Source organism: Paenibacillus sp. FSL M7-1046 (genome assembly GCF_038007405.1).
Lineage (GTDB): Bacteria > Bacillota > Bacilli > Paenibacillales > Paenibacillaceae > Paenibacillus_AQ.
Window position 1 is genome coordinate 4,785,897 of sequence record NZ_JBBOXB010000001.1, and the last position, 461,373, is coordinate 5,247,269.

Below are 461,373 nucleotides of genomic sequence, written 5' to 3' on the forward strand. Positions count from 1 at the left end.
CGTCTTATCGCGCTCAGTCAGGCTGGAGATAATCTGGCCCGCGACACGCTTGTAAGCTGCAATATCCGCCTCGTCTGGTCGGTGGTGCAGCGGTTTATGAACCGCGGGTATGAGCCTGATGATTTGTTCCAGATCGGCTGTATCGGACTGCTGAAGTCCGTAGATAAATTCGACCTCAGCTATGAGGTCAAGTTCTCCACCTACGCGGTGCCGATGATCATCGGCGAGATCCAGCGTTTCCTGCGCGACGACGGCACCCTGAAGGTCAGCCGTTCGCTGAAGGAGATGGCGAACAAGGTACGCAAGATGAAGGATGAAATGTCCAAGACATTGGACCGCCTGCCGACCATCGGCGAGGTCGCGGAGGCGCTGGGCGTGACGCCTGAAGAAATCGTCTTCGCCCAGGAGGCCAACAAGCCGCCGACCTCGATCCACGAGACTGTCTTCGAGAACGACGGCGACCCGATCACCCTGATCGACCAGATCGCTGACGAAACGCAGGAGCGCTGGTTCGACAAGCTTGCGCTGAACGAGGCCATTGGGGCCTTGACCGAACGCGAGCGCCTGATCGTCTATCTGCGCTACTACCGCGACCAGACGCAATCCGAAGTCGCCAGCCGCCTTGGCATCTCGCAGGTCCAGGTGTCGAGGCTGGAGAAGAAAATCCTTGCGAACATCCGCGAGCAGATCGCGCAGTGAAACAAGGATAAGTATGAGCAGTGAATGTGACGGGTGAAATCAAGGGTGGATGAGCAAGAAGCAGGAGCCGCCTCGGGAGAGGCGGATTTTTTTAAAAGATAGCGTGCCCAGAAGCACGCATGATCTAGTTGGTGAAAGTCCAACCCAAGGAGGGACCAAGCCACCTTGGTAGCTAGGATGCTTGCATATGGCGAAATCTGTGTGTAAAAGCGCATCGACAAAAGTCCGGTCAGAGGCAGGGCGAGCAACACCCCAGGCCGCAACATCAAGTGAATCCTGCCGCGTCGTCAAAAAGGCCCTGCAAAGGGGAAGAGAGGGAGCCGAGTCTCGTGTCTTTGGACGAAGGCCAAGGAAGCTGTACAGAACTTGGAGCAGCAGCGAAGAACCCTCCGGCGTATAGGGAACGGCATGGGCTGAAAGATCGTGCAGTGAACTGGGGAGACCCTCCCCTGCACGGGATTTTTTTTTAGGAAACCGTAAAGAGGCATTCTATAAGTCCAAAAGACGAAGTGAATCGTCTGCAGGAAGGGAGTCCGAGGGGCTCATAGTACCGAAGAACCTAAGGACAACATAACCTTAGGGAGGGAAGGAGCCCTGCTTTGTTTATGCTTTTGGAGGAGGTACGAGTGAGTGAATGCCAAACGGCTAACGACACCCAAGGAAAAAGTTCAAGAACTCCAAGAAAAGCTAGGTCATGCGGCCAAGGAGAACAACAAGCGTAAATTCCATGCACTATATGACAAAGTCTACCGGTGGGACATCCTGTGTGAAGCGTGGAAACGAGTAAAAGCCAACAAGGGAGCCGCAGGAGTAGATGCCGTGACGCTAGCAGATATCGAGGAACAAGGAGAAACGAGATTCCTCAAGGACTGTGAGCGAGAATTGAAAGAAGGCACCTACCACCCGCAGCCCGTACGGCGACACTATATCCCGAAGAAGGATGGGAAGCCAAGGCCGCTGGGCATACCCACCGTGCGCGACCGAGTCCTACAGATGGCAACGAAACTCGTGATTGAACCCATCTTTGAAGCGGATTTTGAGGAAGTATCCTTCGGATTTCGCCCGAAGCGAAGTGCAAAAGGAGCGCTGGAACGAATCCGGAAAGCCTGCAACCGCAAAGGAAATTGGGTAGTCGATGTGGATATCCAAGGCTATTTCGACAATATTAATCAAGAGAAGCTTATGAAATTAGTACAGATGCGTATCAATGACAGGCGGACCCTGAAGTTAATACGGAAGTGGCTTCAGGCGGGAGTCATGGAAGAAGGAACCGTAAGGCGTTCCGATTTAGGAACACCGCAGGGTGGAGTCATTTCACCGCTTTTGGCGAATATCTATCTGAACTATTTCGACCGACTGTGGGAGAAACACGGGAGCGGAATAGGTGAACTCACGAGGTATGCAGATGATCTTGTGGTGGTCTGCAAAACCAAGAAGGACGCCGACCATGCGTATGAACTTATACGTAAAATTATGGAGCGTCTGGAGTTGACCCTACACCCGACCAAAACCCGCATTGTAGGACTGTGGACAGGAGACGAAGGATTCGACTTCTTAGGGATGCATCACCGGAAAACCAAAGCAGAAACCTCCCAAGGCAAGGTGTACACCACCACGCAGCAGTGGCTAACGAAAAAGGCGGAGGAGCGTATTCGAGGGGTAGTCAAGGAAAGACTGTCACCACCCAGCATGCGTTCGAGATCGTTCGCGGAACATGTAGAATGGCTCAATCCAAAGATTCAAGGATGGAGAAACTATTACTACACGAACTACAGTCAAAAGAGGTTAGCCAAGTTGGATTGGTATACTTTGCAGCGATTAAACCGGTGGTACGCCAAGAAAAGACAACGCAGAAGATGGAGGGGATCACGGTCGGAGGTCAAATACTTAGCCATGCAATATGGACTAAAAACGCTGTTGTAACCTGCATGCCCATGAATGACGAACATCGGAAAGCCGTATGAGGGAAAACCTCACGTACGGTTTGATGAGGATTGCGCCTTGCAAGTTCAAGAAACACGTATCGCCTGAAATGGTGATCAGGACAAAGCCTAGCCAGCAGTCCTGTACCGAGTCTTGCGTGGTGCATGGTAACATGTACGGCGAAGCGTAGACAGGGAGACAGTAGGCCGGAATCAAGTGAAGAGGATAATTAGCCCCGAAATCAAACGTGGTTGAAGCAGCCGATCCTATTTCTCTGTGGAGAAGGCAGAACCGGCATCATCGATAGGGCAAGAGGGTGACCGGGGCTTCCGGGGTTCGTACCTACAGCATGCTGTCCAAGGGTTTCTTGGGAACAAGGGAGATCCGGCAGTTCCAATTTTTTTTTTTGGTAGAGCCGAACAAGCCTACAAAGCAAGGGAGGCTCAAAGACTTGCCGGAAGTCTTACTGACGGATAGTACTCCGAGGCAGGGAGAGCCTGCTACATGGGGAAGCGGTCAGCAGAAATGGAATCTTTCTAAGGCAACATGGGCTCCATACAACGGGAGGACACAGGCCTTCATACAACGGAAGGAAGAACCTAGCCATGACAACAGGATTGGAAAGAATAGCAGCAAAAGCACGAGAAGATACGAAACTTCAGTTCACTTCGCTTACCCACCACATCTCTAAAGAACGGCTACAAGACTGTCTGCAGCATATTCCCAGACGAACGGCTCCCGGTGTGGATGGGGTTACCCGAGACGAGGCTGTGAAAAGCTTCGAGGTGTGGGCAGAAGAAATGCTCACGTCCATACACCGGAAAGGCTACCAACCGCCAGCCGTAAGAAGAGTCTGGATACCGAAGCCTGGAAAGAAGGAGAAACGTCCGTTAGGTGTCCCGGCCGTGGCAGACCGAGCTTTACAACGGTGCACAGCAGAGATACTAACCGCTATCTATGAGCAAGATTTTCTAAATTGTTCATTTGGAGGCAGACCGGGCAGAGGGCAGCACAACGCGTTAGCAACACTGAATGAGATCATAGCCGGAGAAAAGGTGGGTTGGGTATTCGAAGCCGATTTAAAGAATTTCTTCGGCAGCCTGGATCATGAGTGGATGATGAAATTTGTGGAACATCGCATGGGTGATCCGCGAATCCTCCGGCTGATCCAGCGCTGGCTCAAAGTTGGCGTATTGGAAGACGGGAAAGTCCACGCCAGTGAAGAAGGTACGCCGCAGGGCGGCTCCATTAGTGTGCTTTTAAGCAATGTGTACCTGCACTATGTGCTGGACTTATGGTTTGAGAAGGCAGTTAAGCCGCGGCTTAGAGGCGAAGCCTATCTAATTCGGTATATCGACGACTTTATCGTATGTTTTCAATACCGAAGCGACGCCATCCGTTTTCAGGAAGCGCTGGTAAATCGGCTTCATAAGTTCAAGCTGGAGTTGGAACCGAGCAAAACCAGATTAATCGAGTTTGGGAGATTTGCGAGCAAACATAGCCAAAGAAAAGGGAAGAAGAAGCCGGATACGCTCTACTTTCTAGGGTTTACGCATTACTGTACGCGAAACCGGCAAGGGAATTTCATGGTGGGCAGAAAGACAGAGAAGAAGCGACTGAAGCGAAGTATGGGAAACGTGCAGGAAACCATGAGAAGAATGCAGCATGAACCGCTGGAGGTACAGGCAAAGAAGATTAACCAAATGTTGCAAGGACATTACGCTTACTATGGAATGGCAGGCAACATGAGGTGTCTGAGTAAAGTGTACGCCACAGCCGTCACCTATTGGCGGAAGGTACTCAGTAGACGAAGCCGGAAGAGCTACGTGACTTGGAAGGAATACCAGCGACTACGTTCATTGTTTCCACTGATGCGACCGAAAATCTTCATCCCATATCAACGGTTGAAGACATACGCGATGCTGTAAAACCAGTTCTGAAGAGCCCGGTGCGGGAAATCCGCACGCCGGGTTCTGTGGGGGTTCGGGTCACCAGTTGGGTGGCCCTTCTACCCGGAGGGGCTGGTTTTGAACCCAGCCCTTTACTCTAGAGAATTTATATGTTTTAGGGGCTGTCCCATAAGTGGAGTTTCCGGCGAATGGGACAGTTCTGTGATTAAAAATGACCGTAAAAAACAACAGAGCCGCGCTTCTCCCGTTACTGGAGAGTCGCTGCTCTTTGTTTTTGGTCATTGGCTGCCGAACTTCATATCCACTCTCTAAGGTTTCCTTATATACTTTGAGGGGGATCGTCTTCTTTAAGTCCATTGGTAAGCAAAGTTGATCCATGGTATATTGAATGTACAAAGAAATCGCTCCTTTTTGAGATGGTTGGGTGGTACCTCCATTTTACTAAAAGGGCGATTTTTTGCTGTTTTTTAAGATTGTCGAAACAATTTCCGTTTAAACAGCGGAGTGGACGGACTGATTGTGGAAAAGCGGTAGCGGTCGCCTTTGTCCCCGGATTTCCGCAGCCATTTCATGGCTTTTGAACAGAATGGAACGAATAAATTTTTTTGCGCCGCCGTGTGAATTATTCAAAATAAAATGTGGTTATGCTTCTGAGTCCAGTTTATTCAGGTGTTCCATAACACGGCGTAGTAGATGCGCAGGAACTTATGCTCCAATGCCTCGCCCCGCAAAGTTGCTGTATTTTCGTTCCCGGCACAATGCTCAGCATTGACAGCCGGATTGCAGGAGCAATGTTAAGGTAATGTTAAGGTTAACCATGTTTAACTGAAAGGTAGGACAACTATAATGAACTTACGGCCCGAAGGTATGATGAGCAAGAAGAGAGGTGAAACCATGAACAAAACTATTCTGATTGTAGATGACGAGAAGGAAATTCGTGAGCTTCTGCGGTTGTATATAGAAAAGGACGGCTATTCCGTGATACAGGCTGAAAATGGATTGGAGGCGCTTAAACAGGCTGCGTCCGCACGGATTGATTTGGCTGTCATCGACATTATGATGCCGGAGCTTGACGGCTATCAGCTTATCAAAGGTTTGAGAGAACGCAGCAATCTTCCCATTATTATCGTGAGCGCTAAAACGGAAAATCATGAGAAAATATTAGGGCTTGACCTTGGTGCGGACGATTATGTTACAAAGCCTTTTGACCCTTTGGAGGTCACAGCCCGAATCAAAGCTCAATTACGACGCTATGACGGAGGTGCGGCGGATTCCGAAGCGGCTTTACTGACGGCAGGCGAACTGTGTATGGATGTTTCCGCTTGCACACTTAGCTTTGGCAGCGGGACAATCCCTCTTACCGCCACGGAATTTAACATGATGAAGCTGTTTATGCAAAGTCCCGGACGCGTATACACCAAACAGCAGATTTATGAAGCTGCATGGCAGGAGGCAGCCATCGTGGACGACAATACGGTGATGGTCGCCATCAGCAAGCTGCGCGGCAAACTTCCTGGTGACGGTGCGGTATCCATCGGAACCGTCCGGGGATTAGGGTATCGTCTGGAGGTGCGTACATGAAGAAAAAGCGTAGTTTCAAAAGTATCATCATGCGCAGATTCATAGGCTATACCATCGGAATTGCACTGACGCTTCTGGTATTGGAGTTTTTATTCAGTCTGTTTACATTGAATAACGGGATGAACTTCTCGGAACTGGCGTCTTCCCCTCTGGCCGAGGGGACGGAAACCCTTCAAATCACGCTTTCAGTTATCTGGAATCTTATCACAGTTGCGATATATTTTATTGGGATTGTCCTTTTTGGGCGCGGAATCAACAGGAAAATCATGGAGCCTGTACAGAAAATGGAAGAAGGTTTCAAGGAGGTTACGGCCGGTCATTTAGACACTACGCTGGACTTTGAAACAGAAACGGAATTTGGGGAAATGCGGGATGCTTTCAATTTTATGGCACGAAAGCTGAAAGACTCCGAAGAAAAGCGAATGACAATGGAAAATGAGAGGATGCGGCTTTTCTCGCACATTGCCCATGACTTGAAAACCCCCATGACAACGATTTCCGGATACGCGCAAGCCTTGGCAAGCGGTATGGTGGAGGAGCCGGACAAACAGCGGGAATACCATCTGGCGATTAAAGCGAAATCCGGGCAGATGAACCAATTGATTGACCAGTTGCTTTCCTATTCCAAGCTGGGTACGCCGCAATACCGGATGAATTTTGCGAAGGTTGACCTTGTAGAGCTGCTTCGCGTATCTTGCGCCACTTTGTTTGGTGAAATCGAAAGCAGGCAGATGAAATTGGAGCTGCGGTTGCCGGACAAACCAGTATTTTACATGGCGGATTCGTTGGAAACCAACCGTGCTATTGGCAATCTGCTGACAAACGCAATCCGCCATAACCCGGTGGGCAGCCTATTGTCCGTGGGGCTGACGGATGAACCCGGCTGTATTGAGTTACAAATTGCCGATAACGGAGCGGCTATCCCGGAGGCCATCGCCGGGAATCTGTTCGAGCCTTTTGTTTCCGGCAGTGATTCAAGAAGTACCAGCAGTGGAACAGGACTTGGGCTTGCCATTGTGAAAAAGGTGATAGAACAGCATTCCGGCGAGGTTTTCGTATTGGACGCACCCTCTCCTTATACAAAGATGTTTGTCCTGAGATTTCCAAAAGTTTCAGGACACAGAAAGACGGAGGGATGAATATGTATCAAAAAATTATCAAAAACGATATACGCAAAAGTAAGCTGATTACCGCGACGATTACGGCGTTTATCCTCGTTGCCGCCATGCTGACCGCTTTGGCCGCATCGCTGACAGTAAACCTGTTCGGCGGTATCGACAATATGCTTCTTTCGGCAAAGTCGCCTCATTTCATGCAGATGCACACAGGCGACGTAGATTTGGAACAGTTGCGGAGCTTCGCGGATGTTAATGACAACGTAGAGGATTATCAGGTGTTGGAGTTCCTCAACATCGAGGGCGCGGACATTGTCATCGGGGACGATTCCCTTGCCGGAAGCATACAGGACAACGGCCTTTCAGTGCAGGGCGAGAAATTCGACTTCCTGCTTAACTTAAACGGTGAAGTCATCCATCCCGCCGACGGCGAAATCTATGTCCCCATCTATTACATGCAGGAAGGAAACGCGGCACTTGGCGATACGGTGACAATCCACGGCATTTCCTTTACCGTCGCGGGGTTTTTACGGGATTCTATCATGAACGCGGCGATGGTAAGCTCCAAGCGGTTCCTTGTGAGCCAAGCGGATTTTGAAAGAGTCCGTGAGTTCGGACGGTTAGAAAACCTTATTGAGTTCCGGCTGGCAGAGGACGTTTCCTTCCCGGCTTTCGAGGCAACCTATCTCGATGCGGGGCTTCCGGCAAACGGTCCGCCCGCTATCACTTACACTCAAGTGAAGATGATAAACGGCATTACGGACGGCATCATGATTGCCGTGCTGGTGTTGATAGGCGTCCTTGTCATCATCGTGGCGTTTTTGTGCATCCGCTTTACGCTACTGGCTAAAATCGAAGAGGATTATAAGGAAATAGGCGTACTGAAGGCCGTTGGGATGCGGGTATCGCAGATTAAAAAGCTCTACCTTGCGAAATACGGCGCTATCGCGGGGGCGGCCTGCGCGCTGGGCTTTCTGGCCTCCCTGCCGCTCCAAACGCCTTTCATGCAAAACATCCGCCTGTACATGGGCGAAAGCGGCAGCCCGTTACCCGGCTTGCTCTGCGGACTTTTGGGGGCGACGGTAATCTGCGGGGTTGTCATGCTGTATGTGAACGGCATGTTGCGGCGCTTCCGTAAAATATCTGCGGCGCAGGCGGTGCGGTTCGGCGCGTCGCAGGAAAAATCGAGATCGGCCAGAAATTTCCGGCTGAGTAATAACAGGCTCTTTTCCCGGAATATCTTTCTTGGAATCAAGGATGTTCTTTCCCGGAAAAAGCTGTATCTCACCATGCTGATGGTGCTGGTCATTTCCTCATTCATTATGATTGTGCCGCAAAATATCAGCAGCACCATTTCTGCGGAAAGCTTCATCACCTACATGGGCATGGGAATTTCCGACGTTAATATCGGGGTGATGCGGACACAGGTGGAGGACGTTCTGGGGAAGGCGGCGGAAGTTGCTGATGTGCTGGCGGAGGATAAGAATGTTGAAAAGTATGCTTTGTTCACCGGCATGATGTTAGACCGGAAAGCGGACGACGGAACAATGGAGAAGCTGCGGGTGGCATTTGGTGACTATTCCGCCTTTCCTATCACTTACTCCAAGGGCCGTGCGCCGCAATCGGAATCGGAACTCGCTCTCTCCGTCCTCAATGCCAAAGACCTTGAAAAAACAGTTGGGGAAGAAATCATTTTAATCGTTGACGGCGCGGAAAAGCACCTGACAGTCTGTGGGGTTTACTCTGATGTCACCAACGGTGGCCGAACGGCGCAAGCCAGTTTTGAGGCAAATAACGGAGATGTTTTGAGCGTCGGTCTGGCGGTCACGTTCCGTGACCGCCAGAGTGTAAAGGCGGCAATATCACAGTACAGGGAACAGTTCCCTTTCGCCAAGGTTACCGGTATCGACGAAAGCATTGGGCAGATGCTCGGCTCTATACGGGACGCCATCAAAATGGCCTCCGCTGTCGCTATCGGGGCAACCGTCCTGCTCACACTACTGGTCACGGTGCTGTTTATGAAAATGCTGGTGGCGAAAGACCGTTATCCTATCGCCATACTGAAATCAATGGGCTTCACCGGTGCGGATATTCGCGGGCAGTATCTTACGCGCTCCATCACTGTGCTTCTACTTGCCGTAATCATCGGCACGATTCTGGCGAACACGCTGGGAGAGCTTGTCGGCGTAGCAATCGTTTCTTCCTTTGGCGCAACAACCTTCCATTTTGCGGTAAACCCGTGGTTTGTCTACCTCGTTTCGCCTCTGCTGATTACGGGTTGCGTTGTCGCCGCCACCATGCTGGGCGTTTCCGGAATCCAGGCAATAAAAATTTCCGAACATATTAAGGAGGCTTAACACTATGAATAACATCATTACAGGGATAAACATCGTGAAAACCTTTGGCAAGGGAAAGGAGCAGGTAAAGGCGCTGAACGGAGTAAACGTGGAAATAGCAAAAGGCGAGTTTGTTGCCGTGATGGGGCCGTCGGGTTCGGGGAAATCCACACTGCTGTTCGCGCTCAGTGGCATGGACGAGATTACAGGAGGGGCGGTGAAATTTGGCGATACCGAACTATCTAAACTCCGCGAAAACGCGCTTGCGGATGTTCGCCGGACAAAAATGGGCTTTGTCTTTCAGCAGCCCACTATGCTGAAAAACTTGAATCTTTTGGATAATATCATCCTCCCCGCCGCGCATGAGGGCAAAAGGGATATAGCGAAACTCACGCAAAAGGCGAAAGCCCTGATGAAGAAAACAGGGATTGCCGGGCTTGAAAGCAGGGATACCACGGAGGTTTCGGGCGGCCAGCTCCAGCGGGCCGGTATCTGCCGCGCCCTGATGAATGCGCCGGAGATTCTCTTTGCCGACGAGCCGACCGGCGCGATCAACTCAAAGTCGGCGGAGGAAATCATGGGGCTGCTGGTGGACATCAACAAAGAGGGCACAGCCATATTGCTTGTGACCCACGACGCGAAAGTCGCGGCCAGGGCTGACAGGGTTCTGTTTACGAAGGATGGGAATATCGTTTCCGAACTGCCGCTACAAAAGTTCAGTGGCAGGGATATGGAGGCGAGAGGGGAAAAGGTACTCGCTGAGATGGCGGCTGTGGGTATTTAGGTGCGATTAAAAACTGCAAATAAGATTTATTCACTCAATAAAACTAGCGCCTCCGCAGAAAGTGTTGTAGAGTTTGTGAAAGACAAACATTTCCACAACTGTCGCCATGCCTGTTTCTCGCGCGTTTTTCAACTCCAATTTAATTCCAACACTAGATAAACTCGGTGTAAAAAGCTATGTTTACACCGTCAACAGCAGACCGGTTATGCAACTTCTGTACAACTTTGGGGTGCATGGGTTTTACACTGATCGGGAAGAATCACCGGAGGAGGAGTAATGAATAACAAAATTTTACTTTTGGAAGATGATATTAGCTTAGTGGATGGATTGAAGTACTCTTTAAAACGTAACGGCTTTGAAGTTGATATCGTCCGTACCAAAAAAGAAACTATAAGCCTCCTGCCCAAGATCAATACATATGATTTATTGATTTTTGATGTAACTTTACCGGACGGAACAGGCTTTGAAATTTGTGAAAAAGTGCGGAAACAAGGAAATCAGATTCCTATTATATTTCTAACCGCCTCTGATGAAGAAGTGAATGTCATTCGGGGTCTGGACAGTGGCGGGGATGATTATGTAACAAAGCCGTTTAAGCTAGGTGAATTATGTTCCCGAATTCGGGCTTTATTGCGTCGAACCAGCGTATTAAACCAAAATAATCATGCTGTTATCGAGTGTGGCGATGTTTCAATCGATTTTTTGGGAAACCGTGTTCAGTTGAAAGGAAGAACTCTGGATTTAACAAGTGTAGAATACCGTCTGATATGCTTGTTAATAAGAAATGCTAACAGGGTAACAACTCGCAACAATATTTTGAATGAGCTATGGGACAGTTCAGGGGACTTTGTGGACGATAATACGCTTTCCGTTTATGTACGGCGGCTTCGTGAAAAAATTGAGGTTGATCCATCTCACCCTGAGCATTTAATAACGATTCGTGGATTCGGCTATCAATGGAACGAGGTATCTGTATGAACCTTTTTCGTGACAACCAAATAAAATATTATATTATCTTTCTTTTTTCTTTTTCTTTGCTGATTTTTCTTTCCGGCATGGGATTAATCGCAGTACAGGAAAAGGCCATACAGAATTTATTCTTATCACATGATAAAGCAATTGTAACTTCTCTTTTAGAACAGGGCATTTCGAAAGATGTGATTGCCAAAGCAGTTACAAATACCGTCAGTAGCCAAGAGGGAACGGCTTTGCTTGTTAGTATTGGTATAACAGAACATACCTCTATAAGATTTTTACCCTTTATTGCTGAGTTTCAGCGGATATCAGGGTATTTCATGCTGCCTGTAGGAGCGTTTCTATCTATATTGCTTTTTGGTGGGACATTTATTTTCTTATGGAAAAGGGAGCAGCTTTATCAGCGAGCGGCAAAGGTGATTACCCGCTTTACTGAGGGGGATTTTTCTTGCCGCATGCCTCAAATGAGTGAGGGGACGCTCTACCGTCTCTTTGCTTCTTTAGACCAACTTGCTACGAGATTACAGTCGAAAAATGAAGCTGGGCAGAAAGCAAAAAAGTTTTTGAAAAATACAATTTCAGATATATCGCATCAGCTGAAAACACCACTTGCCGCTCTTACCATGTATCACGAAATCATTTCCGATGAACCCGATCATATTAAAACTGTCATAGAGTATTCTGAAAAGACAGGGTTGGCGCTAAGGCGTATGCAACAGCTTATTCAAGCCATGCTGAAAATTACCCGCTTAGACGCCGGCAGCATTGTCTTTGAAAAGGAAAGCTGTCGTATATCAGAATTGGTTTTACAGGCTATCGGTGAATTAACAACACGGGCATCCAGTGAGGGAAAAGAAATTATTATAGACGAATCCTCGGAAGAAACGATCATTTGTGATAAGCAATGGACGAGCGAAGCGATTGCGAATATCGTGAAAAACGCTTTGGATCATACGGATTCTGGAGGAGAAATCCATATTTCTTGGAACCGAACCCCTGCCATGCTCCGCATATTGATATCCGATAATGGTTCGGGAATTCCTCCGGAGGATTTACATCATATCTTCAAGCGCTTTTACCGCAGTAAGAAATCTTTGGACACGCAGGGAGTTGGATTAGGGTTGTCACTGACAAAATCCATTGTTGAGGGACAGGGCGGCATTATCTCTGTTCAAAGCACTTTGCATGAGGGAACTACTTTTATCCTTTCTTTCCTTACGGAATCGTAAGCTGTTATTCACCCGATTGTAAGGTGAGCCTGTTATTCTTTTCAGGAAAGGAGGTACTTGAAATATGGAAATTTTAAAAGTACAGCATATATCTAAAACCTACGGCAAAGGTGAAAATCATGTGAATGCCTTAAAGGATGTTTCCTTTACATTGGAGCAGGGAGAGTTTGCGGCTGTAGTCGGTGAATCCGGATCAGGTAAAAGTACATTGTTAAATTGTATCGGAGCCTTGGATACTCCTACCTCAGGAAATATCTATATGGATGGCAAAGATTTGTTTTTGATGAAAGAGGAACAGCGCACCATTTTCAGGCGGCGCAATATCGGCTTTGTGTTTCAGTCTTTTCAGCTTGTTGCAGAATTGACTGTGGAGCAAAATATTATGTTTCCGATTCTTCTGGATTACCGCAAGCCGGAGCAATCGGCAGTGAATGAGATTTTAGAAGTTTTAGGACTGAAAGAGCGCCGTCATCACTTGCCAAGCCAATTATCCGGCGGACAGCAGCAGCGTGTTGCAATTGGACGGGCGCTGATTACAAGACCTAAATTGATTCTTGCTGATGAACCCACCGGAAATCTGGACAGCAAAAACAGTCAGGATGTGATTGATTTACTGGTTAAGGCATCACGCCACTACCAACAAACAATTCTAATGATTACACATAACAATAATCTGACTAATTCAGTAGACCGTGTACTGCGTGTTTCAGATGGTGTGCTGACGGATCTGGGAGGGAAAGAGAATGAAAAGTTATCTTGACCTTGTTCCCATCTCAGCCAAAGTCCATAAAAGACAGAACAGAATGTCTGTATTCTGCATTGTTTTAGCGGTGTTTTTAGTTACAGCTATTTTCGGTATGGCTGATATGTTTATACGCAGCCAAATTATGCAGGCCCGTATAGAGGACGGTAATTGGCATGTAATGGTTCGAAACATAAACGAAGAACAAGCAAACCTAATTTCTGCACGGCCGGAAGTAACTGCATCTTCTTGGTATGGTGTCCTCAACTTCAGGGGAGATCAGGGCTATACTGTATCGGGAAAAAACGTGGTCGTTTTTGGAAGCGAAGAAAGCTTTGTAACAGAAATGCAAACGGATGAAATTCAGGATGGAACATTTCCCCAAAAGGACAATGAGGCCATGATAACAGAAAATGCAAAGACGATGCTTGGATTGCAAATCGGAGATGCCATTTCAGTCAATGCGCCTGATGGAGCAAGTTATAGATTTATGATCTCCGGCTTTATAAAAAATGCATCTAAAACAATGAAAGAAGATTCCTATGCGGTTAGCTTGACTACCAAGGCGTTTCGTTCCCTGTATCCCGGAGTCACGAATGGTAAACCAGCCGATTATAACAGTGTATTTTGTGTGCAGTTTTCTACTCATAGCAATATACGCAATACGATTGCCGATATGAAGTCTCAGTTTGGACTTTCAGACGAACAGGTTTCGGAAAACACGAAACTGCTGGGCTTACTTGGTCAAAGCGGGAATTCTTTTATGATGCAAATCTATAGCTCCGCTGCTGTTCTGTTTTTATTAGTTTTACTGGCAGGCATTATGATGATTGCAAGCAGTCTCAACAGCAATGTCGCACAGCGTACAGAATTTTTTGGAATGATGCGCTGTATCGGTGCGACACCAAAGCAGGTGATGCGATTCGTCCGCAAGGAAGCCCTCGGCTGGTGTAAATTCGCAATTCCGCTTGGCATTTCAACAGGAGCCGTTGTCATTTGGATCTTGTGCGCCTTACTTCGTTTTCTCAGTCCTGAATATTTTGCCGAGATGCCAGCCTTTGGCATAAGCTTACCAAGTATCGTGGCCGGTATCTGTGTAGGCATCCTGACGGTTCTTCTGGCTGCTCGTTCCCCAGCAAAAAGAGCAGCCAGCGTTTCCCCGTTAGCAGCTGTATCAGGGAATGCAAATTCTTTACAGCCTGTGCGCAAAGCCGCTAATACTACATTTATTAAAATTGATACCGCCCTTGGTTTCCATCATGCAAAAGCAAGCAAAAAGAATTTTGTTTTGATGGCAGGTTCCTTTTCCCTGAGTATCATTCTTTTTCTCGCCTTTTCAGTCACGATTGACTTTATGCACCATACACTTACACCGTTGAAGCCGTGGACACCGGATTTATCTATTATCAGCACTGACAATACCGGTTCGATCAGCAACACCTTGTTAGAAAAATTCCAGAAAAATCCGGCGATCAAACGAGCATACGGACGAATGTTTGCCTATGACGTGCCAGTTACGGTGAACGGGGAAGAAAAAAAGGTTGATCTGATTTCTTATGAAAAGAACCAATTTGAGTGGGCAAAGGACTATTTGCTGGAGGGTTCTTTGGATACCGTTCAAAACGAGAACAATACCGGACTGATTGTTTTTGAACAGCAGAATACCGTGAAAGTTGGAGATACGGTGACGTTACACACAGAAAATCATTCTGCGAATATAAAAATTGTGGGCTCGCTTTCTTCCAGTCCTTTTAACAATGCCCCTGATGTTGGAACGATTATCTGTTCTGAGAACGCTTTTCGGCAGCTGACCGGCCAAACGGGTTATACGATTATAGACTTGCAGTTGTCTAAGAACGCGACGGAAGCTGATATCGATGAAATTCATAAATTAGTTGGTACAGAGGTTATCTTCTCTGATGAACGCTCAGGCAATCGCAGCGTAATAGGCACTTATTACTCCTTTGGATTGTTTATCTATGGGTTTATGGCTTTGATTGCTTTGATTACCATATTCAATATCGTAAACAGTCTTGCAATGAGCGTTTCGTCTCGCATGAAACAATATGGCGCATTTCGTGCCATCGGTCTAAGTAATCGGCAGCTAATAAAAATGATTATTGCTGAGGCTTCAACCTATGCAATCACAGGAAGTATCTGCGGCAGCGTTGTCGGGTTAATGCTGAATAAGTTTCTGTACGCAAGGCTGGTAACCTTTCACTGGGGTGAACAATGGAGTATTCCATTTGCAGAAATTTCCATCATAATAGCAATCGTCCTTTTCTCCGTTGTCTTAGCTGTACGAGGCCCAGTAAAACGCATCCGCGAGATGTCTATTGTAGATACCATCAGCGCACAATAATAAAGGAGGCAATGAGGTTATTGGCTTTATGCCAAAGGGCTGAGCGGAATAAAAAATGGAGTTCATGAAATTCAGCACATAGGGGAATCTAGAGAATGGAGAGAACTCTCTAATTCCCAAAGTGATGAGGACGAAATTCATGAACCAAGCTTCCGGTAATACCGAAGAAGACAAAAAATTGAAATGGTGGCAGCTGAGTTTGCTGGGAGTTGCGGGCACCATTGGTACAGGGTATTTTTTGGGCTCGGGACTGGCGATCTCCATCGGCGGACCAGCGGTGCTGTTTGCCTACATCCTTGCAGCTGTTGGAACCTATGTAGTCTTTGATGCCTTGTCTCAAATGACGGCAGAACACCCGGAGCAGGGCTCTTTTCGATCCTATGCCAAAAAAGCGTTCGGAACCTGGGCCGGGTTTGGCAGCGGCTGGGTATATTGGTTCTCGGAGCTGCTGATTATGGGGAGCCAATTGACGGCTTTGTCTATATTCTCACGCTTCTGGTTTCCGGCCGTACCGATGTGGATTTTTGCAGCCGGGTTTGGCGTCGTGAGCTTGTGCATTGTTTTCTTTGGCAATAAGGGGTTTGACCGGGTGGAGAATGTGCTGGCTGTCATCAAGATAGCGGCAATTCTGATGTTCCTGGTGATTGCGGCTGCTCTTCTGGCAGGCTGGATAGGGGGTGGGAAGTATGCCCCTAAACTCCCGCTCAGTTATCCTGCATTGTTTCCTGCCGGGGGGATAGGCTTATGGTCGGCCTTTATTTTTGCTTTCTATGCCTATGGCGGCATTGAGGTACTCGGCATTATGTCCAACCGGCTCCAAAAACCCGAAGAGGCACCGAAAGCAGGTAAGGTGATGCTGCTGGCATTGACTACAGTATACGTCTTGTCTATTGGGCTTGCCGTAACGATGGTTCCCTTAAGCGCCTTTAATCCGAAGGAAAGTCCCTTTGTGCTGGCGCTCAGCAGTGATCATCTTGCTTTTGTGCCTCATCTGTTTAACGGAGTATTGATTATTGCCGGTTTTTCCACAATGACTGCCTCGCTTTATGCGATAACTTCGATGATGATCACGCTTGCGCAGGAAGGGGACGCTCCCCGGCTATTTGCAAAGAAATGGAAGGATAAGTATCCGTTCTTTGCCTTGTGTCTGATTGCTGCCGGTTTAGTTGGTGCCATCGTGATGGCGCTGTGGTTGCCGGGGAAGGTGTATGAATATATCACGACAGCTGCGGGGCTAATGATCTTGTACAATTGGGCTTTTATCCTGTTATCGTCAGGCAGGCTGCTACAGCCAAGCAAGTTAAGCGGGGTAAAACGCTGGATCGGGTTGCTGCTGATCGGGGCAGCGGCAGCGGGCACTCTGTTTCATGCACTCAGCCGTCCAGGCTTCTACATCAGTCTGCTGATTCTATCGCTGATCGCGCTCAGTGATTGGATCGTCCAGCGGGTTCAGAAGAAACAAGCAGCCAGTTCCGCTGGCACCAACGCTCATGAAGATAAACTATCGAATGAACACGAAGCCATGCGAGGCAGCAATCCTAAGTTTCGCATTACAGGCATCAGGCTGCGGAAGAGTAAACTTTAGTAGAAGAACAGCAGCTGAACAGCCTGTACGCCAAAATAAAAACCAAAACCAACCAGCGACAGGCCGGACAAGACGGAAATCCCCTTTAAGACCCGTGCGGTCATCACTCTGCGAAAGATGCTGGAGGCTGCGGCCATGGATACATCCCAAACAAGAATCCCCATTACGATAGCTCCACTGTACATTAATAACTGCTGCATTGGATATTCATTGGCTGCTTTAGCAAGAATGGATCCGTAAATCCCGAGCCAGAACAGAATCGAGAGCGGATTAAATAAAGACATCAGAAACCCGGACAGATAGGACTTTGACAGGGAAGTTTCGCTTCCTCTCATTTCAGCTGCGGAGATTACGCCTGCATTTTTGATGCTCTCCACACCTGTATAGACCAGAACAAAGAAACCGAATAACCATAAGAAGGCTTTCACAAAAGGAGCCTCAAGCAAATGGATAACGCCAAAATAAACCAGCAGCATATAAATGATATCTGCACTGATCGCCCCTAGACCGACAACCCAGGCGTGCCAGAAGCCTCCGCGAATCCCCTTGTCCAGCTGCGCGGCATTAATCGGGCCGATAGGAGCCGAAAGTGACAACCCAAGAAAAATATAACCTATAAATACATTAATCAGGACCTCCCCCTTTATATTTAGCTTATTCTTATAATGTTGTTTATAGGACAACCAAAACGAAGGCCCGCAAAGAGCGCGGGCCTTCGTTATATCCTGAACTATTGAAGCTTTCACATGACTGTGTGATCATAACTACACTTCAATAATGATCGGAAGAATCATCGGACGGCGTTTTGTTTTGTCGTACAGATATTTGCTCAAGGCATCTTTAAGCGTCTGCTTCATAATATTCCATTGGCCCAGATCCCCTTTGCTCATTTTCTCCAGGGTTGCTGCGATAAACTGATTGATCTCTTCCATTAGATTGTCTGAATTCCGTACATAAATGAAGCCTCGGGATATCGTGTCAGGGGCGCTCAGCATCCGGCCATCCGTTTGGCTAAGGGTAATGACAGTGATTAACACACCATCCGCAGACAATTGGCGGCGGTCCCGCAAGACCACATTGCCGATGTCGCCGACTCCCAGGCCATCCACAAATATTTGCCCGGCGGGAACCCGTCCCGATTGACGGACAACCCCTTCCAGGGTTTCAACGACTTCACCGTTTTTCAAGATAAATATGTTGTCCTCCTTAACTCCGACTGCTTCTGCCAAGAGGCTATGATGATGAAGCATGCGGTATTCTCCATGAATCGGAATAAAGTATTCAGGCTTCATTAGGGTAAGCATCAGCTTCAATTCCTCCTGGCTGCCATGCCCGGATACATGAAGCTCACTCTTTGATCCGTAGATGACCCTTGCGCCGAGCATATACAGATTATCAACAATCCTGGATACATTACGTTCATTGCCCGGGATCGGATTGGCAGCGAGAAGAACGGTATCCCCGGCTCCAATTTCCATCAGCCTATGGCTGGAGTTGGCCAAACGGGACAATGCTGCCATGGGCTCCCCTTGACTACCTGTGCAAAGAACTGCTATCTGTTCTGGAGGAAGCTTCGCAGCTTCCGCAGGTTCTACCAGCATCCCGTCCGGGATGTTCAAATAACCCAGTTCCTGGGATACGGAGACCACATTTACCATACTCCGGCCAAGTAAGGTGAGCTTACGTCCGGTAAGGATAGAAGCATCTACAATTTGCTGCAGACGGTGCACATTGGAGGCGAAGGTGGAGACAAATATTCTGCGGTCCGCTTTTTGAAAAGCTTCTTCCATATGGGCGCCTACAAGCTGCTCAGACGGCGTGAATCCAGGGCGTTCGGCATTCGTACTCTCGGAGAGCAGAATTTTAACACCGTTTTTGCCGATGTCGGCCATTTTATGTATGTCCGGATATTGTTTATTGACAGGCGTCATATCGAACTTGAAGTCGCCCGTATGGACAACCGTTCCTTCAGGAGTATCAAAGACGACCCCGAGACAATCAGGAATGCTGTGGTTGGTACTAAAAAAGGTTGTCGTAATGGAACCGAAGGTGAGGCTCGACTCGGCATCAATGCAATGCAGGCTGGTTTGGCGGAGCAGACGATGTTCCTTAAGCTTGTTCTCAATTAACCCCAGTGTCAGACGGGAGGCATAGATGGGGATATTTAATTGTTTGAGCAGGTAGGGAATCCCTCCGATGTGGTCCTCATGCCCATGAGTTACAATCAGTGCTCTTAACTTGTCGACATTATTCAATAAATAAGTAACATCTGGAATGATAAGGTCAATGCCAAGCAGACTCTCATCCGGGAATTTAGAGCCGCAATCGATAACAAGGATGTCATCGGCGTATTGCAGGAAATACATGTTCTTACCAATTTCATGAACACCACCTAAGGCTGCAATCGATAACCTTTTATCTGACATTTTTATATTCCCTCCTTATTAGAATCCTCTATATTATGTTTAGAGTCTTTAATAACTATCCATCTTTTCGGCAGGTGAGTTAGGATAACACAGAACAAAAATAAAGCTGCGTTCCTCGTAACATGACGGAGAACGCAACTTTATGTCTGAATGGATCCAAATGAATCGTAATACGGCCTTCCTTGCAGCAATCTGCTCGTGAGGAGCATGGTGCAGTTGAATAATCTAGTAAACGTATTCCAAGCGTATTAAACTTGCTTTTCGCTATGGATTAATTCCAGAAACTCAACGATAATTTCGGAGGTCACATCTTCCGCCGGCAAATGTATAAATTGACTTAGCCGGAGAATGACCGGCTTGTACAGCTCAATCAGTTGAAGCGTGGCTTCAGGGTCTTTGTTTCTGACCTCGTTCAGCAAATTTAAAAATTCGCGATCTGGGATAGGCGCTGAATCAGCTTCCTTTTCCATTTGTGCACCCCCTGTTGACTGATGTTGAGTTGGCGAGCGACTTCAGCTTCCGTCAAACCTTCCAAATAGATTTTTTGCAAAATGGATCGCTCGTATGGGGACAGCATACTGATCAGCTGTTCCGCAGCGATTTTGTTATCTGAAGATTCTGTGAATGAAGGGACGGCAAGCTTGTCATCGTAGCTGTTCTCTTGTCGCTTGATCTTCTTTGCCCGATATTGCAGCCTCCAGCCAATACGGTATATTTCGGTTTTATAGCGGTTATATTCACTCTGCTGCACACCAACACTCCCCTTTCTACTATTTAACGTTTATGTATATAGGGAACTTTTAAGAGGGAAATAACAACCAAAAAAGGAACGTGTGTTCCTATATATTATACACGTTTTCCAATTTAATGGAATCGGTTGTAAAACAAAGCCCGAAATTTCCCTTCAAGTAAAACGTCGGTTTAGGAAGGGAGGGGAGATTTATGGACATTGCAGATGTTGTCAGCTTGATTACTAATGTGGGCTTTCCGGTCACACTCTGCTTTATTCTGATTCGTTATGTACTGGAAACGGTAGGAGAGAAGCTGGATAAACTGGATGCTTCGCTTCATCAGCTCACCCAGGCTATTCAAACTCTGGAAGGCACAGAAAAGGCGGTAGAGTTCAAAAGTGTTAAATCTAAGCAAGTTTGACAAGCGTATCGCTTCAGCACAAAAAGCTTCCCACAAGAGGAAGCTTTTTGCCTTGGACTGTAAACCTGCTAATCATTGATGATAGGTTAGCGTATAATATGATTTAGAAAATTGAGGATTCCATTAGCCACCGATCGCCATCGCGCTAAAAACAACAGGACCGACAACAAATGCTGTGGAGTTATTATCCTGATTTTCGACAATCAGCTGATAATTTTGTGTTCCGGCAGGAACATTGATATCCACCATATGCAGGCTTATGATCCCATCATCGTTAAAGTCTTCTTCATATTCTGCCAGCGCATAGAAAATTTCAACACCTGCACGCCAAATGCGGATCAGAATATTCGGGAAATCACCGAGATTGGGAACATCGATACCAATGGTAGCTTTCAATTCCACCTTGTTCGGAAAATGGGCAGGATTTGCGGGATCAATAAACACCGCTACTCCTGCAATCTGCACGCCCGCAGGAGAAATTGGGATCAATGTAGAAATCCCTCCTGTAATTGGTGTTATTACAGTAGCATTATAATCCAAAAGAGTTTTTACCATTTCAAATCACCCCCTTCGGTCTACATCATCTTATGTGTGACGCTGAATTCGGAGTGTGTGGTTGTCTTAATGAATATGCTCATTTTTAGTAGATTAAGTGAGTAGTGAGGTTGTTTTAGCCCCTGCACCAAGATCGTTGTAACCTTTCTTCCTGAAGATGGCACCTATAGTTAAGAACATGTGAAAAGAGGATCGAAAGTGATGCGGCAATGGGTTGAAGAGGCACAACAAGAGAATTCAGAGGCGTTCGGGCAGTTAATGCGGCATTTTCGCGGTATGGCTTATGCTGTAGCTTACGACATGCTGAAAGATGTACATCTTGCTGAAGATGTTGTGCAGGAAGCGTATATTGAAGCTTATTTGAATCTAGGAAAGCTGCAGGAGCCGGCTGCGTTTCCGGGATGGTTCAAGACGATTGTCGTAAGGCAGTGCCAGCGGAGTCTGAGACGTAAACGACATATATTGCTGCCTCTTGATGATGCCCTGCACCTCTCGGAAAAGTCGCCGGGCGTTGCGGAAATTGCCGAGCGCAGAGAAGGGGAACAGCTGCTGCAGAGAACGGTTGCGGCGTTGTCTGCGAAGCTGCGGGTGCCCATGCAGCTGTTTTATTATTATGGTTATTCCCTTCAGGAGATCTCTGATTATCTGGGGATTCCGGTTTCGGCGCTAAAGAAGCGGCTGTATGATGGGCGGCGCAAGCTGAAGGGAGCTCTTCCCGTTGCCGATCTCGCCTCCATGTTCAACTATCTATATGAAGGAGGCAGAAATATGCTGCATATTGTGAACGGAGACAGTGTGGGTGAAATGCTGAAGCAGGGAATTGTCCGGGGCGAGGTGCTGGTCTGGCGGGAAATCTATTCCGCCGGTCCGATATTCGTGAACCCGGCAGGCTCCAGTGAACGGATACAGCGGGCCGGGGTTCTGGAGAAGACATTAGGCATTCCTTCTACAGAGTATATAGCAGGCTGCGAGGCACAGGAGGCGAAGCTTCGCGAATTCAAACGTTATGATGAAGTAGTACTGTGGTTTGAGCATGACCTGTTCGACCAGAGCATGCTTGCTTATCTGCTGCACTGGTTCAAGGGACAGAAGCTTGGCAGTACGAAGCTGAGCCTGCTCTGCATTGGTGAATTTCCGGGGATTGAGCTGTTTCACGGTCTTGGCCAGCTGACTCCGGCGCAGCTTGGAACATTGTCTGGAACCTGGCAGGGCATCGGGCGCAAAGAAATGGAACTGGGCAGCGATCTTTGGCGAGCCTATGCGTCTCCCGATCCTGGAACGATGGCTGCTCTGCTGGAGGAGAGAAGGGGAGAACTTTCGGCATCTGCGCTGCCCTTTGCCTATGAAGCATTCAAAGCCCATCTCTCAAGGCTTCCTTCGGTTCATAACGGCCTGGGCATCGTAGAAGAGACTACGCTTCAGGCTGTCCGCCATGGCGCGCTTACACCGATGGAACTGTTCCCTCTGGTTTCCGACAAGCTGCACCGGCTCGGCATGGGTGATCTTGATTTTGGCCGTTATCTGCACACTCTGGTGTATAACCCGCAGCCTCTGCTGACTATAGAGGGAGCAGAGGGAAATACGGATTTCCGGCAGATTGCGGAATTTTGGGGCCGCCGGGTTGCCATCACCGAGCTTGGTGAGCGGATACTTGACGGGTTAGCAGACCGGGTAGAGGTTCAAGGCCTAGACGAATGGTACGGCGGGCTGCATCTGGAGGGTCACACCGTTCCATGGCGCTGGGACAGCTCCTCCGGCAGTTTGGTCCGGTCTGAATTGTAAGCTCCTCAGGGATGCAGAAATGGGCGCGGGCCAGTCCTATAAAGTTGTAGCCGCTTGCAGATTGACAAAGAAGACCTGAGGGATGCCCTCAAGGTCTTCTTTGTGATTACCAACCCAGCTTCTGGTCTCTAATCTCCGTTATCCAGAGATCCTGAAGCTTCTTGACGTGAGCTTCAGGCATCGCTGCTGCGCTGGCCGATATATTCTCAATCAGTTGGGCACTGTTCCGTACACCGGGGATGACGGTTGTGACTTCAGGATAGGCCAGGATGAATCTCAGAGCGGCCATCGTCATCGTCGTTTCTTCATTGGTTATGAATTTGATTTGCTCCAGAAGTGTTGCACGCTTACGGATCACTTCCGGCGACCAGCGGCTGCGCACACCTTCGAAGCTGCTCTGGCTGTTATATTTGCCGGACAGCCAGCCGGAGTCGAGTGGGACCTTGACAATAATGGCGATATTGTTATCCTGGGCACGCTTGAACGCTTCGGCAGTCTCCTGATAAAAGATATTAAACATCACTTCCAGCACACCGATGTTCGTATGCTCGATAACTTCCAGCATTTCCGGGATGGAATCGACAGAAACGCCGTAGGTGAGGATTTTACCCTCGGATTTTAATTTCTCCAGTTCATCATAATGTCCGTGTTTCCCATCCAGCATGTCAAAAGGCGGATTATGGATCAGCACGGAATCGACATAGTCAGTTTGCAGCCGCTGCAAGCTGACTTCAACCGAGGCCCTGATTTGATCCGCGCCATAATTCGAGCTGCCGTCCGCCTGATGTCCGAATTTCGTATTGATGACAGCATTCCTGCGTTTGCCGGCTAGAGCCTTCCCAAGCAGCTCTTCGCTTTTGCCAAGTCCATAATTGGGAGCGGTATCAAAAAAGTTCATCCCTCTCTCCAAAGCTTCATGCACCAGGCGCACCGCCGCATCCTCCTCCATGGCTTCCCAATCCTGTCTGTTGCCCAGCTGCCATCCGCCGAAGCCGATTTCGGATACGGGTTTACCTGTACGTCCATAAGTTCTTGAGTTCATCATATTCACTCCCTATAGGATTGATCAATGGTTCATATACTTAGCTGCTCATATTTCCAGAAGATTATATTATATTACTAGAATATTGCAATACTGGACACAGATATTTCCTAAGGCATGCAAAGAGCCTGTGAAACATAGGATTGTATAAGAGCTGTCTCCATTCAACTGCAGCAGGAGGGATTGGTGTATGGACGGGAAGATGAGTGCAACCATTATGCAGATAGACGCTCTTGCAACCGATATCATTGTACCTTTACGCAGAAAAATTATTAATGAGGCCGGATTTATGCGGCTGTATGCCGTTCTGGAAGAGGTTTATGTGTTGATTGAGCACGAAAGGCAGATTGACAGGGAGCTGGCGGCCATTTTATTCCTGATTTATTCACAGCTTGTGACCCAGGCTAATTATGTGTATGACAAAAGCACTTTTGTGCCTCATATCGGCAAAATGCAGGGATACATCCGCAAAATATTTGGCGGCACGCTGCAAAATGACTAGTCCCAAGGTACAGGAAATCTCCGTTATCCGTCCTATTATCAAGGAGAGATAACGGGGATTTTGTGTTATTTAGGGCCAAAACTTGTCATTTTAACGGAGATTAGAGGTTTTTGAGCGGTGTGCTTTCATTTGTCCATTGCCAAACAACGCCATTTTCATTTACAATATTACAATGATAATGAGAATCAATTTCATAGAAAACAGGTGACTTTAATGAATCAACAGGCAACGGCCAGCAAAGGGCTAATCCAGGGGAGAGATCCGGTGAAGTTCCGTTCACGCCCATGGGCAGCAACGCTGATATTGGTCGGCGGTCTGATTGCATTAGCACTAGGCATTGCGCTTTCGGTCTCGTTCGGAGCCAAAGACATTAACTTTTCTGTAGTGTGGACCGCTGTGTTTCACTTCAATCCGGATATTACGGATCATCAAATTATCCGCGAGCTGCGGCTGCCGCGCGTGCTCGGCGGGGCCATGGTAGGTGCCAGCTTTGCGGTGGCAGGAGCGATTATGCAGGGGATGACCCGCAACCCGCTCGCGGATTCCGGACTGATGGGCATAAACTCTGGAGCGGGGTTTGCGCTTGCACTCTGCTTTGCATTCTTGCCGAATTTACCGTTCATGTATCTGATTTTATATGCATTTGTCGGAGCCGGGGCCGGGGCGGCAATTGTGTATGGTATCGGGTCCATGGCCAAGGGCGGCCTTACACCTGCCCGCCTGGTACTGGCCGGAGCGGCCTTCAGTGCGCTGCTCTCTGCGCTCAGCGAAGGCGTAGCTTTATATTTTCAGATTGGACAAGATCTGGCTTTCTGGTATGCAGGAGGCGTAGCCGGTACGAAGTGGATTCAGCTCAAAATTATGTTTCCCTGGATCGGCGGGGCGATTATAGGAGCCCTCATTTTATCCCGTTCCATCTCTATGCTCAGCCTGGGTGAGGATATCGCCAGAGGCCTAGGGCAACGGACGGGTCTGGTCAAATTGGCCGGTGCATTAATCGTGCTGATTCTTGCCGGCTCCTCGGTAGCAGTAGTCGGAGCAGTGGGCTTTATTGGACTGATCATTCCCCATCTGACGCGTTATCTTGTAGGGGTGGATTATAGGTGGATTATCCCTTGTTCCGCTATTCTGGGCAGTCTGCTGGCTGTATTTGCCGATCTGACCGCCAGAATGATCAATCCGCCGCAAGAAGTGCCCCTGGGCGCTATCATTGCGTTAATCGGTGTGCCTTTCTTTCTGTATTTGGCCCGCAAAGAAAGAAGGGAGCTGTAGCCATGCAGAGAACAACAGCTTTATCCTATGAATCTACCAGACGCAGACGCGGACTGACCGTTCTGGCTGTGATATTCGCATTAATCGTACTCGTGTTTATTATCAGTGTGAATACAGGATACATACGACTTACTCCTATGGAACTGCTGAACACATTGCTCGGCAAAGGTACGGACAAGCAGGAGCTGATCCTGTTCGACTTCCGTCTGCCGCGCATCGTGATCTCCGTTCTGATCGGAGCGGGACTTGCCGTTTCCGGAGCGGTCATGCAAGGCGTTTTCCGCAATGATCTGGCCGATCCCGGCATTCTCGGCATCAACGCCGGAGCCGGTCTGATGGTTATGCTGATGGTTTCTTTTTATCCGTCGACGACTGCTGCACCGGTATACCTGCTGCCGCTGGTTGCTTTTGTCGGAGCGGGGCTGACTGCGGCCTTGATTTATATGCTTGCGTATAAGCGGTATCAGGGGATATCTCCGATCCGCCTGCTTCTGACCGGCGTAGCAGTTGCAGCCGGAATCAGCGCAGCTATGATTGTGCTGACGCTGCGTCTTGATCCTGATAAGTATCAATTTGTCGCTACCTGGCTGGCGGGCAGCATCTGGGGGACCAGCTGGAAATTTGTGCTTTCCCTGCTCCCCTGGATTGTGATTCTGCTGCCCTATGTGATCTACAAAGCCCGGGTAATGAATGTACTTAATCTGGGCGAGCAGACAGCCACCGGCCTTGGAGCCGCTGTTACCAGAGAGCAGTTCAAGCTGCTCGCAGCCGCAGTCGGACTCGCAGCTTCTAGTGTCGCTGTCAGCGGCGGGATCGGTTTTGTCGGCCTGGTCGGCCCGCATTTAGCCAGACGTCTGGTGGGTCCGAAGCATCAGCTGATGCTTCCGGCTTCCGCGCTGCTAGGTTCCCTGCTGGTTATCACCGCCGATACGATCGGCCGCTGGATATTGCAGCCCTCGGAGATTCCTACAGGTATCGTGGTTGCTGTTATAGGTGCCCCTTATTTTCTCTATTTGCTGGCCCGGACGAAGTCTTGATAGAGACCAAAAATACTCAAGCCAAAAACATATACGGAGGGAAATAAATGAGCAATCAACTGGAATTATACGATGTAACGATCATTGGCGGGGGACCCGCAGGTATGTATACAGCATTTTATAGCGGCATGAGAGATTTGAAGACAAAGCTGATTGAAGCCAAGGAAGAGCTTGGGGGGAGAATGCTCATTTATCCCGAGAAAATGATCTGGGATGTGGGTGGAGTGACCCCGATCCTCTGCGGCCAATTGATTAAACAGCTGGAGGAGCAGGCCCGGACTTTCGATCCGACCATTGTTCTGGGGCAGCAGATTATTGCTCAGGAGCGGCAGGAGGACGGAACCTATATTCTGACTTCGAATACAGGCGAACAGCATTGGACGCGTACGATCATTCTGGCGATCGGCTATGGTATTCTGCAGATGGCGAAGCTGGAAATTGAAGGGGCGGACCGCTACGAGGTTACGAATCTGCATTATACAGTGCAAGAGCTGGAGCCGTTCCGCGGCAAAGCGGTGCTGATCTCCGGCGGTGGCGACTCGGCAGTAGACTGGGCCAACGAGCTTGAAGGTATTGCAGCCAGCGTAACTATTGTGCACCGCAGAGAGCAGTTCGGCGGACATGAGAAGAATATCGCGCGGATGAAGGCTTCCTCCGTAGAAGTACGCGTGCCGTTTGCGGTAAGCCAGCTGCACAGCAGCAATGGAGAGACGATCGACCAGGTGACGATCACCCATATTGAATCCGGGGAAACAGAGCAGTTTGCGGTGGACGCGGTAATTGTGAACCATGGTTTAAAAAGCGATTTCGGGCCACTCAAGGAATGGGGCCTCGATATGGGCGACTGGTGCGCCAATGTCAGCGGGCGGCTGGAGACGAATCTGCCCGGTATCTTCGCCGCAGGCGATTTTGTAGATTACAGCAGCAAGGTCCGCCTGATTGCCGGCACCTTTACCGATGCCGTTCTGGCTTTGAACAGTGCCAAGCTGTATATGGATCCCGATGCACCCAAAGCAGCCTATGTCTCCTCGCATAATGACCGCTTCAAGGAAAAGAACAAGGCGCTTGGCGTAAGTGATGAACACTAGCATATAACATAATGATTGATAAATATGGCTGTCCCAAAGTAGAAGAATCTACGGCGGGGCAGCTTTTTCTGTTTCCGCATGGATAAATTCAGTAATGAAGAATGAAGGATCAGCGGCTGTAAAGCTTCATGCAGCATCTCACACATTCCATAACCTGCATAAAAAGAGAGTGGCAAGCGAATAGTAACAGGCAGGAGGTGCCGAAGATGGCTAAACGCAACCCAGAACCCAAGCCCGCCGGGGCGCATGAAGGCAGCACTTCAAGCCCCCCGCTCTCCTTAAGCCTAGAGGATAACGTTAAAGTGATAAGGTCCAGACTTGGAAACAGCCCGGATCTGATTATACGCGAGTACGAAACAACAGATAATGCCAACCAGATGGCTGCAGTATACATCAGCGGCATCATCGACAAGGAAAGGGTAGAAGAGTTCATAACCCATGCCTTTTCGTTTGGAATTCTAAGCGAAAAGACGTCTGATGAACAGACAATCTTGGACTTGTTCGCCTATGTGCAAGAAAAGGCGCTCACTATCGGCAAAGAAAAGCTCATTAAGGATCTGAACAGTCTTCTGGAAGCCCTCATGTCGGGAGACACGGTATTGCTGTTCCATGGTCTGAAGGATGCCATCAGCCTAAGTACAAGCGGCGGTGAAAGCAGAGCTGTCACGGAAGCCGCAACCCAGGTAGCCATCCGCGGCTCCAAGGAGAGCTTTACGGAATCTCTTGGTACGAACATTGCCCTTGTGCGCAGAAGAATCAAGAGCCCTGATCTATGGATCGAGACAATGACCCTTGGGGCTGTAACTAAAACCGATGTCACCATGATGTATATTCACGGACTAGCCCCGGAAGAGACACTGCAGGAATTCAGGAAGAAGCTTCAGGCGATCCACGTAGATTCTATTCTGGAATCAGGATATATTGAGCAAATGATTGAAGAGAACAGGTTCTCTCCTTTTCCGACGATGTACAATACAGAACGGCCGGACAGCGTGGCCGGAAATCTGCTGGAAGGCAGAATAGCTTTGTTTGTGGACGGGACTCCTTTTGTGCTGATCGCGCCTACAACCTTTCTTATGTTTTTTCATACAGTTGAGGATTACTATCAGCGGTATGATATATCGACATTAATCCGTTTACTGAGATTACTCTGCCTGGTGATTTCCTTATTTGGTCCAGCCGTTTTTGTTGCAGCACTGAATTTTCATCAGGAGATGATCCCCACACCCCTGCTGATTAATCTGGCGTCCCAGCGGGAAGGCGTGCCCTTTCCCACGTTCGTTGAGGCGCTGATGATGGAGGTTACCTTTGAGATCATCCGCGAAGCCGGCATTCGGATGCCTTCTCCCATCGGTCAAACCGTCTCGATTATTGGGGGTCTGGTTCTGGGACAGGCGGCCGTGCAGGCCGGGATTGTGTCTCCCGCCATGGTTATTGTGGTTTCATTAACGGGGATCTCCAGCTTTGCCACGCCTTCCTTTAATATGGCGTTGTCCATACGCGTACTCCGCTTTGTTATCATGTTTATTGCTGCTTTTATAGGTCTTTACGGCATAGCCATTATCAGCCTGATGCTGGTTGCCCATATGTGCTCCTTGCGTTCCCTGGGTGTTCCTTATCTCTCCCCAATCGCTCCGTTTGCGCCGGGTGATCAGAAGGACGTCATATTACGGACACCTTTGCATTTCATGAAGACCCGTAAACGTTTGATCAACCGCAGTAGTACTGAATCCGGCCAGACCGGTCAGAACCGGCAGGGAAATAACAATGAGAACTAAAATGCCGGTTCTGCTGACGGTTTGGTTGATCCTATCTCTGATCCTCACAGGATGCTGGAACAGCAGAGAATTAAATGACCTTGCCATTGTGAGCGGTATCGGAATTGATCTAACGGCAAACAACGGGGAATTCCGGGTTACCTTTCAGGTGGTTAATCCGTCGGCTTCGTCTACAAGTATGGGGTCCGGGAACGGAATGCCTGCGGTTACTGTCATTTCTGCAAGCGACCGGACAGTATTCGGGGCATTGCGCAAAGCCTCCAAGCGGGCGACGCGTCAGCTGTTTTTTGCCCATTCTCAGCTCGTTGTTGTGGGTGAATCGCTGGCCAGAAGCGGAATTGAAGGCTTGTTCGATATTTTTGAACGATCACATGAACTTCGCCTGAACTCGCCGGTGCTGATTTCCAGAAATTCAGATGCCGCATCTGTACTCAAGATTTTGACGACGCTGGAAAGTCTGCCCTCCATGGGGGTGGTCAAAAAGATGCAAAATACCTCCAGAGTATACGGAGAGAACCGGAACATGAATGTATTCGAGATCATTAACGGGATCACGGGGGAAGGGGATTTGACGATTAACGGTCTGCGCCTTATAGGGGATCCGTCCGATGGGATGAAGAAATCCAGCCTCGAACAATCAGAAACGAAGGCAGGAACAATAATGAGCGGACTGGGTGTCTTTAAAGACGATAAGCTGATTTATTGGATGGACGGGCCTGCGGCGAGGGGCACTCAATGGGTGCTTAATAAAGTCATAGAAACTAATATTGACATCGCCTCTGCTAATAAAGATGAGGATATTGCCGTCAATGTGTTCTACTCGAAGACCACTGCCAAGGTTGAAGTCAGGAACGGTATACCGGTCTTTCATCTGCATATTCGTGAGGAAGGCATTATAAATGAAACGGGAAGCTACGTGGATTTGAGCCTCAAGGAAGAAATTGTGAAGCTGGAAGCTGAACTGGAGGAGAAAACCAAGGAGGAAGTAGAACTGGCTGTACGAACCGCGCAAGCGTCTCAAACCGACATCTTTGGTTTTGGCAATGAACTGAAGCGTACCGATCCGGCGATCTGGGATAAGTTAGGGAAGGAATGGAGCACCGCCTTTGCACGAGGAGAATTGGATATTCAGGTTGAAGCTTATATCCGCAGCACCGGGATGAGGTTGAAGCCTTACATGGCTCCAGAAAAAGAATGAATGGGTGAGCAGATTCATGAGAAAAGAAGCTATCGGGCCGATTCAATTATTCTCCATGATGGTACTGTTTGAACTGGGGACGGCGATTGTGGTACCCATTGGGCTGGAAAGCGGACATGCCGTCTGGCTGTCGATCCTGATGGCTCTGCCCGGGGGGATTCTCTTATATTGGATTTACGTCGATTTGTATCTTCAATTTCCCAATATGATTATCAGCGGATACACACAACAAATTCTCGGCAAATGGATCGGCTGGCCGCTGAGTTTGCTGTTTCTTCCCATACTGCTCTATAACGGCTCCCGGAATCTGCGGGAAGCAGGAGACCTCCTCATCTCGGCTTCATACGACAGGACGCCTGTGTTTATCATTAATTCAATTATGGTAATCGCCGTAATGTATATTCTATACAAGGGGATCGAGGTGTTCGCAAGAACGTCAGAGATCTACTTTTTTATCACCATCCTTATGGGTTTGCTCTGCAACTTTGTAGTCATTGCGGCAGGGCTGACTAAGTTCAAGAATCTGTTTCCGATTCATGCCGGGGAATGGATGGAAGCACTGCGCTCCGCTTACCCGAGCATATGGATTTTCCCTTTTGGCGAACTTGTCTGCTTCACGACGATACTTCCTCATCTCAACAAAACGCGGAAGGTCAGGAAGACAGGAATCGCCGCTATTCTTTTAAGCGGATTTCTGCTCAGCTTCACGCATGCTGTTGAGATGTCGGTGCTTGGAACAGACATTTACAGCCGCACAACCTTTCCGATGTTTACGACCATTACGCTTGTCAATGTGGCCAACTTTATTCAACGCCTGGATGCTTTTGTCATCCTGACCCTGATTATTGGCGTGTTTTTCAAAATGTCGATTTATTGCTATGCGGCTGTCATGATTGCGGCGGATTTATTTAAGGTTAAGGATACGCGCAGGCTGGTCATCCCGGTAGGGGTTGTGGTATTGTTCACTTCGTTTGTCAGTGCGGAGAATTACCCTGTTCATATGAAAGAAGGCAGCGTTTTTCTCAAAAATATTCTGCCCTTTCTGTGTGCTGTCATCCCGATTGTGCTGTTTCTTGTGAACAGGCTGCGGCGCAGATTCGGACTGTACCGGTAAATTATTATTTCTGCGGAGCTCTGTTCCGTTTGATAAAGCCGGCGATTGCGGCAACAATGGGCAGAGCGGCAAATACAACCATGATGAATGCTTCCTGCAGGGCAGTGGTTGCAAATACGTTATAAAAGGAATGCATCGACATCGCGAGGCTGGTGCCTGACAACAGATCGACAATTACCAACAGCGAAAATGTTAAAAAAGCTAGCAGAAAATAGATCCATAGAACCTTCATCCGGTTGTCCTCCTTGGCGGCAAGTGCTTGAAAAGTATTGCTCTTTCGGGAACTGTAGACTAGAGGTATTATCTCCATTTCTGGGTGCGGTTAATCAGACTGCCTCCTGTATACTCCGGGCTGCGGAAGCTGGCCATAAAAAAACCGGCAGACCAGCCAATCAAGGCTAATCTCCGGCTTGTGCTTATTGTCCTTTAGTCAGCCAGTCCGCCAATTCCTCAGTCTGGGACAATACGGCAATGGGGTCATAATACCACGAACGTTCCTCTTTCCAGACATAGAGATGATCGTTTTTTACTGCAGGGAGATTGCCCCAAATAGGATCATCTTTGAAGTCCTGAACGGTGTAGTTATTATCGGTCACGATGAGATAATCCCCTGCGTACTTGTTAAGCACCTCTGACGATAATTCCGCCCACTGCTTCTCCATGATTTCGGCGGCGACTTCGGTTGGAGGCTTGCGGCCCAGCGCCTGATAGATCGGCTGTCCGCCCCGTCCGAAATTGTCCCCGTAGACCCAGGTGGTTTTTTCTGAATGCTCCAGGATACTGAAGGTTGCATCTGCAGGAATGGCTGCATCTACCTTAGCCTTAGCAGCTGCGATATGTTTGTCGTATTCGGCCAGCCAATCCTTTGCTTGCTGTTCTTTGCCCAGCAGCTCACCGAAATAAGTCAGTTCCTGATGAGCATCTTTTAGATCCCCGTAAGGTACAATGACCGTTGGCGCGATTTGGCTTAAAGCCTCATAGCTGTCGGCATTGCCGGAGATAATCAGGTCCGGATCCAGCGCGATGATTTTCTCGGGCGACATTTTTCCGTAGGTTCCGGTATCCGCCACACCTGTAAGGGATTCCTTGTAGTACATATTTTGCAGCGTCAGGCCAGGAGCGCCGACGGGAATGGTGTCCAGTGCAATCAGGCTGCCCAGATATTCCTCGGCAACGATCCGCTTCGGCTGAACGGGGATTTCAATATCGCCGCTTACAGTTGTCACTGTTTTGAACGATGCCGGTGCAGTTGTTTCTGCAGGCTGCTGTGAAGGTGCCGGAGCTTCGGCAGCACTTCCTGAATTAGTTGCAGAGCCAGTGCTCTGGTTGCTGCCACAGGCTGAGACCAGAAGAGTCAGGGTCAAGAGCAGCGGGTAGACGAGCCAGCGCTTCCTGGAGTTGCTGTTATGTTGCTGGTTAATCAACTTATAGGCCTCCTTATGTAGAACGATTATCATTCTCAATTACACTTTACAGACTTCAGCCAATGAACACTATGGCTTAATGTGATCTTGTCCTATGGAAATTTGTGATCTTATTGTTCTCATCAGCGTCTTTAGCTGAGCCAATGAAGAGAGGGGATCAAACCCATAGAACATGTCCGGCTGATCGAGGAGATAGACATGCCCGCTGCGGGCTGCGTCAAGCTCCTGCCAGCGGGCGGAGCGCAGCAGGGTCTCGAAGCGCCGCTGGCCCTCAGCGGTTGAAGCGCTGCTGGTGAAGAAGATATGATCTGCCGGATAATCGGCTATTTGCTCAGCCGGTATTTCCAGATAACCACGGTTCATCAGCCCGTGCTCCATCAAGACACCGGGCGGCTGAAAGCCGAGATCGCCATATAAAATCTGGCAACCATGGCCATAACTGCTGCTGAAGCAGTATGCGCTGCTCGTGCCGAACTCCCAAATGACGGCTGTGCCCCGTGCGCCAAGCAGCCGGTCCAATTGCAGGTTAGCTTCGTAACACAGCTGATCATAATGTCTCAACCAGGCTTCGGCCTGTGGCTGCCGGCCTGCAATCCCGGCGATCATCCGAAACTGCTCGCGCCAGTCCATTTGCATGTAAGGCAGCTCTATCACTGGAGCTACCGGCAGCAGCTGCTTGCTCTCTCCGGGGAGGTCATAGCTGATGATGACATCCGGGCGTACAGCGGCAACCCTGTTATAGAGCATGGCCGCGCTGCTGCCTTCCAGCTGAAGCTTAAGCGCAGAAGGAACCGTCTCATGACGTTCCATCCACCCGGAATACACTCCGAGCTGTGGCGTAATCTCCAGAGCCCGCAGGCTTGCGGTATGGTTGAAATTGAGGGCCACAATTCTTTTATTCTTACGGTGGTAGGCTGCAGGAGAAATACCAACGACCTGCTTAAATTTCCGGCTTAAATAGGTCCCTTCAACATAGCCGACCTCCAGCGCGAGCTGAGACAAATTCGGAGCACCTGTCAGCATCCGCTTCTGGGCTCTGCGGATGCGGTGCAGGGTTACATATTCGTTGAAGGTTTGTCCGGTAGCTTTGCGGAAGACCCGCGAGAAGTGTTCCGGGCTAACTCCTGCACGTTCGGCCATCTGACTTCTTGTGATATCCTCGGAATAATGTGCTTCTATATATTCCAGCACGCGGTCAAGCCAATGCGCCGGGGACTGGCTGTTCTCTCTGATTTCGCCATGAAGCTCAGTCAGCAATTCGGTGAATAACTGCTGTACGGTGAAAGGGGACTGAATTTCGCTCCCCTCCCAGACTCTCAGCAGGCGGGCTGCGAGTGTGCAAACCTTAGTCGAGCAATTCGCCAACGGGTGCCTGTCGTTCAGGGGATTTGTCTGATTGCTCAGCAGCGGAAATGTAGAGTATTCAATCCATACCCCCTGCAACTGATGCTGCGGGCTCAGAGAAACACCGGGCTGTGTGCTGCAGCACAGCATGCTGCCGCCGGAGAGGCTAAGGCGTTCGTTTTGAATATCGATAGTTCCGCTGCCTCCGGTTACAATAACAGACAAGTGTCCGGAGGATCCGGGTCCGGGAGCAATGCTTGCGGCTAATCCGGCTAGATTTTCAACGCGTACCGGGAAGTAGAAATGATGGGGATGAGGGCGGGAATCGCCAGGTTGCCGGAGAGGCATGGATAGAATCACTCCTTTGATGTTTGATAATCATTCTCATTTGTATTATAGCAGCCTTTCCCCCTATTGACGATTGTCCGGGCAATCGGTAGAGTTTAGGAGAATTCATGTAAAGGTATTATTGTTCAGAAAGAGGTGGGAGTTTCCATGACGACCTGGAATTTGCAAGGAACAGTAAGCCATCTGCTGATCTGCAATGGGAGCAGCTGCAGAAAGCATAAGGGTGAAGAGGTTGCTGATGCAATAGAGGATGAGATCGAGAAGCAGGGCGCGGAACGGCAGATTCATACGACGGTTACCCGCTGCAACGGAAGATGCTCGGATGCCTGCGTAGTGATTTCCTATCCGGAAGGCGTATGGTATAAGGAGATTACCCCCAAATCGGCCAAAGCGCTGGTGCGCAAGGTTCTGGAAGGCGAACGTCTGGAAGACAACGTGCTCTATACTTACGATGGAGGGCTCATTGCAGCAACCGAGAAAGATGCGAAGGGCAAAAAGAAGAAGTAAAAATTACATCCAATATGATCAAAATACCGTCAAAGCGCTGGCGGTATTTTTTTTATACTAAATTTATAAACAGCGCACAACCAATAACGAAACTATTGAGGTGTTAGACATGGGACAAAACCTGGAAACTTTACCGCAACAACCGCCTGTGCGCAGCCGTAGAGCCTGGTCGCTGCAAAAGGGTGAGACGCTTTCCGGACTGCTGTTCGTAAGCCCGATGCTGATCGGGGTAACGATACTGGTGCTGATTCCGATCATCGCCACGTTATTCCTCGGATTTGCCGATTGGAACTTTGTTCAGGGCTTTGACGGCATCCGTTGGGTAGGCCTGCAGAATTTCACCAATCTGCTGCAGGACGAGATGTTCATCCGTTCGGTGCGCAACAATTTTCTGTTTCTGCTGACGGTGCCGGTGTATTTGCTGGTGTCGATGGTGCTGGCGATTCTGATTGACCGTTATGTGTATATGAAGGGATATTTCAAAATCGCCTATTTCGTTCCTTATGTGTCCATGACCGTAGCGGTAGCCATCGTATGGCAGGTGCTGTTCCAGCCCTCCTATGGACCTATTAATGAGATGCTCAAGGCCATCGGGATTGCCGACCCGCCGAAATGGATTGCCGATCCGCATTTCGCATTGATCTCGATCATGATGATCTCTGTCTGGATCTCCATCGGCTTCAATATGATTATTTACATCGCCGGACTGCAGTCCATTCCGAAGGATTTGTATGAGGCGGCCGACATTGACGGGGCAGGCGCCTGGACAAAGTTCAGACGGATTACCTTCCCGCTGCTGTCACCAACGACCTTTTTTCTTCTTGTAACCGGTATTATTGCCACTTTTAAAGTGTTTGATATTATCGCTGTTCTGACGCAGGGCGGCCCCATCGGCTCAACGACAATGATGGTCTGGTACTTATACGATACAGCTTTTGTAAATCTGAAGGTGGGTTATGCGTCGGCCATCGCTGTGGTCTTGTTCATCTTCGTGATGCTGATTACTTTCGGCCAGTGGCTGGCAGAGAAAAAATGGGTCAATTACTAGGGCGGCAAGGGAGGGAAGAGAAACTATGGAAATACGCACAGGCTTGGACTGGCGCAAAGTAATTATTACGGTTGTAATGTTTGCGGGAAGTGTTTTGTTCCTGCTGCCTTTTATATGGATGCTGGTAACGTCGTTCAAAGTAGAGTCGGAAGTGTTTGCTTACCCGATCCAGTGGCTCCCCAAGAAGTGGAATGCCATTGAGAATTACAAGGAAGTCTGGTTCGGGGATTACCCGTTCACTCTATATTACTGGAACTCGATCAAAGTGGCGCTGATCACGACGGCGTTGTCCTGTCTGGTCTCGGCAATGGCCGCTTACGGCTTTTCGAAGATCAAATTCCGCTCCAGCAATTTCTTGTTTATGATCGTACTAGTGACGTATATGATTCCGGGACAGGCGATCCTGATACCGCAGTTTATCCTGTACCGTAACATCGGGCTGTTTGACAGCCATTTTGGACTGATTCTGCTCGGCAGTTTCAGTGTTCTTGGAACCTTTATGCTGCGGCAGTTCTTTATGGGACTGCATCAGGAGTTCATTGAATCAGCTAAAATAGACGGTGCGGGCCACCCGAGAATCTTCTGGTCGATTGCACTTCCGCTGGTGAAGCCTGCTGTGGCTACTTATGCTATACTCCGGTTCATCTGGACCTGGAATGATTATCAGAATCCGCTGATCTTTATCCGAAGCGACAAGCTGCTGACCCTTCCGATTGCCATTCAGAAATTCACTTCCATGAGTGGAGAGTTCTATTCCCTGATCATGGCGGCCGCAGTGTCGGCAATTCTTCCGCTCATTATTATCTTTATCCTTGGCCAAAAAAGTGTTATCGAGGGAATTGCTCTTGGCGGTGTTAAAGGGTAAGCTGCAAGCGGGAACTCTCCTATATTTAATAGAAGTAAAAATAATTCAATAAAAGTAAATATTGTTTCATGTGTCAAATGAAAGCGTATTCTATAATTCAGTTGTCAGATCCAAGTAAGTGAAAGCTGAAGAAAACTTTGAGGAGGGTTATAGAAATGAGAACAAAAGTATGGGCAGGAGCAATTACGGGGGTTCTGATGTTAAGCCTGCTGTCGGGCTGCGGCGGTAATAACAATAACAATGCTGCAGACGGTGGAGCGACTGCAGGCGCAAACGGGGGGGGCCTCCGGCAGCACCGAGACTACCAATCTGCGGCTCTACACCTACGGTACTGAGGAGGCCTATAACTGGAAGCATACGCTGGAGGCTTATGAAGCGGCAACTCCGGGAGTGAAGATTGAGCTGGTACAGCTCAGTGAGAAGGGAGATACACAGGAGGCCTTCAAAAAGCTGGATCTGGAGGCAGCGTCCTCCGCCCAAATGGACATTCTGATGTTCAGCGATGCGGCGGGTTATGCGCAGCGTGTCGCGCTTGGCATGGCGGAACCGCTGGATGAGTACATTGCCAAGGATAACTATAAGGTGGAAGAGGATTATAAGGTGGATACCCATCTGGACGGCAAGGTCTATGCGCTGCCGGGTAAATTCAATCCATGGTATGTACTGCTGAACAAAGACCAATTGGAGGAAGCAGGTCTTGCAGCGCCAACCGAATGGACCTGGGACGATTTTGCCGACTACGCCAAGAAGCTGACTAAAGGTGAAGGTGCGGAGAAACGCTACGGGACCTACTTCCATGGTCCTCAAGCCGGCGGCTGGATGGAATTCCTGAAGCTGAAGCTGGAGAATCAACCGCAGAACTCCGAGTTTCTCAAAGCCGATGGCACGTCCAATCTGGACGATCCGAACTTCAAGGCGACGCTTGAGCTGAGACTGCGGATGGAGAAAGAGGATAAATCCTCGGTGCCCTATTCCGATATGATCTCCCAGAAGCTGGCCTACCGGACGCAATTCTTTAACCAATCCGCCAGCATGATTCTGATCGGCAGCTGGATGAACACGGAAATTGGCGGTACGGAAAAGGTGCCTTTGAACTTTAATGTGGCGGTTGCCCCGTTCCCTAAAAACACTGCAGGCGATGAAAACGGTCTGACTCCGGTTACTACAGACTATGTAGCTGTCGCAGCCAAATCCAAAAACAAAGAAGCGGCTTACAAGTTTGTGCGCTGGTACACAACAGAAGGACAGCTTGTCCAAGGTAAAAACATCCCGGCCTGGAGCAAGGTGACCAGCGATCAGGTAGAAGGTATAATTGATACGATTCTCACCGGAACCAAAAATCCGGAGAAGGTGGACAAAAAGTCACTGGTAGATACTCTAGTAGCTTCAAAAGCTTCGGCGATTATTCCGCCCGCCACCTACCAGGCTGAGGTCTACAAAGCGATCAATGAGGAATACGAGAAAATGATCCTCGGCGATCAGGATGTGGATACAACGGTGAAAAACGCCAAGGAGCGGGTCGACAAAATTATTGCTGCCAACAAAAAATAATTGATATAATGTTTTAACCTTATACTTCTTGCAGAAACGGATGCCTTCCTTCATAAAAGGGGAGGCGCACCGTTTCTACTTGTTTCAGGGGGACATCCGATATGATTGGCAGACTGAGGGAACTTGCCCCTAAATCCATCCGCCATAAGCTGATCCTGGCAGCTGTGGCTTGTATTCTCGTTCCAGCCGCTCTGACACTAATCATTTATAATTCCTTGACCCAAGAGGCAGTAAAACGGCAAGCGGTTTCAAATGCGGAAGACTCTCTGCAGCTGGTGAGCGGTTCAGTAATGAACAGCTTGAAGGGAATGGTGACCATTGCCAATTACGTGCAGACCAATCCCGGGCTGAGAGCCTATTTCAAGCTGGTGGCCTCGGGTAATGCCAGCGGAAATGAGTATGAACGCTTTATGGACAGCAACCGGGTGCTGGAGCAGCTTGATACCCTTACGGTTGTAGGCCAGAACTGCTATGTTACGATTCTGCTGACCAACAATGCTTACTATATGAACTATTCTGTTAGCGATTACAATCCGCTGGATCTTAAGAAAAAGCCCTGGTTCCAGAAGCTGATGGAACTGAAAGGGCTGGAATCCTATTGGATAGGTGTCGAGTCTACCGATTTCTCCTATGACAAATTTGATCATCCGTATCAGTTGACTGTTGCCCGTACGCTGCGGCTGGACAGCACAGAGATTTACGGCTATGCCATTGTTACGATTATGGAGGATCAGCTCCATTCGATTTTTGGCAATCTTTCCGCCGGCCAAAAGGTGACGTTGCTGGACAGTGCCGGCATGATCGTCTCCGGTGGCGATCCCGAAAGTATCGGTAAGCCGTTTCCATACACCGCCGCTGTGGATCATCTCAAGGATTCCTCTGTGGTTTCCATAGCAGGAGAGCGGTATCTGGTCGCCCAGCAGCAGATTCCGTTCAATGGCTGGAGGCTTGTGCTGATGCAGCCGTATTCACAGAGCATCGTCGATATCAGCTCCATCTTCAACCGGGTATTTACCATACAGCTCATTTCTTTTTTTGTGTTTCTGCTACTGCTGATTACACTGGTCCGTGCCTTTACGAAGCCGCTGGTGCGCCTCGGCAAAGTGACAACGGCAGTGCAGCGGGGCAATCTGCTGGTGCGTTCGGGGGTCCGGGGTAATGACGAGATCGGGCGCTTGGGCCTGCTGTTCGATCAGATGCTGGACCGGGTCAAGGAAATGATAGCCGAAGTGTCCGATACCCAGGCGCGCAAAAGAATAGCGGAGCTCAAAATGCTCCAGGCCCAGATCAACCCGCATTTTCTCTTTAATGTGCTCAACTCGATCCGGATGAAGGTCATGAAGCGGGGAGACCCGGACAGCGCCAAAATGATCGGTTCGCTGTCCATGCTGCTGAGGATGACGATCAGCCGTGAGGAGGATGAGATTTTCCTGCATGAGGAGATCGATCTGGTCTCCCATTATGTCAGCTTGATGAATCTGCGCCAGAAGGAAGAGGCTGCGCTTCAGCTGGATATTGATCCGGAAGCTTTTCTCCTTAACGTGCCGCGTTTCTTTCTTCAGCCGCTTGTCGAGAATGCGCTCATTCACGGCCTCAGCCAAAAGCCGGGAACGATCAGCATCCGGGCAGTCGTGGAAGAGAAGTTCATCGTGCTCACGGTTGAGGACAACGGGCGGGGGATGGACAGCAGCGAATTATCCAGCCTTACCCGCAAGATAAGCTTGGAAGCGGAGAGCCTTCCCGGCAAGGCAGAGCTTAAGGGCTCTTTTTCCGGCATGGGACTGCATAATGTGGTCGAGCGGATGAGAATTCTTTTTGGCGGGGAATTTGCTATTGAAGTCAGCAGCATAGCAGGGGAAGGGACAGTAATCAAGATGTTTATTCCGCACAGGGAGGTGATCCGGGATGTATAAAGTCATGCTGGTGGATGATGATTATCCTGTAATTGAGCTTTTATCCGAAAGTATCCGCTGGGAGGAGCTTGGCCTGTGTCTGATGGGGACGCATGAGAACGGCTGGAACGCCTGGGAGCATGCCCGGCTGGAGATGCCGGATATTCTGATTACGGATATCGGGATGCCGCGGATGAACGGACTGGAGCTGTCCTCACGTATGAAGGAGTTGAAGCCGGAGGTGCGGATTGCCATTCTTTCCTGCCATAACGAATTTCAGTACGCGCAGCAGGCGATGAGGCTGAATGTGCAGGATTACTTGCTGAAGGATGCGCTGGACCCGGAGGATCTGGTGCAGCTCCTGCGCAGATTCAAGGAATCGCTGGATGAGGAAACCAAAACAGGCTGGGAGAATTCCCGGATCAAGCATTTGTTCGGGGAGACCCGGGAGCTGCGCAAGGAGCGGAGCATCAAGAATTTTATCCATCAGCCGCTGCTTTCGCCGGAGAAATGGATGGATGAAGCTGCCGAATATGGATTGTTCCAGAATGGAGAAGGCTGCCTGCCGGTGATCGCCTATCTTGAGGACTACCGGCATGTGAAATACCGCTTCTCCTCGGATCAGACCCTGCATTTCGCCGTATGCAATGTGATGAATGAGGTGCTGGACGGAATGAAGCCGAGAGGGCTGTATATCGGTTACAATGTGAAGTCTTCGTTCCTGTTATTCTCCTATAAGCCCGGTCTTCAGGGCAATATTTATGCCGAAGCCGCCGCCGGTCTGAAGATGATCCAGTCTACCTTGTTCAGGGTGCTGAAGATTCAAATGTCCTTCATTACAGGGGAAGGGACCGGGTCGCCGGAGGGCCTGAAGCAACAGCTTGGCCAACTGCTGGCGGGGGAAGAACAACGTTTCTATCTGGAGCAGGGGGAGATTGCGAAGCGGAAATCCCCGCAGTCTCCGGTTAGCGGCCACACCAACAATCTGTTCGCCCATTATGACCAGGCCAGTATGGAGCTGAGAGAGGTGCTGCTGGGCAGGTCCGGTGATTTGTCGCACACAATAACGGATAAATGGATAGCGCAGATCCGGCAGGAGAAGTATGCACCGGAAGTGGTCAAGGATTGGACGCTGAAGCTGCTGCTCGATCTGAAGCTGAAACTGCATTCCCTGCAGTCGGCCCGGCCTGCTTGTTCGGCGGATACGCTGCATAAGGAGATTGTGGATATTGATTCACTGCCTGCACTGCGGGAATGGCTCGATAATCACCTGAAATCCATCGCCCGCGCCAAAGGTGCGGGTGTCGGGGCAAGCAAACGGGCCGAGGTGATGGAAGCCTGCCAGTATGTCTCCCTGCGTCTGGGCTCCAGAATCAGCCTGGATGAGGTGGCGGATCACTTGCACCTGAATTCCAGCTATTTCAGCAGGCTGTTTAAGAAGGAAACCGGCACTACTTTTATCGAATATGTAACCAAGCTGAAGATGGAGCGGGCCAAGGAGCTGCTGGACGGAACGAACTCTACGGTCGGTGAGATCTGTGAGCAGCTTGGGTATGACAACCAGAGCTATTTTATTAAAACATTCAAGTTGCATGCCGGAGTTACACCCGTGGAATACCGGGGCTGAACATTCAGGTGTGCCAGGAAAGGCGGCGTAATATGCAAAGGGTTGAACTGCATCCCATTATTGCAGCGATGGAACCATCGGATGTCCGGTTGTATTACCCTGACGGCGATCAGAAGACATTCTGGAGCTATGTGCTGGAATCACCGCTATACTGTGATGAGCTTGCGGAGATCCGCCGGGAAGGCGAACGGCTGAATGATGTTCCTATTCCTGAGCTTACGTATGAGCTGTTCTCCATCTATGCCCGCACGGGTTCAAGGCTGGAATATGAGCGGGTCTATTTCGAGCGCAGGCGAATACTGAATACGGCTGTTCTACTGGCGCTGCTGGAACCCGGGCAGGAGAAGCATTTAGCGGCGGTGTGTGAGATTGTGTGGAGCATCTGCAACGAATATACCTGGTGTCTCCCCGCTCATCTGGGAGATACCGGCATCACAGAGACGATTGATTTGTTCTCGGCAGAGACAGGCTTTGCACTCAGCGAAATCAATTGTCTTCTTGGCGAACGGCTGCCTGCCCTGCTGCAGGCCCGGATCAAAGAAGAGGTAGATAAGCGGCTGTTCGTGCCGTACTTAACCTGCGGACCCTATCATTGGGAGACTTCCACCCATAATTGGTCGGCAGTTTGTTCCGGCTCTATAGGCTCGGCGGCACTTTTGCTGATGGAAGATAAGGAAACGCTTACCGGGATCCTGTTCAAAGTGCAGGGCAGCATGGAATATTATTTACAGGGCTTTGGTGAAGACGGCGCTTGTCTTGAAGGGTTGGGGTACTGGAATTACGGGTTTGGCTATTTCGTCTACTATGCTGATCTGCTTCATCAAAAAAGCCGGGGGCAGCTGGACTGGTTCCGGCGTGAGAAGGTAGGCAGCATCGCGGCCTTCCAGCAGAAATGTTTTCTCGGCGGGCAGCTTGTGGCGAACTTCTCCGATTCGCTGGAGTCAGGCCATGTGTTTCTCGGACTCAGCCATTATCTGGCTTCTACGTATCCTGAAGTGGAGGTACCTCCGTTGTCGCTTAGAGCCGCTTACACTGAGGATCACTGCAGCCGTTGGGCTCCTGCTCTGCGCAATCTGATCTGGCGCAAGCCGGAGGAAGGACCAAGAGATTGGGGCAACGCCAGCTATTATCTTCCCGATGCACAGTGGCTGTTATCCCGTCATTCGGGAAAGGATGGCGGTTTCGGGTTTGCTGCCAAGGGCGGCAACAATGACGAACCTCATAATCACAATGACCTCGGGGGATTTATCCTGCAGGGAGAAGGGACGGTATATATTTCCGAGCTGGGCAGCGGGGAATACACTTCAGGTTACTTCGGAATAGAACGGTACTCCTATGATTGCAACGGTTCTCAAGGCCATAGCGTGCCAATTATAAACGGGCAGTACCAGGTTGCGGGAGCGGAGGCTTATGTTGAAGTTCAGGAAGCGAAGGCCGGGGACGGCAGTGATGTGCTAGAGCTTGATTTGACCCGGGCCTACCGTGTTGGCAGCCTGGAGGGATTAACACGCCGTTTCGAATGGGACACAGGTGTTAATCCTCCTGTACTTGCGATGACTGATGAGTTCCGGTTTGCGGAAGCTCCAGCGGTGCTGGTTGAACGGTTTATTACCTTTATTCCGCCTGTGCTTGAGGAAGATACGGTGCTGCTTGTGAGGCAGGGAGAGGGAGATGGGCATGGACAGGCAGATAGAGATGGAGATGGGCAGGCAGATAGACAGGAACATGGACAGGCGGATGAACAAGCTGATGGACAGGCACATGGACAGGCAGATGGGCAGGCGGATGGACGAGCAGATGGGCAGGGGCAGCGTGGGCTGCGTATCAGCTATGACATTGCGGCGCTGAAGCCTGAAATTTCCGTGCATAGCTATAACGACCATTTCGGTAAGGTGAAGACTTGGTATAGTCTGGATTTTTATGCCCGGAACCTGTGTAAGCATGAAAGGTATCATTTTGAATTCAGATTCCTGGACTAAATTAGCTTTCAACCGCGATGAGCGGTTCAATAGAAGAAATGCAGCCGGATGTAATACGAAATCTAGAGTTCAACTTGTATCATCCAAAACAATGAATGGCGGTGGCTAGAGATGACAGCGGAAACAAAGCTGGGATGGGTAGAGGAAGCGTGGAGCAAGGCACTGGAGAAGACACAGAAGAACAGCCGGAGAATCGGCGCGGGGTTTCCCCATGCCAGTCAAGGCGGCCGATATGAACTGGCCCAGCCGTACTGGTGGACAGCCGGCTTCTGGCCGGGACAGCTGTGGCTTCTGTATAACGAGAGCAAGGATGAGTCTTTGCGCGCGCTGGCAGAGGACTGTGAGGAGCAGCTGGACCAGGTTCTGAATGATTATGTCCGACTTGACCATGATCTGGGCTTTATGTGGACTTTGACCAGCGTGGCTTCCTACAAGCTGCTGGCCAGCGAGGTTTCCAAGGTGAGAGCGCTGAAGGCAGCGAATTTCCTCGCGGCCCGCTTTAATCTGAAAGGCAGCTACATCCGGGCCTGGAATCCCTGGTATGAAGGCGAAGATAACCGCGGATACGCGATCATTGACTGTGCGATGAACATGCCGCTGCTTTTCTGGGCGGCAGAGACCAGCGGAGATCCGCGTTACCGCCATATCGCCGAAGCACATATGGACACGGTCGTGAAGCACTTCATCCGCCCGGACGGCTCCGTGTATCATATTGTCCGTTTCGATCCCGAAACCGGCGAATTCCTCGAAGGCATCGGCGGCCAGGGTTACGCCGCCGAGTCGGCCTGGTCCCGCGGCACAGCCTGGGCGATTTATGGACTGACGCTGGCCTACCATCATACCGGCAAGGCTGAATATCTCCATACCGCCCAGAAGGTGGCCCATTTCTTCCTGGCCCGTTTGCCGGAGGACCATGTCCCGCACTGGGATTTCCGCGCACCCGGAGAAGAGCGCGGCTTCCGCGATTCGTCAGCCGGCGCTTGTGCGGCAAGCGGTTTGCTGCTGCTTGCCGACAAAGTTGGCGAGACCGAGGCACCGGTGTACCGGGAGCCTGCGATCCGCATGCTGGAATCGCTATACCGCAATTACGGCACCTGGGACAACGATGCCGAGGAGGGGATGATCCTCCATGGTACGAGCAATTATCCGGCCGGAACGAACATTGATGTTCCCGTAATTTACGGAGACTTCTTCTACGTCGAAGGACTGGCACGGCTGAAGGGGAATGGGCCGTTCTATTGGGAGTAAGCGCCCACCGTTGCGCTGTAGGATTAGGGTAACAGCATGTTTATAGGGAAGAGAGCAATAAGTGCTGAATCTTAGGACTAGAATAAGGGTCAAGAAGAGGCAGCAGATTGGATAGAAATAGTACGACTAGAAGAGATAGCAGCAGATGAGGTAGAAATAGTACGACTAGAAGAGATAGCAGCAGATGGGATAGAAATAGTACAACGAGAAGAGATTGCAGCAGATCGGATAGAAATAATACGACGAGAAGAGATTTCAGAGCGAATGGGTGGTACGACAAGCGGCCGTATTGATCACTAGCGATATTGCATTCGCTGCTGATCTGGCAGTAAGTAACTATATTTCGGAGTACTAGCCTAGGCAGCCTGATGCGCTATATTGTTTGCTGTTCCGCCTCCGTTCGAATATCACCGGATAGTTGCCCAGTACCTGAGATTGTGAATTAATTTAGCAAAATTGCTGCCTGTTCCAGCCAATATGCCTCTCCAGCAGATTGGCTTGCTCCTTAGATGCCAAATCACTCGGAATTTTGTGGGCAACACGTGATTTAAGAGCAGGCAGTGGATACGCAGAGAAGCTGCGGACTCCAGTGCTCTTATTTTCCGGATTTCGCTTGCTTGGCCTGCTTGCCGGACTCCAGCGCACTTATCTGCTCGTAGATCAACTAAATATTCGATTTTCCTAGGAATAGCGTCATCTGAGTCCGCTCGTTCGTGCAAAGAGGCCATTTCTGCAAAGTAACGTCACTGGAGTCCGAAGAGCAGCAGACGCTGGTGGAAGGAGCAGCTTTCCGCGAAGAGCGTTGGTGAGAGTACTGACGAGATTGTTGGAGGATGCGTTGGTGAGAGTGCTGACGAGATTGTTGGAGGGTGCATTGGTGAAAGTGCTGACGAGACTGTTGGAGGATGCACTGGTGAGTGCCGATGATGCTGCCAGAAGATGTGCTGGCGAGTGAGGGGGATGTTGCTGGAAGGAAGGTTACTGGTGTTGAGTGCGATTGGTGAGTGCGCGTGGATTGTTAAGGTACATTTGCGAGCGTGGCGGGTTTGCTGGAAGTAGCACCAGTGAACTAACCTTGTGCGTCTGGATGAGTTGATGGGGCAAACTTGGAGGTAGGCTGCTAGATGATACATTAGCAGGTGCTGACGAGGTTACTGGAAGTAGCATCAGCGAGCACGGATGAGGTTGCTATAAATTGCATTACGGTGCGATGGGACCGTTGAAGATGATCGAAAAACCCAACAGCACAGCAAAAGTTGCATCAGTGAGCGCATCGATTTTGAACGTGTATAGTTGGAGCCTGACTCTGTAAAAATTCGAGAAGCAATTAGGAGTGATGTCGATGAGTAGCCAATGGGGATCAATTGGGGCTAATCCGCTGGTCACAAAAGAAGATATGCAAAATGCTTTCCGTCAGCTGGCCTATCCGCTTAAGCCTTACTATAGTGAGGGACGTGCCCGTCTGAAGCTGGGGGTGACCGGGGTTCATTACGGGCCTGATATTGCTGAAATGGAGGGCTTCTCCCGGGTATTATGGGGATTTGTGCCGTTTCTGGCCGGTGGTGGTGAAGATGACATGTGGGAGATGCTGCTGGACGGCATCCGCAACGGGACCGACCCGGAGCATAAGGAATACTGGGGTGAGGTCGGTGATTATGACCAGCGCCTTGTGGAGATGGCAGCGTTTGGCTACGGGTTGGCGCTGATTCCGGACCGGATCTGGGGGCCGCTGAGCGAACGGGAGCAGAGGAATTTGTTCAATTGGCTGAACCAGATGAACTCACATCCTTGTTATGACTGCAATTGGCTCTTCTTCAATGTGCTGGTTAATCTGGGCTTCCGCAAGGCTGGTCTACCGTATGATGCCGATCAACTGGAGCAGAATCTGCGGCGTATGGATGATTTCTACTTGACCGATGGCTGGTACAGCGACGGTATCGGCGGTCATAGTGATTATTATGTTCCGTTCGCCATCCATTTCTACGGGCTGCTCTATGCCGAACTGATGGGTGAGGAAGATCCTGAACGGGCAAGCGTGTTCAGGGAACGGGCTGGAAAGTTCGCTGCTGAATTCATCCAATGGTTTGCTGCGGATGGCTCCGCGCTTCCGTATGGCCGCAGCTTGACCTACCGGTTCGCCCAATCGGCATTCTGGGGGGCCCTTGCTTTTGCAGGAGTTGAAGCTGTGCCTTATGGTGTTATTAAAGGGGTCGTTCTGCGCAACTTACGCTGGTGGTTCCAACAGGATATTCTGAACGCGGACGGCGTATTAAACATCGGTTATACCTATCCCAACCTGGTGATGGCCGAGAATTATAACTCGCCGGGGTCGCCGTATTGGTCCTTGAAATACTTCCTGCCGCTGGCCCTGCCGGATCAGCATCCCTTCTGGCAGGCGGAGGAACTGCCGCTTCCGGAGCTTGAAGCGCTGGCTGTGCAGCAGCCTGCTCATCTTGTCATCTGCCGCCGGGCTGAAAGCGATCATGTCGTCGCCTTCAACAGCGGGCATAAAGGCACCAATGAGCATACCCATACTTCGGCCAAATATGAGAAGTTCGCTTATTCCACTGCTTTTGGGTTCAGCGTTCCCCGTTCGGAATGGGGAATCTCCCAGGGCGCATTCGATTCCATGCTTGCGCTCAGCGAGGCGGGCGACAATCTGTACCGGGTGAGAAGACAAAATGAAGAGACGCGGATTGAAGACAATCTGCTCTATTCCAGATGGAAGCCTTGGCCCAATGTGGAAGTGCAGACCTGGGTTGTGGCTGGTCTTCCCTGGCATATCCGGATTCACCGGGTACAAACAGAAAGAACACTGGATGCCGCAGAAGGCGGTTTTGCCGTGGCGCTGGAGCATGGACTGCAGGAGATAATTCCTGCTGAAGGAGCAGGTATGACAGCGGTCAGCAGCCATGGCGCCAGCGGAATTCTCGGCTTGGCCGGTTACAGCGAAGCAGGGCTGATCCGTCCGCATACCAATACCAATGTGCTGCGGCCGCGGACAGCCATACCGACGCTGCAGGCGAAGCTTGCTCCCGGGACCCACTGGCTGATCTCGGCCGTGTATGGCGAGCCGGGAAACAGCGGTGAAGGAGGCAAGGCTATGGCTGCCGAACCAGCAGGTGACCCGTTGCAGCTTCTCGGTGTGGAGCTGACGGGGGATGAAATCCGGGTTGCTACTCATACCGGCCAGAGCATCACCATACCGCTGGATCAGTAGAATCTCCCGGCGGGTACAATATTCTGGCTGGCTGGCGGAGAGGGTACCCCTGAGGTTGAAGGTTGACGAGCTGGTACCACAGTAACGGGAATAGTTACCGCTGTATTAGGCTTATTTAGGAAATCGAGCTGCTGCCGGGAAATCAGCCCGCTAAATTTCAATATATTGCGTAACAGGGTAATTCGACTTAATTACCGTTAGGAATTCTCGCTATCCTCCCGGTAAGCGGGATTCTGGTGAAAGTAACGGGTATTAATCCCGTTACTTTCGAAATGCCCAATGAAGTACATCGAATTGGCAAGACCTGGAAGTTTTACCTGCAGCCCGAACCGGAAATTCCGGAGACGGGCTGTTTATTTTTTCCGGCAGGCGCATTATGATTGAAAGAAAGGAAAAATTAGGGGGTTAAGAGATGTTTGAGAGTTTTGAGCCGGATGATAGAGTGCTGCATAGCAGTGGGTTTAAGCAAGAGGAGGTTCTACATAACCTGATTCACCGCATTACGGAGTACGCGGATGCGATCAAGCTCAAAAGCATTGATGATCAACTGATCTTCACCCAATCGACAGGTCACAATGCCTGGTTATGGGTTTCGAAGGAGCTTGGAGTACAGCAGCGGGACGATTTGGTGCGGCAGCTGGCGGAACAGGTGAAGGATAGCGGAATCCCCGGAATCAGCGCAGAGCCGGAGACGGCCAAGGCATTCGCGGAAGCTTTTTGCGCGGCCAAGGGGAAACTTTATCATACTTATATGATGCTAAAAGTCTACCATTGCCCGGAGGTGCGGAAACCCGGCCATGTCAGTGGGACGCTGCTGCAGGCGGGTGAGGCCCATATTCCGGTGATCGCGGAGTTTACAGCCAGATTCATTGAGGATGCCTTCGGGACTTCTGAGCAGCAGGAGAATTTCCTTTCCTATGCGGATGAAGCGGTTCGTGCCGGCAACCTGTATTTGTGGGTTGTGGATGGCGTGCCTGTATCTATGGCGGCCATCGCACACCGCTCGGCGAGACATGGCCGGATTAATGATGTCTATACGCCGCGCACTCACCGTAAACAAGGGTATGCCAGCGCAGCCGTGGCTGAACTATGCCAAATATTGCTCGCCGAAGGCTTAACTCCGGTGCTGTACGCAGACGACAAAAACCCGGATTCCAACAAGGTCTACCAAACTGTAGGGTTTGTGGAAGCAGGGCAAATTGCAGATATTAAATTCGACTGAATGCATGCGTCATAGTCTGCGATATCAAGGGCCCGAGCTGAGACATCTGGAACTTTCAAAAACGCAGCGTAAAAGGTGCAGAATTTCATAGAGGGGAGCTAGTGCTGAAAATTTGACTTGCAACCCCTGCGTTGACTATGCTAATAGCAAGTGCAATTTATCACACTTACAGATAAGTCTTTGTATTAGGGGGAAAGCAGTAATGGAAAGGGTGCAGGTATGGCCTGAGAGGTTTAAAAAGTTTTTTTTAAATAACAAATTTGTGGTTTCTTTACTGATTATTTTACTTATCGGGGTTACGATTCTGGTGTTCTCCAAGGTTCCGTTTATTTTCAAGCCGATATCGGTCCTGCTGCACACAGTGGCGGCTCCGCTGCTGCTCTCCGGAATCGCCTACTATTTGCTGAATCCACTGGTTGACCGGCTGGAGAGAAGAAGCAAAGTGAAGCGTGCCTATGGGATTGTGATTCTGTATCTGGTGATCGCCGGGATTATTACACTAATTCTACTGACAGTCATTCCGATAATCCGCACCCAGCTGCTTGGACTGATTGATAATTTCCCTAAATACAGTGAGCAGATTCAGCAGGAATTCGTTAATTTGACCGGCAGTGAGCAGTTCGAGCGCATTCAGGAGAATATTGGCATGGACTTTACTAATATTACCAGCAAGGTGACAACATGGGCCACCTCCTTTCTGAATAACGCAGTGAATGGCGTTGGCAGCTTCGTTGGGGCATTGACCGAAATTGTTCTGGCTGTGGTAACCACTCCATTTATCCTGTTCTACCTGCTCCGTGACGGCAAAAAGCTGCCTGACTACCTGATGAGGTTCATCCCTACCGGCTTGCAGCCGCAGACGCGGGAAGTAATGTCCGAGATGAACAGCCAGGTGGCTTCCTATATCCGCGGACAAATTATCGTAAGCTGCTGCATCGGTGCGCTGCTTTATATCGGGTATTTGATTATCGGGCTGGAGTATTCCCTGGTGCTGGCGATCGTTGCAGCCTGTACGGCGGTAGTTCCCTATTTGGGTCCGGCCATTGCCATTACTCCAGCCTTGATCGTTGCGATGGTGACTTCTCCGTTCATGCTGTTGAAAATGATCTTCGTCTGGACTGCGGTCCAGCTGATCGAAGGTAAATTTATTTCGCCGCAGATCATGGGCAAGTCGCTGAAGATTCATCCGATTACTATAATTTTCGTCATTATTTTTGCCGGTAAAATGTTCGGCGTGCTTGGCATTATCCTGGCTGTACCGGGATATGCCGTGCTGAAGGTGGTCGTTACCCATGTCTTCCAGTGGTTCCGTTTCCGCTCCGGATTATATCAAGTGATCGAAGAAAAAAAGGAATAACGCGAAAGGATGAGTGTTTTATGACAGGACCCGTGGCAGATACATTATATGGGAAGCTGCAAGGAACACAATGTGACGGTGTGAACATCTGGCGCGGAATTCCTTTTGCCGCCCCGCCTGTGGGTGAGCTGCGATTTCGCACGCCACAGCCGCCGGAGCCATGGAGTTCCGTTAGAGAGGCCAGGGAATTCGGCCCGGTCAGCCATCAGCCTGTCAGTACCGGCAGCACCCGATTCGGAGGTACAACTCCGGAATATTCCGAAGATTGCCTGTACCTGAACATCTGGTCGCCAGCGGCTGAAGGTGAAGCTCTGCCGGTCATGGTATGGATTCATGGGGGCACTTTTGTAACCGGAGCCGGCAGCCAGCCGATGTTCGAAGGTACCCATATGGCCAGTAAGGGCAAAGTTATTGTGGTTACCGTCAATTATCGGCTGGGACCGTTCGGTTTCATGCATTTGTCGCCGTTTGGCGGAGGCTTGGCCTCCAATGCTGGTCTGCTGGACCAGATTGCCGCACTACAATGGGTACAGGGCAATATTGCCGCGTTTGGCGGCGACCCGAAACGGGTTACCCTCTTCGGCGAGTCTGCGGGCAGCATGAGTATTGCCGCGCTGCTGGCGATGCCTGCGGCACAAGGCTTGTTTGCCGGAGCTATTATGCAGAGCGGGGCTGCACAGACCCTGAAGGCGCAGCAAGGTGAAGAGATTGGCGCAGCTTTTCTGGCCGAGCTCGGGATTCGTCCAGGCGGCGATACCACACTGCTGGACACGCTTCCGGCAGAGCAAATATTGAAGGCAGCAGGGGCGATGGTTTACAAGCTGTCCGGCAATGCGATGAGCATGCTGTTCCAGCCCGTTATTGAGCCGGATACATTGCCGGCAGATCCGGCGCAGGCTATTGCCGAGGGTGTAGCAAGCGGTATACCGCTTGTGATCGGGACGAATCTTCATGAGGGCAACCTGTTCTTCCGGGGAAGTGGTTCGGCAGAGAACTTTGACCAGTCGCTTCAATCTCTGGAAATGATGATGGGAGTAGAGAATTTGGCTGAACTCGCGCTTCATTATCCCAAGACCGTGGAGGGTCAAGCCGATTTTCTGACAGATCTCTTTTTCTGGGACAGCTCCATATCTATCGCTGAGCGGCAGCATCGCTATGCCCCGGTATGGATGTACCGGTTCGACTGGACCATCCCCGGCCATCCGCTGCTCGAGAAGGCTGTACATGGTGCGGAAATCTGCTATGTATTTAATAATTTATCGCACATGGCGCATTATGGAGTAGAGGTTACTCCTGCCATGGAGAGTTTGTCGGATGCGATGTTGAACGCCTGGACAGCCTTTGCCCACCGTGGCGATCCGTCGGTGCCAGGCCTATCTTGGCCGCAGTATACACTGGATGACCGCGCTACCCTGATCTTTGAGCAGGACATCCGCATCGTGGCTGATCCGGATCGGAAGAAGCGGACACGGCTGCTGTCAGCACAAGAGAACCCGCCTCAAGACTCGACTACCGGGACGTTGTCAGAATAGTAGTTGAGCGAAGTTGCTTGTTGTACAAAGAAAGAAGACCGGCATCATAGAGAAGCAGCAAGGACCGGGCATGCGGGTCCCTGCTGCTTTTTTGTGTGTATCTGCGTTTGAGGTAGGGGAGTAGTCCGGGAGCTTATTTTACCGGGGTATAGCCGGTTTTTGCCACCAGCTCCTGACCCTCGGGGGAAACTATCCAATCCAGAAAAGGCTGGATATGCGGATTGGAGCTTCCTGCGGTCACGGCATAAAATTCGGAGGCAAAAGGATAGGCTCCGCTCCGAATACTCTCCCTGCCGGGCTCAACCCCGTCGACGGCCAGCAGCTTGATCTCGTTATTGCTGTTCATCTCCGAGGCGTAGAACAGGAAGCTGAAGCCAAGAGCATTTTTATAATTACGGTAGCTGGCGGTCTGGCTGATAATGCCGCTCATCACATCCATAACATCTTTTTGCGGAGCTGCCATGAGCGGTGTGCCCTCCATGATTTTCTCAAGCATGGTCTGGCTGCCGCTGTTTTCTTCCCGCTGGAATGCCCGGATCGAGTCCCGTTTGCCGCCTACCTGTTTCCAATTTGTCAGCTTACCGGAATAGATATCCTTGATTTGCTGTGTGGTCAGTCCGTCCACCTTGTTCCGCTTATGAACGAAGAAGACAAATGCCTCGCGGCCAATGGGCGTAAGAACCAGTTCTTTGCCTGCTGCTTTGGCTGATTTCTGTTGGGAGAGAGAGGGGGCTGCTGCAAAAATAATATCCGTATCTCCATCGATCAGACGATCATAAGCAGTGGAGGTCGAAGTGCAGACTATCGTGCTGCTCTCAAAATCATATACGCTATAGTCGTCCTTCGGGTAGACGGCTTGAACAAATGCCGAATATAGCGGGTAGAGTGCGGTTGCACCGTCCAGCCGCGGAAGCTCGTCTGTGATCTTATAAGTGGAGGTTTGGTCCAGTATGGCTATCTTGGATTCCGGCTGGAAAGGTTTATATTTCTCCAGAGAAATCTCCCGGTCATTCACTTCAGCGAGGCTGTTCACATAAGCCTGATTGATTTCATAAACGCATGCCGCCAGTAGACATAACCCGGCGAAAGATGCGAGCACGATCCGCCGGATACGCAGCTTAAACAAGTCAAAGATCGCCAGCACCGCATAAACTGCAAGGGCAAAAGCGACAACAGCGGAAAGCGGGGCATAAAATTGCAGCCCTCCAAATAAGGAAATAATGAAATAGGCGATAGTTTCGGCAAATGCAATAGCGGCTACAGCGATAAATGATAACGGCAAGTTTGTTCCAAGTGGTCTTTTCATAAGGGCCTCTCTTTCAATGGATGAAGAATATGGATAATTCACATAATTCTATTATAACTTAATGAAATCAGCAGGAATTACAAAAAAATATCATTTAGAGGGCATGAAATGCGGTGATGAATGAAAAAATGTGTATATTTTCATAAAATACTGGACGAAATTCATAAACGGGAGTATCCTGAGATTGTGAAAAAAATAACGGAATACAAGATTCTCGGGGTAAGGTGAAATTCCTGACCGGCGGTGATGTTCAAAGCGAACTCAGCCCGCGACTCCTTCCCGCTGTCAGCAGCGGAAAGGACTGATCTGGTGACATTCCAGAGCCGACGGTAAAGTCCGGATGGGAGAGGATCATAAGATAAAGACGACAGGTTTATTCCTGATGGTCTTTATTGATAATGACCCCCGATAGTTGCCCCTCAGAAGGCAGCGCGGGGGTTTTTGGTCTCTTATCGAGGGTTTGTATCGACAAGGAGAATGGAATTATGAGTAATGTAACTGCTTCAACTTCAGAGGTGCGCCAGGCGCCGCTGCGCGGCGGGTTCTGGCTGGTTGTGCTGGGAGCGGCGCTATGGGGCGTCGATCCGCTGTTCCGCATCATCCTGCTCAAATCAATGACCTCTTCACAGATCGTTCTGCTTGAGCATGTTGTGCTCTTTCTGGCTGCCGCACCGGTACTTTGGCGGCATCGCACTGAACTGAAAGGAATTCGTCTGCGTCAGGCCGGAGCGCTAATGGTTGTATCTTGGGGCGGCTCCGCCGTGGCTACGATTCTCTTCACCAAAGCCTTGTCCAGCGGAGACCTCAATGCGGTGCTTCTGCTGCAGAAGCTGCAGCCGATCTTTGCCATAGGACTGGCGGCTGTCATCCTTAAAGAACGCCTGCCCCGAAATTTCGGACCGCTTATAGTGATTGCACTGGCAGGGACTTATCTGCTGACCTTTGGCTGGACCGCACCCTTCGGACATGTGAACAGCTTCATCAGTGTCGGCAGTCTGCTGGCGCTCGGAGCCGCTGCCTTGTGGGGCGGATCTACAGTAATGGGCCGCTATTTACTGGGTTCAATGAAGTATGAAACGGTGACTTCACTGCGGTTCATTCTGGCATTACCTCTCTTGTTCGTCGTCACCGCTATGGAGGGTGCTCCCTGGCAGGTACACGGGGGACTGGGCGCTTCATCAGCAATTGCGATCAATCTGCTGCTGCAGGCACTGCTGCCCGGACTGCTCAGTATGCTGCTGTACTACAAAGGTCTTAACACCACCAAAGCTTCCGTTGCCACCTTGGCAGAGCTCAGCTTCCCGATGACGGGAATTCTGATCAACTGGATTTTCTTCGATCTGCTGGTAACCTTGCCGCAAATTATCGGCTTTGCGCTGATTTGGACCGCACTGTTCCTTATCTCTAAACAACAGAGCCGTCAGGAAGCACTCAACTAGAGTGCGGCGGCTGTCTGAGTAATATAAAGTAGGTCTGAGGGGAGAACCCCCGTGGCTTTGAGTAGAAGAGGAGGATGTCCCCTGCAGCCATACGGCTGTAGGAGACATCCTTTTTTTCAGTTCAGCTCATCCGGAGAATTTTGTTCTTCCAAGTTTGCGAAACACCCATATTGGCTGCAAAAACTGCTGAAATGCTGCGTAAGTGAACTATATGGCTATATGTGGAGCGTTTACACTTTAAGGGAGACCAGCCTGAAATCCGGCAGGATTTCTGTGCAGCGTACGGTGATCGGTACAGGGCTTGAGCTGCTTATTACGTTCCTTGCAGCCTATCCGCTGTCTAAGGGGAATTCGGTCTTTAAGGGCCGCACAAGGTATGTTAGAGGAAGAGCTAGAGCTAGAGCCTCTTACTCCGCATATGCCGAGCTGGTAAATCAAATGTATTATGTGCAGCAGATGGATCCAGTTTTCCACTATATCAGCGATCTATTGCACTTTGTACAGCACACTACTGCAAAGACACCTGTTTATCGGTAAAATGCGGTAATCTGCTGCAGGAAATACAACAGAACGCTATTTTGAAGACGAATAGAGAGAATCTGGTGTGCTTATTGCAATAGAACTAACTCATACGGCAGGTGCGGCAGCATGAGGATTCGACGATTTACAGCACTCAATTTATAAGAATGAACGCAGCACCAATAAACAAAGGATAAGGCAGACGGGAGAATCGCCCGGTCTGCCTTTTTGTGCGTCTGTCCAGCACGCTAGCCAGTCAATTGGTAGTTGATACGGTGCTTTTCCGATAGCAATAAATAATCAAACTTATGCATTTTTTGGATACTAATCCGCAGAAATAGATCAATGGAAAGTGTTTCTGTGCGCTAAAGAGGCGATGCCTCAGCTAGATTTCTGCTGGTCTGGAGTAAAAATAAGCCTTTTCTCCCATACTACCGTTATTCTTGCGTCTCATCCTGCTTTTCACGACAACAATAGGAGGTGTACGGATGAACACTTATTCGGCTCCCGCCATTTACATACAGCTTAAGAATCGGGTAACGGTGCCCAAAGGGAAAGGGGTCACGCTGCGGGATATCGCTTATTTAATCACCGAGCCGGAGTGGAGGGAGCCGCTGTATTCAATTCTGCTGCTGAAGCCGGCACAGAGTGACGGGAACCTCATTCTGATCGACCTGTTGACGGTTATCCCGCATATTCAAGAATTGATACCGGGTGCTGACATCCAACCGATTGGCGAGGGGCGGACGATTGTGCAGATCGAAGGGCCGGTCGAAGCACGCAAACCTTCGGTTGCGCTGTTTGTGCTGGTGTGGCTGCTGCTTTTCTTCGGATCGGCGCTGACGATTATGAATTTTCATGCCGATGTCAGCATGCAGGAAGTGCATGTTCGCATCGTGGAGATGCTGACCGGACGGCGGGATGACCACCCCTATGTGTTCCAGATTGCCTATTCGCTAGGCATCGGGTTTGGCATGGTGATTTTTTTCAACCACCTCTTTAAGAAAAAATGGAACGAGGAGCCCACTCCGCTCGAAGTGGAAATGTTTCTTTATCAGAAAAATATCGACCATTATGTAGTCCACGAGGAGTATAGCAAAATGAATCGCAGCGGAAACGATCCATCAGGACCTAAAGAGGATGGAACATGACCGCGCCGATTACACTTGGACTGAATTTGCTGCTCGGAATTGCCGGGGGGATTGCGGTAGGCGGAGGGGTGATTGCTCTGTTTATCGTACTTGATATGGTGCCCCGGCTAGCCCAGCTGACTTCTTCCTACGACAAAGTTCATTGGTATGAAGGGGCGATGATCGGGGGTTCTCTGCTTGGTACTATGAGTGATTTCTGGAACTGGCGGATTAGCTCAGGCCCTGTGGTCGAACTGGGAGTTGGGCTGTTTGACGGGATATTTGTCGGCATGCTGGCCGCTGCTTTGACAGAGGTCTTGAATGTGCTGCCGATCTTGGCAAAACGTCTGCAAATGACGCATTATCTGTTTGGGCTGCTGATGGCCATGGTATGCGGCAAGGTTGCAGGCTCTTTGTTCGACTTCTTTGTATATCAACAGTAGAAGGGGGTTATGGAGTGGTAAAGTATATTCACAGCGGTGATCAGGTAAATGAGAAAAAAGCAAAAAATCAGACAGCCGGCCCGGCTGCGCTGCAGGCCGGCAATGTTGGTGGCGGGACAACTGGAGCGGCTCCGGCAGACGTAGCTGAGAGCTATGCAATCCAGTCAGCGGATAATCTTGGGGAAGCTCATACTGGGACTGCCGCCCGGCCCGGAGAAGCCGAGGCTGCGGACGAATTAGGCGTATTGTTAAGCCGGGAACAAACGGTACCCGCTTCCGGTTCTGTATCGGTAGGCGCTACGGAAGCCGGAGCAACCGGCTCTGCAGATCATGGCCTGCAAGCTCCGGACGGAGCGGGTATATCCAAACAGGAGGGAGCACCGGGAGGAAGTACAAATGCATCCGGGCAACAAGAGGCACCAGAGTCAGGCACAGCCGGTAATATCGCCGCAGACGGAAGAGGTACCATTAGTGCAGCAATTGTTAGTGCAGCGGCAGCGGCACAAGCTCACCGCACGCAAGCAAATGACTCGAAGGCCAGCGTAGAGGCAGATGGCGGTGCGGAAGCTGGCGGTGCGGAAGCAGGAGGGGGTACGTATGCGAACGCTGGGGGTGGGGCGGCAGACAGTAAGGATAATGGTGAGGCGGCTGGCAGCAGCAACGCGAATACTGGTGAGGCACAACCACAAGATGCGGAGAACTCCGGGAGCGGTGTGAGGGAGTTTTTTAGCACATTATTCAGTAAAGATACAGAGTTAGAAGTTACATCCGGCTCCAATGCCGGCAATCAGGACGTTGAAGCTTCAACTGAGTTCGGCACGGGGAACCAAAGCAAAGGTGATTCCGCTGCGCCTGGGGCGGGTGCCGGTAAGGGAACAAACAGCAGTGTGGACATTGGTGTGGACGCCGGAGCAACCGGGTATGGCGACCATGATCTGCAAGCCTCGGATGGAGCAGGAACACCGGATCAGGAGGGGAACGACCCGCAACAAGTGGCCACGCCTTTGGTAGAGGGCAGTTCAGATACCGAAGCAAGCAACGCAGCGGGAGAAAGTGCAAAGGGAGCTGGAGGACAAGTGACGGCGGCGCAGGCTGGCGGCAATGCCCCTACGGCCGATACCGGCAATGCAGCAGCAGGCTCAGCCTCCACACCCGAAGCCGATAATGCAGCAGCTGAAGCGGAATCGGAAAGACCGGAGGGTGACAGTGCAGTGTCCCCCGGCACAGCTGATCCCGGGGATGAGACCGGCAGCCAGCCGCAGGATATGGAAGCATCAGATGAGCTGGGTGCAGAGGAGCCGGAGAGCGGCAAAAAGGGTTTTTTCGCCAGACTGTTTAGTGAAGAGCCGGATACTGAGGAAGATGCTGAGTCAGACGATGAATCAGGAATGGGGAGTCCGGCCGGAGCCGGAACTACGGCGGAGGCCGGGAGCGGGCAGCAGTCACAAGCGCAGACCCAGCAGCCGCAGAAGTCCAAAAAAGACAAGAAAAAAGCAAAGCAGGAGGATGCTCCACCCCAGGGGAAAATCGACCCGCTGCAATTAAAACGGGACAACGAACGCTCTGATTCGCTTGAAGAATCTATTATATACTGGCAGGGTAATGACAAAGTTTCACCGAACCTGGAGCATACCAAAAATACACTGACTGAGGTCATGGGGCTGGGTTCGTCTTTTGATATCGTGTTCAGGGAGATGTCCTTTGCCGGCCGCAAAGCAGCACTGCTTTGCATCAGCGGGTTTGCCAAGGATACGATTATTGACGAGATTCTGAAGCGGCTTACCTATCTGACACCTGAAAATGTCTCCACTGATGTGCTGGCCAGCTTCATGACTGAATACATCCCCCACGTGCAGGTGGAAAAAGGTGAGCTGCTGAGCGAAAGTATCAATAAGGTCTTGTCGGGAATGAGTGTGTTCTTCATTGAAGGCGAGACCCAGGTTATTATTATGGATACACGCTCGTATCCTTCACGGAATCCTGATGAGCCCTCTATTGAACGGGTGGTTCGCGGGTCACGGGACGGGTTCACGGAGACGCTGCTTAGCAACGTCGCACTGGTACGCAGACGAATCCGCGACCCCGGGCTGAAATACGAGATGCATCAGGTCGGCCGCCGGACGCGGACGGATGTCTGTGTAGCGTATATTGACGACATTGTCGATAAAACCCAGGTGAAGGCTGTCACCGACAAAATTAATAGTGTGGATATCGACGGAATTCCACTGGCGGATAAGCAGCTGGAGGAGGCGATCGTCGGCAGAGGCTGGAATCCTTATCCGTTGGTCCGCTATTCAGAGCGCCCGGATACCGTAGCTTCTCATCTGCTGGAAGGCCGGGTGGTAATCTTTGTAGATACATCACCAAGCGTCATCGTGCTGCCGACCACGTTTTTTGATCTCTGCCAGCATGCCGAGGAGAACCGCCAGACTCCGTTTATGGGGACTTACCTGCGCTGGGTCCGGTTCATCGGAATCTTTGCTTCTATGTTCCTGTTGCCATTGTGGATGCTGATGGTCATTCATCCTGAGCTTTTGCCGAAGATGTTGGACTTTATCGGGCCGCAGAAGACAGCTAAAATCCCGCTCCTGGCCCAGTTCCTGATTGTCGAGCTTGGGGTTGACCTGCTGAGAATGGCGGCGGTGCATACACCGACACCCCTTGGCTCAGCCATGGGTCTGATTGCCGCTATTCTGGTGGGAGACATCGCCGTACAGACCGGACTGTTCGTGAATGAAGTGGTGCTGTATATGGCGATAGCCTCCATCGGGATGTTCGCAACGCCGAGTTATGAGCTTGGACTGGCCAACCGGATTGTCAGGCTTGTGCTGCTGGTCGCCGTTGCTGCGTTCCAGGTGCAGGGCTTTATGATCGGAACCACACTGATCGTCGTACTGCTGACCCTGCACCGGTCCTACAATTCATCTTATTTGTGGCCGTTTATACCATTTAATGCAAAAGCGATGGGCGAGATCATCCTGCGCCAGCCTGTGCTCAGCTCCAAAACAAGGCCATCCTTCAACAAAACAAGGGATAATACACGAATGCCGCCTGTCCAGGAGAACGAGAAACAATCGTAGGAAAATACAAATCAACTGCAAATTAGTCCATTCTATGGTGTTCCCTCTGTCTGCTATACTGAATACACTAAACAGCCCCGTAAAAAGCGGAGTTTCTGCTCAAACAGTTATCTTTCAGGAACTCTGCGGGGCCTAATAACATACAATAGACAGGGTGGAACAAGACATTCCACAGAAATTGGAGGACTGAGTAATGTTTTTACACGGGACGAGCCGAATTAATGATGCCGGACATTTGGAGATCGGCGGATGTGATGTGACGGAATTGAAAGCGGAATATGGAACCCCGCTATATATAATGGACGAGCAACTGGTCCGGCGCCGCTGCCGCGAGTACATGGATGCGTTTACGGCCTCCGGTCTTGAGTTTCAGGTGGCCTATGCCAGCAAAGCCTTCTCCGTGATGGCGATGTGCCGGTTGGTGGATGAAGAAGGATTGTCGCTTGACGTGGTGTCTGACGGGGAACTGTACACGGCGCTGCAAGCGGGTTTTCCTGCAGAGCGTATCCACTTCCACGGCAACAACAAAACACCTGATGAAATTGAGATGGCGATTGATGCCGGTATCGGCTGCTTCGTAGTGGATAACCTGGTTGAACTCAGCCTGCTGCAGAGCATTGCCTCGCGCAAGGAAGTGAAGGTGAACATCCTGCTCCGCGTTACGCCAGGGGTAGAAGCTCATGCCCATCATGCGTATGCTTCTACAGGCCAGACCGATTCGAAGTTCGGCTTTGACATCGGCAATGGTTCCGCTCAAGAAGCGGTAAGCCAGGCTTCAGACAAGGCCAATTTGCAGCTGCTGGGTGTGCATTCACATATCGGCTCGCAAATTTTTGAAACTGAAGGGTTCCAGCTTGCGGTGGAGCGGATCGCTGATTTCACCCGCAAGGTGAAGGAAGAGCTTGCCATTGATTTCCCTGTCGTCAATCTCGGCGGCGGCTTCGGCATCCGCTATGTGGACGGTGATACACCGTTGTTGGTATCCGAATATGTAGCGGCAATTACAGATGCGGTGAAAACGCATTTCGCAGGAATCGGCGGCAAACTGCCGCAAATCTGGGTAGAGCCGGGCCGCAGCATCGTTGGGGATGCAGGTACGACGTTGTACACGGTAGGAACCAACAAGGAAATTCCGGGAGTCCGTAAATATGTCGCCGTCGACGGCGGGATGACCGACAATCCGCGTCCTGCACTGTATGAATCCAAATACGAGGCGCTGCTTGCCAACCGTGCCACGGAATCCAATGAAGAAACAGTCTCGATCGCTGGCAAATGCTGCGAGAGCGGCGATATGCTGATCTGGGATGTGGAGCTTCCGAAGGTGGAGAGCGGTGATCTGCTTGCCGTAGCCTGCACCGGTGCGTATAACTATTCCATGGCCAGCAACTATAACCGGATCCGCCGTCCGGCCGTCGTTTTTGTACAGAACGGACAGAGCGATGTAGTGGTACGCCGCGAGAGTCATCAGGACATTACCGCCAACGATATTGTGCCGGAGCGCATCGCCAAGCAGGCTGTTGCGAAGTAGGCCTTCATCACCGCAAGGCTTAATGTGTAGAATAATTGGAGCAAGCGGGAGTGACTCCCGCTTGCTTTGCTTTGTGCGTGGTTTCATAGTAAACTAAGAAAAGTGTTCTACATCTGTTATTTCGAAAGGGGTCATTTACATATGGCAAAGCAAGCGAAAATTACACTTGAAAACGGCGGCGTAGTGCTGCTGGACTTGTTCGATCAGGATGCTCCAAACACCGTAGCCAACTTTGAGAAGCTGGCAAAAGACGGTTTCTACAACGGTCTGGTCTTCCACCGCGTTATCCCTGGTTTCGTAGCACAAGGCGGCTGTCCTAACGGTTCAGGCTCCGGTGGTCCAGGCTATACGATCAACTGCGAAATCAACCCGAACAAGCATGAGCGCGGAACGCTGGCTATGGCGCATGCCGGCAAGAACACTGGCGGAAGCCAGTTCTACATCTGCTATGCACCGCAGCCTCACCTCGACGGAGTACACACTGTATTCGGTAAAGTCGTAGAAGGCATGGACTATGTTGACTCTTTCCAGGGCCGCGACAAAATGACTTCGGTGGAAATTATCGAAGCTTAATTCAAATGAACTAAGGGGCTTCATACGCCTTTACTGCTATTCATAAAGCACCCGGCTGGGATCCCAGCCGGGTGCTTTTGTGCGAATATAAGAATTTATATGCTTCACGCTATAAATTATCCTTCTATTTCTCGCTGAAACGGATACCGTCCTTTTGAGAACGGCGGAAGCCGTTTCCACTTGATGCACCGCTTCAAAGGACCCGGCTTCTACGCCGGTCCCGGAGAGCAGAACGCTGCGGCAGCCTGAAAAAGATCAGATACATCAGCAGAAAAAGAATAAAGGCAAACCCCTCTTCGACCAGCAGGTAATAAGGGTAAGGGCCGAAATAATCCAGTACGGAAAAGGTGCCGGGTTTATGCGCCAGGAACATGTAGTTCGATCCCAGCAATGAATTTGCGGCATAGACACAGGCAGCGACCACATTCAGGCAGAGCATGGTGAAGAAAAGCGAGCGCCAGGTTGGCCTATACCCTTCGACCCAGGTCATATAGAGAGAGGCCAGAATAATCGCGCCATGGGCCGTAAAAAACAGCAGAAAGCGAAAATGGGGATAAGGATACACCAGGTTAGGCGTCAGCAGGGCGATAAAAGCTCCGCCAATGCCGGCAAAGTAGAGAAAGGAATAGAGCCTCCGGCTGCGGGTAAGCAGCATAATGACGGACAAGAGCAATGTAATCCCGCACAACTCCAGCGGCAGTGAAGACTCCTTCTTCCAGATCCCCTGCGAAAAGTACCATACATGCAATCCGGCTTCAGAAAAAAGCAGGATAAATACCAGCAGCAGTTTCACAACCCGGCGGAGTGATGGACGGGTACGGAGCGCAAAACGCGACCAGAACAGTATCAGGCAAACTAAGGTCACAACAGCCAGTGCAACCCAGTGTGACGGTGAAAACATACTGAAATCAGTCTCATGCTGCCGTGTGAAAAATGAGTCGAAATTCACAGAATTCTCTCCTTGGGACCCGTGGGTTATTTTAACAAAAATAAATATTCGAAATTTTAACATTTTCTGATTCTAGAGATCTATACTTAGGTGATATAAGTATATAATGCTCAAGCCGCACAGAAAAGGAAGAGATTTCTGCAATGTCACATAAGATGGATGCAGGAAAACCGGAATACATAACTGGCTTGAGGTTTTTGAGTGTCATGGTGTGGGTCCGGCTGCCATCTTTTTTTTGCATCATTGTTGACCGGATTTTAGTGGCTGTTCCTGAAATCAAGCATGAATAGACAGAGAAGGAATATGCTGCAAGAGGGATAATTATCCCATAATCAAATCAGAAACGGGGGCTTCCAGGGAATGTTGAAGAAGAAATTTAGTTTGTCCATTATGATCATTATGCTTTTTGTGCAGTATGCCTATGGTATTGGATTCACCTCGCAGGCTACGGCAGCTGGGATTGAGACTGAAAGAGATATTATTACCAGCGTCTCCATGGCTGTGTACGGACCTGACGGCCAGACCGTTACGGACAGTGTGTATGATGTCAATTCCACGGTCAGTCTGGATTACACCTGGTCGCTTCCAAATGGACACGGTTACGTAGCAGGTGACACCTTTACGTTCCTGCTTCCTGAGCAGTTCCAGCTGTTTAATGACATCGGCGGCGCATTGGTCTCCGATGACGGGGAAGTTGGCAGCTTCACGGTCAGTCAATCCACGCATCAGGTAGTGATGACCTTTAACAGCTATATTGAGAGTCATGACAATGTGCAGGGAACACTCCGGGTCAATACGAAGTTTGATAAACAGAAAATTCCCGGCAGCGGGGTAGAGGAAATCATCTTCCCTGTGAATGGCGGGACGCAGAAGGTTATCGTGCACTTCAAGCCTGAGATCGGCTCGACCATCGACAAGCACGGCAGCTCCAGCGGCTACAATGCGACCAGCATTCAGTGGACGGTTGATGTGAACAAGAAGCTGGAACATGTAGCCAACGCTATGGTGACTGACCCTATTCCGGCAGGGTTGTCCTTGGACAGCACGGCCACGCTTGCGGTTTACGAGCTGGCAGTCCAGCTTGACGGTACAGTGTCACCGGGTGCGCTGCTCGACAGCAGCAAATATTCTGCTGAAATCCTGGACGGCAAGCTTATCCTTCACTTCACAGATCCTGTAATCAGCCGTGCTTACCGCATTGCATACACCACGCCCATAGCTGTGGAGAATAAAAGAATTTTCACCAATACAGCGACGTTTACAGGAGATGGGCGCGATCCGGTCAGCTCCTCGGCAACGGTAACTGTTGAGCGCGGCGGAACACTTAAAAAATTCTCAACCGGATATGAATGGGGAAATCAGGTGATTTCCTGGGCAATAGAATATAACTACAACAGCAAGAACATCCCGCAGGCCAATGCTGTCTTATCGGATTTATTCGATGCTTCGCATGAGCTTGTAGCCGGTTCGGTTAAGGTCTATCCGGTAACCCTGGATTCAGCGGCTGTAGCCACAAAAGGCCCTGCCCTGATTGAGAATGTGGACTTTACTGTTTCTCCTATTACCGCTACCGGTAAAAAAGGCTTTAAGCTGCAGTTCACAAACGATGTATCCGCACCGCACCGTATTGAATATAAAATCAAGGCCAAAGACCGCGTGATCAAAGAAACGACGGTTATCAATTCGGTTACGGACAGCACGTATACTTATGATGCCAAACAGCTTGTCCGGCCTGCAGTCATCTATAAGACGTTATCGGGTGTAGACTACAAGAATAAAACGACAGATTGGAAAATTACACTTAACGGTGATAATTACCCGATGAGCCACGTTGTTGTGAAAGACAGCTTCCCGGATGGCGGTCAGAAGTTTGTTCCCGGTTCGCTGCTTGTAAGGGATGAAAACTGGCTGGTAGTGAGCCCTTCCAAGTATACGGTGACCTATGATTCACCTGTACAGCCGAACGCCGGATTTACAGTGAAGTTTCATTCACCGATATCCGGGTTTCATACCATCAATTACACCACCTTGTTCAGCAATGACTGGCTGACTGGAAGCACTGATGATTTTATTAATAAAGCACAGATTGATTGGATGGACAGTGCTGAAAATATCCAGTCAACTGTAGCATTTGGAAAGTTCATTCCGCGTCCCGAGGTAAAGAGCAACGGGTTCAAGTCGGGTGTTTACAATGCAGCCGCCAAAGAAATTACCTGGACTGTGGGTGCGAACTACAACGGCAAGGCGATTGCTGATCCTGTGGTAACCGATATGCTGACTGCGGGCCAAACGTTAGTTCCAGGTTCGCTTAAGGTTTACAACATGAACATCGACTCAAAAGGTGACTATACAAAAGGTTCAGAGCTTAGCACATCGGCGTATACTTACGCTGTCAGCAGCAGCAATGAGCTGAAAGTAGAATTTGCCGGCAACATCGGCGAACCGTATATCATCGAATTCAAGACAACTCTTGAAGGCCAGCTTATCGACGCTAGCGTAGTCAATACGGCTAAACTTCTGGATGGAACTAAGCAGGTATCGAAAGACTTGACTGCTTCCCTGAAGATCCCGCACGGTGGTGAATATATCTACAAAGATGGACTGCAAAGCGGCGATAAGGTAGATTGGAGCATCGCGGTCAACCGGACACAGTCGTTCGTGAAGAATGCAAAAATCATTGACGAACCAAGCTCTAATCAAATACTGCTCCAGGATTCCTTCCATTTGTATCCAACCGTTGTATCTGTGAACGGAGAAGTGACCAAAGGCGGACCTGAACTGGTGAAGGATGTTGATTATTCACTTAACATTAATCAGAATGCCAGTGGAAAGCAGAGCTTTGAACTCAGCTTCTTAAAGGATATCAAGACAGCTTATGTGCTGGAATACAAGTCGCTGATCGTAGCGAATACAGGCGACAAGCTGCTTAATACCGTAAAATTCAACGGCAACAATGTTGTATTGGTCGAGAAGGATACATCCAAAGAGGTCATCGTGGGAGTATCCAGCGGTTCGGGCACAGGAAGTGGTGTCAGAGGAGCATTGATCGTCAATAAGCTGGATGCCGTAAACAAGGAGAAACCGCTGGAAGGGGCAACTTTTGAGCTTTACCGGCTGAACGGAACAGAACGAGTGCTGATCAATACCCTGACTACCGACACTGCAGGCAAAGCGGCATTCAACAATATTTGGCTGGGCAGCTATGTATTGATTGAGACGGCGGCTCCAAAAGGATATGTGCTGGATTCCAAAGAGTATCCGGTCACAATCGGTTCGTCGGTGAGCGTGGGGCTGACTGTATACAATACAGAGGAGGTGCCGGTACCAACGCCGACGCCGACAATAGTACCAACAACAGTGCCGACAACAGTACCAACAACAGGCCCGACGACGGAACCAACAACGGGTCCAACGACAGAACCAACACCAGTACCGACAGTAGGTCCTGGTGGCAGTCCAACACCAGTACCGACGACGGAAACAACACCATCACCATCACCAACACCATCACCAACACCATCACCAACACCATCACCAACACCAATACAGACAGTAGCACCTGGCGGAAGTCCAACTCCTCTTGTCATTATCGAAGAACCACAGATTCCTGCGGGACCGGGGGCGACTGCACAGGTTACACCTGCTCCGTCAGCTACACCTTCACCGACTCCGGGACAAGTGACAACGACTGATGATGACATCCCGCTTGGCGGAGTGGAAGTTGAGGATGATGAAATTCCGGCGGGTACAGTGACCGGCTCGGGCGGCCAACTGCCACAGACGGGTGAGAACAGTCCATTGCCAATCTATTTGGCAGGATTAGGATTGATTCTTGCAGGGTTCATTCTGAGCCGGGTATTCAGACGCAGAAAGCAGGAATAGCACCAGAGGCAGCTGAAAAATCATCTTTCCTGCCATAGCGGCACTAACAAAGAACACACGGCGATCATCTGCCGTGTGCTCTTTTTCTTATTGGAATTACACAATCCACAGTAGTTATGGAGTAAGGCTGTAGCGGATCCAGTTCCCCTTGTGATTGGTGGTGACGTCCCAGCCCAATTGTTCGGCGGTGAAGGCAAGCGGGATCAAGGCTTTGCCTCCGACTAGCAGCGGAGCGGCTTCCAGGTCTGTGCTAGTGCCGTCCACAAGCGCTTCACTGCTGCCGACAGTCATTGCAATACTGTGCCCGCCGGACGTTAGAGTTACTGTTTTACTGGCTCCATCCCATTCGACTTTAGCCCCCAGGGCAGGCCCCAGGTCTTTGGCAGTCAGCCACAGCTCCTTGTCCCCCTGGATCAGCCGGGTGGTATATCCCAGCTGCACTCCACCGAACTGAACGCTGCTCTGATAGAGGTTCCCGCTGAGGTCGGTAACGGCACTTTCCGCCTGGGACTGCAGCTTATTGTTGAACTTGCCGATGTTATCATCCGTTACAAGATAATCCGGATTCTTCTCTCCGATGGCCTCTGCAATCCAGCTGTTAACTTCTTCGCTGTGATGGCTAAGATCCTTGTACAGATCAAGGTTGAACGTCCACTTCGATTCTGCCTGAAAATCATATAGCGACACATTATCGAACTGCCGGAATTGCTCGTACATCCATTTGCGCATCACCAGTTGATTGCCAAAGCGGATAGGATTATCAGAATACCAGGCAACCTGCCGCATCACGCTGTAGGGAGGATAATAGAAGTAGAACTGCACGTCAGGGTATTCCCTCAGCAGCGGCAGTATATGGGTATTGAAATGTGCCTTCAATTGATCGATGTTCTCCTCGTTAAGCCCGGAGGATATCTCGTTGTCACTGGCTTTCAGGTAAGCTTTGGTTACATATTGCTGGCCGAACTTAACTACACGGTTCCAATTGTTCAGATATTCCAGAGTTTTACCGGACTCACCCGAAATCGAGCTTTTGAGGCTGAGCCAGAACTGCTTGTATACCGAGGAGTTGAACCAATATTTATAATCGGACCATAGCTTCCCGTCGTACAGATAATCCGGAAATTCTTTTGCCGCCTTTGTGGTTTCCAGCTTCAGGGAGAAATAATCCAGCCCCCAGAGGACCTGCTTCACTTTGCCGGTTTCCAGAGCAAGCTTGGTGATTTTATAGTGCTCGTCGACAGTTGATCCCTCCATTGACAGCTTCATTGTGGTTCCGCCTAAGCTTTTGTCTACTTGAGAAGGCAGAAAGTTCTCGGTCATGGAAGTCCCGATAATAATATTGTCGTAATCATAATTTTTGGCCAGCCCGGGATTCTGGTAACGTTCCTCCTGTGAGAAAACCGGGGTATACCATGAGGATTTATGATAGAACTGCAGCGGATCCAGGAAAATGGTAAGAAGAGCGGCGAGAGCTGCGAACGAGAACAGAAACAGCAGGAATAAAGTCATCAATTTTTGGGATCGGGCATGCAATCCGCGTGGCTGTGCCGGGGTTTTGGCGATTTGAATATGGGGTACTGGCATCATTCGAACCTCCTAAGCAAATAGTCTGAGTGAGTTTGACGGGATCGTTAACTGGATTAGAAGTTAAAATACAGGAACGGAGTGATACGGTTGAAGAAGAACAAGGAAATGACGAAGATCAGAGCCATGGCCATAACCGTCTTCCAGCTTCGCACCTGAATTTCTGTCTTGCGCCGCAGCAGGATCACGCCGAGCAGGATAACAATTAGGACGATAGCCCACTTTAAGCCGCTGACTGCAGAAGTTCCCAAACCGTTTATTCCGCTCATTCCTTTTAATAGTCTAAGGGCTATCGTAAGCTTCTCCGCGCGGAAGAATACCCAGGTTACGTTTAAAAAGGCGAAGGTGAGTAGCCATGCGATACCCATGGGCAATGGCGTACCCCGGCGTGCCCACAGCTTCTCTACCGCTTGCCCGACTCCGTGCAGCAGCCCCCAGAGTACGAACATCCAGCCTGCCCCATGCCATAAGCCGCCAAGCAGAAAGGTAATGATCACATTGCGGATGGAGATCCAGAAGCCCTTGCGGTTGCCCCCAAGCGGAATATAGATATAGTCCCGAAGGAAGCGGCTGAGCGTCATATGCCAGCGTCTCCAGAAGTCACGGATACTCAGGGCGCGATATGGAGCATTGAAATTTTGCGGCAGTACAATATTGAAGAGCAGGGCAATGCCGATCGCCATATCCGTGTACCCGCTGAAATCAAAGTAAAGCTGGAGGGTATAGGACAGCACAGCCACCCAGGAGTCCACAAAATGAGCAGCGGAGGCAAAGCCGCTATTGGCAAAGCCGGCCAGGGTATCCGCGATGATCACTTTTTTGCCGAGGCCAATGCTGAACAGCAGGGTACCCTTCAGGACGTTATTCCAGTTCCAGAGCTTGCCCCGCAGTCTGTCGAACTGAGGCATCATCTCCTTGTGGTGAAGGATCGGACCGGCAATCAGATGGGGGAAGAAGGTAACGAATAGTATGTAATTGACAAGACCGTATTCACGTGCATGATGCCGGTAGGCGTCGACAAGATAGGCAATTTGGGTAAAGGTGAAAAAGCTGATCCCAAGCGGCAGCAGCAAATGAAGGGGAGCCACTTTCCAACCCGTCAGCCCATTCCAGTTTGTGATGAAAAAATCGGCATATTTGTAGTAGCCCAGCAGCAGGAGATTGGCGCTTAAGCCAAAGATAAGCAGTGTGCGGGGGTGGGATTTCCCGCTGTGTAAATACCGGCCAAGTGTGTAGTTGAACAGAATGGATAAGAGGATCAGCGGGATGTAGCGGATATTCCACCAGCCGTAGAAGACCAGAGAGGACAGTGCAAGCCATAACGTACTTAAACAGGCGGAAGCGGTTTAGTGCAAAGTAGCCGGCCAGCACAACAGGCAGGAAACCGAACATAAAGATGTACGAATTAAATAACATATGACCCCTCGCTTATAACAGATTTGGTATAACAATCACTTTAAGACTCAGTTCTAAAGACTTACCGGCACTAAATCTAATGATTTTCTTAAGAAAATTCTCCTTTTCGTGAGAACAAGGCCGGAGATTTATTGTCATCCGCAGGGGAAATGCTATAATAGTTTAAATTCGAAGTTTGGAGGGAATCGGCAATGTGGAAGGAATTCAAAAGTTTTGCCATGAAAGGAAATGTGCTTGATCTCGCCGTTGCTGTCGTCATCGGGGCAGCTTTCGGTAAAATCGTTACCTCCCTGGTCGCCGACATTATTATGCCACTGGTGGGGATGCTTAGCGGAGGGATTGACCCTTTGAAGAAGCTTAGCTTCACTTTCCGAGAGGCAACTGTGAACTACGGCTTGTTCCTGCAGGCAGTGGTAGATTTCTTTATTATTTCTTTCTCCATCTTTTTGGTGATTAAGCTGGTAGGCAAATTTAAACGCAAGGAAGTCGTTAAAGTCGAAGTGGTCGAAACCCCGGCACCAGATCCGGAAATTGCCCTGCTGACAGAAATCCGCGATTTGCTGCGGGCGGAAAAACAGAGTGAAATCTAGAAGTAAGTTACATAAATAAAGTAAATATATTAAATGCACTTGCTTTTCCTGCCGCTAAGTGATAATTTTGTTGTAGGCAAAACTTAATTTAATTGAATATATCAATCCTTCAGGGCAGGGTGTAATTCCCTACCGGCGGTGATGCTGCTGTATATGGCCGAAATGCCAGTATCAGCGCTTAGTCCGCTACCCGCTTCGTATGTCGCATACGGACGGTGGACCCGGTGTAATTCCGGGACCGACAGTATAGTCTGGATGGAAGAAGGAGAGATTGACGTTCTGTGCTTTGTATAGGCAGGCGTACTGCAGTGTTTTCGAATATTATGTGCGAACTTTCACAATGCCATGTTAGTGGCGTTTATTTACGCACCATTTTATTGGACTGCCGGTAAACTCTCGTATAACCCGTCTTGAACTCCTCCTGGAGATTGAGACGGGTTTTTCTGTTTTGGACTGGAAGCTTGAATACAAGGCAATGGGATTGGAGGCAAGGCATGGATACAATGAACGATCAGTTTTATATGGCGCTGGCACTGGATATGGCGGAAAGAGCACAGGGACAGACAGGCATCAACCCGGTGGTGGGCTGTGTTGTAGTAAAGGACGGCGCGGTGATCGGCCTCGGCACTCATTTGCAGCGCGGAACAGGGCATGCCGAGGTGCATGCGCTGAATATGGCGGCCGGCAAGGCGCAGGGAAGTACAGCGTATGTGACCCTTGAGCCGTGCAGCCATTACGGCAAGACGCCGCCCTGCAGCCAAAGGCTGATTGATGAAGGCGTAGCTCGTGTAGTGGTAGCGTGTGAAGATCCCAATCCGCAGGTAGCAGGCCGGGGCATAGCCATGCTGCGCGATCAAGGGATCGAAGTTGAAGTGGGGCTGCTGCGCAGCCGTGCCCTGCGGCTGAACGAGAAGTTCATCAAGTACATTCTGACGAAGCAGCCTTTTGTCACACTGAAGAGCGCCAGTACACTTGATGGCAAAATCTCTACCCGGACCGGGGACAGCAAGTGGATATCTAACGGGCAGGCACGGGAGATTGTACATACCCTGCGGCACCGTCATCAGGGGATTATGGTCGGCGTCAATACGGTTATTGCCGATAATCCTTCCCTGACCACAAGAATGGTGGTACCCGGACTCAACCCGGTCCGGATTGTGATCGATTCTTCGCTGCGTATCCCGCTGGACTCCGCCGTTGTTACCGACGGGCAGGCACCTACAGTTGTGGTGACTACAGAAGCTGCCGATCCGGTCAAACATGAGTCGCTTGTGGCGGCAGGGGTTCAAGTTATTATCTGCGGCGCGGGGCCGCGCGTGGATCTGCAAAGTGCCATGACTAAGCTGGGCGAGATGGAGATCGGCTCCATACTGCTGGAAGGCGGAGGTACACTGAACGGCTCCATGCTGGAGAGCGGACTGGTTGACCGCGTAGTGCTGTTCTTCGCTCCCAAGATCGTCGGCGGCGGGGCCGGAGCGGCCGGAACCTTCGAATTCCCGGGTGTCGGGCTGATGAAGGATGCTATCACGCTTGAGGGATTGGAAGTGGAAGTGCTCGGGGATAATGTGTGTATCAGCGGCACTCCAATCCGCTAAGCTTAAGCATATGCTTGCAGTGATCCTAACCAAACTTGTAGGAGGGGTTCTATGTTCACCGGCTTAATTGAGGAGATCGGCGTGCTGCGCAGCGTCTCCAGCGGAGGCGAGATGATGGTGCTGAATATCGGCGCCTCCCTCATTATGGATGACCTGAAGATCGGCGACAGTGTATCCGTCAACGGGGTTTGCCTGACCGCAACGTCTTTAGGCGACCATTATTTTACCGTCGATGTGATGCCCCAGACCTACCGCAACAGCAACCTGAAAGAGCTGCGGACCGGCGGCAAAATGAATCTGGAACGGGCAATGGCCGCCGGAGGGCGTTTCGGCGGGCATATCGTTCAGGGGCATGTCGACGGCACCGGTGAAATCCGGAGCGTGAAGCGTGACCAGAATGCGGTTGTGTTCGAGATTGCACCGGACCGCAAATCGCTGTTCAAATACATTATTCCTAAAGGCTCCATCACGATTGACGGCATCAGCCTGACGGTCGTAAATACGACGGCTGCAGCGTTTACCGTGTCGATTATTCCGCACACGCTTGGAGAAACTGTACTTACGCACAAACGCTCAGGTGACAGCATCAACATTGAGTGTGACGTGCTTGGCAAGTATGTGGATCATCTCCTGCATTACAGTGCGGGCGCAGGACATGAGGAAGATGAGAACAGTTCCCGGATCAGCCGTGATTTCCTGGCGGCCAACGGGTTTGTATAAATAAGACTAAGCTTACGGATAGCCTGTGAAGGCAACGTAAAGTGATCAGGAGGACAGAAACATGAGCCAAGAATCCAAGCAAGACAGCGTCCTGGACCCGATTGAAGACGCTATTTATGATTTGATGCGCGGCAAGGTGATCATCGTAGTCGATGATGAGGACCGCGAGAATGAAGGGGACTTCATTGCTCTTGCCGAACGTGCTACACCGGAAGTAATCAATTTCATGATTAAGGAAGGCCGGGGGCTGGTCTGTCTGCCGATTACGGCGGAACGTGCGGAGGAGCTGGATCTGCAGCCGATGGTCAGCCAGAATACTGACAATCATGGTACTGCTTTTACCGTGTCCATCGACCACAAAGATACCACAACCGGTATTTCCGCAGGTGAAAGATCCATGACCATCAAAGCGATTATGGACCCCAACGCCAAACCGTCTGATTTCCGCAGACCGGGGCATATGTTCCCGCTGATTGCCAAGAAAGGCGGCGTACTGCGCCGTTCCGGCCACACTGAGGCTGCTGTTGACCTAGCCCGCATGTGCGGCGCATATCCGGCAAGCGTCATCTGTGAAGTGGTCAAAGAAGACGGAGAGATGGCCCGGCTGCCGGATCTGATCGAGATCGCCAAGAAACATGATCTGAAGCTGATCAGCATCAAGGACCTGATCCATTACCGCAACGAGAAGGAGCATTTAGTCACCCGTGAAGTTTCAGTGAATCTGCCTACGGATTTCGGTCTTTTCCAGACGATTGCCTACACGAACGAAGTGGATGACAAAGAGCATGTCGCGCTGGTCAAAGGCGATATTTCCGGCGGGGAGCCGGTGCTGGTCCGCGTGCATTCCGAATGTCTGACCGGTGATGTGTTCCATTCACACCGCTGTGACTGCGGGCCGCAATTTGAAGCAGCGCTGCGCCAGATTGAAGCGGCTGGCAGAGGAGTGCTGCTCTACATGCGCCAGGAAGGCAGAGGTATCGGCCTCATTAATAAGCTGCGTGCCTACAAGCTGCAGGAGGAAGGTCTGGATACAGTTGATGCCAACTTGAAGCTCGGCTTCCCGGCAGACCTGCGCGACTACGGTATCGGGGCACAGATTCTTAAGGATCTTGGCGTACGACAGATCAAACTCCTGACCAACAACCCGCGCAAGATCAAGGGACTGGAAGGCTACGGCCTTGAGGTTGTGGAGCGTGTGCCGATTCAAATGCCGGAGAACAAGGACAACACGAATTATCTTCATACAAAGCAGGCCAAGCTGGGACATTTGCTGACTTTTGACAATATTGAACAAAATGAAGATTCCAAAATTTAACCATAAAATTAACTTACTAATGAAGGGTTGATGAGCACAATGCCGAATTATTTTGAAGGACATTTAGTATCCGAGGGTTTAAAATACGGGGTAGTCGTAGGACGTTTCAATGAGTTCATCACAAGCAAGCTGCTGTCCGGCGCTCTGGATGCGTTCAAACGCCACGGTGTTGCCGATGAAGAGGTGGATGTGGCATGGGTTCCAGGCGTTTTCGAAATTCCGCTGATTTGCCAAAAGATGGCCGAAAGCGGCAAATATGATGCCGTCATCGCGCTGGGTACCGTCATCCGTGGCTCCACTACGCATTATGATTATGTATGCAACGAAGTGGCTAAAGGGGTGGCCGCCATTAATCTTAAAACGGGTATTCCTACTATTTTCGGTGTTGTTACGACCGAGAATATTGAGCAGGCCATCGAGCGTTCCGGAACCAAAGCAGGCAACAAAGGCTGGGATGCTGCGACGTCGGCAATCGAAATGGCAAACCTTAACAAGCTCTTTAAGTAAGACAGCCTCTTGACGAATTGGCTATAATCGTGCTTATTTATAAGTATAAGAAGAAAGCATGGACTATAAAAACCCTTTCTACTTGTGTAGCGTCCCTATAGCGGCGCTGCACTTTACTTTTTTTTGGCGGGAGGAAACCGCGTGACTGTATTGTACAAGCTGGAGACGTTCGAAGGTCCGCTCGATCTGCTCTTGCATCTAATTGACAAAGCGGAAATCGACATCCAGGACATTCCGGTCAGCGTGATCACCGAACAGTACATGGATTACCTGCAAACGATGCAGGAGCTTGAACTGGATATCACCAGCGAATTTCTCGTTATGGCTGCAACCCTGTTGTCCATCAAGAGCAAGCTGCTGCTGCCGAAGCCGCCGGTCATTGAGATCGAGGATTTCGACTATTACGAGGATGATGGCTATGATCCGCGTGCAGAACTGGTTCAGCGGCTGATTGAATACCGTAAATTCAAGAACATCGCTGTACAGCTGCTGGATATGGAGAGCGAACGCAGTCTGATCTTTACGAAGGAGCCGGAGGATCTGGGCCCTTTCGTGCCGACGCAGATTGATAACACACTTAAAGGGTTACATACGTCTGACCTCATCGCCGCATTCCGTAAGGCGCTTAGCAAGGCGGCTCGAAGATCCTCTTATCAGCGGATTACCCGCGATGAAATTTCAGTCAAGGACCGGATTCGGGATGTTTCAGAGGCGCTGCAGCGCAAAGGGGTAGGCGGCAGGCTGCGCTTCTCGGCGCTGCTGCATGATGAGATGGCCAGACATGAGATCGTGACTACCTTTCTGGCGATCCTGGAGCTGATGAAGATGAAGGCCATTTACTGTTATCAGGAAAAATTGTTTGAGGATATTGTGATGGAGTGGAGAGGAGGAGAGGAATTCAGTGGATTACAAAACGCTGAAATCGATTATTGAAGGGTTGCTGTTTCTGTCTGGCGACGAAGGATTGTCGGCGCGTCAAATCGCCGAGATCACCGAGCAGCGTCCGGATCTGGCGACAAGTGCGCTGGAAGAGCTGAAAGACGACTACATCAACCAGGGCCGCGGGTTGCAGGTCGTGCAGATCGCCGGGAATTACCGGCTGGCTACGCTGCCGGAGCATGCGGCTTATTTTGAACGGCTGGCCTATTCGCCTTCAAGATCTTCTTTATCCCAGGCGGCGCTGGAGACGTTGGCCATTGTGGCCTACCGCCAGCCGATTACCCGGGTGGAGATTGAGGAGATCCGCGGAGTAAAGTCTGAACGGGCGATTCATACGCTGAACAATAAGGATCTCATTCATGAGGTCGGGCGTGCCGAGGCAGTAGGCCGTCCAATCCTTTACGGAACGACCAAATCGTTCCTTGACAGCTTTGGACTGGCCAGCCTGAAGGAGCTGCCGGAGCCGTCTAACTTCGATAACTCCGACGGGCTGGAAGAGGAAACACAGCTCCTTTTCAGCAAGCTGGACAGCCAAATGACGTTCGATGATGTTGAGCAGCCGCAGGGGATGGAGGAGTAAAGCATCTTCATCATACGGATCGGCTTGAGCTGTAAATTTATGTTGAAATGCCGTTGTCTCCTAGGAGAACAACGGTTTTTTTGCGTCCATCCGAATTTTTTCCAGCCAAGTTTGCCATACTAAACCAAAGGTTCCTATTATAAGGATGCTTGGAGGGTAATCCGTGACGTTATGGCTTGTTATACCTTTGGCTCTTCTGCTGGTTATCATTGTACTGGTCCTGTCTTCTTCCATACATTTTCACTTCCGATTGTGCAGACTTGGCAAGGATGACCGGGTGGAATTTGACATTAAGGCTTTATATGGGTTAGTTAAGTTTCATTATGAGCTGCCGGCACTCGTATTTGAGGGTATGGAGCGGGGAGTGAGGGTGAAGCTGGAAGAAAGCGGAATCGCACCCGTGAAGAAGGACTCTGATAAAGAGGGGCAAATTGACAAGGAGGCTGTATCAGGCTGGATCGATAATCTAAAGGCAGCGCTGCGGGCGACACGGGGGTTGAACAAATGGCTGAAAGGGCTGATGGCCCATGTCAAAATATCAAAGCTCGACTGGTCGACGGATTTCTCGCTTGGCGATGCAGCCTATACAGCGACAGCTGCGGGGGCGCTGTGGGGAATGAAATGGAGCCTTATTGGCTGGGTTTCACAATTCGTCCGGCTGCAGCACGCTCCGCGTCTGTTTGTCGCACCGGTGTTCCGCGATGAGCTGTGCTACTCCACAGAGGCAGTATGTGCCGGCAAACTGTCCTTAGCCTACACCCTTTACGCGGGGATACTGCTGCTGCGCCGGATCACCAAAGTGAAGGGGGGACTGGCCCGGTGGAAACAGCTATTGAGCCACAAGCAGTAAGGGAAGCTCCAACTGCCCGGAAGATAGAAACGACTTACATACAAATGTAGTGATATGGGAATGATATACGCTGTGGAAGAAAGAGTATTTCCCTAGAAGTTAAAGGAGGATAACAATATGAGTGACCATCCGATTCAAGGTCTGATGCAGACCGCGATGGAAAATATCAAAGGCATGGTGGATGTTAATACAATTGTCGGAGATCCTGTAGAGACACCGGATGGCAGCGTCATTCTGCCGATCAGCAAAGTGGCATTTGGTTTTGCCGCAGGGGGCAGCGACTTCCGGGTGGAGGATGATGCGCCGGGTGTGAACGGCAGCGGCTCCAGCGTTAAAATGCTTCCATTCGGAGGCGGTAGCGGGGGTGGCGTATCCATTCGCCCGATCGCTTTTCTAGTAGTGGGCAGGGAAGGTGTGCATATTGTGCCGCTTGATAATCAAACCCATCTGTTCGAGAAAATCATTGACGCCACTCCAGGGCTGATCGACAAAATCCAGAATATGTTCCAAAATGGTGCTCCTGTCGGGGCGGAAGTTGTGGGTGTCCCTGTTGCAAAGCCAGCAGTTAAAACAGATCCTGCAGCCAGCAACTCGTCGACACACTAGAGGAGAAATGAGGGATATCGCCTTACCGGGGCGGTATCCCTTTTTTTGAGATTTACGTAGCCGGTGTCCGATCCTCATACATAGAGAGGACTTAAGAGAGGGACATACCTGTCCGTCATGCTGCATACACTTGTACAACATAGCGTGATCCAAACCTTAATTGACTTAAGAACTGAGAAGAAAGAAGCCGGAGGATGAACATGAAGAGATTAACTTTTAAATCGACTTTGATCCTGATATTGTGCCTGCTGCTAGTTGGGTTGCGTCCGCTGCCTGTACTCCGGGCCGAAAACAGCTCCATCTCCACTCATGCCAGGGCTGCGGCGCTGATTGACGTGGAATCCGGAAGGCTTCTGTACAGCAGCAGGGGAGATGAGCCTATGCTGATCGCCAGTCTGACCAAAATTATGACTGCCATAGTGGCTATAGAAAATGGGGATTTGACCTCCAAGGTCAAAGTAGGCAAAAACGCTTTTGCGAAGGAAGGATCTTCACTATTTTTGAAGCAAGGGGAAGAAATGAAATTGGAGGATATGCTGTACGGGATGATGCTGCGTTCGGGAAATGATGCGGCAACAGCAATAGCCGAGCATGTCGGCGGTTCTGAACAGGGTTTTGTCTATCTGATGAATCAGAAGGCGGAGGCGCTTGGTTTAACCCACAGCCATTTTGCCAATCCGCATGGTCTGGATGCCGAAGGCCATTATTCCAGTGCCAATGATCTGGCAGTGTTGACCGCCTATGCGCTCCACAATCCTGTATTCAAAGAAATCGTGAAGACGCAGGAGAAGACGGCGGACAATCCTTATGAGAAATGGGACTACAAATGGAGCAACAAAAATAAAATGCTGCGGCTCTATGAAGGAGCAGACGGCGTAAAAACAGGCTATACCAAAAAAGCGCTGCGCTGCCTTGTCAGCTCTGCCACAAGAAACGGACAGCAGCTGGTTGCGGTCACAATCAACGACGGAAACGACTGGAATGACCATGCATCTCTGCTGAATTTCGGTTTCAATCATTATCCCCTCAAAACGTTAATCGAACGCGGTGAAGGGATCAGCGGATACAGCTACGTGACCAGCAAATCCTTTGCCTACCCTCTTGGACAGGGAGAAGAGGCGAGGCTGTTTACCAAGCTTGAGCTGAAACGGGAAGCAGCTGTGCCGAAACAGGCGCGCAGCAGCGATTTTGGCTTAAAAGGCGTGCTAGTCCTGCAGCTGGGCGGCCAGGAAATCGGCCGGGTGCCCGTTTATGAGCCGGAGCAGCTCCCCCCGGAACAGTCGTCTTATACCAAGAAGTACAGCGCAGCCCTAGCCCCTGCTTATCCGGCGGGGAACTGGCTGCAGGCGCTTGGCAGCGCGCTGCGGGCACTTTTTCAGCGGGGGGATAATCATGATTAATGGAATCTGGCTCGGAATGATTCTGATCGGCTTCGTATTTGCCGCTGTGAACGGCCGGATGGACGAGTTTACAGCAGCCGTGTTTGACGGCGCCAAAAGCGGGGTTACGGTAAGCTTCGGCCTTATCAGCGTGCTGGTCTTCTGGCTCGGAATAATGCGGGTGGCCGAGGATGCCGGATTGCTCAGGAAAATCGCCAAGGTACTCGGACCCGTAGTCTCCTTTCTATTTCCCGATGTTCCGAAAGGCCATCCTGCGATCGGCTATATCCTTTCCAATATGAGCGCCAATCTGCTTGGCCTTGGCAATGCCGCAACCCCTATGGGCATCAAGGCGATGCAGGAGCTGCAAACGCTGAATCCGGACAAGGAGACCGCCACCCCGGCGATGTGCACCCTGCTGGCGCTGAATACGGCAAGTATTACGCTGATCCCGGCTACGCTGATAGCGATCCGGCTCAACTACGGCTCAGCCGACCCTGCCGGCATCGTCGGTACGACCCTGGCGGCGACCGCAGTGGCGACGATTGCTGCCATCGCCGCCGACAGGCTGTTCCGCCGGCTGACTATCATGCGCAGGCCGCCGAAACCGCCGGCGGTAAAGTCCGGCGATTCAGCCAGAGGCAGCACAGCGCTTCCGCATTCTTCACTGAAAGGGTGAGCTTCCGTGTTCCAGCTAATCAGCCTCATCTCGGCCTGGGCGATTCCGGTCCTGATCACCTTTATCCCGCTATACGCCTATTCGCGCAAGATTCCAGTCTATGAGTCCTTTGTGGAAGGGGCCAAAGACGGCTTCGGCACGGCGATTGCCATTATCCCGCATCTCGTCGGCATGCTTGTCGCCATCAGCGTGTTCCGCGCCTCCGGTGCGCTGGATTTCTTCATGGGCTTCATCGCCCCAGCCCTCAAAGGCTTGGGCGTGCCGCCGGAAGTGCTGCCGCTCGGCCTGCTGCGTCCGCTGACAGGGACAGGCTCCCTCGCTTACACCACCGACCTGATCCGTGTCCATGGCCCGGACTCCCTGATCGGGATGATCGCCTCCACGATCCAGGGCAGTACAGATACGACACTGTATGTTCTGACCGTCTACTTCGGCGCTGTGGGTGTCCGCAACGGCCGCTATGCCCTTAAAGTCGGTTTGTTCTCAGACGTCATTGGCTTTATCGCTGCTATCGCCGTATGCCTGCTGGTGTTTGGGTAGCAGGCAACCGGGTCCGCCGGATCGTCTGCTTAATAGGCACGTGTTGGCGGAGATACTTTATCAATGAGAATCAGGCCGTCGAACTGCTCCTTCGGAACGAATTTCATCACCATCGGAGCAATGACCACTCTGGTGAGCCCGTCCTCAGCAGCATATAGAGATTGAAACATCCATTTGTTGCCTGCGTCTGCTTGGGTATGCTTCGTGAGGTCAACGAAAGTACGGGAGTATCCGCTTTGCATGATTTTTCCTTCCAAGGTTCCCTTTGGCATCGGCCCGATTGCGAATTCCTTCAGTGTTGTAATATTTGCTGCTTTGCCCCTATTCATATAAAAGCCGATCACATACATCTTATCCTTCAACTTCTGATGCAGCAGTTCGCCCATGCTGGTAAAGCTGTTCTGCCATTTTCCTTGCTCGAAGATGCGCATGTCTGAGGTGTTTTTAGCCAAATGGTCGTTGTGGGCCCACAGAATGATCTTTTTGCCGGGGTATCTGACCTTCATCAGCCATTCCACATGCTCAGCCATAATTCTGTCCCGGGCCTCATAAACTTCCCGCACATTGGCTACCTGCCCTTGCATGAAAAATTGCACCCGGTCCTGCAGTCCTTTCAGAATCGTATCTGTCGTGTGGGGGGCACTGGGATAAAAGGCATTGAACTTTTGCCGGCGTTCCTGGATGTACCTGATGTATTCTTTATATTTAGGAACATACTTTTGAATAACTTTTGCTATTTGCTGCTGGTAAATTGGATTGCTCTTGTTCTCCAGGGCGTATTGTTGGATCAGCCCATAATAGGTTTCAATGGCTTCATTATCAAAGTCCATAAAGGCTTTGCCATAGCCCGCATCCACCTTGGAAAGGAAACTGCGCGTAGCTGCCGTAAGCATTGGGGAGGTATACTGCATATCATATCCGGCCAGCTGTAAGGGCTTGTCCGTCTGGCGCGATTGTTTCATGTAGTTGAACAGCTCCAGGGTTTCTGCGGATTTCCAGACGTCAAATATTGAATTATCCATCATCTCTGCTGCGGTTAATTCATCAGCAACATCGTTGACGACGGAAGCTTCAGCCAGACCTGATTCAAAAGCGATGACCTCAAATCCCAATTCCTCATGCAAATATTTTACCAGCCTGGTCTTCATGCTGGCGTATTCGCCTACCCGGTGAAAGTTCTCGCCAAGGCTAACGACCGTCTTGTACTTCAGCAGCGGCTTCAGGAAAGAAAGATCGCTGTAGTCCTCGCTTGTCAGTGATTTAATCTCATGCGCGTATGGCAGCGGATTCGGAGCCGGCTGTGCGGCAGACACTGGAAGGGACCCTCCAAGCAGCAGCCCAAGTACAGATGCAACCGTGAGCGTTCGGATTTTCCATAATCTTTTAATCAACATACGTATTCCTCCATTGTTAGATATAGTGTAATTGCAGTCCTTTTTAAGCCTAAGGTGGCCACGCCTTCGTAACAATCGATTTACATGACTAATTCCTTACATTCAAATCATGTTATGTTCGCATGTATTGTTCGCTGTGAACGGACGGTTCCTATGCGGCGCGAAAATTAGCACCAATTCCTCACCCTGCTCTCCTCCACTTCATATGCTATTGCAGCAATACGGAGGGAGGCCGACATGGGATGGAATATAAAGGTTTTATTCTGCATCATTCCCGCTGTCCGTCTATTAACGGCAAGGGCTTTGACTTTTGGGTCGGGGCAGACGGGGGGATTTATGCCGCCCCGCTGCTGACAGATCCGGATTATATCCACATCTGTCTCGAAGGGGATTTCGGGGCGGAAGACAGTGTTCCGCCGCTTCCGGGGCGCAAAGAGCAGTTGTTTGCAGCAGGTAAATTGATTCTGGAGCTGGCTGCCCGTTACCACATTTCCCCTTTGCTGGTGGAACCACACAGCAATTCTTGTCCCGGAGCATTTTTTCCATGGAATGAACTTGTGATTTATGCCTCTGATGGTTATCATTAACCTGAGGTGAGTAGTCGAAAATGGAAAGATTACAGAAAATATTGGCGCAAGCAGGTGTTGCGTCCAGACGCAAGTGTGAAGAAATGATTTTGGCCGGTAAAGTGGAAGTCAACGGGGAACTCGTAACTACGCTTGGCACGAAGGTGGACCCCGAACAAGATATTATTAAAGTTTCCGGGCGTTTGATCCGGGGAGAGAACAAGATTTACATTATGTTTAACAAGCCCAAAGGTGTCATTACAAGCGCATCTGATCCCAAGGGCCGCAAGGTGGTAACGGATTACCTGAAGGGCATTAACGAGCGCGTATACCCTGTAGGCCGCTTGGACTATGATACGGAAGGATTACTGCTGCTGACGAATGACGGAGAGTTTGCCAACTTGCTCACGCATCCGAAGCACCATGTACCGAAGACGTATTTGGCCACGGTCAAGGGTGTGCCGCATGGCACTGCACTGGACAAGCTGAAGGCAGGCATCAAGCTGGAGGACGGTATGACCGCTCCGGCGGAAGTAGAATACAAAGATGTGGATGAAGTCAACAAAGAAACCGTAATCAGCATTACGATTCATGAAGGGCGCAATCGTCAGGTCCGGCGGATGTTTGAAGCGATTTCTCATCCTGTAATCCGTCTGAAGCGGATTTCCTTCGGGGATATTTTGCTGCAAAATCTCAAACGCGGCTCTTATCGCCACCTGACCAAAGATGAAATCAATCATTTGCAGCAAATGGCCAAGGCTGGAGCGCTAAAAGCAAATACGACACGCAAGGACACATAAAGTTCACATTTCCCCCTCCTAAAACTGTGACAATATTCGGTATAATGTTCATAGGATGTTCACACCTAACAACTAAAGTATGAGTTGCGTCACAGAAGGGGGCTTCGCGTGTGGGCAAAGCGAGAAAGCCGATTCAAATCGTAATTCTGTTTTTGATACTTTTGCTTGGAGGTTATGCAATCGGTTCCTCCGTATTCGGAGGAGACGGAAAACCCCGGGAGGGCGGAAGGGCGCCGTCCTTTGAACTGTTGGGACTAGACGGTTTGACCCATACGCTCGAAGAGTACAAGGGCAAATCGGTTGTGCTTAATTTTTGGGGCTCGTGGTGCGGCCCTTGTGTGAAGGAAATGCCTGCTCTGCAGGCGCAGTGGGAGAAATGGAAAGATCAAGGTGTAGTGGTCGTGGGGGTTAACGTCGGCGAGGATCAGATGACAGTGGAGAATTTTGTCAAGCTTGTCGAAATTGATTTCCCGATTGTCATGGACACCGGACGGGATGCCGTCCGCAGCTATGGCGTATCCCCATTGCCCACCACCTTCTTTATTGATAAGAAGGGCAAAGTGGAGAGCATTCATATCGGCCAGCTGGACCTGAACTCGCTAGAGTCGCAGATCGGAAAGCTGGTGAGCGAATGAAGAATCGGACGCCGCTGATCAGCAATACCAAATGCGAATGCGGGCATCAGAATCCGGTAGGTACCGTTCTTTGCGAAGCCTGCGGCAAACCGCTGGAGGAGAAGGAAAGTTCCTCGGGAGAGAATCTTGAAATGCGCTACGATGGAGTTGCCCGCCGTTCACAGCGTGTGAATCCCGGAGTGATCGACCGTGTGTGGAACTTTTTTTCCTCTGTCAAAATAGCGATTTACCTGATTGTGCTGACGCTGCTGGGCTCCATGCTGGGTACGATTTTCCCGCAGGAGAGCACTTTTCTGAACATTGATGCCTCAACGTATTACAAAGAAACGTACGGAACAGCCGGGAATATCTATTATAGACTCGGCCTTTCGCACACCTATGAATCCTGGTGGTTCGTAACCCTGCTGGTAATGATCGGAGCTTCACTGGTGATCTGCAGCCTGGACCGCGTACTTCCGCTGTACAAGGCGCTGACCCGCCAGAAGATCCGCAAGCACCGGCAGTTTCTGACCCGCCAAAAGGCTGTTCTGGTCACTGGTGTACAGGAAGATCCGGAGACTTGGGTGGCCGGAATTGTAGAGCCGCTTAAGAAAAAAGGCTACCGTGTAAGGACAGAGGGTGGCGCTCTATTGGCAGAGAAGCACCGTTTCAGCCGCTGGGGACCCTATGTCATACATATCGGCCTGATTATTTTTTTGCTCGCCGTACTGGCGAGAGGACTGCCGGGGCTGAATATGGATCAGCATCTCGCTTTTCCGCAAGGGGAACTGACTAGGATTCCGGATACCACTTATTATTTACTCAATGAGAAGTTTACAGTGGAATTTTACTCGGAAGCAGAGATGCCTGAGGAATTCCGCGGCAGGAAAGTGCTGCCGAAGCTGTATGAGACAAAGGCTAAGCTTTATGAATGCACCGCCGATTGTGCCGATCCTTCGAAGGAGCCGCAGCTCGCAGAGGTGACCTCACATGATATCCGTGTGAATTCACCGCTCAGCTACAAAGGTTTGAAAGCGTATCAGTTTGATTATGACCTGACCCCTGTACTGCGCTCAGTACAGCCTGAGCTGGTGAATTCAGCTACGGGTGAGGCATTCGGCAAGTTCAAGCTGGAGATGAAGAACTCTCAGCGCACCTTTCAGGTCGGTCCCTACACCCTGGAGCTGAAAGAGAAATATATGGATTTCGGACTGAACGAGGAAGGGCAGCCGGTATCCAAATCGCCTTATCCGAATGCGCCTGCATTCCTTTTTCTGATTACGGGGCCGGACCTGCCGGCGGAAGGGCAGCAATATTTCTATTTTCCGAAAGCGATTGACAAGGATCAGTTCCAGCAGCAGACGATCAACGATAAGCTGGGGGGCAGCAGCCGGTTTCTGGAGCTTGAAGTGAAGAGCATGAGCGATGTTGATTTTGCGGAGTCCACCTCCTTCCTCAATGTGCGTGTGGACCGCGCAATGCCCTTTGTCTGGATCGGTGCCGGGATCGTAATGCTTGGGCTCGTGCTCGGCTTCTACTGGCAGCATAGACGCATCTGGCTGACGCTGGAGAACGGAGAACTTGTACTGGGTGGCCATACGAACAAGAATTGGTTCGGCTTCCGCCGTGAGATCGTTTCTATTCTGAAGAAGATAGACATGACAGTCGATGAAAAATCATTGGACAACGGAGGAGGCATGGCATGAGCTTGCTCGATTTCAGCAGTGATGTCTTTATCATCGCATTTTTCTTATACAGCGGTGCGTTTATGTTGTTCACAATCGCTATTATGGGGCGCAGGTGGTCCGGCAGAAAACCGGAAGAGCATACCGCGCGCTGGGGCAGAATTGCGTTTATAATTTCCTCTTTGGGCCTCATTTGCCACATGGCTTATTTCATCACCCGCTGGATGGGATCGGGTCATATTCCGGTCAGCAATATGTATGAGTTCATGACCTTTTTATCCATGATGGTGATGGTTGCCTTCACAGTAATCTTCGCCATCTACCGCAAGATCATTCTCGGCGTATTTGCGGTACCGATCTCCATCATCGTTATGGCTTATGCGGCAGTATTTCCGCAGGAGGTTCAGCCGCTGATACCTTCATTGAAATCCATCTATCTGAACATTCATGTTACCCTGGCTGCCTTGGGCGAATCTTTCTTCGCGGTCGGCTTTGCAGCCGGTCTGATGTATCTGCTGCGCACAGTGAATTTCGACAGCGCGGAGCGGAGCGACCGCAAGCAGCAGCGGCTGGTCGAATTTACTCTCTTTTCGATCATTGTTATAATAGGGTTTCTCGGGAGCGTCTTTGCTTTTCGCGGCGCCGGATACGAAACTGTTTTCGTTCGTTCCAACGTTACGATTGACAGCCCCGGGCAGGAAGATAGTACAATAGAAAGAGTGAGCTATAAAATGCCGCCGATTGTGGCGCCGTATCATAGCGAAATTGAGCAATTCCAGTCGTTTCTTGGCATGAAGGAGCCACTCTTCGAAGCGCCTTCATGGATGAATGGTGTTAATGCGGGACGGAAATTCAACACGGTTATCTGGTCGCTGATCTCCGGCGCGCTTATCTATGGACTCCTGCGCCTCATTGTCCGCAAGCCGCTAGGCAAGGCCATACACCCGGTACTGGACGGAATCGATGAGAATGACCTCGACGAAATTACGTACAGGGCTATAGCCATTGGATTCCCGATCTTTACACTGGGTGCGCTGATATTTGCCATGATCTGGGCTCAAGTAGCCTGGGGCAGATTCTGGGGCTGGGATCCCAAAGAAGTGTGGGCTCTCGTCACCTGGCTGTTCTACAGCGCCTATCTCCATTTGCGGCTGGCCCGCGGATGGCAGGGGCGCAAATCCGCGTGGCTCGCCGTACTCGGCTTTCTGGTCGTAATGTTCACCTTGGTGGGCGTTAATCTGGTCATCGCCGGGCTTCATTCATATGCGGGGACGGACTGAGCAACTTTGTTTACTAACGCAGCACTTGATTTTAAGATAACGTTCTACTGTATTTGATGAAGGGGTTGTTGTGAAATGGCAGAGCATTTGAATAGAATTCTGGTGGTGGATGACGAAGAGCGCATTCGCCGCCTGCTAAAGATGTACCTTGAAAAAGAAGGCTACGAAATCGACGAAGCGGAAGACGGCGAAATTGCTCTGCGCAAAGCAACGGCCAATGATTACGGCCTTATTTTGCTGGATGTCATGCTGCCGGGCATCGATGGGATTGAAGTGCTGACGAGACTCCGAGGGGTCAAATCTACTCCTGTTCTGATGCTGACGGCCAAGGGCGAGGAAATCAACCGGGTTCAGGGCTTTGAAATGGGTGCAGACGATTATGTGGTTAAACCGTTCAGCCCGCGAGAAGTGATCTATCGGGTCAAGGCCATTATGCGCCGTTCTTCGGCAACGGCCTTTTTATCCAAAGAGAGCAATTCCAGCAACAATATCGTTTTCCCGCATCTTATTATTGAGCATGATGCACACCGGGTAACTGCAGGCGGTCAGGAAGTAAGCCTGACCCCGAAGGAATACGAGCTGCTGCATTATTTGGCTATCTCACCGGACAAGGTGTTCTCGCGCGAAGAGCTGCTTAAGGATGTGTGGAATTACGAGTTTTTCGGAGATTTACGTACAGTGGATACCCATGTCAAACGGCTTCGCGAGAAACTGAATAAAGTTTCACCGGAATCAGCAGCGATGATCACCACAGTATGGGGCGTAGGCTACAAGCTCGAGGTACCTAAATAAGTGAATTTCTGGAGAAGTCTTGTCGGCAAGCTGTGGATCACGATCATCTGTCTGGTTGCTGTCGTGCTCATTACGGTGGGGCTGTCTCTGCTGCCTTATATCGACAGCAACTTCGCCAATTCCGGGGCGATTAAACGTTTGTTCATGTATGCCTGTATGATCGGGTTCTCGTTGACGACATTTTTTGCCTTGTTTTTATTTACTAAGATTACCCAGCCGATGCAGCAGGTCATTGAAGCGGCCAACAATATCCGCAAGGGTGAATACGGTACAAGGCTGACACTTGTGACGAGCGATGAAATTGGTCAATTGGCCACATCATTCAACCATATGGCTGAAGAGCTGGAGGAGAATATCCGCAGTTTGAACCACGAGAAGGGCCATCTGTCGAGTGTTCTGCGCAGCATGAGCGATGCCGTCATCACGTTTGACATCGAAGGCCGGATTATATTGACCAACCCGCACGGCCAAAAACTGCTTCAAGCCTGGAAGGATTTAGACCACGAGCAGGAAAGCGATTCTGAGCTTGATCCTGATGCAGCTGCTTCAGGAGATGTGCCGCCGCCGCTACGGCCGCTGTTCTTCAGCACGCTGAGACAGGGAAGCGACGAGCGTTCTAATGTGCATGTCCGCCAGGGAGTCTGGTCGGTTCATATGGCTCCGCTCTATTCGGAAGGGAATATCCGCGGCGCTGTAGCGGTTCTGCGTGATGTGACTGAAGAGGTGCGCCTGGAGAAAATGCGCACGGACTTTGTGGCCAACGTATCGCATGAAATCCGCACACCACTCTCGATGATGCAGGGCTACAGCGAGGCGCTGCTGGATGGCATGGCCTCCTCGCCGGAGGAGAGCAGCGAGCTGGTGCAGGTTATCCATGACGAATCGCTGCGTATGGGACGGCTGGTTAAGGATTTGCTGGATCTTGCCCGCATGGAGGCAGGACATACGGATATGGCCAAGGCGCAGGTGGATATGGATGAGCTGCTGGAACGCATATACCGCAAGTTTTCCGTACGGGCCAAGGAACGGGAGATTCATCTGGAGCTGACCAAGTCTGGCGATATACCGCTCCTTAAGGCTGCTGACGAAGATAAGCTGGAGCAGGTTCTGACAAATCTGCTGGACAATGCATTCCGCCATACACCCGCAGGCAAGCACATTACCATTGTTACCAGCACAGTGATTCTGGAGGGCCGCCGTTACCTGGGGGTTGAAGTCCGGGATGAAGGAGTCGGGATTGCGCCGGAGGATCTTCCTTATATTTTCGAACGTTTCTACAAGGCAGATAAAGCGCGTGTCCGGGGGGAATCCGGGGGAACGGGATTGGGACTGGCGATCGTTAAAAATATCGTCGAGTCGCATCAAGGGCAAATTACCGCGTACAGCAAGCTTGGCGAGGGGACAACCTTTACGCTGCGGCTTCCTGTCGAAAAACAGTAAACGCTTGACCCAGCATGACAGCGCCTCTGACAGCAGAGGTGCTTTTTGTTGAAACTAGCACTTTAATCTTGTTCATCGTGGAACATCTTGCAGCAAATCAAGGAGGCATCTATCATGATTTTATCGTTGGACCAAGGCACGACCAGCTCACGGGCGATTATGTTTGATCTGGAAGCGGGCATGCTCTCCCAGGGTCAGTATGATATTAAACAATCTTTCCCCCGTCCAGGCTGGGTTGAGCATGACCCGGAGCAAATCTGGGAAAGCCAGCTTGCCGCAGCCAGAGATGCTATCAGCGGAAGCCGGGTCCCGGCTGCGGAGATTTTGGCCATCGGCATCACCAATCAGCGGGAAACTGCGCTCATTTGGGACAGGGTTACAGGTGTGCCTATTTATCCGGCCATTGTCTGGCAGGACCGGCGCACGGCGGAGCAGTGTGAGGACATTAAGCGGCAAGGTCTTGCCGCTGAAATTGCCGAGAAGACTGGACTTGTCGTCGATGCCTATTTCTCGGCAACAAAGCTGGCCTGGATTCTGGACCATGTACCGGGCTCAAGGGAACGTGCCGAGCGGGGAGAACTGCTTGCCGGAACCATTGACAGCTGGCTGATCTGGAAGCTCACCGGAGGCGCTGTGCACGCCACGGACGTGACCAATGCTTCACGTACGATGCTGTTTAATCTGCATGAGCGCAAATGGGATGAGCGGCTTATCAAAGTTCTGCGCATCCCCCGCGCCATTCTCCCGGAGGTGCGGATGTCCGGTGGAGAATTCGGCGTAGCCCAGGCACAGTGGTTCGGTGCGGAAATTCCTATCCGCTCTGTCCTTGGCGATCAGCAGGCCGCATTGTTCGGCCATACCTGTCTGGATGCCGGCAGCGCCAAAAATACATACGGCACAGGCTGCTTTATTCTGATGAATACAGGTACGGAAGCAGTCGTCTCCACTCATGGGCTGCTGACCACCGTAGCCTGGGGCATGGGCGATGAATTGTATTATGCGCTCGAAGGCAGTGTCTTTGTGGCCGGTGCAGCCGTCCAGTGGCTGGAGGAAGGGCTGGGGCTGATTACCGGCCCCTCGGACTCGGAGGACAAAGCAAGGGAAGTGGAGGACAGCGAGGGTGTCGTGGTCGTACCGGCCTTCACCGGGCTGGGAGCGCCTTATTGGGATATGTACGCCCGCGGCGCGGTGTTCGGACTGACCCGGGGGACTACGGCAGGTCACCTGGTGCGGGCCACGCTGGAGTCGCTGGCTTTTCAGTCCCGGGATGTGATTGGGGCGATGGAAAAAGACGCCGGCATGCCGCTGACCGGACTGCGCGTGGATGGCGGCGCTGTCCGCAATGATCTGCTGATGCAGTTTCAATCAGACATTCTAGGCAGTGAGGTGACCCGCACCACCTATGCGGAGACGACGGCTCTGGGTGCAGCGCTGCTGGCCGGACTCACCTCAGGGATTTGGTCAAGAGAAGAGCTGGAGAGCTTCAACAAGGCCGAGAAGGTGTTCTCGCCGCAGATGGAGCAGGAGGAACGGGAACGCCGCTACGGCGCCTGGAAAGATGCTGTAGCGCGTACCATGGGCTGGGAGAAGCATGAGGGGCGTCAGTAAGCAGGAATGTATTCATGTACCGATTTGGAAACGAGTTTCACGATCATCCTATCACGCAAACGGCGCTCAAGAAGAGTGAATTCTTCTTGAGCGCCGTATTTGTTCTGGCGGGCTTTAGCATTCCTATTTATAACTTTTGATTTACCGGCAAGACACCGGACCTGTGAAATATTGAAACTCGCCCATAACGGCAAAGCCGACGCTCAGGTAGAGGTCCAGAGCATGGGCATTCTCAGTGACGACACCTAGACGTATATGCGTATCGGGTTCCTGCAGCAGCAGGTCTTCCACTGCTGCTGCAAGGATTTCGCGGCCAAGGCCTTTTCCCTGGCAAGACGGAAGGACGCAGAAATCGTGGATAACCGCTGTCCGGGAGTCAACTTTATTAACTCTTATCAGTCCAACCGGCATGTGATTATTCTTGGCAATATAGGTGATGCGCCCAGGCTGGCGGGTATGGGCCCAATAATCCCGTGTCCATGACTCTGAATCACCGAAAGCCTGCGATGAACACATCACCGTAAATTCATAATCATCCGGCTGCTCTACTTGTAACGTTAGTTCCGGGTAACGGGGCTCACGGGCGTGGTACTGCTTGAGACTCAGGGAATACTCGGAGCTGGTCAAGTTTGCTGCCAATTGTGCCGCACAACCAGCTCCTGAAAGAGACCCCGAAGGGATGCGATAACGGAGCGTTTGGATGCCTTGTGCTTCCATCTCTTGCCTCGCGAGATCCAGCAGTCTGCGGAACACCTGCTGCCGCCGGTATTCGGGATACACCATTCCATTGATGTTGGCTTGTGTTCCGTCCGACGTATACCAGCTCAGAAAACCGATTAACTGTTCCCCGGCATGGCAGAGGAAAGCAGCATCACCATTCTCAGGCCCCAGACTCTCAACGCCAACTCTCAGATTGCTCCCATCGGAATTTTTGCAGAGCAGCTCCAGCGACTTCACCGCCGCAATAGATCTCTCGGAGAAATCAGTCATTTTCTTAATTACATGTTCTCCCATAACTGCTGCTACACTTCAACCGCGGAAATGATCTCTAGATTCTCAAGACCAGCCTTGCGGCCCAGCCGGGCCAGCTGCATTTTAAGGATCGGATTGTTTTCCAGCGTCAGCTTGACCTTCACAAATCCGTCGCTCTTGAACATCACGAAGCAGCTTTCCAGCAGAGGCACCACATCTGGAGCGGTTACATTCAACTTTATACAATCAATTTTCAGTTCATAGTCGGCTGGGTTAATAGGATTGATCGTTTGCTGATAAGCTTGGATGGACCGGAGACCGTCCTCTTCAGAGAAGGTGCCTTCCAATTCGATTTCGATTACTTTCTGTTCCACATCTGTCTTTAAAATAAATTTCCCCATCTGTACATCTCTCCCGTTAGTGGATTGCTGAACATGAGGGGGCAGCTAAGCTTGCCTCTGTGGTCCTCATGTATATCTGTTCATATAGATAACCATGAATTTCATGTATATGCAATAATAAAGTCGAAACATGTATTAATTTGTCACAAAAGATCAAATGAAACCCGGTGACAAAAGCGGTTGCTAGCGCACTATATAGTGATTTTTAACCATATTTCAATCAAAAAAACCTCTTCAGGATACGGCTGATAATCAGCCATAATCCATAAAGAGGTCTCGGAGCAGGATACGCTTAATCTAGAACTTGAAGATGTGAATGGTCTTTTGCAGCTGGAATACGGCTTGTGTCATTTTATCTGTCTCTTCGGCTACGGATTGCAGGGCATTAATTTGCTCATTCATGGCTGCGGATACCTCTTCGGTTCCGGCTGCCGTCTGCTGGGTAATCGCGGAAATATTCTCAATGGCGCTGGAGATTTTGAGTGCACTTTCCAGCATGAGATCACTTTCAGCAGAGAAGGAGGCGATTTGCTCGGTTATGTACTGAACACTTTGCACAATTTGCGCGAAAATATGAGCGGTCTCGGTGATCATCTCATTCTGAACCTGTACGACCTCTTCGTTGATGGCAATATTGTCGATTGCCTGTTTGATGTCAGCTTCGATACTGCGTACCAGCCCGAATACTTCCTTAGTAGAAGCGGTGGATTCCTCGGCAAGCTTGCGGACTTCCTGGGCTACCACGGCGAACCCCCGGCCATGCTCGCCTGCGCGCGCGGCTTCAATGGATGCGTTCAGAGACAGCAGGTTGGTCTGCTCGGCAATTTCAGTGATGGTCTTCGTAATCATGGTAATGCCCCGGGCATTTTGTGAGAGGGCATCAATCGTATCGGCCACCTTTTGCGTAGCCTGAATATTCTTGCGCATGCCTTCTGCCTGAGTGTCAACGGACACACGTCCTTTTTCGACCAGCTCCAGCGTATGTATAGAACGTTTATTCATTTCTTTAGTTGAGCTAGTGTAGTTAGAAACTTTGGTTTCTATGTCTTTGATGGATTCTGTCATATCTGCAATATCCACGGATATCTCATTGGCGCCGAGGGCCAGCTCGTTGGAAGAAGAGGCAACCTGTGCCATGACAATCTTGAGATTCTGGTTCTTGTCTTCAATACCCCGGCTCGCGTCCATTACCTGGCGGGTAATTCCCGAAGCTTCCGTCAGAATCTTCTTCAGCTTTTCGATCATCGTGTTGAACGAGCGGCTGATGTCGCCCATGGCCCCGCTTTCGTCCGCACGGCTTGTGAAATCTCCTTTGGCGATCGTGTGCGTCACATTGGAAATGTCGTCAAATGAAGATGTAAGCGTTCTCTCAATAAATCGTGAAAGAGGATAGGTCAACGCTGACAGTACCACAACAAGAATAATTCCGATCAAGATCTTGCCCATGATCAATAAAGTAATCAGAACAGGAACTGCGAATAATGCGGCAATCAGATAACAACCGGCAACTATTCTCTGTTTTAACGGAAGCTTGTTCATCCAGTCCATAATAACTAATTCCCCCTAATAAATATGTTGTGTATTGTAATATTATAGGTGATTATAGGAGGTTTGGTCTATTGTAAGAACTGACATAAATTTAAGACAGGAATAATCTAAAAAATGCTGCAGGTTATCTAAAAAATGACTCCTATATTTTTGTGGATGCTGAAATTATCATTATAAATGATTACGCTTTCAATCGTTATATAACAATTGCCTAAGGAGGTTCTGTTCGAAAGGGAAATTTGTATTCGATTTCAATGCTCACTACTTTTGAAGGAGGCAATATGAAATGTTGAAACGCGCAATTTCCTCGGCCACCGCTTTACTCCTTTTGTGGTCAACACTTGCAGGAGCAGCACCTGCAACTTCCTATGCAGCAGCGTCAACTACGGAAGCCCTGGTTCCCTATTATAAAGCCTCACTGCCTGTGGATACCCGAGTGGCAGATTTGCTGGGACGGATGTCTCTGGATGAGAAAATCGGGCAAATGGTGCAGGCGGAGCGTGCATCTGTCACACCGGAAGATGTCAAGAAGTATCACTTAGGTTCGGTTCTCAGTGGCGGAGGTTCTTTCCCGAACGGGAAGCAATTAGACAGTACTCGTGAGAAGTGGGAGGCGCTTATAGATTCCTATCAAGCAGGTGCCTTATCTACACCACTGGGTATCCCGCTTCTCTATGGGGTTGATGCGGTACATGGTCAGAACAATATCATGGGTGCGACCTTATTCCCACATAATATAGGTTTAGGAGCCACACGAAATACAGAACTTGTCGAACAAATTGGGATCGCAACCGCACAGGAGGCTAAAGCGTCTGGAACGAATTGGATCTTTGGTCCTACCATTGCTGATCCGCAACATATAAATTGGGGCCGGACGTATGAAGGCTTCAGTGACAACCAGTCCCTTGTAGCTGAAATGGCCTCTGCGTACATAAAGGGACTGCAGGGAAAAACCATTGGCGAGTTGAAGAATAGTGATCGGGTGATCGCCTCCGCAAAACATTTTCTTGGAGAGGGGTTAACGGATAATGGAGTGAATCAGGGCGATATCACCGGGATGACTGAGCAGGAAGTGCTCGACCTGAATCTGCCGATGTACAAAAAGGCTATAGAAGCTGGGGCAAGGACGGTAATGGCTTCTTATAACAGTATCCAAGGATTAAAGATGCACGCGAACAAACGTATTCTCACCGATGCGCTGAAGGGTACAGGCGAGGGCCAGCTTGGCTTCACGGGCTTTGTTATTACGGACTATAATGCCGTGCAGCAAATCAACAAGGATTGGGATGGAAATGCAGTCAGTGGATTGAAGAACCAGATTAAAGTAGCTGTGAATGCCGGCGTTGACATGTTGATGATGCCAGCCGATTGGAAAATTACCATCACTCACCTGAAGGCACTTGTAGAGGAGGGGGCAATTAGTCAAAGCCGTATAGATGACGCAGTAACGCGTATTTTGCGCGTTAAGTTTGAGTCGGGTGCATTCGAGCATCCGATGACGGATCAGAGTCTTGAGACTACCTTCGGCTCTAAATCACACCGTGCACTTGCCCAGAAGGCAGTGCGCGAATCCCTCGTTCTCCTGAAAAACGATAAGGTAAATGGTCAGCCGATCCTTTCCCGGCTTAAGAATATGAATAAGATTTTTGTCGCTGGCAAAAGTGCGGATGATATCGGCATACAGTCAGGTGGCTGGTCCATCAGCTGGCAGGGTCTATCCGGAAAAATTACGGAAGGAACCACGATCCTTCAGGGGATTAAGAACACAGCTGGTGAATCAAAAAAGGTAACCTACAACAAACATGGCCGTGGCGCAGCGGGCAATGATGTCGCGATTGCTGTTATCGGTGAAAAGCCGTACGCCGAATCAAACGGTGATGGCCTGAACAGTCTCAAATTGGATAAGGAAGATATTGCCACGTTAAATAATATCCGTAAATCTGGGGTTCCGACGATTGTTGTCCTCGTATCCGGAAGACCTTTGATCATAAATGATCAATTGAAAGATATAGCAGGGCTGGTTGAAGCTTGGCTGCCGGGAACGGAGGGGCAGGGAGTAGCTGATGTCCTTTTCGGTGATTACGAATTCACAGGTAAATTACCGATTCGTTGGCCTTTCTACACAGAGGCATACTCGGCATTGAAGGCAGGCACCTCGAATTTAGAACAGCAATATATTCTGTTTGATTATGGGTATGGATTGACTAAAAACGAACCAACACCTGTTTTACCTGCTCTTCCGCAAAAACCGGGCAACGCTCTCTACGCGAAAGTAGAGGCGGAGAGCTTCATACAACAGCAAGGGATACAGTTAGAGGGCACTGCTGATGTTGGTGGAGGCCAAAATATTAGCTACGCAGATGCAGGGGACTGGATGGAATATCTGATTGACGTTCCAACAGATGGAGTGTTTGATATAGATTTCCGCCATGCCGGTGAAGGTGATAATACCGGATTTAACATTCTAAATGAGTCAGGCGTGAAACTCGGTGAGTTATCCGTAAACCGCACAGGAGCCTGGCAGAACTGGAAGACGACTACAGTTCATGACATTGCCCTTACAGCAGGTGTTCAGAAGATTAAGTTAGTGCTTAAGGCGGGTGGACTAAACTTAAACTGGTTTGGTTCCAAAGGCTTCTCACCCGCAGCGCCAGAAATTGATAGTGGGGGAATTATAACCCCGGCACCGGTCATACAGGCGAACGCAGTAGAGAACTGGGTGACCACTGAACGGGATTCCGGGGATATGGGATGGTATTACGATCCTCGTTGGCAGGATGGCGACAAGAAGCTTGAACAGCAAGCTAATATCGACTTAACTGAGGTTGGAACGGCTGTTGACCCTAAAGTTACAACGATTACTATTGATCCAAACAAAGAATATCAGTCGATGATGGGGATTGGAACATCGATGGAAGAATCGACTGTTTACAATCTGCTCAAGATGTCACCAGCGAAACAGGACGAATTACTGAAGAAGCTAGTGAGCAAGACTGAAGGCATTGGCATGAGTATGATGCGCGTTACGATTGGTTCGGCTGACTTTACAGCACAGAAGTTTTATTCCTATGATGATATGCCAAAAGGTGAAACGGACACAAGCTTAAGTCATTTCTCAATTCAGAAGGATATCGACTTCGGTATTATTCCGGCATTACAGAAAATGGTGGCGATCAATCCGGAACTCAAATTTTTTGCTTCACCATGGAGTCCTCCAGGCTGGATGAAGACCACTGACAGCATGGTTAAAGGGCAGGTTAAGGATGAATATCTGCCTGTACTCGCGGACTATTATGTCAAATTCATTCAAGAGTATAAGAAGCAAGGGATTGTTATTGAGGCGATGACCTTACAGAACGAGCCTCTTCTTGAAATCGAATATCCCAGTACGAAAATGCCCTGGCAACAAGAAGCGGAGCTTGCCAAGCTGCTGAAGCAGAAGCTGACAGCAGCAGGACTGGACGTGAAGTTATGGATATTCGACCACAACCCGGGCGACACGATGTCTTATCCGGCTCCAATGCTGGCTGATTCTGAGAACTACGCAGCGATCGACGGAACGGCTTTCCATGATTACGGCGGCGATCTTGGGCTTATGTCTCAGCTGCATGATATGTACCCCGAGAAGAACGTTTACTTAACGGAACGTGCAGTATGGGGAACATTAGGTACGGATCGGATTGCACAGTATTTCAGAAATTGGGCAAGAAGCTATAATTCATGGGTCCTTATGCTTGATAGCGATATCAACACCCACCAATGGGTTGGAACACCGGATCCGACGATGTTAATTCAGGATTCGTCGAATACCGATAATTATTGGCTGACGCCGGAGTATTACTTCGTGGGCCACTTCACGAAGTTCGTGAAACCAGGCTACACTCGAATCGACAGCAACTACGGTAATAAGGATAGTGTAACGAATGTATCCTTCATGAGTCCGGACAAGAAAACGATCGTTACGGTCGTTATTAACCAGACGGCATCAACACAAACGTTTAAGCTGGTGACTGACGGAACACAAATTGCGGCAACATTAGCACCCAAGTCAGTAGCCACTTACCGTTGGAACCGTGACATTCAAACGGTACCTGGGGAGGAGAAGGTGCTAAGTCTTACTCCGGCTGTTTTGGATTATGACGTTAACGGCAAAGAAGTAACGTTGAATCTTAGCGGAGGCACCTTTAATAGCTCCAAAGTAAATGACATTTCATTATCTGGTGAGGCAACGGATAAGGGTGTGACAGTAACCTCTGTTACCTACGCTACTTACAACCCGGATAAGGTTAAAGTAAAACTCGCATGGGATGGAACGCCTTATTATAATGATGTGAACCTGACCCTAAATATACCGGCTACCGCCTATTCTGATTCTACTGACGGTAAGCCGCTTTCAGCGCATGTGAAGCTGAAAGGGACTGCAAGGCAGACACCGGCTACACCTATACCAGGTACCGTCAGCGCGGATGTTTACTATCAGTTCTCAGGAGTGAATTTTACGGAGGGATGGAAATTTACAGACATAGGAGCTGGGGACTGGGTAGACTTTAAGATTAATGTTCCGAGTGCCGGCAAATATGCATTTACGTTAAATGCTGTAGTTCCAAGTGGTGGAGGCAGTGCTTTCCAGATGAAATCTGATCATACAACGCTCGCCACATTTAACATTCCTTCCGGACCTAATACTTGGAATCTCATACGTACTTCGGCGGATTTGGAAGCAGGGGAGCAGATCATTAGAATTCTCGGCAGTGTGGGCACCTTTGAAATGCAGCATATTATAGTCGAAGAAGTCAGCCCTCATTCCGTCGACGGGGACGGCATCTTGAAAGTGGAAGCGGAGAGCTTCGTAAAAGCAGGTCAGAACGTGATCCAAGTAGGAGATCCAATTACTAACCTCGGTTATACAACTGCGGGAACCTATATGGATTACTTAGTTACAGTACCGAAGTCCAGCAACTACAAAGTTAAATATAATTATGCGACTCCACAAGGCGGAGTTTCCGTATCGCTGCAGACGAATGGTCAATCAACCGGTACCACGAGCTTGCCAAGTACTGGTGGCTGGGGTGTCTATTCTGAAGCGGCTTCGATCCTTCCTTTAACAGCTGGCACGCAGACTATACGGCTTGTCATTAATGGTGACGGAGTAAACTTGGACCGCTTCCAGCTTGAGCCAACGGATTCCGCTCCGGCGCCAGTTTTTGAAATGGCTGCAGCACCTCATGTCTTGTATGAAGATAGTCAAAGGGATGACGAGCAAATCGTAAAACTCAATACGAATATCGTTGACGGGAAAATCTACTACACAACTGACGGTACACTTCCAACAAAGGACAGCGCATTATATACGGGTCCTGTCTCGGTGTCACCGGCGAAAGTCCTTCGGGCTATTGTCGTAAAAGCGGGGATGGATGACAGTTATGTCTCCTTCTATGCAACAGCAGCGGCATCACCGCAAGCAAGTCCAGGTGCGGGAAGGTATAACAACCTGGTCAATGTGAATCTAACAAGTAGAACCAAAGGAGCAACTATTTATTATACTACCGATGGTACCGTACCGACGACGACAAGCCTCTTATATCAGGGACCGCTTACGGTTACTTCCGATACGACGATCAAAGCAGTTTCTATTAAAGACAGCTTGAATCATAGTGCTGTCGGTGAATTCACGTTCAATATTACTAACAATCCAAATCCGAATCCCGGTACGAATCTAGGGACGAACCCAGCAACAAATCCCGGAACAAACCCAGGGACTACCCCGGTTGATAATGGGCAAAAGGCGATGATCAAAGCTCCGAAGCCTGTAGTAAATCCTAACACAGGCCGCGCAACAACAACGATAGCAAGTGCAGATTTGAAAGCAGCGCTACAAGCTGCGAAGCCAGTCAAAGGAGTCCCAACGGTCTTTATAGAAGTTGAGGAATTAGCAGGACAAAAGGGATACGAAATACTTCTTCCTGTTGAGAATCTGACGACGGGGACTTTAACCTCGAAGCTGGAAATTGTTACGGCCATTGGGAAGATAGTCGTGCCAAGTAACATGCTAAGCAGAACCGTTGCGAGTGGTGTAGACAACATTGGATTAACGATTGCGGTAGCGGATATTACTGAGGATGGGGTAAAAGCAAAAATTGGGCAACATCCCGTCATCGGGCTGACCTTACGAGCCGGTAATCAGGTCATTGAATGGAATAATCCGAAAGCACCGGTAACGGTGTCTATTCCTTACACGCCTTCGGCAACGGAATTGGCCCATAAGGAGCAAATCACTGTCTGGTATATCGATGGACAAGGAAATCTAAAGTCGGTTCCAAGCGGTCGTTACGATGAAAAAACCGGAATGGTTAGTTTCACCACGACACATTTCGGCACATTTGCTGTAGCGTATGTTAATAAATCTTTTACAGATATCAGTAAGCACGGGTGGGCAAAGCAGGCAATCGAGGTTCTGGCGTCCAAGGGAGTGATACAGGGCACATCAGATACGACATTTGCCCCTAATGCAAAGATTAAAAGAGCGGACTTTATCGTATTATTAGTGAAAGCACTTGGACTTACAGAAGCAGCAGGTGAGAACTTTGCCGATGTTAAATCAACGGCTTATTATGCAGAGGCTATTGGCATAGCTAAGAAGCTCGGGATTGTCCAAGGAAAAGGCGGCAATATCTTCGAACCGGAAGCAAACATCACGAGACAAGAAATGATGGCGTTGGCCAACCGGGCATTGAGTGCTGCACAGATTCATTTGGAACAGGGATCAGCAGCGGACTTAACGCGATTTGATGATATTACGAAGATCGCCCCCTTTGCGGTTGAAGACATAGCAACGCTGGTCAAGAATGGAATCGTGTCTGGTAACGGGGCACTTGTGAATCCGCTTGGGACTGCAACCCGTGCTGAAGCTTCGGTTATGATTTATAAGATGTATAATTTGAAATAACTAAGTGCTGTTGTAGTTGAATGAAGATAAGGCCAATCGGAAGATTCCGGTTGGCCCTTTTTTGGTTTTTAAATACCCTTTTAAACTTTCAGTTTGTAGGTTCAAGGTAACCGATCATTTTCTGGTACTGTGTTGGGGTCAGACCCGTCCATTTTTTGAAAGTGGTTCTGAAATGCCGCTCCTCCTGATACCCGACTTGCTTGGCAACTGTATATATTTTGTAGTTTTGCTTCAATAGTTCCTTCGCTTTTTCCACACGGAATTGATGCAAATAATCCAAAAAGTTAATCCCTAGTTCTTGTTTGAATAAAGAGCTTAAGTAGGTATTGGATACATAAGTTTCCTTAGCGACAGATTCCAGCGAGATACTGGTGTTGTACTTCTGAATAATCCAATCAAGTGCAGCTTGAACCGTTCGGTGAAGAGGTTTCTGCCGGGAGTCAATTTCAACGATGCTTTGAATAATTTTTTGCATAATGGTAGCCAGCTCTTCTAATGTTTCGATAGAGGGGACTTTCTCCACCCAGTTAATGAGGTCATCCTTCCATTCGAAGGCGGCATGATTACGTTCCTGTGAGAATTTTTGCAGCTCTAGAATGAAGATCGTGGCCCGCAGATTGACTTCCGTTTTGTCATATTGGGAGGTGTTGCGGATATAATTCAGCCAATGGTCCAGATGATCTAACGCTTGTTCATAATTATGATTTTCCAAGTTGAGCTTTATTTCTTTCTCCAGATGCTGTAATTCTTCATTCTCCAAGATGGAGGTGTGAACCAGACCGCGCTGATTATATTCGGAAAAAAGAAATACCCCGCCTTTTCCTTTGTAAAACCGGCCTGCCATAGCTTCCATGGCTTCCGCGTACGCGCTATGTACTTCATCCAGAGATGGTTTTACGGAAGAGATGGCTATACTGATGGAAATTTTCAAGAAGGTCTCCATATTCTTTTGGAGTTCTTCCATCTTTTTCTTCAAAGAGGTATCGGTCTCATGATCAGGGATGTTGGCCAGCCATAATAATTCCTCTCCGTAGCTAATCGGTTCTATAAATCCATGGAATAGAGGCAGCAATGTTTCGGTCAGAATATTACTGGCTGCGTATCGAATCAATGCCATATCCCGTTTATATAGTTTGGAGTCATTCCGGTGGTCCGGGGTGTCAATCCGCAGCAATCCAATATGAATCTTAAAAGGTTTAAGTGAGATTCCCATCTCTTCTATGATTTTCTGCCTGTCTTCGAGAAGGAGCGGGGGATTCGCGAGCCACTGATTTAAAATTTGATTTTTAAGCAGCGGAATATTTTTTGTCCAATTCTGATTGAGCTGTTGCAGCGTGGAGCCTTCCCTTTGTTCCTTATCGATCTTTTCCTTCACTGTAAGTATGGCTTGGAGAATATCTTCAGGTAAGCAGGGCTTTAACAGATACTCGCTTGCCCCATATCGGACAGCATCCCTCGCGTAATTAAAATCACTGTACCCCGTAAGCAGAATCGAATAGAAGGACAGCCCCTCCTCCTGCGCAGTCTGAATTAGTTCCAGTCCATTTATGTAAGGCATGCGAATATCTGTTAATAACACCTCCGGCTTCCTTTCTCTCATTAATGTCATAGCTTCTCGTCCATCCCTCGCTGCGCCCACAATCTCAATATCGTAAAAGGACCAATCGATCATCTGAATAATTCCTTGTCGGAATGATAATTCATCTTCGGCAATCAGCAACCTGAGCATCGTTTAGTTACCCCCTCTATGGATTCGGATTTGGATACGCGTACCTAGACCTAAGGTGCTTTCAATGTGAAATTCCGTAAGCTCAAAGTACAGATTCAACCTTTCGCGAATATTACTTAAGGCGAGGCCCGAGTGTCCAATGGAAGGAGTAACCGGTTTAGGATGACATAAAATTTGCTCTACCCGTTCTGGAGTCATGCCCTTCCCGTTATCAACAACCTCCAGTACGATCCACGATTCCTCAGCATAACAGGCTACCGCAATCATTCCGCTTCCCTCTAAAGGTTCTATGGCATGAATGATGGCGTTTTCAACAAGAGGCTGCAATAATAATTTGGGGACTTGGAAATGACTGATCTCTTCATCCAGGGTGACGGAGAAATGAAATCTGGTAGTAAAACGTTTCTTTTGCAAAAATAAATAATTCTCGATGAATTCAACCTCCTGAAGCAGAGTGGCATTGTCTTGGCCGTTATTCAGACTTAACCTGAACACCTGGGACAAAGATTGAACCATTTCTGCAATATCCCGCTCATCCTTCTGCATCGCCGTCCAGCTTATCATATTTAAAGTGTTGTACAGGAAGTGAGGATTGATTTGCGATTGCAGTGTTTTAAGCTCTGCTTCTTTTTGCTTTAAGTGTGAAGTATATACATCATCGATTAGGGTTTTCACACGCTTAACCATCGTATCATACCAGTAACCCAGTTGGCCGATCTCATCATTTCCCGAAAAATTCACCCGCTGACTGAAGTCTCCAAGCTGCAGCTGCTTCATCGAGAGAATTAATGTTTTGACTGGGTTCGTAATGATTTTGGCGATTAACCAAGTACACAGTATCATTACCAGCGTAAACACTGCCATAATAAGAACAGTTATGGATTTGATATAATCGAGCTCTTTCAATAAATCCTTTTTTTTCTGTATCACCAAAGAGTGCCAGCCCGTCAGCGGGGAAGTGGTCTGAGAGACAACCAAGTCATCTCTATCCAGCAGGTAGCTGAGCGCATCATCTTTTGAAAGTGCAGGTTCAGCAGATTGGAAATAAGGCAGATCGCCAATATGTTCACCCAAATTATCCAACTCCGTAGAAGCCAGAATCACACCATCGTCATTGATAACCAGTTGATATGCATTATTTTCTTTGCGGAAAAGATTATTGCTGAGTTGATCGGCATCGATCCCAATCATTAGCACACCGATTCGTTTATAGGTATTGAAATCCTTAAAGGGCTTGATCATCACGAGTTTATAATGTCTGTCACCATGCAGCAGGTGATCCTCAGGGGACAACATATCCCATATAGGCTCACCGGCAGATTTCATAATGTTCTTGAAAAACCGGGTTTCTTGAAACTCCGCGAAGGAGGCAGCACTGGCAATACCGGTTTGTGTAATGGCGAACGGCCCATTATCTTCTTGACCCGTAGACAAGCGATAAACAAGCAAGGATTGAAAGGATTCGCTTGAGACCATCAATGGGAGGAGGGATTTGTAGATTTGCTCTCTTACTTCGAGTGTATCACTGGTGGTCACCAAATGTTGTAAGGATGGATTAAGAAACAGGAAGTTACCTGTGCTAATAGTACCGCTGGTGATAAAATCAAGCTGGTTCGTAGTTTTGGCAGCCATGTGGCTTTGCGCTTGACGGATTTTATCGACGATTTCATTGGCGGCAATATAATAGGAATAAAGGCCAGTTAAACCTACAGTAAAGATCAGCAGAGGGATAACCCAGATCAGTAGTTTATACTGCAGTGAAATGTCTCGATACCGCGTCACGATAGGTTTAATATTATCTCACCCTACTTTACATAGAATATCATCAGTATAACTACAAATAAGGTAATAATATATGTGCTGTCCCCTAAATTTTAGAAATAATAACTTCTCAAGAGGTGGGGAAGAGGATGAAAAAGAAATACCGCACACTATCCATTCTGATCATAACCGGTTTGACAGCTTGCGCAATATTTAGTATTACGAATATGAATTCCAAGACACCTGCAATAAAAGTTCAGAATAATACAGAGACACCGGGGATTGTCACGTTGAAATTATTCACAGCCCTTGCTGACCGCGAGAACGGACAGGGGAAAATCGAACAGCAAATCATAGACGCTTATATGAAAGAACATAGAAATGTAAAAATAGAAGTCGAGGCATTGCAGGATGAGCCTTATAAATCAAAAGTTAAAATATACGCTACATCGAATGCTCTTCCGGATATTATTCAATCCTGGGGACAGACCTCTTTTATCAAACCCTTAATTGATGCAGGTTTGTTGGCTAAGCTGAACGAGTCGGATTATACCTCCTACCATTTCGTCTCCGGCTCACTCGATGGATTTAAGCAGCACGGTGAATTATACGGGTTACCTAGAAATACCGACTTCTTTGTGATGTATTACAATCAAAAAATATTGGCCGACACCGGTATCTCGGTTCCTGGAACAACACAAGAATGGTTTAAGGCAAGCAAGATGCTAAGAGAGAAAGGCATTAATCCTATCACAACCAATGCCGTTGAAGGCTGGTCACTACCGATCTGGTTCGAGTACATCGCTCAGCGGCATACGGGTGATTTCAGCAAAATGGACGAGGTTCTCGCGGGCAAAGCTACCTTTACAGGCAATGAACAATTTCTTGCAGCGGCTACAGAATTACAGCGGTTCCAGAAAGAGAAGACACTTGCGGACGGCTTCCTGACTGCGGATTACGGCGCAGCCCGCAACTTGTTTGGACAAGGTAAAGCGGCTTTCTTTTTGATGGGGAGCTGGGAATCCAGTCTTGCTACGGATGAGAATTTCTCGGAAGAATTCCGGAATAATGTTGCAGCTGCACCGTATCCCGCTTCTGACAGGGGCAAGCTGACGGATGTCGCAGCATGGTTCGGCGGTGGATATTCGATCTCCGCCCATTCTAAGAATAAAGAGGAGGCTGTACAATTTTTGAAATACTTCTACGATCCAGAGAATTGGGCGAAGCTTATTTGGCAAAGTGGAGCAGGGATACCCGCTCAAAAATTCGATCAATACCTGACTGGGGCAGAAAATAAGCTGCAAAAAGGACTGGTAGACATCTTTAGCTCCATTTCAACTTCCAGCGGGACCCCCCTCCAGGATCAAGGAAGTAATGAATTTAAAAATAAAGTAATGGAGGCCCATCAATCCTTAATGGATGGAAGATGCACTCCGGCAGAGTTTTTAAAGAAACTTGATGAAGCCGCTAAATTGAATCAGTAGCTGGAAGACGACTCACCCGACGACCCAATAGGACGGTTTCCAGTGCAGCCTTATATACTTTTATACGCAGTTCCTCTGGTGACCTGACGATCACATGGGGACCCAAGGACAACATGATTCGGCAAGCTGCTTCTATGACGTTAAACTCAGCTTCGACCTCCAGCCATGCAGAATCAGGAGATTCATCTATGGACAGCAATGTAACAAAGCGTTCCTGCCTTAAGGCTTGAAGGGAGGAAGACTTTAGCGTGAATTTGGCTTGATAACTGGGAAGAGCGGATTTGAACGATACTTTAGACAACTCCCAGTAACTTGTCAACTCAAAATCGTCAGGTCGTAGATACACTTCCTCTAAAATTTGGGCAGCAACGATTCTCGAAACCCGGTAGGTTCTGAACTGCTCCTCATGCTGCCCGATAACATACCATACCCCCCGTTTAGCCACCAAGCCCAGCAGTCCAATGATTCTGTTCTTTATTTCCCCATTGCGCAGATAAGAAATACTTACTTTCCGGTCTTCCCAAAGGGCTGCCTGTAAGGTTGAAAGAAAAGGGAAGCTTTCCTCGGATGAAAGCCATCCTTCACTGTCTATATGAATACGCTGGTTAAAATAGTTGGCGGAAGGGGATTTATTCCCTGAGGCAGCAGCTTCCAGCTTGCGCGATGCAATCGTGAAATCCTCATGAATACCAAGATCCCTCAAGATTGCCGAATCGGCAGAGAGCAGGAGAGCGCCTATTTCGTTGGGCTTCATTCCAGTTAAGGAAGTGCGGTAGCCTTCGGTGAGCATCCAGCCTCCCTCCCGGCCTCTTTCAGCCAGCACGGGTATTCCGGAGGCACTAAGCGCCTCCATATCACGAAATATTGTCCGCTCGGACACCTCCAAGGTGCTGGCCAGCTCACGGGAGGTGACTTTGCCGCGGTTCTGCAGCAGAAGCAATATGGATAATAAACGGTCTGCTCTCATACGTCCTCCTCATAGGGGGGGATCCCCCTATATAGATTGAACTTATAATTCTTCTATTTTGGGATTGGCCGTGACTACAGAGAATGTTTGGACTTCCGGCCGCTGTTAGGTTTGGATTTCCTGAATTTAACCGCGAATCGCGGTAGAAATCCAAACCTAAAGGCGGACGCTATCGCTCCTCCAGTTCCAAAATTCCCCTCCGCCACTTTTCCCTACATGTAATTCTCATGTTCAATCTATATAATTTCAATCTATTTTCATTTTATCATATATATATGTCAGTTGATGTCATATATAGAGTTTATGATGAGTATAGCAAGCAGAAGAACCAATGATACTAAGATCAACAATGAAGAGAGGAGCGGTAGTATGACAAATCTGCAAGGGAAAGTGGCACTGGTTACCGGAGGAAGCAGGGGAGCCGGCAGGGGAATAGCTTTGGAGCTGGCAAAAGCCGGTGCGTATGTGTATATCACAGGCAGAAGCACGGGGCTTTCCCAAGAAGGAAGGCGTAAAGGGACGATAGACAGTGTTCTTGATGAAATCAAGGCGGTTGGAGGGCAGGGTGAAGCGATCCGCTGCGACCATACCCAGGATAGCGAAACGGAAGAAGTCATCCGGCGGATAGCGTCGGAGCAGGGCAGGCTGGATATTCTGGTCAACAATGTATGGGGCGGCAATGAGCTGTCCATCGAGAGCAAACCTTTCTGGGAGCTGCCTCTGGAACATTGGAGCCATATGTTCGATGCGGGAGTCAGAGCGCAGCTGATGACCAACTATTACGCGATTCCGCTAATGCGCAGCAACCGGCAGAGCGGTGGTATTATTATTCATACAACGTATTGGGACCACTACAAATACATTGACAATTTCTATTATGATCTGGCTAAAAATGCACTGGTTCGCATGGCCTATGGATTGTCGGTAGAACTTGCGGCAGACGGTATAGCCGTGATCCCGTTGTCGCCCGGCTGGATGCGGACTGAATTGGTGCTGGAGAGCCTCAATACAGATGAAGAGCATTGGCAGGAGGTGCCTGAGCTGCAAACCAGTGAGTCCACAGCCTATATCGGGCGGGCCGTGGTTCAGCTGGCTGCAGATCCAGAGGTAATGTCCATAACGGGAATCCCGCAGCAGGTAGGCAGCCTTGCGGTACAATACGGATTCACCGATGCTGACGGGCGGCTCGTCCCGGTCTTCAAAGTTCCGGAATAAACAAAAATCGCTCTTTTGAAATGGCTGCAGGATGCCTCCATTTTCGAAAGAGCGATTTTTTTGCTAATACCCAGAACTATAGATCATACGAATTGGCTTCTATAGCAGAACTACCTCTTCGGCGGTGTTGATTTCCGGCAAGCCAGCCAGCTTCACAAGCACATGCTGCGGCACCTCTTTATCCACGGTCAGAAGCATGATAGCTGCACCACCGACAATTTTACGTCCCACCTGCATCGAAGCGATGTTGACATCGTTTTGTCCGAGCAGAGTGCCGACGAGACCGATAATCCCCGGCTTGTCGTTGTGGGAGATTACAATTTGATGGCCTTCCGGAGCGATATCAACCGGGAATTTATTCACCTGAACAATGCGTTCTCCGTAGCCCTGGAGCAATGTTCCGGCTACCAGGCGTTCTTCATCCGGTTCGGCCTTCAGGGTAACGGTGATAAGGTTAGTGAAGCCCTTGGTCTTGGAAGCCTTTGTCACGACAACATTCACATCACGCGTTTTCGCCAGATGCATGGAGTTGACGATGTTGACATCACTGCCGAAGTGGCGGGTGAACACGCCTTTTACAATATAGCGGGTCAGCGGCTGTGTATCCACATCCGAGAGATCCCCGGCATATTCAACATGAATTTCACGAATAGCGCCGTCCGTCAGCTGTGTTGCAAAGCTGCCAAGCTTCTCACCCAGTGTGAAGTAAGGCTGAAGCTTGTTCATTACGCTTGGCGCAACCGGAGGAATGTTTACAGCATTAATGAACGGCTCGTTGCGCAGAATATGCAGCACCTGCTCCGATACATCGATGGCTACATTCTCCTGGGCTTCTACGGTCGAAGCACCCAGATGCGGAGTCACGATGATTTTTGGATGGGAGAGGAACGGGTGATCCGCTTGTGGCGGCTCTTGCTCGAATACGTCAAATGCTGCTCCAGCGACTATGCCGCTGTCGATGGCTTCAACCAACGCCATTTCGTCGATTACGCCGCCGCGGGCACAGTTGATGATGCGCATGCCTTTTTTCATCACTTCGAACTGCGGGCGGGAAATCATATGGCGGGTTTCAGGTGTCAATGGTGTGTGCACGGTCATGAAATCAGCGCCGCGGACAATGTCATCAACGGAGGCCAGCTTCACTTCGAGCTTCTCCGCACGGTCTGGAGTCAGGAACGGGTCATAAGCGAGAATGTTCATGCCGAAGGCTTTGGCCCGTTTGGCCACCTCGCTGCCGATCCGTCCCATGCCGAGAACACCCAGTGTTTTACCGCGTAGTTCTACGCCGAGGAATGTCTTTCTATCCCATACGCCGGAAATCGTTTTGGCATAGGCTTGGGGAATGTGCCGGGCGAGTGCCATCATCATGGCAAAAGCATGCTCACAGGTCGTAATCGTATTTCCGTCCGGCGCATTGATGACCACAACGCCATGCTGCGTTGCCGCCTCCAGTTTAATATTGTCGACACCGACGCCTGCGCGGCCAATGACCTTCAGGTTTGTGCCTGCGGCAATAATTTTCTCGGTAACAGTGGTTTGGCTGCGTACGAGCAGGCCGTCATATTCGCCGATGATTGCAATTAGCTCTTCTTCACTAAGTCCAGTCTTCTTGTCTACAGTCACGTCGTTTGCGTCCATCAATTGCTGAATGCCCAAATCACTGATTGGATCCGATACTAATACTTTAAACATGGTTTCTTGTCCCCCTTAAAGTGATAAAGCTTAATATGCCAAGGATGCCCTGATAAGGCAATCCACAGTACCTGAAGCATCAAAACGGGTAAAAAGCATGTCGGAATAACGGAGTAACGCGCTGTCGCATAAAAGAAAGAGAGTGTAGGAGGACGGTCTTCTGCCAATTTTGGGCCTTTTAGGCCAAAAGACGGATTCCGGGTAACAAAAAAACTCCCAACCCCATACTACTGCCGTAGTAAGGGACGAGAGTTGTCGTGGTACCACCCTAATTCACTGCAACGTTGAAGAAGCAGCCTCATTGGCCTGCAAAGGCCACACTGGTAACGGAGATGATCCGATTGCATCTACTTATAGTTCGATACAATATCTCAGGAGCGCTAAAGATATCTGTATGCCACCGGTTTGCACCATCCACCGGCTCTCTGAAGGCTTCCAGCATCCTTGTTCCATCATCGGTTTTGCTTGATTAATTTTTTCATAATGTAACATGGTGGCACCAAAAGTGTCAATAGGCTTATTACAACCTGCCTGCCTTGAAGTAGGCTTCATTTTTCGTTATGATGCAATATACTAGTCTTATTCATAGAAAAACGGAAGCTGCGGCATCGTTTCTTTGCCATAATATTGTTCCCGCCACTTCATGAAGTCCTGCTCCTGTATAGCTCCGGTAGAAATAAGCAGTGTAACAGAGGATTGGACATCCTGCAGCTTCAGGGAGCTGGCCATGCCGGAGTAGATCATGTCGTCTATTTTGGCCGTGATATCCTGCGGATCATAGCCGGCGTAAATTCCCCGGTTCAGCATCATTTCGGCAATGGAAGCATTTTTAAGCAGGAGCGGCATCTTCTTCCATTGGATGAAGGACAGCGTCTTCAGTTCACTGGGTACCGCCGGGATTTTGCTGTTGGTCTTGGAACCCCACTTCAGCATGGAATCATAGAAATCCTTCTGGGCAAGCAGCCCGAATTGCATGGCACTGGCCGTGAAGTTATCGTTCTTCAGCGCTTTGGCTGTTTCTGTGCCTGATGATCCAGCAGACACCTTGTTGGAGGCCTGGGAGAAGAGCGTCAGGCTCTTAAGTATGTTAAGCTGGGATTGATACAGGAGTGGCGAGCCACTGAAGATGGAATCCTGGTTAACCTTATCATATTGCTTGTCCGCCAGAATACTGAGATTTTTCAGTGTGGCTGCGTTCTCACGGGCATCCGTGCTGCGTGACAAACTGTCTACCTCGTTGTTCCAATTTCGCTTGAATTCACGATACGGCAAAAATACGTTATGATAGAAGGTAACAAGATCCTGCTGCTGGTAAGAGCCGGAGAATTCCTCCGATGCGCCGTCAGCTTCAATCAGGTGGGAATATTTAGCTTCTGTCTTGTCTGCACCTACTTTCACTCCCGTAAAGAAAGCGGCGAAAGCGCATATCAGGAAAAATACAAAACCTAGTGTGTATAACATTTGAGTGCGGGAGGTACGACTGTTCATAATTAGTGCTCCTTCTTCTATGGAAATTATCTTATGTAAAAACAATATAGAACAGGCAGGTTACAATGAAAAAATTCAAATTAGGTGACATAAAGATTAAAAAAGCCGATCCTCAAGCGTTAACCGACAAGCTGCTGCTGATCAATCTCTACATTACACAGGGCCTTACCTTATTTATCGGTTTGATATGGATATTATTGCAGAAAAGAAATCCGTTTGACATATTAAATTTTCCTAACAGTGTAAATTTTGTGTACTGGGGCCTTGGTTTGGCAGGAATTATGCTGATTGTGGATTTTATTCTGACTTATATTGTACCAGAAGAAAGCATGGATGACGGAGGAATTAACCAGTTGTTATTCGGCAACCGCCCTTTGTGGCATATTGTTGTCATCGCAGGGGTTGTTTCAGTTTGCGAGGAACTCCTGTTCCGCGGTGCCATTCAGCATGGACTGGGTCCCTACTGGACGAGCATTCTTTTCGCAGTTATTCATGTGCGTTATCTGCGGCACTGGATTCCGACCGGTTGGGTATTCCTCAGCAGCTACGGTCTTGGCTATATATACATCCATTCCGGAACGATTTGGGCACCGATTTTATGTCATTTCTTCATCGACCTGTTCTCAGGTCTGGTGATTCGCTACAGGAGGGTATCATGAGTGACGACTTAAGCCGGGTGAAATCCCGCCAGAAAAAAAATAAAGGCGAAGGCCAGGCTCCGGTCAAAGGTAAAAATAGAAAGCAAGCTGCCGTATCTCCCCCCAAAGAGACGGAAGTGCCTGCTCTTGTGTCCGGTACGCTGTCAAGGAAGGCCCGGCATTCCAGCACCGCAGCTAAAACCTCTGTAAAGCATGATAAAGCAGAGCAGGAGGGGGAGGATACGCCTTCCCGTGCGCAGACCTACCCTTCGGAACGTATCCGCCTGAGTAAAATCTTCGTCAACTCGTTGATCGTAATGTTTGTCATGCTGCTGGCTTCGCTCTTTTGGTGGGGATTTGAAGGAGCTCCTGAATTGAGGACTCTATGGTAACCGGCTGGGTCATAATTATTATGGCGGCCCTGCTCCTGTTGCTGGGCATAGGAGCTGCAATTATGGTAGTATCGGCATTTAAAAAGAACATTATTGCCGAGGAAATATCTCTTGGTTCACTTCCAGCGGAATTTGACGGTTACCGGATTCTGTTTATCACGGATATTCATCGCCGCCGGCTTCCCAAAAAACTGCTTGATCCCTTACGTGGAAAAGTGGATGCTGTTTTTCTGGGAGGTGACTTGACCGAGAAGGGGAGTCCCATAAACCGCCTCGTTGATAATATGGCGCTTGTGGCTTCACTTGCACCTGTGTATGCCGTTCACGGTAACCATGATTACCGGGCAAATATTTCACTGGTGGACAATATTATCCGCGGCAGCGGGGCCAGCCTGCTGATCGATGAGAATATAACACTTGAACGGGGAAATGAATGTCTGCTGCTGACCGGTGTGGATTTCCCGAAGAAAGGCGGCAAAAAAGCATATGCCCCTCTGGCTCCGGTCCCTGAGTCACTCTCTTCATGCTGCCGGATTATTTTAGTTCATGATCCGCTTTGGGTGTCCCCGCAGCCAAGCTTGCCCGCAGATCTTATTCTGGCCGGTCATACGCACGGTGGACAGGTGGTTCTGCCATTGATCAGGCAGAGGCATACAGATCCGTTCTACCAACAATATAATGCCGGAATGTACCTGCTTGAGCGGAAGGACGGCTCGGGAGCATTCGTCAAAATGCTAATCAGCCGCGGCTTCGGCACCGCTCATCTGCCGCTGCGCTGGGGCAGTCCGGCAGAAATGCATGTACTGACCCTGCGCAAAGGGCGGGAGCAGCTTGAGCAGTCAGGTTAAGAGAGCCGGATTAGCGGCTGCTGGCCTGCACTGGATCGGTTTATGTATGCAGATAAACAAGAGGTATCCTCCGCAACATGCGCTGGATACCTCTTGTTTATTGTCTTCTATATAGAACAGGGACGCAGCAATACTCAGCGCATCTTCAGCTCAATGCTGCGCGGATCTACGAAGCTGTAACCCTTGGCTTCCAGCTTCGTAAGCAGCGTATCCAATGCTTCCACGGTCCAGGGAAGCTCATGCATCAGGATGTTGCTTCCGGAATGAAGCTGGTCGGTAACATTCGTAATCAGCTTCTCCGTTTTATTGGCATCCTTTTCTTTCATTTCCCAGTCAAGTGATCCTACGGACCAGGTCATATAAAGCAGTCCGTTCTCTGCCGCCACCTTCTTGCCGACATCGCCGCCTGCTCCATGCGGGGGACGGAAGAAATGCGGGGTTTCGCCTACAACTTCCTTAACAATTTTCTGCACATCCTCGATCTGTTTCTTCACTTCGGTATAGGGTTCGTCCTTCAGCTTGATATGATCCCAGCTGTGATTACCGATAATACCGCCCCGGCTATGGATAAGCTCCAGCAGCTCGGGATGTTCTTTGACGCGGTAGCCGTTCACGAAGAAGATCGCTTTAGCCTTGTGTTTGTCCAAGGTATCCATCAGCGGATTGATCATTTCGGCTTCCTTCGGGCCATCATCGAAGGTCAGCAGGATGACTTTCTTGTTGGTGCCTTCTTCATTCGGAACAATGTCGTAATTTTTGTTCATATGGTACAGGAGCGGGATTTCTGCTGGATTTGTCTCTCCGCTTGGCTGAGCGGTACCTGCATCGCCGGAAGTCGCGGCCTGCCGATCCGTGGCTGTGCTTCCGCCCGCGGTCCCTCCGGTGTTTGAAGAGCCGGCTGGTGTCGCCTGAGGTGAGGCACTTGCCTCCGCAGCATCATTCCCCTGAGCGGCTAGAGCTGTAGCTGATGGCGATGCTGTTTCAGTTGCGGCCGCTGTCGGCTGAGCATTGTTGTTCACTGTCTTGCCGCTGTTGTCGCCGTTGCTGCAGGATGCCAGCAAAATGGCGGTCAGCAGCAGTGCTGATGTCGCTTTAACCACTTTTTTCATCTCGCTTTCTTGTAACTTTGCTGTATGAGTCGGAATCTTTCCGCGAACACTAAGCATGATTTTACCATACAAGGAGGTTAGAGATATGAATACTTCGTCATTTTTATGCGGAGTGGTGATGGGTGCAGCCGCCAGTATGATTATGTCCAAAAAACGCAGCGCCATGATGTCCTCCCTCGGATCAAGAGGTTCGATGCAAGGAGCCGGTGAAAAAGCGAAGGACAAAATTCTGGGCATGGCCATGACCGGATTCGGAAATACCGCCGCCGGCGGCAGCTCCCAGGACAAGGGCTCGCATGAGCCGAAGAGCAGTGCCGATCACAAGGGGGAGTCCACGGTTAAATCCAAGGAAGCCAACCTCAATATGCTGAAGGATTTCATCCGCAGCAACCCTGATGTAAAGCATGAAGTAGAGCAGATTCTCAAAGAAACACATACAGCAATACCGGGTTTGTAACCGCAAAGCAAAGCGCTAGAATCATTTTGGGGAGGATTCCATCCGCAAAATGATTCTTTTTTTATCAATAAACCGGCACAATTGGGTGATTAAATATATTTATTTACGTGCATTTATGGCAGCAAAATGATAACATACATACATAGTAACCATTTTTGGCTCATTACTCGGGACTCATCATACATTAATATTAAATGAGCTTGCAAAAGGAGGATCCTGTCATGAGAATAGAGCGATTAAGTCAAGATAAGATACGGATTTTCCTCACTTTTGACGACCTGAGCGAGCGGGGCATCCAGAAGGAAGATATGTGGCAGGAAGTTCCCAAGGTGCATGACCTTTTTACGGAAATGATGGATCAAGCGTATAGTGAACTTGGTTTTGACGCTACCGGTCCGCTTGCCGTAGAAGTGTTCGCAATGCCCGCGCAAGGTATGGTCGTTATTGTGACCCGGGGGAAATATGATCACCATCAGTACGGTGGGCCCGGAGAAGAAGAATTGCCTGAAGAGATCTATGAAATGGAAGTTACTCTTGAACAAAGCGACTCCATTGTGTATGCATTCCGCGATTTTGAGGTTCTGGTTGAAGCGGCACATGTACTCATCGGCAATATTACTTCCCAGGGGAAACTGTATTCTTATAACAATAAATGGTATCTTTACTTCGATCCGAAGGAATTTGAGGAGCCGGCATTGTCTGGACTTGTTGCCGTATTGGCAGAGTTCGGCGATTCTTCGCCGGTTACCGAGGCCGTACTGGATGAATACGGAAAGACGGTTATGGCCGAAAATGCGATCCAATTGTTGTGCACTCACTTTAAGCGCCAGGAATAACAATTGAGGAACGGCAGGACAGCGGGTGCTTTCTGCCTTCCTTCGACCATTGGAAGATAATGCAGGAGAAATGGGTATAGTTTCAGGGGAGGTTATTCGGTGCTTTGGTTATCGGTCATTTCGTCGGCAGTGGCACCGGGACTTGCCCTGCTGACTTTTTTCTATCTGAAAGACAAGTACGATCAGGAACCGCTGCATATGGTGGTCAAGGTGTTTTTGCTTGGACTGCTGATTGTTTTTCCGGTAATGATCATTCAGAGAGGTCTTACGCTTGGGCTGGACAGTGGACCTTATGTCGATTCTTTTCTGATTTCCTCCGGGGTGGAGGAAGGGTTGAAGTGGTTTGTGCTGTACCATATGATTTACAACCATACCGAATTTGACGAGCCATATGATGGAATACTATACGCCGTGGCGATTTCGCTCGGTTTTGCAACAATAGAAAATGTAATGTACGCGTGGTACAGTCAAGCTTCAATAGGTTCAATGATTATGCGGGCGCTGCTCCCGGTGTCGGGACATGCAATGTTCGGGGTCATTATGGGCTACCACATGGGCAGGGCCAAGTTCTCGAAACCGGGCAAAGGCAGAGGAATATTGCTGGTCTCTCTGCTGCTGCCTTGGCTGTGGCACGGAATCTACGATTTTATCCTCAGCACGTCGCCCAATTACTGGATTTGGTATATCGTACCTCTGATGGCCGTATTGTGGTACGGAGGAATGGGCAAGGTGGCGCGGGCCAACAACCGTTCGCCGTTTCGTTTTCTGAAGCGGGAGGAAGAGGTTAACCTGTAATAGAGATGGACACACTTAAACTTGAAGGGTAGTTCCCGTAGGCAAGGAATTCCAGAGAGGAGCGAGGTGTCTTTTTTTTGCGTGTAAAAGTTCGGATAGTCTGTAAGCAGTGCGGTGAGAGCTACATATTAAGAGGAAACAAGGAAGAGGGAGTCATCCAGACCGGCTTCAAGCAATGTCTGTGCAACAGCAACAGCGGATTTCAGATCGAGGAATGTGGCTGAAATGCTGCTTGGAAGTATTCTCTTGATATTATCGGCCTGCCGGGTGCATAAGACTTCTCAGTTATTGTCAAACTAACGGCAATAAGCTACCGAAAGGAGTCTTGCAGCCCTATGTACAAAAGATTAAGTGCCATAATGTTCCCGCTTACCGCGCTTTTGCTGATTGGCGCACTGGTGTGGGGGTATCAGGAGAACCAGGAGAAAAATTCGATTCTGATTAAAGCGGAGAACCAGTATCAACGGGCTTTTCACGATCTCTCCTATCATGTGGAGCGGCTTCATGGAGAGCTGGGAAACACACTTGCCGTCAATTCGGCTTCTAACGGTGTGCACCGCAAAGGACTAGTCAATGTATGGCGGCTTACCAGCGAGGCGCAGAATGAGATCAACCAACTGCCGCTTACGCTGCTGCCGTTTAGCCAAACGGAGGAGTTCCTCTCCAAGATCTCCAATTTCTCTTACAAAGCTGCTGTCCGCGATTTCACCAAGAAGCCGCTCACCGAAGCTGAGATGGGGAATTTAAAGGCGCTCTATAAGAATTCGGGTGAAATCTCCAAGGATCTGCAGGAGGTACAGAACAAGGTCATCAGCAATAAGCTGCGTTGGATGGATGTCGAGTCAGCTCTTGCTACAGAAGAAAAGGCGGAAGACAATACAATTATTGATGGCTTCAAGACGGTAGACAAACGTGTGGCGGCTTATCCTGAGCTGGACTGGGGACCCTCTGTTGCCAGCATTTATGATAAGCGTTCTGTCAAGAAGCTGGGCGGTAAACCTGTCACGGCAGCGGATATCAAAGCCAAGGCTGTAAAGTTTGCCGATACTGGTGCTAATACCAAGGTGGATGTTAGGGAGAATGGCAAGGGAACCGAATGGGCTTCCTATACAGCCACCGTGACACCTCCGAATCACAAAGCTCCCATCAGCATGGACTTCACGGTGGAGGGCGGACTGCTGATTTCGTACAATGACAATCGTGAGGTCGGACCAGCCCAGGTATCCATGAAGCAGGCTGTCGCCAAAGCCGGGGAGTTTCTGAAGCAGAAGGGCTATGCCGGCATGACGGCAGTCAGCGCTGACAGATATGATAATTTGGGGAATTTAACTTTTGTAAGCAGCCAAGACGGTGTATTGATCTATCCTGAGAAAATGACGCTGCGCGTCGGGCTGGATACCGGAGAAACCGTTGGTTTTCAAGCCAGCGATTATGTCCGTGAGCATCAGGAGAAACGTGAAATTCCAAAACCTGAACTGTCCCTCGCCAAGGCCAGAGAGAAGCTGAATCCGGAATTCAAAGAGCTGTACAACCGGATGGCCTGGATCGAGAATGAGGATGCCGTTGAACTGCTGACCTATGAATTTGGCGGCAAAATCAATGGTTCACAGTATCGGATTTACCTCAATGCGGCGGATGGAAATGAAGAAGCGGTCGAAGAGATTCGCACCTCTTCGGGGGCTCAGGATAAATAAATGAAGCCTGTCTGCAAGGGATAGAGGAGGGAGGGGCGGTTCCTTTAGGGGATGCCGCCTCTTTTTTTTCTTTCTGCTGTGCAATAATATTTCTAACCGGAGGGCAAACGGCCATGCTATAATCATGAAGAATTAATTACTAACTCTGTGGCGGTGACATGATTGTATCCCAAAATTAACGAATATCTATACATACAGATTGCTTCCAGCGATGCGGCTGAAGCAGAACTAGAATATAGATCCAGAATTGCAGATATGGAAGATGAGGCCTTGCTGATTGAAATTCCAATGCAGGCCAGCAACGGGCGGCTGAAAAAGCTGTTTATAGGGGACGAGCTCTCCGTATATTTTCTTACCGAAGGCGGAATCAAAAATTACTTCAACACGCATGTACTCGGCTTTAAAGAGGATGTTATCCGGATGGTCCGGGTGCGCAAACCGGAAACGGATGCCATCTTCAAAATACAGCGCCGCAGCTTCTTCCGTGTAAATGCCGAGCTTGAACTGGCGGTGAAGGATTCGCTGGGCAGCCGTTTTCTGGTACGGACCGATGATATCGGAGGAGGAGGAGCTTCTTTTCTCAGTGATCCCAAAGTAAAGGTGGAGGTGGGAGACAAGCTGTTCTGTTGGCTGCTGGTCCCTTACCGAAACGGCAGCACCGAGCATGTGAACTTTGAAGGTGAGGTTGTGCGGATAAAACAGCTGGAAAGCGGGCGTAATCTAGTCATGTTGAAGTTTGCCGCCATCACGGATTCCGAGCGTCAAAAAATAATCCGCTACTGCTTCGAACGCCAGTTTGATTTCCGCGACCGTTAATGTTAGGTCGCCTGAACGCCTGGAAAGGGCATCAAAATAGCCTTTTTTATGCTGAATTAATGCTATGCCATTTTGCACTGAGGTATAAACTGTGGTATAATTTTATAAGTCGCAGGCAATGCCTGCTTTTTTCTTGATAAGATCATCAAGTTCCTAGAGATACGTCGGTGGACGTATTTCTTAATGAAAGCGTGTTTGAGGAGGAATGCCCCGTTGGTTAGGCAGGGGACACATACTTACGACAGAATCAACGTCGCCATCGACGGACCTGCCGGGGCAGGCAAGAGCACTGTAGCCCGATTGGTAGCCCAGAAGTTGTCTTACATTTATGTTGATACGGGTGCAATGTACCGGGCCATTACCTGGGATATGCTCCGCAGAGGCATTCCGCCGGAAGATCATGAATCAGTGGATCAAAGGGTCCGCGATATGGTGATTGAGCTTATTCCGGAGCAGGACATCCAGAAGGTGCTGATCAATGGGGAGGACGTAACCCCGCATATCCGCAGTCTTCAGGTTAGCGGCCAGGTGTCGCAGTATTCGAAGATCGAGGGTGTTAGATCCAGACTCAGTCATTTGCAGCGTCAGATGGCGCTTCGCAAGGGGGTCGTAATGGATGGCCGCGATATCGGTACGACCGTGCTGCCGGATGCCGAAGTGAAGATTTTCATGACGGCAAGTGTGGAGGAACGGGCTCTCCGCCGTTATAAAGAGCTGAAGGACACGGAAACAATAACTATCCAGCAGCTTGAACGTGATATTGCAGCCCGTGACCGTCTTGATGAAGGACGGGAGATTTCACCGCTGCGCCGTGCAGAAGATGCCATTCTTCTTGACACGACCTTTATGGATATCAGGCAAGCCGTGGAAGCCATTGTCTCCCACTGCAGATCTCATGTTGACGGGGAGAGAAATCATTCATGATTTATGCCATTTGCTGTGGGTTGCTTCGCTTGATTTATGCCATCCTGTTCCCGCTGAAGATTGTCGGGAAAGAGAATGTGCCGAAAGAGGGCGGGGTGCTGCTCTGCGCCAATCACATCAGCCTGCTTGATCCAATGACGATCGGCATTAAGCTGAACCGTCAGGTAAAGTATATGGCCAAAGCAGAGCTGTTCAAGGTTCCTGTGCTAGGCTGGCTCATTAATAAGTTGGGCGCTTTTCCGGTGAAACGTGGCGGCGTAAGCAAAGAATCCATCAAAACGGCCCTTAATACGCTTCGCGGCGGACATGTTATGGGCATCTTTCCGGAAGGGACGCGAAACTCTGATTCCGGTGTGGCTAAGAAGGGCGCAGCAAGTTTTGCGCTTCGCAGCGGTGCAGCAGTTGTTCCGGCCGCTATCGTCGGATCTTACAAGCCCTTTCGCCGGATGACTGTCATTTATGGGGCTCCCATTGACCTCAGTTCGTTCGATGGAAAGGGAAGCGAGTCTCTTGAAGAAGTCACTGATGTAATTATGGGGCGGATTCATGAGATGGCCAAGACCGGCAGGCCCAGTGCAAGATAAACGTTGAATCACGCCGCTTTTGCAGATGCTGAGGAATAACGGCATAACCGCTATTTTTTGGAACATACTAACTTAAAAATGTAAGTGATATTTAGGTAATGCTTGTTTTGAACTCTGCTCTACGCGGGTTTAAATAAATGGGGTTTTGAATCGAGGAGGGTAATCACATGTCTGAAGAAACTAGAAATCAGGAAGCTGCGGCTAATGTTGAGAACAACGAAGCCGTAGAAGCAACAGAAACAGTGGAATCCGCTGTAGGTAACGAAGAAGAAGTGACAAGCCAAGAAGGTTTGGAAATCATTTCGTTGAAAAAAGGCGATACCGTGAAAGGAACAATCGTCAAAATCGAAGATAACCAAGCTTATGTAAGCATTGGATATAAATACGACGGCGTTATTCCTATTCGCGAATTGTCTTCCGTACAACTGGACAACGCTGCAGCAGCAGTAGAAGTTGGACAAGAAGTGGAATGCAAAGTTGTCAGCATCAACGACAACAAGGAAAGCCTGGTTCTCTCCAAACGTGCAATTGACAGCGAGAAATCATGGGAAGATCTGGAGAAGTATTTTGCTTCCCAGGAAGCGTTCGATGTTACTGTGGCTGACGTTGTCAAAGGCGGCCTCGTAGCTGATGTCGGCGCGCGCGGATTTATTCCGGCTTCCATGGTTGAACGTCACTTTGTAGAAGATTTCAGCGACTACAAAGGCCGCACTCTACGCGTGAAAGTGAAAGAACTGGACCGTGAGAACAGCAAGGTTATTCTTTCCGCCAAAGAAGTGCTGGAAGAAGAATTCGAAGCCAACAAATTGAAGATTATGGCTGAGCTGTCCGAAGGACAAATCATCGAAGGTACTGTGCAACGTCTGACGCAATTCGGCGCATTTGTTGATGTGGGTGGCGTTGACGGATTGGTTCACGTATCCGAAATCGCTTGGAACCATGTCGAAAAACCTTCCGATGTTGTTTCCGAAGGCGACAAGGTTCGCGTAAAAGTGCTTAAGGTTGATCCTGAAAAAGGCAAAATCAGCCTCAGCATCAAAGCTGCTGCTCCAGGTCCTTGGGATTCTGCAGCCGGTAAAATCAACATTGGCGATGTAGTTACAGGCGAAGTAAAACGCCTTGTAAACTTCGGCGCGTTTGTTGAACTGCTTCCAGGCGTGGAAGGCCTTGTGCATATCTCGCAAATCTCCCACAAGCACATTGGTACTCCGCATGAAGTGCTCAAAGAAGGACAAGAAGTACAAGTGAAAGTGCTTGACTTCAATCCATCCGAGAAACGCGTCAGCCTGAGCATCAAAGAAACCGAAGAAGCTCCGGCTCCTACAGCAAGACCGGAACGCAGCAACAGCAGAGACAGAGCTCCTAAAGAAGTGCTGAACAATCCTAACGTATCGCTCAGCAACGAAGGACTCAGCTTCACGCTTGCTGAACGCTTCGGCGACAAGCTGGACAAATTCAAGGGTAACAACTAATCCTTTAGATTGTCATACCGGGTAAAGTAATCGGCGAGCCCTCGATAAGAGGGTTCGCCGATTGTGTTTTTACAGGCATGTAAAGTCCAAAAGGGGTAAGGTACAAGCTGGTTAGCCAATTTTATTGTTTTTTGCTATGATGAGTTACGTAAGGACGACAGGAGGAATGAATATGGCAAGACCCGTTGTGGCCATCGTAGGAAGGCCTAACGTCGGAAAATCGACGATATTTAACAGGCTGATTGGCGATAGACTGGCCATTGTAGAAGATAAACCGGGGATTACACGCGACCGGATTTATGGCGTTTCAGATTGGAACGGCAAATCCTTCAGTGTAATTGATACCGGAGGGATTGAAATTGATGGTGAAGACGCGATTCTGAAATCAATCCGTGTTCAGGCGGAGCTGGCGATTGAGGAAGCGGATGTTATCGTCTTTATGTGCGAGGCGAAAAGCGGACTGACCAATTCGGATGAAGAAGTGGCACAAATTCTTTTCCGTTCCGGCAAACCGGTTGTACTTGCAATCAATAAAGTGGACAACATGAAGCGCACGGATGATATTTACGAATTTTACACCCTGGGAATCGGCGATCCTATCGGCATCTCCGGCAGCCACGGTACCGGAATCGGCGATTTGCTGGATGCGGTAACCGAGAAGCTTCCAGAGCTAACTGAAGAGGAATACGACGAAGATGTGATTCGTGTGGCCCTGATCGGCCGGCCGAATGTAGGTAAATCTTCTTTAGTCAACGCCATTTTGGGTGAAGAACGTGTAATTGTCAGCGATGTCGCAGGGACTACACGCGATGCCATTGATACTCCTTTTGAACGGGACGGGCAGCGCTATGTTCTGATTGATACTGCGGGTATGCGCAAACGCGGCAAAGTATATGAAACCACGGAAAAATACAGTGTGATGCGCGCAATGCGGGCCATTGAGCGGGCTGATGTCGTTCTGGTGGTAATCAACGGTGAAGAAGGCATTATCGATCAGGATAAGCATATTGCCGGTTATGCTCATGATGCCGGGAAAGCTTCGATTTTTGTGGTCAACAAATGGGATGCTGTCGAGAAGGATGACAAGACGATGCAGAACTTTGAGACCAAAATCCGGGATCACTTCCTGTTCATGAGCTATGCACCTGTAGTGTTCTTGTCCGCATTAACGAAACAGCGCCTGCAGAAGCTGCTGCCGGTGGTGCAGCATGTCGCCCAGCAGCATGCTCTGCGGATTACGACGCATTTGGTCAACGATGTGGTGTCCGATGCTGTGGCCATTAATCCTCCGCCAACGGATAAAGGACGGCGCCTGCGCATCAATTATGTTACTCAGGTTGCTGTCAAGCCGCCGACGATTGTGGTATTCGTCAATGACCCGTCGCTGATGCACTTCTCCTATGAACGATACCTGGAGAACAAAATCCGCGCGGCGTTCAATTTTGAAGGAACACCAATCCGTCTATTTACACGGCGCAAATCCGAAAACGAAGGTTAGGGGAGAAGAGTAGTGGCGTTTGAACTTCTGGTGATCGTTGTAAGCTATTTGCTTGGCTCTGTCAGCTTCAGTGTATTGCTCGCCCGGCTGCTCAAAGGTATTGATATCCGTCAATACGGAAGCGGCAATGCCGGAGCGACCAATACGCTGCGTGTGATGGGGAAAGGACCGGCAATACTGGTGCTGGTTCTGGACGTACTGAAGGGAATTGCCGCAGTTTGGCTCGGAACCTGGGCTGGCGGCTGGGGAACCTGGATCGCGGTGGCTTGCGGGGTCGCAGCCATCATCGGGCATAATTGGCCGCTCTACTTTCACTTTCGCGGCGGGAAGGGCATTGCGACTACAATTGGCGTAATGGCTACGCTTTGTTTTTGGCCTGCGCTGATTGCAGGGGTCATTGCCATCCTGGCCATCGTTATTACCCGATTTGTGTCGCTGGGCTCCCTGATTTTTGTTGCGCTTACCCCGGTATTCCTGCTGTTTACCGAATTTACAACGCCTGAATTGTGGGGAAGCCTTATCATTGCAGTATTCGCTTTCTGGCGGCACCGCAGCAATATTGTGAAGATCTCCCAGGGAAGAGAGAATAAAATCGGCGCTAAAGTCAAGGAGGGGAATCGCGTTGTCTGATAAAGTAACCGTGCTGGTCGCGGGCAGTTGGGGAACTGCGCTGGCTACTGTGCTGGCGGCTAACCACTCGGAGGTTTATCTATGGACACGCAGGTCCGAACAGGCTGCCGAGATTAATAAGGCTCACACGAATGAGCATTTCTTGCCCGGGATTTCTTTGCCCGCTAATATCATCGCAACTACGGATATGGAGACAGCGGTCTCCGGTTCCAAGGCGGTGGTTATTGTTGCCCCGTCCTCCGGAATGCGCCAGGTCGCCCGCAGCCTCAAACCTTTCTGGAAAGAAGATATGCTCTGTGTACATGCTACAAAGGGCTTCGAGACGGAATCCATGAAACGGATGTCCACCGTCATTTCCGAGGAGCTGGGCTGTGATGAAGGCCAGGTGGTTGTTCTGTCCGGACCTAGCCACGCCGAAGAGGTGGTGCGCCTGTGTCCTACAACGGTTGTGGTAGCTTCACCGGACGACAGACGCGCTACAGAAGCACAAAGTTTATTTATCAACAATGATTTCCGTGTGTACACCAATCGAGATCAGGTAGGTGTTGAACTGGCCGGAGCCCTGAAGAATATCATAGCGCTTGGGGCAGGTCTGTCTGACGGTCTGGGCTTTGGCGATAATGCCAAGGCGGCATTGCTCACCCGCGGTCTTGCCGAGATTTCCCGCGTCGGTGTCGAGCTGGGTGCCAATCCGCTGACCTTTGCCGGTCTGGCTGGACTCGGTGACCTTGTGGTAACAGCCACGAGCCAGCATAGCCGCAACTGGCGTGCAGGTTCTTTGCTTGGCCAAGGGAAACCGCTCTCTGAAGTGCTGGAGTCCATGGGCATGGTCGTTGAAGGGATACGCACCACGGAAGCCGCATACGCTATTTCGCTTAAGCTGGGCGTGCAGATGCCAATCACTGATCAGATCTATCATGTGCTGTTCAAAGGCAAAACGCCGCGCAGCGCCGTCGAGGCCCTGATGGGACGCGACCGCAAGACGGAGATGGAAACGATCTCGCAGGAAACTTGGGAGCAGTGGCATTCCTGATCACGTTCACCTTTTGACGGGGATCCTCATATGTTGTAATGGGGATTGACGGAGGAGGGATGAAAAGTGAGCAAAGATTTTTCCAAGGATGCATTGAACGCCATCAATAAAAAAGCGGGCAAAAACATCACACCAGGTGCTGTCCAAAAGCTGGCCAGTACGGTCAAACCGGGAACAATGCAGAATGAAGCCCAGCTCCGCCAGTTAATTAAGCAGGTGTCATCAATGGCGAAGGTACCGGTCAGCGAGGCTACGGTGCAGGATATCATCAACGCTGTCAAAAAAGGCGGCGCGAATTCGGGCACCATGGAGTCTTTAATGAAAATGATGCTGAAAAAATAGCATTAATCTTCGCGGAGCAAAGAGCAAATGATCCGGAATCAGTCCTGATTCTGTGATCTTTTGCTCTTTTTTTTGAACCCTTAGACTTAGTAGGTTTCATGCCGTAGTCTTCATGATATAATAGTCGCAATCAAATATTGCCGGATGGAGGCGGTTTGTCCATGGATCCGATGACGAAAATGTGGTTGTCGCTAATAGCGATTCTGGTAATGGGATTGTCCGTATTTCTGATAACCTTTGCGCGCAGCAAGACAAAAGGCCTGCTGAGAGCTATTTTATCAATAGTTGCTTTTGTCATTATGCTGATCGGGCTGTTGGGCGGAGCCGCTTCAATTATGTAAGCATTTACAATAAATTCAGGCAGAATGTTCTTGGAAGAATCGCTGGACTTTTTTTGCAGGAATAGGACGTGAGTAGATGGCAGATTCGGGAATTCCCTACATATTGGAGGCAGCGCTAGCCTCTATATCCGAGGTGTTAAGCCTGAGCTGGCTGGAGAAGCCGCCTGTATGGCTGCTGGGAGGAAGCTGCGGGCTTCTGCTGCACGGAGTGCAGCTGAATGCCCCGCCGCGCGACATCGACCTCTACGCCGATCTGGAGGATGCCGAAGTACTTCATTCGGCTCTGAGCAGTTATTCGGTGGACGGAGGTCCGGAAGAAGATTATAGCGGAGGCTGCTATTCGCTGCGCAGCCGCTATCGTATCGGAGATGCGAGGGTAGAACTGGTATGCGGTTTTCAGATCGGCTCCGGCACGCGCCGGTATGCCGTGGATGTTCAGCTGCTTCTGCCGCATGCACTCATCCAGGATTTTAACGGTATCGGCTATATGCGCCTGATGCCTGCGGCTCACGAGCTGGTGTTTAACCTGCTGCGGTGCAGGGGAGACCGGTGCAGTGCTATTGCCAATTTTATGAAAGTCAATCTGGCTGGTCATTTACCACTGCTGCAGCAGCTAGTTCTGGAGAATGGACTGGATGAAGCCTTTGGGCTGCAATTGGAGACACTGCTCGGAGTGTCGACGTCGATAGAGATTTAACAAGAAAGCAAAGGAAGGAAGCTATGTCATGAAGCCGCAAAAAGGATGGACTGTCACCTTCCAGCCTGAAGGACGAAAAACAGTAGTGCAGCACGGGGTAACCCTGCTGGAAGCTGCGCGCAAAGCGGGAGTGGTCCTGCCTACACGCTGCGGAGGCAAAGCCGGTTGCCTGATGTGCAAGGTGACGGTCCCACAGGAAGAGGCTGCTGCCCTTCGGCCGCCGGGGGATGCCGAGCGGCGGAAGCTTGGCGGCTTGCTGGATTCAGGCGTCCGTCTGGCGTGCCAGGCAGCCGTCTGGAACGATTTGAGCGTCGTCGTTCCCGAGGACCCGCTTAAAGCCGCAGTGCGGCGCAGACTGGAAGCAGCGCGTCGTGGAGAAGAGGACGGGCTTTGGTAATCTTGTGAAGTAACTTTCGGAGAATGCTGGAGCAGAAAGGGGCGGACGGAGTGCTCTTCACAGATGGGCTTAAGACATCCGGAATCAGAATGGGCTTGCTGCTGGGAATAAGCTTGCTGCTCTTTGTTCTCACGGGCTGTATGTACCGGGGAGAACAGAACCAGCCTGCGGGCAATTTCCGCGAGAGTGTCAAGCGGGTTCAGGCGGCAGTGGATGATTATCAGCAGGAGGAAGGTCTGCTGCCGATCCTAAATAGCGAGGAATCTACTCCACGCTATGAGAAATTCGTAATTGATTTGGAGAAGCTGCGCCAAAAAGGCTATTTGGATGAAATTCCGGCTGCTGCCTTTGAGAAGGGCGGCAGCGCCTATTTTCTTATCTTGGATGAAGAAAGTGATCCTACCGTGAAGCTGATGGATCTCGTTACCGTGCAGAAGGTAAATGATGTCTCCCGCCAGGTTAACTGCTACAAATCAGCGCATGGAGGTGCACTCCCGGCAGGGGAGGAACGGTATCCGGGCTTCTTCACCATTGATTCCAAAAAGGCGGGAACGGCGTCTATAACGCTGAAGAGCGTCTATTCCGGACAGCCGCTGGAGTTTATCATGGACAAGAACGGTGACGTGTATGTCGACTACAGCTTTGATATTATGTCTGCCATCGACAAGGAAGGCGCAACACCTGCGGCCAATCAGGATCTGCGGATTGAGCTGGAGCAGGCTTCTTATTATGTACCGGTGAAGTCGTTGCCGTATTTGTGGATTGAGGGACTGCCAGTTCCTCAGCCTCCGGACAGTCCATAGACGTTTCAAACCGATAGCAGTTCCAGAAGTTATTCTGGGGCTGCTTTTTTGTATTTCCCGGTGCTTCTGTGGCAGCGGCCACATGAAAGGAGATAGGTAGTTCTACTTGCTACTCCGCGCTCATATGATTGATGAGAAGACTTCCGGGCGTCGTGACGCCCTGCGGGGGTGCAGAACCTCATTTCGCAAATTACTATACAAATTGCGCAGCTGCGGGTCATAAATCCGTTCCGGATACATATGATGATACTAGTCCAAATGCATGTCCGAGCATTCGGAGTTTAGCGCGGGGCAAAAGTGTTCCGCCCTTAAGCAGCAGCTAGGCTTCGGGCGGACATACGAAAGTCCGGTGGATGTCCTGCAAGGGTCAGATTGCCGGCGGAACGCGAAGTCGATGCTCTTCAGGCATTTTTTCTTCGGAGTAATATGAGGAGGGGATCTCTTTTGGAAAAAGTGGATATTTTCAAGGACATTGCCGAGCGTACCGGCGGAGACATTTATCTTGGCGTCGTCGGCGCGGTTCGCACGGGGAAATCGACGTTCATCAAACGCTTCATGGAGACGATTGTCTTGCCGAACATCACCAGCGAGGCAGATCGGGTAAGGGCAGTGGATGAACTTCCGCAAAGTGCAGCGGGCAAAACCATTATGACAACTGAGCCGAAGTTTGTACCGAACAACGCGGTGCAGATCAAGGTTGCGGAAGGGCTGGAAGTGAATGTCCGGCTGGTCGACTGTGTAGGATACGCTGTGGAGGGTGCAAAAGGGTATGAGGATGAGAACGGCCCTCGCATGATCTCCACTCCTTGGTTTGAGGAACCGATTCCTTTCCAGGAAGCGGCGGAAATTGGCACGCGTAAGGTGATTCAGGAGCATTCCACGCTGGGTGTAGTTGTGACTACAGACGGCACGATTGCTGAAATCCCGCGGAACTCTTATATTGATTCCGAAGAGCGGGTCATTGCGGAGCTGAAGGAAGTAGGCAAGCCGTTTGTGCTTGTGATCAACTCCACCCGGCCGCGCAGTGAAGAGGCACAGCAGCTGCGCAGTGAGCTGGCCCTTAAATATGATATTCCCGTTATGACGCTTAGTGCCGCGAATATGACGGAAGACGATGTGACCGGTGTGCTGCGTGAAGTGCTGTATGAATTCCCGGTCCATGAGGTGAATGTGAACCTGCCTAGCTGGGTGATGGTGCTGGGAGAAAACCACTGGCTGCGCAGCAGCTATGAGAATTCCGTCCGCGATACCGTGAAAGACATCCGCCGCCTGCGTGATGTTGACCGGCTGGTCTCCCAGTTTACGGAATATGATTTCATCGATAAAGCAGGGCTTAGCGGAATGAACATGGGCCAAGGTGTGGCCGAGATTGACCTGTATGCGCCGGAAGAACTGTATGATCAGGTTCTGATGGAAGTGGTAGGGGTTGAAATCCGCGGAAAAGATCATCTGCTGCAGCTGATGCAGGACTTCTCCCATGCCAAACGCGAGTATGACCGCTTCTCCGAAGCACTGGAAATGGTCAAAACAACCGGCTACGGGATAGCCGCCCCTTCACTCGCGGAAATGGCTCTAGATGAGCCAGAGCTGATCCGCCAGGGCTCGCGTTTCGGGGTTCGCCTGAAGGCGACAGCACCTTCGATTCATATGATCCGCGTGGATGTGGAATCGGAGTTCTCGCCGATCATCGGCACGGAGAAACAGAGCGAAGAGCTGGTGCGCTATCTGATGCAGGACTTTGAGAATGACCCGATCAAGATTTGGGAGTCGGATATTTTTGGCCGCTCGCTGCATTCGATTGTGCGCGAAGGGATTCAGGGCAAAATTGCCATGATGCCGGATAATGCCCGCTACAAGCTGCAGGAAACACTTGGACGGATCATCAACGAGGGTTCAGGCGGCCTGATCGCCATCATTTTGTAAGGCACATTTCATAACAAAAAGAGAGCAGGAATTTCCGGCTCTCTTTTTGTTGTGCCGGAGTGGGGGCAGATGACATCCGATGAATTCCCCTCCGTACTCTTTTTACACGGAAATGCTTCTCTACTTTATGGTTAATAGGAATTTCTGCCATTAATAGTCTCTCATTTTCGGCCTAATTAAGGGTTTAGTAGATACTTTCTGCTCCTTTTTTGAGGAACGCCTTGAAATTATGGATGGGCTGTATTACTATAAGTTTGTTGCGCTTCTAGGAAGAAGGGCGCCAGTATCTAGCAATAAACGGGATTATCACGTATATTTTGCGTTGAAACGGAAACAGTGTATGATACCGGAAATTTACCCAGGGAGGTGAGAAGACATGAATAAATCAGATTTGATCAACGTAGTAACAGAAGCAACTGAACTTCCCAAGAAAGATGCTACTAAAGCGGTAGATGCCGTTTTCGAAGCGATCACAGGTGCTCTGCAAAGCGGCGATAAAGTACAACTGGTTGGATTCGGAAACTTTGAAGTGCGCGAACGTTCCGCACGTAAAGGCCGCAACCCGCAAACTGGTGAAGAAATCGAAATTCCTTCAAGCAAAGTACCGGCATTCAAACCCGGTAAGGCGCTTAAAGACGGAATCAAATAGAGATTTCTACATATCGATCCTATAGTCTTCCGAGTTACAACTATGCCGCCCTCCAAGGCGGCATTTGTTTTTGCAATCTTTATCCGCAATTGCTTAGAGAAAGCGTATACTCACACAAAACTTAAGTGAATGCTTCCGAAGCCAGTTTTGTACGAAGAGATTTCTAGGAAGTAAATGCTCACAAAACTTAAGCGAATGCTTCCGAAGCTAGTTTTGTACGAAGAAATTTCAAGGAAGCAGATGCTCACAAAACTTTTAGGAGGATCAAAGATGACCGAGAAGAATAATGGCGTTAGCCCTGCACCGTCAGGCAGCGAGTACATCGTGGTGAAGGCCAAAGAGAACGGCGTTCAGGTAATCGGGCTTACCAGAGGACTGGATACGCGCTTTCACCACACGGAGAAGCTGGACAAAGGCGAGGTGCTGATCGCTCAATTCACCGATCATACCTCAGCTATGAAAATCCGCGGCAAGGCGGAAATATGGAGCAAACACGGACAATTGGAGAGCGAAAGCTGAAAAGCAGGCATAGCCTGCTTTTTTTCAAAATATAACTAAGTATAGGCAAGTCTGCAGGATCGTATAAACGCACGGCAAGGCGGAAATTATGGATAAGGGGGCAGGTCATGAACCGGGGCTGGCTAATCGGAACTGTATTGCTCGTGACCACGGCTTCTGCCGTAGTTCTGCCGAAGCTGGCGGAACTCGAACCTTCCTTGCAAAGGCAGCAGGGAGTAGTGGAAACCTTCAGCGGTGCGAATACGATTCTCGATAATGATAATCTTGTAGATATACTGAACGGGATCCCCTTTACCCTGTCCATCGATAGCGTTGACTTTGAACAGAGTGTCTTATCACTGGATCTGAAGGTAACCGGCAATAACCACGAGCCCCAAGAACTGTATCAGAATATGGCTCAGGCGATCTCCTTTGCTTTCCAAGACACGGAGAATGTCGATCAGCTGCTCCTGCGCATCGTTGCCGAGGACAAATGGCTGGACACCCGCCGTCTATTGCTTGCCGGGGATATCAGACGCATGGAGTGGTCGCTTCAACTGCAGCAGAAGCTGGAGGCGTCCGGGAATGATCCGCTGCCAGATGCGCTCAAGAAAGGCTTCCGTATTCGTGAAAGCGAGCTGTGGAAAAGGCAGTTCATTTATCCCTAATGTGGGTAAATGAAACTAGAACGCCCCAGAGTGCGTGACAAAAAAACATGTGATATAATAGACAAGATTGTGAACAAAGATATTGTCATAACGTCAATGGCTTCGGAGGCTGAAATGAAACCGTACCGCATACCACAACTTGCTAAACCCTACACCGACTACGATATGATTCAGCGGCATACGGAATTACCGCCGTTTTCCGATGGGCGTGGTCATTTGTTATATATTTTTCTGAATCACGGCACCCCGGACGGTGCGCAAAACGGTGAGCTGTATACTCTGGTAACAGCACTTGTGCAGCTAGGCCTTGATACGCATGAGAACATCGATATATCCCTTGAAGAACCAGGGGGAGACCAGATGCGTTCCCGTCAGCTCAAGGTGCTGGCCGGCGATTACTTCAGCAGCTGGTTTTACCACTTGCTTGCGAAACGTGAACAGATCGAGATGGTGGGCATCTTAAGTACGGCCATTGCCGACTTTAACGTGATGAAAGCCCATCTTTACGGCAAAATGAAGGGGATGCTGCTCTCCGCTGAACAATACCTGCGGCACACGGTACAGCTCAATATGCGGCTGTTCCTTTCTTTTACACCGATGATTGAGGAGTCGCTCACACAGTTGTGGGAGAAGCTGCTGGCTGAATTCAGCCACTGCGAGACCTTATGTCTGGAACTGCGGCGGTCTGGTAATCCGGCAAGTGCCCGGGAAGGCTATTGTTACTGGAAGGTGATGGAATTAGCCACAGAAGAAGAGCGGCAGCTTCTGGATGAGCAGAATCTCGATCTGAAGGATTGGAAGAAGCTCAAGCTGAAATATAAATGCGATTCCCTGCTGACCGACAAGCTGCATGGGTCGCTCCAGTCCATACAGGGACTGCTGAAAGACATTAAGGACGAGCACCTGATCAGCGAGCTTAGCTCCGCGCTTGACCACTTTCTCCTGCAGACGAAAATTTCCGGACAAGCGGCCGTGGAGGGGTAGAGAATGACTATAGAGAAAACATCAGCTTTGGGTGACCAGGGCGTCAAACCGAAGGAACAATTTGTACACTCCGTATTTGAGAGCATTGCCGGCAAATATGACCTGATGAATGATATTCTAAGCTTCCGCCGCCATAAAGCGTGGCGAAAGTTCACGATGCGCAAGATGGGCATGAAGCGCGGTGATTCCGCTGTAGACTTGTGCTGCGGCACCTGTGACTGGAGTATTGCCTTGGCTGATGCCAGCCAGACCGGAAGTGTTATCGGGCTTGATTTCAGTGCAGGCATGCTGGAGGTAGGCCGCCGCAAGGTGGAAGAGCGCAAACTGCAGGACCGCATTTCACTGGTCCAGGGCAATGCGATGGACCTGCCTTTCGGTGACAACAGCTTTGATTATGCGACGATAGGCTTCGGACTTCGCAATGTGCCTGATCTCGTTCAAGTGTTGAACGAAATGAAGCGTGTAGTGAAGCCGGGAGGAATGGTTGTCTGCCTCGAGCTTTCCAAGCCGATGAAACAGCCGTTCAAAGGCATTTATTATTTTTATTTTCAGCGTGTACTTCCGCTCCTTGGGAAACTGTTTGCCAAAAGATACGAGCAATATAAATGGCTTCCCGAATCATTGGCCCTATTTCCGGACAGAGAGCAGCTTGCGGTGATTTTCCGTGAAACCGGTCTGGAGCAAGTGGAATCCTATCCCTTGACCGGCGGCATCGCAGCATTACATATTGGGCTCAAGGAGAACTGTAATGTTTAAAAAAGTCGGCGTTTTTCTGCAAATGATCAAGTTTGAACATACTGTTTTTGCATTACCCTTCGCATTTATGGGCGCATTGCTCGGTTCAGTTGTCATGTTCGGCACACTCCCTTCCTGGGCCCAGATCGGCTGGGTTGTTATCGCCATGTTTGGCGCCCGCAGCGCGGCCATGGGCCTGAACCGGCTGATTGACCGGATCAGTGACGCCAAGAATCCGCGGACCGCAGGAAGAGCGATTCCCGCAGGGCTGCTGAAGGTTGGAGAAGTAATAATCTTTATTGCGATCTCATTCTTTTTACTATTCTGGGCTGCTTTCAAGCTTAATCCCTTGTCGGCGAAATTGTTGCCGATCGCTGTTTTTCTCCTTGTTTTTTATTCCTTCACGAAGCGATTCACCTGGGCCTGCCATCTGATACTCGGGCTAACCATCGCCTTGGCTCCGCTTGGGGGCTGGGTTGCCGTCACAGGCACTGTGGACTGGACAGCCATGATCTTTTATTTCACGATTGTGTTTTGGACTGCGGGTTTTGATATTATCTATTCCTGCCAGGATGTTGAATTTGATACGAAGGAAGGCCTTTACTCCATTCCAGTCCGCTTTGGTGTTCCGCGGGCGCTGGACATTGCGAAGGTATTTCACTTTCTTACGGGCATCGGATTCGTTTCGCTCCTATTTATCACCGATTTAAGCTGGTGGTATGTAGCAGGGATGCTGATTGCTTACATCATTCTTTTTTATGAGCATCACATTGTGTCTCCGAGTGACTTAAGCCGCTTGCAGACTGCGTTCTTTACCATGAACGGGGTGCTGAGCATCGTGGTGTTCTCATTTACTTTGATTGACCTGGTGGTGCAGTTTTACAAATGACAGAGCAGAAGCCTAAAAATTTCGTTGTAGGAATTACCGGAGCGAGCGGAGGTATTTACGGCGTTCGTCTGACGGAAACCCTGCTTTCATTGGGGTATACGGTCCATCTCGTTGTGAGCAATGCGGGCTGGCGTGTTTTTAAAGAGGAGCTTGGCTTTGCCGCCTCTGACCGGGAAGGCTTTCTGAACGAAAAGTTCAGCGGCTATCCCGGTTCTCTGCTTTATCATAAAGTACAGGACATCGGGGCATCGATCGCCAGCGGCTCCTTCCGCACGGAAGGGATGATTATTATGCCTTGCTCCATGGGTACACTGTCTGCTGTGGCGCATGGCAGCTCCGATAATTTGATGACAAGGGCTGCCGATGTCATGCTGAAGGAAGGGCGCCCCTTGGTCCTCGTCCCCCGGGAGACACCGCTGCATGCCATTCACCTGGAAAATATGCTGAAGCTGTCCCGGCTGGGCGTCAAGCTGATCCCGGCAATGCCGGCCTTTTATTTTGGCCCGGTCAGCATGGATGATCTGATTAACTTTATGGTGGGCAAGGTGCTGGACAGCTTTAACATTGAGCACACTTTATTTCGCAGATGGGGGGAATGAGGGATGGTCAATTCGCAGCATACCGTTATCGGTAAAATCAGCTATACCAACTCATGGCCGGTATTTCACAATTTCCACCCCTCTTCGTTAAGTTATCCTGCAGAGATGGTGAGTGAAGTGCCTGCCATTCTTAATCAGGGCATGGCTGAGGGCACCATCCACGTAGGTGCATTGTCTTCCTTTGCCTATGCAGCAGCCAGTGACCGTCTGCTGCTGCTTCCGGATCTATCCGTCAGTTCGGAGGGACCGGTCAAATCAATTCTGCTGTTCTCTCGGATGCCTGTTCAGCAGCTTGGAAACGCCAGGATTGCCGTAACTAATACCTCCGCAACATCGGTGAATCTGCTGAAGATTCTGATGGAGAAGGCCGTTCATGGCAAACCGGAATATATCAGTGCAGAGCCTGATCTGGATCACATGATGGATCAGGCGGATGCCTGTCTCTTAATCGGCGACAATGCGATCAAAGCCTCGTGGCAGAATCAGGGCTACATCGTTACTGATCTGGGTGAACTGTGGAATGAGTGGACTGGACTCAGCATGACCTTTGCCGTCTGGGCGGTAAACCGGGAGGCAGCGAACAGTAAGCCTAAAGCGATTGCCGAGATTGCCGAGGCCTTTGCGGAAAGTAAAAGACGCGGAATCCGCGAACTCGCGCCAGTTATTCGGGAGGCGTGTATGGCTATCGGCGGAACGGCTGCTTACTGGGAAGGATATTTCCGTAATCTATGTTATGACTTTGGGGAAAGGCAGCAGGAAGGTCTGAACCTCTATTTCCGCTACGCCTATGAAATGGGCCTGCTGCCGCAGGAAGTGAAGATGGAGCTTTGGAGCCACAATTTGCTGACACGGGTGAAAGAATGAAACGAATGCAAATATTCGGTTTGCTGAACAAGGATATGGATCTGATCGAAAAAGAGCTGTACCGCAGCGTTCAAGGCGATGATGGTCTGCTGACAGAGACTTCCCTGCATCTGCTGAAGGCGGGCGGCAAACGTCTGCGTCCAGTATTTGTGCTGATGGGCGGCAAATTTGGCCAATATGATCTGGAGAAGCTGAAGCGTGTAGCTATCCCGCTTGAGCTCATACATAGTGCTTCGCTCGTTCACGATGATGTGATCGACGATGCAGAGCTGCGGCGTGGAGAGCTTACTGTCAAAGCGAAGTGGGGCGACAAGATCGCCATGTACACCGGGGACTATATTTATGCAAAAGCGCTCGTTATGACTTCGGAGCTGAAAAATCCCCGCATCCACCAAATCCTCTCCAAGGCGATGGTGGAAATGTCCATCGGAGAAATGGAGCAGATCCGTGATTTCTTCAACAGCGAGCAGAGTGTGCGCCATTATTTGCGGCGGATCCGCCGCAAGACAGCATTGCTCATCGCGATCAGCTGTCAGCTAGGCGCGCTGGCAGCTGACGCGGAGCCGGAGACAGCCCGGCTGCTCTATAATTACGGATACAACGTCGGTATGGCGTTTCAGATCCGTGATGATCTGCTCGATCTTTCCGGAACGGAGAAGCAAATCGGCAAACCTCCGGGCAGCGATATGCGCCAGGGGAACATTACACTTCCAGTGATCTACAGTCTTGAGGACGCCCGGCTTCGCGATTCGCTGCTGGAGGAACTGAAGCTTATCCGTGAAGGGCAGCGCAGTGTGGGCCGGGCCATTGATCTGATCCTGTCAGGAGAAGGTATTGCCCGTGCAGAAGAGCTGGCTTCACGCTATATAGCCAAAGCACTGGCGGCGCTGGATGAGCTTCCGAACAACAAAACAAAGCGCAATCTGCGGGATATTGCATTTTTTGTAACAGGCAGAGCCTATTAGACTTCGCTCCTCTTTGAAATATAAGCGTTCACAGATGACCGGGTTTCTGATAATATCAGAAAATATACCACTTGAATTCGCAGCGATGTACTAACCTATTCATAAAAATGGAGAGTGACTCTATGGAAAAAACGTATCTGATGATCAAGCCAGACGGAGTACAACGCGGATTGATCGGGCGTATTGTCGCCCGCCTGGAGGACAAAGGATTTAAGCTGATTGCCGCGAAGCTGATTACTGTCACAGAAGCACAGGCCAAGAAGCACTACGCAGAACACGAAGGTAAAGATTTCTTTCCTGAACTTGTGGGCTTTATCACCTCCGGTCCTGTGTTTGCCATGGTGTGGGAAGGCGATGATGTAGTGGCGCTGTCCCGTCTGCTGATAGGGAAGACCAAGGTAGGCGAAGCGTTGCCGGGTACAATCCGCGGCGATTTTGCCAGCCATACACCGCTTAACCTTATTCATGGATCGGATTCACCGGAAAGCGCTGAACGTGAAATTGCCAATTTCTTTGCTCCGAATGAACTGGCTCACTACAACAAAGACATCCAGGCATGGATGTAACAACAGGCGGGAGGCAGGAGAAGTCATATGGCAGAACGTGAACAGATTGAAGCAGCAGATCCGGATTACACCGGGTTTATCCATAACGTCAAGCAAAGTACCGGAATCGATCTCGCCCAGTACAAGGAAGCACAGATGAAACGGCGTTTAACTACGCTGCGGATGAAGAACGGCTATCATTCATTTCAAGATTTTTATGCCGCAATGATGAAGGACAAGGCTTTATTTTATGAATTTCTGGACCGGATGACGATTAATGTCTCGGAGTTCTGGCGCAATCCGAACCGCTGGGAAGTCCTGCGGGATGTCATTCTGCCTGATTTGCAGCGCTCGGGACGCCGGTTGAAGCTATGGAGTGCCGCCTGCTCCACCGGGGAAGAGCCATATACGCTGGCGATGATTTTATCCGACAAAAATCTTCTTTCCCAGACCGGTATTCTGGCTACTGACATCGATGATGGCGCTCTGGCCAAAGCAAAGCAGGGCCTCTACTTGGAACGATCCTTAAAGGACGTGCCAAAAGATGTAGCCGCCCGTTATTTCGCGCCGGAGGGACCGGTGTTCAAGGTCAGCGAGTCACTCAAAAAAAGTATTGATTTCCGCAAGCAGAACCTGCTGCTTGATAAGTTTGACGAAGGGTTTGACCTGATCATTTGCCGGAATGTGATGATCTATTTCACAGAAGAGGCTAAGAATAAGCTCTATCATAAGTTCTCGGACAGTCTGCGCCCGGGCGGATATTTGTTCGTGGGCAGTACGGAGCAAATCTTTACACCTGCGCAGTATGGCTTTGAATCGACGGAAACGTTCTTCTACCGGAAGAAATAGTGCTGCACCGCCCGATCTGGTAAACGTATACTTTCGCTTCTTTTCAGTGATACTGAATAGTAGATACCCGTACGCTATGCGAAAGGTCGTAATCCCAGATGGACAAAAGCAAGGTCATTGCCGCGTACAGACGCGGCTTCCTTACCGTCCGCGAATGCGGGCAGATTCTCGGCATTGAGGAGCTGCAGCTGCAAAGCCTGCTGCAGCTTGAGGAGAGCAAGACGACATTGCCTCCGTCAAACCGGAGGATCGGGGGCTGATCAGAGGCTCTTGACCCCGGACGCTCAGCAGCGCCGCTTTTACTCGGAAGAGTATGGCGGCGCTGTTCTTTTATGGATGAGGGGCACCTGATTAGAGGCCATCCCTTTCTTGTCAAAGCGGATTCCCTATACTATAATGAGCAAAGACATTTAAGATTTTAGCGGTTTACAGTTTAAAAGTGTGAAGGGGGAACGCAGCATGAGTTTACGCTATTTAACAGCGGGGGAAACGCACGGCCCCCAGCTTACAGCAATTATTGAGGGACTGCCCAGCAATTTGACACTTAATTTTGAAGAGCTCAATTTTCAATTGCAGCGGCGCCAGAAGGGCTACGGCCGTGGCCGCCGGATGCAAATCGAGAAAGATACCGCACAGATTGTCGGCGGTGTACGCCATGGCTCTACGACAGGAGCTCCTGTAGCGCTGGTAGTAGAGAACAAGGACTGGACACACTGGAAGAACATTATGAATATCGAACCGATTCCCGGCAGCGACGAAGAGAAGCGGCGGGTGAACCGGCCGCGTCCAGGGCATGCGGATTTGAACGGCGGACTGAAATATAATCTTACCGACCTGCGGAATGTGCTGGAACGCTCCAGCGCCCGTGAAACGGCAGCAAGAGTAGCCGTAGGCGCTGTGGCCCGGCAGCTGCTGGCCGCTTTCGGAGTGAAGATTGCCGGACAGGTTATCCGGATCGGCGAAATTGAAGCACCGGCCAACAATCTTCCGGTTGATGAACTGATCGAGCTGACCGAAGCCTCCTCTGTGAGAGTTGTTGATAAAGAGACCGAACAGAAGATGGAGGCTTACATAGACAAGATCAAGGAGGAAGGCGACTCCATCGGTGGAATCGTGGAATGCGTCGTTGAAGGATTGCCTACCGGTCTTGGAAGCTATGTGCAATACGACCGTAAGCTGGATGCAGCTATCGCCGGAGCGGTAATGTCGATCAATGCCTTCAAGGGCGTTGAGATCGGTATTGGTTTCGAGGCAGGCGAACTGCGCGGCTCACAGGTCCATGATGAAATTATGTATGAAGCCTCACGAGGTTACTACCGGGCAAGTAACCGGCTGGGCGGCTTTGAGGGTGGCATGACGAACGGAATGCCGGTTGTTGTCCGCGGAGTGATGAAGCCGATACCTACACTTTACAAACCGCTGCAAAGCGTTGATATTGATACCAAAGAGCCTTTCACCGCGCAGGTGGAGCGTTCGGATGCCTGCGCTGTTCCGGCAGCTTGTGTTGTGCTGGAGAATGTCGTGGCTTGGGAGATTGCGAAGGCATTCCTGGATAAATTCGGCGGCGATTCTCTGGAAGAAATCAGAGCCAACTATAATAATTACTTATCCCAACTGGAGAGCTACTGATTATGCGCAGTATTACTGTAGAATTGGGAGAACGTTCTTATCCGATCCATATCGGCAGCGGTTTACTTCAGGGTATCGGTGAACGCTGCCAGGAAGCCGGATTTCCACTGCGCAGTCCGCTGCTGGTTGTCAGTGACAGTGAAGTTGCCCCACATTTTCTGGCCACTGTGGAAAGCTCCTTGCAGGCTCAGGGGTATACGGTCGTAAGCCATATTATCCCTGCCGGGGAGGCTTCCAAATCTCTGGCTGTATATGAAGAGGTTATCACAACGGCCATTCAGGCCGGTCTGGACCGCAGCTCAGCGGTACTGGCACTCGGTGGCGGGGTGGTCGGTGATCTGGCGGGTTTTGTGGCCGCTTCTTATATGCGCGGTATCGGTTTCCTGCAGATTCCGACAACCATCCTTGCCCATGACAGCAGTGTCGGCGGGAAGGTGGCTGTTAATCATCCGCTAGCCAAAAATATGATCGGCGCCTTCTATCAGCCGTCTATGGTGCTGTACGATCTGGACACGCTCCGCACACTTCCGCCGCGCCAGATTTCTTCAGGACTGGCCGAGGTTGTAAAACACGGCCTGATTCTGGACAGGGATTTTGCCTACTGGTGCCGTGATCATGCGGCAGAGCTGCTTGAGTTGAACGTAGAAGCGCTTGGTTATGCGCTGGAGCGGGGCTGTGCGATCAAAGCCGCCGTAATCGGCAATGATGAGCGTGAGCATGGGCAGCGGGCCATACTGAACCTCGGGCATACCATTGGGCATGCGATCGAGGCAGTGGGGGGCTACGGTGTATTCCTGCACGGGGAAGCGATTGCCATCGGAATGGCGGGATCGGCGCTTTTAGCGGCCAAACTGGGCAAAGATAAGTCCATTTATGAAGACACGGTATCTATGCTGTCGGCGCTCGCCTTGCCGGTAAGACTGCCGGCGCAATATGGTGAGGATGAACTGATGGCGGCGATGATGCATGATAAGAAATTCAAAGAAGGCAAAATGACCTTTATCGTGCCAGATGCCATTGGTTCGGTCAGTATTGTCAATGATGTGCAGCAATCATCTGTTCGTGAGGTTATAGCACAGCTTAAGAAGGAGGAAAGCCCATGGTAAACCGGGGGATACGCGGTGCAACAACCGTAACGAAAAACGAGGAAAACGAGATCCTGCGTGAAACGGTTGTACTGTTGCGGGAAATCGTCGAACGCAATGACGTGATTGCAGAGGATATTTGCAGCGTATGGATTACGATGACTGCTGATCTGGATGCTACCTTCCCGGCAAGGGCGATCCGTGAGATTGAAGGCTGGGAGATGGTACCGCTCATGTGTTCCGTCGAGATCCCGGTCAAGGGCAGCCTGCCACAGTGCATCCGCCTCATGGTGCAGGTCAACACCGATAAATCGCAGCGGGATATCCGCCATGTGTATCTGAACGAAGCCCAGAAGCTTCGCCCGGATCTATCACAGAGCAAGTAATATTTTGCAGATGCGGGGTTGTCAATGACCTCCATCATCATGTATAGTGGAGTTAGCCGAGTGAAGCAGAGTTTAGTTTAGATGAGATGAGTATAGCTGAGTTGAGTGCAGGATTTAGTTCGTATAGGCAGTCCATTTATTTTGTGATTCCCTTCTGGGATTATTTTGGTGTAGAGTTTCACAGCGCTACCCGTCTATTCCCACATAGGAGATATCCGCATATATGGATCATAATGCCGGTCCTGAGCGCTTTTTCACATACTTACACTTATACAAACCTCTACTTCGGTAGAGGTTTTTCTGTATTTCGGACATAATATCAGATCCCAAGGAGGTATTTCATATGACGAACCCAAGAGTCGAAGAAGTAGTGGCGTTGTCCCGGGAGTATAACTTAATTCCGGTCGTAAAGCGCCTGCTTGCCGACATGGAAACGCCGATCCGGCTGTTCCAGCGTTTTGCCGAACAGGATCGTGCTTTTTTGCTGGAAAGTGTAGAGGGCGGTATTCAATGGGCCCGTTATTCCTTTATCGGCAGTGATCCGTTCCTCATGATCTCCGGCAAAAAAGGCGTCATTCACGTCGAAGTCGGCGGAGAGAAAAAACGGCTCTTGGGCAAGCCGGTCGAGGAGCTTAAAGCGCTGCTCCGCTCTTACCGCAGCCCGAAGCTGGAAGAAATGCCTCCCTTTACAGGCGGAGCCATCGGATTCTTCGGTTATGATCTGCTGCAGTATTACGAGAAGCTGTCGGCACATGCCGTAGATGATCTGAATATGGACGACATCCGCTTTATGTTCTGCGACCGGATCATTGTCTTTGATCATGTGAAGCAGCAAATCCTGCTTGTCGGCAATCTGCACATTAAGGACGGAGATACGGACTCGGACATCCGCGCAGGCTATGAAGCGCTTAGCCGCAAGCTGGAGGTTATGGCGGAAGAGCTGCAGAAGGAAGGACCGAAGGAAAACGTCAACCGGCGCAGCATACCGCAGGATATCGAGCTGGGCCAGATCCACTCCAACCTGACGAAGGAGCAATATATCGGCAATGTGGAGCAGGCCAAGGAGTACATCCGGGCCGGGGATATTTTTCAGGTGGTGCTGTCACAGCGGCTGCACATAGAAACGGAAGTATCGCCACTCCATGTGTACCGGATGCTGCGCACATTGAACCCTTCGCCGTACATGTATTATCTGAAGATGGATGAAGAGATCATTGTCGGCACTTCTCCCGAAGCGCTGGTGAAGGTGGACGGTGACCGGGTCAAGACCCGCCCGATTGCCGGAACCCGTCCTAGGGGCGAGAATGAAGTACAGGACCGGGAGCTGGCTGAGGAACTGCTGCATGATGAGAAGGAACGGGCAGAACATCTGATGCTGGTCGATCTGGGGCGCAATGATTTGGGCCGGGTCTCAAAGTTCGGCACCGTCAAATGCGATTCCTTCATGGAAATTGAAAAATACTCCCATGTGATGCACATGGTTTCGAACGTATCTGGAACACTTGACGAGAACAAGGATTTCTTCGACGCCTTCCTGTCCTGCCTTCCTGCCGGCACCGTTTCCGGAGCACCGAAGCTGCGGGCTATGGAAATTATCTCGGAGCTGGAACGCGAAGCAAGAGGAGCGTATGCCGGAGCCATCGGTTATCTCGGGTTTTCCGGAAATATGGATTCCTGCATTACGATCCGCACCATTATCTTCCGCAAGGGCCGGGCTTATGTGCAGGCCGGGGCGGGCATTGTCTGGGATTCTGTTCCGGAGAAGGAATACGAGGAGACCCTCAACAAGGCAAAAGGGATGCTGAAGGCGATCCGCATGGCGGAAGCGATGTTCCCGGCTGAAGTGAAAGAAAAACAGGTAACCAACCAGGATTACATGTACGAATATACCCCTTAACCAGGGAATAGCAGAGATGAGCAGAGCAGAGAATGCTCCATAAAACTTAGCGAATGCTTACGAAGCGAGTTTTATTACGAAGATGAGCAGAGCAGAGAATGCTCCATAAAACTTTTAGCGTATGCTTCCGGTGTCAGTTTTGTTCGATGCGGGTTCAGGTTGCATATGCTCACAAAACTTTTAGGAGGAAAAGAACTATGGAAGCAAGTCAATTGATGCAATCAGGAATTGCCGGACTGATCGAGGGAAGGGATCTAACCCGCACACAGGCGCGTGAGCTTATGGGAACAATAATGGAGGGATCGGCATCACCGGCACAAATTGGCGCTTTGCTGACCGCATTACGGATCAAAGGGGAAACGGTGGAGGAAATTACCGGTTTCGCCGAAGCCATGCGCGGTTTCGGCACTCCTGTGCTTACGGAGCGCACCCGGCTGCTGGATACCTGCGGAACCGGCGGTTCCGGAATCCATAAATTCAACATTTCTACGGCCTCGGCGATCATATCCGCAGCCGCTTCGGTCCGGGTCGCCAAGCACGGCAACCGTTCTGCTTCCGGCAGAGCGGGCAGCGCCGATGTGCTGGAAGCGCTGGGCGTCAACATTCATCTGAATGCGGAGCAGGCCCGCCAGTGTCTGGACAGTATCGGCATCTGCTTCCTGTTCGCACAAATCTATCATCCATCCATGAAGCATGCCGCCGCACCCCGGCGTGAGCTAGGCGTCCGGACCGTATTTAACATGCTTGGACCGCTGACCAATCCAGCGGGAGCTGACCGGCAGCTGATGGGCATTTATGACCGCAGCAAGACGGAAACAGTCGCGAATGTACTGAAGGAGCTCGGCTCCAAGCGCGCGATGATTGTAAGCAGTCTGGATGGTCTCGATGAAATCAGCATTTCCGCACCTACACAGGTATCCGAGCTGAAAGACGGGGCTGTGTTTACCTATGAAGTGACTCCAGAGGAACTGGGCCTCAGCAGACATCCGCTGGAAGATGTGCTTGGCGGAGATGCAGCTGAAAATGCAGCGATTATCACCGCCGTGTTGGCCGGAGAAATTAATCCTTACCGCGATATTGTATTGGCCAATGCAGGTGCCTGTATCTATGTCGCCGGATTGGCGGATACATTGAGAGATGGCGTAGAGAAAGCAAGAGAAGTAGTAGATTCAGGCGCGGCACTGCTCAAGCTGGAGCAGCTGAAAGTCATGACGAAGGAGCTTGATTATGTATCTTGAACGGATTGTTGCCACCAAAATCAAAGAGGTAGAGGCGCTGGCCGCGACTTTTTCGCTGGCTCAGGCTGAGCTTGAAATTTCCGGGCTCCCGTCCACAAAAGGATTCCGTGATGCGCTCACGAAGCGGCGGAACAGAGAGATGGGGCTGATTGCGGAAGTGAAGAAGGCTTCCCCGTCCAAAGGTCTGATCCGGGCGGATTTTGATCCGGTTTCCATAGCACAAGGCTATGAGGTGGGAGGTGCCGACTGCTTGTCCGTTCTTACGGACAGCGAGTATTTTCAGGGCAGCGGTTTATACCTGCAGCAGGTTAGAAAGGCGGTAAGTCTTCCACTGCTGCGCAAGGATTTTATTATCGACGAGAAACAGATTTATGAGGCGCGTCTGCTGGGAGCGGATGCCATCCTGCTGATCGCGGCTATTCTGGACCCGAACCGGCTTGCTAACTTCACAGAGTTGGCTTCCTCACTGGGAATGGATGTACTCATTGAGATTCATGACCGCAATGAACTGGAAATGCTACTGGAGACCGGCAAAGCGGCACATCCGAATGTGCTGCTGGGAATCAACAACCGCAACCTGCATACCTTTGACACCTCGCTTGCGACTACGGCAGAGCTGGCCACGCTTGCACCTAAGGGAGTACCGGTAATCAGCGAGAGTGGGATTGCAGGGCCCCGTGATATAGACTATCTCAGCACAACCGGCGCCCTTGGCGTGTTGGTTGGAGAATATTTAATGCGTCAGCAGAACGTGGAGCAGGCGGTGAATGAGCTGCTGGGTCCGGTGCAGGCAGGGAAAGGCCGTGCCGTGCATGAGTGAGACAATGGTAAAAATCTGTGGACTTCAGGACGTTGAAGTGCTAAAATCTATGAAGCGATTACCACTGGATTATATCGGTTTTGTCTTTGCTCCCAGCCGCCGCAGAATAACCCCGGAGCAGGCAGCGGTGCTTACCGCACAGCTTGCGGACTGGCAGGCAGACAAGGCTCCGGAAGCCGCAGGTGTGTTTGTCAATCCGGAACTGGCAGAGCTTCGGGAAATCATGACGGCAGTTCCACTGGGTGTGATACAGCTGCATGGGCAGGAAAGTGCGGAATTCTGCCGTGAGGTTAAGCTGGCGTTTCCGCAGGTACAGGTCTGGAAGGCTCTTTCTGTCGTCAGCCGTGACACGGAACATGCTTCGGATAGCCATAGTAGCCTGGAAAGCTATGCAGGTGTGGTGGATGCGTTGCTGCTGGATACTTATGATCCGCAGGGCGGCGGTTCGGGCCGGACATTTGATTGGGAACGTATTCCTCACTTCCAGCAGGCGGCAGCGGCGTATGGGCTGCCTTTATTTATCGCCGGGGGTCTGGAGCCGGGCAATGTCAGTGAATTGCTGGCGGGCTACGCCCCGGATGGCGTGGATGTTTCCAGTGGAGTGGAGAGCGGCGGAATTAAGGATATCGTTAAAATGACAGCTTTTGTGGAAAGGGTGAAGCAATCATGATACAAGTACCGGACATCAATGGGCGTTTTGGTTCTTTTGGAGGCCGCTTCGTTCCTGAAACTTTAATGAATGCACTGATTGAGCTGGAGGAAGCCTACCGTAAGTATTCGGGGGAACCGGCCTTTCAGGAAGAAATAGATTATTTGCTGAAGCAGTATTCCGGACGGGAGACTCCGCTGTATTATGCGGAACGTTTCAGCAAGCATATCGGTGAGGCAAAGATCTATCTAAAGCGTGAAGACCTGAATCACACCGGAGCACATAAGATCAACAATGCGATCGGTCAGGGAATATTGGCCAAGATGATGGGCAAAACGAAGGTTATTGCCGAGACAGGTGCAGGCCAGCATGGCGTAGCTACGGCTACGGTGGCAGCGCTCCTTGGGATGGAATGCAAGGTGTTTATGGGGGAGGAGGATACACGCCGCCAAGCGCTTAACGTTTTCCGTATGAAGCTGCTGGGGGCAGAGGTTATACCGGTGACTTCCGGATCACGGACGCTCAAGGATGCAGGGAATGAAGCGCTGCGCTACTGGGTCAGCAATGTTGAAGATACCTTTTATATCTTAGGCTCTGCGGTTGGGCCGCATCCTTATCCGATGATGGTCCGCAACTTCCAGCGGATTATCGGCGATGAGACCCGCCGCCAGATTCTGGAGGCCGAAGGCAGGCTGCCGGATCTGCTGGTTGCTGCCGTAGGCGGAGGAAGCAATGCGATCGGCATGTTCTATCCGTTCATGGAGGATGAGAATGTCGGCATGATCGGAGTAGAGGCTGCAGGCAAGGGGATCGATACCCCTTTTCATGCTGCGACAATGAGCAAGGGAACCCATGGAGTATTTCAAGGCTCCCTGAGCTATCTTCTGCAGGATGAACATGGACAGGTTACAGAGGCGCATTCCATCTCTGCCGGATTGGATTATCCGGGAGTTGGCCCTGAGCATTCCTACCTCAAAGATATAGAGCGTGCCCGATACGTGCCGATTACGGATGAGGAAGCGCTTGAGGCTTTGAAGCTGCTGTGTATGACTGAAGGCATTATTCCAGCTCTGGAGTCGGCCCACGCCTTGGCGCATGTCGCTAAGATCGGACCCACGCTCACCAAGGATGATATTGTAGTCATCTGTTTGTCCGGGCGCGGCGACAAAGACGTGGAATCTATAATGGCCTATACGGAAGGAGCGGGTAAGCAATGACAACGGACACGACAAACCGGATGGATTTGACCTTCCGGCAGCTTAAAGAGGCCGGACGGACGGCCTTGATTCCTTTTCTAACGGTTGGCGATCCCGATCTGGAGACCACGCTTGATATCATTGCCGAACTGGAGGCGGCGGGTGCAGATATTCTGGAGCTGGGTGTTCCTTACTCCGACCCGCTCGCAGATGGTCCGGTGATCCAGCGGGCATCTGCTAGAGCGCTGCGAGGCAGCATTAACCTTCGAACCTGTATGGAAACGGCACTGAAGGCCCGACACGCGGGAAGCGAGCTTCCGTTCATTTTATTCACCTATTATAATCCGGTTATGCAGATGGGCCTGGACACCTTTTTTGCAGAGCTTGAGACCCACGAAATCAGCGGCCTGATCATTCCCGATCTGCCTGTGGAGGAGTCCGGGGAAATGCGCCTGCGCAGCCGTGAGGCCGGTGTGAATCTGATACCGCTTGTCGCACCGACCTCCAGTGAGCGGATTGCCAAAATTGTCTCCGGTGCCAGCGGTTTTGTCTATTGTGTCTCCTCCCTTGGTGTGACGGGCGAAAGATCGTCGTTTCATACCGGAGTGGATGACTTTATTGAATCCGTACGCCGGGCAACAGACTTGCCGGTAGCTGTTGGATTTGGCATCTCGACGGGCGAGCAGGTGGCACGGTTTGCCCGCATTTGCGACGGTGTGGTTGTAGGCAGTGCCATTGTCCGCAAGGTGGAGGATGTGATTCCGCTGCTGGACAATCCGGATACCCGCAGCCAAGGACTGTTGCAAATTCGTGAATTTGTGGCACAATTAAGACCATAACGGTCTGCTGATAGACCTGAAAGCAGCTATCTTACCCATGGAGAGCGAGGAACATAAATGAATCCGAAACCAAATATTATCAACCTCCCTGTCTACAAGCCAGGCAAACCTATTGATGAGGTTAAGAAAGAACTGGGCTTAAGCGAGGTCATTAAACTGGCGTCCAATGAGAACCCCTATGGTCCTTCGCCGAGCGCAAAAGCTGCTATTATTGCCGATCTGGACAATCTTTTTCTGTATCCTGATGGCGCGGCCGCTGATTTGACAAGCGCACTGGCAAGCCACCTTGGCGTGGAGAACGACAATATCATATTCGGCTGCGGCTCCGATGAAATCATCGCCTTGATTACACGTGCCTTTTTCCTGCCGGGTGACGAGACAATTATGGCGGATCAGACCTTCTCCGTATACAAGAGCAATGCCGATATAGAAGGTGCTGTTTCGATAGAAGTGCCTTTGGCAAATGGTACACATGATCTTGACGCGATGCTGGCTGCAGTGACGGAACGGACAAAGGTGATCTGGATCTGCAATCCCAATAATCCAACCGGTACGATTGTGCCTGAAGAGGCGCTGGTCACTTTCCTGAACGCGGTTCCTGCGAATGTAATGGTGGTGCTCGATGAAGCATACTCCGAATACGTAACAGACCTTTCCTATTCGGACGGAATTGAGCTGCTCGCTAAGTATCCGAATCTGGTGGTGTTGCGCACCTTCTCCAAGATTTATGGGTTGGCTGCGCTCCGCATCGGCTATGGTGTTGCAAGTCCGCAGATTATCAAGCTGATTAATCAGGTTCGGGAACCTTTCAACACTTCCCGTCTAGCCCAGGCTGGCGCCTTGGCTGCACTGGTTGACCAGGATTATGTGCAGGAATGCCGCCGTCTCAACAGCGCGGGCATCATTCAGCTTCAGGGAGAATTCAAACGCCTGAGCCTGGACTTTTTCCCGGCACACGGTAACTTCATTATGGTAGATGTACGCAAGCCTGCAACCGAAGTATTCGACGCCTTGCTGCGCCAAGGCATCATTGTAAGAGCTGGTCACAGGCTTTACCCGACTTATATCCGTGTTACTGTCGGGTCCACAGAGCAGAACAAGGCTTTTATCGCCGCTTTGGAGCGGGTGCTTAAAGATCAGAAGGTACAGGTGTAGCCTGTAACAGACAAGACGATACCTATAGAAGGCAGGTAGTACAAAGAACATGACGACAAAAATAGCCATTTTCGGTGTCGGTCTGATCGGAGGCTCACTGGCCCTTTGCTTCAAAGGCAAGGAGGGCCTGACCGTCGTAGGCCATGCCCACCGTCCTGAATCCGCAATTAAATATGTCAGCAGAGGTGTTGTCGATCAGGCGACACTTTCTGTTGAAGAAGCGGCGCTGGACGCCGATTTTATTTTTCTATGCGTACCTGTAGGCATGCTGGAGGATTATTTGCAGCAGTTAAGCAAGCTTCCGCTGAAACCCGGCTGCATCATTACGGATGTCGGCAGCACTAAGGCCAGCATTGCCGCCTGCGCGGTTTCACTCGACTTTCCCGATGTGCATTTCATAGGCGGGCATCCCATGGCCGGTTCCGAGCGCTCCGGTGTGGAAGCAGCCTCCTCACTGCTGTTTGAGAATGCTTATTATGTGCTGACACCTCCGCCGGGAGTGCCGGATGATGCGTATCATGCACTTGAAGCCTTGCTATTACATACCAAAGCGCAGATCGTCCGGCTCGATCCGGAACGCCACGATGAAATCGTCGGTGCGATCAGCCATCTGCCGCATATTATTGCCGTCGCGCTTGTGAATCAGATTCATGCCTATGATAATACGGATTCCCTGTACAGCACTTTGGCTGCAGGCGGCTTCCGCGACATCACACGGATTGCTTCCAGTGATCCGATCATCTGGCGCGATATTCTGCTTAACAACCGTACGGTGATGCTGCGCTTGCTGAAGGATTGGAATCAGGAGGTATCTTCATTTATCGAATTGCTGGAGACGGCGGACGGAGAAGGCATTGAGGAGGCTTTCAGCGAAGCTAACGGCTTCCGCAGCCAGCTGCCGGAGCGCCGTAAAGGAATGATTACGCCATTGTTCGATCTCCATATCGATGTTCCCGATCATCCGGGTATTATCGGGCGAATCGCTACGGAGCTGGGGGATCAGGGTATCAACCTTAGCAATGTGCAGATTATTGAGAGCCGTGAAGACGTTCCCGGCATTATGCGGCTGTCTTTCCGTCAGGAGAATGACATGGAGCGGGCTAAGATTCTGCTGCAGCACAATGATTATACGGTATATGTGTAGAAGCCGGGGCGAATGCCCCGGCTTTTTTAAAAATATGGAATTTATATGCTTCACGCTATAAATTATCCTTCTATTTCTTGCTGAAACGGATATCGTCCTTTTAAGGACAGCGAAGCCGTTTCCACTTGGTTGTAAGTAATAAGATATCGGACTCCACGAAAATAACCTGAGTAAACTTCGACGTCAAAACCCTTTTTGGTTTGGGTTACGGCGCACCTCAGCCTGAAAATGGACAAAAAAAGACCGCTTACAAAGTAAGCGGCTACAATTCACAATGAATTGGAATTGTGCAGTGTTTGGATAGGAGTGGAGAGAAACCATACTGTACTTTTATTATATGTATCCGTTTACATTTTGTCAACACTTTCTTTAAACTTTATTTTCCAAATCGCAGATCCGGCCATCCGGAACAGATAAGAAAGAGCGTTTCGACTGACTTTTTGGGTGCACAGATGGCAGGTTTAGGAATGAAGCAGGATTCGACTTAATATCCGAAATGTAAAATAGTGTATTGTTGCCTCGAGTCTATTAATGTCATCCTGTTAGAATCTATGCTATACTGGGTTAAGTATGTTTATAGATTCCTTTCCGTAATCATCAAAAAAGAGCCGTGCGGGATGTAAGGAAACCTGTAAAGATGCGTATTTATTTCTGTATTTACATGTGGCATGCCTTATTTACCGGGTATTTGAATATACATAGGAAGTATTTCATAAAACGGTACAAATTTAGTGTAAAAGCGCAACTTTTTAAGCCCCGACCGGTATAAGTAGTTACAGACCGGCCGGGATTAAACGTGCAAGGGCGAGGAGGGCCGAACTCACCATGACGGATTCCCAGTTGATCCAGCTTATTAAGCAAGGAAACACAGAATTATACTCGGAACTGATGCGAAGATACCAACGTAAAATATTGGCTTTTGTCTATCATATGCTTAAGAATTCCCATATGGAGCTGATTGCCGAAGATCTCTGCTCGGAGACCTTTTATAAGGCGTTCCGCAGCTTGCATTCCTTCCGTGAAGTGGATGCTTCATTCTCGACATGGCTGTATACAATCGCCCGTAATACGGTGCTGAGTGAGCTTCGCAAGAATCGTGCAGGCAATGTATCTCTTGAAGAAAGCGGCTATACTCCTGTAGCTCCGCCAGAGGTAGCGCCGGAGCAAGCGGCACTTCGTAAAGAACGGATGATGCTGGTACGTGAAGCGATCAATAATCTACCGGAGAAGCAGCGTTCTGCACTCATTCTGCGTGAATATGATCAAATGGATTATCAGGAAATCGCCATTATTTTGGATCAGAGTGTCAGCTCCGTGAAATCATTATTGTTCCGTGCCAGGAGCAGTGTGAAGCTCCAGCTCGAGTCCTATTTCTATGAGCCTGAACTTGAAGAGCAGGCTGAGAGGGTGTAAGGCCAATGAACTGCAGGGAAGCGCAAGATTTCATTCCGCTATTGTGGGACGCTCCCCCCACCGACCCCAAGCGGATTGAACTTGAGAGGCATATTGCAAGTTGCCCGTACTGCGCCTCCGAGTGGGCATTGTGGCAGGAGAGCAGCGAGCTTATGCTTGAGACGAAGGTAGAAGTCAGCGAAGAACGTGCGGAAGCTATAAACCTCAGGGTTATGGAGCGGATTTATCTCGAGAGTCCCTGGCTGATGCCCGGGGACGGGAAATCTGCCGGTAATTCTACAGTTTTCCGCCGCCGGATAAGCCTTTGGATTGCCTGCTTTCTGGCAGTATTTCTATCGAGCTTCCTATATTTCACTATGTTTAAAACACCCCATAACACAACCACAGCGCAAAGCGGGATTGTGGATACGGGTGTGGCCGGCCTTTCACTAGGATGGTCGCCGGCTTATCCTGTTCTGGAATCAGAAGGCGGCATTATCGAGCCGCTTGTAGTGAGCATGGGGCCAACCCATCCACAATATTGGATGATGCTGTCCATGCTGGGGGTAGGCTTATCGATATTTTTGCTCATCCGGTTGAACCGTTACCGCAGACAATGAGGAGCTCCCTTTACTACCAAGTAAAGCGGGCTTTTTTTGTTGTGTTGTTTCCGTGCAGGAAAAGCGAAAAGGCATAATAGTCTTTCAAAAAGAAGACATTTGTTTTCATTCATGATACATTATTAAGCAAACATAAAGGAAGGGAAGGGTGATGGCAATGCTTATCGGCTTAGTACGCCATGGGCTGACCGATTGGAATGCGGAAGGAAAGATACAGGGGCAAAGTGACATTCCGCTTAACGATGAGGGCCGGAGGCAGGCTGAGATGCTGGGAGACAGGCTTCTGCAGGAACCTTACCGCTGGGACTACTGCATTACCAGCAGTCTTTCCCGCGCAGCGGAGACAGGGAAGATCGTAGCTGCCAAGCTGGACATTCCACTGCTTGAACCTGATCACCGGATCCGTGAGCGTGCCTATGGGCAGGTGGAAGGCATGACTGCCATGCAGCGGGAGGAGAAGTGGGGCAAAGAGTGGAACCTGCTGTCGCTGGGTCAAGAAACGGATGAACAGCTGCAGGTACGCGGTCTGGCTTTCCTGGAGGATCTATCGGCCCGTTATCCGCAGAGCAATGTGCTGGTTATTTCCCACGGCGGCTTTCTGGCTCAGCTGTACACCGCGCTTTATAAGGACAAGTACACAGAACGTCTTGGCAATCTGTCGCTGACCATCCTGGAGAAGAAGGAACTGGAATGGAGTCCGCTGTTATACAATTGTACACGTCATATCTTGCAAAATCAGCGTTAACCCGAAGCCTCGGGTTATTTTTTTTGCGTAATAAGGAATAAAAAGGGCTGTATTTCCCATAATGGTAGTAAAACGGTGAGGCGATAAAAGATGAATCTGGCGGATATGCTCACTTACGCAGACATTGGTCAGCTTACCGCCATTGCGGGGCGCTATCAGTGCGATTGCAAACGAAATTCTAAACATGATTTGATTCAGAGTATACTGATCACGCTGGGAAGCCGCGATTTCATGGAGACTCATATCCGGGATTGCACCCCGGAGGAACTGCGGTTTCTCAACACGCTGTTGTTCGACGAACGCAGCAAATTCAGTCTTGAAGATTTGCTGGCTGCCGCGAGGCAGGCCTGCTTTGATGCACCTGCCGGCAAAACCGGCGGTTACCGTGAGATGGTCAGCCGGTTCAAAAGCGGCGGATGGCTCTTCAGCGGCGCCTCACAGCAGAGCAGATACCTCTTTCAGGTGCCGGAGGATCTGAAGAACCGTTTCCGCGAGAGGATGGGACAGCATATCAAGGAACATGTGGTCCGGAGCAGTGAACCAGCGGTATACCGCGGGGAAGGTGACCTGCTGGCGGGCGATCTGCTGCTGTTCCTGCGTTATGTGATGGACAATGAGCTGGAGCTGAACCAGGAGGGTGCCCTCTATAAACGATATCAGCAGGGCGTAATGAACGCAATCCAAGTTCCTGAGCCGCTGCTGGGCAAGGGGGGCTGGAGATTCGGTTACGGCAGAGCATGCGAGCATTATCCGCCAAGAATGGCGCTTCTGTATGATTATGCGAGGCACCGCCGCTATATTTCGGAAGAAGGTTACCGTTTGAAGCTGACCTCGGCAGGTGAGACGCTGCTTGCGGAAGGAAAATCGGAAAGACTGATGCAGTTATTCACCTTTTGGTTAAAACTCTATAAAGGTGCTGTTCCTAATCTTCCATCGCTCGTATACTGGATTAGCGTAAGTGCGGAAGAGTGGGTGAGCGTTTCTTCCTTGGTGGAGGGATTGGGCTGGCTGATCAAACCGTTTTACTATGATGATGCCGCATCGATCCTGGAACAGCGTATTTTACGGATGATGCTGCATCTTGGAATGATCAGGCTTGGGGAGACACCTGAAGGCCCGGTAGTCCAAATGACGCCATGGGGGACGGAAGCTGCCACTCCGAAGCGACTGCCGAAGTAAGGGGGAGGAAAATGCGGATTGCTTATGGGAATTACATACCGCAGCTCGATGAATCTGTTTACGTGGCAGAAGGGGCTAAGCTGGTAGGGAATGTGAGTGTAGGACAGCATTCAAGTATTTGGTTCAATGCGGTGCTTCGGGGCGATCTTGCTCCAGTCATTATTGGGAAAAGCTGCAACATTCAGGATGGGGTTGTAGGCCATGTGGCGGAGAATCTGCCGCTGATATTGGGGGATGACATATCGGTTGGGCACTCCGCAATCATACATGGTTGCAGGATAGGCAGAGGCACATTAATCGGAATGGGTGCGATTGTATTGAACGGAGCAGAGATTGGTGAATATGCTTTAATAGGAGCCGGATCTCTTGTAACCGAAAACAAAGTGATCCCGCCGTACACCCTTTCCTTGGGTACCCCCGCCAAAGTGGTCCGTGAATTGACTGAGCAGGACTTACTGAGAATGTCACGCACCAGCGAGAGTTATGTGAACAAGGCGAAGGAATATGGAAACTTCTAAACAGCGGAGGTGTATCGAATGGACAAAATGAAGGCTACCTATGAAGTGATGCTAGGGCTTGCGGCAGAAATGGTGTGGGATGAAGCGCTGCGAAAGCGTCGTACCGACATCTTGTACCGGGAGATTGACACAGCGCTGGCGGCCGGAGATAAAGCGGCTTTCCGGTATCTGACTGAAGAACTGAAAAGTTTGGCATAAGAGATGCGCTTGGCGCATTTCTTTTTTTGTTGTCCTGTAAAAGAGGGATTCAACGGTATCTTCGAGAAAGCAAGGAGAAATGGTTGTCAAAAATGTTTGAACAATTCAGGTGAGGGGAATGAACAGTAATGAAATTTAGTGATTTTGACAAAAGCAGCTGGGAAGCAAACTGCAAATACTTCGATACCTGCCTGATTCCGTTTACCGGCCTGACGGGTACGGAGAGTCCGCCGGAGGCGGCAGAGGCACTTGAACGGCTGCGTGATTTGCTGGACTGTATTGAACAACCCTTTCAAGGACGCATTGTAACCTACCCGGCAATTCAGTACAGCTCAGGTGACAGTCTTCAATACGTAAATGAGATTTGCCGAAAAGTCAAATCCAGTCACTTCCAATATGTCATTGTGGCTTCATCCGATTTGGAGGTATTGTTCAACGAAACTGTTGAAAGCGATTTAGTCCTTTCCCTGACTGGATTTGACGCGTCCCGGATAATGGCCTTTAAGAGTCAGATAGGGAGAGAAATTGAGCAGATGTGGCAAGGTGAGAAATGAGTTAAATGTGACAGAAAATCAACAATTTATAGAAAAGCACCCCAAAATGCCTGTCACAATTTAGACAATATTCTTGACGGGTTTTGGACCCTACGCTATGATTAGGTTGAACTTATATGTCGTGTGACTTATATCATTGTAAACGGATTATTTACAGGAAAAACCTCTGGATAACACTGCAGGTGCCTTCTCCAATTTCTGAATAGGGGGTTACACACAGTATGAGCAGCCATGAAGAAGAGCAGGAGCCGCATCCGCAAGGACCGCCCAGCCAAAAAGAGATGTCACGCAGACAGTTTCTAACCTATACCCTTGGCGGAGCTACCGCTTTTATGGGGGCCGGGGCAGTCCTGCCGATGATCCGTTTTGCCGTAGACCCGATATTACATAAAAAAGGCGAGGGTGAATTCATCAAAATTACGGAAACCTCTAAAATTACCGATGAACCGCAGGAGTTTACGTTTGAGCTGAAACAGCAGGACGGATGGTATGCCAGTACAGCTACGCTGACGGCCTGGATCCGTAAAAATGAGAGCGGAGAAATTTATGCGCTTTCACCGATCTGCAAGCATCTGGGATGTACGGTCAGATGGAACAATAACAAGTCCTATCCGGATGAATACCATTGCCCATGTCATGGAGCGAGGTATACCAAAGTAGGCAAGAATCTAGAGGTCGCCCCGAAGCCGCTTGACCAGTACAAGACCAAGATTGATGGAGGCTGGGTCTATCTTGGCGATATCGTCCCCAACACCGAAGCTAAGAAGGAGGCGTAAATCTGATGTTTAAAAATGTCTACAACTGGATTGATGAACGTCTGGATATTACGCCGATTTGGAGAGATGTCGCCGATCATGAGGTACCTGAGCATGTCAATCCGGCACATCACTTTTCGGCATTTGTCTATTGCTTTGGCGGACTTACTTTCTTTATAACAGTCATTCAGATCTTATCGGGCATGTTTCTGACAATGTATTATGTTCCAGATATTATAAATGCCTATGCCAGTGTGGAATATTTGCAGACTAAGGTGGCCTTCGGGCAGATCGTCCGCGGTATGCATCACTGGGGCGCAAGTCTCGTCATCGTGATGATGTTCCTTCATACAATGCGCGTATTTTTCACCGGTTCCTACAAGGCACCGCGCGAAATGAACTGGATCGTCGGTATGCTTATCTTTTTCGTGATGCTGGGGCTTGGACTGACCGGATATTTGCTGCCTTGGGACAACAAAGCTTATTTTGCAACCAAGGTTACGCTGGAAATTGCTAATTCTGTACCGGTTATGGGGCCTGTGCTGAAGGAACTGATGCAGGGCGGCACTATTGTCGGCGCAGAAACTTTAACCCGCTTTTTTGCACTGCATGTATTTTTCCTCCCGGCGGTCCTGCTTATTCTGCTCGTCGGACACTTTATTATGATCCGCAGACAGGGTATCTCCGGTCCGCTGTAAGTCAATTGACAGAAAGGGGGAACTGCAGATGGCACACAAAGACAAGGACAACACCAAAGAAAAGGTCGTATTTGTCGGTGATTCCCGTGTCCGCAAGGGTAACGGTTTCATTACACCGCCGGACTATACGGCATACCCGGGCAAATCGGAAGCGTTTATTCCCAACTTTCTCTTGAAAGAATGGATGGTCGGTGTTGTCGTGCTGGTGGGCATCCTGGTGCTGACCATTTCAGAGCCGGCGCCGCTAGGCTTCCCTGCGAATGCCAGTGCAACCGTAATTCCGATACCAGACTGGTATTTCCTGTTCCTGTATCAATATTTGAAGCTGCCTTATGCCTCCGGCGACTATATTGTGCTTGGCACACTCGGCGTTACAGGCGTAGCCTTTGGAGCGCTCCTGCTGGCCCCCTTTCTGGATACGGGCCGGGAACGGCGGTTCTACCGCCGGCCGATCGCTTCCTCTTTAATGTTCCTCTCCCTCGCAGCGATCATTTATTTGACGAATACAGCCTGGACGGAATATAAGCATGAAATGGCGTTAACGAATCAAATTCCTGAGGATGTGCAGCGCGAGGAAAAGGCGGCAGAGAATAGAGCCAAAGGTTTGCCGACCACAAGTGTTGTTGAAACGGAGGAAGTAGCCATCGTGGACAAGAGTGATCCGGCGATGGCGCTTTATAAGCAGGCTACCTGTGTTTCTTGTCATGCTGTCGATATGAAAGGCGGAGGTAGTGTACCTGCGCTTCGTGGTGTCGGCGATACCCATGACAAAGATGCGATTCTCGCGATCATTAAAGAGGGACAGGGGCAAATGCCTCCGATGTATGAAACGGCGGTGGCGGCAGGTCTGACAGAGCAGGATATTGACACTCTTGCCGGCTGGCTTGCCAAACAAAAAAGCGAACAGTAAAATAATGATAAGCGCAAACCTGATCGTGCATGCGGTCAGGTTTTTGGTTGTGTAAATGCAGAGGCTGCCATGATCTAGGAGGTAATGTGTCGATATGCCGGTTCATTGGTTCGAGAAGTTGTTTAAACACCGGGGAGTCATATGGCTGCTCTTTATTGTGAATTTCTTCGGTACGATTTACGGTTACATGTGGTACGGCAATCAACTGGAATATACAGCAGCCAATTATCCTGCCTGGCTGCTTCCGTTTGTTCCGGATAGTCCGACTGCGAGCCTGTTCTTTACGGCCGCTTTATTGCTCCTGCTGTATCCGCCAAAGAGTCTGAAAGGGACTCTGCTGCGTGAACTGATCGAAGCACTGGCGGTTCTCACCTCCGTGAAGTACGGTATCTGGGCGGTAAGCATTATTTTTGCCGGGGGATATCAGGGGGACGCTGTGGGCTGGAAGGACTGGATGCTGGTCGCATCGCATACCGGGATGGCGGTTGAAGCGCTGATCTATGCCCGGTTCTTCGCTTTCCGCAGAATGCTGCCATTGGCGCTGCTCTGGACCCTTGCCAACGACATGGTGGATTATTCGATTGGGATTTATCCGTGGCTGCCTTCTGTGCTGGAGGATGATGTAATAGGGGTGCAGTACTTCACTATTGGATTAACCTTGCTCAGCGCCGCCGCGGCCTGGATTTTCAGCAGAAGAACCAGGCCGCTGGAGAGCTTCAGCAACAGGCGCTGACAGGCTGTTCTATCTCTTGTCCTCCTGCCATACATTTAGGGTAGGAGGGATGTCTCATGCCGCGCAGGAGATATTATGTGCTGACAGGGTTAATGTTGTGCTGGCTGCTTGCCGGAGGGAATAGTGGAAAGGTTATGGCAGATTCTAGTGCTGCCGCTGCAGGTTCCGGCCTTGGAAATTCGCTTAGTACCGGGAGTTCAGTAAGCGGAGAATCTCCGGCGCTTACCGGCAGGACTGGAGCACAGCGGCTGGAGCAGGCGGCAGAGGCTTTGTACAGCTATGTTCTGGAAGGGGATGTCGCCAAGGCAAGGCAGGAGAGCGAGGAGATTTCACAGATTGTTGTATCCTCATCCTTTGAAGGCCTGACCTCAGTGGAGGGAATAAATGCACTGTCGACAGTGGTTATGGATCTTAAGACTACAATGGCGGCTGCGCAAATCAATCCCCAGAAGTGGGAAGCTGCCGCTGCCAAGCTCAGGCTCGCTGCCAACAGCCTGAATCATCCAAAGCAACCGATGTGGCTGCAGTACTACAAGCTGATCCGCGAGGATCTGAACGATATGGAGCAAAGTGCTGTTGCCAATAATCTTAAGGATTGGAAAACGGCAGTAACAAGACTGCAAAGCAGATATGACAATATCCGTCCTGCAGTGGTCATCTCCCGCCAGCCGGAGGTGGTGAATGCCTTTGATTCCTGGTTATCTTACGCGGCGGGTATTCCATCCTCCTCTCAGCCGATCGAACGCACACGGCTGCTGGAGATCGTTTCTTACGGACAGGACGCAGTGCGGGTGATGTTTGGCAAAGAGAGGGATGAGCCGGCTTTATCTCTGCCGCTGTCTCCGCCGGAGTACGGAGGGTGGGGGCTGCTTGCCGGGGCATTCATTCTGGCAGCGCTGGCCTATACCGGATACCGCAAGTATCGCGGCGAGAATGAGGAGTGGAAGCCGGTATAGATCCGGCCATGAGGCAGGCGGCAGACCCTGTATGGTTAATAGTTCTGCCACGATACATTTTCTGCTGATTAGAAGATGTAGCTAAAAAAAAAGGCTCCCCCATCCATCGTGTGATGATGGCAGGGAAAGCCTTTTTTTGTCCACCCTATTAATGATGAATCACGCTGATTCATGGATTTAGGTTTGCCGGAAGCCTTCCCCCTGCACATCATGCACATCGCTGATGATCACAAACGCCGTGGGGTCGATGGATTTCACCAGCTGGCTGAGGCGGCGGATCTCCTGGCGGGAGACGACACAGTACACCATGTGCTTCGCCTGCTTGGAGTAAGCGCCGATAGCAGGGATAAGCGTTACGCCCCTGTCCATCTCTGCTGTGATAAGATCGGCAATTTGCGGGGCGTCATCGCTGATAATGGTGAAGGCTTTGGCGGCATACGCACCTTCCTGTATAAAATCAATGACCCGCGAAGAAATAAAGACGGCGACCAGGGTATACAATATTTTTTCCCGGGGTATGTAGAGCAGGGAGGCGCCAATGATGATAATGTCGACAGCCAGAATAATCTGTCCCATGCTCCAGCCGAACTTGCGGGCAAGAATTCTGGCTACGATATCGACACCGCCGGTGGTCCCGCCGTAACGGAAGACGATCCCAAGTCCCGCGCCAAGCGTCACCCCTGCATATAATGAAGCAAGAATGAAATCATGCTCGGTGCTGAACGGGATAAGCCAGCCGCCAGCAATCAGCCGTTCAAATACCCAGAGGAAAAAGGTCAACAAACCGATTCCTATACCTGTATAAAAAATCTGGTTTGAGCCGAGCACTTTCCAGCCGAGCAGGAACAGCGGAAGGTTAAGCAGTAATGTAGTCAGGAATATGGGAAGGTCAAAGGCGTAATTCAGCAGGATGGTAATCCCGGTTACCCCGCCTTCCATCAGCTGGTTGGGCACTATAAAATAGAGGAGCCCAAATGCATAGATTGCGGCACCGAGCATAATGGGAGCTACTGTTTTCCCGATCGCGAACAATTTGGATGATTTCATATAATCCCTCGCCTAAGCCTCTTAATGGGCAGTTTGTACTAACATTGCTTTCATGGGGTGAAGCTGTAAATTTAAAAAAGATTTGTCTTCAAAACGTCTTTACGATAACATAGGGGCAAACAGAAGGCAAGAACTCTCAGGGGGGCGAAGAAACAAATTATGGATAAAAGTCTTGGTGATTTGCAGCGTGAAGTCGACGCGTACATCTCACAATTTAAAGAAGGTTACTTCAGCCCGCTGTCTATGCTGGCCCGAATGTCCGAGGAAGTGGGTGAATTGGCCCGTGAAGTAAACCATCAGTTCGGTGAGAAGCCGAAAAAATCCGACGAAGCGGAAAATTCCATTGAATTGGAGCTGGGAGATATTCTGTTCATTACGATCTGCTTCGCCAATTCTCTGGGCATCGATCTGACCGAAGCCCACAATAAAGTCATGCATAAGTTCAATACCCGCGATGCCGGGCGATGGACACTGAAAAACACCGATTAGGCTTCTATAACATATGCTGTACCAAACGAACGGGATTTAGCCGTTAGGATGGTGAGGATATGAATCATAATGATTTTGTAAAAGCGGCCTACCGCTCTATTCTGCGCAGCGATTTCGCCGAAGCGATACACTTCTTTGAGGCAGCTATAGCGGCCAGTCCGGATGATGCCGAGGTGAGATACCGCTGTTCCATTACCTATGCCCGCAGCGGGATGCTGGAGAAGGCGCTGGAGCATGCCCTGGCAGCGCTCAAGCTTGATAACGGCAAGCCTGAATACCGGCTGCATCTTCAGCATCTGCAGGCGCTACAGCTTGTCCAGGAAGCCAAAAGGCTGCTTGAAGATGAAACAGCAGGGACGAATAATCCGTATCATCCGATCACGCTGCTGAAAGAAGCGATTACGCTGGATCCACTATACGGGGATGCATATGTATGGCTCGCCATTGCGCACAGCCGGATGAACGAGCACTTGCAGGCCATCGCCGCGATGAAAGAGGTCATTTCCCTGCATCCGGATGATTCCGGTCTGCGGCAGCTCATGAAGGACCTTCAGAAATCATTGCAAAAATATATCCAATAAACATGGAACCAGTGAAAGCGAGGAGGAAATAAGGGTGAGCGACAAGATCAGAGTAATTGTCTCCGGAGCAGGAGGCAGAATGGGCAAAGAGGTAATAAAGCTGGTGCTGCAGGATGATGAACTGGAATTGGCTGCGGCTGTAGATCGATCGGCAGGCAGTATCGATGCCGGTCGTCTCGCGGGACTGGAAGAATGCGGAGTTAATGTTACATCGGACTTTGAGGCCGCCCTTGCACATAGCAACGGGGATGTGTTAGTTGATTTTACGACTCCTCAATCAGCCTTTGCTAATACGACACTCGCAATCAAATATGGGGTACGTCCGGTGATTGGTACTACCGGATTTACTCCCGAACAAATTAAGGAACTGGACAAGCAATGCCAGGATCAGGGAATCGGCGGGCTGATCGCACCTAACTTCTCCATCGGGGCCATCCTGCTTATGAAGTTTGCCGCCCAAGCTGCCAAGTATTTTCCACATCTCGAAATTATCGAGTATCATGGAGATCAGAAGCTGGATGCTCCATCGGGCACGGCAATCAAGACAGCAGAAATGATTTCTGAAGCGCGTGAGGAGCTGCGTCAAGGCAATCCTCAAGAAGAAGAAATTATTGAGGGCTCGCGCGGCGGCTACTACAACGGCTTCCGCATTCATAGCGTTCGCCTCCCCGGTGTGTTTGCCCAGGAGGAAGTAGTCTTCGGCGGTTTTGGGCAATCGCTTAAAATACGTCATGATTCCTACGAACGGGCTGGATACATGCCTGGAGTCAAGCTGGGTATCCAGAAAGTGATGGAGTACACAGGAATGATCTATGGTTTTGAGCACTTTATAGAATAGACAGGAGAGAAGAACACATGTTGAAGATTGCATTTATCGCACATGACCGGAAAAAAGATGAGATGGTGAATTTTGTAACCGCTTATGAGCATGTATTTACTGGACTTGAGATGTACTCTACAGGGACGACCGGCCAGCGGATTATGGACGCAACCAACCTTCAGATCCACCGCTACATGTCCGGTCCGCTGGGCGGAGACCAGCAGATCGGTTCGCTGGTGGCGCAGGATGAGCTGGATCTGATTATTTTCCTGCGTGATCCTTTGATGGCACAACCTCATGAGCCTGACATTACTGCCCTTCTGCGTTTATGTGACGTGTATGGCATTCCGGTAGCAACAAATATTGCTACTGCGGAAATTCTGGTCAAGGCGATTGACCGGGGCGATTTCGGCTGGCGGGAGCTGGTACATAAGTACAAGCCGGGTGTGGACGAATAATGAAGCTGGATATCCTAGTATTCGGCGCTCATGCCGATGATGCCGAGATCGGCATGGCTGGAACCATCGCCAAACATACTGCTGCCGGCCTGAAAGTGGGCCTATGCGATTTGACCGCAGCGGAAATGTCCTCGAACGGAACCGTGGAACGGCGCAAGCTGGAAGCTCAGCAGGCCGCTGATCTGCTCGGTGCCTCACTCCGCACGAATCTGGGGCTCCCTGACCGGGGACTCTATTTGACAGAGGAGCATCTCTCAGCGGTGACCTCGGAAATTCGCAAATTCGCACCGGACATCGTATTTGCACCTTATTGGGAAGACCGCCATCCTGACCATATTGCTTGCAGCAAGCTGGTGGAAGAGGCTGTGTTTAATGCCAAGCTGCGCAAATATATGCCGGACAAGCCTGCGGTAGCGGCACCGCTGCTTTATTTTTACTTCATTAACGATCTCGGACGGTGTGATCTTATCGTAGATGTAACTGCACAATACAGCATTAAAGAGCAGGCGCTATCCAGCTACCGTTCGCAATTCGAGAAAGCACCGGGTGAGGATGTAGTTTCGACCCCGCTTAATGAAGGCTATATCGAACGTGTTCGTTCGCGGGATATGCTGCTCGGACAGCGCAGGTTTATTCCTTATGCGGAGGGCTTCGCCAGTAAAGTGCCGCATGCCGTTGAAATGTTCACCACCGGAGGCCGTTAAACACAAAGCTTTATTTCAGCCCGATGAACAACTATAATTAACTCATGTCATTACTAAAAGTACTAACATAACATAAGTTTATCGAAGGGGCGGAGCTATGGACCGGCTAAAAATAGGCATCACTTGTTATCCGTCTCTTGGCGGCTCGGGTGTAGTGGCGACTGAACTGGGCAAGCTGTTGGCCGAGAAAGGCCATGAAGTCCATTTTATTACACACAGTATCCCGTTCCGGCTTGGTACGTTTCAGAAAAATATATTTTACCACGAGGTAGAGGTTAACGATTATTATGTCTTCCGTTATCCCCCCTACGATCTGGCGCTGGCTACTAAGATGGCTCAGGTCGCCAAGATGCAGGGGCTGGATTTATTACATGTCCATTATGCGGTGCCGCATGCGGTCTGCGCGTTCCTTGCCAAGCAGATGTTAGGCAATGACATCAAAGTGGTAACGACACTGCATGGTACCGATATTACTGTACTTGGCCAGGATGAATCGCTTAAGGATTTGATCCGTCTCGCCATCAATGAGAGTGATGCTGTGACGGCGGTGTCTCTGGATCTGATCAACGAGACACGGCGTGTGCTGGATATTACCCGCGATATTGACCTGACTTATAACTTTGTCGATAAACGCGTGTATTATCCGCGTGACGTGTCCGATCTGCGGGGGGATTTTGCTTCACCGAATGAGAAAATCCTGATGCATATCAGCAATTTCCGTCCAGTCAAACGTGTCGGTGATGTTGTTGATATCTTTGCCAAGGTGAGCCGTGAATTGCCCGCCAAGCTGCTGCTGGTGGGTGAAGGGCCCGATCTGCCGAAGATTCAGGCAAAGATCAATGAGATGGGTCTGGAAGACAAGGTTCGCTTTCTCGGTAAGCAGGATGATATTGCCCAGGTCATTTCATTGGCCGACCTCCTGCTGCTGCCTTCCGAGAAGGAAAGCTTTGGTCTTGTAGCCCTGGAAGCGATGGCATGCGGTGTGCCGACAATCGGCTCGCAGGCTGGCGGCATTCCCGAATTGATTCAGCATGGCAAAACCGGGTTCCTGGCTCCGATTGGCGATACGGCCGCCATGGCTAAATATGCCGTTCAGCTACTCTCGAATGAGGACATGATAGAGCAATTCAGAAGAGCTTGTCTGGAGCGGTCCTGCAACGATTTCAGCAGGGACATGATTACGAATCAATATGAGGATATTTATTACCGTGTGCTTGGGCGCAAGGTGCTCGGACTGGATAAAGTCAGGGGGTAAGGGGTGCTTCATGGAATGGAAAATGGCACCATCCGGCATGGCAGAGGCGGCAGGCAAAGTGATTGCCACCCTGCTTGCAGACGGCCGTGAGGCTTATTTTGTCGGCGGCTGCATCCGTGATGAGCTGCTGGGCAGACCGGTGCATGATATGGATCTTACAACTTCGGCACTGCCGGAAGAAGTAATGGCCATGTTCACACGTTGTGTCCCGACCGGGCTTGCACACGGCACGGTTACTGTATTGCAGGACGGATATAGCTTTGAAGTAACGACGTACCGGACGGAGAGCGGCTATGCCGATCACCGCCGCCCGGAGCACGTCTTTTTTGTAAGCGATGTGCAGGAGGACCTGCGGCGGCGCGATTTTACGATCAATGCCATCTGCTGCGGCCTGGATGGGCAGCTGGTCGATCCTTTTGGCGGAGCTGCTGACCTGAAGCATCGCCTGATCCGCTGTGTAGGCACGGCGGAGGAACGCTTTGACGAGGACGCGCTGCGCATGCTGCGCTGCGTGCGGTTCGCGTCTGTGCTGGACTTTGCCATCGCTAAGAATACGTGGCGGGGGCTGCTGCGCCAGCGTGACAAGCTGGCGCATATTGCCGTGGAGCGTCTCCGCGCGGAGCTGGAGCGCATGATAGAGGGGCCGCATCCCGCGCGCGGCCTCGGTCTTCTCGCGCGTAGCGGCCTGCTGCCGCGCGGCAAAGCCCCGTTCCCCTGGACCGGCAGTGACATGGCGGCAGCCGCCGCCCTGCTAGCCGGGATCGGGGAACTGCCCGGCGCCCTCCTGCGGTGGGCGCTCCTGCTGCATGCCCTGAAGACGCCGGCCGCTGAGGCCGACGACCTGATGCGGGCATGGACGTTCCCGGGGGCGACGCGCAGCGCCGTCACCTCGGTGCTGCGTGTCCGCGAAGCCTGGACCGCAGCGCTTGCAGAGGTGCCGCCGGAATCTCCGGGCGGCACCGAGGCGCTTCGGCGGCGCTGGATCGCCGCCGTGCTGGCCTTGGGCACGTCAGCCGCCGAAGGGTGGCTGACGCTGCTGGAGGCGGTGCCGGAGGCCGCCTCCTATCAGCAGCGTCTTGGCCTGGCCGAATCCGGGCCCGGAGCAGCTGTGCAGCTGGATGTGGCCATGTCAGGGTTAGGCAGCCGCTTGGCCGAGCAGGATGATCAATCAGAGCCTAAGACGGATAACGCCGCCGTGCAGCCATCTGGAGCGCCGGCGCTCTCCACGGGTCTCCTGCGGTCCTGGAGCGCATCAATGCCGCTGCAGACCTTGGCAGAGCTTGCGGTGACAGGCAATGAGCTGGCCGAAGCTTTGCAGAAACGTCCCGGCCCGTGGCTGGGAGAGCTGCTGCATGCGCTGCTGCAGGCTGTAGCGGCTGGAGATATTGCCAACGATAAACAATCATTGCTTCAGGAAGCAAAAAGGATGGATAACGATGAATAGCGATGAAACGCCGGGGCTTTCCGGGCTGAACAGAGATACTTTTGTTTCGGGCTGGAACCGAAGTGTACAGCGGCTGGAAACGGTGGTGTCTACGCAGGAGGAAGCCAAGAGGCTCGCCGAAAACGGCGCTCCGGAAGGAACGGCTATTATCGCCGAGGAACAGACCGGCGGCCGCGGGCGGATGGGCAGAAAGTGGCATTCGCCGCGCGGCAAGGGCATTTGGATGAGTGTGGTGCTGCGCCCTAATCTTCCGCTGTCACTGACGCCGCAGCTGACGCTGCTGGCTGGCGTGGCCGTCTGCCGCGCCATTCGCGAGATCAGCGGCGTGCAGGCCGGTATCAAATGGCCAAATGATCTGCTGGCAGGCGGACGCAAAATTTGCGGAATCCTGCTGGAATCTTCGCTCCGGGAAGGCGGGCTTCATTATTGCATCGCCGGAATCGGCATTGCGGTGAACTTGACGGAGGACGACTATCCGGATGATCTGCAAGGAGTCGGGACTTCGCTGCTGATCGAAGGGGGAGGCATTCCCGTTGACCGCCAGCAACTCACGGAAGCGGTGCTGGCCGAGCTGGAGTTTTTGTACACCCTTTACATAGAACGGGGCTTTAAGCCTGTTCGTGAGCTTTGGGAATCCATGTCGGTCACCTTGGGGCGCCAGGTGTACTTTAATACACCCGAGGGACGCAGCGAAGGCACTGCGGTCGGTTTGGATGACGGCGGCGGGCTGCTGCTGAGGGATGCTGCCGGGAATATTACCTGCATATTGTCAGGTGAAATAGAAATGATCCAGTGACAAGGGTTCCATGCCTTGTCACATTTTTTTGGTGTAATTAACTGCGGATTTTGTTATAATATGCTCAGAGACGGTATCGCAGGGTCGAGCTGTACTCATTCAAGCAAGCTATACAACAGCAATTTGCTTTTCGGATTCACCTTCATAACTGTATTTCCACGGTTACGTTGGATTCTGCTCTGAGCCGTAAGGACCGAGACAGAAGGGACGATCGCGAGTGACTCTTTTTTGCCCTTCGGACCTTTTTAGCGGACCATGCTAAAAGGTTTTTTTGTTTGCGCGTTTACGCGTATTTTAACTACGAAAAGGGGAATGGGAGCACATGGCAGACAAACATGCACTGAATATTGTGAAAATGAAAAAAATGAAAACGGACGGTGTGCCGCTGAGCATGCTGACCGCTTATGATTATCCTTCGGCCCTGCTGGCCGAAGAAGCGGGGATCGATCTGATTCTGGTCGGTGATTCGCTCGGGAATGTTGTACTGGGTTATGATACAACCCTTCCGGTAACGATTGACGATATGGTCTATCACACACGTTCCGTGGCGCGCGGTGCGCAGAATACGTTCATTGTGGCGGATATGCCGTTTATGACGTATCACGGCAGCATTGACGAGACGCTGCGCGGTGTGCGCAGACTGATGCAGGAAGGCCGGGCGCAAGCCGTTAAAATGGAAGGCGGGCTGGAAATCTGCGGGGCCGTATCTGCCGTTGTAGCGGCTGGTGTTCCGGTGCTCGGCCACATCGGTCTGACGCCGCAGTCGGTCAACATGATCGGCGGCTACCGGATTCAAGGCAAGGACGCGAAGGATGCGCAGCGGCTGATGGATGAGGCCAAAGGGCTTGAAGCTGCCGGGGCTTTCGGCATTGTGCTGGAACTGGTTACAGAAGAAGTAGCGGAGGCGATTTCCAAAGCGGTCAGCATTCCGACCATCGGGATCGGCGCAGGCCGTTACTGCGACGGACAAGTTTTGGTCTTCCACGATCTGCTGCAATATGCTTCACCTTACCGGGAGAAGCGCTTCGTCAAGACCTACGCTGATGTGGGCAGCCTGATCCGTGAGGGAATCGGCAGCTACGTACAGGAAGTGAAGAACCGTTCCTTCCCGGCGGAGAATCATGTATTTAATGCGGATGAAACTGTATTGGAATCTTTATACGGCGCTGCCGGAAAAGGAGCGAAATAAGATGAGAGTCGTTAGAACGATTGAACAGCTGCGTGAAGCGCTTGAATATATGCGTCAGGGCGGGCATACTCCCATCGGCTTTGTGCCGACCATGGGATACCTGCATGAGGGACATGCAAGCCTGCTGCGCCGGGCAGGGGAAATGAGCAGTACGGTAGTGATGAGCATTTTTGTTAATCCGCTGCAATTTGGGCCCAATGAGGACTTTTCCTCTTACCCGCGTGACGAGCAGCGTGATTTGGAGCTTGCGGAGCGTGAAGGAGCCGACATCGTATTTATTCCCGGTGTGGAAGAGATGTACCCGCAGCCGATCCGCACCCAGGTATCGGTCTCTTCGCTGACCACGCAGCTGTGCGGGGCATCCCGCCCGGGGCATTTTGATGGAGTCACCACAGTCGTAAGCAAGCTGTTCAATATGGTACAGCCCGATTACGCCTTTTTCGGACTCAAGGATGCCCAGCAAGTGGCGGTTCTGCGCCGGATGGTAGCTGACCTGAATATGAATGTTGAAATCGTGGCCTGCCCGATCATCCGTGAAGGCGACGGACTCGCGCTTAGCTCACGCAATGTGTATTTAAGTGCAGAGGAACGCAGCCAGGCTCTGGTATTGTCCCGTTCGCTGCGTGAAGTTCGCCAAGCCATGGAAGAAGGTAAGGTCCGGACGGTTGAAGATGCCCGGAAACTGCTGGTGTCAGTCATTTCAGCTTCTCCGCTTGCCGTCATTGATTATGCGGAAATATTGACCTTCCCGGGCCTGGAGACGCTAGATGGTGCTTCATTGCTGAGTGATGCTGACGGCGAAATCATTATTGCACTTGCCGTGAAGTTTGGCAGAACCCGTCTGATTGACAATAATGTATTTAATCCCAAGGAGGTTGCGACCCTTGTTTAGACATATGATGAAATCCAAAATACACCGGGCAACGGTTACCGAAGCCAATTTGAATTATGTGGGCAGTATCACCATCGACGAGAACCTGATGGAAGCAGCAGATTTGCTCGAGAACGAAAAGGTACAGATTGTCGACAACAATAACGGCTCCCGGCTGGAAACCTACGTCATTCCGGGACCACGCGGCAGCGGCGTCATTTGTCTGAACGGAGCGGCGGCCCGGCTTGTTCAGCCGGGGGATACTGTCATCATCATCTCCTACGCGATGCTGTCCGCCGAAGAACTGGCAGGGCATAAACCAACTGTAGTTTTTGTCGATGGCGAGAACAAGCCGGTGAAGCTGGCCGATCATGAGATTCATGCCACGATTGCTTAATCACCGGACCTAAGCCATGTAATCAATGGCAGGGATGAAGAGCCCCCCACTTGCGAAAAATGAAGGCAGGCAAGCTTAGGCTGATTTCATTTTCAGTAAGGGGGGGATGTCCCGTGTTTCAACAATTATTTGCTGAGATGAATAAGATGCTTCAGGAGATCGCCACGGATTACCCTACTTCGGAGGGTGCCCGCCGGGATGATCTTTTATGCAAGTACAATATGCTTCACCGGCTTAGTGATGAGGTTATGGACGAGTGGCTCGCCTTTGCCGAGAAGCTGAGTCAATTCCGGGAACACGCGGAATTTCCGCCACAGCCGGACGAAGAGATACCGCAGCAGGAAGCGCCAGAGCTTGCCATGGATTCTTTTGTCAGAGGGCAGGGCTACTACAAGCTGTTGATGTACCGGAAGTGTATTGATCAATTTAAGGAAGTTATTGCGCAGCACCCCGACAGTCTGGCGGCCCGCCTGTATTTGGCCATGGCCTATCTGCAGGAGGGCGACGGGGAGACCGCATGGGGGCATCTGGATCATATGCTTGCGCTGATTCGCGAGAACAAGCTGAAGGCGATGATCTACAATGCGCTGGGGTGTATCAGAGCTTCCCAGGAACGCTTCAATGAGGCAAGGGAGCTGTTCAGCCTTTCTCTGCTCCATGACCCGGCACTCCCGGAACCGAATGTCAATCTGGAGGTTTGCCGCAGGCGGGGAGGAAAGCTGCAATTCGGAAATCAGCTTGTTTCGCTTTTGTAATCATAGCCCACTCATTTAAGCGATGCATCCACTTCAACAAGCGGTGTGCATCGCCTTTTTTCGTAACTTCTGTTATGCTGATAAAGAGTCTCAAGTGAAAGGGAATAGAACTTATAATGAAATTTGCCGTGCTTGATTTTGAAACTACGGGAACCCAATCTGTGGGTGAGATCATCCAGGTTGGCCTTGCCATTATAGAAGAAGACCGGTCCATCTCCCGGGTGTATGGTTCTTACGTCAAGCCCGGAACACCGATTCCTCCTTTTATTACGGGCTTGACCGGCATCACCGATGAAGATGTGAAGGATGCGCCAGAGCTGGATGAGATGATGATGGAGCTCGTCCCGCTGCTTGACGATGTAGTGCTTGTTGGACATAATGTTGCTTTTGATTTCCATTTTTTGCAGAATGCTTTAGACCGCTGCGGCTATTTGCCGTTTCAGGGACGGATTCTGGATACGATCGATTTCCTTAAAATATGCTTTCCGTCCCTTACGACCTATCAGCTGGGTGCGGTAAGTAACCATTTTGGCATCACGCATGACCGTCCGCACCAGGCGGACAGTGACGCAGAAGCTACAGCGATTGTGTTGCTTAAATGTCTGGAAGAGCTGTATAGTTTGCCTCTGCTGACCATTCAGCGGCTTAACGAGCTGTTTGCCGATGAAGACAGTGACTTGGCCTGGTATTTTGACGGCCTGCTGCGGGAGCGCGAGATGGAGACCTTCCAGCCGGAAGGAGAGCTGAATTTTCACCGTCAGCTTGCACTGGCTGTAGGCGACTGGACTGAGCTGGCGCCTCCAAGAGAAGAAGGTGTTGGCAATCCTGTGGAGAATGTATCCTTTGAGGATTATATGGCCGAGGTAACCAAACGGCTTAAGGATACGCTTCCGCAATATGAAAGCCGGGAAGCCCAGGAGATCATGATTGGCGAAGTGAATACGGCCCTTCGGGAGGACAAGCACCTGCTGATCGAGGCAGGCACCGGCACCGGCAAATCGCTCGGTTATCTGCTGCCGGCCATTTATCAGAGCGTACGTACCGGGCAGAAGGTTATGGTCAGCACTCATACTATCAACCTTCAGGATCAGCTGCGCGAACGCGATATCCCGCTTCTGACCAGTGTTGTGCCTTTCCCGTTTAAGGCTGCGATATTCAAGGGGAGAGGGCACTATTTGTGTCTGCGCAAGTTTGAACATAAAATAAATAAAAAGGACTTCGTAAGTCCCCGGGAAGAAGCGCTTACGGCAGCGCAAATGATCGTATGGCTGACCCAGACGGAATCGGGTGACGATGAGGAGCTGAATTTGAGCGGTCGCGGCGGGGATTTCTGGGAGACGGTAGCCAGTGATACCGATTCCTGTCTGGGCCGTTCCTGTCCGTGGTTCCGCAAATGCTACTACCACCGGGCCAAACATGAAGCAGGGATTGCCGATGTGGTCATTACCAATCACTCTAAGCTATTCGCAGACGTCAAGGCCGGGCACCAGCTGCTTCCGGCTTATGAGCATCTTGTCATTGACGAGGCCCATCATTTGGAGGATGTGGCCGGCAAGCATCTGGGTATGCAAATGAAGTATTTCACGGTAGCTCATACGCTTACAAGGCTGTATAAAGACAGCCGCAGCGGCCAGCTGCCGGCACTGCGCCAGACTCTGCAGTCCTCGGGCAGTGAGCAGGCTTCGGAGTGGAGCGGCGTAATCGATAAAATCTATCCCGACCTGCTTACTGTAAAGGAAACTTGGGATACACTGAGCGACAAGCTGTTCGGCCTATTGCCCGAACGAAGCGATGCAGCGGCAGGTGAAGCTGGCCAGCTGGTCACACGCCTGCTTCCCGGCAGCAAGCCTAAAGATTGGGAAGAGCTGGCGGCGCTGGAGAATACGCTGCACTTAGCCTTGAGCGACATCATCCGCAGAGGTGACAAAATGCTCAGCGAGATGCGCGATACAGAGAGTCAGTCGTCTTCGGACAGCCTGGTGACCGATATCGGAGGCTTGTTCAAGGATTTGGCATCCATCCGGGAACAAATCCGCTTCTTTATGGGTCTCAGTGACGATAATATCGTGTACTGGATGGAAGGGAGCGGCAACTACCGGGGCAAGTCGCTTCAGCTATACGCCGTGCCTGTCGATGTAAGCAGCCAGCTCAAGGATCTGTTCTTCGACAAGAAGAAGAGCATAGTGCTGACCTCGGCCACGTTATCGGTCGACAAGTCCTTTCAGTTCATGATTGACAACCTTGGTCTTTCTGAAGCCTCAGAGCAAGGGCGTCTCATGACAGCGCTGCTGCCTTCACCGTTCAAGTACCGTGAACAGGCGCTGCTAGTCATCCCGCGCGATTTCCCCAGTGTTAAGGGCAGCGTAGGCGATGCGCGTTTTGTAGACAAGCTGGTGCATTCGCTGGCTGAAGCGGCGGCGGCGACCAAGGGGCGGATGCTGGTGCTGTTCACCTCCTATAAAATGCTGCGCCAGGTTTATGATCCGCTGAAAGAGGCCTTGGCTTCCCAGGACATTACGGTTCTGGGCCAGGGTGTGGAAGGAGGCAGCCGCAGCAAGCTGATCCGGCGTTTTCAGGACAGCTCTGCATCGGTATTGCTTGGAACAAGCAGTTTCTGGGAAGGAGTCGACATCCCTGGCGAGGCGCTGACCTGTCTTGCGATTGTAAGGCTGCCGTTTCAGCCGCCGAATCATCCGCTGGCCGAGGCAAAGGCGGAGCTTCTGCAGGCCCAGAAGAAGAATCCTTTTATGAAAATGTCTGTTCCACAAGCAGTGATCCGGTTCAAACAGGGTTTTGGACGATTGGTCCGCACTGCGCAGGACCGGGGAATTGTTATTGTATATGATACCAGGGTCATCGAAGCTTATTACGGGAAGTACTTCCTGTATTCACTCCCTGGTCCGAAGATGGAGCACATGCTTACCGATCAGATGGTTCCGCGGATTGCGGAATGGCTTGAAGAGGGCGGCGTTTCCTAATCTGTCATTGTTTATGAATTTTTCCATCTCTTTGTACCATAGGCTGTGTCCCGTTCGCGGAGCGGGCACTGCACGTGGTTGTCATACGATATCGCGTCAGTGCAATTCTAAATTAGGAGGAGAAAACATGAAATCGGATAAAATATCGGAGGCCGTCGTTCGCAGACTCCCAGTGTACCTGCGTTTCCTGAACGATCTCCAAAAGCGTGAAATCTCAACCGTTTCTTCTCAGGAACTCGGGCAGAAGCTGGACCTTAATCCGGCGCAGATTCGTAAGGATCTGGCCTATTTTGGTGATTTCGGCAGAAAAGGCATTGGATATGACGTGTCTTATCTCATCGAAAAGATCCGTCACATTTTGAAACTGGATCAACAAATCAATGTGGCCCTGGTAGGTGCCGGTAACCTCGGTCATGCCTTGTCCAATTACAATGCTTATCTGAAGGATACTATGAAAATCACCGCTGTATTTGATTCTTACGCTCCCAAGATTGGACAAAAGATCAACTCTCTTACGGTTCAGCCGATGGAAGAGCTGGGTCAGACCATCCGCGATCAGGGAATCCGGATCGGGATCATCACTGTACCGGACAGCGAAGCACAGAATGTGGCTGATATTCTGGTAGAATCGGGCATCGAGGCGATCCTGAATTTTGCACCGGTCATTCTGAAGACACCTGCAACCATCCGGATTCATGCTGCCGACTTTACGACTGACCTGCAAAGTCTGGCGTATTATTTACATGATGGAAAGGAAGGAATTACAGATGAGCAGCAATAAGATGGTAATTGCAAACGGACGTTTTCTGGTTCCCGGAAGCGAGAAGCCTGTCTTGAGCGGTTATATGACTATAGAAAATGATTTGATCACATACATAGGGGAAGAGAAGCCCGTTATTGAAGAAGGCACAGTGACGCTCGACGGCAGCCGGCTGCTGTTCATGCCGGGTCTGGTCAACACCCATGGCCATGCTGCGATGTCGCTGCTGCGCGGCTACGGGGATGATATGGTCCTTCAAGCCTGGCTGCAGGAGAAAATGTGGCCGATGGAGGAGAAGTTTACCGGAGATGATGTCTACTGGGGCACTTCCTTATCCGTTCTGGAGATGCTGAAAGGCGGCACAACCACCTTTTTGGATATGTATGATCATATGGACCGGGTGGCCGAGGTGGTCGAACATTCCGGTATCCGTGCGGTGCTGATGCGAGGTGTTATTGGTCTATGTCCTGAAGAGGTGCAGAACCAGAAGCTTGCGGAAGCTGTTGCGTTCGCCCGCAACTGGCACGGCAAGGCTGACGGCAGAATTACATCCATGATTTCACCGCATGCCCCGTATACTTGTCCTCCGGACTTTTTCATGCGGTTCGTGCAGGCGGCACATGACCTGGACCTGCCGATGCATACGCATATGTCGGAAACGCTGCGTGAAGTGGAGCAGAATGCCGCTGATTACGGCCTGCGTCCTGTAGCGCACCTGGAGAAGCTGGGGATGTTCACCCGCCCGTCCTTAATCGCCCATGGTGTCCACCTGAACGATGAGGAGATCGAAATCCTCGCCCGCCACAAGGTGGGTGTATCCCACAACCCGGGAAGTAACCTGAAGCTGGCCAGCGGGGTTGCACGGGTGCCTGAGCTGCTGAGAGCCGGAGTCAAAGTTTCGCTGGGTACGGACGGGGCGGCAAGCAACAATAATCTCGATATGTTCGAGGAAATGCGGCTTGCAGCACTGATCCATAAGGGAGTCAGCGGCGATCCTACCGCAGTTCCGGCACCGGAAGCGCTGCTGATGGCCACGCAATACGGGGCGGAATCGGTCTTCCTGAACCAGGTCGGACGTCTTGCAGCGGGGATGAAGGCTGATTTTATTGCAATTGATATCGACCAGCCTCATTTACTGCCGCATAGCGACTTGCTCTCCCACGCTGTGTATTCGGCCAGCGCCAAGGATGTAGAGCATGTCTGGGTGAACGGCAAGCAGGTTGTGAAGCATGGTCAGTGCCTGACGCTGGACGAGGAAAAAATCCGCCGCAAGGCGCAAGAAACTTTTGAAGGGCTGCTGAAGCGTTAATACGACTGCCGCCGCAGTTGAATTTATAACGTTTCATATATTAAGGAAAGGAAGCTGCATTTTGAGGAAAAGGAAAAAATGGCTTCTGCTGGGGATCGCTCTGTTTCTGCTCATTCTGTTCGGTCTAAGCCAATTTTATGCCTATATCATGAAGGACCAATGGAATGAACGCAGCGCGGCCAAAGAAGTTGCCAAGACCCGGGCGGGACTTACTGAGGTGTCCAAGGCGCAGAAATCGGTATGGGACGAAAATTCGGTGTACTGGGTGCTGACCGGGAAAAATGAAGCCGGAACGGATCTGATGGTGTGGGTAAGGTTCACCGTGGACGGTAAGCCGGCCGGGGGCGATAACGGAGTCTATGCGGAAGAGCTGGCCAAAGGAACCTCGGAGAAGCAAATCCGCTCCATTATAGCCTCCCAGCTGCCCGGCATCGATATTAAACGGCTGCTTCCGGGTGTATATAATGGGGAATACGCCTGGCAGCTTTTTTACAAGCAGGAAGGACGCTATTATTACAAGTTCTTCCGTTTTGCGGATGGTACAGCAATCGGTGATGGATATACTTTGCCGAGTAAGTAGAGGCAGGCTTGCAATAACAAAAAAAGCGGACAAAGCGGACAGCGCTGGTCCGCTTTTTTTGCTTTAAGGCGGTTTTTTATAAAGGATAACTCTGACATTTTGTAAAATTTATATTATCATTGGAATGAAACAGTGATTCTGAGGATTAAATTACATGTTCCTTGAACAGGTGGAGAGATACGTTTGAAAACGATGATGAGGCTTTACCAGGAAGGCAGAACGGACTACCAATCTACCTTTTTTGATTTGATAAACGGGGATACGGAGACCAAACAAACGAAAGGGCTTGCCTACCTTTTTTCAAGGTATCCAAAGTTGATCCGGTTGCTGCTAAGAGAGTTAAACCGCCGGAACCCCGGGGACACTCCGGCTTTCAAAGAAGATTATGATTTTGTTCAGGTGGACGCAGAAATGCTTGCGGCAGGAGTACATAAAATAAGGCGCGATATTACGTTGTCCTTGTTCCAGGGAAACCGCAAAAAACTGGTTATTGTGATCGAAGCAAAGAGCGCAGGGCTGTATGCAAAAGCTCAGGAAGTGTGCAGCCAGCTTGCCGCCTATTTGGATCCGAACAATTTTCCCCATGATGCGGGTGTGCCAGTCTATGGCGTCACCTTAACTAAATACAAGCTGATATATGATACTGGTTATCAATTTTTAAGTCTGCAATGGACAGATATCGTCGAACTGATCAATGAGATGATTAGAAGTGAGAAAAAATCGGGCGAAGATACCATCATTGCCAAGCGATATATTGATTTTATTCATGGGGTGGCGAAGGGCATGAAGTATTATGAGGTAGAGGTATTATCCGTTTCGGCTGGTAAAACGCATGAGCTGACTTATAAACATTGTATTCACGCTTGTCCGAACAGTGCAAAAGGGTATATTTACAAAACACCATTGTTTATCACTTTTCGTTCCGGCGGGGGCGGAGAAATGCATTGCCTGTACAAAATTGATGATATCGTGGTTCTTGATCCATTCACTCCATCGCTGGATGCGGTTCTTGAGGGGATTCAGCATGAGCTGGCTGCCAGAATCAAGACTTACATAACGGAGAGAATTCAGGGGGGCTATGGATTTAATCATCCAGGAGAAATGTACCGATTCTATGATCTTAGCCGGACTGACCTTATTCTGCTGCAGCATCGTCCCAAACCGGAGAAGAACGCCATGGGTGCAAGATATTACACACTGGCTGAACTCTTGAAAGGCGAGAAAATTGTAAAAAATGTAACAAGCAGTAGATAATAATTAGTTGATGATGGGGGAAGGGCATGGATTCTTTAACGTTAACGGTGTATGTGGTTTCTCTAGCAGTTGGCTTGGCAGCTGTGAAATATGGGAGAAAGAACAAAAGGAGAAAGCTGGTGGTTCTTGGCTTTATTATCCTTTCCTTTGAAATAGTCTTGCCAGTCCTTTCATTTGCCGCCGGATTTATGGATGCTGTGGGTGTTTATTGATGATAAGGAGTACATAAAGAAGTATATACAAATAACAATATCGATGTCAGGAGAAATTAATACATCAGTAGAATAGAAAAGGGCCTGAATGGATTAATCATTCAGGCCCTTTTTGCCGATAAAGGAGCAAAAATAGATGGGAATGCCCAGAAATTAGTATCAAAAATTTTAAATATATTCACACTTTCGTGCGAAATCGTATATACACCTGTGATATACTTCTATTTGTATTAAGACATGCTTAAGAGCATGTCAGTCTCGGATGAGCGCTAGACACGCTATTTATTGCAATTCATATATTTAGGTTTGGTCAACTTGAGAGGAGGACGTTTCTTGAAATTGCGTCTTGTGCCTGTACTGCTAACGTCTCTGTTGTCTGCTGCACTGCTCTTTGGCAGCTTTTATGCTTATCGTCAATTTGCGGTCCATGAGCCGCTTGATAAGATAGTATCGGCTTATGAAGGTGTTAATCATTCACATATTACTATTAACCGCAATGAGGTAACCTTGAAACTGGATTTGAAACCTGGTACGAAATTGCGCGAGCTGGTGCAATACGTGAACACTGAAGGCAAGTCCGCTATTAATGGACGGGCGCTTAAGCTGGATGTTGATCAGCACTCCAGTGAACTGCTGGACGAATATTGGGATAAAGCCATGTTCTCAGTCGCAGAAGCAATGGAAAGCAAAAAGTATACACTAATACCTGCTAAACTAGATGGATTGAAAGAGCAATTCCAGGAATACAAGAATGTAACAGCGACAACTGAAATTGATGACAACAACGTCTATGTGAGCCTGAGCAACGGTGAAGAGAGCAAGTTCATCATTTTACCGCGTGCAGCGGCAACGATGGGAGTGTGGAACAATGCCTAAGTGGTGGAAAGAGATTGTAGCCGGATTTGTTCCGGTCCTGCTGATATTTATGGCTTTTGTGGGCATTAACATTATTCCTGTAATCATTGCAGCCGGTATGGTTTGTGCACTCCTGGTGATCGCCCATTTGCGAGGCGGGTTGACAGTGAATGCGGGCGGGGACAAGAAACGTAAGAAGAATGGCCCTTCCAAACTAACCTTTGAAGAAATCGGCGGTCAGGATAACGCGAAGCAGGAGTTGCGGGAAGCGCTTGATTTCCTGATCCGGCATGAAGAAATCAGCAAGTTCGGGATTCGTCCGCTTAAAGGGATCTTGCTTACAGGCCCTCCGGGAACCGGTAAAACGCTGATGGCCAAGGCTGCGGCGCATTATACCAATTCTGTGTTCGTTGCCGCTTCAGGCAGTGAATTCGTGGAAATGTACGTCGGTGTCGGTGCCGGACGTGTCCGTGACTTGTTCAAGGATGCCCGGACCCGTGCAGTGAAAGAGAATAAACAAAGCGCCATTATCTTTATTGATGAAATTGATGTTATCGGCGGCAAACGCGAGGGCGGCCAGCAGCGTGAATACGATCAGACGCTTAATCAGCTGCTGACCGAGATGGACGGGATCTATAACAATGATACACCGCGCATTCTGCTTGTTGCGGCAACAAACCGCAAGGAAATGCTGGATTCAGCGCTGCTGCGTCCCGGCCGCTTTGACCGTCATATCCAGGTGGATATGCCTGACAAGAAGGGCCGCAAATCAATCCTCGATCTGCATGCCAAGAATAAGCCGCTGCATGCTGAGGTGAATTTAGACAAGATCGCCGAGGAAGCCTACGGTTTCTCCGGTGCACAGCTGGAGAGCGTCATGAACGAAGCGGCGATTTATATGATGCGCGAGAATCTGACCGAAGTCGAGCAGCGCCATCTGGCGATGGCGATCGACAAGGTGATGATGGGCGAGAAGACTGACCGTGAAACCAATCATGAAGAGAAACAGCGGGTGGCCATCCATGAGCTTGGACATGCTATTATGGCGGAGCTGCTGCGTCCGGGCAGCGTCAGCCAAGTTACCTTGACTCCGCGTGGACAAGCACTTGGTTATGTACGTCACAACCCGCAAACCGAGCAGTATTTGTATACCAAGGATTATCTGGAGAATCAGATTATGATCGCGCTTGGCGGAGCAGCTTCCGAGGAGATGTATTATGGGGGCCGCAGCACAGGTTCACGCGGCGATTTCGATCAGGCACTTAATATTGTCGAGACCATGATGAAGTCGGGACTCACGTCACTTGGGATCGCCAACTTGGAAATGGTAACTACAGAAGAGCTGATGAAGGAAAATAGCAAGATTCTGGATGAGCTCATGGTTCGTACCCGTGACCTGCTCCAGAAGCAAAGAAATGTATTTGATTACTCTCTTGACATTTTAATGAAGGAAGAAGTCCTCTCCGGAGAGCAATTTCGTTGTCAATTTCGTGACAGTGTCCTTTTACCGGCATAATTCTTTATGCCGGTTATTTTTTTTTACTTTTCAGACATGCTAAGATATTATTATATGTCGGGCTACATATTTTTTACGACAGACAAGGTACAATACAAAAGTATAGATACCTGAAAGGATGGAGACTTTTTTATGAATTTTAAAAAAATAGGTGTCATCGGCGGTGGCACAATGGGACAAGGGATTGCTGAAATGCTGGCAGCCAAGGGTCTTGATGTAATGCTGGTGGAGAAAAACACAGAAAGACTGGAATACTCCTACGAAATGATCGAGACAAGTCTTGATAAGCAATTGGAGAAATGGGCGATTACCCAAGCAGAAAAGAAACTGATTCTTAGCCGCATCCAAAAAGTGACACATTTCGCCGAGCTCAGCTCGTGTGATATGGTCATCGAAACAATTACGGAAGATCTGGAAGCTAAGCAAAAAGTATTTAATCAGCTCGACCAAGTGTGTCCGAGCCACATTATTCTTGCCAGCAACACGTCAACGCTCAGCTTGACGGAGCTTGCCAGCTCTACAATGTACCCGGAACGCGTAATCGGCATGCATTTTATACATCCGGTAGGTAAGGTGGATCTTGTGGAGATTGTACGTGGACTGAAGACATCTGACAGTACCTTTGAAGATACCAAAGCTTTTGTTGACGAAGTCGTTGAGAAAAAAGGCGTAATGATTTATGAATCCCCAGGATTTGTTACTTCGCGCCTCATTTGCTTGTTCATTAACGAAGCTATGCATGTTCTGCAGGAAGGTGTCGCTTCCCCAGAGGATATTGACGACGCAATGCGCATCGGTTATCAGTTCCAGTATGGACCGCTTGAAATGGCTGACCGTTTCGGTCTGGATTCGATTCTTGCCGCACTGGATAACATGTTCCGTGAGTATGGGGAACTGAAATACCGTCCATCGACTATTCTTAAGAAGATGGTGCGTGCGGGACAACTGGGCATGAAATCGGGCGAAGGCTTCTTCAAGTATGACAAGGATGGTGACCGTGTATGAACGTATTAGTAATTAACTCAGGAAGTTCTTCTTTGAAATATCAGCTGTATAATATGACAGATGAATCTGTATTGGCCAAAGGGCTGGTAGAACGCATCGGGATGGATTCTTCCATTCTGAACCATAAGCCAACAGGCAAACCGGAAGTCACTGAAGTCAGTGAAATTCTGGAACACAATACCGCCATCCGCAAGGTTCTGGCTTGCCTGACAGACAGCGAGCATGGCGTAATCAGTTCGATCGAAGAAATTAATGCCGTAGGCCACCGTGTAGTTCACGGGGGAGAATTCTTCAAGGAATCCTCATTGGTTGATGGCGATGCCAAGTCGAAGATCCGTCAATTGTTCGACCTTGCTCCACTGCACAACCCGGCTGCTGTGATGGGGATTACGGCTACAGAAAAGAATATGCCCGGCGTTCCGCAGGTTGTTGTGTTTGATACAGCCTTCCACCAAACGATGCCTGAGAAGGCTTATATGTACGCTATCCCAAGAGTGCTTTACAACAAATACAAAGTCCGCCGCTACGGGGCACACGGCACCTCGCATGATTTTGTCAGCAAAGCTGCAGCGGAATATCTTGACCGTCCGCTCGAGGATCTGAAGATTATTACTTGTCACATCGGTAATGGTGCCAGTGTTACTGCGGTTAAAGGCGGAGTCTCTATTGATACTTCCATGGGGATGACACCACTGGAAGGTCTGATGATGGGAACACGCAGCGGTGATCTTGACCCGGCAATCGTTCCTTATGTGATGAACAAGGAAGAGCTGTCCGTAGGCGAAGTGAATTCCATGCTCAACAAACATAGTGGATTGCTGGCTATTTCTGGCATCAGCAGTGACATGCGTGATATTATTGATGGTGCAGAAAAAGGCGAGCCTAACTCTACGCTTGCTTTTGAAATGTATGAATACCGTCTGCGCAAATACATCGGTTCTTACGCAGCAGCAATGAACGGTGTGGATGTTATCGTGTTCACTGCCGGCGTGGGTGAGAATGCATCCCTGTTGCGCGAAAAAGTGCTGAATCAGCTTACGTTCCTCGGAATCGAACTGGATACAGAAGCCAATAAGGTTCGTTCCGGTGATCCGCGCCGCATCTCTACAGTTGATTCCAAGGTGCAGGTGCTTATAGTACCGACGAACGAAGAGCTTGTTATTGCACGCGATACCTATCGTATTGTGCAAGGGGTTAACGGCTAAACTAGAGGAGAGATCGTAGGCATGGCAAACAAGAGTGTAATTAAACGCGTTAATGAACATGTCGGAGAGAGTGTTGTTATCGGCTGTTGGGTAAACAACAAGCGCTCCAGCGGCAAAATTCAATTCCTGCAGCTCCGGGATGGTACAGGCTATATCCAGGGTGTTGTAGTAAAATCCGAAGTGCCTGAGCAGGTCTGGGATGATGCCAAAAGCCTTACCCAGGAAAGTTCCTTGTATGTGACCGGCATTATCCGCGAAGAGCCGCGCGCTCAATCGGGATATGAGATGACCGTAACGGGCATCGAGGTTCTGCATCTTACAGAGAACTACCCGATCACACCGAAGGAGCATGGCATCGATTTCCTGATGGATCATCGTCATCTCTGGCTCCGCTCCGCGAAGCAGCGGGCCGTATTGGTGATCCGTGCAGAGATTATCCGCGCTATTCAGCAGTTCTTTAATCAGAACGGGTTCACAAAGGTGGATCCGCCGATCCTGACACCGACATCGGCTGAGGGCACCACCAACCTGTTCCACACGAAATATTTTGATGAGGATGCCTATTTGACGCAGAGTGGCCAGCTTTACATGGAAGCTGCAGCAATGGCGCTGGGCCGCGTGTATTCCTTCGGTCCTACCTTCCGTGCTGAGAAATCAAAGACCCGCCGCCACTTGATCGAGTTCTGGATGATCGAGCCGGAGATGGCTTTCACGGATCACGAAGAAAGTCTGAAAGTTCAGGAAGAATTCATCAGCTTTATCGTACAATCGGTACTGACCAACTGTCGTGCTGAGCTGGAAGCGGTAGGCCGCGATGTCTCCAAGCTGGAGAATATCAAAGCGCCGTTCCCGCGTATTACTTATGATGATGCGATTAAGTTCCTGAACGATAATGGTCATGAAATTGCCTGGGGCGACGATTTTGGTGCGCCGCATGAAACTGCAATTGCTGAAGCCAATGACAAACCTGTCTTTATTACGCATTATCCGGCTTCGTTCAAGGCTTTCTACATGAAGCCGCATCCTGAGCGTCCTGAAGTTGTACTCTGTGCGGATATGATTGCTCCGGAAGGTTACGGGGAGATTATCGGCGGATCGCAGCGGATCGACGATCCGGCATTGCTGGAGGAACGTTTCAAAGAACATAATCTTTCGATGGATAGCTATAAATGGTACATGGATCTGCGCACCTACGGTTCAGTGCCGCACTCCGGCTTCGGTCTTGGACTCGAACGCACAGTGGCCTGGATTTGTGGTCTAGATCATGTGCGAGAAACGATACCGTTCCCTCGTACGCTGTACCGTCTCTACCCGTAAGGGCATAAAGGGGGCTGGTGCATGGACGGCAAAGGATGGAGTACATGGGGCGAAGGAATGGCTGCTGGTCTTCAGAACGGAATGGCCATCATTCCTTATGCACTCTTGAAGCATTACCGGAAGCTGAATCTCAGCGGCAGTGAGGCGATGCTGCTGATTCACCTTCTGTCGTTCCGGCAGGTAGAGGGGATCGACTTTCCTTCGCTGGAGGAACTGCAAGCTGTAACAGGCCGAAGTATCGCTGTCATAGCGGGAGAACTGCAGAAGCTCATGAAGGAAGGGTTTATCAGCATCGACGAAGATAATGATGAGCTGAGAGATATCCATTATGAGCGCTACAACTTCTCTGGAATGTATACAAAGCTTGGTGCTTATCTGGCTGAAGCTGCGAAAGAGGCTTCAGAGGATAAGAACGCTGGCACGGCTCCTTCACGGGAGGCAGCCCGCTTTACTACCGGTTTTCCCGTTCTGGACGGGGGATACGGCAGAACGGCTGTCGCTGTACCCGGCAAGGCCGCTGAGGAGAGCCGCAGTCTGTTCAGTATCTTCGAGAAGGAATTCGGCCGTCCACTCTCTCCGATGGAATGTGAAACAATCTCCGGCTGGGTGGATCAGGACCGGTACCCGGAAGAGCTGATTCTGCTTGCCTTAAAGGAATCGGTATTCGCCGGGAAGGTTCATTTCCGCTATATTGACCGCATCTTGCTGGAATGGGCCCGCAACCGGGTGAAAAACGCCGAGGATGTTAAGAACTATACACAGAAGTTCCGCAGTGGTGGAAGATAGCGGCACAAACGGAAGAACCCTGTTGCTGGGAGTAAAGCAGCAGGGTTCTTTTTTGTTGTTTGCAACAATCGAAGCGTGGATAAGTTTCGAAGAAGCTGAATAATAAGAAGCCCGCGCCATTTCCTTGAGGAAGTAGCGCGGGCTTCTGTGCAATCCTGAGTTGCACAGGCTGGAGTTTAGGACAGTTCCTTCTCCAGCGCAACACCCATCTCGCGTGAGCGTTCTGCGCAGCGGTTAACTGCGGCTATGACCGATTCGAAGAAATCGGCCTTTTCGAGCACCTCAATGGCTGCTTGCGTTGAGCCGTTTGGGGAAGTGACCTTCTTGCGCAGTGCTGCCGGTTCCTCACCCGTCTGCTGCACCATGCGCGCAGCGCCGAGGACAGTCTGCACGGTCAGCTCAGTGCTTTGCTGCGGTGGAAGTCCGCCGCGGATGCCGGCAGCGATCATCGCTTCCATCATGTAATAGATATAAGCCGGACCGCTGCCGGAAATTCCGGTTAAGGTTTCCATCCGTTCTTCCTCAATCACAGCCGTAATGCCAACGGATTCAAAGATGTTGAGCGCCGTACGGCGTCCTTCTTCATTAACTTCTTTGGAATACACAATTCCCGTCGCTCCAAGGCCAATGGAACTGGAAGTGTTGGGCATCGTACGCACAACAGGCTGAGGGGCGCCCAACAGGCCATGAATCGTGCGGACGGTCAAACCGGCAATTACGGAGATCACCAGCTGATCCGGTGAGAGCACAGGTCCTAATACGCGCAGCGCTTCGGCAGCGTCCTTGGGCTTCATTGCCAGGACAATGACTGGAGCTGTCCGCAGATGTTCCATTTTTTGTTCCGGATCATTGCAGCCAAGCACGCCGTAACGGCTGCGCAGCTCAGCCAAACGCTCGTTGCTGCTGCGGTTCAGCATAACGATATTGTTGGAATCAATGACATTGCGGGCAATCATGCCCCGTACAATTGCTTCTGACATTGAGCCTGCGCCATAAAAAACAATTTTATGATTGATTAGTGGAATTGCGGGTTGCTGACACATGGCTAAAAGTCCCCCTTGTTCTTTGTACTAACTCCGGATTTGGCCGGAGCCATATATTTTATATTTGCATGAAGTGAGCGCGGGCAGGCCCATCGGGCCGCGGGCGTGCAGCTTCTGGGTGCTAATTCCGATTTCGGCGCCGAATCCAAATTCAAAGCCGTCTGTGAAACGGGTCGAAGCATTATGGTATACAGCTGCTGCGTCCACTTCCTGCAGGAAGCGGGCTGCATGTTCAGTTTCTTCGGTTACAATACACTCGGAATGTTTGGTGCTGAACTCGGCGATATGCCGCAGCGCTTCATCCAGTCCGCTGACTATCCGGACGTTAAGAATATAATCATTGTATTCTGTCGCATAATCCTCCGCAGTAACCGGCAGTGCCCAAGGTACAAGGGCAACCGTTTCCGGACAACCGCGCAATTCTACAGAAGCAGTACGGAAGGATTCCGCGAGGGAAGGTAAATATTGTACGGCATAGTCGCGATGAACGAGCAGCGTCTCCATGGAATTGCATACGGACGGGCGCTGGGCTTTGGCGTTCAGGCTGATTTGCTCTGCCATATCAGGACGGGCGCTTGCGTCGAGATAAGTATGGCATATACCCGCACCTGTTTCAATTACCGGAACAGTAGCGTTGAGCACAACATTCTGGATCAAGGAACTTCCGCCGCGCGGGATAATGACATCCAGCAGCCCGTTAAGTTTGAGCATCTCATCGACGGAGGAACGGTTCGGGTCCTCGATTAGCTGCAGTGCACCAGGCGGCACCGCGGTTTGGGCCAAGGCGGTATGCAGCACTTCAACGATTTTGCGGTTCGAGGACAGGGCGGAAGAGCCGCCCCGCAAAACTACGGCATTGCCTGTCTTAAGGCAGAGACCGGCCGCATCCACGGTAACATTGGGACGGGCTTCGTATATAATCCCGATCACGCCGAGAGGTACGCGGATTTTCTCAATGGAGAGACCGTTCGGACGGTTGATGGTTTCCAGCGTGTCGCCGATAGGATCGGGCAGCACGGCGATTTGCTGCAGACCTTCTGCGATGCTGTTGATCCGTCCGACATCAAGGGCCAGCCGGTCAAGCATGGACTCTGGAGTGCCGGCCAGCCGGCCGCGTTCCAGATCTTCGCCGTTAGCGGCAATTATGGCTTGAGCTTCGCGGCGGAGGGCCTCCGCCATTACAAGCAGCGCTTCATTTTTTTGACCGGTAGTCAGGCTTGCCAGTACACCGGTAGTTTCTTTGGCCAATGTGGCTTTATTCACGACTTCACTCATATCCGTTCCTCCTAAAGTTTTATTAGCCAAGCGTTCAGAAACGTCTTTTATTAAGTCTGAATCAACATATTGTTGACTTACTTAGGATCAATCATCAACCCGGACGTTACCGTAAAGTAATCCATTCATCACGGTGGATGACCTCAAGCCTGTGTACTTCGCCCAGCTTCGGCACAATCTCACGGCTGGGGAGCCCTTGAATGCTGCGGAGCTGGGCGTCATCATAATTCACAATGCCCCGTCCCAGCAGCTTGGCGTCTGGACCGAGTACTTCTACAACGTCGCCGGAGTGGAAGCTTCCTTCGATCCGCTTGACCCCTACGGGAAGCAGACTGTGGCCCCCGTGGAGCAGTGCTTCAACGGCTCCGTCGTCCACATAGAGGGAACCAAGTGGCGTGGACATGAAGCCGAGCCACTGTTTTTTGACGGGCAGAGAAGAGAGCGTGGTGGCAAAATACGTACCTTTGCCTTCGCCTGTTGCTGCCAGCTCCAGATCGCCGGGTTCGGTGGCTCTGCCGATAAATACCGGCACTCCGCCGCGGGTTGCAATCTTGGCGGCATCAATTTTTGAGCGCATGCCGCCTGTCCCTACACTTGAACCTGCACCGCCCGCGATAGCATAAATCTCCGGCGTAATTTCCTCCACTTGCCGGTAACGAACGGCATCAGGATGCTTGCGCGGGTCTCCACTGTATAATCCGTCCATATCCGTGAGGACGAGCAGACGCGTTGCCTTCAACAGGTTGGCAACCAGAGCGGAGAGAGTGTCGTTGTCGCCGAATTTCAGCTCGTCGACAGACACGGTGTCGTTCTCATTAAATACCGGTACGGCACCCTGGCGGAGCAGCTCTTCCACCGTCATTACGGCGTTGTTCATCGCCCGCCTGCTGCAGAAATCGGTGCGGGTCAGCAGGATCTGTGCAGTTGGTATTCCATGCTGCGCGAAGGCTTCCTGGTACGCCTGCATCAGCAGGACCTGTCCAACCGCCGCCGCTGCCTGCTTCTCGTGCAGAAGCTTCGGACGGGACAGGTAGCCGATGCCGCGGAATCCGGCCGCTACAGCGCCGGAGGTTACTAGCAGGACCTCGCAGCCACCCTGCCGGAGTGCGGCAATCTCGGCAGCAAAGAAGGCCACAGCGGAGCGGTTCAACCCGCCCTCAGGACCGGTAAGTGAGCTGCTGCCGATTTTGACTACGATTCGTGTCGTCATTTGTTCTTCACTTCCTTCACAAAATAATATAGATAACCCAGAAAACGACAAAAAGCCCCCATCCTAAGACTTAGCAAAGGACGAAAGCATTGATTACTTCCGCGGTACCACCTTCATTGATGAGGGTTCATCCGACTTCATTCTCATAACGGGAGTTTCCGTCCTGCAGGGGCAGGCCGCTCGGGGGTAGGATTCAGAAATGACAACCGCGGTAAATTCTCTCAGCCTGCCGGAATTTACTCTCTGCTCGCGGATAGAGACATTTTCTTACTGGTCCCGTCTGCACGTTTCACTATTTGACATTTAGAATACCACGGTAAAGTGCAGTTTGCAAAGGGAGAACGAACTAATATTTTTCGGGAATAGCTGGAGTTCCAAATATTATGTCCCGTATGACGGATGATCAGAACCGTCTGATAACCCAGCATAATTTGCGCAAATCGCGGGTGGCTCGTATTGAGCTGACTTGAAGATAGGATCTTATTCATACTTGAATACAAAAAATACCCTTTCGTTTCCTTTGCCGGAGCCGAAAGGGCATTTCTAATTAAAAGGGACACAAAATCATTTCGTTCTGTACTACTCATCCGCCAGACCGGCAACGGTTGCTTTGAAAGTGCCAATGAAGGCTTCTGCGGCTTTGGACAAATAGCGGCCCCTGCGGTACGCGATCACCAGGGTGCGGCTTGGCACAGGTTCGGCCAGCGGCAGATAGACGGGCACAAATTCGCTGCGCGGGGCACGGGCGATAAAGTGTGGCACGAGTGTAACGCCCATTCCGGTAGCTACGAGGGATTGAACCGTCTCCATATTGTTGCTTTCAAACACAATGCGCGGCTCAAATCCGGCTTCGCGGCATAGCTCCACCGTCATTTTGCGGAACCCCTGGCCTTCTTTAAGCACGATGAACGGCTCATCCTTTAATTCTTCGAGAGAGGTGCGTGTACCCTTTGTGCTTCGGGAAGCCAAAGGATGCTCCGGCGGTACGGCCAGATCAATCCGTTCTTCACCAAGCACCTCGTAAGCAAGAGTGGGGATTTCCAGCGGGAGCGAAAGCAGGCTGAGATCAGTCTGGCCGCTTGCAGTCAGTTTCTCAAGATTCATTGAAGAATCCTCAAGCAGTGTAATTTCCACATCGGCATATTTCCGCTTGAACACAGGGAGTACATGGGGCAGCAGATGTGCTCCGGTGATCGGCATGCTGCCTACCACCACGCTTCCCGTACGAAGCTGGGAAATATCAGACATTTCCTGGCGCAGCAGCTCCACGGCGTCGATAATCGCTCCTGCCTGCTCCACAAACTTGTGCCCGGCATGGGTAAGCTCTACCGAGCTAGTATTGCGCTGAAACAGCATGACCCCAAGCTCTTTCTCCAGCTTGGACAACTGCTGGCTGAGCGAGGGCTGGGCGATATGCAGTTTATCCGCAGCACGGGAGAAGTTCCGTTCCGCCGCGATTTGCAGTGCATACTGTAATTGTCTTAGTTCCATTAGTAAGCTCCTTGAATGAACATGATTGCTTATAAGTATAACCTATAGTAAGTCTGCTTAATATAGGTTGGGTGACCTGGCTAGAAGAAGGTGTATTCTACAATACTCCGCGAAAGTACATGCTGTGCTATTTACTTGTCCGGTCAAATCATTAGCTTATAGGCCTAACCTATCAGGATCATAGAATTAACTGAGTATCCTTACTCTATGGATAAACATGCACAAGCCACTGTAGCTAACGTCATGCTGCGTGACGAAAGAGATATACAAACTGAGCTGGAGCAAAGCAAGAACACCGTACAGAATCTTTTCAGCGGAGGTAGAATCCGGGCGGCTGCTTTTGAAGAGTTTGCACGGTTGGCTGTCCGTGATATCAATAACTCTAAAACAGAATTGATCTACCCACCAGAAGGCGGGATTTTGGCTCAGGACAAGACTAACCAATTACGCCAGGTGCGTTTAACATCAGCCGGTCTTGGAATCTCTACGGATGGCTGGCAGACCCTGAAAGCAGCAGTAACAGCAGACGGCGTGATGGGAGAACGTATTGTCGGACAGATCGGTAATTTCGATTCTCTGAGTATTGGCAGTGGGAATGAAATCATTCTACTGAACCATACAGGCCTTGCAGCCGGTAATGCCAACTTTAATGATTCACCATTTCGAGTAGACATGGAGGGAAACGTAGTAGCACGAAAGATTACTCTTACAGGCACGATTGGTAATAATCTGTATATGGGTTTGATTGGGGAAGAGAATGACAGACGGATCGAGTTCGTGAATTCCAGTGGTTATCAGGCATACATTTCATATGTGTCATCAGATAATAGCCATCTGTTAAAAATACGCGCTGGTAATGATATCCGTATTGACAGTGGTCTTTACCTGTCTCTTACAGGAATGGTCATAACCCTGAACGGTGATAGTTATATAGGATCGAACTTACCCGGAAATCGAATCGTAACAGCTTCAGAACTCGATGCCACATGGACGGCATTAGCAGGAAAAGCGAATGCAAGTCACTCCCATAGCGTAACATTGCCTGATCACATTCACGGAAATCCAGCAAATGCGAATAGCGGTGGTGGAACGTTTACGGGCTCATTATTTTTCTTTCATGTCGTGGGCCTCTTGGATATAATTAGGATAATCAATAATCTACAGAATCATTTAAGAGAACGGCAAGTGAGATCCTGCGCCTTAATGCCGAGAACGAAAAGTTGAAAGCTGAGATTGCAGAGTTAAAAGCTCAACTTGGTGAATAACATCAATAAACCGTAGTACTACAGTATATAAACAACTATATCCTTATAACTAAGAAGGTCTCTCCTATGGAGGGGCCTTTATTTTGTATTGTGGGAAATTGTCGTGCGTGATTGCAATTTAAAGATTTGGGGATATAGTGATTTGTAGTAAATCCGTAGCAGGGAAGCATCGAATCACATATAAGCTTAATAGTAGAAAGCCTTCGATAACTCGTGGGCTTATTTTTATGTCCAAAATTGAACGGAGGAACTAAAAATGAGTGAAAGTAGTATGTTTTTCTTTGAAGGGCAGCATGAAGTGATGATCCTCACGAAGGCTGACATTAATATTGAATTCAAAGGCGACTTCCTGATCCGTGCGAAAGATGTGGCTACTGTGCTTGAGTATCAAGGAGAGACCGCGACAAACTGAATCAAGATATTAGAAAACTGCATAACACAGGAGAAAAATTTCATATCAAATCTTTCGCTTAACCGCGTTCTTGGACAGTCTGCCCAGCCCAAAGCAATGCCGTTGCAAGATTGGTTGTACGAAGACATTCTTCCATCGATTCAGAAACATGGAATCTACGCCACGGACAATGTAATCGACAACATATTGAATAACCCGGACTTCGGCATTGAACTGCTAACCAAACTCAAAGAAGAACGGGCCGCGCGAATACAAGTCGAATGTACAAATGCCATTCTGATGCATGTCAACAAAACTTATACTGCCACGGAGATTGCAAAGGAAATCGGATTTAAGTCCGCCAATGCCCTTAATAGAGATTTAGAAGACCGAGGTATCCAGTTCAAGCAGAATGACACATGGCTGATTAAAATATACGAAAAGCAAAACGGCATTGCGTAACCATTCATAACTGGATGGTTATTATTTTTGCCTGAAAGACCAGCTATAAGAAGTCAATAGGAAATATTAACTTTCGAGGTCTTTCTTCTCAATAAAGCTTACCGTATTTCCGTCGGGATCAAGGAACCAAAAAGAATAGGCGCCCCACGGTCTGCATTTAGGTGGAGAGGTAATGCCGATGTCGGGGATTCCTTTCATTAGACGGTCATATTCAGCCAAGACATCGTGGACATAAAACATAAGAGACATATTTTTGTCATTGACCACGTTCACATTGCCCGGATTGTAAACAGCAAGTTGAGCGCTGTCGAATCCATAATGCTGTCCGTCTACAACCGGAGACTCCTTGAGTACAATTTCATAAAAAGAAGCGAGGCGCGGCGCATTGTCGGTCAGGATGCATACCCCACAAAGTTTCATGTTAATTCCTCCTTCATTCTTTTGGGCGGCGTGGCTTCATACGGCCTGTTTTCTCTGAGAATCGTAAAAATAATGTTGCACATTTTACGAGAAACCGCGCCAACAGCGGTCAAATGATGCAGCGCTATACGCTATCCAGCTCATTCGCATCTAACCGTAAGGACAGAGGCGCAATTCTTTCGTTCGAGGCTATACCCCAAGGAGGAGTTACTGCGCCCTCTGTCTGTTACGCTCATAATCCCACATTCTTTGCAGGATAACAAGTTTTTCATACGGTGCTCTTGTCCAAAACACCGTAAATCTATTATACGAGGAGGCGAATGTCATTGGTGGTTGTAAAGAAGATGAACTTATCGAATCCATAATTTCGGTTCTAAGCTTTTTCCCAGGAAGACAGCAAGAAATCCTACAACAGGTTGATCATGCAGTCGGTGAAATGTTGGCCGCGATACAACCTAAAGAAGAACCGGAACCAAAAGAAAAGTTGAAAGAATCAACTTAGTGAGAAGCAAACCTGCACAGCGCCGATTTAAGGCGTTTTTATTTTGCCCTCAGAGACCATACGATGATAGGTTTTTGACTAACATGAATTGTAATGAAGGTGAAACCCTATCAACTAATTGCAATGTCACACACAGTTAGAAGGAGTGAATTTTACAAATGAAAAAAATTGATAAAACTGATTGAGCAATTACCTGTAATTAGGGTTTAAAATTAATTAAACGAATTACATCATAAAAAAATGGGAATAATCATAATAGAAAAATATGAAGGATGATATTATGATTTATATCTATAATGATTATGGTGGGACACATACAACAGCTTTGGCAGCAGCTTATCATTTAAAACAAATTACTCAGTCTGAGCGGAAATTAACTACTGAGGAAATATTGAATGTTAAATTTTTCAATAAGTTGACGAAAAATGATTTTGGTAAGATTATTTTTCACGGAATTGATGAACATGGAGACTCCGTTTATACAATCGGTAGGAAGTCATCGAAACTTGTAGTCCCAGCTTTAAGAGACTTAAGCTTATTACTTGAAAGTAAATATCATTTTGAAGAAAAAATAATATTCTCTAATACTTCACCCACGGTGCCTATCCCGATGTCAATCGGAGGGTTCTTCTCAAGAGGATTAAAAATTGATTTTATTGGTGTTCCTTTATTAGTAATGGGTGCTAAGCAATGTTGTGATAATATTTTTCGATTGGTTGAAAATACGAAACAAATAGGGAAGTCCGCCAATGAGGAACAAGTAATTATTTTAGCAAATGAAAGCTATAAGTAATAATTTCTCAAAGTTTATAAGGACCATACTGCGCAGCAAAGGCACGTCTCAATAGGCGTGTCTTTTATTTTGCCCTCGGACGCTGACCGGGGGTTTTATGTTGAGGAAGGGAGCAGGGGGAATGCTCAATCATAGTAAAAATATCGTTACTACTGTTTATACGGCGGCCATAGGATCGAGCAGCCGGGAGATTGTCGCAGGTGCAACCAGCGCAGGGGCCGGGCTATTGGCAATGGCTGCGGGCTGGTTGGGAGGGTATGATAAGCCATTAGAATTTCTTGTTGTTCTCATGCTGGCTGATTACGTCAGTGGGGTTGCAGGAGCGTTTAAGACTAAGACAGTCAGCAGCGATATTATGTTTTGGGGCGGTGTGCGTAAAATCACCGTCCTTTTTGTTGTTGGTTTGGCTGCCTTGATTGACGATTGGGTTCAACCTGGAGCGCGATGGTGATGCTGACGGAATGGCAGACTGGTCAGAGGTGGTGCGAGAGGCCAAAGTACTCGGATTTGAGTGGGGACTTTGTCTCAATTAAGGATCTGGGTGTGCAAACGGTCGGGGTGATCTTTGGGGAGCAGCTGGCACCGGAAAAGTATGATCAAATTACGGCTGCGGTAAATGCAGTGTTAGGTATCCTGGTAGTGTTGGGCATTGTGAGCAACCCGGAAGTTGGCAAGGGTTACACGGATAAAGAGTGAATTCTTAAGTGTTTGGGAGACTTACGGAAGCTCTGCGTGTACCAAGCTTCCGTAAGTTTTTTTATTTAATTCGAGGCTGTGGTATACACGTCACCATCAGATGAACCTGTAATATCACCGATATTTACTATTTCGATAACATATGTTCCAGGCAAAACGTTTTTCCATGAATTTTGAGCAGGGTCCCCGTATTTGTCACCAGTATTATAATTAACGTCATAAGATCCAGCTGAATTTCCACTAACCGTTTTAAGAGTATATCTAAATTTTACATTCTCTTTCCCACTGGTAGGGTGTTGGTCTATGCTTATAGTGACTGTTGAACTTTTATCGAGTTTAAAAGATTTACTGTTAGCAGTCTTTCCTTTTGCTAAAGTAGTATTCCAACTTGATGATGTGGCAGCTGTCGCAAAAGATGGAAGGGAAAGTTGATACTGTGAATCGTAATTGGATTGCTGATTCTCAATTACTGACTCGGCCGATGCAGCAGGCGCTAAACTGGATAATAAGATTCCGGCAGAAAGAAGAGCTGTTAATGACTTTTTCACCTTAAATACCTCCCTATAATTATAAAATATGTTTCATATTAACTTATTATAGAAAATCCTTGGACCAAAGTCTTTTTAATATGAATAATTTGTGTCGGATATTATATGAAGACTATTGCTAAGTGATGAAATACTAATCGGTAAATATATTACCCACTGGCTTAGGCTGGTGGACTTTTTTCTTTATGCCTGCCGGTGCTATACGGACGTTAGGAGAAAAAATTCAGTAGCTCCAAGTATCGAATCTTGAGTATTTTTATGAAATATTATATATAGCAAAACCTGACGCATTGTGACACAATAGAGAAAATGCTGAAAGGAGTTGTCTGCTATGGAACAAACAAACAATACTCTGGTTCTTGATCTATGGGATGTTCATAACATCCGAGTGAACGTCGAAGATAACAGGATGTCATTTGTTGAGGCAGTAGAAACAGCGGCACGTACTCAGGGCGTTCAAGTGTTAGATGTTAAGGATGTTGTTTTACCTGTGAAACACTTGTATTTAAAAGAAAACATCGTAGAGGCAATTAACAAAATGAAGCATTAGTGATGGTCGCTCAACGGAGTGGCTTTTTTTATGCGTAAAAATACGACGTGATACCTTTTGCCCACTGGCTTCGGCTGGTGGGCATTTTTTATTTTTTGGTTGTTAATTTGTCTGGTGAATGCCCCACATATGTAAAAAGAGATCACTTTATACAAAATGAAAATAATAATTCTGAATGGAACATATGGTCGGAATAAATTTATGGTATTAATGTCGTATTTCTATAAAAATAGAAAAATTTGAGAGTGGCGTTTGAATGACAGCGGAGATTGGTGTACTTAACAAACAAGCTATTGCACTTGCAGCAGATAGTGCAGTAACGATAAGGGGGGCACATGGGCAAAAGATCTATAACCATGCTAACAAATTGTTTATGCTTTGTTGTTTCAGTAGCGCCTTTTATCTAAAGGCGCTATTTTATTTAAGATTGGTGATATAGAGTACATATCCACGATAAAAATCCACATATTTCCTCAATAACCCTTAAGTGTATTGTGAATTCCTATCGATAAACAGACTGTTTGTTCGCCTTTATTTAGTGTAGGCTTGATGCATACATATTAAAGGAGTTGAAAGGTTTGAAGAAAAAGATTGCCGGTTTTTTGGTGTTATGTACATTGTTGGTTATTCTTATTCCAGGAGTAACCAAAGCAGCAGAACAGCCCGTCGGGTTATTGGATGGAGTAACAATGTTAACTGGTACCAGTATTACAAATGTGCTTGGGTCAACATCAATGGCAACAGATAATGATGTTTCAACAGTCTTTAGTCTACCTTATGAAAGGTCTGGTCCTGTACAGGATACGATTTTTTATAATTTTCCAAAAGCCGTGACTATTAATGCATATAAAATGCATATTACTAATTATGATAATGGACCTGTTTTCTTGGCATATTGGAACAGTGCTGGTACATTAGTGTCACATATTCCATTAAGTCCAAATGCTGGAACAGAGCAAATATATTATTTGCCTGAAGCTATAACTGATGTAACGAGAATATCAGTTTACCAGACTAGCACAATTACATATAAAATTGCTGAGATGAACGTTTATAATATTTTACCAGAACCAACATCTGCACCCACTGCAGAGCCTACACCGGAAATTACTGCTACTCCAGAACCAACTGTAGAACCAACACCAACTGTATTGCCATCACCAACACCGGAAACTCCGGTGGGTAATCGTGCCATTCTGGTTGTAACGATGAATACTGGACTGGAAAAAGAATTTGATTTGAGCATGCAAGAAGTGAATGCTTTCATTGCATGGTACGAAAATAAGCAAGCCGGTTCAGGAACAGCATCTTATGCCATTGATAAGCACAACAATAACAAGGGCCCGTTTACAAGCCGCAAAGATTATGTGATCTTCGATAAGATTCTTACGTTCAGTGTAGATGAATATTCTGCTGAATAGTATTTACACATTGTTTCTAGTAACGACAAAAGAGTTGTAACGAAGGTATCGTGCCCTGCCTGTATTGGTGGGGTATTTTCTTTGAGTTAGGGAAAATTTTCCTTATCGTCACATACATAATGTTCCAGATGAGTTATATTTACATTTAGTTTGTATTTAAAATATTGAGGTGTAGGCAAAGCATGATTAATAAGTTGCTTAAGTATTATAAAGAGAACGTAAGTGTTGATGTATTAGTTGATTCTCATATGAAGAATGTGAGTGCTATCGTTAACTTTGCTTTTTGGAATTCATTTGTAGGCATAATCATATCAGTTATTACTGGTTTATATTTTATAGCGGTCACTATAGGATTGGTTCTCATTTTAAAAAACATTAATCAACTGATTCATAACTGAATAAATAGGAGGAGAATAATTATGGCTGATTTAGGTTTAAAGGATAAAGTAGCGATAATAACGGGGGGAACTCGTGGACTCGGTCGTGCAATGGCACAAAGATTGGCAGAAGAGAAGGCGAAAGTCGTTATAACGGGTACAAATGAAGAGTTAGCAAAACAGACTGCAGATGAAATAGCAAAGACTTATAGTATTGAGACTTTAGGATTAAAGCATGATGTATCTAGTGAGGAATCAACAAAAGAGGTAGTTAAAGCCGTGATAAAGACATTTAATAAAATAGATATTTTAGTTAATAATGCGGGTGTAATACGTGATGCTGGATTGTTAATGATGAAAAAGGAGGATTGGGATTTAGTATTGGGAATAAACCTGACAGGAGCATTTAACTGTATTAAACATGTTTCAAAACGTATGTTAAAGAACAAGTCGGGTAGAATCGTAAATATCGCTAGTGTAGTGGGACTTATGGGGAATGCTGGACAGGCAAACTATTCTGCTTCAAAAGCTGGTATGATAGGTCTTACAAAAACTGCTGCGAAAGAATTGGCTGAGAGGGGTATAACTGTAAATGCTATTGCCCCAGGATATATTTCTACTGATATGACTCATACACTTTCTGATGAAGTATCTAAAGAAATGTTGTCGAGGATTCCAGTCAAATCATATGGAACTCCTGATGATGTGGCTGACTGTGTCTTGTTTCTGGTTTCCGATAGGTCTAGATATATTACCGGTCAGGTTATAAATGTTGATGGTGGAATGTTGATGTAAGATTATTTTTTACGGATTGTATTTAAACTGGACAGTGAAAACTTCTACAGCTCTAAGAAGCCCGGCGAACGACCTAAAGCCACATCTGCCGCAAGGAGGGCAAAGACCAGGCCGAAGAACGAAAGAAGTGAAGGAGCGTTTCATAGCAACGGCCACTCAGGGAGAGATCCCGAATAACTGAAGTCAAACCCAGATGGTCGGAGCGTAGCATAAAGCCGATGACGAAAACGACAAACCACTCGAACGTAGCCTGTCTGGAAAAGCAGGAACGGAAGGGAAGTAACAGTTCATTTAATATTTTGAGCATAGGTATGGTCAATCGCTCGGAAATGAGGTACACATTTGTTCGTAACCCATTCAGTGGTCCTTCCTTTTAGTGTGAGAACTTAAGGATAACAGACCATCGCCGATTGGGTTATTTTTCTATGTTACGATTTTTCGACAAGAACTTTTGACTGTCCAGTTCATAAGATAAAAGCATTTTTTATTGGAGACTTTTATGATATAGAAAATTTGATGAGTTTACTTACGGAGGCCTTATATACGCTTAATGAGTAACAACGGAAAAGTTTAAAGGAATTATCAGTCTACATGGGAGTGAACGTTATGGTGGCATTGTTGAGGGGGATTCACCAGAGACAATTAAGATTGCCGGTAGTTGATTTATGCGTGAACGATTTGAATTTAGAACATACATAAAATAACCCGCCGGGCTTAATGGTCGGCGGGCTTATAGCATTTATCCGGTAAAATTACCTGCGCCAGCTACTCCGCTAAAGTTTCTAGCTTGGATGTTATTTAATACATCTGTGGCAGCTGCGTTAGTGAATATTTCAGCAGTATATTGAATTTGGCCTGTGGCTACATCTACTGCTGGCGGGTTATCAACTGCTGTAAAACCAAAAGCCTCATTTTCTCTACTGATGGCAACTCCAAATGTTGTTGTGAAAATAATAATGCCATTTCTTCGGACATTAATGGTGTTGGTGTTAAAGAGAGGATTGTTTTCGGTTTTTGCGTACCCAGCTAAAAGGACACGCACGTTACTTTGGTTCTCTACTGGAATACCTGCAGTTTGAATGCCGATATCTCCAAAAACAAATGGTGTAGCTGCCAAAGGGATTGTTACTGGTGTTGCATCCGAACTCGCCGAGTTCGAAATTCTTAGATCTACAAATTGAATTGTCATAAGTATCGCCTCCTCCATTATGTTGTATGAAAGAAATGGGAGATGCTCTTGGACAATGAGGATTAATCTATATAATTGTATGATTGCCTTAAGAGTGTATGTTAAACAGGTAGTCCGAAAGCATCGGCAAAAGTAAAAGCCCAAACCCTTAAATTGATGGGCTTTTTTTGTTCATAGACTATAACCCACATATTTCCTTAGTAACCCTTGAGTGTAATGTAAATAAATGTATAACAACAGACTGTTTGTTCGCCTTTTTTTAGTGTAGGCTTGATGTATACATATTAAAGGAGATGATTTTTTTGAAGAGTTGGAAAAATACAGTATCAAAATTAGTTCTGTCTTTAATTGTTATGGTGTCGTTTTTTTCATTTCAATCAAGCACATATGCAGCAACTACCACTACCCAAATTACCCAAGTAGGACAACCATTACCTGCTCCTGACCCAGGTTGGAAGCGATACGAAGAAACTGCTTCTGGATTTGTTTTTGAAGGGCCGGCCTGGTTAGTGCCAACTTCAGGCAATTACTCAGGGAGTGAAAAATTCACAATGAATGCTTCACTACATTCAGTGAAATTTAGCTTCTTTGGTACTAGCCTAAGACTGACCAGTTATAGAGGAGGCGATAGACATTCTTTAGTAACAGTAAATATCGATGGAATAAATTATACATACTCAGCTAAAGGTGCGGCTCAGATAACAACACTTCTTTTTGAAAAAAATAACTTGGAAAACAAAGTACATACAGTAGTTGTAAGTGCTGTGAATTCTTCATCGTCAAACCTCTTTGAATTCGATGCTTTAGACATTAACGAAACTGGATATTTAGTGAGTTCACAAGTAATATCTCCTACAAATTTAACGGCAAACCCGGGAGATTCAAAAGTGAATTTGAGTTGGGAGGCGAGTTCTAATGCAACCAGTTATAATGTTAAACGAAGCACAACTGCCGGAGGACCATATGAAACAATAGTTACTAATGTAACTGGTACAGTTTATACTGACGCTACTGTAATTAATGCTACTACTTATTATTATGTGGTTACGGCATTAAACGCAAATGGACAAAGTAATTACTCTAATGAAGTATCTGCGAAACCTCAAGGTTTAGTAGTACCTGATCCAGAACCATCTGGTGATCGTGCTGTCCTTACCATCACTCTAACAACTGGTATCGAGAAGGAATTCGACCTCTCAATAGTAGAAGTGAATGCCTTTCTAAAATGGTACGATACTAAAGATGCCGGTTCAGGCCCAGCCAAGTTCGCGATTGATAAACATAGTAATAACAAAGGTCCATTTGCTAAGCGTACTGAATATGTGATCTTCGATAAGATATTAACCTTTGAAGTAAGCGAATATTCTACCAAGAAGTAGCATTTACACATTGTTCCAGTAGCGATAAGATAGTTGTAATGGAGTGTACCCTGCCAAGTTTTGGTGGGGTATTTTACATAAGGAGTGATTGTTTGGGGACTACCTATAAAGTGCTGGAGAGCGGTATAGAATTCTTCACGGTGGCCTTAGCACAATCAAAGGTATCGGTCTGGTATCGGGAAGACCCGGACCCGATAGGTCACCTAATGGATTATGGCGGGTGGGTGGAGGGGTATTCCCCAGAGACAATCAAGATTGCCGGCAGTTGGTTTATGTGTGAACGATTTGAATTTAGAGCATATATAAAATAACCCGCCGGGCTTAAACCTGACGGGTTTGTTTTTATTTATTCTGCTGCTGTGTACTCACTTACTTCATAGGTAAGTATTTTATCAAATACTACATAGTCTTTACGCTTTTTAAAGGGGCCTTTGTTGTTGCTATGTTTATCAATTGCATGCATCCAAGGGCCTCTACCTGCATCACGGGCATCGTACCAGGTTAAGAATGTATCTACTTCAGCAATTGGTAGGTCGTATTCTTTTTCTGTTCCATTCACCAGAGTGATGGTAAGGATAGCCCGATCTCCTGTAGGCTGCTCTGGAGTTGCTGTGGGCTTAGGAGTTGTTGTTGGTTTTGGAGTCACGATTGGCGTAGGTGTTGCTGTTGGAACTGGCGTGCTCGTAGCTGTAGCTGTTGGTTCAGTTGTTGAGGTTGCCGTAGGAGTTGGGCTAGGCGTCACCGTTGCTGTTGGAGCAGGTGTAGCTGTTGGTGTTGCAGATGGCGTAGGCTCCACAGTAGGAGTTGGTGTAGCAGAGTATACCTCGGCAGTATAAATCAAAGCCTGTCCACTTCCCTCAACCCTTATCTTAGCTACGTTTTCAATAGGTTTATTTAATATTATCATGTTCCCTTTCCTTGTATTTCCTCCTGTATAACCATAACCCACTAGCAACTTCCAATCCGAAGATCCTTGAAGTTGGTAATATAGATATGCACAGGCCCCATAGCTGTCTAATTGAGCATCGAGAATATAACTTGAAATGGTAAATACTGGTCTACAAATAACATAACATATATATAGGTAAGCTAAAAAATGGCGAGCTCGTAGCGGGTTCCCGCGACGGATTCCCGAAAATCCGGGAGTCCGTTTCGGCTGGTACCCATCCAGCCCTCATCAGGCGGTCCAGCAAATCACCCTATAGGATAGGTGGGTTCGCAAGAAATGCCTGATCAAACGTGTTGTTTGTCAATTCCTAAAGCATCTTTCAAACCGCTTTGTAAAACTTGGGAGAAGTTCAAGCCAGCAGCATCCCGAAATGGTGGCATGAAGACTTCTACATAGACGATCCTATCCCCTGAGTCTTCCAGGGTGATTTGTTCCGGCTTTGAGGGATTGGGAAGAGGTGTACCGGATTCCTCCAACTCTTGGGCGAGGAAAGCCAACAATTCCTTTGCCCGTGCCAGACCTTCTGTCAATTCAATTGCCGTTACTGCCGTTCCCGGAAAGTCAGGGAAGTACATACTTAAATTCGTTTCTGTCTGCGCGACAACAACCGGATAAACGTAATCTGTCTTCACAAGTTCACGCTCCTTTTACATTTTTAGGGGAGGGGATAGAGGAAACCCGGGGTTAAAACTCAACCATGGAAGTCCGCTCCATATTCTTTAAAGTACCTTTGGTAACCACATCTCGGCTGCTATGTAGGCTGATGTCTACATACAGGGTAGGGTCCTCCTTGTGTATCCAGCGTTGATGGCTGGAATTACTTAAGCCCTTATGTAACAAGGGGTATACCAACTCACCTCATCACAGCTTATAGACGCAGCCTATCAGTTCTATAGAAATCATATCTTGGAATTATAAACGGGGCGATGTTATATTTAGATCATTCAAGAGAGACTCCACACTCTCTTCCAATGAACGATTCTACTATATGAGGTGAAGACATGAGCAAGAAGACAATGTTTGAGAAAATTTGGGAAAATCACGTAATCCATCAAGAGGAAGGTAAGCCTAGCATTATTTATATTGATCTGCATCTGGTGCACGAAGTTACCTCTCCACAGGCCTTCGAAGGTCTCCGTCTCAGCGGACGCCAAGTCCGCCGTCCCGGCCTTACTTTTGCTACCATGGACCATAACGTTCCTACTAAAGACCGTTACAACATTACAGATCCGATCTCCAAACAGCAGATTGACACGCTGTCGCAGAATTGCCGTGATTTCGGAGTCAGATTGTTCGACCTGAACGATATCGATCAGGGTGTCGTACATGTTATGGGCCCGGAAATCGGCCTGACACATCCCGGCAAAACCATAGTCTGCGGCGACAGCCACACTTCCACGCACGGAGCATTCGGCGCACTGGCTTTCGGTATTGGCACAAGTGAAGTTGAGCATGTTCTGGCTACCCAGTGCTTGCAGCAATCCAAAGCCAAAACGATGGAAGTCCGCTTCATCGGCAAACGTAATCCTGGAGTGACTGCCAAGGATATGATTCTCGGTGTCATTGCCAAATACGGCACTGATTTTGCAACAGGCTATGTTATTGAATACACAGGTGAATCCATCCGTGAGCTGTCGATGGAGGAACGCATGACCGTCTGCAATATGTCGATCGAAGGCGGGGCAAGAGCGGGTCTGATTGCTCCTGATGAAACTACCTTTAACTACCTGCGTGATCGCCAATATGTCCCTCAGGGTACCGCTTATGATGCTGCCGTTGAAACTTGGAAAGGCCTTGTAAGCGATGAAGGTGCAGAATATGACACTATTGTTGAGTTTGATGTGGAATCTTTGATTCCGCAAGTGACCTGGGGAACTAGCCCGGGCATGGGCACAGACATCAATTCCAGTGTGCCGAACCCGGCTGATTTCTCGACTGAAAATGAACGTAAAGCCGCTGAAAAAGCGCTTGAATATATGGATCTGGCACCAGGTACACCTATTTCGGAAATTCCGATTGATTATGTCTTTATCGGTTCCTGCACGAATGGCCGGATTGAGGATTTGCGTGCTGCTGCCGAGGTAGCCAAAGGTCACAAGGTATCCGACAAGGTTACGGCAATTGTTGTTCCGGGCTCCGGACGCGTGAAGCTGCAGGCGGAGAAGGAAGGACTTGATGTAGTGTTTACGGAAGCTGGTTTTGAATGGCGCGAAGCAGGCTGCAGCATGTGCCTTGCGATGAACCCGGATGTACTTCAGCCTGGACAACGCTGTGCATCGACCTCGAACCGCAACTTTGAAGGACGCCAGGGACGCGGCGGACGCACGCATCTCGTATCCCCGGCAATGGCCGCGGCTGCTGCAATCAAGGGACGTTTCACCGACGTCCGCGACTGGAACTACAAGACGGAAGCCGTCAATTCATAGAAATCGTAGAGAGAGCGGGAGGATACAACAATGGAAGCTTTTAAGAAATTAACAGGAATCGTTGCCCCGGTTGACCGGGTAAATGTAGATACGGATGCTATTATTCCGAAGCAGTTTTTGAAACGGATTGAACGGACTGGATTTGGACAATTTCTTTTTTACGAATGGCGTTTTGACGAAGCGGGCAATGACAATGCCGCTTTTGAGATGAACAAACCGCGCTATAAAGGCGCATCTGTATTGATTTCGCGGGCCAACTTCGGCTGCGGCTCCTCCCGGGAGCATGCGCCGTGGGCGATTATGGACTATGGCTTCAAAGTAGTGATTGCCCCATCTTATGCCGATATTTTTTACAACAACTGCTTCAAGAACGGGATTCTTCCGATCAAGCTGTCGGAATCGCAGGTCGATGAGCTGTTCAGCCGTACGGCAGCCCATGAAGGCTACAACCTGACGGTTGACCTTGAGAACAACACGCTTAACGATGAATACGGACTGTTGATCAGCTTTGAGCTGGATGAGCACCGCCGCCAGTTCCTGCTGCAGGGGCTCGATGATATCGGGCTGACACTTCAGCATGCGGATGAAATCGCCGCCTATGAGGAGCGCCACGCGGCAAAGCTGTTTTCGTAAGCGATGTAAGGCGAACGTTGGGTCATAGGGAAAACGGAGCTTTTTTCCTGAAGAATACGTAATCTTTACAAATTTTACACAAAACTTCTATTTCCGGGTGTCGGAAATAGAAGTTTTTTTGCTATAATCGATATATTCATTGCCGCAGAAGGCAACTTTTGGAGATTTCTGTCGTCTTAATCTTATCTATGTATCTATCATTTACCAGAAGGAGAGGAAAAGAAAGGATGAGAAGAGCCGGACAACGGGTGTTATTATTGCTGCTGCTGCCACTGTTACTGCTATCATTCGCCGGCCATGAAGCTGCCGCCGCCGGAAGCGGGACAGGCAAGATTATTATGGATAATCAGGAGCTGACAATGCCCAAAGGCGCCAAAATTGAATATGTCGATGGAAGCGTTATGATTCCTATTCGGGTAGTTGTGGAGAATCTGGGGTTCAAAGTCGACTGGGAGCCGAAGTCGCGTAAAGTAACCGTTCAACAGGATGGCAGAAGCGTTCTGCTGGCCGTAGGAAGCAAAACGGCTGAAGCCGATGGAACTACACTAGCTCTAAATGCGGCACCCAAGCAGAATAATGGAACTGTACTAGTGCCTATCCGATTTGTAAGTGAGCAATTTGGTCTTATAGTTGGCTGGGACAACAGCGACAAAACTGTCTATTTAAGCGGCGGTTCTACAAGTGGTACGGATATTTCTGTAACTCCAGCGCCGTCCGCCAGTTCAACACCGGTGCCCGCATTGAGTCCAAGTCCGACCCCTGTCCCGAATGAAACTGGATCAGAGGGAGAGATCGTGACAGGAACCGCAGGCCCAACACCAACGCCGATCCCCGGCAGCGGCGGTACGATAGTCACGTCGCCTCAGATCATGGGAGCAGTGTTCAGCGAAAATCGTTTGATCGTTTCCGCCACGGGTGGAGCCAAGCCTACTGTTACCAAGATGAGCGGTCCTGACCGGATTGTGGTTGATTTCCCCAATACCTCGTTTGCAGCGGATTTCGTTGGCAGTCTGCCTGGCACAGCCCCTAACGGCAGTCCGCAAGGTAAGCTGGATGTTACCGGTTACCCATTGATTTCGGAAGTCCGTTATGCGCTGTTCAGTTCTAATCCCTCTACCGTAAGGTTCGTTATTCAAACGATCGGAACACAGCCATATCAGGTAAGTGCTGACGACAGCACCGGACTGGTTACAATTGATTTAAATGTAGTGGCTAATGGAGGCAGTACTACCGTAGGACCGGGAATCACAGGCAAACCGGTTGTCGTTCTCGACGCGGGACACGGCGGTAAACAATCTGGAGCGGTAAGCCTGACAGGGAAGCTGGAGAAAAATTTCAATCTCTCAGTTGTGAATAAGGTTGGAGCACTGCTTCTGCAGGAAGGTCTGGTCGACGTGGTGTTTACGCGTACGGATGACAGCACACTCGGTCTGCAGGATCGAGTCGTAATTGCTGAAGCAAATAAAGCGAACCTGTTTATTTCAGTGCATGGAAACTCGCTGGAGCTCACTTATCCCAACAGGGAAAAGATCAATGGCAGTGAGACTTACTATTCCCGTACTGAAAGTCTGCCGCTCGCCCAGGTTCTCCACAAGCATCTGGTCGCGGGAACAGGCTTCAAGGACAACGGAATCAGGAGCAAAAGTCTGCATGTTACAAGAGAAACTACAATGCCGGCAGTGCTGCTGGAGGTAGGTTATCTTACCAATCAGGGGAATGAGGCGGGCATGTATGATGGCCAGTTTCAAGACAGGCTGGCTAGGGAAATCGTAGCCGGAATTAAGGAGTATTTGGGATTATAGATATAGAATCTTGTTAATAGGGCTCTGAATTACTAGCTTTTTAATGGGATTTATTCGCAACTTTTAGCGGATACCAGCGTCTAATCAATGTCGAGGGTTGTCAATGGCGAGATCATCATGAACGCCGTTCTCTGGCGGAATACTAGATTCTTAGAGGTGAAGAATGAAGAAATTTGCTTTTACGCTGTTGCTGCTGCTCTTTGTACTGGTATTGCCGGAGCATGGACATGCTGCTGCCGGGAATAAGATCTATCTGGATGGCCAGGAGCTGACAGCAGGGCAGGATGCGCCGGTCGAAAATGTAAAGAACTCAGTTATGGTGCCGCTAAGAATGATCGCCGAAAACCTTGGCTATAAGGTGGATTGGGATCAGAAGAGCAAGACAGTTACAATTGAACAGCAGGGCAAGACGATCAAGCTGATCGTGGATCAAACGGCGGCTTCCGTTGATGACAAAACCGTGATTCTCACGGCGGCGCCAGTAGCGCGCGCAGGTACTACACTCGTACCGATCCGGTTTGTCAGCGAGCAGTTTGGCCTTACTGTCACCTGGGATAACGCCCAGAAGACTGTAAACATTATTACCCCGGAAACTGGCGGTAATAACACCGGTTCAGAGGGAAGTTCTGGTGACGGTGGATCAACCGTCGTTGTTCCTCCGGCAGAGTCGACAAGCGGCCTGACAATGGTTAATGGCATCAGCTTCAGCCAGAACCGTCTGACCATTGCAATGGATGGAAGCTCCGCGCCGAATATAACGAAGATGACAGGGCCGGACCGGATTGTAGTCGACCTGCCAAATGCCACGTTCTCGGATGTGTTCGGAAGTGGACAAGAACTTGACCCCAACCTGAATGGCAAACTTGCTGTAACGGATTACCCGGATGTATCAGGTGTACGTTATTCTTTGTACAGTACAAGCCCTTATACCGTCCGCTTTGTAATTGATTTGAACACTTCCAAGAACTATAGTCTTGAAGTATCAGGTGATGCCTCTAAGCTGGTTGTGGTTGATCTGAATGCGCAAAGCACGGAAGATACGACGACACAGCCCGGCAATAACGGCCGGAAGCTGGTGGTGCTGGATGCCGGCCATGGCGCCAAGGATTCCGGAGCTGTAGGGGTTACCGGTAAATATGAAAAGAATTTTAATTTGGCCGTTGTTCTTAAAGCAGCAGCGCTGCTGAAACAGGAGAATAAAATCGATGTGGTGCTTACTCGCAGCGATGATACGTTCCTGGAATTAAAAGACCGTGCGGGTATGGCCAATAAGCTTAAGGCTGATCTGTTTATTTCCGTCCATGCGAACAGCAGTGGTTCATCGGCTGCAAGTGGAACAGAAACATATTATCAGCGGGAAGCGAGCAAGGAACTGGCGAAAGTGATGCATAAGTATCTTGTCAAGGCGACCGGGCTTAGCGACCGTGGTGTAAGATATGGCAATTTCCACGTCATTCGTGAGACGACAATGCCTGCTGTACTACTAGAAGTAGGTTACTTAAGCAATAAAGGCGATGAATCGCTGTTGTTCTCGGAAACATTGCAGAACAATGTGGCAGCATCCATGGTCAGCGGTATCAAGGAATATCTGGGAATGTAACAGCAGACTTAGCGGCAGATGAGAGCTGCAAAGCCAGCTTTCGGCCTGATCTGCAGGCGAAAGAGGCTTTGCAGTTCTGTCTGCCCGTATTCATCTAGAGGGGGTAAATGTTGATGAACAAAAAACTGACATATGCAGGGGTTGCGGCACTTCTTCTACTGGTGATATCAGGCTGCGGAGACAAGCCGGCTGCAGCACCGGCTGATGAAGCGGGACAAAATTCCCCTGCAGTCGTTAGCGGAGCCGAAGGAAATAACGGAAATGGAGACAGCAAGAGTGACAGCAACAGCAATGCAGGAGGGCTCAACACACCCGCCACTGCCGAGCCGGTCAGCACCGATGCTCCTGTTGCAACGGACAAGCCTGTTGAAGTTGACAAACAAAGCCAGAGCATTTCCACGTACTACACGGATTCGCAGCAGATGGAGCTTGTGAAGGCTGCTGCAAAGATAAGCTTCGCGAACGATACGGAGAAATATACTGAAGCATTCAAAACGCTGCAAAACAGCGATAAGGCGGATATGATCCCGTTATGGAGCGGTATTGAGCTTAAATCACTTAAATTTACGGATGGACAGGTTGTGATGGACATCCATAAACCGGCTGAGGCTCAACTGGGCGCTGGCGGTGAATCCATGGCCATCAGTGCACTGGCCCAACTCTTCTTCCAGTTCGAAGAAGTGAAAAGCGTTGAGCTTCTGGTTGATGGTGAGCAAGTGGAAAGTCTAATGGGGCATGTGGATTTAGAGCATCCAATAACCCGGGAGAACAGCGCATTATAAACGTCTCACAGGAATTTTGGAAATGTTTGCCGAATTACTAATATACCATTTACATGAAGCATAGAGAGGGGAATAACCTATTGTCCGGTCATAAAAGATCCAATCACTCTATTAAAGCTTATTCCACCAAAGCGGCATCTGCTGTTCTGGCCGGCGCTATGGTGCTTGGCAGTGCAGGGGCTGCATTCGCTGAGAGCGCAGCTACTGCTGCCCCTAAAGCTACGACTGCGCCTGCAGCAACAGCTACACCAAAAGCTACGGCAACGCCTGTAGCAACAGCAACACCGAAAGCTACGGCAACGCCTGCAGCAACAGCAACAGCAACACCGAAAGCTACGGCAACGCCTGCAGCAACAGCAACACCGAAAGCTACGGCAACGCCTGCAGCAACAGCAACACCGAAAGCTACGGCAACGCCTGCAGCAACAGCAACACCAAAAGCTACGGCAACGCCTGCAGCAACAGCAATACCAAAAGCTACGGCAACGCCTGCAGCAACAGCTACGCCAAAAGCTACAGCAACACCTGCAGCAACAGCTACGCCAGCAGCTACAACTGCACCTACAGCTACGCCACCTGCAGCTGCACCAGGATTGTTCAGCGATGTAAAAACAGGCTTCTGGGCAGAAAAACATATCTATAAGCTGGCAGCGCAAGGTCTTGTTGTCGGAAATAACGGATTATTCCGTGCGGGTGACTCTGTTACCCAGCAGGAAGCTGTGCTGATCGCACTTCGCTTCATGAAGCTTGAGGACAAAGTAAATACCGGCACTGACGTAGTGCTTCCGACTAATTTCCAGGTGTCCAATTATTTCAAGCCGTTTGTTGTGCTGGCTTTCCAGCAGGGCCTTCTGGACAAGACGGTTGAAATGTCGGCGGATAATCTAAAGACATCCTGGGGTGACCGCAAGGCATCACGTGAATGGATTGCCGAATTGCTGGTCCGTGCTCTTGGCAAAAACTCCGAAGCGGCCGCAGTATCAGGCAAGCCGACTAGCTTCGCTGATGATGCCAAGGTTTCGGCGAATAAGCGGGGTTACGTGAACACTGCCGTGGAATTGGGACTGGCCAATGGTCTTGACGGCAACCGCTTTGATCCACAAGGAGCGGTAACCCGTGCACAAGTGGCAACTTTCTTCAGCCGCGCAGAAGCATTTAACACTATAGGGTATGACAACACAGTCAAAGGGAGCATCAGTGCCTTGAAGGACGGGAAAATGACCGTTTACAGCAACGGTTCACCGTCTGTCTTCAATTTGACTCCCGTAACTGCATACTACACTAGTACGGCGGACACAAGAATCAGTCTGAATGATGTTCAGCCGTATACCAAAGTAACCGTTATTGGTGCAACCTATAATGCAGCTTATGTTGAGGTGACAGATCCTGCCCAGCAGGTGGTAAGTGTCGAAGGGAACTTTGCCAAGATCACTCCAAGTACGATTTGGCTTGATTCTGCTACGGGATATGACCAGTACAGCTATGATACCGATACTTCTTTTGTAGATGTAAATGGAAGCACGATTAGTTCCGGAGCAATTACCGCAAACAGTAAAGTTACCTTGCTGCGTGAAACTTTCACAGGAACTAATAAGGTGGTAAAGGTTCAGGTGACCTCGGGCGTTGTGAACAAAACGACTACAGGGACAATTCAAAGTGTGGATCAGGCAGCAAAAAGCATCACGTTCAAAAATGCTTCCGGAATTGCGGAAACGTTCAAGTGGGAAGACGGGGTTACGCTGTTCAGTTCGCAAAACGCAGTTCTGCTGCCAGCCGACCTGAAGACCGGAGCCGCTGTGAAATATACGATAAATAGCAATGTCATCCGTTCGGTGGAAGTGACTTCGGGCACGGAGCGAACGGTAGAGGGATCGATTTATGAGCTTACAAGCTCAAGCATTATTTATAAAAAGTCTGACGGTGCGCGCGAAGTGAAGCTGTTGGCTACATCGCCGGCGCCGACAATTGTGATACCTAACGTTGCTAACCCGGTAATCGGTGATCTGCTTGCCGATGCGACCAGTGGAGACAATGTTCAGATTACCCTCAACAGCTCTGATCAGGTGACAAAGATTGAAGTGCTGAACCGCCAGCTGGATGAATTTATCGGTGCGACTGTAATTGCTTTTAATAGCAAGACAAAGCTGCTGACAGTTATGGACGGAAAAAGTAAAGCACATCTGGTACAGATTGATGACAAGACAAAACTTGCTTTTGACGAGGGCATTACCACATCATTGACTACTATGGGGATATATCTCTACGAAGGGCGCAGGGTGGATGTAAAAGCTGTCGGCCAGCGGGCCCTTTCGGTAGAAACCAGCACCAAATATACAGGAACCCTGTCCGAGATTAATACAACAACCAGAACGATTGTTCTAAAGCTCGCAGGGGGGCAAACTCTTACCCTGGGTTATCCACAGGTAATAGATATTCTTGGACGTACATCTTCTGCCATCACAGATATACCTCTTAACTCATCGGTAACCGCAGTGCTTACGAGCAATCAGGATGTCATCTCAGTGCTTAAAGTGAACTCATCAGTACAAGTTGAAATCACTACCCTTAATGCACCAATGAATAAGCTGGGTGTGAAATGGTCCGGAGGAACGCTTGAACTGAATACTTTGACTTTAGCAATGACCAATGAAGCAGGGCAAACCCTGAAAATTGGCGACTTGAAGGTCGGTGATTATGTGAATCTGACCGTAAGCGGCAGCACTCCAGTATCACTTCAGTACATCAAGCAGAATACTGGTGTTGTGTCGTCAGTAGATGCAGCTGCGGGTTCGTTCGTACTTAAGGATTATGCAGGCACCTCCCAGACGTTTGCAGTCAGCGGTGGCGTAAAAATTATCCGTGACGGTGTCACTACGACAGGTCTTGGCAGTCTTACTACAGCTGACCGGGTGGATGTCCGCAAAGATGCTGACGGATCAGCGATCGTCACTGTACTGAAGCAGCTTAGCCGCTCGGTTTCGCGCTACGACAGCCTAAATAACCAGATCGTAACCAAACGATCTTCTCTGAGCGATACGAATTATCAGTTCGCGATCACTTCGAGTGTATATATTCACCAGGGTGACACGACTTTATCCGTGCAATCTCTCAAAGAAAATGATAATATTATATTGTATTTCAAAAACGATGTCTTAGTTGAAGTCGTGAAACAATAGTGGCAATGGTGATTTTCCGTGAGAAACACCGTCTTGATCCAGGAGATTGTCTGGATCAAGACGTTTTTTTTGAAATATAAGCGGTTATACTTGTTTATATTTCTATACATCAGAGAAGATACGCTCGTCTGGTTTGTTGAGTGTAAATACTCCGTGGAGGGGACGCCGGTGAAAGTTGCAGAGGTCCGCCACATTCTGGATACGATTCGAGACATGTTTCCTGATGCGCATTGCGAACTGAATCACAGCAACGCTTTTGAGCTAACCATTGCGGTGCTGCTGTCAGCCCAATGTACGGACGCAACAGTGAACAAAGTGACCGAGGACCTGTTCCAAAAGTACAAAACCCCTCTTGACTATATTTCCGTGCCGCTGGAGGAATTGGAGAGGGATATCCGGCGTATCGGCTTGTATCGCAATAAGGCTAAGCATATTCAAAGCCTTTGTTCTATTCTCATAGAGCAATATGGCGGAGAAGTGCCACAGGCTCATGACTTGCTGGTAACATTGCCCGGGGTCGGCCGCAAGACCGCGAATGTCGTTGTGTCCAACGCTTTTGGCGTACCTGCGATTGCTGTGGATACCCATGTGGAACGGGTATCCAAGCGGCTCGCACTTGCGGGCTGGAAGGATTCCGTACTGGAAGTGGAGAAGAAGCTGATGAAGGCGGTGCCGCGTGAGGAATGGACACTTACACATCATCGACTGATCTTTTTTGGCCGCTATCACTGCAAAGCCCAGAATCCAAGTTGTCAGGTTTGCCCGCTCTTGGATGTATGCCGTGAGGGCAAGAAACGTATGAAAACAGCTGTAATCAGGAAAGATAATGATGTTTTAAAGGCAAGTAAAAAGTTAGAGATGAAGAAGAGGATGGGATAGAGATGAAATGCATTTCTGTATATACCAATAATTTTGAAGCTTTTTCCGATATTTTTGACCGAGTAGTGGAAAGTCCGTTGGAAGAAAATGAAGAGCAGGAAGTAGAAGGCATCACGATCAGCCATTCTGGCGATGTGCCTGAGCATTACCTGGAACGGATGTCCCAGAAGCCTGAAGTGGTTGTTATGAGAGACAAATCCCGTGGTCTGACCATTCTGCAGCACGGTAAAGTATTCGAAATTCTGCTTCCGGTACTGGAAACAGCGTAATAGGATTTACACACAAAGAGTCGGCCTTGGGGCCGGCTCTTTGTTCGTAGTGCGTTATTGAGAACGCGGGCATCTTTATGGAATGGTCTTAAGAGGAGAACTTCCTTAAACGCAAGGAGTATGCAATATAGACCATGGTGGAAGGTACGAATGCCATGACGCACAACACTAAGACTACGAGAGATGAGTACTCCAGAAGTGAACTGTTCCATACCTTTGTAGACAGGGACCTTAAAGCAATGCTTCCTAAGGTCAGCAACAGTGTTATGAAAGCTGATGTTTTGCTGCTTCGGGCAACCTTGGTATATTTGTCATATATAGTCGCTCGGTCAGTATGGATGGGAACAGTTCCCGGTTCTGCCGAGAAGATATGGAAGTCTCCGGCGGAGCAGACATAAGTCCAGCCGCTGTCCGCAAAAATATTATGGTACTCTGCCTCCTCTTCCTTTGGCAATTCACGTATATCCAGACAGTAAATCTGCTTATGCGGCGTTCCCCTGCGGATTACGTAACCAATTAAAGAGAAATGATCCAGGAACCAGCCTTTTTCTGATAGTGTGCTTAATTTGTCCATATCTGCTTCCTCGCTAATAGCGAGACCTTTCCATATCACATAACGTGTTTGTTTATCCTTCTTCATCAGATGATCCCTCCTTCGCAGTTTGTATTGCGGCATTCCCGTGTGCAGCCATTCTAAGTCTCCGTTCGATTTCAGCTGTAATAAGTAGCTCCCCACTCTGAGTAATCTGATAAGTCTTCCGCCGGTCATCGTCGTCCTCATTCAATAGGATGTAGCCTGATTTCTGCATTTTCTTGATTAAGGTGTAAAGTGTTGCGGGCCCGATTTTGACTTCTCCGGTCGTCAGTTCTTCGATATATTTCATGATCGCATAGCCGTGTTTCGGAGAGAGTAAGGCAAGCAGGATGTAGTAAGCCGAATCAGTCAACTGTTCGGTCTGCAGGGAATTTGCTCTGGACATTGGCGCACCTCCATTTTCTAAATTAATAGGTATATCTGATTTGGATATATCCATTATTGATATATCCGATATGGATATAATAATTCCATAATATTGCATTGTCAAGTCATGGATGCATAATTTTCCGTCAACTGAATTTTGTAAAGGTTTATAGGGGATTTTGTAATTCGTGAATATTTGATTTGTGGCAAACTGGTGATAAAATGTAATTATTCTAGTTATGTCATTTATTTTTACGTTAAGATATATTTATTTTAGATATCGCTTTATGAAGGGTACGTACATAGACTTCAAACAAAGTCGATTTTTTCTAGGATGCAGCGGAGGTGGAGATAGTGGCAGCAGAACAAACCAAGAATAAAACAGTGAATTTGACGGATTCGCCGCTTACTCTGCTGGGAGCACTGATGGAACGGTGGGGGGAGACGGAAACGCAGCGGGTACTCTCCGATTTGGAGAGTAAAGAGTGTGCCCGTGAGCTGACACTCGCCTTTTGCGGACATTTTTCGGCAGGGAAGTCGAGTATGATTAACAGGTTATGCGGCAGCAATGTACTGCCTTCCGGGCCCGTTCCGACCAGTGCCAATGTCGTGTCTATCCGTAGCGGAGCACCACTCGTACTGCTCTATCCCAAGGTGGAAGGACAAAATGAGACAAATTCCCCATGGGAGACCACACCGGAGAAATTGCAGGAATATTGCCGCAAGGGCGGTGATTATTCAGCGATTGAAGTCTGGGGGGATGTGCCTTTGCTTGGAGCACATGGTGTTCTGATGGACACCCCGGGGGTTGATTCCACGGATGACGGGCATCAAGCCGCGACGCGTTCCGCACTGCACTTGGCCGATGTGGTGTTTTATGTGATGGATTACAATCATGTGCAGTCGGAGAATAACCTGGCTTTTGCCAAAAACCTCAGTGATTGGGGCAAACCGCTGTATCTTATTATCAATCAGATTGACAAGCACCGTGAACAGGAAATTGCCATTGAAGCCTACCGGCAGCAATTGGAAAGCGCTTTCCACGAATGGGGAATTCAATCCGCAGGTATTTTGTTCACTTCACTTAAGGACATGGAGCATCCGCTAAATCAATGGGACGGTCTGCTTATACTGATTCGCCAGCTGCTGGATCATCGGGAGGAGCTGCTTGGCTACAGCTTGTCCCGCTCGGTACATCATGTGGCCGATGCGGTTGTGACAGAATACCGCGAGCAGCAGCAGGAGGAGCGCGAAACGCTGCTGGAAACATCAGGTGGTGCGGATAAGTACTCCGTGGAAAGAGCGCTTCAGGCTTGTAACGAAGAGCGTAAGGAGCTTGCAGAGCTGCCTGATCAGTCAATCCTAACGCTGCGCAATGCACTCGATGCGCTGCTGGGCAACAGCAATCTGATGCCTGCCGATGTAAGGGAAGCTGCGGGTGCTTATGCTGAAAGCCTGGCTCCCGGCTTCCGGCAAGGCCTGCTGTTTACGGCTGCGAAACGGGAGAAGGTGCAAGCAGAACGGCTAAAAGCCTGGCACGGACTGCAAACGCGGGAAATCACCGCCCAACTGGAATGGCATATTCTTCAGTTGGTCCGGGAATGGGCCGAAGGCCTTGGCGTGTGGGAGGAGGGGGCCGAGAATCTGCTCAAGCAAAGTTTTCCGGCGGTGAGCCAGGAGTGGCTGGCGGCTTCGGTGAAGCCGGGAACCGGGGCCTCGGGCGAGGCGTTGCTTAATTTCACCCGCGCGCTTGCGGCTGAAATTAAAGCCCAGTTCCGCCGGGCGGCCCTGTCTCTTGGCGATGAGCTGCTGGCGAAGCTGCCGCCGCTGCTGGAAGAGCGGCGCGCCGAGGTCTCGCGCCGCGAAGAAGCCCTGCAGCGGCAGGCGCGCGCGCTCGCCGCGCTGGCTGCCCTTGACCGCGCGGCGGATGCCCGCGCGGCAGAGCTCTTGGCGCTGCTGCCGCCGCGCCGGACCCTCACCCCCGGCACTCTGCCGGAGGTGAGGGTTGCCCCGCGGGCAGGCGCCAGCAGCGCCGCACCGCGGGAGGTCCGGCCGCTGCCGGGCACAGCGGCCGGAAGGCCTGCCGCCGCAGCCTGGGCGGCAGGGCCGGTTTCGCCGGCGGGCGGACGCCGCCGGCTCACGAAGGCCGCAGCGGCGCTGAGCGCTGCGGCAGAGCTGCTGCGCGGCGAACCGGCCATGGCCTCGGCGGCGCGCAGCCTCGCGGCACGGGCGGAGAGCATCGCCGCCGGCCGCTTTACGATGGCGCTGTTCGGAGCGTTCAGCGCCGGTAAATCCTCCTTCGCCAATGCGCTGCTGGGCGAAGAAGTGCTGCCTGTGTCTCCTCACCCCGCCACAGCAGCGGTGAACCGCATCCTGTCACCGGAAGGGGAGTTCCGCCATGCCAGCGCGGTGGTGACGATGAAGACCGCGGAGGATTTCTGGGAGGACATCCTCCATTCCTTCAGCGTACTGCAGCTTGCCCCGCCGCAGCGGCAAAGCTGGACCGCTGAGGTGGCTGGGCTGAAGGTCAGCGGACTGCATCCTTCCGCCCTGCCGCATGCCGGATTCCTGCGGGCGGCGGCTGCGGGATGGTCAGAAGCGGAGGGACTGCTGGGAACGGTGCGGACTGTTGATCTGCAGGAATACCGTGGACTGGTCGCCGAGGAGACCCGGGCCTGTTTTGTGCAGGGGATTGACCTGTATTATGACTGTCCCTTGACCGCGAGCGGCATTGTGCTCGTGGATACCCCTGGCGCGGATTCCCTGCATGCCCGTCATACCGGTGTAACCTTCGGTTACATGAAGAATGCGGACGCGATATGTTTTGTGACCTATTATAATCATGCCTTTTCCAAAGCGGACCGTGGTCTGCTGGCCCAACTGGGAAGAATTAAAGACAGCTTTGCGCTGGATAAAATGTTCTTTATCATCAACGCTTCTGATTTGGCCGCAGACGAAGCGGAGCTGGAAGAGGTGAAGGGGCATGTCGCGCAGAACCTGCGTGCCGGCGGCCTTACCTCGCCGCGGATATATACCTTGTCCAGCCTGCTGGCGCTGCAAGGCAAAACAGACCACAACCGGGAAGCTTATGAAAGCTCCCGTTTCCAGACCTTTGAAGAGGCGCTTGCGGAATTCGCGGGCGGAGAACTGCCGCGGTTGTCGCTTGCAGCCGCGCAAGAGAACATTGCCTCCGTGCGCATGCGGGCGGAAGAATGGCAGAAGCTGGCCGAGATGGAGGCAGGAAGGCGTGAAGCCGGACTGCTGGAGCTCCAGGAACGCCGCCGCACCGCAGAAGCACGGCTCACGGCGCTTTCCGCCGAGGAACGTCCGCTGCGCGACCTGCGCCGGGAAGGTGAAGAACTGCTCTATCATGTGCGGCAGCGGATCGGATTTGCTTTCGGCCGTTTCTTCCAGGAATCCTTCCATCCTTCCGTGCTGCGTGAGGATAGCGGAAATCTGAAAGATATCTTAACAGCCTGTGGCAGAGAGCTGGAACGCACCCTTGAGCGCGAGCTGGAACAGGAATTGTGGGCGACTACCCTGCGCCTGGAAGCGGCAGGTCAAAAACTCGTGCGGACGGCAGCTTCATCGGCCGCGTCGGAACTGTCGATTTCGGCTCAGGAGCTTCAGCTCATGGACAATGCCGAAGAAAACTGGCCTTCCCCGGATAAGCTGGAGTGCTGGTTATCCCCTCTGGATTGGGCAGCATTATGGGGCCGCTTCAAATCGCCGCGTCATTTCTTTGAGGGGCCGGGGCGTAACGAAGTCAGAGCATCAGCGGAGCCTTGGCTGAAGGAAGCAGTTGCCGGAGCCGCCGGAACGCAGGAAGATTTATTATTGGATTTTTATACGGGTGTAGCGGAGCAGGCGTTGAAACGTTCGGCAGAAACACTCCGAGCAGCTCTGGCTGAGCGGGAGGAAGTGATGTCCGGTCTCTTGAAAGGGGGTGATTCTGCGGAACATTGGGGCCAACTTGGCCATCAATTAAATGTTCTGGAGAGAAGTTTCGACGATATCGTAGACGGCGATCTGTGAAGATTGTAGGAAAATGTCGAAGAAGGCTTGCAATCTGGTCGTTGATGGAAGAAAATAAAGAAGCCTGAAAATTTACAATGAAAACTGCGACATTTACAGAAAAAGAGAGTCAGCAGTCAAATTAGCCGAAAGAGGTTGGAGTCGACAATGTGGGGAGCTCCTTTTTCAGCTCAAAGCCGTAAGCTGCTGCTCTTGGGCAGCGGGGAATTGGGTAAGGAAGTCATTATCGAAGCTCAGCGCCTTGGCGTAGAGACCGTAGCTGTGGATCGTTATCAAGATGCCCCGGCGATGGGTGTAGCCCATCGCTCCTATGTAATTGATATGCTGGACGCGGACGCGCTTAAGACGCTCATCCGTTCCGAGAAGCCTGACGTGATTGTGCCCGAGATTGAGGCTATTGCCACACATGCGCTGCTGGAGCTGGAGGCGGAAGGATTCTTCGTAGTTCCGACTGCACGTGCAGCCCGGCTGACCATGGACCGGGAGGGTATCCGGCGTTTAGCGGCTGAAGAGCTTGGCCTGCCGACTGCGGCATACCGCTTCGCTGACAGTCTGGACGAATTGCGCCAGGCAGTGGAGGAGCTTGGCACACCCTGTGTGATCAAGCCGATTATGAGCTCTTCCGGCAAAGGACAGAGCGTCTGCAAGAAACCAGGTGATGTGGAGGACTGCTGGAATACGGCTCTGGAAGGAGCACGGGCCAAAGGGACACGGGTCATCGTGGAGGCTTTCGTTACGTTTGAAAGTGAGATTACCTTGCTTACGGTCCGATCGGTAAGCGGAACTGTATTCTGTCCGCCGATCGGCCATATCCAGAAGGACGGCGACTATGTAGAGTCCTGGCAGCCGCATCAGATGAGTGAGCGCACGCTGGCAGAAGCTCAGAATATCGCCAAAGCGGTAACTGATCAGCTTGGAGGCCTTGGTATTTTTGGAGTGGAGCTGTTTCTTACAGAGCAGGGAGTATTGTTCAGTGAAGTATCGCCCAGACCGCATGATACCGGCATGGTTACAATGATTACGCAGGATTTATCGGAATTCGCTCTGCATGTCAGAGCCATTCTTGGATTTCCGCTGGACTCGGTTGCGCTTGTAACACCGGGCGCTTCAGCTACCCTGAAAGCAGAAAAAACCGGACAGGCTTTTGCCATATCCGGAATCGGCGAAGCGCTGGCGCTTCCCCGTACGCAGGTTAGGGTATTCGGCAAACCTGAAATCCGTCCTGGACGGCGGATGGCAGTAGCCCTCAGTGCAGCGGAAGATGTAGAAATCGCGCGGACTACCGCCAAACAGGCGGCGTCTATGCTAAAAGTGGAGGTATATGAGAATGAACAGTAGTACTCAGGAGCAAGTACTGCAAATTCGCAAATGCGGCATGAATGATCTGGAGAGAGTGACAGCCCTTCTGCGGGAATTCGGCTATCCGACAACACTTAGCGTGATGAAAGAGAGAATGGAAGGCATGGAGAATGATCCGTTCCATTGCACACTGGTCGCTGAACTGGACAATGAAGTTGTGGGAATGATTGGACTTCGGCAGGTGAAATCCTATTACAAACATGCGGACTGTATTACGGAAATCAACGCGCTGATTGTATCAGAGGAGCTTAGAGGCAACGGCCTCGGCAAAAGATTGGTAGCTGCAGCGGAAGAATGGGCCCGCGGGCAGGGTTGCTGCCAGCTGTTCCTTAGAAGCGGCAACCGTGTGGAACGTGCGCCTGCGCATGCTTTTTACCGTCATATGGGTTTCGAGCAGACTACCGGCTACCGCTTCAACAAAGCATTGCTGTAAATCTAATACGTACAATCATCCCCATCCCGGCAACCGGGATGGTTTTTTTTGCAGTTTCCTCAGTAACCCCCGTTTTATCGAGGCTGTTTAGAAATTCAATCTTATGCCGTCTATTCTTCGTAGAGGTAAACCCGACCGTTCTGCGCAGGAGAATATCATTCCCTCAATTTGCTTATGTATACCCGTCCATTGCCACTGTATAATGAATTTGCTGAACCGGGTGAATAGCCATTCAGTTTCTTTTGCCACTTACTTAAGTTAAACATAGATAGAGTTGATCGAATCAGCTAGAATAGTTTTATAATTGAGCATTTTGCATTAATCTAAGCCCTTGGTACACAAAGAGATTTTGAGCATAAAAAAGGACTTCACCCCAACTTGGAGAAGTTTTTTGGTAACGACACCAAAACACTCAAGAGGAGGAAGTCCCCTTTGTATATTCTCCAAGAAAGTCTATTTTCCTTTGAGGAGCTTCAAAAAATCGAATCAAAAGAGCGATTGCCCATCTTTTTCAGCGCACTGGACCTGCGACCTTACGCGAGACAATTGAGAAATCCTTCACCCCGAGGAGCGGACGGGCACTGCCGTCAAGGCATTCTTCGCGCATTACTCGCGGCTCCCTTAGAGAACATCGATACGTTCACCGGCCTAGCGCGCAGACTGGAGTTTGACCTTCGTTTCCGTTACCAATGTGGACTTCGGCTGGACATCCCCGCCCCTTCAATTTCCACGTTAAGCCGGGTTTTTGCCGAGTTGACTCGCAAAAGCCTTGCCAAGCAGTTGTTTGAGGATCTTGTGGCTCAGTGCCAAGAAGCTGGAATCATCGACGGCACTCATGTCGCCATCGACAGCGCAGCCATTCACGCCTACGAGAAAAAAGAACCCAAGCGAAAAAGCGAGCTCACTGGCCATGCCAACTGGGGTGCAAAGTTCGACACCTTCGGCAACAAAGTCAAGTGGTTTGGCTATAAGCTGCATCTGGCCGTCGATGCCAAGAGTGAACTTCCTATGGTGCTCCAGGTGACTCCTGCCCATGTGAACGACGGAGACGAAGGGCCTGCACTCATGACGATTGTCGCTGCAAAATCCAAAGTGAAATTCTTCATGCTGGATGCGGGCTACGACCAAATGAAAAACTACGAGGCGGCCCGGAACGTCAAGGCGCAAGCCATTATTCCGCTGAATCCACGAAATGAAAAGGAACCGCCAGCGGGGATCACCCGCAAAGGCACGCCTTGTTGTTCGATGGGATTTCCTATGACGTATTGGGGACAGGAAAAGGTACATTTGAAATTTCGTTGTCCACATGCGACAGGTCAAGTGGATTGTCCTTTGGGTATGGTCACTTGTTCGTCGTCCAATTATGGAATGGTGGTTAAAATCAACAGTCAAACGGATCTCCGGCGTTACGCGTTGCCGCATCGGGAAAGCCGAGGCTGGAAGGAACTTTACAATAAACGAACCAGTGTAGAACGCTGCAACTCTCGAATGAAGACCTATTTAACTGCAGACCAGCTTCACGTCTGGGGGATTCAAAAAGTGACAACACACCAATATTTGAATGCGATTGTGTTACTTGCCTCTGCACTTGCCATCGTCAAGCAACGAGTCCAAAACGCCGCTTGAAATTTCAAATTCATTGAAATTCTGCCCGTCTGTCCATTTATCGCTCCGCTCTCACAACACTGAGATTTCGCTGTGGCCTAACCATGGACTCTCAATCGAAATATGAATTATGCAAAATGCTCAATTACCTAAACATAAATTATAAGAGGGATGAAGCATGTATAAATTGATTCTTGCCGAAGACGAAGAGGACGTAAGAGAAGGGATTGTCGCACAGATCGACTGGGGCAGCTATGGTTTTGAGGTTGTAGATCAGGCGGAGAATGGCCGTGAGGCTGCGGAATCAATCGACCGCCTGCTGCCGGATGTGGTCGTGACCGACATCCAGATGCCATTCATGAACGGACTGCAGCTGTCCGAGTGGATCCGCAGCCGTCATCCCAATACAAAGATCATAATTCTCACCGGCTACGATGAATTTGAGTATGCCCAGAAAGCGATTAAACTGCAAATTGACGAGTATATTCTGAAACCGTTTTCTTCTCAGGAATTGATCGACACACTGCTCAAGGTTAGAAAAACCATAGAGGCGGAAATCGCTGAGAAAGAAAATGTGTTTGTGCTGAGCGAGCATTACCGGAAGAGTCTGCCTGTGCTTCGTGAACAATTCCTCTCCTCGCTTGTTTCCCGCAGGCTGCGGCCGGCGGAAATCGCCGAGAAAAGTGCTGAATACGGCATCAACCTCTCTGGTGAGAGCTTTCAGTCTTCGGTAATCAGCATAGATTATATCCGCTCGGAGAAGGGTGCAGGAGTTCCCCAGAGTCTGCCCGTATCCCTGCGTGATACCGGCGACCGTAATTTGCAGCTGTTTGCGGTGCTTAATATCGCTGAGGAAATTTGTCTGAAGCATGGTTTCGGCAAAGTATTTATACACCGGGATGATGTCGTGCTGCTCTCTGTCAGCATGGAGAAGGATGAGGCGGAGATTACCAGCAAAACCTTCGCGATCTTGGAGGAAATCCGGCAAAATGTACAGCGGTTTCTAAAGCTGACGGTGACCATAGGAGCCGGAACAGTATGCCATACTGCCTCCATGCTGTTCAATTCATTCGGGGATGCGCTGCAAGCGCTTGATTACCGCCTCATTCTCGGCAACAACAGAGTGATCTGGATCGAAGATGTGGAGTCAAGATCCAATCAAATGCTGGCTTATGACGAGCTGACCCAACAATCGCTGATCCGTACAATCAAGCTTGGCACGGTACAGGAGCTGAAAGAGGTTGTCGACGAATTGTTCGGGGGACTGGACACCGCACAGGTTTCGACGCAGGACTATCAGGTGTTTCTGCTGGAGATCATCACCTCGATTCTACGGGTGGCCAAGGAGTCAGGCAGTGAGACCACGGATTACATCGGATCAGGGCTGTCTTCGCTGACGGAAATCCATAAATTCAACAATATGGGCGAAGCTAAGCAGTGGATTATCAATGTGTGCAGCCGGCTGATGGATTCCATCGCTTCGGAGCGGCAGTCGAGCTACAAACAGCTGATTGACCAAGCCAAGGAATATATCCGGGGTCATTATGAGGAGTCCGACATCTCGATCGGCAAAGTCTGCCAGCATTTGCATATCAGTACGGGATATTTCAGCAGCATTTTCAAGAAAGAGATGAAGATGACCTTTGTCAGCTATCTGCTGCAGATCCGTCTGGAAGCTGCCAAGGAACTGCTGCGCTCAACAGAGCTGAAGGCTTTTGAAATTGCCGAAAAAATCGGCTTTGCCGACCCGAATTATTTCAGCTTCTGCTTCCGCAAGAAATATGGACAATCTCCCAAAGAGTATAAGAACAGCTCCCGGGGAGGATAGCCATGAACAGGCCGAAGGCTTATTTTTTCCCGCTGCGCCCGCAGCAAGACAGACGCGGCAAAACAAGGATATCCTCCAAACTTCGGAGTATTCAGCTTATCATTACGGTGTCGTTCACGGCGGTTACTGTGCTGGTTGCGGTGATCGTCAGCTTCATGCTGTACAACAAGTTTGCGAAGACAGCCGAGGAGAATGCCAATCTGAATATGCAGCAGATAATAGAGCAGGTGAATTATAATCTGGAGCTGTATGTCAAAGGAATGAGCAATATTTTTGAGACGGCGGAGGAACAGGTCACGACCAGTGCCTCTATTGATTCCCCGCTGCTGTACGAACGGATGGATACGCTGATGAACAGCAGAGAAGATTTGGTGTCGGTCGCCGTGTTTACGCTGCAGGGGAAATATGTGGTGGGGACCCCGGGCCAGAACATGCGCCTGAATACACAGCTGGAGAGTCAGAGCTGGTTCACCACTGCCAAAAAAAACTCGGAGATTTCCTATTCCGCACCGCATATCCAAAATTTATTCAAGGGGCGGTATACCTGGGTTGTCTCCATCAGCAAAATGATTCAATACAGAGAAAACGGAGAACTGAAAACCGGCATCCTACTGATCGACTTCAACTTCCGGACGATTGATGAGCTGAGCCGGCAGGTCAAGCTTGGCAAAAGAGGATACGCTTACATTTTGGACTCGCTGGGCAACATTGTTTATCACCCGCAGCAGCAGCTCATTTATGCCGGCCTAAAGTATGAGAATGTGGAACCGGTGCTGGAGTATGCTTACCGCAGCTATCTGGATGAATCGACAGGAGAGAAACGTTTTATTACCGTACGCACGCTGGCCGAAACCGGCTGGAAAATCGTCGGTGTCGCTTATTACGATGAAATTGTGACTACGAAACGGGATCTGAATCATTTTCTGGTCTGGTTTCTGGCTGCTGTTATTCTTGGCGTCATTGCTGTCTCCGTCTTCCTGTCCTGGCTCATTGCCAGTCCCATCCGCAAGCTGGAGCGGACCGTCAAGCAGGTAGGTGAGGGTGACCTGAATACTCCGATCAATGTCAGCGGCGCTTATGAGGTTGAACAGCTGTCACGGCGCTTTAACCTGATGCTCCAGCGAATCCGCCAGCTGATGGACCAGATTATTTATGAGCAGGAGACCAAACGCAAAGGTGAGCTTGAAGTACTGCAGTCGCAGATCAACCCGCACTTTTTGTACAACACGCTGAACTCTGTCATCCGGCTTGCCGAACGGGGCAAAAATGAGGAAGTGGTCACGATGATCCAATCGTTGTCGAAGTTTTTCCGGATCAGCCTGAGCAAGGGTAATAATATTATTACCGTGCAGGAAGAGCTGGACCATATCCGCCATTATCTTGTCATCCAGAGCTTCCGCTTCAAGAATAAATTCCGCTTTGAAATCAAGGCGCAGGATGAAGTGCTCCAGTACCAGACGATCAAGCTGATTCTGCAGCCGATTGTAGAAAATGCGCTGTATCACGGGATTGAAATGCTGCCAGACGAAGGTTTGATCTCCATTAGTGCCGAGCTTCAGCATGGCTTAATTGTCATCACAATCAGTGATAACGGGCTAGGAATGCCGAGGGAAATGCTGAATATGATCTTGAACGGCGGGACCAAAAGCGGCAGCGGCTCTGGTGTAGGCGTGCGGAATGTGAATGAGCGGATCAGACTTTATTACGGACGCGAATTCGGTCTTGCATTCGAAAGCGAGCTTGAGGAAGGCACAACGGTCACTATTACATTCCCGGCAATCCAAACCACAGAGGGGCCGGAGCCGCAGAAGGAGGATGAATCATCTCCATGAGAAGCAAACGATTGTGGCTGATCCTGCTGCTTTGTCCGGTGCTGTGGCTGACGGTCACTTCCTGCTTCAATACGTCTCCCGCCGCTTATATCAGCACCAATAAAACGCATAATATCGATATGATTGTCAAGATGAACAAAGGGGATTACTGGAACACGGTTAAGCTCGGTGCTGAAGCCGCCGCCAAGGAATTCAATGTCAAGCTGACGTTCAAGGCACCTGATTCGGAGAGTGAGATTGATAAGCAGATTACCATGGTTGAGGATTCAATTAATCAAAAGGCAGAGGCGATTATTTTGGCAGCCAGCAGTTATATGGGGTTGGCCCAGGTAGTGGATCAGGCCGCCTATTACAAAATCCCTGTCATTTCCGTCGATGCCGAGGTGGGTTCGGCCAGAGTCAAAGCCTACGTGGGTTCAAATGGCTATGAAGCCGGACAGAAATCAGCGGAAAGACTGATACAGCTGTTGAACGGATATGGTGAGATTGGAATCATCAATTTCACCAACTCCTCTCAGAACGTGCAGCCGGAATCCAGCGGACCGATTGATTATGGAGCCCGGGACGCGGAAGAAAGGGAAAAGGGTTTCCTGAACTATGCGGCCCGTTATCCAAATGTTCAGGTCGTGCAGATTTCCTACACCTCCTCGAATACAGACCATGCGGAATCATTAACCCGGGACATGCTGCAGAAGCATCCCGATTTGCGCGGAATCGCCACATTGAATGAAACGGCGTCGCAGGGCGCGGGCAAAGTGCTGCAGAATCTGAAGCAGCATAAGGTTAAAATGGTGGCCTTCGACAGCTCTCCCTCGATGATGGAAATGCTTCAGGACGGAACCGTCCAGGCAACTGTGATCCAGAATCCGTTCAGCAACGGTTATTTGGCCGTGAAATATGCAGCCCAAGCCCTGGAAGGCATCGACATTCCGGAGCGTGTGGATACTGGCACCAAGCTGATTGACCTGGAAAACATGCTATGGCCCGAGAATCAAAAGCTGCTGTTTCCTTTTGTCCGGTAGCATAGGGAACTCATTAGAATTTTTATTGAATACAGTAGGATTTTATATTCGCAACTGTGCCTTTTTCAGGCATAATGATGTACCTGGGACAGATCCGGCATAAGAAAGATTTACCTTCGGGAGGTCAATTAGTGATGAAAAAAATGTCTTCCGTTTTATTCGCCGCCGTGTTGCTGGGTGCTGTTATGTCCGGCTGCGGAGGCAGCCCTGCGAATACCGGCGGCAGCGCTGAGGCGGCAATCCCTGGTGGTACCGGCTCAGCTCCAAAAATTGGTGTAGCCATTTATAAATTCAGTGATACGTTTATGGCCGGTGTCCGCAAATCGGTTGTGGCGGCAGCCAAAGGCATCGCAGCTGTGGACATTGTAGACAGCAAAAACTCCCAGCTTACGCAAAATGACAAGGTTGACGTTTTCATTACCAAGGGATATAAAGGCATGCTGATTAATCCGGTTGACCGCACTGCTGCAGGAGTTATCATTGACAAAGCAAAAACCGCCGACATTCCGGTCGTCTTCCTGAACCGTGAACCGTTTCCGGAAGATATGAAGAAATGGGATAAGGTGTATTATGTAGGCGCCAAAGCGGAAGAATCGGGCACCATGTCCGGCCAGATTATCGCGGAATACTGGAAGTCCCATCCCGAAGCTGATAAGAACGGCGACGGAGTGCTTCAATATGTCATGCTTAAGGGCGAGCCGGGACACCAGGATGCCGAGCTGCGGACCAATTATTCCATCCAGGCGATTGAAGATGAAGGTATCAAGGTCGAGAAACTGGCGGAAGACAGCGGAATGTTCGACCGGGTGAAGGGCCAGGAGAAAATGGCGGGCTTTCTGAAGACCTGCGGAGACCGGATAGAAGCTGTGCTTGCCAACAACGATGATATGGCCCTCGGTGCAATTAAAGCTTTAAAAGCTGACGGATATTTTTCCGGCGGGAAATACATGCCGGTAGTCGGTGTAGATGCGACAGCTCCGGCCGTTAAAGCACTCAAAGAGGGGACCATGCTGGGCACTGTGCTAAATGATGCCAACATCCAAGGCAAAGCAGCAATCAAACTTGCGGCTGTTCTCTCTAGAGGCGAAGCGCCAACCAAACAAAATATTGGTTTCGACATTACCGATAACCAGTATGTATGGATCCCCTACAAGAAGATTACCAGAGACAATGTCGCCGACGTCGAATAATTAGGAAAGCGTCAGAGCTTACTACCACACACCCTTTCTCCCTTGACCACATATCCTATAGGCAAAAGCCCTTGTAAAGGAGAGCGACGGGATGCTGAGGATTAAGCTGAATGAGCTGGCGAAAGGAACGGATAACAGCCTGGTGCAGACGGAAGTGTGGAGATGGGACGGGATTGGCTGGAATGAATGTATTCCTCAGCAGGAAGAGGATTTCATCCGTGCGGATGATGATCTATTCGTAACGATTCCTGCAGAAGCGGGTTTGTATCGGGTAGATTACTCCAAAAAGCCTGTAGAGGCGCTTTATTTCCTGCCTGAGGTGGATGACAGCGAGCTGCGGGCAGATTTGCTGCATCCCGCTCCTTTTAAGCTTAAAGAGGGGACTCGTTGGGGGTATATCGACAATGTAGGACGGACGGGTATTGAGCCGAGGTATGAGTATGCCGAGGATTTTCAGGAGAACGGCCTGGCGATTGTGCAGCGCAACGACAAGAGCGGCCTGATTGACAGCTCCGGGCGGGAGAAAGTGAGACCGGCCTATTCCTTTATTGCCCCTTTTTCAGAAGGCCGTGCTGTGGTTTCCGATGCCAAAGGTTATACGTTGATTGACGAAAGAGGCAAGCAGGTTACAGCAGCACGTTATGATTACTTAAATTCGCTGCATGAAGGGCGTGCGATGTTCTCCAAACAAAGTACGACGGGTACTTCCCACTACGGATATCTGGATGCCCAGGGAAAAGAAGTACTGCCTGCGGTTTACGAGGACGCCAGTGATTTCATGAACGGAACGGCACTGGTCAAGCTGGGCGATAGGGAGTTTGCGCTGATTGACCCGCAAGGCACCGTGCTGCATACGTATAAATATCCATTTGTAGGTTATCCGGGGGATGGCCTGCTGGCATACCAGGCTACCGAGAACGGTAAATACGGGTATCTGCGGATAGACGGAAGCATCGCGATAGAGCCGCAGTATACAGCCGCCCTGCCATTTTCTGCGGGGAGAGCGGTGATCAATACGGCAGAGAATTATGGCAATGCCTACGGCCTGATTGACAAGCAGGGGAAGCTCGTAGTTCCAGCCCAGTATTATGAAGTTCAACAGCTAGGTGAAGACCGGGTGGCATTGGGTACACCAGTGTATCCAGACCAGCCTTACCGCGGTTCACGTTATGCTATCGCTGATGCGGTAACCGGCAGAATCCTCAGCACCCACCCCTTGCTGGGTGTGAACAATTATCAGAATGGACTCGCCTCAGTGTTTGACGCCACCGATACCTATTTCATCGACAAAAGCGGAAAAAAAGCAGCTCAGCCGCCCGTGATTGCCGGTTCAGGCATACTTTCCTTCAGCGGAAGTCTGATCAGGGCTGACGTGGATCAGCGGACAGCCTATTACGACCGGCGGGGCAATCAGGTATGGAGGCAAAATGGAGTCATAACCCTCCGGCCGCCTTATTCAGTGCTGGAGAAGAAATACAAACCGAATAGAGACTATTTGGTGTATTATCCGGTTATCGAAGGGATTGCAAACTCCGAGGTATCCAGAGAAGTAAATGACAAGCTGCGCAGCCTTTCCCTTGCCGAAGGAGCGGGGACCGGTGAAGGGACGCAGGATTACAGCTATACCGGGGATTTTGCCGTCTCCTTCTTCCGCAAAAATCTGCTTGTACTGGAACTGAGCGGCTACAAGTACCCTTTTGGCGCTGCCCATGGCATGCCTACCCGGATTTATGTTCATATCAATTTGCGCAACGGCAAATTTTATGCTCTTCGTGACCTGTTCAAGCCGGGCAGCAAATATGTGGCGAAGCTCAGCGCAATTGTCGGCAAACAGATTGCGAACGATCCCCAGTACTCATACGTTTTTCCGGACACCTACAAGGGAATTACGGCGGATCAGCCCTTTTTTGTTGATGAAGAAGCGCTGTATCTGTATTTCGCTCCATACGAGATCGCCCCATATGCTGCGGGTTTCCCGACATTCCGTATTCCTTATGCAGAAATCATGGGTCTGATCTCGACCGAAGGCGAGTTCTGGCAGTCTTTCCATTAACCTTCCAGCAACGAAGATAACGTCTTAACCTGTACAGAATGTACAGCGAAGTCAATAGGAGGCTGCTGTCCTGATTAGGGTGGCGGCTTTTTTGTTGTATGGGAGTTGAAATGTACAAGCCGTCTGCTTACCTATCTTGCAATCTATTAATGTAAAAATTTAGAAGCGCACAGCTGAGAGATTTATGCTACAATGACTGAGGAACAGATTACAACTTTGTAATAATTGGAGCCCATTACTTCGGCCGACAGCAACATAACAAATACATCATGAACAAGGAGATGGCAGAATGAAGAGCAAAACTTTAAGAGCAATGATAGGTGGAAGTGTGGCGGCAGTGATGGCGCTTAGCATTTCTCTTCCAATACAGGCAAATGCAGAGGCGGGTAATACTGCGACTGGAGCACCAACTAATTTCGCACAATTCATGCAATATTTTAATCAATATAGCCTTAAGGGATTTCCTTTTTCCAATACAACAGTGACAGTTTACAAGTCTCAACCGGTTGTTGTTCCGACAAACACACCTGCACCGGTTGCAACAGCTAAACCAACAGCGACACCCGCAGCAACAGCCGCACCAACGGCGACACCAGTAGCAACGCCTGTAGCGACAGCTAAACCAACGGCAACGCCAGTAGCGACAGCGGCACCAACGGTAACACCGGTTGCGACGCCAAAACCAACAGCGACACCAGCAGCAGTAGTCAGCACTCAAGAGTCCTATATCCAGCAAATCGTTACGCTTGTGAATAAGGAACGTGCGACAGCAGGGCTGTCCCCGGTCAGCGCTTTGGAAAGCCTGAACAAGGTGGCCGCAGCTAAAGCAACCGATATGCGTACGAACAACTACTTTTCGCATACATCCCCGACGTACGGATCGCCTTTTGATATGATGGCCACTTTTGGCGTCACTTATCGGGCTGCCGGGGAGAACATTGCAATGGGCCAGAGAACTCCGCAAGAAGTAATGACGGCCTGGATGAACAGTGAGGGACACCGTGCCAATATTCTGAGTGCGAACTTTAACTACATTGGCGTAGGTTTCGACAACAATTACTGGGTTCAGGAATTCATCGGAAAATAAACCAAATGAAAAGTACAAAACCCGTTCTCCCGGCATTGCCGGGGGGACGTTTTTTTTTGAGAAAAATATGCTTTCGATTGATATAATAGACTATTAAGGACAAAAACCGCCAAATTTCGCTTGAACGGTGGATATTTGCAAATTAAGTATAGAAGAATTATGTTTATCTACATAGTTAAGAAGTTTGTAAAATGTGGAACACTGGTGATAAGAACTGCATACGGAGGGATGGCTTTGAACGATTCAAAATGGACCTGGCGCACTGTGAGCCTGATTTCCATAGCAGCAACGTTAGTTTTGATCGTTGGGTTTGGATATGCGGTGAACGATATTATATACCCGAAGGGTGAAGTTTTTTCAACCTCTTTGCCGCAGGAAACACCGGTTCCCACGGCGGCAAGCAGCGATGAAGTGAAAATGTTGGCACTGGGCGACTCTTTGGCCAAAGGCACCGGTGACAATACCGGAAACGGTTTTGTAAAGCGGACACTGGACGGGCTGTCGGCTGGCGGAGGCAAGGCGGAGCTGCTTGGCAATATGGGTATCAACGGGCTGACAACCGCAGGCCTGCAAAGCAAGCTCAAAGAAGAAGGCGTTCGGTATGCCTTGCGGCAGGCCAACGTCGTGCTGCTCTCGATCGGAGGCAATGATTTGTTCAGGGGATCGGATATAATGGGAACGGGTAGTGCAGAACAGGGAACAACGTCAACGGAGACAGGGAGTCCTGCGGACATTGCTTCAATGCCTGGAGCAGATCCTTCTGAAACAGGGACAGCGGGCGGGAAAACCGGCTCATCCGGGACAACCGTTCCTTCGGCAACTGAAGATGAGGTGACGCCGGAGTCGCTGCTGGCCGCGCTGCCAGATGCTTCGAAACGGCTTGGCGTGATTCTGGAGAGCATCGCCGAGATCAATCCGCAGGCGCAAATTTTTTATGTCGGATTATATAATCCATTTGGAGATATCGAGGATCTGCTGGTGCCCGGCAATCAAGCGGTTACAGCCTGGAACAACGCAGCAATGGATATCATTAACACGCACAGCAATATGACACTCGTCCCAACCTTTGATTTGTTCAACCGCCATCTGGATAAGTATCTTTCAAACGATCATTTTCACCCGAACGGCGACGGCTATCAGCGGATGAGCGAACGAATCATACAGGCTGTGCGCTAAGGATGTACCTCACCGCAAGTCAGAAATGATCGTAGCAAGGAGTTGTGAGAACATGGATAAAGACATAAGCGGAGAAGCCGGGACAGTTATTCTGTCAGTGGAAGGCGTCCGCAAAAAAATCGGCCGGAAATGGATCATTGATGATGTTACCTTCAACGTGAAGCAAGGGGAAATCTTCGGTTTTCTTGGACCTAACGGGGCCGGAAAAACAACTACAATCCGTATGCTTGTGGACCTGATTCGTCCAAGTGAAGGCAAGATAACCGTCTGCGGCTATAACGTTAACCGTGAACCGGAAAAAGCGCTGCAATATGTTGGCTCGATCGTAGAGAATCCGGAAGTGTATACCTATCTGACAGGTTGGGAGAATCTGCAGCATTTCGCCCGCATGCAGCCAGGCGTGGACAAGGCGCGTATTGCTGAGGTAGTGGACATTGTCCGGCTGGACCAGCGCATTCATGACAAGGTGAGCACCTATTCGCTGGGTATGAGGCAGCGGCTTGGGATTGCCCAGGCGCTGCTGGGCCGTCCCCGGCTGCTGATTCTGGATGAGCCGACAAACGGGCTGGACCCCAAAGGGATCAAAGAATTGCGCGAATTTATCCGCGAGCTTGCTGCGGAAGGCCTCGCGGTATTTGTATCGAGCCATTTGCTGAGCGAAATTCAGCTGCTGTGCGACCGGGTTGCGATTATCAGCAAAGGCCGCGTGCTGGCGGTTGGCGGGGTAAATGAACTGGTTGCGCGCAATTCCCCGTATGTGCTATGGGATCTGGAGCCTTTGAATAGGGCCAGAACGATACTGGCCGGACGTCCTGACATCAAGCTTCTCGAACTGGATGAGGTTACGCTTGACGACTCCGTCATTGCCGGAATGGGCGCGAATTCCCTCATCACGGTCATGGATGAAGACCTGATTCCGGAGATTGTTGCCGTGCTGGTCACAGCGGAAGTGGAAGTTAGCGCCGTGCATAAAATAAACCCCACACTGGAACAGCTATTCTTGAAGCTAACGGAAGGTGAAACTATTGATTAATTTGCTTCCGCTCATCCGTAATGAGTGCCTGAAGATTATAAAAAAGAAACGGTTTTATGTTATACTGCTGATTCTGGCCGTACTTGTGCCTATGTTTACCTATGCACAGATGCGTATAGCCGAGCGCAGCCGGGACAAGTTTAATTCGGACTGGAGACTGGAGATACAGCAGCAAATTACCGATAATCAAAATTCACTGGGCAGCGACCGGATTCCCGAGGAATGGAAGTCCTACCGGCGGATATTCGTCCAGCAGCTGCAGTATTATCTGGACCATGACGTCAATCCGAATGAGCCCAGCGGGGTTACCTTTACCCGCGAGTTCCTGGACAACTCGGTCTCCTTGTTCATTCCGCTGCTGATTATGGCAGTAGCCTCAGATCTTGTATCCGGGGAAAGGACGACCGGTACGATCAAGATGCTGCTGACCCGGCCGGTCAAACGCTGGAAGGTGCTGTTCAGCAAGCTGGCGGCGCTGCTGATGTTCGTCTCCTTGATTGTACTGTCGGTGTTTGCAATCAGCTATCTGATTTCGGGGCTTGTTTTTGGATACAAGGGCTTTAATCTTCCTGTATTTACCGGGTTCCAAATCAGCGGAGATGCGGTGGATATGTCGGCTGTCCATTCCGTTCCGCAATGGAAATACCTGCTGATGCAGGGCGGGTTAATCTGGTTCGTGAGCGTAGTCGTTGCCCTGCTGGCGTTTATGGTATCGGTGCTGGTGCGCAGCACAGCGGCAAGCATCGTGGTGATGATGGCAGGACTGATCGCCGGAACGATTCTGACCAATATGGCTTCGGCCTGGACGACAGCTAAATATTTATTTATGGTTAATCTGGGATTAACCGGGTATTTGGCCGGAACACCGGCACCTATTGAGGGGATGACACTGCCTTTTTCCATGGCTGTTCTGGCCGTTTGGGGGATTTCTGCAGTAATCATTTCATTCGCCGTCTTTACGAAACGGGATATTTTGAATTAGAATGTACAAAGTGAACCAAAACGTTTGTTTGCATTTCATAGATAGAGAGAAAAGAAGGAGGAGCATGAATGCTCGAACAGATCGATATGTTTGCAAAAGTCTCTAAGAACGCCGAAACAGGCCGGACTGGATACGATGCTGACGACATTCAAGTGCTCGAAGGTCTGGTTGCGGTCCGCAAACGGCCCGGCATGTATATCGGCAGTACGAGTTCCTCGGGACTGCACCATCTCGTATGGGAAATAGTGGATAACGCCGTAGATGAGCATTTAGCCAAGTTTTGCTCGAAGATTGATATTACACTGCGCAAGGACGGTTCGGTTACCGTCATTGATAACGGCCGGGGAATCCCGACCGGGATGCATAAGACTGGAGTGCCTACACCGCAGGTTGTTTTCACGATCCTGCATGCCGGTGGTAAATTTGGCGGCTCCGGGTACAAGAAATCGGGCGGATTGCATGGCGTAGGGGCTTCAGTTACCAATGCGCTGTCCGAGTGGCTGGAAGTCGAAATTTATCGTGACGGCAAAATCCACCGCCAGCGCTTCGAATATTGGGTAGACGCAAAGGGGAAAGAGCATGTCGGTGAGCCTGTTACCGGTCTTGAGGTGCTGGGAAATACGAATAAGACCGGTTCGAAGATTACCTTCAAGCCGGATATTCGCGTCTTCCCGAATGGCATTGCCCTGAACTATGATACCCTTGCGGAACGGGTGCAAGAGATCGCCTTCTTGAACTCCGGGCTGCGGATTAATCTAAGTGACGAGCGCAGCGGCCGCCAGGATGAATTTTTCTATGAAGGCGGAGCAAGCCAATTCGTGCAGTTTCTCAATGAGGGCAAGGATGTGCTGCATGACGTCATCCATTTCAGTTCGGAGAAGGATGATATTGAAGTTGAGGTGGCATTGCAGTATAACGCAGGTTATACGGAGACGCTGGCCTCCTTCGTCAATTCGATTCCTACGCGCAGCGGGGGAACACACGAGACCGGCTTCAAGACAGCTTATACCCGTGTGCTGAATGATTATGCCCGCCGGACACAGCTGCTCAAGGAGAAGGACAAGAACCTGGAGGGCAATGATCTGCGCGAAGGCATGATGGCGGTAATCAGCGTCAAGATGTCCGAGGTAGAATTCGTCGGCCAGACGAAGGATCAGCTCGGAAGCGCTTCTGCCCGCAGTGCCGTCGACTTTATCGTGTCCGAGAACATGGCCCGTTTCCTTGAGGAGAATCCGCAGGTGGCGCAAAGCCTGCTGAAGAAATCCATCCAGGCCTCCAGAGCCCGTGAAGCGGCGCGCAAGGCCCGCGATGAAATCCGCAGCGGCAAGAAACGCAGTGAAAGCTCCAACCTGGGCGGCAAGCTCTCGCCTGCGCAGTCCAAGGACGTTACGCGTACAGAGCTGTTTATCGTCGAAGGCGATTCCGCCGGAGGATCAGCCAAGCAGGGGCGTGACTCCAAGATTCAGGCTATTCTGCCGCTTAAGGGCAAGCCGATGAATCCGGAGAAGGCCAAACTGCTGGACATTCTTAAGAATGATGAGTACAAGGCGATTATTTCCGCAATCGGTGCGGGAATCGGTCCGGATTTTGCCGTAGAAGACAGCAATTATTCCAAAATTATCATTATGACCGATGCTGATACGGACGGTGCGCATATTCAAGTGCTGCTGCTGACCTTTTTCTACCGGTACATGAAGCCGTTGATTGACGCCGGCAAGGTGTTTATCGCCCAGCCGCCGCTGTATAAGCTGACCCGCAAATCAGGTAAGCTGGAGACGGTACGTTACTCCTGGAGCGACGAAGAACTGCAGAATTACCTCAAGGAATTCGGCAAAAACTTCGAGCTGCAACGGTACAAAGGACTCGGCGAGATGAATCCCGACCAGCTGTGGGAGACGACGATGAACCCGGAATCACGCACGCTGCTCCAGGTGCAGATTGAGGACGCCGCAAAGGCGGAGCGCCGCGTATCCACGCTGATGGGTGACAAGGTCGATCCCCGCAAACGCTGGATTGTCGAAAACGTCGACTTTACCGAATTTGTAGAGTAGTGTGCAAGTGACGATTATCCCGATTGTTAAAAAGAGCTTGGTGATCTGAGGAACGAAGGGGAAGTTTGGAACTGCAGAAGCGTCAGCGTTCGCCTTTATTCTCGAATTTCAACCGTAAAGCGGGTCAAATTGAAGAAATTCGGGAATAACAGCGATCGGAAGTCCAAACATTCCCCGCAGTGACAAGGGATCAGCACACTTTTTTTAGGCGGGCAGTTTGAGGAACAGAAGGTGAGCCAAGTGAGCAGTTTATCAGAACAATTTTTACCGGCTTTTCTGGAAGAGGTCGTCGGTGACCGCTTTGGCCGGTATTCCAAATATATCATTCAGGACCGGGCGATTCCGGACGTCCGCGACGGGCTGAAGCCTGTACAGCGCCGGATTCTATACGCCATGTACGACTCCGGGAATACCCCGGACAAGCCGTACCGTAAATCCGCCAAAACCGTCGGGGATGTCATGGGTAATTATCATCCCCACGGGGATTCGTCGATTTATGACGGTATGGTGCGGATGGCACAGCCTTGGAAGATGGGCCATGTGCTTGTGGACGGACACGGCAACTGGGGCTCGATGGATGATGATCCGGCAGCAGCGATGCGGTACACGGAAGCCCGCCTGTCGCCGATTGCCATGGAGATGATGCGCGACATCGAGAAGCGCACCGTGCTGTTCAAAGATAACTTTGACAACACAGCCAAGGAGCCAGTGGTGGTTCCTTCACGTTATCCGAACCTGCTGGTCAACGGAACGAGCGGCATTTCGGCCGGATTCGCTACGGAGATTCCGCCGCATAATTTGCGTGAGGTCATTGATGCCTGTATCGCGGTGATGCAAAAGCCGGATATCGAGCTTGAGGACATCATGACATTTATCAAAGGTCCGGATTTCCCGACAGGCGGTACGATTATGGGCGGCGAAGGAATTATGGACGCCTACCGTACCGGCAAAGGCCGCATTTACCTGCGCTCGAAGACAGAGATTGAGAATCTGCGCGGCGGCAAACAGCAGATCGTTATTACGGAAGTGCCGTTCCAGATCGTGAAATCCCGATTGGTCACCTCCATGGAGAACATCCGTCTGGAGAAGAAGATCGAAGGCATCGCCGAAGTCCGCGACGAAAGCGGACGGGAAGGGCTGCGCATTGTGGTGGAGCTGAAGAAGGAAGCTGACGCCCAGGGCGTGTTGGCTTATCTGCTGAAGAAAACCGACCTGCAGGTCACTTACAACTTCAATATGGTGGCTATTGTCAACAAGGCTCCGCAGCAGCTTGGCCTTAAGGCCATTCTGCAAGCCTATATCGCCCATCAGCGTGATGTGGTTACCCACCGCACCCAATTCGACCTGGAAAGAGCGGAGGACCGCGCCCACGTTCTGGAAGGGCTTGTAAAGGCATTGAACATACTGGACGAGGTCATCGCTGCGATCAAGGCATCGAAGAACCGCCAGGATGCCCAGAACAATCTGGTATGGATGTTCGGCTTCAGCGAACGCCAGGCCGATTCCATTCTTACTTTGCAGCTGTACCGTCTGACCAATCTGGAGATTCATTCGCTCCAGAAGGAATTGGACGAAATGCAGGCGCGGATTGCCACATTGCGCGGCATCTTGGACAGCGACAAAAAACTGATCGCCGTCATCCGCAAGGAACTGCTGGAGATCCGTGATAAATACGGGATAGACCGCCGCTCGCTTATTCAGGGCGAGGTTGAAGAGCTGAAGGTCAGCCTTGAAGTACTGGTTAACGCAGAGGATGTGCTTGTAGCACTTTCGGCCGATGGTTACATCAAACGGACCGGAATGCCTTCGTTCACGCGTTCGGGCGGTGAACGTCAAGCCTCCGGTGTCAAGGAAGGCGACCATATCGTCAAGCTGCTGGATCTCAATACAAGGGATAGCCTGCTGGTATTTACCCGCAAGGGGCAATATTTCCTGCTTCCGGTTCACCAGATACCGGAATTCAAATGGAAAGAGCCCGGCACGGCAATCGTGAACGTCATCAGCCTGGCGAAAGGCGATGGCATTGTCAGCGTGCTGCCGGTGGGCAATCTGGAGGAGCCTCAGGCGAGTCTGGTCTTCGTCACGCGTAAGGGCCAGGTCAAACGTACGGAGCTTAAGGAGTACTCTACGAGCCGTTCCGGAGCCGTGGCTGCCTGCAAGGTGGCAGATGGCGACGAGATCATTACAGTGGCGCTGAGCAGCGGAGACAAGGACATCGTGCTTGTGACCCGCGAAGGGATGAGCATCCGGTTCCGCGAGAACGAAGTCAATCCGATGGGCCGTGTGGCCAGCGGAGTCCGCGGCATTCAGCTTCGCGAAGGTGACGAAGTGGTTTCCTGCTTCTGGGTAAGCGAAGACGAAGGCGAAATACTGGTTGTCTCCGACCTTGGATATGCGAAACGGTCGCTATTAGTGGATTATCCGTCGCAGAGCCGCGGCGGCAAAGGGATGCCGACCTTCGAGTTCAAGGAAGGCAAACGGGTCAAACCGAACGGCAGCAGGCTGGCAGGGGCATTCCACTGCAAGGAACCGCTGGAGTTAGTCGCCTTCACCCGTGATGGCTTGCATCATCAGTTCTCTTCTGAGGCTGCTCCGCTGGGTGATCGCCGTTCTACAGGCAAACAGCTTGTACCGGTTGAGAAGAAGGATGAGATCATCACTCTTTTGCCGGCGATTAAGTAATTCGTATTCACTGCAATAGGGCTAACATACAAAAGGCGTTTGACGGCTCCTCACGGGCTGGCCACAACGCCTTTTTGTATAGGTAAAGTAACGGATAACAAGGGTTTTGGTTATTTATTTTTTCGTTTTGCAGGAAATGGAATTTCTTTCTCGAAAATGTAGATATACCGGATTGAAATCCGCAGGGAAAGGAAGGAGTAACTGTGCATTCCTCAGAATTCAGTAAGATTTGGCATAAAATATTGAAGGACTATAAGCTACATATGGATAGCAAGCTTGCGCCTACGCTGACAGATGCCCAACTCACCGTGCTTGAATTGCTTCAGGAACGTGACGCAATGAAGCCTTCTGATCTGGCCCCCCATCTCGCGACCAGCCCGGCAGCGGTGACGATGCTGCTTGACCGGATGGAGAAGCATAATTTGATTGTGCGTGAACGCGATGCAGCGGACCGGCGGATTGTCTGGGTGAGCATCACGGAGAACGGACAGAAAGAGACCGAGCGCGGACTCCAGATCCGCAGTGATTTTTTTGCCGAAGCGCTTGATCCGATTTCTTCACATAATCAGCAGCTGCTGCTTTATCTGATGGGCAAGATGGCGGTTGCTCCAACGCCGGAAGGCTCTACACCCTGAACCTGAACCTAAACTTGGATCTTATTAATACTTATATAAGCTCAAAAACAGGCCATCCGTTAACGGATGGCCTGTTTTTGCAAATGCCGGGACCACAGATTCCAGGGGAAAGTCTGCGGCGGCAGCGAGATTAGCTCGATTTCTTCTTTGGTAACCGGATGCGGAAAGCCGACCAGCGCGGACCAGAGGGCAATTTGCTGCCCCGGTCTGTTCACCGCCGAACCATATTTCTGATCCCCGAACAAGGGACAGCCGATTCCGGCAAGCTGCACTCGGATCTGATGTGAACGTCCGGTAAGCAGGTCTATCTTCAGCAGAGTATACCCCTCCGCGCTGCCCAGCACCGTATAATCCAGAATAGCCTCTTTGCCGCCCGGTGTTCCTTTGCGGACAATGGTAACTGTATTGCTCTTGGCATCCTTGAGCAAGGTATTGATCAGACGGCCCTGGGAGGCCGGAGGCTGGCCGTGCACCACGGTCAGGTAGACTTTATGGAAGCTGTGGGTACGGACGCTTTCGGACAGCCGTGAAGCGGCTTTGGATGTCTTGGCGAAGATCATCGCACCTCCGACTGGACGATCCAGCCGGTGAACGAGCCCCATGTACACATTACCAGGCTTGTTAAAGCGTTCCTTCACATCTTCCTTAAGCAGGCTCAACAAGTCTGCATCGCCAGTAGCATCCTCCTGTACGGGGATATTTACGGGCTTCACGATGCCGAGAAGGTGGTTGTCTTCGTACAGAACTTCAAAGCGGGAATTTCCCTCCCAGGGCACTCCGGCTGTACCGGAATTGTGTGCAGTCATGGCTTACGCCTCCCAGCGGCCCAAAATTCCGCAAGGCAGGTTCATCCCGGAGGAGGTAATCGGCAGTCCGATTTCGCCGGAGGTCAGCTTGCCGCCGTACCGTTTGCCCATCGTCATCGAGAGCATGTTGCGCAGAACGGTTGGAGAAATGCCTGTCGTATAGGAGTTAATGAGCATGAACAAAGGTCTGTCGCTCATGATTTGCATGCAGCTCTCCAGGAACGGGTACAGACTCGCTTCAAGCTTCCACATTTCACCGCCGGGTCCTCGGCCATAGGAAGGCGGGTCCATAATGATTGCATCGTATTTGCTGCCCCGGCGCTGTTCGCGCTGTACAAATTTGAAGACGTCATCGGTAATATAGCGGACCGGACGTTCGGCAAGGCCGGACAGGGCCACATTTTCCTTCGCCCATTGGACCATGCCTTTGGCCGCATCCACATGGACTACTGAAGCTCCGGCGCTCGCTGCAGCCACTGTAGCCCCACCAGTGTAAGCGAACAGGTTGAGCACAGAGATCGGACGGTTCGCCTCAGCGATCTTGTCCATCATCCAGCGCCAGTTGGCCGCTTGCTCAGGGAACAGGCCAGTATGCTTGAAGTTTGTCGGACGCAGGTGGAATTTCAGCTTGCCGTAGCTGATTTTCCAGTCGTCCGGAATGGTTTTCTTCATTTCCCATTGTCCGCCGCCTGCCGAGCTGCGGTGATAATGTCCGTGCACATCCCGCCACTTCGCCGTCTCGTTCGCGAGCGGCCAAATGATTTGCGGGTCCGGGCGGCGCAGAATAATATCGCCCCAGCGTTCCAGCTTTTCTCCGCCTCCGGTATCAATAACTTCGTAGTCTTTCCAATCGCCTGCTATATACATATTTAATCCATCCTTCAAAAAATTCATTTAGCCTTTATTGTACAACATTTAGCACGGGCCCTACAAACAAAAAGGTAACAAAGCTGCGACTCTTCTCATTTTGCCCATTTGGGGATGTGCGTATAATATTTCCAAATATATCAGCGAGTTAGGCCGACAAATGACAAGAAACTATCTGCTTCTCGGAGGAGTGCTGACGGCCGTTATTGTAGCGTTTCTGGCAGTGATTGTGTATGATCAGGTTAAGTATGTTTATCGGAAGTTGAACAAGCACAGAAGGGGGCAGCAGCTTCATGTACAATCTGTCGGAGCTGTATTATCCGATTACGGCGAATCCGAAAGGGGCAGGGGAGATTCTGCCCTGCAAGGCGCTGCGTCCTTATATCCGCTGTTTCTGGGGAGAGCCAGAGAAACAGCTTAATGATCCCTCGGCCCCCTCCCTTGGGGGAGAAATTATTATTCCGGACAGCTGCATGGACATCATTTGGGAGTGGGATGAGCAGACGGGAGAGTCGGGCGGGATTTTTTGCGGGATTAACGATACGCCTTTTGAAGCCGGACAAGCTCACGACGATACGGGAAAACTCCGCTTCGCCATCCGCTTCCACTTCTGGGCCGTGCACTTGTTCGCCGATGACCATCTCAGGGAGGTCCTGAACATTCATACCGGAGTGGACCAATATTTCGGTTCCTTCCGCAGCGAACTGGGAGACAAGCTGCCGGGGACCCGTACTGTAGCAGAACGGATCGCCTTGGTGGAAGCTTATCTGCTGCGTCAGCTGGAGAAGACCCGGCACAGCAATGACGGCATGCTGAATGCTGTGTATGCCATCGTGAAGTCCAAAGGCGTCATATCCGCCGCTGCACTGGAAGGGAATTCGGGGTTTAGCAGCCGGCAGCTGGAAAGGCTTTTTCGTGAATATATCGGAATTTCGCCCAAAAAAACAGCCGATCTTGTGCGCTTTCAGAATGTATGGCTGGATCTATACCGTACACCCTCACAGAATAGAAATATTCAGGATGTTGTATATAGCTACGGCTACAGCCATCAGTCCCATCTGAATAATAATTTCAAGAAATTTGCCGGCAAAACGCCGCTTGAGGCTCTGGCCTATGCACGGAATTAACATGTCGTTTTTTTGCAATACAGCGGGGACGGTCACCAGGTATACTGTTGTCAGATGGCCAATGCGCCGCTAACCAAATGATGAGAATGAGAGGGATATACTATGATTTCTGCTTTTGAAGGCATCAATTTGTACAGCAAGGATACTGCAGCCTTGGCGGCATTTTATGCAGAGGTGCTGGGGATTCCCGTACCGTTTGAAGGCTATGGCAACTCTGACGGGGCGAAGATTGGCTTTGAGAAGAGTCAGCCGGGCATCATTATCTGGGATGAGAATAAATGGGATAAGCTGACGACAGGAGCAGTCAATCTGGTGTTCTCCTGCAGCAATCTGGATGAGACCTATGAAACGCTCAAGGCAAGAGGACTGGATTGCCAACCGCCGGTTACAATGGAATACGGGGGTAAGGAAATGAATTTCCGCGATCCTGACGGCAATAGCATTACCTTGCTTGAAGGAGCATATTAAGTTATAGCAAGCCTCGAGAATACAGAATCGACGATGAACGCGAACATCAACCGGACTCCCGGTCAGTGTTCGTGTTTTTATATATTGACAATGATAATCATTATCAAATAGAATGAGGTTAGTAAAAGTTGGTTTAAATTTAATGTTTACCTTGGGGAGGAACAGATTCATGGCTAAGGTGCTCGTGGCATATGCCAGCTTGACCGGCAATACGGAAGAGATTGCTGAGCTGATTGTGGAAGGAATACGCCAGGCAGGTGGAGAGGCCGTTCTGAAATCGGTCACCGACTGCAATGCGGATGAGATAAAAGCTTATGAGGGCGTGCTGCTTGGTGCCTATACCTGGGGTGACGGTGAGTTGCCTGATGAATTTTTAGATTTTTATGAGGAGATGGATGATCTGGATCTGACGGCTTATAAGGCAGCTGCCTTCGGAAGCGGGGACACCGGATATGAAATCTATTGCGGGGCCGTGAATCAGATTGAGGAGAAACTCAAGGAACGCGGCGCAGAGATAGTTCAGGAAAGCTTGAAGATTGAATACGGTCCGAACGCTGCCGAGAAAGAGGCCTGCCGGAATTTCGGTCGTCAATTTATCGAAACCTGCGCGGCGGTTTCTTAAGAATGGGCGGCGCGGCAGGATATCAGGTGGCGGGAAGAAGGGAAGTGCCGGACGCAGGCTACAGCCGGCTTAACGATTTCCGCATGGAGCATATCATGCTGGGCGGAGCCGAGGATCCTACCGGAGGGGCTGCGGTCACAGGGCTTCCGCGCTGGAGGCAGCAAGTCCAGTATGCAGTAGGACACACTCTTAACGATTTCTACAGTCTGCAGCCAGAGGTGCGCAGGGAGACGCCTATCCAATTTCTGCTGGAGCGGCGCTGGCCGCCCAAAGGAACAGCTTTTCCTTCGCTAATGCACTATTGGGATATCAAAACGGCGGTGGCTGACGAGCTGATGCGCATTGTCTCCGGGAATCATACCCGCGAGGTGCCGGTGATGCTCTATGAGCAGTGGCATGTTCCGGTACCGGAGCTGGAGATCGACCTGGCGATGATTTTTCAACTGGCCTGGAATTCCGCAATAAATGGACGCTGCTTGAATATCCAGAAATTTATGGTGAACGGAAATGAAGATGTGATCACCGGATTTCTGCACATGGCTAATGTGTTCTGCCATAAGGCTTATGGAGAACCAGCTGAAACCATTGAAATATATACTTTGCTTGACGGCCGCCGGCATATCTTTGACGGAGCAGGTGTACCGCTTGGCGAATCACTTGATTATGTGCGATTGTTGTCTGTATTCCTGGAGGGTGAAGCCATGGCCTATCCTGCATTAAAATACGGAGAGCGCAGGAACGAGAAAAGTGAGGAATCCTTCGGAAGATACGGTTTGATGTAATCCGGAACCAAGTGGACTATCCAATCTTTCCCGGAGCGTGACAGGCTTGCCAAGCAGGGGACATGAAGATATGGTTAAGGGCAGGAGGTGTTCCAGCCCATGCCGGAAACAATTAAAACCTATAACACTGCAGTGGAAGCGACGCTTGAAGTGATCGGAGGCAAGTGGAAGCCGGTGATTCTATTTTTTCTTACGTTTGGCAAGAAACGCAATGGGGAACTGATGGGACTGATGCCTGCTATTACACAGAAGGTGCTAACGCAGCAGCTGCGGGAATTGGAAGAGGACGGAGTCATAAAACGGACTTCTTATAATGTGGTTCCACCGAGAGTAGAGTATGAGCTGACGGAATATGGCTGGAGTCTGAAAGCAATTCTTCACCTTCTGTGCAAATGGGGCGATACGCACATTGAACGGGTGTACGGTGATCGGGCCATTGTATTGTCTGAACGTGAGCGGAATGATAAAACGGCCGGCCTCTGAAACAGGGACCGGTCGTTTCTCTTAAGAAAAGCAATCATACATACAGGGAGTATTGCTTAAGGGATAACCTTGGCTTTTCGGAGCCCGTCAAAAATATTGATGAACATACTCTCCGTTTCTACGAACTCATGGAAGCCCAAGCGGCGTGCTTTGGTACCGTCTGCAAAAAAATCGTAATCCCAGGAGAAGACAAAGTCCCCGAATGCCCAGGATGATACGCTCTGATAGCTGTTTTTTTCCAAGCCGTACTTCTCTACCATGTTATTCCACAGTGTCTCCTTGTCCTCCATGACTACAGACAGTGACATCTGAAGAGGCGGAGCCGTTTCAAGATTAAAATACGCGGCGATTTTGGGCCACATCTCACTCCAGCGGAACAGGTCGCCGTTCGTAATATTAAAAGCCTGATTAGCACAGCGCGTATCGGTTGCCGCCCATATGGTCGCTTTCGCCAGCAGCCCTGCGTCAGTCATTTCGAGCAAGCTATGATAGGCCCCAGGTTTACCAGGAAAACGCAAAGGCAACCCAAGCTCCTTCGACATGGAGGCATATATGGCAATAACGAGGGCAAGATTCATAGGATTGCCAAGTGCAAACCCGCCGACGACGGAAGGTCGCAGTGCCGACCAGGTCCATCTTGTCCCCTGCTGCCGCTCTTCAAGAAAGTTCTGCTGGTCAATATTGAATTCCGGCGGCATATGATTGGGATCGGTTTCCCTGGCAGGCGTTTTGAAAGGTCCAAGGTGAGCGCCATATACTTTATAGCCCTGCATAAGACTGATGTGCTGCAGAGCATGGGCCACCGGTTCAATAACATCTACTACGTTAACCAGCATGGCGAGGTTTGGGGGGACAAGCTCAGCCCAGGTGGGCTTATCCTGATAGGCTGCGTAAAAAATATGTGTCACTTCCGAAAGGCTGCCTAACTTTTGGCGGACGTCCAAGGGGTCGAGCAAATCGGCGGAAATGTAACGGATGCGCGTAGTATTCTCTCCACCCCGGCGTGACACGCCGATAATGTCCCATTCGGGCAGCGTAATGAGATGTTCGATCAGATTGCGTCCAATCACGCCGCCTGCTCCGACAACAAGGGCTGTTTTTTGCGGTGTATGTCCTTTTGAATTCATATTCATTGTCCTCTCTCTGTGTATTGGATACACCCCAAGTATGGATCGCGGGAGGAGGGATGAATAGTACGCACTTTGAAGTCATATAGGAACCTGCAGGTAACATAAGGGGCTGGACTCACCGGCAATCAAGAAAGCCCCTTGCTGCTGGCGAAGGGTGCCAAGCGACAAGGAGCTGCTGTATGTTGTACTATTGTGCTGCTCTAGAGCGGCAGAGAATTCAGCCGGTATAGCGGTAGTAATCCTGCTTGTTAAGAATTACGAATCCGCAGCTCTCGTATAACTTAAGCGCGTTGGGGTTGTCCAGTGAAACCTCCAGATTCACACTGTTATAATTGCGCCGCTCCCGCTCGATGGTCTGCAGCAGTGCACTGCGTCCGATACCGAGTCCGCGCAGCTTTTGGTCGACCGTAAATCCGAAAATCCAGGTTTCGTTATCCTCCGTGGACAGCCGCATCTTACCGGCAGGCTGTCCGTTCATTTCAATGATGATATGCTCCTCCAGCCCTTCATGTTTATACATTTCAAAAACTTCGGCCGCATCCTCTTCCGACATGTTAAAGCCGCCGCTGTCCAGCTTAATGAGGATGGATTCCTCGTCCTCGCGAGCGGGCCGCAGCACCACGGTACCGGCAGCAGAACTGGCTTCTCCGGAGCCTTGCGGCAAAGTGCTTCCATCCCATTTCATCTGGTATTCGGCATGATTAAAGACCAGTGGCAATGTCTGCAGGAATGCTGAACCCGAAGCTGAATTGGCGGGCGTATTCAGCAGCAGTGTGGTAACCTTTTTCTGCTTAATAATGCTCTGGGCCCGCATCCAAAGGGAGGTGAAGATTCCGCGGCGGCGGTAGCCCGGGCGGACCATGCCGCATATTTCCATTTCGCTGGAGAAGCTGTATAGTCCGATGAAGCCGACCAGCAGTTCCTCTTCGTAGGTTACCAGCCATTCCGTCCCGCCGGCCGCTGAAGGCAGCCGCAGCATATCCCAATTCAATTTGAGGGAGATTCCCTCGTATTGCTCGCAGCGGTGCTGCAATTCTTCTATATCTTTTAAAGTGTCAGCTGTAGTCAAACCGTTTCCTCCTAAGGTTGTGAGCGCTCAGCGATAAAGCTTTAGCTCCCATAGATTCATAGTATTTAAGGAAACGGGCATGGTCTTAAGACCGGTTTCCGTCTCCGCTGAGTACATCCGAGTACTCCTCATGTTTTTTGAATTGATGCGCAGCATAAGAGCACACGGGGACAATCTTCAAATCCTCTTCACGGGCCTTGTCCACAACTGCCCGTACAAGTTTTTCACCGGCACCTTGACCGCGCAGATCCTCAGAGACGTAGGTATGGTCAATGACCAGTGTTCCTGTAGCCTCTTCCAGTCTGTATGTAATCTCAGCAAGGTCCTTACCGTCGCCTGCAATATAGAAACGTCCTGCTCCTTGTTCAATCAGTTCCATATTCTTCACTCCTGCCTAAATGTAATGCCTTTATCTTACTACCCTGATTTGGAAAAAGCGAGAACTGTACACAATGACTGCCTGTTTTCATGGAAGAACTTAACACCAGCTGGAAGGGGAGGCGGAATGACTTGCGCTTACGCTGCTTCATGCCCTAAGATTAAGACACTAACGCTGTAACGAATAGAAGTTGCATCAGGAGGAAAGCCCATGGAATACGAGATAGAGGTTCAGTTTGAGCCGGTTTATGAGTTAGTAAACAGCATACATACGTTTATCTGTAAGAAATCCAATAAAAAAATTGATCTGGGTACCCCGTGGGCTGCCGAAGTGGCAGGTAAGCTTAGTCCAGGGCTTCTTAGTGCACTGGAGGAAACAGATCTCGGGAATGACTGGAAGCTGCTGAACCTGCTGATCTATTTATGTCCGGCCAAACAAAATGTGGAGAGTGCGCTGAACTGGCTGGAAAGTCTGTCGGTCGGTGAAATATACGAAACCCTTGCCGGGCATGTCAGTGTGTTTCCTGTCCAGATGGAGCAGTTCCGCAGCCGGATGACCTACCTGTTAACCGAATGGAACCGGCAATACTTCAGCACCAGTGATCCCGCCATTCTCGCTAAGCTGCAGGAGCATACGAAGGAACGGAACAGGGAACTCAAGACAAACAATACTTCCGATTTTGTCAACAAGACAACCAATGGTTTCTATTTCTTGCCGGGGGACGGACTGCGCAGGCTGGTGCTAATCCCGCAGTTCCATTTTCAGCCAGTCAACATTATTTACAACTTCGGCACTTTGACCATTTGTCATTATGCAGCGAGAATTATGGTCACAGATGAGGAAATATCTCCATTTATGTACAGGACTCTACGCAGTCTGGGTGAAAAAAGCCGGCTGAAGATTCTTCAATCGGTCGGCGGAGAACGCAAAACGTTCACAGAAATCGTAAAGCAAGCGGGCATCTCCAAAGGGATCGTACATGATCATATTTTCAGTCTCCGGTGTGCCGGTCTGCTTCATGCCTACATCGAAGGGGAGAATGTCACCGCATACAGCCTCCGTCTGGAGGGGATTCACCGGATGAATGAGCAGCTTTTTAAATATTTGAATTGAACCCGGTACACCCTATAATCCTTTACAAAGCCAAGGTATTCTCTACTGAAGAGAAGCTTTGGCTTTTTTTGTAATGGAAAAAACACCAGTGAATTCTGTTTGTGGAGAATTATTTTTAAGTTCTCTCTTTACAGAACAGAATTTACTTTCTATAATGTGAACTATCGGTCATTAATCATACTTAGTGGGTAGGAATTATCAGTCTTTATAAAATGGAGAGAAAAGAGATGATCTTGTGAGAAAAAGTACGATTTTATTGTCCACCTTACTGATAGCAGGTTCACTGCTGCTGTCGGCCTGCTCGGACAACGGCAGTGCGAACAACTCTGAAGTTGTGGACACCCCGGCTACGGCCTCTGCAGATACTGGCGTAACCGAAGCGGCAGCTTCACCGGCACCCGTGCCGGCTGGCGCACTCAGCGAGCCTTTCACGGCAACTGACTTGTCGAAGCTGCCCGCAGTTGCCCAGAACCGTACGGATACGATAATCGTCGGACTCACCGACCCTAGCGGCGCTTTTACACCTTATTTCCAGGAAAGTGGTTATGACGGCAACGTTTCTTCTCTGCTTTATGCTTCACTGGTAACGGTAGATGACAAAGGTGTTCCTGCTCCGGAGCTTGCTGAAAGCTGGGATGTGTCTGAGGATCAGCTTACATACACCTTCCATTTGCACAAAGACCTGAAATTCAGCGACGGCTCACCGCTCACTGCGGAGGATGTGGCTTTTACCTGGACGATTCAATATGACAAAACTTATGACGGCGGGTCCTCGCTGCCTTCGCTCAATGTGAAGGGCGGCAAAGCTTACAAAGAAGGTACTGCCAAAAGCATCGAAGGCATTAAGGTTATTGACCCGCAGACGATCTCGGTAACGCTGGAGCAGCCAAATGCTACGGCACTTGTGGTACTTGGCTCCAATGTGTTGTCGAAAGCCTATTATGGCAAGGACTACAAATTCGGTGAGCTGGAGTACATTAAGAAGCTGCATGAGAAACCGCTTGGCGACGGTCCTTACAAGCTGGAGAAATTCATCCCCGGGCAAGAAGTTCGGCTGGTGGCTAATGAGAACTACTTCAAAGGCAAACCAAAGACCGAACATTTCATTTACAAAACCTCTGAGGGCGACGTTTGGCAGTTCCTGGAGACAGGAGAAGTCGACTATGCTTCCTTCAGTGCCACAGAAGAAAATATCGAAAAGCTGAAGGGACTCGGGTATGTGAATATCATTCCTTATACACCGAGCACTTACGGCTACATGCAGGTTAACCTGAAGCATGAGCAGCTCAAGGATAAGCTGGTGAGACAGGCGATAGTCTACGGCCTTGATCGTCAGAGTATTTACGTGGACGCTGCCCAGGGTGCAGGCTCCATTGCCAATATTCCGGCATCGCCGATCTCCTGGTCATATACGGAAGAGGGCATCAATCCTTACAAATATGATCCGGAAAAAGCCAAACAGCTGCTGGATGAGGCCGGTTGGACTGTTGGTGCGAACGGTATCCGCGAAAAAGACGGCAAGCCGCTCAGCATTCACTATCTGGGCTCCAAGAGTAAAAACACCGACATCTTTATTGCTGTAGCCAAAGAGAACTTTGAAGCGCTGGGCATTGAGTTCCAACCGGAAATTTTCGCGGATTTTAACTCGCTGGTTTCGAAGGTGGAAGGCGGGGATTATGATCTCGTATCCTTCTCCACACCTATGCTGACCGATCCGGCTGACGGATTCATGCAATTCTTCGACGGTGAAATTAACGATTACGAAAATCCGAAATTCCTGGAGCTGTACAATAAAGCACTGGCCACTACCGATATCGAACAGCGTAAAGCAGTCTACAAAGAGCTCTACCAGCTGTTAAATGATGAACTTCCGATCATTTTCACCAGCTACAAAAAGACAGTGTACGCCTATAACGGCCGCATCCAGAATCTTACGGTCAGCCCATTCATCGGGCTTGCCGGCAGCCTGCCGGACTGGACTCTGCAATAATTAACTGTTCGTCCCCTGCCGGGTATGCAACGGCAGGGGACGAATCCATAAGGAGCCAATCATGAGTACTTATTTGACAAAAAGACTGCTGTATATATTCATCATTCTGTTTGCGGCATCACTGCTCATTTTTTGCCTTTATGCTACTACGCCGGGGGACTTTATCACCGGGAATATCAAGCTGACTGCAGAACGCAAGGCGGAGCTGCGGGAGATCTACGGCCTGAACAAACCGGTGCTTGAACGATATGGCATATGGATGAAAAATGCACTGCACGGGGATTTCGGATATTCGCTCGCCCAGCAGAAGCCGGTGCTTCAGCTGTTCAACGACTATATCTGGAATTCTTTTTTGCTGGCGGCGGTATCAACCTTTCTGACCTGGGTTATCGCGGTCATTATCGGAGTGATTTCTGCCTATAAGCAATACTCCTGGTTTGATACGCTGGTGATGATTGCTATATTCGCGGCGATGTCGCTTCCGTCTTTTTTTATCGGCCTATTCCTGATTAAAATATTGGCGGTTGACTTCAAATGGCTGCCGCCTGGCGGAATGACGACCACAGGCAGCAATGCTGCAGGTATGGCATATCTCAAAGATGTTGTGCGTCATATGACGCTGCCGGTTATAGTGATGACCTTGCTTGGGCTGGGCTCACTAACCCGGTATTTCCGCAGCAATATGATAGATGTGCTGAAACAGGATTATATCCGCACAGCCCGCGCCAAGGGCTTAAAGGAGCGGAAGGTGCTGTTCACCCATGCGCTGAGAAATGCGCTGCTGCCAGCCATTACGCTCGTTGGCTTCGAGCTTCCGGCGCTGTTCGGCGGGTCGATTATTATCGAGCAGATCTTCAACTGGCCGGGCATCGGCCAACTGTATATGAAGTCCTTCGGGCTGAGAGATTATCCTCTGCTGATGGGCTTTACGATGCTGCTTGCCATTCTGACCGTGATTGGAACGCTGCTCTCGGATGTTTTGTACCGGGTTGCCGATCCGCGTGTCCGGTTATAGAGGGGGGATGACATTGTGGCAGCTAACAGCACTTTAAACGAGCTTCACAGGCCTGCAGCCAAGGTCCAGAAATCTTCACTGTTCCGGCAATCAATACGGAGACTGCTTCATAACAAGCTGGCGGTATCCGGTTTTGTAGTCGTTGTATTTATGTTTGTTCTTTGTTTTATCGGACCTTTGTTCTCGCCGTATACAGATAACAAAATCAATATGGCCATGATGAATAAAGCACCGAATCTCAAGCATTGGCTGGGAACGGATGCGCTGGGCCGCGATATACTGACGCGGGTGATGCAGGCCGGACGCATCTCGCTTACGGTCGGACTTGCTTCGATGGTATTGTCCGTATTTCTCGGCGCCCTTCTGGGGGCGATAGCCGGTTATTACCGCGGAATTGCTGATCAGATCATTATGCGTATTGCGGATCTGCTGATGACGATTCCCAGTCTGCCGCTGCTGTTCATCTTCGGTGCGTTGCTGTCGGAATGGAAGATTCCGACGGACTACCGGATGTATATTGTTATGCTTATGCTGAGTATCGTGAACTGGCCGGGTCTGGCACGGATGGTGAGAGGCCAAATGCTCAGCCTGCGGGAACGCGAATTCATGCAGGCTGCGGTAGTGCTGGGGCTTAGCGACCGCCGAAAGCTGTTCAACCATCTGCTTCCGAACATTGTTCCACTGCTGATCGTGATGGCGACGCTTAACATCGGCGGAGCGATCCTCAGCGAATCCGTACTCAGCTTTTTCGGCTTGGGGGTTATGCCGCCGACGCCGACATGGGGGAACATGATTGATGCTGCGAATAATATGATCGATTTCCAGAATCGCCCTTGGCTGTGGATTCCGCCGGGTCTGTCGATATTCGCCACGGTCATTGCCATTAATATATTCGGTGACGGCCTCAGAGACGTGCTTGATCCTAAACAGAAGAGGTAGGTGTCCAACATCCGATGAAGGATTTAATGACGATAGACGGTCTCAGCACCAAGTTCTTCACAGAGGAAGGGAATGTAACAGCCGTTGATGATGTAAGCTTCCAGGTACGCGAAGGGGAAACGGTCTGCATTGTCGGGGAATCCGGCTGCGGCAAAAGCGTAACCGCCATGTCGATTATGGGACTGGTAGAGAAGCCCGGAGGGCGGGTTGCCGGAGGAAGTATAGATTTTCAGGGAGAAGATTTATTGCAGCTCGACCAAAATACATTGCGGGCGATCCGCGGCAACGAGATTGCCATGATCTTTCAGGAACCGATGTCATCGCTCAATCCGGTAATGAAGATCGGGGAGCAGATTATGGAGCCGCTGATTGTTCATTTGAAAATGAAGAAAAAAGAAGCCCGGCTGCGGGCGATTGAGCTGATCCAGCAAGTGGGGATCTCCCGGCCAGAGCAGATTGCCGACAGTTACCCTCATGAGCTGAGCGGGGGAATGCTGCAGCGGATCATGATCGCCATCGCTATTTCCTGCAATCCGAAGCTGCTGATAGCCGATGAGCCGACTACGGCGCTGGATGTTACGATCCAGGCGCAAATTCTGGATATGCTGCGCGGGTTCAAGGAAAGCTCCAAAATGTCGATCCTGCTAATCACCCATGACCTTGGGGTCGTGGCAGAGATGGCTGACTACGTGATTGTGATGTATTCCGGCAAAATCGTCGAGGAGGGCGAGGTTGTCGAACTTTTTAAGAATCCCAAGCATCCTTACACAAGAGGTCTGCTGAAGTCAAAGCCTGTGATGGGCCAACGTCAAGAGGAGCTGTATTCAATCCCGGGGCAGGTGCCTAATCCGCTTACGCTGACTCCGTCTTGTTATTTCCATGACCGCTGTGAGCACTGTATGCCGGTCTGCCGCAGCCGCCAGCCGCAGCTCCAGGAGACGGGCAGCGGGCAAAAAGTATCCTGCTGGCTGTATGAGGAGGCGGAAGTCCATGTCTGAGGCACTGCTTGAAGTTAATCATTTGAAGAAGTATTTTCCGGTCACGCAAGGTCTGCTGAGCCGTACGGTAGGACATGTTAAAGCCGTGGACGATATCAGCATCCGGCTTCAGCCGGGCGAGACCTTCGGACTTGTCGGGGAATCCGGCAGCGGCAAAAGTACGGTAGGCCGGACCATTCTGCGGCTGACCGAAAAAACAGCCGGAGAGGTTAAGTTTAAGGGTGTGGACATTTACAGCCTTTCACCCGCTGAGATGCGCCAGCTGCGGCCCCGGATGCAGCTGATTTTTCAGGACCCCTACAGCGCACTTAATCCCAGAGTCCGGGTTGGTGACGCCATCGGCGAAGCTCTGCTGGATCACGGACTATGCTCCAAAGCGGAGGTCCGGGGGCTGGTGCTGGATGCGCTTGAAGCCTGCGGCTTGTCCTCCTATCATATCGACCGCTTCCCGCATGAGTTCTCCGGCGGCCAGCGCCAGCGGATCGGAATTGCGCGGGCGCTGATCCTGAATCCTGACCTCATCATAGCCGATGAGCCGGTCTCGGCACTGGATGTGTCCATTCAGGCCCAGATCATCAATTTGTTCAGCAAGCTGCAGCAGAGTAAGGGACTGGCCTATTTGTTTATTTCCCACGATCTCAGCGTAGTGGAGCATTTATGCTCCCGGATCGGTGTGATGTATCTGGGCTCCATGGTGGAGACCGCGGCTAGGGACGAATTGTTCCGCCATCCGCTGCATCCATATACCAAGGCGCTGCTTTCGGCGGTTCCTGTTCCGATTCCGAAGCTGAAGCGGGAGCGGATCGTGCTGCAAGGCGATATTCCGAGCCCTGCAAACCCGCCTTCCGGCTGCAAATTCCATACCCGCTGTCCGTTTGCCGTGGAGGTCTGCAAGGCGCAGATTCCGGTGTTCCGCGATGCCGGCGGAGGCCATTATGTAGCGTGTCATTTGGCATAACTTCTTATAAATATGTATTATAATAGAATATTTACCGATTTTGACTTGGTGTACTGGCAGTGCTATACTGTTTCCACAGCAGGTAAATATGGTTAATAATAGACTGATTAGACCTATACATCTAATTGGTCTTGTTTTTTTAATACTTAAGTCAGTTGTTCGTAGTAATTCATTGCAGCCCAAGCTGACAAAACTTTTAGGAGGAAATATCATGAATACCACAGTACGTTTGACTGAAAGATCCGGCTCGACCTCTTCACAGCGGAGCAAAGGCTTTGTACCGGTTGTCGTCTACGGTGCAGGTTCAGATAGCCAATCCTTTACAGCGGATGCGAAGACATTGAACGAAATTCTCGGCAAGAACCCGCGGGCGATTCTCAAGGTAGAACTGCCGGATTCCGGCTCCAAGAATGTGGTGATCCAGGAAGTGCAGCGTCAGCCGCTTTCACGCAAGTTGCTGCATGTGGACCTGCATCAGATTGATATGAAGGCTGAGCTGGACACCAAGGTTGCTTTCCACTTCACCGGTGATCCTGTCGGCGTCAAGAGCGGCGGCAGTCAGCAGGTGGAGCTCTATGAGCTGGATATCCGCACCTTGCCGGACAAGCTGACTGCGACCTTTGAAGTAGATATCAGCGGCCTTGATATTGGCGATCAATTACTGGTTTCCGATCTGCCGAAGCATGAAGGCTGGGAAGTATTGACACCAGAGGATACACTGATCGTACGAATTTCGCCTCCTGTCGCTGCTGAAGAGCCGACGGATACGGATACTGCCGAACCGGCAGCAGCCGTGGCTTCCGAAGAGGGCAAGACGGAAGAATAAGCTACTTAGCGGACTTGAAGATTTAGTTTAAATAGGAGCAGACATTCCCTTAACAAGGAGCTGTCTGCTCCTTTTGCGTGCAATGATTTGGCTGATGTGACTTGGTAAGGGGGTGGGGAATTTGTTGTTTCATAATTTACAACGTAACAGTGTTATGTTACGATCATTTCAAGGAGTGATCAAGATGGAAGAGGATTTGATCTCCAAGAAGGATCTGCTGGAGCTGACCGGCATTTCTTACGGGCAGCTGTACCGCTGGAAACGGAAACAGCTGATTCCCGAGGAGTGGTTTATCCGCAAATCTACGTTTACCGGGCAGGAAACCTTTTTTCCGAAAGACAGAATTCTGGGTCGGATCCATAATATTATCCACATGAAGGATGATCTTTCACTGGATGAGCTGGCAGACAGGTTAGGTGATACTTCAACCCTCTACAAGCTGTCATTGACGGCGAAGCAATTGTTAGAACGTAACATTGTTTCGAGCTTGACCCTGGACAGATTCGGAGGGTTGGACGGAGGCGGAGATCAGGAATATGCCTTTGAGCAGATTGTACATCTATTTGCCGTTGACCTCTTGCTTAGCAAAGGCGAGGTGAATCTGGAGGAAGCCGACAGGCTGTTCTATACACTGACGGTGAATACGCAGAGGTTCGAGGGGAAGAGCTGGGAGCTGTTTTTTGTCCGCAAAATGGGCGTCAGTATGTTCCTGCTCGCTGCATCTCCAGCCGATCTGGTTTTTGATGAGGGTGTAAGGCTTGTTAGCAGACTCGCTTTCACGGATTTGCTGGAACAGCTGAAGGGCAAAGTGAATTAAGGAGGAATGGTTAATGCTTATTGATAAACAACTGCCGGATTTGCAGATGGCCGGAGTGAGCGGCGCCGCAGGCGGGACCTATAACAACGTTAATTTGGACGGAGTAAGCCGGGTGAACGGGCCGGTTCTGGCGCGGAATTTCAAGGGCAACGGGGTTATACAGATGAACGGGGATCTTTCAGCAGAAGAAATGGACGTGAATGGAAAGCTCAAAATCAACGGCAGTCTGGAGTCCGTGAGAATGCAGCTAGACGGAATGGTCACGATAGACGGCCCCCTGCGCGGCGAGAACTGTATCCTGAACGGGATGATCCGTGTAACAGGAAGCTGCGAGCTGGAGCGTTTTGAGGGTGAGGGTAGTTTTACAGTAATCGGCTTACTTAGTGCGGGATATATGGATTTCACTCTTGAGGGGCAAAGCAAGGCGGATGAGATCGGTGTGGAGAGCCTGATTGTCCGGCAGAGGGATTCACATCTTGTGAGCAAACTGCTGGGCGGGTTAATTCCACGGTTTAGAACTGAGCTGCTTGCCAAGGTCATTGAAGGCGACTATCTTGAACTGGAAAATACGACAGCGGATATTGTGCGGGGCGACAAGGTCATAATCGGAATAGGCTGCAGGATCGGGCGGCTGGAATACCGCTCGGAACTGAAAGTGCATCCTGGTTCAAGTGTGAGAAAGGTGGAGAAGTACGGTGAGTAATGATGCTGAGCGCAATAATCTGAAAATTCTTGGAACTTCATCGTCTATGGGCGGATGCTTTCTCGATGTGAAGGTGACCGGTGAAGGCAAGTTTGCCGGAGATGTGGATTGCCTGAGCTTTTCTTTGACCGGGAACAGCGGGATTTCTGGTAGTCTGCGGACGGAGAAGTTGAAGCTCACCGGTGAAATTGAAGTGAAAGAGCGGCTTACGGCAGGAGCCCTGCACGGACAAGGGGAGATAAAGTGTGGCAGCTTAAGCGCTGAACGATTCAAGTTGAGCGGCGATCTGGAGGTGTCTGGAGATTGCGAAGCGGAGAAGCTGCAAATGACCGGTGCGCTTAGGGTAGGCAGGCTGCTGAATGCAGACAATCTGGAGCTTGTGCTGTTTGGACCCAGCCGATCGTCAGAAGTCGGGGGAGGCAGCATTACCATCAAGCGCAGCAAGGCGGGGGCTCTGCTGAAACAGGTTCAGCCGAAGGGGATTCTGTTCACTGCACGGGTGATTGAAGGAGACCAGGTAGACATTCAAAATACCTGTGCAGAAGTGGTGCGGGGGGAAAACGTCATCATTGGTGCAGATTGCGAAATCGGGATCGTGGAATACCGCAGCAAGCTGGAAATTCATAAGAGTGCCACCGTGAAGCAGCAGGTGAAGGTTACGAAGTAAGCCGCCGGATACACCGCCTGTTGCATGAGACGCCAGAAGCCAGAAGCCGGATGCCGCAGGCTGAAGAACAGAGTATGCTGCCACTTGTTCTGTCAGTCTGGACATTCCGCAGCAGGCTTTGCGGCAGCCCCGGCACTAAGCTTGCCGGGATACCTGAAAGCGAAGGACGGTCTTCAGCTTCTCCGGCGCTGTTCTGCGGGCATCTGAAATATAGATTTCCCTGTGGGTGTGGGCAACCCGCTGCAAGTCATGTTCGGAACAATATTGTTCCATCCGCGCGAAGCTCTGCGGCTCCTCATCGTAAGAGCCCAGATGAAGCATTTGCACACTTAGGCCGTCTTCGGAGCTTCCGAAGGCGGCTTTATGCAGAAGTGGATGCGGTTTGGTAGTCTTCAGCTTCTCCAGGATGTCACCCGCAAGATCGGCTGTCACAAAATCAGGCTGCCTGATCATCAAGGTATAGAGCAGGTCGTCTTTGTCTAGGACAGCTTTCTTGCGGCCCTCAGGGTTCAGATCCCAAATGCCTTCCAGCGGGAAAACGGTATAATCGTAGTAGCTCTCAGGTGCTGGTCCTTTTTTGGGAAGCATCTTTACCGCGTAAGCCAGAGAGTACAGTACACCTACAGCATCGGCAAAGGTCTCACTGTTCGGATTGCCCTCTCCCTGCAGCATAAAGTAAGGAAATGCAGGCACTGTAAGAATTGCTGGTTCGACGGCGGGCAGATACAGGGCCTTGTCCTGCTTTTTCCATTCGTATTTCATAGGAATCACCTCATCAATAGATTGTGTTAATCTAAGAATAGCATGTGTAACTAGACATAAGAGTGTCATCTTCGACCGGAGTAGATTAGAAAAGTAGAAGGATGTAGAATAAAGAGTAATGTAATATACTGGCATGAATTAGGAGGAGCTTCAATGATTGGTCAAGCTGAATTGGTAATTGACGCGAAAGCACTGCTTGGGGAAGGCGCCCATTGGGACGGACAGGAAAGTAAACTTCATTGGGTTGATATCGAGGGCAGACGGCTGAGAATTTATGAACCTATGGGACAAGGCGAGGAGATCTATTCCTTCGATAGCATGGTCAGTGCGGCAGTGCCGGCCGCAGACGGCGGCTGGATACTTGCGCTGCAGGACGGAATCTACAGCTTCAAGAAGAACGGGCAGCCGCAGCTTATCGCTGCAGTGGAGCCTGAGCTGCCCCGCAACCGGCTGAACGATGCCAAATGCGACAGTGCAGGCCGGCTATGGTTCGGCACCATGAGTATGGATTCAACACCGGGGGCGGGCAATCTGTATGTCATGGAGCCTCATGGGGAGGTGCGCCATGTCTTGCCGGACATCGGCATCTCAAATGGACTGGCCTGGGATGACAGCCGCAGCTTGATGTATTACATTGATACGCCGACCCGGGGCGTGGATGTTATGGATTATGATCTGCAGAGCGGGACAGTCAGCGGACGCAGGACCGCTTTTACTTTGCCGGAAGGTGCAGGCGGTCCTGATGGGATGACGATTGACCGTGAGGGCATGCTCTGGGTGGCCCAGTGGGGCGGGAGCTGTGTCTCGCGCTGGAATCCGCACACCGGGAAACAGATCGGCAAGGTTGAAGTGCCGGCCAAGAATGTAACCTCCTGCACTTTCGGCGGCGAGGCGCTGGACGAGCTGTACATCACTACAGCGAGAAGCGGGATGAGCGAAGAAGAATTGCAGCACTGGCCGCTGGCTGGAGGACTGTTTAAGTTCAAAGCCGGGGTGCAGGGAGTGCCGGCCAATGTTTTTGCAGGCAAAGTGCGGTAGTATGGGTTACCTGTTGTTTTAATAAAATATTGTTATCTTAGTGCTTAGTCTCGTTTATTGATTGATATGAAGAACTACATGCTACACGTATGGGTGCTTAATTTATAATCGCTAATAGGATGTAGAGAACGTAGCCCAAGCGAAAGCTCGGGAGCGTTCTCTTTTTTGTCTAACTGAATAAATCTTGAAGAAAACAATTGATCGTTCTTTATTCAAAACGAGGGCTCTTCATACGCAATTTTGAATAGTACACGATACCCAGAGAAATTTTATAATCACTCTAAAGTTGCATTACTTAATCCCATCGTCATCGCTAGCACACCACACCCAAGTCCCTTCAACAGGACACTCAACATGGGCAATTCTGTCATAGAGGCTTCCGTCATAACTAGCACGTGGATTACGTGGTTCATTCATCGTACCACAAGATACTGGAAAGATTCCTTCATTCCATTTTCCAATTTCTCTATTGCACTATCTAAAAAATGATAGACTAAGGTTGCTGAATAAATTCCTTCAGGTTCAGCTCCTAATGAAGTTACTTTAAAACTACTTTCACATGTGCCATCTTCCCAATTAATGTCAAGCCCGTTATTTCTCTAAAAATACCCGATATAGATTGTGAATTTTGATATGTCTTTGTTTTTTTTGGTACTTGCGTCATTGTTAACCTCCTAAGTTGTAGTTTTGGTGATACAGTAATATTATTTTCAAGGAGATGTTAGTTTATTCGACTGATTTCTTAATGGACAAAGTCCTAAAGCTAGCTTTTAAAAAACAAGTACAATTAGCGTCCTTAAGCTGGCACTCAAGTATCCTACAGCATAGGAAATGGCCAAGGCAACTCAGGACGAACAAAGGCAATCTCTGATTACAATTGGTGCTAAAACCACAGCTACTAAAGCTTCTAAGACCTAAGTGGTGTTTTTAAGTGGATTCCAAACAACGGCAGCCATGAACGAAATATCGTTCTAGACTGCCGTTGCTCTATTGAATTAAGGTGTTCCGTTATCTCAATAACTCGGTTTGTAAATCCTATCCGTGTCAGTATCGATTACAAAATCCACCTCTACCTCTCCTTTAAGAGGTAACTGTTCGAAATTGTAGAGCTTGTAAAAGACTTCGGGTAAATCGCTTAAATCAGTAACTTGCTCTTTTACTTTTAGATATTTTTGTTTTAACTCCTGCTTAGTACACTTGGCACCCGAAATGTAAGATCTGTGAAAATAACCGTCAATTTCAACTAACAATGCAATCACGACCGGTTGCTAACCAATCCATATAGCTAAGAATATTTACATAATAACTTATCCCGTCTCCAGTAGGTTAAACTTTTTTTCCTAATAGTTGAGCAAAGACTATCAGACGTACGTGAGCCGTTACTCATCGGCCCCTATGTTAACTGATGCTCCCCGTAGTCTTGCTTGACCGTCAGTGTCCAAGGTTTTGACGATGAAACTGTAAGATTTACCCGCATCGATTGCGGCGGAGGCAGCTCTAAGGTGAAAATCATTTGAGGCTTGCTTCACAAATCCAGGATCGGCAAATACAGAATGGCTATCATTTCCGGTACGGGTCTTATAGGTGGTGAAACTGATATACTCCTGGTTTTTCCAAATCCAACTTGCTTTCGATACGTCTCCGGGAGCGTAATAAAGATTGTAGTCTACTACATTTCCCGAGTTTTTCTTCTGTTCGTTATAGATGAAGACATTCGATGAATTCGCAAAGATGATATTATTGGTGATCATATTATTTTTGGTATCGTACTGTAGCAAAATTTCACCACTGCCATCATTTAGCGAATTATTGTGATATAGGGTATTGTTGATGATCTTGCAATTTACTGTTGAACCTCGTTCCATATCGTATCCGCCCAGCGCTATTCCCGTATACCGGTTACTGTAGACTATGTTGCTCCGCACGGTAACCTCGCTTGTGGATTTCCCTGCATGTTCACTGGCAATTTCAATGCCAATATCGTTGTTGTAACTGTAATTTCGTTCAATAACGCTGTCTTTTCCCCCATCGATGTAAATACCGCCAGCTGCATTGCTATGGTTAGGAAGTGATGTACCGTAAGAAGGGTTAAAGTTGGATGTGATGTTATATACTCTATTGCCACTGACTAATCCGTTTCTCACTTGATCGTAGGACGGATGCGGCGCCGTTCCTTCGAAGCCGATGAGATCGATACCGATATTGTCATTATCATGAATGAGATTGTTCGTCACGGCAAAAGTATCGACATTTCCGTTGATAACAAGGGACTCGCTTGAACCCAGTACCAGCTTATATAGCTCATTACCTTCTATCGTTACATGATGAATGGAGGCGGGAGCCTCAGTGCCATACACAGCGATACCGTGAGCATCCCGGCCAAGCAGGTCACTGCCGGCTGGTGTTGCAGTATTTTTGATATCATGTACTTTGTTATTCAGTATCTTAATATAGCTACCAGAACCGTGGACAAATATACCTATTGGCAATTGCTCTGTTTTTGCTGTGCTGAAATTACGGATTTCAAACCCCTTTATCGTAATATAGCTGGCATTTTCAATCTCAATCAGGCCTTGTTGTCCTGTGACAGAAAGTCCGCTGCCATCAAGGATTGCTCTTTCCTGCGGGAAATTAGCGAACGTGATCGAACCCTCCCGGGCTGAGCCTGAACGGCTTATTTTAAGCTTTTGCTTATAGACGCCTCCTCTTACATACACCGTGCTGCCCGGTTTTGCGGAGTCTGCTGCATGCTGGAGCGTTCTCCAGGGAGATTTTTTGGTGCCCTCGTTGTCATCGCTGCCTTTGGAGTCAACAAAATAAGTAGGAACAGCTGCGGAAGTAGAAGTGGCACGCAATTGCAACAGCATAATCATTACGGTTGCAACTACCAAACTCAGTATGAAAAATTTACGCTTTGTTTGCATTGAGCTGGATCTGCCTTCCCTGAATGGTTTTCTTGTAATTATACTATAGTCATCCGTAAGTGGCTCTTATGCGCTATCTAGTAATGTTTGAGTAAATGTGCCCCGTTAGCGTAACGTCAGCTCGGAAGATTGAAATCCACCTATTACTAATAATGAAACTCTCATGGCGACGTCTTCTTTATTAGTACTTACGTTCCCAGTAGCCCATTGAAAGGCACCTTCATGGATGACTTGTGCAAAAATAGGCACATAAATATTTTTCTCGTCAGCTGTATAGATGTCTTCCAGACTTTTCGACAAATATTCCTTCAACTCATTTACTATTTTTTCTTTCAATTGCGGTACGACTAAGCTTACATAGCTGCTGCGGCATTGGATGTCAGGTGGTCGATAAAAATCGCATACCGCTAAAACGAGCTGATGGATGCTGTCTTGATCGAATTTCACTACGCCTGCAGTGTGTTTTACAATGGCAGCTGATGCAGAATCTCCCATAACGTAGTCCAATAATTCGTATTTGTCAGTAAAGTGCGCATAGAATGTAGCCCGGTTGACTTGTGCTCCTTTTGTTATATCCGCTATTGTTATTTTTTCAAAATCCTTTTTGGAAACCAAATGAAAAAATGCGTTAATCAAAGACTGTTTCGTTTGTGTCATTCGCACATTCATTACTTTTGCCGCCATTTGCTTCACCCCTAACCCGACATATTAACAAGCTTGTCGCTATAGCAACATTTGTGCATCAATTGTTGGTTGTTGCATTAAATCATAGGTTGTATATTATCCATTAAAGCAACACCTGTTACTTTAATATAGCACAGAAAAGGAGCTTACGAAAAATGAAAACTATTGCAATAGTGGGTGCAGGTCCTGGATTAGGTTTGTCGCTAGCCAAAAAATTCGGAGAGAACGGATTTAGGGTGGCTGCCATTTCGCGTAATCCAGAGAAATTATCAATGATCATAAGCGAACTTAAAGAATTAAATATCGAAGCACAGTCTTATGTAGCGGATGTCACGAACTTGGCTGCTTTAAAACTAACCATTCAAGCGGTTAAAAAGGATTTTGGTTCTATCGATGTGCTAGAGTTTAGCCCTTATGCAGGGTGGGATAAATTCACAAATGTGCTGGAAACAACGCCAGAGAGTGTATTAGAACAAGTAAACAGCTATGTGTTGCCTGCCGTTCTTTTGGTCAATGAGGTATTACCGGATATGATAAACAACCGTTCGGGTGCCATTCTATTTACAACAGGCTTATCTGCTATGTTCCCGTTGCCTTTTGTCGGGAATGGTGGAATCGTTATGTCGGGTATTCGTAATTACGCTACAAACTTGCACAATGAGTTGAAAGAAAAAGGTATATTTGTCGGACATCTTTCCATCGGAACCTTAATACAAGCCGGTACAGCAGGCGATCCGGATGTCATTGCAGATACTTGGTATGACCTATACGAGAAGAAGGACCGCTTTGAAGAAATATTCCCGCCAGGGTTTGATCCGACGAAAATTCCTAATCCATAACTGTTAATTCATTCATTTTTTGTAAAAAAGGCTGGCTCTGTTCAAATCAAGTTCGGTGGAGGTAAGGTGAATAATGCTCTCTTCCGCTGCCGACAGAACGGCGGTGAAACATACCGGCAAAAGCCATGCCGTTTGATCCAAGTGAAGGATGAGCGGAGTTGCAAACAGCAAAAAACCGGCAAGTTTGTTTCCCCAGGTATGCAGGATGGCAAATGCATGATATTTATACGCCGCAATGACCAGGTTGGCCATGCGAATGAGCACGGTGGCAGCGATCCATGGCAGATATTCTAATATTTCATCCCCATTCTTGAAAATGATCGACACCATAACTACAGCAAAAAAGCCGAGGTCGGCAATGGAGTCCAGCTTCGCGCCCAAGGTACTTTCACTTTTGGTCTTACGGGCAATATACCCGTCCAACACATCGCTAAGCCCGCAAGCCAGATAGACTGCCGTAAAGAGCAGGGCATTGCCGTAAGTAAAAAACAAGGCGGGCAGGAGCACGATGCGGCTGATTGAGAGGATATTTGCGGTATTTTTTAACAACGGCATAACCTCCTATAAAGAATGTGTCCCCTTCATTTGGTTGATGCGATAATCATCCCAGTTACCGTCTTCATGTGCAATTCATAACTTCACAATAGAACGTTAAACAGGCCACCGGTTCCCGGCGGTCTGTTTCTTTTGGCATCTCCCTGTGAAAATGGTCCATTCCCCTGCGAAAATGGTCCGAAACTGTGCTACAGCTCTCACGGAAAGGCGATCTGTCCTCTCTCCCGGCGGTATGCTTAGGTCTGCTAGGATGAAAGCGTAAACAAAAATCTGGATATAGGAGATTCCGATATGGGGGTACCTTCCGAAGAGCTGCTTCGCGGAGTGGAGCCGGTCCGTCCATCCCGCAGGAAGCTGCAGAACAAACACAAGCTGTTTCTCATGGCGCTTCCGTTTCTTGTTGTGACCTTTATTTTCTACTATTTGCCGATCAGCGGATGGATCTACGCGTTCTATGATTTCATCCCCGGCATTCCGCTGTCGGACACGCCGTATGTCGGGCTGAAATGGTTCCGGACTATGGTTTCGAATCCGACGCAGACCGCCGAAGTGCTGCGCGTGCTGAAGAACACGGTGGTGATGAGCTCCCTGGGGCTGATAACCTCTGTTTTTCCGGTCATTTTTGCGATACTGCTCACCGAGATTAAGTCGGGCTGGTACCGCAAGTTCGTACAGACACTGACCACGATTCCGAATTTCATCAGCTGGATTCTCGTCTATGCGCTGGCGTTCTCGCTGTTTTCCGTGGATAGCGGGGTGGTGAGCGGCATACTCGTGCAGTTGGGCATAGTCGATGAGGGATACAATTTCCTTGCTTCCAGCTCGAATATCTGGGTCACGATGATTGCCTGGTACTGGTGGAAATCGCTCGGGTGGGGGGCAATCCTGTATTTGGCGGCGATTGCCGGCATTGACCAGGAGCTGTATGAAGCGGCAGAGGTGGACGGAGCCAGCCGGTTCCGCAAAATCTGGCATATTACCGTGCCCGGTCTTATCCCTACCTTCTTTGTACTACTGCTGCTCTCGATCGGGAACTTTGTGAATAACGGGATGGAACAGTATTTTGCCTTCCAGAACGCAATGAACAAGGATGCCATCGAAGTGCTGGACCTGTATGTGTACAATATCGCCTTTGCCAACAACTTTCCGTTCGCCACGGCGGTCAGCATGCTGAAATCGGTCGTCAGCGTCATTCTGCTGTTCGCGGCCAATACGCTGTCGAGAGTGGTGCGCGACGAATCTATCATTTAAGGGGGTGACTCCACTTGCGAAAAAAGCTAAAGCCCGGCGATGCCCTGTTCCAGGGAATTAACTATCTGCTCTTTGGATTGTTCACCCTGAGCTGCATTTATCCGTTCTATTATCTGTTCATCAACACGATCAGCTCCAATGATCTCAGTGCGGCAGGCTATATCAAATATTATCCGCGTGAGATCCATTTCGACAACTACTTCAAGGTGCTGCGGATCAGCGGGCTCAGCCATGCAGCGCTGGTGTCGGTCTACCGTACAGTAGTCGGCACAATGCTGACCGTAGGCGCTTCGGCTTTCCTGGGGTATCTGTTCACCAAAAAGGAGATGTGGGGCCGGCAAATCTGGTACCGCAGCGTTGTGGTTACGATGTACTTCAGCGCCGGGCTGATTCCCTGGTACATTACGATGCACAACCTGCATCTGACCAACAATTATCTGGCTTATATTCTGCCGACGATCATTACGCCATTCAATATTATTCTGGTCAAAACCTTTGTGGAGGCGATCCCGCCTTCACTGGAGGAATCCGCGAGCATGGATGGAGCAGGTTATCTGCGGGTGTTCTGGAGTATTATTGTCCCGCTGACAACGCCGATTCTGGCTACGATTACGATATTTTCGGCGGTAAGCCAGTGGAACTCCTTCATTGATACCGCATTTCTGATGACGGATACGAAATATTACACTCTGCAGTTTCTGCTCTGGCGTTACTTAAATGAGTCCAGTTCGCTGGCAGCGCTGATCCGCAATTCACCGGATATGGCAGCCAGCGTCCAGAACATGCAGACCCCGACCTCGGTCCGGATGACAGTAACGATGATTGTGGTACTGCCGATTCTAATTGTGTATCCGTTTTTCCAGCGTTTTTTTGTCAAAGGCATTATGATCGGCGCAGTCAAGGGCTGACACAAGGCAGCAACTGCAAGGAACAGGAATGGAGTCCGGCTCTGCCTGTGGCGGAGCTTGCACTTATGCAAATGTACACAAAACTTAAAGTGTATGCTTACGAAACGGGTTTTGTTCGATGCAGATTCAAGAGGAGCAGATTCTCACAAAACTATTAGGGGGTAACAAGCTATGAAGTTCAGAAGGTTATCGCTGCTTCTGCTGAGCGCCATCATGGTGTTCGTTCTGGCAGCCTGCGGCGGCGGAAACGGGAATTCAGGCAATGGGGGCAAAGCGGAGAGTACAGATAAACCGGTCACCGAGGCTACGAATGCGGCAAAAGAAACCGCAGCACCGGATGACGGCGCACTTGATCATTCCAAACCGCTGAAGCTGACGGTATTCTCAACAACCGCCAACTATGCGGGGCCGCAGACCGGCTGGTTCGCTAAGGTCATCAAGGATAAATTCAACATCGAGCTGGATATCGTCGCCTCCAACCTGACCGGCGGGGACACCAAAATCTCGGCGATGATGGCTTCCGGCGATCTTGGAGATATCATCGTCTTCGGGGATGATAAAAACCACTATCCCAATGCGATCAAAGGAAAGCTGCTGCTGGACTGGACGCAGGATGGGCTGCTTGATAAATACGGCACCGATATCATGAAGCAATTCCCGAAAGCTGTGGAGAAGGCTAAAGTTGCCTTTGGCGGGGGCAGCGCAGTCTATGGCATCGGAAACAGTGTTGCTACCAATCCTTCCGGCCCTTCCGAAGGCAAGGATATGACTTGGGGACCGGATTTACGCTGGGATCTGTACCAGCAAATCGGGGCACCGGAGATTAAAACCATTGAGGATTACCTGCCGGTCCTGAAAAAGATGCAGGAGCTTGAGCCGAAGAATGAGCAAGGCAAAAAAACCTATGCCTTCTCGCTCTGGTCCGACTGGGACGGCAACTACAAAATGACGCTGGCAAAGCAATTCGCCAACATGCTGGGCTATGATGAAATCCCCGATACTGCAGTCTACGTCAAAGCCGATGAAGAGAAATATTATGATTTCCTCTCCGAGGACAGCTGGTACATGAAGTCGCTCAAGCTGTATTACGAGGCCAACCAAATGGGGCTGCTCGATCCTGACTCCCTGACCCAGAAATTTGATGATGTGGTGGCGAAATACAAGGACGGCCGTATGCTGTTCTCCTGGTTCCCGTGGCTGGGTGCCGCCAACTACAATACCGCGGAAAGAACGGCGGAAGGTAAAGGTTTTGCACTGGTGCCGTTCAAGGATGAACTGATGTATTCAACAGGCTTCAATGTGTACGGCGGCAACGGTATTATCTCCATCGGAGCAAAAGCCAAGGAGCCTGAGCGGATTATGGAGTTCCTCAATTGGATGTATACGCCGGAAGGCGCGATGCTCTCGGCAGGCAGCGGAACAGCTGTACCTAATGGTCCTAAGGGCTTGACCTGGGATATTAACAGCAGTGGCCAGCCAGTAGTCACCGATTTCGGTTGGAAGGCTTACACTGACCAGCAGAACACCCAAGTACCTGAAGAATTCGGCGGCGGTGACTATTATTACGGGTCAAATCAGATGAATTTCTCGTTTGTTGTTCCGGCGATGGAGAATCCTGAGACAAGCGAGCCGTATGACCACAATCTGTGGAAGACAACACTGGAACGCAATCCATCGAAGCTTGACAGTGACTGGAGAGCAAAGATGGGCGTACTGACCGCTAAGGAATACTTTGAGAAAAATAATCTGCTTGCCGTTGCGCCGCAGGGCTTCACCGGCAAAGAGCCACTGATCATGGATAAAACGCTGGAGCAGAAAAATAAACAGATCGGTACAGTCATTCAGCAGATTTCCTGGAAAATGGTTTTTGCCAAAAATCAGGCTGAATTTGACAAGCTGAACAAGGAAATGCATGACAAGGTCAACGGTCTCGGCTATGCCGACGTTATTGAATTTTCGGTCAAAAAAGCGGAGGAGCTATTCGAGGCCCGCAAAAGTGTAAAGTAAGCAGGGACAGAGCATAAAGATAAGGCAGGGCGGCGCGGTGAGCTGTTCTGCCTTATTATTTTCAGTTCAGGTTAAATCTGGTATTCTAATTCTATTATATAAAACGCTTACAAAAAGAAGAGAGGATACGGAAAATGAGCAGAACGAAGCCAGGGAGCCATACGCCGGCAGTCAAATCTTTGCGGACTACCTTGGTGATTTATTTGCTGATCGGTACGCTGCTGCCGCTCCTGATCGTCGGAATTGTATCCTACACTTCGATTTTTTCGATTCTTTCGGGGAAAATCGGCAGCGGGATCAGCGCAAGCCTGCGCCAGGAGGCGCTCAGCCTGGAGAATGCCATCGACAATCTTGATTTTGCCTCCAAGCAGTTTGCGCTTGACGGCCAGATTGTGGAGGAAATGTCTTCTTTTCTGCTGGAGAAGCAGATTTACCGCAAATCGCAGATTATGAGTTCGATCAACCAGAAGATTAATCTGGTCAACTTCACCAATCCTTACATAGGGTTAACTGCCTATATCATGCCTGGCAGCGATGATCCGGTGCTGTTTACCAACATGAGCGCGCGGAGGAACTTTGATATCAGCACGCTGCCTTCTTTTATGCGCTATAACGGAGCTGATTATTACGGGCCGCATGGCACGATGTATGCTGTAGGCGATAACGTGGTTTTTTCCGAGCAGCGGATTGTCAGGGTGAGCGGCCAGCATCAGCTGTATATCTATCTGGAGACGAACTACAGTCTGCTGCGCAAAATTTTTAAGCAGGAAGCCTATGGAATGAAGGTAAACCATCTGCTGGTCAACCAGAGCGGCACACTTACCCATGTCATCGACGGCAAGCTGCCCGGAAAGATCGTCAAAGCGGCAGGGAAATCTTCGGGGCTTCCGCATGAGGAGCTGGACGGCTACCATCTGTTCCGATACGAGAGTCCGCAGGGCTGGAAGCTGGTGGCTGTCGTGAAGAAATCGGTATTTAACAGTGAAATTTACTCCTGGTTTTACAAAATGATTCTGCTCGCCCTCTCCACACTGCTCTTTGCCGGAGTTCTGGCCTGGCTGATCTGGAAGCGGATTTATGGCCCTCTGCGCAAAGTCAACGTGGAAATTATCCGTATGGCCGAAAATGTTACTGCTCCTGTTGCCTTCACGAATGTGGAGGAGTTCGACTTTGTACTGAGCAACTTTCAGCAGATGAAGGATCAGGTCAATGATCTGCTGCTGGCCGTAGCCCGCAATGAGAAGCAGAAAAGCCAGTTCGAGATTGAGAAGCTGCTCAGCCAGATCAACCCGCATTTCTTGCACAACACGCTGAACACGGTGCAGTGGCTCGCCCGGCTGAACGGGCAGAAGGAAATTGACAAGCTGGTCACACTGCTGGTGAAGGTGCTGCATTACAATCTCGGCAAACAGAGCATTATTGTTACGATCGGTGAAGAAATCGAAGCTATCCGCAATTATATGGAGCTTCAGCGTATCCGTTACGATTATGAATTTGAGTTCAACGTGCAGGCGGAGGAAGATGTGCTGTCAGCTGCGGTCCCGCGTTTTCTGCTTCAGCCGCTGGTCGAAAATTCGATTTATCACGGGCTCAGCGATAACGGGAAGGTCGAGGTTATAATTACTGCGCATGATGTAGATGAAATTCTGCTGTGTGTGAAGGATAACGGAACGGGAATGGACCCTGACAAGATTGAAGAGCTGCTCTCGGATGACGGTGCCAGAAAGCGGGGACTCGGCATCGGCTTCTCCTACGTCATGCGGATGCTGAGGATGTATTACGGAGATCAGATGACTCTGCAAATTGCCAGCAACCCGGGGGAAGGCACATGTGTATCCATTATCATACCTAAGAAAAGCAAGGAGGACTTCGATGATTAAGGCTGTTGTGGTCGATGACGAGCGGCTTGTGCGCAAAGGCTTCATCTCGCTGATTGACTGGTCGTCCTTTGGAGTTGTGATTGTCGGAGAGGCCGGGGACGGCAATGCCGCGCTGGCCCTGCTCCGCGAGCAGGAGACCGATCTGCTGTTTGTCGATCTCACCATGCCGGGGATGTCCGGGTTCGATCTCATCCGGCAGGTGCGGCAGCGGTTCCCAGCCATCCGCTGCGTAGTGCTGACCTGCCATCATGAATTTGATTATGTGCAGGAGGCGCTGCGCCTGGGTGCGGTTGATTACATTGTGAAGACACTGCTGGAGGTGGAGAATGCGGATGAGACGATCCGCCGTTTGGTTGAACGGATCAAATGGGAGGACAGCACCCGGGAGTCGCTTAGCCGCGGAGAGGGCAGGATTATCGCTGCAGACAAGGCGCTGCTCTACATCCCGCTGGACCCCCGGTCCAGCGAGGAAGAGCTGTTTCAGCTCTCGGTGGTGAAGAACCATCCGCTGATCACATTTCAGGACATGTGGATCACGCCGCTGCACCAGCGGTATGCGGAGGAAGATGGCAGCCGTGAGCTCAAGCAAATGCTTGGGGGCCGCTGGCAGACGGCGCTGGTGAGCGGACTGCGGGATCAAAGCCTGCTGGAAGTGGAGAAGATCCTTGGGCTGACAGCGCAACATGCGCTGTTCTATTCCGGGGGAGCCGAGGAACCGGCCAGACTGAACTATGCCGAGCTTAAAGTGATGGCATCGGAGGCAACGATCTTCAGTGATGAGGAAGATGTTCTACAAGGAGCACTGAATCTCAGATGGACGATAGACCGGGGCGGATGGGAGACTTTTATGGCCGGAGTAGTGATACAGCAGCCTTCACCGCAGCGGGTTTCCGACTTTGGGTATGCACTGCTCGGAAATTGGGGAGCTCTGCTGCTGAAGCCCGAGGAGACGGCGCAGCTGCAAGCGGCGGCAGGGAATAACCTGAACTGGTGCCAATGGAAACACTGGCTGAGGCAGTTCTCCGATCATGCGCAGCGGCGGATGATTGAGCTGGGCCTGAGCAAAGAGGTGATGCTCTGCCTCATCCGGGCTGTCCGTTATATGCGAAGCCATGCCGGGGACAAAATCAATCAAAGCGATGTTGCAGCCGCTGTCAATATGAGCCGGGGCTATTTCAGCCAGTGCTTCGCCCGTTTTGCCGGAGAGAGCTTTGGGGAGAGTCTGCGGGAGATGCGGCTGAATCTGGCCAAATCGCTGCTGCTGGAAAGTAATGACCCCATTTGCGAGATTGCCTGCAAATCAGGCTTTGAGGATGACCGTTATTTCAGCAGGCTGTTCCGGGATCGTGTCGGCAAGCTGCCGAGTGAATACCGTGCGGAGGGGATGAGGACTTGACGAAGAGGCTTACTGTTTACATCTCCGCCTTGCTGCTGCTTTGTCTGCCGGCATGCCAAGGCAGCAGGGTGCCGTCGGATTCCGCAGGGAGCGAACCGGGCGGCGGTACCGCCGAAACTGCTGCTTATGGCAGATATGAAGATCCTGTCGTAATGCGTGTAGGGTTCAAAGTGCCTGATTCCCGGCTGAACACTGGCGACAGCAATGACAATAACCCGATTTCCCGGTATCTGGAGAGCCTCACGAACATCAGGGTTATCCACTCCTGGGAGGCAAAAGGCGAGGAGCCGTTTAATCAAAAAGTGCAGCTGGCCATCGACAGCAACGATTTGCCCGATGCCGTGGTGGTGGACAGGGATCAATTAAAAAAATTGATCGACAGCGATATGATTGCGGATCTGACCGAAACATACGAGCAATACGGCTCAGAGCTGATCAAGGATATGTATGATTCGACCAAAGGCGAGGCGCTTGGCGATGCCTCCCGCAACGGTAAGCTGTACGGGCTGCCGAATGTGGCGATCAATGCGGATTCCCTGTCGCTGCTCTGGATCCGCCAGGATTGGCTCGACAAGCTGGAGCTTCCGGCTCCGCGGACCTTTGAGGATATTGAAGCCATCGCGAAGGCGTTTGTTGAACGGGACCCTGACGGCAATGGGAAACGGGATACGCTGGGGCTTAGCGCCTACAAAAATATCGTATACGGAACCAAGCCGCATGTGAATGGCCTGGACTCCGTGTTCAGCGCCTTTCACGCTTTTCCTACCAACTGGATCAGAACGGGCAGCGGCGAGATTGTTTACGGGTCAGTTGCACCGGAAACCAAAGAAGCGTTAGCCAAGCTGGCCGACTGGTACAAACGCGGCCTAATCGACCCTGAATTTGCGCTTTATAAAGAAACACAGGAGCCGATTATCTCCGGCAATGCGGGGATGTTTTTCGGCCCGTGGTGGATGCCCTACTATCCGCTGTCAGAGGCAGTGGCGCTTGATACAAAGGCGGAATGGCGGGCCTATGCCGCGCCGCTGGACAGCGCAGGCAAATTCGTCGCGCATATGGCGCCGGTAACTGACCGCTATCTTGTCGTCCGCAAAGGGTATGAGCATCCGGAAGCCGTTATGAAGCTGCTCAACGTCTTCACCCGGCTGGAGAGAAGACGGGACCCCAACACAGAGGAAGTCAAGAAACTGGATGACTTCTCGGCGCAAACCGGCATTCAGCCGCGTGCGTATTACCCGTTTGATCTGCTGATTGATTATTCCGGCGCTATTGAGAAGCATTATGCGGACATTCAGCAGGCGCTTCACGGCAAGATCGACCCGGATCTGCTAGACCCGGATACCAGGGTCATCTATGAGCGGTGGCTCGCCGAGGAGGAGCAGCCGAAGAAGAATCTGGAGGGCTGGAAAGCAGCCAATTCTTACAAATACGGGGCAGCCGTATTGTCTACGACAGCGATCGAAGGCGTGCGCAGCGTTTTTTATGGCAGCACAACCCATATGCAGAGTGTGTGGCCGGCGCTGCAGAAGCTGGAGAGCGAGACCTTCCTGAATATTATCGTCGGTGATACGCCGGTGAGCAGCTTTGATACTTTTGTGGCGGAATGGAAAAGGCAGGGCGGGGATCAGATCACCCAAGAAGTCAACGTGATCGTGAAAAGCAGAGAGGCGGAGCAAATGAGTGATATGGCGGAATAGCGAGCTTTGGCGGTCATGGAAAGGAAGGTTGGGGGGAGTGGATAGGGAGTAAAGGATGGAGTAAGGCGATGTTCTGGTGTTGACTGAGAGTTAAAGTGACGTAAACGTGGACGACGTATGTAAGAAGATTACGGGTGGAACATTGGGTTTCGAGTGAGTAGCATCAAGCAGTTCCAGTGTTGTATAAACAAGCTTTCGGACCCCAGCGTCCTTATTTAAGATAGATCGTGTGTTTTTTTGGACTTTCGGACTCCAGTGACGTTATATGCTGATCTTGATGCGGATCATGGCTGTAATCGATGGAATAGCTGCACCTGAGTCCGCTTGTGGAATTAATCGCCTTGTTTTTCCACAATAGCTGCATCTGAGTCCGTAAGGATAGAAAACATTGTAGAAAGTAGGTAGCTGTGAGTAAGTGCTACTTCACAGGTTGATAAGCCGCTGTCAGTACTCTCATCAGCTTGTAATTGCTCGTATTCCGGTGAAAAATGCTTCCGCTGCCCGTAGCACCCGAACAGACAGAAGGCCGGAGTTCCCATCAGGGAAATCCGGCCTTCTGTGTTGTCCAAACCATTTCGTCTAACCTGAAAAGAATATTCTCCCGCTGCTCCTTACGGAGCGGCGGTTATATCGCCGGAAACAACGGCTCCGGCACGGCCGTTCGTTGACAGGTAGCTGAGCCAAGCACCGGCCAACGCCAGTACTGCAAGGACAGCGGCAAGCCAGGGAATCGAGGATAGGCCGAAAGAATTGATGGCGACCCCGCCGAGATAAGCACCTGCCGCATTGCCCAGATTAAGTGCGGAATGGCTTGAGGTCGTGGCCAGCAGCGGCGCTTTATGCGCCAGGTTCATGATGCGCAGCTGAATGCCGGGCATAATGCCGAACGCCGCGATTCCCCAAAGGAAGATATTAAGAATTGTAAGCAGCGGATTGTGCAGCGTCAGCGTGAACATAGAGATTATCAGTGCGAGCACACCGAAGTTAACCATCAGTGACGGCATGAGTTTCCAGTCAGCCAGCTTGCCGCCGGCAATATTTCCGATGGTGACGCCAACTCCGAACAGCACGAGAATCCAGGTGACATGATGTTCGGCAAAGCCGGTAATGTTCTCCAGCATTGGCGTGATGTAAGTGAAGAGCGAGAACAGACTGCCGCAGCCCAGCGCTCCGGTGAGCAGAATCAGCAGCACCTTCGGATTCACCAGACCGCGCACCTGTTCGCGGAGATTGGCAGTCTGCTCCTGGACAATCACGGGAATAAACCGGATAATACCGAACAATGAGACGATGCCCAGCACGGTAATAGCCCCGAAGGAGGCCCGCCAGCCGAGCTGCTGGCCGATAAAGGTGCCGAACGGCACTCCGATAATATTAGCGACGGTCAAGCCCGCAAGCACGACTGATACGGCCCCGGCCCGTTTCTCCGGCCTTACCAATCTGGCGGCAATGATTGTGCCTACCCCCAGGAAGGTCCCGTGCGCGAAGGCGGTAAGAATGCGGGCGATAATCAGCAACGTGTAGGTAGGCGCAATCACCGACACAGCATTGCCGAATATAAAAATGCACATCAGAATGACGAGCAGCTGCTTCTGCGGCAACCGGTGCGTAAAGATAGTCAGAATAGGTGCGCCGATGGCTACACCAAGCGCATAGCTGGTAATAAGCTGTCCGGCTTGCGGTATGGTTACCCCGAGGTCATGCGCAACATTGGGCAGAAGCCCCATGATGATAAACTCGGTCATGCCAATCGCAAATGCGCCAAGGGTAAGACAGAGAAGTGACAGCGGAAACCGTTCCTTTGGCTGCGATGGCGATGTGTGGCCCTTGGCCGGATTTATCTTCATAAAGCTTGTCCGTCCCCGGGCAGTGGCGGCTCATCCCAGTCTTTGCATACGTCCACCCAGTCCGTACTTGTAGAGTACAGGGCTAATTCATCACAGGTCAGCTCAATCGCAGAATTGGTGCTGCCACAGGCCGGAAACAGCGTATCGAAGCGCTGCATGGAAATATCCAGATAAACTTTAAGCTCCCGGGCGAGGCCGAATGGACAAACCCCTCCGATCTCATGACCCGTCTGCTCCAGAACTTCATCGGGACTGAGCATTCTCGCCTTGAAACCGAAGACTTCTCTGAATTTCTTGTTGTCGACCTTGGCATCTCCTGCAGCAACGACTAGAATGGCATCGTCATTTACCCCGCGGAAGGACAAGGTTTTGGCTATACGGGCAGGAATTACCCCAATCGTCGCCGCCGCCATTTCTACGGTAGCGCTGGAAGTGGCGAACTCCAGTACATCCTGCTCTTTGTTAAAGGTACGGAAATGTTCTTTTACACTTACAATCGACATGAGCCTTGCTTCCTTTCTGAAAGTTCATTATTTTTTCATATTGGTTTACATTTTAACTTGTTTTTTATGAATGGGCAAAACATTCCTAATCTAGCATCCAAGCATTTTTGGCTCAAGGGCATTAAATAATACAAAAACAGGATAGAGGTGAGGACAGATGAGGTTTGAGGAGATCAAGGGGGCTTATGATTGCATTGTATGCCTGGGAAGTTCTTGCGAACCGGCCGCGCATTTACGCAGAAGGGGTTTAAGGACTTTTTCATCGCCTCTGGACTGGGTGGTTTCGTTATCCCATACAGATGTGAACCTGCTGCTCAGCCGACGATTCCCGGAATACATGGAGCTGCCGGATGAGGTGCCGGACGAAAGGGACGATGTCTTCGTGGAGAATGAAGTTGTAATGCCGGTCCGATCGTATTTGATAAAAGATTACTATTATTATGTGATTTCCGTTCATGATTTTCCTATTCTTGAGGAGCAGGAGTGGGGCTCCGTGTATCCGGGCTTTAAGGATAAAATCGACATGCGCAGCCAGCGCTTGCTGGATCAGCTGATTGTCAGCCGGAAGGCGTTGTTCATCCGCTGGGGAAGTACTTATGAAGAGTCACTGCAGCTTCAAAAAGCGCTGGGCTCGTTAACGTTGGGAACCTTCCATATTCTGATCGTAAACGGAGTGGACGGACTCGATTCAGTGATTGATAACGAATGGGGACTACCCGGCATCAGTTCACTGAGCATTCCGAACCGGACCGGGGATAATGAGACTTGGGACTGCATTCTGGAGGGCATTAGTCTGAAATAGAGGCTGGCGTGGGCGAGATAATGAGTTCTGAGGACAGGGCAGCGTGGCGACTGCTTCCTCATTTAGCAGTTGATCGGACAAGCCCAGTCCTTTGCCCTGGACCATCCAATCCTCCCCCTCCCCGAATCACAACTCTCCGGAATTTATGCTGATCTTTTGGAGCAGAGTAACCAATAGATCTGCTTCCTCCTCCGTTAAATTGGCCGAAAGCTTGCGGTTAAGTTCATCCATTATAGCTTGAAATACCGGTGCGAACTCAAGTGTCTTAGCGGTCGGATACAGGAGCGAAGAGCGGCGGTCTTTCGGATCGGTTCTCCGTTCGATATAACCCAAATGCTCAAGATGTTTGACGGACCGGGCGGTTGTTGCTTTATCGAACTTCATCTCATTTGTCATTTGATCCTGGGTAATTCCAGGATGGCCAAGGATCAGCTTAAGAAAGCTGTGCTGCCCGCCGCCGCCGATCCCATAAGGAGCCAACTCCCGGGCTAAATATTTCTGGTTTTGACGCTGAAGGTTGGAAATCAACTTGCCAATCGGTTCTTTTTTCAAAAATGACACCTCTTTAGGTTTAATGCTGTTGCAACCCTTTATCTGCTCAAAATATTACAACAAAGTCGTTGCGTGCGCAACTAGTTTACGGTACACTGGGGAATGCCAGATAGTTGCGCATGCAACTATCTCTAAAAACTGATTCAAGAGGGTGTTAGTTATGAGTTCCATTGCCGCAACCTATCAGGATGATGCCGCCATCCAGAAGAAACGCTGGATTATCCTGATCGTCTTAAATCTTTTTACCTTTATGTCAACGCTCGACGGAAGTATTGTCAATATTGCTTTGCCCGTGCTGGTGAAGCAGCTGAACCTGCCGGTAGCTCAGGTCGAATGGGTAACGACAGGGTATCTGATGGCTATTTGCGCAGTCATCCTGCTCTTCGGGAAGCTTGGAGATATGCTCGGCAAGATCCGGATTTTCAAAATCGGCACGATCGTCTTTATCGTCGGCTCGCTGCTCTGCGGGCTGAGCACAAGTCTGCCTTTCCTTATAATATCGCGTGTGATTCAGGCGATCGGGGCCTCCATGACCATGGCGAACAGCCAGGGGATTGTGACGGATATTTTCCCGGCTACAGAGCGGGGCAAAGCGCTGGGGCTTATCGGCACCTTCGTTTCGCTGGGCAGTATCGCCGGACCGAGTCTGGGCGGGATTATTGTTTCAACACTGGGCTGGGAATATATTTTCTGGGTAAACCTTCCGATTGGCCTGATTGCCGTTGTGCTTGGATGGAAGGTTCTGCCTAAGGATCTGGTACGGGTAAAATCGAAAATCGACATTCCCGGAAGCATGCTGTTCGCGGTGTTTATCCTAACGCTGTTTGCCGGACTGCTGCTCGGGCAGCAGCTTGGCTATGGGGATGCCCGCATCCTCACGGCGCTGATCATCGCAGTTGCTGCATTTATTGCTTTTATTACCGTAGAATTGCGCCGCACGGAGCCGCTGCTGCAGCTTTCGCTGTTCAAGAACCCCTTATTCTCACTCAGCATTTTGTGTGCATTTCTCGTGTTCGTGGCCAACTTTTGCTTCAACATCATTGCCCCGTTCTATGCGCAGAACATGCTGAATCTGTCGCCTTTTTATGCCGGATTTCTGCTTATGCTGTTTCCGATCTGAATGGTGGTGGTTTCGCCGGTCAGCGGAGCCTTGTCCGATAAGATCGGTTCCGAGCTCCTGACCTTTGCCGGACTAATCGTGATGGTTATCGCCCAGTTTGGGCTGGCCCGGCTGCATGACGGAAGCTCTGTGCTATTGGTCGGATTGTGGATCGCGATGCTCGGTGTCGGCAGCGGCTTGTTCCAATCGCCCAACAATTCACTCATCATGTCCAAAGTGCCGCGGACACAACTTGGTTCCGCAGGCAGCGTCAACTCGCTGGTCCGCAATGTGGGCATGGTTGTCGGGATCACCATCGCCACCTCCATCCTGTTTAATGTCATGAGCAGCAAGGCAGGGCATCGGGTAACCGATCTGGTTCCGGGCCGTCCGGATATTTTTCTCTCGGGGATGCATGTTGTATTTATGACTTCCTCGGCAATTTGCCTGGTCTCGGCACTGCTTACCGGCTGGCGGCTGATCATGGCAAGAAGAGACAAGCGAGCAGCAGCTTAACTTGAACATATATATTGAAATAGTTGTCACAAAATAATCCGCCCGGTTGTCTACAGTATTGTAAACACATTGAGGAGGAGATTATGATGAGTTTGAGATTCAATTACAGAGCAGTGAACGCGCCCGCTTTCCGGGCAATGATGTCGCTGGAGCAGCATACCGCAGGCCGGGGCAGCGATAAGCTCCTGACTGAACTGGTCAAAATACGGGTATCCCAGATGAACGGCTGCGCCTTCTGCCTGGATATGCACGCCAAGGATTTGCTGAAGCTGGGGGATTATCAGGATAAACTGCTGCTGGTTACGGTATGGCGCGAGGCGCCGATCTTTACGGATAAAGAGAGAGCTTTGCTTGAGCTTGCCGAAGCTGTCACAAATATCAGTGAAGCCGGCGTGCCCCACGATGTATATGAGAAGGTCCGGGAGCATTTCAGCGAAGAAGAATTTGTTGATTGGATTATGGCGATCAATACGATCAATTGCTGGAACCGGTTAGCCATTTCTACAGGAATGTATCCGGGAGCTAGCCTCTAAATCGCTGAGGATAAATTCAGGAGTAGGAGGAGTGCCATTGAAACCACAAAGCAACGAGGCCGGCACAAGGTTAACTGCATCTCAAGCACCGGGGATGGAGGAGCTGTTTCTCAGTTACAAGGCTTACGCCTTCTCCATCGCTTACCGGATGCTCGGAACAGCGGTTGATGCGGAGGATGCGGTGCAGGATTGCTTCGCCGAGCTGCAGCGGCGTGACCGGACCGGCATTCACAATATGAAGGCCTATGTGGCAAAAGGCATTACCAACCGCTGCCTGAATATGCTGAACTCGGCGCGCAGCCGTAGAGAGACTTACATCGGCGAGTGGCTGCCTGAGCCGGTAAGCGAACCTTATGACGGACCTGAGGCAGCAGCGGAACGTAAGGATACGCTGTCGTATGCGTTTCTGGTGCTGCTTGAGCGGCTGTCGCCCACTGAACGGGCGGTATTTGTACTGCGCGAGGCCTTTCAGTACGATTATGGGGATATCGCAGAGATGCTGGGCAAAGCGGAAGCCAATTGCCGGCAAATCTTTAGCCGGGCCAAGCGCACACTTCAGGCCGAACCTTCTGCAACCATGGCCGAGCCCGGGACGGGAACGGCGAGATCTGGCCTGCTGCGGCGCTTTACCGAGGCTTTTACCGCTTATGATGTCAGTGCGATGCTGGAACTGTTGTCCGATCATCCCGTGCTTGTTGCCGATGGCGGCGGCCAGGATGTCCATACGATCCTTAGGCCGATGGTTGGCCGCAAGGGAGTGCTGGCACTGCTGACTTCGCGCCGGGTGCTGAACCGGCTGCGGGAATCGGAGCCGTCTGTAGAAACGGTTAACGGTGAAGATCAACTGGTATTCAGGCAGGATGGCGAGGTTAAAGCCGTGCTATGTCTGGTGCTGGACCGGGCAGGGGAGCAGATTCAGAGCTTCTATCTGGTTGTAGGACCGGAAAAGCTGGGTCATGTCTTCTAAGGCGCGGGCTGTTCTATCAACCGGTTGGTTTACAAAAAGAACGCCGCCCACCTAATGAGGTGAGGCGGCGCTTTTGTGCACATATAAGAATTTATATGCTTCACACTATAAATTATCCTTCTATTTCTCGCTGAAACGGATACCGTCCTTTTGAGGACGGCGGATGCCGTTTCCACTTGAAATGTTAGTTCTTGAAGCTGTGGATTGGAGCGGGAATACGTCCGCCCCGGTTCACGAACCCTGCGCAGTTAAAAGGATTCACGGCCATCACCGGGGCGTAGCCGAGCAGACCGCCAAATTCGACCATCTCGCCGACTTCCTTGCCGATAACCGGGATCAGGCGGACGGCGGTTGTCTTGTTATTGACCATGCCGATTGCGGCTTCATCAGCGATAATGCCGGAGAGGGTTTCTTTGCTGGTGCTGCCCGGAATGGCAATCATGTCGAGGCCGACGGAGCAGACACAAGTCATCGCTTCGAGCTTCTCCAGCGTCAGCGCACCGCGCTGAACAGCCTGGATCATGCCATGGTCTTCACTGACCGGGATAAACGCGCCGCTAAGTCCGCCGACATAAGAGGAGGCCATGACGCCGCCTTTTTTGACATTATCGTTCAGGATGGCGAGTGCTGCCGTGGTGCCGGGTGCTCCGGCTTCTTCGAGGCCCATGACCTGGAAAATCTCGGCGATGGAGTCACCGACCAAAGGGGTGGGTGCCAGCGACAGATCAATGATGCCGAACGGCACATCCAGCCGTTTGGAGGCTTCCTGTGCAACAAGCTGTCCTACACGGGTCACCTTGAAGGCGGTTCGTTTGATTGTCTCGCACAGCGTTTCAAAGTCCTGGCCCTTTACTTCTTCCAGTGCGCGCTTGATTACACCAGGGCCGCTGACCCCAACGTTGATCACGCATTCCCGCTCGCCCACGCCGTGAAATGCTCCGGCCATGAAGGGGTTGTCCTCAACGGCGTTGCAGAAGACAACCAGCTTGGCGCAGCCGATGGAATCACGGTCCTTGGTGCGTTCCGCCGTCTGGAGGATGATGTCGCCCATTAGCTTCACGGCATCCATATTGATCCCGCTGCGCGAGGAGCCTACATTCACAGAGGAACAGACTCTTTCCGTCACAGCCAGCGCTTCAGGGATGCTGTCGATCAGAATCCGGTCCCCTTTGGTGCAGCCTTTCTGCACAAGCGCCGAGAAGCCGCCAATAAAGTTGACGCCCACCTCTTTGGCTGCCTTGTCCAGAATTTCAGCAACCGGCACATACGTATCCGTATGCACAGAACCGGCTGCAATGGAGATCGGGGTGACAGAGATCCGTTTATTGACAATCGGTACGCCGAATTGCCGTTCCAGATCCTCACCGGTCTTCACTAGCTTCTCAGCGGACCGGGTGATTTTGTCGTATACATTCTGGTTAAACACCCGTAAATCTGTATGGGCACAGTCCATCAGGCTGATCCCCATCGTAATGGTGCGGACATCCAGATTCATTTCGCGGATCATTTTATTCGTTTCCTGCACTTCCACAAGTGAAATCATCCCTATCTCTTCCTTTCGCTGCTAGCTAGATGCGGTGCATAATATTGAAAATGTCCTCGTGCTGGAGCTTGATTTCAACGCCGATTTCTTCGCCTACCTGCTGCAGGTCCTCCACAATCTCTTCAAAGGACTTGCTTGGCGCGGAAATATCCACAATCATCATCATGTTGAAATAGTCCTGCACAATCGTCTGCGAAATGTCGAGAATGTTCAGATTGTGGCCTGCAAGGTAGGTACAGACTTTGGCGATAATCCCTACTTTGTCTTTTCCCAGTACAGTTATAATCCCCTTCAATGAAAAAGCCTCCTATTTATCTATTCTCTGTTCATCCGCCGCATTAACGGAATGAACCGTTGCAATTATTATTGCAAATGATGTTGCAGTCATCAACCAAAGGTTTTTTGTCAGTCTGATCATAAATTTGATCTTATGCCCTAATTTCATTAGAATACAGTTGACAGAGTTAAAAATATATGATCAACTGATAGATTGACATGATCGCCTGAAGGAGTAACTATGACAACGAGAAAATACAAAGAGCTGGTTGAGCAGCGTACCAGGCAAACCCTGCAAAAGTGGTCGGAACAGCCGGACGTCGAGGAAAAGGAAATCTACCGCTTTTTACATAATTTGAAGGGCACGGCCGGAACGGTAGGCATTCACCTGGTGGAGGAGTATGCCGGCAGCACATTGCTTTATTTCTCAGATGAATCTTATAAAAATTGGACGGAGGCCGAGTGGGGGGATTATTTGTATCCTTTGCTGGGGCTTTTTGATGAGCAATTGATGAACGGAGCAATACCTGTCCCGGGTTTGCAAGCGGCAATGTTGTCTGACGGGAAGAAGCAATACGAAATTCTGCTCATTGATGATGATGTAGAGCTGGTGGCCTTTTTAAGGGAATCGCTGGAGAAGCAGTCCTATTTTGTGAGTATTGCATTATCCGCCGAACGGGGGCTCAAAATTTTTTATGAAACCAAGCCGGACATGATCCTGCTGGATATCCTGCTGCCCGATCAGAGCGGGATTGATGTTCTGAAACAAATCATCGGCAAGGCGAAGAAAGAGCGTATTCCGATTATTATCGTCAGCGGTGAACATTCCAAGGATGTGCAGATGTATGCCTATTCGCTGGGTGTGATGGATTATATCCCGAAGCCTGTAGATATTGATTTGTTCCTGGTACTCATTAAGAACCGCTTTGAGCTGAAGCTTGAATGGCAAAAATCCATAATCGTGGATGAGCTGACCGGGGCTTTTAACCGCAAATATTTTAATCAAACGATGAAGCAGCTGATCTCCGATTTCAGGCGGACCGAGCGGACGTTTTCGCTTGCGCTTATGGATCTGGATTACTTTAAACATGTGAATGACAGCTACGGCCATCTGGTCGGAGATGAGGTACTCCAGACTTTTTCCGAGCTGGTGCTGAAATCCATCCGGGTGGAGGATACATTCTGCCGCTATGGCGGTGAAGAGTTTGCCCTGTTCATGCCCAATACCGATGCCGCATCGGCCATGCTTGTCATCGAAAGGATTCAGCAGCAGTTCTCCTTGAAAGAGTTTTGGGCCAAAAATGAACGATTTAATGTTTCCTTCTCCGCCGGGATCACAGAGGTAACGGAATCTCACCTCAATGCCGATAAACTTATTGACGAAGCGGATCAGGCGCTGTATGCCAGCAAACATGCCGGCAGAAACCAGACCACATTGTATGACGAGCATTTGCCGGCAGGCAAGCTGGAGTCGGTTCTGAATGTCATCATCGTTGACGATGATCCGCTGATCCGCAGAATAGTGACCCATCAGTTCCAAGCTTGGGAGCCGGAGAGCATTGCCAAAGTGAAAGTAAGCAGCTATTCTAACGGCCCGCAGTTTCTCCAGTCGGATTGGTATGCTCCCGAGGAGAAATTTATTATCCTGCTTGATGGCATTATGCCGGAGCTGGATGGGCTGGAGGTGCTTGAGCGGATCCGCGGCAGTTATCCGGAAGTGAATATTCTCGTGATCATGCTGACCGGGCGGAACGACCAGCGGGATATCATACATGCCCTGCAAATGGGCGCCGATGATTATGTCATTAAGCCGTTTCACTTGCCGGAGCTGCTCATAAGAATTGAACGGCTGGCCCACAGATTTTTGTTCTGAAACATTTAGCGCTGAAACGCAGATAATGGTTTAGGGTACATTGAAAGGTGAGAGAGAAAGATGCAAAAAGTACTTGTAGTAGATGATGAAGATGTTCTGCGCATGCTGATTGAAGATACGCTGGAGGACCTCGAAGATGTGGAGATTCGTACCGCTGAAAATGGGGTTGAGGCGCTTGCCAAGCTATCGGATGATCTCTACGATCTGGTGATATTGGACTATATGATGCCGGAAATGACCGGTATTGAAGTTTTGTCTGAATTGGACGAGGATATGAAGAACTCCACGCCGATAATGATGCTGACCGCCAAGGCGCAGGAAATGGACCGGAGCAGAGCCAGGGAGGCGGGCGCGCGTTATTTCATGCCTAAGCCGTTTAGTCCGACAGAGCTCCTGCAGATCGTGGAGGGTATTCTTGGTGAAAAGAAAAAAATTCGTTAATTTGAGCATCAAAGATAAATATTTCCGCATTATTTCAGGCTTATTTGTTCTCATCGCACTGACTGGCCTGCTCTTGTTCTTCTATATTTCTTCTCAGCAGAACAAGTTGAGCCATGACCGTGAAGTGCTGCAGAACAAGGCGGAGACGATCAATGAACTGGCAACAACACTGAATGATGTTTTTTTTCGGGTCAGAGGCTACACGGCGCTGAAAAATGATAATGAGCTGAAGCTCGCCTATGAAGCACTGCAGAAGCTGGGGGAAGTCCTTAATACGTATTCCCTGCTCAAGCTGTCCCCGGAAGAATTGCAGTTCAAGGACCAATTGACGGCATACAGTCAAAATTATCAAAAAGTTACGCTGCCTAAGGCGATCGCTCTGGTCGAGCAAGATAATTATGTTACGCTGCGGGCGCTGGCACAGGATGGCAACACCCAGGCGGTAAATGAGTTTCTTTCATACACGAAGCAATACAAAGCGCGCTCAGATGCACAATTGAACGAAATGGCTGCCGATTCCATAAAGCAAGCTAATTCGTTTACTATTGCGTCGTTCGTATTAAGCAGCTTCCTGCTGCTTCTGTTCACCCTGATGATCTGGAGGATCCTGAAGGTTCTCATTGATCCGATCGTGAAGCTGGAAGAGGCAACTATTTCGCTTGCGGAAGGCCGGTCTGTATTGCTAAGCAAGCTTCAGAGGCAGGATGAAATCGGCCGGCTCTATGAAGCATTCCTGAATATGGCGAGAAGCATACAGGACAAAGAAGAAGAGCTGACGATGCAGAACGAAGAACTGCATGCGCAGCAGGATGAGCTTCAGGATCAGCAGTTTAAGCTGGAACGGTCTTTAAGCGAGATCGAGAGCATGATGAAGGCGCTGGATCAGTCCTCCGCAGTCGCTATTCTTTCGAACAAAGGCGTATTCACCTATGCTAATGAGAATCTGAGCGAGTATACGGGGTATAAGAACCCGGAGATCATCGGTTACACCTTCAGGCTGTTCGAGCTTTATAATATTTCAGGTGATCAGGCGCAGCAAATTCTCCGCAAGCTGACCACGGGCGGGGTATGGAGCGACGAGATTCAGATTCGGGCCAAGGACGGTTCGGTGATCTGGCTACATTTGACAGTGATGCCTTATCTGAATGATGAAGGCCATGTCTACCAGTACATTCTCATTGCCAACAATATTTCTTCCATGAAAAGTGTGCAGCAGGAGCTGGCGGATACCCTGAAGAAGACGGAACAAACCAAGATTCTGCTGGAGCGGAGCAATCAGCTTAACCATGACATTACCTATACTCTGGACAAGCAGGAGTTCGCCGAAAAGTTTATCCGGTTTATGAATGAGCAATATGCGTTCGACTCGAGCTTTTTCCTGATGGTCAAAGACAAAATTGCCGTCGTTAAAGGCGTACCTCTGGAGAATGTGGAACGTTATCTTGATAGTGATAATAATGATATGCTGTTCCGTATGCAAACGGAGAAATCCTATATTACTAAACGTCCGGCATCCTTACGGGAGCAGGGCATTTCTCCAGAAGGCATTTATTCGTATGATTACTACACAACGGTTGTCAATGCTGATGATGAGGTGCTGGCTGTATTCTGCGGTACCCGGATCGGACATTCCTTTGGCGAAGAAGAAACCGACGAGATTCAAGGCATGATGAACCGGGTGGCGCTGGCCATTGAGCGGCTGTTCATGTATGAAGAAATCGAAGATGGCCGGATGCTGAACAGGGACATTGTCAATAACGTCAATGAAGGAATTCAGTTTGTCCAAATGGACGGAACGATGCTGCAGATGAATAAAGCCCTTGGCCAGCTGTTCGGGTACGATGAATGGACTGAAGGGGAAGTAATCCTTAAGGAACGCTGGGCAGAACATTTCATCCACAGGGCCAATGAGCAGGATGATCTGCGGCTGTTCTACCAAACGGCGATGTCCGAAACGTTCTTCGATTCCAGCACGATCAAGTACTCTATAGGCACGGAAGCGATGAAACATGTGGAGGTGTATGCCATTCCGGTATACCGCCGCGAGATCCGCTTCGGTACGTTGTTTGTACACCGGAACATTACCCGGGAATATGAGCTGGATCTGATGAAATCCGAACTGGTCAGCACAGTCAGCCATGAGCTGCGGACACCGTTATCCAGTGTGCTCGGCTTCACAGAGCTGCTGTTATCCAGAACAATGAAGCCTGAGAAGCAGCTGAAATATCTGGAGACCATTCATAGGGAGGCGCACCGGCTGACCGATCTGATCAATGATTTTCTGGATCTGCAGCGAATGGAATCAGGCACCCAGCAGTACAATGCCGAGCCTGTCAATCTGAGCTCGCTTGTCCTCGGCGTCATTGACCAGTACAAACTGAGTGGCACCCACCATATTCTGCTGGAGGATGCAGCGCGGAATGCAGAGGTGGAAGTGGATAAGGATAAGATTGTCCAGGTACTGACCAACCTGCTTAGCAATGCGATCAAGTTCTCACCGAACAGCAATGAGATCAAGGTGCTGCTGCACAATGAACCCGAGCGGATTATTGTGGAGATCCAGGATCACGGGCTGGGGATTCCTAAGAATCAGATTGGCCATTTGTTCCAGAAATTCAGACGGGTAGACAACAGCGCGTCCAAACGGATCGGCGGAACAGGTCTAGGCCTGGCCATCTGCAAGGAAATCATTGAGAAGCAGAAGGGTGCGATCGGCATTGATTCGGTGGAAGGCGAAGGCACCACTGTATGGTTCAGTCTTCCGGTTCTGAATCATAGCGGCAGCCGGCATGAAGATGAGCCTTATAAATGGAATTCGGAGAAGGAAACGAAGCCGAACGTAATGATTGTAGAGGATGATTACAGTCTTTCCCTGCTGCTGTCGGAGGAACTGAAGGGCAAAGGCTTCCGGGTGACACATCATTATCATCCGCAGCAGGCGTTTGATCAGGCATTGAAGACACCTTTTGTGGCGATTGTCGTGGATCTGATGCTGGGGGATGAGCTGGATGGCTGGGACCTGATCCGCATGCTGAAGGATGATGAGCGGACAGCGAACGTTCCGATAGTTATTTCCTCGGCGCTGGACAAAACAGATAAAAGTCTGATGAACAATGTTCAGAAGTATTTGACCAAACCTTATCCCCCGGGTGATCTGTCGGTTACCCTGCAGGAAATCATAGCGATTGAACAGGGAACCGGAGAAGTGCTGTTTCCGGACAGCGGGCATGATGGGGAGTAGGAGAATTATTTTGGAGCAGCACTTATCGAAATGATTATTTATAAAAGGATTAGAGGAACAGGCCATGCACAAACGGTCTGTTTTTTTCTTGAAAAAAAGCTTGCCTTAAAGTGGACTCTAAGGCTTATAGTGGGAGGGAATGCGGACAACCATACAGGGATGAAAGGGAGGAATTGCGATGAAGTACAGTTATTTGGGAAAATCGGGTTTAAAGGTCAGCCAGTTATGTCTCGGCACGATGAATTTTGGTCCGGAGACCGAGGAGAAGGACGCCTTCAGGATCATGGATGCCGCATTGGATGCGGGCATTAACTTTTTTGATACTGCGAATGTCTATGGCGGCCAGGAACGGCGCGGCTGGACCGAAGAGATTATCGGACGCTGGTTTCAGCAGGGGGGCGGACGGCGCGAGAAGGTGGTGCTGGCGACCAAGGTTTACAATGACATGCTTGATGAGCAGGACGGTCCCAATTCAGGTTCGGGCTTATCCGCTTATAAGATCAGACGACATTTCGAGGGCTCGCTGAAACGTCTGCAGACCGATCATATTGAGCTGTATCAAATGCATCATATCGACCGCAATGTTTCCTGGGATGAGTTATGGGGTGCTTTTGAAATCCTGGTCTCCCAGGGCAAGGCGGATTATATCGGTTCCAGCAACTTTGCCGGCTGGCATATTGCACATGCTCAGGCGCAGGCAAAAGCGCGCCACTTCCTGGGCCTTGTCTCCGAGCAGCATCTATACAATCTGCTCGAACGGACGCCGGAGCTTGAGGTGCTGCCGGCATCGCAGGAACTGGGACTTGGCGTCATCCCGTGGAGTCCGCTTGCGGGCGGTCTGCTCGGCCGCAACGCGCTGGCCAAGACCGGCGTGCGCAGCGCCCGCTCCGCCAAGCTGGAGCAGCACCGCAGCCAGCTGGAGCAGTTCTCTGCCCTCTGCAAGGAGCTTGGCGAGCATGAGGACCAGGTAGCTTTGGCGTGGGTGCTGGCGAATCCAGCCGTGACTGCGCCCATCATCGGACCGAGAACTATTGAACAGTTCGAGGATTCGCTGCGCGTGACTGAAATCGTTCTGGATGAAGTCACGCTGAAGAAGCTGGATGAAATATTCCCGGGACCGGGACGTCCGGCTCCGGAGGCCTACGCCTGGTAAATCATTCAGCAAGACTCTGATAGAGTGGGGATATGTCCGAACACCGGGCATATCCTCTTTTTGGTTTCTTTAGTGGGAAACCGAGGAGACCACGGCAAACTCGCCTTCTTCAGTGATTTCAGCATAAGCTACAGCCTGCGGGCCCGAATATCCCAGTTTGCGCAGCTCGCCGTCCAACCAGGCCTCGTCATGGCCAAGTTCGCTTAGCGTTCGCCGCTGAATGATCCCGTCCTCAATAATACTCTGGGGCAGCGTGGTTTCCTGTATGGATACAGCCAGGTCCTCGCGGGTGGCTGCTTCAAATTGCGGCTTTTTCATAATACTCAAAGAACCATTCGTCTCATAGATGGCATAAGCGACCTCACTGACAGAGAAAGTATCCTTAGCCCGCAGCATCATCCGCAGCTGGTCGAAGTCAAGGTTATTCTTGCGCAGCTTGACCAGATCGATCTCTCCGTCACGGATCAGAATTTCCGGTTCGCCCTCAAGCGGTTTGCGGAGCGCGCGGATTCGCTGGGTAACCTTCTCGAACGTCAGGGATAATACGGTCCAAACAGCCAGTGTAAAGATCAGCATCAGCACGGAATTTTCTGGTGTATATATGGTATCTCCGACCAAATCGCCCAGAATCACCGCAGAGATAAAGTCAAAAGGTGTCAAGGCGGAGATTTCCTTCTTGCCCAGCAATCTCGTCATTGCCCATAACCCGATAAAACCCGCGATCAGCTTGATGAATATCGCTCCGTATTCCATTTGGCACCCACCCTCAAATAAACGATTTATAATCTAAGAGTGTTTAACCATTACGCTTTTGAATGTAACATTTCTCCTTATCTGTACTCCCAAAGGTGAATCCGGGTGGTGCTCTGTGATAAGCTGTCTTTAAGAACCCGTTAATGGAGTGAGCCTAACAGACGTGAAAGGGGCACAGAGATGCTTTTTTACCTGATTTCAATATTGGTGTTACTGGCGGACCAGGCTGCTAAATGGATGGTGCGGTTAAACATGCAGCTGGGGGAGACCATTCCGTTCTGGAACCCTTACGTGCAATTTACTTATTATGAGAACAGTGGTGCGGCCTTCAGTTCTTTTCAGGGTTTTGGGAAGTATTTCTCGATTGTTGCGGCAGTATTTGTAGTTGCGATTTTTTATTACCGGCGTAAAGGAGTGCTGCGAGGGCTCTTGCTTGAAGCCGCCAGCGGATTTTTGGTGGGCGGTGCTATCGGCAATGCAATAGACCGCGTAATTTTCCATCAGGTTACGGATTTTCTTGTATTTGGGGAAGACGGCGGCATCATGAATTTGGCCGATCTGGCAATCAATGCCGGCGGCATCCTGATCGTGATCCATCTGATTATCGATCAGGTGAAGAGCAGCACGGCCAAGAGAAGACGGGTGAAAGGCAGCGGCACCGGACAGGCGTGACTGTTCTTATCCCCGGTTTTAAGTATAGGGTTGTCCTATTAGTCATTATTATGACTATGGACAACCCTATTTCTTTGGGGTTTACTTATCATTTGCTGCAATACATCGAACCTTTATTCCAGCGGAACGGCGTTTGATTCAAGTTCCCCGATGGCCCATTCGCAGAAGGCTACAGAAGATTCCATATCCATAACCCGCTTGCGCAGCAGCAAATACCGCCCGAACGTCGTTGCCGTAAGCTCGCGGGTTTCCCCGCGCTCCTGGCACAGGGCTTCATTGGCTTTAATCATGAGGTTATACCGGTCCAGCTCACTCCTGCAGAATTCCGCACGCCTTACCAGCAGCGCCTTAGCCTCCTCCGGCCTTGCGAGCCACAGGCTGTACAGCTTGAAATGCAGTTCGTCCCGCAACACGGGGGGATCAGCCGGCGTCTCAACCCACTCCCGCAATTGTTCAAGTCCTGCTTCCGTGATCGTATATATTTTTTTATCCGGCTTATCTGACTGCTCGATCCGCTCGTAGGAGATGTATCCCTTCTGCTCCATACTCACCAGCAGAGGATAAATTTGACTATGGCCCGCCCGCCATAGCGGCTTAATGCTTTGCGTTAACTCGTATCCGGACAGCGAGTTGGCAGTCAGCAGGGCAAGGAGCCCGTAAGACAGAGTATTCATTACTATGAGTTCCTCCAATCCAAATTAATCCGTTTTCATTAGGAGTATTACTAATATGTCATCATTGACATATTGTAGATTCGATTATAACATTATTTAAGTTAACTTACATATGTAAAAGTAGACATATAAATAGTGATGAGGAGGAACTGCCATGGAAGAGAACCATGAACGACGAGGCAAAGTTCCTTTTTGGCCGATTATGATTGCCATATTCTTCGGGAACTTTGTCTCAGTCTTAAGCACCACAACGATTAACATTGCTGTTCCTCTACTAATGAATCATTTCCATACCGGCTTGCACACGATGCAGTGGATGGTTACCGGCTTTATGCTGGCAACAGGTGTAACGGCACCTTTGGCCGGTTATCTTGGCGGCAGATTCAGTTATAAGAGGCTATATTTGTTCGCTTTATCGGGCTTTACACTGTTCTCCCTGTTATGCGCCGTATCGGGTAACCCGCTGATGCTGATCATTTTCCGGATGCTTCAAGGCTCATGCAGCGGACTGATTTTGGCCTGCACAATGACGATTATCTTTCAGGTCATTCCGATCGAGCGCCGGCCGTTCGCCGTCAGCCTGTGGTCGCTGTCCGCAATGGTTGCGCCGGCCATCGGGCCGACCTTCAGCGGCTGGCTGCTGCAGTATGCCAGCTGGCACTGGCTGTTCCTGATTAATATCCCGGTGGGACTTGTGGCTATTATATTAACCCAACTGTTGATCCCTTACTACCGGATGAATGTACCGAAGTCATTCGATGTTCCCGGGCTGATTACGGTGGTGACGGGCAGCCTGGCGCTTCTGACTGCTTTTAGCCAAGGCAGCAGCTGGGGCTGGGGTTCCTGGAGAACTCTATTGTTAATCGCTGCCGGGATCGTTCTGCTCCTCTTGTTTGTCCTGCATGAATTGCGGACGGAAGTGCCGCTGCTGAATCTGCGCGTATTTCAGAACCGGCGGTTCACGGCTATGCTGTGCATCTATAGTCTGGTAACGGTTGCGATGTATGCCGGCACATACTTAACGCCGCTTTTCTTGCAGACTGTGCAAGGCGCCACGACGCTCAAAACGGGGCTGATTCTGCTGCCTTCATCCATCCTGCTGGCATTGTTAAGCCCGGTTGTGGGCAAGCTGTATCCCAAGTTCGGGCCGGTGAAGCTGATTTCAGCTGGAATTGCCTTTATCTTTGCCGGTTTGTTTATGCTGAGCAGGCTGCATGTGGATGTTTCGCACAACTTTATTTTGTGGGCAATGGTCGTGCGCAATCTGGGGATCGGTCTGGCCAATGTCCCAAGCAGCACGGCATCCATGGAGGAAATTCCGGTGGAATGGTCAGGTCATGCAACTTCGATCAACAACTGGGTGCGCAATGTGTTAAGCTCATTAGCCATTGCCGTATTTACCTCACTCTTGTCGAGCAGATCCGTGATCCACTCCAAAGAGCTCTTTGAGTCCGGTGCAGCGGGTTCCGATTCGATCACCCTGCTTTCATTTACAATGGGGGTAAATGATGTATTTGTCGTTGCTGCCATCATCGTGCTGTTTGGTTTTCCGCTCATGCTTCTGCTGCGCCGCAAAGGGGGGACAACGCCTCTGCAAATGCAGACCCATGTCCGTAAGATCGCGAATCAGTAATCAAAAGCTGAATATGAAGTATCATTTTATCTAATGCAAGTTATCATTAATTGTAATGAAGCTGCTTAAATCGGGGTCATTTACTCTGATTTAAGCAGCTTTTACGTGTTTTATGGACGATATTACTAATAAAACCAAAATTTATGATAAAGAGAGCTCGTTGATCGTTTCATCTAATTATGATAGCCTGATCACATGAGGTTAAGAGGGAACTAGATTTCATGTTAAGGAGAGGTCGATATTGGTGCAACTACAAGTTACGAACAGTCCATTTAACGAGAACCAGGTTGAGCTTCTGAACCGCCTTCTGCCGACATTAACAGAGACGCAGCAGATCTGGCTTGGCGGATATTTGTCCGCGTTGTCTTTGCAGGGAAATGCGGCAGCGGTTTCCACTGGTACATCGCTGCAAGCAGAGGGGATTGCGGCAGCCGTCTCCCCGGCGGCACAGCCGAAAATCTCCCGCGAAGTGACGGTGCTGTTCGGCTCCCAGACCGGCAATTGCCAGCGTCTGGCGTCCAGCCTGTCCCGCAAGCTGGAGGAGCAGGGCTTCCAGGTTACCGTATCGGCAATGAACGGCTTCAAGCCGAATGGTCTGAAGAAGGTCGAGAATCTGCTGCTGCTGGTCAGCACGCACGGAGAAGGCGAACCGCCGGATAATGCCCGGGCCTTCCATGAATTTATCTATAGCAAGAGAGCGCCCCAACTGGATCATCTGAGTTATTCCGTACTGGCGCTCGGCGACACCTCCTATGAGTTCTTTTGCCAGACCGGCAAGGATTTCGATCAGCGTCTCGAAGAGCTGGGCGGACGGCGTCTGAGCCCGCGTGTCGATTGTGATCTCGATTACGATGAGCCGGTAGCTGAATGGTTCCAGCAGGTCATCGGCTCACTGAGCGGTCCGCAGAATGCCCCGGCAATTGCCGGGGAAGCGGTACAGGCAGCTGAACAGGCAGAGCCGCCGGATTCAGCCTACTCACGCAACCATCCTTTCCATGCTGAAGTGCTGGAGAATCTTAATCTGAACGGACGCGGCTCTGACCGCGAGACCCGCCATCTGGAGCTGTCGCTTGCCGGCTCCAATCTGAGCTTCGAGCCGGGCGACTCGCTGGGAGTGTACCCGGAGAATCATCCTCAGCTGGTGGCGGATATTATTGCCGCTATGGGCTGGAATAGCGATGAATCTGTTCCTCTTAATAAGAAGGGGGAGGAAGGCACTCTGCGTGAAGCACTGCTGCGTCATTATGAAATTACAGTCCTGACGAAGCCGCTGCTGGAACAGGCGGCACAATTGACCGCATCGGCAGGGCTTCAAGCACTGCTTGCTCCGGATCATCAGCAGGAGCTGAAGGCATATATCCAGGGACGTGATCTGCTGGATCTGGTCCAGGATTTCGCACCATGGGAAGTGCCTGCACGCAGCTTTGTAACCATTCTGCGCAAGCTGCCCGCAAGACTGTATTCGATCGCTAGCAGCTATAACGCGAACCCCGATGAGGTTCATTTCACGGTTCGCGCGGTGCGGTACGAATCACATGGCCGTGACCGTTACGGCGTCTGCTCGGTCCATTGCGCTGAACGGGTACAGCCGGGCGATACCCTCCCGATCTATATTCAGAACAACCCGAATTTCAAACTTCCGGCCAATTCCGAGGTTCCCGTGATTATGATCGGGCCGGGTACCGGGGTAGCGCCATTCCGTTCCTTCCTGGAAGAGCGGGAAGAGCAGGGCGCAAGCGGCAGAACTTGGCTGTTCTACGGCGACCGGCATTTCGTGACCGATTTCCTCTATCAGACAGATTGGCAAAGAATGCTTAAGGACGGCGTGCTGAACAAGCTGGACGTTGCGTTCTCCCGGGATACGGAAGAGAAAGTATATGTGCAGCACCGCATTTTGGAACAGAGCCGTGAGCTGTATGCCTGGCTGCAGGAAGGTGCGCATGTGTATGTATGCGGTGACGAGAAGCATATGGCCCATGATGTTCATTCCGCACTGGTCACTGTGATCCAGCGGGAGAGCGGCTTAAGCCCGGAAGAGGCAGCAGCTTACCTGGAGCACATGCAGCAGGAACAGCGTTATCAGCGCGATGTGTATTAAGGGAGGAGAGGTTCAGCTATGGCGAATAATGAATCAGCGGTGAAGCCGATCGGCGGCCCGCCTAGTGATGTTGAACATATAAAGATCGAGAGCAACTACCTGCGGGGCGCACTTGTGGAGACACTGCGCAACCCGGTAACCGGAGGACTGCCAGAGGATGACAACCGGCTGCTCAAATTTCACGGCAGCTACATGCAGGATGACCGGGATTTGCGCAGTGAGCGTGAGCGCTCCAAGCTGGAGCCGGCCTATCAGTTCATGCTGCGCGTGGTGGCTCCGGGCGGAGTCGCTACTGCGGCACAGTGGCTTGTCATGGATGAGCTGGCCCATAAATACGGCAACGGCACACTCCGTTTGACGACACGACAAGCGTTTCAAATGCACGGTGTACTGAAATGGAACCTGAAAAAGACGATCAAGACCATTAACGATACGCTCATGACCACACTCGCAGCCTGCGGGGATGTCAACCGCAACGTGATGAGCGCCCCGAATCCGTATCAGTCCGAAACGCATGCTGAAGTGTACGAATGGGCCCGGAAGATCAGCGATCATCTGTCTCCGCGTACACCGGCGTACCATGAAATCTGGCTGGACGGCGAGAAGGTTGTAGACAGCAAGGAAGGCGTAGAAGTGGAACCGATCTACGGTCCGGTCTATCTGCCGCGCAAATTCAAAATCGGTCTGGCAGTGCCGCCCTCCAATGACGTCGATGTCTTCTCCCAGGATCTTGGCTTCATCGCGGTATTGGAGGAAGGCAAGCTGTTAGGATTTAATGTTTCGGTTGGCGGCGGGATGGGCATGACGCACGGCGATACGAGCACCTATCCACAGCTTGGGCGGGTGATCGGCTTCTGCCGGCCGGAGCAGATGATTGATGTGGCGGAGAAGACGGTCACGATTCAGCGTGACTATGGCAACCGCTCCGTCCGCAAGAATGCCCGTTTCAAATATACCCTCGACCGCCATGGCCTGGAATGGTTTACAGGCGAGCTGCAGCACCGGCTGGGCTGGCAGCTGGAGGCTGCCCGTGCGTTCCATTTCGACCATAACGGCGACCGTTACGGCTGGGTGAAGGGCATCAACGGTAAATGGAATTTGACGTTGTATATCCAAAGCGGACGGATTCAGGATCAGGAAGGGTATCCGCTGATGACCGGACTGCGGGAGATCGCTAAGATACACACCGGGGATTTCCGTCTGACGCCGAATCAGAATCTGATTATTGGCAATGTGAGCAGTACGAAGAAACGTAAGGTGGACGAACTTGCCCGGCAATACGGTTTGACCGACGGAGCGCAGCACACCGCTCTGCGGCGCAGCGCTATGTCCTGTGTAGCTTTGCCAACCTGTGGTCTTGCCATGGCCGAAGCGGAACGGTATCTTCCCCTCCTGCTTGATAAGCTGGAGCTGATCATTGATGAAGCGGGCCTGCGCAACGAAGAGATTATCATCCGCATGACCGGCTGCCCGAATGGCTGTGCCAGACCGGCACTGGGGGAAATCGCCTTTATCGGCAAAGCTCCGGGCAGATATAATATGTATCTGGGTGCGGGCTTTACCGGAGACAGGCTGAACAAGTTGTACAAGGAAAATATCGACGAGAATGAAATTCTTGAAACGCTGGGGCCTATTCTTCAACGCTTTGCCAAAGAACGCGCGGCGGGCGAACATTTCGGAGATTTTGTTATCCGCAGCGGCTATGTGAAGGCCGTCACCTCGGGGCTAAATTTCCATGACTGACTAACAAAGGAACCTGTTCTCCAATGCAACACGGAGGATGGGTTCCCTTGTTTTGTGGGGGAAATGAGGATTGAACCTGAAATTTTCTACAGCGATTCGCGTTTATTTACATAATCGAAGAATGAATTTGGATTTTCGGCGGTTTTCTTACATAATATAAAGAGTACCCATAACATATCCAAGAGCCATTATAGTGAGTAATGCGTTCTGTACAGAAGAGGCGAATGTGATGATCATCATGAAATCGATGGAAGAGATCGAAAAAATGCGTGCAGCCGGCAAGATTCTTGCTGAATGCCACCGGCAAATCGCCGGAATGCTGAAACCCGGAATTACGACCTGGGAAATTGACCAGTTTGCTGAGAAGTTCATTCTTTCCCAAGGGGCAACACCTGAGCAAAAAGGGTATCATGGATATCCTTACGCAACCTGCGCATCCGTGAACGATGTAATCTGCCATGGCTTTCCCAAACATGAGCCGCTTAAAGACGGTGACATTGTAACGATTGATATGGTCGTGAACCTGAACGGCTGGCTGGCCGATTCTGCGTGGTCCTACGGGATAGGCAACATCAGTGATCAGGCAGCGAAGCTGCTGGAAACGACCAAAGAGTCACTGTTCAAGGGCATAGAGCAGGCAGTTGCAGGCAACCGGATCGGCGATGTCGCCCATGCGATTCAGGTGTATGCCGAGTCGAACGGGTTCTCAGTTGTCCGTGATTTTATCGGGCACGGCATCGGCTCCGAAATGCATGAAGCCCCTGAGGTGCCTCACTACGGACCTGCAGGCAAAGGACCGCGTCTCAAGGAAGGCATGGTCTTCACCATTGAGCCGATGCTCAATACCGGAAGCTACCGGACAAAGGTAGATGCGGACGGGTGGACAGCCCGGACGATTGACGGCGGCTTGTCGGCGCAATACGAGCACACCCTGGCGATAACTCCGCAGGGAACGATTATTTTGACGGAGCTGTAATCTTAAGTGTTTGAATCGTAATTTGGTTGGAAGTACTGCAGGTAAACCCGGTCAGCCGCTCATGCATGTCATGGCGCTGGCCGGGTTTATTTTTTTTGGTTATTTGTCTTAATGTGTCGGAATTCACGGTTTTATGGGGAGGGAATGAATATAATGGTAACTCAAGGCTGAAGGGGAATAGAGGATCAGAAATGGCAACAGACAAACATTGCAAGAATCAGCATGGCGCACCCAGCCCTCAGCAGTGTATGGAGCACTATGGCTGTATTTATGAGAATAACCATTTAATTACCTTGATGGTTGACCCGGCTGACGGAAGCATCGTTGATGCGAACAAGGCAGCCTGCGATTTCTATGGCTACCGCCTCCGTGATTTCAGAAAACTTCATATCTCGGATTTGAATGCAGAGGGTGAGGCGGGGGAGCGGGACTTCGTGGATAAGGCCATGCCCGGCGGAGAATATCTGGGAAACCAGGTGTTTATGGACAGGCATCAGTTGGCCGGAGGCCAGATCATAGTGGTGGAGATTCATACAGGGATCATGACGATGTTAGGAAAGACATGTGTCTACACCGTTATTCATGACGTCAGCGAGCGGGTCCGCTCCGAACAACGACTCCGGGAAAGCGAAGAACGCTACAGGGATCTGGTTGATCTCTGTCCTGAAGCCATTCTGGTTTACAGCGGGGGAACGATTCTGTTTGCCAATCAGCAAACTGAGAAGATGTTCGGCAGGAAGAAGAAGGAACTGATTGGTAAGGGTATTGATGATTTTTTTTACGAGGAGCCGCTTAGCAGCACGGAGTATAAAAAACTAAAAACCAAAGGTTCCATGAAGGACCGGTTTCGGATCGAGCAGCGTTTTATCCGGCATGACAAACATATTTTTGATCTGGAGATCTCGGGCGTACCGATTGTATATGAAGAAGAAGTAGCTCTGCAATTGGTATTAAGGGATATTACGGAGAACAAAAAGGAACTTGAACGGGCGGTCAAGCTTCAAGAGCACCGTCATGCCGTTGCTTTTCCTCTGGAGAACAGGGCGGTGCTGGACAAGATATACATTCCCGCCACAACACTCAGCGGAGACTTCTTCATCTTTCACAAAATTGATGATGAACAGGTCATCGGAATCATCGGTGACGTCACCGGCAAAGGCATTTCGGCCGCATTAAGCATCTCCGCGCTGCGTGTGCTGTTCCTGGACAGTCTGCTCACTTCAAAGGAGCCGGTTCAGGTTCTGAAGGATTTGAATCTGAAAGCGGGACAGTATCTGGGAGAGGATTATATTGCCGGCTGCTGCTTTCATCTCGATTTCGGCGCCAGTGTGCTTAAGGCAGCAGGGGCCGGGATCAACGAATTCATCTATGTGCCGAAAGCGCAGGCCGGTCAGCAAATAACAGTCAAAGGAGCTCCGCTGGGCATGTTCAGCGACAGTGAATTTGAGCAGCAGGCTGTTGCATTTGGATCGGGTGACCGTTTCTGCTTCTATAGCGACGGTATGGAGCTTTTGTTTGAAGAAGCGGAGTTAGGCCGTGATTACGAATATTTGCACGAAAAGGTTGCGGGCGTTTGTCTGCAGGACGACTGCACCTGGCTGAGCCTGAATATCCAGTGAGACAAGGGGTGAATTATGAACGCTGTACATAAGGAAGTGCTGCTTCACGGACTGGAGCACACACAGGGAATTATTGACGGAATTATCGAAGAGCTTGATTTGGAAGCCTATGCTTTTGATATCCGTCTGATTCTGGTTGAGGCTATTACGAATGCGTATTATCACGGGAATCTCAGCGATTGCACGAAGCCGATCTATATCCGGTATTTGCTGAGAGATGAGCTGCTTAAGCTTCAGGTCGAAGACTCTGGAGAAGGCGGCCGGGATCTCGTTATTCCGCAGGATATCAGTAGTGACGAGCTGCTGGATGACGGAGGAAGAGGGCTGTACTTGATTAGCTGCTTCTCGGATAGTGTGGAGATGATCCGAAATACGATGTACATCAGCAAGAATGTATGTCCTAGTTGACAGGTTCTCTTCTGAGGACTGTTTTCTGTGAATGGAAAAGGGGAGAATTCGGTGAAGTTAAGTTTAAAGGTTAGAATCAGCATTCTATTGTTCCTCATCATTAGCGTGCCGTTGTTTGTTTCCGGTATCATCTCTTACAAACTGGCGGCAAATGCACTGCAAACGACAATTGAAGAGGAATTAAGAACAACAACAAGTTCAGCCGCCAAGTCTGTTGAGAGCGAGCTTGAAGCGGTAGGCAATTATCTTGAAATCGCCAGCAAAAACAGCACACTGGCTGATTTTGCCGCAAGTCCAGCCTCGGAGGGAGAAAGAAAGACGTCTTTCAGTTATCTTTCCGGTATTCAACAAGACAACGCCAAGCTGCTTGAATCGCTGATCGTTGCTGATGTGAACGGCAAGGCGCTGCTTTCCAGCAGTTCTGAAGCTCCGGAGCTGGATGTGCAGGACCGGGAGTATTTTCAGCAGGCGCTTCAGGGGAAAGAGGCGATAAGCGATGTCCTCACCTCCAGGGAAACCAATCAGCATATCGTTGCGATTGCCCATCCGCTGCGTCAGAATAATGTTATTAAGGGCGTATTGATCGGGACAATCGTCTTTGACAGCATTTCCGCGCCCGTAGCCGAAGTGAAAATTGGCGAGAGCGGGTACGGGTATATGATCGACCGTACAGGCCTTGTGGTTTATCATCCTGATAAAGGCAAGATTCTCACAGAAAATCTGGACGGCAACAGCAATAAGGAATTAAATGCGCTTGTACAGATTATGAAAAGCGGAAAAGCTTCCCATGGCTTTTATACCTATGAAGGCGTCTATAAATATGTGTCCTTTCAGCCTGTAGGAAACTGGGTTGTGGCGACCACTGCGAATTACGGGGAATACATGGCGTCTGCAACAGAGATCCGAAATACGACACTGATCGTTGTTATTGCCTTCATTCTGGTAGCTCTTCTTGCAGGGTATTTCTTTACCACCCGGAGTATCATAAGTCCAATCAAGAAGCTGGAAAAGGCCATGGCTCAGGCCGGTGATGGCGATTTGACAGTACATACGGCCATCACATCAGGGGATGAGCTGCAGTCGCTAAGCGATTCCTTTAATGCAATGATTGACAAGCAGGAAGCCATTATTGAGAAAGTAAGGGCGGGCTCGGAGGTTCTAACCTCCATGTCGGAAGAAATAGCGGCTTCTTCAGAGGAGATTAGTGCGTCAATTGAAGAAATCAGCTCCAGCACTCAGGAAATTGCCGCCGGTGCGGAGAATAACAACCATTCCGTAGTGAATGCCTCGCAGGTTCTGGTGCAGCTTTCCAGTCTGGTGCAGCTGGCTCAGAGCAAGGCGGCAGCGACCTCCCTGAACGCGGACAGCACCAACCGGGCAGCACAGGATGGCAGAATCAAGGTCATTAATACGGTTGAGGCGATGGATACGATCAACAGCAGCACCAAGGAGACAGAAGAGCAGCTGCAGACTGTGAGCGAGTTGTCCGGCAAAGTCTCCACCATTATCGGAACCATTAATGCCATCGCCAAGCAGACCAATTTATTGGCGCTGAATGCCGCCATCGAAGCTGCAAAAGCGGGAGAACACGGGCGCGGCTTCAATGTGGTGGCAGGAGAGGTGCGGAAGCTGTCGGATGAAACGCACAGGCAGGCAAACGAAATCTCATCGCTGGTACATGATATGGTCTCCCGGATTGCGCAAGCTGTGAACTCGATGCGGGGTGCCTCGGAAGCCGTGGAGGGAGGCGTGAGAATCGTTAATGAAACCGATCATGCATTTATTCATATCATTGAATCGGTGGAGATGATTAACGATAGTGTGCGGGAAATCCTGGAGATTACCAAAGACGAGGTTGCCACCTCGGATCAGATCATCAAGCTCATTGACTCTATGGGCACGATCTCGGAATTGGCGGCAATGAACAGCGAAAGTGTATCCAGCGCAACCGAGGAACAAGCGGCGACAGTCAACAATTTCGTCTCTTCTGCCCAGGAGGTCAGCGCCATGGCCAATGAGCTGGAATTCCTCGTTGAGAAATTTATAATTAGGGGGAAATGACATGAGCGAGATTATTATTGAAATGCCGGAGATGTTTTCCGTAGAAGAAGCAAGCAAGTTTAGAGAAGATATCCGCAGTTATATCAGCACGGGGTATTCAAGTTTTCTGCTTGATTTCGGCGGCTGCCGGTTCATCGACAGCACCGGGCTTGGGGTGATTGTCAGCTCTTATAAGAAATGCGTGGAGAATGGCGGCACGATCAGACTGCAATCCTTGAATTCAAATGTGTTGAAGATCTTTGAACTAACAAGACTGACCAATGTGTTTGAGATATTATAAGTAAAAATACAACCAAGGCCTCCCCCGCAGAAAGCGGTGGGAGGCCTTGGTTGTATTCGTGAATTAATCGGTTATATTCCGGGTGTAATATTCAATGATATCCTTGCGGCGGATAATGCCGAGAAAGACTCCGGCGCCATCGACGACAGGCACAAAGTTCTGGTCTGCGGCGAGTGTAAGCATATCCTCCATCTGGGCGTGAATTTCCACGCTCTCATTATGCACATGTCTCTGGATCTCGCTCACGGTAACCTCACGCATATTCTCAAAGCCGAGATCCGCTGTGTTCTTCAGCTTCCATAGCAAGTCGCCCTCTGATAAGGTTCCAACATATTTGCCTTCATTGTCAATGATGGGTATCGCAGAATAATAATGCTGTTCCAGCTGCTCCATAGCTTCCAGCATGGATATGGAGGAAGCAATAAATGCGACCTGATCTTTGGGCAGCAAAAAAGAGGATATTTCCATAGGTTCGACTCCTTTACAGTGGAATAAATGCGTAGCGGTAGTTTAATTAAACCATAGTTTAGTATGTAAGCGCATTAATAAAAAAGATTTTTAACTTCCCTCGAACCTGTAACAACCGTCTCAGCTTGTTTTTCCATTTCAAGAAATGTGATTTCCCACCCACAAAAAAGAATATAAAACCCTGCGAAAAACGAGCGGGATTCTATATTCTCTGTTTTAGATATCAACATGCATTGTTCTTACTTGCCTGCTTCGCCATTCTCGTGGCTGATCTGCCATTCGATGCCGAATTTATCTTTCAGGCTGCCGTAACATTTGCTCCAGAAGGTCTCCTGCAGCTCCATGACTACCGTTCCGCCTTCTTTCAACTGATGGAACCAGGATTTGAGCTGCTCTTCATCGCGGGATACGAGAGCGAGGCTGATATTGTTCCCCACCGTAAAAGGCATGCCCGGAAACACATCAGAGAACATTACATTGCTGCCGTCAATGTTCAATCTGGAGTGCATGACCAAGGATTTGGCTTCTTCAGGAAGCGGATACTCGGGGTTTGGCGGTGAATCTCCAAAGGTCATGATCTGTGGAGCCTCTGTACCAAACACCGCAGCATAATACTCTACAGCTTCACGGCAGTTCCCATTGAAATTCAAATACACATCAACAGACACATGCTTCACTCCTCTAATGTTAAATTAAGCCAAGCGCACATTTCCATATTGTATCATGGCCTTGTCCATAGAAAAATATTCTTTCGGGTCTATATTACAAGCTGCAATGAACAAATACAATGAATACCCCGAAATTTATGTCAATTCAGGTAATATTGCGCATGAAGAGTTGACCTTCAGAATGAAATGTTTCCGCTATCCGGCTGCGCTGCTCCGTTCAGGATTCCGTCAACCCATAAATAACAGCGTTTCAATTGTTCCTCTGAAATAAGGTCGGAGCGGTGCTCGAACATGATTTTTACGTCACTGTTCTCCGCGCGGATAATCCGCAAATAATCCTCGATTGGTGCCCAGCCGTCTTGCGGGCTTAATTCGGGAAGAACCGGATAGTGGCTGTTTTGCACACTGTCATTCACCTGAACATTGGAGAGGTGGATCAGACCTGCATAGCGGGTAAACTTTCTGAGGATGGCTCTGGCATCAAAATACGGGTCGAGCTTGTCCTGCAAAAATAACCTCGCAGTATCCAGGCAGAGCTTAATCCGGGGGTACCGGATCAATAATTGCTCGAAAAAATCGTTGTCGTAAATATATCTGTTTAATGAATCAAATTCCAATACGGGGACAAATTGATACTGAAGGCTCTGTGCATTCAGCCATTCAAAGAGTTGCTCGCTGCGCATTATCAGCTCTTCCAGCGTGATTTCAGATTCATAGATAAACTCCCGGGAATCTCCAAACCGCCATCCTGTCCAATTCACACGTTCGTCCAGAATCACAGGTTTCGGATAATGAAAAAGAATATATTCCGGATGAAGGGCTGTCAGAACATCCAGCTCTTCCCGGACATGCTGATAGGCATCCTCACGCACCTGCCCGTCTGTGGAGAGGAAAAGGGGATCGCGTAGCCTGGTGGCGTCAGCCCGGAACGGAAAATGTACGCCAACCTGAAATCCTTTGCTGCGGGATTCTTCGATTAAATGCTGCATATCTTCTGCGGTGGTGAATGAACAAGCCTCTATTCCATAGAATCCGTTTCTAAAGTCTTTATGGAATTTCTCGTAATCAAACCCTCCATATTGTCCAATCATAAACTGCTGCAGTCTAACCGCCTCGCTTTTAAGTCATTTTTTGGTATTAGCTTCGCTGGACAACTTCCAATTTCCTGCCTGGGCCGTAGTATTTCGGATAGACAATTAACCGGCCCGTTCAATATACTAGGGGAAAGAAATGGTTTCAAAAGGTTTTAGCAAAGGAGAATAGAAGTGACTAACAAGCGGATTGCCGGCCTTCGGCTCTTGAACCAGCACATCAGCAGTCCCGCGTTCCAGCAGCCGGAACAGGTCGTAAGGGCACTAGGTGCGCTGCAGGCACAGGACTATATGCAGGCGGTCTGGGCTATCGGCTTGCGCACAGCATCGGCGGGATTGGCCGATGTGGAGCGGGCCATTACGGAACGGAAAATTCTTCTGACCTGGTCACTTCGCGGGACCATTCATTGTGTACCGCCTGAAGATGTGAAGTGGATGCTTCAGCTATGCGCTCCACGGCTGCTGCGGGCGACAAAACGCAGGCTGGAACAATTGGAGCTGGACGACAAGACTTTGGAGCGCTGCAGAAGGATCCTCTATCATGCCTTAAAAGGAGGGCGGTGTATTACGCGCCCTGATCTGCTTCGGCTGCTGGAGGATGAGGGGATCAGCACTGCCAGCCAACGGGGCTACCATATCCTGTGGCACTGCGCGTATAACGCATTAATTTGTTTTGGGCCTCTGCAAGGCAAGCAGCAAACCTTCGTCCTGCTGGATGAATGGGTAACCGGGTCCAGGGAGCTGTCCTTCGATGAATCACTTGCTGAGCTTGCCCTGCGGTATTTTACGACCCATGGGCCTGCAACCGTACATGATTTCGCCTGGTGGACAGGCATGACGGTTACGGATGCCAGAGCAGGACTGGACGCGGTGAGCAACGAGCTTATAAGCGAAGTTATAGAATCCGGTGAGTACTGGATGCCGAATACACCGGTTGACGGAGCAGAGACCGGTAAATCTTCCGGTGTCTATCTGCTTCCGGGTTTCGATGAGTATATTCTGGGCTACAAGGACCGCAGTGCGGTCCTTGAGCCGGAGACCGCTCCGCTAATTGTTCCCGGCAACAACGGTGTATTTATGCCGACGATTGTATGGGATGGACAGGTCATCGGGATATGGAAACGAACCCTCAAGAAAAAAGGTGCCGAGCTGATGTTATCCCCCTTTAGATCCTTGGACGGCGTCCTCAAAGAACAGTTGGAAGAGGCTGCCGGACGCTATGCTGCTTTTCTGGGACTCCCGCTCACCAAGCTTGATATGAAAGAAATATAAGCCGAAAACCGCTGGATTGCCCGTAAGGCCAACGTTGTAAATCATTTTGGACACTGCTCTTATTATATGAATGTGCTCTATAAATCATGGAAAACAACGATTCAGGATAATGCGTTCGTTGATCCCATGGAGTATGCCGCCGAAGGCGGATGTTTCCTAAGGGTTCCTCTGGCCAAGATTGGCCGGCGGGACCTTTTTTAAAATATAAGAATTAGTATGCTTCACGCTATAAATTATCCTTCTATTTCTCGCTGAAACGGATACCGTCCTTTTGAGGACGGCGAAGCCGTTTCCACTTGTGAAAAAAGCTGAAAAGTATGACTAAAAGTTGAAAGAACCGATCACGCTAGCAGGAATAAATTGGAGGGCTATCGAATAGATAGCGAGTGTGTGCCAGCAAAATTCGACTTTTGAAATCCGTGCATAAGAGGGGTTAGAGACAATGAAAACAGGGCGGAAAACAATTTTTTTGGTCGTTACGTTTGGGTTGATTTTTCTTCTGCCTTTACTGGGCAGTTTGGCTCAGTGGAAGGGGCTGCCCGCAGGTTATGGTGAGTTTCCCGCACAAAAGGTGGAGAACGATCCGGGGTTCAGCCTGATCTATTTCTCCCTGGCCTGTATTGTGGCTTTACTCATTACCCTGGTGCTGTTATTTCCCCGCTGGTTTGGGTTCAAGAAGACTCAGCGGATACCTGAGCCGCAGGCTCCAGCCACCGGATTTCCCGTCTGGTTCTGGTGGAGTCTGCCGGTGCTTGCACTCAGCTGGTTTCTGATGTGGGCACGGCTCAAGCTGCCGTTTTCGTTGGAATCCTACACGTTTGTTCCATTGTGGTGGTCATTTATTTTGATTTTGGACGGATTGGTTTATAAAAGAACTAACGGAGTTTCGATTATTTCCCGCAAGCCTCAACTGATGCAGCTGCTGGCTGTGGTGTCCTGCTTCAGCTGGTTCGCTTTTGAATATCTTAATTTTTTTGTGATCGAAAACTGGTATTATCCCAATAAAGAGGTCTTCTCGAACTTTGGCAATGTGTTCTGGTTTTCTTTGTCCTATACTACCGTGCTTCCGGCAATTGTTGAATGGTACATGCTGCTCAAGACTTTCAGGGCGCTTAGGGAGCGCTACAAAAACGGGCCGAAATTTACGGTCTCTAGAACTTTTCTGATTATTTATTATGTCCTTGGACTGATTTTGGCCTTTGGTATGGGGTATTACCCCTATTTGCTGTTCTGGGTGCTTTGGGTGGCTCTTGTCCCGATGCTGTCTGCCGCTATGGCGCTTGCCGGCTTCTGGACCCCGTTTACATCCATCAAGAACGGAGATTGGTCCAAGGTTATTCTGATAGCACTGGCCACTTTGTGCAACGGATTCTTCTGGGAGTTCTGGAACTTTGGCAGCGAGTGGTTCCACGATTCAATGCCCGTAAATCCGAATTATTGGAAATATTCTGTGCCTTATCTGGATAAGTTCCATATTTTTTCCGAAATGCCGATTTTGGGCTACTACGGGTATCTATTTTTTGGCCTGAACTGTTGGATTATGTGGCTGATCGCCGCCTATGTGTTTAAATTTGATGCCGATTTTGAAGTAACGGGAGACAAGAGCTAAAGGTGGAGTGGGCATGATTGCATTTGAAAACTATCAGCTTCTGGAAACTATTTCCGACAACGTTATCAAATCGGTCTACAGGTGCGCAGATGCTGCATCAGGTATTACGGTCATTCTGAAAGTGCTGAAGTCGGAGTTTGCCGGTACGGAAGCTGTGATGCGGTTCAAACAGGAATTCAGGCTGCTTCAAGAGCTGAGTGAAACGGCTCCGGGGGTTATTCGGCCTTACAAGCTGGTAGAGCAGAACGGGTGCTACATCATGGTGCTGGAGGATGCCGGTGGACGGTCGCTTAAGAGGATTATGGCTGAAGATTCGCCGGATCAGCACACGCTTTTGCAGCTGGCGATTCAGGTAATTGATATTCTGGGAGCGATACATGAACAGAATGTAATCCATAAGGACATCAAACCCTCGAATATCATTTGGAACAGGGAACGGAATCTCGTACAGATCATTGATTTCGATCTTGCCGTGAAGCTGTCCAAGGAGCGGCCGGAGTTTCAGAACAGCGGTGTACTCGAAGGGAGCCTGCACTATATTTCCCCGGAACAGACGGGAAGAATGAGCCGGAATATTGATTACCGGAGTGATTATTATTCGTTTGGCGTTGTGCTCTACGAGATGATGACCGGCATAAAGCCGCATGACTCGGAGGAAATGCTGGAGCAGATTTATTCCATTATCGCCAAGGAAGCCGTTCCCCCCTATAAAGCAGCCGGCGGCAAGGTCTCACCTGTCCTGTCCGCTATCATCATGAAACTCATGGAGAAATCCGCTGAAGATAGATACCGCAGTGCCTACGGAATTAAAGCGGATCTGAAAAAATGTCTAGCAGGAACCGAGGCGTTTGTGATCGGCAGCGAGGATCGGCTGAATCTATTCCGCATCCCGCAAAAGCTGTACGGCAGGGAAGCGGAAGTAGCCTGTCTTTCCGATGCATTCCAGCGTTGTGTCCGGGGCAACCCGCAGATTATGTTCGTAACGGGAGACGCCGGAGTGGGCAAAACTGCGCTGGTTCACGAGCTGCATCAATACATTAGCCAGGAGAAGGGCCTGTTCGCCGAAGGCAAGTTCGACCAGTACAACAGGCATATCCCTTACAGTGCATTGATTCAGGCGTTCCGAAAGTTGATCAGCCAGCTGCTGGACAGCCCGGATGAGGATTACAAACAATATATCGGAGGCGCTCTGACCAAGGCGCTGGACGGAAATGGCAGCCTGATTGCCGGCTTGATCCCGGAGCTCAGCCTGTTCATCGGCGATCAGCCGGAGTTGGAGCCCCCGCCGCTTAATCCCGCAGAGGAGACCAACCGGTTCTTCCTCACATTTGCCAAGTTCATCGAAGGAATTACAAGGAACGAGAGACCGCTGGTCCTGTTCCTGGATGACCTGCAATGGGCGGACTTCTCGAGCCTTCAGCTTGTGGAGAGGTTGGTGCTGGATAACCAGCTGCGGAAAGTTTTTGTTGTCTGTTCTTACAGGCACGACGAAATGCCTGCTGGTCATCCGCTGTTTACCTCTAAGATGAAAATGGAGAAAAGCAGGGAAGTAGATGAAATTAAGCTGGGAGCTTTGTCCTTGAGTCATGTGCAAAGTCTGATTGCCGATACACTCTATACGGGTACAGACAACGTCAGACAGCTTGCAGAGGTTATTTATAAGCGTACCAAGGGCAACTCTTTTTTTATCAGCGAAATTTTGAAGGATCTTAATAAAACCGGGTATTTGTATTTTGATGAGCGGCAAGGTGAGTGGACCTGGCAGCTTCAGCAGATTGTAAACCTCCCGATCAATGACAATATCGTCGAATTTCTAATGATGAAGCTGATCACCTTGCCGGAAGATCTGCGCAGAATTTTGATGCTTGGTGCTGCCATTGGCAATGTGTTTGATTATGGCATGCTGACATTGATTGCGGAAGAGCCGCGGGAAGTCCTTGCCGGCTGTATCGCTGCGGCGGTGGAAGGAGAGTTCATTCACCCTGCCGACTACCGTTATGGCCTATTCTCAGGTCTGCTCGCCGATGCGGGGGAAGATCTGCTGCAATTGGCCGACATCCCGTTCAGATTCTCCCATGACCGGATTCAGCAGGCGTTCTACCAGATGCTGAACGAGGACAAGAGCAAAGCGCTGCATCTGAAGATCGGGCGGCTAATGCTGGATAAGCTGACGCCTGAGGAAGCGGAGGACAAAATCGTCGATATCGCCGCACATTTGAACAAAGGGCTGGAGCTGATTGGCGATAAGCAGGAAATCAGCAGGGTAATTCTGCTTAATCTGAAGGCAGCCCGCAAAGCAAAAGCCGGGTTTGGCTATGAATCGGCTTATGTGCTGCTGGAAACGGCAAAAAAGCTGCTGCCGGAGGATGCCTGGACCGAAGATCGGCTTCAGACAGCAGAAATCTATGAGCTCTATGCGGAATGCGGTTACCTCACCCATCATACTGAAGCGGCAGACAGAGCCTGTTCAATTCTAATCCAGCATACGGAAGACAGAATGGCCCTTGCGCAAATTTACGAGATGCAGGCTAATCACTATATGTATCTGGGCTTGATGAAGGAATCAATTCAATCGGGCAGACAAGGCCTGGCTGTACTGGGAATGAACATCCCGGAGAAGGTTGGTATGGGCTCCGTGCTTAAGGAGCTTGTGAAGATCAAGACTGCACTTCGCGGGAGACCGGCCGAGGATATTTTTGCGGCGGCTGAGATGAAGGAGCCGGAAATGAAGCTGATCATGAGACTGCTGATTAACTTCATTCCACCAGCCTTTATTTCCGGGGAGACCTCACTTTTTGGCTTAGTTGTACTGAAGAAGGTTGGGCTCACGCTGACTTACGGCAATGCTCCGGAATCGGCACTTGCTTTTGTCGGCTATGCCATGCTGTTATCCGGATTTGGGGACAGCAAGGGAGCTTTTGACTATGGAAGACTGGGCATACGAATGAATGACAAGTTCAATGACCAGCAGTGGAAGGGCGCGACATATGTACTATATACCCTGTTCTCTCACGCCTGGACGGAGCCTTGGGACACGCTGCAGGACTGGTTCACCACATCCATAGAAGCCAGCCTGCGGACAGGGGATTTATTGTATCTGGCCCACTCCTCCTTCTACGTAAATCTCTGGAATCCGTCAATGGATATTGCCGCGAACCTGCAGGAAAGCAGCCGGACCCTTGCGATGATCGAGAATACGAAGTATAAGGAGTCCCTTGCGACAGCGCAGCTGGCCCGGCAGTATCTACTGAATCTGGCCGGTGAGCTTGCGGACAACCATTCTTTTGACGGGGATGAGTTCAGTGAAGAAGTCTATTTGCGGGAGCTTACGGAGGCCAAGTATTTTTCCGGAATCGCCATCTATTATATTTATAAAATGAAGCTATTGTTCACCTACGAGAGCTACCGGGAGGCTATGGGTTATATAGATAAAGCCTACCCGATTATCGGCACACTTGCCGGCTCGGCTTTTATGGAGGAGTTCGCCCTCTACACGTTCCTTAACCTGGCTTACAGTTACAAGGATCTGAATTTTCTGGATAAAAAGAAGGCCCGGAGCAGAATGCGCAAGGAGTTCCGCCGGGTCCGCAAGTGGGCCAGGCATGCACCGCATACCTTCCGCCAGCATGAATATCTGATGAAGGCCGAATGGGCACGGATCTCCCGGCAGGACGAGAAAGCGGGGCATTACTACGACCTGGCGATTGAGACCAGTGAACAGGGCAGCTTCGTGAGATATAAGGCGCTGACCAATGAGCTGGCGGCCCGTTTTTACTACAACAAGGGTTTCAAAGAGTTCGCGGCCTATCTGCTCAGACAATCGGAATATTATTATTCCGTCTGGGGGGCGAAGGAGAAGATCAGGTTTATTAACGAACGCTACCCGGATATCGTCAAGAAAATCAACACCAAGGAATTTATGCACGGGCGCACGGTCTCGGATTATACCGAAAGCATTGATCTGAATTCGATGATCTTGGCCTCTCAGGCCATTTCTAAGGAAATTGAGCTGAATAATCTGCTGGAAGCGCTCATGCAGATTGTCATCAAAAATGCCGGGGCCCAGCGGGGTTTTATCCTGATGACCTCCAAGACCGGTCTGCTGGTGGAAGGGGAGTATCAGCCGGAGGAAGATAAAATCACGGTAGCCGTGCAGGATCATAAGAGGTATGACAATCTGCCGGATTCGATAGTAAGGCTGGTGGAGGAGAGCAGGGAAACGGTCATTTACAATGATGCCTATTCCGAGACCCCGTTCGTTAATGATCCTTATATCGTCAAACACTGTCCTAAGTCGCTCGTCTGCATGCCGCTGATCAACCAGAACAAGACCATCGCGATTATTTACCTGGAGAATAACCTGGTGACAGGCCTATTTACGAAGGAACGGATGAAGATTATCAATCTTCTGTCCAGAGAAATGGTCTTCTCGCTGGAGAATGCCAGCCTTTACTCCGAACTGGAGCGCTCCGAAGAGAAATACCGTGAGCTGGTGGGCAATCTGCAGGACGGAATCTTTATTACGCAGGACAAAAAATGCAAATACGCAAATGAAGCGCTGGCACAAATGCTGGGCTACCACACGGAGGAGATGCTGGAGCAGCATTTTGAGAACTTCGTGAGTCCAGCTGAACGGGAAAAGGTTCTGCATTATTACTCCAGACGGGTTGAGGGCAAGCAGGCTCCATTTGAGTATGAGACCAAATTGATGCATAAGGACAAAAGTCGTGAAATTATTGTCATTCATAAGGCGACTCTTATTACCTATATGAACAAACCGGCTGTTCAAGGCACCGTAAAGGATATTACCGAGCGCAAAAAGGCAGAGGAGGAGCTGAGACGGCATAAGGATCATTTGGAGGAACTGGTTGTGGAGCGGACTAAGGAGCTGGAGCTGAACAACGAGGAACTGAATAAATATATCCAGCTGATCGAAGAGATATCGATAACCGACGAGCTGACAGGTCTATATAACCGGAGGTATTTCAACAAATTATTCCTCGATGAAGTGGAGAAAGCGGCAAAGGATAAAAATTATCTGACTTATCTGATGCTGGATATTGATTATTTTAAAAAATTCAATGATACGTATGGTCATTATGAAGGAGACAGCGTACTCCGGCAGGTAGGAAGTCTGCTGCAGCAATTGGCTGAACATGCCGACGGCTTCGCGTTCCGGCTGGGCGGAGAGGAATTTGGCATTGTGGTGCCCGGATTCACTCCGTGGCAATCCCGCGAGTATGCTGAAAACATCAGAAGAAGCATCGCCGATCTGCGGATCGAACATTCGCTGAGTCCAGAGCACGGAATCATAACGGTATCCATAGGTGTTGCCGCAGTTCGCGTCGACAACCTTCGCGAAGAGGATATTTACAAGCTCGGCGACGATGCGCTGTATCAATCCAAAGCAGAGGGCAGAAACTGCGTGACGCTGTTTGAATAGCCAATTCTCTTTCAGAACCTCCAGAGCCGTAAGGTTGCGGAGGTTTTGCTGTCTGCTCTGAACCCGCAAAATAACTAGCCTAACATGTCTATCCATTCTGCGGTGAGGCTGCTTCCCCATGCTTCCGTTAGCGCTTAGGTTCAGGTATTATTGTGGTAGTGACACTGCTGAATCTGCTTGGGGCTGCATGGCACAAAACTATAACTAAACTACAGGAGCATCTTAATATGTCAAAATACGTCGAAATTGGTTATCCAATTTATGAAGGAATGCCTGTTTTCCCAGGATTGCCAGAAGTGAAATTAGAGCCTAAAGAGCGCTTGGACAAAGGGGATGACTGGAACGGAAGTGTGTTAAGTATTTATCTTCATGCCGGTACCCATGTCGATGCCCCGTGGCATCACATGAATAACGGTAAGGGAATAGATGCTATTCCGATTGAAGACTTCATTTACCGAAAGCCGCTGTTAATTGATTGCCCGCTTGGCCCGAACGGCTTTATCACCGTCGAAAAGCTAGAACAATATGAAGAACTGAATGAAGCGGATCTTCTGATTTTCAACACGAGTCATTGGAAACACCGGGATACTGATTTCGGGAAATACGCCAATAATTTCCCCGCTGTCTCTCCTGAAGCCGCTGAATACATCCGGACGAAGTTGCCAAACTGCAAAGCGGTGGCTATTGATACCTTGAGCATTGAGAATATGAGTGAAGCCAAAAGAAACGGTTATTTTGTCCACCATGCCTTCTTAGATCATGAAAAGTATAAAGAGAAGACAATACTCATTTATGAAGACGTCAATCCAGCGCCGCTGGTTGGCAAAAAGTTAATTTCTGCCTTTACAGCTCCGCTTCGCATTAAAAACCATGATGCATCTATCGTTAACATCATCGTTGAAATTGAAGAATAAAGCCTGACAAGGAATGTGCGGACGATCCGTCCGGGGAAGAAATTGCGGCATACATAGAGAAGATGAGCGTAAAGGCGCTCGGATATGAAGAAGAAGTGATTTACGCAGTTTGTCTTTTATAACTACAACAAACCGCCCGTGGACAATCCACGGGCGGTTTGTTGTTTAACTCTTAGTACTCATTGAACATTGTGGCAATTTCATCGTACTGTACAGTTTGCGTCAGTGCCAGCGACAGCAGAATTCTCGCTTTCTGCGGCACCAGGCTGTTGCAGGGAATCGAATTGGCAGAAAGGTCAATGTAAGAATCCTTCAGCGTAATTCCACTGGAGATCCGCGAGCAGCGGACGACCGGAATGTTGTTGTTCTTAAGTTTCCCGACTTTATCAATCCATGGTTTGCTGTATATTCCTCCGCCCGCTCCTGCAATTACAATTCCTTTGGAGATCGTAGCCAGGTAATCTAGAATGCCCGGATCGGCATCGACGTGGAAATAAGCGACAGACACTTCAGGCAATCCACTCAGAGCCGATACGTCGAACTGTGCTGCAGTGGTATGCCTTTTAAGGGATCTTGTATAGAAGAAAGCCTGACTGTCGCGCATGTAGCCCAGGCAGCCGAAATCCCGCTCGTCAAAGGCGTTGGCTTTAAAGGTATTCACCTTCTGCACATCTCTGCCGCTGTAAATCCCCTCTGCAAAAACAACCATAACTCCTTGACCGGAAGCGTCCGGATTCGCTGCCAACGCTACCGATTGGAACAGGTTCAGTGGGCCATCTGCGCTGATCGCAGTTGCAGGCCGCATTGATCCGGTAATAATCACCGGCTTGTCGGTTTTGATAACCAGGTTCAGGAAATAAGAGGTTTCATCAAGAGTGTCGGTTCCGTGCGTAATGACGAATCCGTGAATATCCTCACGGAGGGCAAGGGTGTTGATCAATGTAGCCAACGTCAGCCAGTGGTCGCTGGTAATGTCGGCACTGCAAAGGTTGCTGACCTGTACTCCGGCGCAATTTGCGATCCGCTCCAGATGGGGAACACTGTCCAGCAGGTCTTGTATCGGCAGGGCGCCGGGTTCATAATTCAATGTTTTGTGGGCTTCTCCACTTCCGGCAATGGTGCCGCCGGTAGCCAGAATGACCACATTTTTAAGCACGGGATTATAGTAAGGGGAAGCGTCAAAATTCACTTCAGGGATTGGAATAATCATCTTTTCGTTTCCTTTCAGGTCAATCTATTATGTGAGAAAGCTAATGTTATGCCATTAACAAGTCAATAGAATTGTATCAAACCTTTCCTATAATAAATAGCCATGTGCAGTATTTTATGATGAAAATAATTTGCTGGACCGTGATGTGAGGATATTCAAGAAACAAAGGAGAATTTTCTATTCCGGGTGGATAGCTCAAATGATAACATCAGGATGAAAGAACAGCAGCAGCCAAATATAGGGAGGGGTTTTTTAGAATGAAAAAGTCTTTGAGAGCGATACCATTATTGCTTGTAGCCATGATGCTTGCAGTGCTGGTATCCGCTTGCGGTAACGGTGCAGGCGGTAAGGTGGATGTAGGCATCGTGCTGCCGACTAAGGATGAGCCGAGATGGGTGCAGGATGAGCAAAGATTCAAGGATGCGCTGAAAGACACCAAATATACCTCGGAGATCCTGTTCAGCCAAGGTTCTTCTGCTAAAGAAAAAGAAAACGTAGAAGCCTTGATTGCAAAAGACATTAAAGTCCTGATCATTTGTCCGCAAGACGGTGATGCCGCCGCTGCAGCAGCTGAGGCCGCTCAAAAAGCAGGCATCAAGGTTATCGCCTATGACCGCTTGATTAACAACACGGATGCCGTTAACTACTATGTAACTTTTGACAGCATCGCAGTAGGTAAAGCACAAGCCCAATACCTGGTGGATCATGCCAAAGGCAAAGGCCAGCCATTGTATTTGTACGCGGGTGCAGCTTCGGATAACAACGCATTTCTGTTCTTCGAAGGCGCTTGGTCTGTGCTTCAGCCGAAGATTTCTGACGGCACATTCACCATCGCCAACTCCAGTGAAGCTGTTGCTCTGAAGGATAAAGCAGAGCTGACCCGTGAGGAACGCAGTAAAATCATCAGCCAGGTGACCACAAACTGGGATGCCAACGAAGCTAAGAACAAAGCACAAACTCACTTGACCGCTGCAAGCGCTGATCAAAAGGGCGATGTGGCCATCCTTGCTCCAAATGACGGCACAGCCCGTTCCATTGCTGACGTATTCGCTTCGGATTCCGCAGTGACCAGCTTCATCATTTCCGGCCAGGATGCTGAGAAGGCTTCCATCCAATACGTCATTGACGGCAAACAATCAATGACCGTGTTCAAGGATGTCCGCAACCTCGTTAAAGATGCAATCAACATGGGGGTTTCCATTCTCGACGGCAAAACGCCTGAAACAACCGGCTCCTACGATAACGGCAAGATTGAAGTACAAGCGAAGCAAACCGATGTTCAAGTCGTTGACAAGGACAATGTCAAAGCAGCACTCATTGATTCCAAATATTACGAAGCCAGCGAGTTCACGGGACTGTAAACGCACCTGAACATAGTTTAGACGGAGTAGTGATAGATACATCTATCACTATTCCTCTATTCTAAGACTTGTTTTGTGAAGGAGCACAAGCTAATTATGAATCCATATATTTTAGAAATGAACAATATTTCCAAGGAATTCACCGGCGTAAAGGCGCTCTCGAATGTCAATTTCAAAGTTAGCAAAGGCGAGATTCACTGTCTGGTCGGCGAGAACGGTGCCGGCAAGTCCACACTCATGAAGGTGCTTAGCGGGGTGTATCCGCATGGAACATATTCAGGGGATATTGTCTTTGAAGGCAACGTGCAGAGCTTTGGCAGAATTAGCGACAGCGTCAGAACCGGGATCGCAATTATTTATCAGGAGTTAGCCCTGTTTCCGGATCTGACCGTATATGAGAATATTTTTGCCGGGAACGAAGTGAAGAAAGGCGCAATCGTTGATTGGAATCAGACGATTGTCAAAGCGAAGGAAATGCTGAAGAAAGTGAATCTTAACGTCAATCCTGAAGTGCTGATTAAGGATTTGGGTGTCGGCAAGCAGCAGCTGGTTGAAATCGCCAAGGCGCTCAGCAAGGATGTGAAGCTGCTTATTCTCGATGAACCAACAGCCGCACTTAATGAAGATGACAGTGAGAACTTGCTGGAACTGCTGAGAGAACTGAAGAAACAAGGAATTACCAGCATCATGATCTCCCATAAATTGAAGGAAGTTATTGCTATAGCGGATCATGTCACCGTACTTCGCGATGGACGGACGATATGCACGCTTGATGCTGCCAAGAATGAAATATCAGAAAGTGTAATTATCAAGAACATGGTCGGCCGTGACATCGATGATATCTACCCTAAACGGAATACTGAGCATTTCGGAAATGATGTGCTGGAGGTCAAGAACTGGACGGCATTTGACCCCAAGCTGGGCCGGGATGTGGTCAAGGATGTGAACATCCACGTGAAAAAGGGCGAGATTGTCGGCATCGCCGGTCTGATGGGCTCAGGCCGGACGGAATTGGCACAAAGCATCTTCGGCAATCCGAAATCCTATAAAATACATGGCGACTTATATATGAACGGCGCCAAAAAAGTATTTAAGAACACCAAAGACGCAATCAATGCGGGAATCGCCTATGTGACGGAAGACCGGAAAGGCGACGGCTTATTTTTGATTCAGGATATCAAGCAAAATATTTCAGTCTCTAATCTTGAGGCCATTTCTTCGCAGGGAATGATCAACACCAATGAAGAAGTGAAGATTTCGAACGAATACAAAAAATCCATGAATATCAAAGCCCCGTCTGTTGAACAGCTGGTCGGTAATTTAAGCGGCGGCAACCAGCAGAAAGTTTCCCTTGGCAAATGGCTGTTTGTAGGACCGACCCTGCTCATTCTGGACGAACCTACACGCGGCATTGACGTCGGAGCGAAATTTGAAATTTATACGATTATGAACAAGCTGATCAGCGAGGGTATGAGCATCATCATGATTTCCTCGGAGCTGCCTGAAGTGCTTGGAATGAGTGACCGCGTGTATGTCATGGCCGAGGGCAAAATCAAAGGCGAGCTGTCCGCAAAGGACGCAGATCAAGAAAAAATAATGAAACTTGCTACGCAATAGGAGGAAGACCCGTGAAATTATTTAACGAAGCGAAATCATTGATCAAGGTTAATATCCGGGATTATGGGATGTACATTGCTTTATTCGTCATTATGCTGACTTTTTCGATCATGACGGATGGACTGTTTATGTCTTCGCGGAATATAAGCAACTTGATTGATGCCACTGGCTACATTGCTGTTCTGGCTGTCGGAATGACACTGGTCATTGTGATCCGGCATATCGATTTATCCGTCGGTTTTGCAGCCGGGTTCCTGGGGGCAATTGCCGCCATCTTCTTAACGCAGGCAGGAGTTCCGGTCTATTTCACCATTCCGCTTATTTTGATCATGGGGATTATTGTTGGACTCTTTAACGGTTTCCTGGTTGCACAGATGGGTATTCCTTCTTTTGTGGCTTCTCTGGCAGCGATGCTGATTTTCAGAGGTGCACTGCTCCGTGTCACGGAGAAGACAGGAACCATCATCGTGAAGGATGAGCATTTCAACGCGATCGGCAATGGTTTTATCCCGGCCATCGCCAAGGTTGGCAATTTGAATCTGCTGTCGCTGATTATCGGCGCACTCATTATCGTCCTGTTCATTTATTTTGAATTCTCCAAACGGAACAATAAGCTCAAATACAACTTCGAAGTATTGTCAAACGGCATGTTTACCGTCAAGCTGGTCTTCGTGTCCGCCATCATTGCTTACATTACTTGGATTCTCGCAGGTTACAACGGCTTCTCGTGGACAGTAGTCATCGTGATGATCGTCGTTGTCATCTATCACATTCTGACGACCTCCACTGTAATCGGGCGTCATATCTACGCAGTCGGAAGCAACCCGGAAGCCGCGAATCTAAGCGGGATCAGCGTTAAGAAAATTACGTATATTGTATTTTGCTCCATGGGACTCTTGTCTGCACTGTCGGGGATTCTGTTCACTTCCCGCCTGCAGTCGGCGACTACCACAGCAGGAACGCTGTTTGAACTGGATGCCATTGCGGCTGCTTATGTTGGCGGCGTATCCGCTGCCGGCGGGGTAGGTAAGGTTACCGGTTCCATTATCGGTGCGGTCGTTATGGCTTCACTTTCCAGCGGCATGAACCTGCTAGGCGTTGGTATTTCCTATCAGTACATGATCCGTGGCGGCGTGCTGGCCGCAGCTGTAATCTTTGATGTAATGACACGCAAGCAAAGAGCATAGTTCTTCAAGACAGAACTCACTGGTTAAAAAAGCGGCGGAGTGCTAAGAGGCACTCCGCCGCTTTTTTTACTAATAAATGATTACTCCAAGCTTCCCATAATATAGTATAATGTCTGATAAATCTGTGATCGCTCACTGAAGAAAGGCATGAGAGATTCGCACCATTATAAGGTAGATATAGAGGAGGTAAAGCATACGAATCCTTATTTTACATTGCAGCAGGTGTCGGAGGGTGTCTGGGCCGCTATCGTTATTCCCGGAAGTGGAGCTTTGGGGAACGCGTCGATTATAGATCTGGGTGATGTAACAGTAGTTGTAGACACCTTCAGTCTTCCGCAGGCAGCCGAGTTCCTACGTTCTGAGGCAGAGCTGCTTACGGGTAAGCCAGTGAAATACATAGTCAATACCCATTATCATGGAGATCATCATTATGGCAATCAGGTGTTTGCCGGCAGCATCATTATCTCCACAGTGCTTACACGTGAGGTGCTGAATCAAGGTGGGGCTCCAGATCTGAATACTTGGCAGAGCGGCCTGCGAAATCAAATCGAAATGCTGGAACAAGGGAAAAAGGCTGCAGCAGATCCCCGGCTCAGCGAAGCGCTTGGTTATGAAATTGCCGACAAGGCTGTGCTGCTGGCGGCAACGCCTATGATCCATAGAGTGACAGCATCCGTTACTTTCTCGCAGCAACTGATTATTCACGGCTCGGCCCGTTCGATTACTCTGCTCACCTATGGCGGCGGGCATACGGAAAGCGATGCGATGGTGTATATCGAAGACGCCAAGGTGTTGATTGCCGGTGATCTTATCTTAAGCCACTCCCACCCGGCGATGTTGAGCGGCTTTCCGGTTGCCTGGATTGAAATTCTGGAACGGATTGAGCGCGAGATTGATGTCAATCTGGTTATTCCCGGGCATGGCGGGGTCACCGGCAGGGAAAGTATTGCAGAGATGATAAGTTACCTTACTGATATCCAGGCTTACACGGAGAACGCTGCCCAGAGTGGAGAATCCGCAGATCGCTGGCTGGAGAAGGGGATACCGGCACCGTATGATCATTGGATGATGTCCCATGTATATGAATGGAATTTCCGCTGGCTTTTTAATTTACTACTCAAAGAAGAGAGAGGATAACATGTTACAACTTGAAAGCAAGGATTATTTCAAAGGCTTGCCGCTGCTCGATCATGTGAATATTAACACAATGTTTGCACGGGCAGTGCTTGAGCACCTTGTTCCCGGCAGCGTTTATGTAGATGCTGTGCACAATCCCCGTGCCTTCTATGTGGTGCATTCCTATGGCATGTCCTTATTGTTTGGAGAGGCCGGCAACGAGGCATTTACACGGGGGCTTCATGATTATATGACTAATCAAGCAGGGGGGAGACAGAGTGCGGAGTGGCTGCAAAGTGATCCGGCAGCAGAGTGGACCCCTATCCTTGATTCTATTTTATCTATTCATAACAGCTCTCTGATAAACAGCGGAATTTCATCCATGGAGAATCATTCCCGGGCCATTGAGCGGAATACAAGAGTGAACTTCTGCTTCAACCGAGAAGCTTACATGGATGCCAAGGCGCAGCTTCCGCGACCTGACGGCATTATCATGCGTACGACCAAAGAACAGTTCCTGGCTCAGAGCGGAGCGGTCGTTCCCCGGTTTTTTTGGCGGGATGAGGAGCATTTTGCTGCCGAAGGGATAGGCTATACTTTAGTTTCAGACGGAGAAGCTGCTGCTACCTCTTTTGCGTCTTGCCGCACTGCGGGTCAGCTGGAGATCGGAATCGAAACGGCGGAGAATCATCGCGGAAAAGGCTGCGCACTTGCTGTATGCTCAGCACTGATCGATTATTGTCTGGAGCATAATCTGGAGCCGGTATGGGCTTGTCGTTTGGAAAATCAAGGTTCATATTATTTGGCGCAAAAGCTTGGTTTTAGGCCGACGGTTACTCTGCCATATTACCGGCTGGCTGTGTAATCCTATAAGGGCAGGCGTATAAGCGGCAATCATTTCCTAAAGAGACACATTGTAGTGTCTCTTTTTGTTGAACGCATTTTGAATAATCGGCCGTAGCGATTGACCGGATGCTGGAAGAGCGGTTATTGATGCTTTCAGCACATTGTCCAAGCCCGGAGCAGGATAGAGTCCATGGATACCCGGGCGTGTATCCTTTATAATCTCCAATAATGAGAATGGTTATCATTAGGAGGAAGTGTAATGAGTAAAGAACTTGAACGGAGTTATCCGCACCGCGGTTGTGAGGAGCATGTCCTCTACGCAGGTGAGCGGAGGCTGGAGTACCGGATCCTTGTCTCGCATCCTTCCGGGGAAGCGCCGCCGGAGGGCTACCCGGTCATCTACGCACTTGACGGGAATGCCGTATTTCATACGCTGGCAGAGTCCGCGCGCTTGCAGACACGCAAGCCGCATGGCTATGATCCTGTTGTGATTGTAGCCATCGGCTATCCCTCCAGTGAACCCTTTGACATGACCCGTCGTTGCTATGATTTCACGATGCCTGCGGAGTTAGAATCACTGCCGAAGCGGCCAGACGGCAGTGAATGGCCTGAACATGGAGGCGCGGACAGCTTCCTCGATTTGCTGCAGAACGAGATCATGCCTATGATCTCCGGACTGTTTCCTGTGGATAGCCAGCGCCAGTCACTGTTCGGACATTCGCTGGGCGGCCTGCTCGTCCTGCATGCCCTGTTCACACGGCCGCAACTGTTCACCCATTACGCAGCAGGCAGCCCTTCGGTCTGGTGGGGCGATTATTCCCTGCTGCTTGAGCAGAAGCGGTTCTCCGTCATGTACCCTGGGCTGAAACTCCAGCGGAAACTGCTGATCACCATTGGCGCAGAAGAGCTGGATCACATGGTCGAGGATGCCGAGAAGCTGCCGGTTCTGCTCGCCCCGCTTGCTGCAGAAGGTTTGCAGGTCAGCCTGGCCAAATTCCCGCAAGAGGGCCATGTCACGGTACTGCCCGCAGCTCTCAGCCGTCTGCTGAGATTCGCTCTGGAATCGCAAGAAGAAGCCCAATAAGTGCAAAGTCTGAATAGATCCAAACTATACCTATCTCTTGTGGATCACCCGTCCCTATAATAGAGAATACGTATAAATTTGGAGGCGGATTAGAATGACATTGCGACCTGATATCCAGGCGATTGTTGATACACTTCAGGACCTGGGAGTGATTGAACAGAACAGTCAAGTCAACGAGGAAATGAAAGGAACAACCGACGGTCTCGTTTACATTCTCACTGTTAATAAGGAAGCGAAATATGTGCTGAAGGTAGACAGGCCGCAGAGCATTTCCTGCGCCGAACTGCTGCTGGCAACGTATCCCGGGAGTTCACTGCTGCCAAAACTGCTGTATACCGATCCGTACGGGAACTTCATTCTGTATACCTATACTGCGGGTACAACTCATTATAAACGCGGTGCCAAGATAGATTGGCTGACAGGCATTGTAACCGGTCTTCTGAACCATTATGAAACCTCATCTGCACCACAATGGGGCCGCCTGGAAATGCCGCGGGATTCATGGGCTGAGTTCAATAGAATCAGTTTAGAAGAGGCACGCTCCAATGTGGGGGACATATTGCCTGCGGAGGATTATGATAAAATACAAGCCTTGTCCGGCAGAATCTCCGGCGCGGAGGACAAGTATCTTCTGCATGGCGATACAGGTGTTCATAATTTTGTATTTCAGGATCACAGCCTGGTGGGCGTCATTGACCCTTCGCCGATGGTTGGACCACTCATCTATGACTTCACTTATGCTTTCTGTTCCTCACCGGATGACTTGAATAGGGTCACCTTGTTTAAGGCGTTTGACCAGCTCAAGCAGGAGGCAATAAGACATTCCAGATTGATAGAAGAGGTAGTCTTCCAGCTGTATTGCCGGATTGGCATCTGTGCCAGAGTCCATCCGCATGACTTGAAGGACTATTTGACCGCTTGGGAGCACTGGAGAACACATCTGGTGTAACAACAAATCCTATTAAAATATGGTAAACTTATCACATTAACCATAGGGGTGAGAGATGAATGTCTGATGATCATGATGAGCTTATGGAACAGAGGCGCAAGCGGCTGAAACTCATTCAATTCAGTAAAGAGGATCAAACGCTTATCGAGTCAGAGAAACCTAAGGAAACCTTCGCCGATGTAGGCGGTCTGGAAGAAGTGAAGAAGAAGATCCGGATGAACTTTATTCTGCCGCTGAAGCAGCCGGAGCTGTTCAAAGCTTACGGCAAAGAAGCGGGCGGCAGCCTGCTGCTGTTCGGGCCTCCGGGCTGCGGCAAAACCTTTCTGGCAAGGGCGGTAGCCGGTGAGATTGAAGCGAATTTTATGCATATCGAGCTGCAGGCCATCCTGGCGATGTATGTGGGCCAAAGTGAGAACAACCTGCATAATATTTTTGAGAAAGCCAGAGAGAACAAACCATGCGTCATCTTCATCGACGAATTGGACGCGATGGGCGGCAGCCGCCATCAGATGCGCCAGCATCATGACCGGATGCTGGTGAATCAGCTGTTGCTGGAGCTGGATGGTCTGCAAGCCGAGAATGAGAATGTGTTTGTCATCGGTGCCACCAATACACCCTGGTATCTCGATTCCGCACTGCGGCGTCCAGGCCGCTTCAACCACCTGGTGTTTGTCCCGCCGCCGGAGGAGTCCGAACGTGAGACTATTCTGGGCCTGAAGATGGCCGGAAAACCTGCTCAAGCCTTGAATCTGCCCAAGATTGCAGCAGATACAAAGTTCTTCTCGGGTGCCGATCTGGAGCAGGTGGTGAGCGATGCCATAGAATCTGCGATGGAGCGCACCTTTGAGACCGGAGAGATCCAGCCGATTACAAATGATGATCTGAAGAAAGCAGCGAAGTCCCGGAAGGCCACGACACTGGAATGGTTCTCAACCGCGAAGAATTATGCGACCTTCAGCGATGTCAACCGGGACTACCAGATCGTATTGGACTATGCCAAGAAACACGGAATTAAATAGCGGGATGAGTGACGGAGGCGCTGACAGTGGAGAATCAATTTAAGCAAAATACCCTTCAAGCGGTACATCAGCTCATCGAGTGGAAACGTTACAAGGAAGCTCTGACAGAAGCAGAGCAGGCGCTGCGGGAAGAGCCGGAGGATCCGGATGTTTTTGCACTGATTGCCCATATTTATAATCTCATGGATAATTATGAAAAGGCGCTGTATTGGGCGAACGAGGCACTGATCCGGGAACCGGAGCAGACGTTGGCCTGGTATGTACGCGTCAGTGTCTACTACGAAACGGACAACGAGAAAGCGCTGAATGAGAATCTGCAGGAAGCGATGCGGATTGATCCTTATGAAGCTCATTATTTTTTTCTGAAGGCTAATCTTCTAAACAAGAAGCAGAAATACAAAGAGTCGAGGGAGCTTTTGCGGCTTGCATTGGAACTAAGACCGGAGAGTCCGCTATATTTGGCTACATTAAGCTATACAGAGGCACTGCTGGGCAATATGAAAGAGTCAGCCGAACTTGACCGTCAAGCGGTTCAATATGGAGCCGAAATGCCATATGTGATGTTATATTTGGGATGGGCGGCGGGCGACCGCGGGGATTACAAGCTTAAAGAAACATACATGAAAAATGCGGTACGCCTAAGCCCTGACGATAAGCAGATTCAGAGCGAATTTCTGGAGGCGCTCCAGCAGCAGCACAAGCTGTTACGGATTTTTTTATGGCCTACCCGGCTGGTGCGCAGAATGAAGCGGTGGCAGATCATTATGGCCTGGTTCATTATATGGATTTTGTTCAGGCCGTTCGTGCTGCTGTTTATCCTATTGTATGTACTGACGCACTGGGTAACCAAAGCCATTGTACATGTGCAAGTGTTTGGCTGGAGACGAAGGGGCATGTGATAGTCTTGAGCCGGAATGTAAAAAGACACCAGCGTTTCGTTGGTGTCTTTTTACATTTACCGTGCTGAACCCTCCTGACCTCAGATCCGTTTCGCATCTACGAAGCAATGCATGTGCAGCGGAGACAACACCTTCAGCCCTTCCCCCATTTCGAAATCATTATCCCGGGCCAACTGCCGGCCTTTCTCTGCAAAGTAGAGCCGGTACAGGGCCAGTAATTCATCACTGAACTGGCTGCGGTGCTGGGCCATTGCAGCAAATTTCTGCTCGAAAGTTCCGGTGATATCAATGACCGTATTCGGCTCTGACGAGAAATAAAACCCGATGGCCTGCGGCTGCCACGGTTTGGTTGAGGTGCCTTTGGGATAACGGGCAAGTCCTGCTAAGAGAAAGGCCTGTGCCGTTGCCTTGCCAACAACGATATGATCGTGATGTGCTTCATAGGCCAGCCACGGATCGGGGCAGAAGAGGGCGTCAGGTTGTACGGTTCGAATGATTTCGGCAATTTCTCCGGCCAATGAAGGCACATGATCCAGTGTGCCATCACCATGCTGCAGCTGATGAAACTCCGTAGCGCCCAGCATTCTCCCCGCTGCCTCCAGCTCAACTCTTCGGATCTTGGCAATCTCTTCATGCGACAGCTGTTCATCTTCTGCCCCCAGGTCACCATTCGTTACGGTCAGGTAGTGGATTTCGCAGCCTTTTTCCGCGAAGCTGGCAATAATGCCGCCCATTCCGACTTCATTGTCGTCCGGATGGGGTTGTACACATAATATTTTGCGGCATCCCGTGAGTTCAGGAGGGGCCATAAGGGTATGCAATGCAGATGAATCCATATCCATTCACTCCTTATTCATAATGTACGAGCTTCAGACGATTATAAGGCTCGGGAAATTTCCAAATCGGACAATATACGATCTCTTTGCTTGTCGCTAATATTATAGAACAGGATAGGGATAATGGCAGCGACAAAACAAAGCGCCGGCAGGATGAACATCACAAAGCTGAGCCCATGCTGTAGACCCGGGGTTACCGGCTGGTTCTCAACATAGTTCAAGAACCCAAGGCTTGTACCGATGATGATTCTGGAGACAGCTCCGCTAAATTTAGTGATGAATGTATTCGTTGAAAAAACAATACCCTCCCCCCGGAAGCCCAGCTTCCATTCGGAATAGTCAATCGTATCCAGCAGCATGGATGTGCTCACAATAATGGTCATCCCTGAAAAAAAGAAGCTGATCCCGAAGAAGACAAGTGCAAACATCCTATTCTCGTCCCCAAACAGATAGGGAATAACACAGGATAAGCTGCCCAGAAGGCAAGAGGCGATAAACACCTTTTTCTTGGAAAACAACCTCAGCAATTTCGGAGTGGCTACCATTCCCAGCAGCATCCCCACAACGAGACTGATCCCCACCTGAGTGACATACACCGCATCCCCCCAGACATAAATCACATAATACAATTGAATGCTCTGCCTGATGCCGTTAATCAAATTGATAATCAGCAGTGAGGCGAGCAGGGCCAGCAAAGGCTTATTTTTGTAAATCGTCTGCAGATTTGTCTTAAAGGAAATCTTGTCGGGCGAAGGGGTTACTCTTTCTTTGGAGGTTAATCCAGTGAGAAAAATAGAGACCGCCGCAATAGCGGCTACGAGGATTGCGGAATAGAGGTAAGCATCCGTGTTTCTTTCGCCGCCGAAGGCGAGCAGCAGCTGGATGCCACCAATGGTAACGGCTACGGCTCCGAGGGTACCGCCAATTTTCCCTAAGGTAACTACCAGCGTCCGTTCATCGGGGTCTTTGGAGATTACAGAGGATAATGCCCAGAGCGGCGTATCACATACGGTATACAACATACCCCATAACAGATAGGAGATAGAGGCGATTACTAACGTCAGTGTAGGGGAACCTCCGAAATCCCAGAAACACAGAACCGTAGTAGCCGCGATAAGGAACGGGGCGAACAGCAGATAGGGTCTGAATTTCCCCCATTTTGTGCGGGTCTTGTCTGTAATCATCCCCATTACCGGATCAAGACAGGCATCGACTATGCTGGCTACCACCAGAATTAGACTGGCCGTGGTAGCAGGTATACCCAATAAATCGGTGTAAAAGAACAAAATGTACATCGACATAAAGCTGTATAGAATATTCTGGCCCAGCAATCCCCCGGAGAAAAAAATCTTTTCTTTGAAGGGTACCTTCGTTCCCATGAGACCTCCCTCATTTCCGCTGAAGTTAAAGATGATTGCAGTGTAACTGGTTGGATATGTATATTGTAATAATGTTTGCGCAAATAACGATTCCGGATATTTCGTAATTGAAGCAAAGCGTATGGATTTTTAGATTTTTTTTTGGCAATGCAAAAATAAACTATTCAGAAATCGACGAAATTTGTCGAAATATATCTATGCTGTCCGGGAGGCGTGCTGGGGAGATTGCGTAATTGCACAGCTAAACACCGGACACACACAAAGATCGTATCCAGGGGGAGTACTCATGAAGTGGTTCAGTAACATGAAAACAGCAAAGAAAATCATCTCAGCTTTTCTGCTAGTCGCTGTGATTTTGGCGGGATTCGGTGTCTATTCGATATCGACGCTGCGGGGGATGAACAAAAACACAAATGAAATGTACAACAACAATTTGATTTCCGTAAGAGATTTATCCGCAGCACAGATCAGTTTTATGAATATGCGTTTATATTTGCGGAATATGAGCACAGAGAGCGGAGCTGAAGCAAAGGCTAAGATCAAGACCGAGATTGCTGCAGCCCGTGAGAGTATCGAACAAAAGATCGATACTTTCCGTGCGGTAGCCAATACCACGAAGGAGCAGGAACTGCTGCGGACGTTCGATATCGAATACCCATCCTATTTAACGCTTTATGAGCAGGGCATGTCCATCGCAGAGAATAAGGATATTACGGCATTTAACGAATTTAATAAAACAGTTCTGAGCCTGCAATCAGAGAAGGTTGCAGTGACATTGACGGAGCTGGTTGCTTTCAATGCAAGCTTGGCAGAAGCCACCAACCATCGTTCGGAACAAACCTATAACACCTCCTGGTTGTTACTATAGCCGTGGTAGTCGCTGCGGTCATAATCAGCATCCTTATTGGAACTTTCATTGCACGCTCGATCTCTAGACCTCTACGGCAGATGCTTAGTCTCGCTTCCGCGGTGGCTGACGGAGATTTGACGCAACAAGCGGAGGTTACCTCCAAGGATGAAGTGGGTCAATTGGCGTCTGCGCTCAACCGGATGGTGACCAACTTAAAGGATTTGATCAATGGTATCGTGATGAATTCGCAAAGTGTTGCCGCTTCCTCCGAGGAGATATCTGCAAGCACACAGGAAATTTCCAGCACCAGCACCAGCCAGTCGGCTGCGGCAGCCAACATCACTGAACTCTTCAGAGAACTGTCGCTTGCCATTAACTCTGTGGCTGTAAGTGCAGAAGAAGCAGCAGAGCTCTCTAATGATACGGTCAGAACTGCCCGTGAAGGCGGATATGTGGTCGAGACATCCCTTCAGGGAATGCAGGCTGTGAATCACAAGATGACTCAGCTGGAGGATGACTCCAGCAAGATTGGCGATATTATTGAGGTCATTGACGATATCGCCGAGCAAACGAACCTGCTTGCGCTGAATGCAGCCATTGAAGCAGCCCGTGCCGGAGAGCAGGGCCGCGGCTTTGCCGTTGTAGCCGATGAGGTCCGCAAGCTGGCGGAACGAAGCAGCGAGGCGACAAAGGAAATTACGAAGATTATTAAAGCGATGCAGGAAAATACGAAGCAGAGTGTCCGGGCCGTGTCCGAAAGTGTGGAGCAATCTTCGATGACCAGCCAGGCTTTTGAGCAAATTATCGCGATGGTGAATAACTCCGCGCTTAAAGTGAATGAAATTGCTGCGGCGTGCGAGGAAGAGTCTGCACAGGCTGCTGAGGTTATGAGTTCGGTAGAAGCGATCTCGGCTTCGAGTGAGGAGTCCGCCGCTGCTTCTGAAGAGACTGCAGCTACCTGCCAGTCTTTGGCTCAGCTCTCTGAAGAATTGGCCATTTCCGCTGCCGCATTCAAAACCCACTAATTTTACAGACTGAAGGTGACAACATGTCCGCGCTGCAGAAGGAACAATATATTGAACTCGCCGTGGGTGCCGAGACCTGTGCGATCCGCATCGAAGAGATTCATGAAATCATCAAGATGCTGAGCATTACGGATATACCGTTCACCAGGAATGAAGTTAAGGGCGTGGTGAACCTCCGGGGCAAAGTAGTCTGTGTCATGAGCCTGCGCAATCTGCTTGGTATGTCGGATGAGCCCTATACAAGAGAAACCCGGATTATCGTAGTCCGTTGCCGGGATGAATTCGTAGGCTTGATCGTAGATAAAGTGAACAAAGTGACTACCTACGGAGAAATTCATCCGCCTACTGGAGGGCATAGCCGAAGTAGAGAAGGTGTTTTTCATGGCATTGGACAACAGGGAGACCAGCTTATTGGGATCTTGAAGCTCGAGGAAATATTGGGCGGATAGAAAGGAGAATATAAATAATGATGGAGCTGTCTGCCTACCGAGATATTTTCATAGAAGAGCTGAACGACCAGTTGGAGCGGATGGACCAGTCCCTGTTGACCCTTGAACAATCTCCTTCTTCCGAGCTGATCCAAGTTCTGTTCCGGGCCGCGCATACAATCAAGGGCTCTTCTTCAACGATGGCCTTCCGGGAAATGAGTGATTTGACCCATGAAGTGGAGTATGCGCTGGAATGGGTACGTGAGAAAAAACCGGAAATCACCGCAATTCTGATTGATACACTCTTTAGCGCACTGGACGCCATGAAGAAGCTGCGCAGCCAATATATCAGCGGGGAAGCTTATGATGACTGCAGTTCTGTGGTTTCGGAGATTAAAGCGCTGATTAACAAACCTGCAGAGCAAGAGCCGGTCCGCCCGCCTGTATTAAGTGCCGCTGAGAATCTTAAAGTAGAGGAAGCCACTGCCGCCGGGGAACTGATCCTAATGATCGGAGTTTCGCTGAAAGAGGATTGCCAGATGAAGGCAGCACGCCATTTCATCCTGTTGCAGCGGATCGAAGATATCTGCGGATCGGTTATTACCGCCTCACTTTCACCAGGTGAAGTTGTAGATAAAGATGAAGACAGCCGTTACGGCAGATTCGCTGTAGTGGTTGCAACATCGAAAGAGCCGCAGCTGATCCAGTCACAGCTGGAGGGGGATTCAGATGTGCAAACTCTGGCGATTACTCCATTCGAATCGGGAGAAGCTGCCGGCGGAGAGATAGCTACTACAGAAGTGCCGGCAAATATGCCACAGTCCGGGCCTCCGGCTGAAGAACGGGTCAAAGGTAATCAACCGACGGTCCGGGTCAGTGTGGAACGGCTCGATCATCTGATGAATCTGGTCGGTGAATTGCTGATAGACCAGACCTCACTAGCGGATCTGAAGACGACTGGCATCCGCAATGACCCTGCTAAAGCGCTGCAGAGCATCAGTGGCGTATCCGATCATATGGGCAGTGTCATCAAGGAATTGCAGGAAGGCGTGATGAAGACACGCATGCTGCCTATAGACCAGCTCTTCAGCCGGTTCCCGCGTATGGTCAGAGACCTGGCGCAAAAGCTCGGCAAGGATATAGAGCTGGTGGTACAGGGCGGCGAGACCGAACTGGACAGGATGATTATCGAGGAATTGAGCGATCCCTTGATCCACTTAATCCGCAACAGTGCAGACCACGGAATCGAAAGCCACGAAGTGCGTGCGTCAAAAGGCAAACCGGCGAAGGGGCGAATTACCCTGTCCTCCTTCCACGAAGAGAATAATGTAGTGATTTCCCTGGCAGACGACGGTCAGGGCATTGATGCCGGGAATATCAAGGCTTCCGCGCTTCGCAAAGGCATCATTACAGAGGATCAGGCCGCACATTTGACGCCGCTTCAAGCGCTTCATCTCATTTTTGAGCCTGGATTCTCGACGGCTTCCGAGGTGAGCGATGTATCCGGACGTGGTGTGGGAATGGATATTGTCCGCAGCCAAATCGGAAGGTTGAACGGAATCATTGATATTGATACAGAGCCGGGTAAAGGGACGACATTCACGATCAGGCTTCCGCTCACCTTGGCGATCATCAAGGGATTGCTGGTCAAGGTGTCAGGCCGGGTATTGATTCTCCCCATGTACAACATTGCTGAAATTGTACGTATTCACCCGGAAGAGATTCAGACGATCCAAGGGGAGCAGGCGATTATCAACCATGGACGGATTGTACCGTTCTCCTGGCTGCGGGACAAGCTGCATTATCCGCGTGTTGAGCGCAGTTCCAAAACGATCTCGATTGTCATTGTCAGATCAGTCGACAAAATTTCTGCCTTTGCAGTGGATGAAATCTTGGGCAATCAGGAAGTGGTCATCAAAACGCTCGGAACCATGCTCGGGACCTTGAACCATCTATCCGGGGCGACCATTCTGGGGAACGGACGGGTGGCTATCATCTTGGATGCTTCCTATCTCGTAAGCCATTAATTTATGATGAGAGAGTGCTTCATCAGCCGGGAGAATGGCTGATGGAGCACTCTTTTTCAATAGAGCCCTGTATAGAACTTTACAGGATGGAGAAAAATATGGAAGAAGACTTAAGGGAAAGGAGTGGTGATGTGGATATTACACTGGGATCTGATGAAGTTATCAACCGGATCAAGCAGCTTCAATCCAACGGAACAATCAACAAAAAGCAGGTAAAACAGCAGGATCCGGAGCTGATGCGGAGCGCATTGTATTATTTTCCAAGCTGGGAGCATGCCCTGAAAAACGCAGAGCTGGTATAGAACAATACGACAAAGAGCCGAAGATGCGACTACTGCGCACCTGCGGCTCTTTAACTTTGTGAGGAAATCCACTTCTCATTTATTCCGTTGAACCCTTCATTTTTGGTAAGAATTTTTGTTGTTCGATTGCTTTTTGGTTTAACTGCAGTTCATCTCTGAACGAATTGATTTTCAACTGCAGTTTGCGCAGGATCTCCAACTGCATCTCATTAACCCGGTCTTCAATGCAAAATGCGGAGCAGGAGAGAATACCGTCGGCATAAGACTTCGTTTCATCGGTAACGGTATTAAGCTTCTCTTTATAGATTCTCTTCACAGGACCAAACTCGGGTTTGATCTCGTAATAACGGTTGGTCTCAAGCAGCAATCGCCAATGGCTCACCTTAATATCAAATTCATCCTTCTCAATCTCTGCGGATACTTTGACAATTCTAATCTGATTGTTCATGATGATAGTGATCCTCCTGCAAACCCATACTTTTAATGGGATTAATTCTCGATGATGGACTAAGAGATTATATCATGCAAAGGGATCATTTCCTACTGAAATTTATTAAAATAATAGTTCATTGGAACTATGTGTAAATACCTTTTACAGGAGGATGTCATGAAAAAGTTAATTGTTGTCAACGGCCCAATGGGTGTCGGGAAATCCGCCGTAAGCAAAAGTCTGAACGGGGTGCTAAATCATTCCGTATGGCTGGACGGCGATTGGTGCTGGATGATGAATCCCTGGATCGTAAACGATGAAAACAGAGCCATGGTGGAGAATAACATTACATATCAGCTAAGAAGCTTCTTGACGAACTCTACATTTGAACATGTCATTTTCAGTTGGGTACTTCATCGCGAAGAGATCTTGCAAGGTCTTCTGAAACGGCTAGATGATCTGGAATTTGATCTACAAACGATTACCTTGATCTCTTCGGAGACTGCACTAAGGCAGCGAATGGAGCAAGACCATAGACCGGAAGAGCAAATTCTCAGCAGTATCGAACGTTTAAGCTTATACCGGAACATGGGGACTACTAAAATAGATACAAGCAGCCACGGTGTGGACGAAGTTGTTGAACAAATGAAATTAATCATCAGTCAATAAGGAGGGCTTTATGCTTATGCATAATCTTCAAGCCGTTTTCATAGACCGTGACGGGACGATGGGGGGAACCGGACATTTTATTCATCCCCGCGATTTTGAACTGTTCCCGTTCGCGTTGGGCGCGATACATCTGCTTAAAGAAAAGGGGATCAAGGTCTTTGCGCTAACTAATCAGCATAGAATTGCTCTTGGCCAAGCCAGTGAGGCGGAATTTAGCAGCCAGTTTGTGTCCTTCGGGATGGACGCCTCCTACATTTGTCCTCATTCCTCCGGTAGTGACTGTGAATGCCAGAAACCCAAACCAGGGCTGCTTCTTAGAGCAGCCGAGGAACATGGTTTGGATTTGAGACAATGTGCGGTTATTGGTGATGTTGGAACAACGGATATGCTGGCAGCAGCCGCAGTGGGCGCAATCAAAGTGCTTGTCCGTACGGGCTGGGGCGAAAATTCGCTTATGGCTTACCGCAAGGATTGGTATGAGGCGGCGGAGCCGGACTTTATTGCAGCAGACTTGCTGGAAGCCGCACAATGGCTGATTGCATTGAAAGTTGGCTAAGACAGGGCAGCCAGCGGATGTGTTTAATTTTTTCATAATAAGGCTTGAGCTTACGCTCCTGGAACTTCGCTTCTATGCGGCTATACAGATTGTTGCCCATAGCAAATAATCCTCCTTTAATAGAAATAACGGCTATACATACCAGATCATAACCTTGTACGAGATGATTGGAGAGCAGCAGGATCATTTTAAAGTGCAATATTGTTTTTAGAGAGATGAAAATGCAGAATAAGTGGTTGTCGAAGAGAACGGTAAACAGCGGCGTCCGGTCGAGGCTCAGTATGTTAAGGATGACTTTATAGCAAACCAAATAGAAGTTAAGCAGCAAACGTCCGCATCCCTCCAACATAAATATCCGCCTCCTCATCCACAGCTGCAACTTTTTGGAAAACCATGAGTCTTATAATTATCTGAGAACTAGAAAATAAAGTAAAGTGAAGAAAGGATATGGATAGATTATGAGAAAAATATGGCTGTTTGCTCCTATGTTGCTATTGTTGTTTCTGTTCCCGGCAATATCGTCAGCGGCTACCCATGCTTCGTTTATTTATTACGTGGCGAATGGCGGCAAGGGTACTGTTCCGGCACTGGTTAAGAGCGGCACTGCGTTTGTCCCGGCAAGTCTGCTGGAAGAGGCGGGTCTGCGGGTTGCCTGGGATAAGGCAGATCTACGGGCCAAATACGTTGGATGGGAAAAAACAGTGGTTGTCACGGTTGGCAGCAAGACTGCTGTGCTTGATGGGAAAACAGTTCAATTAGGAGGAGCGCCGTTCCGGTATAAAGAGCAATTATATCTTCCTGCACGCTTTGTGGTGCAGGCGCTGGAAGGGCAGACAGTAAGCTGGGATGCGGCTCATGCTGTCTATACCGCCAAAGGGCTTGGGACCTTTGCAAGCATCAACGCAACATTTGAAGGTATCACGTATTCTGTTGTTAAAGAGTCCGGCAAGCTGTATGCCGCAAAGGCGCCGGGAAAACCGCAGCTGATTGCTAAACTCGGCTCCAAGCTGTACGACATGGTCGATTTCAAGTTCCAGAAGACACCCGGTGGTTTAATCCACTTAACACTCTCGGATATTTACGGTGAACCTCATATTAACAATACATGGTACACCCTGGTGATAAAGAACGGAGTGGTGATCCGGCAGGCGAGCGTCGGCTATTACAACCGGTTCGGAAATAACGTAGCCATGTATGACAATAATCTGGTGCTTACGGATGGCAAGATCCTCCGGGTAATTGAGGACGGAACAGGGAAGGTGAAGGAGACCCTGGACCTGGTGAAACTCGGCGGTGAAGACGATAATTATCTGGTCGAAGGAATTGATGATGATTTCCTGTTGATCCGTCCGAATCAGAAGGGGATTCTAATGTTTATTGACCGCAAGACAGGCGGAAAGACGTTGTTGTACAAGGAGCTGTTGAATCAGGAACAGCAGCAATATGCGGAAACGAACGACGTGCCTTACTACGGAGACGAATTGAAGTTTATCAAACGTGAAGGCAATACTTTGCAGTTTAAGCTGGGCAGAGAAGATCAAATATACAACTATCGAATGAATGAATATTAAGGAGTGGCAGGTTTGAACAAATGCTTTTTTGCGGTCATTTTACTGTCTTCACTGCTCTTTGTGAACGGTTGCACTACCTCAAAGCATGTCTGATCCGATTCATTATAGAGAGGCAAGGTGTAAGTATGTGCAGTCCCGCTGACTATTTATATCATTATTATGAGAAGTCCAGAGGTCCATTTGCCAATTTATCCGATTTGAGCGAAGCGCAGGCAGACGAAGTTCTGGAATCAATCCGCAAACAAAACGATGTGATGGCCTCCCGCCGAGATCAGGGGTATTTAGTTCGCAGACGGGAGTTAGAGGGATTAGCCAGAGAACTGTTCCTTTTAAAAGGCGGGAAGCCTGTAAGAAAAGCCCCGCATTATATGGTAGTTGGCCCATGCGACTGGCTTAGTGACTGGTATAAGGAAAGTGCTTTTGTACAAATACCTATTTCACAGTTTAAACTGGACACCCTCTCGTTCTCCTATGGCGATTTGTTTCCCACCTTTAGCCCGCGGGTGAATGACGGCAAGGAATATCGCAGGCAGATTTACACCTACCAAGAAATCTTAGAGCTCATTCAGAAATATGGCTTGCCTCAGGAATGGAACAGAGATGGATCATTTGGGCCGGAGAGATATATTGAAGTGCAGGTCTGGGATGATGGACCACTGGGGAGAACAGTTGAAGCTTAAAAAAAGGAATCATAGCGGAATTATGTAGATAAATATGGCGTAAGTCACAGAAATGGATTACAATAAATCCATTATTGCCCTTTGCATGGCGATGAACACTAGATTGTATAACAGAGGAGACGAGTAATGGTAAAAAACACTGCAAAAGGGCATCCGATTTTATTTTCACTCATGCTGGGGGTTCTGCTGACTGTATTGATTTCAGTCGCATCCGCAGCCGGAACCATCATGGAACTGGACGATACGGGGCTGATGATTGCCCAAGCTGTAGCATTTTTGGTCATGGCTGTTATTGTAACGCTGTATATGACAAAAGGAGAGCGCACCTTAGCCCAATTCGGCTTCAGAAGCACTGGCGTGTCCAAGGCAAAAGAAGCTCTCTATTATGTACCGCTGCTTGTTATCGCACTTGTACAACCTATTATGAGCGGCATCAACTTTGAGCTTTCTGCGGTCGACATTCTGGTTATTGTAATTTTCACCATGCTGGTGGGCTTTACGGAAGAATCCGTTTTCCGGGGAATCATCAGGGATAAACTGAAATTCAAGGGGCCGGTGTTTTACATCGTGTTCTCCTCCGTCTTTTTTGGCGTCCTACATATGGCTAATGCATTAAACGGAAGTAATATAATACATATTCTTTTGCAGGTCATTAATGCGCTGCTGCTTGGCTTCATTTTTGCACTGCTTATTGAAACTACAAACCACATTATTCCAGTAATCGTGTTTCATTTTGCCTATGATGCACTTGCGCTGGTCAGCTATGAGAATCTGGACCGGGAAGTTCTGCTGGTTTCCATCTTGAATATCTTATACCTGATCTATGGAATCTATCTGGCCTACAACCTGATGCGCAGAAACAAGGTCAACCATCCAGCCGGCAAAACGGCCGGAAGCTACAGGTAGCTCAGGCTGCATAGAGCAACCCCTGATTCTGCAAAAAGTGGTTGGAGTGCTGCGACTAATGAATTGCTTCACCACTTATCAAAGGCGCCTTCAGCTAATGCTGAAGGCGCCTTTTGACGTTAAGAGCCAGCGGATTCTAGACGCTGGCTTCGGCAGACGCACCGATCCTGCGGAAATCCGAGGGAGAGAACCCGGTCTCTTTTTTGAAGATGCGGTTGAAGGAGCGGTAGTTCTCGAACCCGATTGCTTCGGCGATTTCGAAGGTTTTCTGATCGGAGGTCAAGAGCAGCAGCTTGGCCCTTTCTATTCGTAATCGGGTCAAATACTGGATAAAACTCTCGCCTACGGTTTTCTTGAACATACTGCTGAAATAAGGGACGCTGTAATTGATCGAGGCGGCCAGCTCTTCCAGCTTATAGGGATAAGCCAAATCCTCGTGCATCCGCCGGATAATTCTCGACATCGAGGCATCGAGCTTTGTGCCCTCACCCTGCAGCAGCTGCAGCTTGCGGAAGGAACTGCAGATGGCGTCATGAACAGAATGGAAGGTTTGGCATTCCTCCAGCTTCTTACGGCAGGATGCTTCCAGGTCGGCAGCCCCCTCCGCGTCGACAATAAACTGGCTGAGCTCCAAAAAAACTCTCAGGTATAGGGATTTAATCTGCTCGGGTTCCCAGTGTTGCTCTGCAGCCTGGTGGTAAAAGGCACTGCGCTGCTGGTCCAGCGCGGATAAGCTCAAGTGGGACTCCAGCAGAGCAGTCTTCAGCACCTTGATCCAAAAGCGGCTGTTAGGCTCCGGGATGCGCTGGAATTTCAGAGATTGCTGCCACTCTTCACCAGTTAAGGTCTGATTGGCTTGGTAGAAGAAGGGATAAGCAGCGGAAGCCAGCTTTTTGAGCGTGCCGGCATCACTGCCCGTCCCTGCTTCGAAGACATATTCCAGTGCTATGGCTCCTATCTTCAAATTAGATGCAAAGCTCTCCAGGATCTGCTCCATTAGCCCGGATGCTTCCAGCCGGCGCTCGTCCGTATAGATTGCAAAGAAACGCCCTTGGTCCAGCGTGACTACCTTGCCCACACCTTGGTTGTCCAGCAGCTCTTTCAGAACGTTGACGCCGGCGAACTGCCAGAGCTTAAGTTCTTCAAGCTGGTCCATGGAGAAACGCAGGGAGCTTCTGTCCAGCTCCAGCACCAAGGCTCTAAATCGGCCCCGGCCAACCGGAATGCCAGCCTGCTCAAGGCTCTGCAGCCAGCTCGATTCGTTGGCGGGATTGCGGAGCATCTCCAGAAACAAACCCTGCTCGATCTCAATTTCACTTGAGCGGACCCTCTGCTCCAGCAGCATTTGTTTTTCCCGTGTCTCTTCAAGCGAAACGGCCTTGCGGGTCAGCTCCTCCAGAGTGCGGGTCAGCAGCTCCGGATCGGAGAGACAATCATCCTTGATCAGGTAGGAATCCGCCTTCAGATGAATGGCCTGCTGGGCATAATGGAAATCCTGATGGCAGGTCAGAATAACAATCTGCGGCCGGGGCAGGCCGCTGCTCTCAATTTCCCGCAGCATATCGAGCCCGTTCATCCCCGGCATCGTAATGTCTGTAACTATCAGCTGGGGTTTATTTTGCAGAAATAGTTCCAGGCCTTCCTGGCCGTCTTCTGCCTCCCCGCTAAAGGTAAACAGGTCGCTGCGCTGCTCGATCATGTGCCGGAAGACCGTTCTGGCCGGGTATTCATCTTCAACAAGGATGACTTTGTAGTTATTCATGCTGTTCCTCCTTTACTCTTACCGAGTCCTGTTCAAGTATGAAAGTGATCGCCATGCCTTCCCCGGGTTTGCTGGCAAGCATAATCTGGGTGTCCCGGCCGAACATCAGCCGCATTCTCATCCAGACATTCTGCAGCCCGATATTGTCGCTGATTTCTTCACGGGGAAGATGAAGCTTCAGCTTCTCCAGCTCTTGATCCTCCATACCGATGCCGTCATCCCTGATCTCGATCATGATTGCGGATGATTCGGGAATAGAGAACACTTTAATAGTAATATGGCCTTCGCTTACCTTGGCGGGAAGAATACCGTGAAAGACAGAATTTTCGATCAGCGGCTGCAGGCTCAGCTTAGGAATCTGCAGCCGCTGCAGCGGTTCTTCAATCTCTAGCGCAAGTAAGATCCGGCATTTATAACGCATATTGAGCAGGCCTACGTAATCCTCAAGATAGTCAAGCTCTTGCTGCAGCATAACGGTCTGCTCGTAATTCTCCATCGAATAGCGGAGCAGTGCGACCAAACGGCCCATCAGCGAATTTATCCCGTCATAGTCCTTCATGATCGCAAACATCCGGATGGTGTTCAGCGTGTTATACATGAAGTGGGGGTTAATCTGAGATTGCAGCGCCCTGATTTCCAGTCTGCGCTTCAAATCCTCCGATTCATGCAGATCCGCCAGCAGATCCTGAATGCGGACAGCCATCGTATTCAGCATCCGGCCGAGATCCCCGATTTCATTGTTGGCAAAATGCGTGACCCGTGCATCGAAACGCCCTTTCTTGATGGCGTCGACCTGTCGCCGTACGGCCTGCAAGGGACGGTACAGATGATAACCGAAGCCGACAACAGAAAGTGCGCCAAGCCCAACGAGCAGGATCAGGAAATACATCACGGTTCTGCGGATAATCACTGTGCTCTCTCCAAGCTGCTTGGATGGAATCTCCGAAATGACAATCCATTTATCATAGGTTGACGTCTGCTTGACGGAAATAATTGAAGAGTCCATGCGGAATTGACCTGGCTGCTGGAGATTCTTCCAATGGCTTAATATGCTGTGGATGCGTTCTTCCTCTGCATTTCCACCCAGCTTGCTGGTAGTAGCGATGGATTTGCCGTCGTCGGTTACCAGGGCAATAGAGCCTGTGGAGCCTAGCTGGATATTCTGGATCTGGCGCAGATATTCGCCATTTTTCATCGAAATCAGCAGAATGCCTTGCAAATCCTCGTATTGGTAAAACGGGATACGGGAGATATAATAAGTCGAACTATTCAATATATCGAGCTCAGGCAATGAATGCTTATCCAAGAAAAGCCCCGGCTTACCGGACTCCAGATAATGCTCAATCAGAGGTTTGTAAGGTGATGCTGCCATCGGCGAAGGGGCTTCGGTGGAAGACAGGATCTCGCCGGTCACAGCGGAATACACCTGCAGGCCCTCAACATTGCCGATAATCGCCGAAGCGGTACTGAGTACGGAGATCAGATCTTTTTTACGGACAACCTCTTCAAAATATTGATCGGAAGGCGAGACCAGTGCTCCTTGAATCGAGGACATCCGCGAATACTGTTCGCTGAGCTCCCGGAATCTGGACATGGTCAGCTCAATCCGGTCCACAACTTGATTTACGAGCTGGGCATTCAGCCGGTTCACCTGCTCCTCAACCGTCCTGCTGGAGACGCTTACAGAAATATACGACAATACAATCAGCGGAATGATGGAGATGGCAAGCATGACCAGAATCATTTTGATATAGAAGCTTCGCGTCAAAAATGAAAAAAAGGGTGATAACATGTCTTCACTTCCGTCTCCTGGGATGTCTAAATAAATTATAGTACGAGGCTGCGGTGAAGGATACCCTGATTTGCGCAAATCTGAAAAACGGATACACTTTGGCTCGAAATCGGCATGTTCACATGTAAGCGGATTCTCTATAATCCAAATTGTAAGCAGCGACTCACTGGAATACATCAAACAAAACGGGGGATGACAATGAAATTCAAACACAAGCTTGTACCTGTTCTGGCATCTACGGTATTCATGGCTTCCGCGCTGGCCGGTTGCGGCGGCAATAACAATGCGGCAGAGAATAACGGGGGAGAGGCTTCGGGGCAGCCGGCAGGAACAGCACAGACTGCGGGCAGCACCAAGGCGGCTAAGATCAAGGCGATGACGATTCTGTTCGGCAATCCGCCGGTCACGGATAATAATAAAGCGCTTGAGGATCTGGAAAAACGCGGAAATGTCGATCTGGATATCACCTTTGTTCCTTCCGAAGCGTACGCGGATAAACTGTCCGTTGCAGTATCTGCCGGAGACTCTTACGACCTGCTGTTAATGGACGGCGGGAAGGATGACAAATTCAGCAATCTGGTCAAGATGGGGGCCTTCCATGATTTGACGCCTTATCTGGAAAAGACCGGGAATATCAATCTGATTGACGAAGCGGTCTGGAAAAATGTAAGAGTAGACGGCAAGGTATACGGCGTTCCGCGTCCCCGTGGCCTCTATGGCGGAGGCGAGGCCAGCATGCTGATCCGCAAGGACTGGCTGGACAAATACAACCTTGAAGTTCCGAAAACTTTAGATGAGCTGACAAACGCAATGAAAGTGTTCAAGGAAAAAGATCCGGCAGGCGGCGGAAAAACGATTCCGTTCTCGATCTTTGGTGTAGATGGCATCAACGCCCCGGGACCTTTTGCCGGAGTCTTGCCGATCCAGTTTGCACTTGGCATTCCGTTCACCTGGAAGGTGGACAACGGCACTCCGGTCCGGGATTTCCAGACTCCTGAATACAAGACTTATTTGGAGTGGCTGAAGGAGTCCTGGAGCCAGGGACTAATCGACAAAGATGCTCCGGTGCTCAAAAATCAGCAGCAGGCACGCGGTAAATTTCTCGCTGGCGTAGCCGGTGTATTCGCGGGTAACGTAAGTGATCTCGGGGAAGCCAATCTGTCCAAGCTGAAACAGGTGGACCCGAACGCAGAAATTTCCATTATAGACGTGCTTGAAGGTCCTGCCGGAGATAAAGGCGTTGCTGTAATGACCGGATATTACGGACTATGGGCGATTCCAAGCTCCGTTCCGGAAGATAAAATTCAGCAGATTGTGGATTTCCTTGATTTTACTGCTTCTGAAGAAAACGTAGCCTTCTACAAAGGTGGGGTAACGGGTGTTCATTCTAACGGTTTGAAGGACGGGATTGTTACCCAGACGGAAGAACAGCTGAAGCAGGCGGATCTGGACAAGCCCAATAGTTTTATTTTGGAAAACCGGATAGATCCATATGTGTATGCTACGTCCAAGGAAGCGGACATTCTCGCCATACAGAAGGCATCGCTGGATACCATCAGTAAGTTTGGCATCGAAAATCCGTTCCTGGCTTACAATTCCGAAACCGCAAGCAAAAATCCGGACAGCTACAAGAAAATGAATGCTGTCATGACGAAATATGTGCTGGGTGAAGGCACCTGGGATGATGTGCAGAAGGAAATTGACGCTTGGACCAAGGGAACAGGTGCGCAAATCACCAAGGACCTGATGGATCAATATAAAGCTGATAATCAATAGTTGAAAATACAAATAGACATGAACGGGACTGCGCCTCAAGGTCCCGTTCATGAATAATGGATGGGAGGGCAAAAAATGCAGAGATCGCTGCGTGGCTCAAGGTTTAAGCAGCTGTGGCCCTTTTACGTGCTGGCTGCACCGGGAATACTTTATTTTCTGACGTTTCATTATGTGCCAATGTCGGGACTAGTACTGGCCTTTAAGGACTACAGTCCATTCAAAGGAATCATGGACAGTCCTTGGGTAGGGCTGGCTAATTTCAGACAATTTTTCGGAACTCCGAATTTTTATATTCTGCTCAAAAACACAATGGTTATCAGCTTGCTGAATATTGTGATTTATTTTCCTTTTACGATACTGCTCGCTATTATGCTGAATGAACTGCGGATGCAGCTGTTCAAACGGGTGTCGCAAACCATTGTATATCTACCCCACTTTTTGTCCTGGGTGGTCATTTACGGAATTACCATCTCATTTTTTGGGCCATCCGGAGTGATCAATCACTATCTGGAACAGTGGTTCAACACCGATGCGATGTTCCTTACCAGCAATGAATGGTTCAGGCCGCTCGTCATCTTCCAGTCCATTTGGAAGGATGCAGGCTGGGGAACTATCATTTTCCTGGCGGCTTTAGCGGGAATTAATCCCGAATTATATGAGGCGGCCAAGGTCGACGGGGCGAACCGTTTTCAGAACATTTGGAATATTACGCTGCCGGGGATCAAAAGTACGATTGTCGTGCTGCTGCTGCTGCGGCTAGGCTCCTCGCTGGATTCAAACTTTATGCAGATATTCCTGATGTCCAATGGTCTTAACCTGGATGTCTCCAATGTATTCGACCTGTTTGTCTACCATGTCGGACTGGAGCAGTTCAATTACAGCTATGCGATCACGGTAGGCATGTTCAAATCAATTGTCAGTCTGATTCTGGTGGTGGGGGCCAATTACGCGGCCAGGCTGCTGGGTGAAGAAGGCATTTTCTAGACGGGAGTGGAGACAAGATGAAAGCACGGATAACCTGGTTTGACGGAATTATTGCAGCGATCATTATTCTGATCAGTCTTACAGTCATTTTGCCTTTTCTATACATCATTGCGGTGTCCTTCAGTCCGCCAGCAGATTCGATGGCCGGCAATTTCTTTCTCTGGCCGAAGCACTGGACGCTTGATGCCTATAAATACCTGCTGAATGCCGATACTTTTCTGACCTCAATCAAAAATTCGGTCATTATCACAGTGATCGGCACCAGCCTAAGCCTGGTTGTCTCGATCATGCTGGCTTATACGTTGTCCAAAAAAGGAATACCGGGGCGGCGTCTGATTCTGCTGCTGATCTTCTTCACGATGATTTTCCATGGCGGCATGATCCCGAACTATCTGGTGGTCAAGAATCTCGGACTGATCGACAGCTATGCGGCTGTTATCCTTCCGGCGGTATCCAGCGCCTACAACGTGATGGTGATCCGCTCGTTCTTCCAGAGCCTGCCGCCAAGTCTGGATGAAGCGGCAAGAATTGACGGGGCGGGAGAATTCCGCATCCTGTTCTCGGTAGTAATACCGCTCTCGAAGCCGATCATTGCCACGTTTGCACTGTTCTTTATGGTTCAGTACTGGAATGAGTTCTTCTCGGCAGTCATTTATCTGAACGATACGACACGCTGGCCGATCCAGCCGCTGCTGCGGCAGATGGTGGCGATCAGCGCCTCGAATATATCCGCCGAAGCGGCACTAGATGCACAGCTTGCCGCAAATTTGGGGCCAAATGTACAGAATGCGGCGATCCTGCTGGCGATGCTGCCTATCGTTATCGTATATCCGTTCCTGCAGAAATATTTTGCCAAGGGAGCCATGCTCGGCTCGGTCAAAGAATAAGGCGTTATTCGCCGCTTTGTTAAGAAGGGGAGAGCTATGAAGCAAAAAGGATACAAGGAATTACGCAAGGATCCCGAATATACGGAACCGCTGCCGACAGATGTAGAGTTTATCGGCACTATGCTGAATCTGGAGCTGCCCGGCATGGAGGCTGTCCGTTGTTTCATGGAACAGGGCGATATAGTCGGAGCAAGGGATGCCTTCCTGCACCGGATTGAAGAGGCTGAGCTCACCCGGTATTACTTCGGCGTTGGCGAGGTGCCGCAACTGATGAAGGAGGCGCGGAGCCGGTATGGAGATTTCCCGGAAGCGCTGCAGGATATCGCGGAAGCAGAACGGATCGCGGAAGGCGATATTCCGCTGTTCAAGGAGAAACGGGCAGTTTTTCCTGGCGGCGCATATGACTGGAACAGCTGGCTGTATGACAGCTCGCAATATCAGCTTCACCTGACGCGCTTCGCCTATCTGAAGCGGCTGTCCCGGGGATACTGCTTGACCGGCAACGAGAAATTCGCCGAATGCTTCAGCATCATGATGGAGGATTTCATTGATGACAACCCGGTGCCGCGCGGAGGTATCTTTCGGGGCGAGCACTGCACCTGGGACCCATTATCGGTGGGGGTCCGGCTGTTCATGCTGCCGGAAGCGTTTATTGTTTTCTACCGTTCAAAGGCGTTCACCCCGGAGATCAAAATGAAGCTGATCAAATCCTTCTATCAGCATGGGGAGTATGTCCGCAAATACCATGCCCAGAGCGGCAACCATGTGTGCATGCAGCTGCGCGGCCTAATTCAGGTTTCTCTGCTATTGCCGGAGCTGAAGCCGGCGCAGCAATGGCTGGAATACGCGCGGCGTGAGCTTCCGGGCCACATCCGGGACAACGTCTATGAGGACGGGGCACAATTCGAAGGCAGCTCCAACTATCACCAGGTAGTCATGCGCGACTTATATGAACTGGTGCCGCTGTTTCAAAAGCTGAATATCGAGGCTTTGGAGTACAGTGAAATCTTGGAGAAAATGCTGGAAGTGCAGAGTCATCTGATGACGCCTGATATGCAGCTCGCCAGATTTGGAGATACCGACGCTCAGACGGAAAACGAGCTGCGCAACACGATGAGCCTGGGTGCCTATTTGTTTGGAAGAGGGGATTTTAAATTCCTGGGGCATCCCCAGCTGCCGTTTGCCTTGCTCTGGCGGCTGGGACCGGAAGCGGCCGAGCGTTATGAGGCCATCCCAGCCGGACCGGCGCCCGAACCCTTCGCCTGCTTCCCCGTTGGCGGATACCTCTTCTCCCGGCAGAGCTGGGAGAAGGAGGCTATGTATATGGCGATGCGGGCAGGGGTGGGCATTGGGGGACATGCCCATTCCGATACGCTTAGCCTGATTCTTTATGCCGGAGGACGGGAACTGCTGGCCGATTCCGGCATGGGACTGTTCGAATGGAATAAGGAACGCAAATATGCTGTATCGACAAGAGCGCATAACACGGTTGTCGTTGACGGGCAGGATCAGCATGTGCGCGGCCTGCATTGGAATACAACGCAAACCGCAGCCTGTAAAATATGGGATGCGCGTCATGGCAAGGATTATGATTATTGGTTCGCGAGCCATTATGGCTATACCCGCTATGACGATCCCGTTATCCATTCCCGTAAGGTAGTTTTTGTGAAGAACCGTTACTGGCTGATAGTGGATCTGTTTGAGGCGCAAGAGCAGCATACCTACGAGCAATATTTTCACCTGCCAATAGGCGATGCGGTAGTCCAGTGGGACCGCCGGCAGGTGCACACGAACCATAATGACAGCAATGTGCTGCTTCTATTCCCGGAACAGGAGCGGGCTGAGGATCAGCTTGCACTGGAGAGCGGTCTTGATTTCAGGCAGGGTCAATATTACGTGAATCCGGTAGCGAAGCGGTCCATGTCCACTGCGGGAAGAGCGGTTTATGAAACGCTCGTTGTTCCCTATGGGACGGTCCAGCCGCAGATCCGGATCAGTAGAATGCCGGTCACGCTGGAGGGCCGGGAGTTGTCTGCGCTGGAAGCTACGGCGCTGCGGATATCCGGGGATAATTGGAGTGATGAGATTTGCCTGTATCACAACTCTGTAGACGTGAACTCCTATCTGGACCACACCGGGAATATTGTTTCCCAGGAGCTTCTGCCAGGCAAATCCGTGCTGGCCGGACTTGAATTCGCCGGGGGCAGACATTCGGATGATGTGATCGTGAATCATAGCGTCCGGCAGGACTAAACAGGCAGACATAATAGTTTCAGGAAGACTCTGGCAAACGCCGGAGTCTTTTTGTCTTTATTTGGGTAATACATACAGTTACATAAACAACAGAAGGCGATGCTTCCAGCACTGAACATGTTCGAAGCAGAAGCACTCTATTAACCTTTAAAGGACTGGGGAGACTTCATGGATAAAGAAGCCAAAAAAATATTGTTAAGTACCTTCTGGACCTCCGGCGGCTGGAAGAGCAGTCCGTCTCCTTACAGTGGAGCGGATTTTGAATATGCCAAAGAGAAGGGTCTTATGTTCGATCCGGTGAACATCACACATGATGCGGTGATTAAGAGGTTATGTGAGCTGCACCAGAAGATCATCAGCAAAGAGTGGGCGGCCACAGCATTCTTGCACAGCTTGTCAACCCGAAAGGTCCATCTGCGGAGCGCGTTGTCGAGCTGGGCGTTAACCTCGGAGCTGGCTGTGCACACCTATGGGGAGCTTCTTGCACAACCGCCCATGTTCAGTTCTTGCGGTCACTGCAATAACGCACAGCTGATCTCAGACAAGGCCTATGTGAATCAGGACTGGAATGTGCTGAATTTTGAACGGATCAAATGGGGAGGAGTCCGCCTGAACTGGCTTCTCTATTGTTGGCTTGATCTGGAGATGCTTGCCCTGGAGGAGAACCTGCATGTCAGCCGGGAGGATCTGGACATCCTCACCGCAATGACGGAGGCAGTTATGGACTGCGGCGCGAAGGATGCCGCCCGGCAGCTGGAGAAACGCTGGAAGGATGTTTTCCCTTCCAGTAAACAGGAACGCGATGTCATGATGGAGGTTTGGGGATACGCCGGCATCCTGCTGCCATCGAACGAGCCGCGCCCGGGACGGGGCGGCAACGGAGATTTTATCTCGGTAGCCAATTGGCGGGGTGAGGATGGTTATTCCCAGGAGGCGCTTAAGTATTTTTTTGGTGCGTTTTTGTAAGGGCAGAACGTTCAGAATGAATTGTCTTATAACCAAATTCCGGAGTCTGAAAGTTAAAGCTTGATCACGGGGCAAGCAGTGCAGGTGCGATGATTTCACGGAACACATCAACAGGAGGTTTCTTTTTCCGCCGCTGATCTTCGGTCAGAACCACAACCGTCGAAAGCTCCGGCATAATATAAACAAACTGTCCCCCATACCCGCGGGCATAGAAGTATGCCTGGGAAGCTGCAGATGACTCCTGAGCAGCCGGGGTGTAGACATCAGTCCACCAATGCCAGCCATATCCGCCGCGGTAGGGGGCTTCTACATGAAGTGCGGTTTCCGTAGAGCGGTTGACCCGTTCAGGGGAAATGAGCTTTGTGTTCTCCCACATGCCCTCCTGCAAATAGAGCTGTCCCAGCTTCAGCAGGTCGGAAGGCCGCAGCTTCAGCCCGAACCCGCCCGTATGAACGCCTTGAGGATCAACCTCCCACTCATAAGCTTTAATGCCCAAAGGGCCAAACAAATAATGCTCGGCAAACTTGGCCGTGGACATGCCAGCCGCTTGCCTCAGGATGGCAGACAACAGCTGGGAAACGCCGGAGTTGTATACCATTCGGGCTCCGGGTGTGTCCGACATCGGCTGCTCCAGCACAAACCGGACCCAATCCGGAGAACGGGTCATCCGTGGGAATGAGTTCTGCCCGCCAAATTCAGTCCAGTTGAAACCGGCAGACATCGTGAGCAGATGCTCCAGTTTGATTTCTGTTTTACGGTGATCCGGGTCAAGGCTAAGCTGCGGATAAAATAACGTCAGCGGCGCATCCGGCTGCGGCAGCAGCCCCTTGTCCATGGCGATGCAGATTAGTGCGGAGAGCACACTTTTGGTACAGGAATTAATTTTGGCCAGTTCAGTGGCTGTATTAGGCGTTCTATAGTGTTCAAGTACAAGCCTGTTGTCCCGGCTGATCAGACAGCTTCGCAAATCGAGCGTTGTTAGCGCTGCGGAAATTGAAGATAGATTCATTGGGTTTATCCTTTCATTATCATATCGGGAGAGTTCATGGGTTAAACCCGGCATTTGCGCGATAGTTTGCCTTTCAACCAATAATATTAACATACAAATGGAGAATTTTATGATTCAATTCAAATGGGGCTGCTAAGGGAGGAATGGCTGTCCCATCCAGTATTCAAGTGAAATCAGGAACAGCTCACAATATAACAGAATGGTTGCGGGGGAGAACAATGTCAATCTATTTGGTCAGACACGGTAAAGATGATGAGGGATTCCGCGGTGGGTGGAGCCAGCGTGGGCTTATTGCAGAAGGAATTGAACAGTCGAAAAAGCTGGGGCAGTATCTTAAAGCGCACAACAATCATTACAACATTCAGCGGGTGGTTAGCAGTGATTTAAGCCGTGCGGTTGAAACCGCAACCGAGATTGCCAGTGAACTCCGCTTACCCTTCGAAAGCAGCAACAACTGGAGAGAAATGAACAATGGCCTCATCGCCGGGATGGCTCATGAACTTGTAGAGGAGCAGTATCCGGGTCTCTATTTCTCGACTTTGCGGATGGATGAGGAATTCCCGGGCGGGGAGAGTCCGATTGATTTTTTCACCCGTATACAGGCAACCTTTAGAAAGTTATGCGAGGAGGAGCAGCTCCTCAACAAGGGGGAGGGGAACATTTTAATTGTAACCCATGGCGGAGTTATTAATATTATTTATCATATTTTAAATGGGGTAGAATGGTCGAATAAAGGGAAAGCTTACCCTAGTACATATACCAGTCTCCATCACATCCAATATGATGCCGGAAAATGGGAGATTGCAATGGAAACGCTGAGTGTCTAATCAAAGGATCTAAATATCACATGAACACAAAAACTCCTGCAGCTAAGTATGCGGGAGTTTCTTCGCGTGCGATTGTTTTCTTAATCCAGTGATTGACAATAGAGGGGGTACTCACTATAATCATTATAGACCGACGGTCGGTCGATGAAATGGAGGATTACAATTATGCGGATTTCCAAGGAACCTGAAGAACGCAGAAACGAAATTTTAGATACGGCAGAGCTTCTTTTTTTCACCCAGGGGTATAGCAGAACTACAATTAACGATATTTTGCAGAGGATCGGAATCGCCAAGGGAACCTTCTATTATTACTTCAAATCGAAGGAGGAGGTAATGGATGCGGTGGTCATGCGGTTCATTGATGCCGGGGTCGCAGCTGCGAAAGAGGTTGCTTCCGATCACAGGTTTTCTGTTCACGAGAAGCTGCTGAGGATCATTATGGCACAGAAGCCGGACTCGGAAGGGAAGGAGCAACTGATTGAGCAGTTCCATCAGGCGGAGAATGCCCAGCTTCATCAAAAGAGCTTGACGGAAACCATTCTCCGGCTGACACCTGTATTGACAGAAGTTATTGAGCAAGGCATCGAGGAGCAGTTATTCCATACCGCTTATCCCAGGGAAACGGTTGAGTTTCTGCTGGTGGCTTCGCAGTTTCTGCTGGATGAAGGCATTTTCCAGTGGAAGCCGGAGGAAATTCTCCGCAAGATCGAGGCTTTTATTCATATTATGGAGACCTCTCTGGGTGCCAAGCAGGGCAGCTTCGCCTATGTCACACAAATGTTCGGGCAGCCGCCCGTAGCTGATGGAAAGGATGAGAGGGCGGGGATAAAGGATGGGGAAACAGAACAATAAATCCTTCAGCAAGTTTCTGGTGTTATGGACAGGAGAATGGATATCCAGTATGGGCAGTGGGCTGACCGCTTTTGCGCTGGGTGTTTATGTCTACCAGATGACAGGGACTGCAGCCAGTGTAGCGCTGGTAACGCTCTGCGCTTTTCTGCCTTCCATTCTGCTCAGTCCAATCGGCGGCGTGCTGGCTGACCGCTTTGACCGGCGGCTGATGATGATCACGGGTGATCTATGCTCCGCATTTGGACTTGTCTTCCTACTGTTTATCATGCTGCTGGGCGATCCGCCCGTTTGGCAAATCTGTCTCGGAGTGGCCTTCAGCTCCATATTCGTATCCTTGCTCGAACCGGCTTACAAGGCGACCATTACCGATTTATTGACCGAAGAGCAGTTTGCCAAGGCCAGCGGGCTGGTGCAGCTTGCAGCCTCCTCCAAATATCTTCTCTCTCCGCTGATTGCCGGGGTGTTGCTTGGCTACATGGATATAAAGGCTGTGCTGATAATAGATATCTCCACTTTTGTGGTGACCATGCTTGCGGTGCTGGTTGTGAAAAAGAATCTGCAGGCTGAGTTTCCAGCGAAAACACGGCAGTCCTTTGCAAGAGAGCTGAAGGAGGGTTGGGATACGCTCGTTTCCGTGAAAGGTGTTCTACAGCTTACGGTCATTTTATCGCTGGTTACATTCTATATGGGTTTTCTCCAGACCTTGTTTACACCGCTCTTACTGCCGTTTACTGATACGCAAACCCTGGGCACAGTGGAATCGGTAAGTGCGATTGGCATGCTGATCGGCAGTCTGTTCATCGGGATGTTCAGCATTAAGGGCCAATATGCCAAGGTGCTGGCTGTAAGCCTGGGATTCGCCGGAGGTTTCTTTGCACTGGTTGGTCTGACTACAAATCTATATTTTATCGCTGCAGCCGGATTGTTGTTCTTCGCGGCACTACCCTTCATTAATACCTGTGCTGACGTGCTGATCCGAAAAAATATCGCCGCCGAAGCACAAGGCCGTGCTTGGGGGATCATTGGCATTCTTTCACAGCTCGGGTATGTGACCGCTTATGCTGTTGCCGGAGTGCTGGCAGATCATGTCTTTAATCCGCTGCTGCGCAGCGGGGGAAGTCTTGCTTCCTCAGTGGGCAAGGTGCTGGGTACAGGAGAAGGCCGGGGTATCGGACTCCTGTTCATTGTCTGCGGTTTGCTGGTAGTAATTGTGGCGGTAATTGTTCCAAAAATTAAATCCATACGGGCTCTTGAACAACAACATTAATGAGTTTCTAAATCGGAGAAGGAGGCAAGACAGCCAGATGCTGCTGCAAATCGTAAAAAGAGATGTTCTACGCAATAAAATCATCACCGGCGGATTGTTCATTTTTATTATGCTGTCTTCGCTGCTGGTTGCTTCTGCCTCGCACATCATTATGGAATTGACCGGCTCGCTGAATCAGCTCCTGGCTGTATCCAAGGCTCCCCATTTTGTGCAAATGCATTCCGGGACCCTAGATGATTCCGCCCTTAAACGTTTTGTCTCGGGAAATCCGCTTGTACAGGATCAGCAGACGGTGGAGATGCTTACGGTCGACGGCTCAAATGTGTACTTGGGCAATCCGAAAAAGTCGGAAGCCGCCAGCGTCATGGATATCGGTTTTGTGAAGCAGAATCAGAATTTCGATCTGCTGCTGAATCTGGATAATCAGGTGATCACGGTTTCACGCGGCGAAATCGCCGTTCCTATCTACTATAAGGGACAGAAGCAGCTGCATATCGGGGATAAGGTCAATGTTACCTCCGGGTCCTTTACCAGAGAGTTCGTGATCGTTGATTTTGTCCGGGATGTTCAAATGAATCCGGCGATTGTCAGCTCGAAACGTTTTGTCGTAAATGAGGCGGATTACACAGCGCTGCGGGGGAACGTTGGCGAAGTGGAATATCTGATTGAATTTCAGCTCAAGGATAGCAGCAAGCTTACTGAGTTCCGTAATAGCTATCAATCTGCCGGCCTGCCGGATAAAGGACCGACCATTGATTACCCTTTATTTAAGACGCTAAATGCTCTAACCGACGGAATTATAGCCCTTGTCATTATGCTGGTAAGCCTCCTGCTTATGGTGATTGCTATCCTGTGCCTCAGATTTACGATGATCGCTTCCATGGAGGAGGATTACAGGGAGATCGGAGTCATGAAAGCAATCGGGCTGCCGCGGCAGGATATCAGAAGAATCTATATGGCCAAATACATCATACTGGCCGTTTTGGCTTCATGCTGCGGATATGGATTGTCACTTTTTACTGCACAGTTGTTTACAGCCAACATTAGCCTGTACCTGGGCGCGGCTCCGAAGGGTCTGCTTCAGTATATTGTTCCTTTACTCGCTGTCAGTCTGAGCTTCGGGGTTGTTGTGCTCTTTTGCAGGCTGATCCTTAGAAGGTTCAACCGGATCACAGCCATTGAAGCCTTGCGGTCAGGTACTGCCGGGGTGGGGAGAACACATACGTCATCGTTTACACTCAGCAACCGAAAATGGCTGTCTGTGAATGGTTTTCTAGGGTTAAAAGATGTGTACGGCCGCTTCAGCATGTTCGGAGTGTTGCTGCTGGTTGTGGTGATCTGTCTGTTTATGATCATCATGCCGGTGAATTTGTTGAATACACTGCGCTCCCCGCACTTTATATCCTATATGGGCGTAGGACAGAGCACCATCCGGATTGATCTTCAGCAGTCAGGCGATACCGCCCGGCGGTTTGAACAAATGCTCACAACACTTAAGAAGGATCCGGACATCCAAAAACTCTCGCCGCTGATTACCTCCCGGTTTAAGGTACTGGGAAGTGATGACGTCTGGGAGAATATCAATGTGGAAACAGGAGATTTCTCCATCTTTCCTTTGTCATACATAGAAGGGGGCGCCCCGGAAGGCGGAAGTGCAATCGCTCTGTCTGATCTGAACGCTAAGGAGCTGAATAAACGGGTCGGGGATACGCTTCTTCTCAAGGCTGGAGGGAAAGAACGGAAGTTGACGGTAAGCGGAATCTATCAGGATATCACCAATGGAGGGCGGACGGCCAAAGCGCAGCTGCCTTATGATCCAAAGACTGTAATGTGGTACGTGGTAGCGGTGGATGTACAGCCTGAAATTCCGGTCGCCGGGAAAATAGAAGAGTTGGCCGGGGCATTCTATCCGGCTAAGATCACATATCTGGACAGCTATTTAGCTCAGACTCTGGGGAATACGGTTAAGCAGCTGCGGATGGTCACTATACTCGCGATCACCATTTCCATCTCGATAGCGGTACTGATTACGTCCTTGTTTCTAAAAATGCTGCTGGCGAAGGATTCCACACAAATTACAATCTTGCGAAGCATCGGGTTCACGGTCGCAGATATCCGCCGGCAATATCTGTCCAGAACGCTGCTGATCGCCGGTCTTGGCAGCCTGCTTGGGATCTTGACGGCCGGGACGATCGGTCAAAGTCTGGTGCATGTTCTCGGATCATTCCTGGGTGCTTCCCGAATCCAGCTTGAGGTTGATCCGGTGCTGGCCTATCTGATTCTTCCGGCTGGCCTCATGCTGGCCGTGGCGGTTACTACTATAGGTAGTACAGAATCCATTCACAAGTCCGGGTTCACGAATAAGATAGCCGATTGAGGGGGCGACAACTGATGCATATATTAGAAACTAAGGGATTAAACAAAACCTTTTCAAACGGGCAAGGAACGCAGCAGCCTGTATTAAAAGAGATCAACCTGCAGATTCCACAGGGGGAGTTCACAGCAGTGATGGGACCTTCAGGCTCCGGCAAATCAACATTGATGTATACATTAAGTGGTATGGATACAATGACTGCGGGCAGTGTCCTTTTTAAGGGGCAGGAGATCAGCGCCCTTTCCGAAACCGAACTGGCGGCGTTGCGCCTGCATAGTATGGGCTTCATTTTTCAGCAGATGCATCTGTTAAAAAATCTGAATATCCGCGACAATATCATCCTGTCCGCTTACCGGGCCAAAAAGACCAGCCGCAGAGCCATCAATGCAAGAGCTGCCGATCTTATGAAAAGGACAGGCATTTCCGCATTGGCTGACCGGGGAATAACAGAGGTGTCCGGCGGACAATCACAGAGAGTGGCGATCTGCAGGGCGCTAATCAATCAGCCGGATATTCTGTTTGGCGATGAGCCTACAGGAGCACTGAACTCCAAGGCTGCCGGTGAGATCATGGAAATCCTGGGGGAGATTAACCGTTCGGGAACAACAATTCTTCTGGTTACCCATGATGCTAAGGTCGCTGCTGGTGCAGAGAGGGTGCTCTACATGCTGGATGGCCGAATGGCTTCGGAGCATTGGCTGGGCAAATATCATAAAGAAAAAGGTGATCTTAAGCAGAGGGAAGAGAAGTTGTCTTCATGGCTGCGGACCCTGGAGTTCTGAGCGATAGGTTAAGGAATGAAATTTGCATCACCCTCTCAGCCGGGATTCATTGTGCAACTCCGGCGAAAGGGTGCTACTATTTACTTAGATCAAATGTCATAGGATATCCACAGAATTTTATAAAATTTTCCAGTATAATGTAAGCGATATCATTATGGAATCGGCCTGCATCTCCAGGATCATCCGTGCCATATGACAGCAGTCCGATTACTCTGTTTAAGGGAGTCGATTTAATGCTGATCTTTAAGAAGGTTTCATTTAACAACTGGTTATTTACTGTTTTGGCTCTGCAGTATGCTCTCATGCATCTTTTCAAGCTCCACATTCCGGATTCGGTTAAGTTGTCTGAGATCATTATTTTTATCGTTTACACTGTTTCGGAGATTATATTGTTCATCTACCGGGGCAGACGGGCAGCCGTTGGAGCTGTTTCCGGAATGATCCCGCTTTTTTTTGCGGTGCTTTGGACTGTCGCCTTCTTTTCTCATTTTCAAAGCGAGATTTATGTGGCAGAACTTACGGTGATTAACTCAGTAGGAATGTTCACCGCCTTTTTTATTTTGCTGTTTGAATACATATTTCTGATCAGGGATTAATATTTTCGGCTTCAGATCACCAGCCGTCTTGGAATCTCAAGGCGGTTTTTGCGTATTTACGCACAATAGTCCAGAATTCAAAGGAATACTTAGGTCTGGGCGGTTCATTGCAAGAGATCAGGGTTTTCCAGGAATTGCGACAGAATACATAATATTATGAAGGTTTAATTTTTAGGTGTAATGCGTTAAGATATAGACATCACCAAATGGTAACCACAAAGAACAGCAGCAAGCGGTTACAGGTGATGGACTCATTCCTAAATTTAGAAATGAATGTAGGAAAGGAGAGGCCCCGATGTACTACCGTTAGCGATGCATGCCGGAATCGGCTGCTGCTGGAGAAGGTGTAAGTGACGACATCTTTTCGCAGACCGTGGGTATGCGGGAATCCAGAGGTAACCATGAACAAGGAACAGCTATTCAAGCAGGATTCATCTTGCGGAAGAAGGAGCGTGATTCCATTGAAAAAGGTTAGCGATGCGTACTAAACACGATGGCTCACAGTAGGGAAAACGTCCGTGAAAACGTTTTTCGTGACATCGAGTACGCGGGAACTCATCCCATATGCAGGACATGGAGCAACACTCCGAAAGGGAGCGCACGGGGACTACCGAAATATGAATAACAATCACCATGTCAGGGATATGGATTGTTGCTGGAGGAAATGATTGAATTGAAGAACGGATTGAACACATAAATCCCCGTTTACCTTAGGCTGAAGGTAAGCGGGGATTTATGCGTTCCTGCGGCAAATCGGGGACGACTGTCATGTCTTGTCGAAATATGAAAAAGACACAGAATTGTGAAAAGATTCACGTGACTATTATAAAATTTTAATATATAATAAATTTATAAAAAGAATTTAGGGGGATTTGAGATGAAACTATTTAAAAGTTTGCTAGTAGCAGGAGTATCGGTTGCATTGTTGTCGGGTTGTGGTGCGAATAATGAAAAGGCGGCAAATGAGGCAGCAACTGCTTCTCCAGCAGCAGCTCAGACAGATGCTACATCGGCAGCTTCTATTGTTAATGAAGCGGCTGCATTTACTAAGGCTGTAAGTGCAGAAGGAACCTGGATTGTTGCTATTCTGAATGATGTGACTGTTGATCAAGACGTTGTTGTAGCCGGTGAGTTCCATGATAAAGGTGTTGCTGAGAACGCAATTTACCGCAAGCTTGCTCTTTATGCACAGGATGCGGATCACAAAGTAACTGCAAATTACACACTTACCGCACCTAAGGTTACCGTACAAAGTGAGAACTTTAGAGTACAAGGCGGAACCATCAAAGGTGATGTATATGTAGAAGCAAAAGGTTTTAACCTGCACGAATCCTCTACAATTGATGGTAATCTCTACTTTGCCAGCGAAGATGTGAAAGCATCCGCAGCAGTGGATGGTAAAGTAACTGGAGCAACAGAAGTTAAGTAAATTCATTTACTGCAATTATACTTTTTCGAAAAACCTGCAGACAGTGCCTTGATGGCACAACGTCTGCAGGTTTTTTTAAAATATAGAATTTATATGCTTCACACTATAAATTATCCTTCTATTTCTCGCTGAAACGGATACCGTCCTCTTGAGGACGGCGAAGCCGTTTCCACTTGTGACAATCCAGTCAATTCTGATAAACCCTATATGGTACAATATGGATGGACTGCGATCCTTACACATAGGAGGTTTAGTGTGAAAAAAAGAACGATTGTATTAATTCTGCTACTAATAATCATTTTAGGTTTAGTGGGCTATAGAAGATATTTCTATCAATTTAAGGATCTTGGGAAAGCCACCCTATTTAGTGGTCCCATTGAGTCACCCGAAGGTGAGTATAATGCACGGGCGTATTATATCCCATATGGTGGCGCTGCAGGCGGTGTAATGTATCTTGTCGAAGTCGAGCAAACCAAGACAGGCGTGAAGAAAATCATATATTCCAGCGAGCACAAAGACAAATTTTCAATGGACTGGCAAGCTTCGGATATCCTCTCGATCACAAATGAAAGTCCAGAATATAAAGAATATCGGAATATTGAACTGAAGGTGAATACCGAGATCTATGAGGAGTCAGGATCTGCTTGCCGAAGCCTCCTGCTTAAGGACCAATATGAAACCTGCTATCAAGACGTGAAGGAGTAGACCCGTTATGTTGAAGAAGATAGGAATAACCCTTCTGGTCACTCCTTTGGTTATTATAGTGTTATTCGTTTCCCTGTTCCTGATCATTCCATTGGTTAACAATGTGAACTTGTCCAAGTTCGAGAAACAATTCAGCAAACATCAGCTCCCGCCTGAAACCACGATTGTGGAAAGGGAGTCTATACTTGGCAAACTGAATGGAAACGGTAACGGGTTGGACTTTTTGGCTGCAATTCTAGTGGATTCTTCATTATCTGTTGACGAGCTGACAAGCTATTACACCAAGGAAACCTTTAAAAATGCCAAGCGGAGCGGAGAATACCCGGTCATCACTGAAGTACTGCCTGTTACAGGAGCTGCTGTGGATTCGGTACATTTGGAACACGGCTCTTTGACCTTTGATACATTAAAAGACATCGCAGATTACTCCGGTTATTACTTTATCATTTTGTACGATGGAGGATATGATGCCTCGTTTGATATTCGGGGACATTAATTTACGTGAATGGGGAGGTGAATAGGTAGTGCTTGTGTCCAAAAAAATAATGATGGTATTGATCTTGTCAGTAGTCACACTTGGCGGATGCTCCAGCTCACCCTCTACAGCGTTAGAAGAGCAGGGTTCCTCCACAGCCGCGCCTGCGGTTCAACAGTCCTATGATTTGTCCACACTCCATATGGACTTGCCGGCAAACTGGGGATTGGATACGTCCGATCCGAAGGTTTATGTAATTAAAGATGAGCAAGATGAGGCCAGGGGCGAAGTATCGGCTAGTGAATTTGTAGAGAACTTTGATTTTAATAAAATGGTAATGCCCAATCACAGTTCGCTGACTTCTGAGGAGGAGCTTGATATTCCCATGGGAACAAGCAGATTACTTACTTTGGATGCCGACAACGGTTCTGCAGCGTCCGGGCTTACAGGGACTCATGATACCTATTATGCGGTGATCCCACATAAAGATGAGATTATATATCTATTGAATTATTCCAACAATGATAAAGCTGCGGAGACCAAACAGGAATTTATCGGGATCTTGACAAGCCTCCGAATAAAGGACACGAGGATCAAGAGCATCAGGCTGGAATGTGCGGATTTATGCAAAGAAGGGACGGACAAGTCTGGACCATTTACTGAAAAAAATTACACCGATGAAGATGAACTTGAAGTCTTTGCAAATGCCTTGAACAAGGCAGTGAAAATAAACGGTCAACTGAATTATGTTACATATTTTCTAATGCATATTTCTTACCTTGACGGCACGCAAAAAAAGTATGTACTAAACATTTCGAATAGTGAACAAGAGGGGATAACGGGTCTGCTGGTAGATACTGAAGACAGTGGACAGGGTTATGAGATCCCTGAGAGAATTCATAATGAGTTAAGGGAACTAATTTATTAGTTACAACTTTTGCACTATAGATATCAGCTGATTCCCTTGGGGCTCAAGCTGCAGCATCGTACAGACTCCCACACACGGCCTATCATGGCAGGAATAGAGGGTATACAGAAAAACCCGGGCAATTATCGCGACATGAGCGAGAAATTGTTCGGGTTTTTGAGTGGGATACATAATCTCGGCTTCAAAAATATGTGCATTTTGCACTCAATTATGTTATGGTATTTATGTGCAAAACGCACATATATTAATTGAAGGGAAGAATGCAAATGATTAAAGCCGCAATTGTTAAGCAAGCGGGAATCCCTCCCGTATTAGGTCAATTTCCTGCACCAGTTGAATCCGCTGATAAAGTTATTGTTAACGTTTCGACCGCTGCTTTAAGTAAACTTAGCAAGTTCCGTTCGTTAGGCATGCATTATTCATCAGAAACAAACTTCCCAATTGTAGCAGGTGCAGATGGTGTCGGCACATTGGCAGACGGATCTCGTGTTTACTTTGCGCTCCCTGCCGCACCCTATGGGAGTTTAGCTGAACAAACCATTGTAGAAAAAAATATGATTATACATTTACCCAAAGAGATTGATGAAGTAACCGCCGCTGCAATCACAAACCCGGCTATGTCTTCGTGGGCTGCTTTGGTATATCGAGCACAATTCCAATCTGGTCAAACGGTTCTGATTAACGGTGCGACTAGTGAATCCGGTAGTTTGGCCATTCAAATTGCTAAATATTTAGGCGCAAAAAAAATTATTGCAACCGGACGAAACCACTCAAAGTTACAGTCCTTAGGAGCAGATGAATTCGTTGCATTTGACATGAATACTGACAACGGTAAACAAGCTTTTGAGAAAGCCCTGGAGCCAGCTTTTGCGGATGGTATAGATGTTGTACTAGATTATCTCTGGGGTGACAGTGCCTTCACCATTCTCTCTGCTGCTGCAAAAGCTGGTGGGAGCCGCCCAACGCGATTTGTTAGTATAGGAACTGCGTCCGGGCAAGAATACATCAACATGCCCTCTTCATTACTTCGTGCATCTACGATCGAACTGGTCGGCAGTGGCGGCAGAAGTGTTTCACAATTAAATATGCTGTCATCAGCACAAAGTGTTTTGGATCTTGCTTCAAAAGGAAAGATCCATATCGCTACAACAACATTTTCTTTAGAAGATATCGAAATAGCTTGGAATGCACCATTGACACCTCGTCCCGTTATAATGATAAAATAAGGAACATGGAAGATAAACTTTTTAGTACACTGATTGAATTGACTACAATGCTTAATCAGTCAGACCGCCATAAGAAAATGATTGCCCATGCTGGCGTTAATATGGAAGCTGCAGCTTTTCGTGTTTTCATCGGCATTGGGCGTCTTCAGTCAACTAGTGTCGGCGATTTGGCTGCCATGATGGGCAAAAATTACTCCAGTGTTAGCCGTCAAATTGATAAATTGGAAATAGCCGGATTGGTCCATACTTATCCGGCAAGGAATGATTCTAGAATTCGTGTTTCTGAATTAACAAATCACGGAAAGGAGATTTTTTCTCAAATTAACTCCACTCGAAATGGCATCTTACAAGAAGCCTTGACGGACTGGACCGTAGACGAAAAGCAGCGTTTATTGGACGACTTAAGACGCTTAATTGATTCCTTAAATAAATTCAACTAATTAATGTTCAGACACTTTCTTATTGGCATGGTTGTTCGCGCTTCCATGATACCAAACAAGCAAGGTGTTTTTTTTGTCAAGCAAAAAAAAGGGCATAGTGATTCAATCACTTTGCACCTTTTAGAATAGGCTAACCTTATTGTGATGGGGGAAGTGCGTATTGCTGCTGAATGGCGGTATCCCTGCTGCGTGTAAGTGTTTTACCCCATTTAATAGACGGGATTTCTATAAAATGATATGACAATGCAGCGATGGAAATACTGGCCGCGGCTGTTAGCAAGAGGATGAAGCCAATAGGGATGATTCCGTACAATAATTTAATGGAAGCTACCAGGATGATGAAATGATATAAATACAGGCTGTACGAGATCCGCCCCAGATAGCTGACGGCTTTATTTCTCAGGATTGTTGAGAATCTCCCGCTGGATAAGGCAATGATTATTAATGAGCCGCATCCGAGCATGTTGATATAGGAAACCAAACCTGTGATTAAGGGGTTGCTCCCTGGTGCATGCAGCGAATACAACGCATAGGCAAAGGTGAAAAGAATGATTTTCGGGAGTGAGCCGGTTCTTTTATATTGTTTGATGAAAAAAGCTCTGTGTTTCGCCAGCAATGCGCCGACCACAAACAGCAGCATATAGCCAACCGTATCTCCATATCCGCCTAAATAAAACCCGATGATACCGGCCAATAGGTAAGCTGCGACGTTTTTTTGCCATGAATACCTGATCACTCCATACATCATCAAGGGGAACAGAATGGATATGCGCATTTCATGAACCAGCGACCAAATTACATTGTTAAATGCATTCACATTGAAATTGCCGATCAGGAAAAAATGTCCCAAGAGTAGTCTGGCTGAGATCGGCGTAGTCCAGCTCATGGAATTATACCACTCACTCAGTTCAGGAATGGAGCTCCTTTGGATCACTATGCTGAGAAGCACCGCTAAACATATGGCAACATAGAAAGGGATGCAGATTCTGAGGAATCTCTTGAGCAAGTAGGGCAAGTACCGGATTGTACCGCCTTTAAGAAAGGGTAAAGCCAGAACAAATCCGCTCAGTACGAAGAATAGTTTGACCGCTTCCGGACCGCCGATAAACAGAGCCCTTGTAAATGGCAAATATTTGAGCACGAAGAGAGTCAGGTTATCCTGCGGCGAACTGGGCGAGTAAATCAGGGGGAAGACAATCATCAGGTGTGTAATAAGCACCAGAACAGAAGCGATGCCTCTGAGCGAATCTAATTCAACATAATGACCATTAGTTTTAACTTTATGGTTATTCATCAGCATCCCTCCTTTATTTTTCTATATTTTAGCACAAATAGAGAACTTTTATATAAAAAGTTATTCGAAATGAATAATAAATCGGGATATGAAAAAGTTTTGGTAAATGCTGTAACATCAAGGTGCACTAGCCCGTCAATAGTAACAGAGGTGAATAATGATGATGAAATGGATGAAAATTGGCGGGCCGATTTCAATGCTGCTTATATTGATGTTGCTCGCAGCCGGTTGTGGGACGACGAATAAGGCAAATGTAGAGCCAATAGCCGGGACTGCTGCACCTGAAACAGTGCCGGAGCAGACGTCAGAACCCTGCTATGCCGAGATTGAATGGGTGGATTTCTTGATGATCAATGATATCAGGTATTCTCATAATTATGATGCAACCAAGCCGGTACCTGCGGATCAACTCGGAGATAAGGTAGGGGAAGTGTCTTTTAAAGTGAGTGATAATGCCTGTACGGATCATGTCACCAAAAACGGGGATGCCGCATTCCTTCCTGTGGGTACAGTGATTTATGCGCTGGAAGGCTACAGATCCGATTTTCGGGTGGTAGCGGATAACAAAATTTATGAAGTAGAAGAGAATCCAAAGGCAGCCACTATCGGAGACCTGCTGGATATTGCAGGGAAAGTGGACAAAGTCAGTCTGGAAAGCGGTATGGATAGCAGTCCGCTTGGTGATTTCACTAAAGAGGCCTCCGAAGAATTCATTCGTGAATTGCTGCCTCTGAAAAATGTTGGTTTCGATGCAGTTTATAAGCAAACAAAACATGATTACGGAGTGTTCCTGCGGGTGCATCTGCAAGATGGCACTTCCTTCCGGATGGTTTATTATCCCAAGGGGAATGCCTTCACGGCAGGCGCGTTTGGAACAGACTGGCTGAAGGAGTTAATCATGACGCAGAGGCAGCAAATTAAGGCGGCTGCGGGAATGTAAGCTTCATTATATTTTTGCTGAGGGTGTGAACATAAGTGCTTCCAATAGTCAGGCTGGCTACAGTAGAAGATGCAGATGTTTTGTCCAGACTAAATTATGAGTTTAATGGCGGGGACAAACGTCCGGAGGCGGAAATTATCGGGAGTTTGAACACGGGGAACGAGTTAGTTGCCGTTGCCGAATTAAGGGACAAAGTCGTCGGCTTTGCCTGCGCGCAGAGCTCGCAATCCTTCTGCTACGCAGCAAGTCATGGTGAAATTACGGAAATGTATGTTCAGGAATCAGCCCGGAGGAAAGGCGTGGCGGCAGCACTGCTTGCCTTTCTGGAAGCTCAGCTTCGCTTGCGCGGTGTGGGCACTGTGAAGATTTTGACAGGAAGAACGAATGATCCGGCGATTGCCACGTACGCAAGCTGTGGTTATGTTAAGCATGATGAAGCTGTTTTAGAGAAAAGATTATAGTATGAAGGCGGAACGAACAAACATGAGAGAACCTAAATTGCAGGCTGTATTTATTGACCGGGATGGAACCTTGGGCGGAAGTGACGAAGTGCAGTATCCGGTTTTTTTTGAATTGTTCCCGTTTACCCCCGGAGCTTTAAACACGCTGAAATTCATGGGGCTTAAACTTTATGGTTTTACGAATCAACCCGGAATCTCGAGAGGGGAGGCAACTGAGGAAGCTTTTAGAATAGAAATGCTGGAGTTTGGATTTGACGGTGTATACATTTGTCCGCATCAGCATAATGAAGGCTGTCATTGCCGTAAGCCTAATCCTGGAATGCTGATTAGAGCAGCGCAAGAAAACAATCTGGATCTAAGCAAATGTGCAGTGATTGGAGACCGTTGGACGGATATGGTGGCGGCAGACCGTGCCGGATGTATGAAAGTGTTAGTCATGACTGGTGCAGGAAACGCGGCATTAAATGAGTATAGAAATAAATGGCTGGATACCGTGCCGGATTATATTGCCGGAGATTTTGCTGATGCAGTTACTTACATAGAGCAGTACGTGCGTGGTGTGGAAGAGCCAATGATCTAAATCTCTAAGGACCCGTCATTAACAGTGCACGAACTGTCGGGTGACTGTGCTCCATTATTGCTATTCTGGATGTGAGGAGAGGAGGAGCGAAGATGAACTTGCTGGAGAACATGAATCATGCATTGGCTTATATCGAAGAACATCTGACTGGGGAGATTGATTACCGGGAAGCGGCAAAACGCGCATTGTGCTCGGAATATCATTTCAAGCGGATGTTCTCTTTTCTCGCCGGCCTCCCGCTTTCGGAATATGTACGGCGTAGACGGCTGACACTCGCGGCCTTCGATCTACAGAGCAGCCAGCTCAAAATTATCGACATTGCGCTGAATTATGGATACAGTTCACCGGACGCCTTCACCAAGGCATTCCAGCAGTTTCACGGTGTTTTGCCCTCAGAAGCAAGAACCGCAGGACCTTCACTGAAGTCCTTTCCTCGAATGACTTTTCAGCTCATTATCAGAGGAGGAAATGAAATGAATTACCGGATTGAGGAGAAGGAAGCATTCCATATCGTCGGGATTAAGAAGAGAGTCCCTATTATTTTTGAGGGGGTGAATCCGGAGATTTCCGCAATGTGGCAAAGCCTGGATCTGCCAACCCTCTCCAAGCTCAAAGAGCTTTCGAATGTCGCACCCCTGGGATTGATAAGCGCATCCACAAACTTTTCCGAGGGGCGGATGGAAGAAAAGGGGGAACTGGATCATTATATCGGAGTGGCTACCACGCTGGGATGTCCCGAGACCTTCACGCTGCTGGAGGTTCCGGCAATGTCTTGGGCAGTATTCGAGTCCATCGGACCTTTTCCGGCTACCCTGCAAAATATTTGGGGACGGATCTATTCCGAGTGGTTCCCTTCTTCCAACTATGAGCAGACCGAAGGGCCGGAAATCTTATGGAATGAGAGCAAAGATGTAACGTCCCCGACTTACAAAAGCGAAATTTGGATTCCGGTTGCGAAAAGGGTGTAGAAAGGGTACAGCTTAGGGGAGCAAACTTGTTCAAGAAAAATTAGGAGAAAACAAATACACCGTCAGATTGCTGACGGTGTATTTGTTTGGTCTGGCTCAACGCCTCTCACATGTACAATCCCCTCAAGGCCGCTTCACCGGAAATCCGTATTCCTTCGCTCGCCAAGCGGTGAACAGCGCAAGCAGCAATAGAATAAACAATGCCCAGGGGAATGAGGCGACACCCAGCGTTTCGATTAGAATCCCGCCCAGCACACCACCGCTGCCGATAGCCAGATTCCATGCCGTCACCAGCATGGACTGGGCTACATCGGCACTCTCCCCAGCAGCTTCGGCAATTGCTGTCTGCAGCATTGTTGCAGCACCTCCGAACGTCAATCCCCATGCAGCAACCACAGGATAGATTACGACGGGATGGTTGCTTATGCCAAGTGCAACGGCGGCTAAAGTAAATGCTGCGAGGCTGATCAGAACCAGTGAACGCAATTTACGGTCGATCAGAATTCCGGTAATCGCGATGCCTGCCAGTGAAGTAATACCGAAAATAAGCAGCACCAGGTCAATACGCCGGGTAAGCCCGGCCTGCGCAAGAAATGGCGCAATATAGGTATAAAGGATGTTATGGGCCAATACCCAAGCTAGAACAACGGCCAGGACCGGCCGTACTCCGGGAATAACAAAGACCTTATAAAGCGGCAGCTGCTTATCGGCACTTGTGCCCGGGTAGTCCGGCAGCTTCCAAAGCACCCAGAAGACCAGCAGCAGCGCGAGCAGTGACATAATCCCAAATACAGCACGCCAGCCGACAAAGGCGCCAAGAAATGTTCCGGCAGGGACACCGATGGCCATGGCCAGAGGCGTGCCGACCATCGCCACCGCCATGGCCCGCCCCTTAAGCGATTCCGGCACCATGCGGCGGGCATAACCTGCGATCATTCCCCACAGGACACCGGCAGATATGCCGGCAAAAAAACGGGCAGCCAGCGTCAATATATAATTAGAAGAAAAGGCAGTGATGGTGTTGAATACGAGAAACCCAATAATGCATAGCAGCAGCAGGGGTCTCCGCCGCCATCCGCGTGTTGCGGCGGTTAAGGGAATGGCGGCCAACAATGAACCGAGGGCGTACAAAGTGACAAGCTGACCGGCTAGAGCTTCAGAGACACCAAGCCCATCACCAATTTGCAGCAGCAAGCCGGCGGGAACCGTTTCGGTGAGAATACAGATAAACCCTGTCATCGCGAGGGCGAGCAAGCCAGCCCATGGGAGCCGCTCAGAAGTGCCGGAGTCATTCTGTGCGGAAGAAGTTGTATTTTGGCTCATTGGAGTAGCACCTCTTTGCATTTTTTATTTTAAGTTTAGATTTTACGGCCAGCCGAGTCACGACTCCTTCAGTCACAGAGAGCCTTGACCGGTACGTACCGGCCAAGGCTCCCCTGTACTCATTCTTTATGATCTGATGCTGGCATAAATTGCTTCACAAAGGTCAACCGTAAACTGGCCGGACATGCCTTCCAGTAAGGTATTGGTAAATGCCACAACGCTTAGCCGCTGCTTAGGATCGACGAACCATGAATGGCCATAAGTGCCGCCCATCCGCCATGTTCCCGGTGATTCAGGAGTGTTTGCGGCGGCAGGGTCTTTCAGCACTGTAATGCCAAGACCGAATCCCCGTCCTGGCCAAAAGGGCATAGGCAGGTCACCGATCTGATTGGCAGTCATTTCGTGAACCAGAGATTCCGGCAGCAAAGGTGCCCCGCCCTGGCGCAATGTTTCCAGCAGGTGCAAAAAGTCCCCGGCACTGCCAACCATACCGGCTCCACCGGAGGGATAGGCGGCGGCATCAAGTGCCCGGCCTGGAGCAAGCAGGAAGCCTGCTGTACCGTCCACAAAGGCAATCTTGTCCGGATCAAGTAATGGCCGCGGCTCCGGGTAGTCGTTGGCATAGGGGGTGGCCAGCCGTTCTGGATCAGCTGCAATGAACCCGGTGTCACTCATGCCGAGCGGTTTGGTTACCAGTGAATCTATGGCTTCGCCGAGCGTTGTTTCTGCGACCTTGGCTATGACTGCACCCAGCACATCCGTTGCTATGGAATATCTCCACTCTGTGCCTGGCGTGTAGAGAAGCGGCACAGAGGCGAGGCGGCGCATATTCTCTTCCAGTGTGATTCCGGACTGATCCATGCCGTCCGAAATCCCTGCCCGCTGATAGGAACTATTCTCTTCCTGGAAGAACCGGTAAGACAGACCGGCTGTATGCGTCATTAGATGGCGGACCGTCAATTGCGCAAGTTCGCCGTTCTGCAAGCGTGGGCGGAAATCCGGAAGCCAACGGTCAACACGGTCGTCCAACTGCAGGCGCCCTTGTGCAACCAGTACTAAGGCAGCCGTGGAAACAATAGGTTTGGTGACCGAGGCGAGCCGGAATAAAGCATCTTCTCTCATGAGCCGGTTCAGACCGCGGTCAGCATAACCGGCAGCGCGGCTGTAAACCATTGTTCCGTCTATTGCTACTTTAATGACGGCACCGACTAACCTCTTGTCGGCAAGCGTCCGATCCATCACTTCATCGATGCGGCCCGACAAACATTGCGGATCACTTGGGTTTGAATATAATGTACACATGGGCTCCATCCTCTCGGAATAGTTAAAGTCTTGGACACTTTACTATTGTAGGCTTATTATATAAAATAAGTTACCTTGGTTACATAACGTAACAAAGGTAACTCGGCTGTAAAACGATTAAATTATATTTGTTTTATCCAATTGACCTGAATTTTAAAGGAGCTGACTATAATGGATCATGTAGATAAGCAAATCCTGTTCCACCTGCAGAGCCAAGCGAGAATTTCTATGACAGAACTGGGGAAAAACGTCGGCTTATCACAGCCTGCAGTTACAGAGAGGGTTAAACGCATGGAGGAGAAGGGGATCATCAGTGAATATCGCACCATCATATCCCCTGAAAGGATTGGCAAGCAGGCTGCCGCCTATATATTGTTTCATTCTAGAGATTGTAACGCATTCCTTGATTTCTGCCGGGCGGCTCCCGATGTCGTCGAATGTTACCGGATAAGCGGGGAGCACAACTATTTATTGAAAGTGATTAGCGATTCTACGCGAGCGCTTGAAGAGTTCGGAAATCAATGTGATAGATACGGGACCTACACGATTCTAATCGTGATGTCATCTCCGATCGATCATAAATTCCTCATCCCTTCACTGGGAGAAACACCAATAAATATGCTGAGTTAATCAGCCCCCGCCTGATGTTCATGAACACAAATGCCCACTGGGATATTTAGCCGTGGGCATTATGTACAGTCTATCAGGCGGAGCTGATCCGTTCTATCCAGAAAGGGAGCTTTTCAACCCCGATTGGGATGTTTTGAAAATATTAAGATTTAGAATATATTGCTAAGCAGGCTGTATAGCTGCATGTGATTCTTCAAATAGGGAGGCTTCTGCCTCTGCTGCTTTAAACTGGAGGTTATATAACTGTGCATAAAGCCCGTTTTGGGCGAGCAAAACATCATGTGTGCCTTCCTCGGCAATAACCCCCTGATCCAGTACAACAATTCTGGATGCGTTCCGTACGGTTGAAAGCCTGTGCGCAATTACCAGTGTTGTCCTGTTGTTCATCAAGTGATCTAACGCTTCCTGAACCAACCGCTCAGATTCGTTATCCAGAGCAGAGGTGGCTTCGTCCAGCAGAAGCAGCGGTGCATCACGAAGAAAGGCCCGGGCTATAGCGATTCGCTGCCGTTGTCCGCCGGAAAGACTCGAGCCGTGTTCACCGATGACCGTATCGTATCCGCCCGGAAGCTTCGTGATAAACTCGGCTGCGCCTGCAAGCCGGGCGGCTTCGTGAATTTCTTGTTCACTGGCTGAATTAGAGCTGAAGGCTATGTTGTCTCTAATCGTACCAGAGAACAAATAAGGGGATTGCGGTACATAAGTAACCTGTGCCCGGGCTTCTTCCAGCTGCTCCTGAACGGGTCTTCCATAAACCGAGATGCTGCCTGCATCGGGTGCGTACAATCCACAGCATAAGCGGGCAAGCGTCGTTTTACCGGAACCGCTTGGACCTACAACAGCGACCGTTTCTCCATGCTGAATTTGCAGGCTGAAGCCTTCAAATAGCGGCGGCTCCGTTTCTATTCGGCCGGAATAGCTATAGCTGACCTCTTGTAGGCTTAATGCAGCCGACTTCTCCGAAGCAGAGGGAGGAGGGGATGAAGCCGGAGAAGAATGTGGTGCTCCTTCCTCATCTGCATCCAGTACAGCGAATACGCGGTCGGCTGCTCCTAACGCTTCTTGAACACCACCCCAGGTCTGGGACATGTGGACAAAAGGCCACTGTACCCGTCCCATCAGAATGATGAAGGCGAGTACTTCACCGGCTGTTGTTCCGCCTCTTACGGCAGAGACTGCGATCAGCGCAGCGCAGGCCACCATTACGATATTGTTGATAAAGGCAGAGGACTGCCAGAGCAGCGTGTTCAGTAGTGCTCTTTGGCGCTGCAGCCGGTTCAACTGCTCACGTCCGGCTGCATACCGGTTCAAGAGATTGTCCTCCAGGGAAAAGGCCCGGACCACTTTCATTCCTTGCAGCGTTTCCTGCAGAATACCCCGCAGCTCAGCTTCCTTCTGATGGATCTCCGTGAACAGTTTGCGGAGTCTGCGGTCAAAGAAGCGTCCGGAAAGAAATACAACTGGTCCCGAACCGAGCGCAAGCAGCGCGATCCAGACATCCATTTTCGCCAGGTACAGAAAAGAAACGAGACATAAAAGCAAATTATAGCCCAAATCATAGACGATGCCGTTAATCATGCCAATGGCCGCACCTGCATCCCGGTTATTGCGCGAGACCAAATCTCCTGAATGCATGGACTGGACTTCACGGAAGGGAAGCCGGTGGGTCTTGTCGAACAGCTTGGCGCGAATCGCCCAAGCCATTTGGCTCTCTGTAATAAAGCGGAAGTAATGCTGCAGCATGAGGCAGATAATAATGATAAAACAGACGATGGCGCAAATAACGGTAATGCGTGTAAGGGAATGCATATTAGAGCTGTTGATGGTATCAATAAACACCTGCTGGATGGCTGCAAAGCCGATGTCCAAGACCAGCCTTGCCGAGAGCAGTAATACAGCCGCCAATAACCCGATACGGTAGGGGGTTGAGAAGGTCATCAACCTGCGCAGTACATATCCAAGCTTGAGTTTTGCGGACGCTTTTGCATTCATTCCAGACCCTCCCTGACCTCAAGCAAATCGTGATTCTGCTTCATCGAAGTCTCAACCATTTTGAAGTACTTGCCTTCTAGTGCCATTAACTCCTGATGTGTGCCTGTTTCTGCTACAGATCCTGCTTCCATGAAATAAATCTGATCGGCGTCTCGGATAGTGGACAATCTATGGGCAATAACGACTGTTGTCCGGTCATGCATGAGTTCCCTGAGGGCTTGCTGGATCAGCTCCTCATTGTGGCTGTCCAGTGCGGCCGTAGGTTCATCGAGCAGCAGAAGTTTGGGCTCGCGGACAAACGCCCGGGCAATGGAGAGACGCTGCCGTTCACCGCCGGATAATGTTAACCCCCGTTCCCCAATAGTAGTCTCATATTGTAAGGGCGTTCTCATAATGACTTCATGGATGCCGGCTCTTTGGGCTGCTTGGATGACCTCTTCCGTTGTGGCACCGGATCTTCCCCAGGCTATATTCTCATGGAAAGTGCCGGAGAACAGATAAGGCTCTTGGGACACGTAGGCAATTCGCTCACGCCAGAGCCGGAGCGGGATTCTGCTTAAGGGGTGAACGCCACAGCGGATAACCCCTTCGTCCGGTTCATAGGCTGCGAGCAGCAAATGGAGCAGGGTGCTTTTTCCGCTGCCACTGGGACCTGCTAATGCAGTCACCTTGCCGGGTCGAATGGTAAGCTGCACATTGTTTAATACTGGAGCGGCATCATAGTGGAAACTTACGTTGTTAAAAGAAATATCGGATCGGCTGATCATTTCCGGATCAGGCTCTTCAGTTATCTCAATCCGGGAATTTAAAGCTGCAGCTTCGTAATGTGCCTCTTCCTCCGGTAAATCCAGCACTTCAAACATCCGTTTGCCTTGCGCTAAAGACATCTGCAATTCCGTCCACAGGTTGGCCAGCTTCGAGACCGGATTTGAAATCTGCTCAAAACAGATCAGAAAGGCCGCCACGGCTCCCACATCCAGACGCCCCCCGATGACCAGATATCCGCCAAAAGAGAGGACGTAGAGCAGTCCGCCAAGGATAACGACCAGTGGCATATTATAGCCAACAGCTTCTAAACGGGTGAGCGGTATATGAATAGTAAAATATTGTTTTACCCGGGCGGCAAATTGTTGGTGCAGCCTGGGGGCAAGAGAGAAGGCACGCACGACTTCGGCACCCTGGACTGTATCCTGAATAAACATTTGCTGCGCGGTTTCAATCTTCTGTCTTTGCTCATGCATGGAGCGCAGCCGGGAAGTGAAGGGAAGCATGACGAGTGGAACCAGGGAGCAAATGATGATTGTTCCCAAGGTTAACGCAAATTGAAGAGATAACAGATATGTGAGAAGGAAAGCGATCTGCAGCAGATTGCTGAACAGGTCAATGGTTTTCTGGTTGATTCCATGCTGGGCCGCAGAGGCGGAATCATTAATCCGGCTGATCAGATCTGCAGAATGATAACGATCCAGCTCCTTCATTTGCACGTTCAGCAGTCTGCCCAGAAGGGATACCTGAAGCCGGGAGGTCGACTTGACCTCAAGTAAACCTGACAAATAGCTTTTTAGAAAGTTGGCTGCGGCATCGACGAACATAATGACAACGGCAAACAGGGTGGCGGAAGTCAGGCCCGACATATTGTGATTTGTAGCCGAATTAATAATTCGCCGTAAAGCTTCGGCTACACCAACCGTTGTAAGAGAGATAACTGCTGCCAGGGCGCATAATAGAATGTACCAGCCTAAATAAGGCCTGCCAAGTTTAAATAAACGGAAAGTTGTGCTGGAAACAGCAGCGGATTCCTTGTTGCCGGCTGCTGCATGGCTTGATTCACTCACGAGGGACACTCCCCTTATTCTCAAATTTTCCTGTACTCCTGTTAAGCCAGTCTAATCTTCATCCAGCATGACTTTTGCGGTTAAGGCCAGCAATTCCCGTAATCTATCTATGCGCAGATGGTAATATAAGCGGTGATCCTCTCTTTTAATTTCCAGAAGGTCCAGAAAGAATAAGAAGTTGGAATGGTAATTCACAGCTGCCGGTGTAATACCAAGGGCTGCGGCGATTTCCTGCCCGTAATGCGGGCGTTTTTTTAACAGGAGCAGGAAGTCGAGGCGTCTTTTATCCGAGAATGCTTTTAAGAAAAGCTCTGTCTTCTCCCGGTCAGCAGCAGGTCCGTATACGCGGTCGTTGAGTACACCGAATATCACCCATCCGACCCTTCCAGCCTCCGTCCAGAAATTAAGGAAATGATTGCCCACCTGCGAAAAGAAGCTGATATGAAAAGTCGTCGGTTCATCATACAGCGCAGGCTCATTCTTGTTAATATCCCTAATGAAGCGGACGGGATCGGCCAGGAAAAGCGCTTCGTAATGTAGAGTGGCTTGTTCGGACTCCATTTGTAACCGCTCTTTCCAATAGGTAAAGACATCCTTGTAGAATTGACGGAGCAGCTGCATATACCGCAGTTTCGTTTCTTCCGGGAAAGCAAGACATTCAAGCAGCGGTCCTTGCGCCCCGGCCACCTCAGGCTGAGGTTTCGTTCTTGCCACAAGCTCAGACATCAAAGGAACATCCTTCTTGACTTCCTCCCAGTCATTGCCTTCCAGCAGCTCTTCCAATTTATCGGAATACACGCCATACACCATTTCGGCTACCACTTGTTCTGCCGGTCTCTGCTCCAGCCGTTCAATCCATGCTTCTGCAGTCTGTGGATCAGGACAAGTGCAGATGGATTCGTAGAAAGCAAAATCGAGTGCCTTATGGAAAAAGTTATAGTTAAAAAAAAACTGAAGCTCCCGGTAGGAATGAGGTGACAAACGGACCCGTGCGTCCTCATAGTAGGCTGCTACGAGTGGGTCCATCTGAATCTTTAAATCCTCTGCCATGAAGGTCAGCTCTCCCTCACAAGCGATCATTCCCATGGACACTATCAATTCGATGGCCTCATTGTAAGCAAAAGTGATATTTTTCAGTAACATATCCTTCATCGCAATTTCCATACTGTCCTCCAATTTCAAGTTTGAATAATTTAAATGTTATGGATAGTTGGTTAATATTTAATGATTATTTAATGTTAAAATAACCCATAGTAAATATTTTGTAAAGAGTAAATTTATGATGGGGATTCAAGCCATAAAACGGCAAAAAAAAGATGCCTTAGGTATCTAAGGCGATCCGTAAATTGAATTATTGTAATTGTGACATGTACTCATATGCAGTAATCCCGAACATACTTTTGAAATGCCTGTTCAGATGTGTCAGATCCACAAATCCGTATTCCGCTACGGCCGTGTAGATATCCTTGCTGGCCTCAATGGACCGTTTGGCATGTTCCACCTTGCAATTCAGAAAAAATTGATAGGGCGAGATCCCTGTATGGGCCTTAAACTCGCGGATCAACTGGTATTTGGACATCCCAAACTCTTTACAAAGATCATCCAGTTTGAGCACATTGCCGATGCTGCCGTACATCATTTCCTTCGCTTGTTTCACTAGCCGGTTATTCTTCCTCTGCTCTGCATCCATCGCTGTTTTGGATAACATGCCGATTAAATGGATCAACTGCTCCGTGCACAGCGTTTCGTCGTTACCGTCCAGAATGGCCCGGCTGAGGGCGCAGATGCTTCGTGCCAGGCTGACGTCGTAGACGATAGGGGACTGGAAACGCAGCTCTTTCTTCCCCAGGATCTCGGCTACCAGCTCAGGCTTGATATAGAGCATGACATAATCAATGCCTTCCTTATCGTAGGACCTGCCGTCATGATACTGCTCGCGGTTAAACAGCATGACGCCATTCTTGTGGGAGGACTGGAAGCTGTCGCTCAAATTATATTGCTGAATGCCGCGCAGGGTTACGCCGACAGCATACTCCTCGTGGCAATGTTTTTTATAGGTGAAATCGGCGAAACTTGCCGCCAGAGCAAGGACATCTGCAGATTTTTTATACGTAAATTGCTCCATACCCTCACCCCCAACACTCTCTATACGATTCCCGACGCCATAATTGCAGAGTATACCAGAAACAAGGCCATTAGGATATTGACTATTTTTTGATGCTGCTGGAGAAATTTCTTGAAGACTGTTCCACAGATGACCCAGGTCATAAATGCCAGAAACCCGATAACCGTAATGATGGCTACAAACTGAAATGATGCTAAAGAGGAGGAATAGTAAGGCATCACATAGCTGGGAATCACTGTTAGACTAAATACGATCACCTTTGGATTCACAAACTGCATCACTAGGCCTGAGAAAAAATTGGTGTTGTGGGACGGTGCGGCCTCCCCTGAATTCATCTTGTAGATTTGATAGGCAAGATAGAGCATATAGACACTGCCGATGATCTGCATAATACCGACAATATTCGGGATCACTCCGGCAAGAACATGGTTCAGCACAGCAGAAGCAGCAAGCAGCAGGCCAAAGGCAATCGTGGCTCCGTATACATATTTCATGGTCTTTCTTGCACCGAAATGCTGCACAGAAGATAAGATCACAATATTGGTGGGCCCGGGTGTGATAGTGATAACAACACAATAGATGATAAAAGCTGTAATATTCATGAGGACCTCCTAGAGTCTATTCCCATGAATAATACAGGTGATCTTAGCATGCATATAGTATATTATTGCAGAAATCGCCGAACGGGTGAAACAAGCAGGTGGCACCATCCACAGCGAATTTACGTTCAAATGAGCATACGGACAGACTCAATCCGCACTTTTTACAGCGATCCGCTTCCTGGGGATCGTTTTTGCTTTGCGTTCGGAAATGTAGGAGCCGGCGAGGGTGAGCAAGGTTCCCGCAACAGTAACCCAAGTAATATTCTCATGCAGGAACAGGGCAGAGGCGGCAACTGTAACTACAGGCACAATATAGATGTATACGCTTGTTTTTACCGCTCCAAGGATTCCGACCACCCGGTTCCAGGTGACAAAACAGAGTGCCGAGGCTCCCAGTCCCAAGAAAAGAAGGTTGGATACATTGGAAAGGCTGAGTAATCTGGCCAGGCCAAGACGGAAATCAAACAGTAAAAGCGCAGGCAGCATAAACAGCAGCCCATAAAAAAACACTCTGCGGGTAGCCCCGGTCGTATGATGCTGCAACGCGCTTATTTTCCGCATCAGTACGGAATAGATTGCCCATAAGGCAGGGGCCAGGAAGGCCAGCAGATCTCCAATGGGATTCAGCTGCAGGTTGAAACTCCCGTTCAGCCCGATTAACACAATCCCGGCCAGCGCAATCAGAAACCCGGTCATAAACTGCGCATTCAGCTTCTCTTCCTCCAGGAAGAAGTGAGCGGCAAGCGCCGTGAAGAAGGGCGCAATCGAAACAATCACGCCAACATTGGATGCGAGCGTATAGACAAGGGCGATATTTTCCACTAGAAAATATAACGTTACCCCACAGAGCCCAGCCGCGATAAACAGCAGCTCTTCTTTGAATGATTTCGTCCGAAGCGGACGCGAATAAATAAGACACAATGCGACGTAACCGATGATAAAGCGGAAGAACAGAATTTCAATGGGCGTAAAGTCAACTAACAGTATTTTAGTAGAGATAAAAGTTGTACCCCAGATCAGAATGGTAAGCAACGCGAGCAGATGTCCGGTAGTGGCCTTGCGCTCCTCCATCATGATGTAATCTCCGGAGATGGCTTTGTTTCTGTCTGCCGGGTCGTAAATATGCGCATATATTGCTTAGGTGTTAGACCGATCAGCTTCTTGAAGAAATTGGTGAAATGGCTCTGATCACTAAATCCGGTCAGGAGCGCCACTTCAATGGGCAGCATCCCTTGTTCCAACAGGCGTTTGGCATGGTTAATCCGAATCGTTTCCAGGTAGCAATAGGGCGATATCCCTTTTTGTTTCGTAAATAGACGCAGCAGGTGATATTTGCTCAAGCCGGTCAAGGCCGTTAACTGATTCAGCGTAATGCTCTCCATATAATGTGACTCTATGTACTGGCAAATGCTTTTGATTTCCGTGGTAAGCTCCCGGTTGGGGCTAGGGAGTTCAGCGTCGGAGTATTCTCTCAGGAGCTGCTCCAGCAGAAACAGGAATAGTTCTTCTTTTTGGAAATCGGACTGTTCCTCCAGCAGCATCCGGTGCAGCTCATGCAGGGACAAGGCCAGCTCACTCTGGTAAAGAACAGTTGGTGTGAACCTGGGCAGATCGCCCGCCCCCGTAATTTCCAGCACATACTGGCGCATTATCTCCGGCTCTATATTGATACAGCGATAGTCAAGCGTTCTGCCGTCCAGCTGTTCACAGGCGTGGGGATCCTGCGGATTAAAGATAATCACATCTCCGCTATTAAGAATATACTCTTCATGATTGCATACCAGATACCGCTTGCCCTGTTCAATGAATCCAATGACATAGTAGTCATGGAAATGGTTGGGGAACTTCTGCATTATTCCTTCAAACCGATACGCTTCAAGCTTTAAGTCCGTATCATAGACTACCGTACGTACTTCACGAGTCACTGTCTGCACCTTCTTTTCTGGTTCTATGTAGCCATTATAATATGAACAACAGAACATTTCTTGAATGATGTTGCTGGAGCAGAGGTGCTGAACGCCCTTACAGAAAAGGCTAATTGTGGTATGATTTCCGGGAAGAAGCGAAAAAGGGAGTTTGCCAATAAGGGGGGTTAATCATTGTCCAGAACAAGATATGGAGCTTGTATCATCACTCTGATGTTAGGCTTGCAGCTGGGGTGCAGCGCAGACATAGAAGGAAATAGGAATCATTCGGTAACGGAAACTAAGACTGAAACTGAAACCGTAGAAATAGATAGTAATAAACAGAGAGCAAGTATTCCGTTTACACAACATCTCTACTCCAAGCATTCGCCTGATTTCACTTGGGAGTGGAGTAATACTGAAAATTTACCGAAGGAAGTAACGGACCGGTATAAAGAGTATGAAAATTCAGCACCCGGCGGATATCTAGTGAAGGAAACCCCCACAGAGTATTTCATATGCGTGAGCATCGGGGAAACAGAGTCGGTAACAAAGGGATTTGAGGTAAAATCGTTAACACTTCCCGCTGAACATGCCGCTGCAGAAAAACCGATTTTAAAAATTGAGGCAGTGCCTGCAAGTGATCAGAATCCATCGGACAAAGAAATGCCAGGAAAATTGTTTACCAGATCTCTTATCAGTGTCGCCAAGGAAGATTTGCCGGAAGGCATCCACATACATTCAATGATTATGAGTCTGGAAGAATGAATGGAATATCAATAATTAAGTGAGGGTGATCAAGATGTTAGATCTAATCTCTGCACACCGTTATTTATATTTTCTTATTAAAAATCAGGGTTCCATAGCAGAATTTGAACAGTGGCTTTACAGCAATGATGAATTGGAGCAAATTTTGGGTGAACAGGAATACTACGAATTTATCTCGAGGAATTATAAGAACAAATACGCTTTTCTTGAAACTGAGAAGCAGGTCTACAGAATTATTCAGCTAGGCAGGTTTGAACAAGAAAGGCTTGAACTGTTGCTTAATGAGCTTCTGACGCTTGAGGATGCTTCCAGACAACTGGAGATTATGCATGTGCTTTATGAAGAGTATTGTAGTGGTTACTCATTTTTGAGATACATAGCTTTAACCTATATTACTACGTCCGACGAATATAAAGAGATGCTCATTGAGGATAAACAGAAGAGTAATTCTTTTATCACGGGCGTAAGGAGAGAAGCGAGCAGGCTGCTTGGATTTTTCGGAAGAAACGAAATTATTATTGAGGAAGAACATGATTTTATAGACCACAGGACTGAAAAGGACAGAATTGAAATGCATAGCATTGATAAAATGTTAAATCAAAAATGACTTTCACTCTCCCTTTACACCGTGCATTTCCTTCTCATTTCTCTGTGATCGCTGTTCCGGTTGCAGGGGAATTCCTATCTATAGCGTCAAATAAAGGAAGTGTGATAACACAGCGGATTGCATTGAAAGGAGTAGAGAATTAGGGGCAATAACAACTTAAGAATAACGTAAGAATTACATAAGAAAAAAGAAATTTCTGATCACTACTATAGTAATTAGGGAAAAGAACAGCTAAGTAAGGAAGGTGTATCATTTGGAAATCAAAATACGGAAAACTACGGTTCAAAACCTCTGGATGATGTGGGAAAAAGCATTTTCAGTGCTTACATATTTTCGGGGAGCGAGTACATCGCGTTTTGGCATATGCTCGGTGATGCTGAAAAAACATCGGGGTGAGGCCATTGTATGCCAGGATTCAACAGTTATCCATAAAGGAGAGTGGGTAGGGGAGCTTCACTTGGACAATGAAAAAATTCTGAAGCTTATTAAGTCCGAAGGCTCGGATCGTGCGGCACTGCAAACGGCCCGGATGCTGCGTAAATCAATGAAGCAAATTAATGAAGCCTTTGAATCGCAGTCGGAGTACCAGCAGGTGAAAGCGTTAATGGGTATCACGCTGCTCCATCGCGGTTTGACACATGGTCTGGGCTTTGAGCAGCAGCAGATGAAATCGGGATTTTTCACGAGAATTACAACAGTCTACCTCCGATTACTGCTGTCAGCTATGCATCCGGAAGGAAGAAAAAGAATTGACCGGCGTACCGATCAGCTTGTACCCATGCTTCTGGTTCACTCGCGGGGATCGCTGAAGAAGCGTTTCTCACCCGAACAGCGTCTGTCCGGATAAGCTGCCAATAAAGGGGGAGAGGAAGCATGTTTAACTATTTAATAGGAGGAATACTCTGTATTGCCGCTCTTTATATGTTCATTCCAAGCTTAATCTCGCGGATGACCGGATGGGGGGTCTTCCGCAAAGGTAAAGGAAAGGGAGAGGTGGCCTTCACTTTTGATGATGGGCCACATCCGGAATATACACCGAAATTACTCGATTTATTGGAACGGCATCAGGTTAAGGCAACCTTTTTCGTACTGGGATCGCAAGCGGAACGGTATCCCGAGCTTGTTCGCAGAATTGACCGTGAGGGCCATCAGATTGGCATACATAATTATTGTCACACTTCCAACTGGCTAATGCTGCCCAAAACGATTCGCAGTGAACATCTGGATCGTTCCGCAGATATTATAGAAGGTATTGTTGGCACACGACCTGACCACTATCGTCCGCCCTGGGGCTTAATGAATATGTTTGATTACTTCCGTTACAAGGAGTACCGGATTGCATTATGGTCAATTACGGCAGGTGACTGGAGCAGCCGGGTCTGTCAGACCCGCCTCCAGTCAAAGCTGCTTGAACAAATTACTGGCGGCTCCGTTGTGTTGCTGCATGACAGCGGCGAGACAGTGGGTGCAGACTCCCAGGCACCTCAATTTATGCTGGAGGCTTTAGACGAGGTGCTGCCGCAATTGAAGACAAGACACCTTAGATTCGTACGATTGGATGAAATGGCATAATACTCATATTGAACCCTCTGCGTTGTGTGCGCAGAGGGTTTTTCATGTAAAGGGGATTAAGTAATGTTGACCTGGCATAACGAAATAGTTAATGATAATGTAGATGGACACTACAAAAAGATGAATCTGGCCAAAGATTCAAAGCGGGGTGGCTTTATTTGTTTAAAATTATGCTTATCGAAGATGATGTTACGTTATTCAATGAGATCAAGGACCGGTTGTCCCAGTGGTCCTATGAGGTCTATGGCATTACGGATTTCGGCAAGGTGCTGCAGGAATTCACGGTGGTCAAACCGGAGCTGGTCGTAATCGACATTCAGCTGCCGCAGTTTGACGGGTTCCACTGGTGCCGGCTGCTGCGCGCACATTCCAATGTGCCGATTATCTTTCTGTCCTCACGCGATCATCCGAGCGATATGGTGATGTCTATGCAGCTGGGGGCAGATGATTTTATTCAGAAGCCGTTTCATTTCGAGGTGCTGATCGCCAAAATCCAAGCCACATTGCGCCGGGTGTACAATTATAGCACTGAGCGGACGGAGCTGAAGACATGGCGCGGAGCGACGATTGAATATGTGAAGAACACTGTAACCAACAGTCTTGGCGCTGCTCTGCTTACTAAGAATGAGACGTTTATCCTGAAGATCCTGGTAGAGCGCAAAGATCAGATTGTAAACCGCGAAGACCTGATCAAGAATCTGTGGGACAATGAGCATTTTGTGAGCGATAACACGCTGACCGTGAATGTGAACCGGCTGCGCAAAAAGCTGGAACCGCTGGGGCTGGACACTTACATTGAAACCCGGGTGGGACAAGGGTATATGGCAACTGAAGAGGCCGCGTTATGATCTGGAAATACCTCAAGGAGAAACGGAGCTGGCTGCTCCTGCTCGTCGTGCTGCAGCTGCTCCTTCTGTTAGTAGTCTATCTCGATGCGTCTATTCCGTTAATGCCGATGCTGTACATAATACTGCTGAATCTGCTGGTCTGTACCGCATTTGTGTTTCTCCGATATCCCAAGGAAACCCGGTTCTACAGAAACATGGAAGCCTGGGATCAAACTTATGATCTTGGTGTTCTGGGGGAAGCCGAGAGCCCGTTTGAAAAGGTAGTGCAGGAAGCCGTGATCACCCAAACGGAATGTTACCGGCAGGAGACCTCGGTGAATTTTCAGCTGCTGGAATCGGAGAAGGATGATCTGCTGTCGTGGATTCATGAGGTCAAAACTCCGCTAACGGCGATGCAGCTGATGATCGAACGTCTTCCGGACGAAACGTTGCAGAAGCAGTTAATGTACGAATGGCTGCGGGTCCATCATCTGCTCGACCAGCAGCTTCACCAGAAACGGATTCCCTTTATGCGCAATGACCTGTTTATCGAAAAGGTCAAGCTGGAGCCGGTTCTGAACAAGGAGATCCGGGCGCTGAAATCCTGGTGTATTCCCAAAGGCATCGGATTCGACGTATCCCTTACGGCCGAAGAAGTGCTGACCGATGGCAAGTGGCTAGGCTTTATGCTCAGGCAGCTGCTGACGAATGCCGTGAAATACAGTGAAGCTTCCGATATCCTCATCCTGAGCTCGGAAAGAGACGGTCATGTTGTGCTTACCGTTGAGGATTTCGGGCGGGGAATTAACCCTAAGGATCTGCCGCGGATATTTGATAAAGGCTTCACCTCGACGAGCGGGCGTCAGGAAGGGGCCGCTACCGGGATGGGACTGTATTTGACTAAGCAAGTGGCGGAGCCGCTGGGGATCAATATTCAGGTGAATTCCGCACTTGGGCAAGGAACAGTATTTACATTGATCTTTCCGCGGGAGAATGAGTTCGTAAAGATTGAAGGCATGTGAACATAATGGAAGGGTGAGCGAAGATGACAAATTCTAAGAATGAGCCCGGAATTCCAGGCAAGAAACCGGTCAAATTATCCGGGCCAGAACAAGTCGCTCAATTTCTGAGCGGTCTTGAACATCCTTTTAAGCGTGAAATCGAAGAAGTCCGCAATATTATTCTGGGCGTAAATGACCAGATCACAGAACATATCAAATGGAAAGCGCCGAGTTTTTGTTTCAATGGGGAGGACCGTATAACCTTTAACCTGCACGGTAAGGGGTTTTTTCGGCTTGTTTTTCATACTGGGGCAAAGGTACAAGAGCATGCAGTCAAAGGGAACCTCTTCGATGATCCCACCGGATTACTCGAATGGGTTGCCGCTGACCGGGCGATTGTGACAATTACGGATATGGAGGATGTGGAGGGCAAGCAAGAGAAGCTGGCGGAAGTCGTCGCGCAATGGATTAAAGGGACTGCAGATGGACATACCGGGGGTCCGTGCTGAACATCTGAGCGGATAAAGCGTCAATATAAATATACTGGATAAAAATTGAAGGTAGGAGTTGTTTATATGCGCTATATTGCGATGTTTATTTGCTCACGATGACTATGTGGGTACCGGGGCGGATCTGCTGGTTCTGGATAAGAAGGGGAATAAGGTCTTTTCGAAGGAAAATGCGGCCTCAATGTCACATAGCGATGGCTTCTTGTTCGTTTATCCTCTCACTTGGGAGGACAATTCCGTTCTTATTCTCCCAGCAGACAGTGAAGAGAGTAATCCGCTCGGCAGGATAGCTTTGGACATCCGGAGCAGCAAGTCCTCGATCGTCCAGGATGCTCGGATGGATGCCGGATGGAACGCTGGCTTGGGCGGATACGGCAAGTCCAGCCTATACATTCTGAGAATGGCGGGGCCTTTTCAGGAGATATCGGGCATGTGACAACAATGTCACATGCCTCTTCACTTTGTTCGGCGAATCGCAGGAAAAAGAAAAACATCCCGCTTATGATAGAACTATAGAAAAGGAGTGGGTGGAACATGATCATTATGCAGGCTAATAAAATTTACAAAACCTACGGAAAAAAATTCAATAAACAAGAGGTCTTGAAAGGCATTGACCTTCAAGTAAATAAAGGCGAGTTTGTCGGCATTATGGGGGCGTCCGGTTCAGGGAAAACGACACTGCTGAACGTACTGTCCTCCATTGACCGCGTAAGCCAGGGAACGATCGAAATCGAAGGCAAGGAATTTACGGGCATGAAGGAAAAACAGCTGGCTGAATTCCGCAAGCATCATCTCGGATTTATTTTTCAGGAATATAACCTGCTGGATACGCTGACGGTCAAAGAAAATGTGCTGCTGCCGCTGTCCATCACAGGTATTTCCAAGAAAGATGCCCATCAGAAGTTCGAACAGGTAGCGGGCGAACTGGGGATCTACGAGTTGAAGGATAAGTACCCCTCGGAAATATCCGGCGGGCAGAAGCAGCGGACATCGGCGGCAAGGGCGTTTGTGCATGATCCGAGCATCATTTTTGCAGATGAGCCTACGGGGGCGCTGGATTCCAAGTCGGCCTCCGACCTGCTGAACAAGCTTTCTGACATGAACAGCAAACGCCAGGCGACCATCGTCATGGTTACGCATGATCCTGTGGCGGCCAGCTATTGCAGCCGGGTGGTGTTTATACGTGACGGGCAAATTTATACGCAGCTGAACAAAGGTGATGAGTCCCGGCAGTCCTTCTTCAACGACATTATCAAGACACAGGGCGTATTGGGCGGTGTTCAGCAATGAGCCTGAATTATATCGTTCTGCGCAATCTGAAAAAAAATATTAAAAATTATTATCTTTACGTCTTTGCCTTGATCTTTGGTGTGGCGTTGTATTTTTCCTTTGTGACCCTTAAATATGATCCGGCCATGGACGAAGTCAAAGGTTCGGTAAAGGGTGGGGCAGCTATCGGCACCTCTTCTGTGCTGCTAGTGGTCATTGTTGCGATTTTCCTGCTCTATGCCAATACGATTTTCATTAAACGGCGCAGCCGGGAGATCGGCTTGTTCCAGCTGATAGGACTCACCAAGGGTAAAATCTTCAAACTGCTCAGTGCGGAGAACCTGATTCTGTATTTCGGTTCCATGGTCATCGGAATTGGTGCGGGATTTGTGATGTCACGGCTGATATTGATGATTTTGTTCAAAATCCTTGAAGTGGATGAATTGGCCAAGCTGCGTTTCTCCACGCAGGCGCTGCTGCAGACCGTAATCGTTTTTGCCGCGATATACCTGCTGATTATGATCATGAACTACGTGTTCATTAAAGGGCAAAGCATCCTTTCCCTGTTCAGGGTCACTTCCACGACTCAGGAGCGGATTAAAAAAATGTCGCTGTGGGAGATTATCATGGGTTTGCTAGGCATCGGATTTGTTGCGGGGGGGTATTATCTGTCGACCCAGCTTTTCGGCGGAAAGTTCAATGCCATGAACGAATTAATGATCATCATGATCTTGGTTCTCGGCTTAGTCATTGTAGGCACCTACCTCTTCTATAAAGGTTCGGTCAGCTTTGTATTTAACGCGATCCGCAAGAGCAAAAAGGGTTACCTGTCCATCAACGAGGTACTGTCGCTCTCATCGATCATGTTCCGGATGAAATCGAACGCGCTGCTCTTGACGATCATCACGACGGTTTCTGCACTGGCCATCGGGTTGTTGTCTTTAAGCTATATCTCCTATTATTCGGCGGAAGCGACAGCCAAAGAAAGTTCCCCGCATGATTTTGGCTTTGCCCGGACCGAGGCGAAGGAGAAGTTTATTCAAGCGCTCAATAAGGAGCAGATCAAGTATAAGGAAATTGATATCTATCCGGTTGGGGTGGATGTAGATGCCACTCAAATTATGGACGTGTCACCGTTCACAGCTTCCGAGGACCGCATCCTATCCACCTCTGTTGTCAGTGACATCAGCATCGAAGGTGTAGAATTGGAACCCGGTGAGACCCGTCTCATGGGCTACAGCAATGCTCTGGAAAAATTAATAACACTGAAAGAGACCGGAGAGGTTGGGTTCCTGACTTCAAGCGGGACGATTAAGCTGCAGCTGAGCGGTGTATCCAAACAGCCTACCCTGCCTGTCTATTATGCCTCCGGCTCCGGAGTATTCGTGGTGGATGAGTCCGTTTATCAGGAACTGGTTAAAGTGCTCGACCCCAAACTGCAAAAAAAGAAAGAAGTAGCGAATTATTATGGGATTGAAATTACCGACCGGTCGAAATTGGACACCGCGAATCAAATTTACGAGAACCAAGCTCCGCAGGAGCCAAGCTTTTCCCAGCATAAGTACGAAATGAACCAGCGGAGTAATATGGGGATGATTATGTTCATCGTCGGGTTTCTGGGCCTGACCTTCCTCATTACCTCAGGCTGTATTCTTTACTTCAAGCAGATGGATGAAGGCGAGGAGGAAAAAGGCGGCTATACCATCCTGCGTAAACTGGGTTTTACCCAGAGCGACCTTCTGCACGGCATCCAATTCAAGCAGTTGTTCAATTTCGGCATTCCGCTGGTCATCGGCCTGAGCCATAGCTACTTTGCTGTCAAATCAGGCTGGTTCTTCTTCGGTACTGAAATGCTTACACCGATGATCCTGGTCATGCTGTTCTATACAGTACTGTATTCGGTCTTCGGCTTCCTGTCGGTACTCTTTTACAAGAGAGTGATCCGTGAATCGTTATAGAAATTACAGCAGTCTGCCTTTCCGGCAGGCTGTTTTTTTTGTTTTTAGGGCGATGTAATTTTATGCCAATGAACATCAGACTGGATGCAGTTATACTGGTGTGAGGATTGCTCACTCCGGTATAAGCCTGAAACGGCAGGGTCAAAATAACCCGGACTGGCGGACCTGCAGTCTCCGGTATGCTAGTTGAAAGCAGTTTGTGTAGACGATAATTGTTTATTTGTCAGGTATTCATACATAAAAAACAAACGATTTGGAGTGGAAAATGGTTTATTGTACGATTTTATAGTTTCGTGTAATACTAAGTGACATCCAAGGCGCTGTTGACTAACGATCAGCACTGGAAGATAGGTTTTCTGACATCAAAAGGGGAAAGGTGATGAGAGAATGACAAAAAGATGGACTAAGAAGTTGGCAAGTCCGGCTATGGGGGTTATGTTGGCCTCCGCAATGCTGTTATCCGCATGTTCTTCCAAGGAGGACAATACAAGCGGAAATGCCGGTGCGGCTTCCTCAGCGCCTGCTACATTAAAGGTAGAAGTGTTCGACCGCGGGAATACACCTTCCGGCTATACGATCTCAGACAGTTATTTAACGAGACTTGTACAAGAGCGGTTCGGCAAGCCGAACAATATTAATGTAGAGTTTGTCCCAGTCCCCCGTTCGGAAGAAATCCAGAAGCTGAATGTATTAATGGCCAGTAAAAGCGAAGTGCCAGACATTGTCTTTACCTATGATTCGGGAACGTTCAACCGATATGCGGAGCAGGGCGGGCTTACAGACCTTACAGAACTGATCGATCAATATGCACCCAACCTCAAAGAGTTTCTGGGCGAGGATACTTTAGCCTACGGACAATATAAGGGTCAGCAATTTGCTCTGCCAGGCAGAAGACTTGTACTTGGCAAGTACGCCGGATATATCCGACAGGACTGGCTGGACAAGCTGGGGCTGCCGGTGCCGCAGACTACAGAAGAGCTGTACACCACTCTGAAAGCCTTCAAGGATAAAGATCCGGGTGGAACCGGTGGGAAAGTCATTCCATTCGGTGTGAGTCTCGCTGCCGCACAAGTTGAGCCGCTGATCTGGTCATTCATCGAGCCGCTCACTGATGAGCAACGCTACACTCTGACCCAGCAGCTGGGGTCCAGCGATTACCCGACCCTGCTTCCAGGCTTCAAAGATGCGCTGAAATTTATGAATAAACTATATAATGAAGGCCTGATGAGCAAGGATTTCGGACTGGACAAGGATAAGAAGCAACTGTGGCAGAATCTGCAGAACGGCCAGATTGGTTTCTATACGGAAGATGCGGGAGAGCCGTACTTCACCTGGAATGATTTCTATGAGAATTTGCAGAGTAATGTTCCAGGTGCTTCGATGACGCCGGTGGATGTATTCACTAATGCTGAAGGTAAACATGCCAAGCCGGCTTATGCCCCTAACGCTATGTATGTCATGATCCCGAAATCCAGCAGCAATGCTGTAGCTGCACTGAAATATTTGGACTGGATGGCTTCGGGAACAAACCTGTTCGATGTTCAGTTCGGTGTGGAGAATGAAAACTACACATTGGTTGATGGTGTGCCGGTGGTTAAGGCGGATGCAACTCAGGAAGTGACGGATCGGCTGTATAACTTTGGCGACATCGCGATCATTGTAAACGGCAAATTCGCCGGTGACGATGCTAAGAATGAAGCGGCATACATCGCCCAGACACCTGAGAAATTCCAGGCAGACATGCGCAAATCCGTAGAAATCTCCAATGTCGATAAAATTCAGCCGGTGCGCTTTGATCATCCCATTGAGGCGGAAGCGAAATATGGAACAACACTGGCCGACAAGTTCCAGGAAATCATTGTCAAGCTGACGATGATCAAGCCGGAGCAATTCGACAGCACTTATGATTCTATGATTAAAGATTACATGTCCAGTGGAGGGCAGGCTATTCAGGATGAACGTACCGCAGCTTACAAAGAAATGACTTCTAAATAAAAGCAACAGATGACGGCTTGCTCTGGTGGAAGGGGCGGGAAAAGTCTCTTCCACCTGCCGGCCGTACACAGAGAAGGAGGGTGAAGGCAGTGAAGAACACCGTTTATCTACGCAGAAACTGGCAACTATACGCTCTGCTTGTCCTGCCGGTCATTTACTTCCTGATTTTTAAATATGGCCCGATGTACGGCGTGCAGATTGCCTTTAAAGAATTCAACTTTTTCCAGGGCATCGGCGGCAGCGAATGGGTCGGACTGGACATTTTCCGCGAAGTATTTCATAACAATGATTTCTTCAAGGCGCTGCGCAACACGCTGCTGCTTAATCTGCTGGATCTGATCGTCTCTTTTCCGGCTCCGTTAATTTTGGCCATTTTGCTCTATGAGCTGCGGATTGGCTGGTTCAAAAAGCTTGCCCAGACCATCCTTTATATTCCCCATTTCATTTCGTGGGTGATTATCGGCGGGATTGTGCTGCAGGTATTCGGCACCGAATCGGGGTTCATTAATAATGTGATTACCGGGCTGGGGCTGGAGGCCATTCCATTTCTCTCGGATAAAAATTACTGGCTGATTACTTATTTGCTGGTCGGCGTATGGCAGAGCGCGGGCTGGGGAACCATCCTGTACCTGGCGGCATTGACCGGGATCAACAAGGAATTGTTTGAAGCTGCCGAGGTGGACGGTGCGGGACGGTTCAAGAAGATCCTGCATATCTCCTTGCCGGGTATCAAAACAACCATTGCCACACTGCTCATTATCAACCTGGGAAATATGATCTCCATCGGCTTTGACCGTCCGTTTATCGTCGGCAATGTGGCCGTCCGGGATTACTCCGAGGTGCTGAGCACCTTTGTTTACCGCGTGGGTATTGAATCGGGACAAATTTCGCTGGCTACAGCTGTAGGGTTGTTCCAGGCACTGGTAGGACTTGTTTTCCTGCTCGGTGCAAACTATACATCCAAGAAACTGGCGGATGAGAGCATACTTTAGACCTGACCGGACGAAATAGAGACTAAGGGGGAAAATAGAATGAGCGAGCGCGCATCCAACCGGACATTCGATGTCCTTAATGTCCTGATTATTGTTGCTGTAATCCTGCTGTGCCTAATGCCTTTTATTCATATTGTAGCCATTTCTTTAAGCTCTAGCCGCCCGATTATGTCGGGGCTGGTGACCTTTTTCCCAAAGGAATTTAATGTTGAAGCGTATACCAAGGTCTTCTCTGATATGTCCATGATCCGCTCCCTGGGTTTCACGATCATCCTGACTATTCTGGCTACAGTGCTGTCTATGGCCATGACAATAGCTGTTGCGTACTCCTTGTCTAAAAAGGATCTGCGAGGACGAAAATGGTTCATGCTGATTATCGTAATTACTATGTTCTTCAGCGGGGGGATCATTCCGGATTATATCCTGGTGCGGAATCTCCATCTCCTCGATACGATTTGGGCGTTGGTACTGCCCGGATTAATCAGTCCCTTCTATATGATCATTCTGATCTCCTTCCTGAACAGCATTCCCAAAAGCTTGGAGGAGGCGGCAGAAATTGATGGTACTACTCACCTGGGCACCCTGTTCCGCATTATCCTTCCACTGTCGCTGCCGTCGCTTGCTACTCTTAGCCTGTTCTATGCCGTGGGCCGCTGGAACGGCTTCCAGGATGCTCTAATGTATATCAACAGACCTGATTTATATCCGCTGCAATTGAAGCTGTATCAGATGATACAGAACAATCAGGTAAGCGAGCTGATGCAGCAGGAGGGTCTCGGCATGGCCCAACTGATGCCTGAGAGCTTGAAGGCGGCCAGTGTTATTTTCTCCACCGTTCCGATTCTGATCGTATACCCGTTCCTGCAGCGCTTTTTTATCAGCGGCATGATGGTGGGTGCGGTCAAGGGCTAAGCTGAAAAGGAGGGGGATTAATGACCCGGACAATGATGGAGAGGTTTACGGATAGACAGCGCCACCTGCTGCTTCAGTCTATGACGCTGATGGATTCGCTCTATGACGAAGGGATGGGGCTGCTCAGAGATGAAGAACAGAATGACCGGCATAATACACGCAGCAGTGCCCACTATGCGCTTGGGCTGCTTCTCAGAAGCGGCACCGGCGATGTCCAGCGGGCCTGCAGCTTGCTGGACCGGGTGATGGATTTGCAGTTTAATTGCCCGGATGAGATCTATCACGGCACGTTCCGCGTTTCACCCCAGGCGGCTCTGCCTCCTGCAGGCAATTATGCGTGGAAGACATTCGCACCCGGCTTTGCCTTTTTCCTGAGTGAGACTACAGAGAAGATCGGAAAGCAGCTTAGCCTGAATCTTTCCCGGGAAGCGGGTCAGGCGCTGCCGGGACTGGATGATCGGGCGATTAGAAAGTGCCTGCAAGCCTCGGTGGATGACGTTATCCCTCCGGTGTGGAAGAGTTATGATCCCAATTGGCGGGAGTTTATTGCCAGCACTTTTGCAGTAATCCTGGATCAATTTGCAAATGTACTGCCTGGCGGACTGGTTCAGCGAATGGATGAATCTATGCGCATAGCGGTCTCGGCTTCAATCGACAGGCGTTTATCTGATGCAATACCAATGAATTCCAATATCGAGCTGATGCATATATTTATTGTTCATTACTATGGATACCGGTTGGAGAATACAGCATGGATAGCCCATGGAGACAGGGAAGCGGTGAAGTTCCTGGCTGCTTTTGAGGAGTTCGGGTCCTTTGCGGAATTCAATACAACTACCTATTACGGTGTGGATCTTACAGTGCTGGGAATGTGGAGAGTCTATGGACGTTCAATGACATTCAAGACAATAGGCCATACCCTTGAGCGGGGACTTTGGGAGAATATTGCGTTATTCTATAATCCGGTTCTGGAGAATCTGTCCGGTCCGTTCTCCCGTGCCTATGAAATGGAGATGACAGGTCACAGCTCTATCGGTGTCTTTCTGTACCTGGCACTGGGAGAAGGATATGAACATTTGGCCGGGGTCAACTGTGAGACGAGCCATGATCCGCTCATCGCATTGGTTGGTGCAGACATCCCTGCGGAGCTGATGTCGCAGTTTATGGCGCATGGGGGAGACCGCAGAGTGGAGAAGCAGTTCCGTGAGCTCTGCGAAAGAGACAAGCCTGACGAGAACAGCAATCTTTGTACTGCATCGGCATGGATTGAGCAGAACCGGATGATCGGCGCGATGTCGGGGAGCCGCAATACGAACGGGCAGATGCATCCGGCAACCATTCACTGGAAAACTCCGGACGGAGTCCCTTATTATTTGCGCTTAATCCGCAGGGAGAAGGGCAAAAGCTGGAACTCCCATTTGCGTGGGATGACCTTTGAAGCGGCAGTGGAAAAGGATCTGCTGGCGGTTGAGGTCCGGCTGGAAACGGAGCTTGAGATTGAGGTGGTATTTGAAATTAGCGGCTCCGGATTGTCCGCTGCCCAAATTACCCCTCAGCACTGGACATTCCCGGGTTTGTCCTGCAAGGTGGCTGCTGAAGCACCGAAGCCATTCGTGATACGGCATGAGCAGGAGAAGCTTCTGGAGATTGTTTATGTGTACCATCCGGCAGAAGGGAAACAGAGCATGAGCTTTACGCTTGGGATCGACCCAATTTTTTGATAGAGGAAGGCCTGTGCAGATAGACCTCAAGCAAATGGCGGGGTCTATCTTTTTTCTAAATGGATAAGAAAAGGGGGGCGAAGTGAATGGCAGCACAGGAATTGACCGGTTATCAGGCGGGAATTGATGTTGGCGGCACGAAGACTATGTTCTGCATTACGGGTGCAAACGGCGATATTCTCTTGCTGGAGCGCAGAAGCACAGCTGCCCATGGCTCGCCCGGGCTTTTTTTTGACTGGCTGTTTGTTGAACTGAAGCATCTGCTGCAAGGGATTTCGCTAACCCTGAAGCAGTTGGAAGGGATCGGTATTGGATTCCCGGGGGTGATTGGTGACACAGAAGGCCAGTTGAGCCAGGCTCCGGCTCTGCCCTGGCCGGTGGCGGATATCCGGCCGGTTATCCGCCGTTATTATGAAGGGCGGCTGTATCTGGACAACGATGTCAATCTGGCACTGCTTGGAGAATGCTGGAAAGGTGCCGCTGCGGGAAAAAAACATGTGCTGATGGTGACGGTCGGTACAGGCATCGGAAGTGCGATGCTGTTGAATGGCCGGCTCTATAAGGGAGCGAATAATGCAGCGGGCGAAGCCGGGTATATGGTCGTTGATGTCGGGCTTGCCCGCAGCAGGGGCTCCGCTTCAGGAGCTGACTTCGGGCCGCTCGAAGCTGTTGCGTCAGGCAGCGGCATCACGGCACTGGCCAGAGCCCGCTTTGCCGATCCTGCGGCCCTGCCTGCTTCGCGGATTCTGACGCTTGCCGGGGGCAAGCCCGAGGAGATAGAAACCCGGCATGTGTTGCAAGCAGCGGCGGAGGGGGATTACGCCGCGCTGGAGATCATGGACAAGCCTCTGGAGCATCTGGCGGCAGGGATTGCCAGCGCTGTGGTGCTGCTGAATCCGCAGCTTGTCGTACTTGGAGGCGGTGTTGCTGCTTCCGGTGATTATTATATGAATGAAATTCGCAACCGGGTAAATGCCTATCTGCCGTATCCGGTTGACCTGGAAGCGGCAAAGCTGGGCAACACGGCTGGTGCGGTTGGAGCGGTAGCAGCCGCTGCAAATATCTTGTGGTAAAGGAAGAATGCACCATGGAGAATACGGCGATAATACCATTGGAAGCCAGAACGGAACTGCTTAAGCTCCGCTTATTATATTTGTTGACCGGACTGGCTGGCGGTCTGTTTAATCCTTATTTGACCACCCTGTTTGTACACCAGGGTATCGGAGCCAATCTTGTCGGTGTGCTAATGTCGATTGGCACCCTTCTGTCTATCATCGTACAGCCGGTTTGGGGCCTTTTGGTTGACCGGTACCGCCAGACGAAGCTGGTGCTGCTGCTCAGTATATGCGTACCGGCTAGCCTGTCCTTTTTCTACGGATTCAAATATGTTGCGGTGATTATTATGGCCTATTTCCTATCCATTATCTTTCAGTCTACACAAAGCCCGGTCGCCGACTCCTATGCGGTTTCCGCAGCACAAAAAGGCCGTACTTCCTATGGGACGATCCGCAGCCTGGGCAGTCTGGGTACAGCGCTGGGCGGTTATGCCGGCGGGCTCTATCTGTCGAGATTCGGGATATCCCAGCTGTGGATGCCGTTTCTTGCTTTAAGTCTTGCGGGGGCGGCTACGGTTCTGACATTGTCACGCAGTACCGAAAGGAATGCTTCTGCGATTTCACTTACACAAGGGATCAGGGAGCTACTGGGGAACCGTCTGTTTCTGATGTTTCTGGTGGCCTGCTTTTTTGTGAACCAGACGCTTACCGCGTATAATTCATTTTTTGTCCTGGCCTTTCAGGATGCCGGAGGCAGCTATTCTCTGGTCGGCACTGCGCTATTACTCGCCTCGTTGACGAACATTCCTTCCATGCTGCTCGCGGCCAGAATTCTCAGGAGCATCGGCCATGAACGCACCCTGCTGCTGGCTGCGTTTTTCTACGCGCTGCGCTGGGGCATTCAGTGGCTGTTTCCTGTACCGGCGGTCATGGTTGGCATTCAAGTACTGCACGGTTTATCCTTCGGGCTGTTCTATGTTGCAGCTGTTGAATATGTGGCCCAGGCCTCCGGCAAAAAAATGCAGGCGACAGGTCAAAGTGTGTTCAATATGGTATTTTCAGGTCTTGGGGGAATCGTCGGGAATCTGTTGAACGGCTATTTGTTTTATTCCGGAGGCGCGCAGATGATGTATTTGGCTTGTACGGTTAGTGCACTTATCGGCGCAGGCATGTTATATTGGATAAACCGAAAATCGAAATTGTCATCTTGAGTTTTATGTCAGACATCAGGCGGCATTTCTCGGATTCCATTCAAGAGGGGCGGGGAGTACATATGAAGCGGAACTGGTCGAGCAGAATGATGTTCTCCTATTTCCCGATCTTTTTGCTGACCGTGTCGATCCTGATCTTTCTTTCCTTTCTGATTGTAGGTGAACTTTCACGCAGCGAAACCAATAAGGCCAACCGGATCTCTACTGGATATGTAGTGGACACCTTGCAGAATGCTTTAAGTGAGGTGGAGCTATCCGTGCTTCAGGAGATGGAGACCAACCACGGCTACAGCGATTTTCTGAGCGGGCTGAGCGACGAAGGTGACCGTACCCGCCTGTACAGTTCCGTGAAAGACATGAGGGGAGTACTTTACCGCAACCAACTGATCGATTCCATCTATATCTATCGTAAATGGGACGAAAAAGTGCTGACCCTGAACGGTCTGGTGGACAGGGATGTTTTTGCAGACCGTGATTATTTGAATCAGGCTCTGACGGGCAGCAATGAACGGAACTGGAGCGATGTCCGTCCCCTCCGGCTCTTCAACTCCGATCAAACGGTGCAGGTCATCAGTATGTCCAGGCAGCTGCCGCTGCCATTCGGGGCGGAAGGTATGATTGTTGTGAACCTGAGCATGTACCGGATCGAACGTATGATTGATGATATGACGGGCGGCCAGGTATCCTTCATGCGGGTGGTGGATGATCAGGGGGACTTAATCTATGCCGCTCACCGGGAGAATGATATTCCGGAGGGCAGTGTGCTTACCCGAATCCGTTCCGACAATGTAGGCTGGACCTTTGAGAGCGGAATCCGCGCAGGCGAGCTTTTCGCCTGGATGTCCGTTGTTTCTTACCTCTGGATTATCATCGGTGTTCTGACCGTTGTTCTGGGAACACTCTATATTCTGTATATCACCCGCAAAAACTACCGGCCGATCAAAGCAATGATGAACCGGATTCAAGCGCTGCAGTTCCGGGAGGAAAGTCTCGACAGCACTTCACGGAATGAGCTTGTGCTGATTGATCAGGCGCTGGAAACGCTGATTAATCAAACGATGGACTATCAAAAGCAGCATGATGAGAACCTGCTGGTGCAGCGGCGTCAGCTTTTTTTGGATTTAATCGAAGGCGAACGCGTCGCTTTCCTGGAGGACAAGCTGGAGCGGTTTAAACCCTTCGCCGTAGGGGCCGTGCAATTCGCCTATATTGCCGCTGAAATTAATCAATACGATGATTTTCGCCAGAAATATCCGGCTAAGGAGCAGAATATGCTCAAACTGACGCTCATGAATCTGTTCCAGGAGCTTGCGGGCGATGAAGGCTTGCAGGGTTGGGCAGAATGGGTGAGCGGCAACCGGATCGGGCTGATGATCGGCTGCAGCGAGGATTTGAGTGCGGACAAAAACATGCTTAGAATACTGGCAGAAAGATGTCTGAGATGGGTGAGTGATAACTTGGGGCTGTCGCTGACGTTCGCTGTGGGACCGGTTGTAGATGGATTGGATGCTATTTCAAAATCCTGCACGGTGGCGGAGACAGCCCTGCAGCATAAGTTGTCACTCGGCAGAGATATGGTCGTGCTGAGTGACAGCCTTCCGGACCGGTCGACGCTGCAATCGTACAAGTATTTGCAGATGCTGGGCGAAATCGTGCGGGAATTCCGGATTGCAGATGAGAACTGGCGGCGGCGGGTGGATGAGCTGTTTGTCTGGTTCAGCAAGGATCAGGTCAAGGATGAAGATATCCATATGCTGCTGCACACGCTGATTCAAATGCTGGACCGTGAGCTGGGTCAACTGTCGGACAGCCTACGCAGAATTTTCGGAGAACCCAGCCTGCAGGGATATTATAGTGAAATTGAGGCGCAGACCACTCTGACGCAGGTTCAAACCGTAATGCTGAAGTGGCTCGCTGAAATTTACCGGATTTATGTATCAGTGAATGAATCCAAAAGCTACCGGGCGATGATCAGCGAAATGAAGATATATATTGAGGAGAATTTTGAGAATCCCGATTTATCTCTTAAGCATCTGAGCGACCGGTTTCAAATCTCGGGCAAATATGCCAGTCACCTGTTCAAGGAAGAATTTAATATGAAATTCGTAGACTTCCTGACGCAGCTCCGGATGCAGCGGGCGGAATATTTGCTCGCGACAACAAGTGATAATTTACAGGATATTGCCCAAAAGCTCGGCTATACCAGTTCCATTACCTTTGGACGGGTGTTCAAACGGGTTGTCGGTGTCACACCAGGCGATTACCGCAAACATCGAATGAAGCCGGGAGCGCAGGAGAGCAACAACTAGATAGATTGAACTTGGGAAATTTTTAAAAAGGGTTTGAGTTTTAGCAAAAGAGGGGTTCCAAGCCAGGAATGGCTGGAGACCCTCTTTTGCATGGACTTAATATTTTCCCGGGGAAAATGAACTCTTAGGCTTGCTCTTCAGCTGGTTATGATTACTTATATGAGGCAAGTAATCGAAACTTCCCAAATAACGGAAGCGTATGTATATATAAAGCTATGTTTAATTGGAGGATAACTGCTATGCCAAATGAGGCGAAAAGGTTCTTTAAGCTGTTTGCCAAGAATATTAAGGAGTCAACAGGTCCCGGTTATTATCAGGCCAATGGAATTTATGTCACATGTGTTCATTGCCAATATGATAAATTCGAGCATGGATACGCGCAGCTGAATACAGCTTTCTTAAGTTTTTTGAACCTTGATTTTGCCAACCGTTCCGCGAACACCTTAACTTGTCACCGTTGTGGTTATATTCATTGGTTTAACAAGGATATTAAAAGAATGAGGTGAAGGTATGGACCCGGTAGAGGTATATAAAGGCAGACGTCCTGCGGAGCTTATGATGACTATATCGCTATGTGTGTCGATGGGAATTGCGATCTTTTCAATGCTCTATTTATCGGAAGAAGGGAGCTTTTCACTTTATTTCGCGTATGTTTGGAGTATCTTCTGTCTTACCATCATAGGGGTTTTGCTGCAACGTGTTTTCACAGCCAGGCAGATTATGAATATTGAGCTGAAACCTGGTGCAATCATGTTAAAAGGTTTGACCATTGAAGCCGAGAAAACCAAAGCTGTGTATATTAAAGGGTATTTCAAGCCCGTAGTCGGAATTAAACCGAATGGAAATGTTTTTGTACCGTATAAGTCCTGTTTCTCCTTTGCGGAAAAAGAAGACCAGGGGATGAAAGCGCTGAAGGCATGGGCAGAACAGCATCAGATTGAAGTATTCCATAAAAGCTTTAAGAGATGGCTATAAACTTGACTACAAGGTACATAAGAGCTTACAAAGGCACTAACCCGCGTTAGTGCCTTTTTTGTATGCTGATTTTTAATAATGACATTAATCACAGTTAGTAGATAGGAATTATAGTAGTATTATTTCAATTAACTTACATGGATATGTAAGTGTATTTCAAGGGGGAGAGAGATGACGGAAATTTACAGGGTGGATTCTGTCTGGCAGCTAGCAGGCGTCTATGAAGTAAGAACTCGAACCTTTGTGAACGGCCAGGGAATTCCCAAAGAATTAGAGTTCGATGAAGTGTATGGGGAGAGTTACTGTTATCTCTTGCTGGAGGAGAACCAAACAGCGGTTGCCACAGCGCGCATTAATTTAACCTATGAAGAGTATGCCAAGATTGAAAGGGTAGGGGTTATTCCGGAATTTCAGAACAAGGGGTATGGCCGGATTCTCATAGAGGCTGCGGAGAACTGGATCAGAGAACTTGGCATTCACAAGATTGTGATTACAAGTCAACAACAAGCGGTAGGTTTCTATGAGAGCTTAGGCTATATCGCAAGGCCAGAAATCATCATAAAGTCCGCGATCCCCATTGTGTATACAGAAAAAGAAATCAGTTGAAGAGAGGAAGGACATTATGGCCCAAGAAAATACAATCCTCGATACACATATTGTGAACCACGAGGATGCCAATGAAATTACTAAGGATGGGGCCTTTAACCGCCAGAAAAACCGCTTTACTACTCCTTTTGGCGAGGGACCGGGCGAGCTGCCCGCTGAGGCAGGACGTTATCGCTTGCTGTGGGCAAGAATTTGCCCCTGGGCGCATCGCGCTGTAATTGTACGTGAATTGCTGGGCTTGCAGGAGGTCATTAGCCTGGGGACTGCGAGTCCTGTACGAACGGAGAACGGCTGGGAATTCTCATTGGATGAAGGCGGCGTTGATCCACTGCTGGGCATCCGTTACTTGCCTGAAATTTATGCGGAGACCGATCCGGAATACAGCGGCAGAGCAACGGTGCCTGCTGTAGTGGATGTAACTACGAGAAAGGTAGTCAATAATGATTACTTCAGATTAACCAATTACTTCGAAACTGCCTTTAAGCCATTTCATAAAGCGGGGGCGCCTGATCTATATCCGGAAGCATTAAGAACCGGCATTGATGCGCTGAATGACATTCTTTTTCATGAAGTGAACAACGGGGTGTACAAAGCCGGCTTTGCCAAATCCCAGCAGGCTTATGAACAAGCGTATGATGTCCTGTTCGCCAGACTGGATCAATTGGAAGAAAGACTTTCAACCCGGCGGTACTTGTTGGGAGATCAAATTACCGACGCAGATGTCCGGCTCTATGTGACACTGGCGCGGTTTGATGTGGCTTATTACTCTGTGTTCCGGACGAACCGCAACCGGATCGTTGACTTTCCGAACCTTTGGAATTATGCCAAGGATTTGTATCAGACACCGGGCTTCGGGGACACCACAGATTTTGAAGCTATAAAAAGAGGTTATCAGCTTGGAAATCATGCAGAAAATCCATATCAAATTCTGGGCAAAGGTCCTGATGTGTCGATTTGGAATGAATCCCATGACTGAAACAGATTTCAATAAGCGAAAGAGGAGGGAAACGTGGATGACAAGCAAGCTTGCGGAAATTGAACAAACAGGCGCCTTTAAACGGCAGGGCAACCAATTCACGACTCCGTTTGGCAGCGGTGAAGGGGAACTCCCTGTAGAAGCGGGCCGTTACCGGATATTGTGGGCTCCAGTCTGCCCTTGGGCGCACCGTTCCATTATTGTGAGGAAGCTGCTTGGACTTGAAAATGCCATAAGTGTTGGCACTGCGGACCCGCTGCGGCCAATCATAGATCGGGTGGACTGGGCATTTACACTGGATGAAGAGAATGTGGACCCGGTCTTGGGAATTCACTATATCAGTGAAGTGTATTTCAATAGTGATCCTGAATACACAGGCAGACCTACGGTTCCGGCTGTAGTCGATATTGCCTCCAAGAAGGTGGTCAATAACGACTACCATGAATTGACTTACTACTTGGAGACCGCCTGGAAACCACTTCATAAAGAGGGTGCACCGGATTTATTCCCGGAAGTGCTGCAGCCCGAGATCCGTGAGCTGAACGAACGTATTTTCCACGGCATCAATAATGGGGTATATAAAGCGGGGTTTGCCCGTTCTCAGGAAGCCTACGAGCAGGCATTTGACGGTGTATTTCAATTACTGGATGAGCTGGAGGTGCGGCTGGCGGCGCAGCGATATTTATTCGGCAATCAATTAACCGATGCAGATGTCCGCTTGTATGTAACGCTGGCCCGGTTTGATATTGCTTACAACACAGCTTTCAGAGTAAACCGCAATCGTCTGGTTGAGTTTCCGAACTTATGGGGATATGCCCGGGATTTATACCAAACTCCCGGCTTTGGTGACACTACTGATTTTGAAGCTATTAAAAAGCATTATCATTTATCCATCACCAATGACCCTAACCGCACATTCTCCAAAATCCTGCCCAAAGGACCAGATCTGGCCGGCTGGCATACGGAGCACGGGAGAGCCCAAAAGTTTGAGCTGCAAAACAATAAATAATAGATGGCGAGGGAAAGTAGATGACTCAAAAAACGAATGTACGCGTAAGACCGAAGGAAACGGAGCATGAAATCGACGACAAAGGATTTTTTGTCCGTCAGAAAAACCACTTCACTACCCCCTTTGGAGAGGGAGAAGGCAAGCTGCCTGTTGAAGCCGGACGTTACCGTCTGATCTGGGCGAAAGGCTGCCATTGGTCCAACCGTGCCTCAATCGTAAGAGAATTACTCGGTTTAGAAGACGTGATCAGCATTAATCTGGTGGGACACGGAAAACATGAAGTGAATCTCGGGTGGGAATTTGTCTACGATGACAATAATACCGACCCTGTATTAGGTGAGCAGTTCCTAAGTACCTTATACGCAAACGGTGATCCCGAATATAAAGGAAGACCTACGGTCCCCGCGGTAATTGACATTACAACCCAAAAAGTTGTGAATAACGATTACGTCTGGCTGACGAATTACTTGGAGAATGAATTTGCCCCCTTCCACAAAGAAGGTGCGCCGGATTTGTATCCTGCAGAATTAAGAACAGAAATTGATAAGTACAACGATTACTTGTTCGATAATGTCAACAACGGCGTGTATAAGGCCATGTTCGCGCAATCACTGGAAGCCTATAACGATGCTTTCAATCATCTGTATGCGGCGTTTGATGCTATCGAGGAGAGACTAGAGTCCAGACGATTTTTATTCGGGGACTATGTTACAGATTCAGATGTCCGCTTATTCGTAACCTTGGCCCGTTTTGATACCTATTATTTCAAGAACCTGGGTCCGATCCGGAACCGGATTGTCGATTTCAAGAATATATGGGGATATGCCCGTGATTTATATCAAATTCCGGCCTTTAAGAACAATACGTATTTGCGGGACTTGGCTAAATCGAATGGCAACAAGGAAACCATCTTTATTGATTATAATACACGGTTTTGGAATGAGATTGATTTTGACGGGCTGTGGTCAGAACCGCAGAACAGACAAGACAAAAGTGCTGACCCGCAGAATAAATTCAGAGCACAAAAATAAAGCACAATAATAAGGTTGAAATATAGGGGGAAATGAAGATGACAACATGGAGAAAATTAGGACTCGGTTTGGTGTCAATCGTATTATTGGCCGGAGTGGCCGGCTGCGGCAACGGAAAAGATAACTCTTCGGCGAATGCTGCAGATGCAAATGCTGCTAACAACGAAAAAACGACAATCAATATAGCTACAGGCGGTGCGCCGAAACCCTTCTCATATGTAAATGATGATAATGAGATTGACGGTTACGATATTCAGATCGTGAAAGCTATCTTCGAAGGCTTGCCCCAATACGAGATTAATATTGAGAAAACCGAATTCCCTTCGATCTTTGCCGGACTGGACTCGGACCGCTATCAGATTGGCGCCAACAATTTTGCCAGCAATGCGGAGCGAAAAGAAAAATACATTTATTCGGACCCGATCTTTAAAAATCAGTTTGTGATCGCCGTAGCAGAAGACCGGGACGATATTAAATCCTTTGCGGATCTGGAAGGCAAGAAGACCTCCGTAAGCCCAAGTGTGAATTATACCGTAGCTCTGGAGAAATACAACAAGGAACATGCGAAAACGCCGGTCGTTCTGAACTACACAGACACTGAGCTTGCCGTAACCCTGCAAAATGTGGAGAGCGGCGCAGATGATTTCAACTTAATTGATGCAGCGATGCTGCAGCTGTATATTAAGGAATTTGGCCTGAAGCTGAAAGCCATCCCGTTGTCCCAGGAAGATACGGACCGGATTGGCGTTCCTTACAGCTACCTGATACTCAGTAAAGGCAAGAACAGCGAACAATTGACGAAGGATGTAAACAGCCGCATCCAAGCTTTGATCAAGGACGGCACCATCTCCAAAATCAGCGAAAAATACTTAAATGGCGATTTTGCACCAGAACTTCAATAAAGGACGTACCCATGCCGAATATATTTGATATTGAGCTCGTATTTACGCTGATTCCGAAGCTGCTTAAATATTTGCCTGTGACGATTGAACTGACGCTTATATCCATGCTGGTAGGGCTTCTTCTGGGACTCCTGCTGGCCATTATCAAGATTAAAAGAATACCTGTACTGTATCAAATTAGTGTGGTGTTCATCTCGTTCATCCGCGGGACACCGATCCTCATTCAGTTATATTTATCGTACGCAGGAATTCCGCTGATTCTGAAATATTACAATTACTATCATGATACAAGCTACAATGTGAATTCGATTTCTTCTATATTTTATGTACTGCTTGCCTTATCGTTAAATGAAGCTGCGTACAACTCTGAGATTATCCGGGCGGCCTTATTGTCTGTGGATAAAGGACAGACTGAAGCCGCACAATCGCTAGGCATGACGTATGGCCAGGTGCTGAGACGGATCATTATTCCGGAGGCTTTTATCGTTGCCCTTCCCACGTTAGGCAATGCCCTGATTGGACTGATGAAAGGCACTTCTCTGGCGTTCGTCTGCTCGGTCGTTGAGATCACAGCCCAATCACGGATACTGGCCGGGAACAATCTCCGGTTCTTTGAATCCTATTGCTCGCTGGCTTTAATTTATTGGGCAATGACGATCCTGATTGAACAGGCGATTGCGCTGCTCGAGAAACGTCTGGACATCGACTACAAGAGCCTGCGGCGCAGAAAAGGAGATGTGATCCTTGATTGAGATTAACGGACTCACCAAATCATTTCATAAAAGTATCGTCCTCGATCACATTAACTTAACGATTGCCAAAGGAGACGTCGTTGCAGTAATCGGTTCTTCAGGTGCAGGGAAATCTACGTTGTTAAGATCCATTAATCTTCTGGAGGTACCGGATGAAGGTACAATTAAGATCGATGATCTCAAGGTGGATATGGCTAAGAAATCCAAAAAAGATGTGATTGAGCTTAGAAAAAGCACGGCAATGGTATTCCAGCAGTTTAATCTTTTCCGCCAAAAGACGGCGCTTGAAAATGTCATGGAAGGGTTAACAGTTGTGAAGAAGGTTCCCAAAGAGGAAGCACGGAAAATCGCCGAACAACATCTTGCCAAAGTTGGACTCTCTGACCGGGTGCATCATTATCCCAAGCAATTATCCGGCGGGCAGCAGCAGCGGGTAGCGATTGCCCGGGCGCTCGCGATGATGCCCAAAATCCTGCTGTTTGACGAGCCAACCTCCGCACTCGATCCGGAGCTGGTCGGCGAAGTGCTGGACACGATCAAAAAGGCGGCGGAAGAAGGCAACACGATGCTGCTGGTGTCACATGAGATGAACTTTGTACGCAAAGTAGCTACAAGAGTGCTGTTTCTTGATCAAGGTATCATCGTGGAGGACGGAACGTCGGAGGAAGTATTTTCACATCCGAAATCCGACAGAACCAAGCAGTTTCTCGCCAATTACTACCGTGATCAGGAACCGGAATTTGCGATTTAAGAAGAGGGATTTAAGATGACCTATACTTTTCAAAAAGATAGAGAAAATATCAATTGGACTCAGGTAACCGGGTTGTTGAATGGTTTTGGCTTAACGGATTTCACACCCGCGCAGACACAAACTGTCTTTGAGAACAGTGCTGTCAATGTATTTGTATTGGATGGCGGCAAGGTTATCGGCTGTGGCAGAGCGTTGTCTGACGGCATTTCGCAAGCGGCAGTGTATAACATTGCAGTGGATGAAGCCTATCATCATAGGGGCTTGGGCAAGCAAATCATTGCTGCGATTCTGGAAGAAACAGCAGGCTGCAACGTCGTGCTGTATACCCATCCCAATACGGTTTCCTGGTATGAGGAACAAGGGTTTCGAAGAATGAAGACGGGCATGGCGATGTATCATCCCTCCCATATTGAGCAACTGATCAAGATGGATTTTATTTGATAAATAGTTGCAGACAGAAGCTGTAAATATAGCCTGAAGTCGTCTTAGCATAGCGCTGGGACGATTTCAGGCTTATTATTTCTTCCTCCAGCAGGCCCTACCCGTGCAGCTCATCGTCCACTGAAGTAGTTCCGTGGCATAACTCCGGGAACGATCCCGCAATAACAATGGAATCCTCGTAGCCGAGGTTGCCGGAATGGGATACAAGAATCGGATATTCCAGAGCATTCCTTTCCATGCGCATATCCCAAATGTAATGATTGCCGCTACCGTCCATCGCAAAGGGCACCGCTCCCGGCATATACTGCGGGAACTCATAGGCCAGAAGCATGGGTCTTAATTCAGCCGCGCTAAAAAACTGAAAGTAGCGTTCCCCATTCACAAACTCCCCGCCATTGGAATAACACAGAAAGTCCAGATAACTTGCAGGCAGCACCTTGTGCGGGATGGACCATAAGCCGGGGTCAAACGGAGCGTACTGCGCATGCAGCGGATGGGCAACCGGGAAGGGATTGCGCTGCCGGCTGATGATTTCGCTGATTTCCGGCTCCGTCAGCGGCTTGTGCCAACTCTGCATAAATTGCTCCAGCTCTGCTTCCGTTAGGCCTGGCTCGTTCTGATAACTGATTCCGAATACGTTGTCCCATTCCATGAACGATTCCCCCTTGTCCGGTCTACCGGATGATGTCACAATACGTTAAGATTAATAGAGTAGTAGAGCCAATGCAAATTACTCTTCTAGAGCAGGAGAGAGAATTGGCCATAATTGTAGCTGGAGGTAACCTAAGTGGATGACTCAAACATCAAAGTACTCGTAATAGAAGATGATGCCGATATCAATCGCCTGCTGTGCCGCATGCTTACGGGCGAAGGACTTACTGCCGTCTCTGCATTTTCGGGAAGTGAAGCGTCGCTTCGGCTGTCGCTTGAAGCCTACCAGCTGGTGCTGATGGACTTGATGCTGCCGGGAATGCCTGGAGAAACGTTGATTCCGCAAATCCGGGAACAATCCACGGTTCCGATCATTGTCATTTCTGCAAAAAGTACACTGGAGGACAAGGTGGGGCTGCTTCGTTTAGGTGCGGATGATTATATTACCAAGCCCTTTGATCAGGAAGAAGTTATGGCTAGAGTGGAGGCACAGCTTCGACGTCTACAATACGTGCATGCGGTGAATCCTGGCGAAGAAATTATCCGTATACGTGAACTGATCATGGACAAGCAGCGGCGTGAAGTCACCTTGAGCAATGAATTACTGACTTTAACTAAATACGAATTCGAAATTCTGGCACTGCTTCTGTCCAAGCCTGATAAGATTTTCTCGAAAAGTGAGATCTACCGGAATATTTGGCAAGGGACGTATCTAGGAGACGACAACACCATTAATGTACATATCAGCAACCTGCGGGCCAAAATCGCCGCGTTTACCGAAGAGGAATATATCCGCACAGTTTGGGGTATCGGGTTCAAAATAGTGTAGCCTTAACTTCTTTAAGGTTTCTTAAGGTTTTGCTTAAAGCTTATTAAGGGTGACCTGGATACAATTGAATTATCAAATTGCAAGGGAGTCATAACGATGATGCATTGTATACTGGAGATTGAGGGGCTAAGTAAAACCTACAGGGAATCACACGCACTCCAGAATATCCACCTGAACATTGCGGCAGGTGATATTTGCGCAGTAATTGGTAAAAATGGCGCTGGTAAAACTACCTTATTCAAATGTATTACCGAACAGGTCTTTCCGACGGCTGGCAAAATCACTTTGTATGGAAAAAGCGAAGCTGCCGAGGTTAGGCAGGAACGCCGGAAAATAGGTGCGCTCATTGAAGAGCCCGCATTTTTTCCGGACTTTACGGCCAGGCAGAACCTGGAATATTACCGCCAGCAGCGGGGCATCGCAGGCAAAACCTCTATCGATCATGCCCTTAAGGAAGTGAAGCTTCTTACTACCGGCAAGAAGAAATTCAAGGCGTTTTCCCTCGGGATGAAGCAGCGGCTGGGACTGGCGCTTGCCCTGATGACCCATCCGACATTCCTGCTTCTCGATGAACCTACTAATGGTTTGGATCCGGAAGGGAAGGCGGAGATCCGTCAGCTTATTCAGACCTTGAGTAAGGAAAAAAAGGTGACGATCTTAATCTCAAGTCATGTGTTATCTGAATTACAGAGCGTGGCTACCCGGTATGTTTTTATGGATCAGGGACGGATTGTTGAGCAGCTGACGGCAGAGGAACTGCTGAACAAAACCAGAAAAACCGTCGAGCTGGTTGTGAATGACAGCGGTAAAGCCGCTCCGATTCTGGAAAAGCACTTCCCGGACATCCCTTACCGAATCCTGCCGGATCATCACATTCAGCTGTTCGGCGGTATGGACAAGACCGATCAAATTAACCGGGTACTCTATAGTCAGGGTATCGGTGTATTTTCGATAAATGTCACGGGAGGAGACCTGGAAGAATACTACCTGAGTCTGCTGGGAGGTGAACGTGATGCTTAATCTGATGAAAAGCGAGCAGTATCGTTTCGTCCGGACCCGAAACTATTATTTATCCGGCTTGCTCTATATCCTGCTAATGGTTGGCGCTGCTGTGACCTTATATGCCTTTCAGCAGTCGGAGCCTAATTTCCCTTACGGAAACGAACGATTCTACTACAGCAATGTGCTAGGTATGATGCCGGTTGTGTTCGTATTGCTCTTCATCTTTCCGCTGATCGTTATGGGCGACAATAAGAATGTGCTTAAGAATACGGTAGCCTATGGCTACAGCAGACAAACCATTTATACAGCCAAACTGCTGATTACGATGGCCGGGTTCGGCTTGTTCTCTCTTGTACTGGTAGGAGTGTCCTTGCTTCTGGCAACTACCCTGATGGTTCGCAATGTTGATCATGCACTCACGGAATATATGAGGATGCTGGTTAACATGCTGCCCCTCATGATTGCAGGAATCACAACCTACTACTGTCTTGCTGCCATCATGAAGAAAAATGCACAGCTGCTCATCGCCTACCTGCTCATCTATTTCCTGCCACATTATATTCTGGGTTACCTCCAAGGCAGATTTACATGGGCAGCGTGGCTGCATAGTCATGGACCAGCTTATTATTTGCTCAATGCCTATGAAGATATGGGCTATGCAGCCTGGGAACCGTGGGCAGTGGGGGCGGTCTATACGCTGGTCTTTTATACGCTAGGGCTATATCTGTTCAAGAAAGAAGAGTTCTGACTATAGGTCCAGGAGGGGATAAGGAACATGCATCTAGCTCTCGTCATAACGGCTGCCTTAACGGCTGCTTTGTTTCTTATTCCCTATATACTGCAGCGGCGGAGCATTATGCAAGTACGAAAACAGCTGGCAGAAGTAGACCATCCTCCCACGCAGCACCTGAACGTAAAGCTGCCTTTGCCGGGACGTGAGATGGAGCAGCTGGTGGTTGCCATTAACCGGCAGCTCGATCAGCGCAGGAAAGAACAAGTGACCCATCAATCGAGAGAGCTTGCAATCAAGCAGGAAATCGCCAACATTTCTCACGATTTGCGGACACCTCTTACTTCAATGCAAGGCTACGCCAATCTGCTGAAGGACCCGGCAATCCCAATAGCGGAGCGGCAGGAGTACCTGGACATTATTCTGCATAAAATGACGGTGATGAACAACATTGTGGAGTCGTTCTATGAATTGTCCAGTCTGGAGTCCGGGGACTATCCTATGGATATGCAGCCCCTCTATCTGTACAGCTTGTTGAGCGAAGTAATTCTCGCGTTCCATACGGACCTTGTGCAGAAGAACATTGAAGTTCAGCTGAACTTGGATGAAGCGGTGCGGACGATCTGGCTGGATGAGAAAGCCATGATCCGAATTTTCTCCAATGTGCTGCAGAACGTGCTTAGGTATGCCAAAAACCGGCTTGCGATTTCTTTATTTACAGAGGATCACAAAGTAATGATTATTTTCGCGAATGACACCGATCATATCCACGAACAGGATCTTCCCAAGCTGTTCGAGCGAACCTATACCAGTGATCACTCCAGAGCAAGCGGCCAATTGGGCCTCGGCTTATCCATCGTGAAACAACTGGTAGAGAAGCAGGGGGGGAGCCTTGGTGCCGCACTTGCGGATGGGGAGTTTCAATTGGTTCTTACGTTTGGAGAATGACAGAAAGGGAGCCGCACCCAGTACTTTAGCAGCTCAGGGGAGGACAAAATGAACAAACGGATTGCAATCCTATGGGTCACTATCATTTTCATGTTTGTTATAGCTGGTTGTAATTCCAACAAAAGTTCAGTCAGCCGGGAATGGAGTACATCCAATCCAACTGCGGAAGATGTTCTGTCTGACAATTCCAATGCGAATATCTTTATGTTCTCGGATATCATTTATAACTCTGGGATTCCATGGGTGGATGAATTAGAACTTCATAAAGATCAGTATGTAACGGAAATTATTGAACAGTCCGGAGATGGCAAGGAATTTAAGAATGGCACGGCCAATCAATTATCCATTGGGACAAAGATCTACAGCGTCAAGGAACGGAGCGATATATTCATCGCGGAAACTAAAGACGGAGATTTGAGATTTTATGGGTTAGTGGAAGGGTGAAGGGCAACATCAGGATGGGAACCTTGCTGCCCGATCCTTTGCATTCAATCGCGGACAAGTATCGCAATATCCGAACCCGGAATCCAAGCGATAAGCAAGGCAGCAGGCTGTCTTAAGCAAGAGTCTCTGATTGCTTTGAGCCGGGTCTTCAATGTACCGCAGCTTCACATCAAACGGATTACTGCGAAGCCCGAAGGCTTTGGGATCGATACCCTGCTTCAGGATATTATAATGATTACTGATTTGAAGCCTGCTTTCCACGGACGAAGCTCCGGCAAGTTCCTCTTCCATTCGAGAGTACAACGTATTGGTGATTTGCCCCCATAACTGCATGACGTTTATTTGAGCCACTGCGGACAAAATTTCGATTAGCGGTCTAACAAGATCGTTGTAAAAGGAATGGAGTACCTTCGTACTCCACGCTTCCCGGTCCACAGTCGAAATTTCAATACGCCTTATTTCGTTTATCTTAAATGAAAACAAAGGGTACTGGGTGTCTGCATCATACAATTGTACAGATATATTCCGTAATGACAATTCCAATATGACTTCTTCGCCGCAAAACAACATGTGCTGCATAGCAGCACACAGCTCACCAAGCCAGGTACAGAAAAAAACGGCAGTGGTTGAGCGTTCTTTTGACTTGATATAAGGACCGTACGTATCGAGCAGGCGTATCATATGTCCTGCTTGGAGTAAATCATATGCTGATATAGCAAGTAAGGTATTGCAAGGCTCATGCAGGGTCAGGAAATACTTTTCTTCCAATTGCTTAAAGTCCATCCGCTCCACCACCTGTCACCGTCACCTTACTCATTCCCTTTCTTCTCAAACGCATCAAGTACATCGTTAATTGCACTACTGTCTGCCAAAGGAGACATCCCCAGATTGAACCATTCTTTGCCATTCATCATGTATATCTGGTTTTTCTTCACGGCCGTCATATTTTTCCAGAGCGAGCTGTCCAGCATTTCTTTATACCTGTTCTGAACTTTTTCGTTGGACTCGTCATCAAGCTGCAGAATGATATGATCAGGATTATAATCGGGGATTTTCTCTAATGAAATCGAAATGCTCTTTTCATTTTGCGGGAATTCCTTAACGGGTGACAAGCCTAACACTTTATGGATGAAGCTGCCCCGATCGATATTTTCTCCATAAATAATCAGTTGATCTGCCATAATCATCATATACATTACAGTTTCGTTGCCAACAAGAGTATCTAGTTTAGCCTTGGCGTCGGCTTCTTGCTGGTGCAAATCTTCAATGACCTGCTCAGCTTGTTCCTTCTTGTCTAGAACCTCAGCAATATCGAGTAATTCCTCACGCCAATGATCCCGTTGTGGCAAAAGCACGGTTGGTGCAATTTTGGAAAGCTGCTCATAATCCTTTTCGGACCACCACACGGGTGCAATAATGAGGTCCGGTTTAGCAGACAATATGGCTTCAAAGTTAGGGGTTTCGGCAATCCCAGTTTTCAATGCATCTTTTAATCCTTCTTCTAAATAAGAAGGGAAATCCTGATGGTAATTCTGAACGGCAACCGGTGTCACACCAAGAGCATATAAGAACTCGGGATACACGACTGAAAGACCAATAACCCTTTTAGGTTCTGTAGGAATTCGGATGTCTCCGTTTGTACTTTTTACAACACGCTGCTTATTATCGGATGCACTTGCGCTTGTTTCAGCAGAGTCTTCGGATGTCGTGCCGAAATTATTTGAACCTGTGTTTTTGCCCGCACATGCCGTGCTCAGCATTATTAACAATAGGATAACTAGTCCCGTGATCATTATTTTATTTCTTTTCATTCGCCGATACTCCTCTTATAAACTAATTTGCCAATGACAACCTCGCAATAAGATTGATTATCATTATCACATAGATGGAGTATAAATGATTTTGTAGCTTCGGCATATTGACGATAACGACATTTTTTTATGCACGATTACGCCACAGCTTGAGGGCTTCGTCGAGGATAAGCTCATGTGTGAAAGCCGTATATTCTATCCAAGGATACGTGGGAAGGAAGTCGACATGCCCGTTCCTGACTGCTTTTAGCTCCCGCCAAGATGCTGAGCGCATAAGATCACGCCAACTTGATTGGGACAGCGGGTCTTCGTCCAGGATAAGCAATATCCGATCTGGGCAGAAATCCGTTAACTCATCTGGGGTCAGCTGCTGAATCGGATTCATACGATCGACACCGCGTGCGGGGACAAGATGCAGATCGTCGTAGAACACAGCGTCCAGGCTCCTACAGCCCAAAACATGGTAGCGGTCTCCAGTGATTCTAAGGATGAGAAGACTTTCTTCCCCGATCGTGTTCTTAATCTGTTCTCTTACAAAATGGGCTTTGCGCTCATAGTTACCAAGCCAGGTTTCTGCTATTGCTGTTTTGTCCAGAAATTGTGCAATCAAGCGCAAATGTCCACGCCAGTCGTTGTCAATCCAGGGTACGAAAAATGCGGGTGCGATTTGCCTGATCCTTGTCTGCTCCTCGGCAGATACGAAGCTGTCGATTCCGATAATAAAATCAGGCTTAGCGAGCTTAAGCTCGTCCCTTTTCAATGAATGATCCGTACTCAGCGGCAGAACAAGATCCGTTTGGTATTTTCGCTGATAATAGTTTGTCCAGGGATGATCGGATGGTGCAGCCCTAGGGGTGACTTGAAGCGGGAGCAATTGACCGATGCTAGACCCGTGATAAGCGGCAATTTTTTGCTTGCTGTTTCTCATAAATGCGGCTGGCGGGAGTCCTGATATCTGTTTGAATTTGCGCCGGAAATAAAGATCATCAGGGTATCCCACATGCCGTGCAATATCCTTGAGCCGGTATTCTCCTCCTGTCCTCATAAGCTGCTGCGCCTGCGTGATCCGGAAGGCTGCCAAATAGTCGATCGCACTGCAGCCGTATCTTTTCTTGAATAACCTCATGAAGTGGCGGGAGCTGACTCCCGCCACCTTGGCCAATTGCTCAATCGACAACTCCTCTTGATAATGCTGCTCTATGTAGGTTTTCACATATTCAAGTGCTGCATCCGAATCCTTTGCCTGTACAACATGAGCATCCTGCAAGATATGATACAGAAGCTCTTGAAAGAGAATGTGGCTGCGAAACCGTTCCAATTGATCTTCGCTTTGAAAGAAGTTACAAATGCTTTCGCACAATGCGTTAACAGAAACTGGAGAAGAGGCGGCAACCTCGCCTTTTACCGGGAACACACTGTCCCGCTTAACCATCTGCATAGGATCAACTGTTGATTTATCATCCTCAATGACATCGAACCGCAAATAATAGAATCCGCGTTCATCAAACGAGTGTGCCACGGCTTGAATCAATTGACCGGGTGTGCACACATACATGTTGCCCTCCCGCATTTCGATGAACTGTCCGTCAACGTTCAGCCACCCTTGACCGCTTGCCGCGATAAGAAGCTGGTGCGATTCGATGAACTGAAGCTTTATTTCCCATTCGTTCGGACTGCACTTGATATGAATAATCTCCCGAAGTTTACAGGATAAATTATCTAATGGAATATACGGTTTATTAACTATGTTCTTATTCTGATTAAGCAAGTAAAAATCACCACCTCTATGGCTAATTAAAGAACATTCTAGCTCACAATCATGATGACCGCAATTGGGATAGTAGAGTGCAAACAATAACCATTCAAGGTATAATAACAAATATTTACTTTTGAAAGTGTAGCAATTATTTCGGGGAGTACCCAAGGCTGGAGGAAGCAACAATGCGAAGGAAGACAGTAGCCATATGGAGTGGCGTCATTTTTTTAATCGTTATCGGTATAGGTGTGGGTTATAAAATGTATGACAACGATACTGCAAACTATGATATGTGGAGCAGCAGGTGGGGAATAACGATCCCTAAACCAGCTGAGCTAGTAGTTGTATTTGAAAGTGAACCGAGTTTTCATGGGGATGGAGAAGGATACTATGTTCTGAATTATAACGAAGAACAACTGGCAAAGGTTCAAGACCAGGCACTCTGGCAGCCAATAACTGAAGAATCAAGGCATTCCCTGGAAGAAGAAGTATTGCGGTTCACACAATCTATTATACCGGTGTCACAGAAAGAGATTGCTGAATACGGTAAACTTTATCAGAACTACCCGACGGAGTATAACGCAGGTGATTATTATTATTACAAAAAGAAAGAGGACGGCAGTTACTGCATCATCATCCTTAACGTGGATAAGCAACGGTTGTACTTGATGGAATGGATACAATAAGGCGCCAATTCATGGATAGCGGCCTGAATTAGTTTGGCACTTTCACTTCAATGAGCGGGCAAAAACCGGGATTCGCCTGACATAATTGTTCGGTAAACTCCGGCTGAAGCTTGGAGAGCGCTGTGAAATAACTTCCAATAATGTGATTGAGACCAACAGCACCATTCTGGAAAGACTGCGGATTTAGAGTCTGGACATGACTGTAATAGTACCTTTTTTCCCGCTTAGGCAGCTTGTAGATAGAGGGTGGAGTGTAGGTCACGACGTCAAAAGGATTGGCAATGCGGTAGCTGTTCGGAACATACCTTGTACATACTTTTGCAAAGGCTGGATCGCCTACACGAGGGGACCCATAAGTGAATAGATATGGTGAGCGGTAATCCGTATTGGCACTCAGATCGACTGCACACATTGTCGCAAGTGCTGCACCGAGGCTGTGGCCTGTAATGTATAATGTCTTGCCGGGTTCGATCTTGGACAGTGCTGAGAGAATTCCTTCACGGGCCGAAGAATAGATGTCTGTGAAGCCGCGATGGGTAAGGCAATCTTCCTTAATATATTTGAATTTTCTCTGTGAGGCGATGATGTCCGAGATCCAATTGGTTGTCGAGCTGGTTCCCCGAAAAGCAATAATTATCTCCTGTGGAGATTCCATAATAAACCCGAAGTTTTCCCATACATGGCCCAAGGATTTCGCCTTGATTACATGATTGACCGAATAATTCGCCGGCACGGCGAACGAACCATCCGTATTCGAAAATTGCGCATAGGTCTGTCCGCAGACAGCAGCCAGAAAAATCGCCCATTGCTCATAACCCTTATTGCTGCCCATCTGCATCCCGCCCTTCTTTCTTATTTAGGCTACCCGACAAACCTGGATAGTTCCCGGTTGAATTTTTCGCATTCGTCATAGAACAATCCGTGGCCGCTATTCTCGAATGGCACAAGCACAGAATTCTTTATCCCTTGATGCTGCACCACAGCCAAAGGGTAGTAACAAACTTGATCATGGATGCCATGAAGAATCAAAGTAGGGACCTGTATTTTTGGGAGATCCTGAAATAATACTTCGGCGAGCCAGGCGTTGGAGACGGCTATAGTGGACCAGCTCGCTGCCTGCAGTCCTAATTGGAAGAACCAGTCCGAGAACGGCTGCGATACTTTTTGATAGAAGAATTGTTCTCCGAAGTCATGCAGCATCTTGGGCCGATCCTGATAGGTCGCTTGAATGATCTGATCTATAGCTTCTTTTGTGGTGCCATAAGGAAAACCGGGCCGCTGAATCAGGCTGGGAGCAGCCGAGGCGAAAAGCGCAAGTTTGGACACCCCATACCCGTTGTGGCGGGCCATATAACGTATAGTTACAGCTCCTCCGGTGGAGTGTCCCGCGAGTGTAATGTCCCGAAGCCCTAAGGCCCCGATAACACACCGGATATCATCCGCTAACCGATTGTAGTCGTATCCGCTCAGAGGTTTATCCGAATTCCCGAATCCCCGCATATCCATTCCGATACAGCGATATCCCATGGGCACCAGACGATTGTACTGATATTCGAACATCTTGTGGTTCGCAGGCCAGCCATGGATGAACAATATCGTTTTCCTGCCTAGCGGGTTGATATCATTTACATATACATTCACCTGCGGTTCTACTCTAATCCAATGTTCCATTAGGCTTCCCTCATTCATCCGTTAATTTGTCTTTTCAAGACATATTATTCAGCTGATTGGGTTAAGTGCCTACAAAAAAACCCACCGTTTAATAACGGTGGGGTTGAATGAGCTATGTAGGGCTGTCCTTGCTGTAAGGGTTGTGCCTACTGTTCTACTTCGGCAACTTCTCTATCAGGTAATTGCGTCACATAACTGTCTGACAGCCGGAGGAGCTCCAGGGCACGATTGAACTCATCTTCTGTGGATTGAAGCGGTTTAGCGCCATCTCCGGATAAAGTATAATGTTGGCCGTCTTCAAACCCGCTGCCGGATAAGAAAAGCTCTTCGTTATTCACGAAAGATCCGGTAGGTAAATAATAGCGTTGAGGCAGCAGGTTATAGGCGGATTCATTTAACAGATCCTGTCCAAAATGAATATGGTTATCTAACGTTACCCCTAATAAATTGGATACCGTAGGTAAAATGTCAACCTGTCCGCCTAATTGATCCTTTACGGTTGGAGTCGTAATCCCCTTAGAAGCTATGATTAACGGAATATTAATCAAATCGCGTTCCGTATATTCATGGTTCAGAATTTCCTCAAGTAAGACTTTATCCTCATCCTTAAGTGAGAAAATAGGAAGTCCCCGATGATCACCATATAATGCGATTAAGCTGTTATCCCATACGCCGTTCTGCTTTAGTTCGTCGATAAACTGTCCAAGCGCGTAATCCGCGTAATTCTGAGCACGAATATAATCGCCAACGAGCGTTCCTTCGAATCGTTCCGGCAATGTCATTTTGTATTTGCTTTCAGGAATCGAGAACGGATTATGAGAGGACATGGAGATTACATGTGAATAGAAAGGTTGAGCGCTTTGGTCCATTCGGGCCAGCTCTTGCGATGTCTTCTTGTAAAGAACTTCATCGGACGCCCCGTAGAAGACGGTGTCATCTTCGCCGAAGTAAGATTTGTCATAAAAGCGGTCGAATCCTAATGCCTCATAAAGCTCCCCGCGGTTCCAAAAGTCAACTTCATTCGTATGGAAGGTTGCTGTATCATAACCCTGCGCCTGGAGTAGCTTAGGTAAGCTTGGAAGCTCTTTGGGAGCATATATATCAGTAGCTGGACCATTCGGTGGTACATAAAAGGAAGTGTTCACGATAAATTCAGCATCGGAAGTGTTGCCTTGTCCAACCTGCTGGTAGAAACGGGGGAAATAGAAATTCCCGGCGGCAAGCTTGTTCAGATTCGGAGTGATTTCCTGCCCGTCAATCGACAAGTTAATCAGGAAGTTCTGAAAAGACTCCATTTGAATAATAATCAGGTTCTTTCCTTTGGCGGCTCCGAACAAGAGCGGATTAGATTGAGCCTCAATGCCTTTAGTTTGATCAATGACGGATTGATTAATTTTGGAGAGCTCAATAAGCTCTTCTTCACGCTCTGCAAGCAGGGCGTAGGCTTCATAGTTGAGAATTCCCATTTGCTCAGCCTGGATGGTTTCATTCATACTGGCCTGGTTCGGAAAAATATTCATTACACAGATCGCGAAAGAAACACAGAACAAGGCAGCCACCACTTTGCGGTTACTTCGGCGTGACATGGCTTTTTTCCAGGCGACTGCTTTCTTTCGGCTAAACATAACAAAAGTAATGATAATGATATCCAGAAAAATAAGCATATATTGAGGGTGCATGACCGAAAAAATACTTTTCTTCACGGCTCCCACCTGTTTCGCCTGGCCGATGACCTGAGAGGTAGCAATAATACCAAAATGATTATGATATACAATCAAAGAGAAGAACAAAACGGTAATGAGCAAATTCACAAACATGTAGATGGCTATTTTACGTTTCGTAGCGAACCATTCGATCAAGCAGAAGATTAATAGCACAAAAGGAATTTCTTTGAACCATGTAGTCCAGGTTGGCCCGTCTTCGAACAAGTAATACCAAGCAAAATAGCTTTTGGCAAGCATAATCAGTGAGAAAAATAATATGGATCTTTTACTGAGTGTACGTGGTTTCTTCAACCGCATCGGTTATGCGCATCCTTTTCTTTTTAATTAGTCCATTCTATTACATGGAAGCGCTCAAAATCAACTAGATTGGAAGAAGGATTTAAGAGAAATGAAACCTTATTATGTAAAATTCATGTCAATTACTGGATTTGACTATTCACAGTATAATTCTCTTAACAAGCTAAAGAGGTCTATATGAGGGCTGAAGTGTTAAAAGTTGAAGCCATGCTATTTCGTGAACATCAGATAAACTGCTACTATAATCAATGATCCTCCCATTACCAGGTTAAACACTTTAATCCCGTTCTTCACTTTGGTGAGAAATTGCAGTTTTGAGCCCAGAAGGGCCCAGGCGGTAAGCGAAAGATAGCAAATCAGGAAATAGATACATACAAAAACAAGCAGGGAAGAATAGGAATCATTTAACCCAAAGGCCGAAACACCGGAAAGGCAAGCGATCCAAGCCTTGGGATTGAGCCACTGCATGAGCAAGCCATGACGGTAATGTGGGAGCCGCTCCTCCTTGAATTCGATCTCTGGACGGGATACCATTATTTTGTAGCCAATATAACTCATGTACCCTGCGCCCGCGTATCTTAGTAACTGATAGAATACCGGAGCTTGGGCTACGAGATTGGATATTCCAAGTCCAACGGCGATTAGCAAGAGCGTAAAGCCTACGGTTGCGCCGGACACCAACGGGATAGAACGCTTGAATCCGTAATTGACTCCCGTAGACAGAATTGTCATGTTCACCGGACCTGGAGAAATCGACATGGTTAATGAAAAAAAGCACATGGCAATGAATAGAGACATTATTGCACACTCCTTGTCAGTCATTCTGGAGTTACTATAGTTCATCCGAATCGCGCCGTCCAATTGTATGTTCGGATGAAGTCCATCGGAAAAACGAATGGTTTATTTAACAGCAACTAAAGGGGGGGGGAGCTATGGAACTGTACCAATTAAAGAGCTTTGTCGAGATCGCCCGGACAGGCAACTTAACCGAAGCGGCAGCACAGCTCAACACGAGCCAACCGGCAACAAGCGCGCAGCTGAAAGCTCTGGAGAACGAGCTGGGTTTTGCACTTTTTTACCGAACCTCCAGAGGGATGGTCCTTACGGAAAAAGGTTCACAGCTACTGCCGGAAGCGCAGAAAATACTCGCATCCATTCACGATTTTCAATATAAAGCAAGTGATTTGCTGACAAATTCAACGGAACCTATTCGGATTGGATTGAATACAGACGGGCAGGTTCTTCAAATCAAACCATTGATTGAGTTCATCTCGGAGAGTTTGCCGCAAGTAGAGCTGCATTTTATGGACATCAAAAGTGAAGATTTCTTAAAGGATGTGACCAGCTCCCGGATAAGCGCGGGTTTTTACTATGGAACTGCCGGACATCCGTCCGTACATTCGATCAAACTGCATTCCTTCAGGATGGTTGTTGTCTACCCTAACAGTTGGGCTATGCCTGAAGGGGAGTTAACGTTGGAGTATTTTACTCAGAAGCCATGGATCTGGACGACACAGGGTTGTCCCTTCTATAAACAATCCATTGATTATTTCCTGCAGCATAATCTGCTTCCGCTCAAAATCATGTATGTCGATGACGAATCGCTGATCGGGGATTTGGTCGGGCGGGAGACCGGCTGCTCGCTGCTGGCGGAGCCGATTGCAATGCGTTTTGCCGAGAACAATAAGCTGCGTGTCTGGAACGGCATTGATCTTGAGATTGATCTGTATTTTGGGTATCCGAAAGATAAACGGAGTGATTCTGTGCTTCACGAAATAGGCTTGATCGTAGAGCGAATGTGGCACACGGCGGAAATTGAGTATTAAGGAGATTTGAAAAGGAGGTAGTCCTATGCCTTGCGTGGCGGAATTCGGTATCATAGATGATTTTGAGAAAGATAAGGATTATGCTGTCTGCTATGAACCTATGAAATATCATTGTGTGGCAATTGATGATGATATCCTGAATGATTGGTGGAGCGATCTGACTTTAATTAGAACCTACTTCCACTCCTATAGCAGACCGGATTTTGCGCTTGCGAGGTGGGGAGTCACGTTAATTCCGCCTGAATCATTAGAAGCTTTCTATAGCATTGTTGCAAAAGATAGAAGATCAGCCGCATCAATGGAACTAACAGATTTAATGACATTATTAAGGAAGGCGATTGCTGCACAGAAATATGTTATACATTACGGTGTATGAAGATAATTTGCTGTGAACATACGATCCTAATTAGACTCTTCACAGGAAGGGTCTTTTTCTTAAGCTTGAAAGAAATAGAAGAAATCACCTGATCGTGTCACAAAATCATGCTTCGGGATTGTTATATAGGTAAACATACGGAAGGAGGTGAGATTGTGCAGCCAACCATCCCCGGGGAAGAGGATGATAGGAAGAAAATGATCGAGAAGGCTGTGGAAGCAGTCAGAGCAGGAGACAAGCATTCCTACGAAATTATCATTCATCAGTTTGAGCGGCAAATGTATACCTATTGTTTCTATATTCTAAAAAATCATACAGAAACAGAAGATGCCGTGCAGGAAATCTTTATCCGCGCCTATCAGAACCTTCATCACTACAGTAGCAGTATTTCTTTTTCGGCTTGGCTTTACAAGCTGGCCTACCATCATTTGATCAACATGAAGAAGAAACAAGGTCGTTGGCTTAGGCTGGTTGAACATTGCAAAGACGAGCAGTCACAGATGTACATCTCCCGGCAAGATTCGGTGATCTACGAACTTATGGCCTATCTCACAACGGAAGAACGTCATATCCTGCTTCTAAAAGCGGTAGAACAGTACACCTTTGAGGAGATAAGTGGAATTATGGGACTCAAGACCGCTACGGTCAGAAAAAAATATGAACGGCTGCGCAAAAAGCTAATGGAACGCATAGGCCACAAAGGAGAGAGAGTACATGGGACAATTGCCGAAGCAAACAGAACATACTGAGATGGATGCCATTGAACAAATAATTCGTGAATCCGCTTTGCCAAAGCGGGAACTGAGCAGTTACATTATGAACAAGATTGGGGAGCATGATATGAACAGAAGAACTAGAACTTCGAATTCAAAATCCAGTGTCTTCAAAAAAACCGCAATTGCAGCATCAATTGCAGGAGTACTTGGTGCAGGTACGATCGGCGCAGGATTTGTATCACCGGTCATGGCAGAAACTCTAAAGCAGATTCCGGGCCTTGGCATCATTTATGAAGGAACGAGCCATCAAGCGGTAGAGACCGCTATTGCGCAAGGAATTCTATCCGAACCTGGACAAAGCGTGACTCATGACGGAATCACTCTGAAGCTGGGCAATCTGCTGTATGATGGTACACGTCTATCTTTCGTGCTGGAACACGAAGGTGCAGATGTGAATGATCCGAGACCAAAATTTGAACCTCCGGTTCTGCTTGCTGACGGGCAGGAGATCAAGTTCAGCTCAGGTGGTTTTGGTGATGTGCCATTTCATGAGAATGCTTATATGGTCGAATTGACACATGGTTTGAATCTGCCTGACCAATTCGATCTGACGATTCAGGCTAAAATCGCTAAGGTTAATGAAACTTATGAATTCAAGGTACCTGTAAAGTTGGACGACAATGCACTTGTGGTCAAGCCGGACATCTCCAAATCGGATGGATCTTTTAGTTATACCGTCAAGGAATTGTTTGTTTCCCCAGTCTCCACCCGTCTGATCTTGGACAGCCAGGGTGAGGTTCCACAGTCTAAGGAGCAGTCAGGCGACTACAGTGCAAGTAAAGTGTACTATGAGATTGTTGATGATCAGGGAAATGCCTTTGACCCATACAGATTCGGGTTCTTCAACAGCAAACCGGAAACTTCGTATCACGTTAATGAATTGTATGCTCCATTTGCCGCTACACCTAAAACGGTAACAATCAAACCATTTACATTGACCGTGAAGAATGATGACTTTAGTATTGTGGGGCAAAAGAAAGACAGCAAGGGCAATATTCTTCCAGGGATTGAAAATCTGGGAGAGCGCACATATCTGAAGGATTTGGAAATGACCATCCCACTCCAACCGTAAATGATGTGACAGTCCTATCTGCATAGCTCGAAAAGGAAATCATGCCGAAATGGCGTGGTTTTCTTTAGTTAGGAACGTGACTATTGTTCGATTACAATTTGTGGAATCTATGTTACAATCACTCTGCAAAAGAATATTGCAACTATTCATACATATGGAGGGAATTGTAAGATGGATATTATTGGCCTGGGGGGACTCCCTTGGGATACATTAGAGCAGGAGGTTGAACAAGGCGGGAAATTTGTCGTGTATACATATTGTATATCCATCATCTTCATGACCTTCCGGAAGAGTTCGTCAATCTATTACATAGAACCAAGAATGGGTTCAGTTGGTACAGGGCTCAAATTCACGTTAATTAGTGTATTGTTCGGATGGTGGGGCATACCGTGGGGGCCGATTTATACCATTGGTTCGCTATTTACGAATTTAAGTGGAGGCCGTGATGTGACAGTAGAAGTAATGGATTCGATGATAGCAGAACGAAGAGAGCAGTCGCAGTTGCTTAATTTTATTGAACGAGTAAAGGACAAATTGGAGAATCAAGTATGATCCTTCCGGAAGGTATTACGGGATTTGGCAAGAGTTTAGCCACAACAAAAATTACGGATAAAGAATTTAAAGTCTTCTGTCACCAATTTTCAGAAGAATTAGAGTTGGATATAGTTAATGTTGTAGAGATTTTTTACACTTCAAATTACTACGTTGGAGAACTGGCTAAGGCATCTGGTAAGGTGTATATAATCATGAACAAACAATATCCTTTCGTAGCATTTGCAAGCAAATATAGAAATGGAAATATTGAATTTATTGATAATACATATTATATTAATACCTTTTCTCGATGCAGAGAGCAATTTGAAAGTAATGATCGCTGCGATATTTATCGCATATTAGGGCTTGAGGATCTTGAAATGAGAGTTAATGAAGAGATGATTCAAAACCTGAACCAAGATGAACTGAAGCAGATTATATATTGGAAACCACAAGTACTTAAAGAGATAGTTTTTAATAATTGGGATTAATGAATCAACCTGACAGAGACTCTTCCCGGGAAGGGTCTTTTTTACGCAGATTGCTGAATAGAGCGGATCAGAATGAAGCATGTCTCGATAAGCTGGATGAACATTACTACTTAGGTTGGCTGGCAAACGTAACAGAAACGGAGGGGAGACCCTTTAAAGATTGATCGGAGGCCCCCCCTCTCCGCAGTGGCTACGTCACTCTTGGAATTCTTCCAAAACCTTGGATTTGTCTCCATGAATCTTTTCCAGGTGATCCTCTCCCCAATAGCATAAATGGTCTAGCGCGGGTTTTAATCCCCAGCCGTAGTGCGTTAACTCATACTCCACTTTAGGGGGGATCTCCTTATAAACCTTTCGTGTAACAATCTTATCCTTTTCCAGGCCTCTGAGCTGAGTGGTCAGCATTTTTTGAGTAATGCCGGGTATTAACCGACGAAGCTCAGACGTTCGTTTCCGTCCTGTCATCAAATGGTAGATAATTAAAGGCTTCCATTTTCCTCCCATTACTTCTAAAGCCGCTTCCACTCCAACTTGATACTTCTTTTGAACGCTATTTTTCATCTGTTCAGTCATCTCTTAATCCTCCGTTAAAAAGGCTAGGTTTGCTGAGAAGAACCAATCACTTCAATCTGTTACTCAGGTCAGTTTCTAGGGAATCTGCCTAGGGTACTTCCATGTTCCTATGGCACCTGTATCTTCCTATAGAACTTAAAAGTGCGTACTTCCAGATCATTTTCCTACTGTTTATAATAGCATCAGCCATTGATCATGGCTAGAAGTCAGCTGCTCAAGAAAGGTAGTGAAGATACAAGCATGAAAGTATTAATCGTTGTTTCACACCCGAGAAAAGATTCCTTGACCTTTCAGGTGACTGGTCGTTTCGTACAAGGTCTTGCCGAGGCTGGCCACGACTACGAGATATTGGATTTGCACGGGATTGGTTTTGACCCTGTTTTAAAAGGAGCAGATGAACCCGATTGGTTAGTTGCGGAACAGTCCTTTTCCCCTGAAGTAGAAATGGAAATAAGACGGATGAAGGAGCATGATGCTTTGGCATTTATTTTTCCACTTTGGTGGTGGCATTTGCCGGCTATGCTAAAGGGGTATATTGACCGTGTATGGAACAATGGGTTTGCATACGGTTCGAACCACCTTCATCATCAGCATGTCTTGTGGATTGGTTTGGCTGGCGTTTCGAAAGAACAGATGAAAAAGCGTAACTATGATGAAACGATTACTCATCTGCTGAATGTAGGAATTGCAGATTATTGCGGTGTTTCCAATTCCAAGGTTGAATTCTTATATGAGACCATGGATTCAAATCCCGGTCATTTCGAAATGCTGCTGAACCAAGCTTACCGCTTAGGTTTGAATTATGCCAAGGATCATTAAGCTGGAGGGCGGTTTGCTGCTGCTGTTATAGCTACGTTTTCCGAGCAACTTTGTGCGCGAATTCCCGCCCAATTCAGGATCATTCTATTAACCTCAGAGGGGAAAGAGGTAGTTAAGCCGAATAATATATCAAGCGAAAAAGTGCACAAAGAATTAACATCGCTGAGGTAGTTGAGATCGGAGAAACTGCATTAATTCACTAGGAGGTAGAGTATGGGACATCGGGCCAATCTCATGATTATTCGGGAAGGTAATTACTCTTTGTACTACAGCCATTGGTGCGCAATTACTCTTCCAAATGATTTGTTCTGGGGGCCGGAAGCGGCTGTGGCTTTTATTGAACAGCAGGAACCAGCAGAGGGTTGGCTGGACAATGCATGGGCGGAAGGCTGTGCATGTGTGGATTTGGATCACCGGCAATTATTGTGGTACGGCGGAGAAGACGAGCATTATGAGATTCCGCTGCGCCGGCATCTATTGAAGATGATGCAGCCCTTATGGCCGGGATGGACCATTGAATGGGCTTCTTCCGGGATATTGGACATGGCAGCTTATGTGGGTTATCCGGTGGAAGAACTCATCAGTGAAGTGAGTAGGACCATTACACCATTAGCGCTGGTGCCTGAATCCAGGGACGGCTGGGTCCGAACGGTGGCAAGCGTGGTTTATCTGGATGGGGAACTGCGGCTATACCCGGTACAATCGGAGCTGGAAGATTATCTATTGCAGGGGCCTTCGCTGGTAGAATTGCTTAATAAATCGGAAGGCAGCACAGAATTGGACTTAAACGAATGGCCGAAAGAGACACCAGATCAAGGCTTCCACCTGGATTTGCTGGCACGAACGATAGATATCTGGTATGCCCCGGATGCGGGGACTCTGTTGCAGCAGATTCGCACAGCTTGGCCGGGATGGACCGTTACCGATCAAAGAGATCAGTATGAGTCGCAGATCCGGCTGACAGAAGGGAAGCTGTGCTTTAAGATGGAGAATCCGCAAGAGTTGACGGAGCGGTTAACCTCTCATTTGCTGGGAAGTCACTCCAGTCCTGTAGATACCATTAAAGAGATTGCCCGTTTAAAGGCAGAAGCTGGAGAAGAGATAGAGGTGAACCCGCATGCTCTGGTGGATGAGCCTCAGGACATTCCGCTAGATACGCGTGAGCAGCTGCTGCGGTATGCCGTTGCGAACATGGCTGGGTGATGTTGTGGATTTGAACCCAGACCTATCACCCAGACCGTATTCCACAGGGGCGCTAAGTATGAGGTACTTGCTTCGTGCAAGTGCCTTTTTTTGGTGCTTGTAAATCAAATCGGGATATGCTAACCTGTAAATGTAAAACATGTAACCGGTTACACACATGAGGGAGTGAGAGCAGTCCATGATTACAATTAAGGATGTCGCCAAAATTGCCGGCGTTTCGGTGGCTACGGTTTCACGGGTGATCAATGAATCAGGTTATGTCAACATCGATACCCGCAAAAAGGTAGAGGCGGCGATCCGGCAAAGCAATTATTCCCCCAATGAAGTGGCCCGGTCTTTATACAAACGCAAATCCAAGTTAATCGGTTTACTGCTGCCGGATATTACCAACCCTTTTTTTCCACAGTTGGCACGCGGTATCGAAGATTACATGCAAGAGAATGGGTACCGGATTATTTTTGGCAATAGTGACGAGAATGAGGAGAAAGAGCTGGATTATATCCGCACTTTTGTACAGAATAATGTTGTAGGTGTGATATCTTCAACGAATTTTCCCGACAGCGGGGCTTATCTGGAAATGAATATTCCGGTCGTCTTCCTGGACCGTACTTCCAATGACAGTCCTTCCGTTTACGCGGATGGCCGGAAGGGCGGACGTCTCGCCGCTCAGGAAATGGTCGCAAGAGGCAGCAGCCGGATTACCATTATCCAAGGACCGGCCCATGTCAAGCCGGCGCAGGACCGGTTTCAGGGCGCGGCCGAAGCGCTTGAAGAAATGGGGATCAGCTACAATGTGATCCGGACTTCATCCTTTTCCTATACCGAAGCAGAGCAATGGGCGACCGAGCTGTTTGAACGGTTTTTGGATACAGACGGCGTGATCGCCAGTAATGATATTGTGGCCACAGCGGTTCTTCATGAAGCTCACCGGCTGGGCAAAACCGTACCGGAGGACGTTCAGATTATCGGCTTTGACGATATTCCGCTCAGCAGTCTGATGTCGCCATCTTTATCAACTATCCGCCAGCCTGCACGTGACATGGGCAGTGAGGCCGCCCGATTATTGATTCAGCTCATTGAGCAGGATCAGGTGGAAGATAAGATCATTCAGTTGCCGGTCAGCTTCATCGAGCGGGAAACTACCCGGAGCAGAATGGAAACCAGTAAGAAAGGGTGAAAGATATGGCTAAGATTTGTGTAATTGGAAGCTGTTCCATGGATTTGGTGGTAACCGCTTCCAAACGGCCTCAAGTTGGTGAAACGGTTCTAGGAGACCGCTTCACCACCGTTCCGGGAGGCAAGGGTGCGAACCAAGCGGTTGCCGCCGCACGGCTGGGTGCTGAGGTAACGATGATCGGCTGTATCGGGGACGATTTTTACGGCAAAGCGATCATGGACAATTTTAAAAGAAATGGCGTTATTACCACCAATGTGGAACCGGTTACACATGTAGAGAGCGGAACAGCCCACATCGTTTTAGCTGAGGGGGACAACAGCATTATCGTGGTCAAAGGTGCAAATGATCACGTCACACCTGCTCTGGTCGAACGGGCACTGGACGCCATCCGAAGCGCCGATATGGTCCTGGTGCAGCAGGAAATTCCGGAGGAAACGGTATCGTATGTTAGCAGCCTCTGCCAGAGAATCAATGTGCCCTTGCTGCTCAATCCAGCGCCTGCCCGCCCGCTTAGTGAAGCGGTGATCGAAAAGGCTGCCTATCTTACGCCGAATCAACACGAATGCTCCATTTTGTTCAGCGGGATGGATAAAGCAGAAGCTTTACGGAAGTTTCCGGGCAAGCTATTCATAACGGAGGGTAGCAGCGGCGTGCGGTATTACGATGGAGAGCGCGAGGTGCTGGTGCCCACTTATCAAGTGGAGGCTATAGATACAACTGGAGCTGGAGATACGTTCAACGCCGCATTTGCCGTGGCTCTGGCCGAAGGCAGCTCCATCCCGGACAGCGTGAAGTTCGCGAATCGTGCAGCGTCTTTATCCGTAACAAAATTCGGCGCTCAAGGCGGCATGCCCATGAGAGCTGAAGTCGAGGAGAGTCTTTAATTATGAAGAAACATGGAATATTGAACAGTCATATTTCCAAAATACTGGCCGACCTGGGCCATACCGACATGATTGTCATTGCAGATATCGGACTGCCGATTCCGGCGGGCGTTCTCAAGATTGACCTGGCCCTAAAACTGGGCGTCCCCGGCTTTCAAGAGGTCGTCGATGTCATTGCGGAGGATATGGTGATCGAAAAGGTGATTGTGGCCGAGGAACTGGCCGTGAATAATCAAGCAACCTCGCAATATGTGAATGATAAATTCAGGGGAACGCCGATAGAGGCGCTTACCCATGAGCAATTCAAGCAGTTGACCCAGAAGGCCAAGGTGATTGTTCGCACGGGAGAAGCGAAGCCTTACGCGAACTGCATCCTGCAAGCCGGCGTCTATTTTTGATATGGAGGAGGTTCGAGGGATATGCGCATTGCAATGAAAGACATTTATAAGTCCTTTGGCACCAACCCGGTTCTTGCGGGGGTAGATTTTGAGCTGCTGGATGGGGAGATTCATGCCCTGATGGGGGAGAATGGTGCCGGCAAATCCACGCTGATGAACATTCTGATTGGTCTTCATCAGCGGGATCAGGGAACGATTCACATTGATGGGCGGGAAACCTATTTTGCCAACCCCAGAGAAGCAGAGCGAAGCGGGATCGCCTTTATCCACCAGGAGCTGAATGTATGGCCGGATATGACGGTTCTGGAGAACCTGTTTATCGGGAAGGAAAAAATCTCTTCACTTGGGCTATTGAATATGAAAGAAATGAAAGCGTTAGCAAACGAACAGTTCCGCAAGCTCTCCGTGACGATTCCACTGAACCAGGAGGCTGGGGAATGTTCCGTCGGGGAGAAACAGATGATCGAGATTGCCAAGGCGCTCATGACCCATGCCAAGGTTATCGTGATGGACGAACCCACGGCTGCACTGACTGAACGGGAAATTCAGAAATTATTCGAAGTCATTGCCTCCCTCAAAAAAGAAGGCGTCTCCATCGTCTATATTTCGCACCGGATGGAGGAGATCTTTACGATATGCGACCGGATTACCGTCATGCGGGATGGGAAAACCATAGATACCCAAGCCATTCCAGACACGGATTTTGACGATGTGGTTCGGAAAATGGTCGGGCGCCAATTAACGGACCGTTTCCCTCAGCGCGTCTTCCAGCCCGGAGAAGTGGTGCTTGAAGTGAAGAATGCTTGCAAAACGGGGAAATTTAAAGACGTTAACTTCTCGGTGCGGGCCGGTGAAATTATTGGATTCTCCGGATTGATGGGATCGGGCCGGACGGAAATCATGAGAGCGTTGTTCGGACTGGATACACTGGACAGCGGTGAGGTGAAGATTCGGGGAAAGCAAGTGGCAATCCGCAATCCCCATAATGCGATGCAAGCAGGTATCGGCTTCGTTACGGAGGACCGGAAGGATGAGGGCTTGATTCTTGATTTTTCCATTCGGGACAATATGGCAATGACGAATTTATCCAGCTTCGCCCCCAAGGGTGTAATCATTGACAAGAAGGAAAAAGATTTCGCGGACCTGCTCATTCAGCGTCTTCAAATCAAGACGGAGTCTTCATCTACGCTGGCACGTCAGCTCTCAGGAGGCAATCAGCAGAAAGTGGTCATCGCCAAATGGATTGGTATCGGCCTCAGCGTGCTGATTCTGGATGAACCCACACGCGGCGTCGACGTGGGAGCGAAGCGCGAAATCTATCAGCTCATGAACGAGTTAACCGAACGCGGCGTTGCGATCCTTATGGTCTCCTCTGAACTGCCAGAGATTCTGGGGATGAGTGACCGCATAATAGTGGTCCATGAAGGGGAGATCGGCGGAGAACTCTCTCGGCAGGAAGCGACGCAGGAAAGCATTATGACATTAGCCACAGGGGGGCAATAGAGATGACAACAATTACGGATGGCAAAGAAAAGAAGAGTTTGCGGGTTGGGCAGATTACACAAAAGTTGGGCCCGCTGTTGGGGTTATTTATTCTTGTTCTCATCGTGTCCATGCTGAACCCGAGCTTTCTGGAGCCGCTTAATATTCTGAATTTGCTCCGGCAGGTTGCGATCAACGCGCTGATCGCCTTTGGCATGACCTTTGTCATTCTGACAGGCGGAATTGACTTATCGGTGGGTTCTGTTCTCGCGCTCTCCAGTGCCTTCATGGCCAACTTGCTGTTGGCGGGCTGGAATCCCATACTGGCGATTATCGGCGGCTGTGTATTGGGTGGAGTGATCGGGATGGTCAACGGCCTAATGATCACCAAGGGTAAAATGGCGCCGTTCATCGCTACCTTGGCGACCATGACGATCTTCCGGGGATTAACTCTAGTCTATACGGATGGCAACCCGATTACGGGCCTTGGAGATAACATGACGTTCCAATTGTTTGGCCGCGGGTACTTCTTGGGCATTCCTGTTCCCGCTGTGACGATGATAATCGTGTTTGCTCTGTTGTGGGTCGTACTGCACAAAACGCCGTTCGGCCGCAAGACCTACGCCATCGGCGGCAATGAGAAAGCTTCAATAATTTCCGGGATTAAGGTAGACCGCATCAAAATTATGATTTATTCACTGGTAGGTATGCTGTCGGCATTGGCCGGGGCCATTCTGACTTCCCGGTTGAATTCGGCCCAGCCAACGGCAGGAACCTCCTATGAGCTGGATGCTATCGCGGCCGTTGTACTGGGAGGCACCAGCTTAACCGGGGGCCGGGGACGTATTGTGGGTACCTTGATCGGTGCGCTCATTATCGGGATTCTGAACAACGGGCTGAATCTGCTGGGCGTTTCTTCTTTCTACCAAATGGTGGTCAAAGGGATTGTCATTGCGATAGCCGTACTGATTGACCGCAAGAAAGCCGCATAAAAGGGGGATTCTATTATGAAAAAAATCACTTTAGTCCTGACGTCCATACTGCTGCTGCTAATGACCGGCTGCTCCCTGGAGCCCCCGGAATGGGCCAAGCCCAATAATGAAGGCAGCGGGCAAAATTTGAAAATCGGCTTATCTCTCTCAACCCTGAACAATCCCTTCTTCGTGGCCCTCAAAGACGGCGTGACGGCGGAGGCGAATAAGCAAGGGGTGGAGATCCTGGTTATCGACGCGCAGAATGACTCCGCCAAGCAGAACAATGATGTGGAGGATCTGATACAAAAAGGGGTAGACGCGTTGTTGATCAATCCTGTGGATTCATCGGCAATCTCGACGGCGGTCCAGTCGGCGAACAGCCTGGATATCCCCGTCATTACATTAGACCGCTCGGCGGATAAAGGAGATGTCAAAGCGCTGGTCGCTTCGGACAACATCAAAGGCGGTTCCATGGCGGCCGAATATATCGTCCAGAAGCTGGGCAAAGGCGCGAAGGTCATCGAGCTGGAAGGATCGCCTGGCGCATCAGCCACCCGTGAACGGGGTAAGGGATTTCATGAGATCGCGGATACCCAGCTTGAGGTTATTGCAAAGCAAACCGCCGATTTCGACCGCACCAAAGGATTGACCGTCATGGAGAACCTGATCGAAGGAAATCCGGGCGTGCAGGCAGTCTTCGCACACAATGACGAGATGGCTCTTGGGGCGATTGAAGCGATCCAGAGCTCGGGTAAAAACATCCCCGTAATCGGGTTCGACGGCAACAAAGACGCGCTTGATTCCATCGAGGCGGGCAAACTGACCGGAACCATCGCCCAGCAGCCCGAATTAATCGGCCAGTTGGCCGTTCAGGCTGCAAAGGATGTGCTGGACGGGCAAACCGTGAAGCCGATGATTCCCGCACCGCTGAAGCTGGTCGTGAAAGAGTAATAGAAGACAAGGCATATTCTGCTTCAACCCATGAAAAGCTCGCGTGATCCAGGAATTCCTGCATCACCGGGCTTTTTTTGAAATAAAAGAATTTATATGTTTCACGCTATAAATTATCCTTCTATTTCTCGCTGAAACGGATACCGTCCTTTTGGGGACGGCAAAGCCGTTTCCACTTGGTCCTATATTATTCCATTGAAACAATATGCATATCAATCCAGTCATTTGAATTAGAACTCAATATACTTTTTGCTGCCTCATCAAATGTCAAATCAGCATCATTCGTGTAAATAACCCATTTACTCGACTTTTCAGCATTTGGCATTGTGCCGCTTAACTCAAGACTATATGTATACTCTTTTCCATTTGCATCTACATATTTAGTGGGGGTATTTTTTGCACAAGCTGACAAAGAGATAAGTAAAATAGCGAGAATCAATGCAACTGAAATGTTTTTTTTCATATTCATTACCTCCATAATAGCATTTATTTGGTTAATTATACCATAAAGGCAAAGGCAGCCCCGAAAATTGGACTTCAGGAGGAATGTTGAATGGAATGGAACCCAGAAGACGTGGAAGAGACGAGCCGATTATTGAAACTGGCTCATGGAGGATAGGCGATGTTATAATAAACATAATTTTTCAGGAGGTGCTCCTTGTGACCCATTCCATACGTTTACGGTAATTGGAGGTGCAAGACTGGTGAACTCGCCCATTTTTCGAGACAAGGGAATGAGTTTATTTGTTATGCGCCTGTTTCAGTCTGCCTATGCTAAGGGAATGAGTTTATTTGAGTTTTCAATCAAAGGAGATGACCTTATGCAAAAACAATGGAAAAAAACATTCGCGCTTATTTTTAGCGGACAGATATTCTCTATACTCACGAGTTCGATGGTTCAATTCGCGGTGATCTGGCACTTGACGGAATCGACAGGGTCAGCTGCAGTCTTGATGATTGCCGGATTGGCTGCGTTCTTGCCGCAAGCGGTCTTAGGTCCCTTCGTAGGGGTCTGGCTGGACCGCTGGAACCGTAAATTAACGATGATTATTGCGGATAGCGCAATTGCGCTCTTCAGTCTGATCTTAGGGTTCTATTTCATTTTGGGGGAGCCGGGACTCGGTTTCGTCTATATCATTCTGAGCTTGCGTTCGGCGGCTTCGGCCTTTCATGCCCCAGCGTTCCAGGCGGCCGTTCCGTTGATTGCACCGGAAGAGGAGCTGACAAGAGTCGCGGGTTGGCAGCAGATGGTCTTCTCTTTCTCGAATGTAATGGGTCCAGCGCTTGGGATAGCAGTATATTCGGCGACTTCGCTTGGGGCGGTATTGCTCCTGGATGTGGCCGGGGCGCTGATTGCGAATCTAATGCTGTTCCTGGTGAAGATTCATCAGCCCAAAGCGCAGGCAACAGTTGCCCCCTCCTTCATCCACGAATTCCGGTTGGGCTGGAGCGCACTCATTCAAGCAAAACCCATTGTGTTGATTACGGGGGCTACAGCAGTGTTCAGTATCGCGTTTATGCCGCTGGCGACACTATTTCCTTATATGACGTTGTCTCATTTTGGCCGTGGGGGCTATAGTGCCAGCTTGGTGGAAGCGGTGTTCAGCATCGGGATGATTTTGGGAGGATTGCTTCTGTCGGTGTTCTCATCCAAATGGAGTGATATTAGCTATATGAGCTTGGGTCTGCTGGTCATCGGCCTGACCTGTGTAATCAGCGGCCTGATTGGTCCGAATGCTTTTGTGATCTTTGCGGTTCTCTCGTTCTTCATGGGCAGTGCCGCACCCTTCTTCAATGGCCCCTTCATGGCGATGATTCAGCGTTCATTCGAGCCGGAGATGCTGGGCCGCGTCATTTCACTCGTGACCAGTATTATGATGCTGTCTTCACCGATTGGACTTCTGTTGGCAGGACCCGTGGTGGATGAATACGGCGTGCAGCTATGGTTCCTCGGTTCAGGAATTGTCGTGATGCTGACCGCTCTGTTTATCTTCATTCAGTTTCGGAGGCTGGCGTCCCGGCAGCGCACTGAGACTGAATAGACGTTTAGCCGCGAACAGCGGAACGAAGTCAAGAAATTCTTACGACTACAGCGGCCGGAAGATCAAACATTCTCCGCAGGTGTATGGTAAGAACAACGATGGAACAATTGCAGAAAAATGGTGGGGAGAGGGTACCTTGTTCTTGCGCAGTCTTGAAATTCTGAGGAAACATGAAATGGACCATAGCCGTTATCCGTTTTCCATTACAGCTCTAAAGAACCTCAGCACCATCGAATTCAAATCAAACGTTTCCTTCTTTGTGGGAGAAAACGGTTCGGGCAAATCAACCCTTCTGGAGGCCATGGCCTATCAATGCGGGTTTAATACTGCAGGAGGCAGCAAGAACAACCTCTACGAGGTGGATGCTTCCCACTCAGCTCTGGGAGATCATATTCGCCTATCATGGCTGCCCAAAGTTACAAACGGCTTTTTTCTTAGGGCAGAGACCTTTTATCACTTTGCCTCTCATCTGGATACTATGCCTCAGAGCTTGCAGTATTATGGTGGGCGCTCGTTGCACGAGCAATCCCATGGTGAGGCGTTTCTGGCACTCTTTAATCATCGTTTCGGCAAAAAGGCGATTTATTTACTCGACGAACCGGAGGCGGCTCTTTCGCCAGCACGGCAATTGGCCTTACTCCGTATAATTAAGGATCTGGAACATGAAGCCCAGTTTATCATAGCTACACATTCGCCGATTCTTCTCGGTTATCCGGATGCCCAGATTCTGAATTTCGATGAAGACCCGGTTGGGGAAATTCGTTATGAAGATACGATGCATTACATGATCACAAGACGGTTTCTCGAAAATAGAAAGAGTGTTCTGCGTGAGCTGTTCAGCGATTCGGATGAAAATGACTAGGGTTGAAACTTCCTTAAAAAAAGTGATTATGGGCCGGTCCGAGAGGGGCGGCTTTTTTGGTTTATCCATCCCGAGGCCGAGCTTTAAATCATCTCACAGACCGTTAAGATCCAGCAGGTGCGGGATTATAATAAAGCAGCACTGAGGAAATACATATCAGGTTTATATTCAGTTTAAATAAGGGGCTTACCATCCTTATATATTCAGTTGTTTAGGAGGAATTGCAAATGAAACAATTAACGAAAACAGCACCACACCACGGCGATTGGGCCATTGAAGCGCAGGGGCTTGTCAAAGTCTTTGGAGACAACCGGGCGGTGGACGGCGTGGATCTGAAAGTGGGCACCGGTTCGATCTACGGTGTGCTGGGTCCGAATGGAGCGGGGAAGACCACAGCCATCCGAATGCTGGCGACCTTACTAAGACCGGATGCAGGTTCGGCGAAGATCTTCGGACATGATGTGGTAAAGGAACCGCAGATTGTGCGTCAGCTGATCGGGGTGACCGGCCAGTACGCTTCAGTCGATGAGTCGCTTAGTGCGACAGAGAATCTGGTGATATTCTCCCGCTTGCTCGGACTGGGACGTGCCGAGGCGCGTCATAAGGCAGCGGAGTTGCTGGAGGAATTCGGACTCACCGAAGCGGCGAAACGTCCGCTCAAAAATTTCTCCGGCGGTATGCGCCGGAGGCTGGATTTGGCCGCAAGTCTGATTGCGCAGCCACCGCTCATTTTCCTGGATGAACCCACGACTGGTTTGGACCCGCGTACGCGCAACCAAATGTGGGATACGATCCGGCGGCTGGTGAAGTCGGGTTCAACCGTATTGCTAACCACGCAATACCTTGAAGAGGCTGATCAACTGGCCGACCGGATCGCGGTTATTGATCATGGCCGTGTGGTTGCCGAGGGCACCGTAGATGAACTGAAATCCTCTGTCGGAAGCTCGTCGCTGCATTTAAAGGTTCAGAATCCGCAAGATCTCACGAATGCCCGCCGGCTTGTGCAACAGGTGCTTCAGGTACCGTCCAGTCTTTCGGCGGAAGTGGCGAAAATCACTGCACCTATGGGCAACGCCGACCGGGTTACCGATCTGTTGATCGCGCTGCGCGAAGCAGGTATCCCGCTAGCCGAATTAAGTGTGCAGAAACCAACGCTGGATGAGGTATTTCTGACGCTCACGGGCCATGGTGTACAGGAGGACGCGGTTCAGGCGTCCGGCAAATCGAACAAAGTGGAGGAACAACAGTATGAGTACAATCATTAAACCGGGTGCCGAACGAAAGCTGAAAAATCATTCGAGCTTTAGCCAATCGGTACGGAATTCACTCACAATGGCCTATCGGGGGTTGCTGAAAATCAAGCGTACACCCGAGCAGTTGTTTGATGTCACGTTTCAGCCTATCATTTTCACGCTGATGTTTACTTATATCTTTGGCGGTGCGATCTCCGGAGATGTGCATAATTATTTGCCGGTCATCATCCCCGGCATTCTCGTACAGACCGTTATTACGACTTCCATAGTTACAGGCGTTCAGCTCAGGGAGGATATGGAAAAGGGAGTGTTTGACCGGTTCAAGTCACTGCCGATCTCGCGGATTGCCCCGCTCGCAGGAGCTTTGCTTGCCGACACCGTCCGGTACACCATAGCGACTGTGCTTACTTTTGTCATGGGATATCTTCTGGGCTTTCGTCCTGAAGGCGGGATCGGGCATGTAGCAATCGCAGCGCTCCTCGTGATCGGGTGTTCCTGGGCGATCAGCTGGATTTTCGCCTTCTTCGGCGTAATAGCACGCACGGCTTCCAGTGTGCAGGGGATATCCATGATTGTGCTGTTCCCGCTCACCTTTCTTTCCAATGCCTTTGTGCCGGTCAATACCATGCCGGACTGGCTCCAGTGGTTCGTGAATATTAACCCGATTTCGCATCTGGTGACAGCTGTCCGGGAGCTGGTCAACTCGGGGACGATGGGCACAGATCTTGTCTTCTCCCTCGTCGGAGCGGCTGTAATCGTAGCGATCTTCGCTCCCATCACCGTGCGTGCATATATGCGTCGTACGTAACTGTTTGGGTTTCTACCGCAAATCGCGGTTAAATTCAGGAAATCCAAACCTAACAGCGGCCGGAAGTCCAAATATTCTCTGTAGTCACGGCCAATCCCGAAATAGAAGAATTATAAGTTCAATCTATATAGTTGCCCGATACGGAACGGGTTCGTAACTTTCGTACCGGGCACGGCTTATAAGGCATGAGGATTATATTCCTGCAATTCCTCTACGCTGAACAAATGCCTCTGCAGCCCATGATAATAGTTCCCTTTCTCTGCCGTAAAACACAGCATGCAATAATCCGGATCAGTTGGCCCAAGCGGATAATATTGTTCGTCGCCTTCTTTCCAGAATTTCTGCTTCGTTTCATCATCAAGGAATACCTTCATATGCCCTGTAAGCATCAATCCGTGAAAGCCCTCGGCGTCGAGAAAGTAAATACAAGATTTGGAGTTGTGCATCCATTGGCTGGTGCGGATTGCAGACGTGTTTGTCGAGAACCAGAAGGTCTTTAAGCCTTCATGTTTGAGCTTGAACATATTTTTGGCGTTTGGAAATCCGTCACTGTCAATTGAACATGCAATGGCATCACGGCTATTTTCAATTAGTTTGATGATAGCGTCTTTAGTTTGCTGCTCCATTTCGGGTTCCTCCAATTCATCATTTCAAATTATCAACAATTCTGCTCAGCATTTTCTCCAATGCAGTAACTTCTGATTCTGTGAATCCCTGATAGAACAAAGTGTTCATTTGTTCAGATACGAGATCGTAAGCCTCACGGTATGCTTTGGCCTGTTCAGTAATCGTTATGAAAGTTTGCCTGCGGTTATGGTTGTCTGGAATTCGAACAATAAGCCCCCCTTCTTCCATTCTGTCAAGCATGCTGGTCAAAGAAGTATTTGCAAGCGAGGTAAGCCGGCCAATCTCGGAAATCGTAAGCCTCTCGTGTTCCCACAGCACATACAAAATCCTTCCTTGTGCGCCATTAAATGCATCCACACCGCTTTCTTTCAACATTTTTTCAAAAACTCTGCCTTGGAGCTGTTTGATCTGAGAGATCAAGAAACCACCTGATGTTTTCGTGTGGACCACCTTCCTCCTGCACAGGATATTCCTATATAGGAATGTTATCTGCGCTTTTTATCACACTTGATCTTCATATTTTTCCATTTGATAATATGATAGAATACGTTCACTTGGAGGGATACATATTATGAATCTTCACATTGCCATTTGTGACGATCAGAGGACAGAGGCCTCAAGATTGGAAGAATTGCTAATGAAGCTGCTGATGAACCTGCAGGGGATAACTGGCACCATTGAGATCTTTGAGTTAGGTCAATCCCTGCTTACGGCCATGAGCTCTACTGCTTACGATATTGTTTATCTGGATATGGAGATGCCCGGGTATAACGGCATAGAAGTCGCAGAGAAGATCCGGCTAGAAGATGCCGGGGTGTTAATCATCTATGTCACCAGTCACACCAGTTATATGAGAAGAAGCTTTGAGGTTCATCCGTTCCGTTATTTGCTGAAACCCATTGATGAACATGAACTGCAGGCCGCGACAGTCAAGGCCGTCCAGCAATGCATGCAAAGAAGCAATGTGCTGTCATTCTCAATCCATCATATAGACTATAATTTAAAAGTAGATGACATTATGTACATCACGGTAGAACGGGGAAAAAAATTGGTCCTGTGTACTGAAAACGCTACTTATTCATATTACGGCAAATTGGGGGAGTTGGAGGGACGGCTCTGGCCGCATGATTTTTGTCGCGTACATACGGGATACCTTGTAAATTGGCTCTATGTCCGTTCTTTAAGTAAAGAGCTTATTCAATTGAAGAACGGAGTGGAACTTCCTGTCAGCCGCAGTAGAAGCTCTGATTCTTTACGGTCGTACCATGCCTTTATAGAAAAGAGGCTTCTTAGATAGATGTCTTTCATTCAGGAGAATAGTCCCTACTTTTTGCTCGGTGTGTTTATGCTCATCCTTATTTATGCCCCGCAGGGGTTTGCATTCTATATTTTTCTAAAGAAATTTCTAATTCTGAACAGGAGCAAGAAGTCATTCGTAGGCTGCCTTATTCTCGTTTATATGGTTAAATCACTTACCGCAGCCAGCTTGCCGCCGGTTGTTTCGGTTGTCCTTCACTTCCTAGTGTATAGTTTGATTACGACCGTTTATTTTCGCGGCAGTGTGCTGCAAAAGCTGTTCTTCAGCAGTTTCTATACGGTATTTACAGTTGTTATTGAAATGCTGGTGTGGTATGGGGTTCAGTATATCCCGCTCGATCCCGAGCGAATGGATAACGCCAATTTCCTATGGCTGTCTTTCAGTTTCATCGTTGTTATTTTGCTAAGCATCATGTTATGCCTGCTATTGTTGCGGCTATTCCAAGTTGACAGCACAACGTTACTGTCGAATCAGGATTGGGCTGTGCTGAATCTTGTTTCGGCCGGCTCTTTGCTCATTATTATTGTGAATATAAGAGGGAATGGGTTCAAGCCTTCCAATATCCCGCTTGAATTTGTCATCATCCTGTTAGGTATTCTTGTCATTAACATTGCTGTAATGTTTATGTACCATAAGTTAATGAGACGGATGCAGGTAGAATTCCATAATCATGTGCTGGAGCAGCAAGTGACGGAATACACAGGTAAACTGAAAGAGAATCAAGAAGCAAAGCGCTTGCGCCATGATCTGAATCATGTTCTGCTCTTCATTCATTCTCTGCTGGAAGCAGGAGCTGTACAAGAAGCCAGAGCTTATGTTGCGGAGGTTGCTTTGAAGCATAGGCCGGGAGAAAGATTCATCTCTTCTGGAAACATTGCTATTGATGCGATCTATAACGAGAAGTTCGCCATAGCCGAACTGAACAAGGTTGCAATGCAATCTCATTTTCGCATTCCTCAGGACTTGTCGCTTGCAGGCAAAGAGGTGAATATTGCGATAATCCTTGGCAATGCCCTCGACAATGCGATTGAAGGGGTTCAGAGATTACCCCAGCCAGGGCCGTATTCAATTGAGCTGGAAGTGATTTTTAGCGACGGGTTATTGGTGATTTCCCTGAAGAATCCCGCATCCCTGCTTACGGAGGACGGACATGGCTCCTTTTTATCCAGCAAGCGGAACTTAGGCAGCAAAGGGTTCGGAATCGAAAGTATTGAGTATGCCGTTCAGCAGCTTCAAGGAAGTGTCACTTTCAGATATGAGGATCAGCAGTTCATGATGCTGGCGGTATTGCCAGTGCACGGGTAGCTATCAAATGCCAATTACTCCATCAACCGGGCAAGTTACGGTCTCCTCCCGTTTCAGAGAAGCAGTCCATGATAAAGTGAGGCTGTTCTTTATTTTAAGGAGGTTATTCCGTTGACATTGTCATTGCTCATCAGTGCAGTCCTTCAGCTCATCTTATTCACCTCTATTCCCTATGTATACTGGTTCTTTACAAGCAGAAAGACATCTTCGTTTGTAAAGTGGATTGGCTGGAAGAAACCTCAAGTGGTTTCCAGAAGGCAGTTCATCCTATGCTTCATCCTTACAGTGACTATATTCACCAGCTTGGGAATGCTTACTACAATCTATATGCTGGATAAGGATACTTTGGCCAGCTCTCAGTTTTACGGAACAGGTCTTAAGGGTCTGATTCCGGCGTTGATCTATTCATGGGTGCAGACGAGTTTGTCCGAAGAGATTCTGTTCCGCGGATTCATTGGCAAACGGCTAAGCTCGAAGTTCGGATTTGCAATTGGGAACAGTGCCCAGGCTCTATTGTTTGGTGCCGTACATGCTGTTATGTTATACAGTAGTGCCGGATTTTTTCATTCTGTAGTTGTAATGGTTCTTGCAGGCTTTGTGGGCTGGAGCATCGGACTGTTGGACGAGAAGTTATCTGCCGGCTCGATTATACCAGGTTGGGTCCTGCATGGGCTGACTAACCTGATCTCCTCTATTGTTATGATGTATCAATGGATGTAGAGAAGTTTACAGATCTCCTGTGGGTTAAAACCAACCATAAATTGGAGGGAATTTGATGCACAAAAATGAAGCATTGCAGACATATCCATGCTCCGGGATCGAACATTTGAAGGTTCATGGCAGAACAACAGGCTGCCTGGACCCGGTAACCTTGTTCTGGACAGGAAGTGCAGTTGAATTCAACGTAAAGGCTTCGGAGCTCTGGATTGAAGTGGAGTCCGGATATGATCAGTACGAGCCTTGGATCAGTATACTCATCAACTCTGTACCTGTAAGCAGACAAATGTTAACCGCCGGAAGGTACTGGGTCTGTGTGTTCAGAGGGATGAATGAGAATGCTGTGAAGAATGTCCGGATTGTAAAAGATGTGCAGGCTATGAGCGGAGATCCGGGCTGCTACATGCAAATCCACGCCGTGAAGACGGATGGGGAATTCGTGCCTGTTGAAGCTAAGCCCTATAAATTTGAGTTTATTGGCGACAGCATTACTTCCGGGGAAGGCGTCGTCGGAGCCAAAAGTGAAGAAGACTGGATCCCGATGTGGTTCAGCGCAATACATAATTATACGGCAATGACGGCTGACGCTTTGAACGCAGAATATCGGGTTATTTCGCAAAGCGGGTGGGGAGTGCTTACTAGCTGGGATAATAATCCGCATGCCAATCTTCCTGATACCTACGAGCAGGTGTGCGGGCTGCTTGCCGGTGCGAAGAATACAGCGTTAGGGGCTTTTTCAGCAAACGATTTTGATTCTTGGCAGCCGGATGTGGTAGTGGTTAATCTCGGAACCAATGATGACGGTGCTTTTCATTCTCCGGGATGGCAAGATGATGTTAGCGGGAAGATTCATAATCAACGGCTAAATGATGACGGGACTTATAATGAAGCGGATTTGGCGGCATTCGAGTTGGCTGTTGAGAAATTTCTTCTGAAGCTCAGAACTAATAATAAAACTGCACACATCATCTGGGCCTATGGAATGTTGGGCATCCCGATGATGCCGGCGATTCATCGTGGTGTAGACCGTTATGCCAAGAGAACAGGCGACAAGAAGGTTTCTGTATTTCAACTTCCGAATATGACGAATGAAACTATAGGTGCAAGAAGCCATCCGGGGGTTTTGGCCCATAAGCAAGCGGCACAAGAGCTGACCGGTTACATCCAAGGGATTTTAGCGACGTATAAATTGAACTAAAATACTTGAGATAAGGAAAAGGAGCAATGGAGGGGGATTTTGGAACTGGAGGAGCGGTAGTGTCCGCCTTTGTCTTCGGATTTCTACCGCTAATAGCGGTATTGATCAAGAAATCTGAAGACAACAGCGGCCGGAAGTCCAAATATTCACCGTAGTTGTGACTGATCCTGTACTCTAAAACCTTAAGTTCAATCTATATATAAGCTGAATTACAGAGGATTTCCTATCAAATGTCCAGGAGGTGCAGGATGAAGGAAAGATTTTGTAAAGCGTTGGAAAGTAATAATTTGGCTGAGATGAGAAAAATACCAAAAGGGGATTTGCACAACCATCTTCCAAGAGGCGGTAATAAGAAGTATATCGAAGAATGGGCCGGGGTGAAAATACCCGAATGTCCGAAGTTTAAAGATCTGGATGAAATGAATCAATGGAATGCGCAATACATAAAACCATTATTTCAGGGAAGATTAGGGTATGAAAAACGACTCGAAGCCGCATTTATGCAGGCAAAGTTGGATGGTGTAGAGCTGCTTCATATGAGTGTTTCAATAGGAGAAGAGGCTTTTTATGATCAATCCATTGAGGATTTGGTTAAAGCATTAAAAAGGATTCACCAAGCCGTTGCTCCAGATGTTACTTTTGTACCGGAAATTGCATTCTTATCCTATATTCCTATTGATGAGATAAATGAAAAGTTAGATCAATATTTCGCTCAGGATTATTTTCAATCGTTGGATATGTTTGGCGATGAATTTGCTGTTCCTTCCTTCAAAAAAGTATACAGAAAAGCGAAAGATAAGGGGTTGCTGCTAAAAGCGCATGTAGGCGAATTTGGATCAGCTGAATTAGTCAAAGAGGCTGTAGAAGAACTTGAGCTCGATCAAGTTCAACACGGCATAGCTGCTGCCAGCTCGCAAAGCATTATGAATTGGTTATGTGATCATAAAATTCAGCTTAATATATGCCCGACAAGTAATGTTGTACTTTGCAGGGCAGCAGATTATAACGTGCACCCTATTAGAAAATTATATGATAATGGGATTAGAGTCACCGTAAATACGGATGACATGATTATTTTTGATCAAAGTGTTTCGGAGGAATTTTTCAACCTGTATCATGCAGGTGTTTTTAATCCAGCAGAATTAAATGAGATCAGAGAAAATGCTTTGTGAACAATAAATTTCGGATAAAGGAGATATTATGACGGAGAAAATAGATGCAGGATGGAATTTCGACAACAGTTATGTTTCTCTTCCCGAATCGCTGTATACAAGGCTCAAACCGGATTCCGTACGACTGCCGAAGCTGGTGATTTTCAATGAAACCTTGGCAGCATCTCTTGGGTTGAAGGGTCCTGCGCTGCGTAGCGATGATGGGGCTGCAGTGCTTGCAGGCAACGAAATTCCTGAAGGTGCTGATTCACTTGCCCAAGCTTATGCAGGGCATCAATTCGGACATTTTAACAGGTTAGGTGACGGCAGGGCTGTGCTTCTTGGTGAACAGATTACACCAGAAGGCGAGAGGTTTGATATTCAGCTTAAGGGTGCAGGTAGAACGCCATACTCCCGCGGAGGCGATGGACGGGCAGCGCTCGGGCCAATGCTACGCGAATATATTATCAGTGAAGCCATGCATGCGCTTGGTATTCCTACCACCCGAAGCTTGGCGGTAGTCACTACAGGGGAGCCGATATTCCGCGAGACCAAGCAGCCGGGTGCTATATTGACCCGTGTAGCTGCCAGTCATCTGCGTGTTGGTACCTTTCAATACGTCTCCGCATGGGGCACTGACAAGGATCTGCAGGCTCTGGCAGATTACACGCTGCAAAGACATTATCCGGAAGCTGACTCTGATTCTGATCCGAACCGTTATCTTGTGCTGCTTCGGGAAGTGATCAAACGTCAGGCTGAGCTGATTGCTAAGTGGCAGCTGGTCGGCTTTATTCATGGAGTGATGAATACCGACAACATGGCCCTAAGTGGAGAAACCATTGATTACGGCCCTTGTGCCTTCATGGATGTCTATGATCCTGCGACAGTATTCAGCTCGATAGATCTTCAAGGCCGGTATGCCTATGGCAATCAGCCGGGGATTGCTGTGTGGAATCTCGCAAGATTTGCGGAAACGCTGCTGCCGCTGCTGCATGAAGACAAGGGCGAGGCGATCAGCCTTGCCGAGGATGCAATTGCAGATTTTCAAGAGATCTTCCTCAGCCATTGGCTCGCAGGAATGAGGGCGAAGCTGGGAATCTTTAATGAAGAACCGCAGGATGAATCCCTTATCGAAGGCTTGCTTGAAATGATGCAACAGTATCGTGCCGACTATACCCATACTTTCCGGGCTTTAACTTTAAATAAGCCGGAAGAAACGGTTTTGCATGGAACACCTGAATTTACCGGGTGGTATGAACTTTGGCAGGCGAGACTGGGCAGGCAGCAGGAATCGCAAGACGCCTCGCAGCAGCTAATGCGCGCCAGCAATCCAGCGGTAATTCCACGCAACCACCGAGTAGAAGAAGCGCTCGAAGCAGCAGTGAGAGAAGAGGACTTCAGTGTGCTGGAGCGGCTTCTTGGTGTGCTTGCGAACCCATACGCCTACTCTTCAGATCAGGATGACTACAATTCACTGCCAGAGGAATCCACCATGCCCTACCGGACTTTCTGCGGTACCTGATTTGGACACAGGAGAAAGGGAATATACATGTACCCTGGCTTCTTATCTACAGTGTTTAAAATATGGTAAACTAATAAAGTCTAAAATATTCACCCTAAAGTGGATACACTATTTTTCTTGGGAGGTAGATATTATGAAAAACAATGCCAGCAAAAAAAACAATATGGGGATAACGTCTAACTAATCGTGTCCGTTAACGTTCCCCGCCATCTGAAAGGGGAAAATCAATTTGAATCAGGTATTATTAATTATCGACGCGCAGCAAGAGTTAATCGATGGAAATGAGCAGGAAAGTGCGGTATTTAACAAAGATCAGCTTATCCGGAATATTAATAAAGTGATTGAACGAGCCCAAGAAGCAGGTGTCGAAGTTGTGTTTGTAAGGGACCTCGATGTAGCGGAGGGAGAAGGTACAGGCTTTCAAGTGCACCATGAAATAAATAAGTCTGCGGATGCCAAAGTCTTTGATAAACTGGCAACCAATTCTTTTCACGGGACAGGACTTCTTCAATACCTGAAAGATCAACAGATTGGGCATGTGGTCATTATGGGTTGTAAAACTCAGCACTGCATTGATACAGCAGTCCGGACTGCTACGGTCAGTAATATGGATGTCACCTTGGTTGGGGATGGACATTCTACAACGGACACTGATGTTTTAAGTGCAGAACAAATCATCAGGCATCACAATAAAACGTTACATGGGCACTACAATGTGGAGCACTTTTCTATGGTCAGAGATTCCGAGGAAGATTTGTTTCGTCCCACGCATGACTCTTATAGATCATAATTCGCAGGCGGCACTTAAATGTGCCGCTTTTTGCTGACTTTTCACTAGTGGGAAATTATGAATGATTCAAAAAGACGCAATAGAATTAGTAGAATAATTCCCATTGTTTTTTATGGAATATAATGTTATATTATGTCAGCGATATCTATTGATGTCATACATAGCCTCTATACTATCAATCATATCATTTTGTTTTGAATAGCTGGCCGGCTTTCAAATATAAAAAAATTGAAGAATTTATAGAAAAGAGGAAATATTATGATTTTGAAGAAAGGCATATGTTTAATGGTTTTAAGTTCAATGCTTCTTGTTCCAACGATAGCAAGCGCAGAAACTGAAGGAAGCAATATTGAAATTCAAAGCGAAGGAATTAAACCAGCTCAAGAAAAGCTAGATTCTTTTATATCAAAAGCACGTAATTTATCTGAAGAATATTCAACATCGAACAAACAACAAACCAATAATTTAAATTCGATTCCTGAAACATTTAACTATACATTTGTAGAGGGAGATACGGGATATTTTTATGAGAAGTCTTCGGTAAGTGCTGATGAATACGTAATAACTTACCCTATAGAATATTTAGCACAAAACGAAATAACATCTAATCAGAGTGAAGTAACTGCTGCTGCCTCCGACACAATTCCAAGTGGGATCGGGGGACGAGCAACAGTTCAAAAAAATGGCAGCATTAACACCTTTCTTATTCGTACCCCTGCCACTACTACTGGACCTACAGCCAGAACCTATATTTATGGCGGTTTTTCCGGTGTAGGAAAGGACAAGTCAGGGACTTCTAACAGAACTATTGAGGCAGATATGGGACTTGTATTTTCAAATGCATATGGTGTTAATAAGTGGCAACCAACTATTAACTACTATTGGGGAAGTGAAGGAGATGGACATACTGTTCCAGGAAATCGCATAAGTCCATATAATGAAATTTGGTATAAAAATGGATATGTTCCTGGTAAAGATGTAGATGTAACCATTTATCGAAATCTTGGTAATAATACTAGATTATCCACAAGAGGTTATGCTCTTTTTGCTGATCATGAGGGAAACGGAACAAATACGTATCTTACAGCTGTTACAGAGATAGCAAACACTTATGTTAGTAGTACCAGTAGTTGGAAGTATTTGGCTACTATTGCGGATACAGTAGTTAATAAAGTGCCTCAAGGGGACGCTGCTGGACAAGTTACAGGTATATTGAGTAATATTCTCATAGACAGTAGCGCATATACTCCTGTATCTAACGGTACCGATTTTGCTAATGTAACCATTTCGAGCAACAATGTAACAATAAAGGTTTCAAAATAATTATGACTACTTAGAGTTTATAGTAAATAAATTTAAAGACACCTTATTTTTATGATGCCGTGGAAATATTCTCTGGTGTTATCACATAAGGTGTCTTTACTACTTTATCTTGAAAGGTTGATACATGTGTTCATCAAACGAAAGATAATGATGCTTTGTCTTCTGATAACAACTTTTTCATCGATCACCATAGCAAATGCAGCATCCACTCCATCTGCACCGGTTAAATCACCAGTATTGTTGAAAATTAATCAGTTCTACGTGGCATACACAGCTCCTCATGCACCATATGTTGATAACAAAAATCGTTTAATGGTTCCATTGCGCAGCATATCTGATTTATTGGCTGCTGACGTAAATTATGATGCTAAGACAAAAAACGCTATGATAACTAGAAAGAACTATCTAAAGGAAGAAGAGAAGAACTATACTATAAAAATGACAGTTGGGTCAAAAGAGATTGAAATAAATAATGTTAAATCCGAGATGGATACCATTCCAACCTTAATCAAAGAAAGCATGTTCATTCCATTGAGCGTAGTCACTAAAGCACTCCATATTGAGACTACCTGGGATCATAATAAAGGACTTGTAAGTTTAAATCTCGATCCGGCCTACTTGCCTTCGGGAGTAGTAAGTGATGAGGGACATCTCGGGAAATCCGATACTAAGGTTAGGCCTATAAACTCCACTATTCAAACGACAATCAACAAAGCCGGAATACCCGTCATTAATGTAAATGTGACGGCCCTCAACGAGGGGGAATCATCATTAAGCAAAGGAAACTATTTGCGTTTTTATGTTCAAGATTCGAATTTCGGTTCTTTTGATGTATACAATAAGGATCAAATCAAACCTGGCGACACATTCTCCGTTCAAACAACAAATACAATTCTTGCAGATTCACTAAGATATATTCTAGTTGATGCTTTTGCAGATTAATTTGTAGGATTTATGATGCTGCAAATACTGATAGGATGAATGGGAATAAGCCCTTGCCATTAATGGCAGGGGCTTTAATATTAGGGCTGTATCCATTCGCCAAATAACAACTGCGCCTTGTCCCAATCCACCCCAAGGCCTCCGTACCATCCCGCCCACGGCATTTCCATGTCGGACCGGCCTCTTGTATTGTTCAACTGCAGTTCTCCGTTTACAATGTCTTCCCTATTGCTCCAACGATCAGCTTGAAGCTCCAACACCTGATTGTGCAGGATGCCGACCGTTGCCAGTGATTGCCAGGATACCCCGGCGCACACCTGCCGTTCCTTTAACCAGCTTCATGGAGGTTAGGCGTTTCTCATATTTACCTGGAGTCTCATCTTCCGGCGCCTCAGCGAGACTGCGGAGCAGCCGATTAAAAATGGTAATGCTGTACCAGCAGTTCACGATCGGCAGGTGACAGGGTATCCACCAGGTAGAGGCTTACTTCCCTCTCTCTGTCGTAATCGTAATTAGGATACTTGTACAGCTTATTCAGTGCTTTAAGCAGTTTATGGTTCATATGAGCTCACCTCCTCACCAGTTTGCTTATAGTTATACCAGGGAGGTTCATAGAACTTTTTTCTAAAGCAACGAACCATGTAATTGCACTAGGCATATGATGTATTAGTTTATTAGGAAGGGAGTGTTGACCATGAGTTTTCAAACTGCAGGATATCAGCAAAAAGTTTTGTATCAAGCAGACAGCCAATCTGTTCAAAACTTAAAAAACATTAGAAGCCACCTACAGCATATATGTAAACAACATGGTAATCAAATTGTCAGAATTGAAACCCTGGACGGTCAAGTTTACGTCGGGAGAATTGTGCATTGTGACAGAGGCTTACTGTATTTCGCAGTTCCAAAGCAAGGAGGGCAGCGTGCTTTTTTCGGAAGTCCTTCTTACAGTAGTGATGAGATGATTCTAACTCTTGTCCTGTACGAGCTGCTTGTCATTACTTTATTGTACACATAACATAAATGGGAAAAGAGCCTCCATAGCGTAGGCTCTTGTTTTTTTAATATCATTTTAGAACGTTCTCAGAACAATTACCAACAGAATGTAAAGCACCAAGATGACAGTAGTAGAAGTATTCCCTCCGAATCCTGCACAACCACTCATTGTTGTTCCTCCTTTGCTTTAACTTATACCCCATACTATGTATCTGTCCCTATCTCTGTAACGACTAATGCCTAAATTGTTTTTTTTTCTTGATCATCTTCATCGCTCTTTATAAATTCTATATCCATCAATTTTTACAAATATCGTGTTATTTTTGCGATTTCAAGCCTTATACTTCCTTTATGAGTCATTTCACCTAGTCCAAACCCACATTCCCTACACATAAAAGCATTCGGTTCATTCAGGAGGCTCAGTTTATGAGTACATATTCGAAGGAAGAAAAAAGCTGGATGTGGTACGACTGGGGTCATTCCGCCTACTCTATCATCATTTCGACGGCAGTCTTTCCGCTCTTCTACAAAGCAGCAGCTCAGGATGCTGGCATTAGTGCCGCGGATTCTACGGCTTACCTGGGATATGCTGTTGCAGTTTCGACGTTTATACTTGCCCTGCTAGGCCCGATCTTGGGCACAATTGCCGATTACCAAGGGTTCAAAAAAACGTTTTTCGCCTGCTTCAGCTTGCTCGGCATAGTCGCTACCGCGCTGCTCACGTTTATTCCGAACGACAGTTGGGAGCTGCTGCTCATCTGCTATATGTTCATCGCGATCGGGTCGGCGGGCTCCAATGTGTTCTACGATGCGTTCCTAGTAGACGTCACCGACAACGAACGGATGAATAAGGTGTCTGCCCGCGGATTTGCGATCGGGTATATAGGCAGCACGATTCCTTTTATCATCAGCATCGCGATCATTCTTCTTGCTGAGCAAGAAATTCTGCCGATCTCCGTCACGGTGTCGAGCCAAATCGCTTTCTTCATTACGGCCCTCTGGTGGGGCATCTTCACCTTACCCATGCTCCGCAATGTACACCAGAAGCATTACTTGAACCGCGAGCCGCGAATCGTTGCGAACAGCTTCAAGCGTCTCTACGAGACCTTAAAGCAAATCAAGCAGCATCGCGCGATTTTCCTTTTCTTGCTTGCTTATTTTTTCTATATCGACGGCGTCGGGACAATCATTACGATGTCAACCGCTTATGGAACTGATCTCGGCATCAAGTCGACTGATTTGCTCATTATATTGTTTGTCACGCAAGTTGTCGCTGCTCCATTTGCAATATTGTACGGGCGTCTGGCGGATCGGTTCTCGGGCAAAACCATGCTGTATGTCGGTATCTGCGTCTATATCATCGTATGTATCTACGCTTATTTCATGAAGTCGGTGTTCGACTTCTGGGTGCTTGCGATGCTGGTCGCCACCTCGCAAGGCGGCATTCAGGCGTTGAGCCGGGCTTACTTCGCACGGATGGTGCCGAAGGAGAACGCTAACCGGTTTTTCGGGTTTTATAATATTTTCGACAAGTTCGCATCGATTCTGGGGCCTCTTCTAATCGGAGTCACCGCGCAGCTCACCGGCCACACGAGCATGGGGGTCTTCAGCCTTGTTGTCCTGTTCATTGCAGGTATCGTCATTCTCATGCTAGTGCCGGAGCCGGAAAGGGGACAGGAGGCCAGTTTGTCAGGTGGGCATCATGGCCGCAAGACGAGCGGGTTGAACTAGTCAGTGCGGTAACGAGTCTTGCTCTAGCAACCTAAATTAAGAAGCTGAGCATTAAGGGTTAGGAGAGAACGAAAGTCCAATAAAACAGCGGCAGTCCGGGACATGATTTCGTCGTCCATGACTGCCGCTATTTCCTGTAATAGGGTCAGACTGTGCTATGTACTCTTTAAGTATAAGAGTTTTAGCCCTCGTAATGGTCTTCCAATTAATAGTATAATGAGAACTTATAGGGCTATTATTGCTCTGCTAAAGAAGATTACATATCCATATTTGAAACATAAGGAGATGAGCTCATGACAGCAATTATCCCTACAGAACAAATCCGCATTATTGAATACGATCCTTCTTACGCTGGGGCGGTCGCAGAGATGTGGAACCGCAGTAACGAAAGCTGGGGCGGCGGCACCAACCACAGAACAGAAGACAGTGTGCGCAGGGAGATGGAGGTTTCGGCCAATCTTCATGTGTTTCTCGCTGTCGATGGCATAGAGGTGGTCGGATTCTGCAGTTTTGCACATTACCGCCAAGATGAAGGGGCATTGTACGTACCGTTATTAAATGTGCGACCTGATTATCACGGTTACAAGGTAGGCCGTAATCTGATTTTGAACGCCGTCCGCAAGACCGTCGAAGCGGGGTGGCCTCGTCTCGATCTGTTTACCTGGGCAGGCAACACCAAGGCTGTGCCGATGTATAAGAAATGCGGATTCTTCTGGGAAAAGAATGAAGATTACGTCCATCTGATGAACTTCATCCCAACCGTTCTGCAGACTGAGGCGCTTGCTCCCTATTTCGAGGAGCTGGATTGGTACGCAGACAGCAACCGCGAACTTCCCATTCAGCCGGATGGCCGGCGGGAGCGTGGTTTTGATTTCTTTGATTACACATGGCAAAAGGGAGAACTCTCCTTGCGGGCAGAATTCGAGAAGTCCGGTCGCGGGCTGACCGCTCTTGATACACCTGACTATGAAATCTCCACTGAAATCGACGATCATGATCTTGTGTTTGGCTCCGCTTACAAGATTCGTTATGTGATCAAGAATCGTTCTGCTTCCGAGCTGGCGATTGAGATCAAGGGCCAGAACGACAAGAACATCCGGTTTGATCTTTCCGCTATGCATACGCTCGCTGCGGGAGAATCGGTCATTGTAGAGGGTGATTTCGAGCTTGATCCGGTTCGGGAGGAGCAGAATGACAAGAAGACCCATCCGGTTGTGATGAGCCAATGGATCATCGGTGGCAAGCGGGCTGAGTTCCGTATTGGCGTAGCTCCGAAATTTCCGGTCAAGATGAAGATTGCATTGCCAACCCGGGAGCTGTATCCGGGCCTTCCGGCCGAGCTGTATCTGAACGTAGAGAATAACTTCGCCTCGGAAGCGGAGTTCGCTTTTGACTTGCCGGAGGAGGAATTCCTGCAGTGGGGTGAACGTGCAGTACGCTTCACGGTTCCGGCTAAGAGCAAAGCTTCTATCCCGGTACCCTTCACCCTGTTGTCCTACGGGCTTTACTCACAGGATGTTGAAGTGACGGCCGTTCCAATTGGGCAAAAGGCGGTCTCCTTCACAAGTAAACTATCCGTTCTAATGAAGGGGACGCAGGGCCGCTTCGGCGGGCAGGAGGGTGATCAGTGGGTCGCCGTGAACGGCGCCTTCTCGCTCCATATGAACAAGTCCGACAATGGAATGTGGATTGAATATCCCGGCTCCAGCCATAACTTCTGGTGGACCTTTCCGAAGCTAGGCAAGCCGTTCGCAGAAGAATTCTCTAAGAAGCAGGCCGTCAGCGTGAAGATCTACCCGGAAGGGGAGAGCCAGGTTCTCGAAGCGCTCTACGCGTCGGATGAATTCCCGGGTATGGAGATAACAACGGTGGCTAAGCTATTCGCAAACGGAATCGCTGAGTTTCATCATGAGATCTGCAACACCAGCAGCAAAGCACTGGATGAGAACATGTATGTACTGGCGAATTTCGGCTTTTTTGGCAAGCAGCTCATCCTGCCGTATCAGGGACATTACGTGGACATGGGCGATGCGTACGCCGGCGATCCGGGTCTTTGGGACAGCGACCAGGTCACGGAGAACTGGATGTTCTGCAAGGAAGAGAACGTCACCTGCGGAATTTGCTGGGACCCTTCTCTGAAGCTGCTTCGCCCGGAATACACGCTTGGGCTTGAGCATAACCTTGGGCAGATTTCCGCTGGAGAGGTCGTGCGGACAAAGGCAACTGTGTTTGCACTAAACACCTTTCCCAAGTGGCCGGAATTCCGCGCCTTCGCCAGAAAGCAGAAGAATTCGGTCATCCCGGTGCTGGACGATCATCTGGAACTCACACTCGGCGGCGGAAATCCGTTTGCGGCGGGTGCGCTTCAGGCAGAACTACTCGAACGAAAGATGACCCCGCTTGCAGGAAGCCTCGATCTGTATGTGCAAAACGATGGCGGAGCGGAGCAGAGAGCGGCTGGTATCGAGTTGCAAAGGGAGCAGGATTTACGCTCTGCGGGCTTTGAGCTCTCTCCTGAGGAAATGGGATCACCAGGACACAGAAACTCCGGCCAGAAGGTCCGGGTCGTCTATCGCGGAGAGGATCGCATTCAGGAGCGGTCGGGTCTTTGGTTCCCTCAGACGGAAACAACTGTTGTTTGCGAGATCGAAGAAGGTCCGGCGGGTTCCGTTTATACGGTGAGTAACGGAGTACTTTCGATAGCGGCTGCCCCTCAGTTCGGAAGCGTGGTGCATTCCTTGAAGCACCAAGGGGAAGAATGGCTGGACAGCTCCTACCCGGAAGCCGTTCCGCGTTCCTGGTGGAATCCTTGGTACGGCGGTCTCGGCGTAGGAATTTCCGGAATGGGTGGATTCAGCCGGCAGCAGGAGACGAGAACCGCAGCATGGGTGAAGCGGATGGATGTACACGGCAATGTCTGGAAAGGTCTGCGATTAACCACTTCTATCGAAAAGCAGGAGGCAAACCGGGGGATCACAATCAACCAGCATTACCTTATGCTGCCCGGCGTCCCTGTGCTCTGTATGCTGCATTCGGTGACCAACAGAAGTGGAATGGTTCTGCCACAGTATTCGCTATCGGAGGATAGTTACTTCAAGCCTTCACCTGTCTTTTCCGAAGGGAGGATGGAATTCCCCGGGGAAGGCAAGTTCATTCTTGGGAAAGTGGAAGCTCATCTGGATTCTAAGGGGATCTTGCGAGTTGGTGCAACTTCACGTAAGGACATGCTGCATGTTGTGAATAATTACCCCAACCAGAGGGCTTCAGCGTATGTGAACAATAAGGTATTCGCTCATGATGTGGGTCATCATCTTCCACTTCTGAACGGAGAAACCGCTTGGACACAGCCAACCTTCCTGATCATGGGGGAGACCCCTCTGAATCCAGAGGATGTACGGGGTCTCCTGAAGCTGGCCTTTACCAGTCCCACTGACGAAAAGGAGAGCTTAAATGCCGATCATTGACATACACATTCATCTGTCTGACATCGACAGCTTTCATCAAACAGCGGCGGATCTGTCCAAGGTCGATTACACAGCCGCTGGCCTCAAGGCGGAATTTGACAAGAACGGTGTCGTTCTCGGCATTGGTATGGGGGTCACGGAACAGACGAAGGGAGCCTTTCCTGACTCTACTTCACCCAATCCGATGGGTCTTGATTTGGAAGCCAATGTTCCGCCGTTCTTAATGGAATGCGTTGGCATCAACCCGAACATGCTTGCAGGGGGCCATGTCCAAGAGGAGCTTGACCGAATCGAAGCACGTCTGCAAGCTCCCGAGGTAGCGGGAATTAAGCTCTACGCCGGGTACTACCATCATTACGTCTATGACAAAATCTATACACCCGTCTATGAGCTGGCTGCCAAATACGGCTTGCCTGTAGTCATTCATACCGGCGATACGTATTCGATGAATGGATTGCTTAAATATTCGCATCCTCTTACCGTGGATGAATTAGCTTACCAGCAGCGCGGCGTGAACTTTATGATCTGCCATCTGGGTGATCCCTGGGTGATGGACGCTGCCGAAGTGGTGGCCAAGAATCCGAACGTCTATGCCGATTTGTCCGGCCTTGTCGTCGGCGACCGGCCCCATTTTGAACGGTTTATGAACGAACCCTTGTTCATGGACCATTTCCGCAGGGCACTGGTGTACTCCGACCATTACGAGAAAATGTTGTTCGGTACCGATTGGCCGCTTGCCCCAATTGACCTGTATGCGGAATTCGTCCGCCGGCTTGTGCCTGAGCAGCATCACGAGAAGGTATTTTACGAAAATGCCTTTGGGCTGTTTCCGCGTATCCAGCAGCGGATTGCGGCACTCTGATACTACCGGGGACAGCCCAGCCAGAGTGCAATGAAGCATAATTGAACAAGCCTTCCCCTTAGACCGTGTGAGGGGATGGCTTGTTTTTGGTTAAGGGAAATGTAAGATTTTTTAAAACCGTATGGAGTTGTGGCGCTTTAGCCTTTATAATATGACGAGTATAAAGAATAAAGGAAAAGGTGTTAAATACATGAGCATATTAAACGTAGAAAAGCTGAGTCACGGGTTTGGAGACCGGGCGATTTTCACCGATGTATCCTTCCGCCTGCTGAAGGGCGAACATATCGGTCTGATCGGTGCCAACGGTGAAGGTAAATCCACCTTCATGAACATCATCACAGACAAGCTTCAACCGGACGAAGGTAAAGTTGAATGGGCTAAACGAGTGCGGACCGGATATCTGGACCAGCACGCGGTGCTTACCAAGGGACAATCGATCCGTGATGTATTGCGCGGAGCGTTCCAGTATCTGTTCGATATGGAACAAGAGATGAACGACATGTACGGCAAAATGGGTGAGGTGTCCCCGGAGGAGCTGGAGCAGCTGCTCGAGGATGTTGGAACCATTCAGGACACATTGACGAGCCAGGATTTCTATATGATCGACGCCAAAATCGACGAAACCGCCCGCGGACTTGGACTTACCGACATCGGCTTGGATAAGGACGTCCATGACCTTAGCGGGGGGCAGCGGACTAAGGTGCTGCTGGCTAAACTGCTGCTGGAGAAACCGGACATTCTGCTGCTTGACGAGCCTACGAACTATCTTGACGAGCAGCACATCGTGTGGCTGAGGCGGTATTTGCAGGAATACGAAAATGCCTTCATTCTGATCTCGCATGACATTCCGTTCCTGAACAGTGTCATCAACCTGATCTACCATATGGAGAATCAGGCACTGACCCGTTATGTGGGGGATTATGACTATTTCCAGCAGGTGTACGAGGCGAAAAAGTCGCAGCTTGAATCTGCGTTCAAACGTCAGCAGCAGGAAATCGCAGATCTGAAGGACTTTGTTGCGCGGAACAAGGCCAGCGTGGCTACGCGGAATATGGCGATGTCCCGGCAGAAGAAGCTGGATAAGATGGAGGTTATCGAGCTCGTGAGGGAAAAACCGAAGCCGCAGTTCAACTTTAAGGACGCGCGCACTTCCGGCAAGCTGATTTTCGAAACGAATGAACTCGTGATCGGCTACGATTCTCCGCTGTCCAGACCGCTGAACCTGCGCATGGAGCGGGGACAAAAAATAGCGCTCGTCGGTGCGAACGGGATCGGGAAGACGACGCTGCTGCGCAGCATTCTCGGCCAGATTCAGGCGATCTCCGGTTCGGTCAAACTCGGCGACCTGCTGGAAATCGGCTATTTCGAGCAGGAAATGAAGGATGCGAACTACAACACCTGTATTGAAGAAATTTGGACCGAGTTCCCGTCCTATACGCAGTTTGAAATTCGGGCGGCTCTTGCTAAATGCGGTCTGACAACCAAGCATATCGAGAGCAAGATCGCGGTCTTAAGCGGCGGCGAGAAAGCCAAAGTCCGTTTGTGCAAGCTGATCAACCGTGAGACAAATCTGCTCGTACTGGACGAACCAACCAACCATCTTGACGTGGATGCGAAGGACGAGCTGCAGCGCGCGCTCAAGGCGTACAAGGGCAGTATTTTGCTGATCTCCCATGAGCCCGAGTTTTACCGCGATATCGTGACAGAAACATGGAACTGCGAATCGTGGACGACAAAAGTGTTTTAAACAGCCGGCAACAGAGCTGGTCTGTTATCGCAGGTTTGAGTGAACGTAAAGGGCGTCGCACTTAAGTGACGAAAAGATAAAAGCTTCTGCAGCATAGTGCTGCAGGAGCTTTTTTGTCTTTTACATATTAACAACAATAATATATTTAAATTCACTAATTATTTATTGAAAAACGATAAATTATATGCTAAAGTCATATTAAATTTAAACATAAGTGAGGGGCTTTTTATGAAACGAGGAACAACACTCTTTTTAAAGGCAGCAGTTATTCTGATTGGAATCCCGGTTCTGGCTTTGTGCATATTTCTGGTACCTGAGATCGCGAGTTTTGCAGCAGAATTGTATCCGGAGATGACGTACATCCAATTTCTCGTTTATCTCGATTTATATGCATCGGCGATTCCTTTTTACATTGCTCTGTATCAAGCTTTTAAACTTCTGGGCTATATTGACAAGAACAAAGCTTTCTCAGAATTATCAGTACGAGTATTAAAAAATATAAAATTCTGTGCGATTACAATCAGCAGCGTGTATGTGTTAGGCATGCCACTCTTCTATCTCATAGCGGAGAAGGATGATGCCCCTGGAATCATAGTCATCGGATTGATTATTATCTTTGCCTCCATGGTGATTGCCGTTTTTGCTGCTGTTCTCCAAAGGCTTTTAACAGAGGCGATTGAACTAAAATCTGAAAATGATTTGACAGTCTGAGGTGAAAACTATGGCGATTATAATCAATATTGATGTGATGTTGGCTAAGCGGAAAATGAGCGTAACCGAACTTACGGAGAGGGTTGGAATCACGATGGCTAACCTGTCTATATTAAAAAATGGAAAGGCAAAAGCAATTCGCTTCTCCACTTTAGAGGCGATTTGTAAGGCTTTAGAATGTCAGCCTGGCGATATCTTAGAATACAAAAGTGACGAAGATACTAATTGACCTGAAATGTCTAAAAATAGTTCAAAGAAGCTTCTGCTGATGTTTTGGCAGGAGCTTTTTTGGTTGTCTTTAAGTTTGTGTAAACGGTTAGTGGAGAGGATTCCTGTCAAATAGTTGCAGAGAAGTTGAGGAATAGAACGTCTAACTAAATGAAGAACGATGCTGTACGGAGTATGAAATAATACGAACATGAAGAGGAGAGACAATGAAGAACTTATTTAGGAGAAAAGGCTTAGCACTAGCAAGTGTAATCTTGCTTATTGTAATCATTACTGCCGCTGTTGACAGGGGCGCGTTTGGAACGTTGTTTACGGTAGGGAAATATGATACTGAGGAGCATATGGTAGAGACCCTTATGGCCAAAACAGCGACTCCAGGAGTAGCGATAGTCTCATCCAAGCAGGGCAATACAGATTATAAAGTATACGGATACGCAGATGTTGACCTAGACAAGAAGGTCACTGAAGAATCGTTATTTGAATTGGGATCGACGACCAAGGCGTTTACAGCTCTGGCTATTATTCTGTTGAAAGATGAGGGGAAATTGGCTTATTCGGATGCTGTCTCAGAGTATCTTCCCCGTTTTGTCCCAACCTTTCAAGAAGAGAATGTGAATATTACAATTGATCAGCTGTTAGCTCATACAAGTGGGATTCCGTCTTGGAGTATAAAGTTAATTCCTGAAGGAACTACTGAGAATCTGCTTGACGAAACCATAAATAATATTTCAGATATTTCATTGGATACATACCCGGGGGCAGAATATCAGTATGCAACTGTAAATTATGATATTCTGGCGATGATTATTGAGAAAGTTACAGGTACAAGCTATCAGAATTATGTAACTCAGAATATACTGGTTCCGCTAAAAATGACGGACAGTTATTTTTCAACAGGTCAGGAACAGAAACCGGATCAGCTTACCAGAGGATACCGGGTGTTTTTCGGCAAAAGCTTCCAATATGATGCCCCCAGATATTATGGGAATATTGCTGCTGGATATTTGGTGACGAATATAAAGGATTTGGAGCATTGGATGAATGCCCAATTAGGAATGGGTGATATCCCGGAGGGTCTGAGGAGAGCTATTCAGCAATCTCATGAGGTGGGCCTCCAAACCGCTGGATATGAAGAGAAGAACCAATACTATTCATACGGTTGGAGTAATGATCCAGAAGAACGGGTGATTAGCCACAGTGGAAGTAATCCTAATTATTCCTCACATTTTATTATGGATATAGGGAAACTTGAGGCCGTATTAGTATTAACTAATTTGAATTCAACTGCACCTTCGCTGATTGCACATAACCTGCATGAGAATATGAATGGTAATCCAATGAATAAATTTACATACGATGACAGTTATATATTGCTTGATTTGATCTTTTCGTTCCTGGCCTTACTAGCAGCCATTAGTTTAAGTCTTAAGGTGATTAAATTAGCTGGAGGAAGCAAGCAAAATAAAAATGTTGAAAAGACAAGGAACAAGAGGATTATAGTGATTTTTGTTATTATCCTAAGAGCGATGTTGCTGGTATTAGTTATATTCTGGCCTTATCTGTTAAACAATAATTACTACATGATTAGCGTGTGGATGTCGTATTCACTATTCCTATGGATGGGGCTTGTTTCACTCAGCTGCATGTTATCAATTATATTGAATTTGAAAAAGATGGGAGTCCTTAGGAGCAATTTGTCCTAGCTAAGCCTGAACCGGTCTCCCATCTGCTAACAAATAGCTTTACCGATTTTGCTTTCCTGGTTCTGTGCTCCACGATAATGTGAAGTATCACCCAGCAAATCGACGTGTGGTATTCCATTTATTACTTGTACTTTACATAAAGCAGTGGAGAAAATATCCGGCATTTCCCCGATTTCCCGCAGTGTTTTATTGAGAAAATGAGCCATTATAACTTTCAAGGTCATTCGGTGTGTAACAATGAGCAGCTTCTGTCCCGGGTTATCATTAAGGATGCACTCAACAGCGGGAATCACCCTTTGTTCTAGCTGTTCGTACGTCTCGCCTAAGCTGACAGGAACATATAGATCAGGACTGGTGAAAAATCGAGCATATTGCAAGGGATAATCTTGCTCTATTTGCTCGGTTTTCATTCCTTCCCATATCCCCATATTGATTTCCATCAATTCATCCAACTGTTGAATAGGCAGCGTTCGATTTCCCCTCAAAATTTGCGCGGTATGCAATGCTCTTAGACTGCTACTTGAATAGATCGCGCCTAAGTTCTCTCCCTCTAAACGCTCCTTCAACCATTCAGCTTGCTGCTTTCCCAGGTTAGTAAGAGCTGAATTCTGATGCCCTTGCATTCTCTTCTGCAAATTCCATTCTGTCTGCCCATGGCGGGTTAAATATAATACGGTTTCTGTCATGTTCGAAGCCTCCCTTATTTATAGATGTAAGTATAAAATAAGAGAATATAAATAAACATTATATAATAATTAATATTCATAATGTATATTTATAGTTGTAAATTCCTGTTTGCACAAATACAGCGTTCCATTCATATCGTTAGGAAGGTATTCAGATGAACTTTCATGTATTGAGATTGTTTTATTACGTGGCGATAACAGGTAGTGTAACCAAAGCCTCGGAGCGATTGCATATCAGCCAACCCGCGATATCCGCACAGATTCGTAAGTTTGAACGGGAGAATAACATTACGTTATTAGAAGTGAGAGGGAAGAGGATGGCGCTCACACCACTTGGACACAGGCTGATCCAGCCACTTGAGAAACTGTTTGCTATGGGTGAACAAATAGAGCAAATGATTGAAGATTATCACAAATTTCCGATGGGGAATATCCGCATCGCAGGCAATTACCTTGCTACAAGCCTGCTCATTCCCAGATGGGCCTCCTTATTTAAACAACGGTTTCGCGATCTTGGAATTCAGATTTCGACCGCCAATTCTTACGAAACTATGGAAAAATTAATAAACTTTGAAGCGGACGTGGCTATTTACAGTGATATGGAGTTTCCTTCCCATAATACGGGAAACTTTGAATACCGCGAATTGTACAAGGATGAGTACGTGTTTGTGGTTTCTTCCGGGCACCCTTTTGCCAAGCAGCAGGTCTGTCTTGAAGACATGGTATCTGAGGCGTTTATTATGAGAGAGGAAGGCAGTGCGGCCAGAGAGAGACTGCTTCGGCTGTGCGAAGACAGAAAAGTAGGGCAACCCAAGATCGAACTGCAATTTAATGGAGTGAACGAGACGATTCTGGCCGTGATAGCCGGTTATGGAATTACCTTTGTCTCTTCCTTGTTGGCACAGCCCTATCTTGATCTGGGGACGTTAGCCAAGGTTGAAACAGGAGACACTGTGACCAAGCATTCAATATGGATGGCCAGCAGACCCAAGGCACAGCAGGAAAGTTATGTTCAGTCGTTCATTGCACTGGTCATGGAACAATTAGAAAAGTAGTTGCTTGAACAGAGATAAAAAAACTCAAGCCGTTAACGAATTTTTAAAATCTATTTGATCTAGGCGTAATAAGAGAAGACCGTTCCTAATAAGGAGCGGTCTATTTGTAGTGGTGTCTATGGGAAATCTAACTCTTGAAAGCGGGCTGGTTCACTAATTGCACCAGCTCAAGCAGCAGCTCTTCTTCCGAGTGAATGATTTCAAGCATTTTCTTATGGATTTTGCCGCGTTGTGCCGGTTTGTTACCCGAACGCATCACCTTTATCATAAATTGATTCACCATATTCCACATCTCCCCGGCAATCCGGTAGCCCTCGGCAATCCGGGTAAGCTCAGGCACTTCTTGATCAGCGGAAATGGCACTCAGGAAAAGGCTGTACCTTATCCGTGTGATCGGAAGGGTGTTGGCAGCCAGCAAGAAATAGGCACTATATTCCTCGGGATTCTCGGCGATTATTCCTGTCTCGAGGTAGGCATCAGCATAGGCCCTTAGATGCTCCGCAACCTGGAGCGGCTGGACTTCATGCTCTTGATTCAGCAGCGTATGCTCAAGGGCAAGGCGCCATTGCCCAAGGGGGCGCGATGGTTCGCACAGGCTGAACTCTGCGAAGAAATGGCAGGCGGACTCCCATTCATCCAAATCCACCGTTTCCAGGGGACGGCTGTAGTAGCCATCCGTTAAATAAATCTTCCGGCTTGAACGATCGACGCCTACAGCCAGACAGGCATGTGAAGTATGCAGCCTACGGTAGGCCAGACACCAGGGGCAGCTATAGGAATCGAATCCTACCAGAACAGGCATGCCGCCAGCGAGCCGTTTCTCCAGCATTTCAAGCAAAAAAGACTTGTCCATCGCCGGCTCTTCCCGGTTAATATATGTGAAATTTATCCCATGATAAGCCGCCAGATACTCCTTGCTGATTCGCGGAGTAGATACCCGGTCGATGATGGACTGTTCTGAAGACCGTTGTTGCTTGAAGGAGAACTGCCAGGCATTGCCGTACATGTACTTGCTGTCTTTACCCTGCCATTCAGCCACTGATTGGATACAGTCATCGATACAGCTGCGAAGCGTAGGGTAGGGGGTGCTTTTAACGGGCAGGATGTTCAGCAAAACTTATCATCTCCTTGCCAACTGAGAAATGACTGTGCCCCCAATTGCGGTAATTCCCCGGTGTCATCCCGCTGTATTCGCGGAACAAACGGTAGAAGTATTTCATATCTCCAATCCCGACCTCAAGCGCAATCTTCTGAATGCCGAAGTCTGTGAACATCAGCAGTGCACAGCTGTATTTCATACGTATTTCCTGAAACACCTGGATATAGGATTTGCCGGTCTTCAGCTTGAACAGTCTTTGAAACTGGCGTGAGCTCATGGAAATATAGCGGCTGATCTCCTTCAATGAAATTCTCTGCTTAAAATTGCTGACCATATATAGAATTACATCATGCAGCGGATCATCTGCCTGCTGTAAACGGTCTGTGAAAGGAACACCCGCACAAGGCTCGACAATCCTTAGAAGTTCAAATAATAAGGGATACAGCCTCAGTGGATCCGCCGATGGGCTGTTGTTATGTAACTCCTGCATGCGGCGGAACAAGACCTCCAGTTCCATTCCCTGCCCATGGTATCCGAACCAGGATTTCTGTTCTTTCAGCAACCGCAACCGCAACCGCAACCGCAACCGCAACCGCAACCGCAACCGGAGTTGCTGTTCTTCATCGAACAGCCCCGTGAAGAGCGCCGGCAAAGCGGCAGGAAGCTTGAATACCTCAGGACTCAGCATACAGTTCAAGATCCGCAGCGGCTGTGTTCCACTCAGATCCCGGGGCTGGAACACATGGGATACCTCAGGCGGGATGACAAACAGATCACCTTTTGCAACCTGTATCTTGTCCCCGGCGATAAGCTGAATGCCCTCTCCCTCAAGTACATATGCGATCTCCATGAAATCATGCTGGTGGAGAACAGATGTGAGCGATTCTTCGGTCAGCAACACTTGAACCGGTGAATTTGTGTCAAATAGATATTCCCCAGCAACTACCGGAAAAACCTCCATAGACGAACCTCCGTTTCAGCTAGAAGTAGAAGAATAAGTAAGATTAGTAGTCTGGAATCCATTTAGTATAACTGAATATTTTGGCGCATTCAACCATATATTAACAGTTTTAAATTTGGTATATTCTTTTCATTCCATCCAAGTAAGCACAGAGAAAGGAGTATACACATGCAGCAAAAAGTTATTGAAATCATAGCGGAAATCAAGGAGGATCCGGCGTTATTGCAAACGCTTGACGGCAGCTCCGATTTGACGATTGACGCTGCTCTGGATTCACTCCAGATTATTAATTTTATTCTTAGGATCGAAGATGAGTTCAATGTCGAAGTTGATTTCGATACCTTTGATCTGGGGCATTTGAAATCGGTAGACCGTTTCACGGGTTATGTTGCCGGACTTACCGGACAATGAAGACTACGGTGCATTGCGGCAGCTTTGAGTCGGAACGGTACTGGCGGGAGAAAGACCTCGCCGCGCTGCCTTCCATTCCCGACCTGAGCGGGATGTCCATTGTGCAGGCTATGGATGAAATGCTGTTTGTATTCTGCGGCAGCGGCGATGTTCTGCTGACCCGTTACGGCATGAACAAAGCGCAGGTCGATTATTTGCATTCCCTCGGCTACGCATTCACTACCAATGTGTATCCGATGACATTGCAAGAGGAAGGTGCTGCGCAGGAGAGTCTGAATATATTTGAGCTGCTGGACAGACTGGACCCGGAAGGCCCATTAGCCAGGATGATACCCGGGGGAGCGTCGCTTTCTCCTTTTGCCGTGCTTCCCGGAACACAGAATGCCCTAAGGCGCTACCGCCTTCAGCCCGAACTGCCGGACGAGCAGACGGTACGCAGCGTGAACACCAAATCCTACTCGATTGCGATGCGGGACCGATTGTCGTTGCCGAACGTAGGGTTAACGGTTGACAGCGTCCAGGAATTGCTGCAGACCGGGCTGCAACTGCTGGAGAAGGGCCCATTCCTGATCAAAGATGAGTATGGTGTTTCCGGCAAAGGAAACCAGCTGGTAGATTCCGGGCGGACCCTGCGCAGAATTGCCGGGTATCTGGAATCCGGCAGGAATAAGGAGAAGCGAATCCGTTTTGTACTGGAGCGGCTGCTTGACCGCGAAATGGACTTCTCCTGTCAATTTCACATTGATCAAGCAGGTGCAATCTCCATTGTGTCTGTGCAGCAACTGGTGAACAACGGGTTTGCCTTCGGAGAATCACAGTCTCCCGGCAAAGCGCTGCTGGATAGGCTGGAGCAGGAGAATTATTGTGAAATCATGCACAGTATAGGGAGAAATCTCTACGAGGATGGCTATTATGGCGATGTCTGTGTCGATTCGATGCTGCTGCGCGACGGCTCAATTGCACCTCTGGTCGAGATTAACGCAAGAAAATCGATGAGTCTGATCAAGCACAGCGTAGACCGGTATCTGAACCGGGAAGACATCCATACGGTTCTGATTCAGGTTCCGCTGGTTTCTATGGAGCAAGCCTCTTATGAAGTGCTGCTGCGGCATTTGGAGCAAGCGAATATTCTGTTCGGCGCGGGAAACGGGGAAGGCGTGATTCCGTTAACTTCAGGTACGCTTCATCCGCCGGGCAAGGAGCACTCCGCAGGCACCAAAGGCAAGCTATATGCGGCGCTCGCTTACCGTGATACTGCGCATAAGAAGGAGCTGTCGGTCAAGCTGGACGAGGCGCTGCAAAGCAGCGGATATACTATTTTGCGGAAATGAAGGGAAGCAGCCAATGAAGGATACAGTGACAATACTATGTTCTGGCTTTGGGCTGGGCTTTTATGTCCCTGGCCTGCTGATTGAACGGGCGCTGAAGGTTTTGGGAATCAAGGCGGAGGTGGAGGTCTTCGAAACCTTAATGTTTGAGGATAAGAAGAAGACGACAGATAACAGCCGCAAAGCTTACAGGGAGAATTTTGCCGTGGCGCTGACTTCGCAAAAAATACCGGGGGATATCCGCAACAGCCTTGATCCCACTGTGGTCAAAGCGCTATTTGAACGTTGGCGCGGGGAAGGAAGGCAGCATTTCATTACACTCTCCGGACACTGGGTTCATGTACTGGATATGTACCGGGAAACGGCTTTTCATGAAGTCTTGGCCGATTTGCTCTATATCGATGCGGACCTCTCTCCTTCCTGGAAGAACCTCCGCAGACTGAACCCTGGATATGCGCAGGGCTACCATGAAGTGAACATGTATGACCTTGTGAATCGGAAGGTGCTGTGTAGAATTGATACGGGTATCGAGCCGCTGCCCATGCCGGTAAGGAATGGCCGTTTGGTTGTGCATGGCGGAGGTTGGGGAATCGGAACATTCCGCGAGAAATTCGCTGAGCTGGAGGCAGCGGGCTACCTGCTTGATATAGCTGCTTACAGCAATGAGGAGATCGGCGAAGAAATCCACGGAAGACACTACTATATGAATGATCCGCAGTGGAGGACATGGCTCCGTGACAGCAGCGGACACTACAGCTTCCCTCCCTTTGCCAAGGTGAGCGGCAGCGGGGAGAACCGGTTCCCGCCTTGCCAGAACTATCAGGAAGGCATGTATGGTGTTATCCGCCAGGCCTCCGCAGTCATCAGTAAGCCGGGGGGTGGTGCCTTGGTCGATTCACTGTCTTCCGGGACTCCGCTCGTGCTGCTGGACCCGTTCGGTCCCCACGAGCAAATCAACAGTGATCTCTGGGTCGGGCTTGGCTTCGGTATCCGTTATGAGGAGTGGAAGCAGGCTGGCTTTGACCGTGAACTGCTGCGGAGGTTATCGGAGAACATCCTAACATCGAGAGAACGGTATCCTGATTATGCCAAAAGCTATGCAGAACGTCTGTATGCAGCAGAAGGGAGAAGCTAATGCAACCAAGCAGCAAAGTAGCGCTGGACGCCAAGTCCTTTGAAGCGCTGAAACGCACCATCAAAAATGTAGTCGTTCCTCATAGAGAGCGGAAGCTTGATCCTGGCTTCAAGACCGTGATGCCGGAAATTATGTCGCTCAAGCTGACCAACCGTTGTAATCTTCGTTGCAAGCATTGCTATCAGTGGAATGAATCCGGCTATCACCATGATATGGACAAGGCCGAACAGAATCTCGACATGAGGCTGGACATGATCCGCGAACTGCTGGAGGAGACCGATGAAGCACAGTCCAGACTGTACTTGTGGGGTGGAGAGCCGTTGTTTCACCGCGATACACAGCAAATTCTGGAGCTGCTCAAGGCGCATCCCAGAGATACGACGATTTGCACCAATGCCCTTCTTCTCTCTAAATATGAAGAGGAGCTGTGTGCGATCTCGGACAACCTGGAACTGCTGATCCCGATTGAGGGCTTCGAGGAAGAACATGATCTGCTGCGGGGGAAAGGCTCTTTTCAAAAAGTGGTCGAGGTTGTGGACCGGCTGCTTGCCTTGCGGGAGCAAGGGAAGTTCAGAGGCAGAATATCAGTGCATAATGTGATCAATGACAATATGATCGGCAAGCTGTACGAAATGGTGGAATTCTTCGAGCAAAAGGGTGTCGATCTGGTGCTGCTCTGCTTCCCCTGGTATATATCCAGTGAGACCAGTCTGGAAATGGACCGGTTCTATGACGAGCGCTTCCAATGGCTTGCCGAGCTGAGCCCGGACCACCGCAGCAGCTGGCATGCCTTCAAGTATCATATCAAACCTGACAATGTGGTCAGGCTGACAGAAGATCTGAAACGGATCAATGCCCACACCTGGAAAAATACCCGCATCCGTTACCAGCCGGGACTGGACTTCGATGAGATTGAGGATTTCGTGGCCGGCAAGCCGATGGCATCCCGCAGCACCTCGAAATGTCTGGCGCTTAGCACCCGGG

Annotated in this window: 428 protein-coding genes, 3 pseudogenes, 2 riboswitches and 1 other annotated feature (2 of these 434 running past the window's edge); of the genes and pseudogenes, 338 read left to right on the forward strand and 93 right to left on the reverse strand. The window is 49.2% G+C overall.

Annotated elements, in window-relative coordinates; translation table 11 throughout:
• The 12 genes from sigF to NYE29_RS21160 form a co-directional block, all read left to right on the forward strand.
• On the forward strand, positions 1-699 hold the 3' portion of the coding sequence (gene sigF / locus NYE29_RS21105) for an RNA polymerase sporulation sigma factor SigF (protein ID WP_038594702.1). It extends 57 nt beyond the left edge of the window; the window shows 699 of its 756 coding nt (coding positions 58-756); the start codon falls outside the window, past its left edge; it ends in the stop codon at positions 697-699.
• A gap of 630 nt (positions 700-1,329) precedes the next feature.
• The gene (gene ltrA / locus NYE29_RS21110; protein ID WP_076108940.1) at positions 1,330-2,622 is read left to right on the forward strand and encodes a group II intron reverse transcriptase/maturase; all 1,293 of its coding nucleotides are present in this window, start codon (positions 1,330-1,332) and stop codon (positions 2,620-2,622) included.
• Between the two features lie 605 nt (positions 2,623-3,227).
• Positions 3,228-4,550 (forward strand): group II intron reverse transcriptase/maturase, encoded by a 1,323-nt coding sequence (gene ltrA / locus NYE29_RS21115; RefSeq protein WP_076108941.1) that lies wholly within the window; start codon positions 3,228-3,230, stop codon positions 4,548-4,550.
• An 852-nt stretch (positions 4,551-5,402) separates the two neighbouring features.
• Positions 5,403-6,113: a response regulator transcription factor gene (locus NYE29_RS21120; RefSeq protein ID WP_340897340.1), complete on the forward strand. Its 711-nt coding sequence runs from the start codon at positions 5,403-5,405 to the stop codon at positions 6,111-6,113.
• Positions 6,110-7,252 carry a HAMP domain-containing sensor histidine kinase gene (locus tag NYE29_RS21125; RefSeq protein ID WP_340897341.1) on the forward strand — a complete coding sequence of 381 codons (1,143 nt, stop codon included), beginning with the start codon at positions 6,110-6,112 and terminating at the stop codon, positions 7,250-7,252. The genes NYE29_RS21120 and NYE29_RS21125 overlap by 4 nt, the downstream gene beginning before the upstream one ends.
• A 2-nt stretch (positions 7,253-7,254) precedes the next feature.
• The gene (locus tag NYE29_RS21130) at positions 7,255-9,585 is read left to right on the forward strand and encodes an ABC transporter permease (protein ID WP_340897344.1); all 2,331 of its coding nucleotides are present in this window, start codon (positions 7,255-7,257) and stop codon (positions 9,583-9,585) included.
• A gap of 4 nt (positions 9,586-9,589) precedes the next feature.
• Positions 9,590-10,348: an ABC transporter ATP-binding protein gene (locus tag NYE29_RS21135; RefSeq protein WP_340897346.1), complete on the forward strand. Its 759-nt coding sequence runs from the start codon at positions 9,590-9,592 to the stop codon at positions 10,346-10,348.
• A gap of 276 nt (positions 10,349-10,624) precedes the next feature.
• On the forward strand, positions 10,625-11,326 hold the full coding sequence (locus NYE29_RS21140; protein ID WP_340897348.1) for a response regulator transcription factor: 702 nt from the start codon (positions 10,625-10,627) through the stop codon (positions 11,324-11,326).
• On the forward strand, positions 11,323-12,552 hold the full coding sequence (locus NYE29_RS21145) for a sensor histidine kinase (RefSeq protein WP_340897349.1): 1,230 nt from the start codon (positions 11,323-11,325) through the stop codon (positions 12,550-12,552). Before NYE29_RS21140 ends, NYE29_RS21145 begins: the two co-directional genes overlap by 4 nt.
• Positions 12,553-12,616: 64 nt before the next feature.
• Positions 12,617-13,312, forward strand: a complete 696-nt coding sequence (locus tag NYE29_RS21150; RefSeq protein ID WP_340897350.1) for an ABC transporter ATP-binding protein — start codon at positions 12,617-12,619, stop codon at positions 13,310-13,312.
• On the forward strand, positions 13,296-15,656 hold the full coding sequence (locus NYE29_RS21155; RefSeq protein ID WP_340897351.1) for an ABC transporter permease: 2,361 nt from the start codon (positions 13,296-13,298) through the stop codon (positions 15,654-15,656). Before NYE29_RS21150 ends, NYE29_RS21155 begins: the two co-directional genes overlap by 17 nt.
• Before the next feature lie 139 nt (positions 15,657-15,795).
• Positions 15,796-17,241 (forward strand): amino acid permease, encoded by a 1,446-nt coding sequence (locus NYE29_RS21160; protein ID WP_340897352.1) that lies wholly within the window; start codon positions 15,796-15,798, stop codon positions 17,239-17,241.
• Here NYE29_RS21160 and NYE29_RS21165 read toward each other — a convergent pair.
• The 4 genes from NYE29_RS21165 to NYE29_RS21180 all read right to left on the reverse strand — a co-directional run bounded on the left by NYE29_RS21165 (position 17,238) and on the right by NYE29_RS21180 (position 20,418).
• Positions 17,238-17,870, reverse strand: coding sequence for a LysE family transporter (locus NYE29_RS21165; RefSeq protein ID WP_340899768.1), 633 nt, complete (start codon positions 17,868-17,870; stop codon positions 17,238-17,240). The two genes, NYE29_RS21160 and NYE29_RS21165, sit on opposite strands and share 4 nt — an antisense overlap.
• A gap of 135 nt (positions 17,871-18,005) precedes the next feature.
• A complete protein-coding gene (locus NYE29_RS21170; RefSeq protein WP_445322213.1) occupies positions 18,006-19,673 on the reverse strand; it encodes a ribonuclease J in 1,668 nt (555 codons plus the stop codon).
• A 242-nt stretch (positions 19,674-19,915) separates the two neighbouring features.
• Positions 19,916-20,137: a hypothetical protein gene (locus NYE29_RS21175; RefSeq protein WP_076108951.1), complete on the reverse strand. Its 222-nt coding sequence runs from the start codon at positions 20,135-20,137 to the stop codon at positions 19,916-19,918.
• Complete coding sequence (locus NYE29_RS21180) at positions 20,089-20,418, reverse strand: RNA polymerase sigma factor (RefSeq protein ID WP_038594678.1); 330 nt, start codon at positions 20,416-20,418, stop codon at positions 20,089-20,091. Before NYE29_RS21180 ends, NYE29_RS21175 begins: the two co-directional genes overlap by 49 nt.
• 191 nt (positions 20,419-20,609) lie before the next feature.
• Between NYE29_RS21180 and NYE29_RS21185 the strand changes: the two genes are divergently transcribed.
• Positions 20,610-20,819 (forward strand): hypothetical protein, encoded by a 210-nt coding sequence (locus tag NYE29_RS21185; protein ID WP_076108952.1) that lies wholly within the window; start codon positions 20,610-20,612, stop codon positions 20,817-20,819.
• 123 nt (positions 20,820-20,942) lie between these two features.
• Here NYE29_RS21185 and NYE29_RS21190 read toward each other — a convergent pair whose 3' ends face one another.
• On the reverse strand, positions 20,943-21,374 hold the full coding sequence (locus tag NYE29_RS21190; RefSeq protein WP_340897356.1) for a hypothetical protein: 432 nt from the start codon (positions 21,372-21,374) through the stop codon (positions 20,943-20,945).
• A 180-nt stretch (positions 21,375-21,554) separates the two neighbouring features.
• On the opposite strand from NYE29_RS21190, the gene NYE29_RS21195 reads away from it, so the two are divergent.
• Complete coding sequence (locus NYE29_RS21195; RefSeq protein WP_340897358.1) at positions 21,555-23,156, forward strand: sigma-70 family RNA polymerase sigma factor; 1,602 nt, start codon at positions 21,555-21,557, stop codon at positions 23,154-23,156.
• Between the two features lie 106 nt (positions 23,157-23,262).
• Here the strand turns inward: NYE29_RS21195 and NYE29_RS21200 are convergent, their stop codons facing one another.
• A complete protein-coding gene (locus tag NYE29_RS21200; protein WP_340897360.1) occupies positions 23,263-24,198 on the reverse strand; it encodes an aldo/keto reductase in 936 nt (311 codons plus the stop codon).
• Between the two features lie 190 nt (positions 24,199-24,388).
• Between NYE29_RS21200 and NYE29_RS21205 the strand changes: the two genes are divergently transcribed.
• From NYE29_RS21205 to NYE29_RS21235, 7 genes are all read left to right on the forward strand, one after another.
• Complete coding sequence (locus NYE29_RS21205) at positions 24,389-24,700, forward strand: hypothetical protein (RefSeq protein ID WP_076108955.1); 312 nt, start codon at positions 24,389-24,391, stop codon at positions 24,698-24,700.
• Positions 24,701-24,913: 213 nt separating this feature from the next.
• Positions 24,914-25,972, forward strand: coding sequence for a FecCD family ABC transporter permease (locus NYE29_RS21210; protein ID WP_038600267.1), 1,059 nt, complete (start codon positions 24,914-24,916; stop codon positions 25,970-25,972).
• 2 nt (positions 25,973-25,974) lie between these two features.
• Entirely contained in the window at positions 25,975-27,009 is a 1,035-nt protein-coding gene (locus NYE29_RS21215) for a FecCD family ABC transporter permease (protein WP_340897362.1), read from the forward strand.
• A 47-nt stretch (positions 27,010-27,056) separates the two neighbouring features.
• Positions 27,057-28,097 (forward strand): NAD(P)/FAD-dependent oxidoreductase, encoded by a 1,041-nt coding sequence (locus NYE29_RS21220; RefSeq protein WP_340897364.1) that lies wholly within the window; start codon positions 27,057-27,059, stop codon positions 28,095-28,097.
• Between the two features lie 206 nt (positions 28,098-28,303).
• Positions 28,304-29,875, forward strand: coding sequence for a spore germination protein (locus NYE29_RS21225; RefSeq protein ID WP_340897365.1), 1,572 nt, complete (start codon positions 28,304-28,306; stop codon positions 29,873-29,875).
• Positions 29,865-31,073: a Ger(x)C family spore germination protein gene (locus tag NYE29_RS21230; protein WP_340897366.1), complete on the forward strand. Its 1,209-nt coding sequence runs from the start codon at positions 29,865-29,867 to the stop codon at positions 31,071-31,073. The genes NYE29_RS21225 and NYE29_RS21230 overlap by 11 nt, the downstream gene beginning before the upstream one ends.
• A gap of 16 nt (positions 31,074-31,089) precedes the next feature.
• Positions 31,090-32,187 (forward strand): GerAB/ArcD/ProY family transporter, encoded by a 1,098-nt coding sequence (locus NYE29_RS21235; RefSeq protein ID WP_076108960.1) that lies wholly within the window; start codon positions 31,090-31,092, stop codon positions 32,185-32,187.
• 4 nt (positions 32,188-32,191) lie between these two features.
• Here the strand turns inward: NYE29_RS21235 and NYE29_RS21240 are convergent, their stop codons facing one another.
• From NYE29_RS21240 to NYE29_RS21250, 3 genes are all read right to left on the reverse strand, one after another.
• The gene (locus NYE29_RS21240; protein WP_340897367.1) at positions 32,192-32,419 is read right to left on the reverse strand and encodes a hypothetical protein; all 228 of its coding nucleotides are present in this window, start codon (positions 32,417-32,419) and stop codon (positions 32,192-32,194) included.
• A 184-nt stretch (positions 32,420-32,603) separates the two neighbouring features.
• Positions 32,604-33,611 carry an ABC transporter substrate-binding protein gene (locus tag NYE29_RS21245; protein ID WP_340897368.1) on the reverse strand — a complete coding sequence of 336 codons (1,008 nt, stop codon included), beginning with the start codon at positions 33,609-33,611 and terminating at the stop codon, positions 32,604-32,606.
• Positions 33,612-33,680: 69 nt separating this feature from the next.
• Positions 33,681-35,303: an AraC family transcriptional regulator gene (locus NYE29_RS21250; RefSeq protein ID WP_340897369.1), complete on the reverse strand. Its 1,623-nt coding sequence runs from the start codon at positions 35,301-35,303 to the stop codon at positions 33,681-33,683.
• Between the two features lie 147 nt (positions 35,304-35,450).
• On the opposite strand from NYE29_RS21250, the gene NYE29_RS21255 reads away from it, so the two are divergent.
• The 13 genes and pseudogenes from NYE29_RS21255 (at position 35,451) to NYE29_RS21315 (ending at position 53,351) form a co-directional block, all read left to right on the forward strand.
• Positions 35,451-35,810: a (2Fe-2S) ferredoxin domain-containing protein gene (locus tag NYE29_RS21255; RefSeq protein ID WP_076108964.1), complete on the forward strand. Its 360-nt coding sequence runs from the start codon at positions 35,451-35,453 to the stop codon at positions 35,808-35,810.
• Positions 35,811-35,919: 109 nt separating this feature from the next.
• The gene (locus NYE29_RS21260) at positions 35,920-36,858 is read left to right on the forward strand and encodes a carbohydrate ABC transporter permease (protein WP_038594652.1); all 939 of its coding nucleotides are present in this window, start codon (positions 35,920-35,922) and stop codon (positions 36,856-36,858) included.
• A 25-nt stretch (positions 36,859-36,883) separates the two neighbouring features.
• Entirely contained in the window at positions 36,884-37,723 is an 840-nt protein-coding gene (locus tag NYE29_RS21265) for a carbohydrate ABC transporter permease (protein WP_038594650.1), read from the forward strand.
• A 155-nt stretch (positions 37,724-37,878) separates the two neighbouring features.
• A pseudogene (locus tag NYE29_RS21270) lies at positions 37,879-39,274 on the forward strand (extracellular solute-binding protein).
• 101 nt (positions 39,275-39,375) lie between these two features.
• The gene (locus NYE29_RS21275; RefSeq protein ID WP_076108967.1) at positions 39,376-41,187 is read left to right on the forward strand and encodes a sensor histidine kinase; all 1,812 of its coding nucleotides are present in this window, start codon (positions 39,376-39,378) and stop codon (positions 41,185-41,187) included.
• A complete protein-coding gene (locus NYE29_RS21280) occupies positions 41,180-42,793 on the forward strand; it encodes a response regulator transcription factor (protein WP_340897374.1) in 1,614 nt (537 codons plus the stop codon). Before NYE29_RS21275 ends, NYE29_RS21280 begins: the two co-directional genes overlap by 8 nt.
• Positions 42,794-42,825: 32 nt before the next feature.
• Positions 42,826-44,772, forward strand: a complete 1,947-nt coding sequence (locus NYE29_RS21285) for a hypothetical protein (RefSeq protein WP_340897376.1) — start codon at positions 42,826-42,828, stop codon at positions 44,770-44,772.
• Between the two features lie 111 nt (positions 44,773-44,883).
• Positions 44,884-46,020, forward strand: coding sequence for a glycoside hydrolase family 88 protein (locus tag NYE29_RS21290; RefSeq protein WP_340897378.1), 1,137 nt, complete (start codon positions 44,884-44,886; stop codon positions 46,018-46,020).
• Between the two features lie 805 nt (positions 46,021-46,825).
• Positions 46,826-46,975, forward strand: a complete 150-nt coding sequence (locus tag NYE29_RS21295; protein ID WP_340897380.1) for a hypothetical protein — start codon at positions 46,826-46,828, stop codon at positions 46,973-46,975.
• 387 nt (positions 46,976-47,362) lie between these two features.
• Entirely contained in the window at positions 47,363-49,240 is a 1,878-nt protein-coding gene (locus NYE29_RS21300) for a DUF2264 domain-containing protein (RefSeq protein ID WP_340897382.1), read from the forward strand.
• A 412-nt stretch (positions 49,241-49,652) separates the two neighbouring features.
• Entirely contained in the window at positions 49,653-50,462 is an 810-nt protein-coding gene (locus NYE29_RS21305) for a GNAT family N-acetyltransferase (RefSeq protein WP_340897384.1), read from the forward strand.
• A 202-nt stretch (positions 50,463-50,664) separates the two neighbouring features.
• Positions 50,665-51,819, forward strand: coding sequence for an AI-2E family transporter (locus NYE29_RS21310; protein WP_340897385.1), 1,155 nt, complete (start codon positions 50,665-50,667; stop codon positions 51,817-51,819).
• Positions 51,820-51,839: 20 nt separating this feature from the next.
• A complete protein-coding gene (locus NYE29_RS21315) occupies positions 51,840-53,351 on the forward strand; it encodes a carboxylesterase/lipase family protein (RefSeq protein WP_340897386.1) in 1,512 nt (503 codons plus the stop codon).
• Positions 53,352-53,484: 133 nt separating this feature from the next.
• Here NYE29_RS21315 and NYE29_RS21320 read toward each other — a convergent pair whose 3' ends face one another.
• The gene (locus tag NYE29_RS21320) at positions 53,485-54,657 is read right to left on the reverse strand and encodes a PstS family phosphate ABC transporter substrate-binding protein (RefSeq protein ID WP_340897387.1); all 1,173 of its coding nucleotides are present in this window, start codon (positions 54,655-54,657) and stop codon (positions 53,485-53,487) included.
• Between the two features lie 206 nt (positions 54,658-54,863).
• A riboswitch (FMN riboswitch) is annotated at positions 54,864-55,013 on the forward strand.
• Positions 55,014-55,142: 129 nt separating this feature from the next.
• On the opposite strand from NYE29_RS21320, the gene NYE29_RS21325 reads away from it, so the two are divergent.
• The 7 genes and pseudogenes from NYE29_RS21325 (at position 55,143) to NYE29_RS21355 (ending at position 63,369) form a co-directional block, all read left to right on the forward strand.
• The gene (locus NYE29_RS21325; RefSeq protein WP_340897388.1) at positions 55,143-56,096 is read left to right on the forward strand and encodes a DMT family transporter; all 954 of its coding nucleotides are present in this window, start codon (positions 55,143-55,145) and stop codon (positions 56,094-56,096) included.
• Positions 56,097-56,363: 267 nt separating this feature from the next.
• A pseudogene (locus NYE29_RS21330) lies at positions 56,364-56,474 on the forward strand (carbohydrate ABC transporter permease); the annotation flags it as partial.
• A 629-nt stretch (positions 56,475-57,103) separates the two neighbouring features.
• Positions 57,104-57,766, forward strand: coding sequence for a stage V sporulation protein AA (locus tag NYE29_RS21335; protein WP_340897389.1), 663 nt, complete (start codon positions 57,104-57,106; stop codon positions 57,764-57,766).
• On the forward strand, positions 57,763-58,188 hold the full coding sequence (locus NYE29_RS21340; RefSeq protein ID WP_038594622.1) for a stage V sporulation protein AB: 426 nt from the start codon (positions 57,763-57,765) through the stop codon (positions 58,186-58,188). Before NYE29_RS21335 ends, NYE29_RS21340 begins: the two co-directional genes overlap by 4 nt.
• Before the next feature lie 1,388 nt (positions 58,189-59,576).
• Positions 59,577-61,268, forward strand: coding sequence for a spore germination protein (locus tag NYE29_RS21345; RefSeq protein ID WP_340899769.1), 1,692 nt, complete (start codon positions 59,577-59,579; stop codon positions 61,266-61,268).
• 193 nt (positions 61,269-61,461) lie between these two features.
• Complete coding sequence (lysA, locus tag NYE29_RS21350; protein WP_038594620.1) at positions 61,462-62,796, forward strand: diaminopimelate decarboxylase; 1,335 nt, start codon at positions 61,462-61,464, stop codon at positions 62,794-62,796.
• A 141-nt stretch (positions 62,797-62,937) separates the two neighbouring features.
• Complete coding sequence (locus NYE29_RS21355; RefSeq protein ID WP_038594618.1) at positions 62,938-63,369, forward strand: peptidylprolyl isomerase; 432 nt, start codon at positions 62,938-62,940, stop codon at positions 63,367-63,369.
• A 193-nt stretch (positions 63,370-63,562) separates the two neighbouring features.
• On the opposite strand, the gene NYE29_RS21360 is transcribed toward NYE29_RS21355, so the two are convergent.
• Positions 63,563-64,318: a YwaF family protein gene (locus NYE29_RS21360; RefSeq protein WP_340897392.1), complete on the reverse strand. Its 756-nt coding sequence runs from the start codon at positions 64,316-64,318 to the stop codon at positions 63,563-63,565.
• A 360-nt stretch (positions 64,319-64,678) separates the two neighbouring features.
• Between NYE29_RS21360 and NYE29_RS21365 the strand changes: the two genes are divergently transcribed.
• Positions 64,679-68,200, forward strand: coding sequence for a collagen binding domain-containing protein (locus NYE29_RS21365; protein ID WP_340897393.1), 3,522 nt, complete (start codon positions 64,679-64,681; stop codon positions 68,198-68,200).
• Between the two features lie 114 nt (positions 68,201-68,314).
• Here NYE29_RS21365 and NYE29_RS21370 read toward each other — a convergent pair whose 3' ends face one another.
• Entirely contained in the window at positions 68,315-69,784 is a 1,470-nt protein-coding gene (locus tag NYE29_RS21370) for a copper amine oxidase N-terminal domain-containing protein (protein WP_340897394.1), read from the reverse strand.
• Between the two features lie 56 nt (positions 69,785-69,840).
• Complete coding sequence (locus NYE29_RS21375) at positions 69,841-70,872, reverse strand: MBOAT family O-acyltransferase (RefSeq protein WP_340897395.1); 1,032 nt, start codon at positions 70,870-70,872, stop codon at positions 69,841-69,843.
• 519 nt (positions 70,873-71,391) lie between these two features.
• On the opposite strand from NYE29_RS21375, the gene mscL reads away from it, so the two are divergent.
• The 12 genes from mscL to NYE29_RS21435 all read left to right on the forward strand — a co-directional run bounded on the left by mscL (position 71,392) and on the right by NYE29_RS21435 (position 81,500).
• Positions 71,392-71,790, forward strand: coding sequence for a large conductance mechanosensitive channel protein MscL (mscL, locus tag NYE29_RS21380; protein WP_340897396.1), 399 nt, complete (start codon positions 71,392-71,394; stop codon positions 71,788-71,790).
• 101 nt (positions 71,791-71,891) lie between these two features.
• Positions 71,892-72,061: riboswitch (FMN riboswitch) on the forward strand.
• A gap of 223 nt (positions 72,062-72,284) precedes the next feature.
• The gene (gene ribD / locus NYE29_RS21385; RefSeq protein WP_340897397.1) at positions 72,285-73,385 is read left to right on the forward strand and encodes a bifunctional diaminohydroxyphosphoribosylaminopyrimidine deaminase/5-amino-6-(5-phosphoribosylamino)uracil reductase RibD; all 1,101 of its coding nucleotides are present in this window, start codon (positions 72,285-72,287) and stop codon (positions 73,383-73,385) included.
• A 51-nt stretch (positions 73,386-73,436) separates the two neighbouring features.
• On the forward strand, positions 73,437-74,105 hold the full coding sequence (locus NYE29_RS21390; protein ID WP_038594610.1) for a riboflavin synthase: 669 nt from the start codon (positions 73,437-73,439) through the stop codon (positions 74,103-74,105).
• Between the two features lie 61 nt (positions 74,106-74,166).
• Complete coding sequence (locus NYE29_RS21395) at positions 74,167-75,420, forward strand: bifunctional 3,4-dihydroxy-2-butanone-4-phosphate synthase/GTP cyclohydrolase II (protein WP_076108984.1); 1,254 nt, start codon at positions 74,167-74,169, stop codon at positions 75,418-75,420.
• Between the two features lie 39 nt (positions 75,421-75,459).
• A complete protein-coding gene (gene ribH, locus NYE29_RS21400; protein ID WP_038600255.1) occupies positions 75,460-75,927 on the forward strand; it encodes a 6,7-dimethyl-8-ribityllumazine synthase in 468 nt (155 codons plus the stop codon).
• A gap of 141 nt (positions 75,928-76,068) precedes the next feature.
• The gene (locus NYE29_RS21405; RefSeq protein WP_038594609.1) at positions 76,069-76,860 is read left to right on the forward strand and encodes a segregation and condensation protein A; all 792 of its coding nucleotides are present in this window, start codon (positions 76,069-76,071) and stop codon (positions 76,858-76,860) included.
• Positions 76,829-77,446 (forward strand): SMC-Scp complex subunit ScpB, encoded by a 618-nt coding sequence (scpB, locus tag NYE29_RS21410; RefSeq protein ID WP_076108985.1) that lies wholly within the window; start codon positions 76,829-76,831, stop codon positions 77,444-77,446. Before NYE29_RS21405 ends, scpB begins: the two co-directional genes overlap by 32 nt.
• Positions 77,447-77,609: 163 nt before the next feature.
• Positions 77,610-78,296: a DUF2953 domain-containing protein gene (locus NYE29_RS21415; protein WP_340897399.1), complete on the forward strand. Its 687-nt coding sequence runs from the start codon at positions 77,610-77,612 to the stop codon at positions 78,294-78,296.
• A gap of 117 nt (positions 78,297-78,413) precedes the next feature.
• A complete protein-coding gene (gene ytfJ, locus NYE29_RS21420; protein ID WP_340897400.1) occupies positions 78,414-78,902 on the forward strand; it encodes a GerW family sporulation protein in 489 nt (162 codons plus the stop codon).
• Between the two features lie 194 nt (positions 78,903-79,096).
• Positions 79,097-80,302, forward strand: a complete 1,206-nt coding sequence (locus NYE29_RS21425) for a D-alanyl-D-alanine carboxypeptidase family protein (RefSeq protein WP_340897401.1) — start codon at positions 79,097-79,099, stop codon at positions 80,300-80,302.
• Positions 80,295-80,960: a nucleoside recognition domain-containing protein gene (locus NYE29_RS21430; protein ID WP_340897402.1), complete on the forward strand. Its 666-nt coding sequence runs from the start codon at positions 80,295-80,297 to the stop codon at positions 80,958-80,960. Before NYE29_RS21425 ends, NYE29_RS21430 begins: the two co-directional genes overlap by 8 nt.
• Before the next feature lie 6 nt (positions 80,961-80,966).
• On the forward strand, positions 80,967-81,500 hold the full coding sequence (locus NYE29_RS21435; RefSeq protein WP_340897403.1) for a spore maturation protein: 534 nt from the start codon (positions 80,967-80,969) through the stop codon (positions 81,498-81,500).
• 29 nt (positions 81,501-81,529) lie between these two features.
• Here the strand turns inward: NYE29_RS21435 and NYE29_RS21440 are convergent, their stop codons facing one another.
• Positions 81,530-82,894 (reverse strand): erythromycin esterase family protein, encoded by a 1,365-nt coding sequence (locus tag NYE29_RS21440; RefSeq protein ID WP_340897405.1) that lies wholly within the window; start codon positions 82,892-82,894, stop codon positions 81,530-81,532.
• A gap of 242 nt (positions 82,895-83,136) precedes the next feature.
• On the opposite strand from NYE29_RS21440, the gene NYE29_RS21445 reads away from it, so the two are divergent.
• The 8 genes from NYE29_RS21445 to glpK all read left to right on the forward strand — a co-directional run bounded on the left by NYE29_RS21445 (position 83,137) and on the right by glpK (position 91,679).
• On the forward strand, positions 83,137-83,481 hold the full coding sequence (locus tag NYE29_RS21445; protein WP_076108991.1) for an N-acetylmuramoyl-L-alanine amidase: 345 nt from the start codon (positions 83,137-83,139) through the stop codon (positions 83,479-83,481).
• Between the two features lie 20 nt (positions 83,482-83,501).
• Entirely contained in the window at positions 83,502-84,260 is a 759-nt protein-coding gene (locus NYE29_RS21450; protein ID WP_038594591.1) for a pseudouridine synthase, read from the forward strand.
• Between the two features lie 110 nt (positions 84,261-84,370).
• The gene (gene resA, locus NYE29_RS21455) at positions 84,371-84,895 is read left to right on the forward strand and encodes a thiol-disulfide oxidoreductase ResA (RefSeq protein WP_076108992.1); all 525 of its coding nucleotides are present in this window, start codon (positions 84,371-84,373) and stop codon (positions 84,893-84,895) included.
• Positions 84,892-86,580 carry a cytochrome c biogenesis protein ResB gene (resB, locus tag NYE29_RS21460; protein WP_340897407.1) on the forward strand — a complete coding sequence of 563 codons (1,689 nt, stop codon included), beginning with the start codon at positions 84,892-84,894 and terminating at the stop codon, positions 86,578-86,580. The genes resA and resB overlap by 4 nt, the downstream gene beginning before the upstream one ends.
• On the forward strand, positions 86,577-87,839 hold the full coding sequence (gene ccsA / locus NYE29_RS21465; protein ID WP_038594585.1) for a cytochrome c biogenesis protein CcsA: 1,263 nt from the start codon (positions 86,577-86,579) through the stop codon (positions 87,837-87,839). The genes resB and ccsA overlap by 4 nt, the downstream gene beginning before the upstream one ends.
• Positions 87,840-87,914: 75 nt before the next feature.
• Positions 87,915-88,631, forward strand: coding sequence for a response regulator transcription factor (locus NYE29_RS21470; RefSeq protein ID WP_020427515.1), 717 nt, complete (start codon positions 87,915-87,917; stop codon positions 88,629-88,631).
• Positions 88,632-90,071, forward strand: coding sequence for an ATP-binding protein (locus NYE29_RS21475; protein ID WP_076108995.1), 1,440 nt, complete (start codon positions 88,632-88,634; stop codon positions 90,069-90,071).
• 114 nt (positions 90,072-90,185) lie between these two features.
• On the forward strand, positions 90,186-91,679 hold the full coding sequence (gene glpK, locus NYE29_RS21480) for a glycerol kinase GlpK (RefSeq protein WP_076108996.1): 1,494 nt from the start codon (positions 90,186-90,188) through the stop codon (positions 91,677-91,679).
• 141 nt (positions 91,680-91,820) lie between these two features.
• Here glpK and NYE29_RS21485 read toward each other — a convergent pair whose 3' ends face one another.
• The 3 genes from NYE29_RS21485 to NYE29_RS21495 form a co-directional block, all read right to left on the reverse strand.
• Positions 91,821-92,693 carry a GNAT family N-acetyltransferase gene (locus NYE29_RS21485; RefSeq protein ID WP_340897408.1) on the reverse strand — a complete coding sequence of 291 codons (873 nt, stop codon included), beginning with the start codon at positions 92,691-92,693 and terminating at the stop codon, positions 91,821-91,823.
• Between the two features lie 8 nt (positions 92,694-92,701).
• The gene (locus tag NYE29_RS21490; protein ID WP_076108998.1) at positions 92,702-93,052 is read right to left on the reverse strand and encodes a hypothetical protein; all 351 of its coding nucleotides are present in this window, start codon (positions 93,050-93,052) and stop codon (positions 92,702-92,704) included.
• A gap of 297 nt (positions 93,053-93,349) precedes the next feature.
• Positions 93,350-94,600: a methyl-accepting chemotaxis protein gene (locus tag NYE29_RS21495; protein ID WP_076108999.1), complete on the reverse strand. Its 1,251-nt coding sequence runs from the start codon at positions 94,598-94,600 to the stop codon at positions 93,350-93,352.
• Between the two features lie 286 nt (positions 94,601-94,886).
• Between NYE29_RS21495 and NYE29_RS21500 the strand changes: the two genes are divergently transcribed.
• The gene (locus tag NYE29_RS21500) at positions 94,887-101,546 is read left to right on the forward strand and encodes a glycoside hydrolase family 3 N-terminal domain-containing protein (protein WP_340897411.1); all 6,660 of its coding nucleotides are present in this window, start codon (positions 94,887-94,889) and stop codon (positions 101,544-101,546) included.
• Positions 101,547-101,634: 88 nt separating this feature from the next.
• On the opposite strand, the gene NYE29_RS21505 is transcribed toward NYE29_RS21500, so the two are convergent.
• Positions 101,635-103,275 (reverse strand): helix-turn-helix domain-containing protein, encoded by a 1,641-nt coding sequence (locus NYE29_RS21505; RefSeq protein WP_340897412.1) that lies wholly within the window; start codon positions 103,273-103,275, stop codon positions 101,635-101,637.
• 3 nt (positions 103,276-103,278) lie between these two features.
• The gene (locus NYE29_RS21510) at positions 103,279-105,057 is read right to left on the reverse strand and encodes a sensor histidine kinase (RefSeq protein ID WP_340897413.1); all 1,779 of its coding nucleotides are present in this window, start codon (positions 105,055-105,057) and stop codon (positions 103,279-103,281) included.
• Between the two features lie 128 nt (positions 105,058-105,185).
• Here NYE29_RS21510 and NYE29_RS21515 point away from each other — a divergent pair, with 128 nt between their 5' ends.
• The gene (locus NYE29_RS21515; RefSeq protein ID WP_340897414.1) at positions 105,186-106,520 is read left to right on the forward strand and encodes an ABC transporter substrate-binding protein; all 1,335 of its coding nucleotides are present in this window, start codon (positions 105,186-105,188) and stop codon (positions 106,518-106,520) included.
• On the opposite strand, the gene NYE29_RS21520 is transcribed toward NYE29_RS21515, so the two are convergent.
• Complete coding sequence (locus NYE29_RS21520; RefSeq protein ID WP_340897415.1) at positions 106,504-107,487, reverse strand: helix-turn-helix transcriptional regulator; 984 nt, start codon at positions 107,485-107,487, stop codon at positions 106,504-106,506. The two genes, NYE29_RS21515 and NYE29_RS21520, sit on opposite strands and share 17 nt — an antisense overlap.
• Positions 107,488-107,856: 369 nt before the next feature.
• Between NYE29_RS21520 and NYE29_RS21525 the strand changes: the two genes are divergently transcribed.
• Complete coding sequence (locus tag NYE29_RS21525) at positions 107,857-108,702, forward strand: SDR family NAD(P)-dependent oxidoreductase (RefSeq protein WP_340897416.1); 846 nt, start codon at positions 107,857-107,859, stop codon at positions 108,700-108,702.
• Between the two features lie 99 nt (positions 108,703-108,801).
• Here NYE29_RS21525 and serA read toward each other — a convergent pair whose 3' ends face one another.
• Both serA and NYE29_RS21535 read right to left on the reverse strand, forming a co-directional pair.
• Entirely contained in the window at positions 108,802-110,394 is a 1,593-nt protein-coding gene (gene serA, locus NYE29_RS21530; protein ID WP_076109875.1) for a phosphoglycerate dehydrogenase, read from the reverse strand.
• 238 nt (positions 110,395-110,632) lie between these two features.
• Positions 110,633-110,859: a binding site (T-box leader), on the reverse strand.
• A gap of 114 nt (positions 110,860-110,973) precedes the next feature.
• Positions 110,974-111,882 (reverse strand): hypothetical protein, encoded by a 909-nt coding sequence (locus tag NYE29_RS21535; RefSeq protein ID WP_076109874.1) that lies wholly within the window; start codon positions 111,880-111,882, stop codon positions 110,974-110,976.
• A gap of 65 nt (positions 111,883-111,947) precedes the next feature.
• Between NYE29_RS21535 and NYE29_RS21540 the strand changes: the two genes are divergently transcribed.
• The 3 genes from NYE29_RS21540 to NYE29_RS21550 are packed head-to-tail and all read left to right on the forward strand — an operon-like array spanning position 111,948 to position 113,760.
• Positions 111,948-112,541, forward strand: a complete 594-nt coding sequence (locus tag NYE29_RS21540; RefSeq protein ID WP_340897418.1) for a CPBP family intramembrane glutamic endopeptidase — start codon at positions 111,948-111,950, stop codon at positions 112,539-112,541.
• Positions 112,538-112,912, forward strand: coding sequence for a hypothetical protein (locus NYE29_RS21545; protein ID WP_340897420.1), 375 nt, complete (start codon positions 112,538-112,540; stop codon positions 112,910-112,912). Before NYE29_RS21540 ends, NYE29_RS21545 begins: the two co-directional genes overlap by 4 nt.
• Complete coding sequence (locus NYE29_RS21550; protein WP_340897421.1) at positions 112,906-113,760, forward strand: metallophosphoesterase; 855 nt, start codon at positions 112,906-112,908, stop codon at positions 113,758-113,760. Before NYE29_RS21545 ends, NYE29_RS21550 begins: the two co-directional genes overlap by 7 nt.
• Before the next feature lie 134 nt (positions 113,761-113,894).
• Here NYE29_RS21550 and NYE29_RS21555 read toward each other — a convergent pair whose 3' ends face one another.
• Positions 113,895-114,860, reverse strand: a complete 966-nt coding sequence (locus NYE29_RS21555) for a polysaccharide deacetylase family protein (RefSeq protein ID WP_445322214.1) — start codon at positions 114,858-114,860, stop codon at positions 113,895-113,897.
• 94 nt (positions 114,861-114,954) lie between these two features.
• Here NYE29_RS21555 and NYE29_RS21560 point away from each other — a divergent pair, with 94 nt between their 5' ends.
• The 52 genes from NYE29_RS21560 to NYE29_RS21815 all read left to right on the forward strand — a co-directional run bounded on the left by NYE29_RS21560 (position 114,955) and on the right by NYE29_RS21815 (position 159,652).
• Positions 114,955-115,326: a hypothetical protein gene (locus NYE29_RS21560; RefSeq protein ID WP_076109871.1), complete on the forward strand. Its 372-nt coding sequence runs from the start codon at positions 114,955-114,957 to the stop codon at positions 115,324-115,326.
• A gap of 221 nt (positions 115,327-115,547) precedes the next feature.
• Positions 115,548-116,162 carry a genetic competence negative regulator gene (locus NYE29_RS21565; RefSeq protein WP_340897425.1) on the forward strand — a complete coding sequence of 205 codons (615 nt, stop codon included), beginning with the start codon at positions 115,548-115,550 and terminating at the stop codon, positions 116,160-116,162.
• A 99-nt stretch (positions 116,163-116,261) separates the two neighbouring features.
• A complete protein-coding gene (prsW, locus tag NYE29_RS21570; RefSeq protein ID WP_038594548.1) occupies positions 116,262-116,957 on the forward strand; it encodes a glutamic-type intramembrane protease PrsW in 696 nt (231 codons plus the stop codon).
• A 335-nt stretch (positions 116,958-117,292) separates the two neighbouring features.
• Positions 117,293-118,651 carry a germination protein YpeB gene (gene ypeB, locus NYE29_RS21575; RefSeq protein WP_340897427.1) on the forward strand — a complete coding sequence of 453 codons (1,359 nt, stop codon included), beginning with the start codon at positions 117,293-117,295 and terminating at the stop codon, positions 118,649-118,651.
• 162 nt (positions 118,652-118,813) lie between these two features.
• Positions 118,814-119,467, forward strand: coding sequence for a flagellar brake protein (locus tag NYE29_RS21580; RefSeq protein ID WP_038594544.1), 654 nt, complete (start codon positions 118,814-118,816; stop codon positions 119,465-119,467).
• Between the two features lie 213 nt (positions 119,468-119,680).
• Positions 119,681-120,391, forward strand: coding sequence for a (d)CMP kinase (gene cmk / locus NYE29_RS21585; RefSeq protein WP_340897428.1), 711 nt, complete (start codon positions 119,681-119,683; stop codon positions 120,389-120,391).
• On the forward strand, positions 120,388-120,975 hold the full coding sequence (locus tag NYE29_RS21590) for a lysophospholipid acyltransferase family protein (protein ID WP_340897429.1): 588 nt from the start codon (positions 120,388-120,390) through the stop codon (positions 120,973-120,975). The genes cmk and NYE29_RS21590 overlap by 4 nt, the downstream gene beginning before the upstream one ends.
• 167 nt (positions 120,976-121,142) lie before the next feature.
• On the forward strand, positions 121,143-122,447 hold the full coding sequence (gene rpsA, locus NYE29_RS21595; protein WP_076109867.1) for a 30S ribosomal protein S1: 1,305 nt from the start codon (positions 121,143-121,145) through the stop codon (positions 122,445-122,447).
• A gap of 172 nt (positions 122,448-122,619) precedes the next feature.
• Positions 122,620-123,945: a ribosome biogenesis GTPase Der gene (der, locus tag NYE29_RS21600; RefSeq protein WP_076109866.1), complete on the forward strand. Its 1,326-nt coding sequence runs from the start codon at positions 122,620-122,622 to the stop codon at positions 123,943-123,945.
• Positions 123,946-123,957: 12 nt separating this feature from the next.
• Entirely contained in the window at positions 123,958-124,575 is a 618-nt protein-coding gene (plsY, locus tag NYE29_RS21605) for a glycerol-3-phosphate 1-O-acyltransferase PlsY (protein WP_076109865.1), read from the forward strand.
• Positions 124,568-125,608, forward strand: coding sequence for an NAD(P)H-dependent glycerol-3-phosphate dehydrogenase (locus NYE29_RS21610; protein WP_340897430.1), 1,041 nt, complete (start codon positions 124,568-124,570; stop codon positions 125,606-125,608). Before plsY ends, NYE29_RS21610 begins: the two co-directional genes overlap by 8 nt.
• Before the next feature lie 66 nt (positions 125,609-125,674).
• Positions 125,675-125,950 carry a stage VI sporulation protein F gene (locus tag NYE29_RS21615; RefSeq protein WP_038594530.1) on the forward strand — a complete coding sequence of 92 codons (276 nt, stop codon included), beginning with the start codon at positions 125,675-125,677 and terminating at the stop codon, positions 125,948-125,950.
• 161 nt (positions 125,951-126,111) lie between these two features.
• Positions 126,112-126,291: a DUF2768 family protein gene (locus NYE29_RS21620; RefSeq protein ID WP_038594528.1), complete on the forward strand. Its 180-nt coding sequence runs from the start codon at positions 126,112-126,114 to the stop codon at positions 126,289-126,291.
• Positions 126,292-126,367: 76 nt separating this feature from the next.
• On the forward strand, positions 126,368-126,988 hold the full coding sequence (locus NYE29_RS21625; protein WP_076109863.1) for a hypothetical protein: 621 nt from the start codon (positions 126,368-126,370) through the stop codon (positions 126,986-126,988).
• A 28-nt stretch (positions 126,989-127,016) separates the two neighbouring features.
• Positions 127,017-127,385 (forward strand): 2Fe-2S iron-sulfur cluster-binding protein, encoded by a 369-nt coding sequence (locus tag NYE29_RS21630; RefSeq protein ID WP_076109862.1) that lies wholly within the window; start codon positions 127,017-127,019, stop codon positions 127,383-127,385.
• Between the two features lie 23 nt (positions 127,386-127,408).
• Positions 127,409-128,188, forward strand: coding sequence for a hypothetical protein (locus NYE29_RS21635; protein WP_340897431.1), 780 nt, complete (start codon positions 127,409-127,411; stop codon positions 128,186-128,188).
• 444 nt (positions 128,189-128,632) lie between these two features.
• Positions 128,633-130,111, forward strand: a complete 1,479-nt coding sequence (spoIVA, locus tag NYE29_RS21640; protein WP_038594524.1) for a stage IV sporulation protein A — start codon at positions 128,633-128,635, stop codon at positions 130,109-130,111.
• A gap of 376 nt (positions 130,112-130,487) precedes the next feature.
• Complete coding sequence (locus tag NYE29_RS21645; protein ID WP_019909963.1) at positions 130,488-130,760, forward strand: HU family DNA-binding protein; 273 nt, start codon at positions 130,488-130,490, stop codon at positions 130,758-130,760.
• 270 nt (positions 130,761-131,030) lie between these two features.
• Entirely contained in the window at positions 131,031-131,279 is a 249-nt protein-coding gene (gene mtrB / locus NYE29_RS21650; RefSeq protein ID WP_038594522.1) for a trp RNA-binding attenuation protein MtrB, read from the forward strand.
• 107 nt (positions 131,280-131,386) lie between these two features.
• Positions 131,387-131,926, forward strand: coding sequence for a hypothetical protein (locus NYE29_RS21655; protein ID WP_340897433.1), 540 nt, complete (start codon positions 131,387-131,389; stop codon positions 131,924-131,926).
• 9 nt (positions 131,927-131,935) lie between these two features.
• Positions 131,936-132,910 (forward strand): heptaprenyl diphosphate synthase component 1, encoded by a 975-nt coding sequence (locus NYE29_RS21660; RefSeq protein ID WP_340897434.1) that lies wholly within the window; start codon positions 131,936-131,938, stop codon positions 132,908-132,910.
• 3 nt (positions 132,911-132,913) lie between these two features.
• A complete protein-coding gene (locus tag NYE29_RS21665; RefSeq protein ID WP_038594516.1) occupies positions 132,914-133,666 on the forward strand; it encodes a demethylmenaquinone methyltransferase in 753 nt (250 codons plus the stop codon).
• Complete coding sequence (locus NYE29_RS21670; protein WP_038594514.1) at positions 133,659-134,534, forward strand: UbiA-like polyprenyltransferase; 876 nt, start codon at positions 133,659-133,661, stop codon at positions 134,532-134,534. The genes NYE29_RS21665 and NYE29_RS21670 overlap by 8 nt, the downstream gene beginning before the upstream one ends.
• Positions 134,531-135,133, forward strand: coding sequence for a UbiX family flavin prenyltransferase (locus NYE29_RS21675; protein ID WP_038594512.1), 603 nt, complete (start codon positions 134,531-134,533; stop codon positions 135,131-135,133). The genes NYE29_RS21670 and NYE29_RS21675 overlap by 4 nt, the downstream gene beginning before the upstream one ends.
• Before the next feature lie 3 nt (positions 135,134-135,136).
• Positions 135,137-135,997: a menaquinone biosynthetic enzyme MqnA/MqnD family protein gene (locus NYE29_RS21680; protein WP_038594509.1), complete on the forward strand. Its 861-nt coding sequence runs from the start codon at positions 135,137-135,139 to the stop codon at positions 135,995-135,997.
• Entirely contained in the window at positions 135,994-136,962 is a 969-nt protein-coding gene (locus NYE29_RS21685; RefSeq protein ID WP_076109859.1) for a polyprenyl synthetase family protein, read from the forward strand. The genes NYE29_RS21680 and NYE29_RS21685 overlap by 4 nt, the downstream gene beginning before the upstream one ends.
• 122 nt (positions 136,963-137,084) lie before the next feature.
• The gene (ndk, locus tag NYE29_RS21690) at positions 137,085-137,528 is read left to right on the forward strand and encodes a nucleoside-diphosphate kinase (RefSeq protein ID WP_076109858.1); all 444 of its coding nucleotides are present in this window, start codon (positions 137,085-137,087) and stop codon (positions 137,526-137,528) included.
• Between the two features lie 27 nt (positions 137,529-137,555).
• Positions 137,556-138,356 carry a CheR family methyltransferase gene (locus NYE29_RS21695; RefSeq protein ID WP_038594503.1) on the forward strand — a complete coding sequence of 267 codons (801 nt, stop codon included), beginning with the start codon at positions 137,556-137,558 and terminating at the stop codon, positions 138,354-138,356.
• Between the two features lie 98 nt (positions 138,357-138,454).
• Positions 138,455-138,616, forward strand: a complete 162-nt coding sequence (locus tag NYE29_RS21700; RefSeq protein ID WP_179091700.1) for a hypothetical protein — start codon at positions 138,455-138,457, stop codon at positions 138,614-138,616.
• Positions 138,617-138,815: 199 nt separating this feature from the next.
• On the forward strand, positions 138,816-139,985 hold the full coding sequence (gene aroC, locus NYE29_RS21705; RefSeq protein ID WP_340897435.1) for a chorismate synthase: 1,170 nt from the start codon (positions 138,816-138,818) through the stop codon (positions 139,983-139,985).
• A gap of 2 nt (positions 139,986-139,987) precedes the next feature.
• On the forward strand, positions 139,988-141,091 hold the full coding sequence (aroB, locus tag NYE29_RS21710) for a 3-dehydroquinate synthase (protein WP_076109856.1): 1,104 nt from the start codon (positions 139,988-139,990) through the stop codon (positions 141,089-141,091).
• Positions 141,085-141,456, forward strand: a complete 372-nt coding sequence (gene aroH / locus NYE29_RS21715; protein ID WP_076109855.1) for a chorismate mutase — start codon at positions 141,085-141,087, stop codon at positions 141,454-141,456. The genes aroB and aroH overlap by 7 nt, the downstream gene beginning before the upstream one ends.
• A gap of 343 nt (positions 141,457-141,799) precedes the next feature.
• Entirely contained in the window at positions 141,800-143,353 is a 1,554-nt protein-coding gene (gene trpE / locus NYE29_RS21720) for an anthranilate synthase component I (protein WP_340897436.1), read from the forward strand.
• 197 nt (positions 143,354-143,550) lie between these two features.
• Positions 143,551-144,591: an anthranilate phosphoribosyltransferase gene (gene trpD, locus NYE29_RS21725; RefSeq protein WP_076109853.1), complete on the forward strand. Its 1,041-nt coding sequence runs from the start codon at positions 143,551-143,553 to the stop codon at positions 144,589-144,591.
• Positions 144,581-145,411, forward strand: a complete 831-nt coding sequence (trpC, locus tag NYE29_RS21730) for an indole-3-glycerol phosphate synthase TrpC (RefSeq protein WP_340897437.1) — start codon at positions 144,581-144,583, stop codon at positions 145,409-145,411. The genes trpD and trpC overlap by 11 nt, the downstream gene beginning before the upstream one ends.
• A complete protein-coding gene (locus NYE29_RS21735; protein ID WP_076109851.1) occupies positions 145,404-146,081 on the forward strand; it encodes a phosphoribosylanthranilate isomerase in 678 nt (225 codons plus the stop codon). The genes trpC and NYE29_RS21735 overlap by 8 nt, the downstream gene beginning before the upstream one ends.
• Positions 146,078-147,277 carry a tryptophan synthase subunit beta gene (gene trpB, locus NYE29_RS21740; protein ID WP_076109850.1) on the forward strand — a complete coding sequence of 400 codons (1,200 nt, stop codon included), beginning with the start codon at positions 146,078-146,080 and terminating at the stop codon, positions 147,275-147,277. Before NYE29_RS21735 ends, trpB begins: the two co-directional genes overlap by 4 nt.
• Positions 147,274-148,095 (forward strand): tryptophan synthase subunit alpha, encoded by an 822-nt coding sequence (gene trpA / locus NYE29_RS21745; RefSeq protein WP_076109849.1) that lies wholly within the window; start codon positions 147,274-147,276, stop codon positions 148,093-148,095. Before trpB ends, trpA begins: the two co-directional genes overlap by 4 nt.
• A gap of 57 nt (positions 148,096-148,152) precedes the next feature.
• A complete protein-coding gene (gene hisC, locus NYE29_RS21750; RefSeq protein WP_340897439.1) occupies positions 148,153-149,250 on the forward strand; it encodes a histidinol-phosphate transaminase in 1,098 nt (365 codons plus the stop codon).
• A gap of 49 nt (positions 149,251-149,299) precedes the next feature.
• Positions 149,300-150,394, forward strand: a complete 1,095-nt coding sequence (locus NYE29_RS21755) for a prephenate dehydrogenase (protein ID WP_076109847.1) — start codon at positions 149,300-149,302, stop codon at positions 150,392-150,394.
• An 825-nt stretch (positions 150,395-151,219) separates the two neighbouring features.
• Positions 151,220-151,807, forward strand: coding sequence for an RNA polymerase sigma factor (locus NYE29_RS21760; RefSeq protein ID WP_038594474.1), 588 nt, complete (start codon positions 151,220-151,222; stop codon positions 151,805-151,807).
• A gap of 5 nt (positions 151,808-151,812) precedes the next feature.
• Complete coding sequence (locus tag NYE29_RS21765) at positions 151,813-152,406, forward strand: anti-sigma factor family protein (RefSeq protein WP_076109846.1); 594 nt, start codon at positions 151,813-151,815, stop codon at positions 152,404-152,406.
• A gap of 157 nt (positions 152,407-152,563) precedes the next feature.
• Positions 152,564-153,151 carry a histidine phosphatase family protein gene (locus tag NYE29_RS21770; RefSeq protein WP_076109888.1) on the forward strand — a complete coding sequence of 196 codons (588 nt, stop codon included), beginning with the start codon at positions 152,564-152,566 and terminating at the stop codon, positions 153,149-153,151.
• A 90-nt stretch (positions 153,152-153,241) separates the two neighbouring features.
• A complete protein-coding gene (locus tag NYE29_RS21775; RefSeq protein ID WP_340897440.1) occupies positions 153,242-154,330 on the forward strand; it encodes a hypothetical protein in 1,089 nt (362 codons plus the stop codon).
• 11 nt (positions 154,331-154,341) lie between these two features.
• Positions 154,342-154,848: a gamma carbonic anhydrase family protein gene (locus tag NYE29_RS21780; RefSeq protein WP_038594465.1), complete on the forward strand. Its 507-nt coding sequence runs from the start codon at positions 154,342-154,344 to the stop codon at positions 154,846-154,848.
• An 18-nt stretch (positions 154,849-154,866) separates the two neighbouring features.
• Entirely contained in the window at positions 154,867-155,046 is a 180-nt protein-coding gene (locus NYE29_RS21785) for an IDEAL domain-containing protein (RefSeq protein ID WP_038594463.1), read from the forward strand.
• 128 nt (positions 155,047-155,174) lie between these two features.
• Positions 155,175-155,600: a DUF2487 family protein gene (locus NYE29_RS21790; protein WP_340897441.1), complete on the forward strand. Its 426-nt coding sequence runs from the start codon at positions 155,175-155,177 to the stop codon at positions 155,598-155,600.
• 221 nt (positions 155,601-155,821) lie between these two features.
• Complete coding sequence (locus tag NYE29_RS21795; protein WP_340897442.1) at positions 155,822-156,376, forward strand: ubiquinol-cytochrome c reductase iron-sulfur subunit; 555 nt, start codon at positions 155,822-155,824, stop codon at positions 156,374-156,376.
• 5 nt (positions 156,377-156,381) lie between these two features.
• The gene (gene qcrB, locus NYE29_RS21800; protein WP_038594453.1) at positions 156,382-157,053 is read left to right on the forward strand and encodes a menaquinol-cytochrome c reductase cytochrome b subunit; all 672 of its coding nucleotides are present in this window, start codon (positions 156,382-156,384) and stop codon (positions 157,051-157,053) included.
• Between the two features lie 28 nt (positions 157,054-157,081).
• Positions 157,082-157,963 (forward strand): c-type cytochrome, encoded by an 882-nt coding sequence (locus tag NYE29_RS21805; protein WP_340897443.1) that lies wholly within the window; start codon positions 157,082-157,084, stop codon positions 157,961-157,963.
• Positions 157,964-158,057: 94 nt separating this feature from the next.
• The gene (locus NYE29_RS21810) at positions 158,058-158,696 is read left to right on the forward strand and encodes a DUF1405 domain-containing protein (RefSeq protein WP_340897444.1); all 639 of its coding nucleotides are present in this window, start codon (positions 158,058-158,060) and stop codon (positions 158,694-158,696) included.
• A 56-nt stretch (positions 158,697-158,752) separates the two neighbouring features.
• Positions 158,753-159,652, forward strand: coding sequence for a sporulation protein YpjB (locus NYE29_RS21815; protein ID WP_340897445.1), 900 nt, complete (start codon positions 158,753-158,755; stop codon positions 159,650-159,652).
• A 177-nt stretch (positions 159,653-159,829) separates the two neighbouring features.
• On the opposite strand, the gene NYE29_RS21820 is transcribed toward NYE29_RS21815, so the two are convergent.
• Positions 159,830-160,699 carry a YitT family protein gene (locus tag NYE29_RS21820; RefSeq protein WP_340897446.1) on the reverse strand — a complete coding sequence of 290 codons (870 nt, stop codon included), beginning with the start codon at positions 160,697-160,699 and terminating at the stop codon, positions 159,830-159,832.
• Between the two features lie 159 nt (positions 160,700-160,858).
• Between NYE29_RS21820 and NYE29_RS21825 the strand changes: the two genes are divergently transcribed.
• From NYE29_RS21825 to NYE29_RS21940, 24 genes are all read left to right on the forward strand, one after another.
• A complete protein-coding gene (locus NYE29_RS21825; protein WP_038594447.1) occupies positions 160,859-161,188 on the forward strand; it encodes a nucleotide pyrophosphohydrolase in 330 nt (109 codons plus the stop codon).
• Positions 161,189-161,247: 59 nt separating this feature from the next.
• Positions 161,248-161,769 (forward strand): tetratricopeptide repeat protein, encoded by a 522-nt coding sequence (locus tag NYE29_RS21830; RefSeq protein WP_340897447.1) that lies wholly within the window; start codon positions 161,248-161,250, stop codon positions 161,767-161,769.
• Positions 161,770-161,803: 34 nt separating this feature from the next.
• Positions 161,804-162,607, forward strand: a complete 804-nt coding sequence (gene dapB / locus NYE29_RS21835; RefSeq protein ID WP_076109837.1) for a 4-hydroxy-tetrahydrodipicolinate reductase — start codon at positions 161,804-161,806, stop codon at positions 162,605-162,607.
• A gap of 17 nt (positions 162,608-162,624) precedes the next feature.
• Positions 162,625-163,047: a methylglyoxal synthase gene (gene mgsA, locus NYE29_RS21840; protein WP_076109836.1), complete on the forward strand. Its 423-nt coding sequence runs from the start codon at positions 162,625-162,627 to the stop codon at positions 163,045-163,047.
• Complete coding sequence (gene bshB1 / locus NYE29_RS21845; RefSeq protein ID WP_340897448.1) at positions 163,047-163,751, forward strand: bacillithiol biosynthesis deacetylase BshB1; 705 nt, start codon at positions 163,047-163,049, stop codon at positions 163,749-163,751. Before mgsA ends, bshB1 begins: the two co-directional genes overlap by 1 nt.
• 97 nt (positions 163,752-163,848) lie before the next feature.
• Positions 163,849-165,006, forward strand: a complete 1,158-nt coding sequence (gene bshA / locus NYE29_RS21850) for an N-acetyl-alpha-D-glucosaminyl L-malate synthase BshA (RefSeq protein WP_076109834.1) — start codon at positions 163,849-163,851, stop codon at positions 165,004-165,006.
• 10 nt (positions 165,007-165,016) lie between these two features.
• Positions 165,017-166,450, forward strand: coding sequence for a CCA tRNA nucleotidyltransferase (locus tag NYE29_RS21855; protein ID WP_340897449.1), 1,434 nt, complete (start codon positions 165,017-165,019; stop codon positions 166,448-166,450).
• Positions 166,443-167,246 (forward strand): biotin--[acetyl-CoA-carboxylase] ligase, encoded by an 804-nt coding sequence (locus tag NYE29_RS21860; protein WP_340897450.1) that lies wholly within the window; start codon positions 166,443-166,445, stop codon positions 167,244-167,246. Before NYE29_RS21855 ends, NYE29_RS21860 begins: the two co-directional genes overlap by 8 nt.
• Positions 167,247-167,568: 322 nt before the next feature.
• Positions 167,569-168,435, forward strand: coding sequence for a 3-methyl-2-oxobutanoate hydroxymethyltransferase (gene panB / locus NYE29_RS21865; protein ID WP_076109831.1), 867 nt, complete (start codon positions 167,569-167,571; stop codon positions 168,433-168,435).
• 1 nt (position 168,436) lies between these two features.
• Positions 168,437-169,327 (forward strand): pantoate--beta-alanine ligase, encoded by an 891-nt coding sequence (panC, locus tag NYE29_RS21870; protein WP_076109830.1) that lies wholly within the window; start codon positions 168,437-168,439, stop codon positions 169,325-169,327.
• Entirely contained in the window at positions 169,320-169,703 is a 384-nt protein-coding gene (gene panD, locus NYE29_RS21875) for an aspartate 1-decarboxylase (RefSeq protein WP_038594422.1), read from the forward strand. The genes panC and panD overlap by 8 nt, the downstream gene beginning before the upstream one ends.
• A 113-nt stretch (positions 169,704-169,816) precedes the next feature.
• Positions 169,817-170,458 carry a hypothetical protein gene (locus tag NYE29_RS21880; protein WP_340897451.1) on the forward strand — a complete coding sequence of 214 codons (642 nt, stop codon included), beginning with the start codon at positions 169,817-169,819 and terminating at the stop codon, positions 170,456-170,458.
• A gap of 116 nt (positions 170,459-170,574) precedes the next feature.
• A complete protein-coding gene (gene dinG, locus NYE29_RS21885; RefSeq protein ID WP_340897452.1) occupies positions 170,575-173,436 on the forward strand; it encodes an ATP-dependent DNA helicase DinG in 2,862 nt (953 codons plus the stop codon).
• Positions 173,437-173,449: 13 nt separating this feature from the next.
• A complete protein-coding gene (locus NYE29_RS21890) occupies positions 173,450-174,217 on the forward strand; it encodes a redox-sensing transcriptional repressor Rex (protein WP_340897453.1) in 768 nt (255 codons plus the stop codon).
• On the forward strand, positions 174,204-175,505 hold the full coding sequence (locus tag NYE29_RS21895) for an amidohydrolase (RefSeq protein ID WP_076109826.1): 1,302 nt from the start codon (positions 174,204-174,206) through the stop codon (positions 175,503-175,505). The genes NYE29_RS21890 and NYE29_RS21895 overlap by 14 nt, the downstream gene beginning before the upstream one ends.
• A gap of 61 nt (positions 175,506-175,566) precedes the next feature.
• Complete coding sequence (locus NYE29_RS21900; RefSeq protein WP_340897454.1) at positions 175,567-176,085, forward strand: cell wall elongation regulator TseB-like domain-containing protein; 519 nt, start codon at positions 175,567-175,569, stop codon at positions 176,083-176,085.
• Between the two features lie 183 nt (positions 176,086-176,268).
• On the forward strand, positions 176,269-177,339 hold the full coding sequence (locus tag NYE29_RS21905; protein ID WP_340897455.1) for a hypothetical protein: 1,071 nt from the start codon (positions 176,269-176,271) through the stop codon (positions 177,337-177,339).
• Between the two features lie 26 nt (positions 177,340-177,365).
• Positions 177,366-177,551: a hypothetical protein gene (locus tag NYE29_RS21910; RefSeq protein ID WP_076109824.1), complete on the forward strand. Its 186-nt coding sequence runs from the start codon at positions 177,366-177,368 to the stop codon at positions 177,549-177,551.
• Between the two features lie 333 nt (positions 177,552-177,884).
• Positions 177,885-178,427: a hypothetical protein gene (locus NYE29_RS21915; protein WP_340897456.1), complete on the forward strand. Its 543-nt coding sequence runs from the start codon at positions 177,885-177,887 to the stop codon at positions 178,425-178,427.
• Positions 178,420-179,922: an AAA family ATPase gene (locus tag NYE29_RS21920; protein WP_038594398.1), complete on the forward strand. Its 1,503-nt coding sequence runs from the start codon at positions 178,420-178,422 to the stop codon at positions 179,920-179,922. The genes NYE29_RS21915 and NYE29_RS21920 overlap by 8 nt, the downstream gene beginning before the upstream one ends.
• A 132-nt stretch (positions 179,923-180,054) precedes the next feature.
• The gene (locus NYE29_RS21925; RefSeq protein ID WP_038594395.1) at positions 180,055-180,927 is read left to right on the forward strand and encodes a 3-hydroxyacyl-CoA dehydrogenase family protein; all 873 of its coding nucleotides are present in this window, start codon (positions 180,055-180,057) and stop codon (positions 180,925-180,927) included.
• On the forward strand, positions 180,924-182,132 hold the full coding sequence (locus NYE29_RS21930) for an acetate/propionate family kinase (protein ID WP_038594392.1): 1,209 nt from the start codon (positions 180,924-180,926) through the stop codon (positions 182,130-182,132). The genes NYE29_RS21925 and NYE29_RS21930 overlap by 4 nt, the downstream gene beginning before the upstream one ends.
• Positions 182,133-182,153: 21 nt before the next feature.
• A complete protein-coding gene (gene asnS / locus NYE29_RS21935) occupies positions 182,154-183,449 on the forward strand; it encodes an asparagine--tRNA ligase (RefSeq protein WP_038594390.1) in 1,296 nt (431 codons plus the stop codon).
• 21 nt (positions 183,450-183,470) lie between these two features.
• The gene (locus tag NYE29_RS21940) at positions 183,471-184,235 is read left to right on the forward strand and encodes a DnaD domain-containing protein (RefSeq protein WP_038594388.1); all 765 of its coding nucleotides are present in this window, start codon (positions 183,471-183,473) and stop codon (positions 184,233-184,235) included.
• 176 nt (positions 184,236-184,411) lie between these two features.
• On the opposite strand, the gene proC is transcribed toward NYE29_RS21940, so the two are convergent.
• The 4 genes from proC to NYE29_RS21960 form a co-directional block, all read right to left on the reverse strand.
• Positions 184,412-185,278, reverse strand: a complete 867-nt coding sequence (proC, locus tag NYE29_RS21945) for a pyrroline-5-carboxylate reductase (RefSeq protein ID WP_076109822.1) — start codon at positions 185,276-185,278, stop codon at positions 184,412-184,414.
• 27 nt (positions 185,279-185,305) lie between these two features.
• Positions 185,306-186,553: a glutamate-5-semialdehyde dehydrogenase gene (locus NYE29_RS21950; protein ID WP_076109821.1), complete on the reverse strand. Its 1,248-nt coding sequence runs from the start codon at positions 186,551-186,553 to the stop codon at positions 185,306-185,308.
• A 106-nt stretch (positions 186,554-186,659) separates the two neighbouring features.
• On the reverse strand, positions 186,660-187,763 hold the full coding sequence (gene proB / locus NYE29_RS21955) for a glutamate 5-kinase (RefSeq protein ID WP_144024275.1): 1,104 nt from the start codon (positions 187,761-187,763) through the stop codon (positions 186,660-186,662).
• 579 nt (positions 187,764-188,342) lie between these two features.
• Entirely contained in the window at positions 188,343-189,254 is a 912-nt protein-coding gene (locus NYE29_RS21960) for a LysR family transcriptional regulator (RefSeq protein WP_076109819.1), read from the reverse strand.
• Between the two features lie 207 nt (positions 189,255-189,461).
• On the opposite strand from NYE29_RS21960, the gene NYE29_RS21965 reads away from it, so the two are divergent.
• The 3 genes from NYE29_RS21965 (at position 189,462) to NYE29_RS21975 (ending at position 191,372) form a co-directional block, all read left to right on the forward strand.
• Positions 189,462-190,478 (forward strand): hypothetical protein, encoded by a 1,017-nt coding sequence (locus NYE29_RS21965; RefSeq protein ID WP_076109818.1) that lies wholly within the window; start codon positions 189,462-189,464, stop codon positions 190,476-190,478.
• A gap of 297 nt (positions 190,479-190,775) precedes the next feature.
• Positions 190,776-190,931, forward strand: a complete 156-nt coding sequence (locus NYE29_RS21970; protein ID WP_340897460.1) for a hypothetical protein — start codon at positions 190,776-190,778, stop codon at positions 190,929-190,931.
• Positions 190,932-191,027: 96 nt separating this feature from the next.
• The gene (locus NYE29_RS21975) at positions 191,028-191,372 is read left to right on the forward strand and encodes a hypothetical protein (protein ID WP_340897461.1); all 345 of its coding nucleotides are present in this window, start codon (positions 191,028-191,030) and stop codon (positions 191,370-191,372) included.
• 66 nt (positions 191,373-191,438) lie between these two features.
• On the opposite strand, the gene NYE29_RS21980 is transcribed toward NYE29_RS21975, so the two are convergent.
• Positions 191,439-191,792 carry a VOC family protein gene (locus NYE29_RS21980; RefSeq protein WP_076109816.1) on the reverse strand — a complete coding sequence of 118 codons (354 nt, stop codon included), beginning with the start codon at positions 191,790-191,792 and terminating at the stop codon, positions 191,439-191,441.
• Between the two features lie 782 nt (positions 191,793-192,574).
• On the opposite strand from NYE29_RS21980, the gene NYE29_RS21985 reads away from it, so the two are divergent.
• From NYE29_RS21985 to NYE29_RS21995, 3 genes are all read left to right on the forward strand, one after another.
• The gene (locus NYE29_RS21985) at positions 192,575-193,087 is read left to right on the forward strand and encodes a DUF3189 family protein (protein ID WP_340899770.1); all 513 of its coding nucleotides are present in this window, start codon (positions 192,575-192,577) and stop codon (positions 193,085-193,087) included.
• 121 nt (positions 193,088-193,208) lie between these two features.
• The gene (locus tag NYE29_RS21990) at positions 193,209-193,538 is read left to right on the forward strand and encodes a phage holin family protein (protein ID WP_340897462.1); all 330 of its coding nucleotides are present in this window, start codon (positions 193,209-193,211) and stop codon (positions 193,536-193,538) included.
• Positions 193,538-193,783, forward strand: a complete 246-nt coding sequence (locus tag NYE29_RS21995) for a holin (RefSeq protein ID WP_340897463.1) — start codon at positions 193,538-193,540, stop codon at positions 193,781-193,783. The genes NYE29_RS21990 and NYE29_RS21995 overlap by 1 nt, the downstream gene beginning before the upstream one ends.
• A gap of 65 nt (positions 193,784-193,848) precedes the next feature.
• Here the strand turns inward: NYE29_RS21995 and NYE29_RS22000 are convergent, their stop codons facing one another.
• Entirely contained in the window at positions 193,849-194,331 is a 483-nt protein-coding gene (locus NYE29_RS22000) for a hypothetical protein (protein ID WP_340897464.1), read from the reverse strand.
• A gap of 331 nt (positions 194,332-194,662) precedes the next feature.
• Here NYE29_RS22000 and NYE29_RS22005 point away from each other — a divergent pair, with 331 nt between their 5' ends.
• The 3 genes from NYE29_RS22005 to fabG all read left to right on the forward strand — a co-directional run bounded on the left by NYE29_RS22005 (position 194,663) and on the right by fabG (position 197,474).
• Positions 194,663-194,881 carry a hypothetical protein gene (locus NYE29_RS22005; protein WP_076109812.1) on the forward strand — a complete coding sequence of 73 codons (219 nt, stop codon included), beginning with the start codon at positions 194,663-194,665 and terminating at the stop codon, positions 194,879-194,881.
• 578 nt (positions 194,882-195,459) lie between these two features.
• Complete coding sequence (locus NYE29_RS22010; RefSeq protein WP_340897465.1) at positions 195,460-196,302, forward strand: hypothetical protein; 843 nt, start codon at positions 195,460-195,462, stop codon at positions 196,300-196,302.
• A gap of 419 nt (positions 196,303-196,721) precedes the next feature.
• Complete coding sequence (gene fabG / locus NYE29_RS22015; RefSeq protein ID WP_340897467.1) at positions 196,722-197,474, forward strand: 3-oxoacyl-[acyl-carrier-protein] reductase; 753 nt, start codon at positions 196,722-196,724, stop codon at positions 197,472-197,474.
• Positions 197,475-198,213: 739 nt separating this feature from the next.
• Here fabG and NYE29_RS22020 read toward each other — a convergent pair.
• The gene (locus tag NYE29_RS22020; protein WP_076109808.1) at positions 198,214-198,663 is read right to left on the reverse strand and encodes a hypothetical protein; all 450 of its coding nucleotides are present in this window, start codon (positions 198,661-198,663) and stop codon (positions 198,214-198,216) included.
• Positions 198,664-198,965: 302 nt separating this feature from the next.
• On the opposite strand from NYE29_RS22020, the gene NYE29_RS22025 reads away from it, so the two are divergent.
• Entirely contained in the window at positions 198,966-200,042 is a 1,077-nt protein-coding gene (locus NYE29_RS22025; protein ID WP_340897468.1) for a fibronectin type III domain-containing protein, read from the forward strand.
• Between the two features lie 346 nt (positions 200,043-200,388).
• On the opposite strand, the gene NYE29_RS22030 is transcribed toward NYE29_RS22025, so the two are convergent.
• Positions 200,389-200,949: a hypothetical protein gene (locus tag NYE29_RS22030; protein ID WP_340897469.1), complete on the reverse strand. Its 561-nt coding sequence runs from the start codon at positions 200,947-200,949 to the stop codon at positions 200,389-200,391.
• Positions 200,950-201,275: 326 nt separating this feature from the next.
• The gene (locus NYE29_RS22035) at positions 201,276-201,623 is read right to left on the reverse strand and encodes a type II toxin-antitoxin system HicB family antitoxin (protein WP_340897470.1); all 348 of its coding nucleotides are present in this window, start codon (positions 201,621-201,623) and stop codon (positions 201,276-201,278) included.
• Between the two features lie 369 nt (positions 201,624-201,992).
• Here NYE29_RS22035 and leuC point away from each other — a divergent pair, with 369 nt between their 5' ends.
• The 8 genes from leuC to NYE29_RS22075 all read left to right on the forward strand — a co-directional run bounded on the left by leuC (position 201,993) and on the right by NYE29_RS22075 (position 212,558).
• Positions 201,993-203,417 (forward strand): 3-isopropylmalate dehydratase large subunit, encoded by a 1,425-nt coding sequence (gene leuC, locus NYE29_RS22040; protein ID WP_340897471.1) that lies wholly within the window; start codon positions 201,993-201,995, stop codon positions 203,415-203,417.
• Between the two features lie 30 nt (positions 203,418-203,447).
• Positions 203,448-204,050 carry a 3-isopropylmalate dehydratase small subunit gene (gene leuD / locus NYE29_RS22045; protein WP_038594353.1) on the forward strand — a complete coding sequence of 201 codons (603 nt, stop codon included), beginning with the start codon at positions 203,448-203,450 and terminating at the stop codon, positions 204,048-204,050.
• Positions 204,051-204,277: 227 nt separating this feature from the next.
• A complete protein-coding gene (locus tag NYE29_RS22050) occupies positions 204,278-205,852 on the forward strand; it encodes an N-acetylmuramoyl-L-alanine amidase family protein (RefSeq protein ID WP_340897474.1) in 1,575 nt (524 codons plus the stop codon).
• 163 nt (positions 205,853-206,015) lie between these two features.
• Complete coding sequence (locus NYE29_RS22055) at positions 206,016-207,452, forward strand: N-acetylmuramoyl-L-alanine amidase family protein (RefSeq protein ID WP_340897476.1); 1,437 nt, start codon at positions 206,016-206,018, stop codon at positions 207,450-207,452.
• Positions 207,453-207,565: 113 nt separating this feature from the next.
• On the forward strand, positions 207,566-208,234 hold the full coding sequence (locus NYE29_RS22060) for a GerMN domain-containing protein (protein ID WP_340897477.1): 669 nt from the start codon (positions 207,566-207,568) through the stop codon (positions 208,232-208,234).
• A gap of 53 nt (positions 208,235-208,287) precedes the next feature.
• The gene (locus NYE29_RS22065) at positions 208,288-211,410 is read left to right on the forward strand and encodes an S-layer homology domain-containing protein (RefSeq protein WP_340897479.1); all 3,123 of its coding nucleotides are present in this window, start codon (positions 208,288-208,290) and stop codon (positions 211,408-211,410) included.
• Positions 211,411-211,578: 168 nt separating this feature from the next.
• The gene (gene nth / locus NYE29_RS22070; protein ID WP_038600229.1) at positions 211,579-212,289 is read left to right on the forward strand and encodes an endonuclease III; all 711 of its coding nucleotides are present in this window, start codon (positions 211,579-211,581) and stop codon (positions 212,287-212,289) included.
• A 2-nt stretch (positions 212,290-212,291) separates the two neighbouring features.
• Positions 212,292-212,558: a hypothetical protein gene (locus tag NYE29_RS22075; protein ID WP_038594340.1), complete on the forward strand. Its 267-nt coding sequence runs from the start codon at positions 212,292-212,294 to the stop codon at positions 212,556-212,558.
• Between the two features lie 88 nt (positions 212,559-212,646).
• Here the strand turns inward: NYE29_RS22075 and NYE29_RS22080 are convergent, their stop codons facing one another.
• Positions 212,647-213,198: a DUF2812 domain-containing protein gene (locus NYE29_RS22080; RefSeq protein ID WP_076109799.1), complete on the reverse strand. Its 552-nt coding sequence runs from the start codon at positions 213,196-213,198 to the stop codon at positions 212,647-212,649.
• Positions 213,185-213,538 (reverse strand): PadR family transcriptional regulator, encoded by a 354-nt coding sequence (locus NYE29_RS22085; RefSeq protein WP_076109798.1) that lies wholly within the window; start codon positions 213,536-213,538, stop codon positions 213,185-213,187. The genes NYE29_RS22080 and NYE29_RS22085 overlap by 14 nt, the downstream gene beginning before the upstream one ends.
• Before the next feature lie 335 nt (positions 213,539-213,873).
• On the opposite strand from NYE29_RS22085, the gene NYE29_RS22090 reads away from it, so the two are divergent.
• The 16 genes from NYE29_RS22090 to NYE29_RS22165 all read left to right on the forward strand — a co-directional run bounded on the left by NYE29_RS22090 (position 213,874) and on the right by NYE29_RS22165 (position 238,522).
• Positions 213,874-217,554, forward strand: coding sequence for a dynamin family protein (locus NYE29_RS22090; RefSeq protein ID WP_340897481.1), 3,681 nt, complete (start codon positions 213,874-213,876; stop codon positions 217,552-217,554).
• Positions 217,555-217,701: 147 nt separating this feature from the next.
• Positions 217,702-218,892 (forward strand): formate-dependent phosphoribosylglycinamide formyltransferase, encoded by a 1,191-nt coding sequence (purT, locus tag NYE29_RS22095; RefSeq protein ID WP_340899771.1) that lies wholly within the window; start codon positions 217,702-217,704, stop codon positions 218,890-218,892.
• Positions 218,882-219,346, forward strand: coding sequence for a GNAT family N-acetyltransferase (locus NYE29_RS22100; protein ID WP_144024272.1), 465 nt, complete (start codon positions 218,882-218,884; stop codon positions 219,344-219,346). Before purT ends, NYE29_RS22100 begins: the two co-directional genes overlap by 11 nt.
• Positions 219,347-219,778: 432 nt before the next feature.
• Positions 219,779-220,972: a transposase gene (locus NYE29_RS22105; RefSeq protein WP_076114670.1), complete on the forward strand. Its 1,194-nt coding sequence runs from the start codon at positions 219,779-219,781 to the stop codon at positions 220,970-220,972.
• 157 nt (positions 220,973-221,129) lie between these two features.
• Complete coding sequence (locus NYE29_RS22110) at positions 221,130-222,779, forward strand: response regulator (RefSeq protein ID WP_340897484.1); 1,650 nt, start codon at positions 221,130-221,132, stop codon at positions 222,777-222,779.
• Between the two features lie 2 nt (positions 222,780-222,781).
• The gene (locus tag NYE29_RS22115; RefSeq protein ID WP_340897485.1) at positions 222,782-224,611 is read left to right on the forward strand and encodes a sensor histidine kinase; all 1,830 of its coding nucleotides are present in this window, start codon (positions 222,782-222,784) and stop codon (positions 224,609-224,611) included.
• Positions 224,608-225,633, forward strand: a complete 1,026-nt coding sequence (locus tag NYE29_RS22120) for a substrate-binding domain-containing protein (protein ID WP_340897487.1) — start codon at positions 224,608-224,610, stop codon at positions 225,631-225,633. Before NYE29_RS22115 ends, NYE29_RS22120 begins: the two co-directional genes overlap by 4 nt.
• 131 nt (positions 225,634-225,764) lie before the next feature.
• Positions 225,765-226,823, forward strand: a complete 1,059-nt coding sequence (locus NYE29_RS22125) for a galactose ABC transporter substrate-binding protein (protein WP_445322179.1) — start codon at positions 225,765-225,767, stop codon at positions 226,821-226,823.
• A gap of 91 nt (positions 226,824-226,914) precedes the next feature.
• Positions 226,915-228,876, forward strand: coding sequence for a WG repeat-containing protein (locus NYE29_RS22130; RefSeq protein WP_340897490.1), 1,962 nt, complete (start codon positions 226,915-226,917; stop codon positions 228,874-228,876).
• A gap of 289 nt (positions 228,877-229,165) precedes the next feature.
• Positions 229,166-229,963 (forward strand): CAP domain-containing protein, encoded by a 798-nt coding sequence (locus NYE29_RS22135; RefSeq protein ID WP_076109791.1) that lies wholly within the window; start codon positions 229,166-229,168, stop codon positions 229,961-229,963.
• 228 nt (positions 229,964-230,191) lie between these two features.
• Complete coding sequence (locus NYE29_RS22140) at positions 230,192-231,139, forward strand: GDSL-type esterase/lipase family protein (RefSeq protein WP_445322215.1); 948 nt, start codon at positions 230,192-230,194, stop codon at positions 231,137-231,139.
• 52 nt (positions 231,140-231,191) lie between these two features.
• Complete coding sequence (locus NYE29_RS22145; protein WP_340897495.1) at positions 231,192-232,172, forward strand: ABC transporter ATP-binding protein; 981 nt, start codon at positions 231,192-231,194, stop codon at positions 232,170-232,172.
• The gene (locus tag NYE29_RS22150) at positions 232,165-233,154 is read left to right on the forward strand and encodes an ABC transporter permease subunit (protein ID WP_076109789.1); all 990 of its coding nucleotides are present in this window, start codon (positions 232,165-232,167) and stop codon (positions 233,152-233,154) included. The genes NYE29_RS22145 and NYE29_RS22150 overlap by 8 nt, the downstream gene beginning before the upstream one ends.
• Before the next feature lie 68 nt (positions 233,155-233,222).
• Complete coding sequence (gene parE, locus NYE29_RS22155) at positions 233,223-235,205, forward strand: DNA topoisomerase IV subunit B (RefSeq protein WP_038594314.1); 1,983 nt, start codon at positions 233,223-233,225, stop codon at positions 235,203-235,205.
• A 240-nt stretch (positions 235,206-235,445) separates the two neighbouring features.
• Complete coding sequence (gene gyrA / locus NYE29_RS22160; protein ID WP_076109788.1) at positions 235,446-237,887, forward strand: DNA gyrase subunit A; 2,442 nt, start codon at positions 235,446-235,448, stop codon at positions 237,885-237,887.
• A gap of 203 nt (positions 237,888-238,090) precedes the next feature.
• Positions 238,091-238,522 (forward strand): MarR family winged helix-turn-helix transcriptional regulator, encoded by a 432-nt coding sequence (locus NYE29_RS22165; RefSeq protein WP_038594308.1) that lies wholly within the window; start codon positions 238,091-238,093, stop codon positions 238,520-238,522.
• Between the two features lie 59 nt (positions 238,523-238,581).
• Here the strand turns inward: NYE29_RS22165 and NYE29_RS22170 are convergent, their stop codons facing one another.
• Entirely contained in the window at positions 238,582-239,328 is a 747-nt protein-coding gene (locus NYE29_RS22170) for an RluA family pseudouridine synthase (RefSeq protein WP_340897499.1), read from the reverse strand.
• A 3-nt stretch (positions 239,329-239,331) separates the two neighbouring features.
• Positions 239,332-240,195: a class I SAM-dependent methyltransferase gene (locus NYE29_RS22175; RefSeq protein ID WP_076109786.1), complete on the reverse strand. Its 864-nt coding sequence runs from the start codon at positions 240,193-240,195 to the stop codon at positions 239,332-239,334.
• A 293-nt stretch (positions 240,196-240,488) separates the two neighbouring features.
• Between NYE29_RS22175 and NYE29_RS22180 the strand changes: the two genes are divergently transcribed.
• The 5 genes from NYE29_RS22180 (at position 240,489) to NYE29_RS22200 (ending at position 243,677) form a co-directional block, all read left to right on the forward strand.
• Positions 240,489-241,322, forward strand: a complete 834-nt coding sequence (locus NYE29_RS22180; protein ID WP_340897500.1) for an AraC family transcriptional regulator — start codon at positions 240,489-240,491, stop codon at positions 241,320-241,322.
• Between the two features lie 102 nt (positions 241,323-241,424).
• The gene (locus tag NYE29_RS22185; protein ID WP_076109784.1) at positions 241,425-241,790 is read left to right on the forward strand and encodes a VOC family protein; all 366 of its coding nucleotides are present in this window, start codon (positions 241,425-241,427) and stop codon (positions 241,788-241,790) included.
• A gap of 169 nt (positions 241,791-241,959) precedes the next feature.
• The gene (locus tag NYE29_RS22190; protein WP_038594296.1) at positions 241,960-242,412 is read left to right on the forward strand and encodes a flavodoxin; all 453 of its coding nucleotides are present in this window, start codon (positions 241,960-241,962) and stop codon (positions 242,410-242,412) included.
• A gap of 2 nt (positions 242,413-242,414) precedes the next feature.
• Positions 242,415-243,194, forward strand: coding sequence for a hypothetical protein (locus tag NYE29_RS22195; RefSeq protein WP_340897502.1), 780 nt, complete (start codon positions 242,415-242,417; stop codon positions 243,192-243,194).
• Positions 243,195-243,293: 99 nt separating this feature from the next.
• Positions 243,294-243,677: a winged helix-turn-helix transcriptional regulator gene (locus NYE29_RS22200; protein WP_038594293.1), complete on the forward strand. Its 384-nt coding sequence runs from the start codon at positions 243,294-243,296 to the stop codon at positions 243,675-243,677.
• Positions 243,678-243,733: 56 nt separating this feature from the next.
• Here the strand turns inward: NYE29_RS22200 and NYE29_RS22205 are convergent, their stop codons facing one another.
• The 3 genes from NYE29_RS22205 to NYE29_RS22215 form a co-directional block, all read right to left on the reverse strand.
• Positions 243,734-244,804: an SDR family oxidoreductase gene (locus NYE29_RS22205; RefSeq protein WP_340897504.1), complete on the reverse strand. Its 1,071-nt coding sequence runs from the start codon at positions 244,802-244,804 to the stop codon at positions 243,734-243,736.
• A gap of 220 nt (positions 244,805-245,024) precedes the next feature.
• A complete protein-coding gene (locus NYE29_RS22210) occupies positions 245,025-245,876 on the reverse strand; it encodes a GNAT family N-acetyltransferase (RefSeq protein WP_340897506.1) in 852 nt (283 codons plus the stop codon).
• A gap of 85 nt (positions 245,877-245,961) precedes the next feature.
• Positions 245,962-246,255 (reverse strand): GNAT family N-acetyltransferase, encoded by a 294-nt coding sequence (locus NYE29_RS22215; protein ID WP_445322180.1) that lies wholly within the window; start codon positions 246,253-246,255, stop codon positions 245,962-245,964.
• A 210-nt stretch (positions 246,256-246,465) separates the two neighbouring features.
• On the opposite strand from NYE29_RS22215, the gene NYE29_RS22220 reads away from it, so the two are divergent.
• The 10 genes from NYE29_RS22220 (at position 246,466) to NYE29_RS22265 (ending at position 256,281) form a co-directional block, all read left to right on the forward strand.
• Positions 246,466-247,368 (forward strand): ArsR/SmtB family transcription factor, encoded by a 903-nt coding sequence (locus tag NYE29_RS22220; RefSeq protein ID WP_038594282.1) that lies wholly within the window; start codon positions 246,466-246,468, stop codon positions 247,366-247,368.
• A gap of 235 nt (positions 247,369-247,603) precedes the next feature.
• Entirely contained in the window at positions 247,604-249,358 is a 1,755-nt protein-coding gene (locus tag NYE29_RS22225; protein WP_340897511.1) for an ABC transporter substrate-binding protein, read from the forward strand.
• Positions 249,359-249,419: 61 nt separating this feature from the next.
• Positions 249,420-250,373, forward strand: coding sequence for an ABC transporter permease (locus tag NYE29_RS22230; RefSeq protein ID WP_340897513.1), 954 nt, complete (start codon positions 249,420-249,422; stop codon positions 250,371-250,373).
• 78 nt (positions 250,374-250,451) lie between these two features.
• Positions 250,452-251,312, forward strand: a complete 861-nt coding sequence (gene opp4C, locus NYE29_RS22235; RefSeq protein WP_379144776.1) for an oligopeptide ABC transporter permease — start codon at positions 250,452-250,454, stop codon at positions 251,310-251,312.
• A 14-nt stretch (positions 251,313-251,326) separates the two neighbouring features.
• Positions 251,327-252,310, forward strand: coding sequence for an ABC transporter ATP-binding protein (locus NYE29_RS22240; protein ID WP_076109777.1), 984 nt, complete (start codon positions 251,327-251,329; stop codon positions 252,308-252,310).
• Positions 252,303-253,268 (forward strand): ABC transporter ATP-binding protein, encoded by a 966-nt coding sequence (locus tag NYE29_RS22245; protein WP_340897517.1) that lies wholly within the window; start codon positions 252,303-252,305, stop codon positions 253,266-253,268. The genes NYE29_RS22240 and NYE29_RS22245 overlap by 8 nt, the downstream gene beginning before the upstream one ends.
• 211 nt (positions 253,269-253,479) lie before the next feature.
• Entirely contained in the window at positions 253,480-254,094 is a 615-nt protein-coding gene (locus NYE29_RS22250) for a 50S ribosomal protein L25 (protein WP_038594264.1), read from the forward strand.
• 184 nt (positions 254,095-254,278) lie between these two features.
• Positions 254,279-254,911: a YhbD family protein gene (locus NYE29_RS22255; RefSeq protein WP_076109775.1), complete on the forward strand. Its 633-nt coding sequence runs from the start codon at positions 254,279-254,281 to the stop codon at positions 254,909-254,911.
• 13 nt (positions 254,912-254,924) lie between these two features.
• Positions 254,925-255,614: a hypothetical protein gene (locus NYE29_RS22260; protein WP_340897520.1), complete on the forward strand. Its 690-nt coding sequence runs from the start codon at positions 254,925-254,927 to the stop codon at positions 255,612-255,614.
• The gene (locus tag NYE29_RS22265; protein ID WP_340897522.1) at positions 255,607-256,281 is read left to right on the forward strand and encodes a bactofilin; all 675 of its coding nucleotides are present in this window, start codon (positions 255,607-255,609) and stop codon (positions 256,279-256,281) included. The genes NYE29_RS22260 and NYE29_RS22265 overlap by 8 nt, the downstream gene beginning before the upstream one ends.
• A 135-nt stretch (positions 256,282-256,416) precedes the next feature.
• On the opposite strand, the gene NYE29_RS22270 is transcribed toward NYE29_RS22265, so the two are convergent.
• Positions 256,417-257,043: a GyrI-like domain-containing protein gene (locus tag NYE29_RS22270; RefSeq protein ID WP_076109773.1), complete on the reverse strand. Its 627-nt coding sequence runs from the start codon at positions 257,041-257,043 to the stop codon at positions 256,417-256,419.
• Positions 257,044-257,196: 153 nt separating this feature from the next.
• Between NYE29_RS22270 and NYE29_RS22275 the strand changes: the two genes are divergently transcribed.
• Positions 257,197-258,081 (forward strand): SMP-30/gluconolactonase/LRE family protein, encoded by an 885-nt coding sequence (locus NYE29_RS22275; RefSeq protein ID WP_340897524.1) that lies wholly within the window; start codon positions 257,197-257,199, stop codon positions 258,079-258,081.
• 538 nt (positions 258,082-258,619) lie between these two features.
• On the opposite strand, the gene NYE29_RS22280 is transcribed toward NYE29_RS22275, so the two are convergent.
• From NYE29_RS22280 to NYE29_RS22295, 4 genes are all read right to left on the reverse strand, one after another.
• A complete protein-coding gene (locus NYE29_RS22280; RefSeq protein WP_340897526.1) occupies positions 258,620-258,745 on the reverse strand; it encodes a hypothetical protein in 126 nt (41 codons plus the stop codon).
• Positions 258,746-259,094: 349 nt separating this feature from the next.
• Entirely contained in the window at positions 259,095-259,340 is a 246-nt protein-coding gene (locus tag NYE29_RS22285) for a hypothetical protein (protein WP_340897528.1), read from the reverse strand.
• 120 nt (positions 259,341-259,460) lie between these two features.
• Entirely contained in the window at positions 259,461-261,005 is a 1,545-nt protein-coding gene (locus NYE29_RS22290; protein ID WP_340897530.1) for a right-handed parallel beta-helix repeat-containing protein, read from the reverse strand.
• 105 nt (positions 261,006-261,110) lie between these two features.
• Positions 261,111-261,689, reverse strand: a complete 579-nt coding sequence (locus NYE29_RS22295) for a TetR/AcrR family transcriptional regulator (protein WP_340897532.1) — start codon at positions 261,687-261,689, stop codon at positions 261,111-261,113.
• Between the two features lie 155 nt (positions 261,690-261,844).
• On the opposite strand from NYE29_RS22295, the gene NYE29_RS22300 reads away from it, so the two are divergent.
• Entirely contained in the window at positions 261,845-262,528 is a 684-nt protein-coding gene (locus NYE29_RS22300) for an SDR family NAD(P)-dependent oxidoreductase (RefSeq protein WP_340897534.1), read from the forward strand.
• Between the two features lie 12 nt (positions 262,529-262,540).
• On the opposite strand, the gene NYE29_RS22305 is transcribed toward NYE29_RS22300, so the two are convergent.
• On the reverse strand, positions 262,541-263,077 hold the full coding sequence (locus NYE29_RS22305) for a CDP-alcohol phosphatidyltransferase family protein (protein WP_340897536.1): 537 nt from the start codon (positions 263,075-263,077) through the stop codon (positions 262,541-262,543).
• 297 nt (positions 263,078-263,374) lie between these two features.
• On the opposite strand from NYE29_RS22305, the gene NYE29_RS22310 reads away from it, so the two are divergent.
• The 6 genes from NYE29_RS22310 to NYE29_RS22335 all read left to right on the forward strand — a co-directional run bounded on the left by NYE29_RS22310 (position 263,375) and on the right by NYE29_RS22335 (position 272,222).
• Positions 263,375-264,334, forward strand: a complete 960-nt coding sequence (locus tag NYE29_RS22310) for an ABC transporter permease (protein ID WP_076109766.1) — start codon at positions 263,375-263,377, stop codon at positions 264,332-264,334.
• A gap of 14 nt (positions 264,335-264,348) precedes the next feature.
• Positions 264,349-265,242 (forward strand): carbohydrate ABC transporter permease, encoded by an 894-nt coding sequence (locus NYE29_RS22315; RefSeq protein ID WP_038594234.1) that lies wholly within the window; start codon positions 264,349-264,351, stop codon positions 265,240-265,242.
• 171 nt (positions 265,243-265,413) lie between these two features.
• Positions 265,414-267,249 (forward strand): extracellular solute-binding protein, encoded by a 1,836-nt coding sequence (locus NYE29_RS22320; protein WP_340897539.1) that lies wholly within the window; start codon positions 265,414-265,416, stop codon positions 267,247-267,249.
• Between the two features lie 134 nt (positions 267,250-267,383).
• Complete coding sequence (locus tag NYE29_RS22325; protein ID WP_340897541.1) at positions 267,384-269,129, forward strand: sensor histidine kinase; 1,746 nt, start codon at positions 267,384-267,386, stop codon at positions 269,127-269,129.
• Positions 269,122-270,525 carry a response regulator transcription factor gene (locus NYE29_RS22330; RefSeq protein ID WP_340897544.1) on the forward strand — a complete coding sequence of 468 codons (1,404 nt, stop codon included), beginning with the start codon at positions 269,122-269,124 and terminating at the stop codon, positions 270,523-270,525. The genes NYE29_RS22325 and NYE29_RS22330 overlap by 8 nt, the downstream gene beginning before the upstream one ends.
• Entirely contained in the window at positions 270,522-272,222 is a 1,701-nt protein-coding gene (locus NYE29_RS22335; RefSeq protein WP_340897546.1) for an extracellular solute-binding protein, read from the forward strand. Before NYE29_RS22330 ends, NYE29_RS22335 begins: the two co-directional genes overlap by 4 nt.
• 332 nt (positions 272,223-272,554) lie before the next feature.
• Here the strand turns inward: NYE29_RS22335 and NYE29_RS22340 are convergent, their stop codons facing one another.
• From NYE29_RS22340 to NYE29_RS22350, 3 genes are read right to left on the reverse strand one after another with little or no spacing between them, the layout of a single operon-like run.
• The gene (locus tag NYE29_RS22340) at positions 272,555-272,791 is read right to left on the reverse strand and encodes a hypothetical protein (protein ID WP_340897547.1); all 237 of its coding nucleotides are present in this window, start codon (positions 272,789-272,791) and stop codon (positions 272,555-272,557) included.
• Between the two features lie 42 nt (positions 272,792-272,833).
• Positions 272,834-274,069, reverse strand: coding sequence for an MFS transporter (locus NYE29_RS22345; protein WP_340897548.1), 1,236 nt, complete (start codon positions 274,067-274,069; stop codon positions 272,834-272,836).
• Positions 274,066-274,572 (reverse strand): YbaK/EbsC family protein, encoded by a 507-nt coding sequence (locus NYE29_RS22350; RefSeq protein WP_340897549.1) that lies wholly within the window; start codon positions 274,570-274,572, stop codon positions 274,066-274,068. Before NYE29_RS22350 ends, NYE29_RS22345 begins: the two co-directional genes overlap by 4 nt.
• A gap of 157 nt (positions 274,573-274,729) precedes the next feature.
• Here NYE29_RS22350 and NYE29_RS22355 point away from each other — a divergent pair, with 157 nt between their 5' ends.
• Entirely contained in the window at positions 274,730-275,374 is a 645-nt protein-coding gene (locus tag NYE29_RS22355) for a DUF1796 family putative cysteine peptidase (protein ID WP_340897550.1), read from the forward strand.
• A 126-nt stretch (positions 275,375-275,500) separates the two neighbouring features.
• Here NYE29_RS22355 and NYE29_RS22360 read toward each other — a convergent pair whose 3' ends face one another.
• Positions 275,501-275,926, reverse strand: coding sequence for a MarR family winged helix-turn-helix transcriptional regulator (locus tag NYE29_RS22360; protein ID WP_340897551.1), 426 nt, complete (start codon positions 275,924-275,926; stop codon positions 275,501-275,503).
• A gap of 160 nt (positions 275,927-276,086) precedes the next feature.
• Between NYE29_RS22360 and NYE29_RS22365 the strand changes: the two are divergent.
• The 3 genes and pseudogenes from NYE29_RS22365 to NYE29_RS22375 all read left to right on the forward strand — a co-directional run bounded on the left by NYE29_RS22365 (position 276,087) and on the right by NYE29_RS22375 (position 279,041).
• A pseudogene (locus tag NYE29_RS22365) lies at positions 276,087-277,541 on the forward strand (MFS transporter).
• Positions 277,542-277,627: 86 nt separating this feature from the next.
• The gene (locus NYE29_RS22370) at positions 277,628-278,074 is read left to right on the forward strand and encodes a carboxymuconolactone decarboxylase family protein (protein ID WP_340897552.1); all 447 of its coding nucleotides are present in this window, start codon (positions 277,628-277,630) and stop codon (positions 278,072-278,074) included.
• A gap of 94 nt (positions 278,075-278,168) precedes the next feature.
• Positions 278,169-279,041 (forward strand): sigma-70 family RNA polymerase sigma factor, encoded by an 873-nt coding sequence (locus tag NYE29_RS22375; protein ID WP_340899772.1) that lies wholly within the window; start codon positions 278,169-278,171, stop codon positions 279,039-279,041.
• A gap of 184 nt (positions 279,042-279,225) precedes the next feature.
• Here NYE29_RS22375 and NYE29_RS22380 read toward each other — a convergent pair whose 3' ends face one another.
• Positions 279,226-280,581 carry a PFL family protein gene (locus tag NYE29_RS22380; protein ID WP_256718062.1) on the reverse strand — a complete coding sequence of 452 codons (1,356 nt, stop codon included), beginning with the start codon at positions 280,579-280,581 and terminating at the stop codon, positions 279,226-279,228.
• 28 nt (positions 280,582-280,609) lie between these two features.
• Positions 280,610-280,879 (reverse strand): ACT domain-containing protein, encoded by a 270-nt coding sequence (locus NYE29_RS22385; RefSeq protein WP_019910116.1) that lies wholly within the window; start codon positions 280,877-280,879, stop codon positions 280,610-280,612.
• A 222-nt stretch (positions 280,880-281,101) separates the two neighbouring features.
• Here NYE29_RS22385 and NYE29_RS22390 point away from each other — a divergent pair, with 222 nt between their 5' ends.
• The 4 genes from NYE29_RS22390 (at position 281,102) to NYE29_RS22405 (ending at position 287,568) form a co-directional block, all read left to right on the forward strand.
• Positions 281,102-282,733 (forward strand): GGDEF domain-containing response regulator, encoded by a 1,632-nt coding sequence (locus NYE29_RS22390; RefSeq protein ID WP_340897554.1) that lies wholly within the window; start codon positions 281,102-281,104, stop codon positions 282,731-282,733.
• A gap of 60 nt (positions 282,734-282,793) precedes the next feature.
• On the forward strand, positions 282,794-283,174 hold the full coding sequence (locus tag NYE29_RS22395) for a response regulator (protein ID WP_038594201.1): 381 nt from the start codon (positions 282,794-282,796) through the stop codon (positions 283,172-283,174).
• On the forward strand, positions 283,152-286,415 hold the full coding sequence (locus tag NYE29_RS22400; protein ID WP_340897555.1) for an ATP-binding protein: 3,264 nt from the start codon (positions 283,152-283,154) through the stop codon (positions 286,413-286,415). The genes NYE29_RS22395 and NYE29_RS22400 overlap by 23 nt, the downstream gene beginning before the upstream one ends.
• 178 nt (positions 286,416-286,593) lie before the next feature.
• Positions 286,594-287,568, forward strand: coding sequence for an aldo/keto reductase (locus NYE29_RS22405; RefSeq protein ID WP_038594198.1), 975 nt, complete (start codon positions 286,594-286,596; stop codon positions 287,566-287,568).
• Between the two features lie 69 nt (positions 287,569-287,637).
• Here the strand turns inward: NYE29_RS22405 and NYE29_RS22410 are convergent, their stop codons facing one another.
• Positions 287,638-288,321 (reverse strand): DUF421 domain-containing protein, encoded by a 684-nt coding sequence (locus NYE29_RS22410; RefSeq protein ID WP_076109751.1) that lies wholly within the window; start codon positions 288,319-288,321, stop codon positions 287,638-287,640.
• A gap of 180 nt (positions 288,322-288,501) precedes the next feature.
• Between NYE29_RS22410 and lspA the strand changes: the two genes are divergently transcribed.
• Positions 288,502-288,993 carry a signal peptidase II gene (gene lspA, locus NYE29_RS22415; RefSeq protein WP_340897556.1) on the forward strand — a complete coding sequence of 164 codons (492 nt, stop codon included), beginning with the start codon at positions 288,502-288,504 and terminating at the stop codon, positions 288,991-288,993.
• 113 nt (positions 288,994-289,106) lie between these two features.
• Here the strand turns inward: lspA and NYE29_RS22420 are convergent, their stop codons facing one another.
• On the reverse strand, positions 289,107-289,667 hold the full coding sequence (locus NYE29_RS22420; RefSeq protein WP_340897557.1) for a PadR family transcriptional regulator: 561 nt from the start codon (positions 289,665-289,667) through the stop codon (positions 289,107-289,109).
• A 154-nt stretch (positions 289,668-289,821) separates the two neighbouring features.
• Here NYE29_RS22420 and NYE29_RS22425 point away from each other — a divergent pair, with 154 nt between their 5' ends.
• The 8 genes from NYE29_RS22425 (at position 289,822) to NYE29_RS22460 (ending at position 300,485) form a co-directional block, all read left to right on the forward strand.
• Positions 289,822-291,300 carry an MDR family MFS transporter gene (locus tag NYE29_RS22425; protein WP_340897559.1) on the forward strand — a complete coding sequence of 493 codons (1,479 nt, stop codon included), beginning with the start codon at positions 289,822-289,824 and terminating at the stop codon, positions 291,298-291,300.
• 244 nt (positions 291,301-291,544) lie between these two features.
• Positions 291,545-293,398, forward strand: coding sequence for an assimilatory sulfite reductase (NADPH) flavoprotein subunit (locus tag NYE29_RS22430; RefSeq protein ID WP_340899775.1), 1,854 nt, complete (start codon positions 291,545-291,547; stop codon positions 293,396-293,398).
• 18 nt (positions 293,399-293,416) lie between these two features.
• Entirely contained in the window at positions 293,417-295,141 is a 1,725-nt protein-coding gene (cysI, locus tag NYE29_RS22435; RefSeq protein ID WP_076109747.1) for an assimilatory sulfite reductase (NADPH) hemoprotein subunit, read from the forward strand.
• 229 nt (positions 295,142-295,370) lie between these two features.
• Entirely contained in the window at positions 295,371-296,117 is a 747-nt protein-coding gene (gene map / locus NYE29_RS22440) for a type I methionyl aminopeptidase (RefSeq protein ID WP_038594183.1), read from the forward strand.
• Between the two features lie 191 nt (positions 296,118-296,308).
• Positions 296,309-297,736 carry a SpoIIE family protein phosphatase gene (locus NYE29_RS22445; protein WP_076109746.1) on the forward strand — a complete coding sequence of 476 codons (1,428 nt, stop codon included), beginning with the start codon at positions 296,309-296,311 and terminating at the stop codon, positions 297,734-297,736.
• Positions 297,737-297,751: 15 nt separating this feature from the next.
• On the forward strand, positions 297,752-298,144 hold the full coding sequence (locus NYE29_RS22450; RefSeq protein ID WP_076109745.1) for an ATP-binding protein: 393 nt from the start codon (positions 297,752-297,754) through the stop codon (positions 298,142-298,144).
• Positions 298,145-298,195: 51 nt separating this feature from the next.
• On the forward strand, positions 298,196-300,205 hold the full coding sequence (locus NYE29_RS22455; RefSeq protein ID WP_340897560.1) for a methyl-accepting chemotaxis protein: 2,010 nt from the start codon (positions 298,196-298,198) through the stop codon (positions 300,203-300,205).
• Position 300,206: 1 nt separating this feature from the next.
• Positions 300,207-300,485 (forward strand): STAS domain-containing protein, encoded by a 279-nt coding sequence (locus NYE29_RS22460; protein ID WP_038594175.1) that lies wholly within the window; start codon positions 300,207-300,209, stop codon positions 300,483-300,485.
• Positions 300,486-300,548: 63 nt separating this feature from the next.
• Here the strand turns inward: NYE29_RS22460 and NYE29_RS22465 are convergent, their stop codons facing one another.
• The 3 genes from NYE29_RS22465 to NYE29_RS22475 all read right to left on the reverse strand — a co-directional run bounded on the left by NYE29_RS22465 (position 300,549) and on the right by NYE29_RS22475 (position 302,712).
• Positions 300,549-300,953 carry a CBS domain-containing protein gene (locus tag NYE29_RS22465; RefSeq protein ID WP_340897561.1) on the reverse strand — a complete coding sequence of 135 codons (405 nt, stop codon included), beginning with the start codon at positions 300,951-300,953 and terminating at the stop codon, positions 300,549-300,551.
• A gap of 239 nt (positions 300,954-301,192) precedes the next feature.
• The gene (locus NYE29_RS22470) at positions 301,193-301,621 is read right to left on the reverse strand and encodes a VOC family protein (RefSeq protein WP_076109742.1); all 429 of its coding nucleotides are present in this window, start codon (positions 301,619-301,621) and stop codon (positions 301,193-301,195) included.
• A gap of 176 nt (positions 301,622-301,797) precedes the next feature.
• Positions 301,798-302,712 carry a sugar phosphate isomerase/epimerase gene (locus tag NYE29_RS22475; protein WP_340897562.1) on the reverse strand — a complete coding sequence of 305 codons (915 nt, stop codon included), beginning with the start codon at positions 302,710-302,712 and terminating at the stop codon, positions 301,798-301,800.
• A 174-nt stretch (positions 302,713-302,886) separates the two neighbouring features.
• Here NYE29_RS22475 and NYE29_RS22480 point away from each other — a divergent pair, with 174 nt between their 5' ends.
• The 4 genes from NYE29_RS22480 to NYE29_RS22495 all read left to right on the forward strand — a co-directional run bounded on the left by NYE29_RS22480 (position 302,887) and on the right by NYE29_RS22495 (position 311,950).
• On the forward strand, positions 302,887-303,984 hold the full coding sequence (locus NYE29_RS22480) for a winged helix DNA-binding domain-containing protein (protein WP_340897563.1): 1,098 nt from the start codon (positions 302,887-302,889) through the stop codon (positions 303,982-303,984).
• Positions 303,985-304,426: 442 nt separating this feature from the next.
• Positions 304,427-305,593: a small-conductance mechanosensitive channel gene (locus NYE29_RS22485; RefSeq protein WP_340897565.1), complete on the forward strand. Its 1,167-nt coding sequence runs from the start codon at positions 304,427-304,429 to the stop codon at positions 305,591-305,593.
• Between the two features lie 13 nt (positions 305,594-305,606).
• On the forward strand, positions 305,607-311,036 hold the full coding sequence (locus NYE29_RS22490; RefSeq protein WP_340897566.1) for a diguanylate cyclase: 5,430 nt from the start codon (positions 305,607-305,609) through the stop codon (positions 311,034-311,036).
• Between the two features lie 227 nt (positions 311,037-311,263).
• On the forward strand, positions 311,264-311,950 hold the full coding sequence (locus NYE29_RS22495) for a cyclase family protein (protein WP_076109737.1): 687 nt from the start codon (positions 311,264-311,266) through the stop codon (positions 311,948-311,950).
• Between the two features lie 172 nt (positions 311,951-312,122).
• On the opposite strand, the gene NYE29_RS22500 is transcribed toward NYE29_RS22495, so the two are convergent.
• Positions 312,123-313,160, reverse strand: coding sequence for an asparaginase (locus NYE29_RS22500; protein WP_052092185.1), 1,038 nt, complete (start codon positions 313,158-313,160; stop codon positions 312,123-312,125).
• 257 nt (positions 313,161-313,417) lie between these two features.
• Here NYE29_RS22500 and NYE29_RS22505 point away from each other — a divergent pair, with 257 nt between their 5' ends.
• The 9 genes from NYE29_RS22505 to NYE29_RS22545 all read left to right on the forward strand — a co-directional run bounded on the left by NYE29_RS22505 (position 313,418) and on the right by NYE29_RS22545 (position 323,238).
• Positions 313,418-314,521, forward strand: a complete 1,104-nt coding sequence (locus tag NYE29_RS22505) for a sugar ABC transporter substrate-binding protein (RefSeq protein ID WP_038594151.1) — start codon at positions 313,418-313,420, stop codon at positions 314,519-314,521.
• A 96-nt stretch (positions 314,522-314,617) separates the two neighbouring features.
• Positions 314,618-316,138, forward strand: a complete 1,521-nt coding sequence (locus tag NYE29_RS22510; RefSeq protein WP_076109736.1) for a sugar ABC transporter ATP-binding protein — start codon at positions 314,618-314,620, stop codon at positions 316,136-316,138.
• Positions 316,139-316,149: 11 nt separating this feature from the next.
• Positions 316,150-317,325 (forward strand): sugar ABC transporter permease, encoded by a 1,176-nt coding sequence (locus NYE29_RS22515; protein ID WP_038594145.1) that lies wholly within the window; start codon positions 316,150-316,152, stop codon positions 317,323-317,325.
• A gap of 147 nt (positions 317,326-317,472) precedes the next feature.
• The gene (locus NYE29_RS22520; protein ID WP_083675766.1) at positions 317,473-318,462 is read left to right on the forward strand and encodes an MBL fold metallo-hydrolase; all 990 of its coding nucleotides are present in this window, start codon (positions 317,473-317,475) and stop codon (positions 318,460-318,462) included.
• Between the two features lies 1 nt (position 318,463).
• Complete coding sequence (locus NYE29_RS22525) at positions 318,464-319,306, forward strand: GNAT family N-acetyltransferase (protein ID WP_076112391.1); 843 nt, start codon at positions 318,464-318,466, stop codon at positions 319,304-319,306.
• A 240-nt stretch (positions 319,307-319,546) separates the two neighbouring features.
• A complete protein-coding gene (locus NYE29_RS22530) occupies positions 319,547-320,371 on the forward strand; it encodes an alpha/beta hydrolase (protein WP_076112392.1) in 825 nt (274 codons plus the stop codon).
• Between the two features lie 94 nt (positions 320,372-320,465).
• Positions 320,466-321,320, forward strand: coding sequence for a phosphotransferase (locus NYE29_RS22535; protein WP_076112393.1), 855 nt, complete (start codon positions 320,466-320,468; stop codon positions 321,318-321,320).
• A gap of 59 nt (positions 321,321-321,379) precedes the next feature.
• A complete protein-coding gene (locus NYE29_RS22540) occupies positions 321,380-322,339 on the forward strand; it encodes an ATP-binding protein (protein WP_076112394.1) in 960 nt (319 codons plus the stop codon).
• 26 nt (positions 322,340-322,365) lie between these two features.
• Complete coding sequence (locus NYE29_RS22545; protein ID WP_083675768.1) at positions 322,366-323,238, forward strand: tetratricopeptide repeat protein; 873 nt, start codon at positions 322,366-322,368, stop codon at positions 323,236-323,238.
• 80 nt (positions 323,239-323,318) lie between these two features.
• Here the strand turns inward: NYE29_RS22545 and NYE29_RS22550 are convergent, their stop codons facing one another.
• Positions 323,319-324,074, reverse strand: coding sequence for a PIG-L deacetylase family protein (locus NYE29_RS22550; protein WP_076112396.1), 756 nt, complete (start codon positions 324,072-324,074; stop codon positions 323,319-323,321).
• A gap of 41 nt (positions 324,075-324,115) precedes the next feature.
• Positions 324,116-325,453 carry an MFS transporter gene (locus NYE29_RS22555; RefSeq protein WP_076112397.1) on the reverse strand — a complete coding sequence of 446 codons (1,338 nt, stop codon included), beginning with the start codon at positions 325,451-325,453 and terminating at the stop codon, positions 324,116-324,118.
• Positions 325,454-325,739: 286 nt separating this feature from the next.
• Here NYE29_RS22555 and NYE29_RS22560 point away from each other — a divergent pair, with 286 nt between their 5' ends.
• The 5 genes from NYE29_RS22560 to NYE29_RS22580 all read left to right on the forward strand — a co-directional run bounded on the left by NYE29_RS22560 (position 325,740) and on the right by NYE29_RS22580 (position 330,085).
• Complete coding sequence (locus NYE29_RS22560) at positions 325,740-326,321, forward strand: MCP four helix bundle domain-containing protein (protein WP_144024382.1); 582 nt, start codon at positions 325,740-325,742, stop codon at positions 326,319-326,321.
• A gap of 80 nt (positions 326,322-326,401) precedes the next feature.
• Positions 326,402-327,328 (forward strand): methyl-accepting chemotaxis protein, encoded by a 927-nt coding sequence (locus NYE29_RS22565; protein ID WP_256718183.1) that lies wholly within the window; start codon positions 326,402-326,404, stop codon positions 327,326-327,328.
• Positions 327,329-327,351: 23 nt separating this feature from the next.
• Positions 327,352-327,777, forward strand: a complete 426-nt coding sequence (locus NYE29_RS22570; protein ID WP_076112398.1) for a chemotaxis protein CheW — start codon at positions 327,352-327,354, stop codon at positions 327,775-327,777.
• A gap of 17 nt (positions 327,778-327,794) precedes the next feature.
• Positions 327,795-329,783: a chemotaxis protein CheA gene (locus tag NYE29_RS22575; RefSeq protein ID WP_076112399.1), complete on the forward strand. Its 1,989-nt coding sequence runs from the start codon at positions 327,795-327,797 to the stop codon at positions 329,781-329,783.
• A gap of 98 nt (positions 329,784-329,881) precedes the next feature.
• Complete coding sequence (locus NYE29_RS22580; protein WP_038594117.1) at positions 329,882-330,085, forward strand: hypothetical protein; 204 nt, start codon at positions 329,882-329,884, stop codon at positions 330,083-330,085.
• A 79-nt stretch (positions 330,086-330,164) separates the two neighbouring features.
• Here the strand turns inward: NYE29_RS22580 and NYE29_RS22585 are convergent, their stop codons facing one another.
• Positions 330,165-330,533 carry a hypothetical protein gene (locus NYE29_RS22585; RefSeq protein WP_340897571.1) on the reverse strand — a complete coding sequence of 123 codons (369 nt, stop codon included), beginning with the start codon at positions 330,531-330,533 and terminating at the stop codon, positions 330,165-330,167.
• A gap of 159 nt (positions 330,534-330,692) precedes the next feature.
• On the opposite strand from NYE29_RS22585, the gene NYE29_RS22590 reads away from it, so the two are divergent.
• A complete protein-coding gene (locus NYE29_RS22590; RefSeq protein ID WP_340897572.1) occupies positions 330,693-331,184 on the forward strand; it encodes an AAA family ATPase in 492 nt (163 codons plus the stop codon).
• A 16-nt stretch (positions 331,185-331,200) separates the two neighbouring features.
• On the forward strand, positions 331,201-331,740 hold the full coding sequence (locus NYE29_RS22595) for an HAD-IIIA family hydrolase (protein WP_340897573.1): 540 nt from the start codon (positions 331,201-331,203) through the stop codon (positions 331,738-331,740).
• Here the strand turns inward: NYE29_RS22595 and NYE29_RS22600 are convergent.
• Positions 331,682-332,089, reverse strand: coding sequence for a hypothetical protein (locus NYE29_RS22600; RefSeq protein WP_340897574.1), 408 nt, complete (start codon positions 332,087-332,089; stop codon positions 331,682-331,684). The two genes, NYE29_RS22595 and NYE29_RS22600, sit on opposite strands and share 59 nt — an antisense overlap.
• Positions 332,090-332,198: 109 nt before the next feature.
• Between NYE29_RS22600 and NYE29_RS22605 the strand changes: the two genes are divergently transcribed.
• The 3 genes from NYE29_RS22605 to NYE29_RS22615 all read left to right on the forward strand — a co-directional run bounded on the left by NYE29_RS22605 (position 332,199) and on the right by NYE29_RS22615 (position 334,897).
• Complete coding sequence (locus NYE29_RS22605; RefSeq protein ID WP_340897575.1) at positions 332,199-333,311, forward strand: copper amine oxidase N-terminal domain-containing protein; 1,113 nt, start codon at positions 332,199-332,201, stop codon at positions 333,309-333,311.
• A 197-nt stretch (positions 333,312-333,508) separates the two neighbouring features.
• On the forward strand, positions 333,509-333,991 hold the full coding sequence (locus NYE29_RS22610; RefSeq protein ID WP_340897577.1) for a hypothetical protein: 483 nt from the start codon (positions 333,509-333,511) through the stop codon (positions 333,989-333,991).
• Between the two features lie 126 nt (positions 333,992-334,117).
• Positions 334,118-334,897 carry a CPBP family intramembrane glutamic endopeptidase gene (locus NYE29_RS22615; protein WP_340897578.1) on the forward strand — a complete coding sequence of 260 codons (780 nt, stop codon included), beginning with the start codon at positions 334,118-334,120 and terminating at the stop codon, positions 334,895-334,897.
• 136 nt (positions 334,898-335,033) lie between these two features.
• Here NYE29_RS22615 and NYE29_RS22620 read toward each other — a convergent pair whose 3' ends face one another.
• Together NYE29_RS22620 and NYE29_RS22625 are read right to left on the reverse strand one after the other, a co-directional pair.
• Positions 335,034-336,659, reverse strand: a complete 1,626-nt coding sequence (locus NYE29_RS22620; protein WP_340897580.1) for a response regulator transcription factor — start codon at positions 336,657-336,659, stop codon at positions 335,034-335,036.
• Positions 336,652-338,403: a cache domain-containing sensor histidine kinase gene (locus NYE29_RS22625; RefSeq protein WP_340897582.1), complete on the reverse strand. Its 1,752-nt coding sequence runs from the start codon at positions 338,401-338,403 to the stop codon at positions 336,652-336,654. The genes NYE29_RS22620 and NYE29_RS22625 overlap by 8 nt, the downstream gene beginning before the upstream one ends.
• A gap of 246 nt (positions 338,404-338,649) precedes the next feature.
• On the opposite strand from NYE29_RS22625, the gene NYE29_RS22630 reads away from it, so the two are divergent.
• From NYE29_RS22630 to NYE29_RS22650, 5 genes are all read left to right on the forward strand, one after another.
• Positions 338,650-340,227 carry an extracellular solute-binding protein gene (locus NYE29_RS22630; protein ID WP_340897584.1) on the forward strand — a complete coding sequence of 526 codons (1,578 nt, stop codon included), beginning with the start codon at positions 338,650-338,652 and terminating at the stop codon, positions 340,225-340,227.
• Positions 340,228-340,302: 75 nt separating this feature from the next.
• Complete coding sequence (locus tag NYE29_RS22635) at positions 340,303-341,211, forward strand: ABC transporter permease (RefSeq protein WP_340897586.1); 909 nt, start codon at positions 340,303-340,305, stop codon at positions 341,209-341,211.
• Between the two features lie 17 nt (positions 341,212-341,228).
• Complete coding sequence (locus tag NYE29_RS22640) at positions 341,229-342,098, forward strand: carbohydrate ABC transporter permease (RefSeq protein WP_076112408.1); 870 nt, start codon at positions 341,229-341,231, stop codon at positions 342,096-342,098.
• Positions 342,099-342,134: 36 nt separating this feature from the next.
• Positions 342,135-344,351, forward strand: a complete 2,217-nt coding sequence (locus NYE29_RS22645) for an alginate lyase family protein (protein WP_340897587.1) — start codon at positions 342,135-342,137, stop codon at positions 344,349-344,351.
• Between the two features lie 168 nt (positions 344,352-344,519).
• Complete coding sequence (locus NYE29_RS22650; RefSeq protein ID WP_340897588.1) at positions 344,520-345,317, forward strand: hypothetical protein; 798 nt, start codon at positions 344,520-344,522, stop codon at positions 345,315-345,317.
• A gap of 64 nt (positions 345,318-345,381) precedes the next feature.
• Here the strand turns inward: NYE29_RS22650 and NYE29_RS22655 are convergent, their stop codons facing one another.
• Positions 345,382-346,326 (reverse strand): serine hydrolase domain-containing protein, encoded by a 945-nt coding sequence (locus NYE29_RS22655; protein ID WP_340897589.1) that lies wholly within the window; start codon positions 346,324-346,326, stop codon positions 345,382-345,384.
• A gap of 218 nt (positions 346,327-346,544) precedes the next feature.
• Between NYE29_RS22655 and NYE29_RS22660 the strand changes: the two genes are divergently transcribed.
• From NYE29_RS22660 to NYE29_RS22720, 13 genes are all read left to right on the forward strand, one after another.
• Positions 346,545-347,153 (forward strand): histidine phosphatase family protein, encoded by a 609-nt coding sequence (locus NYE29_RS22660; RefSeq protein ID WP_340897590.1) that lies wholly within the window; start codon positions 346,545-346,547, stop codon positions 347,151-347,153.
• Between the two features lie 165 nt (positions 347,154-347,318).
• On the forward strand, positions 347,319-348,005 hold the full coding sequence (locus NYE29_RS22665) for a TetR/AcrR family transcriptional regulator (RefSeq protein ID WP_340897591.1): 687 nt from the start codon (positions 347,319-347,321) through the stop codon (positions 348,003-348,005).
• Entirely contained in the window at positions 347,986-349,272 is a 1,287-nt protein-coding gene (locus NYE29_RS22670) for an MFS transporter (RefSeq protein WP_340897592.1), read from the forward strand. Before NYE29_RS22665 ends, NYE29_RS22670 begins: the two co-directional genes overlap by 20 nt.
• 37 nt (positions 349,273-349,309) lie before the next feature.
• A complete protein-coding gene (locus NYE29_RS22675) occupies positions 349,310-351,649 on the forward strand; it encodes an ABC transporter permease (protein ID WP_340897593.1) in 2,340 nt (779 codons plus the stop codon).
• A gap of 11 nt (positions 351,650-351,660) precedes the next feature.
• Positions 351,661-352,428, forward strand: coding sequence for an ABC transporter ATP-binding protein (locus NYE29_RS22680; protein WP_445322216.1), 768 nt, complete (start codon positions 351,661-351,663; stop codon positions 352,426-352,428).
• A gap of 233 nt (positions 352,429-352,661) precedes the next feature.
• Positions 352,662-353,024: a hypothetical protein gene (locus NYE29_RS22685; RefSeq protein WP_340897595.1), complete on the forward strand. Its 363-nt coding sequence runs from the start codon at positions 352,662-352,664 to the stop codon at positions 353,022-353,024.
• Positions 353,025-353,340: 316 nt separating this feature from the next.
• Complete coding sequence (locus NYE29_RS22690; protein WP_339225656.1) at positions 353,341-353,499, forward strand: hypothetical protein; 159 nt, start codon at positions 353,341-353,343, stop codon at positions 353,497-353,499.
• A 402-nt stretch (positions 353,500-353,901) separates the two neighbouring features.
• A complete protein-coding gene (locus tag NYE29_RS22695; protein ID WP_038594079.1) occupies positions 353,902-354,453 on the forward strand; it encodes a hypothetical protein in 552 nt (183 codons plus the stop codon).
• Between the two features lie 255 nt (positions 354,454-354,708).
• Positions 354,709-355,158: a DUF5412 family protein gene (locus tag NYE29_RS22700; protein WP_340897596.1), complete on the forward strand. Its 450-nt coding sequence runs from the start codon at positions 354,709-354,711 to the stop codon at positions 355,156-355,158.
• Positions 355,159-355,165: 7 nt separating this feature from the next.
• Positions 355,166-355,654, forward strand: a complete 489-nt coding sequence (locus NYE29_RS22705) for a hypothetical protein (RefSeq protein ID WP_340897597.1) — start codon at positions 355,166-355,168, stop codon at positions 355,652-355,654.
• Between the two features lie 181 nt (positions 355,655-355,835).
• Entirely contained in the window at positions 355,836-356,561 is a 726-nt protein-coding gene (locus tag NYE29_RS22710) for a hypothetical protein (RefSeq protein WP_340897598.1), read from the forward strand.
• A 266-nt stretch (positions 356,562-356,827) separates the two neighbouring features.
• Positions 356,828-357,787: a zinc-binding dehydrogenase gene (locus NYE29_RS22715; RefSeq protein WP_340897599.1), complete on the forward strand. Its 960-nt coding sequence runs from the start codon at positions 356,828-356,830 to the stop codon at positions 357,785-357,787.
• Between the two features lie 5 nt (positions 357,788-357,792).
• Positions 357,793-358,227: a MarR family winged helix-turn-helix transcriptional regulator gene (locus tag NYE29_RS22720; protein ID WP_038594072.1), complete on the forward strand. Its 435-nt coding sequence runs from the start codon at positions 357,793-357,795 to the stop codon at positions 358,225-358,227.
• A 136-nt stretch (positions 358,228-358,363) separates the two neighbouring features.
• Here the strand turns inward: NYE29_RS22720 and NYE29_RS22725 are convergent, their stop codons facing one another.
• The gene (locus tag NYE29_RS22725) at positions 358,364-359,521 is read right to left on the reverse strand and encodes an acyltransferase family protein (protein ID WP_340897600.1); all 1,158 of its coding nucleotides are present in this window, start codon (positions 359,519-359,521) and stop codon (positions 358,364-358,366) included.
• A gap of 163 nt (positions 359,522-359,684) precedes the next feature.
• Here NYE29_RS22725 and NYE29_RS22730 point away from each other — a divergent pair, with 163 nt between their 5' ends.
• From NYE29_RS22730 to NYE29_RS22745, 4 genes are all read left to right on the forward strand, one after another.
• Complete coding sequence (locus NYE29_RS22730) at positions 359,685-360,461, forward strand: hypothetical protein (RefSeq protein WP_340897601.1); 777 nt, start codon at positions 359,685-359,687, stop codon at positions 360,459-360,461.
• A 35-nt stretch (positions 360,462-360,496) separates the two neighbouring features.
• Positions 360,497-360,922 (forward strand): GNAT family N-acetyltransferase, encoded by a 426-nt coding sequence (locus NYE29_RS22735; protein WP_340897602.1) that lies wholly within the window; start codon positions 360,497-360,499, stop codon positions 360,920-360,922.
• Between the two features lie 22 nt (positions 360,923-360,944).
• A complete protein-coding gene (locus NYE29_RS22740; protein ID WP_340897603.1) occupies positions 360,945-361,502 on the forward strand; it encodes an HAD-IIIA family hydrolase in 558 nt (185 codons plus the stop codon).
• A gap of 92 nt (positions 361,503-361,594) precedes the next feature.
• Positions 361,595-362,470, forward strand: coding sequence for an AraC family transcriptional regulator (locus tag NYE29_RS22745; protein WP_038594069.1), 876 nt, complete (start codon positions 361,595-361,597; stop codon positions 362,468-362,470).
• A gap of 123 nt (positions 362,471-362,593) precedes the next feature.
• Here the strand turns inward: NYE29_RS22745 and NYE29_RS22750 are convergent, their stop codons facing one another.
• Both NYE29_RS22750 and NYE29_RS22755 read right to left on the reverse strand, forming a co-directional pair.
• Positions 362,594-363,793: an MFS transporter gene (locus NYE29_RS22750; protein ID WP_340897605.1), complete on the reverse strand. Its 1,200-nt coding sequence runs from the start codon at positions 363,791-363,793 to the stop codon at positions 362,594-362,596.
• 126 nt (positions 363,794-363,919) lie between these two features.
• Entirely contained in the window at positions 363,920-365,095 is a 1,176-nt protein-coding gene (locus NYE29_RS22755; RefSeq protein WP_340897606.1) for a serine hydrolase domain-containing protein, read from the reverse strand.
• A 171-nt stretch (positions 365,096-365,266) separates the two neighbouring features.
• Here NYE29_RS22755 and NYE29_RS22760 point away from each other — a divergent pair, with 171 nt between their 5' ends.
• A complete protein-coding gene (locus tag NYE29_RS22760; RefSeq protein WP_340897607.1) occupies positions 365,267-365,725 on the forward strand; it encodes an Lrp/AsnC family transcriptional regulator in 459 nt (152 codons plus the stop codon).
• Positions 365,726-365,887: 162 nt separating this feature from the next.
• On the opposite strand, the gene NYE29_RS22765 is transcribed toward NYE29_RS22760, so the two are convergent.
• The 7 genes from NYE29_RS22765 to NYE29_RS22795 all read right to left on the reverse strand — a co-directional run bounded on the left by NYE29_RS22765 (position 365,888) and on the right by NYE29_RS22795 (position 374,204).
• A complete protein-coding gene (locus NYE29_RS22765; protein WP_340897608.1) occupies positions 365,888-367,717 on the reverse strand; it encodes an ABC transporter ATP-binding protein in 1,830 nt (609 codons plus the stop codon).
• On the reverse strand, positions 367,714-369,552 hold the full coding sequence (locus NYE29_RS22770) for an ABC transporter ATP-binding protein (protein WP_340897609.1): 1,839 nt from the start codon (positions 369,550-369,552) through the stop codon (positions 367,714-367,716). Before NYE29_RS22770 ends, NYE29_RS22765 begins: the two co-directional genes overlap by 4 nt.
• Before the next feature lie 51 nt (positions 369,553-369,603).
• Positions 369,604-370,716, reverse strand: a complete 1,113-nt coding sequence (locus NYE29_RS22775) for an ArsR/SmtB family transcription factor (RefSeq protein WP_340897610.1) — start codon at positions 370,714-370,716, stop codon at positions 369,604-369,606.
• Between the two features lie 187 nt (positions 370,717-370,903).
• Positions 370,904-371,677 (reverse strand): AraC family transcriptional regulator, encoded by a 774-nt coding sequence (locus tag NYE29_RS22780; RefSeq protein WP_076112431.1) that lies wholly within the window; start codon positions 371,675-371,677, stop codon positions 370,904-370,906.
• 20 nt (positions 371,678-371,697) lie between these two features.
• Positions 371,698-372,279, reverse strand: a complete 582-nt coding sequence (locus NYE29_RS22785; protein ID WP_076112432.1) for a LysE family translocator — start codon at positions 372,277-372,279, stop codon at positions 371,698-371,700.
• A gap of 147 nt (positions 372,280-372,426) precedes the next feature.
• Complete coding sequence (locus NYE29_RS22790; protein WP_340899776.1) at positions 372,427-373,350, reverse strand: DMT family transporter; 924 nt, start codon at positions 373,348-373,350, stop codon at positions 372,427-372,429.
• Complete coding sequence (locus NYE29_RS22795) at positions 373,350-374,204, reverse strand: AraC family transcriptional regulator (protein WP_340897611.1); 855 nt, start codon at positions 374,202-374,204, stop codon at positions 373,350-373,352. The genes NYE29_RS22790 and NYE29_RS22795 overlap by 1 nt, the downstream gene beginning before the upstream one ends.
• 174 nt (positions 374,205-374,378) lie before the next feature.
• Here NYE29_RS22795 and NYE29_RS22800 point away from each other — a divergent pair, with 174 nt between their 5' ends.
• The 27 genes from NYE29_RS22800 to NYE29_RS22930 all read left to right on the forward strand — a co-directional run bounded on the left by NYE29_RS22800 (position 374,379) and on the right by NYE29_RS22930 (position 400,332).
• Positions 374,379-374,951 (forward strand): hypothetical protein, encoded by a 573-nt coding sequence (locus NYE29_RS22800; RefSeq protein ID WP_340897613.1) that lies wholly within the window; start codon positions 374,379-374,381, stop codon positions 374,949-374,951.
• A gap of 34 nt (positions 374,952-374,985) precedes the next feature.
• Positions 374,986-375,558 carry a hypothetical protein gene (locus tag NYE29_RS22805; protein WP_340897614.1) on the forward strand — a complete coding sequence of 191 codons (573 nt, stop codon included), beginning with the start codon at positions 374,986-374,988 and terminating at the stop codon, positions 375,556-375,558.
• Between the two features lie 244 nt (positions 375,559-375,802).
• A complete protein-coding gene (locus NYE29_RS22810; RefSeq protein ID WP_445322181.1) occupies positions 375,803-376,405 on the forward strand; it encodes a YkoP family protein in 603 nt (200 codons plus the stop codon).
• A 26-nt stretch (positions 376,406-376,431) separates the two neighbouring features.
• The gene (locus NYE29_RS22815; RefSeq protein WP_076112435.1) at positions 376,432-377,130 is read left to right on the forward strand and encodes a polysaccharide deacetylase family protein; all 699 of its coding nucleotides are present in this window, start codon (positions 376,432-376,434) and stop codon (positions 377,128-377,130) included.
• A gap of 158 nt (positions 377,131-377,288) precedes the next feature.
• On the forward strand, positions 377,289-377,978 hold the full coding sequence (locus tag NYE29_RS22820; RefSeq protein WP_076112436.1) for a response regulator transcription factor: 690 nt from the start codon (positions 377,289-377,291) through the stop codon (positions 377,976-377,978).
• Complete coding sequence (locus tag NYE29_RS22825) at positions 377,975-378,979, forward strand: sensor histidine kinase (RefSeq protein WP_076112437.1); 1,005 nt, start codon at positions 377,975-377,977, stop codon at positions 378,977-378,979. Before NYE29_RS22820 ends, NYE29_RS22825 begins: the two co-directional genes overlap by 4 nt.
• Before the next feature lie 23 nt (positions 378,980-379,002).
• On the forward strand, positions 379,003-379,467 hold the full coding sequence (locus tag NYE29_RS22830; RefSeq protein WP_076112438.1) for a DUF1801 domain-containing protein: 465 nt from the start codon (positions 379,003-379,005) through the stop codon (positions 379,465-379,467).
• Between the two features lie 76 nt (positions 379,468-379,543).
• Positions 379,544-379,903 (forward strand): hypothetical protein, encoded by a 360-nt coding sequence (locus tag NYE29_RS22835; protein ID WP_340897617.1) that lies wholly within the window; start codon positions 379,544-379,546, stop codon positions 379,901-379,903.
• 98 nt (positions 379,904-380,001) lie between these two features.
• Complete coding sequence (locus NYE29_RS22840) at positions 380,002-380,757, forward strand: ABC transporter ATP-binding protein (RefSeq protein ID WP_038594028.1); 756 nt, start codon at positions 380,002-380,004, stop codon at positions 380,755-380,757.
• On the forward strand, positions 380,754-382,694 hold the full coding sequence (locus NYE29_RS22845) for an ABC transporter permease (protein ID WP_340897620.1): 1,941 nt from the start codon (positions 380,754-380,756) through the stop codon (positions 382,692-382,694). The genes NYE29_RS22840 and NYE29_RS22845 overlap by 4 nt, the downstream gene beginning before the upstream one ends.
• Positions 382,695-383,081: 387 nt before the next feature.
• Positions 383,082-384,689 carry an extracellular solute-binding protein gene (locus NYE29_RS22850; protein ID WP_340897622.1) on the forward strand — a complete coding sequence of 536 codons (1,608 nt, stop codon included), beginning with the start codon at positions 383,082-383,084 and terminating at the stop codon, positions 384,687-384,689.
• A gap of 89 nt (positions 384,690-384,778) precedes the next feature.
• The gene (locus NYE29_RS22855; protein WP_038594023.1) at positions 384,779-385,681 is read left to right on the forward strand and encodes an ABC transporter permease; all 903 of its coding nucleotides are present in this window, start codon (positions 384,779-384,781) and stop codon (positions 385,679-385,681) included.
• 39 nt (positions 385,682-385,720) lie between these two features.
• Positions 385,721-386,593, forward strand: coding sequence for a carbohydrate ABC transporter permease (locus tag NYE29_RS22860; protein ID WP_038594020.1), 873 nt, complete (start codon positions 385,721-385,723; stop codon positions 386,591-386,593).
• A 20-nt stretch (positions 386,594-386,613) separates the two neighbouring features.
• A complete protein-coding gene (locus NYE29_RS22865) occupies positions 386,614-388,314 on the forward strand; it encodes a hypothetical protein (RefSeq protein ID WP_340897624.1) in 1,701 nt (566 codons plus the stop codon).
• An 86-nt stretch (positions 388,315-388,400) separates the two neighbouring features.
• Positions 388,401-389,387 carry an ROK family protein gene (locus tag NYE29_RS22870; RefSeq protein ID WP_340897625.1) on the forward strand — a complete coding sequence of 329 codons (987 nt, stop codon included), beginning with the start codon at positions 388,401-388,403 and terminating at the stop codon, positions 389,385-389,387.
• A gap of 38 nt (positions 389,388-389,425) precedes the next feature.
• A complete protein-coding gene (locus NYE29_RS22875; protein WP_340897627.1) occupies positions 389,426-390,580 on the forward strand; it encodes an MFS transporter in 1,155 nt (384 codons plus the stop codon).
• A 5-nt stretch (positions 390,581-390,585) separates the two neighbouring features.
• Positions 390,586-392,889, forward strand: a complete 2,304-nt coding sequence (locus NYE29_RS22880; protein ID WP_340897629.1) for a helix-turn-helix domain-containing protein — start codon at positions 390,586-390,588, stop codon at positions 392,887-392,889.
• Positions 392,890-393,128: 239 nt separating this feature from the next.
• Entirely contained in the window at positions 393,129-393,395 is a 267-nt protein-coding gene (locus NYE29_RS22885; protein ID WP_052092171.1) for a zinc ribbon domain-containing protein, read from the forward strand.
• 76 nt (positions 393,396-393,471) lie between these two features.
• A complete protein-coding gene (locus NYE29_RS22890) occupies positions 393,472-393,864 on the forward strand; it encodes a hypothetical protein (RefSeq protein ID WP_340897630.1) in 393 nt (130 codons plus the stop codon).
• A 171-nt stretch (positions 393,865-394,035) separates the two neighbouring features.
• The gene (locus NYE29_RS22895; RefSeq protein ID WP_340897631.1) at positions 394,036-394,470 is read left to right on the forward strand and encodes a GNAT family N-acetyltransferase; all 435 of its coding nucleotides are present in this window, start codon (positions 394,036-394,038) and stop codon (positions 394,468-394,470) included.
• 16 nt (positions 394,471-394,486) lie between these two features.
• Positions 394,487-395,446 carry a glutathione S-transferase family protein gene (locus tag NYE29_RS22900; protein ID WP_340897633.1) on the forward strand — a complete coding sequence of 320 codons (960 nt, stop codon included), beginning with the start codon at positions 394,487-394,489 and terminating at the stop codon, positions 395,444-395,446.
• A 37-nt stretch (positions 395,447-395,483) separates the two neighbouring features.
• Positions 395,484-396,455: a glutathione S-transferase family protein gene (locus tag NYE29_RS22905; protein WP_340897635.1), complete on the forward strand. Its 972-nt coding sequence runs from the start codon at positions 395,484-395,486 to the stop codon at positions 396,453-396,455.
• Positions 396,456-396,475: 20 nt separating this feature from the next.
• Entirely contained in the window at positions 396,476-397,486 is a 1,011-nt protein-coding gene (locus NYE29_RS22910) for a glutathione S-transferase C-terminal domain-containing protein (protein ID WP_038593992.1), read from the forward strand.
• A gap of 38 nt (positions 397,487-397,524) precedes the next feature.
• Positions 397,525-398,388 carry a transporter substrate-binding domain-containing protein gene (locus tag NYE29_RS22915; RefSeq protein ID WP_340897637.1) on the forward strand — a complete coding sequence of 288 codons (864 nt, stop codon included), beginning with the start codon at positions 397,525-397,527 and terminating at the stop codon, positions 398,386-398,388.
• An 11-nt stretch (positions 398,389-398,399) separates the two neighbouring features.
• Positions 398,400-399,140, forward strand: a complete 741-nt coding sequence (locus NYE29_RS22920) for an amino acid ABC transporter permease (RefSeq protein ID WP_340897638.1) — start codon at positions 398,400-398,402, stop codon at positions 399,138-399,140.
• Complete coding sequence (locus tag NYE29_RS22925) at positions 399,133-399,891, forward strand: amino acid ABC transporter ATP-binding protein (protein WP_340897639.1); 759 nt, start codon at positions 399,133-399,135, stop codon at positions 399,889-399,891. The genes NYE29_RS22920 and NYE29_RS22925 overlap by 8 nt, the downstream gene beginning before the upstream one ends.
• Positions 399,892-399,906: 15 nt before the next feature.
• Positions 399,907-400,332: a GNAT family N-acetyltransferase gene (locus NYE29_RS22930; protein WP_340897641.1), complete on the forward strand. Its 426-nt coding sequence runs from the start codon at positions 399,907-399,909 to the stop codon at positions 400,330-400,332.
• 97 nt (positions 400,333-400,429) lie between these two features.
• On the opposite strand, the gene NYE29_RS22935 is transcribed toward NYE29_RS22930, so the two are convergent.
• Positions 400,430-400,984 carry an SMI1/KNR4 family protein gene (locus NYE29_RS22935; RefSeq protein WP_340897643.1) on the reverse strand — a complete coding sequence of 185 codons (555 nt, stop codon included), beginning with the start codon at positions 400,982-400,984 and terminating at the stop codon, positions 400,430-400,432.
• 135 nt (positions 400,985-401,119) lie between these two features.
• Here NYE29_RS22935 and NYE29_RS22940 point away from each other — a divergent pair, with 135 nt between their 5' ends.
• The 5 genes from NYE29_RS22940 to NYE29_RS22960 all read left to right on the forward strand — a co-directional run bounded on the left by NYE29_RS22940 (position 401,120) and on the right by NYE29_RS22960 (position 404,936).
• Positions 401,120-401,812: a response regulator transcription factor gene (locus NYE29_RS22940; RefSeq protein ID WP_340897645.1), complete on the forward strand. Its 693-nt coding sequence runs from the start codon at positions 401,120-401,122 to the stop codon at positions 401,810-401,812.
• A 96-nt stretch (positions 401,813-401,908) separates the two neighbouring features.
• Complete coding sequence (locus tag NYE29_RS22945) at positions 401,909-402,832, forward strand: ABC transporter ATP-binding protein (protein WP_340897646.1); 924 nt, start codon at positions 401,909-401,911, stop codon at positions 402,830-402,832.
• Positions 402,825-403,562: a hypothetical protein gene (locus NYE29_RS22950; protein WP_340897647.1), complete on the forward strand. Its 738-nt coding sequence runs from the start codon at positions 402,825-402,827 to the stop codon at positions 403,560-403,562. Before NYE29_RS22945 ends, NYE29_RS22950 begins: the two co-directional genes overlap by 8 nt.
• 27 nt (positions 403,563-403,589) lie before the next feature.
• Entirely contained in the window at positions 403,590-404,492 is a 903-nt protein-coding gene (locus tag NYE29_RS22955) for a sensor histidine kinase (protein ID WP_340897648.1), read from the forward strand.
• 48 nt (positions 404,493-404,540) lie between these two features.
• Complete coding sequence (locus tag NYE29_RS22960; protein ID WP_038593968.1) at positions 404,541-404,936, forward strand: hypothetical protein; 396 nt, start codon at positions 404,541-404,543, stop codon at positions 404,934-404,936.
• 9 nt (positions 404,937-404,945) lie between these two features.
• Here NYE29_RS22960 and NYE29_RS22965 read toward each other — a convergent pair whose 3' ends face one another.
• The 3 genes from NYE29_RS22965 to NYE29_RS22975 all read right to left on the reverse strand — a co-directional run bounded on the left by NYE29_RS22965 (position 404,946) and on the right by NYE29_RS22975 (position 408,515).
• Positions 404,946-405,719, reverse strand: coding sequence for a (2Fe-2S)-binding protein (locus tag NYE29_RS22965; RefSeq protein ID WP_340897651.1), 774 nt, complete (start codon positions 405,717-405,719; stop codon positions 404,946-404,948).
• Positions 405,720-405,745: 26 nt separating this feature from the next.
• Positions 405,746-406,747, reverse strand: a complete 1,002-nt coding sequence (locus tag NYE29_RS22970) for an ABC transporter substrate-binding protein (protein WP_340897652.1) — start codon at positions 406,745-406,747, stop codon at positions 405,746-405,748.
• Positions 406,748-406,874: 127 nt separating this feature from the next.
• Positions 406,875-408,515: an AraC family transcriptional regulator gene (locus NYE29_RS22975; RefSeq protein WP_340897654.1), complete on the reverse strand. Its 1,641-nt coding sequence runs from the start codon at positions 408,513-408,515 to the stop codon at positions 406,875-406,877.
• Between the two features lie 173 nt (positions 408,516-408,688).
• Between NYE29_RS22975 and NYE29_RS22980 the strand changes: the two genes are divergently transcribed.
• Positions 408,689-409,189 carry a hypothetical protein gene (locus tag NYE29_RS22980; RefSeq protein WP_340897655.1) on the forward strand — a complete coding sequence of 167 codons (501 nt, stop codon included), beginning with the start codon at positions 408,689-408,691 and terminating at the stop codon, positions 409,187-409,189.
• A 28-nt stretch (positions 409,190-409,217) separates the two neighbouring features.
• Here NYE29_RS22980 and NYE29_RS22985 read toward each other — a convergent pair whose 3' ends face one another.
• From NYE29_RS22985 to NYE29_RS23000, 4 genes are all read right to left on the reverse strand, one after another.
• Complete coding sequence (locus NYE29_RS22985) at positions 409,218-410,021, reverse strand: lipase family protein (RefSeq protein ID WP_038600141.1); 804 nt, start codon at positions 410,019-410,021, stop codon at positions 409,218-409,220.
• Between the two features lie 29 nt (positions 410,022-410,050).
• Positions 410,051-410,860 (reverse strand): alpha/beta fold hydrolase, encoded by an 810-nt coding sequence (locus tag NYE29_RS22990; protein WP_340897656.1) that lies wholly within the window; start codon positions 410,858-410,860, stop codon positions 410,051-410,053.
• Between the two features lie 146 nt (positions 410,861-411,006).
• The gene (locus tag NYE29_RS22995) at positions 411,007-412,881 is read right to left on the reverse strand and encodes an LTA synthase family protein (protein ID WP_340897658.1); all 1,875 of its coding nucleotides are present in this window, start codon (positions 412,879-412,881) and stop codon (positions 411,007-411,009) included.
• Between the two features lie 210 nt (positions 412,882-413,091).
• Complete coding sequence (locus NYE29_RS23000; protein WP_076112466.1) at positions 413,092-413,679, reverse strand: LysE family translocator; 588 nt, start codon at positions 413,677-413,679, stop codon at positions 413,092-413,094.
• A 134-nt stretch (positions 413,680-413,813) separates the two neighbouring features.
• Here NYE29_RS23000 and NYE29_RS23005 point away from each other — a divergent pair, with 134 nt between their 5' ends.
• The 6 genes from NYE29_RS23005 to NYE29_RS23030 all read left to right on the forward strand — a co-directional run bounded on the left by NYE29_RS23005 (position 413,814) and on the right by NYE29_RS23030 (position 417,956).
• Positions 413,814-414,707: a LysR family transcriptional regulator gene (locus tag NYE29_RS23005; protein ID WP_340897660.1), complete on the forward strand. Its 894-nt coding sequence runs from the start codon at positions 413,814-413,816 to the stop codon at positions 414,705-414,707.
• A 25-nt stretch (positions 414,708-414,732) separates the two neighbouring features.
• A complete protein-coding gene (locus NYE29_RS23010) occupies positions 414,733-415,083 on the forward strand; it encodes a hypothetical protein (protein WP_038593945.1) in 351 nt (116 codons plus the stop codon).
• Positions 415,084-415,238: 155 nt separating this feature from the next.
• Entirely contained in the window at positions 415,239-415,832 is a 594-nt protein-coding gene (locus tag NYE29_RS23015; protein WP_340897661.1) for an RNA polymerase sigma factor, read from the forward strand.
• The gene (locus NYE29_RS23020; RefSeq protein WP_340897662.1) at positions 415,798-416,931 is read left to right on the forward strand and encodes a DUF4179 domain-containing protein; all 1,134 of its coding nucleotides are present in this window, start codon (positions 415,798-415,800) and stop codon (positions 416,929-416,931) included. The genes NYE29_RS23015 and NYE29_RS23020 overlap by 35 nt, the downstream gene beginning before the upstream one ends.
• 171 nt (positions 416,932-417,102) lie before the next feature.
• The gene (locus NYE29_RS23025) at positions 417,103-417,483 is read left to right on the forward strand and encodes a hypothetical protein (RefSeq protein ID WP_076112470.1); all 381 of its coding nucleotides are present in this window, start codon (positions 417,103-417,105) and stop codon (positions 417,481-417,483) included.
• Complete coding sequence (locus NYE29_RS23030; RefSeq protein ID WP_076112471.1) at positions 417,480-417,956, forward strand: hypothetical protein; 477 nt, start codon at positions 417,480-417,482, stop codon at positions 417,954-417,956. Before NYE29_RS23025 ends, NYE29_RS23030 begins: the two co-directional genes overlap by 4 nt.
• Before the next feature lie 195 nt (positions 417,957-418,151).
• Here NYE29_RS23030 and NYE29_RS23035 read toward each other — a convergent pair whose 3' ends face one another.
• Positions 418,152-418,529 carry a winged helix-turn-helix transcriptional regulator gene (locus NYE29_RS23035; RefSeq protein ID WP_038593935.1) on the reverse strand — a complete coding sequence of 126 codons (378 nt, stop codon included), beginning with the start codon at positions 418,527-418,529 and terminating at the stop codon, positions 418,152-418,154.
• A gap of 240 nt (positions 418,530-418,769) precedes the next feature.
• Between NYE29_RS23035 and NYE29_RS23040 the strand changes: the two genes are divergently transcribed.
• The 8 genes from NYE29_RS23040 (at position 418,770) to rbsB (ending at position 426,417) form a co-directional block, all read left to right on the forward strand.
• Positions 418,770-419,348, forward strand: coding sequence for an NAD(P)H oxidoreductase (locus NYE29_RS23040; RefSeq protein ID WP_340899778.1), 579 nt, complete (start codon positions 418,770-418,772; stop codon positions 419,346-419,348).
• A gap of 213 nt (positions 419,349-419,561) precedes the next feature.
• Positions 419,562-420,551 (forward strand): hypothetical protein, encoded by a 990-nt coding sequence (locus NYE29_RS23045; protein ID WP_340897665.1) that lies wholly within the window; start codon positions 419,562-419,564, stop codon positions 420,549-420,551.
• A gap of 178 nt (positions 420,552-420,729) precedes the next feature.
• Positions 420,730-421,728, forward strand: coding sequence for a LacI family DNA-binding transcriptional regulator (locus tag NYE29_RS23050; RefSeq protein ID WP_076112475.1), 999 nt, complete (start codon positions 420,730-420,732; stop codon positions 421,726-421,728).
• A gap of 5 nt (positions 421,729-421,733) precedes the next feature.
• A complete protein-coding gene (gene rbsK / locus NYE29_RS23055; protein ID WP_340897667.1) occupies positions 421,734-422,612 on the forward strand; it encodes a ribokinase in 879 nt (292 codons plus the stop codon).
• A 2-nt stretch (positions 422,613-422,614) separates the two neighbouring features.
• Positions 422,615-423,010: a D-ribose pyranase gene (rbsD, locus tag NYE29_RS23060; RefSeq protein ID WP_076112477.1), complete on the forward strand. Its 396-nt coding sequence runs from the start codon at positions 422,615-422,617 to the stop codon at positions 423,008-423,010.
• A 21-nt stretch (positions 423,011-423,031) separates the two neighbouring features.
• Entirely contained in the window at positions 423,032-424,513 is a 1,482-nt protein-coding gene (locus tag NYE29_RS23065; RefSeq protein WP_340897668.1) for a sugar ABC transporter ATP-binding protein, read from the forward strand.
• A 2-nt stretch (positions 424,514-424,515) separates the two neighbouring features.
• Positions 424,516-425,484 carry a ribose ABC transporter permease RbsC gene (rbsC, locus tag NYE29_RS23070; protein WP_340897669.1) on the forward strand — a complete coding sequence of 323 codons (969 nt, stop codon included), beginning with the start codon at positions 424,516-424,518 and terminating at the stop codon, positions 425,482-425,484.
• Positions 425,485-425,499: 15 nt separating this feature from the next.
• The gene (gene rbsB / locus NYE29_RS23075) at positions 425,500-426,417 is read left to right on the forward strand and encodes a ribose ABC transporter substrate-binding protein RbsB (RefSeq protein ID WP_340897670.1); all 918 of its coding nucleotides are present in this window, start codon (positions 425,500-425,502) and stop codon (positions 426,415-426,417) included.
• A 187-nt stretch (positions 426,418-426,604) separates the two neighbouring features.
• On the opposite strand, the gene NYE29_RS23080 is transcribed toward rbsB, so the two are convergent.
• Entirely contained in the window at positions 426,605-426,880 is a 276-nt protein-coding gene (locus NYE29_RS23080) for a hypothetical protein (protein ID WP_340897671.1), read from the reverse strand.
• 358 nt (positions 426,881-427,238) lie between these two features.
• On the opposite strand from NYE29_RS23080, the gene NYE29_RS23085 reads away from it, so the two are divergent.
• The 4 genes from NYE29_RS23085 (at position 427,239) to NYE29_RS23100 (ending at position 431,382) form a co-directional block, all read left to right on the forward strand.
• Positions 427,239-428,459 (forward strand): MFS transporter, encoded by a 1,221-nt coding sequence (locus NYE29_RS23085; RefSeq protein ID WP_340897673.1) that lies wholly within the window; start codon positions 427,239-427,241, stop codon positions 428,457-428,459.
• A gap of 136 nt (positions 428,460-428,595) precedes the next feature.
• Positions 428,596-429,321, forward strand: a complete 726-nt coding sequence (locus NYE29_RS23090) for an AAA family ATPase (protein ID WP_340899779.1) — start codon at positions 428,596-428,598, stop codon at positions 429,319-429,321.
• Positions 429,322-429,548: 227 nt separating this feature from the next.
• Positions 429,549-430,586, forward strand: a complete 1,038-nt coding sequence (locus tag NYE29_RS23095) for an ATP-binding cassette domain-containing protein (RefSeq protein WP_340897674.1) — start codon at positions 429,549-429,551, stop codon at positions 430,584-430,586.
• Positions 430,570-431,382 carry an ABC transporter permease gene (locus NYE29_RS23100; RefSeq protein ID WP_038593902.1) on the forward strand — a complete coding sequence of 271 codons (813 nt, stop codon included), beginning with the start codon at positions 430,570-430,572 and terminating at the stop codon, positions 431,380-431,382. The genes NYE29_RS23095 and NYE29_RS23100 overlap by 17 nt, the downstream gene beginning before the upstream one ends.
• Positions 431,383-431,558: 176 nt before the next feature.
• Here the strand turns inward: NYE29_RS23100 and NYE29_RS23105 are convergent, their stop codons facing one another.
• Complete coding sequence (locus NYE29_RS23105) at positions 431,559-432,008, reverse strand: pyridoxamine 5'-phosphate oxidase family protein (RefSeq protein ID WP_076114318.1); 450 nt, start codon at positions 432,006-432,008, stop codon at positions 431,559-431,561.
• Positions 432,009-432,027: 19 nt separating this feature from the next.
• A complete protein-coding gene (locus tag NYE29_RS23110) occupies positions 432,028-432,459 on the reverse strand; it encodes a MarR family transcriptional regulator (protein ID WP_340897677.1) in 432 nt (143 codons plus the stop codon).
• Between the two features lie 121 nt (positions 432,460-432,580).
• Here NYE29_RS23110 and NYE29_RS23115 point away from each other — a divergent pair, with 121 nt between their 5' ends.
• The 10 genes from NYE29_RS23115 (at position 432,581) to NYE29_RS23160 (ending at position 442,275) form a co-directional block, all read left to right on the forward strand.
• Positions 432,581-433,306 carry a LytR/AlgR family response regulator transcription factor gene (locus tag NYE29_RS23115; protein WP_340897679.1) on the forward strand — a complete coding sequence of 242 codons (726 nt, stop codon included), beginning with the start codon at positions 432,581-432,583 and terminating at the stop codon, positions 433,304-433,306.
• The gene (locus NYE29_RS23120) at positions 433,307-434,632 is read left to right on the forward strand and encodes an ATP-binding protein (RefSeq protein WP_340897680.1); all 1,326 of its coding nucleotides are present in this window, start codon (positions 433,307-433,309) and stop codon (positions 434,630-434,632) included.
• Positions 434,633-434,743: 111 nt separating this feature from the next.
• Positions 434,744-435,352, forward strand: a complete 609-nt coding sequence (locus NYE29_RS23125) for a CPBP family intramembrane glutamic endopeptidase (RefSeq protein ID WP_340897681.1) — start codon at positions 434,744-434,746, stop codon at positions 435,350-435,352.
• A gap of 55 nt (positions 435,353-435,407) precedes the next feature.
• The gene (locus NYE29_RS23130) at positions 435,408-436,547 is read left to right on the forward strand and encodes an SGNH/GDSL hydrolase family protein (protein WP_340897682.1); all 1,140 of its coding nucleotides are present in this window, start codon (positions 435,408-435,410) and stop codon (positions 436,545-436,547) included.
• A 26-nt stretch (positions 436,548-436,573) separates the two neighbouring features.
• A complete protein-coding gene (locus tag NYE29_RS23135) occupies positions 436,574-436,702 on the forward strand; it encodes a hypothetical protein (protein WP_340897683.1) in 129 nt (42 codons plus the stop codon).
• Between the two features lie 93 nt (positions 436,703-436,795).
• Entirely contained in the window at positions 436,796-437,719 is a 924-nt protein-coding gene (locus NYE29_RS23140; RefSeq protein ID WP_076114324.1) for an adenosine deaminase, read from the forward strand.
• Between the two features lie 28 nt (positions 437,720-437,747).
• The gene (locus tag NYE29_RS23145; RefSeq protein WP_340897684.1) at positions 437,748-439,220 is read left to right on the forward strand and encodes a protein adenylyltransferase SelO; all 1,473 of its coding nucleotides are present in this window, start codon (positions 437,748-437,750) and stop codon (positions 439,218-439,220) included.
• A gap of 229 nt (positions 439,221-439,449) precedes the next feature.
• Positions 439,450-440,010, forward strand: coding sequence for a cysteine hydrolase family protein (locus NYE29_RS23150; RefSeq protein WP_340897685.1), 561 nt, complete (start codon positions 439,450-439,452; stop codon positions 440,008-440,010).
• 258 nt (positions 440,011-440,268) lie between these two features.
• Positions 440,269-441,333: a YrpD family protein gene (locus NYE29_RS23155; RefSeq protein ID WP_340897686.1), complete on the forward strand. Its 1,065-nt coding sequence runs from the start codon at positions 440,269-440,271 to the stop codon at positions 441,331-441,333.
• A 126-nt stretch (positions 441,334-441,459) separates the two neighbouring features.
• On the forward strand, positions 441,460-442,275 hold the full coding sequence (locus NYE29_RS23160) for a copper amine oxidase N-terminal domain-containing protein (RefSeq protein ID WP_340897687.1): 816 nt from the start codon (positions 441,460-441,462) through the stop codon (positions 442,273-442,275).
• A 240-nt stretch (positions 442,276-442,515) separates the two neighbouring features.
• On the opposite strand, the gene NYE29_RS23165 is transcribed toward NYE29_RS23160, so the two are convergent.
• Positions 442,516-442,722: a hypothetical protein gene (locus NYE29_RS23165; RefSeq protein ID WP_340897688.1), complete on the reverse strand. Its 207-nt coding sequence runs from the start codon at positions 442,720-442,722 to the stop codon at positions 442,516-442,518.
• The gene (locus tag NYE29_RS23170; protein ID WP_340897690.1) at positions 442,691-442,837 is read right to left on the reverse strand and encodes a hypothetical protein; all 147 of its coding nucleotides are present in this window, start codon (positions 442,835-442,837) and stop codon (positions 442,691-442,693) included. Before NYE29_RS23170 ends, NYE29_RS23165 begins: the two co-directional genes overlap by 32 nt.
• A gap of 132 nt (positions 442,838-442,969) precedes the next feature.
• On the opposite strand from NYE29_RS23170, the gene NYE29_RS23175 reads away from it, so the two are divergent.
• Positions 442,970-443,290, forward strand: coding sequence for a hypothetical protein (locus tag NYE29_RS23175; RefSeq protein WP_076114330.1), 321 nt, complete (start codon positions 442,970-442,972; stop codon positions 443,288-443,290).
• Positions 443,291-443,344: 54 nt separating this feature from the next.
• Here NYE29_RS23175 and NYE29_RS23180 read toward each other — a convergent pair whose 3' ends face one another.
• On the reverse strand, positions 443,345-443,437 hold the full coding sequence (locus NYE29_RS23180; protein ID WP_340897692.1) for a YjcZ family sporulation protein: 93 nt from the start codon (positions 443,435-443,437) through the stop codon (positions 443,345-443,347).
• Positions 443,438-443,694: 257 nt separating this feature from the next.
• Between NYE29_RS23180 and NYE29_RS23185 the strand changes: the two genes are divergently transcribed.
• The 7 genes from NYE29_RS23185 (at position 443,695) to NYE29_RS23215 (ending at position 453,714) form a co-directional block, all read left to right on the forward strand.
• Positions 443,695-444,999 carry an MFS transporter gene (locus NYE29_RS23185; RefSeq protein ID WP_340897694.1) on the forward strand — a complete coding sequence of 435 codons (1,305 nt, stop codon included), beginning with the start codon at positions 443,695-443,697 and terminating at the stop codon, positions 444,997-444,999.
• Between the two features lie 293 nt (positions 445,000-445,292).
• Positions 445,293-448,463 (forward strand): GNAT family N-acetyltransferase, encoded by a 3,171-nt coding sequence (locus NYE29_RS23190; RefSeq protein WP_340897696.1) that lies wholly within the window; start codon positions 445,293-445,295, stop codon positions 448,461-448,463.
• Entirely contained in the window at positions 448,450-449,325 is an 876-nt protein-coding gene (locus tag NYE29_RS23195; protein ID WP_340897698.1) for an amidohydrolase family protein, read from the forward strand. Before NYE29_RS23190 ends, NYE29_RS23195 begins: the two co-directional genes overlap by 14 nt.
• 190 nt (positions 449,326-449,515) lie before the next feature.
• Positions 449,516-451,072 (forward strand): ABC-F family ATP-binding cassette domain-containing protein, encoded by a 1,557-nt coding sequence (locus NYE29_RS23200; RefSeq protein WP_340897699.1) that lies wholly within the window; start codon positions 449,516-449,518, stop codon positions 451,070-451,072.
• A 228-nt stretch (positions 451,073-451,300) separates the two neighbouring features.
• On the forward strand, positions 451,301-451,783 hold the full coding sequence (locus NYE29_RS23205) for a DUF2975 domain-containing protein (RefSeq protein ID WP_340897701.1): 483 nt from the start codon (positions 451,301-451,303) through the stop codon (positions 451,781-451,783).
• Positions 451,784-451,793: 10 nt separating this feature from the next.
• Complete coding sequence (locus NYE29_RS23210) at positions 451,794-452,012, forward strand: helix-turn-helix domain-containing protein (RefSeq protein WP_038593853.1); 219 nt, start codon at positions 451,794-451,796, stop codon at positions 452,010-452,012.
• Positions 452,013-452,217: 205 nt separating this feature from the next.
• The gene (locus NYE29_RS23215; protein ID WP_340897702.1) at positions 452,218-453,714 is read left to right on the forward strand and encodes a serine hydrolase domain-containing protein; all 1,497 of its coding nucleotides are present in this window, start codon (positions 452,218-452,220) and stop codon (positions 453,712-453,714) included.
• Positions 453,715-453,740: 26 nt separating this feature from the next.
• On the opposite strand, the gene NYE29_RS23220 is transcribed toward NYE29_RS23215, so the two are convergent.
• Positions 453,741-454,400, reverse strand: a complete 660-nt coding sequence (locus NYE29_RS23220; protein WP_340897704.1) for a histidine phosphatase family protein — start codon at positions 454,398-454,400, stop codon at positions 453,741-453,743.
• A gap of 155 nt (positions 454,401-454,555) precedes the next feature.
• Here NYE29_RS23220 and NYE29_RS23225 point away from each other — a divergent pair, with 155 nt between their 5' ends.
• Complete coding sequence (locus NYE29_RS23225) at positions 454,556-455,455, forward strand: LysR family transcriptional regulator (protein WP_340897706.1); 900 nt, start codon at positions 454,556-454,558, stop codon at positions 455,453-455,455.
• Between the two features lie 127 nt (positions 455,456-455,582).
• Here the strand turns inward: NYE29_RS23225 and NYE29_RS23230 are convergent, their stop codons facing one another.
• Both NYE29_RS23230 and NYE29_RS23235 read right to left on the reverse strand, forming a co-directional pair.
• Positions 455,583-456,569 carry a hypothetical protein gene (locus NYE29_RS23230; protein ID WP_340897707.1) on the reverse strand — a complete coding sequence of 329 codons (987 nt, stop codon included), beginning with the start codon at positions 456,567-456,569 and terminating at the stop codon, positions 455,583-455,585.
• A complete protein-coding gene (locus tag NYE29_RS23235; protein ID WP_340897709.1) occupies positions 456,547-457,515 on the reverse strand; it encodes an AraC family transcriptional regulator in 969 nt (322 codons plus the stop codon). The genes NYE29_RS23230 and NYE29_RS23235 overlap by 23 nt, the downstream gene beginning before the upstream one ends.
• Before the next feature lie 168 nt (positions 457,516-457,683).
• Here NYE29_RS23235 and NYE29_RS23240 point away from each other — a divergent pair, with 168 nt between their 5' ends.
• The 4 genes in view from NYE29_RS23240 to NYE29_RS23255 are tightly spaced (at most 13 nt apart) and all read left to right on the forward strand, a layout consistent with a single transcriptional unit that may run on beyond the window.
• Positions 457,684-457,926 carry an acyl carrier protein gene (locus NYE29_RS23240; RefSeq protein WP_340897711.1) on the forward strand — a complete coding sequence of 81 codons (243 nt, stop codon included), beginning with the start codon at positions 457,684-457,686 and terminating at the stop codon, positions 457,924-457,926.
• Positions 457,923-459,257, forward strand: coding sequence for a hypothetical protein (locus NYE29_RS23245; protein ID WP_340897712.1), 1,335 nt, complete (start codon positions 457,923-457,925; stop codon positions 459,255-459,257). The genes NYE29_RS23240 and NYE29_RS23245 overlap by 4 nt, the downstream gene beginning before the upstream one ends.
• A 13-nt stretch (positions 459,258-459,270) precedes the next feature.
• Positions 459,271-460,389, forward strand: a complete 1,119-nt coding sequence (locus NYE29_RS23250) for a UDP-glucuronosyltransferase (protein ID WP_340897715.1) — start codon at positions 459,271-459,273, stop codon at positions 460,387-460,389.
• A protein-coding gene (locus tag NYE29_RS23255) for a radical SAM/SPASM domain-containing protein (RefSeq protein WP_340897716.1) crosses the window boundary here: on the forward strand, positions 460,389-461,373 show its 5' portion. 209 nt of this gene lie beyond the right edge of the window; the window shows 985 of its 1,194 coding nt (coding positions 1-985); it begins with the start codon at positions 460,389-460,391; its stop codon lies off the right edge, out of view. Before NYE29_RS23250 ends, NYE29_RS23255 begins: the two co-directional genes overlap by 1 nt.

What these genes read in the sequence shown, in the direction of transcription:
- ltrA (WP_076108941.1), top strand. Translation starts at nt 3,228, where the DNA reads ATGACAACAGGATTGGAAAGAATAGCAGCAAAAGCACGAGAAGATACG.
- NYE29_RS21120 (WP_340897340.1), top strand. Translation starts at nt 5,403, where the DNA reads ATGAGCAAGAAGAGAGGTGAAACCATGAACAAAACTATTCTGATTGTA.
- NYE29_RS21125 (WP_340897341.1), top strand. Translation starts at nt 6,110, where the DNA reads ATGAAGAAAAAGCGTAGTTTCAAAAGTATCATCATGCGCAGATTCATA.
- NYE29_RS21130 (WP_340897344.1), top strand. Translation starts at nt 7,255, where the DNA reads ATGTATCAAAAAATTATCAAAAACGATATACGCAAAAGTAAGCTGATT.
- NYE29_RS21135 (WP_340897346.1), top strand. Translation starts at nt 9,590, where the DNA reads ATGAATAACATCATTACAGGGATAAACATCGTGAAAACCTTTGGCAAG.
- NYE29_RS21140 (WP_340897348.1), top strand. Translation starts at nt 10,625, where the DNA reads ATGAATAACAAAATTTTACTTTTGGAAGATGATATTAGCTTAGTGGAT.
- NYE29_RS21145 (WP_340897349.1), top strand. Translation starts at nt 11,323, where the DNA reads ATGAACCTTTTTCGTGACAACCAAATAAAATATTATATTATCTTTCTT.
- NYE29_RS21150 (WP_340897350.1), top strand. Translation starts at nt 12,617, where the DNA reads ATGGAAATTTTAAAAGTACAGCATATATCTAAAACCTACGGCAAAGGT.
- NYE29_RS21155 (WP_340897351.1), top strand. Translation starts at nt 13,296, where the DNA reads ATGAAAAGTTATCTTGACCTTGTTCCCATCTCAGCCAAAGTCCATAAA.
- NYE29_RS21160 (WP_340897352.1), top strand. Translation starts at nt 15,796, where the DNA reads ATGAACCAAGCTTCCGGTAATACCGAAGAAGACAAAAAATTGAAATGG.
- NYE29_RS21175 (WP_076108951.1), bottom strand. Translation starts at nt 20,137, where the DNA reads ATGGAAAAGGAAGCTGATTCAGCGCCTATCCCAGATCGCGAATTTTTA.
- NYE29_RS21185 (WP_076108952.1), top strand. Translation starts at nt 20,610, where the DNA reads ATGGACATTGCAGATGTTGTCAGCTTGATTACTAATGTGGGCTTTCCG.
- NYE29_RS21190 (WP_340897356.1), bottom strand. Translation starts at nt 21,374, where the DNA reads ATGGTAAAAACTCTTTTGGATTATAATGCTACTGTAATAACACCAATT.
- NYE29_RS21200 (WP_340897360.1), bottom strand. Translation starts at nt 24,198, where the DNA reads ATGAACTCAAGAACTTATGGACGTACAGGTAAACCCGTATCCGAAATC.
- NYE29_RS21205 (WP_076108955.1), top strand. Translation starts at nt 24,389, where the DNA reads ATGGACGGGAAGATGAGTGCAACCATTATGCAGATAGACGCTCTTGCA.
- NYE29_RS21210 (WP_038600267.1), top strand. Translation starts at nt 24,914, where the DNA reads ATGAATCAACAGGCAACGGCCAGCAAAGGGCTAATCCAGGGGAGAGAT.
- NYE29_RS21215 (WP_340897362.1), top strand. Translation starts at nt 25,975, where the DNA reads ATGCAGAGAACAACAGCTTTATCCTATGAATCTACCAGACGCAGACGC.
- NYE29_RS21220 (WP_340897364.1), top strand. Translation starts at nt 27,057, where the DNA reads ATGAGCAATCAACTGGAATTATACGATGTAACGATCATTGGCGGGGGA.
- NYE29_RS21225 (WP_340897365.1), top strand. Translation starts at nt 28,304, where the DNA reads ATGGCTAAACGCAACCCAGAACCCAAGCCCGCCGGGGCGCATGAAGGC.
- NYE29_RS21230 (WP_340897366.1), top strand. Translation starts at nt 29,865, where the DNA reads ATGAGAACTAAAATGCCGGTTCTGCTGACGGTTTGGTTGATCCTATCT.
- NYE29_RS21235 (WP_076108960.1), top strand. Translation starts at nt 31,090, where the DNA reads ATGAGAAAAGAAGCTATCGGGCCGATTCAATTATTCTCCATGATGGTA.
- NYE29_RS21240 (WP_340897367.1), bottom strand. Translation starts at nt 32,419, where the DNA reads ATGAAGGTTCTATGGATCTATTTTCTGCTAGCTTTTTTAACATTTTCG.
- NYE29_RS21250 (WP_340897369.1), bottom strand. Translation starts at nt 35,303, where the DNA reads ATGCCTCTCCGGCAACCTGGCGATTCCCGCCCTCATCCCCATCATTTC.
- NYE29_RS21255 (WP_076108964.1), top strand. Translation starts at nt 35,451, where the DNA reads ATGACGACCTGGAATTTGCAAGGAACAGTAAGCCATCTGCTGATCTGC.
- NYE29_RS21260 (WP_038594652.1), top strand. Translation starts at nt 35,920, where the DNA reads ATGGGACAAAACCTGGAAACTTTACCGCAACAACCGCCTGTGCGCAGC.
- NYE29_RS21265 (WP_038594650.1), top strand. Translation starts at nt 36,884, where the DNA reads ATGGAAATACGCACAGGCTTGGACTGGCGCAAAGTAATTATTACGGTT.
- NYE29_RS21275 (WP_076108967.1), top strand. Translation starts at nt 39,376, where the DNA reads ATGATTGGCAGACTGAGGGAACTTGCCCCTAAATCCATCCGCCATAAG.
- NYE29_RS21280 (WP_340897374.1), top strand. Translation starts at nt 41,180, where the DNA reads ATGTATAAAGTCATGCTGGTGGATGATGATTATCCTGTAATTGAGCTT.
- NYE29_RS21285 (WP_340897376.1), top strand. Translation starts at nt 42,826, where the DNA reads ATGCAAAGGGTTGAACTGCATCCCATTATTGCAGCGATGGAACCATCG.
- NYE29_RS21290 (WP_340897378.1), top strand. Translation starts at nt 44,884, where the DNA reads ATGACAGCGGAAACAAAGCTGGGATGGGTAGAGGAAGCGTGGAGCAAG.
- NYE29_RS21300 (WP_340897382.1), top strand. Translation starts at nt 47,363, where the DNA reads ATGAGTAGCCAATGGGGATCAATTGGGGCTAATCCGCTGGTCACAAAA.
- NYE29_RS21305 (WP_340897384.1), top strand. Translation starts at nt 49,653, where the DNA reads ATGTTTGAGAGTTTTGAGCCGGATGATAGAGTGCTGCATAGCAGTGGG.
- NYE29_RS21310 (WP_340897385.1), top strand. Translation starts at nt 50,665, where the DNA reads ATGGAAAGGGTGCAGGTATGGCCTGAGAGGTTTAAAAAGTTTTTTTTA.
- NYE29_RS21315 (WP_340897386.1), top strand. Translation starts at nt 51,840, where the DNA reads ATGACAGGACCCGTGGCAGATACATTATATGGGAAGCTGCAAGGAACA.
- NYE29_RS21320 (WP_340897387.1), bottom strand. Translation starts at nt 54,657, where the DNA reads ATGAAAAGACCACTTGGAACAAACTTGCCGTTATCATTTATCGCTGTA.
- NYE29_RS21325 (WP_340897388.1), top strand. Translation starts at nt 55,143, where the DNA reads ATGAGTAATGTAACTGCTTCAACTTCAGAGGTGCGCCAGGCGCCGCTG.
- NYE29_RS21335 (WP_340897389.1), top strand. Translation starts at nt 57,104, where the DNA reads ATGAACACTTATTCGGCTCCCGCCATTTACATACAGCTTAAGAATCGG.
- NYE29_RS21340 (WP_038594622.1), top strand. Translation starts at nt 57,763, where the DNA reads ATGACCGCGCCGATTACACTTGGACTGAATTTGCTGCTCGGAATTGCC.
- NYE29_RS21345 (WP_340899769.1), top strand. Translation starts at nt 59,577, where the DNA reads ATGGGGAGTCCGGCCGGAGCCGGAACTACGGCGGAGGCCGGGAGCGGG.
- lysA (WP_038594620.1), top strand. Translation starts at nt 61,462, where the DNA reads ATGTTTTTACACGGGACGAGCCGAATTAATGATGCCGGACATTTGGAG.
- NYE29_RS21355 (WP_038594618.1), top strand. Translation starts at nt 62,938, where the DNA reads ATGGCAAAGCAAGCGAAAATTACACTTGAAAACGGCGGCGTAGTGCTG.
- NYE29_RS21365 (WP_340897393.1), top strand. Translation starts at nt 64,679, where the DNA reads ATGTTGAAGAAGAAATTTAGTTTGTCCATTATGATCATTATGCTTTTT.
- NYE29_RS21370 (WP_340897394.1), bottom strand. Translation starts at nt 69,784, where the DNA reads ATGCCAGTACCCCATATTCAAATCGCCAAAACCCCGGCACAGCCACGC.
- mscL (WP_340897396.1), top strand. Translation starts at nt 71,392, where the DNA reads ATGTGGAAGGAATTCAAAAGTTTTGCCATGAAAGGAAATGTGCTTGAT.
- ribD (WP_340897397.1), top strand. Translation starts at nt 72,285, where the DNA reads ATGGATACAATGAACGATCAGTTTTATATGGCGCTGGCACTGGATATG.
- NYE29_RS21390 (WP_038594610.1), top strand. Translation starts at nt 73,437, where the DNA reads ATGTTCACCGGCTTAATTGAGGAGATCGGCGTGCTGCGCAGCGTCTCC.
- NYE29_RS21395 (WP_076108984.1), top strand. Translation starts at nt 74,167, where the DNA reads ATGAGCCAAGAATCCAAGCAAGACAGCGTCCTGGACCCGATTGAAGAC.
- ribH (WP_038600255.1), top strand. Translation starts at nt 75,460, where the DNA reads ATGCCGAATTATTTTGAAGGACATTTAGTATCCGAGGGTTTAAAATAC.
- ytfJ (WP_340897400.1), top strand. Translation starts at nt 78,414, where the DNA reads ATGAGTGACCATCCGATTCAAGGTCTGATGCAGACCGCGATGGAAAAT.
- NYE29_RS21425 (WP_340897401.1), top strand. Translation starts at nt 79,097, where the DNA reads ATGAACATGAAGAGATTAACTTTTAAATCGACTTTGATCCTGATATTG.
- NYE29_RS21430 (WP_340897402.1), top strand. Translation starts at nt 80,295, where the DNA reads ATGATTAATGGAATCTGGCTCGGAATGATTCTGATCGGCTTCGTATTT.
- NYE29_RS21440 (WP_340897405.1), bottom strand. Translation starts at nt 82,894, where the DNA reads ATGTTGATTAAAAGATTATGGAAAATCCGAACGCTCACGGTTGCATCT.
- NYE29_RS21445 (WP_076108991.1), top strand. Translation starts at nt 83,137, where the DNA reads ATGGAATATAAAGGTTTTATTCTGCATCATTCCCGCTGTCCGTCTATT.
- NYE29_RS21450 (WP_038594591.1), top strand. Translation starts at nt 83,502, where the DNA reads ATGGAAAGATTACAGAAAATATTGGCGCAAGCAGGTGTTGCGTCCAGA.
- resB (WP_340897407.1), top strand. Translation starts at nt 84,892, where the DNA reads ATGAAGAATCGGACGCCGCTGATCAGCAATACCAAATGCGAATGCGGG.
- ccsA (WP_038594585.1), top strand. Translation starts at nt 86,577, where the DNA reads ATGAGCTTGCTCGATTTCAGCAGTGATGTCTTTATCATCGCATTTTTC.
- NYE29_RS21470 (WP_020427515.1), top strand. Translation starts at nt 87,915, where the DNA reads ATGGCAGAGCATTTGAATAGAATTCTGGTGGTGGATGACGAAGAGCGC.
- glpK (WP_076108996.1), top strand. Translation starts at nt 90,186, where the DNA reads ATGATTTTATCGTTGGACCAAGGCACGACCAGCTCACGGGCGATTATG.
- NYE29_RS21485 (WP_340897408.1), bottom strand. Translation starts at nt 92,693, where the DNA reads ATGGGAGAACATGTAATTAAGAAAATGACTGATTTCTCCGAGAGATCT.
- NYE29_RS21490 (WP_076108998.1), bottom strand. Translation starts at nt 93,052, where the DNA reads ATGGGGAAATTTATTTTAAAGACAGATGTGGAACAGAAAGTAATCGAA.
- NYE29_RS21495 (WP_076108999.1), bottom strand. Translation starts at nt 94,600, where the DNA reads ATGGACTGGATGAACAAGCTTCCGTTAAAACAGAGAATAGTTGCCGGT.
- NYE29_RS21500 (WP_340897411.1), top strand. Translation starts at nt 94,887, where the DNA reads ATGTTGAAACGCGCAATTTCCTCGGCCACCGCTTTACTCCTTTTGTGG.
- NYE29_RS21505 (WP_340897412.1), bottom strand. Translation starts at nt 103,275, where the DNA reads ATGCTCAGGTTGCTGATTGCCGAAGATGAATTATCATTCCGACAAGGA.
- NYE29_RS21515 (WP_340897414.1), top strand. Translation starts at nt 105,186, where the DNA reads ATGAAAAAGAAATACCGCACACTATCCATTCTGATCATAACCGGTTTG.
- NYE29_RS21520 (WP_340897415.1), bottom strand. Translation starts at nt 107,487, where the DNA reads ATGAGAGCAGACCGTTTATTATCCATATTGCTTCTGCTGCAGAACCGC.
- NYE29_RS21525 (WP_340897416.1), top strand. Translation starts at nt 107,857, where the DNA reads ATGACAAATCTGCAAGGGAAAGTGGCACTGGTTACCGGAGGAAGCAGG.
- serA (WP_076109875.1), bottom strand. Translation starts at nt 110,394, where the DNA reads ATGTTTAAAGTATTAGTATCGGATCCAATCAGTGATTTGGGCATTCAG.
- NYE29_RS21535 (WP_076109874.1), bottom strand. Translation starts at nt 111,882, where the DNA reads ATGAACAGTCGTACCTCCCGCACTCAAATGTTATACACACTAGGTTTT.
- NYE29_RS21540 (WP_340897418.1), top strand. Translation starts at nt 111,948, where the DNA reads ATGAAAAAATTCAAATTAGGTGACATAAAGATTAAAAAAGCCGATCCT.
- NYE29_RS21545 (WP_340897420.1), top strand. Translation starts at nt 112,538, where the DNA reads ATGAGTGACGACTTAAGCCGGGTGAAATCCCGCCAGAAAAAAAATAAA.
- NYE29_RS21550 (WP_340897421.1), top strand. Translation starts at nt 112,906, where the DNA reads ATGGTAACCGGCTGGGTCATAATTATTATGGCGGCCCTGCTCCTGTTG.
- NYE29_RS21560 (WP_076109871.1), top strand. Translation starts at nt 114,955, where the DNA reads ATGAATACTTCGTCATTTTTATGCGGAGTGGTGATGGGTGCAGCCGCC.
- NYE29_RS21565 (WP_340897425.1), top strand. Translation starts at nt 115,548, where the DNA reads ATGAGAATAGAGCGATTAAGTCAAGATAAGATACGGATTTTCCTCACT.
- ypeB (WP_340897427.1), top strand. Translation starts at nt 117,293, where the DNA reads ATGTACAAAAGATTAAGTGCCATAATGTTCCCGCTTACCGCGCTTTTG.
- NYE29_RS21590 (WP_340897429.1), top strand. Translation starts at nt 120,388, where the DNA reads ATGATTTATGCCATTTGCTGTGGGTTGCTTCGCTTGATTTATGCCATC.
- rpsA (WP_076109867.1), top strand. Translation starts at nt 121,143, where the DNA reads ATGTCTGAAGAAACTAGAAATCAGGAAGCTGCGGCTAATGTTGAGAAC.
- der (WP_076109866.1), top strand. Translation starts at nt 122,620, where the DNA reads ATGGCAAGACCCGTTGTGGCCATCGTAGGAAGGCCTAACGTCGGAAAA.
- NYE29_RS21620 (WP_038594528.1), top strand. Translation starts at nt 126,112, where the DNA reads ATGGATCCGATGACGAAAATGTGGTTGTCGCTAATAGCGATTCTGGTA.
- NYE29_RS21625 (WP_076109863.1), top strand. Translation starts at nt 126,368, where the DNA reads ATGGCAGATTCGGGAATTCCCTACATATTGGAGGCAGCGCTAGCCTCT.
- NYE29_RS21630 (WP_076109862.1), top strand. Translation starts at nt 127,017, where the DNA reads ATGAAGCCGCAAAAAGGATGGACTGTCACCTTCCAGCCTGAAGGACGA.
- NYE29_RS21635 (WP_340897431.1), top strand. Translation starts at nt 127,409, where the DNA reads ATGCTGGAGCAGAAAGGGGCGGACGGAGTGCTCTTCACAGATGGGCTT.
- NYE29_RS21645 (WP_019909963.1), top strand. Translation starts at nt 130,488, where the DNA reads ATGAATAAATCAGATTTGATCAACGTAGTAACAGAAGCAACTGAACTT.
- mtrB (WP_038594522.1), top strand. Translation starts at nt 131,031, where the DNA reads ATGACCGAGAAGAATAATGGCGTTAGCCCTGCACCGTCAGGCAGCGAG.
- NYE29_RS21655 (WP_340897433.1), top strand. Translation starts at nt 131,387, where the DNA reads ATGAACCGGGGCTGGCTAATCGGAACTGTATTGCTCGTGACCACGGCT.
- NYE29_RS21660 (WP_340897434.1), top strand. Translation starts at nt 131,936, where the DNA reads ATGAAACTAGAACGCCCCAGAGTGCGTGACAAAAAAACATGTGATATA.
- NYE29_RS21665 (WP_038594516.1), top strand. Translation starts at nt 132,914, where the DNA reads ATGACTATAGAGAAAACATCAGCTTTGGGTGACCAGGGCGTCAAACCG.
- NYE29_RS21670 (WP_038594514.1), top strand. Translation starts at nt 133,659, where the DNA reads ATGTTTAAAAAAGTCGGCGTTTTTCTGCAAATGATCAAGTTTGAACAT.
- NYE29_RS21675 (WP_038594512.1), top strand. Translation starts at nt 134,531, where the DNA reads ATGACAGAGCAGAAGCCTAAAAATTTCGTTGTAGGAATTACCGGAGCG.
- NYE29_RS21680 (WP_038594509.1), top strand. Translation starts at nt 135,137, where the DNA reads ATGGTCAATTCGCAGCATACCGTTATCGGTAAAATCAGCTATACCAAC.
- NYE29_RS21685 (WP_076109859.1), top strand. Translation starts at nt 135,994, where the DNA reads ATGAAACGAATGCAAATATTCGGTTTGCTGAACAAGGATATGGATCTG.
- ndk (WP_076109858.1), top strand. Translation starts at nt 137,085, where the DNA reads ATGGAAAAAACGTATCTGATGATCAAGCCAGACGGAGTACAACGCGGA.
- NYE29_RS21695 (WP_038594503.1), top strand. Translation starts at nt 137,556, where the DNA reads ATGGCAGAACGTGAACAGATTGAAGCAGCAGATCCGGATTACACCGGG.
- NYE29_RS21700 (WP_179091700.1), top strand. Translation starts at nt 138,455, where the DNA reads ATGGACAAAAGCAAGGTCATTGCCGCGTACAGACGCGGCTTCCTTACC.
- aroC (WP_340897435.1), top strand. Translation starts at nt 138,816, where the DNA reads ATGAGTTTACGCTATTTAACAGCGGGGGAAACGCACGGCCCCCAGCTT.
- aroB (WP_076109856.1), top strand. Translation starts at nt 139,988, where the DNA reads ATGCGCAGTATTACTGTAGAATTGGGAGAACGTTCTTATCCGATCCAT.
- aroH (WP_076109855.1), top strand. Translation starts at nt 141,085, where the DNA reads ATGGTAAACCGGGGGATACGCGGTGCAACAACCGTAACGAAAAACGAG.
- trpE (WP_340897436.1), top strand. Translation starts at nt 141,800, where the DNA reads ATGACGAACCCAAGAGTCGAAGAAGTAGTGGCGTTGTCCCGGGAGTAT.
- trpD (WP_076109853.1), top strand. Translation starts at nt 143,551, where the DNA reads ATGGAAGCAAGTCAATTGATGCAATCAGGAATTGCCGGACTGATCGAG.
- trpC (WP_340897437.1), top strand. Translation starts at nt 144,581, where the DNA reads ATGTATCTTGAACGGATTGTTGCCACCAAAATCAAAGAGGTAGAGGCG.
- NYE29_RS21735 (WP_076109851.1), top strand. Translation starts at nt 145,404, where the DNA reads ATGAGTGAGACAATGGTAAAAATCTGTGGACTTCAGGACGTTGAAGTG.
- trpB (WP_076109850.1), top strand. Translation starts at nt 146,078, where the DNA reads ATGATACAAGTACCGGACATCAATGGGCGTTTTGGTTCTTTTGGAGGC.
- trpA (WP_076109849.1), top strand. Translation starts at nt 147,274, where the DNA reads ATGACAACGGACACGACAAACCGGATGGATTTGACCTTCCGGCAGCTT.
- hisC (WP_340897439.1), top strand. Translation starts at nt 148,153, where the DNA reads ATGAATCCGAAACCAAATATTATCAACCTCCCTGTCTACAAGCCAGGC.
- NYE29_RS21755 (WP_076109847.1), top strand. Translation starts at nt 149,300, where the DNA reads ATGACGACAAAAATAGCCATTTTCGGTGTCGGTCTGATCGGAGGCTCA.
- NYE29_RS21760 (WP_038594474.1), top strand. Translation starts at nt 151,220, where the DNA reads ATGACGGATTCCCAGTTGATCCAGCTTATTAAGCAAGGAAACACAGAA.
- NYE29_RS21765 (WP_076109846.1), top strand. Translation starts at nt 151,813, where the DNA reads ATGAACTGCAGGGAAGCGCAAGATTTCATTCCGCTATTGTGGGACGCT.
- NYE29_RS21770 (WP_076109888.1), top strand. Translation starts at nt 152,564, where the DNA reads ATGCTTATCGGCTTAGTACGCCATGGGCTGACCGATTGGAATGCGGAA.
- NYE29_RS21775 (WP_340897440.1), top strand. Translation starts at nt 153,242, where the DNA reads ATGAATCTGGCGGATATGCTCACTTACGCAGACATTGGTCAGCTTACC.
- NYE29_RS21780 (WP_038594465.1), top strand. Translation starts at nt 154,342, where the DNA reads ATGCGGATTGCTTATGGGAATTACATACCGCAGCTCGATGAATCTGTT.
- NYE29_RS21785 (WP_038594463.1), top strand. Translation starts at nt 154,867, where the DNA reads ATGGACAAAATGAAGGCTACCTATGAAGTGATGCTAGGGCTTGCGGCA.
- NYE29_RS21790 (WP_340897441.1), top strand. Translation starts at nt 155,175, where the DNA reads ATGAAATTTAGTGATTTTGACAAAAGCAGCTGGGAAGCAAACTGCAAA.
- NYE29_RS21795 (WP_340897442.1), top strand. Translation starts at nt 155,822, where the DNA reads ATGAGCAGCCATGAAGAAGAGCAGGAGCCGCATCCGCAAGGACCGCCC.
- qcrB (WP_038594453.1), top strand. Translation starts at nt 156,382, where the DNA reads ATGTTTAAAAATGTCTACAACTGGATTGATGAACGTCTGGATATTACG.
- NYE29_RS21805 (WP_340897443.1), top strand. Translation starts at nt 157,082, where the DNA reads ATGGCACACAAAGACAAGGACAACACCAAAGAAAAGGTCGTATTTGTC.
- NYE29_RS21810 (WP_340897444.1), top strand. Translation starts at nt 158,058, where the DNA reads ATGCCGGTTCATTGGTTCGAGAAGTTGTTTAAACACCGGGGAGTCATA.
- NYE29_RS21815 (WP_340897445.1), top strand. Translation starts at nt 158,753, where the DNA reads ATGCCGCGCAGGAGATATTATGTGCTGACAGGGTTAATGTTGTGCTGG.
- NYE29_RS21820 (WP_340897446.1), bottom strand. Translation starts at nt 160,699, where the DNA reads ATGAAATCATCCAAATTGTTCGCGATCGGGAAAACAGTAGCTCCCATT.
- NYE29_RS21825 (WP_038594447.1), top strand. Translation starts at nt 160,859, where the DNA reads ATGGATAAAAGTCTTGGTGATTTGCAGCGTGAAGTCGACGCGTACATC.
- NYE29_RS21830 (WP_340897447.1), top strand. Translation starts at nt 161,248, where the DNA reads ATGAATCATAATGATTTTGTAAAAGCGGCCTACCGCTCTATTCTGCGC.
- mgsA (WP_076109836.1), top strand. Translation starts at nt 162,625, where the DNA reads ATGTTGAAGATTGCATTTATCGCACATGACCGGAAAAAAGATGAGATG.
- bshB1 (WP_340897448.1), top strand. Translation starts at nt 163,047, where the DNA reads ATGAAGCTGGATATCCTAGTATTCGGCGCTCATGCCGATGATGCCGAG.
- bshA (WP_076109834.1), top strand. Translation starts at nt 163,849, where the DNA reads ATGGACCGGCTAAAAATAGGCATCACTTGTTATCCGTCTCTTGGCGGC.
- NYE29_RS21855 (WP_340897449.1), top strand. Translation starts at nt 165,017, where the DNA reads ATGGAATGGAAAATGGCACCATCCGGCATGGCAGAGGCGGCAGGCAAA.
- NYE29_RS21860 (WP_340897450.1), top strand. Translation starts at nt 166,443, where the DNA reads ATGAATAGCGATGAAACGCCGGGGCTTTCCGGGCTGAACAGAGATACT.
- panB (WP_076109831.1), top strand. Translation starts at nt 167,569, where the DNA reads ATGGCAGACAAACATGCACTGAATATTGTGAAAATGAAAAAAATGAAA.
- panC (WP_076109830.1), top strand. Translation starts at nt 168,437, where the DNA reads ATGAGAGTCGTTAGAACGATTGAACAGCTGCGTGAAGCGCTTGAATAT.
- dinG (WP_340897452.1), top strand. Translation starts at nt 170,575, where the DNA reads ATGAAATTTGCCGTGCTTGATTTTGAAACTACGGGAACCCAATCTGTG.
- NYE29_RS21890 (WP_340897453.1), top strand. Translation starts at nt 173,450, where the DNA reads ATGAATTTTTCCATCTCTTTGTACCATAGGCTGTGTCCCGTTCGCGGA.
- NYE29_RS21895 (WP_076109826.1), top strand. Translation starts at nt 174,204, where the DNA reads ATGAGCAGCAATAAGATGGTAATTGCAAACGGACGTTTTCTGGTTCCC.
- NYE29_RS21910 (WP_076109824.1), top strand. Translation starts at nt 177,366, where the DNA reads ATGGATTCTTTAACGTTAACGGTGTATGTGGTTTCTCTAGCAGTTGGC.
- NYE29_RS21920 (WP_038594398.1), top strand. Translation starts at nt 178,420, where the DNA reads ATGCCTAAGTGGTGGAAAGAGATTGTAGCCGGATTTGTTCCGGTCCTG.
- NYE29_RS21925 (WP_038594395.1), top strand. Translation starts at nt 180,055, where the DNA reads ATGAATTTTAAAAAAATAGGTGTCATCGGCGGTGGCACAATGGGACAA.
- NYE29_RS21930 (WP_038594392.1), top strand. Translation starts at nt 180,924, where the DNA reads ATGAACGTATTAGTAATTAACTCAGGAAGTTCTTCTTTGAAATATCAG.
- asnS (WP_038594390.1), top strand. Translation starts at nt 182,154, where the DNA reads ATGGCAAACAAGAGTGTAATTAAACGCGTTAATGAACATGTCGGAGAG.
- NYE29_RS21940 (WP_038594388.1), top strand. Translation starts at nt 183,471, where the DNA reads ATGGACGGCAAAGGATGGAGTACATGGGGCGAAGGAATGGCTGCTGGT.
- proC (WP_076109822.1), bottom strand. Translation starts at nt 185,278, where the DNA reads ATGTGTCAGCAACCCGCAATTCCACTAATCAATCATAAAATTGTTTTT.
- NYE29_RS21950 (WP_076109821.1), bottom strand. Translation starts at nt 186,553, where the DNA reads ATGAGTGAAGTCGTGAATAAAGCCACATTGGCCAAAGAAACTACCGGT.
- proB (WP_144024275.1), bottom strand. Translation starts at nt 187,763, where the DNA reads ATGACGACACGAATCGTAGTCAAAATCGGCAGCAGCTCACTTACCGGT.
- NYE29_RS21960 (WP_076109819.1), bottom strand. Translation starts at nt 189,254, where the DNA reads ATGGAACTAAGACAATTACAGTATGCACTGCAAATCGCGGCGGAACGG.
- NYE29_RS21965 (WP_076109818.1), top strand. Translation starts at nt 189,462, where the DNA reads ATGGATAAACATGCACAAGCCACTGTAGCTAACGTCATGCTGCGTGAC.
- NYE29_RS21970 (WP_340897460.1), top strand. Translation starts at nt 190,776, where the DNA reads ATGAGTGAAAGTAGTATGTTTTTCTTTGAAGGGCAGCATGAAGTGATG.
- NYE29_RS21975 (WP_340897461.1), top strand. Translation starts at nt 191,028, where the DNA reads ATGCCGTTGCAAGATTGGTTGTACGAAGACATTCTTCCATCGATTCAG.
- NYE29_RS21980 (WP_076109816.1), bottom strand. Translation starts at nt 191,792, where the DNA reads ATGAAACTTTGTGGGGTATGCATCCTGACCGACAATGCGCCGCGCCTC.
- NYE29_RS21985 (WP_340899770.1), top strand. Translation starts at nt 192,575, where the DNA reads ATGATTTATATCTATAATGATTATGGTGGGACACATACAACAGCTTTG.
- NYE29_RS21990 (WP_340897462.1), top strand. Translation starts at nt 193,209, where the DNA reads ATGCTCAATCATAGTAAAAATATCGTTACTACTGTTTATACGGCGGCC.
- NYE29_RS21995 (WP_340897463.1), top strand. Translation starts at nt 193,538, where the DNA reads ATGCTGACGGAATGGCAGACTGGTCAGAGGTGGTGCGAGAGGCCAAAG.
- NYE29_RS22005 (WP_076109812.1), top strand. Translation starts at nt 194,663, where the DNA reads ATGGAACAAACAAACAATACTCTGGTTCTTGATCTATGGGATGTTCAT.
- fabG (WP_340897467.1), top strand. Translation starts at nt 196,722, where the DNA reads ATGGCTGATTTAGGTTTAAAGGATAAAGTAGCGATAATAACGGGGGGA.
- NYE29_RS22020 (WP_076109808.1), bottom strand. Translation starts at nt 198,663, where the DNA reads ATGACAATTCAATTTGTAGATCTAAGAATTTCGAACTCGGCGAGTTCG.
- NYE29_RS22030 (WP_340897469.1), bottom strand. Translation starts at nt 200,949, where the DNA reads ATGATAATATTAAATAAACCTATTGAAAACGTAGCTAAGATAAGGGTT.
- leuC (WP_340897471.1), top strand. Translation starts at nt 201,993, where the DNA reads ATGAGCAAGAAGACAATGTTTGAGAAAATTTGGGAAAATCACGTAATC.
- leuD (WP_038594353.1), top strand. Translation starts at nt 203,448, where the DNA reads ATGGAAGCTTTTAAGAAATTAACAGGAATCGTTGCCCCGGTTGACCGG.
- NYE29_RS22050 (WP_340897474.1), top strand. Translation starts at nt 204,278, where the DNA reads ATGAGAAGAGCCGGACAACGGGTGTTATTATTGCTGCTGCTGCCACTG.
- NYE29_RS22055 (WP_340897476.1), top strand. Translation starts at nt 206,016, where the DNA reads ATGAAGAAATTTGCTTTTACGCTGTTGCTGCTGCTCTTTGTACTGGTA.
- NYE29_RS22060 (WP_340897477.1), top strand. Translation starts at nt 207,566, where the DNA reads ATGAACAAAAAACTGACATATGCAGGGGTTGCGGCACTTCTTCTACTG.
- NYE29_RS22065 (WP_340897479.1), top strand. Translation starts at nt 208,288, where the DNA reads ATGAAGCATAGAGAGGGGAATAACCTATTGTCCGGTCATAAAAGATCC.
- NYE29_RS22075 (WP_038594340.1), top strand. Translation starts at nt 212,292, where the DNA reads ATGAAATGCATTTCTGTATATACCAATAATTTTGAAGCTTTTTCCGAT.
- NYE29_RS22080 (WP_076109799.1), bottom strand. Translation starts at nt 213,198, where the DNA reads ATGAAGAAGGATAAACAAACACGTTATGTGATATGGAAAGGTCTCGCT.
- NYE29_RS22085 (WP_076109798.1), bottom strand. Translation starts at nt 213,538, where the DNA reads ATGTCCAGAGCAAATTCCCTGCAGACCGAACAGTTGACTGATTCGGCT.
- purT (WP_340899771.1), top strand. Translation starts at nt 217,702, where the DNA reads ATGTGGGGAGCTCCTTTTTCAGCTCAAAGCCGTAAGCTGCTGCTCTTG.
- NYE29_RS22100 (WP_144024272.1), top strand. Translation starts at nt 218,882, where the DNA reads ATGAACAGTAGTACTCAGGAGCAAGTACTGCAAATTCGCAAATGCGGC.
- NYE29_RS22110 (WP_340897484.1), top strand. Translation starts at nt 221,130, where the DNA reads ATGTATAAATTGATTCTTGCCGAAGACGAAGAGGACGTAAGAGAAGGG.
- NYE29_RS22115 (WP_340897485.1), top strand. Translation starts at nt 222,782, where the DNA reads ATGAACAGGCCGAAGGCTTATTTTTTCCCGCTGCGCCCGCAGCAAGAC.
- NYE29_RS22120 (WP_340897487.1), top strand. Translation starts at nt 224,608, where the DNA reads ATGAGAAGCAAACGATTGTGGCTGATCCTGCTGCTTTGTCCGGTGCTG.
- NYE29_RS22130 (WP_340897490.1), top strand. Translation starts at nt 226,915, where the DNA reads ATGCTGAGGATTAAGCTGAATGAGCTGGCGAAAGGAACGGATAACAGC.
- NYE29_RS22135 (WP_076109791.1), top strand. Translation starts at nt 229,166, where the DNA reads ATGAAGAGCAAAACTTTAAGAGCAATGATAGGTGGAAGTGTGGCGGCA.
- NYE29_RS22140 (WP_445322215.1), top strand. Translation starts at nt 230,192, where the DNA reads ATGGCTTTGAACGATTCAAAATGGACCTGGCGCACTGTGAGCCTGATT.
- NYE29_RS22145 (WP_340897495.1), top strand. Translation starts at nt 231,192, where the DNA reads ATGGATAAAGACATAAGCGGAGAAGCCGGGACAGTTATTCTGTCAGTG.
- parE (WP_038594314.1), top strand. Translation starts at nt 233,223, where the DNA reads ATGCTCGAACAGATCGATATGTTTGCAAAAGTCTCTAAGAACGCCGAA.
- NYE29_RS22170 (WP_340897499.1), bottom strand. Translation starts at nt 239,328, where the DNA reads ATGACTGCACACAATTCCGGTACAGCCGGAGTGCCCTGGGAGGGAAAT.
- NYE29_RS22175 (WP_076109786.1), bottom strand. Translation starts at nt 240,195, where the DNA reads ATGTATATAGCAGGCGATTGGAAAGACTACGAAGTTATTGATACCGGA.
- NYE29_RS22180 (WP_340897500.1), top strand. Translation starts at nt 240,489, where the DNA reads ATGTACAATCTGTCGGAGCTGTATTATCCGATTACGGCGAATCCGAAA.
- NYE29_RS22185 (WP_076109784.1), top strand. Translation starts at nt 241,425, where the DNA reads ATGATTTCTGCTTTTGAAGGCATCAATTTGTACAGCAAGGATACTGCA.
- NYE29_RS22190 (WP_038594296.1), top strand. Translation starts at nt 241,960, where the DNA reads ATGGCTAAGGTGCTCGTGGCATATGCCAGCTTGACCGGCAATACGGAA.
- NYE29_RS22195 (WP_340897502.1), top strand. Translation starts at nt 242,415, where the DNA reads ATGGGCGGCGCGGCAGGATATCAGGTGGCGGGAAGAAGGGAAGTGCCG.
- NYE29_RS22200 (WP_038594293.1), top strand. Translation starts at nt 243,294, where the DNA reads ATGCCGGAAACAATTAAAACCTATAACACTGCAGTGGAAGCGACGCTT.
- NYE29_RS22205 (WP_340897504.1), bottom strand. Translation starts at nt 244,804, where the DNA reads ATGAATTCAAAAGGACATACACCGCAAAAAACAGCCCTTGTTGTCGGA.
- NYE29_RS22215 (WP_445322180.1), bottom strand. Translation starts at nt 246,255, where the DNA reads ATGGAACTGATTGAACAAGGAGCAGGACGTTTCTATATTGCAGGCGAC.
- NYE29_RS22220 (WP_038594282.1), top strand. Translation starts at nt 246,466, where the DNA reads ATGGAATACGAGATAGAGGTTCAGTTTGAGCCGGTTTATGAGTTAGTA.
- NYE29_RS22230 (WP_340897513.1), top strand. Translation starts at nt 249,420, where the DNA reads ATGAGTACTTATTTGACAAAAAGACTGCTGTATATATTCATCATTCTG.
- NYE29_RS22240 (WP_076109777.1), top strand. Translation starts at nt 251,327, where the DNA reads ATGAAGGATTTAATGACGATAGACGGTCTCAGCACCAAGTTCTTCACA.
- NYE29_RS22245 (WP_340897517.1), top strand. Translation starts at nt 252,303, where the DNA reads ATGTCTGAGGCACTGCTTGAAGTTAATCATTTGAAGAAGTATTTTCCG.
- NYE29_RS22250 (WP_038594264.1), top strand. Translation starts at nt 253,480, where the DNA reads ATGAATACCACAGTACGTTTGACTGAAAGATCCGGCTCGACCTCTTCA.
- NYE29_RS22255 (WP_076109775.1), top strand. Translation starts at nt 254,279, where the DNA reads ATGGAAGAGGATTTGATCTCCAAGAAGGATCTGCTGGAGCTGACCGGC.
- NYE29_RS22260 (WP_340897520.1), top strand. Translation starts at nt 254,925, where the DNA reads ATGCTTATTGATAAACAACTGCCGGATTTGCAGATGGCCGGAGTGAGC.
- NYE29_RS22270 (WP_076109773.1), bottom strand. Translation starts at nt 257,043, where the DNA reads ATGAAATACGAATGGAAAAAGCAGGACAAGGCCCTGTATCTGCCCGCC.
- NYE29_RS22275 (WP_340897524.1), top strand. Translation starts at nt 257,197, where the DNA reads ATGATTGGTCAAGCTGAATTGGTAATTGACGCGAAAGCACTGCTTGGG.
- NYE29_RS22280 (WP_340897526.1), bottom strand. Translation starts at nt 258,745, where the DNA reads ATGACGCAAGTACCAAAAAAAACAAAGACATATCAAAATTCACAATCT.
- NYE29_RS22290 (WP_340897530.1), bottom strand. Translation starts at nt 261,005, where the DNA reads ATGCAAACAAAGCGTAAATTTTTCATACTGAGTTTGGTAGTTGCAACC.
- NYE29_RS22295 (WP_340897532.1), bottom strand. Translation starts at nt 261,689, where the DNA reads ATGGCGGCAAAAGTAATGAATGTGCGAATGACACAAACGAAACAGTCT.
- NYE29_RS22300 (WP_340897534.1), top strand. Translation starts at nt 261,845, where the DNA reads ATGAAAACTATTGCAATAGTGGGTGCAGGTCCTGGATTAGGTTTGTCG.
- NYE29_RS22310 (WP_076109766.1), top strand. Translation starts at nt 263,375, where the DNA reads ATGGGGGTACCTTCCGAAGAGCTGCTTCGCGGAGTGGAGCCGGTCCGT.
- NYE29_RS22320 (WP_340897539.1), top strand. Translation starts at nt 265,414, where the DNA reads ATGAAGTTCAGAAGGTTATCGCTGCTTCTGCTGAGCGCCATCATGGTG.
- NYE29_RS22325 (WP_340897541.1), top strand. Translation starts at nt 267,384, where the DNA reads ATGAGCAGAACGAAGCCAGGGAGCCATACGCCGGCAGTCAAATCTTTG.
- NYE29_RS22330 (WP_340897544.1), top strand. Translation starts at nt 269,122, where the DNA reads ATGATTAAGGCTGTTGTGGTCGATGACGAGCGGCTTGTGCGCAAAGGC.
- NYE29_RS22345 (WP_340897548.1), bottom strand. Translation starts at nt 274,069, where the DNA reads ATGAAGATAAATCCGGCCAAGGGCCACACATCGCCATCGCAGCCAAAG.
- NYE29_RS22350 (WP_340897549.1), bottom strand. Translation starts at nt 274,572, where the DNA reads ATGTCGATTGTAAGTGTAAAAGAACATTTCCGTACCTTTAACAAAGAG.
- NYE29_RS22355 (WP_340897550.1), top strand. Translation starts at nt 274,730, where the DNA reads ATGAGGTTTGAGGAGATCAAGGGGGCTTATGATTGCATTGTATGCCTG.
- NYE29_RS22370 (WP_340897552.1), top strand. Translation starts at nt 277,628, where the DNA reads ATGAGTTTGAGATTCAATTACAGAGCAGTGAACGCGCCCGCTTTCCGG.
- NYE29_RS22375 (WP_340899772.1), top strand. Translation starts at nt 278,169, where the DNA reads ATGGAGGAGCTGTTTCTCAGTTACAAGGCTTACGCCTTCTCCATCGCT.
- NYE29_RS22390 (WP_340897554.1), top strand. Translation starts at nt 281,102, where the DNA reads ATGACAACGAGAAAATACAAAGAGCTGGTTGAGCAGCGTACCAGGCAA.
- NYE29_RS22395 (WP_038594201.1), top strand. Translation starts at nt 282,794, where the DNA reads ATGCAAAAAGTACTTGTAGTAGATGATGAAGATGTTCTGCGCATGCTG.
- NYE29_RS22405 (WP_038594198.1), top strand. Translation starts at nt 286,594, where the DNA reads ATGAAGTACAGTTATTTGGGAAAATCGGGTTTAAAGGTCAGCCAGTTA.
- NYE29_RS22410 (WP_076109751.1), bottom strand. Translation starts at nt 288,321, where the DNA reads ATGGAATACGGAGCGATATTCATCAAGCTGATCGCGGGTTTTATCGGG.
- lspA (WP_340897556.1), top strand. Translation starts at nt 288,502, where the DNA reads ATGCTTTTTTACCTGATTTCAATATTGGTGTTACTGGCGGACCAGGCT.
- NYE29_RS22420 (WP_340897557.1), bottom strand. Translation starts at nt 289,667, where the DNA reads ATGAATACTCTGTCTTACGGGCTCCTTGCCCTGCTGACTGCCAACTCG.
- NYE29_RS22425 (WP_340897559.1), top strand. Translation starts at nt 289,822, where the DNA reads ATGGAAGAGAACCATGAACGACGAGGCAAAGTTCCTTTTTGGCCGATT.
- cysI (WP_076109747.1), top strand. Translation starts at nt 293,417, where the DNA reads ATGGCGAATAATGAATCAGCGGTGAAGCCGATCGGCGGCCCGCCTAGT.
- map (WP_038594183.1), top strand. Translation starts at nt 295,371, where the DNA reads ATGATCATCATGAAATCGATGGAAGAGATCGAAAAAATGCGTGCAGCC.
- NYE29_RS22445 (WP_076109746.1), top strand. Translation starts at nt 296,309, where the DNA reads ATGGCAACAGACAAACATTGCAAGAATCAGCATGGCGCACCCAGCCCT.
- NYE29_RS22450 (WP_076109745.1), top strand. Translation starts at nt 297,752, where the DNA reads ATGAACGCTGTACATAAGGAAGTGCTGCTTCACGGACTGGAGCACACA.
- NYE29_RS22460 (WP_038594175.1), top strand. Translation starts at nt 300,207, where the DNA reads ATGAGCGAGATTATTATTGAAATGCCGGAGATGTTTTCCGTAGAAGAA.
- NYE29_RS22465 (WP_340897561.1), bottom strand. Translation starts at nt 300,953, where the DNA reads ATGGAAATATCCTCTTTTTTGCTGCCCAAAGATCAGGTCGCATTTATT.
- NYE29_RS22475 (WP_340897562.1), bottom strand. Translation starts at nt 302,712, where the DNA reads ATGATTGGACAATATGGAGGGTTTGATTACGAGAAATTCCATAAAGAC.
- NYE29_RS22485 (WP_340897565.1), top strand. Translation starts at nt 304,427, where the DNA reads ATGAAAACAGGGCGGAAAACAATTTTTTTGGTCGTTACGTTTGGGTTG.
- NYE29_RS22490 (WP_340897566.1), top strand. Translation starts at nt 305,607, where the DNA reads ATGATTGCATTTGAAAACTATCAGCTTCTGGAAACTATTTCCGACAAC.
- NYE29_RS22495 (WP_076109737.1), top strand. Translation starts at nt 311,264, where the DNA reads ATGTCAAAATACGTCGAAATTGGTTATCCAATTTATGAAGGAATGCCT.
- NYE29_RS22500 (WP_052092185.1), bottom strand. Translation starts at nt 313,160, where the DNA reads ATGATTATTCCAATCCCTGAAGTGAATTTTGACGCTTCCCCTTACTAT.
- NYE29_RS22505 (WP_038594151.1), top strand. Translation starts at nt 313,418, where the DNA reads ATGAAAAAGTCTTTGAGAGCGATACCATTATTGCTTGTAGCCATGATG.
- NYE29_RS22510 (WP_076109736.1), top strand. Translation starts at nt 314,618, where the DNA reads ATGAATCCATATATTTTAGAAATGAACAATATTTCCAAGGAATTCACC.
- NYE29_RS22520 (WP_083675766.1), top strand. Translation starts at nt 317,473, where the DNA reads ATGAGAGATTCGCACCATTATAAGGTAGATATAGAGGAGGTAAAGCAT.
- NYE29_RS22525 (WP_076112391.1), top strand. Translation starts at nt 318,464, where the DNA reads ATGTTACAACTTGAAAGCAAGGATTATTTCAAAGGCTTGCCGCTGCTC.
- NYE29_RS22530 (WP_076112392.1), top strand. Translation starts at nt 319,547, where the DNA reads ATGAGTAAAGAACTTGAACGGAGTTATCCGCACCGCGGTTGTGAGGAG.
- NYE29_RS22535 (WP_076112393.1), top strand. Translation starts at nt 320,466, where the DNA reads ATGACATTGCGACCTGATATCCAGGCGATTGTTGATACACTTCAGGAC.
- NYE29_RS22540 (WP_076112394.1), top strand. Translation starts at nt 321,380, where the DNA reads ATGTCTGATGATCATGATGAGCTTATGGAACAGAGGCGCAAGCGGCTG.
- NYE29_RS22550 (WP_076112396.1), bottom strand. Translation starts at nt 324,074, where the DNA reads ATGGATTCATCTGCATTGCATACCCTTATGGCCCCTCCTGAACTCACG.
- NYE29_RS22555 (WP_076112397.1), bottom strand. Translation starts at nt 325,453, where the DNA reads ATGGGAACGAAGGTACCCTTCAAAGAAAAGATTTTTTTCTCCGGGGGA.
- NYE29_RS22560 (WP_144024382.1), top strand. Translation starts at nt 325,740, where the DNA reads ATGAAGTGGTTCAGTAACATGAAAACAGCAAAGAAAATCATCTCAGCT.
- NYE29_RS22565 (WP_256718183.1), top strand. Translation starts at nt 326,402, where the DNA reads ATGCTTAGTCTCGCTTCCGCGGTGGCTGACGGAGATTTGACGCAACAA.
- NYE29_RS22570 (WP_076112398.1), top strand. Translation starts at nt 327,352, where the DNA reads ATGTCCGCGCTGCAGAAGGAACAATATATTGAACTCGCCGTGGGTGCC.
- NYE29_RS22575 (WP_076112399.1), top strand. Translation starts at nt 327,795, where the DNA reads ATGATGGAGCTGTCTGCCTACCGAGATATTTTCATAGAAGAGCTGAAC.
- NYE29_RS22580 (WP_038594117.1), top strand. Translation starts at nt 329,882, where the DNA reads ATGGAAGAAGACTTAAGGGAAAGGAGTGGTGATGTGGATATTACACTG.
- NYE29_RS22585 (WP_340897571.1), bottom strand. Translation starts at nt 330,533, where the DNA reads ATGAACAATCAGATTAGAATTGTCAAAGTATCCGCAGAGATTGAGAAG.
- NYE29_RS22590 (WP_340897572.1), top strand. Translation starts at nt 330,693, where the DNA reads ATGAAAAAGTTAATTGTTGTCAACGGCCCAATGGGTGTCGGGAAATCC.
- NYE29_RS22595 (WP_340897573.1), top strand. Translation starts at nt 331,201, where the DNA reads ATGCATAATCTTCAAGCCGTTTTCATAGACCGTGACGGGACGATGGGG.
- NYE29_RS22600 (WP_340897574.1), bottom strand. Translation starts at nt 332,089, where the DNA reads ATGTTGGAGGGATGCGGACGTTTGCTGCTTAACTTCTATTTGGTTTGC.
- NYE29_RS22605 (WP_340897575.1), top strand. Translation starts at nt 332,199, where the DNA reads ATGAGAAAAATATGGCTGTTTGCTCCTATGTTGCTATTGTTGTTTCTG.
- NYE29_RS22615 (WP_340897578.1), top strand. Translation starts at nt 334,118, where the DNA reads ATGGTAAAAAACACTGCAAAAGGGCATCCGATTTTATTTTCACTCATG.
- NYE29_RS22620 (WP_340897580.1), bottom strand. Translation starts at nt 336,659, where the DNA reads ATGAATAACTACAAAGTCATCCTTGTTGAAGATGAATACCCGGCCAGA.
- NYE29_RS22625 (WP_340897582.1), bottom strand. Translation starts at nt 338,403, where the DNA reads ATGATTCTGGTCATGCTTGCCATCTCCATCATTCCGCTGATTGTATTG.
- NYE29_RS22630 (WP_340897584.1), top strand. Translation starts at nt 338,650, where the DNA reads ATGAAATTCAAACACAAGCTTGTACCTGTTCTGGCATCTACGGTATTC.
- NYE29_RS22635 (WP_340897586.1), top strand. Translation starts at nt 340,303, where the DNA reads ATGCAGAGATCGCTGCGTGGCTCAAGGTTTAAGCAGCTGTGGCCCTTT.
- NYE29_RS22640 (WP_076112408.1), top strand. Translation starts at nt 341,229, where the DNA reads ATGAAAGCACGGATAACCTGGTTTGACGGAATTATTGCAGCGATCATT.
- NYE29_RS22645 (WP_340897587.1), top strand. Translation starts at nt 342,135, where the DNA reads ATGAAGCAAAAAGGATACAAGGAATTACGCAAGGATCCCGAATATACG.
- NYE29_RS22650 (WP_340897588.1), top strand. Translation starts at nt 344,520, where the DNA reads ATGGATAAAGAAGCCAAAAAAATATTGTTAAGTACCTTCTGGACCTCC.
- NYE29_RS22655 (WP_340897589.1), bottom strand. Translation starts at nt 346,326, where the DNA reads ATGAATCTATCTTCAATTTCCGCAGCGCTAACAACGCTCGATTTGCGA.
- NYE29_RS22660 (WP_340897590.1), top strand. Translation starts at nt 346,545, where the DNA reads ATGTCAATCTATTTGGTCAGACACGGTAAAGATGATGAGGGATTCCGC.
- NYE29_RS22665 (WP_340897591.1), top strand. Translation starts at nt 347,319, where the DNA reads ATGCGGATTTCCAAGGAACCTGAAGAACGCAGAAACGAAATTTTAGAT.
- NYE29_RS22670 (WP_340897592.1), top strand. Translation starts at nt 347,986, where the DNA reads ATGGGGAAACAGAACAATAAATCCTTCAGCAAGTTTCTGGTGTTATGG.
- NYE29_RS22675 (WP_340897593.1), top strand. Translation starts at nt 349,310, where the DNA reads ATGCTGCTGCAAATCGTAAAAAGAGATGTTCTACGCAATAAAATCATC.
- NYE29_RS22685 (WP_340897595.1), top strand. Translation starts at nt 352,662, where the DNA reads ATGCTGATCTTTAAGAAGGTTTCATTTAACAACTGGTTATTTACTGTT.
- NYE29_RS22690 (WP_339225656.1), top strand. Translation starts at nt 353,341, where the DNA reads ATGCCGGAATCGGCTGCTGCTGGAGAAGGTGTAAGTGACGACATCTTT.
- NYE29_RS22695 (WP_038594079.1), top strand. Translation starts at nt 353,902, where the DNA reads ATGAAACTATTTAAAAGTTTGCTAGTAGCAGGAGTATCGGTTGCATTG.
- NYE29_RS22705 (WP_340897597.1), top strand. Translation starts at nt 355,166, where the DNA reads ATGTTGAAGAAGATAGGAATAACCCTTCTGGTCACTCCTTTGGTTATT.
- NYE29_RS22710 (WP_340897598.1), top strand. Translation starts at nt 355,836, where the DNA reads ATGGACTTGCCGGCAAACTGGGGATTGGATACGTCCGATCCGAAGGTT.
- NYE29_RS22715 (WP_340897599.1), top strand. Translation starts at nt 356,828, where the DNA reads ATGATTAAAGCCGCAATTGTTAAGCAAGCGGGAATCCCTCCCGTATTA.
- NYE29_RS22720 (WP_038594072.1), top strand. Translation starts at nt 357,793, where the DNA reads ATGGAAGATAAACTTTTTAGTACACTGATTGAATTGACTACAATGCTT.
- NYE29_RS22725 (WP_340897600.1), bottom strand. Translation starts at nt 359,521, where the DNA reads ATGAATAACCATAAAGTTAAAACTAATGGTCATTATGTTGAATTAGAT.
- NYE29_RS22730 (WP_340897601.1), top strand. Translation starts at nt 359,685, where the DNA reads ATGAAATGGATGAAAATTGGCGGGCCGATTTCAATGCTGCTTATATTG.
- NYE29_RS22740 (WP_340897603.1), top strand. Translation starts at nt 360,945, where the DNA reads ATGAGAGAACCTAAATTGCAGGCTGTATTTATTGACCGGGATGGAACC.
- NYE29_RS22745 (WP_038594069.1), top strand. Translation starts at nt 361,595, where the DNA reads ATGAACTTGCTGGAGAACATGAATCATGCATTGGCTTATATCGAAGAA.
- NYE29_RS22750 (WP_340897605.1), bottom strand. Translation starts at nt 363,793, where the DNA reads ATGAGCCAAAATACAACTTCTTCCGCACAGAATGACTCCGGCACTTCT.
- NYE29_RS22755 (WP_340897606.1), bottom strand. Translation starts at nt 365,095, where the DNA reads ATGTGTACATTATATTCAAACCCAAGTGATCCGCAATGTTTGTCGGGC.
- NYE29_RS22760 (WP_340897607.1), top strand. Translation starts at nt 365,267, where the DNA reads ATGGATCATGTAGATAAGCAAATCCTGTTCCACCTGCAGAGCCAAGCG.
- NYE29_RS22765 (WP_340897608.1), bottom strand. Translation starts at nt 367,717, where the DNA reads ATGAATGCAAAAGCGTCCGCAAAACTCAAGCTTGGATATGTACTGCGC.
- NYE29_RS22775 (WP_340897610.1), bottom strand. Translation starts at nt 370,716, where the DNA reads ATGGAAATTGCGATGAAGGATATGTTACTGAAAAATATCACTTTTGCT.
- NYE29_RS22780 (WP_076112431.1), bottom strand. Translation starts at nt 371,677, where the DNA reads ATGGAGCAATTTACGTATAAAAAATCTGCAGATGTCCTTGCTCTGGCG.
- NYE29_RS22785 (WP_076112432.1), bottom strand. Translation starts at nt 372,279, where the DNA reads ATGAATATTACAGCTTTTATCATCTATTGTGTTGTTATCACTATCACA.
- NYE29_RS22790 (WP_340899776.1), bottom strand. Translation starts at nt 373,350, where the DNA reads ATGGAGGAGCGCAAGGCCACTACCGGACATCTGCTCGCGTTGCTTACC.
- NYE29_RS22805 (WP_340897614.1), top strand. Translation starts at nt 374,986, where the DNA reads ATGTTAGATCTAATCTCTGCACACCGTTATTTATATTTTCTTATTAAA.
- NYE29_RS22815 (WP_076112435.1), top strand. Translation starts at nt 376,432, where the DNA reads ATGTTTAACTATTTAATAGGAGGAATACTCTGTATTGCCGCTCTTTAT.
- NYE29_RS22825 (WP_076112437.1), top strand. Translation starts at nt 377,975, where the DNA reads ATGATCTGGAAATACCTCAAGGAGAAACGGAGCTGGCTGCTCCTGCTC.
- NYE29_RS22830 (WP_076112438.1), top strand. Translation starts at nt 379,003, where the DNA reads ATGACAAATTCTAAGAATGAGCCCGGAATTCCAGGCAAGAAACCGGTC.
- NYE29_RS22840 (WP_038594028.1), top strand. Translation starts at nt 380,002, where the DNA reads ATGATCATTATGCAGGCTAATAAAATTTACAAAACCTACGGAAAAAAA.
- NYE29_RS22845 (WP_340897620.1), top strand. Translation starts at nt 380,754, where the DNA reads ATGAGCCTGAATTATATCGTTCTGCGCAATCTGAAAAAAAATATTAAA.
- NYE29_RS22850 (WP_340897622.1), top strand. Translation starts at nt 383,082, where the DNA reads ATGACAAAAAGATGGACTAAGAAGTTGGCAAGTCCGGCTATGGGGGTT.
- NYE29_RS22860 (WP_038594020.1), top strand. Translation starts at nt 385,721, where the DNA reads ATGAGCGAGCGCGCATCCAACCGGACATTCGATGTCCTTAATGTCCTG.
- NYE29_RS22865 (WP_340897624.1), top strand. Translation starts at nt 386,614, where the DNA reads ATGACCCGGACAATGATGGAGAGGTTTACGGATAGACAGCGCCACCTG.
- NYE29_RS22870 (WP_340897625.1), top strand. Translation starts at nt 388,401, where the DNA reads ATGGCAGCACAGGAATTGACCGGTTATCAGGCGGGAATTGATGTTGGC.
- NYE29_RS22880 (WP_340897629.1), top strand. Translation starts at nt 390,586, where the DNA reads ATGTCAGACATCAGGCGGCATTTCTCGGATTCCATTCAAGAGGGGCGG.
- NYE29_RS22885 (WP_052092171.1), top strand. Translation starts at nt 393,129, where the DNA reads ATGCCAAATGAGGCGAAAAGGTTCTTTAAGCTGTTTGCCAAGAATATT.
- NYE29_RS22890 (WP_340897630.1), top strand. Translation starts at nt 393,472, where the DNA reads ATGGGAATTGCGATCTTTTCAATGCTCTATTTATCGGAAGAAGGGAGC.
- NYE29_RS22895 (WP_340897631.1), top strand. Translation starts at nt 394,036, where the DNA reads ATGACGGAAATTTACAGGGTGGATTCTGTCTGGCAGCTAGCAGGCGTC.
- NYE29_RS22900 (WP_340897633.1), top strand. Translation starts at nt 394,487, where the DNA reads ATGGCCCAAGAAAATACAATCCTCGATACACATATTGTGAACCACGAG.
- NYE29_RS22905 (WP_340897635.1), top strand. Translation starts at nt 395,484, where the DNA reads ATGACAAGCAAGCTTGCGGAAATTGAACAAACAGGCGCCTTTAAACGG.
- NYE29_RS22910 (WP_038593992.1), top strand. Translation starts at nt 396,476, where the DNA reads ATGACTCAAAAAACGAATGTACGCGTAAGACCGAAGGAAACGGAGCAT.
- NYE29_RS22915 (WP_340897637.1), top strand. Translation starts at nt 397,525, where the DNA reads ATGACAACATGGAGAAAATTAGGACTCGGTTTGGTGTCAATCGTATTA.
- NYE29_RS22920 (WP_340897638.1), top strand. Translation starts at nt 398,400, where the DNA reads ATGCCGAATATATTTGATATTGAGCTCGTATTTACGCTGATTCCGAAG.
- NYE29_RS22930 (WP_340897641.1), top strand. Translation starts at nt 399,907, where the DNA reads ATGACCTATACTTTTCAAAAAGATAGAGAAAATATCAATTGGACTCAG.
- NYE29_RS22935 (WP_340897643.1), bottom strand. Translation starts at nt 400,984, where the DNA reads ATGGAATGGGACAACGTATTCGGAATCAGTTATCAGAACGAGCCAGGC.
- NYE29_RS22945 (WP_340897646.1), top strand. Translation starts at nt 401,909, where the DNA reads ATGATGCATTGTATACTGGAGATTGAGGGGCTAAGTAAAACCTACAGG.
- NYE29_RS22950 (WP_340897647.1), top strand. Translation starts at nt 402,825, where the DNA reads ATGCTTAATCTGATGAAAAGCGAGCAGTATCGTTTCGTCCGGACCCGA.
- NYE29_RS22955 (WP_340897648.1), top strand. Translation starts at nt 403,590, where the DNA reads ATGCATCTAGCTCTCGTCATAACGGCTGCCTTAACGGCTGCTTTGTTT.
- NYE29_RS22960 (WP_038593968.1), top strand. Translation starts at nt 404,541, where the DNA reads ATGAACAAACGGATTGCAATCCTATGGGTCACTATCATTTTCATGTTT.
- NYE29_RS22965 (WP_340897651.1), bottom strand. Translation starts at nt 405,719, where the DNA reads ATGGACTTTAAGCAATTGGAAGAAAAGTATTTCCTGACCCTGCATGAG.
- NYE29_RS22970 (WP_340897652.1), bottom strand. Translation starts at nt 406,747, where the DNA reads ATGAAAAGAAATAAAATAATGATCACGGGACTAGTTATCCTATTGTTA.
- NYE29_RS22980 (WP_340897655.1), top strand. Translation starts at nt 408,689, where the DNA reads ATGCGAAGGAAGACAGTAGCCATATGGAGTGGCGTCATTTTTTTAATC.
- NYE29_RS22985 (WP_038600141.1), bottom strand. Translation starts at nt 410,021, where the DNA reads ATGGGCAGCAATAAGGGTTATGAGCAATGGGCGATTTTTCTGGCTGCT.
- NYE29_RS22990 (WP_340897656.1), bottom strand. Translation starts at nt 410,860, where the DNA reads ATGGAACATTGGATTAGAGTAGAACCGCAGGTGAATGTATATGTAAAT.
- NYE29_RS22995 (WP_340897658.1), bottom strand. Translation starts at nt 412,881, where the DNA reads ATGCGGTTGAAGAAACCACGTACACTCAGTAAAAGATCCATATTATTT.
- NYE29_RS23000 (WP_076112466.1), bottom strand. Translation starts at nt 413,679, where the DNA reads ATGTCTCTATTCATTGCCATGTGCTTTTTTTCATTAACCATGTCGATT.
- NYE29_RS23005 (WP_340897660.1), top strand. Translation starts at nt 413,814, where the DNA reads ATGGAACTGTACCAATTAAAGAGCTTTGTCGAGATCGCCCGGACAGGC.
- NYE29_RS23010 (WP_038593945.1), top strand. Translation starts at nt 414,733, where the DNA reads ATGCCTTGCGTGGCGGAATTCGGTATCATAGATGATTTTGAGAAAGAT.
- NYE29_RS23020 (WP_340897662.1), top strand. Translation starts at nt 415,798, where the DNA reads ATGGGACAATTGCCGAAGCAAACAGAACATACTGAGATGGATGCCATT.
- NYE29_RS23025 (WP_076112470.1), top strand. Translation starts at nt 417,103, where the DNA reads ATGGATATTATTGGCCTGGGGGGACTCCCTTGGGATACATTAGAGCAG.
- NYE29_RS23030 (WP_076112471.1), top strand. Translation starts at nt 417,480, where the DNA reads ATGATCCTTCCGGAAGGTATTACGGGATTTGGCAAGAGTTTAGCCACA.
- NYE29_RS23035 (WP_038593935.1), bottom strand. Translation starts at nt 418,529, where the DNA reads ATGACTGAACAGATGAAAAATAGCGTTCAAAAGAAGTATCAAGTTGGA.
- NYE29_RS23040 (WP_340899778.1), top strand. Translation starts at nt 418,770, where the DNA reads ATGAAAGTATTAATCGTTGTTTCACACCCGAGAAAAGATTCCTTGACC.
- NYE29_RS23045 (WP_340897665.1), top strand. Translation starts at nt 419,562, where the DNA reads ATGGGACATCGGGCCAATCTCATGATTATTCGGGAAGGTAATTACTCT.
- NYE29_RS23050 (WP_076112475.1), top strand. Translation starts at nt 420,730, where the DNA reads ATGATTACAATTAAGGATGTCGCCAAAATTGCCGGCGTTTCGGTGGCT.
- rbsK (WP_340897667.1), top strand. Translation starts at nt 421,734, where the DNA reads ATGGCTAAGATTTGTGTAATTGGAAGCTGTTCCATGGATTTGGTGGTA.
- rbsD (WP_076112477.1), top strand. Translation starts at nt 422,615, where the DNA reads ATGAAGAAACATGGAATATTGAACAGTCATATTTCCAAAATACTGGCC.
- NYE29_RS23065 (WP_340897668.1), top strand. Translation starts at nt 423,032, where the DNA reads ATGCGCATTGCAATGAAAGACATTTATAAGTCCTTTGGCACCAACCCG.
- rbsC (WP_340897669.1), top strand. Translation starts at nt 424,516, where the DNA reads ATGACAACAATTACGGATGGCAAAGAAAAGAAGAGTTTGCGGGTTGGG.
- rbsB (WP_340897670.1), top strand. Translation starts at nt 425,500, where the DNA reads ATGAAAAAAATCACTTTAGTCCTGACGTCCATACTGCTGCTGCTAATG.
- NYE29_RS23080 (WP_340897671.1), bottom strand. Translation starts at nt 426,880, where the DNA reads ATGAAAAAAAACATTTCAGTTGCATTGATTCTCGCTATTTTACTTATC.
- NYE29_RS23085 (WP_340897673.1), top strand. Translation starts at nt 427,239, where the DNA reads ATGCAAAAACAATGGAAAAAAACATTCGCGCTTATTTTTAGCGGACAG.
- NYE29_RS23095 (WP_340897674.1), top strand. Translation starts at nt 429,549, where the DNA reads ATGAAACAATTAACGAAAACAGCACCACACCACGGCGATTGGGCCATT.
- NYE29_RS23100 (WP_038593902.1), top strand. Translation starts at nt 430,570, where the DNA reads ATGAGTACAATCATTAAACCGGGTGCCGAACGAAAGCTGAAAAATCAT.
- NYE29_RS23105 (WP_076114318.1), bottom strand. Translation starts at nt 432,008, where the DNA reads ATGGAGCAGCAAACTAAAGACGCTATCATCAAACTAATTGAAAATAGC.
- NYE29_RS23115 (WP_340897679.1), top strand. Translation starts at nt 432,581, where the DNA reads ATGAATCTTCACATTGCCATTTGTGACGATCAGAGGACAGAGGCCTCA.
- NYE29_RS23120 (WP_340897680.1), top strand. Translation starts at nt 433,307, where the DNA reads ATGTCTTTCATTCAGGAGAATAGTCCCTACTTTTTGCTCGGTGTGTTT.
- NYE29_RS23130 (WP_340897682.1), top strand. Translation starts at nt 435,408, where the DNA reads ATGCACAAAAATGAAGCATTGCAGACATATCCATGCTCCGGGATCGAA.
- NYE29_RS23135 (WP_340897683.1), top strand. Translation starts at nt 436,574, where the DNA reads ATGGAGGGGGATTTTGGAACTGGAGGAGCGGTAGTGTCCGCCTTTGTC.
- NYE29_RS23140 (WP_076114324.1), top strand. Translation starts at nt 436,796, where the DNA reads ATGAAGGAAAGATTTTGTAAAGCGTTGGAAAGTAATAATTTGGCTGAG.
- NYE29_RS23145 (WP_340897684.1), top strand. Translation starts at nt 437,748, where the DNA reads ATGACGGAGAAAATAGATGCAGGATGGAATTTCGACAACAGTTATGTT.
- NYE29_RS23155 (WP_340897686.1), top strand. Translation starts at nt 440,269, where the DNA reads ATGATTTTGAAGAAAGGCATATGTTTAATGGTTTTAAGTTCAATGCTT.
- NYE29_RS23170 (WP_340897690.1), bottom strand. Translation starts at nt 442,837, where the DNA reads ATGAACCATAAACTGCTTAAAGCACTGAATAAGCTGTACAAGTATCCT.
- NYE29_RS23175 (WP_076114330.1), top strand. Translation starts at nt 442,970, where the DNA reads ATGAGTTTTCAAACTGCAGGATATCAGCAAAAAGTTTTGTATCAAGCA.
- NYE29_RS23180 (WP_340897692.1), bottom strand. Translation starts at nt 443,437, where the DNA reads ATGAGTGGTTGTGCAGGATTCGGAGGGAATACTTCTACTACTGTCATC.
- NYE29_RS23185 (WP_340897694.1), top strand. Translation starts at nt 443,695, where the DNA reads ATGAGTACATATTCGAAGGAAGAAAAAAGCTGGATGTGGTACGACTGG.
- NYE29_RS23190 (WP_340897696.1), top strand. Translation starts at nt 445,293, where the DNA reads ATGACAGCAATTATCCCTACAGAACAAATCCGCATTATTGAATACGAT.
- NYE29_RS23195 (WP_340897698.1), top strand. Translation starts at nt 448,450, where the DNA reads ATGCCGATCATTGACATACACATTCATCTGTCTGACATCGACAGCTTT.
- NYE29_RS23200 (WP_340897699.1), top strand. Translation starts at nt 449,516, where the DNA reads ATGAGCATATTAAACGTAGAAAAGCTGAGTCACGGGTTTGGAGACCGG.
- NYE29_RS23205 (WP_340897701.1), top strand. Translation starts at nt 451,301, where the DNA reads ATGAAACGAGGAACAACACTCTTTTTAAAGGCAGCAGTTATTCTGATT.
- NYE29_RS23210 (WP_038593853.1), top strand. Translation starts at nt 451,794, where the DNA reads ATGGCGATTATAATCAATATTGATGTGATGTTGGCTAAGCGGAAAATG.
- NYE29_RS23215 (WP_340897702.1), top strand. Translation starts at nt 452,218, where the DNA reads ATGAAGAACTTATTTAGGAGAAAAGGCTTAGCACTAGCAAGTGTAATC.
- NYE29_RS23220 (WP_340897704.1), bottom strand. Translation starts at nt 454,400, where the DNA reads ATGACAGAAACCGTATTATATTTAACCCGCCATGGGCAGACAGAATGG.
- NYE29_RS23225 (WP_340897706.1), top strand. Translation starts at nt 454,556, where the DNA reads ATGAACTTTCATGTATTGAGATTGTTTTATTACGTGGCGATAACAGGT.
- NYE29_RS23235 (WP_340897709.1), bottom strand. Translation starts at nt 457,515, where the DNA reads ATGGAGGTTTTTCCGGTAGTTGCTGGGGAATATCTATTTGACACAAAT.
- NYE29_RS23240 (WP_340897711.1), top strand. Translation starts at nt 457,684, where the DNA reads ATGCAGCAAAAAGTTATTGAAATCATAGCGGAAATCAAGGAGGATCCG.
- NYE29_RS23245 (WP_340897712.1), top strand. Translation starts at nt 457,923, where the DNA reads ATGAAGACTACGGTGCATTGCGGCAGCTTTGAGTCGGAACGGTACTGG.
- NYE29_RS23250 (WP_340897715.1), top strand. Translation starts at nt 459,271, where the DNA reads ATGAAGGATACAGTGACAATACTATGTTCTGGCTTTGGGCTGGGCTTT.